Annotated in this window: 393 protein-coding genes, 3 rRNA genes, 25 pseudogenes and 1 riboswitch (2 of these 422 cut by a window edge); of the genes and pseudogenes, 221 read left to right on the top strand and 200 right to left on the bottom strand. The window is 71.8% G+C overall.

Features of this window, described 5'->3' with window-relative positions:
* Positions 1 to 4,603: pseudogene (locus KKZ08_RS06025) on the top strand (hypothetical protein) (it extends 49 nt beyond the left edge of the window).
* 28 nt (positions 4,604 to 4,631) lie between these two features.
* Here the strand turns inward: KKZ08_RS06025 and KKZ08_RS06020 are convergent.
* The 5 genes from KKZ08_RS06020 to KKZ08_RS06000 all read right to left on the bottom strand — a co-directional run bounded on the left by KKZ08_RS06020 (position 4,632) and on the right by KKZ08_RS06000 (position 11,614).
* Positions 4,632 to 5,759: an aromatic ring-hydroxylating dioxygenase subunit alpha gene (locus KKZ08_RS06020; protein WP_223773449.1), complete on the bottom strand. Its 1,128-nt coding sequence runs from the start codon at positions 5,757 to 5,759 to the stop codon at positions 4,632 to 4,634.
* Between the two features lie 13 nt (positions 5,760 to 5,772).
* Positions 5,773 to 6,927, bottom strand: coding sequence for an N-methyl-L-tryptophan oxidase (gene solA / locus KKZ08_RS06015; protein WP_223773448.1), 1,155 nt, complete (start codon positions 6,925 to 6,927; stop codon positions 5,773 to 5,775).
* Between the two features lie 70 nt (positions 6,928 to 6,997).
* Positions 6,998 to 9,463: an FAD-dependent oxidoreductase gene (locus KKZ08_RS06010; protein WP_223773447.1), complete on the bottom strand. Its 2,466-nt coding sequence runs from the start codon at positions 9,461 to 9,463 to the stop codon at positions 6,998 to 7,000.
* Positions 9,460 to 10,545, bottom strand: coding sequence for an S-(hydroxymethyl)mycothiol dehydrogenase (locus KKZ08_RS06005; RefSeq protein WP_223773446.1), 1,086 nt, complete (start codon positions 10,543 to 10,545; stop codon positions 9,460 to 9,462). Before KKZ08_RS06005 ends, KKZ08_RS06010 begins: the two co-directional genes overlap by 4 nt.
* 238 nt (positions 10,546 to 10,783) lie before the next feature.
* The gene (locus tag KKZ08_RS06000) at positions 10,784 to 11,614 is read right to left on the bottom strand and encodes an IclR family transcriptional regulator (RefSeq protein WP_223773445.1); all 831 of its coding nucleotides are present in this window, start codon (positions 11,612 to 11,614) and stop codon (positions 10,784 to 10,786) included.
* 189 nt (positions 11,615 to 11,803) lie between these two features.
* Between KKZ08_RS06000 and KKZ08_RS05995 the strand changes: the two genes are divergently transcribed.
* Complete coding sequence (locus KKZ08_RS05995; RefSeq protein WP_223773444.1) at positions 11,804 to 12,127, top strand: bifunctional 3-phenylpropionate/cinnamic acid dioxygenase ferredoxin subunit; 324 nt, start codon at positions 11,804 to 11,806, stop codon at positions 12,125 to 12,127.
* Positions 12,124 to 13,404, top strand: a complete 1,281-nt coding sequence (locus KKZ08_RS05990) for an FAD-dependent oxidoreductase (protein ID WP_223773443.1) — start codon at positions 12,124 to 12,126, stop codon at positions 13,402 to 13,404. Before KKZ08_RS05995 ends, KKZ08_RS05990 begins: the two co-directional genes overlap by 4 nt.
* A gap of 122 nt (positions 13,405 to 13,526) precedes the next feature.
* On the opposite strand, the gene KKZ08_RS05985 is transcribed toward KKZ08_RS05990, so the two are convergent.
* Positions 13,527 to 14,024, bottom strand: coding sequence for a hypothetical protein (locus KKZ08_RS05985; protein WP_223778928.1), 498 nt, complete (start codon positions 14,022 to 14,024; stop codon positions 13,527 to 13,529).
* Between the two features lie 450 nt (positions 14,025 to 14,474).
* On the opposite strand from KKZ08_RS05985, the gene KKZ08_RS05980 reads away from it, so the two are divergent.
* The 5 genes from KKZ08_RS05980 to KKZ08_RS05960 all read left to right on the top strand — a co-directional run bounded on the left by KKZ08_RS05980 (position 14,475) and on the right by KKZ08_RS05960 (position 22,617).
* Complete coding sequence (locus tag KKZ08_RS05980; protein ID WP_223773442.1) at positions 14,475 to 17,375, top strand: nitrate- and nitrite sensing domain-containing protein; 2,901 nt, start codon at positions 14,475 to 14,477, stop codon at positions 17,373 to 17,375.
* Complete coding sequence (locus tag KKZ08_RS05975) at positions 17,372 to 17,812, top strand: roadblock/LC7 domain-containing protein (protein WP_223773441.1); 441 nt, start codon at positions 17,372 to 17,374, stop codon at positions 17,810 to 17,812. The genes KKZ08_RS05980 and KKZ08_RS05975 overlap by 4 nt, the downstream gene beginning before the upstream one ends.
* A gap of 189 nt (positions 17,813 to 18,001) precedes the next feature.
* Positions 18,002 to 18,346, top strand: a complete 345-nt coding sequence (locus KKZ08_RS05970; protein WP_223773440.1) for a DUF742 domain-containing protein — start codon at positions 18,002 to 18,004, stop codon at positions 18,344 to 18,346.
* A gap of 25 nt (positions 18,347 to 18,371) precedes the next feature.
* A complete protein-coding gene (locus KKZ08_RS05965; RefSeq protein ID WP_223773439.1) occupies positions 18,372 to 22,031 on the top strand; it encodes a hydantoinase B/oxoprolinase family protein in 3,660 nt (1,219 codons plus the stop codon).
* Entirely contained in the window at positions 22,012 to 22,617 is a 606-nt protein-coding gene (locus KKZ08_RS05960; protein ID WP_223773438.1) for an ATP/GTP-binding protein, read from the top strand. Before KKZ08_RS05965 ends, KKZ08_RS05960 begins: the two co-directional genes overlap by 20 nt.
* A gap of 60 nt (positions 22,618 to 22,677) precedes the next feature.
* Here the strand turns inward: KKZ08_RS05960 and glpK are convergent, their stop codons facing one another.
* From glpK to KKZ08_RS05935, 5 genes are all read right to left on the bottom strand, one after another.
* The gene (gene glpK / locus KKZ08_RS05955; protein ID WP_223773437.1) at positions 22,678 to 24,198 is read right to left on the bottom strand and encodes a glycerol kinase GlpK; all 1,521 of its coding nucleotides are present in this window, start codon (positions 24,196 to 24,198) and stop codon (positions 22,678 to 22,680) included.
* Positions 24,199 to 24,261: 63 nt separating this feature from the next.
* Positions 24,262 to 25,017 carry an MIP/aquaporin family protein gene (locus tag KKZ08_RS05950; protein ID WP_223773436.1) on the bottom strand — a complete coding sequence of 252 codons (756 nt, stop codon included), beginning with the start codon at positions 25,015 to 25,017 and terminating at the stop codon, positions 24,262 to 24,264.
* Positions 25,018 to 25,379: 362 nt separating this feature from the next.
* Complete coding sequence (locus tag KKZ08_RS05945; RefSeq protein WP_223773435.1) at positions 25,380 to 26,570, bottom strand: lipid-transfer protein; 1,191 nt, start codon at positions 26,568 to 26,570, stop codon at positions 25,380 to 25,382.
* On the bottom strand, positions 26,567 to 27,013 hold the full coding sequence (locus tag KKZ08_RS05940; RefSeq protein ID WP_223773434.1) for a zinc ribbon domain-containing protein: 447 nt from the start codon (positions 27,011 to 27,013) through the stop codon (positions 26,567 to 26,569). Before KKZ08_RS05940 ends, KKZ08_RS05945 begins: the two co-directional genes overlap by 4 nt.
* Positions 27,014 to 27,051: 38 nt before the next feature.
* Positions 27,052 to 27,879 (bottom strand): M15 family metallopeptidase, encoded by an 828-nt coding sequence (locus KKZ08_RS05935; RefSeq protein WP_223773433.1) that lies wholly within the window; start codon positions 27,877 to 27,879, stop codon positions 27,052 to 27,054.
* A 72-nt stretch (positions 27,880 to 27,951) separates the two neighbouring features.
* Here KKZ08_RS05935 and KKZ08_RS05930 point away from each other — a divergent pair, with 72 nt between their 5' ends.
* The gene (locus tag KKZ08_RS05930; RefSeq protein ID WP_223773432.1) at positions 27,952 to 28,485 is read left to right on the top strand and encodes an NUDIX domain-containing protein; all 534 of its coding nucleotides are present in this window, start codon (positions 27,952 to 27,954) and stop codon (positions 28,483 to 28,485) included.
* Between the two features lie 108 nt (positions 28,486 to 28,593).
* Here the strand turns inward: KKZ08_RS05930 and KKZ08_RS05925 are convergent, their stop codons facing one another.
* Positions 28,594 to 30,957 (bottom strand): glycoside hydrolase family 31 protein, encoded by a 2,364-nt coding sequence (locus tag KKZ08_RS05925; RefSeq protein WP_223773431.1) that lies wholly within the window; start codon positions 30,955 to 30,957, stop codon positions 28,594 to 28,596.
* 215 nt (positions 30,958 to 31,172) lie between these two features.
* Here KKZ08_RS05925 and KKZ08_RS05920 point away from each other — a divergent pair, with 215 nt between their 5' ends.
* Entirely contained in the window at positions 31,173 to 33,167 is a 1,995-nt protein-coding gene (locus KKZ08_RS05920; protein ID WP_223773430.1) for an acetoacetate--CoA ligase, read from the top strand.
* A gap of 83 nt (positions 33,168 to 33,250) precedes the next feature.
* Positions 33,251 to 34,144, top strand: coding sequence for a hypothetical protein (locus KKZ08_RS05915; RefSeq protein ID WP_223773429.1), 894 nt, complete (start codon positions 33,251 to 33,253; stop codon positions 34,142 to 34,144).
* 59 nt (positions 34,145 to 34,203) lie between these two features.
* On the opposite strand, the pseudogene ptsP reads toward KKZ08_RS05915, so the two are convergent.
* Both ptsP and KKZ08_RS05905 read right to left on the bottom strand, forming a co-directional pair.
* Positions 34,204 to 35,745 (bottom strand): annotated as a pseudogene (ptsP, locus tag KKZ08_RS05910) (phosphoenolpyruvate--protein phosphotransferase); the annotation flags it as partial.
* Between the two features lie 171 nt (positions 35,746 to 35,916).
* A pseudogene (locus KKZ08_RS05905) lies at positions 35,917 to 36,067 on the bottom strand (PTS glucose transporter subunit IIA); the annotation flags it as partial.
* Positions 36,068 to 36,710: 643 nt separating this feature from the next.
* Here KKZ08_RS05905 and KKZ08_RS05900 point away from each other — a divergent pair.
* The 13 genes from KKZ08_RS05900 (at position 36,711) to KKZ08_RS05840 (ending at position 52,135) form a co-directional block, all read left to right on the top strand.
* Positions 36,711 to 38,231: ribosomal RNA gene (locus tag KKZ08_RS05900) — 16S ribosomal RNA — on the top strand.
* Positions 38,232 to 38,551: 320 nt separating this feature from the next.
* Positions 38,552 to 41,651 (top strand): 23S ribosomal RNA (locus KKZ08_RS05895).
* A gap of 87 nt (positions 41,652 to 41,738) precedes the next feature.
* Positions 41,739 to 41,855 (top strand): 5S ribosomal RNA (rrf, locus tag KKZ08_RS05890).
* The 16S, 23S and 5S rRNA genes sit together here, the layout of an rRNA operon.
* Before the next feature lie 154 nt (positions 41,856 to 42,009).
* Positions 42,010 to 42,618, top strand: a complete 609-nt coding sequence (locus KKZ08_RS05885; protein WP_223773428.1) for a CDP-alcohol phosphatidyltransferase family protein — start codon at positions 42,010 to 42,012, stop codon at positions 42,616 to 42,618.
* A 113-nt stretch (positions 42,619 to 42,731) separates the two neighbouring features.
* Positions 42,732 to 45,227: a mannose-1-phosphate guanyltransferase gene (locus tag KKZ08_RS05880; RefSeq protein ID WP_223773427.1), complete on the top strand. Its 2,496-nt coding sequence runs from the start codon at positions 42,732 to 42,734 to the stop codon at positions 45,225 to 45,227.
* A gap of 89 nt (positions 45,228 to 45,316) precedes the next feature.
* Positions 45,317 to 46,216: a DUF881 domain-containing protein gene (locus tag KKZ08_RS05875; RefSeq protein WP_223773426.1), complete on the top strand. Its 900-nt coding sequence runs from the start codon at positions 45,317 to 45,319 to the stop codon at positions 46,214 to 46,216.
* Positions 46,213 to 46,545 carry a small basic family protein gene (locus tag KKZ08_RS05870; RefSeq protein WP_030794354.1) on the top strand — a complete coding sequence of 111 codons (333 nt, stop codon included), beginning with the start codon at positions 46,213 to 46,215 and terminating at the stop codon, positions 46,543 to 46,545. Before KKZ08_RS05875 ends, KKZ08_RS05870 begins: the two co-directional genes overlap by 4 nt.
* Positions 46,546 to 46,550: 5 nt before the next feature.
* Positions 46,551 to 47,387: a DUF881 domain-containing protein gene (locus KKZ08_RS05865; RefSeq protein WP_223778927.1), complete on the top strand. Its 837-nt coding sequence runs from the start codon at positions 46,551 to 46,553 to the stop codon at positions 47,385 to 47,387.
* Between the two features lie 157 nt (positions 47,388 to 47,544).
* On the top strand, positions 47,545 to 48,438 hold the full coding sequence (locus KKZ08_RS05860; RefSeq protein WP_223778926.1) for an FHA domain-containing protein: 894 nt from the start codon (positions 47,545 to 47,547) through the stop codon (positions 48,436 to 48,438).
* Between the two features lie 48 nt (positions 48,439 to 48,486).
* Positions 48,487 to 49,230, top strand: coding sequence for a MerR family transcriptional regulator (locus KKZ08_RS05855; protein ID WP_223773425.1), 744 nt, complete (start codon positions 48,487 to 48,489; stop codon positions 49,228 to 49,230).
* 87 nt (positions 49,231 to 49,317) lie between these two features.
* Complete coding sequence (locus KKZ08_RS05850; protein ID WP_067272821.1) at positions 49,318 to 49,791, top strand: bifunctional nuclease family protein; 474 nt, start codon at positions 49,318 to 49,320, stop codon at positions 49,789 to 49,791.
* A gap of 169 nt (positions 49,792 to 49,960) precedes the next feature.
* Complete coding sequence (locus tag KKZ08_RS05845; RefSeq protein WP_223773424.1) at positions 49,961 to 50,572, top strand: MerR family transcriptional regulator; 612 nt, start codon at positions 49,961 to 49,963, stop codon at positions 50,570 to 50,572.
* Positions 50,573 to 50,629: 57 nt separating this feature from the next.
* Complete coding sequence (locus KKZ08_RS05840) at positions 50,630 to 52,135, top strand: DNA polymerase IV (RefSeq protein ID WP_223773423.1); 1,506 nt, start codon at positions 50,630 to 50,632, stop codon at positions 52,133 to 52,135.
* A gap of 335 nt (positions 52,136 to 52,470) precedes the next feature.
* Here KKZ08_RS05840 and KKZ08_RS05835 read toward each other — a convergent pair whose 3' ends face one another.
* Positions 52,471 to 52,845, bottom strand: coding sequence for a PRC-barrel domain-containing protein (locus tag KKZ08_RS05835; protein WP_223773422.1), 375 nt, complete (start codon positions 52,843 to 52,845; stop codon positions 52,471 to 52,473).
* Positions 52,846 to 52,986: 141 nt separating this feature from the next.
* Positions 52,987 to 53,085: riboswitch (glycine riboswitch) on the top strand.
* A gap of 194 nt (positions 53,086 to 53,279) precedes the next feature.
* Between KKZ08_RS05835 and gcvP the strand changes: the two genes are divergently transcribed.
* Positions 53,280 to 56,168 carry an aminomethyl-transferring glycine dehydrogenase gene (gene gcvP, locus KKZ08_RS05830; protein ID WP_223773421.1) on the top strand — a complete coding sequence of 963 codons (2,889 nt, stop codon included), beginning with the start codon at positions 53,280 to 53,282 and terminating at the stop codon, positions 56,166 to 56,168.
* A 130-nt stretch (positions 56,169 to 56,298) separates the two neighbouring features.
* Here the strand turns inward: gcvP and KKZ08_RS05825 are convergent, their stop codons facing one another.
* Together KKZ08_RS05825 and KKZ08_RS05820 are read right to left on the bottom strand one after the other, a co-directional pair.
* Positions 56,299 to 56,505: a DUF5999 family protein gene (locus KKZ08_RS05825; protein ID WP_030794330.1), complete on the bottom strand. Its 207-nt coding sequence runs from the start codon at positions 56,503 to 56,505 to the stop codon at positions 56,299 to 56,301.
* Between the two features lie 314 nt (positions 56,506 to 56,819).
* A complete protein-coding gene (locus tag KKZ08_RS05820) occupies positions 56,820 to 57,413 on the bottom strand; it encodes a hypothetical protein (RefSeq protein WP_223773419.1) in 594 nt (197 codons plus the stop codon).
* 483 nt (positions 57,414 to 57,896) lie between these two features.
* Here KKZ08_RS05820 and KKZ08_RS05815 point away from each other — a divergent pair, with 483 nt between their 5' ends.
* Both KKZ08_RS05815 and KKZ08_RS05810 read left to right on the top strand, forming a co-directional pair.
* Positions 57,897 to 59,435 carry a glutamate--cysteine ligase gene (locus KKZ08_RS05815; protein ID WP_223773418.1) on the top strand — a complete coding sequence of 513 codons (1,539 nt, stop codon included), beginning with the start codon at positions 57,897 to 57,899 and terminating at the stop codon, positions 59,433 to 59,435.
* 234 nt (positions 59,436 to 59,669) lie between these two features.
* Positions 59,670 to 60,473 (top strand): type II CAAX endopeptidase family protein, encoded by an 804-nt coding sequence (locus tag KKZ08_RS05810; protein WP_223773417.1) that lies wholly within the window; start codon positions 59,670 to 59,672, stop codon positions 60,471 to 60,473.
* A gap of 89 nt (positions 60,474 to 60,562) precedes the next feature.
* Here the strand turns inward: KKZ08_RS05810 and KKZ08_RS05805 are convergent, their stop codons facing one another.
* On the bottom strand, positions 60,563 to 61,384 hold the full coding sequence (locus KKZ08_RS05805) for a PhzF family phenazine biosynthesis protein (protein ID WP_223773416.1): 822 nt from the start codon (positions 61,382 to 61,384) through the stop codon (positions 60,563 to 60,565).
* A gap of 286 nt (positions 61,385 to 61,670) precedes the next feature.
* Here KKZ08_RS05805 and KKZ08_RS05800 point away from each other — a divergent pair.
* Positions 61,671 to 62,269, top strand: a pseudogene (locus tag KKZ08_RS05800) (PadR family transcriptional regulator).
* 84 nt (positions 62,270 to 62,353) lie between these two features.
* On the opposite strand, the pseudogene KKZ08_RS05795 reads toward KKZ08_RS05800, so the two are convergent.
* Positions 62,354 to 62,503, bottom strand: a pseudogene (locus tag KKZ08_RS05795) (SRPBCC family protein); the annotation flags it as partial.
* Between the two features lie 241 nt (positions 62,504 to 62,744).
* Between KKZ08_RS05795 and KKZ08_RS05790 the strand changes: the two are divergent.
* Positions 62,745 to 63,647, top strand: a complete 903-nt coding sequence (locus KKZ08_RS05790) for a putative protein N(5)-glutamine methyltransferase (RefSeq protein WP_223773415.1) — start codon at positions 62,745 to 62,747, stop codon at positions 63,645 to 63,647.
* Here the strand turns inward: KKZ08_RS05790 and KKZ08_RS05785 are convergent.
* On the bottom strand, positions 63,644 to 63,832 hold the full coding sequence (locus KKZ08_RS05785; RefSeq protein WP_223773414.1) for a hypothetical protein: 189 nt from the start codon (positions 63,830 to 63,832) through the stop codon (positions 63,644 to 63,646). The two genes, KKZ08_RS05790 and KKZ08_RS05785, sit on opposite strands and share 4 nt — an antisense overlap.
* A gap of 196 nt (positions 63,833 to 64,028) precedes the next feature.
* Here KKZ08_RS05785 and KKZ08_RS05780 point away from each other — a divergent pair, with 196 nt between their 5' ends.
* The 3 genes from KKZ08_RS05780 (at position 64,029) to KKZ08_RS05770 (ending at position 66,924) form a co-directional block, all read left to right on the top strand.
* Positions 64,029 to 64,601, top strand: a complete 573-nt coding sequence (locus tag KKZ08_RS05780) for a Clp protease N-terminal domain-containing protein (protein WP_223773413.1) — start codon at positions 64,029 to 64,031, stop codon at positions 64,599 to 64,601.
* Positions 64,602 to 64,823: 222 nt separating this feature from the next.
* On the top strand, positions 64,824 to 65,777 hold the full coding sequence (locus KKZ08_RS05775) for an EamA family transporter (RefSeq protein ID WP_223778925.1): 954 nt from the start codon (positions 64,824 to 64,826) through the stop codon (positions 65,775 to 65,777).
* A gap of 187 nt (positions 65,778 to 65,964) precedes the next feature.
* A complete protein-coding gene (locus KKZ08_RS05770) occupies positions 65,965 to 66,924 on the top strand; it encodes a DMT family transporter (RefSeq protein WP_223778924.1) in 960 nt (319 codons plus the stop codon).
* 64 nt (positions 66,925 to 66,988) lie between these two features.
* On the opposite strand, the gene KKZ08_RS05765 is transcribed toward KKZ08_RS05770, so the two are convergent.
* Positions 66,989 to 67,630: an FMN-binding negative transcriptional regulator gene (locus tag KKZ08_RS05765; protein WP_223773412.1), complete on the bottom strand. Its 642-nt coding sequence runs from the start codon at positions 67,628 to 67,630 to the stop codon at positions 66,989 to 66,991.
* Positions 67,630 to 68,340 (bottom strand): pyridoxamine 5'-phosphate oxidase family protein, encoded by a 711-nt coding sequence (locus tag KKZ08_RS05760; RefSeq protein WP_223773411.1) that lies wholly within the window; start codon positions 68,338 to 68,340, stop codon positions 67,630 to 67,632. Before KKZ08_RS05760 ends, KKZ08_RS05765 begins: the two co-directional genes overlap by 1 nt.
* A 95-nt stretch (positions 68,341 to 68,435) precedes the next feature.
* On the opposite strand from KKZ08_RS05760, the gene KKZ08_RS05755 reads away from it, so the two are divergent.
* Positions 68,436 to 69,767, top strand: a complete 1,332-nt coding sequence (locus KKZ08_RS05755) for an aminotransferase class I/II-fold pyridoxal phosphate-dependent enzyme (RefSeq protein WP_223773410.1) — start codon at positions 68,436 to 68,438, stop codon at positions 69,765 to 69,767.
* A gap of 128 nt (positions 69,768 to 69,895) precedes the next feature.
* Here the strand turns inward: KKZ08_RS05755 and KKZ08_RS05750 are convergent, their stop codons facing one another.
* Positions 69,896 to 70,900: a DMT family transporter gene (locus tag KKZ08_RS05750; RefSeq protein WP_223773409.1), complete on the bottom strand. Its 1,005-nt coding sequence runs from the start codon at positions 70,898 to 70,900 to the stop codon at positions 69,896 to 69,898.
* A gap of 141 nt (positions 70,901 to 71,041) precedes the next feature.
* Between KKZ08_RS05750 and KKZ08_RS05745 the strand changes: the two genes are divergently transcribed.
* A complete protein-coding gene (locus tag KKZ08_RS05745) occupies positions 71,042 to 71,944 on the top strand; it encodes a LysR family transcriptional regulator (protein ID WP_223773408.1) in 903 nt (300 codons plus the stop codon).
* A 57-nt stretch (positions 71,945 to 72,001) separates the two neighbouring features.
* Here the strand turns inward: KKZ08_RS05745 and KKZ08_RS05740 are convergent, their stop codons facing one another.
* Positions 72,002 to 72,469, bottom strand: coding sequence for a pyridoxamine 5'-phosphate oxidase family protein (locus KKZ08_RS05740; RefSeq protein ID WP_223773407.1), 468 nt, complete (start codon positions 72,467 to 72,469; stop codon positions 72,002 to 72,004).
* Positions 72,470 to 72,642: 173 nt separating this feature from the next.
* Between KKZ08_RS05740 and KKZ08_RS05735 the strand changes: the two genes are divergently transcribed.
* Positions 72,643 to 73,284: a cysteine hydrolase gene (locus KKZ08_RS05735; protein ID WP_223773406.1), complete on the top strand. Its 642-nt coding sequence runs from the start codon at positions 72,643 to 72,645 to the stop codon at positions 73,282 to 73,284.
* Positions 73,285 to 73,314: 30 nt separating this feature from the next.
* On the opposite strand, the gene KKZ08_RS05730 is transcribed toward KKZ08_RS05735, so the two are convergent.
* Positions 73,315 to 74,160: a class I SAM-dependent methyltransferase gene (locus KKZ08_RS05730; RefSeq protein WP_223778923.1), complete on the bottom strand. Its 846-nt coding sequence runs from the start codon at positions 74,158 to 74,160 to the stop codon at positions 73,315 to 73,317.
* 127 nt (positions 74,161 to 74,287) lie between these two features.
* On the opposite strand from KKZ08_RS05730, the gene KKZ08_RS05725 reads away from it, so the two are divergent.
* Complete coding sequence (locus KKZ08_RS05725; RefSeq protein WP_223773405.1) at positions 74,288 to 74,908, top strand: TetR/AcrR family transcriptional regulator; 621 nt, start codon at positions 74,288 to 74,290, stop codon at positions 74,906 to 74,908.
* On the opposite strand, the gene KKZ08_RS05720 is transcribed toward KKZ08_RS05725, so the two are convergent.
* A complete protein-coding gene (locus KKZ08_RS05720; RefSeq protein WP_223773404.1) occupies positions 74,905 to 75,366 on the bottom strand; it encodes a Rieske (2Fe-2S) protein in 462 nt (153 codons plus the stop codon). The two genes, KKZ08_RS05725 and KKZ08_RS05720, sit on opposite strands and share 4 nt — an antisense overlap.
* Before the next feature lie 124 nt (positions 75,367 to 75,490).
* Here KKZ08_RS05720 and KKZ08_RS05715 point away from each other — a divergent pair, with 124 nt between their 5' ends.
* From KKZ08_RS05715 to KKZ08_RS05690, 6 genes are all read left to right on the top strand, one after another.
* Positions 75,491 to 76,285, top strand: coding sequence for a HipA family kinase (locus KKZ08_RS05715; RefSeq protein ID WP_223773403.1), 795 nt, complete (start codon positions 75,491 to 75,493; stop codon positions 76,283 to 76,285).
* Positions 76,282 to 76,665, top strand: coding sequence for a DUF3037 domain-containing protein (locus KKZ08_RS05710; RefSeq protein ID WP_223773402.1), 384 nt, complete (start codon positions 76,282 to 76,284; stop codon positions 76,663 to 76,665). The genes KKZ08_RS05715 and KKZ08_RS05710 overlap by 4 nt, the downstream gene beginning before the upstream one ends.
* A 177-nt stretch (positions 76,666 to 76,842) precedes the next feature.
* Positions 76,843 to 77,604: a 3-oxoacyl-ACP reductase FabG gene (gene fabG / locus KKZ08_RS05705; protein ID WP_223773401.1), complete on the top strand. Its 762-nt coding sequence runs from the start codon at positions 76,843 to 76,845 to the stop codon at positions 77,602 to 77,604.
* Between the two features lie 17 nt (positions 77,605 to 77,621).
* Positions 77,622 to 78,407 carry an SDR family oxidoreductase gene (locus KKZ08_RS05700; RefSeq protein ID WP_223773400.1) on the top strand — a complete coding sequence of 262 codons (786 nt, stop codon included), beginning with the start codon at positions 77,622 to 77,624 and terminating at the stop codon, positions 78,405 to 78,407.
* Positions 78,408 to 78,580: 173 nt separating this feature from the next.
* Entirely contained in the window at positions 78,581 to 80,164 is a 1,584-nt protein-coding gene (locus KKZ08_RS05695) for an ABC transporter substrate-binding protein (RefSeq protein WP_223773399.1), read from the top strand.
* A gap of 119 nt (positions 80,165 to 80,283) precedes the next feature.
* The gene (locus KKZ08_RS05690) at positions 80,284 to 80,967 is read left to right on the top strand and encodes a uracil-DNA glycosylase (RefSeq protein ID WP_223773398.1); all 684 of its coding nucleotides are present in this window, start codon (positions 80,284 to 80,286) and stop codon (positions 80,965 to 80,967) included.
* Position 80,968: 1 nt separating this feature from the next.
* On the opposite strand, the gene KKZ08_RS05685 is transcribed toward KKZ08_RS05690, so the two are convergent.
* The gene (locus tag KKZ08_RS05685; RefSeq protein WP_223773397.1) at positions 80,969 to 81,415 is read right to left on the bottom strand and encodes a DUF3224 domain-containing protein; all 447 of its coding nucleotides are present in this window, start codon (positions 81,413 to 81,415) and stop codon (positions 80,969 to 80,971) included.
* Positions 81,416 to 81,513: 98 nt separating this feature from the next.
* Here KKZ08_RS05685 and KKZ08_RS05680 point away from each other — a divergent pair, with 98 nt between their 5' ends.
* The gene (locus tag KKZ08_RS05680; protein ID WP_223773396.1) at positions 81,514 to 82,476 is read left to right on the top strand and encodes a WYL domain-containing protein; all 963 of its coding nucleotides are present in this window, start codon (positions 81,514 to 81,516) and stop codon (positions 82,474 to 82,476) included.
* 98 nt (positions 82,477 to 82,574) lie between these two features.
* Positions 82,575 to 83,063, top strand: coding sequence for a hypothetical protein (locus tag KKZ08_RS05675; protein ID WP_223773395.1), 489 nt, complete (start codon positions 82,575 to 82,577; stop codon positions 83,061 to 83,063).
* Between the two features lie 191 nt (positions 83,064 to 83,254).
* On the opposite strand, the gene KKZ08_RS05670 is transcribed toward KKZ08_RS05675, so the two are convergent.
* Entirely contained in the window at positions 83,255 to 83,416 is a 162-nt protein-coding gene (locus tag KKZ08_RS05670; RefSeq protein WP_223773394.1) for a hypothetical protein, read from the bottom strand.
* Between the two features lie 807 nt (positions 83,417 to 84,223).
* On the opposite strand from KKZ08_RS05670, the gene KKZ08_RS05665 reads away from it, so the two are divergent.
* The gene (locus KKZ08_RS05665) at positions 84,224 to 85,129 is read left to right on the top strand and encodes a Gfo/Idh/MocA family oxidoreductase (RefSeq protein WP_223778922.1); all 906 of its coding nucleotides are present in this window, start codon (positions 84,224 to 84,226) and stop codon (positions 85,127 to 85,129) included.
* On the opposite strand, the gene lnt (KKZ08_RS05660) is transcribed toward KKZ08_RS05665, so the two are convergent.
* On the bottom strand, positions 85,053 to 86,774 hold the full coding sequence (lnt, locus tag KKZ08_RS05660) for an apolipoprotein N-acyltransferase (protein WP_223773393.1): 1,722 nt from the start codon (positions 86,772 to 86,774) through the stop codon (positions 85,053 to 85,055). The genes KKZ08_RS05665 and lnt (KKZ08_RS05660) overlap by 77 nt on opposite strands.
* A gap of 141 nt (positions 86,775 to 86,915) precedes the next feature.
* On the bottom strand, positions 86,916 to 87,413 hold the full coding sequence (locus KKZ08_RS05655; RefSeq protein ID WP_223773392.1) for a nuclear transport factor 2 family protein: 498 nt from the start codon (positions 87,411 to 87,413) through the stop codon (positions 86,916 to 86,918).
* 194 nt (positions 87,414 to 87,607) lie between these two features.
* Between KKZ08_RS05655 and KKZ08_RS05650 the strand changes: the two genes are divergently transcribed.
* Complete coding sequence (locus tag KKZ08_RS05650) at positions 87,608 to 87,751, top strand: hypothetical protein (RefSeq protein WP_167515894.1); 144 nt, start codon at positions 87,608 to 87,610, stop codon at positions 87,749 to 87,751.
* A gap of 98 nt (positions 87,752 to 87,849) precedes the next feature.
* On the opposite strand, the gene KKZ08_RS05645 is transcribed toward KKZ08_RS05650, so the two are convergent.
* A complete protein-coding gene (locus KKZ08_RS05645) occupies positions 87,850 to 88,029 on the bottom strand; it encodes a hypothetical protein (RefSeq protein WP_223773391.1) in 180 nt (59 codons plus the stop codon).
* A 548-nt stretch (positions 88,030 to 88,577) separates the two neighbouring features.
* Here KKZ08_RS05645 and KKZ08_RS05640 point away from each other — a divergent pair.
* The 4 genes from KKZ08_RS05640 to KKZ08_RS05625 all read left to right on the top strand — a co-directional run bounded on the left by KKZ08_RS05640 (position 88,578) and on the right by KKZ08_RS05625 (position 91,456).
* Positions 88,578 to 89,048 carry a hypothetical protein gene (locus KKZ08_RS05640; RefSeq protein WP_223773390.1) on the top strand — a complete coding sequence of 157 codons (471 nt, stop codon included), beginning with the start codon at positions 88,578 to 88,580 and terminating at the stop codon, positions 89,046 to 89,048.
* A gap of 205 nt (positions 89,049 to 89,253) precedes the next feature.
* Complete coding sequence (locus KKZ08_RS05635) at positions 89,254 to 90,480, top strand: MFS transporter (protein ID WP_223778921.1); 1,227 nt, start codon at positions 89,254 to 89,256, stop codon at positions 90,478 to 90,480.
* A 64-nt stretch (positions 90,481 to 90,544) separates the two neighbouring features.
* A complete protein-coding gene (locus tag KKZ08_RS05630; RefSeq protein WP_223773389.1) occupies positions 90,545 to 90,955 on the top strand; it encodes a hypothetical protein in 411 nt (136 codons plus the stop codon).
* Positions 90,956 to 91,225: 270 nt separating this feature from the next.
* On the top strand, positions 91,226 to 91,456 hold the full coding sequence (locus tag KKZ08_RS05625) for a hypothetical protein (protein ID WP_223773388.1): 231 nt from the start codon (positions 91,226 to 91,228) through the stop codon (positions 91,454 to 91,456).
* 170 nt (positions 91,457 to 91,626) lie between these two features.
* On the opposite strand, the gene KKZ08_RS05620 is transcribed toward KKZ08_RS05625, so the two are convergent.
* From KKZ08_RS05620 to KKZ08_RS05595, 5 genes are all read right to left on the bottom strand, one after another.
* Positions 91,627 to 91,878, bottom strand: coding sequence for a hypothetical protein (locus KKZ08_RS05620; RefSeq protein ID WP_223773387.1), 252 nt, complete (start codon positions 91,876 to 91,878; stop codon positions 91,627 to 91,629).
* A gap of 94 nt (positions 91,879 to 91,972) precedes the next feature.
* The gene (locus KKZ08_RS05615; RefSeq protein WP_223773386.1) at positions 91,973 to 92,350 is read right to left on the bottom strand and encodes a hypothetical protein; all 378 of its coding nucleotides are present in this window, start codon (positions 92,348 to 92,350) and stop codon (positions 91,973 to 91,975) included.
* Between the two features lie 621 nt (positions 92,351 to 92,971).
* Positions 92,972 to 93,544: a Uma2 family endonuclease gene (locus KKZ08_RS05605; RefSeq protein WP_223773385.1), complete on the bottom strand. Its 573-nt coding sequence runs from the start codon at positions 93,542 to 93,544 to the stop codon at positions 92,972 to 92,974.
* A 759-nt stretch (positions 93,545 to 94,303) separates the two neighbouring features.
* Positions 94,304 to 95,176: an undecaprenyl-diphosphate phosphatase gene (locus KKZ08_RS05600; protein WP_223773384.1), complete on the bottom strand. Its 873-nt coding sequence runs from the start codon at positions 95,174 to 95,176 to the stop codon at positions 94,304 to 94,306.
* 264 nt (positions 95,177 to 95,440) lie between these two features.
* Positions 95,441 to 95,902, bottom strand: coding sequence for a helix-turn-helix domain-containing protein (locus KKZ08_RS05595; protein ID WP_223773383.1), 462 nt, complete (start codon positions 95,900 to 95,902; stop codon positions 95,441 to 95,443).
* Between the two features lie 144 nt (positions 95,903 to 96,046).
* On the opposite strand from KKZ08_RS05595, the gene KKZ08_RS05590 reads away from it, so the two are divergent.
* Complete coding sequence (locus tag KKZ08_RS05590) at positions 96,047 to 97,216, top strand: thiolase family protein (protein ID WP_223773382.1); 1,170 nt, start codon at positions 96,047 to 96,049, stop codon at positions 97,214 to 97,216.
* A 35-nt stretch (positions 97,217 to 97,251) separates the two neighbouring features.
* Here KKZ08_RS05590 and KKZ08_RS05585 read toward each other — a convergent pair whose 3' ends face one another.
* Positions 97,252 to 97,959, bottom strand: coding sequence for a TVP38/TMEM64 family protein (locus KKZ08_RS05585; RefSeq protein ID WP_223773381.1), 708 nt, complete (start codon positions 97,957 to 97,959; stop codon positions 97,252 to 97,254).
* A gap of 49 nt (positions 97,960 to 98,008) precedes the next feature.
* Between KKZ08_RS05585 and KKZ08_RS05580 the strand changes: the two genes are divergently transcribed.
* The 3 genes from KKZ08_RS05580 (at position 98,009) to KKZ08_RS05570 (ending at position 101,187) form a co-directional block, all read left to right on the top strand.
* Entirely contained in the window at positions 98,009 to 98,707 is a 699-nt protein-coding gene (locus tag KKZ08_RS05580) for a DNA alkylation repair protein (protein ID WP_223773380.1), read from the top strand.
* Positions 98,708 to 99,049: 342 nt separating this feature from the next.
* Entirely contained in the window at positions 99,050 to 100,231 is a 1,182-nt protein-coding gene (tuf, locus tag KKZ08_RS05575; protein ID WP_223773379.1) for an elongation factor Tu, read from the top strand.
* A gap of 164 nt (positions 100,232 to 100,395) precedes the next feature.
* Complete coding sequence (locus KKZ08_RS05570) at positions 100,396 to 101,187, top strand: fused MFS/spermidine synthase (RefSeq protein ID WP_223778920.1); 792 nt, start codon at positions 100,396 to 100,398, stop codon at positions 101,185 to 101,187.
* Between the two features lie 106 nt (positions 101,188 to 101,293).
* On the opposite strand, the gene KKZ08_RS05565 is transcribed toward KKZ08_RS05570, so the two are convergent.
* The 4 genes from KKZ08_RS05565 to KKZ08_RS05550 all read right to left on the bottom strand — a co-directional run bounded on the left by KKZ08_RS05565 (position 101,294) and on the right by KKZ08_RS05550 (position 106,027).
* Entirely contained in the window at positions 101,294 to 102,619 is a 1,326-nt protein-coding gene (locus KKZ08_RS05565) for an MFS transporter (RefSeq protein ID WP_223773378.1), read from the bottom strand.
* Between the two features lie 91 nt (positions 102,620 to 102,710).
* Entirely contained in the window at positions 102,711 to 103,811 is a 1,101-nt protein-coding gene (locus tag KKZ08_RS05560; RefSeq protein WP_223773377.1) for a hypothetical protein, read from the bottom strand.
* Positions 103,812 to 103,921: 110 nt separating this feature from the next.
* Positions 103,922 to 104,965 carry a hypothetical protein gene (locus KKZ08_RS05555; RefSeq protein WP_223773376.1) on the bottom strand — a complete coding sequence of 348 codons (1,044 nt, stop codon included), beginning with the start codon at positions 104,963 to 104,965 and terminating at the stop codon, positions 103,922 to 103,924.
* A gap of 78 nt (positions 104,966 to 105,043) precedes the next feature.
* Positions 105,044 to 106,027 (bottom strand): hypothetical protein, encoded by a 984-nt coding sequence (locus tag KKZ08_RS05550; protein WP_223773375.1) that lies wholly within the window; start codon positions 106,025 to 106,027, stop codon positions 105,044 to 105,046.
* 81 nt (positions 106,028 to 106,108) lie between these two features.
* Here KKZ08_RS05550 and KKZ08_RS05545 point away from each other — a divergent pair, with 81 nt between their 5' ends.
* Positions 106,109 to 106,567: a DUF4442 domain-containing protein gene (locus KKZ08_RS05545; protein WP_223773374.1), complete on the top strand. Its 459-nt coding sequence runs from the start codon at positions 106,109 to 106,111 to the stop codon at positions 106,565 to 106,567.
* A gap of 125 nt (positions 106,568 to 106,692) precedes the next feature.
* Positions 106,693 to 107,364 (top strand): DedA family protein, encoded by a 672-nt coding sequence (locus tag KKZ08_RS05540; RefSeq protein WP_223773373.1) that lies wholly within the window; start codon positions 106,693 to 106,695, stop codon positions 107,362 to 107,364.
* Between the two features lies 1 nt (position 107,365).
* Here KKZ08_RS05540 and KKZ08_RS05535 read toward each other — a convergent pair whose 3' ends face one another.
* Positions 107,366 to 107,899, bottom strand: coding sequence for a gamma carbonic anhydrase family protein (locus KKZ08_RS05535; protein WP_223778919.1), 534 nt, complete (start codon positions 107,897 to 107,899; stop codon positions 107,366 to 107,368).
* Positions 107,900 to 108,075: 176 nt separating this feature from the next.
* Between KKZ08_RS05535 and KKZ08_RS05530 the strand changes: the two genes are divergently transcribed.
* Positions 108,076 to 108,831, top strand: a complete 756-nt coding sequence (locus tag KKZ08_RS05530; RefSeq protein WP_223773372.1) for an acyltransferase — start codon at positions 108,076 to 108,078, stop codon at positions 108,829 to 108,831.
* Positions 108,832 to 108,916: 85 nt separating this feature from the next.
* Here KKZ08_RS05530 and KKZ08_RS05525 read toward each other — a convergent pair whose 3' ends face one another.
* A complete protein-coding gene (locus tag KKZ08_RS05525) occupies positions 108,917 to 109,780 on the bottom strand; it encodes a DMT family transporter (protein ID WP_223773371.1) in 864 nt (287 codons plus the stop codon).
* A gap of 104 nt (positions 109,781 to 109,884) precedes the next feature.
* Here KKZ08_RS05525 and KKZ08_RS05520 point away from each other — a divergent pair, with 104 nt between their 5' ends.
* On the top strand, positions 109,885 to 110,469 hold the full coding sequence (locus tag KKZ08_RS05520; protein WP_223773370.1) for an XRE family transcriptional regulator: 585 nt from the start codon (positions 109,885 to 109,887) through the stop codon (positions 110,467 to 110,469).
* Between the two features lie 19 nt (positions 110,470 to 110,488).
* Positions 110,489 to 110,998: pseudogene (locus tag KKZ08_RS05515) on the top strand (YbaK/EbsC family protein); the annotation flags it as partial.
* A 39-nt stretch (positions 110,999 to 111,037) separates the two neighbouring features.
* Here KKZ08_RS05515 and KKZ08_RS05510 read toward each other — a convergent pair.
* Positions 111,038 to 112,066 (bottom strand): annotated as a pseudogene (locus KKZ08_RS05510) (acyl-CoA dehydrogenase family protein); the annotation flags it as partial.
* Positions 112,063 to 113,259 carry a CaiB/BaiF CoA-transferase family protein gene (locus KKZ08_RS05505; RefSeq protein ID WP_223773369.1) on the bottom strand — a complete coding sequence of 399 codons (1,197 nt, stop codon included), beginning with the start codon at positions 113,257 to 113,259 and terminating at the stop codon, positions 112,063 to 112,065. The gene KKZ08_RS05505 and the pseudogene KKZ08_RS05510, both read right to left, overlap by 4 nt.
* A gap of 337 nt (positions 113,260 to 113,596) precedes the next feature.
* On the opposite strand from KKZ08_RS05505, the gene KKZ08_RS05500 reads away from it, so the two are divergent.
* Both KKZ08_RS05500 and KKZ08_RS05495 read left to right on the top strand, forming a co-directional pair.
* The gene (locus KKZ08_RS05500) at positions 113,597 to 114,346 is read left to right on the top strand and encodes a GNAT family N-acyltransferase (protein WP_223773368.1); all 750 of its coding nucleotides are present in this window, start codon (positions 113,597 to 113,599) and stop codon (positions 114,344 to 114,346) included.
* Positions 114,343 to 115,191, top strand: a complete 849-nt coding sequence (locus KKZ08_RS05495; protein WP_223773367.1) for a lysophospholipid acyltransferase family protein — start codon at positions 114,343 to 114,345, stop codon at positions 115,189 to 115,191. Before KKZ08_RS05500 ends, KKZ08_RS05495 begins: the two co-directional genes overlap by 4 nt.
* Here KKZ08_RS05495 and KKZ08_RS05490 read toward each other — a convergent pair.
* The 3 genes and pseudogenes from KKZ08_RS05490 to KKZ08_RS05480 form a co-directional block, all read right to left on the bottom strand.
* Positions 115,156 to 115,835, bottom strand: a pseudogene (locus tag KKZ08_RS05490) (NAD-dependent epimerase/dehydratase family protein). The gene KKZ08_RS05495 and the pseudogene KKZ08_RS05490 overlap by 36 nt on opposite strands.
* 53 nt (positions 115,836 to 115,888) lie before the next feature.
* Positions 115,889 to 116,968 (bottom strand): chitinase, encoded by a 1,080-nt coding sequence (locus KKZ08_RS05485; protein ID WP_223778918.1) that lies wholly within the window; start codon positions 116,966 to 116,968, stop codon positions 115,889 to 115,891.
* Positions 116,969 to 117,106: 138 nt separating this feature from the next.
* Complete coding sequence (locus KKZ08_RS05480) at positions 117,107 to 117,562, bottom strand: Lrp/AsnC family transcriptional regulator (RefSeq protein ID WP_223773366.1); 456 nt, start codon at positions 117,560 to 117,562, stop codon at positions 117,107 to 117,109.
* 143 nt (positions 117,563 to 117,705) lie between these two features.
* Here KKZ08_RS05480 and KKZ08_RS05475 point away from each other — a divergent pair, with 143 nt between their 5' ends.
* Entirely contained in the window at positions 117,706 to 118,731 is a 1,026-nt protein-coding gene (locus tag KKZ08_RS05475; RefSeq protein WP_223773365.1) for an asparaginase, read from the top strand.
* A 126-nt stretch (positions 118,732 to 118,857) separates the two neighbouring features.
* Complete coding sequence (gene aspA, locus KKZ08_RS05470; protein ID WP_223773364.1) at positions 118,858 to 120,273, top strand: aspartate ammonia-lyase; 1,416 nt, start codon at positions 118,858 to 118,860, stop codon at positions 120,271 to 120,273.
* Between the two features lie 261 nt (positions 120,274 to 120,534).
* Here the strand turns inward: aspA and KKZ08_RS05465 are convergent, their stop codons facing one another.
* The 4 genes from KKZ08_RS05465 to KKZ08_RS05450 all read right to left on the bottom strand — a co-directional run bounded on the left by KKZ08_RS05465 (position 120,535) and on the right by KKZ08_RS05450 (position 124,833).
* Complete coding sequence (locus tag KKZ08_RS05465; protein ID WP_223773363.1) at positions 120,535 to 121,221, bottom strand: HAD family phosphatase; 687 nt, start codon at positions 121,219 to 121,221, stop codon at positions 120,535 to 120,537.
* Between the two features lie 46 nt (positions 121,222 to 121,267).
* On the bottom strand, positions 121,268 to 121,750 hold the full coding sequence (locus KKZ08_RS05460) for an Lrp/AsnC family transcriptional regulator (protein WP_223773362.1): 483 nt from the start codon (positions 121,748 to 121,750) through the stop codon (positions 121,268 to 121,270).
* 93 nt (positions 121,751 to 121,843) lie between these two features.
* Positions 121,844 to 123,157: a ricin-type beta-trefoil lectin domain protein gene (locus KKZ08_RS05455; protein WP_223773361.1), complete on the bottom strand. Its 1,314-nt coding sequence runs from the start codon at positions 123,155 to 123,157 to the stop codon at positions 121,844 to 121,846.
* A 155-nt stretch (positions 123,158 to 123,312) separates the two neighbouring features.
* Positions 123,313 to 124,833, bottom strand: a complete 1,521-nt coding sequence (locus tag KKZ08_RS05450; RefSeq protein ID WP_223773360.1) for an MFS transporter — start codon at positions 124,831 to 124,833, stop codon at positions 123,313 to 123,315.
* Positions 124,834 to 125,132: 299 nt separating this feature from the next.
* Between KKZ08_RS05450 and KKZ08_RS05445 the strand changes: the two genes are divergently transcribed.
* Together KKZ08_RS05445 and KKZ08_RS05440 are read left to right on the top strand one after the other, a co-directional pair.
* Positions 125,133 to 125,549, top strand: coding sequence for an ATP-binding protein (locus KKZ08_RS05445; protein WP_223773359.1), 417 nt, complete (start codon positions 125,133 to 125,135; stop codon positions 125,547 to 125,549).
* Between the two features lie 663 nt (positions 125,550 to 126,212).
* Positions 126,213 to 127,166 (top strand): GNAT family N-acetyltransferase, encoded by a 954-nt coding sequence (locus KKZ08_RS05440; RefSeq protein WP_223773358.1) that lies wholly within the window; start codon positions 126,213 to 126,215, stop codon positions 127,164 to 127,166.
* A 134-nt stretch (positions 127,167 to 127,300) separates the two neighbouring features.
* On the opposite strand, the gene KKZ08_RS05435 is transcribed toward KKZ08_RS05440, so the two are convergent.
* The 3 genes from KKZ08_RS05435 to KKZ08_RS05425 all read right to left on the bottom strand — a co-directional run bounded on the left by KKZ08_RS05435 (position 127,301) and on the right by KKZ08_RS05425 (position 130,649).
* Complete coding sequence (locus KKZ08_RS05435; protein WP_223773357.1) at positions 127,301 to 128,812, bottom strand: FG-GAP-like repeat-containing protein; 1,512 nt, start codon at positions 128,810 to 128,812, stop codon at positions 127,301 to 127,303.
* 155 nt (positions 128,813 to 128,967) lie between these two features.
* Complete coding sequence (locus KKZ08_RS05430) at positions 128,968 to 129,537, bottom strand: dioxygenase (RefSeq protein ID WP_223778917.1); 570 nt, start codon at positions 129,535 to 129,537, stop codon at positions 128,968 to 128,970.
* Between the two features lie 161 nt (positions 129,538 to 129,698).
* A complete protein-coding gene (locus tag KKZ08_RS05425; protein ID WP_223773356.1) occupies positions 129,699 to 130,649 on the bottom strand; it encodes an AraC family transcriptional regulator in 951 nt (316 codons plus the stop codon).
* Positions 130,650 to 130,909: 260 nt separating this feature from the next.
* Between KKZ08_RS05425 and KKZ08_RS05420 the strand changes: the two genes are divergently transcribed.
* From KKZ08_RS05420 to KKZ08_RS05400, 5 genes are all read left to right on the top strand, one after another.
* On the top strand, positions 130,910 to 131,422 hold the full coding sequence (locus KKZ08_RS05420; protein ID WP_223773355.1) for a hypothetical protein: 513 nt from the start codon (positions 130,910 to 130,912) through the stop codon (positions 131,420 to 131,422).
* 43 nt (positions 131,423 to 131,465) lie between these two features.
* Positions 131,466 to 131,939: a hypothetical protein gene (locus KKZ08_RS05415; RefSeq protein WP_223773354.1), complete on the top strand. Its 474-nt coding sequence runs from the start codon at positions 131,466 to 131,468 to the stop codon at positions 131,937 to 131,939.
* 68 nt (positions 131,940 to 132,007) lie between these two features.
* Positions 132,008 to 132,415, top strand: coding sequence for a peptidoglycan-binding domain-containing protein (locus tag KKZ08_RS05410; protein ID WP_223773353.1), 408 nt, complete (start codon positions 132,008 to 132,010; stop codon positions 132,413 to 132,415).
* Positions 132,416 to 132,652: 237 nt separating this feature from the next.
* Entirely contained in the window at positions 132,653 to 133,639 is a 987-nt protein-coding gene (locus tag KKZ08_RS05405) for an ATP-binding cassette domain-containing protein (protein ID WP_223773352.1), read from the top strand.
* A 119-nt stretch (positions 133,640 to 133,758) separates the two neighbouring features.
* The gene (locus KKZ08_RS05400) at positions 133,759 to 134,508 is read left to right on the top strand and encodes an ABC transporter permease (protein ID WP_223778916.1); all 750 of its coding nucleotides are present in this window, start codon (positions 133,759 to 133,761) and stop codon (positions 134,506 to 134,508) included.
* A 16-nt stretch (positions 134,509 to 134,524) separates the two neighbouring features.
* On the opposite strand, the gene KKZ08_RS05395 is transcribed toward KKZ08_RS05400, so the two are convergent.
* On the bottom strand, positions 134,525 to 136,615 hold the full coding sequence (locus KKZ08_RS05395; protein ID WP_223773351.1) for a SpoIIE family protein phosphatase: 2,091 nt from the start codon (positions 136,613 to 136,615) through the stop codon (positions 134,525 to 134,527).
* A gap of 536 nt (positions 136,616 to 137,151) precedes the next feature.
* On the opposite strand from KKZ08_RS05395, the gene KKZ08_RS05390 reads away from it, so the two are divergent.
* From KKZ08_RS05390 to KKZ08_RS05380, 3 genes are all read left to right on the top strand, one after another.
* Entirely contained in the window at positions 137,152 to 138,396 is a 1,245-nt protein-coding gene (locus KKZ08_RS05390) for a cytochrome P450 (RefSeq protein WP_223773350.1), read from the top strand.
* A gap of 95 nt (positions 138,397 to 138,491) precedes the next feature.
* Positions 138,492 to 139,043 carry a nuclear transport factor 2 family protein gene (locus KKZ08_RS05385; RefSeq protein WP_223773349.1) on the top strand — a complete coding sequence of 184 codons (552 nt, stop codon included), beginning with the start codon at positions 138,492 to 138,494 and terminating at the stop codon, positions 139,041 to 139,043.
* Positions 139,044 to 139,159: 116 nt separating this feature from the next.
* The gene (locus KKZ08_RS05380; RefSeq protein ID WP_223773348.1) at positions 139,160 to 140,311 is read left to right on the top strand and encodes a hypothetical protein; all 1,152 of its coding nucleotides are present in this window, start codon (positions 139,160 to 139,162) and stop codon (positions 140,309 to 140,311) included.
* Between the two features lie 31 nt (positions 140,312 to 140,342).
* Here the strand turns inward: KKZ08_RS05380 and KKZ08_RS05375 are convergent, their stop codons facing one another.
* A complete protein-coding gene (locus tag KKZ08_RS05375) occupies positions 140,343 to 141,851 on the bottom strand; it encodes an FUSC family protein (RefSeq protein WP_223773347.1) in 1,509 nt (502 codons plus the stop codon).
* A gap of 576 nt (positions 141,852 to 142,427) precedes the next feature.
* Between KKZ08_RS05375 and KKZ08_RS05370 the strand changes: the two genes are divergently transcribed.
* Complete coding sequence (locus KKZ08_RS05370; protein ID WP_223773346.1) at positions 142,428 to 143,465, top strand: lactonase family protein; 1,038 nt, start codon at positions 142,428 to 142,430, stop codon at positions 143,463 to 143,465.
* 105 nt (positions 143,466 to 143,570) lie between these two features.
* Here the strand turns inward: KKZ08_RS05370 and KKZ08_RS05365 are convergent, their stop codons facing one another.
* From KKZ08_RS05365 to KKZ08_RS05325, 9 genes are all read right to left on the bottom strand, one after another.
* Positions 143,571 to 144,527, bottom strand: a complete 957-nt coding sequence (locus tag KKZ08_RS05365) for a hypothetical protein (RefSeq protein WP_223773345.1) — start codon at positions 144,525 to 144,527, stop codon at positions 143,571 to 143,573.
* Positions 144,528 to 144,622: 95 nt separating this feature from the next.
* Entirely contained in the window at positions 144,623 to 145,636 is a 1,014-nt protein-coding gene (locus tag KKZ08_RS05360) for a BadF/BadG/BcrA/BcrD ATPase family protein (protein WP_223773344.1), read from the bottom strand.
* Positions 145,633 to 146,310, bottom strand: a complete 678-nt coding sequence (locus tag KKZ08_RS05355; RefSeq protein WP_223773343.1) for a uracil-DNA glycosylase — start codon at positions 146,308 to 146,310, stop codon at positions 145,633 to 145,635. Before KKZ08_RS05355 ends, KKZ08_RS05360 begins: the two co-directional genes overlap by 4 nt.
* Before the next feature lie 33 nt (positions 146,311 to 146,343).
* On the bottom strand, positions 146,344 to 147,429 hold the full coding sequence (locus KKZ08_RS05350; RefSeq protein WP_223773342.1) for an exo-alpha-sialidase: 1,086 nt from the start codon (positions 147,427 to 147,429) through the stop codon (positions 146,344 to 146,346).
* Between the two features lie 122 nt (positions 147,430 to 147,551).
* Positions 147,552 to 148,463, bottom strand: a complete 912-nt coding sequence (gene mmuM / locus KKZ08_RS05345) for a homocysteine S-methyltransferase (protein ID WP_223773341.1) — start codon at positions 148,461 to 148,463, stop codon at positions 147,552 to 147,554.
* Complete coding sequence (locus KKZ08_RS05340; protein WP_223773340.1) at positions 148,460 to 150,499, bottom strand: dipeptide ABC transporter ATP-binding protein; 2,040 nt, start codon at positions 150,497 to 150,499, stop codon at positions 148,460 to 148,462. Before KKZ08_RS05340 ends, mmuM begins: the two co-directional genes overlap by 4 nt.
* A 16-nt stretch (positions 150,500 to 150,515) precedes the next feature.
* Entirely contained in the window at positions 150,516 to 151,421 is a 906-nt protein-coding gene (locus tag KKZ08_RS05335) for an ABC transporter permease (RefSeq protein ID WP_223773339.1), read from the bottom strand.
* Positions 151,418 to 152,377: an ABC transporter permease gene (locus KKZ08_RS05330; protein ID WP_223773338.1), complete on the bottom strand. Its 960-nt coding sequence runs from the start codon at positions 152,375 to 152,377 to the stop codon at positions 151,418 to 151,420. The genes KKZ08_RS05335 and KKZ08_RS05330 overlap by 4 nt, the downstream gene beginning before the upstream one ends.
* Positions 152,374 to 154,236 carry a peptide ABC transporter substrate-binding protein gene (locus KKZ08_RS05325; protein ID WP_223773337.1) on the bottom strand — a complete coding sequence of 621 codons (1,863 nt, stop codon included), beginning with the start codon at positions 154,234 to 154,236 and terminating at the stop codon, positions 152,374 to 152,376. Before KKZ08_RS05325 ends, KKZ08_RS05330 begins: the two co-directional genes overlap by 4 nt.
* 264 nt (positions 154,237 to 154,500) lie before the next feature.
* Between KKZ08_RS05325 and KKZ08_RS05320 the strand changes: the two genes are divergently transcribed.
* The 3 genes from KKZ08_RS05320 to KKZ08_RS05310 all read left to right on the top strand — a co-directional run bounded on the left by KKZ08_RS05320 (position 154,501) and on the right by KKZ08_RS05310 (position 158,196).
* Positions 154,501 to 155,718 carry an ROK family transcriptional regulator gene (locus KKZ08_RS05320; RefSeq protein ID WP_223773336.1) on the top strand — a complete coding sequence of 406 codons (1,218 nt, stop codon included), beginning with the start codon at positions 154,501 to 154,503 and terminating at the stop codon, positions 155,716 to 155,718.
* Positions 155,715 to 157,292 (top strand): M81 family metallopeptidase, encoded by a 1,578-nt coding sequence (locus KKZ08_RS05315; RefSeq protein WP_223773335.1) that lies wholly within the window; start codon positions 155,715 to 155,717, stop codon positions 157,290 to 157,292. The genes KKZ08_RS05320 and KKZ08_RS05315 overlap by 4 nt, the downstream gene beginning before the upstream one ends.
* Positions 157,293 to 157,371: 79 nt before the next feature.
* The gene (locus tag KKZ08_RS05310; protein WP_223773334.1) at positions 157,372 to 158,196 is read left to right on the top strand and encodes a transporter substrate-binding domain-containing protein; all 825 of its coding nucleotides are present in this window, start codon (positions 157,372 to 157,374) and stop codon (positions 158,194 to 158,196) included.
* Here KKZ08_RS05310 and KKZ08_RS05305 read toward each other — a convergent pair.
* Positions 158,186 to 158,422: a WhiB family transcriptional regulator gene (locus tag KKZ08_RS05305; RefSeq protein ID WP_223773333.1), complete on the bottom strand. Its 237-nt coding sequence runs from the start codon at positions 158,420 to 158,422 to the stop codon at positions 158,186 to 158,188. The two genes, KKZ08_RS05310 and KKZ08_RS05305, sit on opposite strands and share 11 nt — an antisense overlap.
* 126 nt (positions 158,423 to 158,548) lie before the next feature.
* Between KKZ08_RS05305 and KKZ08_RS05300 the strand changes: the two genes are divergently transcribed.
* The 3 genes from KKZ08_RS05300 (at position 158,549) to KKZ08_RS05290 (ending at position 160,789) form a co-directional block, all read left to right on the top strand.
* Positions 158,549 to 158,932 carry a VOC family protein gene (locus tag KKZ08_RS05300; protein ID WP_223773332.1) on the top strand — a complete coding sequence of 128 codons (384 nt, stop codon included), beginning with the start codon at positions 158,549 to 158,551 and terminating at the stop codon, positions 158,930 to 158,932.
* A gap of 149 nt (positions 158,933 to 159,081) precedes the next feature.
* Entirely contained in the window at positions 159,082 to 159,801 is a 720-nt protein-coding gene (locus KKZ08_RS05295) for a hypothetical protein (protein ID WP_223773331.1), read from the top strand.
* Between the two features lie 16 nt (positions 159,802 to 159,817).
* Positions 159,818 to 160,789 carry a transporter substrate-binding domain-containing protein gene (locus tag KKZ08_RS05290; protein ID WP_223773330.1) on the top strand — a complete coding sequence of 324 codons (972 nt, stop codon included), beginning with the start codon at positions 159,818 to 159,820 and terminating at the stop codon, positions 160,787 to 160,789.
* A gap of 47 nt (positions 160,790 to 160,836) precedes the next feature.
* Here the strand turns inward: KKZ08_RS05290 and KKZ08_RS05285 are convergent, their stop codons facing one another.
* Positions 160,837 to 161,916, bottom strand: a complete 1,080-nt coding sequence (locus tag KKZ08_RS05285; RefSeq protein ID WP_223773329.1) for an NADH:flavin oxidoreductase/NADH oxidase — start codon at positions 161,914 to 161,916, stop codon at positions 160,837 to 160,839.
* A gap of 158 nt (positions 161,917 to 162,074) precedes the next feature.
* Between KKZ08_RS05285 and KKZ08_RS05280 the strand changes: the two genes are divergently transcribed.
* Positions 162,075 to 162,434, top strand: coding sequence for a helix-turn-helix transcriptional regulator (locus tag KKZ08_RS05280; protein ID WP_223773328.1), 360 nt, complete (start codon positions 162,075 to 162,077; stop codon positions 162,432 to 162,434).
* 332 nt (positions 162,435 to 162,766) lie between these two features.
* On the opposite strand, the gene KKZ08_RS05275 is transcribed toward KKZ08_RS05280, so the two are convergent.
* The 5 genes from KKZ08_RS05275 to KKZ08_RS05255 form a co-directional block, all read right to left on the bottom strand.
* Positions 162,767 to 164,134: an FAD-dependent oxidoreductase gene (locus KKZ08_RS05275; RefSeq protein ID WP_223778915.1), complete on the bottom strand. Its 1,368-nt coding sequence runs from the start codon at positions 164,132 to 164,134 to the stop codon at positions 162,767 to 162,769.
* A gap of 196 nt (positions 164,135 to 164,330) precedes the next feature.
* Positions 164,331 to 164,990 carry a TetR/AcrR family transcriptional regulator gene (locus KKZ08_RS05270; protein ID WP_223773327.1) on the bottom strand — a complete coding sequence of 220 codons (660 nt, stop codon included), beginning with the start codon at positions 164,988 to 164,990 and terminating at the stop codon, positions 164,331 to 164,333.
* Between the two features lie 155 nt (positions 164,991 to 165,145).
* Positions 165,146 to 165,841, bottom strand: coding sequence for an HAD-IA family hydrolase (locus KKZ08_RS05265; protein ID WP_223773326.1), 696 nt, complete (start codon positions 165,839 to 165,841; stop codon positions 165,146 to 165,148).
* A 788-nt stretch (positions 165,842 to 166,629) separates the two neighbouring features.
* Entirely contained in the window at positions 166,630 to 167,319 is a 690-nt protein-coding gene (locus tag KKZ08_RS05260) for a phosphatase PAP2 family protein (protein ID WP_223773325.1), read from the bottom strand.
* A 102-nt stretch (positions 167,320 to 167,421) separates the two neighbouring features.
* Positions 167,422 to 168,357 (bottom strand): M56 family metallopeptidase, encoded by a 936-nt coding sequence (locus tag KKZ08_RS05255; protein ID WP_223773324.1) that lies wholly within the window; start codon positions 168,355 to 168,357, stop codon positions 167,422 to 167,424.
* Between the two features lie 212 nt (positions 168,358 to 168,569).
* Between KKZ08_RS05255 and KKZ08_RS05250 the strand changes: the two genes are divergently transcribed.
* Positions 168,570 to 169,211 carry an HAD family hydrolase gene (locus KKZ08_RS05250; protein ID WP_223773323.1) on the top strand — a complete coding sequence of 214 codons (642 nt, stop codon included), beginning with the start codon at positions 168,570 to 168,572 and terminating at the stop codon, positions 169,209 to 169,211.
* A 324-nt stretch (positions 169,212 to 169,535) separates the two neighbouring features.
* Here the strand turns inward: KKZ08_RS05250 and KKZ08_RS05245 are convergent, their stop codons facing one another.
* Positions 169,536 to 170,096 carry a DUF5134 domain-containing protein gene (locus KKZ08_RS05245; RefSeq protein WP_223773322.1) on the bottom strand — a complete coding sequence of 187 codons (561 nt, stop codon included), beginning with the start codon at positions 170,094 to 170,096 and terminating at the stop codon, positions 169,536 to 169,538.
* Between the two features lie 173 nt (positions 170,097 to 170,269).
* On the opposite strand from KKZ08_RS05245, the pseudogene KKZ08_RS05240 reads away from it, so the two are divergent.
* Both KKZ08_RS05240 and KKZ08_RS05235 read left to right on the top strand, forming a co-directional pair.
* Positions 170,270 to 172,004 (top strand): annotated as a pseudogene (locus tag KKZ08_RS05240) (FUSC family protein).
* The gene (locus KKZ08_RS05235) at positions 172,001 to 172,537 is read left to right on the top strand and encodes a MarR family transcriptional regulator (protein ID WP_223773321.1); all 537 of its coding nucleotides are present in this window, start codon (positions 172,001 to 172,003) and stop codon (positions 172,535 to 172,537) included. The pseudogene KKZ08_RS05240 and the gene KKZ08_RS05235 overlap by 4 nt, the downstream one beginning before the upstream one ends.
* A 152-nt stretch (positions 172,538 to 172,689) precedes the next feature.
* Here KKZ08_RS05235 and KKZ08_RS05230 read toward each other — a convergent pair whose 3' ends face one another.
* Positions 172,690 to 173,466 carry a FadR/GntR family transcriptional regulator gene (locus KKZ08_RS05230; RefSeq protein ID WP_223773320.1) on the bottom strand — a complete coding sequence of 259 codons (777 nt, stop codon included), beginning with the start codon at positions 173,464 to 173,466 and terminating at the stop codon, positions 172,690 to 172,692.
* A gap of 189 nt (positions 173,467 to 173,655) precedes the next feature.
* Here KKZ08_RS05230 and KKZ08_RS05225 point away from each other — a divergent pair, with 189 nt between their 5' ends.
* The 6 genes and pseudogenes from KKZ08_RS05225 to KKZ08_RS05200 all read left to right on the top strand — a co-directional run.
* Positions 173,656 to 174,870, top strand: coding sequence for a M20 family metallopeptidase (locus KKZ08_RS05225; RefSeq protein ID WP_223773319.1), 1,215 nt, complete (start codon positions 173,656 to 173,658; stop codon positions 174,868 to 174,870).
* Positions 174,867 to 176,330, top strand: a complete 1,464-nt coding sequence (locus KKZ08_RS05220; RefSeq protein ID WP_223773318.1) for an aldehyde dehydrogenase family protein — start codon at positions 174,867 to 174,869, stop codon at positions 176,328 to 176,330. The genes KKZ08_RS05225 and KKZ08_RS05220 overlap by 4 nt, the downstream gene beginning before the upstream one ends.
* Before the next feature lie 369 nt (positions 176,331 to 176,699).
* Entirely contained in the window at positions 176,700 to 177,599 is a 900-nt protein-coding gene (locus KKZ08_RS05215) for an SDR family oxidoreductase (protein WP_223773317.1), read from the top strand.
* Between the two features lie 20 nt (positions 177,600 to 177,619).
* Positions 177,620 to 178,024 carry a DUF3311 domain-containing protein gene (locus KKZ08_RS05210; protein ID WP_223773316.1) on the top strand — a complete coding sequence of 135 codons (405 nt, stop codon included), beginning with the start codon at positions 177,620 to 177,622 and terminating at the stop codon, positions 178,022 to 178,024.
* Positions 178,021 to 179,529 (top strand): sodium:solute symporter family protein, encoded by a 1,509-nt coding sequence (locus KKZ08_RS05205; protein WP_223773315.1) that lies wholly within the window; start codon positions 178,021 to 178,023, stop codon positions 179,527 to 179,529. The genes KKZ08_RS05210 and KKZ08_RS05205 overlap by 4 nt, the downstream gene beginning before the upstream one ends.
* 32 nt (positions 179,530 to 179,561) lie before the next feature.
* A pseudogene (locus tag KKZ08_RS05200) lies at positions 179,562 to 179,765 on the top strand (ankyrin repeat domain-containing protein); the annotation flags it as partial.
* Here KKZ08_RS05200 and KKZ08_RS05195 read toward each other — a convergent pair.
* Both KKZ08_RS05195 and KKZ08_RS05190 read right to left on the bottom strand, forming a co-directional pair.
* Positions 179,689 to 181,041, bottom strand: coding sequence for an NAD(P)/FAD-dependent oxidoreductase (locus tag KKZ08_RS05195; RefSeq protein WP_223773314.1), 1,353 nt, complete (start codon positions 181,039 to 181,041; stop codon positions 179,689 to 179,691). The pseudogene KKZ08_RS05200 and the gene KKZ08_RS05195 sit on opposite strands and share 77 nt — an antisense overlap.
* A gap of 204 nt (positions 181,042 to 181,245) precedes the next feature.
* Positions 181,246 to 181,638 (bottom strand): VOC family protein, encoded by a 393-nt coding sequence (locus tag KKZ08_RS05190; protein ID WP_223773313.1) that lies wholly within the window; start codon positions 181,636 to 181,638, stop codon positions 181,246 to 181,248.
* A 142-nt stretch (positions 181,639 to 181,780) separates the two neighbouring features.
* Between KKZ08_RS05190 and KKZ08_RS05185 the strand changes: the two genes are divergently transcribed.
* Entirely contained in the window at positions 181,781 to 182,335 is a 555-nt protein-coding gene (locus tag KKZ08_RS05185; RefSeq protein WP_223773312.1) for a GNAT family N-acetyltransferase, read from the top strand.
* Positions 182,336 to 182,354: 19 nt separating this feature from the next.
* Here KKZ08_RS05185 and KKZ08_RS05180 read toward each other — a convergent pair whose 3' ends face one another.
* The 5 genes from KKZ08_RS05180 to KKZ08_RS38945 all read right to left on the bottom strand — a co-directional run bounded on the left by KKZ08_RS05180 (position 182,355) and on the right by KKZ08_RS38945 (position 185,566).
* On the bottom strand, positions 182,355 to 183,038 hold the full coding sequence (locus KKZ08_RS05180; RefSeq protein ID WP_055535465.1) for a glycerophosphodiester phosphodiesterase family protein: 684 nt from the start codon (positions 183,036 to 183,038) through the stop codon (positions 182,355 to 182,357).
* Between the two features lie 75 nt (positions 183,039 to 183,113).
* Positions 183,114 to 183,239, bottom strand: coding sequence for a hypothetical protein (locus tag KKZ08_RS38590; protein WP_263303334.1), 126 nt, complete (start codon positions 183,237 to 183,239; stop codon positions 183,114 to 183,116).
* 83 nt (positions 183,240 to 183,322) lie between these two features.
* On the bottom strand, positions 183,323 to 183,967 hold the full coding sequence (locus tag KKZ08_RS05175; protein ID WP_223773311.1) for a PadR family transcriptional regulator: 645 nt from the start codon (positions 183,965 to 183,967) through the stop codon (positions 183,323 to 183,325).
* A 58-nt stretch (positions 183,968 to 184,025) separates the two neighbouring features.
* Positions 184,026 to 185,378 carry a phosphatase PAP2 family protein gene (locus KKZ08_RS05170; protein WP_346657866.1) on the bottom strand — a complete coding sequence of 451 codons (1,353 nt, stop codon included), beginning with the start codon at positions 185,376 to 185,378 and terminating at the stop codon, positions 184,026 to 184,028.
* Complete coding sequence (locus KKZ08_RS38945; RefSeq protein ID WP_346657865.1) at positions 185,351 to 185,566, bottom strand: hypothetical protein; 216 nt, start codon at positions 185,564 to 185,566, stop codon at positions 185,351 to 185,353. Before KKZ08_RS38945 ends, KKZ08_RS05170 begins: the two co-directional genes overlap by 28 nt.
* 96 nt (positions 185,567 to 185,662) lie before the next feature.
* On the opposite strand from KKZ08_RS38945, the gene KKZ08_RS05165 reads away from it, so the two are divergent.
* From KKZ08_RS05165 to KKZ08_RS05145, 5 genes are all read left to right on the top strand, one after another.
* Positions 185,663 to 186,043 (top strand): DUF488 family protein, encoded by a 381-nt coding sequence (locus KKZ08_RS05165; RefSeq protein WP_223773310.1) that lies wholly within the window; start codon positions 185,663 to 185,665, stop codon positions 186,041 to 186,043.
* Positions 186,044 to 186,187: 144 nt separating this feature from the next.
* Positions 186,188 to 187,252 (top strand): alpha/beta hydrolase, encoded by a 1,065-nt coding sequence (locus KKZ08_RS05160; RefSeq protein WP_223773309.1) that lies wholly within the window; start codon positions 186,188 to 186,190, stop codon positions 187,250 to 187,252.
* 447 nt (positions 187,253 to 187,699) lie between these two features.
* Positions 187,700 to 188,569, top strand: a complete 870-nt coding sequence (locus KKZ08_RS05155) for a diacylglycerol kinase family protein (protein ID WP_223773308.1) — start codon at positions 187,700 to 187,702, stop codon at positions 188,567 to 188,569.
* A gap of 319 nt (positions 188,570 to 188,888) precedes the next feature.
* On the top strand, positions 188,889 to 190,613 hold the full coding sequence (locus tag KKZ08_RS05150; RefSeq protein ID WP_223773307.1) for a dihydroxyacetone kinase family protein: 1,725 nt from the start codon (positions 188,889 to 188,891) through the stop codon (positions 190,611 to 190,613).
* Positions 190,614 to 190,677: 64 nt separating this feature from the next.
* On the top strand, positions 190,678 to 191,577 hold the full coding sequence (locus tag KKZ08_RS05145) for a helix-turn-helix domain-containing GNAT family N-acetyltransferase (protein ID WP_223773306.1): 900 nt from the start codon (positions 190,678 to 190,680) through the stop codon (positions 191,575 to 191,577).
* On the opposite strand, the gene KKZ08_RS05140 is transcribed toward KKZ08_RS05145, so the two are convergent.
* From KKZ08_RS05140 to KKZ08_RS05125, 4 genes are all read right to left on the bottom strand, one after another.
* On the bottom strand, positions 191,569 to 192,216 hold the full coding sequence (locus tag KKZ08_RS05140) for a formylglycine-generating enzyme family protein (RefSeq protein WP_223778914.1): 648 nt from the start codon (positions 192,214 to 192,216) through the stop codon (positions 191,569 to 191,571). The two genes, KKZ08_RS05145 and KKZ08_RS05140, sit on opposite strands and share 9 nt — an antisense overlap.
* 66 nt (positions 192,217 to 192,282) lie before the next feature.
* Positions 192,283 to 193,872, bottom strand: a complete 1,590-nt coding sequence (locus tag KKZ08_RS05135) for an ABC transporter substrate-binding protein (RefSeq protein ID WP_223773305.1) — start codon at positions 193,870 to 193,872, stop codon at positions 192,283 to 192,285.
* Between the two features lie 6 nt (positions 193,873 to 193,878).
* On the bottom strand, positions 193,879 to 195,969 hold the full coding sequence (locus tag KKZ08_RS05130) for an ATP-binding protein (protein WP_223773304.1): 2,091 nt from the start codon (positions 195,967 to 195,969) through the stop codon (positions 193,879 to 193,881).
* A gap of 95 nt (positions 195,970 to 196,064) precedes the next feature.
* Positions 196,065 to 199,268 (bottom strand): NACHT domain-containing protein, encoded by a 3,204-nt coding sequence (locus tag KKZ08_RS05125; RefSeq protein ID WP_223773303.1) that lies wholly within the window; start codon positions 199,266 to 199,268, stop codon positions 196,065 to 196,067.
* Positions 199,269 to 199,596: 328 nt separating this feature from the next.
* On the opposite strand from KKZ08_RS05125, the gene KKZ08_RS05120 reads away from it, so the two are divergent.
* The gene (locus KKZ08_RS05120; protein ID WP_223773302.1) at positions 199,597 to 199,992 is read left to right on the top strand and encodes an STAS domain-containing protein; all 396 of its coding nucleotides are present in this window, start codon (positions 199,597 to 199,599) and stop codon (positions 199,990 to 199,992) included.
* A 118-nt stretch (positions 199,993 to 200,110) separates the two neighbouring features.
* Here KKZ08_RS05120 and KKZ08_RS05115 read toward each other — a convergent pair whose 3' ends face one another.
* A complete protein-coding gene (locus tag KKZ08_RS05115) occupies positions 200,111 to 200,620 on the bottom strand; it encodes a hemerythrin domain-containing protein (RefSeq protein ID WP_223773301.1) in 510 nt (169 codons plus the stop codon).
* A 144-nt stretch (positions 200,621 to 200,764) separates the two neighbouring features.
* Entirely contained in the window at positions 200,765 to 201,442 is a 678-nt protein-coding gene (locus tag KKZ08_RS05110) for an SAM-dependent methyltransferase (RefSeq protein WP_223773300.1), read from the bottom strand.
* A 103-nt stretch (positions 201,443 to 201,545) separates the two neighbouring features.
* On the opposite strand from KKZ08_RS05110, the gene KKZ08_RS05105 reads away from it, so the two are divergent.
* On the top strand, positions 201,546 to 202,088 hold the full coding sequence (locus tag KKZ08_RS05105; RefSeq protein ID WP_223773299.1) for an FABP family protein: 543 nt from the start codon (positions 201,546 to 201,548) through the stop codon (positions 202,086 to 202,088).
* A 340-nt stretch (positions 202,089 to 202,428) separates the two neighbouring features.
* Here the strand turns inward: KKZ08_RS05105 and KKZ08_RS05100 are convergent, their stop codons facing one another.
* Positions 202,429 to 203,274: an RNA polymerase sigma factor SigF gene (locus KKZ08_RS05100; RefSeq protein WP_223773298.1), complete on the bottom strand. Its 846-nt coding sequence runs from the start codon at positions 203,272 to 203,274 to the stop codon at positions 202,429 to 202,431.
* Between the two features lie 257 nt (positions 203,275 to 203,531).
* Between KKZ08_RS05100 and KKZ08_RS05095 the strand changes: the two genes are divergently transcribed.
* From KKZ08_RS05095 to KKZ08_RS05060, 8 genes are all read left to right on the top strand, one after another.
* Positions 203,532 to 203,912, top strand: coding sequence for an ATP-binding protein (locus tag KKZ08_RS05095; protein ID WP_223773297.1), 381 nt, complete (start codon positions 203,532 to 203,534; stop codon positions 203,910 to 203,912).
* Between the two features lie 191 nt (positions 203,913 to 204,103).
* The gene (locus tag KKZ08_RS05090; RefSeq protein WP_223773296.1) at positions 204,104 to 205,240 is read left to right on the top strand and encodes an LLM class flavin-dependent oxidoreductase; all 1,137 of its coding nucleotides are present in this window, start codon (positions 204,104 to 204,106) and stop codon (positions 205,238 to 205,240) included.
* A 448-nt stretch (positions 205,241 to 205,688) separates the two neighbouring features.
* Positions 205,689 to 206,753, top strand: a complete 1,065-nt coding sequence (locus tag KKZ08_RS05085) for an alpha/beta hydrolase (RefSeq protein WP_223773295.1) — start codon at positions 205,689 to 205,691, stop codon at positions 206,751 to 206,753.
* Between the two features lie 81 nt (positions 206,754 to 206,834).
* Positions 206,835 to 208,238, top strand: a complete 1,404-nt coding sequence (locus tag KKZ08_RS05080; protein ID WP_223773294.1) for a DUF6421 family protein — start codon at positions 206,835 to 206,837, stop codon at positions 208,236 to 208,238.
* A 26-nt stretch (positions 208,239 to 208,264) separates the two neighbouring features.
* Positions 208,265 to 209,005, top strand: coding sequence for an SDR family oxidoreductase (locus KKZ08_RS05075; protein ID WP_223773293.1), 741 nt, complete (start codon positions 208,265 to 208,267; stop codon positions 209,003 to 209,005).
* A gap of 20 nt (positions 209,006 to 209,025) precedes the next feature.
* Positions 209,026 to 210,096, top strand: a complete 1,071-nt coding sequence (locus KKZ08_RS05070) for a low specificity L-threonine aldolase (protein ID WP_223778913.1) — start codon at positions 209,026 to 209,028, stop codon at positions 210,094 to 210,096.
* 97 nt (positions 210,097 to 210,193) lie between these two features.
* Positions 210,194 to 210,787, top strand: coding sequence for a transglutaminase domain-containing protein (locus KKZ08_RS05065; RefSeq protein WP_223773292.1), 594 nt, complete (start codon positions 210,194 to 210,196; stop codon positions 210,785 to 210,787).
* A 26-nt stretch (positions 210,788 to 210,813) separates the two neighbouring features.
* The gene (locus tag KKZ08_RS05060; protein ID WP_223773291.1) at positions 210,814 to 211,509 is read left to right on the top strand and encodes a phenylalanine--tRNA ligase beta subunit-related protein; all 696 of its coding nucleotides are present in this window, start codon (positions 210,814 to 210,816) and stop codon (positions 211,507 to 211,509) included.
* Between the two features lie 13 nt (positions 211,510 to 211,522).
* Here the strand turns inward: KKZ08_RS05060 and KKZ08_RS05055 are convergent, their stop codons facing one another.
* Positions 211,523 to 212,251: a lysophospholipid acyltransferase family protein gene (locus KKZ08_RS05055; protein ID WP_223773290.1), complete on the bottom strand. Its 729-nt coding sequence runs from the start codon at positions 212,249 to 212,251 to the stop codon at positions 211,523 to 211,525.
* Positions 212,252 to 212,476: 225 nt separating this feature from the next.
* On the opposite strand from KKZ08_RS05055, the gene KKZ08_RS05050 reads away from it, so the two are divergent.
* The 4 genes from KKZ08_RS05050 (at position 212,477) to KKZ08_RS05035 (ending at position 215,526) form a co-directional block, all read left to right on the top strand.
* A complete protein-coding gene (locus tag KKZ08_RS05050; RefSeq protein WP_320591593.1) occupies positions 212,477 to 212,803 on the top strand; it encodes a thioredoxin family protein in 327 nt (108 codons plus the stop codon).
* Between the two features lie 172 nt (positions 212,804 to 212,975).
* The gene (locus KKZ08_RS05045; protein ID WP_223773289.1) at positions 212,976 to 213,485 is read left to right on the top strand and encodes a flavin reductase family protein; all 510 of its coding nucleotides are present in this window, start codon (positions 212,976 to 212,978) and stop codon (positions 213,483 to 213,485) included.
* A 232-nt stretch (positions 213,486 to 213,717) separates the two neighbouring features.
* The gene (locus KKZ08_RS05040; RefSeq protein WP_223773288.1) at positions 213,718 to 214,503 is read left to right on the top strand and encodes an electron transfer flavoprotein subunit beta/FixA family protein; all 786 of its coding nucleotides are present in this window, start codon (positions 213,718 to 213,720) and stop codon (positions 214,501 to 214,503) included.
* A gap of 60 nt (positions 214,504 to 214,563) precedes the next feature.
* The gene (locus KKZ08_RS05035) at positions 214,564 to 215,526 is read left to right on the top strand and encodes an electron transfer flavoprotein subunit alpha/FixB family protein (protein ID WP_223773287.1); all 963 of its coding nucleotides are present in this window, start codon (positions 214,564 to 214,566) and stop codon (positions 215,524 to 215,526) included.
* A 59-nt stretch (positions 215,527 to 215,585) separates the two neighbouring features.
* Here the strand turns inward: KKZ08_RS05035 and KKZ08_RS05030 are convergent, their stop codons facing one another.
* Positions 215,586 to 216,485 carry an endonuclease/exonuclease/phosphatase family protein gene (locus KKZ08_RS05030; RefSeq protein WP_223773286.1) on the bottom strand — a complete coding sequence of 300 codons (900 nt, stop codon included), beginning with the start codon at positions 216,483 to 216,485 and terminating at the stop codon, positions 215,586 to 215,588.
* Positions 216,486 to 216,732: 247 nt separating this feature from the next.
* Between KKZ08_RS05030 and KKZ08_RS05025 the strand changes: the two genes are divergently transcribed.
* The 4 genes and pseudogenes from KKZ08_RS05025 (at position 216,733) to KKZ08_RS05015 (ending at position 220,358) form a co-directional block, all read left to right on the top strand.
* On the top strand, positions 216,733 to 218,025 hold the full coding sequence (locus KKZ08_RS05025) for an aldolase/citrate lyase family protein (protein WP_223773285.1): 1,293 nt from the start codon (positions 216,733 to 216,735) through the stop codon (positions 218,023 to 218,025).
* 165 nt (positions 218,026 to 218,190) lie between these two features.
* A pseudogene (locus tag KKZ08_RS38940) lies at positions 218,191 to 218,868 on the top strand (serine/threonine-protein kinase); the annotation flags it as partial.
* A gap of 310 nt (positions 218,869 to 219,178) precedes the next feature.
* Positions 219,179 to 219,865: a hypothetical protein gene (locus KKZ08_RS38935; RefSeq protein ID WP_346657929.1), complete on the top strand. Its 687-nt coding sequence runs from the start codon at positions 219,179 to 219,181 to the stop codon at positions 219,863 to 219,865.
* Positions 219,866 to 219,869: 4 nt separating this feature from the next.
* Complete coding sequence (locus tag KKZ08_RS05015; RefSeq protein ID WP_223773284.1) at positions 219,870 to 220,358, top strand: hypothetical protein; 489 nt, start codon at positions 219,870 to 219,872, stop codon at positions 220,356 to 220,358.
* A gap of 30 nt (positions 220,359 to 220,388) precedes the next feature.
* On the opposite strand, the gene KKZ08_RS05010 is transcribed toward KKZ08_RS05015, so the two are convergent.
* On the bottom strand, positions 220,389 to 221,456 hold the full coding sequence (locus KKZ08_RS05010) for a LacI family DNA-binding transcriptional regulator (RefSeq protein ID WP_223773283.1): 1,068 nt from the start codon (positions 221,454 to 221,456) through the stop codon (positions 220,389 to 220,391).
* A 162-nt stretch (positions 221,457 to 221,618) separates the two neighbouring features.
* Here KKZ08_RS05010 and KKZ08_RS05005 point away from each other — a divergent pair, with 162 nt between their 5' ends.
* Positions 221,619 to 222,587 (top strand): ROK family protein, encoded by a 969-nt coding sequence (locus KKZ08_RS05005; RefSeq protein WP_223773282.1) that lies wholly within the window; start codon positions 221,619 to 221,621, stop codon positions 222,585 to 222,587.
* A 43-nt stretch (positions 222,588 to 222,630) separates the two neighbouring features.
* Here KKZ08_RS05005 and KKZ08_RS05000 read toward each other — a convergent pair whose 3' ends face one another.
* Positions 222,631 to 224,703: an NPCBM/NEW2 domain-containing protein gene (locus KKZ08_RS05000; protein WP_223773281.1), complete on the bottom strand. Its 2,073-nt coding sequence runs from the start codon at positions 224,701 to 224,703 to the stop codon at positions 222,631 to 222,633.
* Positions 224,704 to 224,988: 285 nt separating this feature from the next.
* Entirely contained in the window at positions 224,989 to 225,363 is a 375-nt protein-coding gene (locus KKZ08_RS04995; protein ID WP_223773280.1) for a hypothetical protein, read from the bottom strand.
* Between the two features lie 170 nt (positions 225,364 to 225,533).
* Here KKZ08_RS04995 and KKZ08_RS04990 point away from each other — a divergent pair, with 170 nt between their 5' ends.
* Complete coding sequence (locus KKZ08_RS04990; RefSeq protein WP_223773279.1) at positions 225,534 to 226,157, top strand: DUF4352 domain-containing protein; 624 nt, start codon at positions 225,534 to 225,536, stop codon at positions 226,155 to 226,157.
* A 92-nt stretch (positions 226,158 to 226,249) separates the two neighbouring features.
* Here KKZ08_RS04990 and KKZ08_RS04985 read toward each other — a convergent pair whose 3' ends face one another.
* Both KKZ08_RS04985 and KKZ08_RS04980 read right to left on the bottom strand, forming a co-directional pair.
* Complete coding sequence (locus KKZ08_RS04985; RefSeq protein ID WP_223773278.1) at positions 226,250 to 226,441, bottom strand: CsbD family protein; 192 nt, start codon at positions 226,439 to 226,441, stop codon at positions 226,250 to 226,252.
* An 87-nt stretch (positions 226,442 to 226,528) separates the two neighbouring features.
* The gene (locus KKZ08_RS04980) at positions 226,529 to 226,906 is read right to left on the bottom strand and encodes an STAS domain-containing protein (RefSeq protein ID WP_223773277.1); all 378 of its coding nucleotides are present in this window, start codon (positions 226,904 to 226,906) and stop codon (positions 226,529 to 226,531) included.
* A gap of 290 nt (positions 226,907 to 227,196) precedes the next feature.
* Here KKZ08_RS04980 and KKZ08_RS04975 point away from each other — a divergent pair, with 290 nt between their 5' ends.
* Positions 227,197 to 228,330 carry an NUDIX domain-containing protein gene (locus tag KKZ08_RS04975; protein ID WP_223773276.1) on the top strand — a complete coding sequence of 378 codons (1,134 nt, stop codon included), beginning with the start codon at positions 227,197 to 227,199 and terminating at the stop codon, positions 228,328 to 228,330.
* Between the two features lie 3 nt (positions 228,331 to 228,333).
* Here KKZ08_RS04975 and KKZ08_RS04970 read toward each other — a convergent pair whose 3' ends face one another.
* Entirely contained in the window at positions 228,334 to 229,689 is a 1,356-nt protein-coding gene (locus KKZ08_RS04970) for a dipeptidase (RefSeq protein ID WP_223773275.1), read from the bottom strand.
* A 135-nt stretch (positions 229,690 to 229,824) separates the two neighbouring features.
* On the opposite strand from KKZ08_RS04970, the gene KKZ08_RS04965 reads away from it, so the two are divergent.
* Together KKZ08_RS04965 and KKZ08_RS04960 are read left to right on the top strand one after the other, a co-directional pair.
* Positions 229,825 to 231,027: a geranylgeranyl reductase family protein gene (locus tag KKZ08_RS04965; RefSeq protein WP_223773274.1), complete on the top strand. Its 1,203-nt coding sequence runs from the start codon at positions 229,825 to 229,827 to the stop codon at positions 231,025 to 231,027.
* 50 nt (positions 231,028 to 231,077) lie between these two features.
* Positions 231,078 to 231,905, top strand: a complete 828-nt coding sequence (locus tag KKZ08_RS04960) for an EamA family transporter (protein ID WP_223773273.1) — start codon at positions 231,078 to 231,080, stop codon at positions 231,903 to 231,905.
* A gap of 9 nt (positions 231,906 to 231,914) precedes the next feature.
* Here the strand turns inward: KKZ08_RS04960 and KKZ08_RS04955 are convergent, their stop codons facing one another.
* The 4 genes from KKZ08_RS04955 to KKZ08_RS04940 form a co-directional block, all read right to left on the bottom strand.
* Positions 231,915 to 232,112, bottom strand: coding sequence for a hypothetical protein (locus KKZ08_RS04955; RefSeq protein WP_223773272.1), 198 nt, complete (start codon positions 232,110 to 232,112; stop codon positions 231,915 to 231,917).
* 91 nt (positions 232,113 to 232,203) lie between these two features.
* The gene (locus tag KKZ08_RS04950; RefSeq protein ID WP_223773271.1) at positions 232,204 to 232,725 is read right to left on the bottom strand and encodes a hypothetical protein; all 522 of its coding nucleotides are present in this window, start codon (positions 232,723 to 232,725) and stop codon (positions 232,204 to 232,206) included.
* Positions 232,722 to 233,306 carry a hypothetical protein gene (locus KKZ08_RS04945; RefSeq protein ID WP_223773270.1) on the bottom strand — a complete coding sequence of 195 codons (585 nt, stop codon included), beginning with the start codon at positions 233,304 to 233,306 and terminating at the stop codon, positions 232,722 to 232,724. Before KKZ08_RS04945 ends, KKZ08_RS04950 begins: the two co-directional genes overlap by 4 nt.
* A 4-nt stretch (positions 233,307 to 233,310) precedes the next feature.
* Positions 233,311 to 233,640, bottom strand: coding sequence for a helix-turn-helix transcriptional regulator (locus KKZ08_RS04940; protein ID WP_223773269.1), 330 nt, complete (start codon positions 233,638 to 233,640; stop codon positions 233,311 to 233,313).
* 181 nt (positions 233,641 to 233,821) lie between these two features.
* On the opposite strand from KKZ08_RS04940, the gene KKZ08_RS04935 reads away from it, so the two are divergent.
* Both KKZ08_RS04935 and KKZ08_RS04930 read left to right on the top strand, forming a co-directional pair.
* On the top strand, positions 233,822 to 235,099 hold the full coding sequence (locus tag KKZ08_RS04935; protein WP_223773268.1) for a sensor histidine kinase: 1,278 nt from the start codon (positions 233,822 to 233,824) through the stop codon (positions 235,097 to 235,099).
* Positions 235,096 to 235,761: a response regulator transcription factor gene (locus KKZ08_RS04930; protein WP_223773267.1), complete on the top strand. Its 666-nt coding sequence runs from the start codon at positions 235,096 to 235,098 to the stop codon at positions 235,759 to 235,761. Before KKZ08_RS04935 ends, KKZ08_RS04930 begins: the two co-directional genes overlap by 4 nt.
* On the opposite strand, the gene KKZ08_RS04925 is transcribed toward KKZ08_RS04930, so the two are convergent.
* A complete protein-coding gene (locus tag KKZ08_RS04925) occupies positions 235,722 to 236,027 on the bottom strand; it encodes a DUF6332 family protein (protein ID WP_223773266.1) in 306 nt (101 codons plus the stop codon). The genes KKZ08_RS04930 and KKZ08_RS04925 overlap by 40 nt on opposite strands.
* A 76-nt stretch (positions 236,028 to 236,103) precedes the next feature.
* Positions 236,104 to 237,603 (bottom strand): MFS transporter, encoded by a 1,500-nt coding sequence (locus KKZ08_RS04920; RefSeq protein WP_223773265.1) that lies wholly within the window; start codon positions 237,601 to 237,603, stop codon positions 236,104 to 236,106.
* 89 nt (positions 237,604 to 237,692) lie between these two features.
* Here KKZ08_RS04920 and KKZ08_RS04915 point away from each other — a divergent pair, with 89 nt between their 5' ends.
* Positions 237,693 to 238,109: a MarR family transcriptional regulator gene (locus tag KKZ08_RS04915; RefSeq protein WP_223773264.1), complete on the top strand. Its 417-nt coding sequence runs from the start codon at positions 237,693 to 237,695 to the stop codon at positions 238,107 to 238,109.
* Positions 238,110 to 238,137: 28 nt separating this feature from the next.
* Here the strand turns inward: KKZ08_RS04915 and KKZ08_RS04910 are convergent, their stop codons facing one another.
* Positions 238,138 to 238,890: a maleylpyruvate isomerase family mycothiol-dependent enzyme gene (locus KKZ08_RS04910; RefSeq protein ID WP_223773263.1), complete on the bottom strand. Its 753-nt coding sequence runs from the start codon at positions 238,888 to 238,890 to the stop codon at positions 238,138 to 238,140.
* A 51-nt stretch (positions 238,891 to 238,941) separates the two neighbouring features.
* Entirely contained in the window at positions 238,942 to 240,249 is a 1,308-nt protein-coding gene (locus tag KKZ08_RS04905; RefSeq protein WP_223773262.1) for an MFS transporter, read from the bottom strand.
* Between the two features lie 111 nt (positions 240,250 to 240,360).
* Between KKZ08_RS04905 and KKZ08_RS04900 the strand changes: the two genes are divergently transcribed.
* Complete coding sequence (locus KKZ08_RS04900; protein WP_223773261.1) at positions 240,361 to 241,593, top strand: ROK family protein; 1,233 nt, start codon at positions 240,361 to 240,363, stop codon at positions 241,591 to 241,593.
* Here KKZ08_RS04900 and KKZ08_RS04895 read toward each other — a convergent pair.
* The 4 genes from KKZ08_RS04895 to KKZ08_RS04880 all read right to left on the bottom strand — a co-directional run bounded on the left by KKZ08_RS04895 (position 241,590) and on the right by KKZ08_RS04880 (position 245,616).
* Positions 241,590 to 242,804 (bottom strand): MFS transporter, encoded by a 1,215-nt coding sequence (locus KKZ08_RS04895; RefSeq protein WP_223773260.1) that lies wholly within the window; start codon positions 242,802 to 242,804, stop codon positions 241,590 to 241,592. The two genes, KKZ08_RS04900 and KKZ08_RS04895, sit on opposite strands and share 4 nt — an antisense overlap.
* 162 nt (positions 242,805 to 242,966) lie before the next feature.
* The gene (locus KKZ08_RS04890) at positions 242,967 to 243,566 is read right to left on the bottom strand and encodes a TetR/AcrR family transcriptional regulator (protein ID WP_223773259.1); all 600 of its coding nucleotides are present in this window, start codon (positions 243,564 to 243,566) and stop codon (positions 242,967 to 242,969) included.
* A 62-nt stretch (positions 243,567 to 243,628) separates the two neighbouring features.
* On the bottom strand, positions 243,629 to 244,312 hold the full coding sequence (locus tag KKZ08_RS04885) for a response regulator transcription factor (RefSeq protein WP_223773258.1): 684 nt from the start codon (positions 244,310 to 244,312) through the stop codon (positions 243,629 to 243,631).
* Complete coding sequence (locus KKZ08_RS04880; RefSeq protein WP_223773257.1) at positions 244,309 to 245,616, bottom strand: histidine kinase; 1,308 nt, start codon at positions 245,614 to 245,616, stop codon at positions 244,309 to 244,311. Before KKZ08_RS04880 ends, KKZ08_RS04885 begins: the two co-directional genes overlap by 4 nt.
* Positions 245,617 to 245,843: 227 nt before the next feature.
* Between KKZ08_RS04880 and KKZ08_RS04875 the strand changes: the two genes are divergently transcribed.
* Together KKZ08_RS04875 and KKZ08_RS04870 are read left to right on the top strand one after the other, a co-directional pair.
* Positions 245,844 to 246,611: an ABC transporter ATP-binding protein gene (locus KKZ08_RS04875; protein WP_223773256.1), complete on the top strand. Its 768-nt coding sequence runs from the start codon at positions 245,844 to 245,846 to the stop codon at positions 246,609 to 246,611.
* Positions 246,608 to 248,991, top strand: a pseudogene (locus KKZ08_RS04870) (FtsX-like permease family protein). The gene KKZ08_RS04875 and the pseudogene KKZ08_RS04870 overlap by 4 nt, the downstream one beginning before the upstream one ends.
* 39 nt (positions 248,992 to 249,030) lie before the next feature.
* Here the strand turns inward: KKZ08_RS04870 and KKZ08_RS04865 are convergent.
* From KKZ08_RS04865 to KKZ08_RS04845, 5 genes are all read right to left on the bottom strand, one after another.
* Positions 249,031 to 249,996, bottom strand: coding sequence for a phosphotriesterase (locus KKZ08_RS04865; RefSeq protein WP_223773255.1), 966 nt, complete (start codon positions 249,994 to 249,996; stop codon positions 249,031 to 249,033).
* Positions 249,993 to 250,577 (bottom strand): DUF4865 family protein, encoded by a 585-nt coding sequence (locus KKZ08_RS04860; RefSeq protein ID WP_223773254.1) that lies wholly within the window; start codon positions 250,575 to 250,577, stop codon positions 249,993 to 249,995. Before KKZ08_RS04860 ends, KKZ08_RS04865 begins: the two co-directional genes overlap by 4 nt.
* Positions 250,578 to 250,600: 23 nt before the next feature.
* Positions 250,601 to 251,191, bottom strand: coding sequence for a TetR/AcrR family transcriptional regulator (locus tag KKZ08_RS04855; RefSeq protein WP_223773253.1), 591 nt, complete (start codon positions 251,189 to 251,191; stop codon positions 250,601 to 250,603).
* Between the two features lie 261 nt (positions 251,192 to 251,452).
* On the bottom strand, positions 251,453 to 251,926 hold the full coding sequence (locus tag KKZ08_RS04850; protein ID WP_223773252.1) for an ATP-binding protein: 474 nt from the start codon (positions 251,924 to 251,926) through the stop codon (positions 251,453 to 251,455).
* A gap of 201 nt (positions 251,927 to 252,127) precedes the next feature.
* The gene (locus KKZ08_RS04845; RefSeq protein ID WP_223773251.1) at positions 252,128 to 252,457 is read right to left on the bottom strand and encodes a hypothetical protein; all 330 of its coding nucleotides are present in this window, start codon (positions 252,455 to 252,457) and stop codon (positions 252,128 to 252,130) included.
* 341 nt (positions 252,458 to 252,798) lie between these two features.
* Here KKZ08_RS04845 and KKZ08_RS04840 point away from each other — a divergent pair, with 341 nt between their 5' ends.
* Positions 252,799 to 253,905 carry a PLP-dependent cysteine synthase family protein gene (locus KKZ08_RS04840; protein WP_223778911.1) on the top strand — a complete coding sequence of 369 codons (1,107 nt, stop codon included), beginning with the start codon at positions 252,799 to 252,801 and terminating at the stop codon, positions 253,903 to 253,905.
* 28 nt (positions 253,906 to 253,933) lie between these two features.
* Here KKZ08_RS04840 and KKZ08_RS04835 read toward each other — a convergent pair whose 3' ends face one another.
* The gene (locus KKZ08_RS04835) at positions 253,934 to 254,437 is read right to left on the bottom strand and encodes an SRPBCC family protein (RefSeq protein WP_223773250.1); all 504 of its coding nucleotides are present in this window, start codon (positions 254,435 to 254,437) and stop codon (positions 253,934 to 253,936) included.
* A 60-nt stretch (positions 254,438 to 254,497) separates the two neighbouring features.
* Positions 254,498 to 255,364, bottom strand: coding sequence for a DeoR/GlpR family DNA-binding transcription regulator (locus KKZ08_RS04830; protein WP_223773249.1), 867 nt, complete (start codon positions 255,362 to 255,364; stop codon positions 254,498 to 254,500).
* A 228-nt stretch (positions 255,365 to 255,592) separates the two neighbouring features.
* Between KKZ08_RS04830 and KKZ08_RS04825 the strand changes: the two genes are divergently transcribed.
* Positions 255,593 to 257,932, top strand: a complete 2,340-nt coding sequence (locus tag KKZ08_RS04825) for a hypothetical protein (RefSeq protein ID WP_223773248.1) — start codon at positions 255,593 to 255,595, stop codon at positions 257,930 to 257,932.
* Here KKZ08_RS04825 and KKZ08_RS04820 read toward each other — a convergent pair.
* The 3 genes from KKZ08_RS04820 to KKZ08_RS04810 all read right to left on the bottom strand — a co-directional run bounded on the left by KKZ08_RS04820 (position 257,892) and on the right by KKZ08_RS04810 (position 261,797).
* The gene (locus KKZ08_RS04820) at positions 257,892 to 260,297 is read right to left on the bottom strand and encodes a right-handed parallel beta-helix repeat-containing protein (RefSeq protein WP_223773247.1); all 2,406 of its coding nucleotides are present in this window, start codon (positions 260,295 to 260,297) and stop codon (positions 257,892 to 257,894) included. The two genes, KKZ08_RS04825 and KKZ08_RS04820, sit on opposite strands and share 41 nt — an antisense overlap.
* 173 nt (positions 260,298 to 260,470) lie before the next feature.
* Positions 260,471 to 261,076, bottom strand: coding sequence for a hypothetical protein (locus tag KKZ08_RS04815; RefSeq protein WP_223773246.1), 606 nt, complete (start codon positions 261,074 to 261,076; stop codon positions 260,471 to 260,473).
* Between the two features lie 295 nt (positions 261,077 to 261,371).
* The gene (locus KKZ08_RS04810; protein ID WP_223773245.1) at positions 261,372 to 261,797 is read right to left on the bottom strand and encodes a DUF6643 family protein; all 426 of its coding nucleotides are present in this window, start codon (positions 261,795 to 261,797) and stop codon (positions 261,372 to 261,374) included.
* A gap of 293 nt (positions 261,798 to 262,090) precedes the next feature.
* On the opposite strand from KKZ08_RS04810, the gene KKZ08_RS04805 reads away from it, so the two are divergent.
* Positions 262,091 to 263,374, top strand: coding sequence for a TerD family protein (locus tag KKZ08_RS04805; protein ID WP_223773244.1), 1,284 nt, complete (start codon positions 262,091 to 262,093; stop codon positions 263,372 to 263,374).
* A 10-nt stretch (positions 263,375 to 263,384) separates the two neighbouring features.
* Here the strand turns inward: KKZ08_RS04805 and KKZ08_RS04800 are convergent, their stop codons facing one another.
* Positions 263,385 to 264,590, bottom strand: a complete 1,206-nt coding sequence (locus tag KKZ08_RS04800) for a glycosyltransferase (RefSeq protein ID WP_223773243.1) — start codon at positions 264,588 to 264,590, stop codon at positions 263,385 to 263,387.
* Between the two features lie 58 nt (positions 264,591 to 264,648).
* On the opposite strand from KKZ08_RS04800, the gene KKZ08_RS04795 reads away from it, so the two are divergent.
* Together KKZ08_RS04795 and KKZ08_RS04790 are read left to right on the top strand one after the other, a co-directional pair.
* On the top strand, positions 264,649 to 265,434 hold the full coding sequence (locus tag KKZ08_RS04795; protein ID WP_223773242.1) for an aspartate/glutamate racemase family protein: 786 nt from the start codon (positions 264,649 to 264,651) through the stop codon (positions 265,432 to 265,434).
* A 73-nt stretch (positions 265,435 to 265,507) separates the two neighbouring features.
* Positions 265,508 to 266,074: a hypothetical protein gene (locus KKZ08_RS04790; RefSeq protein WP_223773241.1), complete on the top strand. Its 567-nt coding sequence runs from the start codon at positions 265,508 to 265,510 to the stop codon at positions 266,072 to 266,074.
* On the opposite strand, the gene KKZ08_RS04785 is transcribed toward KKZ08_RS04790, so the two are convergent.
* Complete coding sequence (locus KKZ08_RS04785) at positions 266,055 to 267,143, bottom strand: O-antigen ligase family protein (RefSeq protein WP_223773240.1); 1,089 nt, start codon at positions 267,141 to 267,143, stop codon at positions 266,055 to 266,057. The two genes, KKZ08_RS04790 and KKZ08_RS04785, sit on opposite strands and share 20 nt — an antisense overlap.
* 215 nt (positions 267,144 to 267,358) lie before the next feature.
* On the opposite strand from KKZ08_RS04785, the gene lnt (KKZ08_RS04780) reads away from it, so the two are divergent.
* From lnt (KKZ08_RS04780) to KKZ08_RS04760, 5 genes are all read left to right on the top strand, one after another.
* Positions 267,359 to 268,969, top strand: coding sequence for an apolipoprotein N-acyltransferase (lnt, locus tag KKZ08_RS04780; RefSeq protein ID WP_223773239.1), 1,611 nt, complete (start codon positions 267,359 to 267,361; stop codon positions 268,967 to 268,969).
* Between the two features lie 46 nt (positions 268,970 to 269,015).
* Positions 269,016 to 269,495, top strand: coding sequence for an NUDIX domain-containing protein (locus tag KKZ08_RS04775; protein ID WP_223773238.1), 480 nt, complete (start codon positions 269,016 to 269,018; stop codon positions 269,493 to 269,495).
* Positions 269,496 to 269,571: 76 nt separating this feature from the next.
* On the top strand, positions 269,572 to 270,774 hold the full coding sequence (locus KKZ08_RS04770) for a methyltransferase (RefSeq protein WP_223773237.1): 1,203 nt from the start codon (positions 269,572 to 269,574) through the stop codon (positions 270,772 to 270,774).
* A 227-nt stretch (positions 270,775 to 271,001) separates the two neighbouring features.
* A complete protein-coding gene (locus tag KKZ08_RS04765) occupies positions 271,002 to 273,380 on the top strand; it encodes a phosphoketolase family protein (protein WP_263303397.1) in 2,379 nt (792 codons plus the stop codon).
* 168 nt (positions 273,381 to 273,548) lie between these two features.
* A complete protein-coding gene (locus KKZ08_RS04760; protein WP_223773235.1) occupies positions 273,549 to 273,983 on the top strand; it encodes a hypothetical protein in 435 nt (144 codons plus the stop codon).
* A gap of 228 nt (positions 273,984 to 274,211) precedes the next feature.
* Here the strand turns inward: KKZ08_RS04760 and KKZ08_RS04755 are convergent, their stop codons facing one another.
* Entirely contained in the window at positions 274,212 to 274,709 is a 498-nt protein-coding gene (locus KKZ08_RS04755; protein WP_223773234.1) for a methylated-DNA--[protein]-cysteine S-methyltransferase, read from the bottom strand.
* Between the two features lie 183 nt (positions 274,710 to 274,892).
* On the opposite strand from KKZ08_RS04755, the gene KKZ08_RS04750 reads away from it, so the two are divergent.
* A complete protein-coding gene (locus tag KKZ08_RS04750; RefSeq protein WP_223773233.1) occupies positions 274,893 to 276,914 on the top strand; it encodes an NADPH-dependent 2,4-dienoyl-CoA reductase in 2,022 nt (673 codons plus the stop codon).
* A gap of 21 nt (positions 276,915 to 276,935) precedes the next feature.
* The gene (locus KKZ08_RS04745; RefSeq protein ID WP_223773232.1) at positions 276,936 to 277,469 is read left to right on the top strand and encodes a PadR family transcriptional regulator; all 534 of its coding nucleotides are present in this window, start codon (positions 276,936 to 276,938) and stop codon (positions 277,467 to 277,469) included.
* 58 nt (positions 277,470 to 277,527) lie between these two features.
* Here KKZ08_RS04745 and KKZ08_RS04740 read toward each other — a convergent pair whose 3' ends face one another.
* From KKZ08_RS04740 to KKZ08_RS04725, 4 genes are all read right to left on the bottom strand, one after another.
* Positions 277,528 to 278,649, bottom strand: coding sequence for a Gfo/Idh/MocA family oxidoreductase (locus KKZ08_RS04740; RefSeq protein ID WP_223773231.1), 1,122 nt, complete (start codon positions 278,647 to 278,649; stop codon positions 277,528 to 277,530).
* Positions 278,646 to 279,407, bottom strand: a complete 762-nt coding sequence (locus tag KKZ08_RS04735) for a sugar phosphate isomerase/epimerase (protein WP_223773230.1) — start codon at positions 279,405 to 279,407, stop codon at positions 278,646 to 278,648. The genes KKZ08_RS04740 and KKZ08_RS04735 overlap by 4 nt, the downstream gene beginning before the upstream one ends.
* A 681-nt stretch (positions 279,408 to 280,088) precedes the next feature.
* Positions 280,089 to 280,595, bottom strand: coding sequence for a hypothetical protein (locus KKZ08_RS04730; protein ID WP_223773229.1), 507 nt, complete (start codon positions 280,593 to 280,595; stop codon positions 280,089 to 280,091).
* Positions 280,596 to 280,783: 188 nt separating this feature from the next.
* Entirely contained in the window at positions 280,784 to 281,212 is a 429-nt protein-coding gene (locus KKZ08_RS04725; RefSeq protein ID WP_223773228.1) for a nuclear transport factor 2 family protein, read from the bottom strand.
* A gap of 123 nt (positions 281,213 to 281,335) precedes the next feature.
* Between KKZ08_RS04725 and KKZ08_RS04720 the strand changes: the two genes are divergently transcribed.
* The gene (locus KKZ08_RS04720; protein ID WP_223773227.1) at positions 281,336 to 281,908 is read left to right on the top strand and encodes a PadR family transcriptional regulator; all 573 of its coding nucleotides are present in this window, start codon (positions 281,336 to 281,338) and stop codon (positions 281,906 to 281,908) included.
* 7 nt (positions 281,909 to 281,915) lie between these two features.
* Here the strand turns inward: KKZ08_RS04720 and KKZ08_RS04715 are convergent, their stop codons facing one another.
* From KKZ08_RS04715 to dhaK, 4 genes and pseudogenes are all read right to left on the bottom strand, one after another.
* Positions 281,916 to 282,863 carry a fibronectin type III domain-containing protein gene (locus KKZ08_RS04715; RefSeq protein ID WP_223773226.1) on the bottom strand — a complete coding sequence of 316 codons (948 nt, stop codon included), beginning with the start codon at positions 282,861 to 282,863 and terminating at the stop codon, positions 281,916 to 281,918.
* Positions 282,864 to 283,005: 142 nt separating this feature from the next.
* Positions 283,006 to 283,414, bottom strand: a pseudogene (locus KKZ08_RS04710) (PTS fructose transporter subunit IIA).
* Positions 283,407 to 284,034: pseudogene (dhaL, locus tag KKZ08_RS04705) on the bottom strand (dihydroxyacetone kinase subunit DhaL). The pseudogenes KKZ08_RS04710 and dhaL overlap by 8 nt, the downstream one beginning before the upstream one ends.
* A gap of 14 nt (positions 284,035 to 284,048) precedes the next feature.
* A pseudogene (gene dhaK / locus KKZ08_RS04700) lies at positions 284,049 to 285,031 on the bottom strand (dihydroxyacetone kinase subunit DhaK).
* A gap of 322 nt (positions 285,032 to 285,353) precedes the next feature.
* On the opposite strand from dhaK, the gene KKZ08_RS04695 reads away from it, so the two are divergent.
* Entirely contained in the window at positions 285,354 to 286,565 is a 1,212-nt protein-coding gene (locus KKZ08_RS04695; protein ID WP_223773225.1) for an amidohydrolase, read from the top strand.
* Between the two features lie 63 nt (positions 286,566 to 286,628).
* Here KKZ08_RS04695 and KKZ08_RS04690 read toward each other — a convergent pair whose 3' ends face one another.
* Both KKZ08_RS04690 and KKZ08_RS04685 read right to left on the bottom strand, forming a co-directional pair.
* Positions 286,629 to 286,895 carry a DUF5133 domain-containing protein gene (locus KKZ08_RS04690; protein ID WP_223778910.1) on the bottom strand — a complete coding sequence of 89 codons (267 nt, stop codon included), beginning with the start codon at positions 286,893 to 286,895 and terminating at the stop codon, positions 286,629 to 286,631.
* Between the two features lie 164 nt (positions 286,896 to 287,059).
* Positions 287,060 to 288,208 (bottom strand): amidase domain-containing protein, encoded by a 1,149-nt coding sequence (locus tag KKZ08_RS04685; protein WP_223773224.1) that lies wholly within the window; start codon positions 288,206 to 288,208, stop codon positions 287,060 to 287,062.
* Between the two features lie 451 nt (positions 288,209 to 288,659).
* Between KKZ08_RS04685 and KKZ08_RS04680 the strand changes: the two genes are divergently transcribed.
* A complete protein-coding gene (locus KKZ08_RS04680; protein ID WP_223778909.1) occupies positions 288,660 to 290,519 on the top strand; it encodes a transglycosylase domain-containing protein in 1,860 nt (619 codons plus the stop codon).
* A 54-nt stretch (positions 290,520 to 290,573) separates the two neighbouring features.
* Here the strand turns inward: KKZ08_RS04680 and KKZ08_RS04675 are convergent, their stop codons facing one another.
* Entirely contained in the window at positions 290,574 to 291,821 is a 1,248-nt protein-coding gene (locus KKZ08_RS04675) for a hypothetical protein (protein ID WP_223778908.1), read from the bottom strand.
* 167 nt (positions 291,822 to 291,988) lie between these two features.
* Entirely contained in the window at positions 291,989 to 292,387 is a 399-nt protein-coding gene (locus KKZ08_RS04670; protein WP_223773223.1) for a VOC family protein, read from the bottom strand.
* A gap of 143 nt (positions 292,388 to 292,530) precedes the next feature.
* Here KKZ08_RS04670 and KKZ08_RS04665 point away from each other — a divergent pair, with 143 nt between their 5' ends.
* On the top strand, positions 292,531 to 294,168 hold the full coding sequence (locus KKZ08_RS04665; RefSeq protein ID WP_223773222.1) for an AMP-binding protein: 1,638 nt from the start codon (positions 292,531 to 292,533) through the stop codon (positions 294,166 to 294,168).
* A 60-nt stretch (positions 294,169 to 294,228) separates the two neighbouring features.
* On the opposite strand, the gene KKZ08_RS04660 is transcribed toward KKZ08_RS04665, so the two are convergent.
* From KKZ08_RS04660 to KKZ08_RS04640, 5 genes are all read right to left on the bottom strand, one after another.
* Positions 294,229 to 295,629 carry a rhamnulokinase family protein gene (locus KKZ08_RS04660; RefSeq protein ID WP_223778907.1) on the bottom strand — a complete coding sequence of 467 codons (1,401 nt, stop codon included), beginning with the start codon at positions 295,627 to 295,629 and terminating at the stop codon, positions 294,229 to 294,231.
* A gap of 53 nt (positions 295,630 to 295,682) precedes the next feature.
* Positions 295,683 to 297,722 (bottom strand): bifunctional aldolase/short-chain dehydrogenase, encoded by a 2,040-nt coding sequence (locus KKZ08_RS04655; protein WP_223773221.1) that lies wholly within the window; start codon positions 297,720 to 297,722, stop codon positions 295,683 to 295,685.
* Between the two features lie 62 nt (positions 297,723 to 297,784).
* On the bottom strand, positions 297,785 to 298,945 hold the full coding sequence (gene rhaI / locus KKZ08_RS04650) for an L-rhamnose isomerase (RefSeq protein ID WP_223773220.1): 1,161 nt from the start codon (positions 298,943 to 298,945) through the stop codon (positions 297,785 to 297,787).
* 321 nt (positions 298,946 to 299,266) lie between these two features.
* The gene (locus tag KKZ08_RS04645) at positions 299,267 to 299,845 is read right to left on the bottom strand and encodes a DinB family protein (RefSeq protein WP_223773219.1); all 579 of its coding nucleotides are present in this window, start codon (positions 299,843 to 299,845) and stop codon (positions 299,267 to 299,269) included.
* Between the two features lie 432 nt (positions 299,846 to 300,277).
* Positions 300,278 to 300,742, bottom strand: coding sequence for a pyridoxamine 5'-phosphate oxidase family protein (locus KKZ08_RS04640; protein WP_223773218.1), 465 nt, complete (start codon positions 300,740 to 300,742; stop codon positions 300,278 to 300,280).
* A gap of 151 nt (positions 300,743 to 300,893) precedes the next feature.
* Here KKZ08_RS04640 and KKZ08_RS04635 point away from each other — a divergent pair, with 151 nt between their 5' ends.
* The gene (locus KKZ08_RS04635) at positions 300,894 to 301,517 is read left to right on the top strand and encodes a hypothetical protein (protein WP_223778906.1); all 624 of its coding nucleotides are present in this window, start codon (positions 300,894 to 300,896) and stop codon (positions 301,515 to 301,517) included.
* Positions 301,518 to 301,539: 22 nt separating this feature from the next.
* Here KKZ08_RS04635 and KKZ08_RS04630 read toward each other — a convergent pair whose 3' ends face one another.
* Positions 301,540 to 302,331 carry a TetR/AcrR family transcriptional regulator gene (locus KKZ08_RS04630; RefSeq protein ID WP_223773217.1) on the bottom strand — a complete coding sequence of 264 codons (792 nt, stop codon included), beginning with the start codon at positions 302,329 to 302,331 and terminating at the stop codon, positions 301,540 to 301,542.
* Positions 302,332 to 302,471: 140 nt separating this feature from the next.
* Between KKZ08_RS04630 and KKZ08_RS04625 the strand changes: the two genes are divergently transcribed.
* The 6 genes from KKZ08_RS04625 (at position 302,472) to KKZ08_RS04600 (ending at position 307,974) form a co-directional block, all read left to right on the top strand.
* On the top strand, positions 302,472 to 303,503 hold the full coding sequence (locus KKZ08_RS04625; protein ID WP_223773216.1) for a medium chain dehydrogenase/reductase family protein: 1,032 nt from the start codon (positions 302,472 to 302,474) through the stop codon (positions 303,501 to 303,503).
* Between the two features lie 122 nt (positions 303,504 to 303,625).
* Positions 303,626 to 305,017, top strand: coding sequence for a carotenoid oxygenase family protein (locus tag KKZ08_RS04620; protein ID WP_223773215.1), 1,392 nt, complete (start codon positions 303,626 to 303,628; stop codon positions 305,015 to 305,017).
* Positions 305,018 to 305,310: 293 nt separating this feature from the next.
* Positions 305,311 to 305,463: a hypothetical protein gene (locus tag KKZ08_RS04615; RefSeq protein ID WP_223773214.1), complete on the top strand. Its 153-nt coding sequence runs from the start codon at positions 305,311 to 305,313 to the stop codon at positions 305,461 to 305,463.
* Positions 305,464 to 305,660: 197 nt separating this feature from the next.
* The gene (locus KKZ08_RS04610; protein ID WP_223773213.1) at positions 305,661 to 306,353 is read left to right on the top strand and encodes an ABC transporter permease; all 693 of its coding nucleotides are present in this window, start codon (positions 305,661 to 305,663) and stop codon (positions 306,351 to 306,353) included.
* Positions 306,350 to 307,030 (top strand): ABC transporter permease, encoded by a 681-nt coding sequence (locus tag KKZ08_RS04605; protein WP_223773212.1) that lies wholly within the window; start codon positions 306,350 to 306,352, stop codon positions 307,028 to 307,030. The genes KKZ08_RS04610 and KKZ08_RS04605 overlap by 4 nt, the downstream gene beginning before the upstream one ends.
* Positions 307,027 to 307,974, top strand: coding sequence for an ABC transporter substrate-binding protein (locus KKZ08_RS04600; RefSeq protein ID WP_223773211.1), 948 nt, complete (start codon positions 307,027 to 307,029; stop codon positions 307,972 to 307,974). The genes KKZ08_RS04605 and KKZ08_RS04600 overlap by 4 nt, the downstream gene beginning before the upstream one ends.
* Positions 307,975 to 308,037: 63 nt before the next feature.
* On the opposite strand, the gene KKZ08_RS04595 is transcribed toward KKZ08_RS04600, so the two are convergent.
* From KKZ08_RS04595 to KKZ08_RS04580, 4 genes are read right to left on the bottom strand one after another with little or no spacing between them, the layout of a single operon-like run.
* A complete protein-coding gene (locus KKZ08_RS04595) occupies positions 308,038 to 309,201 on the bottom strand; it encodes a betaine/proline/choline family ABC transporter ATP-binding protein (protein WP_223773210.1) in 1,164 nt (387 codons plus the stop codon).
* Between the two features lie 22 nt (positions 309,202 to 309,223).
* Entirely contained in the window at positions 309,224 to 309,871 is a 648-nt protein-coding gene (locus KKZ08_RS04590) for a lactate utilization protein C (RefSeq protein WP_223773209.1), read from the bottom strand.
* Positions 309,868 to 311,334 (bottom strand): LutB/LldF family L-lactate oxidation iron-sulfur protein, encoded by a 1,467-nt coding sequence (locus KKZ08_RS04585; RefSeq protein ID WP_223778905.1) that lies wholly within the window; start codon positions 311,332 to 311,334, stop codon positions 309,868 to 309,870. The genes KKZ08_RS04590 and KKZ08_RS04585 overlap by 4 nt, the downstream gene beginning before the upstream one ends.
* Before the next feature lie 53 nt (positions 311,335 to 311,387).
* Positions 311,388 to 312,149: a (Fe-S)-binding protein gene (locus tag KKZ08_RS04580; RefSeq protein WP_223778904.1), complete on the bottom strand. Its 762-nt coding sequence runs from the start codon at positions 312,147 to 312,149 to the stop codon at positions 311,388 to 311,390.
* Between the two features lie 263 nt (positions 312,150 to 312,412).
* On the opposite strand from KKZ08_RS04580, the pseudogene KKZ08_RS04575 reads away from it, so the two are divergent.
* The 7 genes and pseudogenes from KKZ08_RS04575 to KKZ08_RS04545 all read left to right on the top strand — a co-directional run.
* Positions 312,413 to 312,745 (top strand): annotated as a pseudogene (locus tag KKZ08_RS04575) (ABC transporter permease); the annotation flags it as partial.
* 16 nt (positions 312,746 to 312,761) lie between these two features.
* Positions 312,762 to 313,448, top strand: a pseudogene (locus KKZ08_RS04570) (substrate-binding domain-containing protein); the annotation flags it as partial.
* Positions 313,449 to 313,505: 57 nt separating this feature from the next.
* Complete coding sequence (locus KKZ08_RS04565) at positions 313,506 to 314,528, top strand: LacI family DNA-binding transcriptional regulator (RefSeq protein ID WP_223778903.1); 1,023 nt, start codon at positions 313,506 to 313,508, stop codon at positions 314,526 to 314,528.
* A gap of 84 nt (positions 314,529 to 314,612) precedes the next feature.
* On the top strand, positions 314,613 to 315,914 hold the full coding sequence (locus KKZ08_RS04560; protein WP_223773208.1) for an alpha/beta fold hydrolase: 1,302 nt from the start codon (positions 314,613 to 314,615) through the stop codon (positions 315,912 to 315,914).
* A gap of 76 nt (positions 315,915 to 315,990) precedes the next feature.
* Positions 315,991 to 316,395, top strand: coding sequence for a hypothetical protein (locus tag KKZ08_RS04555; RefSeq protein WP_223773207.1), 405 nt, complete (start codon positions 315,991 to 315,993; stop codon positions 316,393 to 316,395).
* Between the two features lie 54 nt (positions 316,396 to 316,449).
* A complete protein-coding gene (locus KKZ08_RS04550) occupies positions 316,450 to 317,217 on the top strand; it encodes a PIG-L deacetylase family protein (RefSeq protein ID WP_223773206.1) in 768 nt (255 codons plus the stop codon).
* A 55-nt stretch (positions 317,218 to 317,272) separates the two neighbouring features.
* A complete protein-coding gene (locus KKZ08_RS04545) occupies positions 317,273 to 318,106 on the top strand; it encodes an enoyl-CoA hydratase/isomerase family protein (RefSeq protein WP_223773205.1) in 834 nt (277 codons plus the stop codon).
* A 48-nt stretch (positions 318,107 to 318,154) separates the two neighbouring features.
* On the opposite strand, the gene KKZ08_RS04540 is transcribed toward KKZ08_RS04545, so the two are convergent.
* The 5 genes and pseudogenes from KKZ08_RS04540 to KKZ08_RS04520 form a co-directional block, all read right to left on the bottom strand.
* Entirely contained in the window at positions 318,155 to 319,063 is a 909-nt protein-coding gene (locus KKZ08_RS04540) for an SDR family oxidoreductase (protein ID WP_223773204.1), read from the bottom strand.
* Between the two features lie 67 nt (positions 319,064 to 319,130).
* A complete protein-coding gene (locus KKZ08_RS04535; RefSeq protein WP_223773203.1) occupies positions 319,131 to 319,469 on the bottom strand; it encodes an STAS domain-containing protein in 339 nt (112 codons plus the stop codon).
* Positions 319,466 to 320,755, bottom strand: coding sequence for a SpoIIE family protein phosphatase (locus KKZ08_RS04530; RefSeq protein WP_223773202.1), 1,290 nt, complete (start codon positions 320,753 to 320,755; stop codon positions 319,466 to 319,468). Before KKZ08_RS04530 ends, KKZ08_RS04535 begins: the two co-directional genes overlap by 4 nt.
* Positions 320,755 to 321,558 (bottom strand): alpha/beta hydrolase, encoded by an 804-nt coding sequence (locus KKZ08_RS04525; protein ID WP_223773201.1) that lies wholly within the window; start codon positions 321,556 to 321,558, stop codon positions 320,755 to 320,757. The genes KKZ08_RS04530 and KKZ08_RS04525 overlap by 1 nt, the downstream gene beginning before the upstream one ends.
* 245 nt (positions 321,559 to 321,803) lie before the next feature.
* A pseudogene (locus tag KKZ08_RS04520) lies at positions 321,804 to 322,724 on the bottom strand (NAD(P)/FAD-dependent oxidoreductase); the annotation flags it as partial.
* A 92-nt stretch (positions 322,725 to 322,816) separates the two neighbouring features.
* On the opposite strand from KKZ08_RS04520, the gene KKZ08_RS04515 reads away from it, so the two are divergent.
* The 12 genes and pseudogenes from KKZ08_RS04515 (at position 322,817) to KKZ08_RS04460 (ending at position 334,618) form a co-directional block, all read left to right on the top strand.
* Positions 322,817 to 323,428 (top strand): XRE family transcriptional regulator, encoded by a 612-nt coding sequence (locus KKZ08_RS04515; RefSeq protein WP_223773200.1) that lies wholly within the window; start codon positions 322,817 to 322,819, stop codon positions 323,426 to 323,428.
* 73 nt (positions 323,429 to 323,501) lie between these two features.
* On the top strand, positions 323,502 to 324,470 hold the full coding sequence (locus tag KKZ08_RS04510; protein WP_223773199.1) for an NADPH:quinone oxidoreductase family protein: 969 nt from the start codon (positions 323,502 to 323,504) through the stop codon (positions 324,468 to 324,470).
* Positions 324,467 to 325,654 carry an acyl-CoA dehydrogenase family protein gene (locus tag KKZ08_RS04505; RefSeq protein WP_223773198.1) on the top strand — a complete coding sequence of 396 codons (1,188 nt, stop codon included), beginning with the start codon at positions 324,467 to 324,469 and terminating at the stop codon, positions 325,652 to 325,654. Before KKZ08_RS04510 ends, KKZ08_RS04505 begins: the two co-directional genes overlap by 4 nt.
* On the top strand, positions 325,651 to 326,742 hold the full coding sequence (locus KKZ08_RS04500; RefSeq protein WP_223773197.1) for an acyl-CoA dehydrogenase family protein: 1,092 nt from the start codon (positions 325,651 to 325,653) through the stop codon (positions 326,740 to 326,742). The genes KKZ08_RS04505 and KKZ08_RS04500 overlap by 4 nt, the downstream gene beginning before the upstream one ends.
* Before the next feature lie 158 nt (positions 326,743 to 326,900).
* Entirely contained in the window at positions 326,901 to 328,490 is a 1,590-nt protein-coding gene (locus KKZ08_RS04495; protein WP_223773196.1) for an ABC transporter substrate-binding protein, read from the top strand.
* A 59-nt stretch (positions 328,491 to 328,549) separates the two neighbouring features.
* A pseudogene (locus KKZ08_RS04490) lies at positions 328,550 to 329,165 on the top strand (ABC transporter permease).
* A complete protein-coding gene (locus KKZ08_RS04485) occupies positions 329,158 to 330,024 on the top strand; it encodes an ABC transporter permease (RefSeq protein ID WP_223773195.1) in 867 nt (288 codons plus the stop codon). The pseudogene KKZ08_RS04490 and the gene KKZ08_RS04485 overlap by 8 nt, the downstream one beginning before the upstream one ends.
* 56 nt (positions 330,025 to 330,080) lie before the next feature.
* On the top strand, positions 330,081 to 330,995 hold the full coding sequence (locus tag KKZ08_RS04480; protein WP_223778902.1) for an ABC transporter ATP-binding protein: 915 nt from the start codon (positions 330,081 to 330,083) through the stop codon (positions 330,993 to 330,995).
* Positions 330,988 to 331,644, top strand: a complete 657-nt coding sequence (locus KKZ08_RS04475) for an ATP-binding cassette domain-containing protein (protein ID WP_223773194.1) — start codon at positions 330,988 to 330,990, stop codon at positions 331,642 to 331,644. Before KKZ08_RS04480 ends, KKZ08_RS04475 begins: the two co-directional genes overlap by 8 nt.
* A 121-nt stretch (positions 331,645 to 331,765) precedes the next feature.
* Positions 331,766 to 332,632 carry a phosphatidylinositol-specific phospholipase C/glycerophosphodiester phosphodiesterase family protein gene (locus tag KKZ08_RS04470; protein WP_223773193.1) on the top strand — a complete coding sequence of 289 codons (867 nt, stop codon included), beginning with the start codon at positions 331,766 to 331,768 and terminating at the stop codon, positions 332,630 to 332,632.
* 103 nt (positions 332,633 to 332,735) lie between these two features.
* The gene (locus KKZ08_RS04465) at positions 332,736 to 332,930 is read left to right on the top strand and encodes a hypothetical protein (RefSeq protein WP_205036120.1); all 195 of its coding nucleotides are present in this window, start codon (positions 332,736 to 332,738) and stop codon (positions 332,928 to 332,930) included.
* Positions 332,931 to 333,025: 95 nt separating this feature from the next.
* The gene (locus tag KKZ08_RS04460; protein ID WP_223773192.1) at positions 333,026 to 334,618 is read left to right on the top strand and encodes a hypothetical protein; all 1,593 of its coding nucleotides are present in this window, start codon (positions 333,026 to 333,028) and stop codon (positions 334,616 to 334,618) included.
* Between the two features lie 18 nt (positions 334,619 to 334,636).
* On the opposite strand, the gene KKZ08_RS04455 is transcribed toward KKZ08_RS04460, so the two are convergent.
* Together KKZ08_RS04455 and KKZ08_RS04450 are read right to left on the bottom strand one after the other, a co-directional pair.
* The gene (locus KKZ08_RS04455; RefSeq protein ID WP_223778901.1) at positions 334,637 to 335,827 is read right to left on the bottom strand and encodes a phosphodiester glycosidase family protein; all 1,191 of its coding nucleotides are present in this window, start codon (positions 335,825 to 335,827) and stop codon (positions 334,637 to 334,639) included.
* A gap of 139 nt (positions 335,828 to 335,966) precedes the next feature.
* Entirely contained in the window at positions 335,967 to 336,371 is a 405-nt protein-coding gene (locus tag KKZ08_RS04450; RefSeq protein WP_223773191.1) for a DUF779 domain-containing protein, read from the bottom strand.
* 156 nt (positions 336,372 to 336,527) lie between these two features.
* Between KKZ08_RS04450 and KKZ08_RS04445 the strand changes: the two genes are divergently transcribed.
* Complete coding sequence (locus KKZ08_RS04445) at positions 336,528 to 338,006, top strand: integrin alpha (RefSeq protein WP_223773190.1); 1,479 nt, start codon at positions 336,528 to 336,530, stop codon at positions 338,004 to 338,006.
* Positions 338,007 to 338,686: 680 nt separating this feature from the next.
* Here KKZ08_RS04445 and KKZ08_RS04440 read toward each other — a convergent pair.
* Positions 338,687 to 339,805 carry a hypothetical protein gene (locus tag KKZ08_RS04440; protein ID WP_223773189.1) on the bottom strand — a complete coding sequence of 373 codons (1,119 nt, stop codon included), beginning with the start codon at positions 339,803 to 339,805 and terminating at the stop codon, positions 338,687 to 338,689.
* A 394-nt stretch (positions 339,806 to 340,199) separates the two neighbouring features.
* Here KKZ08_RS04440 and KKZ08_RS04435 point away from each other — a divergent pair, with 394 nt between their 5' ends.
* The 10 genes from KKZ08_RS04435 (at position 340,200) to KKZ08_RS04390 (ending at position 351,154) form a co-directional block, all read left to right on the top strand.
* Positions 340,200 to 341,264, top strand: a complete 1,065-nt coding sequence (locus tag KKZ08_RS04435; protein ID WP_223773188.1) for a phytanoyl-CoA dioxygenase family protein — start codon at positions 340,200 to 340,202, stop codon at positions 341,262 to 341,264.
* Complete coding sequence (locus KKZ08_RS04430; protein ID WP_223773187.1) at positions 341,246 to 342,571, top strand: DUF6271 family protein; 1,326 nt, start codon at positions 341,246 to 341,248, stop codon at positions 342,569 to 342,571. Before KKZ08_RS04435 ends, KKZ08_RS04430 begins: the two co-directional genes overlap by 19 nt.
* Positions 342,572 to 342,579: 8 nt before the next feature.
* Entirely contained in the window at positions 342,580 to 343,776 is a 1,197-nt protein-coding gene (locus KKZ08_RS04425; protein WP_223778900.1) for a type III PLP-dependent enzyme, read from the top strand.
* Positions 343,773 to 344,378 carry a GNAT family N-acetyltransferase gene (locus tag KKZ08_RS04420; protein WP_223773186.1) on the top strand — a complete coding sequence of 202 codons (606 nt, stop codon included), beginning with the start codon at positions 343,773 to 343,775 and terminating at the stop codon, positions 344,376 to 344,378. The genes KKZ08_RS04425 and KKZ08_RS04420 overlap by 4 nt, the downstream gene beginning before the upstream one ends.
* Positions 344,362 to 345,543, top strand: a complete 1,182-nt coding sequence (locus KKZ08_RS04415) for an MFS transporter (protein WP_223778899.1) — start codon at positions 344,362 to 344,364, stop codon at positions 345,541 to 345,543. Before KKZ08_RS04420 ends, KKZ08_RS04415 begins: the two co-directional genes overlap by 17 nt.
* 162 nt (positions 345,544 to 345,705) lie before the next feature.
* A complete protein-coding gene (locus KKZ08_RS04410; RefSeq protein WP_223773185.1) occupies positions 345,706 to 346,620 on the top strand; it encodes a diiron oxygenase in 915 nt (304 codons plus the stop codon).
* Positions 346,621 to 346,684: 64 nt separating this feature from the next.
* Positions 346,685 to 348,337: an FAD-dependent oxidoreductase gene (locus KKZ08_RS04405; RefSeq protein ID WP_223773184.1), complete on the top strand. Its 1,653-nt coding sequence runs from the start codon at positions 346,685 to 346,687 to the stop codon at positions 348,335 to 348,337.
* A 179-nt stretch (positions 348,338 to 348,516) separates the two neighbouring features.
* Positions 348,517 to 349,194 carry a hypothetical protein gene (locus KKZ08_RS04400; protein ID WP_223773183.1) on the top strand — a complete coding sequence of 226 codons (678 nt, stop codon included), beginning with the start codon at positions 348,517 to 348,519 and terminating at the stop codon, positions 349,192 to 349,194.
* A gap of 23 nt (positions 349,195 to 349,217) precedes the next feature.
* Positions 349,218 to 350,456 (top strand): sensor histidine kinase, encoded by a 1,239-nt coding sequence (locus KKZ08_RS04395; protein ID WP_223773182.1) that lies wholly within the window; start codon positions 349,218 to 349,220, stop codon positions 350,454 to 350,456.
* Positions 350,453 to 351,154 carry a response regulator transcription factor gene (locus KKZ08_RS04390; protein WP_223773181.1) on the top strand — a complete coding sequence of 234 codons (702 nt, stop codon included), beginning with the start codon at positions 350,453 to 350,455 and terminating at the stop codon, positions 351,152 to 351,154. Before KKZ08_RS04395 ends, KKZ08_RS04390 begins: the two co-directional genes overlap by 4 nt.
* Here the strand turns inward: KKZ08_RS04390 and KKZ08_RS04385 are convergent.
* Complete coding sequence (locus KKZ08_RS04385; protein WP_223773180.1) at positions 351,108 to 352,427, bottom strand: phytase; 1,320 nt, start codon at positions 352,425 to 352,427, stop codon at positions 351,108 to 351,110. The two genes, KKZ08_RS04390 and KKZ08_RS04385, sit on opposite strands and share 47 nt — an antisense overlap.
* 213 nt (positions 352,428 to 352,640) lie before the next feature.
* On the opposite strand from KKZ08_RS04385, the gene KKZ08_RS04380 reads away from it, so the two are divergent.
* The 3 genes from KKZ08_RS04380 to KKZ08_RS04370 all read left to right on the top strand — a co-directional run bounded on the left by KKZ08_RS04380 (position 352,641) and on the right by KKZ08_RS04370 (position 353,743).
* Entirely contained in the window at positions 352,641 to 352,814 is a 174-nt protein-coding gene (locus KKZ08_RS04380) for a hypothetical protein (RefSeq protein WP_223773179.1), read from the top strand.
* Positions 352,815 to 352,895: 81 nt separating this feature from the next.
* Entirely contained in the window at positions 352,896 to 353,228 is a 333-nt protein-coding gene (locus tag KKZ08_RS04375; protein ID WP_223773178.1) for a hypothetical protein, read from the top strand.
* Positions 353,222 to 353,743, top strand: coding sequence for a hypothetical protein (locus tag KKZ08_RS04370; protein ID WP_223773177.1), 522 nt, complete (start codon positions 353,222 to 353,224; stop codon positions 353,741 to 353,743). The genes KKZ08_RS04375 and KKZ08_RS04370 overlap by 7 nt, the downstream gene beginning before the upstream one ends.
* Positions 353,744 to 353,926: 183 nt before the next feature.
* On the opposite strand, the gene KKZ08_RS04365 is transcribed toward KKZ08_RS04370, so the two are convergent.
* A complete protein-coding gene (locus tag KKZ08_RS04365; RefSeq protein WP_223779372.1) occupies positions 353,927 to 354,160 on the bottom strand; it encodes a hypothetical protein in 234 nt (77 codons plus the stop codon).
* A 126-nt stretch (positions 354,161 to 354,286) separates the two neighbouring features.
* Positions 354,287 to 354,617 (bottom strand): annotated as a pseudogene (locus tag KKZ08_RS04360) (helicase); the annotation flags it as partial.
* A 691-nt stretch (positions 354,618 to 355,308) separates the two neighbouring features.
* Between KKZ08_RS04360 and KKZ08_RS04355 the strand changes: the two are divergent.
* The 3 genes from KKZ08_RS04355 to KKZ08_RS04345 all read left to right on the top strand — a co-directional run bounded on the left by KKZ08_RS04355 (position 355,309) and on the right by KKZ08_RS04345 (position 366,496).
* Positions 355,309 to 359,154: a LamG-like jellyroll fold domain-containing protein gene (locus KKZ08_RS04355; RefSeq protein ID WP_223773176.1), complete on the top strand. Its 3,846-nt coding sequence runs from the start codon at positions 355,309 to 355,311 to the stop codon at positions 359,152 to 359,154.
* A gap of 102 nt (positions 359,155 to 359,256) precedes the next feature.
* A complete protein-coding gene (locus KKZ08_RS04350) occupies positions 359,257 to 366,204 on the top strand; it encodes an HYD1 signature containing ADP-ribosyltransferase family protein (RefSeq protein WP_223773175.1) in 6,948 nt (2,315 codons plus the stop codon).
* Position 366,205: 1 nt separating this feature from the next.
* Complete coding sequence (locus tag KKZ08_RS04345) at positions 366,206 to 366,496, top strand: hypothetical protein (protein WP_223773174.1); 291 nt, start codon at positions 366,206 to 366,208, stop codon at positions 366,494 to 366,496.
* Between the two features lie 171 nt (positions 366,497 to 366,667).
* On the opposite strand, the gene KKZ08_RS04340 is transcribed toward KKZ08_RS04345, so the two are convergent.
* The 6 genes from KKZ08_RS04340 to KKZ08_RS04315 all read right to left on the bottom strand — a co-directional run bounded on the left by KKZ08_RS04340 (position 366,668) and on the right by KKZ08_RS04315 (position 371,249).
* The gene (locus tag KKZ08_RS04340) at positions 366,668 to 367,936 is read right to left on the bottom strand and encodes a site-specific integrase (RefSeq protein ID WP_223773173.1); all 1,269 of its coding nucleotides are present in this window, start codon (positions 367,934 to 367,936) and stop codon (positions 366,668 to 366,670) included.
* Complete coding sequence (locus tag KKZ08_RS04335) at positions 367,933 to 368,118, bottom strand: helix-turn-helix domain-containing protein (RefSeq protein ID WP_223773172.1); 186 nt, start codon at positions 368,116 to 368,118, stop codon at positions 367,933 to 367,935. The genes KKZ08_RS04340 and KKZ08_RS04335 overlap by 4 nt, the downstream gene beginning before the upstream one ends.
* Complete coding sequence (locus KKZ08_RS04330) at positions 368,111 to 369,457, bottom strand: replication initiator (protein WP_223773171.1); 1,347 nt, start codon at positions 369,455 to 369,457, stop codon at positions 368,111 to 368,113. The genes KKZ08_RS04335 and KKZ08_RS04330 overlap by 8 nt, the downstream gene beginning before the upstream one ends.
* Positions 369,458 to 369,595: 138 nt before the next feature.
* The gene (locus KKZ08_RS04325) at positions 369,596 to 370,507 is read right to left on the bottom strand and encodes an FtsK/SpoIIIE domain-containing protein (protein ID WP_223773170.1); all 912 of its coding nucleotides are present in this window, start codon (positions 370,505 to 370,507) and stop codon (positions 369,596 to 369,598) included.
* Entirely contained in the window at positions 370,504 to 370,923 is a 420-nt protein-coding gene (locus tag KKZ08_RS04320; protein WP_223773169.1) for a hypothetical protein, read from the bottom strand. The genes KKZ08_RS04325 and KKZ08_RS04320 overlap by 4 nt, the downstream gene beginning before the upstream one ends.
* Positions 370,923 to 371,249, bottom strand: a complete 327-nt coding sequence (locus KKZ08_RS04315; RefSeq protein WP_223778898.1) for a hypothetical protein — start codon at positions 371,247 to 371,249, stop codon at positions 370,923 to 370,925. Before KKZ08_RS04315 ends, KKZ08_RS04320 begins: the two co-directional genes overlap by 1 nt.
* A gap of 258 nt (positions 371,250 to 371,507) precedes the next feature.
* On the opposite strand from KKZ08_RS04315, the gene KKZ08_RS04310 reads away from it, so the two are divergent.
* Complete coding sequence (locus tag KKZ08_RS04310; protein WP_223773168.1) at positions 371,508 to 372,353, top strand: GntR family transcriptional regulator; 846 nt, start codon at positions 371,508 to 371,510, stop codon at positions 372,351 to 372,353.
* 70 nt (positions 372,354 to 372,423) lie between these two features.
* Here KKZ08_RS04310 and KKZ08_RS04305 read toward each other — a convergent pair whose 3' ends face one another.
* On the bottom strand, positions 372,424 to 373,146 hold the full coding sequence (locus KKZ08_RS04305) for a GntR family transcriptional regulator (RefSeq protein WP_223773167.1): 723 nt from the start codon (positions 373,144 to 373,146) through the stop codon (positions 372,424 to 372,426).
* Positions 373,147 to 373,302: 156 nt separating this feature from the next.
* On the opposite strand from KKZ08_RS04305, the gene KKZ08_RS04300 reads away from it, so the two are divergent.
* From KKZ08_RS04300 to KKZ08_RS04285, 3 genes are all read left to right on the top strand, one after another.
* Positions 373,303 to 373,500 carry a hypothetical protein gene (locus KKZ08_RS04300; RefSeq protein WP_223773166.1) on the top strand — a complete coding sequence of 66 codons (198 nt, stop codon included), beginning with the start codon at positions 373,303 to 373,305 and terminating at the stop codon, positions 373,498 to 373,500.
* Complete coding sequence (locus KKZ08_RS04295) at positions 373,497 to 373,727, top strand: hypothetical protein (protein ID WP_223773165.1); 231 nt, start codon at positions 373,497 to 373,499, stop codon at positions 373,725 to 373,727. The genes KKZ08_RS04300 and KKZ08_RS04295 overlap by 4 nt, the downstream gene beginning before the upstream one ends.
* Positions 373,728 to 374,845: 1,118 nt before the next feature.
* A complete protein-coding gene (locus KKZ08_RS04285; protein WP_223773163.1) occupies positions 374,846 to 375,319 on the top strand; it encodes a hypothetical protein in 474 nt (157 codons plus the stop codon).
* A gap of 174 nt (positions 375,320 to 375,493) precedes the next feature.
* Here the strand turns inward: KKZ08_RS04285 and KKZ08_RS04280 are convergent.
* Positions 375,494 to 375,702 (bottom strand): annotated as a pseudogene (locus tag KKZ08_RS04280) (site-specific integrase); the annotation flags it as partial.
* Here KKZ08_RS04280 and KKZ08_RS04275 point away from each other — a divergent pair.
* Positions 375,622 to 376,329, top strand: coding sequence for a hypothetical protein (locus KKZ08_RS04275; protein ID WP_223779371.1), 708 nt, complete (start codon positions 375,622 to 375,624; stop codon positions 376,327 to 376,329). The pseudogene KKZ08_RS04280 and the gene KKZ08_RS04275 overlap by 81 nt on opposite strands.
* 1,033 nt (positions 376,330 to 377,362) lie before the next feature.
* Positions 377,363 to 378,349, top strand: a complete 987-nt coding sequence (locus KKZ08_RS04270; protein WP_223773162.1) for a DUF1579 family protein — start codon at positions 377,363 to 377,365, stop codon at positions 378,347 to 378,349.
* Positions 378,350 to 378,564: 215 nt separating this feature from the next.
* Here the strand turns inward: KKZ08_RS04270 and KKZ08_RS04265 are convergent, their stop codons facing one another.
* The 6 genes from KKZ08_RS04265 to KKZ08_RS04240 all read right to left on the bottom strand — a co-directional run bounded on the left by KKZ08_RS04265 (position 378,565) and on the right by KKZ08_RS04240 (position 383,821).
* A complete protein-coding gene (locus KKZ08_RS04265) occupies positions 378,565 to 379,089 on the bottom strand; it encodes a hypothetical protein (protein WP_223773161.1) in 525 nt (174 codons plus the stop codon).
* Between the two features lie 70 nt (positions 379,090 to 379,159).
* The gene (locus KKZ08_RS04260) at positions 379,160 to 380,386 is read right to left on the bottom strand and encodes a hypothetical protein (protein WP_223773160.1); all 1,227 of its coding nucleotides are present in this window, start codon (positions 380,384 to 380,386) and stop codon (positions 379,160 to 379,162) included.
* 102 nt (positions 380,387 to 380,488) lie between these two features.
* Entirely contained in the window at positions 380,489 to 380,656 is a 168-nt protein-coding gene (locus KKZ08_RS04255) for a hypothetical protein (protein WP_223773159.1), read from the bottom strand.
* An 81-nt stretch (positions 380,657 to 380,737) separates the two neighbouring features.
* The gene (locus tag KKZ08_RS04250) at positions 380,738 to 382,342 is read right to left on the bottom strand and encodes a SulP family inorganic anion transporter (RefSeq protein WP_223773158.1); all 1,605 of its coding nucleotides are present in this window, start codon (positions 382,340 to 382,342) and stop codon (positions 380,738 to 380,740) included.
* Positions 382,343 to 382,396: 54 nt separating this feature from the next.
* Entirely contained in the window at positions 382,397 to 383,038 is a 642-nt protein-coding gene (locus tag KKZ08_RS04245) for a carbonic anhydrase (protein WP_223773157.1), read from the bottom strand.
* 360 nt (positions 383,039 to 383,398) lie between these two features.
* On the bottom strand, positions 383,399 to 383,821 hold the full coding sequence (locus tag KKZ08_RS04240) for a MerR family transcriptional regulator (protein ID WP_223773156.1): 423 nt from the start codon (positions 383,819 to 383,821) through the stop codon (positions 383,399 to 383,401).
* Between the two features lie 267 nt (positions 383,822 to 384,088).
* Here KKZ08_RS04240 and KKZ08_RS04235 point away from each other — a divergent pair, with 267 nt between their 5' ends.
* The 5 genes from KKZ08_RS04235 (at position 384,089) to KKZ08_RS04215 (ending at position 390,316) form a co-directional block, all read left to right on the top strand.
* A complete protein-coding gene (locus KKZ08_RS04235) occupies positions 384,089 to 385,603 on the top strand; it encodes a SulP family inorganic anion transporter (RefSeq protein WP_223773155.1) in 1,515 nt (504 codons plus the stop codon).
* Between the two features lie 194 nt (positions 385,604 to 385,797).
* A complete protein-coding gene (locus tag KKZ08_RS04230) occupies positions 385,798 to 386,694 on the top strand; it encodes an SDR family oxidoreductase (protein ID WP_223773154.1) in 897 nt (298 codons plus the stop codon).
* Between the two features lie 88 nt (positions 386,695 to 386,782).
* Positions 386,783 to 387,997: an aromatic acid exporter family protein gene (locus KKZ08_RS04225; RefSeq protein WP_346657915.1), complete on the top strand. Its 1,215-nt coding sequence runs from the start codon at positions 386,783 to 386,785 to the stop codon at positions 387,995 to 387,997.
* Between the two features lie 146 nt (positions 387,998 to 388,143).
* On the top strand, positions 388,144 to 388,620 hold the full coding sequence (locus tag KKZ08_RS04220) for an SRPBCC family protein (protein ID WP_223773153.1): 477 nt from the start codon (positions 388,144 to 388,146) through the stop codon (positions 388,618 to 388,620).
* 64 nt (positions 388,621 to 388,684) lie between these two features.
* Complete coding sequence (locus tag KKZ08_RS04215; RefSeq protein WP_223773152.1) at positions 388,685 to 390,316, top strand: NAD(P)/FAD-dependent oxidoreductase; 1,632 nt, start codon at positions 388,685 to 388,687, stop codon at positions 390,314 to 390,316.
* A gap of 297 nt (positions 390,317 to 390,613) precedes the next feature.
* Here the strand turns inward: KKZ08_RS04215 and KKZ08_RS04210 are convergent, their stop codons facing one another.
* The 3 genes from KKZ08_RS04210 to KKZ08_RS04200 form a co-directional block, all read right to left on the bottom strand.
* Complete coding sequence (locus KKZ08_RS04210; protein WP_223773151.1) at positions 390,614 to 391,492, bottom strand: VOC family protein; 879 nt, start codon at positions 391,490 to 391,492, stop codon at positions 390,614 to 390,616.
* A gap of 137 nt (positions 391,493 to 391,629) precedes the next feature.
* On the bottom strand, positions 391,630 to 393,786 hold the full coding sequence (glgX, locus tag KKZ08_RS04205) for a glycogen debranching protein GlgX (protein ID WP_223773150.1): 2,157 nt from the start codon (positions 393,784 to 393,786) through the stop codon (positions 391,630 to 391,632).
* Positions 393,787 to 393,918: 132 nt separating this feature from the next.
* A complete protein-coding gene (locus tag KKZ08_RS04200; RefSeq protein ID WP_223773149.1) occupies positions 393,919 to 394,521 on the bottom strand; it encodes a pep a2 in 603 nt (200 codons plus the stop codon).
* Between the two features lie 304 nt (positions 394,522 to 394,825).
* Between KKZ08_RS04200 and KKZ08_RS04195 the strand changes: the two genes are divergently transcribed.
* From KKZ08_RS04195 to glgB, 4 genes are read left to right on the top strand one after another with little or no spacing between them, the layout of a single operon-like run.
* Positions 394,826 to 397,258 carry a maltotransferase domain-containing protein gene (locus KKZ08_RS04195; RefSeq protein ID WP_276573918.1) on the top strand — a complete coding sequence of 811 codons (2,433 nt, stop codon included), beginning with the start codon at positions 394,826 to 394,828 and terminating at the stop codon, positions 397,256 to 397,258.
* A complete protein-coding gene (gene treS, locus KKZ08_RS04190) occupies positions 397,255 to 398,982 on the top strand; it encodes a maltose alpha-D-glucosyltransferase (RefSeq protein ID WP_223773147.1) in 1,728 nt (575 codons plus the stop codon). The genes KKZ08_RS04195 and treS overlap by 4 nt, the downstream gene beginning before the upstream one ends.
* A 13-nt stretch (positions 398,983 to 398,995) precedes the next feature.
* A complete protein-coding gene (locus KKZ08_RS38930) occupies positions 398,996 to 400,336 on the top strand; it encodes a maltokinase (RefSeq protein ID WP_346657864.1) in 1,341 nt (446 codons plus the stop codon).
* Positions 400,337 to 400,346: 10 nt separating this feature from the next.
* Positions 400,347 to 402,587 carry a 1,4-alpha-glucan branching enzyme gene (gene glgB, locus KKZ08_RS04180; RefSeq protein WP_346657914.1) on the top strand — a complete coding sequence of 747 codons (2,241 nt, stop codon included), beginning with the start codon at positions 400,347 to 400,349 and terminating at the stop codon, positions 402,585 to 402,587.
* A 31-nt stretch (positions 402,588 to 402,618) separates the two neighbouring features.
* Here glgB and KKZ08_RS04175 read toward each other — a convergent pair whose 3' ends face one another.
* From KKZ08_RS04175 to KKZ08_RS04165, 3 genes and pseudogenes are all read right to left on the bottom strand, one after another.
* Positions 402,619 to 403,023 (bottom strand): hypothetical protein, encoded by a 405-nt coding sequence (locus KKZ08_RS04175; protein ID WP_223773145.1) that lies wholly within the window; start codon positions 403,021 to 403,023, stop codon positions 402,619 to 402,621.
* Between the two features lie 115 nt (positions 403,024 to 403,138).
* Positions 403,139 to 403,642 carry a DUF5709 domain-containing protein gene (locus KKZ08_RS04170; protein WP_223773144.1) on the bottom strand — a complete coding sequence of 168 codons (504 nt, stop codon included), beginning with the start codon at positions 403,640 to 403,642 and terminating at the stop codon, positions 403,139 to 403,141.
* 116 nt (positions 403,643 to 403,758) lie between these two features.
* Positions 403,759 to 404,958: pseudogene (locus tag KKZ08_RS04165) on the bottom strand (PP2C family protein-serine/threonine phosphatase).
* A gap of 189 nt (positions 404,959 to 405,147) precedes the next feature.
* On the opposite strand from KKZ08_RS04165, the gene KKZ08_RS04160 reads away from it, so the two are divergent.
* Positions 405,148 to 406,197, top strand: coding sequence for a VOC family protein (locus tag KKZ08_RS04160; RefSeq protein WP_223773143.1), 1,050 nt, complete (start codon positions 405,148 to 405,150; stop codon positions 406,195 to 406,197).
* A 33-nt stretch (positions 406,198 to 406,230) separates the two neighbouring features.
* A complete protein-coding gene (locus KKZ08_RS04155; protein WP_223773142.1) occupies positions 406,231 to 407,127 on the top strand; it encodes a SigB/SigF/SigG family RNA polymerase sigma factor in 897 nt (298 codons plus the stop codon).
* On the opposite strand, the pseudogene KKZ08_RS04150 reads toward KKZ08_RS04155, so the two are convergent.
* A pseudogene (locus tag KKZ08_RS04150) lies at positions 407,114 to 407,670 on the bottom strand (ferritin-like domain-containing protein). The gene KKZ08_RS04155 and the pseudogene KKZ08_RS04150 overlap by 14 nt on opposite strands.
* A 237-nt stretch (positions 407,671 to 407,907) precedes the next feature.
* Between KKZ08_RS04150 and KKZ08_RS04145 the strand changes: the two are divergent.
* Positions 407,908 to 409,110, top strand: coding sequence for a low temperature requirement protein A (locus KKZ08_RS04145; RefSeq protein ID WP_223773141.1), 1,203 nt, complete (start codon positions 407,908 to 407,910; stop codon positions 409,108 to 409,110).
* A gap of 84 nt (positions 409,111 to 409,194) precedes the next feature.
* Here the strand turns inward: KKZ08_RS04145 and KKZ08_RS04140 are convergent.
* Both KKZ08_RS04140 and KKZ08_RS04135 read right to left on the bottom strand, forming a co-directional pair.
* Positions 409,195 to 409,860 (bottom strand): annotated as a pseudogene (locus tag KKZ08_RS04140) (phosphotransferase); the annotation flags it as partial.
* Between the two features lie 105 nt (positions 409,861 to 409,965).
* Complete coding sequence (locus KKZ08_RS04135; protein WP_223773140.1) at positions 409,966 to 411,912, bottom strand: serine/threonine-protein kinase; 1,947 nt, start codon at positions 411,910 to 411,912, stop codon at positions 409,966 to 409,968.
* Positions 411,913 to 411,966: 54 nt separating this feature from the next.
* On the opposite strand from KKZ08_RS04135, the gene KKZ08_RS38925 reads away from it, so the two are divergent.
* On the top strand, positions 411,967 to 412,416 hold the full coding sequence (locus tag KKZ08_RS38925; RefSeq protein WP_346657863.1) for a hypothetical protein: 450 nt from the start codon (positions 411,967 to 411,969) through the stop codon (positions 412,414 to 412,416).
* A 54-nt stretch (positions 412,417 to 412,470) separates the two neighbouring features.
* Here the strand turns inward: KKZ08_RS38925 and KKZ08_RS04125 are convergent, their stop codons facing one another.
* Entirely contained in the window at positions 412,471 to 413,043 is a 573-nt protein-coding gene (locus tag KKZ08_RS04125) for a DUF6328 family protein (protein ID WP_223773139.1), read from the bottom strand.
* Between the two features lie 308 nt (positions 413,044 to 413,351).
* Between KKZ08_RS04125 and KKZ08_RS04120 the strand changes: the two genes are divergently transcribed.
* Entirely contained in the window at positions 413,352 to 414,575 is a 1,224-nt protein-coding gene (locus KKZ08_RS04120) for a Vms1/Ankzf1 family peptidyl-tRNA hydrolase (RefSeq protein ID WP_223773138.1), read from the top strand.
* A gap of 167 nt (positions 414,576 to 414,742) precedes the next feature.
* Positions 414,743 to 416,011 (top strand): cation:proton antiporter, encoded by a 1,269-nt coding sequence (locus KKZ08_RS04115; protein ID WP_223773137.1) that lies wholly within the window; start codon positions 414,743 to 414,745, stop codon positions 416,009 to 416,011.
* 46 nt (positions 416,012 to 416,057) lie between these two features.
* On the opposite strand, the pseudogene KKZ08_RS04110 reads toward KKZ08_RS04115, so the two are convergent.
* A pseudogene (locus KKZ08_RS04110) lies at positions 416,058 to 417,524 on the bottom strand (ornithine decarboxylase).
* A gap of 159 nt (positions 417,525 to 417,683) precedes the next feature.
* Between KKZ08_RS04110 and KKZ08_RS04105 the strand changes: the two are divergent.
* Both KKZ08_RS04105 and KKZ08_RS04100 read left to right on the top strand, forming a co-directional pair.
* Entirely contained in the window at positions 417,684 to 417,875 is a 192-nt protein-coding gene (locus KKZ08_RS04105; protein WP_223773136.1) for a hypothetical protein, read from the top strand.
* A 141-nt stretch (positions 417,876 to 418,016) separates the two neighbouring features.
* A complete protein-coding gene (locus KKZ08_RS04100; protein ID WP_223773135.1) occupies positions 418,017 to 418,748 on the top strand; it encodes a haloacid dehalogenase type II in 732 nt (243 codons plus the stop codon).
* A gap of 135 nt (positions 418,749 to 418,883) precedes the next feature.
* Here the strand turns inward: KKZ08_RS04100 and KKZ08_RS04095 are convergent, their stop codons facing one another.
* The 3 genes from KKZ08_RS04095 to KKZ08_RS04085 form a co-directional block, all read right to left on the bottom strand.
* Positions 418,884 to 419,753 carry a PhzF family phenazine biosynthesis isomerase gene (locus tag KKZ08_RS04095; RefSeq protein ID WP_223773134.1) on the bottom strand — a complete coding sequence of 290 codons (870 nt, stop codon included), beginning with the start codon at positions 419,751 to 419,753 and terminating at the stop codon, positions 418,884 to 418,886.
* An 8-nt stretch (positions 419,754 to 419,761) separates the two neighbouring features.
* On the bottom strand, positions 419,762 to 420,007 hold the full coding sequence (locus tag KKZ08_RS04090; protein ID WP_223773133.1) for an EthD family reductase: 246 nt from the start codon (positions 420,005 to 420,007) through the stop codon (positions 419,762 to 419,764).
* A 435-nt stretch (positions 420,008 to 420,442) separates the two neighbouring features.
* Positions 420,443 to 422,377, bottom strand: coding sequence for an ATP-binding cassette domain-containing protein (locus tag KKZ08_RS04085; RefSeq protein ID WP_223778896.1), 1,935 nt, complete (start codon positions 422,375 to 422,377; stop codon positions 420,443 to 420,445).
* A 320-nt stretch (positions 422,378 to 422,697) separates the two neighbouring features.
* Between KKZ08_RS04085 and KKZ08_RS04080 the strand changes: the two genes are divergently transcribed.
* The 3 genes from KKZ08_RS04080 to KKZ08_RS04070 all read left to right on the top strand — a co-directional run bounded on the left by KKZ08_RS04080 (position 422,698) and on the right by KKZ08_RS04070 (position 425,199).
* Positions 422,698 to 423,666 carry a class I SAM-dependent methyltransferase gene (locus KKZ08_RS04080; protein WP_223773132.1) on the top strand — a complete coding sequence of 323 codons (969 nt, stop codon included), beginning with the start codon at positions 422,698 to 422,700 and terminating at the stop codon, positions 423,664 to 423,666.
* A gap of 166 nt (positions 423,667 to 423,832) precedes the next feature.
* Entirely contained in the window at positions 423,833 to 424,381 is a 549-nt protein-coding gene (locus KKZ08_RS04075; protein ID WP_263303332.1) for an ABC transporter ATP-binding protein, read from the top strand.
* On the top strand, positions 424,378 to 425,199 hold the full coding sequence (locus KKZ08_RS04070; protein ID WP_223773130.1) for an ABC transporter permease: 822 nt from the start codon (positions 424,378 to 424,380) through the stop codon (positions 425,197 to 425,199). The genes KKZ08_RS04075 and KKZ08_RS04070 overlap by 4 nt, the downstream gene beginning before the upstream one ends.
* A 21-nt stretch (positions 425,200 to 425,220) precedes the next feature.
* On the opposite strand, the gene KKZ08_RS04065 is transcribed toward KKZ08_RS04070, so the two are convergent.
* Positions 425,221 to 426,465, bottom strand: a complete 1,245-nt coding sequence (locus KKZ08_RS04065) for a polyprenyl synthetase family protein (protein WP_223773129.1) — start codon at positions 426,463 to 426,465, stop codon at positions 425,221 to 425,223.
* Positions 426,466 to 426,727: 262 nt separating this feature from the next.
* Between KKZ08_RS04065 and shc the strand changes: the two genes are divergently transcribed.
* Positions 426,728 to 428,764, top strand: a complete 2,037-nt coding sequence (gene shc / locus KKZ08_RS04060; protein ID WP_223773128.1) for a squalene--hopene cyclase — start codon at positions 426,728 to 426,730, stop codon at positions 428,762 to 428,764.
* A gap of 3 nt (positions 428,765 to 428,767) precedes the next feature.
* Here shc and KKZ08_RS04055 read toward each other — a convergent pair whose 3' ends face one another.
* Complete coding sequence (locus KKZ08_RS04055; protein ID WP_223773127.1) at positions 428,768 to 429,463, bottom strand: L,D-transpeptidase; 696 nt, start codon at positions 429,461 to 429,463, stop codon at positions 428,768 to 428,770.
* Between the two features lie 157 nt (positions 429,464 to 429,620).
* Positions 429,621 to 430,595, bottom strand: a complete 975-nt coding sequence (locus tag KKZ08_RS04050; RefSeq protein ID WP_223773126.1) for a WYL domain-containing protein — start codon at positions 430,593 to 430,595, stop codon at positions 429,621 to 429,623.
* A gap of 108 nt (positions 430,596 to 430,703) precedes the next feature.
* On the opposite strand from KKZ08_RS04050, the gene KKZ08_RS04045 reads away from it, so the two are divergent.
* Positions 430,704 to 431,099, top strand: a complete 396-nt coding sequence (locus KKZ08_RS04045) for a RidA family protein (RefSeq protein WP_223773125.1) — start codon at positions 430,704 to 430,706, stop codon at positions 431,097 to 431,099.
* Positions 431,100 to 431,101: 2 nt separating this feature from the next.
* On the opposite strand, the gene KKZ08_RS04040 is transcribed toward KKZ08_RS04045, so the two are convergent.
* The 5 genes from KKZ08_RS04040 to KKZ08_RS04020 form a co-directional block, all read right to left on the bottom strand.
* Positions 431,102 to 432,262, bottom strand: coding sequence for an oxygenase MpaB family protein (locus KKZ08_RS04040; RefSeq protein WP_223773124.1), 1,161 nt, complete (start codon positions 432,260 to 432,262; stop codon positions 431,102 to 431,104).
* Between the two features lie 36 nt (positions 432,263 to 432,298).
* On the bottom strand, positions 432,299 to 433,354 hold the full coding sequence (locus KKZ08_RS04035; protein ID WP_223773123.1) for a polyprenyl synthetase family protein: 1,056 nt from the start codon (positions 433,352 to 433,354) through the stop codon (positions 432,299 to 432,301).
* Positions 433,344 to 433,628 carry a polyprenyl synthetase gene (locus KKZ08_RS04030; protein WP_223773122.1) on the bottom strand — a complete coding sequence of 95 codons (285 nt, stop codon included), beginning with the start codon at positions 433,626 to 433,628 and terminating at the stop codon, positions 433,344 to 433,346. Before KKZ08_RS04030 ends, KKZ08_RS04035 begins: the two co-directional genes overlap by 11 nt.
* 563 nt (positions 433,629 to 434,191) lie before the next feature.
* On the bottom strand, positions 434,192 to 434,935 hold the full coding sequence (locus tag KKZ08_RS04025) for an ABC transporter permease (protein WP_223773121.1): 744 nt from the start codon (positions 434,933 to 434,935) through the stop codon (positions 434,192 to 434,194).
* Positions 434,928 to 435,869: an ATP-binding cassette domain-containing protein gene (locus KKZ08_RS04020; RefSeq protein WP_223773120.1), complete on the bottom strand. Its 942-nt coding sequence runs from the start codon at positions 435,867 to 435,869 to the stop codon at positions 434,928 to 434,930. The genes KKZ08_RS04025 and KKZ08_RS04020 overlap by 8 nt, the downstream gene beginning before the upstream one ends.
* 152 nt (positions 435,870 to 436,021) lie before the next feature.
* Between KKZ08_RS04020 and KKZ08_RS04015 the strand changes: the two genes are divergently transcribed.
* Positions 436,022 to 436,804: a TetR/AcrR family transcriptional regulator gene (locus KKZ08_RS04015; RefSeq protein WP_223773119.1), complete on the top strand. Its 783-nt coding sequence runs from the start codon at positions 436,022 to 436,024 to the stop codon at positions 436,802 to 436,804.
* Between the two features lie 87 nt (positions 436,805 to 436,891).
* Here the strand turns inward: KKZ08_RS04015 and KKZ08_RS04010 are convergent, their stop codons facing one another.
* Positions 436,892 to 437,305 (bottom strand): hypothetical protein, encoded by a 414-nt coding sequence (locus KKZ08_RS04010; RefSeq protein WP_223773118.1) that lies wholly within the window; start codon positions 437,303 to 437,305, stop codon positions 436,892 to 436,894.
* A 109-nt stretch (positions 437,306 to 437,414) separates the two neighbouring features.
* On the opposite strand from KKZ08_RS04010, the gene KKZ08_RS04005 reads away from it, so the two are divergent.
* Positions 437,415 to 438,062, top strand: coding sequence for a pentapeptide repeat-containing protein (locus KKZ08_RS04005; protein ID WP_223773117.1), 648 nt, complete (start codon positions 437,415 to 437,417; stop codon positions 438,060 to 438,062).
* A 46-nt stretch (positions 438,063 to 438,108) separates the two neighbouring features.
* The gene (locus tag KKZ08_RS04000; RefSeq protein WP_223773116.1) at positions 438,109 to 438,765 is read left to right on the top strand and encodes a maleylpyruvate isomerase N-terminal domain-containing protein; all 657 of its coding nucleotides are present in this window, start codon (positions 438,109 to 438,111) and stop codon (positions 438,763 to 438,765) included.
* A 33-nt stretch (positions 438,766 to 438,798) separates the two neighbouring features.
* Here the strand turns inward: KKZ08_RS04000 and KKZ08_RS03995 are convergent, their stop codons facing one another.
* Positions 438,799 to 440,037, bottom strand: coding sequence for a cytochrome P450 (locus KKZ08_RS03995; protein WP_223773115.1), 1,239 nt, complete (start codon positions 440,035 to 440,037; stop codon positions 438,799 to 438,801).
* A gap of 699 nt (positions 440,038 to 440,736) precedes the next feature.
* Between KKZ08_RS03995 and KKZ08_RS03990 the strand changes: the two genes are divergently transcribed.
* Both KKZ08_RS03990 and KKZ08_RS03985 read left to right on the top strand, forming a co-directional pair.
* Positions 440,737 to 441,321: a hypothetical protein gene (locus tag KKZ08_RS03990; protein ID WP_223773114.1), complete on the top strand. Its 585-nt coding sequence runs from the start codon at positions 440,737 to 440,739 to the stop codon at positions 441,319 to 441,321.
* Positions 441,322 to 441,643: 322 nt separating this feature from the next.
* Positions 441,644 to 442,030, top strand: coding sequence for an STAS domain-containing protein (locus KKZ08_RS03985; RefSeq protein WP_223773113.1), 387 nt, complete (start codon positions 441,644 to 441,646; stop codon positions 442,028 to 442,030).
* Between the two features lie 51 nt (positions 442,031 to 442,081).
* Here KKZ08_RS03985 and KKZ08_RS03980 read toward each other — a convergent pair whose 3' ends face one another.
* On the bottom strand, positions 442,082 to 443,071 hold the full coding sequence (locus tag KKZ08_RS03980) for an SDR family oxidoreductase (protein ID WP_223773112.1): 990 nt from the start codon (positions 443,069 to 443,071) through the stop codon (positions 442,082 to 442,084).
* A 204-nt stretch (positions 443,072 to 443,275) separates the two neighbouring features.
* On the opposite strand from KKZ08_RS03980, the gene KKZ08_RS03975 reads away from it, so the two are divergent.
* Both KKZ08_RS03975 and KKZ08_RS03970 read left to right on the top strand, forming a co-directional pair.
* Complete coding sequence (locus KKZ08_RS03975) at positions 443,276 to 443,689, top strand: hypothetical protein (RefSeq protein WP_223773111.1); 414 nt, start codon at positions 443,276 to 443,278, stop codon at positions 443,687 to 443,689.
* Between the two features lie 285 nt (positions 443,690 to 443,974).
* Positions 443,975 to 446,971, top strand: coding sequence for a LuxR family transcriptional regulator (locus KKZ08_RS03970; RefSeq protein ID WP_223778895.1), 2,997 nt, complete (start codon positions 443,975 to 443,977; stop codon positions 446,969 to 446,971).
* Here KKZ08_RS03970 and KKZ08_RS03965 read toward each other — a convergent pair.
* Positions 446,902 to 449,634, bottom strand: coding sequence for a LuxR family transcriptional regulator (locus KKZ08_RS03965; RefSeq protein ID WP_223773110.1), 2,733 nt, complete (start codon positions 449,632 to 449,634; stop codon positions 446,902 to 446,904). The two genes, KKZ08_RS03970 and KKZ08_RS03965, sit on opposite strands and share 70 nt — an antisense overlap.
* 251 nt (positions 449,635 to 449,885) lie before the next feature.
* Between KKZ08_RS03965 and KKZ08_RS03960 the strand changes: the two genes are divergently transcribed.
* The gene (locus KKZ08_RS03960) at positions 449,886 to 450,836 is read left to right on the top strand and encodes an AraC family transcriptional regulator (protein WP_263303331.1); all 951 of its coding nucleotides are present in this window, start codon (positions 449,886 to 449,888) and stop codon (positions 450,834 to 450,836) included.
* On the opposite strand, the gene KKZ08_RS03955 is transcribed toward KKZ08_RS03960, so the two are convergent.
* From KKZ08_RS03955 to KKZ08_RS03945, 3 genes are read right to left on the bottom strand one after another with little or no spacing between them, the layout of a single operon-like run.
* Entirely contained in the window at positions 450,821 to 451,039 is a 219-nt protein-coding gene (locus tag KKZ08_RS03955) for a hypothetical protein (protein WP_223773108.1), read from the bottom strand. The two genes, KKZ08_RS03960 and KKZ08_RS03955, sit on opposite strands and share 16 nt — an antisense overlap.
* 47 nt (positions 451,040 to 451,086) lie before the next feature.
* The gene (locus KKZ08_RS03950; protein ID WP_223773107.1) at positions 451,087 to 451,728 is read right to left on the bottom strand and encodes an acyltransferase; all 642 of its coding nucleotides are present in this window, start codon (positions 451,726 to 451,728) and stop codon (positions 451,087 to 451,089) included.
* A 43-nt stretch (positions 451,729 to 451,771) separates the two neighbouring features.
* Positions 451,772 to 452,818: a helix-turn-helix domain-containing protein gene (locus KKZ08_RS03945; RefSeq protein ID WP_223773106.1), complete on the bottom strand. Its 1,047-nt coding sequence runs from the start codon at positions 452,816 to 452,818 to the stop codon at positions 451,772 to 451,774.
* Between the two features lie 355 nt (positions 452,819 to 453,173).
* Here KKZ08_RS03945 and KKZ08_RS03940 point away from each other — a divergent pair, with 355 nt between their 5' ends.
* Positions 453,174 to 454,181: an alpha/beta hydrolase gene (locus tag KKZ08_RS03940; RefSeq protein ID WP_223773105.1), complete on the top strand. Its 1,008-nt coding sequence runs from the start codon at positions 453,174 to 453,176 to the stop codon at positions 454,179 to 454,181.
* A gap of 30 nt (positions 454,182 to 454,211) precedes the next feature.
* On the opposite strand, the gene KKZ08_RS03935 is transcribed toward KKZ08_RS03940, so the two are convergent.
* Both KKZ08_RS03935 and KKZ08_RS03930 read right to left on the bottom strand, forming a co-directional pair.
* Complete coding sequence (locus KKZ08_RS03935) at positions 454,212 to 454,394, bottom strand: helix-turn-helix transcriptional regulator (RefSeq protein WP_223773104.1); 183 nt, start codon at positions 454,392 to 454,394, stop codon at positions 454,212 to 454,214.
* A 908-nt stretch (positions 454,395 to 455,302) separates the two neighbouring features.
* A protein-coding gene (locus KKZ08_RS03930) for a PLP-dependent aminotransferase family protein (RefSeq protein WP_223773103.1) crosses the window boundary here: on the bottom strand, positions 455,303 to 455,535 show its final stretch. It continues 1,195 nt past the right edge of the window; the window shows 233 of its 1,428 coding nt (coding positions 1,196–1,428); its start codon lies beyond the right edge, outside the window; it ends in the stop codon at positions 455,303 to 455,305.

Here is a 455,535-nt window from a genome sequence, read left to right as displayed (position 1 = left end):
CGCGCTACGCCGACACCGTGCTCGACCTGCGCGGTGTGGGTGCCGAGGTGCCCGACCCCGCCCCCACCCAGGCGGAGTTCTTCCAGGACGAGCCGACCGGCCCGCCGCGCCGCCCCGCCCCCGCGGGCGTGCTCTTCCTGGAGAACGGCGGCGGCAAGTCCGTCCTGCTCAAGCTGATCTTCTCGGTGATGCTGCCGGGTCACCGGAACACGCTCGGCGGCGCCAGCTCCGGCGTACTGCGCAAGTTCCTGCTCGCCGACGACTGCGGGCACGTCGCCCTGGAGTGGCAGCACACCCTGACCGGCGAGTGCGTGGTCGTCGGCAAGGTCAGCGAATGGCGGGGCCGGCAGGTCTCGAACGACCCGCGGAAGTTCGCCGAGGCCTGGTACTCCTTCCGGCCAGGGCCCGGCATGAGCCTGGACTCGCTGCCGGTCGCCGAGTCCACCGCCGTGCGGCCCTCCGCGGAGGGCGCCTCGGGCGCGCAGGGGCGGCGGCGCACCATGAAGGGCTTCCGCGACGCCCTGACCGAGGCGACCAAGGCGTACCCCCACCTCGAAGTGCACTGGGAAGAGATCCACGACCGCTGGAACGAACACCTCGGCGACCTGGGCCTCGACCCCGAACTCTTCCGCTACCAGCGGGAGATGAACGCCGACGAGGGCGAGGCCGCGGGCCTCTTCGCGGTCAAGAAGGACTCCGACTTCACCGACCTGCTGCTGCGCGCCGTCACCGACACCCGCGACACGGACGGCCTCGCCGACCTCGTCCACGGCTTCGGCAACAAGTTGGGCCGACGGGCCGAGCTGATGGCCGAGCGGGACTTCACCGCGGGCTCCGTCGACCTGCTGGGACGCATCGTCGACGCCGCCGAGACCCGGGCACGCGCGCGTGACGTGCACGCGGCCGCCGAGCGCCGCACACGGACCCTGGCCCGCCGCCTCTCCGCGCGCGCCGTCGAGGAGCGGGGCCGCGCCGCGACGCTCGCCGAGCAGGTCACCGCCGCCACCCACACCGTCACCGAGGCCGAGCGGGCCCGCGGCAAGAGCGCCCTGATCTCCGCCGAACTGGCCTACCGCCACGCCTCCTTGGCGCTCACCGTCGCCGAGAAGGCCGCCGCCGCGCAGCGCCGCGAGCTCGCCGACGCGCGGACACTGCACGCCGCCTGGCAGGCCGCCGAAGCCGTCCTGCGGCACCGCGCGGCCGCCGACCGCTCCGCGCGCGTGGCCGCCGCGATCCGCGAGGCCGAGCGGGACGCCGCCCCGCGCTCGCCGCCCGCGCGAAGGCCGCGTCCGACCTCGTCCGCGCCCTGCACACCGCCGCCGAAGGCGCCGAGAACGTCGCGAACGAGGAGGAGGAGCGTTCCGCCGCCCTCCAGGAGACCGGCGAGGCCGCGCACCGCGACGCCACCGCCGCCGCCACCGAGGCCCAGCGGGCCCGCAGCGAGGCCGGACACCTGCGCCAGCGCCTCAGCGAGGTCGAGCAGGAGACCGCGGAGGCCGTGCGCGCGGGCTGGCTCGACGACACCGCCCCGACGCCGACCCGGCCCGCGCCGCCCTCGCCGCGAGCGACGCGGAGAAGACCACCGTCGCCGCGTGGGACACCGCGCGTGAGGCCGCCCGCCGGGCCGCCGACCACGCCAAGGAGGCCGCCGCCGCCGAGGCCCGCGCCGAGCTGACCGCCGCCCGCGCCTCCGACGCCGCGACCGCCGCCGAGGCCGCCCACGACGCGGAGCGCCGCGCCGCCGGGTCCATCGCGGGGGACGAGCGCCTCGCCGAGCTGCTGAGCCTGCCCACCGGCAGGAGCGCCGTACCGCAGCCGCGCAGCGCCGAGAACGGAGACTCCTCCACAGCGGGAAGCGCGCTCTCCGCAGCGGCAGGAACCGCCCTCTCCGTAGAAGAGCTCGACCGCTCCGCCGACGACCTGCGCGCCCTCCTCGACGACAGCGTCGCCTCCGCCGAACGCCAGCTCTTCGACCTGCGCACCGCCGCCGCCGACGACTCCCGCATCCTCGGCGCCCTCGGTGACGGCGGGCTGCTCCCGCCCGGCCCCGACGTCCTCGCCACCGTCGAGTTCCTCGGCGAGCACGGCATCCCCGCGCTGCCCGGCTGGCGCTATCTCGCCCAGGCCGTCGACCCCGCCGACCACGCGCGCGTGCTCGCCGCCCGGCCCGAGCTGGTCGACGGCGTGGTCATCACTGACCCGGACACCCACGCGCGCGCCCGCGACGCCCTCGCGGACGCCGCCCTGCTGCCCCGCTCGGCCGTCGCCGTGGGCACCGCCGCCGCCCTCCTCGCCCCCACGCCGAGCGAGCACGCCACGGACAGCAGTGCCGGCAGCGTATTTCTCGTCCCGCCGAACCCCGCCATGCACGACGAGCACGCCGCCGACGAGGAGCGGCAGGCGCTCCGCGCGCGGGCCGCCCAGCGCGACGAGGAGATCCGCGCGCTCGCCGCCCGCCTCGCCAAGGACCGCGAGCTGGCCGCGCGCCTGGCCTCCTGGCGCACCGGCTGCCCGAGCGGCCGCCTCGCCGAGCTCGCCACCGCCGCCCAGGAAGCACGGGCCTTCGCCGAGGAGGCCGAGGCGGAGCTGACCGAGGCCCGCACCGCGCGCGCCGAGGCCGACGAGGCCGCGGGCGAGGCGGCACGCGAGCAGGACGAGCGCCAGGAGGCCGCCCAGCGCGCCCGCCGTGCCGCCGACGCCCTCGCGGGCCTCGCCTTCCGGCTCCGCGAGAGGGTACTGGCAGACCAAGCTGCGCGAACTGGCCGACGACGCCGTCGAGGCCGAGGCCCGCGCCCAGACCTGCCTGGACCGCGCCCGCGCCGCCGACGAGGACCGCCGCGCGGCCCAGCGCGCCGCCGACGACGCCCGCCGCACCGCCCGCGCGCTGCGCGCCGAGCGCGCCGAGATCGCCGGCGCCCCCGAGGACATCCCCGAGGAAACCGAGGCCCCGAAGACGTCGCTGCCCGCCCTCCGCGAGGCCTACCGCGCGGCGTCGCAGCTCTACGAGAAGGTGGGCGTCGGCGCCGACCTGCGGGCCGAGCAGGCCCGCGCCGAGAGCGACGAGAGCGCGGCCCTCGCCGAGCTGGACCGGCTCAGCAACAAGGTCCGCACCCGCGCCGCCCTGCTCCTCGAAGGCACCGACGGCTCCGACGGCCCCTCCCGGCAGGCCGCCGCCGCGCGCGCGGAGGCGCAGGTCCAGCTCATCGAGGCCCGCGCCGCCACCGCCAGCGAGCAGCTCGGCCGACTGCGCGGCGAGGCCGAGCGGCACGCCCCGGAGGACGGCGAGGCCCACACCGAGCTGCCCGAGGAGCTCGTCCCCGCCGACGCCGAGCAGGCCCAGGCGCTCCTGCGCACCGCCACCGGCGAACTGGCCGCGCACACCGAGGCCCTGAGCCGCGCCAAGGAAGCGCACGCCGCACTGCTCCAGGCCCACCGCGCCACGGAGGACGCCGCAGGCGGCTTCGACGAGACGGCCGCCCTCCTGCGGGACCTCCTGCGCGAGCACCAGGAAGACCCCGAAGAGGAGCCCGAGCCCTACCCCGGCACCCTCGAAGAGGCCCGCCAGGCCGCCGCGGAGACCCGCCGGTCCCTGCGCGGCTGCGCCGCCGACCTGTCCGCCGCCGAGGCGGCCGTCCGCGAGGCCAGCGACATACTCGTACGCCACGCGAACTCGACCCGCTACGAGCAGGTCCGCACCCCCGCCCGGCAGCAGATCCGCGAGCTGCCCGCCTCCGCGCTGCCCGAGCACGCCAAGAAGTGGGCCGACGCCTTCGCGCCCCGGCTGCGCGTCCTGACCGACGAGCTGGAGCAGCTGGAGCGCAACCGCGACAGCATCGTCGACCGCCTGCGCGGCCTCGTCGAGTCGGCGCTCGCGACGCTCAGGTCCGCCCAGCGCCTGTCGCGCCTGCCCGAAGGGCTGGGGGAGTGGTCGGGCCAGGAGTTCCTGCGGGTCCGCTTCGAGGAGCCGGACCAGGCCACCCTCGTGGAGCGTCTCGGCGAGGTCATCGATGAGGCCACGCGCGCGGCGGTGAAGAAGAACTCCGACATGCGGCGTGACGGCATGTCCCTGCTGCTGCGCGGTGTCCAGGCCGCCCTGGAGCCGCGCGGTGTCGCCGTCGAGATCCTCAAGCCGGACGCCGTGCTGCGTGCCGAGCGCGTCCCGGTCGGACAGATGGGCGACGTCTTCTCCGGAGGCCAGCTGCTCACCGCCGCCATCGCCCTGTACTGCACGATGGCCGCCCTGCGCAGCAACGACCGGGGCCGCGACAAGCACCGGCACGCGGGCACGCTCTTCCTGGACAACCCCATCGGCCGTGCCAACGCGACGTACCTCCTGGAGCTCCAGCGGGCCGTCTCCGACGCGCTCGGCGTGCAGCTGCTCTACACGACCGGGTTGTTCGACACGACGGCGCTCGCGGAGTTCCCGCTGGTCATCCGCTTGCGGAACGACGCGGACCTGCGGGCGGGCCTGAAGTACATCAGTGTCGAGGAGCACCTGCGCCCGGGCCTGCCGCAGCGCGACCCCGAGGACCCCGACGGCGAGACGGTGCACGGGCAGATCACGGCCACCCGGATGTACAAGCGCCCGACGCCCACTCCCTAGCGAGCTGCCGCGTACCCCGAGTGTGCCGCTACGTAGCGAGCGTCTTGGTGAGCCACTCGTGGAAGTGCCCGATGTGGTGCTCGGTCGGCACCAGCACCCCGCCCGCGCGGTAGGCGCGTGACGCCATCGCGGGCTGGGTGCGCTCGCAGGCCGCGAAGTCCTGGGTGTTGACCCGGTGGAAGAGCTCCACGGACTTCGACAGGTCGGCGCCGGACGCGACGACGTCGGGCGCGTACAGCCAGTCGCACTCGACGACCGTGCGGTCCTCGGCCATCGGGAACATCCGGTGCAGGATCACATGGTCGGGGACGAGGTTGACGAAGACGGCCGGCTTCACGGTGATGGCGTAGTAGCGGCGGTCCTGGTCGTCCGCGACCTCGGGGAGGCGGCCGAAGCCCGCGCTGCCGTCGACCGTGAAGCCGCCCACCTCCTCACCGAACGCGGCGCCGTGCCCTATGTAGTACTGTGCGGCGAAGCCGTCGGCGAACTCCGGCAGCACGTCCGTCAGTTCGGGGTGGATCGTCGCGCAGTGGTAGCACTCCATGAAGTTCTCGACGATCAGCTTCCAGTTCGCCCGTACGTCGTACGTGATGCGCCTGCCGAGGGCGAGCCGCTCGGTGCCGTACCGCTCGATCGACGCCGCGTCGCCCAGACGTTCGACCGCCGCGCCGATCACGGTCTCCTCGAAGGAGGGCGGTTCATCGGCCAGACACACCCACGCGTAGCCGAGCCACTCCCGCAGGGCGACCCTCATCAGGCCGTACGCGGAGCGGTCCACGTCCGGCATCTTCACCAGGTTGGGCGCGGCGATGAGCTTGCCGTCGAGGTCGTACGTCCAGGCGTGGTACGGGCATTGCAGGGCGCGGCGGACCTGCCCGGACTCCTCCGTGCACAGGCGGGCGCCGCGGTGCCGGCAGACGTTGAGGAAGGCCCGCAGCTCCCCGGTGCGTGAACGGGTGACGAGAACGCTCTCCCGGCCGACCCGGACCGTCCGGAAGGCGCCCGGCGCGTCGAGGTCGGCGGCGCGCACCGCGCAGAACCAGAGGGCTTCGAAGACGCGTTCCTGCTCCTGCCGGAAGACCTCCGGGTCGGTGTAGTAGTGGCCGGGAAGCGTCGCGATGAGGCTCTGCGACGGGAACTGGGGTGTCGTCGTCACGGTGGCGTACTCCTCAAGCGGGCGCGGCGGTGAGGCGGCTGGGGTCGAAGAGCTCGATGGGGTGCGCGGTGGCGCCGTCCAGGGCCAGGTCGGCGATGATCTCGCCCACCACGGGCACGAACTTGAAGCCGTGTCCGGAGAATCCGGCGGCGACGGTGACCGACCCGGGGTGCGCCGGGTGGCGCGCGATGACGAAGTGCTCGTCGGGGGTGTTGGAGTACATGCAGGTCGCGGCCTTGAGGAAGTGGCCGGGGAGTGACGGGATGAGCCGTCCCACCTGCTCGGCCATCGCGGCGACCTCCTCTTCGTGCACCGTCCGCTCGATGGTCCGCGGGGTGCAGGGCGTGCCCTTGCGGAAGAAGGCGACCTTGGCTCCGAGCTCCGGACCGTCGATGGACGGGAATCCGTACACCTGTACGCCGTGCGCGTCCTCCCAGATGTAGATCGGGTGGTTCTCCGGGAGGAACGGCCGTACTCCGCCGGTCGGCTGGAACCAGTACATGACCTGCCGCTCGATGCTGAACGGCACGCCCAGCTCGGTGAGCAGCTCCGGGGCCCACGCGCCCGGACAGATCACCAGGCCGCCCGCCGTGTAAGTGTCCTCCGCGGTGTGCACGCGCACACCGTCCCGGCAGGGCTCCCAGCGTGTCATCGGCTCCTCGAAGTGGAGGTCGGCGCCGTCGCGGGTGGCGAGCTGGAGGTGGGCGGCCACGGTGTTCTCGGGCCGCACGAGCCCCGCCCGCGCCTCGTAGAGCGCCACTTCGTCGTCGCGCGGGGTGAGGGTCGGGAAGCGGCGGCGGATCTCCTTGGCGTCGAGCATCTCGTGGGGCAGTCCCCACCGCTCGGCGGAGAGCAGCGAGCCGGAGACGGGGCGGCTGTCGGGGCGCCCGAGCATCACACCGCCGCACAGGGTGGCGATGTCGCGGCCCGTGTCCCGTTCGAGGCGGTCGTAGAGCTCGTACGCGCGCAGCAGCAGCGGTACGTACGCGGGGTCCTCGAAGTAGGACTGCCGGGTGATGCGCGAACCGCCGTGACTGGAACCGCGGTTGTGCACCGGGCCGAACTTCTCCAGGCCGAGGACGCGGGCGCCGCGCGCGGACAGGTGGTGGGCGGCGGCGCTGCCCATGCCGCCGAGGCCGATCACGATCACGTCGTAGGTGGGGGACACCGGGCGCCTCCTGGCGGCTACGGGTCGATACGGGACATCAGGGGGAGCAGCCTCTCGAACCGGCCGGCGGCTAGCAGCGGATGCGGGTCATCTCCGGGTCGAACAGAGGCTCGGCGGCGACCGTTGCCGGCACCTTTTCACCGAAGTACTCCACGTGGACGCCCGTGCCCGTCTCCAGAGGCGGCAGCCAGGCGTACGCGACGCAGCGGCCCAGCGTGTAGCCGTACGAGGCGCTGGTGACGTACCCGGCGGGGGCACCGTCGACGTAGACGGGTTCCTTGCCGAGGACGACGGCGGCCGGATCGTTGAGGAGGAGGGCGGTGAGCCTGCGGGCCGGCGCCCCGAGCTTTTCGAGCGCCGAACGTCCCACGAAGTCCCCCTTGTTCATGCGGACCGCGAAGCCGACGCCCGCCTCGTAGGGGTTGTGTTCGGTGGTCATGTCGTGGCCCCAGGCGCGGTACCCCTTCTCCAGGCGCAGACTGTTGAACGCCGAGCGCCCCGCCGCGATCACGCCGTGCGCCCGTCCCGCCTCCCACAGCGTGTCCCACAGGCGCAGCCCCAGGTCGGCGGTGGTGTACAGCTCCCAGCCCAGTTCACCGACGTAACTCAGGCGCATCGCGGTCACCGGGACGTGCCCGATGTACGTCTCCTTGGCCTTGAAGTAGCCGAACGCCTCGTGCGAGAAGTCGTCGCGGGTGAGCGGCTGGACGAGCGCGCGGGCCAGCGGGCCCCAGACGCCGACGCAGCAGGTCCCCGAGGTGATGTCCCTGAGGTGTACCTCGTCCGGGGCGTGCCGCAGCAGCCAGTCCAGGTCGGCGGGGGAGTTGGCACCCACCTGGAAGCGGTCGGGGGCCAGCCGCGCCACGGTCAGGTCGGAGCGGATGCCGCCCGCCTCGTCGAGCAGCAGGGTGTAGGTGACCGAACCGGGCCTCTTGGCGAGGTTGTTGCTGGTCATGCGCTGGAGGAAGGCGAGCGAGCCGGGGCCCGTGACCTCCAGGCGGCGCAGGGGCGTCATGTCGTACAGGGCGACCCCCTCGCGCGTGGCGCGCGCCTCGGCCGCCGCGATCGGGGACCAGTGACGGGCCGCCCAGGCATCGCGCGGCGGCACCTCGATGCCCTTGGCCAGGGGCGCGTTCGCCTCGTACCAGTGCGGGCGCTCCCAGCCGCCGCCCTCCAGGAAGACCGCGCCGAGATCCTGCTGGCGGGCGTGGAAGGGGCTGACCCGTAGGGGGCGCGGCTCGGCCGGGGGCTGGAGCGGGTGGATGACGTCATAGACCTCGATGAACTGCCGTGCGCCGCGCTCGGCGACGTACGCGGGGGAGCGCTGGGCGTCCTCGAACCGGGTCAGCTCGCACTCGTGCAGGTCGAGCGAGGGCCGGCCCTCGACCAGCCACTCGGCGACCGCCTTGGCGACGCCGGCGGAGTGCGTGACCCAGACGGCTTCGGCCAGCCAGAAGCCGCGCAGCGCCCGCGACGGGCCGAGCAGCGGCATGCCGTCGGGGGTGAAGGAGAAGACGCCGTTGAAGCCCTCCTCGATCTCGGTCTCCTTGAGGGAGGGCATCAGCCATCGGCAGTCCTCCCAACTGGGCGCGAAGTCCTCCTCGGTGAAGGGGTACGACGACGGCATGTCCTCGGCGTCGTCGTACGCGGGCACGGTGAACGGGTCGACGGGCAGCGGCCGGTGGGCGTACGAGCCGATGCCGATACGGTCGGCGTGCTCACGGAAGTAAAGGTCGCGGTCCTGGAAGCGCAGGATGGGCCGCGACGCCTCGGCGCCCGGGTCGGTGACGCCCGCCGTCCCGGGCAGCGGACCCGTCTTCGCGTACTGGTGTGCGAGCGGCAGCAGCGGTACGTCCACACCGGCCATCCGCCCGATCACCGGCCCCCAGAAGCCGGCCGCCGAGACGACGTGGTCGGCGGGGAAGGTGCCGCGGTCGGTGACGACGGCCGCCACACGATCGCCGTCCCGTTCGATGCCGGTCACGGTGTGCCGGTCCAGGAAACGTGCTCCACGCGCGCGTGCCCGTTCCATCTGCGCCCGGCAGGCGGGCACGGCACGGGCCAGGCCGTCGTCGGGCGTGTACAGGCCGCCGTGGAGCCGGGTCGCGTCGACGAGCGGCCACAGTTCCCTGCACCGCTCGGGGCCGACGAGCTCGGCGCGGACGCCCCACGAAGCGGCGAGACCGGCCTTGCGGTGCAGATCGGCCCAGCGCTCGGGCGTGGTGGCCAGCTCCAGGCCGCCGACCGGCAGGAAGCAGGAGAGCCCGTCGACCTCCAGAGAGGTGAACTTCTCCACCGTGTACGCCGCGAACGCGGTCAACGTCTTGGAGGGCCCGGTCCGGAAGACCAGCCCCGGCGCGTGTGACGTGGAGCCGCCCGGCGCGGGCAGCGGCCCCTGGTCGAGCACGGTGACATCGGTCCAGCCGCGGGCGGTCAGCTCGTCGGCGAGCGAGCAGCCGACGATTCCGGCGCCGATGACGACCACGCGGGGCCGTGCCGTCGGCCCCACCGTGGCGTGCGCGTCGGAGCGGCTCACAGGACCACCACCGAGCGCAGCACCTCACCGCGCCGCATGCTCGCGAAGGCCTCCTCCACCTGGTCCAGGGTGATCGTCTCGGAGACGAAGCCGCCCAGGTCGAGACGGCGGCTGAGGTACTGGTCGACGAGGATCGGGAAGTCCCGCGTGGGCAGGCAGTCGCCGTACCACGACGACTTGAGGGCGCCGCCGCGCGAGAAGAGGTCGATCAGCGGCAGATCGACCGTCATCTCCGGATCGGGCACCCCCACCTGCACCAGCACGCCCGCGTGGTCGCGCATGTAGAACGCCTGCTTGTACGTCGACGGGGTGCCGACCGCGTCGATCGCGACGTCGACCCCGTGCCCGCCGGTCAGCTCGCGCACGGCCGCCACGGGGTCGGTGCCGCGGGAGTTGACGGTGTGCGTGGCGCCGAACCGGGTCGCCCCGTCCAGCTTCGCGTCGTCGATGTCGACGGCGATGACGCGCCGCGCCCCGGCCAGGGACGCCCCGGCGATCGCGGCGTCGCCGACACCGCCGCAGCCGATCACGGCGACGGTGTCGCCAGGGCCCACCCCGCCGGTGTTCACGGCGGCCCCGTACCCCGCCATCACGCCGCAGCCGATCAGGCCCACGGCCTCGGGGCGCGCCGCCGGGTCGACCTTCACCGCCTGGCCCGCGGCGACCAGCGTCTTCTCCGCGAAGGCGCCGATGCCGAGCGCGGCGCTCAGCGGTGTGCCGTCGCGGAGCGTCATCGGCTGGTCGGCGTTGCGCGAGTCGAAGCAGTACCAGGGGCGCCCGCGGAGACAAGAGCGGCAGGTCCCGCAGGGCGCCCGCCAGGCGATCACCACATAGTCGCCGAGGGCGAGATCGGTGACGTCCGCGCCGACCGCCTCGACGGTGCCCGCCGCCTCATGGCCGAGCAGGAACGGGAAGTCGTCGTTGATCGCGCCCTCCCGGTAGTGCAGATCCGTATGACAGACCCCGCAGGCCTGCACGGAGACGAGTACCTCCCCGGGGCCGGGATCGGGCACGACGATCGTCCGCACCTCCACGGGTGCGCCCTTCTTCACGGCGACGACGGCACGGACCTCATGGGGCACGGCCAGCCTCCTCTGCGCTTGCGCACGGCTCGACGGCATGGATGCGTACGGCACGGCGGTGCTGTTGCGTAGTGCACGATCGGTTGCGCTATGAGAGACATAGTGAGAACGCCATCAAGAGGCCGTCAAGAGGGCGTGGTCAACCCTTCGCAAAACAGCGGAGGCGTGCCGGAACATGGCCGATACGCGCGTGGGCGGGGCCAGGAGTTCCTGGTCCCGCCCACGGGGTGCTCTCCGGTCAGAAGCCGTACCCCATCCGCCGGGAGAGCTCCACGGCCGCCGCGACCGTGCGCTTGGCCAGCTCGGTGAGGCGGTCCTCGGTCAGCCGGTACACCGGCCCCGACGCGCTGAGCGCGCCGATCACCTTGCCGTCGTGCGCGCGCACCGGCGCGGCGACCGCGGCGAGGCCCACCTCCAACTCCTCGACGGCGACCGCGAAGCCCTGCCCCGCGACGGCCTCCAGCTCGCCGCGCAGCGCCACCGTGCCGGTCACCGTGTGCTCGGTCAGGCGGGGCAGCGTGCGGGCCAGCAGCCCCTCCCGCAGCGTCGTCGGCAGGTGCGCGAGGAGCACCTTGCCGCTGGACGTGGCGTGCAGCGGCGTGCGCCGGCCGAGCCAGTTCTGCGCGGTCACCGACGCCGGGCCGCGCGCCTGCATGATGTTGACCGCCGCGTCGTCGTCCAGGACCGCGATGTTGACGGTCTCACCCACCTCGTCGGCGAGTTCGCGGCAGACCGGGCCGCCCTCCTGGGAGATGTCCATGCGCACTGCCGCCGCCCCCGCGAGGCGGAGTACGCCCGCACCCAGGAAGTACTTCCCGCGATCCTTGGCCTGGCCGACCAGGCCGCGGTTCTCCAGCACCCCGAGGAGCCGGAACGCCGTCGACTTGTGGACGCCCAACTCGTCGGCGATCTCCGTCACCCCGGCCTCGCCGTGCCGCGCGAGGATCTCCAGGACGCTCACCGCGCGGTCCACGGACTGGACGGATCCGGCGGTCGTCCTGGGCTGCCCCTCCCGTGGCTCGCCCTTCGGCCCACTGTTCTGATCAGGCTGTTTCCGTGTGCCGGTCATGACTCGACTCTCACCACCTGGCGGCCTGTCGCAGCCGCGTCTTCGGGAAGCCCTTGACGCGACGGGCACCCCGACCGGATTCTGTTGCGCATAGCGCTCCCTCGTGCGCCATGTGAAACATCATGTTACCGAAGAGTCCTGGCCCGAGAAGGGGCGAGGACCGGGCCGAACGACATCAGAGGGGGGCCCATGATTCCCGTATGCCGCCTCGAAGACCTCCCCGCGGGCGAGTCCGTCCGCCTCGACACCACGCCGCCCGTCGCGGTGTTCAACGCCGACGGTGAGCTCTTCGCCATCGACGACACATGCAGCCATCAGGACGCCTCCCTCTCGGAGGGGTGGCTGGAGGGCTGTCTGGTCGAATGCCCGCTCCATGCCGCGTCATTCGATCTCCGCACCGGGCGACCCACCTGCCTGCCCGCGCGCAGGCCCGTCCGCACCCACCAGGTGTACGTCGAGGACGGCGTCGTCCACGTGCGCCTGGCCGCCGCCGAGGAAGGCTCCGCCGCATGAGCTCCGTCACCGCGGGCCGCATGGGCTCCGTCACCGCGGGCCGCATCAGGACCGTCACCGTGGTCGGGGCCTCGCTCGCGGGGCTGTACGCGGTGCGGGAACTGCGCGCCCAGGGGTTCGACGGGCGCCTGGTCGTCGTCGGTGCCGAGCCGCACCGGCCGTACGACCGGCCGCCCCTGTCCAAGGGCTTCCTCACCGGAGGCGGCGCCAAGGAACAACTCGCCCTGGCCGACCCGGAGGAGACGGCGGAGCTGGCCGCCGAGTGGGTCCTCGGCACGCGCGCGCGGGCCCTCGACGCGCGTGGCCGCACGGTCGTCCTCGACGACGGCCGCACACTGGCGAGCGACGGCGTGGTCATCGCCACCGGGGCGTCCGCGCGGCGCCTGCCCGGCCCGGCTCTCACGGGCGTCCACACCCTGCGCACCCTGGACGACGCCCGCGCGCTGCGGGCGGAGTTGGTCCGTGGCCCGCGGCGCGTGGTCGTGATCGGCGGCGGCTTCATCGGCGCCGAGACCGCGTCCTCGTGCGTGGCGCTCGGCCATGACGTCACGGTCCTTGAGGCCGCGCCCCTGCCGCTCGCCGCCCACCTCGGGACGGAGATGGCTGCCGCGTGCGCGGGGCTGCACGCGCGCGGTGGCGCACGGCTGCTGACGGGAACGGGCGTGGCCGCCCTCCGGGGCGACGCGCCGACACCCGCCCGTGGCGGCGCCGTCACGGCCGTGGAGCTGTCCGACGGGCGCCTGCTGCCCGCAGACGTGGTCGTTGTCGGCATCGGGGCCACGCCCTGCACCGACTGGCTCGCGGGCTCGCCCCTCGCCCTGGACGACGGCGTCCTGTGCGACGACGGCTGCGTCACCGCGCTGCCGCAGGTCGTCGCGGTGGGCGATGTGGCCCGCGCGGGCGGGATCCGCGCGGAGCACTGGACGAGCGCCACGGAGCAACCCCGCGTGGCAGTCAGGAACTTGCTCGCCGGGCACACGGTCGAGACGCTCCGCCCACTGCCGTACTTCTGGTCGGATCAGTACGGCTCCCGTCTCCAGTTCGCCGGGCGGCGCCGCGAAGGCGACACCGTGCGGATCGTCGAGGGCTCCGCGGAGGCCGTGGGGGAGGGCGGCTTCCTCGCCGTCTATGAGCGAGCCGGCCGCAGGACCGCCGCCCTCGCGGTCGATCGCGCCCGGCCGTTCATGAAGGTGCGCAGGGAACTTGTGGCCGCCGCCGCCCAAGAGGCCTCGGAGGAACCCACTGCCCGGACCGCGAGGCCGCCCGTACAGGTCTGAGCCGACCGGGCGGCACCGGGACCCTCCGTTGGCCCCACGGCTGCCCGGTACGGAAGCACGGCCGCCCCGCGCGCCGCCACGACGACACCGTCCGGTGAAGCCCGCGGCAGGGTGACGCCCCCTCAGGAGTGCGAGAGCTGGCCCGCGCCGCCCCGCCTGCGTATGCGCACCTTGCCGCGCGCCGCCACCCGTGCCTGCCGTCGGGCCCGGCGCCGCTCGCGCCGCAGCTGTCGCGCCGTGCTGCTCGGCATGGACACCACACCGTGCCGTTGCTTCCACACCTGCCGGGTCACCCATACGTCGAGCACGCCCCAGGTGGCCACGATCGTGCTCGCCACGCTGCTCAGCACCATGGGGAAGGAGAGCCAGGACCCCGCGAGGGCGGCGAGGAAGGCGACCATCGCCTGCACCAGGGTCACCGCCACCAGGATCACGGCCCGGACGGCCGCCGTCCGGACCGGATCGGGCAGCCGCCTCCTGCGGGCGGGCTCCTCGACCCACAGCGGCGGACGGGACGCCGGGCGCTCGTCGTCCCCCTGCGGGGCGGCTGCGCGCGCCGCTGTCCTCTCGTCCCCGCCATTGCCTGACACCGACGCCTCGTGGCGCTCTGCCGTGCCCATCATTTCGTCACTCCCCCGCTGCTTCGCGGCCGTTCACGAACATCTTCCGGGGACGCCTCTGGCCCAACTCACCTGTGGCTGCCCGGTTTACTGCGCTTTATGCCGCCTGCCCTGCGGCCCGCCCTCTCCCCGAGGACTCTTGACCGTCTCTCCTGATCGACGAACGAGAGATCGGAAAGATTCCCGTTCCGGTTCCGCGAAGCGAAGGATTCCGGCCAACTGGCGTACGTACGACGGGCGATGGACCCCGGCGACAGGCGCCACGGGCTGGGACGCAATCTCCCGTAATGGAGGGACAACTGCGGACGTCTCTTTCGCGTCACGGCCGAAAAGCGCTCGGAAGCGTCTTCGAGTTGCTCGTGTGTCAGTAGTAGGCTCGCGCCGTTTGTTGACGCACATGTGTGCCCCTGGCCCGTGCAACGGCCGCAGGGGGCCGATCTGGGGGAGGCCATGCGCTTTCGCGGGAAGTCCATCCGCCGGAAGATCGTGGCGCTGCTGCTCGTGCCGCTGGTTTCCCTGACCGCCATCTGGGGCTTCGCCACCGTCATCACCGGCCGCGAGGCGAGCGCCCTGCTCGACACGGCCAACGTCGTCGACAAGCTCGGATACCCGATCGAGGACACGGTCCGCGTCGTCCAGCAGGAGCGCCGCCAGACCCTCGTCTACCTCGCCGACCCGCGCGCGTCCGACGCCCTCGCGGCCCTGCGCCGCAGCCGCGACGCGACCGACGACATGATCGCCGAGGTCCGTACGAACGCCAAGGACCCGGACCTACGCGACAGCATCGACGAGAGTTCGCGCAAGCGGCTGACCGCGCTCCTCGACGCCTTCGACGGCATCGAGTCGCTGCGCCGCACGGTCGAAGAGGGCACCATCACCAGGGCCGGCGCCCTGAAGATGTACACCAAGCTGATCGACCCCTGCTTCGGCCTCCTCACCACCCTCAACGGCTTCGCCTACCTCGACGACGTCAGCCTCGACCAGCAGGGCCGCGCGCTCGTCGGCGTGACACGCGCGCGTGAACTGCTCTCCCGCGAGGATGCGTTGCTCGGCTCCGCGCTCGTCGCGCGGCGCGTCACCAGGTCCGAGATCCGGCAGGTCGCCGAACTCAGGGCGCAGCGCTCCCTGCTGTACGAGGTGAACCTCGCGCCGCTTCCGGAGGACGACCGCGGCCGCTACGAGCGCTACTGGAACGGCGCCGACACCACGCAGCTGCGCAAGGCCGAGAAGGACGTCATCGAGTCCGCGCCCGGCACCCCGCGCGCGGTGACGTCCGCACACTGGGACGCCGCCGCGGGCCGGGTCCTGAAAGACCTCGCCGAACGCGACGTCGAAGCGAGCGACCGCTTCAGGGACCGCGTCGAACCGGCCGCCGTCGGCGTGGTCGTGCGTGTCGTCCTGGCCGGCGTCCTCGGGCTCCTCGCGCTGCTGGTCTCGGTCTTCCTGTCCGTACGTATCGGCCGCGGCCTCATCCGTGACCTGCGCCGTCTGCGACTGGAGGCCCACGAAGCCTCCGGAGTCCGGCTGCCGGGCGTGCTGCGCCGCCTGGCAGCCGGCGAACAGGTCGACGTGGAGACCGAGGCGCCCCGGCTGACGTACGACAAGGACGAGATCGGCCAGGTCGGCCAGGCCCTCAACACCCTCCAGCGCGCCGCGGTCGAGGCCACCGTCAAACAGGCCGACCTGCGGCGCGGCGTCTCCGAGGTCTTCGTCAACCTCGCCCGCCGCAGCCAGGTCCTGCTCCACAAGCAGCTCACGCTCCTGGACACCATGGAGCGCAGGACCGAGGACACCGACGAGCTCGCCGACCTCTTCCGCCTCGACCACCTGACCACCCGCATGCGGCGGCACGCCGAGGGCCTCGTGATCCTCTCCGGGGCCGCCCCGTCCCGGCAGTGGCGCAAGCCCGTCCAGCTCATGGACGTCGTACGGGCCGCCGTCGCCGAGGTCGAGGACTACGAACGCATCGAGGTGCGCCGCCTGCCGCGCATCGCCGTCACCGGCCCGGCCGTCGCCGACCTCACGCACCTGATGGCCGAACTCCTGGAGAACGCCACGGTGTTCTCGCCCCCGCACACCGCCGTCCAGGTCCTGGGCGAGCACGTCGCCAACGGCTTCACCCTGGAGATCCACGACCGGGGGCTCGGCATGGCCCCCGACGCCCTGCTGGACGCCAACCTCCGCCTCGCGGAGACCCCCGAGTTCGAACTGTCCGACACCGACCGGCTCGGCCTCTTCGTCGTCAGCCGGCTCGCCCAGCGCCAGCGGGTCCGCGTCTCCCTGCAACCCTCTCCCTACGGCGGTACGACCGCCGTCGTCTTCATCCCCGAGGCCCTGCTCACCGACGACGTCCCCGACACCGGCGGCGTCGGCTTCCGGCTCGACCGGCCGCAGGCCAAGGAGGCCGCGAGCACCGACAAGGCGGCGGACCGCGCGGCGGCCTTGGCCCAAGTGCCCGTGCAACTGCCCGGCCTGCCCGCCTCCCTGCTCGACGGCCCCGTCGAGCTCGAGGCGCCCGTCGGCATGGCGGACCTCGACGGCTTCCCCGGCGCGCTCGGCGACGACGACAGCGAGCGCGGCGACCTCTTCCGCCCCCGTCGCCGGGCACCCGGCGCGCCGGGCGAACACCAGCACGCCCGCGACGACCGGGAGTCCGGCCGCCCCGGGCCCACCCGCCGCGACGTCCCGCAGACCCGCCTCGACGACGACCCAGCCGAGGACACCCGCCCCGGCGACCCCGTGCCGCTGCCGCGCCGCAGGACCCCGAAGCTGGTCAGCTCGCACGGCCGCCCCGTCACGCACGGCAGGTCCCAGGAGGGCAGGCCGCTGGCCCCGGCGGCGGAGGACATGACCCCGGAGCCCTCGCAGCCCCGGCCGCGGTCCGCCTGGCCCGACCTGTCCCCGCCGCACCGCGACGTCACCGCCGCCGAGAGGTCGCTCGACTCACTCGACCTTCCTCGGCGCACCCGCCGCACCGGCCCGCAGGGCGGCGCCGCCCCGGACCGCACCACCCGAGACCGCACCACCCCGGCAGGGGCCGAGACCAGGCCCCGCCCCGCCCCGGCGCCCCTCGCGGACGCCGACCGGGACCGGAGCACCACCACGGCCGCCCTGGGCGGACTGCCCCGCCGGATCCGGCAGGCCAATCTCGCCCCGCAGTTGAAGGACGGACCCGACCGCCGCTCCGAGCGCGCCGAGACCCGGCCGGAGGAGCGGGACGCGGAGGAGGTACGCAGCCGCATGGCCTCGCTCCAGCGGGGCTGGCAGCGCGGCCGCGACGAGAATGCCGCCGGCGACGACGCCACGGACGGCACAGCACCAGGAACGACATCTGAGGGGAACGGTCGATGACCGCACCGAAGGCCGACGCACGCACCGCCACGACCGGGGGGCCGGGTGAGCTGAACTGGCTCCTCGACGACCTGGTGCAGCGCGTCGCCAGCATCCGCAAGGCGCTCGTGCTCTCCGGGGACGGCCTGCCCACCGGCGTGTCCAAGAACCTGACGAGGGAGGACAGCGAACACCTCGCCGCCGTCGCCTCCGGGTTCCACAGCCTCGCCAAGGGCGTGGGCCGTCACTTCGACGCGGGCAAGGTCCGCCAGACCGTGGTCGAGCTCGACGACGCGTTCCTCTTCGTCACCGCCGCGGGCGACGGCAGCTGCCTCGCCGTCCTCGCGGAAGCGGATTCCGATGTCGGCCTGGTCGCATACGAGATGACGTTGCTGGTCAAGAGGGTGGGTGTGCATCTGGGTACGGCGCCGCGCACGGACCTGCCCGCGGGAGGGTAGTGGGAGGTCATGAGCGACGACGGCCGAGGAATACAGAGCACGCAGAGGACACAGAGAACGCAGAGGGCACAGCGCGCGCAGAGGGCACAGAGAGCACAGACCCTGCGGGGCTTACCGGGCACAGCCGCGGCGAGGGGGGCGCCGGAACCACAACAGACGCCCCGCTGGTTCGACGACGAAGCCGGCCCCGTGGTGCGCCCGTACGCCATGACGCGCGGGCGCACCACGAGCCCCGCACAGCACCGCCTCGACCTGATCGCGGTCGTCATCGCCGAGGACTGGGCCGCCGGCGCCCCGGAGGCGGACCAGACGCTGTCGCCCGAGCACGTGGACATCGTCGAGCTCTGCCGTGACACGCCGCAGTCGGTCGCCGAACTGGCGGCCGAACTCGATCTGCCCATCGGCGTGATCCGCGTGCTGATCGGGGACCTCGTGGCCCACGAACTGGTGCACGTGACCCGCCCCGTTCCCCCCGCCGAGCTGCCGGACGAGAGTATTCTGCGCGACGTGATCAGCGGCCTCCGGGCGCTCTGAACAGCGCGGAAGCGGGAGTGAGAACGTGACTGGCTGGCAGTTCTGGGTCGACAGGGGCGGCACCTTCACCGACATCGTCGCGCGCCGCCCCGACGGCCGCCTGCTCACCCACAAGCTCCTCTCCGACAACCCCGCCCGCTACCGCGACGCGGCCGTCGCGGGTATCCGCGAACTGCTCGGCCGCGCCAAAGCCGGCGCCGACGACGCGACCATCGACGCCGTCCGGATGGGTACCACCGTCGCCACCAACGCCCTCCTGGAACGCACCGGCGAGCCCACCGCCCTGGTCATCACCCGCGGCTTCCGCGACGCCCTGCGCATCGCCTACCAGAACCGGCCCCGGATCTTCGCCCGAGAGATCGTGCTCCCCGCACTCCTCTACGACCGGGTCATCGAGGTCGACGAACGCGTCACCGCCGACGGCGAGGTCCTGCGCCCACCCGACCTGGAGGGCCTGAGCGGGCCCTTACAAGAGGCGTACGACGACGGGATCCGCTCCTTGGCCGTCGTCTGCATGCACAGCCACCTCCACCCCGCCCACGAACGCGCCATCGGTGAACTCGCCGCCCGCGCCGGCTTCCCGCAGATCTCGCTCTCCAGTGAGGTCAGCCCCCTCATGAAGCTCGTCCCGCGCGGGGACACCGCGGTCGTCGACGCCTATCTCTCCCCGGTCCTGCGCCGCTATGTCCGGCACATCGCCGACGAACTGCACGGCGTACGACTCATGTTCATGCAGTCGAACGGCGGGCTCACCGAAGCGGGCCGGTTCCGCGGCAAGGACGCGATCCTCTCCGGCCCGGCCGGCGGCATCGTGGGCATGGCCCGCATGTCGCGGCTCGCGGGCTTCGACCGCGTCATCGGCTTCGACATGGGCGGTACGTCGACGGACGTCTCGCACTACGCGGGCGAGTACGAGCGGGTCTTCACCACGCAGGTCGCCGGGGTCCGCCTGCGCGCCCCGATGCTCGACATCCACACCGTCGCCGCGGGCGGCGGCTCCGTGCTCCACTTCGACGGCAGCCGCTACCGCGTGGGGCCCGGCTCCGCGGGCGCCGCCCCCGGCCCCGCGAGCTACCGGGGCGGCGGCCCGCTCACCGTCACCGACGCCAACGTCGCCCTCGGCCGCGTCCAACCCGCCCATTTCCCCAGCGTGTTCGGTCCCGACGGCGACCAGCCCCTGGACGACGCGCTCGTACGCGACCGCTTCGCCGCGTTGGCCCGCGAGATCCACGAGGCGACGGGCGACGACCGCACCCCCGAACAGGTGGCCGAGGGCTACCTGCGGATCGCCGTCGCCGACATCGCGGGCGCCGTCAAGCGCATCTCGGTCCAGAAGGGCCACGACGTCACGCGCTACGCCCTCACCACCTTCGGCGGCGCGGGCGGCCAGCACGCCTGCATGGTCGCCGACTCGCTCGGCATCCGCACCGTCCTCGTCCCGCCGATGGCAGGCGTCCTCTCCGCCCTCGGCATCGGCCTCGCCGACACCACGGCGATGCGCGAGCAGTCCGTGGAGGCGCCCCTGGAGGCCTCCTCGATGCCGCGAGTCCGCAAGACCGCGGACGACCTGGAGAGCGCCGCCCGGGGCGAATTGCTCGCCGAGGACGTGCCCGCCGACCGCATCCGCGTCACGCGCCGCGCCCAACTGCGCTACGACGGCATCGACACCGCCCTGACCGTGGAACTCACGGACCCGGACGACATGACCCGCGCCTTCGAGGACCGCCACCGCGCCACCTACTCCTTCACCCTGGACCGCCCCGTCATCGTGGAGGCCCTCTCCGTGGAGGCCACCGGGATCACCGATCCGCCGGACCTCTCCGCACTCGCGGGCACCGCGACCCGGGGCACCCCGCGCCGCGTCCGGCTGCACACCGGCGGCACCTGGCGCGACGTACCGCTGCACCGCCGTGAGGAACTGCCCGCCGGGCAGACCGTCGCCGGGCCCGCGATCATCACGGAGGCCGGCGCCACGACGGTCGTGGACGACGGCTGGCAGGCGGCCGCGGCCCCGACCGGGCACCTGGTCATGGAACGCGTCGCGGAACCGGGGAGTTCCACCGCGAGCACCGCCGCCGACCCCGTCCTCCTTGAGGTCTTCAACAACCTCTTCATGTCCATCGCCGAACAGATGGGCGCCCGACTGGAGTCCACCGCCCAGTCGGTGAACATCAAGGGGCGACTCGACTTCTCCTGCGCGCTCTTCGACCCCGACGGCAACCTCGTCGCCAACGCCCCGCACATCCCCGTGCACCTGGGCTCGATGGGCACCAGCGTGAAGGAGGTCATCGAACGCCGCGGCACTTCCATGCGGCCCGGTGACGCCTACGCCGTCAACGACCCGTACCACGGCGGCACCCACCTGCCCGACGTCACCGTCATCACGCCCGTCTTCGACAGACCGGGCGAGCACGGCACGCCCGGGGAGCGGATCCTGTTCTACGTCGCCTCGCGCGGCCACCACGCCGAGATCGGCGGCATCGCCCCCGGCTCCATGCCCGCGAACAGCCGCACCATCGACGAAGAGGGCATCCTCTTCGACAACTGGCTTCTTGTGGAGGGGGGCCGGTTCCGCGAAGCCGAGACCCGGCGCCTGCTCACCGACGCTCCTTACCCGTCCCGCAACCCGGACACCAACCTCGCCGACCTGCGCGCCCAGATCGCCGCCAACCAAAAGGGCGTCGACGAAGTCGCCCGGATGATCGACAACTTCGGCCTCGACGTCGTTCAGGCGTACATGAAGCACGTCCAGGACAACGCCGAGGAATCCGTGCGCCGCGTCATCGACGTCCTGGAAGACGGCGAGTTCGCTTATCAAACCGACTCGGGGGCGACCATCAAGGTGCGCGTCACCGTGGACCGGGACGCACGCTCCGCGACCGTCGACTTCACCGGTACGTCCCCTCAGCTCGCCACCAACTTCAACGCACCCTTCGCGGTGGTCAACGCGGCGGTCCTGTACGTCTTCCGCACCCTCGTCGACGACGACATCCCGCTCAACGACGGCTGTCTGCGCCCCCTGCGCATCATCGTCCCGCCCGGCTCCCTCCTCGCGCCCGAGCCGCCCGCGGCCGTCGTCGCCGGGAACGTGGAGACCTCACAGGCGATCATCGGCGCGCTCTACGCCGCCCTCGGCGTGCAGGCCGAGGGCTCCGGCACGATGAACAACGTCACCTTCGGCAACGCCCGCCATCAGTACTACGAGACGGTGGCCTCCGGCTCCGGAGCGGGCGACGGCTTCGCCGGGGCGTCCGTCGTACAGACCCACATGACCAACTCCCGCCTCACCGATCCCGAAGTCCTGGAGTGGCGGCTGCCCGTCCTCCTGGAGGAGTTCGCGGTGCGGCGGGGCAGCGGCGGCAGCGGGAGGTGGCGTGGCGGTGACGGGGGAGTGCGCCGCATTCGCTTCCGTGAGCCGATGACGGTGTCGATGCTGGCCCAGCACCGCAGGGTCCCGCCGTACGGCATGGCGGGCGGCGCCCCGGGCGCGCTCGGCGCGGGCCGGGTGGAGCGCACGGACGGCACCGTCCTGGAGCTCGGCGGCAGCGACTCGGCCGACCTGGGCCCCGGCGACGTACTCGTGATCGAAACCCCCGGCGGCGGCGGATACGGACCGGCCCCGCACGACACCCCCGATACAGGTACTGATCCAGGAGAAGTGAGCGATGATCTTCAGGCGTTCTGAGCGAGGCAAGGCCCCCGTCGAGCCGGTCACGCTGAAGATCCTGGTGGCGGGAGGCTTCGGCGTCGGCAAGACGACCCTGGTCGGCGCGGTCAGCGAGATCAAGCCGCTGCGCACCGAGGAGACCCTCAGCGAGGCCGGCCGGCCCATCGACGACACGAGCGGCGTCGCGGGCAAGCACACCACCACCGTGGCGATGGACTTCGGCCGCATCACCCTGCGCGACGACCTGGTCCTGTACCTCTTCGGTACGCCGGGCCAGGACCGCTTCTGGTTCCTCTGGGACGAGCTGGCGACGGGGGCGCTCGGCGCGGTGGTCCTCGCCGACACCCGCCGCCTGGAGGACTGCTTCGCCGCCGTCGACTACTTCGAGCGGCGGTCCATACCCTTCGTCGTCGGTGTCAACTGCTTCGAGGGCGCCTCCCGCTATCCCGCCGAGACCGTCCGCCAGGCGCTGGACCTCGACGAGACGGTGCCCGTCGTGCTGTGTGACGCGCGCGACCGCGAGTCCGTCAAGGAAGTCCTCATCCGCGTCGTCGAACACGCGATGGCGGCCGCCGCGGCCGCCAGGGAGCCCGTGACCACCTGACCTGCGTGCCCACGGCCCGTACCCCCGCCGACCGGGGTACGGGCCGCAGCTCCGCTCGGCTCAGCCCTCGCCGTCCTCCAGCCAGCCGAAGCTCCGCTCCACCGCCTTGTGCCAGTTGTGGAACTCCTTGTCCCGTGTGGCCGCGTCCATCCGCGGCGACCACTCGACGTCCTGCTGCCAGTGCGCCTTCAGCTCGTCGAGGTCGTTCCAGACGCCGGTCGCGAGCCCGGCCGCGTACGCGGCGCCCAGACACGTCGTCTCGGAGACCTTGGGACGGATCACCGGCACCCCGAGGACGTCCGCCTGGTGCTGCATCAGCAGATTGTTCTTGGTCATGCCGCCGTCCACCTTGAGGGTGGTGATCCGCACCCCTGAGTCCTGGTACATCGCGTCGACGACCTCACGGGTCTGCCAGCTGGTGGCCTCCAGGACCGCCCGCGCGAGGTGCGCCTTGGTGACGTACCGGGTGAGCCCGGTGACGACACCGCGCGCGTCCGAGCGCCAGTACGGCGCGTACAGGCCGGAGAACGCCGGCACGATGTACGCGCCGCCGTTGTCGTCCACGCTCGCCGCCAGCGTCTCGATCTCGTCGGCCGAGCGGATGATGCCGAGCTGGTCGCGGAACCACTGCACCAGGGCGCCGGTGATCGCGATGGACCCCTCCAGGCAGTACACGGGCGCCTCGGAGCCGATCTTGTAGCCCATGGTCGTGAGCAGCCCGTTCTTCGAGGGAACGGGCCGGTTCCCGGTGTTGAGCAGCAGGAAGCTGCCCGTGCCGTAGGTGTTCTTGGCCGTCCCGGTGTCGTAGCAGGCCTGCCCGAACACGGCCGCCTGCTGGTCGCCGAGCGCGGAGGCGACGGGCACTCCGGAGAGCTGCCCCACGGCCGTGCCGTACACCTCGGACGACGACCTGATCTCCGGCAGGATCGCCTCAGGGACGTTCATCGCCGACAGGATCGACCGGTCCCACTGGAGCGTCTGGAGGTTCATCAGCATGGTGCGGCCCGCGTTGGTGACGTCGGTGACGTGCTTGCCGCCGTCGGTGCCGCCCGTGAGGTTCCAGATCAACCAGGAGTCGATGGTGCCGAAGGCGATCTCGCCCCGCTCGGCGCGCGCCCTGAGCCCCGGCACGTTGTCGAGCAGCCAGGCCGCCTTGGGCCCGGAGAAGTAGCTCGCGAGCGGCAGCCCCGTCTGCTCGCGGAAGCGGTCCTGCCCGTCCGCGCCGCCCAGTTCGTTGCAGAGACCCGAGGTGCGGGTGTCCTGCCACACGATCGCGTTGTGCACGGGCTTGCCCGTCGCGCGGTCCCACAGGACCGTCGTCTCGCGCTGGTTGGTGATGCCCAGCGCGCTCACCTGGTCGGCGCGGAGCCCGGCCTTGGCGATCGCTCCCGCGACCACCGCCTGCACCTTGGACCAGATCTCGGTGGCGTCGTGCTCGACCCAGCCGGGCTTGGGGAAGATCTGGCGGTGCTCGCGCTGGTCCACGGCGACGATCGCGCCGTCCCGGTCGAAGATGATGCAGCGGCTGGAGGTGGTGCCCTGGTCGATGGCGGCGACGAATTTTTCGGAGCTGTCCGGCATGGCTACCCCTTGATGAGCTCGATGAGAGGACTCAGAAGGCTGCACTCAGAAGGCTGCGTTGTCTCAGAAGGCCGCGTTGTAGATGAGGCCCGCGAGGGCTCCGCCGATCAGCGGTCCGGCCACCGGAATCCACGCGTAGCTCCAGTCGGACGTGCCCTTGTTGGGGATCGGCAGGAAGGTGTGCACGATGCGCGGGCCGAGGTCACGCGCGGGGTTGATGGCATAGCCCGTGGGTCCGCCGAGCGAGAGACCGATGCCGACGACGAGGAAGGCCACGATCAGCGTCTGGGTGCCGGACTCGCCGAGGCCTTTGGTGAGGCCGAAGGCGAGGATCGGCAGCACCAGCGCGACGGTCGCGATGACCTCCGTGACGAGGTTGGCGACCGGGTTGCGGATCTCCGGGATGGTGGAGAAGATCCCGAGCGTCGGCGTCGGCTCGTGCGCCCCGGCCACCTTGTCCTTCACGCTCCGCGCGACATTGGCGTTGAACTGCGCGAGATAGACGAGATACGCGAGGACGGCGCCGAGCATCGCGCCGACCAGCTGCCCGAGCACATAGACCCAGACCTTGCCCCACTCGCCGGTGTCGATGGCGATGCCGAGCGTGACGGCCGGGTTGAGGTGGCCGCCGGAGAGCGGGCCCGCGGTGTAGGCGCCCGCGAGCACCCCGAAGCCCCATCCGAAGGCGATGACGACCCACCCGGAGGCCTTCGCCTTCGAATGGCTGAGCGTGACGGCGGCGCACACGCCGGCGCCGAGCAGAATCAGAATCGCGGTGCCGATGACCTCACCGACGAAGATGTCCCCGTTCGCGTACATGGCGGCTCCTAGGCCCTCGCCCGGGGCGGAGCGCCCCGGTCCTCCGTGCAGGGTGCGTTTCCCACGACTACTGCCTGGATGCGCCCGGCTGACGCAGCCGGAGGCAGGGAGTCTCCCGCGCCCCGCCCGGCGTCCATGACGAGCGTGCCGTCGCAGTCGTATCGCCCATGGGGGATGACCTGTTGACCAGGCCCTTCACGCAGACCCTGCACGCGCACAGAGGCTCTGAGCGCCGTGGAGCCGGGGTGCGGCGACGCCGACTGACACCCGGAAGTGTTCACCGGTGGTGATGGAGCGTCAAGGTCGCGGACGGCAACGGTTAACCGGTGCCGCGCCTTCCTCCCGAGCGCCCGCGTGGCGGATCAGCGCACCGCGACGACGGCGGAGCCATGGCCGAACAGACCTTGGTTCGCGGTGATCCCCACGCGTGCGCCCGCGACCTGTCGCGCCCCGGCCGCTCCCCGCAACTGCCAGGTCAGCTCGCATACTTGAGCGATCGCCTGGGCCGGCACGGCCTCCCCGAAGGACGCGAGGCCCCCGCTGGTGTTCACCGGCACGCGCCCGCCGGCGGCCGTCGCTCCGTCACGCAGCAGCTTGGCCCCCTCGCCCTCGGCGCAGAGCCCCAGATCCTCGTACCACTGGAGTTCGAGAGCGGTGGACAGGTCGTACACCTCCGCCAGGGATATGTCCTCGGGGCCGATGCCCGCCTCTTCGTACGCCGCTCGTGCGATGGAGGCGCGGAACGTCTCCTCGGCGGGGGCCGCGGCGGCCGCGGAGTCCGTGGCGATGTCCGGCAGGTCCAGCACGGTGACCGGATACGTCGGCGTGACCGTGGACACCGCGCGGATGCGCACCGGATCCGGCGCCCCGTGCCGCCGGGCGAACTCCATGCTGGAGAGCACCAGGGCCGCGGCCCCGTCCGAGGTGGCGCAGATGTCGAGCAGCCGCAGCGGGTCGGCGACGACGGCGGATGCGGCGACCTCCTCGGCCGTGACGGCCTTGCGGTAGCGGGCGTTCGCGTTGAGGGTGCCCGCGGCGGCGTTCTTCACCTTGACCTGGGCGAAGTCCTCCAGTGTGTCGCCGTGCACGGCCATCCTGCGGCGCGCGTACAGACCGAAGTACGTGGGGTTGGTCGCGCCGAGGACCCGGAACCGCAGCCAGTCGGGATCATCGGGCCGCTCACCGCCGGCGGGCCGGAAGAACCCCTTGGGGGCCGCGTCGGCACCGACCACCAGGACGACGTCCGCCATGCCGGCGAGGATCTGCGTGCGCGCGGTGCCGATCGCCTGGGCACCGGACGCGCACGCCGCGTACACGCTCGTGACGCGCGCCCCCTGCCAGCCCAGAGCCTTGGCGAAGGTGGCCCCGGCGACATACCCCGGATAGCCGCCACGGACGGTGTCCGCGCCGACGATCGAGCCCACGTGCCGCCAGTCGACCCCGGCATCCGCGAGGGCGGCACGGGCCGCCACCACTCCGTACGCGACGAAGCTGCGCCCCCACTTGCCCCAGGGGTGCATGCCCGCGCCGAGCACCGCCACCTCGCCGGTCATGCGCCCACCTCCACGGGCCGCCAGTGCCACGTCGTCCACGTCGTCCCGTCGTCCTCATTGAGCACCCCGGGGACGACCTCCACCTCCATGCCGACCTCCAGATCGGCGACGGAGACACCGGGAACCGCCTGGCCGAGCACCACCATGCGCTCTGCCGCCAGCTCCACAGCGACCAACGTGTAGGACTGCCACGGAAGTTCCGGATCGGAGACGTAAGGCGCGGGGGGCCGGTAACGCCCGTCGGTGTACGACCACACGCGCCCGCGCCGTGACAGCGGCACCTCGGCCAGCTCCCCGCCCGCGCAGCCGGGATTGCGGCAGAAACCGTCCTCGCGCGGGAAGAAGACGGCGGCACAGGCCGAGCAACGCGTCCCCAGGAGGCGGAAGTTCTCCCCCTCGCCGGCGAACCAGTCGGCCACTACGGGTGTGCGCGTACGCGACAAGGTTCCTCCATGGCGCTGCGTGACACTAAATCTGACGCTCAGTCAGAAGTGTGCCACGGGCCGTGCCCCGACAGCGACCTCCGCGAGACAGGGAAGTCGAAGTAGGTGTCCGGGAACAGCTCGGGCTTGTGGGTGAAGTGCCACCACTCCTCCGGCAGATTGACGAAGCCCTCCTTGGCCAACGCGCCCCTCAGGAGGTCGCGGTGGGCCCGCTGCTGCTCCGTGACGCGCGGATCGTCCGTGTGCGACAGCGTGTCGAAGCAGTCGAAGCCCGTCCCCATGTCCACGGAGTTGTCCGGGAAGCGCTCACTCCGGGGGCCGTAGCACGGCGTCAGCGGCTCCCCGGGCACATAGGGCCGCGTCGGCGCCGCCGGAAGCTTCACGACGGTCAGATCCACCGTCGAGCCGCGACTGTGCCCGGACTTCTCCGCGATGTAACCGTCCGCGAACAACCGCGACTTGTCGACAAGGGGATAGAACTCCTCCTTCATGCGCTCGTCCCTCAGGTCCTTCGCCCACCGCACGAAGTGGTCGACGGCCCGCTGCGGCCGGTAGCAGTCGTACACCTTCAAGGAATAGCCCTTGCGCAGCAACGCGCGCTGCGCCTTGTGCAGCGCCTTCGCCGCGGGCTCGGTCAGGATGCACATCGGCTTCTTGTAGCCGTCGATCGGCTCACCCACGAAGTTGTGAGGCGTGATGTACCGCATCTCCTGGATGATGGTCGGGTCGACGTCACGGAGCGCCACGAACTCCTCCGGAGCCTTCGGCTCGGGCGTCGCCTGCGCGGGGGAGGGGGCGGCCGCCACGGCCAGCAGGGCGGCGGCCGAGATCACGAGTTTCCGCAGAACGGGGGCAAATGCTGTCATGCCCCTGCATCTACCAGGATCACTGCCGACCAGGGAAGACCGACGCCGAGGCGATCGGATACAGTCCGCGGCGTGTCCGAATCCCCACACCTCGCCAACTCAGCCCCGGGCTCCCACTGTTCGAGCTGCGGAGCGTCCTACGAAGACCAGCCCTCGGGCCGGCCCCGCACGTGTGCCGCCTGTGGAGCCGTGGCCTACCGCAACCCGCTCCCCGTAGCGGTGGCCCTCCAGCCCGTGTACGACACACAGGGCACCGGCCTGGTCGTCGTCACGCGCGGCATCGCTCCCGCCCTCGGAGGCATAGCCCTGCCCGGCGGCTTCATCGACGACAGGGAGGACTGGCGGCACGCGGTCGTACGCGAGCTCAAGGAGGAGACCGGCATCGCGGCGCAGAGCCGCGACGTCCGCCTCATCGACGCCATGAGCGCCCCCGACGGATACCTCCTGCTCTTCGGTCTCCTGCCCGAGCGCCCGGCCGCCGACCTGCCCGCCTCCGCGCCGACGGACGAGACCGAGGGCTGGGACGTGCTGCGCCAGGCCGACGAACTCGCCTTCCCGCTCCACACGCTGGCGGCACGCGCGTGGTTCGAGGGCCGCTACATCTGACCTCCCGACCGCCGGCCCGGCCGAGCCTCGAACGAGCCCCGGAACGACCCAGGCCCGAGAGACCCGGGCCGGCGGTACAGCGGCCCGAGCCCGGCTCCACCGCAGACCTCACCCGACGAGCCCCCGCACCCGCACCGGCCGCTCCGTCTCGCCTTCGCCCTCGCCGCCGTCCCGCTCGACGACCACACGCCTCCCGCTCCACCGCGTCGTGAACCGCTCGATCTCCGCCTTCCCCCACCCGTCACCGGTGTCGGCGATGACCACGCCCCCGCCCACGCGTCCCTCGGCAGGCGCCCACACCTCCAGCTCAAGGCCACCGTCGCGCCCCCGCACCGGCAGCACCGTGCCCGCGCGCGCCAGCACCGGAGCACGCGACAGCGGAGCGTCCACCAGCACCTGCCCCGGACCTTCGTACGCCTTCCCGGTCGCCGTGTCGTACCACCGCCCCGGCGGCAGCCGCAGCGCCCGCACCCGAGCACCGCTCTCCAGGACCGGCGCCACCAACAAGGAGTCGCCCAACAGGAACGCGTCCTCACAGTCGCGCAGCACCCTGTCCTCGGGACAGCCCCACCACAGGGGCCGCACATAGGGCGCGCCCGTGAGACGGGCCAGATGGGCGAGCGTCACGAAATACGGCAGCAGCCGCCTGCGCTCGACGAGCGCCACGCGCGCGTGCCCAAGCACCTCCTCGCCGAACTCCCAGGGCTCACGCCGCCCGGCAGTGATCGCCGCATGCGTACGGAACAGCGGCAGATACGCCCCGAGTTGGAACCACCGCAGATACAACTCCGGAGAGGGACTGCCGTCGAACCCGCCCACATCAGGGCCCGAATACGGCACACCGCACAACCCGAGACCCAGCACCAGCGACAGCGACGCCCGCAGCCCGGGCCAGCCCGTGGACACATCACCGGACCACGTCCCTCCGTAGCGCTGCATCCCCGCCCACCCGGAACGCGAGAACAAGAAGGGCCGCTCCTCGGGAAGCAGCTCCAGCAGCCCCTCGTATCCCGCGCGGGCCATCGCCAGCCCGTAGACGTTGTGGGCCTCCCGGTGGTCGCCGCCACGCCCCTCCAGACAGTGCCGCGCGGAGCGGGGCAGCGTCGCCTCGCCGAACGCGGCGAACGACACCGGCTCATTCATGTCGTGCCAGAACCCCGCGAACCCCTGACCGAGCCGCTCCTCGTAGAGACGGCCCCACCACTTCCGCGCGCGCGGGTCGGTGAAGTCCGGATACACCGCCTCACCGGGCCATACGACACCGCGCACCAGCCGCCCCGCCGCGTCCCGCACGAAGGCGTCGGCCGCCACCCCGCGGTCGTACGTCCCGACGCCCGGCTCCGCCTTCACCGCCGGATCGACGATCGAGACGAGCCGGATCCCGTCCTTGCGCAACTCGTCCGCGAACCGCGGCAGCTGCGGGAAGCGCTCCTTGTCGACCGTGAACACCTGATGCGCTTCGTAGTGGTCGATGTCCAGGTGCAGCGCGTCCAGCGGCAGTCCATGCTCCCGGTAGCCCGCGACGATCCGCCGCACCTCCTCCTCACTGCCGAACCCCCACCGCGCGTGATGGTGCCCGAGCGCCCACGAGGGCGGCAGCGCAGGGGGACCCGTGAGTGACGCCCAGGTGTGCAGCACGCGCGCGGGAGTGCCGGCCATCACCCAGCACCGCAGCGGCCCGCCGCCCATCCGCACCTCGCACGAACCCACCCGGTCGTGACCCGACCCCGCCCCCTCCTCGCCCTCCCGCACCAGGACCTCGCCCTCCCACGTGTTGTCGTGGAAGACCAGATGCGTACCGGCGTCGGCCACCACCATCTGCACCGGCATCGTGATGTACAACGGATCGTCGCCAGGTCCGAAGGAGCCGCCCGGATCGGTGTTCCACAGCCGGTACGTGCCGTTCCGCAACCGGGGCCCGCCGGAGCGACCGCCGAGTCCAAAGAACCGCGCGTCCGCCGGCACCTGAGACCGCTGCACCCAGCGCGCCGTACCCCCCTCGACCGGCTCCCACCAGCGCGGCGGCAGATCACGCCGCAGCATGACGCCACCGGGCGTACGCAACTCCACGGCCCCCTGGCGCGACACGACCAACGTCGCGCGCTCCGACACCACCCGCCAGCCGCCCTCCTTGTCGGGCTCAAGGACCGCTCGCGGATCCGGCTCAGGACTCCCGCACGCCAGCGCGTACGACGGCTCAGGCTCCGCGCCGTCCCACCCCCAGAAGACGGCCCCACCGGTGGTCACCCGCACCCGCAGCTCGGACCGGGCGAACCGCACCACACCCCCGCCCGGCCCCGGCTCCACCTCCGCCACGGGGCCGGGCACCCGCGCACGCTCGGCACGCCGCGGAGCCAGCCCTGTCGCGTCCGCCCTCCACCTGCGCCACGAGGAACGCACCGTGCGCAACCCCTGCGCCGTGCCGACCATCCCCACCGCCTTCACCGAACGCACCAGGTCACGACCGTTCATGCTGCTCACCCTGCCACCGAAAACACTGCGCGTGTGCTTCGTTCAACTGCCGTTCACCTGGGGGGATGGCACCCGGCCGCCGGGCCGACCGTGCGGAATCGACCCTGGTGCGGAAGTCGATCACGTGGCATCGTCCTTTTCAGCCGTGTTCACGCGCACACCCAGCACGTGCGCACCCCACACGCATACGACGCGTCCAGTCCGGGAGCCGCCCCATGACGTCCTCAGCGAACCCTGCGCCGCTCTGGCAGCCGAGCCCGGAGAGGATCGCCGACGCGCAGGTCACCCGATTCCAGACCTGGGCCGCCGAGCACTACGGAGCACCGGCCGAGGGGGGCTACGACGCACTGCACCACTGGTCGGTGACCGAACTCGAGACGTTCTGGAAGGCCGTCACCGACTGGTTCGACGTCAAGTTCTCCACCCCCTACGCGCGCGTGCTCGGCGACCGCTCGATGCCCGGCGCCCAGTGGTTCCCCGGCGCGACCCTCAACTACGCGGAACACGCTCTGCGTGCGGCCGACGACCCCGCGCGCGCGGACACCCCCGCCCTCCTCCATGTCGACGAGAACCACGAGCCGCGGCCCGTCACCTGGTCCGAACTGCGCCGCCAGGTGGGCTCCCTGACCGCGGAACTGCGCGCACTCGGCGTACGCCCCGGAGACCGCGTCAGCGGCTACCTGCCGAACATCCCCGAGGCCGTCGTCGCCCTCCTGGCCGCCGCCGCGGTCGGAGCCGTCTGGACCTCCTGCGCCCCCGACTTCGGCGCCCGCAGCGTCCTGGACCGCTTCCAGCAGGTCGAGCCCGTCGTCCTCTTCACCGTCGACGGCTACCGCTACGGCGGCAAGGAGCACGACCGCCGCGAAACCGTCGCCGAGCTCCGCTCCGAACTGCCGAGCCTCCGCGCGGTCGTCCACATCCCGCTGCTCGGCACCGACACCCCCGAAGGCGCCCTGGAATGGTCGGCCCTCACCTCGGCCGACGTGGCGCCCGCCTTCGAAGCGGTGCCCTTCGACCACCCCCTGTGGGTGCTGTACTCCTCCGGCACCACCGGCCTGCCCAAGGCGATCGTCCAGTCCCAGGGCGGCATCCTCGTCGAACACCTCAAGCAACTGGGCCTGCACTGCGACCTCGGCCCCGACGACCGCTTCTTCTGGTACACCTCGACCGGCTGGATGATGTGGAACTTCCTCGTCTCCGGCCTCCTGACGGGCACCACGATCGTCCTGTACGACGGCAGCCCCGGCTACCCCGACACCGGGGCCCAGTGGCGCATCGCCGAACGCACCGGAGCCACCCTCTACGGCACCTCCGCCGCGTACGTCATGGCCTGCCGCAAGGCCGACGTCCACCCGGCCCGCGACTTCGACCTCTCACGCGTCAAATGCGTCGCGACGACCGGCTCCCCGCTGCCCCCCGACGGCTTCCGCTGGCTGCACGACGAATTCGCCGACAACCCAGGCACCCCGGGCGGCCTGTGGACGGCCTCGGTCAGCGGCGGCACGGACGTCTGCTCCTGCTTCGCGGGCGCCGTCCCCACCCTCCCCGTCCACATCGGCGAACTCCAGGCCCCCTGCCTGGGCACCGACCTCCAGTCCTGGGACCCCCAGGGCAAACCGCTGACCGACGAGGTCGGCGAACTGGTCGTCACCAACCCCATGCCGTCCATGCCCATCCACTTCTGGAACGACCCGGACGGCACCCGCTACCACGACAGCTACTTCGCCACCTACCCCGGCGTCTGGCGCCACGGCGACTGGATCACCGTCACCTCACGCGGCTCCGTGATCATCCACGGCCGCTCCGACTCCACGCTCAACCGCCAGGGCGTCCGCATGGGCTCCGCCGACATCTACGAGGCCGTCGAGCGGCTCCCCGAGATCCGCGAATCCCTCGTCATCGGCGTCGAACTGCCCGACGGCGGCTACTGGATGCCGCTCTTCGTCCACCTCGCCCCCGGCGCGGCCCTCGACGACGCCCTGCGCGACCGCATCAAGCTGACCATCCGCGAGCAGCTCTCCCCGCGCCACGTCCCCGACGAGGTCATCGAAGTCCCCGGCATCCCGCACACCCTCACCGGCAAGCGCATCGAGGTCCCGGTCAAGCGCCTCCTCCAAGGCACCCCGCTGCACAAGGCGGTCAACCCCGGCTCGGTCGACGACCTCGACCTCCTCCGCTTCTACGAGGACCTCGCCGCCAAGCGCACCTGACCGAGGTATCCCCAGCTCAGCGCCCGTTGTCAGTGCCCCTGGTTACTCTGAGTGAGCATTGATCGCCGAGCGCAGGGGGAATCATGGCGCACACCCGACACGACACGATGCGACGTGCTCTACGCCGCGAAGTCGCCGGAACCATCGGCCTGTTGGCCGATGAGGAGGACTTCGCGGCGATGCGTCGCTACCGCACCTTCACCTTCGACGACCACACGACCTACCTCCAGCAGGTCGAAGCCCTGCTCAAGACGCTCGCGTCCCAGGGCAGGCACACCACCGTCGCCCTCTTCGACCCCGAGGAGTACGAGGCGTACTGCGCGGACACCGGCCTCGACCCCGACGCCCCGGGCAGCCGCAGCCGCTTCACCGCCGAACTGGCATCGGGCGGCCCCACCGTGCCCTACGAAGGCCAGCCCCTCGCCGACCTCCTCCCCGACCTCGTCGACGAGGCGGTCCGCAAGGCCACCTGGGAGTACGCGACGGTGGTCCTCGCCCGCAGCGGCCCGTGCGCGACCTGCGGTGAGGACATCGGACGGGCCGCCTTCGCCCGGGCCTCGGAACTGATCACCCGGGCCCTCGACACCTCGGGCCCCGGCACCCGGCACCTGGTGTGCAGCGTGCCCTGCGAATCCGAGACGCTCCTCGCCGCCCTGCACGTCGAGATCGACGCGGACGGCAGCGCCCTGGTCGATGAGACCGAAGCCCTGGAGGTCGCCACGGTCCTCGCCGTCGGCATCGCCACCCACCGCGCGGCCGGCATGGTGCTTCGCTGCACCGCCGAAGGCACCCGCGACCGCGTCCAGGGATGGCGCATGAGCGGCGGTCGCCTCCAACCCCTCACCGCCGCCGAGGTCTTCGACGCGTACTGCACCGACGCCATCTCAGGCGAGCTGGTCGCCCCGGAATCCGGCGTCGACTACTGCGCGGCACCCCACCTCGAAGGCGACGAACCGGAAAGGGGCCACACCCACTGAACGCCCGAGGGGCGCCCCACCGCATCGGTGGGACGCCCCTCGGAACAACGACCGTACGGCTACTCGCCGGACAGCACCGCCTGGGCGGCCTGCCGGGCCTCCTCGGCGGTGTCCGCGGCACGAGCAGCCGCCGCCGCGCGCTCGCACTGCGCCAGCGTGTACTTGCCGAGCGTCGCCCGCACGTAGGGAATCGACGCCGCACCCATCGACAGGGAGGTGACCCCCAGACCGGTCAGCACACAGGCGAGCAGCGGGTCGGACGCGGCCTCACCGCACACACCACAGCTCTTGCCCTCGGCCCGCGCCGCCTCGGCGGACAGCGAGACCAGGTCGAGCAGCGCGGGCTGCCACGGATCCTGGAGCCGTGACACGGCACCCACCTGACGGTCGGCGGCGAACGCGTACTGCGCGAGGTCGTTGGTCCCCAGCGAAAGGAACTCGACCTCCTGAAGGATCGAGCGCGCCCGCAGCGCCGCCGACGGGATCTCGACCATCGCACCGAACTTGGCCTGTAGCCCGGCCTCACGACACGCGTCCGCGAACGCCTTGGCATCGGTGCGGTCCGCGACCATGGGCGCCATGACCTCAAGGTAGACCGGCAGCCCCTCTGCGGCCTTGGCCAGCGCGGTCAGCTGCGTCCGGAGCACCTCCGGGTGATCCAGCAGCGACCGCAGACCCCGCACGCCCAGCGCCGGGTTCGGCTCATCGGCCGGCGTCAGGAAGTCGAGCGGCTTGTCCGCACCGGCATCCAGCACCCGCACGACCACACGACCCTCGGGGAAGGCCTCGAGCACCTTGCGGTAAGCCTCGACCTGCTTCTCCTCCGACGGCGCCTTGGTGCTGTCGTCCAGGAAGAGGAACTCGGTACGGAAGAGACCGACGCCCTCGGCTCCCGCCTCGACGGCGGCCGGCACATCGGCGGGACCGCCGACATTGGCGAGGAGAGGAACCTTGTGCCCGTCGGACGTCGCGCCCGGACCGGTCGACGCCGCCAGCGCGGCCTTGCGCTCGGCAGCGGCCGCCTCCAGCTGCTCCCGCTTCTCCACGCTCGGGTCGACGAAGATCTCGCCGGTGCTGCCGTCGACAGCCACGACGGTGCCCTCCGCGAGCTCACCCGCGCCCGGCAGCGCGACGACGGCCGGGACACCGAGCGCCCGCGCGAGGATCGCGCTGTGGCTGGTGGGCCCGCCCTCCTCCGTCACGAAGCCGAGCACCAGAGCCGGGTCCAGCAGCGCGGTGTCCGCGGGCGCCAGGTCCCGCGCGATCAGTACGTACGGCTCGTCGCTGTCCGGGACACCCGGCATCGGAACGCCGAGCAGCCGGGCGACGATGCGGTTCCGCACGTCGTCCAGGTCCGCCACCCGACCGGCCATGTACTCACCGGCACCGGCCAGCAGCTCACGGTAGTGCGAGAACGCGTCGTAGACGGCGCGCTCGGCCGTGCTGCCGACGGTGATGCGCCGGTCGACGTCGGACATGAGCTCCGGGTCCTGGGCGATCATGGCCTGCGCCTCGAGCACCGCCTGTGCCTCGCCACCGGCCAGATTGCCGCGTGCAATCAGGTCGGCCGCCACAGCTTCCACGGCCTGACGGCGGCGCGCTCCGCCCTGTTCGCTCCAGGACCGCCGCCTCCTCGCCGCGAGGCAACTGCTCTGATAGTGCGGCGGATAGCCTCCAGGACCGCCGACGTCGCCGTCCTCGATGAGTTCACTCGGCCGTGGTGCCCGAACCTCGCCCGATCACGGCCTGACCGCGCCGCACCGATGGCTCACGTTGAGCTGCACGGTGTCGATGCCGAGGTGCGTCAGGACGCCGGTCTCCGATCTCGGAACACCGATCAATGGCCTCCCGATAGAAGACGGGATCCGGTACTGCGGAGAGCCCAATGGCGCGTCCAGCAAGCGGGGACGAAACACTGGTCATGGCAAGCCTCCCAGGGGGTGGAGATTCGTAGCCGCCGTCGCTACCTGTCCTGGACGACGCGCTGCTCAGAAGCGTAAGTCATAAGAAGTCCCGGTTCCGCACGAGAGATCCCGGTTGACGGACGTAGGAGCACAGCACGAACGATTTGCGCCTGCCCGGAGGGCGATGTAGAGTCGGACTCTGCCTGAGGCCACGGGACGCGGCAAGCGTCCAGGCTCGGCGACATCCTTCACGTCAGATCTTATCCCTGAGTCTGGTTCCGCATGTCATGCGGTGACCGTGGTCAGAGAGTCGAATGAGACCTGATAAAGTCGGAAGGCACCGAGGAAATCGGACACGAAAGAGTCTGATAGAGTCGGAAACGCAAGAACAAAAGAAACACCGAAGGGAAGGGAGGAAAACCCCAGACAAGGTCTGCGGGTGAGTACAAAGGAAGCGTCCGTTCCTTGAGAACTCAACAGCGTGCCAAAGTCAACGCCAGATATGTTGATACCCCGACTCACTTCGGTGAGTTGAGGTTCCTTTGAAAAGTCCTGTACGGCAATTTGATCGTGCAGGCGACACAGCGAGGACGCTGTGAACCGGGGATTATTCCTCTCCTTGGTTCCGCTCTCGTGGTGTTCATCCCGATTACGGGAAAACATTCACGGAGAGTTTGATCCTGGCTCAGGACGAACGCTGGCGGCGTGCTTAACACATGCAAGTCGAACGATGAACCACTTCGGTGGGGATTAGTGGCGAACGGGTGAGTAACACGTGGGCAATCTGCCCTGCACTCTGGGACAAGCCCTGGAAACGGGGTCTAATACCGGATAACACACGCTCAGGCATCTGAGTGTGTTGAAAGCTCCGGCGGTGCAGGATGAGCCCGCGGCCTATCAGCTTGTTGGTGAGGTAGAAGCTCACCAAGGCGACGACAGGTAGTAGCCTGAGAGGGCGACCGGCCACACTGGGACTGAGACACGGCCCAGACTCCTACGGGAGGCAGCAGTGGGGAATATTGCACAATGGGCGAAAGCCTGATGCAGCGACGCCGCGTGAGGGATGACGGCCTTCGGGTTGTAAACCTCTTTCAGCAGGGAAGAAGCGAAAGTGACGGTACCTGCAGAAGAAGCGCAGGCTAACTACGTGCCAGCAGCCGCGGTAATACGTAGGGCGCAAGCGTTGTCCGGAATTATTGGGCGTAAAGAGCTCGTAGGCGGCTTGTCACGTCGGTTGTGAAAGCCGGGCTTAACCCGGGTCTGCAGTCGATACGGGCAGGCTAGAGTGTGGTAGGGAGATCGGAATTCCTGGTGTAGCGGTGAAATGCGCAGATATCAGGAGGAACACCGGTGGCGAAGGCGGATCTCTGGGCCATTACTGACGCTGAGGAGCGAAAGCGTGGGGAGCGAACAGGATTAGATACCCTGGTAGTCCACGCCGTAAACGGTGGGAACTAGGTGTTGGCGACATTCCACGTCGTCGGTGCCGCAGCTAACGCATTAAGTTCCCCGCCTGGGGAGTACGGCCGCAAGGCTAAAACTCAAAGGAATTGACGGGGGCCCGCACAAGCAGCGGAGCATGTGGCTTAATTCGACGCAACGCGAAGAACCTTACCAAGGCTTGACATATACCGGAAAGCATCAGAGATGGTGCCCCCCTTGTGGTCGGTATACAGGTGGTGCATGGCTGTCGTCAGCTCGTGTCGTGAGATGTTGGGTTAAGTCCCGCAACGAGCGCAACCCTTGTTCTGTGTTGCCAGCATGCCCTTCGGGGTGATGGGGACTCACAGGAGACTGCCGGGGTCAACTCGGAGGAAGGTGGGGACGACGTCAAGTCATCATGCCCCTTATGTCTTGGGCTGCACACGTGCTACAATGGCAGGTACAATGAGCTGCGAAGCCGCGAGGCGGAGCGAATCTCAAAAAGCCTGTCTCAGTTCGGATTGGGGTCTGCAACTCGACCCCATGAAGTCGGAGTTGCTAGTAATCGCAGATCAGCATTGCTGCGGTGAATACGTTCCCGGGCCTTGTACACACCGCCCGTCACGTCACGAAAGTCGGTAACACCCGAAGCCGGTGGCCCAACCCCTTGTGGGAGGGAGCTGTCGAAGGTGGGACTGGCGATTGGGACGAAGTCGTAACAAGGTAGCCGTACCGGAAGGTGCGGCTGGATCACCTCCTTTCTAAGGAGCACTTCTTACCGATCCCTCCGGGGTGAGGTCAGAGGCCACTACGTCGGCAAACGATCGACGGTGGTTGCTCATGGGTGGAACGTTGACTACTCGGCCTGGTTCACGGGTCGGAGGCTGTAAGTACTGCTCGCAAGGGCGTGGAAAGCATGATCTCCGGACGGGGGCTGGTCGGGCACGCTGTTGGGTATCTGAGGGTACGGGCTGTCAAGCCTGTCCTTCGGGATGCCGACCCCAGTGAAGGTTCGCTTTGGCGGGCTGTGATGGGTGGTTGGTCGTTGTTTGAGAACTGCACAGTGGACGCGAGCATCTGTGGCCAAGTTTTTAAGGGCGCACGGTGGATGCCTTGGCACCAGGAACCGATGAAGGACGTGGGAGGCCACGATAGTCCCCGGGAGCCGTCAACCAGGCTTTGATCCGGGGTTTCGAATGGGAAACCCGGCAGTCGTCATGGGCTGTCACCCGCTGCTGAACACATAGGCAGTGTGGAGGGAACGCGGGGAAGTGAAACATCTCAGTACCCGCAGGAAGAGAAAACAACCGTGATTCCGGGAGTAGTGGCGAGCGAAACCGGATGAGGCCAAACCTACGACGTGTGATACCCGGCAGGGGTTGCGTCGTGGGGGTTGTGGGATCTCTCTTTCATAGTCTACCGGCTGTGAGACGAGTCAGAAACCGTTGATGTAGACGAAGGACATGCGAAAGGTCCGGCGTAGAGGTAAGACCCCGTAGTCGAAACATCAGCGGCTCGTTTGAGAGACACCCAAGTAGCACGGGGCCCGAGAAATCCCGTGTGAATCTGGCGGGACCACCCGTTAAGCCTAAATATTCCCTGGTGACCGATAGCGGATAGTACCGTGAGGGAATGGTGAAAAGTACCGCGGGAGCGGAGTGAAATAGTACCTGAAACCGTGTGCCTACAAGCCGTGGGAGCGTCGGGATGGAGCTTGCTCCATCCTCGTGACTGCGTGCCTTTTGAAGAATGAGCCTGCGAGTTTGCGGTGTGTTGCGAGGTTAACCCGTGTGGGGAAGCCGTAGCGAAAGCGAGTCCGAATAGGGCGATTTAGTAGCGCGCTCAAGACCCGAAGCGGAGTGATCTAGCCATGGGCAGGTTGAAGCGGCTGTAAGAGGTCGTGGAGGACCGAACCCACCAGGGTTGAAAACCTGGGGGATGACCTGTGGTTAGGGGTGAAAGGCCAATCAAACTCCGTGATAGCTGGTTCTCCCCGAAATGCATTTAGGTGCAGCGTCGTGTGTTTCTTGCCGGAGGTAGAGCACTGGATAGGCGATGGGCCCTACCGGGTTACTGACCTTAGCCAAACTCCGAATGCCGGTAAGTGAGAGCGCGGCAGTGAGACTGTGGGGGATAAGCTCCATGGTCGAGAGGGAAACAGCCCAGAGCATCGACTAAGGCCCCTAAGCGTACGCTAAGTGGGAAAGGATGTGGAGTCGCACAGACAACCAGGAGGTTGGCTTAGAAGCAGCCACCCTTGAAAGAGTGCGTAATAGCTCACTGGTCTAGTGATTCCGCGCCGACAATGTAGCGGGGCTCAAGCGTACCGCCGAAGTCGTGTCATTGCGATATATACCCCAACGGGGATCGTGATGGGTAGGGAGCGTCGTGTGCCGGGTGAAGCTGCGCCGGAAGGCAGTGGTGGACGGTTCACGAGTGAGAATGCAGGCATGAGTAGCGATACATACGTGAGAAACGTGTGCGCCGATTGACTAAGGGTTCCTGGGTCAAGCTGATCTGCCCAGGGTAAGTCGGGACCTAAGGCGAGGCCGACAGGCGTAGTCGATGGATAACCGGTTGATATTCCGGTACCCGCTGTGAAGCGTCAAACATCGAGCCCATTAATGCTAAGGCCGTGAAGCCGTTCCGGACCCTTCGGGAAAGGAAAGTGGTGGAGCCGTAAGCCCAAGGTGGTAGTAGGTGAGTGATGGGGTGACGCAGGAAGGTAGTCCAGCCCGGGCGGTGGTTGTCCCGGGGTAAGGGTGTAGCCCGTCATCTAGGCAAATCCGGATGACATGAGGGTGAGACCTGATGCCGAGCCGATTGTGGTGAAGTGGATGATCCTATGCTGTCGAGAAAAGCCTCTAGCGAGTTTCATGGCGGCCCGTACCTAAACCGACTCAGGTGGTCAGGTAGAGAATACCGAGGCGTTCGGGTGAACTATGGTTAGGAACTCGGCAAAATGCCCCGTAACTTCGGGAGAAGGGGGCCATCACCGGTGATGAGTCTTGCACTCTGAGCTGGGGGTGGCCGCAGAGACCAACGAAGCGACTGTTTACTAAAACACAGGTCCGTGCGAAGCCGTAAGGCGATGTATACGGACTGACGCCTGCCAGTGCTGGAACGTTAAGGGGACCGGTTAGTGCACTTTCGGGTGTGCGAAGCTGAGAACTTAAGCGCCAGTAAACGGCGGTGGTAACTATAACCATCCTAAGGTAGCGAAATTCCTTGTCGGGTAAGTTCCGACCTGCACGAATGGCGTAACGACTTCTCGACTGTCTCAACCATAGGCCCGGTGAAATTGCACTACGAGTAAAGATGCTCGTTTCGCGCAGAAGGACGGAAAGACCCCGGGACCTTTACTACAGTTTGATATTGGTGTTCGGTTCGGCTTGTGTAGGATAGGTGGGAGACTGTGAAGCATGCACGCCAGTGTGTGGAGTCGCCGTTGAAATACCACTCTGGTCGTGCTGGATGTCTAACCTCGGTCCGTGATCCGGATCAGGGACAGTGTCTGATGGGTAGTTTAACTGGGGCGGTTGCCTCCCAAAGAGTAACGGAGGCGCCCAAAGGTTCCCTCAGCCTGGTTGGTAATCAGGTGTTGAGTGTAAGTGCACAAGGGAGCTTGACTGTGAGACCGACGGGTCGAGCAGGGACGAAAGTCAGGACTAGTGATCCGGCGGTGGCTTGTGGAAGCGCCGTCGCTCAACGGATAAAAGGTACCCCAGGGATAACAGGCTGATCTTCCCAAGAGTCCATATCGACGGGATGGTTTGGCACCTCGATGTCGGCTCGTCGCATCCTGGGGCTGGAGTCGGTCCCAAGGGTTGGGCTGTTCGCCCATTAAAGCGGTACGCGAGCTGGGTTTAGAACGTCGTGAGACAGTTCGGTCCCTATCCTCTGTGCGCGTAGGAATATTGAGAAGGGCTGTCCCTAGTACGAGAGGACCGGGACGGACGAACCTCTGGTGTGCCAGTTGTCCTGCCAAGGGCATGGCTGGTTGGCTACGTTCGGAAAGGATAACCGCTGAAAGCATCTAAGCGGGAAGCCTGCTTCGAGATGAGTATTCCACCCCTTTGAGGGGTTAAGGCTCCCAGTAGACGACTGGGTTGATAGGCCAGATCTGGAAGCCCGGTAACGGGTGGAGGTGACTGGTACTAATAGGCCGAGGGCTTGTCCTCAGTTGCTCGCGTCCACTGTGTTGGTTCTGAAACCACGAACAACCCCATGTGTGGTCACGCATGGTGCGGTTGACAGTTTCATAGTGTTTCGGTGGTCATAGCGTGAGGGAAACGCCCGGTTACATTCCGAACCCGGAAGCTAAGCCTCACAGCGCCGATGGTACTGCAGGGGGGACCCTGTGGGAGAGTAGGACGCCGCCGAACTCCTTTTATAGCCGTGGTTCCTGGATTCATTTCCAGGAACCACGGCTTTTTTTGTTTTCAGGGGGTGGTACCTGCCACCCCTCCGCATCGTCGTCTCGCCGCTAAGGGTAGGGTCAGGGGCATCATTGGTTCTTTTCCCACAGGAGGCCCCCGGGTGGAGGTCCAGGAGACGCGTGTCCAGACGGACCGTGTCCTCACCATCCCGAACATCCTCAGCATGGCGCGCCTCGTCGGCGTGCCCCTCTTCCTGTGGTTGATCCTCAGGCCTGAGTTCGGAGGGCCCAACAGCGACGGGTGGGCGCTGCTGGTGCTCGCGCTCAGCGGCGTCAGCGACTACCTCGACGGCAAGCTCGCACGCCGCTGGAACCAGATCAGCAACCTCGGCCGGCTCCTCGACCCCGCGGCCGACCGGCTCTACATCCTGTCGACGCTTGTCGGCCTGACGTGGCGGGAGATTCTTCCGCTCTGGCTGACGGGCGTACTTCTGCTGCGCGAACTGGTCCTCCTGGTGATGGTCTGGATCCTCAGGCGCCACGGCTATCCGCCGCCGCAGGTGAACTTCCTGGGCAAGGCCGCCACCTTCAACCTGATGTACGCCTTTCCACTACTGCTCCTGAGCGACGGAAGTAGCTGGATCGCTTCTCTCGCTGCTATTTTCGGATGGGCGTTCGCTGGATGGGGTACAACTCTGTATTGGTGGGCAGGGATCCTGTATGTAGTCCAGGTCCGCCGACTTGTGAAAGCGGACAGCATGGCCGATTGAGCCTGCCAATTAGGTGACCGTAGAGGCGCGAAGGCCCGCGTTTGACGTATGCGGGTCCTGCTTGGCGGGCTGAGTCGGCTAGATCGTCGTCTATTGAGGAGGACGTTTCCGACATGAAGGCCGTCGTAATGGCCGGCGGTGAGGGTACCCGCCTTCGCCCCATGACCTCTAGCATGCCCAAGCCGCTCTTGCCCGTGGCCAACCGGCCGATCATGGAGCATGTGCTGCGCCTGCTGAAGAGGCATGGTCTGACCGAGACCGTGGTAACAGTGCAGTTCTTGGCGTCGCTCGTCAAGAACTATTTCGGCGACGGCGAAGAGCTCGGGATGGAGCTCACCTATGCCAACGAGGAGAAGCCGCTCGGCACCGCAGGCAGCGTGAAGAACGCCGAGGAAGCGCTGAAGGACGATGCCTTCCTCGTGATCTCAGGTGACGCGCTGACCGACTTCGACCTCACCGAGCTGATTAACTTCCACAAGGAAAAGGGTGCGCTCGTCACCGTCTGTCTGACGCGCGTACCCAACCCCCTTGAATTCGGCATCACCATCGTGGACGAGGAAGGCAAGGTCGAGCGCTTCCTGGAGAAGCCGACCTGGGGGCAGGTCTTCTCCGACACGGTGAACACGGGCATCTATGTGATGGAGCCCGAGGTGTTCGACTATGTCGAGGCCGACGTGCCGGTCGACTGGTCCGGTGATGTCTTCCCGCAGCTGATGAAGGAGGGCAAGCCCATCTACGGGTTTGTCGCCGAGGGCTACTGGGAGGACGTCGGTACGCACGAGAGCTACGGCAAGGCGCAGGCCGACGTCCTGGAGGGCAAGGTCGACGTCGAGCTCGACGGCTTCGAGATCTCCCCCGGCGTATGGGTCGCCGAGGGCGCCGAGGTGCACCCTGACGCCGTGCTGCGCGGGCCCCTGTACATCGGGGACTACGCCAAGGTCGAGGCGAACGTCGAGATTCGTGAGCACACCGTGGTGGGTTCGAACGTCGTCGTGAAGGAGGGCGCGTTTCTGCACAAGGCCGTCGTGCACGACAACGTCTACATCGGTCAGCACAGCAATCTGCGTGGCTGCGTCGTCGGCAAGAACACCGACATCATGCGGGCCGCCCGCATCGAGGATGGCGCGGTCATCGGCGACGAGTGCCTCGTCGGTGAAGAATCGATCATCCAGGGCAATGTGCGGGTCTACCCGTTCAAGACGATCGAGGCGGGCGCGTTCGTCAATACGTCCGTCATCTGGGAGTCCCGCGGCCAGGCGCACCTCTTCGGGGCCCGTGGTGTCTCCGGCATCCTGAACGTGGAGATCACGCCTGAACTCGCCGTGCGTCTCGCGGGTGCGTATGCGACGACCCTGAAGAAGGGCTCGACCGTCACCACCGCGCGTGACCACTCGCGAGGCGCCCGGGCGCTCAAGCGAGCGGTGATCTCGGCGTTGCAGGCCAGCGCCATCGACGTACGCGATCTGGAGAACGTGCCGCTGCCGGTCGCGCGGCAGCAGACGGCGCGCGGCAGTGCCGGCGGCATCATGATCCGGACGACGCCCGGGGTGCCGGACTCCGTCGATATCATGTTCTTCGACGGGGAGGGCGCCGACCTCTCGCAGGGAAGCCAGCGGAAACTCGACCGGGTATACGCGCGTCAGGAGTACCGGCGGGCCTTCCCCGGCGAGATCGGGGATCTGCACTTCCCGTCCAGCGTCTTCGACTCCTACACCGGGTCCCTGCTCCGGAATGTCGACACCTCCGGGATCGCAGAGTCGGGGCTGAAGGTCGTCGTCGACGCGTCCAACGGAAGCGCCGGACTGGTGCTGCCCAGCCTGCTCGGCAAGCTCGGCGTGGACGCGCTGACGATCAACCCCGGCCTCGACGAGTCGCGGCCCACCGAGACCGCGGATGCCCGCAGGGCCGGCCTGGTGCGGCTCGGCGAGATCGTGGCGTCGGCACGAGCGGCCTTCGGCGTGCGGTTCGACCCGGTAGGTGAGCGGCTCTCGCTCGTGGACGAGAAGGGACGGATCGTCGAGGACGACCGGGCCCTGCTGGTGATGCTCGACCTGGTGGCCGCCGAGCGGCGCAGCGGGCGGGTGGCCCTGCCGGTGACCACGACGCGGATCGCCGAGCAGGTGGCCGCGTACCACGGCACGCAGGTGGACTGGACGACGACCTCGCCCGACGATCTGACGCGGGTCGGACGCGGTGAGTCGACGATCTTCGGTGGCGACGGCCGAGGTGGTTTCATCGTGCCCGAGTTCAGCAGCGTGTTCGACGGTACGGCCGCGTTCGTGCGGCTCATCGGTCTTGTGGCGCGTACCCAGCTCACTCTGAGCCAGATCGACGCGCGCATTCCGCGGGCGCATGTGCAGCGACGCGACCTCGCGACGCCGTGGGCCGTCAAGGGGCTCGTGATGCGGCGTGTGGTGGAGGAGGCCGGGGACCGGTCCGTCGACACCACCGACGGTGTGCGGGTCGTGGAGGCCGACGGGCGCTGGGTGCTGGTGCTGCCGGACCCGGCGGAGGCCGTCACCCATCTGTGGGCCGAGGGGCCCGACGACGCGTCCGCCCAGGCGCTGCTCGACGAGTGGGCCGCGGTGGTGGACAGCGCGGGTCGCTGATCATGACCGGCTGCCGGGCGGTACCCGCAACGGGTGCCGCCCGGCACGCCGGTGGGGCCATTCGGAGGTAGCGCCCGCGACGTGCGACGATGTGCGGCATGCCGCAGCAGCCCCCCGTTCGGAGCACCCCTTCCCGGCCCAGACGTCCGGACGCGTCCATGTCGCTGCTCACCACGGTCATGGACCACAGCCTGGACGAGGGGTACGCGGAGGCGGCCGCCAGAAAGAAGGCCGAAGGGGTCAGTGGTCTTCCTCGGCCGCTGCGGGCCAAACTCGGTCTCGCCGCGGGCCTCGTACTCGCCGCCCTGGTCGTCACCGTTGGGGCGGCGCAGGCCCGAGTGGCGGCGCCGGTGCTCGCCAAGGAGCGCGAGGAGCTGATCGACCGCGTCGAGGCCGCCACGGCCGGGGCCGACGAGCTCGAGGACGACGTGGACGAGCTCCGCGACGACGTGGGCGAGCGGCAGCGGGCCGCACTGAAGAAGCACGGCGGCAGCCAGGGCGAGTTGCTCGGTCTGCTCTCCGGCGCGACGAAGGTCCGCGGGCCCGGAGTGAAGCTCGTGGTGGACGACAAGAAGCAGGCCGACCAGGGCGGCGGTGGGCCACGCGAGAGCGCCGGGTTCTCCGACACCGGGCGGGTGCGCGACCGGGACATGCAGCGCGTCGTCAACGGCCTGTGGCAGTCCGGCGCCGAGGCGATCTCCATCAACGACCAGCGGCTCACCGCGCTGTCGGCGATCAGGGCCGCGGGTGACGCGATACTGGTGGACAACAGGCCGCTGGTGCCGCCGTATACGGTGCTCGCGGTGGGGGCGGGGAAACGCCTGAGCACACGGTTCCAGAACAGCCCCGACGGTCAGTACCTGCATGCTCTGCAGGAGAACTTCGGCATCCGGACCAGCATTTCCGTGTCGGACGAGCTCCGGCTGCCCGCAGCGCCGAGTGTGACCGTACGTACAGCAGAGCCGAAAGCAGGAAAGGGCACATCGTGATCGCCGTACTGGGCCTCGTCGTGGGAGTCGTGGCCGGATTGTTGGTTCGGCCCGAGGTTCCGGCGGTGGTCGAGCCGTACCTCCCCATCGCCGTGGTCGCGGCTCTCGACGCCGTGTTCGGCGGCTTGCGCGCGATGCTCGACGGCATCTTCGACGACAAGGTCTTCGTGGTGTCGTTCCTGTCGAACGTGGTGGTGGCCGCACTGATCGTCTTCCTGGGCGACAAGTTGGGTGTCGGTGCGCAGCTGTCCACCGGCGTCGTCGTGGTCCTCGGCATCCGGATCTTCTCCAACGCCGCCGCCATCCGCCGGCACATCTTCAGGGCGTGACGCCGATGAGCGCCGAGAAGAAGCCCGAGCACCGTCATCGCAAGGAACTCCCCGCGGAGGTCCCGAGCGAGCCCAAGGCGTCCGAGACGCCCGCGCCGCCCGCGCCCGGGGCGCAGGGGCTCACCGGCCGTCAGCGGCTGGTGAAGGGCCTGTGGCCGCCGCGGGTGACCCGGCCTCAACTGATCGTCGCCCTGCTGCTGTTCGTGCTGGGCCTCGGTCTGGCCATCCAGGTGCGGTCCAACAACGACAGCAGCGCGCTGCGCGGCGCGCGGCAAGAAGATCTTGTACGCATCCTCGATGAACTGGATGACCGTACTCAGCGTCTGGAAGAAGAGAAGCGGAGTCTCGAGGAGCAGCGGACCGGGCTGGAGAACAGTTCGGACCAAGCCGAAGAGGCCCGCAAGCAGACGGTCGAGCGGGAGAGGCAACTCGGCATCCTGGCAGGCACGGTGGCGGCCCAGGGGCCGGGGATCACGCTCGCCATCGAGGACAAGAAGGGGGCGGTCGAGGCGGACATGCTGCTCGACGCCATTCAGGAACTGCGCGCCGCCGGCGCCGAGGCGATTCAGATCAACGACGTACGCGTGGTGGCCAGCACCCACCTGTCGGACGCCGACGGCGGTGGTGTCCGGGTGGACGGCCGCAAGGTCGGCGAACCGTACCTCTTCAAGGTGATCGGCAAGCCGCAGGATCTGGAACCTGCGCTGAACATCCCGGGAGGCGTGGTGCAGACTCTGGAGAAGGAGCAGGCCACGGTGACCGTGACACGCTCGGAGAAGATCGTCGTGAGCGCCTTGCGACCTGCGAAGCGGCCTGACTACGCTCGGTCGTCCTCGCAGTGAGGGGCGGGCGCATGGAGGCCGTGAGGCGAGGGCATGAGGTTGCGGGGGGTCGGCGCACCGGAAGCGTGGTGCGTGGTGGAAACTGTTTGGTGGATACGGACGTTGTGATGATGTCTGGTTCACCGATGAATGCCGGTGAGAGCAATCAGGGTTCGTCCTGCCCCACGGGCGGGTCTGTTTCGGTCAAGGGGAATCGCCCGTGAAGTTGTTTGCGAAGTTGTTCGGCAAGAGTGCACGTGAGGACAGCGGCAATCCCGCCACTGCCCGGCACCGTGCCCCGCGCCATGGAGACGGTGAGGGACAGGGCGGCGAGCGCCCCATGTTCCGGGACCAGGTGGCTGGTCCAGGTGGTGACAATTCGGGCGGACAGGGCGCGTCATCTGTTGACCCTGCCGGTCCCGGCCGCATAGGTTTCGGAGAACCGTCAACCTCAGGCGCGGGTGGAGGGTTTACCCCCGACCCGTATGCATCCCATGCCCCCGCGGGGCAGCCGCGGCAGGAGGACCCGTCCATGGCCCTGGTGTGTACGAGGTGCGGGAACCGAAACGCCGAGGCGAGCCGGTTCTGCTCCAACTGCGGTGCGCCGCTGCGCGCGGGCGCGGCACCGGAGCGCGCGTCCGAGACGACCTCGACGATCTCCATCTCGGGCCTTGAGGCCTATGACGCGGAGGCGACGGGGCAGACCCTGTCTCCCGCGCTCTCCCCGGAGGCACAGGCCGCCGTCGACGCGCTGCCGCTGGGCTCGGCGCTCCTCGTGGTGCGCCGTGGGCCGAACTCGGGCAGCCGTTTCCTGCTCGACGGCGAGCTGACCACGGCGGGGCGTCACCCGCAGAGCGACATCTTCCTCGACGACGTGACGGTGTCGCGTCGCCACGTGGAGTTCCGTCGCGTCCAGGACGGTTCCTTCACCGTCGCCGACGTGGGCAGCCTCAACGGCACGTACGTCAACCGGGAGCGCATCGACTCCGTCGCGTTGTCGAACGGCGACGAGGTGCAGATCGGTAAGTACCGGCTGGTCTTCTACGCGAGCCAGCGGAGCGTCGGCATCTGACCCACCACCCCCGGACCCGTCCGGGGGGCACCCCCCTCAGGAAGGTCCATGCTTCAAACACCGAGCGGCGGTGCCGTCACCGGCACCGCCGCCGCGGACCGTCGGCTGATGAGCATCGGCACCGTGCTGAACACGCTGCGTGACGAATTTCCCGAGGTCACGATCTCCAAGATTCGTTTCCTGGAGTCCGAGGGGCTCATCGAGCCGCAGCGCACGCCGTCGGGCTACCGGAAGTTCAGTCCGGAGGATGTCGAGCGGCTCGGCCATGTCCTGAGGATGCAGCGGGACCACTATCTGCCGCTCAAGGTCATCCGCGAGCACCTCGAAGCGCTGGAGCGGGGCGAGCGGGCCCCGCTGCCCTCTCTGGGGCGCCAGCGCGACCCCGGCGGCACCGAGGGCCACGACGAGGCCGAGCGGCCGACTGCGGCCCGTGTGGGCCGTGACGAGCTGCTGGCGGTCGCGGAGATCGAGGAGCGGCAGCTCGACGAGTGGGAGACGTACGGGCTCGTGGTGCGGCTGCCGGACGGGGGGTACGACGCGGAGGCCGTCACGATCGCCTCGCTCGTCGTCGAGCTCGGCCGGTTCGGTATCGAGCCACGCCATTTGCGGGCCATGAAGTCCGCCGCCGACCGGGAGGCCGGTCTCGTCGACCAGGTCGTCGCGCCGCTGCGGCGGCACCGCAATCCGCAGACCAGGGCCCACGCCGAGGCCCGTACCAAAGAGCTCGCGGGGCTCACGGGAAAGCTGCATTCGGCCCTCGTGCAGACCGCGCTCGGGGTCAGACTGCCCTGATCCGGCAGGCACCCGGGCCGAGGCCCGGCTGGTACTCGGCGGGTGCCCGACTACCCAAACCTGCCAGCCACGTCCTAGGGTTGCTGTGTGAACGAGCTCGACGTCGTAGGTGTCCGGGTCGAAATGCCCTCCAACCAGCCGATCGTGCTCCTGCGTGAAGTGGGAGGCGACCGGTACCTCCCCATCTGGATCGGACCAGGTGAGGCGACTGCCATCGCCTTCGCGCAGCAGGGCATGGCACCCGCACGGCCGCTGACCCATGACCTGTTCAAGGACGTGCTGGACGCGGTGGGCCAGGAGCTCTCCGAAGTGCGCATCACCGACCTGCGGGAAGGGGTCTTCTACGCCGAGCTGGTCTTCGCCAGCGGGGTGGAGGTGAGCGCGCGGCCTTCCGACGCCATAGCGCTGGCGCTGCGCACCGGAACGCCGATCTATGGAAGCGACGGCGTCCTGGACGACGCCGGGATCGCGATCCCGGACGAGCAGGAGGACGAGGTGGAGAAGTTCCGCGAGTTCCTCGACCAGATCTCGCCCGAGGACTTCGGCACCAACAGCCAGTGAGCCGCTCCCCGGGGTCCGTTTCGGGCCATTCGGCTAGCCTTTCCCCGCGGCGGGGCACGTGAAACCACTCTCAGGGTGATTATCACTCGGCGTGGCGAGTGTGGCGATCGTTGACGAGCCCCTGGTGACTGCCTACCGTCGAGAAGGCAGGTCAAGGACGGAGGTCGGCGTGAGAAGCAGCGGCGACGGTACGGCGGTGGGCGGTCCGTACCCGTTTCACAGCGCGGCCGATCACTCTCCGAAGCCGATGGTGGTCCAGGGGAGCGGGGACGCGACGTTCGAGGATTCCGAGCGGATCGGGTATCGCGGTCCGACCGCGTGCGCGGCCGCGGGCATCACGTACCGCCAGCTCGACTACTGGGCCCGCACGGGCCTGGTCGAGCCCAGCGTGCGTGCCGCCGGCGGTTCCGGTACCCAGCGGCTCTACAGCTTCCGGGACGTCGTCGTCCTGAAGGTCGTCAAGCGGTTCCTCGACACCGGGGTATCGCTGCAGAACATCCGTACGACGGTCCAGCATCTGCGGGAGCGCGGGTTCCGTGACCTTGAGCGGATGACGCTGATGAGCGACGGCGCGACGGTCTACGAGTGCACGTCCCCCAGCGAGGTCCACGACCTGCTCCAGGGCGGGCAGGGGGTGTTCGGGATCGCCGTGGGTGTGGTGTGGCGTGACGTCGAGGCCGCGCTCTCCCAGCTGCACGGGGAGCGGATCGACACCGGGGAGACGCTCGTCGGCCACAACCCCGCCGATGAGCTCGCCAGACGGCGCAACAAGGCGGTCTGAGCCGCCGAGGGGCCTGTCGATGGGGCATTGTCAGTGGCGTAAGGCAGCATCGGAGATGTGAGAAGCGCGCCGACGATCCTGCATCTGGACATGGATGCCTTCTACGCGTCCGCCGAGCAGGCCGCGAAGCCGAGTCTGCGTGGAAAGGCCGTGGTGGTGGGCGGTCTCGGGCCGCGGGGTGTCGTGGCCACGGCCTCCTATGAGGCACGGCGGTTCGGTGTGCACTCGGCGATGCCGATGGGGCAGGCGCGGCGGCTGGCTCCGAACGCCGCCTATCTCGTGCCGCGCTTCGGGTTGTACCGCGAGATCAGTGAGCAGGTCATGGGGCTGCTGCGGGAGCTGTCACCGCTGGTGGAGCCGCTCAGCCTGGACGAGGCCTTCGTGGACCTGGAGGCGGGCGGGGTCGCCGATGACGAGGCGTCGGCCAGGGCCGTGGGGGAGCGGCTGCGGGCGGACATCAAGGCGGTGACCGGGCTGACCGGGTCCGTGGGGCTCGCCGCCTCCAAGATGCTGGCGAAGATCGCCTCCGAGGAGGCCAAGCCGGATGGGCTCAGGCTGATAGCACCGGGGACGGAGCGGGCGCTGCTGGGACCGATGTCGGTGCGGACGTTGCCGGGGGTCGGTCCCGCCACCGGGGACCATTTGCGGCGGGCCGGGATCACCACGGTCGAGGAGATCGCCGAGGCCGGGGAGGACGAGCTCGTACGGCTGCTCGGGAAGGCGCACGGCGGATCGCTGTACGCGATGGCGCTGGCGCACGACGAGCGGCCCGTGGTGGCCGAGCGGGACACCAAGTCGGTCAGCGTCGAGGACACCTATGACGTGGACATCCACGACCGGGTGCGGGTCAGGGGGGAGGTCGCCCGGCTCGCCGACCGGTGCGTGCAGCGGCTGCGTGCGGCGGGGCACTCGGGGCGGACCATCGTGCTGAAGGTGCGGCGGTTCGACTTCTCCACGCTGACGCGGTCCGAGACGTTGCGGGGGCCCACCGACGATCCCGGAGTGGTCCGGGAGGCCGCGGCGCGGCTGCTGGAGTCCGTGGACACCACGGGTGGGGTGCGGCTGCTGGGGGTGGGGGTCACGGGGCTCGCCGACTACACGCAGGAGGACCTCTTCGCGCAGGCCCAGGCGCAGGCTGCTGCTGAGGCCGGGGTTTCCGATGAGGGTGTGGAGCCGGAGTCCGGCGGCGAAGCGGACGGGGCGTCGCCCGGGGAGCCGCAGGATGTGGGTGCCGAGGAGTCCGCGGCCCCTGCGGAGCGGCGCTGGGCAGCTGGGCACGATGTGCGGCATGCCGAGTACGGGCACGGGTGGGTGCAGGGGAGCGGGCTGGGCCGGGTGACGGTGCGCTTCGAGACGCCGGGGTCCGAGCCGGGGCGGGTGCGGACGTTCCGCACGGATGATCCGCTGCTGGTGCCGGCGGAGCCGTTGCCGTTGGTGGAGCCGTCCGGGGCGGCAGGGCCGTTCCGTGCGGCAGGGCTGTCCTGCGCGGTGGAGCCGTCGGTCGTGGGGGAGGCCTTGCCTGCGGGGGCTGGGGAGGTGGCAGGGCTGGGGGAGCGGGGTTGAGGGCGGCGTGGCGCCCTCACGGCGGTGGATCCTGCGGGGAGGGGGCTCGGTCGGGGCGAGGGGTGAGGTTCGCGGCGAGGTGGCCGCCAGGGGAGGGTGCCCCGCGTTGGGGCTGGTGCGTGGTCTAGGGGGAGCCAGCTGCGGTCGGGGTGGGGGCCCGGCAGAGGGGAGGGGGAGGTCCGTGGCGAGGGGGTCGTACGGGGGGCGGCGGTGATGCGGCCGGTGTGGTGGTCTTGGGCTGGCCGGTCAGCCTCGCTGGGGGCTTGTTGGCTGGGTGACCGGGATTGCGGGTCCGCGTGGCCGATGGTGCAAGGGGAGGGGGAACAGCCGCGTGGTCAGGGAGGGTCGCCTGCGATGTGGCCGAAGTTGCGGTCCCGGGGAGGGGGCTCTGGGGGTGTGGTGTCCAGGCCGTAGTGGTGGTAGAGCTGGAGTTCCTGGGCGGGGGAGAGGTGGCGGCCGACGCCGAAGTCGGGGGCGTCCTTGATCAGGTCGCGGTCGAAGGGGATGCGGAGGGTGCCGTCGCCGGTGAGTTCGCTCGGCTCCAGGGGGACGAAGGCGTCGCGGCTGAACAGGCCGGTGCGTATGGCCGCCCACTCCGGTGCGCCGGTGGCGTCGTCGAGATAGATCTCGTCGATCGTGCCGATCTTCGCCCCGTTCCGGTCGAACGCCTTGCGGCCGATCAGGTTGCGCGGATCGATGTCGGTCTGCACGGGCCCTCCAGCTGATCGCGGGGTCGGATGTGGGCATAACTCATCTTTGTCCGCTCGTACTCACTACGTAAGAGCACTTCGGGGCAGGCGGCCACTCGAGGGAATGGCCGGGGGACGCGCTGGTAGGCTGGCGCTGGCTGCTGATCCCGTGCGGGAGAGCTCTCCGGGTCACGATTCCGGAGGCGCCGAAGGAGCAAATCCTCCCCGGAATCTCTCAGGCACACGTACCGCACGGACGAGGTCACTCTGGAAAGCAGGGCGGGCGTACGGGCGGGCACGTTCGAACCCCTTCCTCACCGACGGTGAAAGCCGGGACGGCGCCTTCGCGGGTGTCCCCGGTGAAGCTCTCAGGTTGAGATGACAGAGGGGGAGGCCGTCCGGGTACCCGCGCCGTGGTACCCCTCGTAGGTCGCGCAGACCAGGAGGCCTCCGCAATGACTGCCACCAATCGCATCCCGCTCTCCGAGCTCGAACAGGGCATCCCCTTCGAGCAGCGGCACATCGGGCCCGATGCGGAAGCGCGGGCCAAGATGCTCGCCCAGGTCGGGTACGGCTCGCTCGACGAGCTCACGGCCGCCGCGGTGCCGGATGTGATCAAGAACGCCGAGGCGCTGAAGCTGCCCGGCGCGCGCTCCGAGGCCGAGGTGCTGGCCGAACTGCGCTCGCTCGCCGACCGGAACCAGGTCCTCGATTCCATGATCGGTCTCGGGTACTACGGCACCTTCACGCCGCCCGTGATCTTGCGGAACGTCATGGAGAACCCCGCCTGGTACACCGCCTACACGCCGTACCAGCCCGAGATCTCCCAGGGGCGCCTCGAGGCGCTGCTCAACTTCCAGACCATGGTCGCCGAGCTGACCGGCCTGCCCACCTCCGGAGCCTCGCTGCTCGACGAGGGGACGGCCGCTGCCGAGGCCATGGCCCTGTCGCGGCGCATGGGCAAGGTCAAGGACGGCGTCTTCCTCGTCGACGCCGACGCCCTGCCGCAGACCATCGCCGTCATCCGGACCCGTGCCGAGCCGACGGGTGTCGAGGTCGTCGTCACGGACTTGAGCACCGGTATTCCCGCCGAGGTCGCCGAGCGCGGTGTCGTGGGCGTGCTGGTTCAGTACCCCGGCGCCTCCGGCGCCGTACGCGACATCAAGCCGCTCATCGACCAGGCGCACGAGCTCGGTGCGGTCGTCACGGTCGCCGCCGACCTGCTCGCCCTGACGCTGCTCACCTCGCCCGGCGAGCTCGGCGCGGACATCGCCGTCGGCACGACCCAGCGCTTCGGTGTGCCGATGGGCTTCGGCGGCCCGCACGCCGGTTACATGGCGGTGCGCGAGAAGTTCGCGCGCAGCCTGCCCGGGCGGCTCGTCGGCGTCTCCGTCGACGCCGACGGCAACAAGGCGTACCGGCTCGCGCTGCAGACCCGTGAGCAGCACATCCGCCGTGAGAAGGCCACCAGCAACATCTGTACCGCTCAGGTGCTGCTCGCCGTCATGGCCGGGATGTACGCCGTCTACCACGGCCCCGACGGGCTGAAGTCCATCGCGCGGCGCACCCACCGGTACGCGACGCTCCTCGCCGAGGGCCTGAAGGCCGGCGGTGTCGAGGTCGTGCACGGCGCGTACTTCGACACGCTGACCGTGCGCGTGCCCGGCAAGGCGGAGGGGATCGTTTCTGCAGCCCGCGAGAACGGCGTCAACATCCGCCGGGTCGACGCCGACCACGTCTCGCTCGCCTGTGACGAGACCACCACGCGCCGGCAGCTCGCCGCCGTGTGGGGGGCCTTCGGGGTCGAGGCCGATGTCGACGCGCTCGACGCCGAGGTCAGGGACACGCTGCCCGCGGGTCTGCTGCGCACGGATCAGTACCTCACGCACCCCGTCTTCCACCAGTACCGCTCCGAGACGTCGATGCTGCGCTACCTGCGCAGGCTGGCCGACCGCGACTACGCGCTCGACCGCGGCATGATCCCGCTGGGCTCCTGCACCATGAAGCTCAACGCGACCACCGAGATGGAGCCGGTCACCTGGCCCGAGTTCGGACAGCTGCACCCCTTCGCGCCCGCCCAGCAGGCGCAGGGCTACCTCACGCTCATCCGTGAGCTGGAGGAGCGGCTCGCCGAGGTCACCGGGTACGACAAGGTCTCCCTCCAGCCGAACGCCGGGTCGCAGGGTGAGCTGGCCGGGCTGCTGGCCGTGCGCGGGTACCACCGCGCCAACGGTGACGACCAGCGCACCGTCTGCCTCATCCCGTCCTCCGCGCACGGGACGAACGCGGCGAGCGCCGTCATGGCCGGCATGAAGGTCGTCGTCGTGAAGACCGCCGACGACGGCGAGATCGACGCCGAGGACCTGCGCGCCAAGATCGAGAAGCACCGTGACGAGCTCGCCGTGCTCATGATCACGTACCCCTCGACGCACGGTGTGTTCGAGGAGCACGTCGCCGACATCTGCGCGGAGGTGCACGAGGCCGGCGGTCAGGTGTACGTCGACGGCGCGAACCTCAACGCGCTGGTGGGTCTCGCCAAGCCGGGGCACTTCGGCGGCGACGTCTCGCACCTGAACCTGCACAAGACCTTCTGCATCCCGCACGGCGGCGGCGGCCCGGGTGTCGGCCCGGTCGGTGTGCGCGAGCACCTCGCCCCGTACCTGCCCAACCATCCGTTGCAGCCCGCCGCGGGCCCGAAGACCGGTGTCGGCCCGATCTCCGCGGCGCCGTGGGGTTCCGCCGGGATCCTGCCGATCTCCTGGTCGTACGTACGCCTCATGGGCGGCGAGGGGCTCAAGCGCGCCACCCAGGTCGCGGTGCTCTCCGCCAACTACATCGCCAAGCGCCTGGAGCCGCACTACCCGGTGCTCTACACCGGTCCCGGCGGGCTCGTCGCGCACGAGGCCATCATCGACCTGCGGCCGCTCAGCAAGGCGACCGGCGTCAGCGTCGACGACATCGCCAAGCGGCTCATCGACTACGGCTTCCACGCGCCGACCATGTCCTTCCCGGTCGCGGGCACGCTGATGATCGAGCCGACCGAGAGCGAGGACCTCGCCGAGATCGACCGGTTCTGCGACGCGATGATCGCCATCCGCCGGGAGATCGAGAAGGTCGGCTCCGGTGAGTGGGCCGCCGACGACAACCCGCTGCGGAACGCGCCGCACACCGCGGCCGCGCTCGGCGGGGAGTGGGAGCACGGCTACAGCCGTGAGGAGGCCGTCTTCCCGGCCGGCGTCGTCGCGTCGGACAAGTACTGGCCGCCGGTGCGCCGCATCGACCAGGCGTACGGCGACCGGAACCTCGTCTGCTCGTGCCCGCCGCTGGACGCGTACGAGGACTGATGACGGGGCCCGTGCGGCACGGGCATGCGCCGGGGCCGGTTCGGAGAGTTCTCTCCGGGCCGGCCCCTCGTGTGTTCCGTGTTCTGTTCCGTGCTGCGGGGTTACGTCCGTGCGGCTGTGCCGGCGGCGATCAGGCGGCCGTCATGATCTGGTCGGTGCCCAGCGGTCGGTGCGGGGCGATGATCTGGCCGTCCGGCAGCAGCTCACCGGTGTCCTCGAAGAGCAGGACGCCGTTGCACAGCAGGCTCCAGCCCTGCTCCGGGTGGCTCGCCATGAGGAGCGCGGCCTCCCGGTCGGCGGAGTCGGCTGTCGGGCACGGTGGTTGGTGCTGGCACATGGAAGGGTTCTTTCGCTGCGGTGAGATGGTGGTGACGTCTGTGCTGCGGTTCGCTGCGGTACTCATAACCGCCCCCCGTTGTAGTCGGTCCGTTCCCAGTGTTGCCCCACGGGCGTCAATCCGCAGGGATTTTGCAGCAGCGGTTCTTACTGCTTAATGACGTATCACCCGCCCGGGCGGTTCAGCCCAACTCCACTGTCCCTTCGGGTGGTTCGGGGTGGCCTGACCGGACTAGTCCACCTGGGTGGGGGCGCAGCGCCGTGCCCCGCGGCCAAGGGCGGCGGGGCACGTGTGACAGCAGGGTTGCGGCGGGGTCAGGCGGGCGAGCCGAGCAGGGGCGCGGGCGTCGCCGGTGTCAGGCGGTGGGCGAGGACCGGGAGCAACTCGGCGACGCGGTGCGGCCGGTGGGCCGCGATGCCGGGCGGGGCCGGAGCCAGGGGGACCAGCAGATCGGTGGCCGCGAGCGGGGCATCGGTGCCGTCGTCGGTGCAGTCGCCGTGCAGCCAGAGCGTCAGCATGTAGAGCTCGGGTACGGAGAGCAGTCGGGGCTGGCAGGGCATCGGCATGGCCTCGGCGTGCCGCAGGGCCCGCTCGGTGGAGGCGATGTAAGGGCCCTCGAAGAAGTGGGAGAAGGCCCAGCCGTCCGGTGTGAGCATCGTGTCGGCCGCGGCGAGGGTGCGCTCGCCGCTGCGGATCATGAAGCGCCAGCCGGCGAGGCGGGTGGGCGAGGTGCCGTCGGGCGCGGTGCGGCCCAGCACATGGACGGGCAGCGGGAGTTCGGGGCTCACGGCACCCTGGGCGGCACGGAGGGCCGGGGTCCGGGCCTCGCGTACGGCTGTGGGGGAACCGAGTGCCGCGAGGACGCTGCGCAGGGCGGGCGCGGGGGCCGGGAGGACATGCAGCGGCATGGTGGGTCGCCTCTCTCATTCGACAGGCACAGTGGAGCGGGGGCAGGTGCGTGACGTCGCTGTCAGCTCTGGGTCAGAGGGGCGGGGGCCGGGGGACCGCGAGCGCCAACTCTCTGCCTAGATTGCGAAGTTTATATGAGACATGTTCGAGCGGTGTTTCGGCTAGACGTGCTCGATATTGCGGGCAAGGCGTTATCGGGTCATACTTCTGAGAGGTTTAACCCGATTTCGGATAGGCCTCGCTTCCGTGACCTCGTATTCAGCGAGGTGAGCGGTCGGCCGATTCCCGTCGGTTCTTTTGACCAGGTTCTCCGGAACGGAATCCTCGCCTGCCGCATGCCCGGTGAATGTGCCGCGCGTCGGCTGCCACGAGCCTACTGCCCGGCGCGTCGCCGTGGGGCGTTATCGATCACATTGACGGGGCATCATCCCCCGTACACAGTGGCCGGACCCTTGGCTGCCTGTCCGAGGAGGGACGCTTCGATGGGTGAGAAGGTCGTGGCGGGCGCGTTCGACCTGTCCGATCGACACCAGTACCGAAGGAAGCTCCGCGCGTGCCTGACGGGGCTGGAGCGGCTGTTGGAGGAGGAGCGGTTCGATCGGCCCAGGAATCTGATGGGCATGGAGATCGAGCTGAATCTCGCAGGGCCCGACGGACTGCCGAGAATGTTGAATGCGCAGGTTCTCGAGCGCATCGCGAGCGGGGATTTCCAGACGGAACTCGGAATGTTCAACCTGGAAGTGAACATTGCCCCGCACCGGCTCGGCGGACGCGTTCTCGACCGGCTCGCCGAAGAAGTGCGCACCGGTCTCAACTACGCGCACAGAAAAGCCAACGAGGTGGACGCGGGGATCGTCATGATCGGCATTCTGCCGACCCTGAACAGGGAGGACATGGTCTCCGCCAACCTCTCCGACGTCGACCGCTACGCCCTCCTCAACGAGCAGATCGTGGCGGCGCGCGGCGAGCGCTTCGCCCTCGACATCGAGGGCGTGGAGCGGCTGACCTGCACGTCCGCCTCGATCGTGCCCGAAGCGGCGTGCACCTCCGTGCAGTTGCACCTCCAGGTCACCCCGGGCCGGTTCGCCGATGTGTGGAACGCGGCGCAGGCCGTCGCCGCGGCGCAGGTCGCCGTGGGGGCCAACGCGCCGTTCCTCTTCGGGCGCGAGTTGTGGCGCGAGTCGCGGCCCCCGCTCTTCCTCCAGTCCACCGACACGCGACCGCCCGAGCTCCAGGCCCAGGGCGTGCGGCCGAGGACCTGGTTCGGGGAGCGGTGGATCACGGGGCCGCTGGAGCTCTTCGAGGAGAACCTGCGCTACTTTCCGGCGCTGCTGCCCCTCATGGAGGCCGAGGATCCGCTGGGCGTCATCGACGCGGGCGGTGTGCCGCAGCTCGGCGAACTCGTCCTGCACAACGGCACCGTCTACCGCTGGAACCGCCCGGTGTACGGCATCGCCGACGGCGTCCCGCATCTGCGGGTCGAGAACCGCGTGCTGCCCGCGGGCCCCACCGTCACCGACGTCATCGCCAATGTCGCCTTCTACTACGGGCTCGTGCGGGCCCTCGCGGAGGAGGCGAGGCCGGTATGGACCCGGCTGCCCTTCGAGACCGCCGCCGACAACTTCGAGGTCGCGTGCCGGCACGGCATCGACGCCCGGCTGCGGTGGCCGCGGCGCGGCAGGCTCGGTGGCAGGGGCGGCACCGGCGGCACGGTCGAGGTGGCGGCCGTCGATCTCGTACGCGATGAACTGCTGCCGCTCGCGGCCGCCGGGCTCGACGCGTGGGGCGTGGAGCCCGCGGACCGGGACTTCTACCTCGGGGTGATCGAGGAACGGTGCAGTCGGCGGGTCAACGGCGCGTCGTGGCAGGTGGCGACGTACCACCGCGCCCTGGAGAGCGGTCTGTCCCGGGAAGCGGCCCTGGCCGCGACCACCAAGCGGTACTGCCGGCTGATGCACGAGGGCGAGCCGGTGCACACCTGGCCGGTGGGGCATCTGGAACCGGCGGTGCCGATCCGCTGAGGGCCGGGCGGGGCGTCAGCCCTGGCTGCTCGCTGCGGGCCGCCACCGCCACTGCCACCGCCACCGCCGCGCTGCGAGGACGAGGGCCGGGCGCGTTGGGTCCGTGTGCATCGGGCAAGCTGTGACGTCCCAAGGGTCCCCATCGGCCTGTCGCGCACGGTCTTCGCAACTTCTTTCGAGACTGCGGCGGGGCGAGGGTGGGGATGAGGCGGGATCACTCAAGTGGAGGCGTCAGTGCAAGCGGAGCCGGGGCCGATGGCCGGTTCTTTTCCGACGGGCGGGCCATCGCGGCGGATTCTGCGGGACGAGACGTTGCTCGTCCTCGCCCTCTCGCTCGGGGCGAGCGGGGTGTCCGCGCTGATCAGCTTCGTCGGATCGGTCACGAGACCGGGCGGTCTGAAGGACCAGGCGGCGACGTTGAACGCGTCTCAGGCGCCGGGGCGGCCATGGCTTGATCTGGCATGGCAACTGTTCGGCATCGCGAGCGCGTTGGTGCCGGTCGCACTGGTCGCGCATCTGCTGCTGAGGGAGGGGGCGGGCCTGCGGACGCTCGGCTTCGACCGGACGCGGCCGTGGCCCGACCTGGGCAGGGGCACGGCGATCGCCGCGGTGATCGGCAGTCTCGGCATCGCCTTCTACCTCGCGGCCCGCGGGTTCGGCTTCAACCTCACGGTGGTGCCGGAGGCGCTGCCCGACGTGTGGTGGAAGTATCCGGTCCTCGTGCTGTCCGCCGTACAGAACGCGGTCCTGGAGGAAGTGATCGTCGTCGGCTATCTGCTGCGCAGATGCGGGCAGTTGGGCTGGACGCCGATGGCCGCGCTGGTCGGCAGTTCTGTGCTGCGCGGCTCCTACCACCTGTACCAGGGCATCGGCGGGTTCCTCGGGAACGTGGCGATGGGAGTGGTGTTCGTCCTGCTCTACCGCAGGTGGGGACGGGTGGGGCCGCTGGTCGTGGCCCACTCCCTGCTGGACATCGGGGCGTTCGTGGGGTACGCGCTGCTCGCGGGGAAGGTGGGGTGGCTGCCTACGCCGTCTTGAGGCGGGGTGGTTCCGGGGCGGCTGTGTGGGAACGTACGCGGGCGATTGCTCGTACGTCCCCACCGTGCTGTACGAGGGCGGGGGCGCCGTCAGGCGAGGAGCTCGCCCTCGATGACCGTGACCGCGCGGCCCGTCAGGAGGGTGCGGTCGCCGCGCAGTTCCGTGCGGACCAGGCCGGTGCGGGCGGAGGCCTGGAGGCCGGTCAGTTCCGTGCGGCCCAGGCGCTCGGACCAGAAGGGGGCGAGGGCCGTGTGCGCACTGCCTGTCACGGGGTCCTCGTCGATGCCGACGCGGGGGAAGAAGCCGCGGGAGACGAAGTCGTAGCCGCGTGCGGGGTCTTCTGCCCCGGCCGTGGCGATGATGCCGCGCTGGGAGTGGCGGACGAGGGCCTTGTGGTCCGGGGTGAGTGCCCGCACCGTCTTCTCGTCGGCGAGCTCGATCAGCAGGTCGCCGATGTGGCGGCCCGTGTCGTACGCGGCGACCGGCTCGGCGCCCAGGGCTTCGGCGATGCCCGGGGGGACCTCGGTGGCGGTGAGCGGGGCGGTCGGGAAGTCGAGGGTGAGGGTGCCGTCCTCGTGCGCGGTCGCGGTGAGGACGCCGCCGCGCGTGGCGAAGCGGACGGGGCCGGTGGCGGCGCCGGTGGTGTGCAGTACGTGGGCGGTGGCCAAAGTGGCGTGGCCGCACAGATCGACCTCGGTGGCCGGCGTGAACCAGCGCAGCGCCCAGTCCGCTTCGCCGCCCTCGGGAAGGCGGTGGGCGAACGCGGTCTCGGCGTGGTTGACCTCCCTGGCCACGTGCTGGAGCCAGGTGTCGTCGGGGAAGGCGTCGAGGAGCAGGACGCCCGCCGGGTTGCCGGCGAAGGGGCGGTCGGTGAAGGCGTCGACGATGCGGATGCGGTGTGAAGTCGGCATGGCGCTGACGGTAGCGGGGCATTGGGCGGGGTCGGTAAGGCCAATTGCGGGTGAGTGGACTGGGGCGGTGGCCTTGGTCGTGCCCTGCATTCACGCCCCCCGTCGGCCGTGCCCCCGGGGTCCCGTCACCGAGGCCGACCGCAGACGCAGGCTGCGGTGGCGTCCTGTGCGCCCGGCGTGGGCGGTCGAGCGTGAGGGGGTTGTCAGCCGATCGCTTCCGATATATCGTCGAAGCATCGCGAGCGATACGTGATTGATCGCCGATGTGACACGAGGAGTGATCTGTATGCGTTCCCACGGTTTTGGCCCGGGTTTCGGGCATGGGCACGAGCAAGGGCGGCGCGGGGCGTTCGGGCCGTTCGGCCCCGGCTTCGGGGGGCCCGGCGGGCCCGGTGGCCCCAGTGGTCCCTGGGGTGGTCGCGGCGGGCGGGGCGGCCCGCGGGCCAGGCGCGCCGCGGCGACGTGCGCGCCTCAATCCTGGCGCTGCTGAAGGACCGCCCCATGCATGGCTACGAGATGATCCAGGAGATCGCCGGGCGCAGCGGCGGGGCGTGGAAGCCCAGCCCCGGTTCGGTCTACCCGACCCTCCAGCTCCTGGAGGACGAGGGGCTGATCAGCAGCGCGAGCGAGGGCGGCAAGAAGCTCTTCTCGCTCACCGACGCCGGTCGCGAGGCCGCCGAGGAGGGGCCCGAGGCTCCCTGGGAAGAGGCCGGGCGCGGGGTCGACTGGGACACGCTGAACGAGATCCGGCAGGCCGGCTTCGGTCTGATGGAGGCGTTCGGCCAGGTCTGGAAGACCGGCAGCAAGGAGCAGCGCGAGAAGGCGGTCTCCGTCATCAACGACGCCCGCAAGAAGCTGTACCTGATCCTCGCCGATGAGGACTGAGGTGACAGGGGCCGCCGGCCCCTCTCACGGATGAGGCGCTCCGCACCGTGTGTGTGGGGCGCCTCATCCGTGTGTGCGGGGGCTTCAGAGCATCAGGGCGGCCAATTTCCGCAGCGACTCGTTCAGCGCCGCCGTCGCCGAGTCCTTCAGCTTGCCCGCCATCAGGGAGACGGCGGCGCCGGTCCTTGTGACTTCGGCGGGGAAGCCCATCAGTTTCATGTTCTCCGTGAAGGTGCCGCGGCCACCCCTTCTCGTCGGGCTTGTCGGGCTCGTCGGGTGCGCTGCGACAGCCGCAGCAACGGTGTGAGGTGAGGTACTGTTCCCCTGTCCTGCGACGGCCGCAGGCGGCGCGCTTTGGAGGTGAGACCCATTACCGCAGTAGCAGGTCGGGTGCTTCCTCCTCGCGACCACGCGGTTCACCCGGCATAGGTGACCCGAGGGAGCCCCCATCGGGATCCCGGAAGGTTTTCTTCGCATGTCGGTGTCGTCTTTCCCCGCTTCTCAGCCGTCCCTCTCGCAGTCACCCTCGCTTTCACTGTCACCCCCGTCCCCCGCGTCCTCGCCCTCGCACGCGCTCTCTTCCGGGCGACGCGCCGCCGTCGTCACGGCGTTGCGCGCCGCCGGGTGCGTCTTCGCCGAGGACGAGGCGGAGCTGATCCTCTCCACCGCCCGTACGCCCGCCGAGGTCTCCGCCATGGTGGAGCGCCGCGCGGGCGGACTGCCGCTCGAACACGTCGTCGGCTGGGCCGAGTTCCGCGGTCTGCGGATCGCCGTCGACCCGGGGGTCTTCGTGCCGCGCCGCCGCACCGAGTTCCTCGTCGCCCGGGCCGCCGCGCTCGCCGGGCGCGAAGCCGTCGTCGTCGACCTGTGCTGCGGATCGGGCGCCCTCGGGGCCGCGCTCGCCGCCGGCCTCGACCGGGTCGAGCTGCACGCCGCCGACATCGACCCGGCGGCGGTCCGCTGCGCCCGGCGCAACGTCCGGGCCGCCGGGGGAGAGGTGTACGAGGGCGACCTCTACGACCCGCTGCCCGGCGCCCTCCGCGGGCGGGTCGACGTCCTGCTCGCCAACGTCCCCTACGTACCCACCCGCGAAGTCGGCCTGCTGCCCGCCGAGGCCCGCGTCCACGAGGCGCGGGTGGCGCTCGACGGCGGCAGCGACGGGCTCGACGTGCTGCGCCGGGTGACCGCGGGGGCGCCGCGTTGGCTGGCGCCCGGCGGTCATCTGCTGTTCGAGACGAGCGAGGGGCAGGTGCCCGCCGCCGTCGCCGCCGTCGAACAGGCGGGCCTGACGGCGCGGGTGGTCGAGGACGAGGAGCTGTACGCCACGGTCGTCATCGGCACGCGGTCCGCGAGGGCGCCGGGTGATACGCCGGACTAGCCGACCCGGCGGATCACCGCCGCGTCGAAGAGGTCCGACGCCCTCGGGAACGGACTCTCGTCGTGGCAGTGCCAGGCGTCCCAGAACAGGTCGGCGGGCAGCGCGTCGTCAGGTGCGTACACCCGGTACACGTACTGCCTGCCGTCGACCGCCGGCAGGGCGACCATCCAGCACCTGCTGTCCATGCTTATGAGACGTGTGACACCGCGCCGGGGTTGCCCTGCGGATGCCGGGCGGGCGGCGCGCGCCCCTCGGGGGCGGGGTGGTCGGATCTCATCCGTAAGGAGGACAACCAGAGCCCGGGTGCCCAACTTCCGTCGGACGCGAAGATGCTCCCCACCGCCGATGCATATGCCAGCGGTGGTTGATGTGGTGGGAGATGTGCAAAGCCGTACCCCGCCGGGAGCCGACCCCGGCCCGACCCGAGCAGAACTCGACTCGCGACTCAGCGCCGAGCTGGCCTCGGTGGTGGCCGGCGCGCGCCGCCGCGCCGTGCGTGACGGGGACCGGCAGATAGACACCGCGCACCTGCTGCACTCCCTGCTGGAGACCGACCCCGAAGTGCGCGCCGTGTTCGAGAACGGCGCGCAGGTCGTGCGCCTCCTCGGCTATCTCGTGCAGCGCAGCATCGGGTACGGCCTTCAGTGGCAGGGCACCGTCGAGGACTCGGGCGCCGTGCCCGTGGTGGGGTCCGTGCAGGAGGCGGGCTGGTCGCCCGCCGCGCTCTCCGCGATGGACGTGGCGCTGGAGCGCGCCGAGTCGCGCGAGGACCCGCGCGCCCTCGGCATGGACCTGCTCGCCGGGCTCACCGCCGACCCGGAGTGCCGGGCGGTCGAGGTCCTGGGGCGCGCCGGAGTCGACGTCGAGACGCTGCTTCAGCGCGTCGAGGCGGGGTGCCGTCAGTACGCCTCAGGGGGCCACGGGTTCGCGGGCGGTCACAGCTCAGGGCGCTGATCCGCACCCGCCGGACCTGCGACGCGTCCCTCTGGTGGGCCCCGGCGTCCGCTGAGTGAGACAGGGGTCAGGCGGGATGACGCTCATGACACCTCCTGCCATGATGTGCCGGTGCAAGCGTCCCAGGGGAGTCAGACGAGTCAGGTGAGTCACGGCAGTCGGGCGAGCCGCGGGGTTCAGGAGAGCCGCGGAGGCCGGAGCGACCCGGGCCGTGGCCGTGGTCTGGGGCTCGGGCTCGCCCTCGTATCGGCGGTCGCCTTCGGCGGCTCCGGTGTCGCGGCGAAACCGCTGATCGAAGCCGGCCTGGACCCCCTGCACGTGGTGTGGCTGAGGGTGGCGGGCGCCGCCTTGGTGATGCTGCCCGTGGCCTGGCGCCACCGTGACCTGCCGCGGCGCAGGCCCGCGCTGCTCGCCGGATTCGGTCTGCTCGCCGTGGCGGGCGTCCAGGCCTGCTACTTCGCCGCGCTCTCCCGGATCCCCGTCGGGGTCGCGCTCCTGATCGAGTACCTCGCTCCCGCGCTGGTCCTCGGCTGGGTCCGCTTCGTGCAGCGGCGGCCGGTGACGCGTGCGGCCGCCCTCGGCGTGGTGCTCGCCGTCGGCGGCCTCGCGTGCGTGGTCGAGGTGTGGTCGGGGCTGAGCTTCGACGCCGTCGGACTCCTGCTCGCCCTCGGTGCCGCCTGCTGCCAGGTCGGCTACTTCGTCCTGTCCGACCAGGGCAGCGACGCCGGCGCCGACGCCCCTGACCCCCTCGGCGTCATCGCGTACGGCCTGCTCGTCGGGACCGCCGTGCTGACCGTCGTCGCCCGCCCGTGGGGCATGGACTGGCCGGTGCTCGCGGGCGGCGCGGACCTGGACGGCTCGACCGTGCCCGCCTGGGCCCTGCTCGCCTGGATCGTGCTCATGGCGACCGTCGTCGCCTACGTCACCGGGGTGCTGTCCGTACGCAGGCTCTCGCCGCAGGTCGCCGGCGTCGTGGCCTGCCTGGAGGCCGTCATCGCGACCGCGCTGGCCTGGGTGATCCTGGGCGAGCACCTCTCGGCTCCGCAGATCGTCGGCGGCGCGGTCGTCCTCGCGGGCGCGTTCATCGCCCAGTCCTCGGCGCCCGTCGAGCCCTCCGTGAAGGGCGGCGTCCCGGATGCCGAAACGGAGTTGTCGCGCAGCGGCAGCGCGACCTAGTGTGCTGATCATGTACGCACGAGCACTCGTTCTTCCGCCCCCCGCCGCCTAGCGCGGGGCATTCACGGATCACGCCCGGGCCAGTGGCCGGGCGGAACGGTGCTGCCCGCAGACGGAGCCAGACATTCCTTCTCTGCTGCGGAGAACTCACGTGTCCAACACGTCCAATATCTGTCACACGTCCACCGTGTCGAACGCCGTCCTCGGCCTGTCCGTCGGGCGGGGCCTCTTCTATCTGATCGTCGCCGGAACCGCCTGGGGCACGGCCGGTGCGGCCGCCGCGCTCGTCTTCCAGGACAGCGACATGGGGCCGGTCAGCCTCTCCTTCTGGCGGTGCGCGGGCGGCTTCGTGCTGCTGCTCGCCGCGCGCCTGGTGCGGCCGCGCCGCGCGAACACGTACGAGCCGACCACCGAGCCGCTGAGCCGCAGGATCCGCCGGATCGTCGTGACCGGCGTCGCCCTCACGGTCTTCCAGACGGCCTACTTCGCGGCCGTCCAGACCACCGGCCTGGCCGTGGGCACGGTCCTCACCATGGGGTCGGGGCCCGTCCTCATCGCCCTCGGCGCACGGCTCGCCCTCGGGGAGCGGCTCGGGCGCGGCGGGGCCGTCGCCGTCGTGGGCGCCCTGGCCGGGCTCGTGGTGCTCGTCCTCGGCGGCGGGGGCGCGACCGTCCGGCCGGTGGGCGTGGCCTGGGGGCTCGTCTCCGCGGCCGCGTACGCGGCGATGACGCTCGTCACGCGGCGGTGGGGCCGGGACGGCGGCGCCGACTCGTCCGACACCACGGTCTGGTCGTTCGCCGTCGTCGCGCTCTGCCTGCTGCCGCTCGCCGGGGCCGAGGGCCTGGTGCCGCACACCGCCGAACCCGCGCGCGTGGGCGTCTATCTGCTGTACATCGCGGCTGTGCCGACAGCGGTCGCGTACACGCTGTACTTCGCCGGGGCGGCCGTCGTGCGGTCCGCGACCGTCTCCGTCATCACGCTCCTGGAGCCGGTCAGCGCCGCCGTCATCGCGGTCGCCCTGCTCGGTGAGGCGCTGACGGTGGCGACGGTCGCGGGCACGGTGCTGATGCTGGCCGCGGTGACGGGACTCGCGGTCGCCGAGACGCGGAGCGTGGTGGCGGCGCGCAGGGAAGCGGCGCCGGTGTAGCCGTCGCGGGTCCGCCTGCCGCTCACGGGGGTTCGGGGCGGCAGGCGGCCCGCCCCGGCCCCGGCTAGGCCTCGCGGCGGCGCAGATGGTGCGCCAGGGCGGCCGCGTCGCCGGGCCCGCCCCGCTCGGCCAGCCCCGCGGCGATGCGCTCCCGCACCTCCGCCGGCTTGTGGGTCGCGTACTTGAACTTCGCCCGTACGTCGGTCACTTCGAGGCAGAGCGCGCGGATGCCCGAGAGCATGCGGCCGTACGGCGCCTCCCCGGCCGCCGCCCGTGCGGAGCCGCCCTCCGGCTGGAAGCGCCCGACCTGGCGGTTCAGGATGTCGGCCTTCTCCGCGGGGTCGTCGACCACGCGTGCGGTGCAGCGCAGCTGGACGGCGGCGTAGAAGCTGGTGGGCACGCCGTGCTCGGCGGGGTCCTGCGGGGCGGCCTGCCAGGGGCCGGGCACGAACACGTAGTCGTCGACCACGCTCAGGAGCACTTCGGGGTCGCTCTCCACGGCCTGCCACAGCGGATTGGGGCGGGCCAGATGGGTCAGCACCCTGCCGTGCTCGCCGTGGTCGGCCTCGTACGCGAAGTGCATCGGCTGGACATGCGGCGGTTCTCCCGGCAGGCCGTTCACGGCGAGCTGGCCGAAGTCGTGGGCGGCGAGCCACTGTTGCCACTCGGTGTCGGTGCGGGGGGCGTCCCAAGGGTGGATCAGCACTACAGCTCCACCAGGTAGTCGGGGACTTCGATGCCGGGCGCGAGGTCGGCGGAGGGGATCAGGGCGTCGTGGCCCTTGCGCAGCGGGACGACGCCCGACCAGTAGGGGAGGTCCAGGTCCTCGGGCTCGTCGTTCGGGCCGCCGGTGCGGGCCTTCGCGGACACCTCGTTCAGATCGAGGCGGAGCACGGCGGTCGCCGCGAGCTCCTTGGCGTTGGCGGGGCGCGAATCGGAGGAGCGGCCCGGCACGACGTGGTCGACGAGCGCGTCCAGGGCGGCCCGCTTTTCCTCCGGGTCCGTGACCTGGTGGGCGATGCCGTGGACCACCACGGAGCGGTAGTTGATCGAGTGGTGGAAGGCGGAGCGGGCCAGGACGAGGCCGTCGACGTGGGTGACGGTCAGGCAGACCTCGAGGCCCGGGTCCTCCTGCCCCTCCCCGGAGGCGCCGGCCATGCGCAGGGGGCGGGACCCCGTCGAGCCGTGCACGTACAGGCGCTCGCCCACGCGGCCGTAGAGGGTCGGCAGCACGACGGGGGAGCCGTCGCGTACGAAACCGAGATGGCAGACGTAGGCCTCGTCGAGTATCGCGTGCACCGTCTCGCGGTCGTACGAAGCCCGCTCCCGGGAGCGGGTGGGGACGGTGCGGTCGGTGGGTACGTAGGCGGCGCTCTCCGGTGAAGCGGTGTCCGTGGTGGTCGGCGTCGTCTGCATGGCCTCTCCCTGCTGGTCCGTGTGCCGCGCCCCCGCCCGCGCGGGTCGGCGGTGTGGCGTTGCTGTTTTGTTTGTACTAGTGCATACTGCGTTTTGTGCTAGGAGAGTATCGGATCACAGGTCGGCGCGCAGCTGATATCGCTGCCAGCGTGGAGCGTGCTGTCGGTGACGGCGGTCTGGAGCCGGGGCAACTGCTGCCGCCGATGCGGGAGTTGGCGGCGCGGCTCGGGGTGAATCCCAATACCGTGGCAGCCGCCTATCGCACGCTGCGCGAGCGCGGGGTCATCGAGACGGCCGGGCGGCGCGGCAGCCGCGTCCGGCCGAAGCCCGCCACGACCGCCCGCGAATTGATCCGGGTGGACGCGCCCCCGGGCGTGCGGAACGTCTCCAAAGGCAACCCCGACACGCAGCTGCTGCCCCCGCTCGCCGAGGCGTTCGCGGCGGCCGCGGCAGAGAGCGACGCGAAACCGGTCCTCTACGGAGAAGGCGCCGTCGACCCCGGACTCGAACGGTACGTGCGCCTGGCCTTCGAGGCCGAGGGCGTCCCGGCCGGGCCCGTCGCCGTCACCTCAGGAGCGCTCGACGCCATCGAGCGGGTGCTCGCCGCCCATCTCAAGCCCGGCGACGCGGTGGCCGTCGAGGACCCGGGGTGGGGCAGCCTGTTCGACCTCGTGTCGGCCAGCGGGCTGCGGGCGGTGCCGGTTCCGGTGGACGACGAGGGGCCGCTGCCCGCCGCCGTGGAGCGGGCCCTCACCGAAGGCGCCCGTGCGGTCGTCGTGACCGACCGGGCGCAGAATCCCACCGGCGCCGCTGTCAGCGCTCCACGCGCGCGTGCCCTGCGGAAGGTGCTCGCCGCGCACAAGGAGACGCTGCTCATCGAGGACGACCACGGCCACGGCATCGTCGACCTGCCGCTGCACCCGCTCGCCGGGGCGACGTACAGCTGGGCCCTGGTGCGCTCGACCGCCAAGGCGTACGGTCCCGACCTGCGGCTCGCCGTGCTGACCGGGGATCCCGTCACCGTCGACCGGGTGCAGGGGCGGCAGCGGCTCGGCCCCGGCTGGGTGAGCCTGCTGCTCCAGCGTGCCGTGGTGCGGCTCTGGGAGGGCGGCGCGGTCGACCCCGCGGTGGTGGCGGCGTCGTACGCGCGCCGGCGGGACGCGCTGATCGCGGCGCTCGCCGAGCGGGGCGTACCGGCGCGGGGGCGTAGTGGCATGAACGTATGGGTGCCGGTGCCGGACGAGACCGGGGCGGTGGCCCGGCTGTTGCACGCCGGGTGGGCCGTCGCTCCGGGGGCGCGGTTCCGGCTGAGCGCGCCGCCCGGGGTCCGCGTCACCGTTGCGGCGCTTACCGGGGAGGACATCGTCCCGCTGGCGGATGCGGTGGCCTCGGCGGTGGGGTCCGTGCCGGCGCGGCGTTATGGGTGACGGGGGTTGCGGGTGACGGGGTGACGGGGGCGGCGTTGGGGCGCGGTTGTGTCTGCCGGGGTTTGTGCTTTGGCGTGTGCGGGTTGTGTGTGGTTGCTCGCGCAGTTCCCCGCGCCCCTGGTGGTCGTTCAGTGGTGGGACGCGTGGTTCGGGGGGCGGCTGGGGTGCGCGTCCAGCTGGGGTGGCGTCGCGCGTGGTCGGGACTGGGTGAGTGCCGCGCCCGCCAGGACGATCACCGCGCCGACCGGCGTCGACCAGCTCAGGGACTCGCCGAGCACGGCCACGCCCGCGGCGGTCGCGATGACCGGGACGAAGTACGTGACCATCTGGGCGGTGGTCGGGCCGACCTCGGAGACCAGGGCGTACTGCAACAGGAAGGCGAGCCCCGTGCCGAGGGCGCCCAGCGCCACGATCGCCAGCAGCGGCACGACCGGGAAACTCGTCGGCATCGAGGTGAACAGCGGGGTGACCACGGCCAGTTCGACCGTCGCCAGCAGCAACTGCGCGCCCGTCAGGGAGAGGTTCGAGTGGCCCGCACCGGCCAGGGTGCGGCGGACGTAGATCCAGCCGATCGGGTAGCTGAGCGAGGCGAGCAGCGCCAGTACCGTGCCGGTGACGTCGAGACCGCTGAAGCCCTGCCAGGCGCCCAGCACCGTGAGCACCCCGAAGAAGCCGATGCCCAGGCCCGCGACGCGGCGCCGGGTCGGGCGGTCCTCGGAGAGCGCGACGAGCGACAGGGCCATGCCCCACAGTGGCGACGTCGCGTTGCAGATCCCGGCGAGCGTCGAGGGGATCGTCAGCTCCGCGTACGCGAAGAGGGAGAACGGCAGGGCGTTGAGGAACAGCGCAGCCACCGCCAGGTGCAGCCAGGTCCGTGCCCCGCGCGGCAGCCGCTCCCGCTTCACGACGAGTACGGCCGCGACCACGGCCGTGCCGAACACCAACCGCCCCAGAGTCACTTGGAAGGGTGCGTACGCCTCCGTGCCCACCTTGATCAGCAGGAAGCTGAAACCCCAGATCAGCGAGAGGATGCCGAAGCGGAGACGCCAGTCGAGAGCGGGGCGGCCGGGCGGTCGCGCCGAGGGTGCGGCGGTGGCGGCGGCCGTGCGGGAGCGTGGGGGCGGGGTACTCATGGGTTCCACGATGGGCCCCGATGATCTCGTAGCACAAGCGATATTTGTTGCGCGGTATCGCGTAGCATCGCTTATGTGTCGAGGGTGGGTTTCCCTTCCGTCCCGCCCCGACCCCAGCCCCTCATCCCCGGAGTCCTGCCCATGCTGAACCTGGAGCGCCTGCGCACACTCGACGCCCTCGCCCGGCACGGCTCGGTCAGCGGAGCCGCCGCGGGCCTGCACGTCACGACCTCCGCCGTGTCGCAGCAGATGACGAAGCTGGAGCGGGAGGTCGGCCAGCAGCTCCTGGCCAAGAACGGCCGGGGCGTACGCCTGACCGACGCGGGGCGGCTGCTCGCCGAGCACGCCGCGCGGATCCTGTCGCAGGTGGCGCTCGCCCAGGCCGACCTGGAGGAGCAGCGCGGCAAGGCGGTCGGCGAGCTGCGGATCTCGGCGTTCCCCACGGCCATGCGCGGCCTGCTGCCCGCCACGCTCGCCGCACTGCGCGCCGAGCATCCGGGGCTGCGGGTCGGCTGTCACGAGTTGGAGCCGTCGCCCGGGGTGTCGGCCGTGGTCCGCGGCGACATCGACATGGCGGTCGTCCTCGACTGGTACAACAAACCGCTGCCGATCCCGGACGGCCTGATCAAGGCGCCGCTCCTGGACGATCCCGCCGACATCGCGATGCCCGCCGCGCATCCCCTCGCGGACCGCTCCGAAGTGGATCTGGAGGAGTTCGCGGACGACGAGTGGATCACCTGGGCGGAGGGCGAGTTCTGCCACGAGTGGCTGATGTTCACGCTGCGCGGCAAGGGCATCGAACCGCGCATCGCGCACCGCGCCGAGGAGCACCACACCCAGCTCGCCCTGGTCGCGGCCGGCCTCGGCGTCTGCGTGGCCCCGCAGTTGGGGCGCGACCCGATGCCGGCCGGGGTGCGCACGGTCCCGGTGCGGCACCGGGTGCGGCGCCACGTATACGTGGTGTGGCGGGCGGACGCGGACCGCCGCCCGTCGGTCAGGGCCGCGGCGGAGGCGCTGCGGGCGGCCGGAGCGGGCCTCCGCTAGGCCTCCCGGCGCGAGCCCCCCGGCGCCCCCCAAAGCAAGCCCCACCTGACGCTCCGCCTAAAGCCCCGCCAGCTTGCGGAAGTCCCAGGAGGCGATCGCGTCCGGCGTGAGCCGGATCCACGCGTGGTGGCCGTCGTGCGGCATCTCGTCCAGGCCGAACAGCTTGCGGGCGAACAGCCGCTCAGGGACGTCGAGTTCGGGGCACGGCTCACCCGTGCGCGGGGACTCCCCGACGAATTCCGCGGTGCCGGACAGCTCGACGCCGCGCAGCTCGCCGTACTCCTCGCCCGCGTCGATCACCACGGCGATCCGCTGATCCCGGCGCAGATCGGCCCAGCGCTTGCTGCGGGTGATCGAATAGAGCCACAACGACCTGCCGTCCCAGGCGAACCAGAGCGTGCTGGCGTGCGGGGCGCCGTCGGCGGAGACCGTCGCCACCCGGCAGGTGCGCTCCGTGGAGAGGAACGCGTCGAGTTCGTCCGGCGTCATCATGATCCTGCGGCCCCGGCGCTGTGTGGCGGTCATGTGTCCTCCCGAGTGATGTGGCGTGGCGCGTACCCATAATCCGTATCTGACTGTGCGTCAGGAGAGCATGCGGGCTCTTCCTTCGTGACGCAATGGCCGTTAGCCTCGCGCGGATTCCGGCACCGGCCGCCGCCGGGGGCCGACCGCTCCGGACGTCCGCGACAGGGGGAGCCATGCCGTCGTACGAACAGCTCAGGGAGATCCTCCACCCGGCCACCACCGTCCTGCTGACCGTCGAGTGCCAGCAGGGCGTCGTGGGCACCGAGAGCGCGCTGCCCGAACTCGCCGAGGAGGCACGGTCGTCCGGCGCCCTCGCCAATGTCGCGCGGCTGGTGATCGCGGCCCACCACAGCGGCGTCCAGGTCGTGCACGCGGTCGCCGAGCGGCGTCCCGACGGGCGCGGCGCCAGCCGCAACGCACGGCTCTTCCGCGCCGCCGAGCGGCTGCCCGTGCAGCAGCTCTCCGGGACGAGGGCCGTGCGGATCGCGCCGCCCGTCGAGGTGGCCGACGAGGACCTCGTCGTACGCCGTCTGCACGGCCTCTCGCCGCTCGCGGGAACCGGCGTCGACCCGCTGCTGCGCAACCTCGGCTGCCGCACCCTCCTCGTCACCGGCGTCTCCGCCAACGTCGCGATCCCCAACGCCGTGTTCGACGCGGTGAACCTCGGCTACACCGCAGTCGTGCCCGCCGACGCCATCGCGGGGGTCCCCGCCGACTACACGCCCGCGATGGTCCGCAACACCCTCACGCTGGTCGCCACCGTCACGAGCACACAGGACGTACTGGGCGTGTGGAAGCGGCCGCGCAGGGCGTAGGCGCCGGTCGGCCGGTCCACGGCCTCCCTGCTACCGCGGGCGTTCGGCCGTCACCAGCCAGGCGGTGCTCCGCAGCCGCAGCGCGCCGTCACGCTCGTACGGGCGCAGCAGGTCCGTCAGGGTGCGGCGGGCGCGCTCCTGCTCCGCTGGACCGACCTGGGCGAGCAGGTGGTGGCCGGGGCCGGAGCCCAGCAGGAAGGCGGCCGCCTCGTCGGCGTCCCGGCCCCAGACGCCGTACGCCTCCACGTGCCTGACGCCGAGCCGGACGAACCCCGCGGCGGCCAGGATGCCGCGCGTGCGCTCCGGGTCGGCCAGCGAGAACATGCCGGGGCCACCCGGCTCGCCGAAGCCGCCGATCGGCAGGATGTCGCGCAGGTCCGCCACGGCCTGGAGCCACTCGCTGCCCTCGGCCTCGGCGGCGCAGACGAAGGCGGCGCGGCCGCCGGGGCGCAGGGCTCCCGCGATGTTGGTGAACGCGGCGACCGGGTCACCGAAGAACATCACGCCGAAGCGGCTGATCGCGACGTCGTACGTGCCCGGCTCGAAGCGGTGGACCTGGGCGTCGCCCTGCGCGAACGCCACATTGCCGAGCCCTTCTCGACGGGCGAGGGCCCGGGCGCGCTCCAGCATCGGCCCCGACAGGTCGAGCCCCAGGGCGTGGCCTGCGCCCACCCGCCGCGCGGCCTGCCGGGTCGTGGCCCCGGCGCCGCAGCCGACGTCCAGGACGCGGTCGCCGCCGACCAGCACCGCGGCCGTGAGGAGGGGCTCCGTGAAGCCCGCGTTCACGGCGTCCCAGCGGTCTTGGTTGCGGGCCCAGTGGTGGCCTTCGTAGCCGTTCCATGCCTGCGCCTGCTCGGGGTTGGCGGTCTGCTCCATCTGCTCCATGGACTGCCTCCTGGGAGACGTGGCCTTGGCCACGGTGGGGCGCCGGGCTAGTATGGGCGCTCGCCCAAACAGTATGGGCGAGCGCCCAAACCGGCAATCCCTTATGCAGGAGAAGTGCATGTCACCGCGTGGAGTCGCGATCCCCGGCCTGCGCGAGCGGCTGTTCGACGCCGCCGAGCGCGTACTGGCCCGCGAGGGCCCGGCGGCCCTGACGAGCAGGGCCGTCACAGGTGAGGCGGGGTGCGCCAAGGGGGTGCTGCACACGCACTTCGAAGGCCTTGACGCGTTCGTCGCGGAGCTGGTCCTCGACCGCTTCGCCCGCACCGCGCGCCGGGCCGCCGAACTCCCGGCCCTGGCGGGCCGGTCGACCGTGGCGGAGAACCTCACCTCGGTCGCGCTGGCCCTGCTGGGCTCCTTGGACCCCGCCGTCGTGGGCCTGGCCATGACGCGCGCGGACGCGGCTCTGCGGATCCGCACGGCCCTGGCCGAGGGCGCGCCCGGCTTCGCGGCCATCGAGGAGTCGGTCACCGCCTACCTGGACGCCGAGGTGCGGCGCGGACGGCTCGCGGCGGCCACGGACACTGCGGCCGCCGCGCTCGCGCTCGTCGGCACCGTCCACCATCTCCTCATGACCGGCCGGGGAGGGGCCTCCGGTCCCCGGGAGCGGGTGGAGCGGCTGGTGGCGCTGCTCGTCGGGCCCGCTCCGGCAGGGGAGTGCGGCGCGGGCCCGACGGTCTAGGCGAGCCGGATCGAGTCACCGTCCACGGAGATCTCGGCCGCCGGCAGCGGACGGGTCGCCGGCTTCTGCTCGACGCCGCCGTCGGCGATGGAGAACTTGCTGCCGTGACAAGGGCAGTTGATGGTGCCCCCTTCGACGCTCGTCACCGGGCACCGCTTGTGGGTGCAGAGGTTCGAGAAGGCCTTGAACTCGCCCTTGGTGGGCTGGGTGACCACCACTCCTTCCTCCTTGAAGATCTTGCCGCCGCCTACGGGGATGTCCCCCGTCCTGGCGAGCACGGTCCCGGTGGCCCCGTCGCCGCCGGAGGACTCCGCGCCCGCCGGTGCGGTGGAGTCGTCGCCGCCGCTGTCACCGTCGGCGCCGCACGCGGTCAGGGCGGCGGCGAGCCCCGCGCCGCCGATCGTGGCCACGACGGTGCGGCGGCGGGGCCGGGAGAAGGGTTCATCGGAAGTCGTCATGCCCGGTGGTACGGCCCCGCGCGCCGCCGCGTTCAAACGCCCGAGGACTTCCACGGAAGCCCGGTCCGAGAGCGCACCCGGGGAAGGTGATCGAACAGCTCCACCCCGCAAGTAACCTGGGGCGATGCTCACCGAAGTCACCGCGGTCCGCTACGTCACGCCCCTGCGGGAGGGCGGATCGCTGCCCGGCGTCGTAGAGGCCGCCGACACCCACGGCGCGTACGCGACGTACGTCATGAAGTTCACCGGCGCGGGCCAGGGCCGCAAGACGCTCGTCGCCGAGGTGATCTGCGGGGAGCTGGCGCGCCGCCTGGGGCTGCGCGTGCCGCGGCTCGTCCAGATCATGCTCGATCCCGTCATCGGCCTCGGCGAACCCGACCAGGAGGTGCAGGAACTCCTGAAGTCGAGCGGCGGTGCCAACCTCGGCATGGACTTCCTCTCGGGCGCGCTCGGCTTCGACCCCCTCGCCCACGACGTGGCCCCGGCAGAGGCGGGCCGCGTCGTCTGGTTCGACGCCCTGATCAACAACGTGGACCGGTCCTGGCGCAATCCCAACCTCCTCCTGTGGCACGGCGACCTGTGGCTGATCGACCACGGCGCCAGCATGATCTGGCACCACAACTGGCGCACCGCCCAGACCGCGGCCGCCAAGCCGTACGACGCCTCCGACCACGTCCTCGCCCCCTACGGACCCGACATCGCGTCGGCCGCCGCCGAACTCGCCCCGCTCGTCACCGAGGACCTGCTCACCGAGGTCACCGCCGAGGTGCCCGACGCGTGGCTGCTCGACGAGCCCGGCTTCGAGAACCCGGACGACGTACGCCGCGCCTACGTGTCGGCGCTGCTGCCGCGCGCCGGGACCATCCACGAACGGATCGCCCTCGGCGAGCCGCGGCCGAAGAAGGGTGCCACCAAGTGACGCAGCGGGACGTCTTCGAGTACGCGCTGGTGCGCGTGGTGCCGCGCGTGGAGCGCGGCGAGCAGTTCAACGCGGGCGTGGTGGTCTACTGCCGCGCCAAGGCGTACGTGGCCGCCCGCACCCATCTCGACGAAGGCAAGCTGCGGGCGCTCGACCCCGCCGCCGATGTCGAGGGCATCCGGGCCGCGCTCCGCGCCGTCGAACGGATCTGCGAGGGCGGCGAGGCCGCGGGCCAGGCGGAGCGCGACGACGCGGGGCGCCGCTTCCGCTGGCTCATCGCGCCGCGCTCCACGGTGGTGCAGCCGGGCCCCGTGCACACCGGTCTGACGGCGGATCCCGTGGCCGAGGTGGACCGCCTGCTCGACCTGTTGGTCAGGTAGCGCTTGGTGAGGTATCGCGTCACAGCTCGCATGTCTGCCGTTGACACCCGGTGCCAGGGCTTCTAGCGTCTCGTCCAGCTGAAGGTACTAAGCGGTCGCTCATCCCGGGGGCGTACCGTGGAGCAGCATCAGAGCCGCATTCCGTAGAGCCGCATCCCAAGGGCGAGGAGAACCAGCATGTCCACCACTGAGCAGCGTGTCGCGGTCGTGACCGGAGGAGCGCGAGGCATCGGTGCGGCCACCGCCGTACGGCTCGCCGCCGAGGGTCGCGCCGTGGCCGTCATCGACCTCGACGAGGCCGCCTGCAAGGACACCGTCGAGCGGATCACCGCGGCCGGCGGCAAGGCGCTCGCGGTCGGCTGCGACGTCTCCGACGAGGCCCAGGTCGAGGCCGCGGTCGCCCGTATCGCCCAGGAGCTCGGCGCGCCGACGATCCTCGTCAACAACGCCGGTGTGCTGCGCGACAACCTCCTCTTCAAGATGAGCGCGAGCGACTGGGACACGGTCATGAACGTGCACCTGCGCGGCGCCTTCCTGATGTCGAAGGCCTGCCAGAAGCACATGGTGGACGCGAATTTCGGCCGGATCGTGAACCTCTCCTCGTCCTCCGCGCTCGGCAACCGCGGCCAGGTCAACTACGCCGCCGCCAAGGCCGGACTCCAGGGCTTCACCAAGACCCTGGCCAAGGAGCTCGGCAAGTTCGGCGTCACCGCCAACTCCGTCGCCCCCGGGTTCATCGTCACCGAGATGACCAAGGCCACGGCCGACCGCGTCGGCATGGACTTCGAGGAGTTCCAGGCCGCCGCCGCCACGCAGATCCCGGTGCAGCGCGTCGGCCGCCCCGAGGACATCGCCAACGCCATCGCCTTCTTCACGGGCGACGACGCGGGCTTCGTCTCCGGGCAGGTCATGTACGTCGCCGGCGGCCCGCTCAACTGACCCGGAAGGCGAAGATCATGGCAGCACAGGACAGCGCGGCACAGGACGGCGCGGTACGGGACAGCGGGAAGGCCGCGCTCGTCACCGGCGCGAGCCGCGGCATCGGCTACGGCATCGCCGAGGCACTGGTCGCCCGTGGCGACCGCGTCTGCATCACCGGACGCAACGAGGACGCCCTCAAGGAAGCCGTCGAGAAGCTCGGCTCCGACCGGGTCATCGGCGTCGCGGGAAAGGCCCACGACGAGGCGCACCAGGCCGTCGCCGTCGAGCGCATGATGGAGGCGTTCGGCCGGGTCGACTTCCTGATCAACAACGCCGGTACGAACCCGGTGTTCGGCCCGATCGCCGAACTCGACCTCAGCGTGGCGCGCAAGGTGTACGAGACCAACGTCATCTCGGCGCTCGGCTTCGCGCAGCAGACCTGGAGGGCCTGGCAGAGCGAGAACGGCGGCGCGATCGTCAACATCGCCTCCGTCGCCGGCGTCTCCGCCTCGCCCTTCATCGGGGCGTACGGAATGAGCAAGGCCGCCATGGTCAACCTCAGCCTCCAGCTGGCGCACGAGTTCGCGCCGAAGGTGCGCGTGAACTCCATCGCCCCCGCGGTCGTCAAGACCAAGTTCGCCCAGGCGCTGTACGAGGGCCGTGAGGCGGAGGCCGCCGCCTCCTACCCGCTCGGCAGGCTCGGCGTGCCCGAGGACATCGGCGGTGCGGCCGCCTTCCTCACCTCCGCCCAGTCCGACTGGATCACCGGCCAGACACTCGTGGTCGATGGCGGCATCTTCCTCAATGCGGGCGTCGGCTGACGAAGCCCGCACAACCACCGGGTACGCCGCCAAAAGCGACGTACACGCGCATCAAGTGCCCTGTCGGCGCCATGGGTTGGCCCGGCGGGGCACTGCGATATTGTCTCCCGACCCCATGGCATGGCCGATCGAGGAGCGTGCGCGTGTTCAGTGAAGTTCCCCTTGCGAAGCGTATGAGGGGTCTGCGTCCGGTGTCGGCGCTCGCGTCCATGTCCCTGCTGGCCGGCTGCGGGATGCTGCCCTCGGACGGGCCGGACGAGGAAGAGCTGATCACCGTCGGCACGATGAGCGCGCCCAGCACCCTGGATCCGGCCAAGGCCTGGGACAGCTCGTGGGAGCTCTACCGGAACGTCTTCCAGACCCTGCTCAGCTTCCCTTCGGGGGCCACCGAGCCGGAGCCGGACGCCGCCGAGTCGTGCGAGTTCTCGGACGCCTCCAACAAGGTGTTCACCTGTGAGCTGCGCGAAGGGCTGACGTTCTCCGACGGCGACACACTGGACGCGGCGGCCGTCAAGTACTCCTTCGACCGGATGCGGACCCTTGAGGCCAAGGGTGTGGTGAAGGGCGGCCCCATGGGGCTGCTCGGCTCGCTCGACACGGTCACCACCAAGGGGGACCGGACCGTCGTCTTCCGCCTCAAGAAGGCGGACGCGACGTTCCCGTTCGTGCTGTCGGCGCCCGCCATGTCGATCGTCGATCCCGGCGACTACCCGGCGGACAAGCTCCGCACGGGCGACCGGATCACCGGCTCGGGGCCGTACACCCTGGAGGCGTACACCCCCAACGAGAAGGCCGAGCTGGTCAAGAACAGCAACTACAAGGGCGCGGCCGACGTCAAGAACGACGCCGTCACCATCCGCTACTTCAAGAAGTCGTCGGCGATGGTCGACGCCCTCAAGAAGAAGCAGATCGACGTCACCTTCCGCGGCCTGGCCGCCGAGGACATCGTCGCCATGCAGAACAGGGGCCGGCGCGAGCAGGACATCGAACTCGTCGAGGGCGCGGGCACCGAGATCCGCTACCTGGTGTTCAACACCAAGGACCCCTGGGCGCGCAAGCTCCCGGTCCGGCAGGCCTTCGCACAGCTCGTCGACCGGGCCGCCATCGCCCACAAGATCTACAAGGACACCGTCGAGCCGCTCTACTCGATGGTGCCCAGGGGCCTCACGGGCCACGCCACCGGGTTCTTCGACGACTACGGCAACCCCAGCACGGCCAAGGCCAGGAAGATCCTCACCGACGCCGGGATCACCGCGCCCGTCCCGCTCACGCTCTGGTACACCAGCGACCGCTACGGATCGGCCACCGCGCCGGAGTTCGCCGAGATCGAACGGCAGCTCGAGGCGTCCGGGCTCTTCCGGATCACGCTCAAGAGCCGCCCGTGGACCGAGTTCCAGGACGGCTACAGCAAGGGCGAATACCCGGTCTTCGGACGCGGATGGTTCCCGGACTTCCCCGACGCGGACAACTACATCGCGCCGTTCGTCGGCCCGAAGAACGTGCACAACATGCCGTACCTGTCCAAGGAGATCACCGACGAGGTGCTGCCGCGCGAGCGCAGGGAGACCGACCGGGGCGCGGTGATCGACGACTTCGAGCGGGCCCAGGAGATCCTCGTCGAGGACGTCAGGCTGCTTCCGCTCTGGCAGGGCAAGCAGTACATCATGTCCAGCGAGGAGATAGCGGGCGGCGAGCGCGCCCTCGACCCCTCGGCGATCATGATGATGTGGGAACTCCAGCGCAAGACGAGCTGGTAGCAGGGCCGACCGGTCGGGGAGAGGCGGCCGGACCAGGGGAAACAGGGCGCCGGTCCGATTGTCAGTGGGCGCCGGTAGGTTCTTCCGTGAGAAGTGACCGCACACCGGAGGTTGTTGACGTGACCGACATCGCCATGCTGCCCGCGTCCTGGCGCGGAGTCCTCGGCGAGGAGCTCCAGAAGCCCTACTTCAAGGAGCTCACCGAGTTCGTCGAGCGGGAGCGGGCGACGGGCCCCGTCTACCCTCCGCGCGAGGAGGTCTTCGCCGCTCTCGAGGCGACGCCCTACGAGCGCGTGAAGGTCCTGGTCCTCGGCCAGGACCCCTACCACGGCGCGGGCCAGGGCCACGGCCTGTGCTTCTCCGTGCGCCCCGGCGTGAAGACCCCGCCCTCCCTGAGGAACATCTACAAGGAGATGCAGGCGGAGCTCGGCCACCCCGTGCCGGACAACGGCTACTTGATGCCGTGGGCCGAGCAGGGCGTCCTGCTCCTGAACGCGGTCCTCACGGTCCGCGCCGGTGAGGCCAACTCCCACAAGGGCAAGGGCTGGGAGAAGTTCACCGACGCCGTGATCCGCGCGGTGGCCGAGCGCCCCGACCCCGCCGTCTTCGTCCTGTGGGGGAACTACGCCCAGAAGAAGCTCCCGCTCATCGACGAGGAGCGCCACGCCGTCGTGAAGGGCGCGCACCCCTCGCCGCTGTCCGCGAAGAAGTTCTTCGGTTCGCGCCCCTTCACGCAGATCAACGAAGCGGTCGCCGCGCAGGGGCACGACCCGATCGACTGGCGGATCCCCGACCTCGGCTGACCTAGCCCGCGCCGACCGTGTAGTCGAACGCGTACGGGGTGGACTTCTCCCCGTACCGCGCGGTGAACGTGCCGGTCCCGGTGAGCCCGGCCAGTTCACCGGTACCGGAGCCGGGCAGCACGGTGAAGGCGCACTCGATGGCGTCGTCCAGGAACGAACCGCGCTGCTCGATGATGAACGAGCCCTTGCGCCCGTCGAGCATGCCGTCGATGAACTCGTAGCCGACGTACGCGCCCGTCGTCTCGCTCGTGTACGCGATGGTGTACTGGCAGGAGGTGCCCGCCGCCTCGATGGCCCCGGAGTAGTCGTTGACGACGGCGGCGTGGGTGGTGCGGACGCCGCCCTCCGCGCCGGCGACCGGCCGCTCGTCCCAGTCGGCGAAGGTGAAGGTGCCGACGGTGCTGTTGGTGCCGACGGTGTCGATGGTGCTGCCGGTGTTCGCGGTCATGTGGATCCTCCTGGAAACGATCAGTTGTGTCGCCGTGAGGAGGACTCTGCCGTGCGTACCTGACACCTTCTGTCAGGTACCGGGGCAGACTGGGGGCCATGCGCGCCGACCGCCTTCTCGCCCTCCTCCTGCTGCTCCAGAACCGCGGGCGCATGACCGCGCCCGAACTCGCCGAGGAGCTTGAGGTCTCGGTCAGGACCGTCTACCGGGACGCCGAGGCGCTCGCCGCATCCGGGGTGCCGGTCTACGCCGAGCGGGGCCCGGCGGGCGGCTTCCGGCTGCTCGACGGCTACCGCACCCGGCTGACGGGCCTCACCGACGACGAGGCCGACTCCCTCGCCCTCGCCGGCATGCCGGGGGCCGCGGCCGACCTCGGCCTCGGCGCGGAACTGGCCACCGCTCAGCTGAAGTTGACCGCCGCGCTGCCCACGGGCCTCGGGGAGCGGTCGCGGCGCATCCAGGAGCGATTCCATCTCGACGCGGCGGCGTGGTTCCGCACGGCCGAGCCGGCGCCGCAGCTCGCCGTGATCGCCGAAGCCGTGTGGCGCGAGCGGGTGTTGACGGCGCGCTACCGGCGCTGGGGCGGTCAGGTCGACCGGGAACTGCACCCCTTGGGGCTGGTGCTCAAGGCGGGCAACTGGTACCTCGTGGCGTGCGCCGACGACAACGTACGTACGTATCGGGTCTCGCGGTTCCTGACGGTGACGGTGACGGAGGAGCCCTGCGTGCGCCCCGCCGGGTTCGACCTGGCGGCGTACTGGGACGAGGCCTCGCGTGGCCTGGAGGCGCGGGTGCTGCGGAGCACCGCGCGGCTGAGGGTCTCCCGATCGGGGCTGAGGCTGCTGCCCGCGATGTTCGGCGCGGCGGGGGCGCGGGCCGTGGAGGGCGCGGGTGAGGCCGACGCGGAGGGCTGGGCGGAGGTCGACCTCGAAGTGGAGGAGCTGCCGGTGGCCGTGAGCGACATCCTCCGGCTCGGCCTGGAGGCGGAGGTGCTCGGGCCGCCCGGGCTCCGCGCCGAGGTGGCCAGAAGCGTCACCGGGCTGGCCCAGCGGTACGCGTGAGCGCCGCCTTCGCCGAACGTGCCTGACCGCGATTGTCAGTGGTGGCCGCTAGCGTCGTGAGGGATGGGGGCGATGGCCGCACGACCACGGAGGACCCGGTGACGGAGCAACAGGAGCAGACGGCGGAAGACGCGATGATGACGCGGATCGGGCAGGCGGTCATGTTGCATCACGGCGGCGACCGCGAGGAGGCGCAGGGCCGCTTCCTCGGTCTGTGGGGGGAGATCGGCGAGGACGGCGACCCGCTGCACCGGTGCACCCTCGCGCACTACATGGCGGACACGCAGGAGGACCCCTCCGCGGAACTGGCCTGGGACCTGCGGGCGTTGTCGGCGGCGGACGAGCTCACGGACGCCCGCGTGGCCGAACACCACCAGTCGCTCGCGGTGCGCGGCTTCTACCCGTCCCTGCACCTCAACCTCGCGGCGGACTACTTGAAGCTCGGCCGCCCCGAAGCGGCCCGCAGCCATCTGCGCCGGGCCCGCGGCGCGGTCGGCGCGCTGGAGGACGACGGATACGGAAACGGCATCAAGGCGGCCATCGCGAGGCTGGAGCGGGAGGTGGGGGAGGGCAGCGAGGAGGAGTGACGGGGGTGAGGCCGGGAGGGCGGGCGGCTTCGGGGGTTCACGGGATCGCGGGCGCGCAGCGGCGGACACGGGGGTGTCGCCGCCGCGTGTCCGGCCCGGGACTCCCGGAGCCGCCGCGCACGGGCCGGGGGCTTTGTCCCGACTCGACGCCCGTCCACGTCAACGCCCGTGCGCAGCCACGCTCGTACGCATCAACGCCCGTACACGTTCCGGCAGATGTCCGACTCGGGGCTGCCCGGCCGCCAGCCGCCGTAGGCCTCGCCGAGCGCGCAGACGTCCGTGGCGGGCGGCGGCGGCAGGGACGGGCGGGTCGGTGGCGCCCGCGTCGGGCCGGGCGGCGGGGGCCTGCGCACCGGCGGTGGCTGCGGTTGCGGCTGCTCGGGGCGGGGCGCCGGTGCGTAGGTGCGGGCGACGGCGGCGGGCCTCCGGGAAGCGGGGCTGCGGGCGGGCCCGCGGTCACCAGCGCCTCGCGGGCGGGAGCCTGCTCGATCTGCGGCCTGCTTCTCCCGTCCGTGCGGGGCGCGGCAGGCGCTGCGGTGGTCGCGGCGGGGGCGGACCGGGGCGGCCGCTCGACGCTCACGCAGCCGGAGGCGGTGGCCGAGACGGCCACGGAGACGAGGAGCGCGGTGGCGGTGGTGGTCGTCGATCTGTGCATCCGCACAACTCTCCGTGTGCGGGCGCCCCTTGGGGCCGAAACGCGGGAGAGGATGCCCCGCATGGGTGACGGGGCGCGTCGTGCGGACGCGTGGGTCGGGCCTCTGCCCGGGGCCGCGCGCCACATCACCGGGCGCCCGGCGGCGACTTCGCGGCGGGCCCAGCCGCCCTCGGCGCGGCTCCCCCGTGCCACGGGCGGTGTCGGACGGGCCGCGTGCCTCCCGGTTGACTGCCCCTTTTACGATCCGCCACGAGCCCCCGCCCATCGCCGTACGTGACGCCCTCATCTCCACGCCACCCGCGGCTCGGCCCGGACCTCATCCTGCGAGGCCTCGCCGCCATCGCCGGTCGGTGACCGCCGCAGGCCCCGTATGCTGCGGGAACGACGACAGGGGCCTTGCGCGGACGGCGCGGGGCACGGGGCGCGAGCTCGGCACGGCGGTAGGTCGGCGGTAGACCCGCGGCAGGCCGGCGGCAGAGGTGAGGGAGACGTGAGGGAGACCATGGTGAAGATCGGCTGCATCGGGCTGGGTGACATCGCGCAGAAGGCGTATCTGCCCGTCCTCACCGCCCAGCCCGGGGTCGAGCTGCACCTCCAGACCCGCACGCCCGCGACGCTCGCCCGCGTCGCCGGCGTCCACCACGTCCCGGACGCCCACTGCCACACCGAGCTGGACGCGCTGCTCGCCCAGGGCCTCGACGCCGCCTTCGTGCACGCGCCGACCGCCGTGCACCCCGAGATCGTCACGCGGCTCATCGAGGCGGGCGTACCGACGTACGTCGACAAGCCCCTCGCCTACGAACTCGCCGACTCCGAGCGCCTCGTGCGCCTCGCCGAGAACCGTGGCGTCAGCCTCGCCGTCGGCTTCAACCGCCGCTACGCGCCCGGTTACGCCCAGTGCGCCGACCACCCGCGCGACCTGATCCTGATGCAGAAGAACCGCGTCGGGCTGCCCGAGGACCCGCGCACGCTCGTGCTCGACGACTTCATCCATGTCGTGGACACGCTGCGCTTCCTGGTGCCCGGGCCGGTCGACGACGTGGGCGTGCGCGCCCGGGTCGTCGACGGGCTCATGGAGCACGTCGTGCTGCAACTGGCCGGCGACGGCTTCACGGCGATCGGTGTGATGAACCGGCTCAGCGGTTCGACGGAGGAGATCCTCGAGGTCTCCGGGCAGGACAGCAAGCGGCAGGTGGTCAACCTCGCCGACGTCATCGACCACAAGGGGCAGCCCACCGTGCGGCGGCGCGGCGACTGGGTGCCGGTGGCCAGGCAGCGCGGCATCGAGCAGGTCGTCCTCGCCTTCCTCGACGCCGTGCGCGCGGGCCAGGTCCTCAGCGCCCGGGATGCGCTGGCGACCCATGAACTGTGCGAGCGCGTGGTCCTCGCCGCTCAGGGACAGGGCGCCTGAGGGCGCGCGCGCCCTCGGCCGCGCAGAGCGCCGCGAGCACCAGGAGCGCGCCGTGCACCGGCCAGTCGCCCCACCGTACGTACGCGGTGACGCCCTCGGCCAGCGGTATGTCGTAGACCGCGGCGGCGCTCGCGGAGGTGCCGAGCGGTTCCCCGACGCGTGAACCGTCCGCGGCGTGCACCGCGGAGACGCCGGTGAGGGTGGCGTGCACCATGGGGCGGCCCGTCTCGGCGGCGCGCACCGCCGCGAGCGAGGCGTGCTGCTCGGGCGCCCAGCTGGCCTGGAACGACGACGTGGCGGACTGGGCGATCAGCAGTCGGGCGCCGTCCCGGGTGAGCTGCCTGCTCATGTCGGGGAACGCCGACTCGAAGCAGACCAGCGGCCCCACCCGCAGGCCGTGCCCGGCGTCCATCACCACCTGGCGGTCGCCGCGCCTGCGGTCCTCGCCCGCGGCCTTGCCGACGGAGGTCGCCCAGCCGAGGAGGGAGCGCGCCGGTATGTACTCCCCGAAGGGCACGAGCCGCATCTTGTCGTAGCGGTCACCGGTCGGCCCGTCCGGGCCGACGAGCACGGAGCTCTTGAAGATGCCGGGCCGGTCGGAGCGGCGCGCGTCGACGTTCACCAGGATGTCGGCGCCGACGTCGCGGGAGAGCGCGGCGATGCGGCGGGCCACGTCGGGCCGGTCCGCCAGATCGAAGCCGACGCTGCTCTCGCCCCAAACGACCAGGTCCAAGTCCCGCCCGGCGAGGGAGCGGGTCAGCTCCTCCTCGCGAGCGAACCGCTTCTCGGGGCCCGCGATGCCGTTGATGACCCCGGGCTGCACGACGGCGACCCGGATCTGCCCCGCCGCTTCCGGCCGTGGGGCCCAGGCCGAGACCGCGGCGGTGACGACGGCGATGGTGGCGAGCCCGGCGAGGGCGGGCGTGACGAGCCCGGCGGGGGTGGGGGCCGTGGGGGAGGCGGGTTTCACGGACACCGGGCGGGAGGCCGGCTTCGGGATCATCGCCGGGGAGGCGGGCTTCGGGGCCCCCGCGAGCCCCCTGCCCCGGGCCCAGGCGACGATCAGCAGCGCGAACCCCACGTTGACGGCCACCACCAGCGCGCTGACCAGCCAGACGCCGCCCACGGAGGCGAGCCGCAGGGCCGGGGTCAGCTGCCACTGGCTGGAGCCGAGCAGACCCCAGGGGCCACCCAACCCCTCCCACGACCTGACCAGTTCGACCATCAGCCAGCCCGAGGGGAGGGCCACCAGCGCGACCACCGCGCGCCCCGGCGTCGGTATGCCGCCGAGTAGCCGCCGCACCAGCCAGCCCCAGGGCGCCCACAACAGGCCGAGCAGCGCGGCTATGACGATCGTGAACACATGCAGGCTCGGCAGCAGCCAGTGGTGTACGGCGACCATGAAGCCGAGGCCGCCGAGCCAGCCGTCTACCATGGCCCGCCGCCCGGTCGGGGCCGTGCGGGCCAGGAGCATCCAGGGGACCAGCGCCACGTACGCGAACCACCACAGCGACGGCGCGGGGAACGCGAGGGCGGGCAGCGCCCCGGCCAAGACGGCGATTCCGCCCCGCCGGCGCCGTGACGCGAGCAGCCGCTCGGCGCGGGCCCGAAGCCGCCACCGCCGGTCGTCGCCGAACTGATCCATGCAGCGCCTCCCTAGATCCCCGACGCCCGGACGTGTACCCAGTGTGCGCGCCGCCGACGATCTAGAACAGTGGGCATTTGTTCGGATGGCGCGAGCAGAGACTGGGGGCGGCCGGGGGTGCGCAGGGGGGGGCGCTCGGCGTCAGTCCTTGGCGGGCGTCGCGCGCGGTTGGTCGCCGACACGGCGCCACTTCTCCCGCACCGCCACCTCGCGCAGCCGCCAGCCGCCGTGCGTACGCAGCAGCGCGAAGGCGTACCGCCCGCCGCAGACGAAGTCGGGCGCGGAGGAAGACTTGGTGCCTCCCGGAGGGGCCGCGAACCGCATGGGGTTCACATAGTCGGCCCGTACGCGCGCGGAGTCACCGATGTCCTGGTCCAGCGTGCCGAACTCCAGTCGGCGGTTGACGATCAGGTGCTGGCGCATCGGGAACATCCGCATCGTCTCGGTCAGCCAGGCGGCCACCTCGGCGGCGTCTCCCTCGATGCCGCCGGCGGAGCGGTAGTCGGCGCGCCCTCCAGGGGCGAACAACTGCTGGTAGGCGTCCCAGTCACCGTCGTCGACGGTCACCGCGTACTCGGTGATGAGGGCATCGATGGCCAACCGGTCGATCACGGCGGCCAGTTCCACGCGCTGCGTCATCGGCTCAGTGTTGGGCACGGGAGGTGCCGCGCCAAGGGGTGTGCAGGAAGGAAGAGCCGGCGGGGCGGCGAGGTGGCGGGGCGGCGAAAACGTGGTCGTGGCAGAACTGTCCCTTCGACCATGTCCGTACGGCGCTTCAGCGGGTACACGGAGGGTGCACGGACCGCTCGCTACTCGCGTCATAGGAGAACGACATGCCAGGACTGATGACGAAGATCAAGCAGTTCGTCCAGAGCCCTCAGGGCCGACGCACCGTCGCACAGGTGCGCCGCGCCTCCGCCGATCCGCGGCGACGGGCCCAGGCCCAGCGGTTCCTGGGCGGCCTGCGCCGACGGTGACGCCGGTCGGCGGTCCGCTCCCACCGCCGGGAGCGGACCGTGGCCCGGCAGGCGTGACTCTTGCGTTCCCCCGGCCGGTCGGCCGGCAGCGCCGCGCGTCAGGCGGCCTTCACCATCTCGGCACGGACCGCCGCCGCCCACTCCGTCACGAGCTGTTCGTACTCCCTGCGCTGTTCGGGCGTGAGGCGGCCGCCCGCGCGCAGCCACAGGCCGCGTATGCGCTCGTTCAGTTCCACGGAAGAGCGCACGGAACCATGGGTCGGTGGGGTTAAGGGCATGGCGCCAAGCCTAGGGGATGGGTACGACAATCGGAACTGTCAGCTACCGCACACCTCCGCCAGGTGATCGGCCCCGGCCTCCGCTCCCGGGTCGCCGCCTCCATATCCGTATGGAACGGTGGAAAGCGACTCAGCGGTCCCCGCCGTAGCGGTGGTTCCGACCCGAACCACCACTCTCTGGCGGAACCCGTCGTTCCTATCCGGAAGAGGTGGCTCCATGTCCTCGAAGCGACGCCGCAAGAAGAAGTCCCGCCGTAAGCACGCGGCCAACCACGGCCGCCGCCCGCAGTCCTGAGACCAGGGCCGCGCGGGGCGGCCGAAGCCCCTCGGCGCCCCACCGGGAGAGCCGCGGTGCCCCCGGCGAATCCGCCACCGCCCCGCGCGGAGCAGCACGATCCGCGAAGACATGCCCACCCACGACCCCGAGCGCGTCCCCGACGCGGCGGGGTCTCGCCGTTCCCGCCCTCGGCGACACTCTCCGACGCTACGATCCGGATCTTCGCGCGCGCCTGGCCAGACGCGCCGCAGCCGGAACGGAGGAGAGGCAGATGTGGTCCACCCTGATCGCGGTGCTCGGCACACTGGGCGGCGCCGCCCTGGCCGGCCTCACCGCACACTGGACGGACCGCCGCGCCCGTGCCCTCGAGCACCGCCAGCGGGTCCTCGATGCCACCGCGCAGCTGCTCGCCGCCGCCCTGGCGTTCCGCGAGCAGTACTGGCTCCAGGTCGCCGATCTACGCGACGGCGTAGCCCTGGGCAGGGAAGCCCGGGCCGACCTGTACCGAGCCCGCTCGGCCGTCACCGCGGCCTTCGACCGCCTGGCGCTGACCGTGACCGACCCGGAGCTGACCGCCATCGCGGTCGAGGCCGCGTGGTCGGCCATCGACCTGGGTGACATCACCCTGGGAGACGTACGGGACGGGCGGTTCACCGACGACGTCGAAGCCGCTCTCGACGCAGGACGGGAGCGCAGCCGGGACGCGCACACGGCGCTGCGCAGCGCCGCCCAAGCCTGGTAGATACCCAGTCCGCTGCCATGGAGCGTGCTGCGACGGGCAATGACGGGGTGCCGTGTCCGTCACTTCATTGCGTGGGCCGTTGTCGGCGGAAACGCGACGTCACCCGTCAAGGGCAAGGGTGCGGTCGCAGATCTGCCAGCCGCCTCTCTATGAGGCCTGCTGGACTGATCGCGAAAACGCGCTGACCTTCACAGGACGGAACACCATGCCGACAACCACCTCCGTTTCGGTCGACGGCCAACTCATATCCTCTCGGTCACCGCTGACGGGGTGGCCGGCCGTGGTCTCGGTGATGCTGGGAATCTTCGCCATCGTCACCACCGAGATCCTGCCGATCGGTCTGCTGACCTCGATCGGAACCAGTTTCACCGTCTCGGACGGGATGGCCGGGCTGATGATGACCATGCCCGGCTTCCTCGCGGCGATCGCCGCTCCGCTGGTCACCACGGCCACGGCACGCTTCGATCGCAGACTGATGCTCTGCGTCTTCATGCTCCTGCTGGCACTGGCGAACTTCCTTGCCGCCGCGGCACCCGACTACTGGCTCGTACTGACCTCCCGCGTCATGGTCGGGATCACGATCGGCGGCTTCTGGTCGATCGGCGCGGGGTTGGCGGAACGACTGGTACCGCCGGCTTCGGTCGGCAGGGCAACCGCTGTGATCTTCTCTGCCGTCCCGCTGGGATCCGTCCTCGGCGTGCCGATGGGTACGCTCATCGGAGACCTCGCCGGATGGCGAACGGCCTTCGCCCTCATGGGAGTTCTGGCGGTCGGCGTACTGGTCATGCTGCTCTTGTTCGTGCCGCCGCTTCCCCCGGTCCAGGCCACCCGACTGAGCGTCCTGGGCGGCATGCTCCGCAGCTCCGGCACCCGCTTCGCACTCCTGCTGACGTTCCTGGTTGTCCTGGCCCACTTCGGTGCCTACACCTACGTGACACCGTTCCTGGAACAGGTCACCCATGCCGGCGACGGTCTGGTCACTGCGTTCTTGCTGCTCTACGGTGCCGCCGGCATTCTCGGCAACTTCCTGGGCGGCGCCTGGGTGGCCCGGTACCCGCGGACCGTCTTCGGGCTCGCGGCCGGTCTGATCGCCGCGGCGACCCTCCTGCTTCCGACGTTGGGCCGTTGGGAGGCGGGCGCAGTATTGCTGCTGGTCGTGTGGGGCGTCGCGTATGGCGCTGTACCGGTGGCGTCGCAGACCTGGTTCGCCAAGAGCGCGCCGCATGCCCCGGAAGCGGCATCGGTCCTGTTCACCGCCTCCTTCCAGGCGACGATCTCCCTTGGCGCACTCGTAGGGGGAGCCGTCCTGGACCGCACCTCTCCGTCCGCGGTCATGCTGCTGGGCGGTTGCACCGCGGCTCTCATGGTCCTGGCGGTGGGGATACGTTTCGCCGAGCCTCTCCCCGGCCCCGACTGCAAGGGGCGGCCCTGACCGCACAGGGACTCGCCTGGCTGGAAGCAGTGCTTCCAGCCCACTACGAGGGAATTGAACGGGTATGGAGAACCGGACCAGCGGAGAGACAGAGCGCCAGGCCGCCGCCAACCGCCTCTGGCAGCACGGCCTCCACGAAGACAACGTGCGCTACCAGCAGGGCAACCTCCTCTTGGTCGCCCAGTCCTTACTGGCAGTGGCGTACAGCACGACGTTGAACACTGGTGACGACCCTCAACCAGCGCGAGTGATCGCAGCGTTCGGCATCGCACTCGCCGCTATCTGGGCCTACGTCGGGCATCGCCACTTCAGGTACAGCGCAGCGCTCCGGCGTCGCATCGCCGACGTGATCCCCGAATACGCGGAGACGCGCGCCACCTGCCAGCCGCGAGGCATGAGTACAGCGCCCGTGCTCGTCTACGTACTGCCGTCGCTCGCCGCCGTCATGTGGGCGGTCCTGCTCCTGATCACCTGAGAAGCCTCATGCTGTACGTGAGCACCGGCCAGTCGGCCGCAGGTAGGCCCGCATGGATCCAAGGCCATCAACAGTCCGGCGGTTCTGCTTTGATCATGTACTCCGTCAAGGAATGAGCTGAACCCGCAGGCGTAGCCATTGCCTTGCCGCGCCCGAAGCTGCCGATGCTTGCTCGACCGCTGACAACGGCTGCTCGTATCTGTTACTTGACCCCTCGGCTGTGTAACGAGCGCGAATCATGGGCTGGGCGGGTAAGGAGTCGATGGCCACGTGGAGTTCATCGACCTCGGCAGCCAGCGAGTCATGATGGATCTTGCGGTGGTGGTCCATCTCTACAACTCCCACCAGCACGATCCCTGGCGCGCGACTGTCGCGGCGAACGTCTCGGTCGTCTGCATGGCGCCAGCTTTCCCACATCACTGGAACCCAGCCCATCGATCACCCGGCGCTGGCAATGTGGACCCCTCTCATCATCCGTACCAGGGGGTACACATGGGGTGAATCAACAAGGCCAAGGCGGACGCCGCGGCCACGCAGGCACGCGAGGCCTACGCAGCGGGGCAGAGCACCATTGTCTTCAAGATCATTGAAGCGAACATGAGCCACCGGGTTCCAAGATGCACGTCCTGTCGGACGCGAACGGACTGCCCCTCCTCGTCGGCGTCTAGCGTTCAGCGACGGCTTCTCGGGACCTTGTCCAGGTGCGGCGCGAGCCTCTCGATCATCTTCCTCATGGTCTCGTCTGCCGCCTTCTCCCACAAGTCACCGGCCAGCTGCTGGCCGTTCTCCTGGGCCGCAGCGTGGCGGTGCTGGACGACGGCATTCACCAGGGGGCGTTCCATCGTCGCCGCCGCGAACATGGTCTTCCCGTACTGGTGGTACGCCTGGTTGATCAGGTCTATCTGAGCTGGTTTGAAGTCCATGCCCCAGTCTCGCGGCGGTCGTTGAAGTGGTGCGAGGGAGTGTGCGTCCCGGCCTCATATCCCTGACCCACGGTGCAAGGTAGAGCCACGTTCGCTACCGGTTCCGGCCACGTGCCGCGGGGTCGCGCAGTACGACCCCGCCGCCCGTTGACGGGGGGATGACTGGCAGGGCCCGGCCCAGCTCCCGGATCACGCCGAGCGGGCGGCGTAGCCGCAGCTCAGGGGTGCAGAGCCGTTTTCTGTGGGAAGATCTCACGCCCCGCCGCGCGCTCATGCTCACCAACGCGCGTTCGGCTGCCTGCTCCTCGTCCTGGTCCACCTCGACGCTCTCCCAGCCCTCGGTGTACCGCAGCACGTTGGACAGCGTCCCGTAGTCGGCGGCGCCACCCGGGCCCTCGAAGGGCGAGTGCAGGACCGTTGACAGCGCCTGCCGCACCCAGCGGGCGACGGTGGCCTCGTCCCCCTCGGGCATCCACGGGTAGTAGGGCACTCGCCCGATTTCACCCAGTGCCTCGTTGAGCGCTTCGAACTTCGGGCCGGTACTTGGGCTGGAAGCAGAGCCTGGCCACCAACCTGTGAGTGCTGTCCAGCGAGCCGGGCGGAGCGGGCAGGCATGGGAACGGACGACCGCTGCCGCTGCGGTGGAGCCCGTTACGGCAGGCCGGTGGCCATCGCGTACGACTCCGCCACCACGGCCGGGATCAACGAGGCGGGTCTTGGCGCACATCTGCCGTGGCTGGCCGAATCGGACTATGGGGAGCGCGACCCGCGCCTGCCGACCGTGAGCGCCGCACTGTGGATGCGGTACCTCCTGGACCGCTTCCCCACCGTCGCCGAGGCGGCCGACGCGCTGGAGGTCGAACTTTCCCAGGTGCGCCCACAGGGTGACGCCCACGCGGGCACGTGGAGCATGGTGCACCTGGCGCTTGACCACGCCATGGGAGACTCGGCGGTCGTCGAGTGCGGATACCTGCTCGCGACGTCACCGGCCGGTACGAGCCCCGTGAACCGTTCCCCTTCGCCCTCGCGGGGGTGTGAGGCGGCTTACGCTTTCCTGTTCGCGAAGCCGTGGTCTGGCGTCCGGGAGGGGCGGTCAGGGCACGAGGCTGTCGAGGTCGATGTCGAGGGGGACGGGGACGGAGACCTTCAACCGGTTGCGGTGGATGCCGGTGGCCACGTAGGTGCTGGTCATGGTGTCGAGTTCGTAGGTGTGGACGGTGGGGGCGCCGGTCTCGTCCTCGACGCGCCAGAAGTGGGGGATTCTGGCCTGTGCGTACTTGAAGGGCTTCAGGGAACGGTCGCGGTCCGCCGACTCCTCCGAGACGACCTCGATGACCAGGGCGACGTCTTCGGGCGCATACCACGTCCGGTCGGGGTCGTATGGGGCAGTCGTGACCAGGATGTCCGGCTCGGGGCGGCTCTTCTTGTCGAGCCTGACGGTCATCTCACGCTCGGCGTCGAACCCGACGGGGGCGGCCTGGCGCAGGGCGAAGGTCAGGTTCTCCACCAGCCGGGCGTGCCAGGACCGCTGCGGCGACATCATGAAGATCAGCGCTCCGTCGATGAGTTCGGTGTGCCGCGGTGCCTGGGCGAGGAGGTCGAGGTCATCGGCTTCCCAGCCGCTGATCCTGGGCGGGATCATCCAGTCGGGGAGTTCGGCGGTCACGGCTTCCTCCAGGCGCCTCAAAGAGGTCAGGGGCCCTCATCCCGGATCGCGGACACGGGCGCAACGCTGGTGTCAGCATAGTCGAGCGACCGGACCTCTCACTCGGCCCGTGTGGGTCCGAGGGGCCGGAGGCAGGTGATCATCTCGGTGTGGATCTGGACGACGTGGTCCATGGACGAGCTGCTTCGGCGGCGTGGTGCACGTCAGCTTGAAGCGCGGGGTCGAGGTCGGCCGACACCAGGCGTGCGATGTCGTCGAGATCGCAGTGGAAGCCCCCCGTCCTTGTCCTCACAGGTCAGGGGCCCCAAGTCGCGCCCTGGCGTACTGCGGTGCCGCGGCTGGTTCCCGGGTTCCGCCGAGCCGTGCGTTGCGTCAACTGGTGCTGGACGCGGCCTGCCACATGCGGGCCGCCCGCGCCCTCGACCGGCTCGCTCGGGACCTGGCCCTACAGCCGGTCGGCCTCACCGGCGATGCCTGGGACACGGCGGATGAGCGGCGGCGTTTCCTCGTGGTGGGGCCCGGCCTAGGCCGGACATGACCACAGCTGACCTGCCACCCTCTGTGCGGAAGGGCCCGCCCAGCTGCTGCTGTGCCAGCCCTTCCGCGTCATCCCCTACTTTGCCGACGCACACGTCCTAGTGGGGCGCATCCCGGCTTCCCGGTGGGAGATGAGTGGGAGACAAATGGGAGATGATCATGGCGTGGTGCTGCAATCAGACGCTAGGAAATGCTAGATAGCGCTGCCTGTACGGCCCTGGGTCAGCCCGCCGATTCGCCCGCGTGCGGACTCAGCACACCCATGCCGACCAGCACGACCAACACGATGCCCAGCAGGATCCGGTAGTAGACGAACGGCATGAAGCTCTTGGTCGTGATGAACTTCATGAACCACGCGATGACCGCGTAGCCGACCACGAACGCGATGATCGTGGCGAAGATCGTCGGGCCCCAGGAGACATGGCCCTCGCCCGCGTCCTTCAGCTCGAAGACGCCGGAGGCGAGGACGGCGGGGATCGCCAGGAGGAACGAGTAGCGCGCCGCCGCCTCGCGGGTGTAGCCCATGAGGAGGCCGCCGCTGATCGTGGCGCCGGAGCGGGAGACGCCCGGGATCAGGGCCATCGCCTGGCAGATGCCGAAGATCAGGCCGTCCCTGACGCCCAGCTCCTTGAGGCCCTTGCGGTGGCGTACGGCGCGGTGCCTGCCGCCGGTCTCGTCGCGGGCCGCCAGGCGGTCGGCGATGCCGAGGACAACGCCCATCACGATCAGCGTGGTGGCGATCAGCCGCAGGTCGCGGAAGGGGCCCTCGATCTGGTCCTTGAACGTCACGCCGAGGACGCCGATCGGGATCGAACCGACGATGACCAGCCAGCCCATCTGCGCGTCGTGGTCCGAGCGCGGCACCCTCCCGAGGAGCGAGCCGAACCACGCGGACACGATCCGCGCGATGTCCTTGCGGAAGTAGATCAGCACGGCCGTCTCGGTGCCGATCTGCGTGATCGCCGTGAACGCCGCGCCCGGGTCGTGCCAGCCGGCGAACGCCGCCGTCAGCCGCAGGTGCGCGCTGGAGGAGATCGGGAGGAACTCGGTCAGTCCCTGGACGAGCCCGAGGATGAAGGATTCAAACCAAGACATGAGAACTGCGCCGTCCAAGTACTGATCATCGGACCACCGAAGCGGTCGTAGCGGTCGTAGCGGTCATAGAGGGGCGTGCTGGGGCGTGCGGGAAGCGTGCGGGAGGCGTGGGCGGGCGGGCTCCGGAGAGGCGGAACGCCGGGAACGCGAGAGGGGCCCCGAGATCACCCCCCTCGTCGTGGGGCAGCGTAGCGGCCCTGGGTTACGGGGATGGGGGGAGGGCCGTCTTCGGCCGCCGGGCGGCCCGCGGGCCCCGGCGCCGCCCTACGCCGCCGAGGGGCCCGTCGTCGTCCAGCCCGGGGTCTGGGGATGCGCGGTGAGGTCCTCGTGGTGGACCGCGTCGCCGCAGGCCGAGCACGTCACCACCGGGATCAGCTCGTGGCCGCAGGTGTGCTCCAGGACCATCGGCCGGTCCCCGTCACCGCGCAGATGGCGGTCGCCCCACGCCATGAGCGTCATCAGGACCGGCTCCAGTTCGAGGCCGGCCGGCGTGGGCCGGTACCGGAAGCGCTGCGGGCGCTCGCTGTAGGCGACCTTCTCCAGGATCCCCGCCTCCACCAGCCGGCGAAGGCGCGTCGCGAGGATGTCGCGGGGCGCGCCGATGTTGCGTACGAGCTGGTCGAAGCGTTCGTTGCCGAGGCACACCTCGCGCAGCACGAGCAGCGAGTACTTCTCGCCGACGAGGGCGAGGGCGTCGGCGATGGAGCAGGGGCGCGGATCCTTCATGCGGGCAGTCTAGGGGGCGGGAAGAAGAGGGTTTGATTTTCCAACTCACAGGGCTATCGTGAGTCCAGATTTCCTACTCACTGGTAGCCCCGGGCCGGGAGCCCGGCGGTCCAGCAGCTCCGGTAGCCGAAAGAGGCCCGCATCATGCGTGACGCCGTCATCGTCGAAGCCGTACGCACCCCCGTCGGAAAGGGCAAGCCCAATGGCGCCCTCGCCGCCGTCCACCCCGTGGAACTCCTCGCCCACACCCTGCGCACCCTCGTCGAACGCAGCGGTATCGACCCCGCCCTGGTCGACGACGTGATCGGCGGCACCGTCGACCAGGTCGCCGAGCAGGCCATGAACACCACGCGCTACGCCGTCCTCTCGGCCGGCTTCCCCGAGTCCGTGCCCGCGACCACCGTCGACCGGCAGTGCGGCTCCTCCCAGCAGGCCGTGCACTTCGCGGCGCAGGGCGTCATGTCGGGGGCGTACGACATGGTTGTGGCCTGCGGTGTGGAGTCGATGAGCCGGGTGCCGATGTGGTCGAACGTGCCCGCCGGGGCCGATCCGTTCGGGCCCGGCATCGCCGAGCGCTACCCGGAGGGCCTGGTCCCGCAGGGCATCAGCGCCGAGCTGATCGCCGCCAAGTGGTCCCTCGGGCGCGAGCGCATGGACGCCTTCGCCACCACCTCGCACCAGCGGGCCGCGCGCGCCTGGGACGCGGGCCTCTTCGACGCCGAGACCGCGCCGATCGCGGGCCTGACCCGCGACGAGTCGGTACGCCCCGCCACCACGCCCGAGATCCTCGCCGGCCTGAAGCCCGCCTACTACGACCCGGGCTTCGGCGAGCGCTTCCCGCAGATCGACTGGTCGGTCACGGCGGGCAACTCCAGCCCCGTCAACGACGGCGCCTCCGCCGTCCTCATCACCACCAGCGAGCACGCGGCCCGGCTCGGCCTGCGCCCGCTCGCCCGCCTGCACAGCTTCGCCGTCACCGGCTCCGACCCGCTCCTCATGCTCACCGGCATCCTGCCCGCCACCGAGAAGGTGCTGGGCAAGGCGTCACTCACCCTCGACGACATCGATCTCTTCGAGGTCAACGAGGCCTTCGCGAGCGTCGTCCTGGCCTGGTTGCAGGAGACCGGCGCCGACCCCGAGAAAGTCAACGTGCACGGCGGCGCCATCGCGCTCGGCCACCCGCTGGGCGCCAGCGGCACCCGTCTGATGACCACGCTCGTCCACGCGATGCGCGCCCGCGGCGCCCGGTACGCGTTGCAGACCATGTGCGAGGCGGGCGGGCTCGCCAACGCCACGGTCCTCGAAGCGCTCTGACGGCCTGGCCGGCCCCCGCGAAGCCGAAGCCGACCTCAGCGGGGGCCGCGGAAGTGGTGGCGCTTGAACCATGCGACCGTCGCCCCGCCAAGGCCCGTCACCGCGATGAACCCCATCGCGATCAGGAAGGCGGGCGACGTCGGCGTCGAGGCCCGGGCACCCGCGATGACGTACGCCGCCGTGTTCGGGATCGACCCGAGGCCCGTGGCGAGAAGGAACGGCAGCCAACCCATGCGGGAGACCGCCGCGCAGTAGTTGGCGGCGGCGAACGGCACCCCCGGGAAGAGCCGCACGGCCAGCATCGACCGGAAGCCGTGCCGGCTGAACTGGCCGTCCGCCGCCTTCAGCCAGCGCCCCCGCAGCAGCGGCCGCAGCGCGTCCTGGCCCAGCATCCTGCCGAGCCCGAAGGCGATCCCGGCACCGAACACCGTGCCGGCGATCGCCGCGACGAGACCCGCCTGCGAACCGAAGAGCGCGCCCGCCGCCAGATTGAGCAGCGGCCGCGGCACGAACGCGGCGGTGCACGCCCCGTACGCCACCGCGAACAGGGCCACCGCCGTCGCGCCGCCCAACTGCGCGGGCCAGCCGTCGGACAGGAGCCGCTGCGGCTCGAACAGCAGCACGCACGTGCCCGCCGCCACGAGGAGCACCACGAGCAGCGACAGCCGCGACCACGGCGAGAGCAGCGCCCTGGCGCAGCGCACGGCGAGGCCCTGTGGCCGGGCGGTTGCGGTCTCGAACATCCGGGAAGACTAACCGGCCGATGTGTCTGATCGCCGTATGGTGCGTCTCATGAGCGTCACAGTCCCGAGAAGTGACCTGGCCGACGCGGTGCTCGACCGGCTCGTCGTGACGTACGCCTCGGCGGCCGATCCCCGGCAGGCGGCGCGTATGCGTACGTACATGAAGGACGTCGCCCCCTTCCTCGGCCTCGCCTCGCCCGCGCGCCGCGAACTGTCCCGCGCCGTCCTCGCCGGCACGCCCCGCCCCGACGAGGTCGACTGCGCGGCCATCGCGCTGCGCTGCTGGGAGCTGCCCGAGCGGGAGTACGCCTACTTCGCCGTGGACTATCTGCGCCGCCACGTGAAGCGGTGCTCGTCCGGTTTTCTGCCCGTCGTACGCCACCTCGTGACCACGCGCCCCTGGTGGGACACCGTCGACCTGCTCGCCGCGCACGTCGTCGGAGGGCTCGTCGCCGCCGACCAGCGCCTGCGCGCCGACATGGACGAGTGGATCGAGGACGAGGACATATGGGTGGCCCGCACGGCGCTCCTGCACCAGCTGCGCCACAAGGAGGCGACGGACGCCGAGCGTCTCTTCGCATACTGCCTGCGCCGGTCGGGGCACCCCGAATTCTTCGTCCGCAAGGCGATCGGCTGGTGTCTGCGCGAGTACGCCAAGACCGATCCGGACGCGGTACGCGCCTTCGTCGAGCGCGAGCGGGACCGGCTCGCGCCGCTGTCGGTGCGGGAGGCGCTGAAGAACCTCTGAACCGGCCGGGAGGGGGAGGGGGAGGCGCGGCGGCAACCGGGCGCTCACCTGGTCCCGTTCGGCGAAATTCATTCGACGTGCGTGACTCGTGTCGGCGAGGATCAGAGCCATGTTCCGGTACGCCTTCCTCGCAGCCACGCCCGCAGTCGCGGGCGCTGCGAAGGCTGCCGTCGTCGCCTCCGACGCCCCCGACGCCTTCGGCGGCGCCCGAAGCTGACCCTCCCCGGACACTCCGGCGGACCCCGCAGGGGGAGGGTCGGTACGGCCCCCGGGGTCCCCGTCCCGACCAGGCGCACACCGCCGGTCCGGGGCAGCAGCTTCGAGTTCCGAGAAGGAACCACCATGCCCAAGACGACTTACGTCCGCACGAAACCGCACCTCAACATCGGCACCATGGGCCACGTCGACCACGGCAAGACGACGTTGACCGCCGCCATCACCAAGGTCCTCAGCGGGCGCGGCACCGGCGCCTTCGTCCCCTTCGACCGCATCGACCGCGCGCCGGAGGAGGCGCAGCGCGGCATCACCATCAACATCGCGCACGTCGAGTACGAGACGGACACCCGGCACTACGCGCACGTGGACATGCCCGGCCACGCCGACTACGTCAAGAACATGGTCACCGGCGCCGCCCAGCTCGACGGGGCCATCCTCGTCGTCTCGGCGCTCGACGGCATCATGCCGCAGACCGCCGAGCACGTGCTGCTCGCCCGGCAGGTCGGCGTCGACCACATCGTCGTCGCCCTCAACAAGGCCGACGCCGTCGGAGACGGCGAGGACGCCGTGCTGACCGACCTCGTGGAACTGGAGGTCCGTGACCTGCTCTCCCGGCACGGGTACGGGGGCGACTCGGTCCCGGTCGTACGGGTCTCCGGGCTCAAGGCGCTGGAGGGCGACCCCCGGTGGACGGGTGCGATCGAGGCGCTGCTGGACGCGGTGGACACGTACGTACCGATGCCCGAGCGCTATCTCGACGCGCCGTTCCTGCTGCCCGTCGAGAACGTGCTCACCATCACCGGGCGCGGCACCGTCGTCACCGGCGCCGTCGAGCGCGGCACCGTCCGCCTCGGCGACCGCGTGGAGGTGCTCGGCGCGGACACCGAGACGGTGGTCACCGGCCTGGAGACCTTCGGCAAGCCCATGGAGGAGGCGCAGGCCGGGGACAACGTGGCGCTGCTGCTGCGCGGCCTGCCACGTGACGCCGTCCGCCGGGGCCATGTGGTCGCGGCGCCCGGCAGCGTGAGCCCGCGGCGGCGCTTCACCGCGCAGGTGTACGTCCTGTCGACCCGCGAGGGCGGCCGTACGACACCGATCGCCACGGGGTACCGGCCGCAGTTCTACATCCGCACCGCGGACGTGGTCGGTGACGTGGACCTCGGCGAGGCGGCCGTGGCCCGCCCCGGAGAGACGGTCACCATGACGGTAGAGCTCGGCCGTGACGTGCCGCTGGAGACCGGCCTCGGCTTCGCCATCCGCGAGGGCGGCCGCACCGTCGGCGCGGGAACCGTCACGGAGGTCGCCTGACGGGCCATGCCCCGCACCGCCCGCTCCGGGGGGATCGAACCCCCGGGGCGGGCGGCACAATGGAGCCCGTGGACGAGCACGAGTTCGAGACCGGCGCGGGGTACGAGCCCCCGGGCGAGGCGATTCCGGTGACCCGCGAGGTGGATCACGGCACCGCCAAGCTGATGCCCGACGTCGACCGGGCGCGGGCCTGGCTGCTCACCGTCGACGGGGCGCCCCAGTCGTACGTGGACCTGGACGCGCCGACCCACCTGGAGTTCGAGTACGCGCGCCGGCTCGCCCACGTCCTGGACACCGCGGCCGCGCCGGGCCGCCCGCTCGACGTCGTCCACCTCGGCGGCGGTGCCCTCACCCTGCCCCGCTATGCCGCCGCCACCCGCCCCGGCTCCCGGCAGGACGTCGTCGAGGCCGACCGGGGGCTGCTGCGACTGGTCGCCGAACAGCTGCCGTGGAAGCGGGACGCGGGGATCACCGTGCACGGGGCGGACGCCGGGCAGTGGCTCGACGCGGCGCCCGCCGACAGCGCCGACGTCCTCGTCGCCGACGTCTTCGGCGGCTCACGCGTGCCCGCGCACCTCACCACGGTCTCCTACGCCAAGGCCGCCGACCGCGTGCTGCGCCCGGGCGGTCACTACGCGGCGAACCTCGCCGACGGCGCGCCCTTCGCCTTCCTCCGCTCCCAACTGGCCACCTTCGCCGAGGCCTTCGAGGAACTCGCGCTGATCGCCGAGCCGTCGGTGCTGCGCGGCCGCCGCTTCGGGAACGCGGTACTCATCGCCTCGCACGCACCTCTCGACATCGCGGCCCTGGCCCGACGCGCGGCGTCCGACGCCTTCCCCGCCCGCGTCGAACACGGCGAGGCACTGCGGCGCCTCATCGGGGACGCGAAGGCGGTACGAGACGAGGACGCCGTCCCTTCACCGGAGCCGCCTGGCGGGGCGTTCAGTGTGGGTTGAGCCGATCCTTCGTCCGAGCCGCCGGGGCGGGGCGTTCAGTGTGGGTTGAGCCGGTCCTTCGTCCGAGCCGCCTGGCGGGGCGTTCGGCGTGGGGTGAGCCGATCCCTCACCCGAGCCGCCCGACAGGGCCCTCCGCATCGGCTGAGGTCGCGGCGACCGCGTCCGCGGAGACGCCGGCGCGAGGCGTCGGCACCGTCACCTCCTTCGTGCGTCGCGTCAAGTTGCGTACGTCGGGGACGAACAGGACGGCCGCCGTCACGAGGACCACCAGCACCGCGCAGCCCCACAGCGACGGGCCGCGGCCGAACGCGGACTCAGCGGGGCCGGCGAGGGCCGTGGCGAGAGGCACCATCGCGATCGAGCCGAACCAGTCGTAGGCGGCGACCCGCGACAGCTTCTCCTCCGGGATCTCCTGGTGCATCGCGGTCATCCAGGAGACGCCGAACACCTCGATCGCCACGCCGCTGACGAACATCACCGCGGCGAGCCCGGCCACCGGCAGCGGCACGGCCAGCGCCGCCGAGGGCGCGGCCAGCGGAAACACGCAGAGGGTGCCCGCGAGCAGCAGCCGCCGCGGCTTCCACCGCATCATCAGGACCGCGCCGCCGACCGTGCCCGCGCCGAACGCGGCGAGCGCCAGGCCCCACGGCCCCGCGCCGCCCAGCTCGTCGCGGGCCACCAGGGGGCCGAACACCGACTCGGCGGCCCCGACCACCGCCACCACGACCGAGAACTGCGCCACGATCGACCAGAGCCAGGTGCGGCCGGTGAACTCCCGCCAGCCGTCCCGCAGATCGGAGAGCAGTCCGCCGCCGGGCGCGCGCTCCGGTATGTGGCTGACGTCCAGGAGGGAACGCAGCGCTCCCGCGACCGCGAACGCCGCCGCGTCCACCGCGAGCACCCACCCCGGGCCGATCGCCGCCACCATCAGACCGCCGAGCGCGGCGCCGCCGAGGCCCGCCCCCTGCATCGCCATCCGGTACAGCGCGAACGCCCGGCTGACCTGCTCGCCGCTGACCGAGGACATCAGCATCCCCTCGGCCGCGGGCCCGAAGAAGGCCTGCCCGACGCCGCCGAGGCCGGTGAGCAGCATCATCTGCCACAGCTGCGGCTCGCCCGCGATGACGAGCACGGCGAACGCCGCCTGCGACACGCAGTTGAGGGCGTTGGCGGCGACCATCACGTGGTGGCGCGGCAGCCGGTCGGCGACGGCTCCGCCGATGAGCAGGAACAGCACGAGGGGCAGCGTCCGCGCGGCCGCGACGAGCCCGACGTCCCCGCCGTCACCCCCGGCGTCCAGCACGGCGAACGCCGCCGCGATCAACGCCCCGTGGCTTCCGAGGTTCGTCACGATCGCGGCGGCGGTCAGCAGCGTGTAGTTGCGTCCCGCCCAACTGGGGCGGCGGCGCGGCACGGAGGCAGGATTCGTCACTCCGGGACTATCCCCGGGGCAGTACGCACTTGCCAAACCGTTTGTTCTCGTGGCTCAGATCGTTCTCGTGGCGCAGAACGCGCCGCGCGGCTCAGGACTCCTCGGCCGCGGCCTCGCTCCACCGCACGGTGTCCAGGATCTTCCTCACCAGGGCGTCGGAGACCTCTTCCTTGACGCCCTTGGCGCCGTAGAGGGTCCAGGCCACGTACTCACCGGCCTCGTTCTTGAAGGCGAACGTGGTGGCCTTGCCCTCCGAGTCGCACTTGGCGGACGTGGCGGCGCCGGACGTCGTCGACGTCGCGAGGCTGCCCTTGACGCCGGACTTGGTGGTGTACTCCTCCACCTTGCCGATCTTGATCTTCTTCTTGTCGGCCTTGGTCTGCTCGGTGTAACCGCCGAAGACCCACCACGCGGAGTCGTTGCGCGCGACGTCCTTGGTGTTCTTCGCGCCGTTCTGCCCCTTGGTGCCGACGACGGCGAGCGAGGTGTCCTCGGACTCGCCGTTCTTGTCCTCGTCCGAGGTGCACCACTTCTCTTTGTAGACCGCGGGCGCGGACATGCCGATGATCGCCTTCGCGCCGTTGTCCTTGCGGTCGTCGAAGCCGGTGAAGGTGTCCGGCGTCTCGACCTTCCAGTCGGCCGGAACGTCGAAGGCGGTGCCCCACTTGGGGTTCACCACGACCTGCCAGCCGGGAACCGTCGGCTTGTCCTCGCCGCCCTCACCGCGTTCGTTCCCGCCGCCGGTGGGCGTCGGGTCCGGCTTCTTCGTCGCGGACTTCGAGGGCTTCGCCGGCCCCGCCTTGTCGTCCTTGCCCTCTTCGTCACCGCCGAGGACCAGGAAGCCGGTGACGCCGGCCGCCACCACCACGGCCAGCGAGGCGACGATGGCGGTGATCTTCGTCTTGTTGCCGCCGCCCCCGCCCTGGCCGCCACCGCTCTGCTGCGGCAGTCCGGGCGGCGGCGTCGGAGCGGACCAGTGCGGCTGCGGCTGCTCGGGCCGCGAGAACCCGCCCGAGTGCGGCTGCTGGTAGCCACCGGCGGGCGGCTGCTGCGGGTAGCCGCCCGCGGGCTGCTGCTGATACCCCGGCTGCTGATAGGGGTTGGGCGCCTGGTACCCCGGCTGCTGATACGGGTTGTGATTCTGGTCCTGCGGGTTCTGCTCGCCCCCGGGCGGCTGCTGTTCTGGCCACATGGCCAGTAACCATAGAGGTGCCGGGGGCCGGGTGCCACGGGCAGCCCCGCCGGGGTCGGCACGGGGCCGCCGCCGACGGGAAGAACGTACGGAGAAAGCGGCGGAAAGCGTCAGGATTCCGTCGGCTCGCCGTGGGTGCGCACCGTGCTGAGGATCTTCATGACCGTCTCCTCGGGTATCTCGTCCTTGACCCCGCGCGCTCCGTAGAGGCTCCACGCGACGTAGTCGCCCGCGGAGTTCTTGAAGCCGAAGGTGATCGCCTTGCCGTCGGAGGCGCACTTGCCCGTCTGGGGTGTGTTCGTGGACTCGGCGCGGGCGATGCTGCCCTTGATGCCGGCCTTGGTGGTGTACGGCTGCGCCTTCTCGTCGGAGGTGAAGCTCTTCTTGTCCGGCTGGGTGTATCCGGCGTAGACCCACCAGGCGACCTGGTTGACCGCGACCTGCTCGGTGTTCTTCGCGCCCTTGGCGCCCTTGGTGCCGACGGCGGCGAGTTCGTGGTCCTCGCTCCTGCCGTCCTTGTCGTCGTCGGTGACGCACCACTCGGGCTTGAGGTACGCGGGCGCCGACATCGTCATGAGCGGCTTGCCGGTCTTGACGTCCTCGAAGGCGATCGCGGAACCGGGGTTCTGCACCTCCCACTCGGGCGGCACGTCGAAGGCCGTGCCCCACCTGGGGTTCACCACGACGTGCCAGCCCTTGATGGTCGGTTCCAGGCCGTCGTCCGTACCGCGCTCGCTGTCGTCGCCGTCGTCCGGAGCGGCGCCCGGGCTCTCAGGGGCGGCCTTCGAGGGGGAGCCGGAGCCGGCCCGGTCGTCCTTCCCGGCCTTCCCGTCCTTGTCGGCGAGGAGCAGGAACCCCGTCACGCCCGCGGCGACGACCACGGCGGCGGCCGTCACGAGAGAGACGACCTTGACCTTGCCGCTGCCCTTGCCGCCGCCGTCCGGAGCCTGCGGCGCCCCGGTCGGGACGGTCGGCGCGCTCCACTGCCCCTGGGGCTGGGGCTGGGGTGCGGCCGGCTGCTGATAGGGGTTCGGTGCCTGATAGCCCGGCTGCTGATAGGGGTTGGGCTGCTGGTACCCCGGCTGCTGGTACGGGTTCCGGCTCTGGTCCTGCGGGTTCTGCTCGCCCCCGGGCGGCTGCTGTCCTGGCCACATGGCCGCACACGATACGGGGGCCGCCCGCTGAAGATCACATCGCCCCGGGAGGCCGGGGACGGCGGCCCCGGGAGCGGCTCAGTCCTCGGCCATCTCGTACTCACGCACGGTCGAGAGGATCTTCCGCACGGTCGCGTCCGGGAGTTCCTCCCCCACGCCTTTCGCGCCGTGGAAGGACCAGGAGGCGAACTTGCCCGCCGAGTCCTTGAAGGCGAAGACCGTGGCCTTGCCGTCGGAGTCGCACTTGCCCTGCTTGTCGACACCCGCCGAAGTGGCGCTCGCCAGGCTGCCCTTGAGACCCGACCTCGTGGTGTACGACTCCACGGGGCCGGTGGTGACCTTCTTCCTGTCGGGCTGCGTGTAGGCGCCGTAGACCCACATGGTCGCGTCGTGCCGTGCGATCTGCTCGGTGCTCTTGGCGTCCTTGTTGCCGCGGGTGCCGGCCGCGGCCAGCGGTACGTGGTCCTTGACCCCGTCCTTGTCGTCGTCGCTCGCGCACCACTTCTCCTTGAAGTAGGCGGGGGCGGCGTAGGCAACGAGGAACGGCGCCGATTCGTCGTCGGCGTCCTTCTCTTCGACGTATCCGCCGGCCCAGTCCCTCGATTCCAGGGACCACTCGGGAGGTACGTCGAAGGCGATGCCGCGCTTCGGGTTCACCACGACCTTCCAGCCGGGCACGGTCGGGCCGGGGTCGGCGCCCGCGCGGGGGTTGTCGGCGGAGCCTGACGCGGAAGGCTTCGCCGGGCCGGGCTTGGCGGAGGCGCTCGTCTCGTCCTCCGCGCTCCGCTCATCTTTGTCGCCGCCGAGGAGCAGGGCCCCGGTGACGCCCGCGGCGACCACGACGGCAGCCGCCGCGGCGAGGGCGGTCACCTTGGTCCGTCTGCCGTTGCCGCGCGGGGGCTCGGGGGCCCCGCCCCGCGACTCCCCGGGCATGGTGGGCGCGTTCCAAGGGGCCTGCCGCTGATACGGGTCGGGCTGCTGGTATCCCGGCTGCCGATACGGATTCCGCTCTTGGCCCGGCTGGTTCTGCTCGCCCCCGGGCGGCTGCTGTCCATGCCACATGGGCGTCCACGATAGGGGACGGTGGTCTCCGCGGCGGAGGGCCCTGGTCATTCAACTCTACTCATGGGTAACATCGCCGCCATGAGCGCAGACCAGATGTCGATCGGCGAGATGCTCGCCGCCACGGTGCCGATGGCCAGGACCCTGAACCTCGAGTTCCGTGAGACCGCGCCGGACAAGGCCGTGGTGGCCCTGCCCGACCAGAGCGAGTACCACAACCACGTCGGCGGCCCGCACGCCGGCGCCATGTTCACGCTGGGCGAGTCCGCGAGCGGGGCCATCGTCCTCGCCGCGTTCGGCGCACAGCTCTCCCGCGCCGTGCCGCTCGCCGTCAGTGCCGAGATCGCGTACAAGAAGCTCGCCATGGGCGCCGTGACGGCCACGGCGACGCTCGGCCGCCCGGCGGCGGACGTGATCGCCGAACTCGACGCCGGACAGCGCCCCGAGTTCCCGGTCGCCGTCGAGATCCGGCGTGCGGACGGCGCGGTCACCGGCGAGATGACCGTCCTGTGGACCCTCAGGCCCAACGACCCCAGCTGACGGAAGCCGGGCGTGAGCGGCGTCGTTCCGTTCCCGTGGAGCTTGACCGGTAGGCTGCGCGGGCGTGCGTCGCTCAGCGGCGCGTATGCCGGGGGCAAGCACTGGGACTATGGGAGGAACCGGCGTTGCACGTCCAGGAGTGGCTGGAGCAGGTACCGGCCGTCAGTATCTACGCGCTGGTGGGAATCGTCATCGGGCTGGAGAGCCTGGGCATCCCGCTGCCCGGTGAGATCGTCCTGGTCTCCGCGGCGCTCCTGTCCTCCCAGCACGGTGAAGTCAATCCGGTGATCCTGGGCGTCTGCGCCACCGCGGGCGCGATCATCGGCGACTCCATCGGGTACGCCATCGGCCGCAAGGGCGGCCGGCCGCTGCTGGCCTGGCTGGAGCGGAAGTTCCCCAGGCACTTCAGCGCGGCCAACGTCGCGACCTGCGAGCGGTCCTTCCAGAAGTGGGGCATGTGGGCGGTCTTCTTCGGCCGCTTCGTCGCCCTGCTCCGCATCTTCGCCGGTCCGCTCGCGGGCGTCCTGCGCATGCCGTACTGGAAGTTCCTGATCGCCAACGTCCTCGGCGGCATCGTCTGGGCCGGCGGCACCACCGCCGTCATCTACTACATCGGCGTCGTCGCCGAGGACTGGCTGAAGCGGTTCTCCTACCTCGGGCTCGCCGTCGCCGTGCTGATCGGCGTCGGCTCCATGCTGTTCGTCAAGCGGCGGGCGAAGAAGGCGGCCGCCGAGGCGGAGGTCGCGGCCGCCGGGCCCGTGGCGGCCGAACCGCAGCCCGTCGGCGTCGGCGACTGAGTCACTCCGCGGCGTGCGCGTCGCGGTGGGCCCTGGCCAGTTCGACGTACAGCGTGCCGTTGAGCGTGATGCCCTCGCGCTCCTCGTCCGTGAGCTGCCTGCGCACCTTGGCGGGCACGCCCGCGACGAGCGAGCCCGGGGGCACGCGCATGCCCTGCGGTACCAAGGCCTGCGCCGCGACCAGGGAACCGGCCCCGATCACCGCGCCGTTGAGGACGGTCGCGCCCATCCCGATCAGGCTGTCGTCCTCGACGGTGCACCCGTGCAGGACGGCGTTGTGTCCGACCGAGACGCGCTCGCCGATGCTGATGGGGAAGCCCGGGTCGACGTGCAGGCTGCAATTGTCCTGGATGTTGCTGTCCGCGCCCACGACGATGGGCCCGCAGTCCGCGCGCAGCACCGCGCCGTACCAGGCGCTGGCCCCGGCGTGCAGCGTCACCTCGCCGAGCACGACCGAGGTCGGCGCGGTGAACGCCTCCTGGTCGATCTTCGGATCCTTGCCGCCGATGCCGGTGATGAGTGCCTCGTGGCCCATCGACTCGCTCCCCGCTTCCATGACGTCAGTTTTCCGTGGTGTCCGTGGTGTCCGTGGTGTCCGTGGTCCCGCGCCTGACGGCACCGTACGGGACGAGGTGGCGCACGCGGCCGGGTGGGGTGAAGATCACAGGTCATGGGCCTGCGGGGGCCGGTGGCACTGAGTAACGTGAGCGCGTGCCGAAGAACAGGAACACGTTCTCATCCCTGACCGCCGTGCCGCGCCGCCTCGCGCAGCGCGCGGTCCACTCGGGCTGGGCGTGGGCGCAGCGCACGGGCGCGGTGACCGCCGCGCACCCGGGCAGGCTGCGGTTCGGCGCGATCGGCGAGGGCACGAAGCTCGCCTTCCCGCAGGGCACGGTCTTCGGCGAGCCGTGGATCCGGCTCGGCGACCACTGCATCGTCGGCGAGCACGTCACGCTCACCGCAGGGATGATGCCGGACCTCGACCTCGGCCCCGACCCGATCCTGCGCATCGGCAACGGCGTCGTGCTCGGCCGCGGCAGTCACGTCATCGCCGATACGACGGTGACGATAGGCGACGACTGTTACTTCGGGCCCTATGTGTACGTGACGTCCACCAACCACTCCTACGACGACCCGCACACGCCCATCGGCAAGCAGTGGCCGCGGATGGACCCGGTGGAGATCGGGTCCGGGTGCTGGGTGGGTACGGGTGCGGTGATCCTGCCGGGGGCGCGGATCGGGCGCAATGTCGTCGTCGCCGCGGGGGCGGTCGTGCGGGGCGAGGTCCCCGACCACGCGGTGGTGGCGGGGGCGCCGGCGCGGGTCGTGCGGACGTGGGACGCGGAGGTGGGGTGGCAGCCGCCGTTGCGGACGCCTGCGCCGGTTCCCATCCCTGAGGGGGTTACGCCGGAGCAGTTGATCGCGCTGGGGGAGTTGGGGGAGATGCGGGAGAGGGGGGAGGGGTAGGTCGGTGGGTTTTCGGCCGCGGGTTGTGTGTGGCTGGTCGCGCGGTTCCCCGCGCCCCTGACAGGGCGCCCCTGGCGGGGCCGTGTCAGCTGGCCAGCAGTACCGTTCCCACCAGTGCCAGCCCCGCTCCCGCCGCCTGGATTGCCCGCAGCCGTTCCTTCAGTACCGCCCGGGCCGCCAGCGCCGTGACCACCGGGTAGACGGAGGCGAGCACGGCGGCGACGGTGACCGGGCCGTTCTGGGCCGCCACCGAGTACGTGCCGTTGGCCGCGACGTCCGCGAGGCCGACGAAGGCGAGGGCGGGCAGCACGGCCCACAGCACGCCCATCCCGGAACCCGCCGGGAGCGCGGCGCCGCCCCGCTTCACGGAGACGTACAGGGCCGCGCCGCCCGCCGCCACGTTCGTCACGCGCTGCACGAAGAGCGCGAGGAACAGACCGGTGAGGCTGCTCGACGCCTCGGCGATCAGCGCCATGACGCCACCGAAGCCGAACGCGGCGAGCAGGGTGAGCAGGACGGCCTGACGCTGGACGGGCGCGCCGCGCAGCTCGGGGCCGCCCGCGAGGAGGATGCCCGCCACGGCCACGGCGATGCCCGCGAACTGCGCGAGCCCGGGCCGCTCGCCGAGCAGCAGCCCGACGCCGACCGGCACGGCGACGCCGAGCGAGCCGAGCGGCGAGACCACACCCATGGGCCCGAGGGCGAGCGCCTTGTAGAAGGCGAGCATGGCGACGGGGCCGACCAGGCCCGCGCCGACCGCGAACCACAGCTGCGGCCCCCACTCGGTCCACCCGCCGGTCGCGACCACGACGGCGCCGAGCACGACCACGGCGATCGTCTGCGAGGCGACGACGACCGTGAGGGCCGGCACGCGCCGGGTCAGCAGTCCGCCGCCGAAGTCGGCGAGCCCCCACAGCAGGCTCGTGGCCAGGGCGAACAGTGCGGTCATGGAGAAGCCTCGCAGTACAGTGTGGTGAACCATCGGGAACCATCAGGTGCACCACACGGTAGTTCAGTATCGTGAACTCTGTCATCCAAAATATTGGACGGAATGTGTCGGACCTCGACCAGCTGACCCAGTCGCTCGCGCGCAACCTCAAGCGGTGGCGCAACGAGAGAGGCTTCACCCTCGACGCCCTCGCGGCCCGCGCCGGGGTGAGCCGCGGCATGATCATCCAGATCGAGCAGGCCAGGACCAACCCCAGCGTGGGCATCACGGTGAAGCTCGCGGACGCGCTGGGCATCAGCATCACCACGCTCCTGGACTACGAACAGGGCCCGCACGTCCGCCTCGTACCGCCGGAGCAGGCCGTACGCATGTGGTCCACGGAAGCCGGCAGCAGCACCACGCTCCTGGTCGGGGCCGAGGCGCGCGGCCCCTTCGAACTGTGGTCCTGGCACCTCGTGCCCGGCGAGGGCAGCGACTCCGACGCGCATCCGCCGGGCACCATCGAGCTGTTGCACGTCTCGCGGGGCGAGCTGACGCTCGTCGTCGACGGCGCCGAGCACGTCGTCGCGGCTGGGGCGGCCGCCACCTTCGAGGCCAACGTGCCGCACGGTTACCACAACAGGGGCGCCGAGCCGGTCGAGCTGACGATGTCGGTCTCGGTGCCGCCCGCCCACGCGGCCTCATACTGACGGCTGTTACCGTGCCGCCATGCGTGCTCCTCTCGGTGATTTCGACGTCGTCCACCCCGCCCCCGAGGTCCTCGACCTGCTGGTCGCGCCCGTCGCGGAAGCCGTACGCGGCTGGAGCGGACCCGTCCCGGCCGACGAGCTGATCCACGTCGACACCGAACCGGAGTGGGCCGACACCGCCACCTTCCTGGAGCACTACGGCCCCGAACTGCTCTCCCAGTCCGCCAACTGCGTCGTCGTCGCGGGCAAACGCGGCGGCGAGACCACGCTCGCCGCGTGTGTCGTGCTGTCCGGGACGCGTGTGGACGTCAACGGCGTCGTCCGCCGTCAACTCGGGGCGCGCAAGGTCTCGTTCGCGCCGATGGAGACGGCGACCGGGGAGACCGGCATGGAGTACGGCGGCATCACGCCCATCGGGCTGCCCGCCACGTGGCCGCTGCTGGTCGACGCCGTCGTCGCCGATCTGCCGCACGTCCTCGTCGGCAGCGGCCGCCGCCGGGGCAAGCTGATCGTGCCGGGCAAGGCCTTCGTCGCTCAAGCGGGGGTCGGAGTCGTTGTTCGGTGTATCGTGGATGCGGACCGCGTCCAGCGCGATCCGCATGGCCGTCTCCGACGCGAACAGCTTGGCCATGCCTGCCTCCATGTCGACGCGTCGTCCCGCGTCGGCCTCCCGGGCCGCGTGCAGGGTGAGCTGGCGGGCGGCGGAGAGCGAAGTCGCCATGTCGGCCAGGTAGTTGCCGATGGACTGGTGCCGCCAGATCGGCACGCCGAACGACTCGCGCTCCTGGGCGTAGCGCAGCGCGTCCTCGAACGCGGCCCGCCCCACGCCGAGCGCGCGGGCGGCGACCTGTATCCGCCCGGTCTCCAGGCCCTTCATCATGTGCCCGAAACCCTTGCCCTCGACGCCGCCGAGCAGCGCGTCGGCCGGTGCGCGGTAGTCGAAGAAGGCCAGCTCGCAGCTCTCCACGCCCTTGTAGCCGAGCTTCGGCAGGTCGCGGGAGACGGTCAGGCCGGGACCGTGCTCGACGAGCAGGACGGAGATGCCGCGATGGCGGGGCCGCGCGTCCGGGTCCGTCTTGCAGAGCAGCGCGACCAGCTGGGAGCGGCGGGAGTTGGTGATCCAGGTCTTCGCGCCGTCGATCACGTACCCGCCGCCGTCCTCGTCGCGGCGCGCGACCGTGCGCAGCGCCTGGAGGTCGGAGCCGCCGCCCGGCTCGGTCAGCGCCGCCGTCGCGCGCACCTCGCCCGTGGCCATGCGGGGCAGCCAGCGCCGCTTCTGCGCGTCGGTGCCGAAGTGCGAGAGCAGCTTCGCGACGACCGTATGGCCGCCCATCGCACCCGCCAGGCTCATCCAGCCGCGCGCCAGCTCCTCGGTGACCAGGACGTAGCAGGAGGTGGAGACGGGCGTGCCGCCGTACTCCTCGGGGACGGCGAGCCCGAAGAGGCCGAGCTCCTTCATCTTCTCGATGAGCGCCTCAGGGTAGGTGTCGGAGTGCTCCAACTCCCGTACGGCAGGCCTGACATGGCGGTCGACGAAGTCCCGCACGGTCGTGACGGCCAGCTGCTCGTCGGGCGGGAGGGTGTCCAGGGCGCTCACCGGCAGACCCCCTCGGCGAGCAGCCGGGCGATCTCGTCCGGGCCGCGCCCCAGCTCGGCGAGGATCGCCTCGGTGTGCTCGCCCGCCGCCGGCACCGGGTCCATCCGCGGGGCCACGCCGGAGAGGTCCGCGGGCGGCAGCAGCGCCTGGACGGGCGACGGCGCCCCCGGCACCCGTACGTCCTGCCAGCGTCCGCGCTCGGTCAACACGGGGTGGTCGAGGAACTCATGGACCGAGTTGACGCCCGCGTTGGCGATGCCCGCCCGGTCGAGCAGCTTCATCGCCTCGTCGCCGCCGAGTTCGCCGAAGCGTACGGCGATGATGGCGTCCAGGGCCTCCCGGTGCGCCACGCGGTCGGAGCCGGTGGCGAACCGCGGGTCGTCGGCCAGCGCGGGACGGCCGAGGAACTCCCCGCAGAGCGCGGCCCACTCGCGTTCGTTCTGCACGGACAGCAGGACGTCCTTGCCGTCGGACGCGGTGAACGGGCCGTACGGCGCGACCGTCGCGTGCCGGGCGCCGACGCGGGGCGGCTGGGTGCCGCCGTACCGCGTGTAGTAGGCGGGCTGGCTCATCCACTCGGCGAGCGCGTCGAAGAGGGAGACCTCCACGGCCGGCGCGCGCCCGGTCGTCGCCCGCGTGAACAGGGCCGACAGGATGCCGCTGTACGCGTACATCCCGCCCGCGATGTCGGCCACGGAGATGCCCACGCGCACCGCCTCGTCCGGGGTGCCGGTGAGCTGGAGCAACCCCGTCTGGCACTGCACGAGCAGGTCGTACGCCTTGCGGTCCGCCCAGGGGCCGTCCGTGCCGTACCCGCTGACGGTGCAGGGGATGAGGGAGGGGTGGCGCGCCTGGAGCTCCTCGGCGCCGAGACCCATGCGGGCGGCGGCCCCCGGGGCGAGGTTCTGCACGAACACGTCCGCCCCCGCGAGCAGCTCCTCCAAGAGCTGCCTGCCGCGCTCCGACTTGAGGTCGAGGGTGAGGGACTCCTTGGAGCGGTTGAGCCAGACGAAGTAGCTGGCCTGGCCGTGCACCGTGGTGTCGTACCGCCGCGCGAAGTCACCGCCGCCGGGCCGCTCGACCTTGATGACGCGCGCGCCCAGGTCGGCGAGCTGCCGGGTGGCGAAGGGCGCGGCGACGGCCTGCTCAAGGCTGACGACGGTGATATCGGCGAGGGGGAGGGGAGGTGGCATGCGGCGTTTGTACGGCCTGACCTGGGGGCGGGTCAATGGGGGCCGCCCGGGGCGAGCGCCGCGGCGGCCGGAAGAGGCCGTATGGCGGGGGACGCTCGGCGGTCGGCGGTCGGCGGGGAGTGCCGGTGGCCCGGGTGAGGCCCCCTGCCCGTTCTGGACGCGCGCCGGACGTACGGCCGACGCGCGCCTGAAGCGCGAAGTTCAGCCGGTGCCGTCACCGTGCTGAACGTGCCGCGGCGCTCACCGCGGCGAACGGTCCGCCAGCAAGCGTCCCCCCGTCCCCCGTCGTCCTCCTCTCCCCTCTGTGCTCATCCCACGAACCGAGAACGGAAGTGTCATGCCCTCGACATCCCTCGTTTCGACGGTCACCAGCTCATACGTCACCTCCCTCGCGGACACCACCGAACAGATCAGGGCCGCCCAGCGCCTGCGCCACCGCGTGTTCGGCGAAGAGATGGGCGCGGCGCTCGACACACCGCTGCCCGGCCACGACGTCGACGCCTACGACGACCTCGCCGACCACCTCATCGTCACCGACACCTCGACCGGAGAGATCGTCGGCACCTACCGGCTGCTTCCCCCCGGGCGCACCGAACACTCCTACTCCGACCGCGAGTTCGACCTGCGCGCCCTCGGCCGCCTGCGGTCCTCGACCGTCGAGGCGGGCCGCTCCTGCGTCCACCCCGACCACCGCTCCGGGGCCGTCATCAACCTCATGTGGTCCGCGCTGGCCCGCTACGTCCTGCTCTCCGGCCACCGTCACCTGGCGGGCTGCGCCTCCGTGCCGCTGGCCGACGGCGGGCGGGCCGCGTCCAGCGCCTGGCTGCTCGGCACCGCCAAGCACGCCGCGCCCCCCGAGCTGCGCGTGCACCCCCGGCGCCCCTGGACCCCCACGGCCCCCGCCCCGGAACGCCCCGCCTACGCCGACCTGCCGCCCCTGCTGCGCGGCTACCTCCGCCTCGGCGCGTGGATGTGCGGAGCCCCCGCCCACGATCCGCAGTTCGACGTCGCGGACTTCTTCGTACTCCTCGACACCGAGCGGCTCAGCGCACGGCACCGCCGCTACTTCCTGGGCGAGGGCGCGTGACGAGCCCCTGGGCGCTCGACCGCGGCTGTCCGGCGAGCTGTGCCGCCGCCCCGGAGGCGCGCGTGCCGGTGGGCGAACTGGCGCGGCGGTACGCGGCGTTGACGTACGTCCTGACGCGGGCCGCCGCGCGGGGCGACCGGCTCGCGGAGCCTCGCGTGCTGCGCGGGGAGGCGCGTGCGGTGCTCTCCGCGCTCGGGGTGCGGGTGGCGGTGGGGGGCAGCGAGCGGCTCGGTGCGGAGCTCGCGGGGCGGCTGAGTGTGCCGGACGGTTCCGGCGTGGGCACCTTGGTCGTGGCCAACCACATCTCCTGGCTGGACGTCGTCGCCCTGCTCGCGGTCGAGCCCGTGCGCGTCCTCGCCAAACGGGAGGTGAGCCGCTGGCCGCTCATCGGCACGCTGGCCCGGCGCGCCGGCACGCTGTTCATCGACCGGGACGGAAGCCCTCGTCAACTTCCCTGTGACGTGCGGGCGTTGTCTGCGTGCCTGCGCGGCGGCACCTCCGTCCTGGTCTTTCCGCAGGCGACGACCTGGTGCTCCGCGGCGGGCGGGCGCTTCCGGCGGGCCGCCTTCCAGGCCGCGGCCGACGCAGGCGCCCCCGTGCGCCCGGTGACGGTCACCTACCGGCAGGGCGGCGCCCCCAGCACCACGGCCGCCTTCCTCGGCGACGAGGACTTCACCGCCTCGCTGCGCCGCGTGGCCGCCGCCCGGGGCCTGAGCGCGCGGATCACGGCGCACGCCCCGCTGCGGGGCACCGACCGGCGGGAGCTGGCCGCCGCCGCGCACCTGGCCGTCAGCGGCGGGGCCGTGCCCTCACCAGCCCCTGAGCAGCAGATGGTTGCCCAGTAGGGCGAGCCCGGCCTGGGCCGCGAGCCAGTACCATGCGCCCCGGCCGGGAAGCAGCGCCGCGGCGGGCAGGAGCAGCGTGGCGAACGGCAGCCAGATGCGTTCCGTCTCCGCCTTGCTCATGCCGGACAGGTCGGCGACCACGAGTGCGCGCGGCGCGCTGACATGGCGTACGTCGCCGAGCCGGTACTCCCCGGTCACCACCGGGAGCGGCCCGCCATGGGCGGCGGCCGGCTCGCCGACCGAGTGCGGCTGCCCGCTGCCCGTGTCGTACGCGGTGCAGGATCCCGCCGCGCGCTCCCGCACCGCCTCCAGGACCATGACACCGGCGGCCGCGACATCGCGTACGTGGACGAAGTCCCTGAGCCGGCCCCCGTCCTCGGGCGCCGCAGGAAAGACAACGGGGCTCGAACCGGCCCGCGCCCAGGTCGGCCGGGCTCACGCGGCCCCGGCCGGACGGCGCCGTGCCGGGGGCAGGTGTAGCGGCCCTCGGCGTACATCACCACAGAGTCGGCGAGCACCAGGTCGCCCACCCCCGCCTCGGCCATGGCGGCGAGCAGCACGACGACCTCGTGCCCGCGCCCCGCGAGCGCCTCGCAGATCTGGGACCCGATGAACCCGGCACCGCCGGTGACCAGTACACGCATGCGCCCCACGCCAGCCGGGCCGCCCCTGGTCCCGGCGGTGCCGGGCGGTCACGTCACCGGTCCGTAAGAACCGCGGGCGCCGCCGGAGCCGCGATCCGCTTGAAGTTGTCGCCGAACGTCCACCCCTTCGAGCCGTCCCAGTTGATCGACCACGTCATCAGGCCCTTGAGGGCGCCGTTGTACGTGTTCCACGCCTGGGCCACCAGGTTCGGGGACATGTAACCGCCGCCCGCGCCCGGCTGGGCCGGGAGTCCCGGGACCTGCTTGTCGTAGGGGACCTTGATGGTGGTGCCCTGGATGACCAGGCCCTTGTTGAGGCAGTCGGTCTGGGCGGTGAAGCCCTGGACGGTGCCGGCGGAGTAGGAGTCGCCGGAGCAGCCGTACATGCTGCCGTTGTAGTACTGCATGTTGAGCCACCACAGGCGGCCGTTGTCCGCGTACTTCTTGATGATGGGCAGGTACGCGCCCCAGATCGAGCCGTAGACGACGCTGCCACCCGTCACGTACGCCGTCTCGGGGGCCATGGTCAGGCCGAAGTTCGCGGGCATCCGGGCGAGGACGCCGTCGATGATGCGGACGAGGTTGGCCTGGGAGGGGGAGAGCTGGTTGATGTTGCCGCTGCCCACGAGGCCGGTCTCGATGTCGATGTCGATGCCGTCGAAGTTGTACTTCTTCAGGATCGGCACGATCGTCTCGACGAAACGGTCGGCGACCCTGCTGGAGCTCAGGTCGATCCCGGCCGTCGCACCGCCGATGGACATCAGGATCGTCGCGCCGGCCGCCTTGGCCTGGCACATCTCGGCGGGCGTCGCGACCTTGACCGTCGCGTCCATGCCGTCCTCCCACAGGACGGTGCCGTCGGAACGGATCACGGGGAAGGCCGCGTTGATCACGTTGTAGCCGTGTTCGCGGATGCGGGAGTCGGTGATCGGGGTCCAGCCGAAGGGCGGGTGCACGCCGTTGGCCGCGCCGTCCCAGTTCTCCCAGTAGCCCTGGAGCACCTTCCCCGCCGGCTTCGACTTGACCGCGCAGGTATCCGCCAGGGGTGTGGAGGGGGCCGCCGCGGCGGCCGGCAGTTGTGCGGCACAGGCCAGGGCCAGGGAGGCCCCCAGCAGGCGTAACGTCCGACCGATCACGCTGTGCTCCTTGGGGAGAGGGAGGACTGGGGGCGAGGAGGCGTGCGTGTGCGAAGCGTCACAGTAGGAAAGTCCAGACCTGTCGTCAATAGGTCTGTACCAAAGGGGAGTTGGGGGAGCGGGTGTGCTTCTTGGTCAGCCGTCCACCGGCAGACCCTCGGGTTCCTTGATCCGCTTCATGATGATCTGCGAATTGACCTCAGTGACCCCCGCCAGCGCCGTGAGCCGCTCGATCCACAGGCGCTCGTACGCGGCGAGGTCCTCCACGGCGATGCGCAGCAGGCAGCCGGGGCTCCCGAACAGGCGGTACGCCTCGATGACGTCCGGGATCTCCTGGAGTGCCGCCTCGAACGCCTCGACCGTCTCGCGGTCCCGCCGCACCTCGATGGAGACGAGCACCTCGAAGCCCCGGCCGACCGCCTCGGGGTCCACGACCGCGCGGTACCCCTGGATCACACCGTCCAGCTCCAGCTGACGCACCCGCCGCATGCACGGCGACGCGCTCAGGCCGACCCGCTGGGCCAGCTCCTGGTTGGTGAGCCGGCCGTCCTTCTGGAGCTCACGCAAGATATTGCGATCGATCTCGTCCATGGCGCAATTATCCACCCCTAAATGGCGCTGCGCACGGGGATTTGGGCAAACACATTGCGCGGTGTTCGAACTATCGTTGCGCCGAGGATGCCCGCCGCTCGGGGGGCTTGATCGTCCTCGGGATCTCCGGGAGGTACGCAGACGTGGAAGCACAGGCGCGACGGATCGTCGTCATCAGCACCGGCGGGACGATCGCCAGCCGGTGGCAGGGCACCGGTTTCGCCGCCGACGCCCCCGGGCGCGAGGTGCTCGCCACGGCCGCGATACCCCACGACATCACCTCCGAGGTCATCGATCTGTTCAACGTGAACAGCCCGCGGCTGACCTCCGCCCAGCAGCTCACCCTGCTGCGCACCGTGCACGAGGTGCTCGCCGACCCCGGCGTCGACGGCATCGTCGTCACCCACGGCACGGACACCCTGGAGGAGACCGCCTTCCTGCTCGACCTCCACCACCACGACTCCCGCCCGGTGGTCCTCACCGGCGCCCAGAAGCCGCTCGGCGCCGAGGACGGCGACGGACCCGGCAATCTGTACGACGCGCTGCTCACCGCCGCGACCGTGCGCGACCTCGGGGTCCTGGTCGTCTTCGACGGCAAGGTGCACGCCGCGCGCGGCACCGTGAAGACGCAGACCCTCGCCGCCGACGCCTTCGCCGACCCCTCGGGGCCGCGCGTGGGCAAGGTCGGCTTCGGCAAGGTCTCGGTAGCGCACCGCCCGGAGCGGCCCGAGCCGCTGCCGCTGCCCGCGGCCGGCGTTGCCGTGCCGCGCGTCGACATGGTCATGCACCACGTCGACGCCGACCCGCTGCTCCTGGAGGCGGCGGTCGGGGCCGGTGCGCAGGGCATCGTGCTCGTCGCCACCGGGGCGGGCAACGCGACCCCCGAGTTCGTCACCGCCGTCGCCGGAGCCGTGGAGCGGGGCGTGCTCGTTGCCCTCACCACCCGGGTCCCCGCGGGTCCCGTCACCGAGATCTACACGCACGGCGGGGCCGTTGACCTCGCGGCCGCCGGGGCGGTTCTGACCGGTACGTTGCGTGCCGGGCAGGCGCGTACGGCGGTGCTCGCGGCGCTGCTTTCCGCCTCCGGGCGGGAGGAGCGGGTGGGGGTTCTGCGGAGGGTTGTCGGTGGGGCAGGGGCCGTGGCCGAGGTTGCGGCTGCGGCTGCCTGAGCGGATTTGGCTGCGGGCCGGTTTGTGACTGGTCGCGCCCGCGCGGCGGAAGCCGCACATGTCACTGCCCCGCGCCCCTGAAGGGGCTTTCACTTCCCCCCCCGTACGACTGAAAAGAACAGCGCCATGACCGCCGCCTCCGCCTCCGTCCCCGCCCTCCGTCACGAGCACGACCTCCTCGGTGATCGCGACGTCCCCGCCGACGCCTACTGGGGCATCCACTCCCTGCGCGCCACGGAGAACTTCCCCATCACGGGCATCCCCATCTCCGTCTACCCGCAGCTCATCGACGCCCTCGCCGCCGTGAAGGAAGCCGCCGCGCGCGCCAACGAGGAGCTGGGGCTGCTCGCCAAGGCCAAGGCCGACGTCATCGCCGCCGCCTGCCGGGAGATCCGCGCGGGGCGCCTGCACGACCAGTTCGTCGTCGACGTCATCCAGGGCGGCGCGGGCACCTCCACCAACATGAACGCCAACGAGGTCGTCGCCAACCGCGCCCTCGAACTCCTCGGCCACCCCAAGGGCGCGTACGAGCACCTGCACCCCAACGAGGACGTCAACCTCAGCCAGTCCACCAACGACGTCTACCCGACCGCCGTGAAGGTCGCGACGATCAGCGCGGCGCACGGCCTGCTGCGCGCCATGGCGGTCGTACAGGACGCGTTCGCGGCGAAGGCGCTGGAGTTCCGCGACGTCCTGAAGATGGGGCGTACGCAGCTCCAGGACGCGGTGCCGATGACGCTCGGCCAGGAGTTCTCCGCGTACGCCGTGATGCTCGGCGAGGACCGCATGCGGCTCGCCGAGGCCGTCGAGCTGCTCCACGAGATCAACCTCGGCGCCACCGCCATCGGCACCGGCCTCAACGCCCCCGCCGGATACGCCGAGACGGCCCGCCGCCACCTCGCCGACATCACCGGCATGCCGCTCGTGACCGCCGCCAACCTCGTCGAGGCCACCCAGGACTGCGGCGCCTTCGTGCACCTGTCCGGCGTCCTGAAGCGGATCGCCGTCAAGCTCTCGAAGAGCTGCAACGACCTGCGGCTGCTCTCGTCGGGCCCGCGCGCCGGGCTCAACGAGATCAACCTGCCGCCCGTGCAGGCCGGTTCGAGCATCATGCCGGGCAAGGTCAACCCGGTCATCCCCGAAGTCGTCAACCAGGTCGCCTTCGAGGTCATCGGCAACGACGTCACCATCACCATGGCCGCCGAGGCGGGCCAGCTCCAGCTCAACGCCTTCGAGCCGGTCATCCTGCACTCGCTCGCCAAGAGCATCACGTCGCTGCGCGCGGCCTGCCTGACCCTCGCCGAGCGCTGCGTGGAGGGCATCACCGCCAACACCGAGGTGCTGCGCGCCTCGGTGGAGACGTCCATCGGCCTGGTGACCGCGCTCAATCCGCACATCGGCTACACCGCCGCGACGGCGATCGCGCGAGAGGCCTTGAGCACGGGGCGGGGCGTGGCCGAACTGGTCCTGGAGAAGGGGCTGTTGCCGCCGGAGCGGCTCGCGGAGCTGCTGACCCCCGAGCGGGTGGCCGGCGCCGCCTGAGAGGGTGGCCGGGACACCAAGAGGGGGCAGCGCCACGGCGGATCGCTGGGTCGAGCTGGAACTCGACGCGGCCGCCTTCGGCGCGGCACGCTTCGAGCAGTACCTGGAGCGCTGCCGGAGCGGCGGTATCCGGTCCCCGCGGCGTGGACAAGGTCCGGACCTTCCATCACCCGGTGAACGCGGCCGCCGTCCAGATGAACCGGCGGCTCGGCTACGTCGACATGCCGGGGACCGGCGACTGAGCCCCGACCGGCCGACGGCTCAACGGGACGGCATCAGCACGTCCAGCGCCGCCTGCGCCGTGAACTCGCTCTGACCGCCCCGGAACAGCAGCTCCGCGTCCGCGAACGCCGGGTCGTCGGCGTGGGCGGCGACATAGGGGACCGCGACGCACCGCATGCCCGCCGCCCGTGCCGCCGCCGCGCCCGGCGCCGCGTCCTCGAAGACCACGCACTCCGCGGGCTCCGCGCCCAGCAGCGCGGCCGCCGCCAGGAACACGTCCGGCGCCGGCTTGCCGCGCGGCACCTCCTCGGCGGAGACGAGCGTGGTCAGCCAGGTGTCCAGGCCCGTACCGGCGAGGATCGCCTCGATGGCCGCCCGGGACGAACCGGACGCCACGGCCATCGGTATGCCCGCCTCGTGCAGCCGCTCGACGAGCTTGCGCATCTGCGGGTAGACGTGCGTCCCGGCGCGCGCCAGCTCCAGATAGCGGCGGTCGAGGTCGGCGATCAGCTCGGCCACGGAGGCGTCGATGCCGTACTCCCGCCGCCACCGCGCGAGCGTCTCGTGGGAGCTGATGCCCACGTACTGCTCGTTGTCGGCCCAGGTGTACTCCCGGCCGGTGTACTCGGCGAGCAGGGCCCGGGACGCCTCGTAGTAGTTCGGCTCGCTGTCCACGAGGGTGCCGTCGAGATCGAAGATGACCGAGGTGTTCCCGAAGTCGCGCATGCCCTCCAGGATGCCAAACGCCCAGGTCGGCGCCGTGCGGCGGGGTTCACTTCCGCGCCGCGGCCGCCCGGCCCACCGACTCGACCAGCGGGAGCAGGCGGTGCGGCACCCGCTCCCGCAGCGCCATCTCCGTCCGCGTGCGGACCACGCCCGGCAGCTTGATCAGCTGCTGGATCACGTCTTCGAGATGGCCGTTGTCCCGTGCCGCGACGCGGGTCAGCAGATCGCCGCCGCCCGTGATCGAGTGCGCCTCGATGATCTCGGGCACCGCCGCGAGCGCGTCGCCCACCTCGTCCAGGTACCCCTGCGTGACCTCGATGTGGACGAAGGCGAGCACCGGGTGGCCGAGCGCCGCCGGGGAGAGGAACGGGCCCGTGCCCGTGATCACGCCGTCCCGCTCCAGGCGGTCGAGCCTGGCCTGGAGGGTGCCGCGGGCGATGCCGAGGACGCGCGCGTACTCGCGCAGGCTGGTGCGGGGCTGTTCGAGGAGCAGCCGCAGGATGCGGGTGTCGAGTTCGTCGACGGCCATGGTGCGAGGTTCTCCCAGGTGGGCGGGGCTGATCGCTGGTGACTGTAGCCGCTGGGCCCCGCCCGCGACGCAAATGCCCGGCCCCGCCCGGCGCTACTTCGGGGTGACCCAGACCTGGCGCTTGTTCGTGTTCGCCGTGTACAGCTGGATCCTGGTGCTGTCGGCGGTGGAGCCGCCCGTCACGTCCAGGACCTTGCCGGACGCGACGTGCACGATCTGGCCCTTGGCACTGACCGACCAGCGCTGGGACGCGCCGCCGTCGCAGTCACGGAGGCTGATCTTGTTGCCGTTGGTGCTCGCGTTGCGGTGGTTGTCCAGGCACTTGCCGAGCGCGCGGAAGGTGCGGTCCTTCTGGAGGATCCAGGACTGCGCGACACCGCCGTTGCAGGTGTAGAGCTGGATCTGCGTGCCGTTGGCGGCCTTGCCGCCCTTGACGTCGAGGCACTTGCCGCCGAGCCCGGTGATCCTGCCCTGCGGGGGCAGCGCGGCGCCGCCGCCACGGGCCAGGTGGCGCAGGCCCTGTACGTCGTACTGCTGCACGTAGGTGCCCGCGCGCTTGTCCTGGTAGGCGTTGGTCGGCGTGCACATCACCGGGAACTGGCCGGAGTCGCTGCCCTTGACGCAATCGCCGCGCGCCGCGCTGCGGTTGGCGTGGTCGAGGCCCATGGTGTGCCCGAGTTCGTGGCTGATGTGGTTGCGCAGGTAGGTCTCGCCCATGGAGGGCGCGGCCTTGCCGTCGGCGGTGAAGAACTCGTCGTCGATGTACGCGTGACCGCTGGTCACCGTGTCGGCGACGGAGGAGGCGTAGAACCCGCAGCTGAGGTTCTTGCTGCCGGAGCCGTCGCGGACGACCTTCCAGCCGGCGTCGCCGCCGGGGGCGGGCGGGACGCAGGGGCGGTGCAGCAGGCCGATGACGATCTCGCCCTTGGACCGGACGTGGTCCCAGCCCACCGGCGTGGTGTCGACGGTGACGGGCAGGCTGGTGACGCGCCGCAGGTCCGCGGCCGAGCGCCGCACGTAGGGGGCCAGCCAGGCGGCGGACTTCTTGTCGTAGAACTTGATGGTGTAGCCGGTGCCGAGGTACTTGGCGGCGCCGCCGGACTTCCACCCCTCGCCGTGCGGGGCGGCGGCCGCGGCGCGCCGGGACGAGGCCGCGGAGGCCGCCGGCTTCAGGGTCATGACGCCGTCCTCGAAGCGCGTCCCGTCGGTCGTGGAGGTACCGAAGTCGGCGCGCGCGGACGCCCGCTCCTTCGGGTTCTTCGTGTCGGTGCCCCCTACGTCGCCTGCGTCGCCGGTGCCGAACGCGCTGGGCGACAGTTGCAGCCCCGCCACGGCGGCCGCCGCGGCACCCACGACGGCCATGGCGGTGCGGCGCCTGCGGGCGCCGCGCTTGCGTATCGAGCTCAAGTCCCCGTTGTCCTCTCACTGAAGAGATGTGCCGACCATGTGTCGACCCCGGGGCCCGCCACTGGGGCGCCCGGGGTCGAACAGATGAGCCGAACAGATGATAGGCGTGAAGTACGGGGCGGGTGGTGTCAGTTGGCCTCCGGCGGAGGCGTCGTTCAGTGCGCGTCCTCCGTCGGGCGCAGGCCCTTCGGGATCTTCGCCCAGGTGAGCGCCGCGGCGGCCAGCGGCAGCGCCGCCGCCATCAGGAACGTCGGTGTCATCCCGGAGGTGAACGCGTCGGCGGCCCCCGTCAGCAGGGCGTCGCCCGCCGGCCCGGTCAGCTCGGACGCCACGCGTGCGGCCTCACCGATGGAGTCGCTCACGGCCGATGCGGTGTCGTCCGAGAGGCCGAGGTCGGGGAGGTTCACGCGGTACAGCGCCGTGGCGACACTGCCGAGGATGGCCACGCCCATGGCGGCGCCGAGTTCGTAGCAGGTCTCCTCGACGGCCGCGGCACCGCTGACGTCCTTCGCCGGGGTGGCGGCCATCAGCGTCACGGACGCGGCGGTCGTCGCGATGCCGACGCCGCAGCCGAGCACGGCCAGCGCCACGGCGATCCCGCCGTAGCCGAGCGGCGCCGACAGCTGGAGCAGCCACGGCAGGGCGAGGCCCGCCGTCATCATCAGCAAGCCGCCGCCCATGATGTGCCGGATCGGCAGCCGGTGCATCAGCATCGGCGTGAGCAGCGAGGTCAGCACCAGGCCCAGCGGCGCGGGCAGCAGGTGGATGCCCGCTTCCAGGGGCGTGTAGCCCTGCCCGTACTGGAACCACTGGGTGATGAGGAACAGGGCCGAGCCCAGCGCGATCATGCCGAGGAAGATCGAGGCCGCGGCGATGGCGAACGGCCGGGAGGCGAAGAGACGTACCTGGAGCAGCGGGTGCTCCAGACGCAGCTGGCGGCGGACGAACACGGTGAGCGTCACCGCGGCCACGACGAGCAGCGTCCAGGCCACGGGGTCGGCCGGGCCGCCCTTGCCGAGCTGCTTGATGCCACCCGCCAGGGCGAGCATGCCGAGGACGGACTGGCCCACGCCCCACCAGTCCCAGCGGCCCTGCCGGGGCTGGTGCGACTCGGGCAGGATCCACAGGCCGAGCGCGATGACGACCAGCGCGACGGGGATGTTGATCAGGAACGCGGAGTGCCAGCCGTCGTGCTCCACGAGGAGCCCGCCGACGACGGGGCCGAGCGCCATGCCGCCACCGAAGACAGCGGACCACACCGCGTACGCGAGGGCGCGCTCGCGGGCGTCGGTGAAGACGTGCCGCAGGATCGACAGGGTGGCGGGCATGATCGCCGCGCCACCGGCGCCGAGCAGTGCGCGGGCGGCGATGACCTGCCAGGCGGCGGTCGCGAAGACGGCGAGCAGCGAGGCGAGGGCGAACACGCCGAAGCCGATGAGCAGCAGTCGCTTGCGTCCCCACCGGTCGCCGAGGGCGCCCGCCGTGACCAGGAGCCCGGAGAGCACGAGGGCGTAGATGTCAATGATCCACAGCTGCTGTACGGAGCTGGGCCGCAGATCGGCGACGAGGGACGGGAAGGCGACGTTCAGGATCGTGGTGTCCATCGCGATCAGCAGCAGGCTGCCGGAGAGGATCGCGAGGACGGCCCAGCGTCGTGAGTCACGCTGCGGGGTCATGATGGGACACTCCAAGTTCGAATGAGACAACAACGTCTCACACGGGACGTAGAGGTGTCCAATGAGGATGGAGGGTGAGGCAGGTGATGACGAGAGGTGGGGGCGGCGGCGCGGGGTGCGCGCGGGGCTGCCGGGACGTCTCCGCCTTCTGCCGTAGGGCCCGGTGGACGGGCTGGTTGGCGATCAGTCCGAGGGGGCATCACCGTGGGGCAGGACCGGTCGCGCAAGACACGCCGTGGCCCCGGTGGCGACAGTGATCGCGGGTGTATCGGTTGTCCAGGGAGGGGATGTGAGTTGGCATGCGTGCGCAGCAGCGCGCCCATAGGTCCACCGCACGAGTCGAGTACGCATTGCCGCAGGAGGCCGCCTCGGCGGGCCGGGCACGGAGGCTGACCTGCGCGTTTCTGGCCAGGCCGCACCGTCGTAAGAACCAGGTGACCGCCGAGCGCGTGCACGACGTCGCGCTGGTCGTCTCCGAGCTGGTCTCCAACGCCGTCCAGCACGCGCGAGGCGGCTGCCGCCTGCGCGTGGAGGTCTCCGGTGACCGGGTGACCGTGGAGGTGTACGACACGAGCCCGGCCCGCCCGCGCCTGCGCAAGCCGAGCGGCGAACGGGAGAACGGCCGGGGCCTGGCCCTGGTCCGCCAGCTCGCCCACCGCCTGGAGGTGGTGACCGCGCGGCAGGGCGGCAAGACGGTGCGGGCGGTACTGGCCTGAGGGATCCGGGCGGACCCGGCGGCTCCGTGCGCCCCGGCGCGGCGGAGGGCGGGTCGACTGTCCGGCGGGGGTGGTCTGCGGGGTGCGTACGGTGTGGGCGCCGCGCATCGCCGCGAGCAGCGTGACGCGGCGAGTGCGGCGGTCGTGAGGGGGGGGGCTGGGCGGCGCGCCCGGCCAGGGCTGGCGGCGGGTGGCACTAGCCTTCGCCGGGCGCGCGGCCGACCCGCCCCGCACCGGCGTAATCAAGGCCTCCGCGCCGAACCGGACCCGGGTCCAGGTCGCCGAGGCGCTGGGCGAACGCCAAGGGGCGCCGCGCGGTGCGCCCGGCGTGGACGAACACGCCGACGCGGTCCGCGTCACCGCGTACGTGGGAGGGTTCGCCGTCTATCTTCGCGTGTGCCGATGCGGTCCGGGTCGCCGTGTACGTGGGAGGGCCCTCCGCCCGCCTCCGCGCGGCCCCGGCCGCCGGTCTGCCGCCCGCGGCGGCCCTGGCTGCCCTCACCGACCACCTCGCCGGCGGCTTCACCGGTGTCCGCGCCGCGCCACCGCGCCCGGGAGGGGCCCCGCGCCCCAGGGGCGACCGCCACGACCCGCACCCCCGACAAGCCGCCGCCGCGAAAAAGTCCGTTGCGGTCGAAGGGCGCCGCGTCGGACAGTGGGCCCATGACCACGTCTCTCACCCCGCCCACCGGCCTGACCGTGCGGGCCGCGACGCTCGGTGACGCGGCGGCGGTGTGCGCGCTGCTCAATGAGGTCGATCTGCTGGAGATCGGCCGCGCGGACACCGAACTCGCCGAAGTGCAGGCCGACTTGAAGCACCCCGAAGTGGACCTGGAGCGGGACTCCTGGCTGCTGTTCGAGGGCGAGCGGCTCATCGGGTACGCCCTGCTGTGGGACGAGTCGGGCGGCGAGCGGATCGACGTCGACCACTACGTGCTGCCCGGCCGGCCCGAAGGCGCCCTGCATCTCTTCGACTTGATGGAGGACCGCGCCGCACAGCGCGCCGCGGCCAACGGAGCCAACCGCGCGGTGCTGCACCTGCACCTCAACATCACGCCCACCATGGACCTGTCGGCACTGCGCGACCGGGGTTGGCGTCCCGTTCGCCGCTACAACGTGATGGCACGTCACCTGGACCCGGCAGCGGACCAGTTGCCGAAGGCGCCGGACGGCGTGACGCTGCGGGACTGCTCGGAAGAAGAGGACCGGCGGCGCGCCCACCGGCTGCTCCAGGAGTGCTTCGCAGAGCACTTCGACTTCCAGCCGCGTACGTACACGCAGTGGCTCGACGACATCGACGCCGAGCGTGTCGACTGGTCACTGATCTGGATCGCCCACGTCGACGGCATCGGCGACGCGGCCGTGCTGCGCACCCACAACGACCGCGCGTCGATGGCCTGGATCGGCAACATAGGCGTCCTGACCGAGGCCCGCGGCCGTGGCATCGGCAGCCACCTCCTGCGCCACGCCTTCGGGCACTACGCGGCGCTGGGCCGCGACCGGATCGGCCTCGGTGTCGACACGGACAACAGCAGCGGCGCCCTCGCACTGTACGAGCGGCACGGCATGGCCCTCGACTTCGCCGTCGACACCTGGGAGCTGACCCGCCCGGCCTGACGGCCAAGGAGCCGACCACGGCGCAGGAGTCGACCGCCGCCAAGAAGCCGACCGCCCACAAGAACCGCGGCCCGGTCCGAGACCCACAGGGGAGGTCTCGGGCCGGGCCGTGACCGACCGTCCCCGCGCGGGGATCAGCGCAGCGCGCTGCCGAAGAGCGCCGCGGTGTTCGGCGCCTCGACGTCCTTGGGCCCGAAGGCGACGGAGTCCGTGGCGGTCAGGCCCGTGGACGTGCCGCGCAGCGACCACACCGCGCCGGCCTTGACGTTCTCCTGGACGGAGGCGGCGGCCAGGTCGGCGCGGCCGTCACCGGTGACGTCGAGCAGCGCGGTCTTCGCCCCGAACCCGTCGCCCTTCTCGGCGACGCCGGGCACGCCCGCCGTGTTCTGGTGGAAGGCCTGGGCCCCGGAGCCGGTCACGCCACCGGCGCTGCCGCGCACCAGCACGACCGAGCCCGCGTCGGCGACGGTGCCGACGTCCTCGCCGGGGACACCGACCGCGATGTCGGCGTATCCGTCACCCGTCACATCGCCGACGGCGATCGCGTGGCCGAAGGCGTCCCCGTCCTCCTCCGCGCCGGGCACGCCCGGCAGGCCCTGGTCGAACCCCTGCGTCCGCGCCGTGAGGCCGTCGGCCGAGCCGAAGGCGACCACGACCCCCGGCTCGTATTCGTCGTCGCCGATCACCAGGTCGTCGTAGCGGTCGCCGTTGATGTCACCGATGCCCAGTTCACCGGCCGAGCCCGTCGCCCGGCCGCGCTTGAAGCCGGTCGGGGTGCCGTACAGGATGCTGTTGTCCCACTCGCCGTCACCGTAGTAGTCGTTCATGGCGATGTCGGCGCGGCCGTCGCCGTTGATGTCACCGACGGCCTTGGGGACGACCGGGCCCTGCACGGAGCCGGGGCCGTCGATGCAGTCCCGGTCGGCGCAGGTCGGGTCGGGGCGCTGCTCGCTGTCGTAGTCCCACCACTGCGACTTGTCCATGAAGTTGAGGGTCTCGGCCGGCGTGCCCGTCCGCGCGATGGGGCCCTTCCAGAGGCGGGCCTGCTGGCCGACCGGGTCGTCCCCGTAGTAACCCGCCCCGGAGAACAGGGCGAGGTCGGTGGTGCCGTCGCCGTCGAAGTCACCGGCCTGCGGGGCGAACCCGTGGGTGGCGATCTTCGTGCCGCCGGTCAGGCCGGATGCGGAGCCCCACAGGACCACCGCGCCCGCGGCGGAGCTCCTGCTGGCGACACCGATGACCAGGTCGGTGTAGCCGTCGTGGTCCAGGTCGCCCTTGGTGAACGACCTCCCGAACTCCTGCTTGGCGGTGGCCGCGCCGGGCACCCCGCTCGTGGAGCGGCTGATGACCTTCTTGCGGGCCGGGTCGAGGCCGTCCTTCGCCCCGTACGTCACCACCACGTACCCGGCCTTGGCCTGGCCGGAGACCGTACCGCCCGGGGCGCCGACGACCAGGTCGCCGTACCCGTCGCCGTTGAAGTCGTCCGTCGCCTTCGCCGCGGCCCCCGCGCGCCCGGCATCGGCGGCGGGAGCGGCGGCACGGGCGGTGCCCTGCCCGAGGGTGAGGGCGGTAAGGCCGCCGCCCACCAGCAAGGAGGCGGCGATCACGGGCATGGTGAGACGAGCGGTGCGACGGACGCGCGACATACGACTTCCCTTGGTCAAGGTTCAGTTGAGCGGCTCGGGAGGTGAGACCACGTGTGGTTCCCCGCTGTTCACTGCGAGTCATCCGCTGGTTCACACCCGGCCGGTCATGTGACCTGCGACCGTGCGGGAAGGTTGTACGGGGGCGGCCCCGCGCGTTACTGGGGCACGTTCAGGACGAAGTCGAAGTCGGCCTCCTTCGCGTTCCCGACGGTACGTACGTTCATGAGCAGCCGGGCGTCGAAGATGGGGTCCGTGTTGTTGCGCGGCTCGCCGGGGAAGTACAACTGCGTGGTGAGCACCGGCCGCCCCGGGGCCTGCACCTTGACGTGCAGATGGCGGGTGCGCCCGGGGTAGAGGCCCGGCACGACCGTGGTGAGCCGGAAGGCGCCGGACGCGTCCGTGAACTGGTGCCCACGGAAACGGAACCCCACGTTGTCATAGGTCCCGTAGGCGTCGGCCTGCCAGAAGTCCAGCAGGACCTGCGGTATCGGGCGGCAGGCGCGCCCGAAGACGTACCCGGTGACGGTGAGCCGCGTCCCCGGCGTGCCCGCCTGGATCAGCGAGGTGCGGCGCGGGGAGTTCGGCTTGAAGTACGGCCCTTCCATCTGCGGCGGCGTCGGGTCGTCGCCGTCGTCGCAGGACGGGGTCACCGTCGGCGCCTCGCCCCGCTCACCGGCGGTACGGGCCAGCGCGGGAACGCCCATGAGGCTCACCGGGACGGCCATGCCGACCGCGGCGGCGGCCCTCAGGACGGTCTTGCGGCTGGGCCCCTTTCCGCGCGGCCGCGCGGGACCGCCGTCCCCGGTGCCGCCACTGTCGCCCGTGCCGATCTCGTCGTCCATCGCTGCTCCTGAAGGGTGGGGTGGGTTCCGGATCGGCTATGAAGTTATGCGGGGGAGCGGTGCCGGGCGATGGACGGGAGCCGGTGGTCGTGGTGAATATCGCCACCGCCACGGCGGAAGTCCCCGGGGCTCGCCCCGGTCTCCCGGCGGAAGAAGCGGCAGAAGTACGCCGGGTCCCCGAACCCGACCCGCCCCGCTATCTGACGCACAGACAACTCCGTACGCAGCAGGAGCCGTTTGGCCTCATGCACGCGGGCCTGCCGGATCAGCTCGCCGGGCGTGCGGCCGGTGGACGCCTTCACCGCCTCGCTGAGGTAGCTGACCGAGACGCCCAGGTGCTCCGCGCAGGTCCGCACCGACGGCGGGGTGCCCTCCGGGGTGGCGAGCAGCGTCACGAACTCCTCCGCCACCGAGCCGGGCCGTGACCGGGGTGGTGCGGCCGCCGGCCGGCGCCCGGGCAGCCGCGCGGCCCGCACCACCAGGACGTGCAGCAGGGCCCGCAGCACGCTCTGGAAACCCTCCGCCCCCGTGCGGTACTCGCCGTCCAGCTCGTCGACGAGACGCGCGGTCCACTCCGCGGCCTCGCCGGACAGATCGAGCCACGAGCGGCGCGTCAGCGCCCGCAGGACCTCCCGGTCGGCGGGGTGGTCCAGGAGGAAATCGTCGGTGAAGAGGATGACGCGGCCTTCCAGGCCGGTGACGTCCTGCCATTGGTGGACCTGGCCGGGAGCGATGAAGCCCAGGTTGGGCGGCCGCAGCGCGAAGCCCGTCAGGTCGACGACGTGTCTGCCGGTGCCGCCGGTGACGTGGACGATCTCGTGGAAGGTGTGCCGGTGCGGGAAGGGCGCGCGCGACATCGGCCCGATGGTGTCGAACGTGCCGATGGCGAAGGGCAGCGCGTTGGGCATCGGCACCTCCAGGCGGTGCATGGGCATGCCCTCCCCGGCGGGCTCCCCGTTGTTCCCCTTGCCGGGCAAGACCGTTGTGCCGCGCATGCGTTACGCTCCTCATCCCGACGCGCCGTCCGCCACGGCCGCCGTCCTCACGACCGGGAGGCTGGTCCGGACCAGCCGCTCTCCCACGATGGCACGGGCGGCCGGACGACGTCAGAGTCATGTCAGCGCCGCTCGGCACGATCGGAGCCGCAGGGAGCCGATCGAGCCACCCGGAGCCGGGTGAACGGCCCGGGGCCGCGCGACCTGACAGCCGGAAGCAAGCGAACGACACGGATCCAAGCCGCTGGGGGACAGCAGACATGGCCGTCAGGAAACTCGCACGCGCTCGGAACGGCAACGGCAGCGGGGACACGCCCAAGAGCAGGCACACGAGCGGGCACCGGCACGGGAAGCGGGCGGCCTTCGCCGGCGCCCTCGTCTGCGCCGCCGCCATGACCGCCTCCCCGGCCTCGCAGGCCACCGCGTCCGCGCAGGCCACCGCGGCGGCCTGCCAGACGCGGGCCGACGCCCGGCACACCGACTGGACCGGCATGCACTTCCTCGGGGACGTGGTCTGCTCGCACAACACCGGCTCGATCCGGGTGCAGTCGACCACCGACAGCATGGTGAACGGCCAGATCGACTTCTCGCCCAGCTGGTTCGTCTGCTGGAAGCGCGGCAGCCCGTACCAGGGCGGGGACATCTGGTACTACACGCAGGGCGACACGGTCTCCGGCAGCAGGACGGCCAAGGGCTGGGGCTATCTCCCGGCCGCCGAACTCTCCGCCGCCACGCACCCGGTACCGGGCCTCAAGCAGTGCACCTGGTCATGAGCGACTGACACCGCCGACCCTCCGGACCCCTGGAGTTGCGAGCATGCGCCCCACCACGCCCCACGGAAAGCGACGCGCGGCCCTCGCGGGCGCCGCGCTCAGCCTGGCCCTGACCGCGGCGCTCGCCCCGGCCGCCGCCCAGGCGAGCCCCTCCGCGCCCCGCGCCGGTTCGGCCGACGCGGCGGCCACCTGCTCGCTGCGGCAGAACCAGCCGCACAAGGACACGCTGGGGAACTACTTCAGCCTGGACCTGTACTGCGACAACCTCGCCTCCGACGCCTTCGGCCGCCCCGCGTTCAACGCGCCGGTCACCGGCCGCCTCAAGTTCTCACCGAGCTGGTTCGTGTGCTGGACCGAGGGCGACGCCGCGCCCGACGGGAACAAGATCTGGTACTACACGCAGAGCGACGAAGTCGTGAGCCTGCCCGGCATCAAGGGCTGGGGCATGGTGCCGGCCAAGGTCGTGCAGACCCAGAAGCACCCCTACCCCGGGCTGCCCCGCTGCCCCTGGTTCTGATCAGCCCCGCTCCTTTCCACGTACGCACGTTCACGTACGTCCCACCACCGCTCGGGAGAAGGTTCACCGTGACTTCACGATCCAGCCGACGTATCCGTGTCCGTACGCTCGCCGCCACACTGCTCGGTTGTGCGCTGCTGACCGGGCCCGCCGTGGCGCTCGCCGGGGCCGGCCCGTCCGCGAAGGACAGCGGCACGGCCGCCGCCCGCGACATAGGGACCAAGCAGGCCACCAACGGCGAGTGGCGCCACTGCCCGTACACCGGCACCCACCCCGAACTCGGCAAGGGCCACGCGAACGACGCCGTCGGTCACCTCCAGTGCATCCTGAACAAGGTGTACGGCTACAAGAACGTCGCCATCGACAAGATCTTCGGCGACGCCACCCTGGCCGCGGTCAAGAACTTCCAGCAGAGCGTCGGCCTGACCGCCGACGGCTTCGTCGGCCCCAACACGTGGGCGGCGCTGCACCCGTAGCGAACCCAGCAGGTCGGCGGCCGGGACGTGGCAGTCGTCCAGGACGTAGGTCAGGTCCTGTCCGCCGTGCTCCTCGGGCAAGTGGCTTCCGTGGAAGCCGAGTTCGCGGCTGCGGGCACTCCGCTGCCAGCAGGTGATCAAGTTTGACTAATTGGATTCCCCGGGTTACCGTCCTCCACCTAGTCAAGCTTGACTAGAGGGTGTGACACGGCTGTGGGTGTGTGTGGAGGGAGTCGGATGGAGAACGCGATCGTCCTCGCGGGCGTGCGGAAGCGGTACGGAGACAGAGCGGCCCTCGACGGGCTCGATCTGGTGGCCGCGCGCGGGACGGTGCACGGCGTGCTCGGGCCGAACGGCGCGGGCAAGACGACCGCGGTACGCATCATGGCGACGCTGCTCCGGGCGGACGAGGGTCACGTGGAGATCGCCGGATGCGACGCGCGGCGCCACGCCGACGAGGTGCGCCGCAGGATCGGCCTGCTCGGCCAGCACGCGGCGGTCGACGAGGAGCTCGGCGGCCGGCAGAACCTGGAGATGTTCGGCCGCCTGCACCACCTCGGCGCCCGGCGGGCGCGGGCGCGGGCCGATGAACTCCTGGCCCGCTTCGGCCTCGCCGGCACGGGCCGCAAGGCCGTCAAGCGGTACAGCGGCGGCATGCGGCGCCGCCTCGACCTCGCGGCGTCGCTCATCACGGAACCGGAGGTGCTTTTCCTGGACGAGCCGACGACAGGCCTGGATCCACGCGGCCGCGCCGAGGTGTGGGAAGCGGTGCGCTCCCTCGTCGGCGGCGGTACGACGGTGCTCCTGACCACGCAGTACCTGGAAGAGGCCGATCAACTGGCCGACCGCATCTCCCTGGTGGACCACGGCCGGGTCATCGCGGACGGCACGGCGGACGACCTCAAGGCGCGGATCGGCGGCGACCGCGTCGACGTCGTGGTGCGCGACGGCGCCCAACTGGTACACGCGGCGCGGCTGCTGCCGGGTGACACGGGCGACGTGACCATCGACGCCGACCGCCGACTGGCCAGTGCCCCCGCCACCGACCGCGTGGACGCCCTCACCCGTGTCGTACGGGCGCTGAGCGAGGAAGGCATCGAGGCGGAGGACATCGCTGTGCGCAGGCCGACGCTCGACGAGGTGTTCCTGCGTCTGACGGGACGTTCGGAGGGCAGTGGGCCGGGAGCAGCGGGAGCGGCGGCATGGGTGAAGGAGGCCGTATGAGGACGACGGTGACACAGGAGGGCGCAGGGAGCACAGGGAGCGCGGGCGCATCCGGGACCGTGGTTGTGCCTGTGACGGGTGGTTCGCGGGTCGGCTGGGCGCTGGTCGACTGCTGGACCATGACCCGCCGCGAACTGGCCCACTGGGCCCGGCAACCCGTGCAGGTCCTCGTCGGGCTCGTCTTCCCCGTGATGCTGCTGCTGATGTTCAACTACCTGATCGGCGGCGGCAAGGGCATCGCGGGTGACTACGCCGAGTTCCTGGTGCCCGGCATGTTCGCGCTGACCATGGCGTTCGGCCTTGACGCCACGATGGTCGCGGTCACCGCCGACCTCAACAAGGGCGTCGTGGACCGCTTCCGGTCCATGCCGATGGCCAACGGCGCGGTACTGGTGGGCCGGTCGGCGGCCGACATGCTCCAGTCCTTCGCCTCGCTGATCGTGATGACGGGGGTAGGGCTCGCCATCGGCTGGCGCTGGCACGGCTCGCTCGGCGCGGTGCTCGGCGCGATCGGCCTGCTGATGCTGCTGCGCTTCGCGATGCTCTGGCTCGGCATCCACCTCGGCATGGTCGCGGGGCGGCCGGAGCTGGTGTCGGCCGTGCAGATCCTCGTCTGGCCGGTCGGCTTCCTCTCCAACGCCTTCACGGTGCCGGAGACCATGCCGGGCTGGCTCGGTGCCGCGGTCGAATGGAACCCGATGTCGGCGACCGCGACGGCGGTGCGCGACCTTTTCGGCAACGACCCGGGGGCCACGGGCACTTCGTGGGCGGCGGAGCACGCCGGGCTGCTCGCGGTGGTGTGGCCGCTGCTGCTCGTCGGCGTCTTCCTGCCGTTGGCCGTACGAAGGTTCGCAGGTCTCAGCAAGTAGCGCCGCAGGCAACGGGTCAGCGGCCGGGCGGGTCCAAGGGGCGGGCTTCGGCGACCAGGAGGGCGACGTCGTCGTGGTCGTCGGAGTGCCTCAGGGACGACAGCAGCCATTCGCAGGTCTCGCCGAGCGGCCGGCGCGGCTCGTCGAGCAGGAGCAGCAGGGCCTCCAGGCGCTCGTCGATGGGATGGTGGCGGGTCTCGACGAGGCCGTCGGTGTAGAGGAGGAGCCGGTCGCCCGGGTCGAGTGGGAAGGTCATCGTGCTGAACGGGATGCCGCCGACGCCGAGCGGCGCCCCCGTGGGCAGGTCCAGCAGTTCGGCGCGCCGGCCGCTGCGGGCGAGGACGGGCGGCAGGTGCCCGGCGTTGGAGATGCAGCAGGTCCGCTCGTGCGGGGCGTAGATGGCGTAGGCGCAGGTGGCGATGTAGTGCTCCAGGCTGCGGGCGATCTTGTCGAGGTGCCGCAGGACTTCGTCGGGCTCCAGGTCGAGATCGGCGAAGGCGCTGGTCGCCGCGCGCAGGCGCCCCATGGCGGCGGCCGCGTCGATTCCGTTGCCCATGACGTCGCCGATGACCAGCGCCGTCCTGTCGCCGTCCAGCGGGATGATGTCGTACCAGTCGCCGCCGACCTCGCTGGACGCCTCGGCGGGCTGGTAGTGCGAGGCGACGTCCAGGCCGGTGAGGCGCGGCGGAGGGCCGGGCAGCAGGCTGCGCTGGAGGGTGACGGCGGAGTTGCGGATGCTCTCGTGCCGGCGCGCGTTGTCGATGGCCACGGCGGCCCGGGCGGCCAGTTCCTTGGCGAGGAGTACGTCGTCCTCGTCGAAGGGGCGCTGATTGCGCGCGCGCAGCAGGTCGAAGGCGCCGAGGATCTCGTTGTGCGCGATCAGCGGGACGGCGACGTAGGAGTGCACACCGGCGCGGGCGAGGGTCCGCGCCGCCTCCGGGTGGCGGGCGATCCGCTGGAGGTCCTCGGGCCCGGCATGGGTCACGAGCACCGGCCGCCCGGTGCGGACGCACTGCGTGACCAGCCGCTCGGCCCCGTACTCGGCGACGTCACCGACCTGGTCCATGGCCACGGTCGCCTCGGACGGGTAGGCGGAGGCCACGGCGAGCGCGCGGAACACCTTCGCGCCCTCCTGGGTCTCCGTGGGCCGGCGGAAGGCCAGCACCGAGTCGAGCACGTCCACCGCGGCCATGTCCGCCAGCTCGGGGACGGCGACCTCCGCCAGTTCGTTGGCGGTCTGCACCACGTCCAGGCTGGTGCCGATGCGGCCGGACGCCGTGGCGATCAGCGTCAGGTGGCGGCGGGCCCGGTCCGCCCGGGTCGCGGACTGGTGGCGTTCCGTGACGTCGATGACGGAGTTGGCGACGCCCATCACCCGCCCCGTCGGCCCTTCCAACCGGTAGTACGACACCGACCAGGCGTGATCGGTGCCCGGTGACGCCGGGGTGCGGCCCACGACGTAGTCGTCGGTGATGGGCGTACCGGTCGTCAGCACCTGTCGCAGCGCCGACTCGATGCGGTCGACGTCGAGGAACGGCAGGATGTCCCGCGGCCGGCGGCCGATGTGGTCGGTGGCCGGAACGCCGTTGATCCGTTCCAGGGCCGGGTTGACCAGCAGATAGCGCAGGTCGGTGTCGAGCAGCGCGAGACCGATGGGGGACTGGTGCACGAGCCGCTCGGACAGCGCGAGGCCCGTCTCGACCTGCTGCAACGTGGACTGCTCGGCGGCGATCCCGAGGGCGTAGACGTCGCCGAGGTCGTCGAGGAGCCGCATGTTGCGGAACTCCACCACCCGGGTGCTGCCGTCCTTGTGCCGCACGGGGAACGCCCCGGCCCAGCTCGCCCCGGTGCCCATCACCTCGGTGAACAGCTTGGAGACCAGACCGCGGTGCTCGTCGTGGACCAGCAGCCTGGCCGCGTACTGGCCGAGCGCCTCCTCGGCGGTGTACCCGAAGACGTCGTCCGCCTGCGGGCTCCAGAAGACGATCCGCCCGCCGCTGTCCAGCACCACGGCCGACACACTGAGCAGATCGAGCAGGCCGCCCGGGGGCAGGGGTGCCGAAGGGGCCGTCGCCCCGTCGTCCCGCAACGGTTCACCTGTACCCATCGCGCCCACTCCCTCCTGGCCGGCGCCCGGGGGCCGCACGGCCGGCGGCGTGTATCCCTCCATCCTGCGCGAGGAACCGGTCAGCGCACGACCGGAGGGCGACGCCGGGGTGTGTCCCGGCCGCGGAGTGAGGAACATCGGTCATCAAGAGAGACATGGCCACGTGAATGGCGTCACAAGATTTGGACAATGTTTGGCGCCGCGATCTGCGGAATTGCGGATAATGGTCTGGATCTTGGTTGACACCTGAGGCGGTCGCCCGTTTAACTGAGTGGCGCCGGAAGTTGATCCCATTGATTCGGCGGGAGAAGTATTCCGATATGGATTCTCGGCTCGGCTATCACTTATGGAGCGGTCGGGTCACCGACAGCTCGCCTCCCCTGGTATCGGCCCTCCTCTCCTGGTCCGGCTCCGGTTAATGCAACCGCCAATACTCGCCATTTCCTCCCGGCGCGATTCGGCTCCTGCCATTATTCGGTGTCGATTCGGTGGTCCGCCATTCGCGCCGCCGCCACGCCAAAACAAGGGGCGACTCCATGACCCATACATATGAGCCGAATCTTCTGGACCCCGCGATCATGGCCGATCTTCGAGGGGAGTTCGGGCGGCTGCGGGACCAGTCGTCGCTCTGGCGCGGATGGGCCATGGACGGCACCCCCGCCTGGTACGTGACGGGTGCGGCGGAGGTCCGTACGGTCCTGAGCGACCCGCGGTTCGCCACCCGCAGGACGCCCGCACCGGGCGAAGAGGACCCGCTGATCAAGAACCTGGCCGTCCTGGGCATACCCGAGGACCTGACCGTCCACGTCACCGGGATGCTGATCAACTTCTCCGGGGCCGAACACTCGCGACTGCGCAAGCTCGTCTCCTCCGCGTTCACCGCGCGCCGGGTCACCGACCTCCGCCCGCGCATCGAGGAGATCACCGGGAAGCTGCTCGACGGCATCGAGGCCGCTGCGGCGGGCCCCGACCCCGTCGACCTGATCGAATCGTTCGCCTACCCGGTGCCGATCGCCGTCATCTGTGAACTCGTCGGCGTCCCCGAGAGCGACCGCCCGGCCTGGCGCGAATGGGGCGACGGACTGGTGTCGATGACGCCCGACCGCACACCCGACGCCCTGCGCTCGATGGTCGAACAGGTCAAGGCCCTGGTGGACCGGCGGCGCGCCGAACCCGCCGACGACCTGATCACGGCGCTGCTGCGGGCCCAGGCCGAGGACGGGGACCGGCTCTCCGACGACGAACTCGTCACGCTCGTCATCAACATCGTGTTCGCCGGCCACGAGACCACGGCCCACCAGATCGGCAACTCGATCGCGGCGCTGCTCACCCACCCCGACCAGCTCGACCTCCTGCGCCGCGAACCGGACCGCTGGCCCGCCGCCGTGCACGAGCTGGTCCGCCTCTGGACGCCGTTCCCCATCAGCCCGCTGCGCTACGCCCTGGCGGACGTGGAACTGGGCGGCTTCACCATCGCCGCGGGCGAGGCGGTGCAACCGGTGCTCATCTCCGCGAACACCGACCCGGCCTGCCACAGCGACCCCGACCGCTTCGACGTCGGCCGCCGCGACGGCGAACGCGGCGGCGGGAACCTCGGCTTCGGGCACGGCATCCACTACTGCCTGGGCGCCCCGTTGGCCCGGATGGAGACGGAGATCGCCCTGTCGGCGCTGTTCCGCCGCTTCCCCGACCTCACCCTGGCCACCGAACCCCACTGGGCGCCGCACCCGTTGATGGTCCGACTGGGCCAACTGCTCGTCCACCCCCACCCCCACCCGTAGCGCACAGTTCACCCGTAGCGCGCAGTGCGCCGGTCAGCCGTCACTCAGGTCCCCCCACCTCGACCTGCACCATCACTTCCAGAGGAGGGTTCTTCATGCCTGACAACGCACCGCCTGAGACCGCGCCGCACGAGACCGCACCACACGGCACCTCGGTGCTGCACGACCGGGCCGCGATCGTCGAGACCTGCACCCGGTCGGCCTGGAGCACCGACCGCCGGGACTGGTCCGCCTTCCGGGAGGTCTTCGCCGACGAGGTCGACCTCGACTACACCTCCCTCAACGGCGGCGAGCCGCTCCACCTGCCCCGCCAGAGCATCGTCGACGGCTGGAGAACGGTCCTCAGCGGTCTGGACGCCACCCAGCACCTGGTCGGCAACCACCTGGTCACCGTGGACGGCGACACCGCCGAGTGCACGGCGTCCGTCCTCGCCACCCACATCCTCGCCAACGACCGGGGCGAACCCATCTGGACGGTCGGCGGGCACTACCGCTACCGCCTGGCCCGCACCCACGAGGGATGGCGCATCAGCGGCCTGCGGCTGACCGTCGACTGGACCAGCGGCAATCGCGACATCATGCTTCTCGCCGTCCAGAACCAGCCCGAGCACGTCAGGGAGTGGAAGCACGAGAACGGCCGGGCGTAGCAAGGCCAAGGGCAGGGCCCGGCCCCCGGTCGCGGAACCGTTCATGGGGTTACCGCTTCGCCCGGCGGCACCACGGACCATACTGGTCGGGCCCTGACCACCCACAGAACGATTCCATGGCCAAGAACAGCACCTCCTCGACCACCGTCCCCGACACCGCGTGGCTGGGGCGCGGGCGCCACCTCGGGCCCGAGCCCGAGCAGGACGTCCGGCGCAACCTGATCGCCCTCAAGGCGGCCGGGGTGCTCGACGACTACCTGGACCTCGACCCCGCCGAGGCGGCCCGCTCCACCGTCCTCCACCCGCGGGACGAGTCCGCCGACCCCGGCCCCTCGGCCCGCCGCCTCTTCGAGGCCCGCTGGCACGTGGCCGACGACGTCACGGTGCGCGCACAGCTCACCACGTACGACCCCGAGACGCGCCGCAAGGACGGCGAAGGCGTCGTCTGGGTCCTCGCCGCCGAGGCGGAGCGGGCCTGGGACCCGCACTGGCCCTCGCCCGCCACCATGTTCTGGCCCGACAGCGACCGGGTCGCCTGGGACCACGACACGGTGCCGGACCTGCGCCTGCGGACCACGAACCACCTGCCGAAGGACGACGACGAGCTGCGCCACCGGCTGCGGGAGTGCACCCGGCAGAGCTGGTTCGTCCACGTCGTCGTGCACGAGGCGATGACGCCGGACGCGCGGGGACAGCAGCCGGTCTCGGTGTTCCTGCCGCCGAGCCTGCGGCACCGGGTGGTCGAGCACCGGGGCACGCCCGAGCAGGCACAGATCGCCGACTTCGCGATGAAGCGGGAGCTGGGCGTGCGCATGCCGCGCGGCGGCGCCGTCGTCCTGCCCACGGCGCCGCAGGGTGCCGACTACGACGCGGAGCGCTTCACGGTGCGCAGCGTCTTCCTGGACGGCTCGGAACCGACCGAGCTCCTCGACAGGATCAAGGAGTACGCCGCCCTGCCCCGGCCCCTGCCCGCCGACGCCGAGCGGGCCCTGACGCGGCTGCGCCACGGCTGGCATCTGCTCACCCCGGACGAGGAGCTGGCCCACGCCCGGTCCATGGTCACCAGGTACGCCGAGGCCCTCGACGCCATGACGAAATCCCGTGACCTGTACCGGGAAGCGGCCGAGGCGGCGCAGGCCGCGCTCGCGGAGACGACCGGCGGCGACGGCGTGCTCCGGCCGCCCGCGCCCGGCCCGGGCAAGGCGGAGGGGTCACCGCTGAGCGCCCTCACGAAGGCGTTCGGCCGCTTCAGGGATCCCAACAAGTAGGGGGGCGGCGGCGAACCGGACTGGGGGGCGGTCAGGCGCCGATCAGTGGCGTGCGCCTCGTGCCCTGAAGGGGCGCGGCGAGCGCGGCCAGCGTCCTCTCCAGGCTGTGCAGGTGCGCGAGGGCGGGTTCCGCGACGGCGGCCTGCGGCAGGTCGCCGTGGGCCCCCGCCACCCCGGCCGCGGCACCCGGCGCCGTCAGGGCCTCGACGGCCGCTTCGACGCGCCAGCACGCGGCGGCCAGGCGGGCGTCGTGGGACGCCTCCGGGTCACCGGCGACGGAGGCCAGCCCGCGCACCTCGTGCGCACAGGCGTCGAGCAGGGCGAGGACCTCAAGCGCGCGCTGCTTGCGGGCGCGCAGCGGGCAGAGCGGATGCACGAGCGGCGCCACCGACAGACGTACCCGCCCCAGCAGCGCTTCGAGCTCGGTGACCCGGTGGGCGGGATCGGCGTCCGCCGACCCGGCCAGTCGCGCGGCGGCCTCCGCGGTGCAGGCGTGCACACAGCGCAGCGCGCGCTCGATCCAGCCGTGGGTCGTGGCGTGGGTCGTGATCGGGAGCACGAGGAGCACGGCGAGGACCGCGCCCAGAGCGCCGACCCCCGTCTCCGCCAGCCGCAGCACGAGCAGATCGCCGGTCAGCACCCCGATGAGGCCGTACAGGGAGCTGGCCAGCACCGTCACCGAGAGCATCATCCACGTGTACGACACCGCGGCCGTGAAGAAGATGCCGAAGACGCTGATCGCGACGAGCACGGCGCTGGGCACGGCCGCGCCGTTCAGCGGTACGACGAGCACGAACCCGGCGGCGATCCCGAGCAGCGTGCCGAGCAGGCGCCGGAAGCCCCGTACCAGCGTCTCGCCGCGCGAGGTGGTGTTCACGAAGACCCACCAGGTGGCGCCCACGGCCCAGTACCACCGCTCACCGGAGACCATCTGCCCGAGCAAGAGCGCGAACGCGCCGCCGAGCGTGGCCTGTACCGCCTGCCGGGTGGTCGCCCGTGCCAGGCCCTTGCCGGCCGGGGGAACCGGCGGGGCCGCGGTCGGCAGCCGCCGCTCGTAGCACCACAGCCCGAACCGCACGGTCGAGGACGCGAGGAGGGAGAGCAGGACGGCGGCGTAGAGCTCGGGCAGCTGCTGCCACTCGGCGTGCAGGAACTGCGTGATGAAGAAGGTCATGAACGCGAAGACGCCGAGGGAGTGCCCGCGCGGCCCCCACCGCCGCGCGTAGACGCCGATGCCCATCACGGCGAGGAACGCGATGTCCCGCGCCACGGGGACGTCGTGCAGACCGGCGGCCAGCGCGAGTACGGGGAAGCCGACGACCGGCAGCAGCGCGGTGGTGACCGCCTGCCCCCGCACCGTCGCGTCGGTCACGGTGAAGAGAGCGAGGAGGGCGGCTAGGCCGCCGATGATCGCCGCCATGAGCGAATGCCCGGCCAGACCGCATACCGCCACCGCAAGACCGATGCCGAGGACGGCCCGCGAGGCGAAGCGCAACCGCACCCGTCCCGGATCCGGAGCCACGAACATCCTCTTCAGCACTGCTTCCCCGCCCTTCCGTGACGCGCCCGACATGCCCACATGAAAAAGGCGCCGCGGGGATCCGCAGCGCCATCGACAGCCCCATCACACCATCTACTCGCCCCTTGGCTCAACCGACACCCGGCAGGATGGGCCATTGGCACAGCAGTGGCCGCTCGCGCCGGATCGGGGGCAGGCCAACGGACCAGGTACCGCGGGGCAGGGCGGGTCGGGTCGGCGGGCGGACATGAGAAGACCCCGGCTGGACGGGGGAGACCAGCCGGGGTCGTCGCGGGTGGCTCGCGGAGGGCGGTCGCCTCTCGGCGAAAGGCTCCATGGGGCTTCAGCCGAACGATCGTCCCCATGGGCTATAGGTGAGGCCCGGGGACACTGTCCCCTCCGCAGCCACACAGGGAAGAACGGCCGACCACATCCGGTTGTTCCGGGCCTTCGCGCCTTATGGGCGTGAGCTGGGACACAGGTGACGGTGGAGAGGGTCAGGGCGTCCGCCGGGCGCCGTCTGGTCCAGACCGGCTGCTAGCGTCGGCCGCACGAGCGGCGCCACGGACGCGGCGCCCCGGCCGAGAGGGGACAGCAGTGGACGACGGCAACCGTGCCGGACGGGCGTACATCGGATCCTTCACCGCGGCCGGAGGACTCGGCATCCTCACGGCGGCCGTCGACGGGGACACCGGCGCGCTGACCGTCCTCGGCGCCACGGACGCGGTCGCCGACCCCTCCTACCTCGCGCTCTCGCCCACCGGCGACACCCTCTACGCGGTCAGCGAGACATCGGACGGCGCCCTCGCCGCCTACCGGCTCGAAGGCGACAAACCGGAACTCATCGGCCGTCCCGTGCCGGTCGGCTCGGCCCCCACCCACCTCGCCCTGTACGCCGGCCACGTGCTCACCGCCAACTACCGCTCCGGCAGCGTCACCGCCGTGCCGCTGCGCCCCGACGGCGGCCTCGCGGCACCGGCGGGCGAACTGCGCCACACGGGGTCGGGGCCCCACCCGCAGCGCCAGCAGGGCCCGCACGCCCACCAGGTCCTCGCGGACCCGAGCGGCCGCTGGGCCGTCAGCGTCGACCTCGGCACGGACTCCGTCCGCGTCTGCGCCCTCGACGGCGACGGGCTCGCGCTCCACCGAGAAGTGGCGCTGCGCCCGGGCTCGGGGCCACGGCACCTCGTCTTCCACCCGCGCGGCGACCGCGCGTACGTCCTCAACGAGCTGACCCCCACGCTCACCGTCTGCGCCTGGGACGCCGACGACGGCACGCTCAAGCCGCTCGGCGAGGTCTCCGTCCTCACCGACATCCCGGACGGCGACGTCTACCCCTCCGAGGTCGTCGTCGCGCCCGACGGACGGTTCCTGTGGACCGCGACGCGCGGCGCGGACGTCATCTCGGTCCTCGCGCTCGACGAGGCGGGCGAGGCGCCCCGGCTCGCGGCGACGGTGCCCTGCGGCGGGCACTGGCCCCGCGACCTGGCCATCGACCCCTCGGGGCGGCATCTGTACGCCGCCAATGAGCGCTCCGGTGACGTCACCTGGTTCACGGTCGACCACGACACCGGGCTCCCTCGGAAGTCCGGCTCCATCCAGGCGCCCGCCGCCTCCTGCGTGATCTTCGGCTGAGCGACGGCTCGGCGACTGTCGTACGGACGCGAACGGGCCCGCCGTACGCGTATGGGTCCGCCCCCACATCGGGGCGGACCCATCGGCGTACGTACGCGGGGGCGCTCAGTGCACCGGCGCGCCCGAAGGCTGCTGCGGGGCGATGCCGAGCGCGGTCGTGTACTTCGAGAGCGCCAGCTTGCCGATCGCCGGGTACGGGCCGAGCGGCTCGGCGACCGAGCAGCCGGCGTCCTTCGCCGCCGCGTCGAGCAGACCCGCGTCGAGCTCGGGGCCGATCAGGTACGGCGCCAGCGCCAGCTGGGCCGAGCCCGAGCCACGCAGCTGCTCGGCGGTCGCCGCGATGGCGCCCTCCTGGTCGAGCGCGGCGGCCATCACCGGCACCGCGAGGCGCGCGGCGAGCAGCATGCCGGTGATCCCGGCGGCCTGCACGGCCTCCTCGCCGCCGACCGTGGCGAGGACGATGCCGTCCGCCGCGGTCGCGACGGTGAACAGCCGCGCGCGGTCGGCGCGGGCGAGCCCGGCCTCCGACAGGCGCACGTGCAGCGCCTCGGCGAGCAGCGGGTGCGGGCCGAGCACATCGGTCAGCTCGGCGGCGACACCGCTGTCCGCGACGGTCTGCCGTATGCGGTCCATCAGCGTGCTGTCGGGGCCCGCGAGCAGCGGTACGACGACCGCCACGGGACCTCCGGCGGCGCGGTAGCGCGCTCTCGCTTCGGCGGTGGCGGCGGCGCGCCCGCTCGGCGCGGGCGGGCGCTGTGCGGCCGCGTGCACGAGCACGGACCGCAGCGAGGGGAACTCGGGGAAGGACGTGACGGTGGCGTCCTCCTCACCGTCGACGTAACCGATGCGGGCGTCGAGACCGGGCAGCTCGGAGCGGGCGATGCTCACGACTTCCTCGGCGAGGCCGCGCGTGGTGGTGCTGGGGGCGCCCGGCACGGCGAGGACGAGTGCGGGTGCGCCCTCAGGAGCCGCGACGGGCTCCGGACGGCGGTGCCGGCCCGGCTGACGGGGGCGCGGCATTCGTACGGGCAGGCCGGATGCGGGCCCAGTGGGGGAGCTCATGCGCCCGCATGCTACTGGCTTGCGCAGCCCCTCTGTTCGGGGAGGGTGCAGGTGAGCGGTATAAGTCCGTTTTTGTCTGATGAATTACGCAGAGGTCAACTGTCACTTTCCTCTGTATGGATCATATGCACGGAGAGCATGCGCGCGTCCTGCGGCAACCGCAGCCGACCCAGGGCGATATCGGCCGCTATGCGCAGGGCGCCGTCCAGCGGGTCGCCGGCCGCCGGGACCTGCCGCGCTTGCGGCAGTTGGGCCGCAAGCTCTTCGCGCAGCGGGGCGAGCAGCGGCTCCCCCAGCTTGAACAGACCGCCGGTGAGGGCCACTTCGCACCCCCCACTCCCGGGGCGGACGGCCGCCGCGGCTTCCGCGATGTGCCGCGCCGCGTCCCGCAGGATGCCGGCCGCCACCGCGTCGTCCGCCGCGCGGCCCGCCACCTCGGGTGCGAACGAGGCGAGGACGGCCGGCCGGTCGGCGCGGGGGTAGAGGCGGCCCGGCATCCCCGCCGCCGGGCCGAACAGTTCCTCCGCGCGCGCGAGGAGCGGCCGCGAACCGCCCCGCCTGCCGTCGTGCGCCCGCATCGCCGCTTCGAGCCCCGCACGGCCGATCCAGGCGCCGCCGCCGCAGTCCCCGAGCAGATGGCCCCAGCCGTCGGCACGGCGCCAGGCCGTGAGGTCCGTACCGATCGCGATCAGGCCGGTGCCCGCGGCGACGACCGCGCCGGGACGCTCCCCGAGCGCGCCCGCGTAGGCCGTCACGGCATCCGCGGCGAGCGCCACGCGCCGTACGCCGAGGGCCTTGTCGAGCGCGGACGGCAACGCGGCCCGCAGATCGTCCCCCAACGTCGCCATCCCCGCGGCACCGACGGCGACGGTCGTGATCCGCCCGCCGCCCGCCCGGTCCAGCAACGCCCGTGCCATGGGCAGCAGTTGCGTCATGAAGTGCGAGGCGTCGATGCCGCGCGGTCCCGTGCGCACCGGCTCCACGGACCGCATCGGCTCCCCGGCCGGGACCGGGCGCGGCGCGCCGCCGTCCGGCACGGCGAGAGCCACCCGCAGCCCGGAGCCCCCCGAGTCGACGCCGAGGACGTACGCCGGCTCCGGCTCGGTCACGGAAGCCGCCAGTCCACCGGCTGCGCCCCCTGCTGGACCAGCAGGTCGTTGGCCCGGCTGAAGGGGCGCGAGCCGAAGAAGCCCCGGTCCGCCGACATGGGGGAGGGGTGCGAGGACTCCACCGACGGCAACTGCCCGAGCAGCGGCCGCAGATTGCGCGCGTCACGCCCCCACAGAATCGACACCAGCGGCTTCCCGCGCGCCGCGAGCGCCCGGATGGCCTGCTCGGTGACCTCCTCCCAGCCCTTGCCGCGGTGCGCGGCGGGCTTGCGCGGAGCCGTGGTGAGCGCCCTGTTCAGGAGCAGGACGCCCTGCTGGGTCCACGGCGTCAGGTCGCCGTTCGACGGCGGGGGCAGCCCCAGGTCGTGGGTCATCTCGCGGTAGATGTTGATGAGGCTGCCGGGCAGCGGCCGCACGTCGGGCGCGACCGAGAACGACAGTCCCACCGCGTGACCGGGCGTGGGGTAGGGGTCCTGGCCGACGATCAGGACGCGGACGTCGTCGAAGGGCTGCTGGAACGCGCGCAGCACGTTCGGCCCCGCCGGGAGGTAGGTACGGCCCGCGGCGATCTCCGCGCGCAGGAAGTCCCCCATCCCGGCGATCCGTTCGGCCACCGGTTCCAGGGCCTTGGCCCAGCCGGGTTCGACGATCTCATGCAAGGGTCGTGGTGCCACGGCGTCACCCTACTGCCGTAACGGCGGTGTCGATCAACCGATGGCCGCGGCCCGAACGCACAGCACGTCCGGCAGGTGCGAGGCGAGCAGCCGCCAGCTGTCGCCGTCGTCCGCCGAGGCGTACACCTCGCCGTTGCGATTGCCGAAGTAGAGGCCCGCCGGGTCGTTGTCATCACTGCACATGCCGTCCCGCAGCACCGTGCCGTAGTGATCGCCCTGGGGCAGGCCCGCGCTCAACGGCTCCCAGCTCGCGCCCGCGTCGGCCGTGCGGTACACGCGGCAGCGGCGGGCGGCGGGGACCCGGTCGCTGTCCGCCTCGATCGGGAAGACGTACGCCGTGCCGCCCCGGTGCGGGTGGGCGACCACGGCGAAACCGAAGTCGGAGGGCAGGCCGCCGCCGATGTCCGTCCAGTGCGCCCCCGCGTCGTCGCTGCGGTACACGCCCCAGTGGTTCTGGAGATACAGCCGGTCCGGGTCGGCCGCGTCCCGCGCGACCTTGTGCACGCACTGCCCGAACTCGGGGTCCGGCTCCGGCAGGAACACCGCCGAGACCCCCCTGTTCGAAGGGGCCCAGCTCGCGCCGCCGTCCAGGGTGCGGAACACCCCCGCGGTGGAAACCGCGACGGTCACCGCACGGGCGTCGCGGGCATCCGTCAGGATGGTGTGCAGGCCCTCACCGCCACCGCCCGGCACCCACTTGGAACGCGTGGGGTGCTCCCAGAGGGGACGGACGAGCGCGAAGCTCTCGCCGCGGTCCTCCGAGCGGTACAGCGCGGCAGGCTCCGTGCCCGCGTACACCACGTCCGGCTCCGCGGCCGACGGGTGCAGCTGCCACACCCGCTCCAGCGACGCCCCGGTGTCCTTGGGGAACTTCACGGCGGGCTTCGCGGGCTCCGTCCACGACTGGCCCAGGTCGTCGGAGTGGAAGACGGACGGGCCCCAGTGCGCGCTGTCGCCGCCGACGAGCAGGCGGGGCGTCCTGCCGCGCGTGTCGATCGCGACGGAGTACACCGCCTGGGCGTTGAAGTACGGGCTGTCGTCGAACTCCCAGACACCCTCGCGCCTGCGGCCGATGAACAGGCCTTTGCGGGTGCCTACGGTCAGAAGTACATCGGCCATCGCGGCCACCTCCGGACGTCGTTGTCTCAGGTATCCGTCAGTCTGCACCCCGGCACTGACAGTCACCCTTCGGCACGGTGTTTCCGCAGGTGAACGCCGTGTCCCAGCCTGAACGCCGGGTCTCAGGCCGGAGGGCGGTCCGGCGACGACGACAGCTCCGACGCGACTCGCGCGATCGCCCCGGGGTCCACCCGGCAGCACCCGCCGATCAGCCGCGCCCCCGCCGCCCGCCAGCCGGCCACCTGACCGGCCGCGAACCGCGCGGGACCACGCCACGACCGCGCCTCGGCGTCCCACCTCTCGCCGCTGTTCGGATAGACGACCACCGGCTTGCCGGTGACCCGCGCGGCGAGCGCCACCGCCGACCGCGCGTCGCGCGGATCGCAGCAGTTCACGCCGACCGCGATCACCTCGTCCACGCCGGCGGCGAGAGCGAACGCCTCGTCGAGAGGCTGGCCCGCGCGCGTGCGATCCCCCGCGACGCTGTACGACAGCCAGGCGGGCACCCCGAGACCGCGCACCGCGCGCAGCAACGCCCGCGCCTCGTCGGTGTCGGGGACCGTTTCCAGGGCGAGGGCGTCCGGGGCCGCCGCGGCGAGGGTCTCCAGGCGGGGCCGGTGGAAGCGCTCCAGCTCGGCCACGCTCAGGCCGTACCGGCCCCGGTACTCGGAGCCGTCGGCGAGCATCGCGCCGTAGGGTCCCACCGACGCCGCCACCCACACCTCGCGGCCAAGCCCGGCGCCGGCCCGCCGCGCCAACTCCACGCTCAGGCGCAGCAACTCGGCCGTGCGGGGCGCGTCGATGCCGTGCCGCGCGAACCCCTCGTACGTCGCCTGGTAGCTGGCGGTGATGGCGACCTCGGCGCCCGCCTCGTAGTACGCGCGATGGGCGGCCTCGATGGCGTCCGGCCGGTCGGCGAGCAGGCGCGCCGACCAGAGGGCGTCGCTCAGGTCGTGCCCGGCGGCCTCCAGCTGGTTGGAGAGGCCGCCGTCCAGCACGAGCGGGCGGTGGGAAAGAGCGTCGGCGAGTCTCACCTGGCCGACGCTAGCCGAGGCGCGGTCAGCGGGAAGTGACAGGCCACCTGGTGTCCGGCGCCGCTCGGAGTGCTCACCGGCGGCTCCGTCGTGGCGCAGACGTCCTCGGCAAGGGGGCACCGGGTCCGGAAGCGGCACCCGGACGGGGGGTTCGCGGCGGAGGGGGTTTCACCCTTGAGCGGCGCGCGTCCAGGGGCGGGGTCGGCCAGGTTCACCGTCTCCAGCAGCCCCCGCGTGTAAGGGTGCAGCGGCTGCGCGTACACCCTCTCTGCCGGCCCGGTCTCCACCAGCTTGCCGAGGTACATCACGCCCACCGTGTCCGCCAGGTGCCGCACCACGGCCAGGTCGTGCGAGATGAACAGGTAGGTCAGGCCCCGCTCGCGCTGGAGCTCCCGCATCAGGTTCAGGATCTGCGCCTGCACCGACACGTCCAGCGCGGACACCGGCTCGTCGGCGACCACCAGATCGGGCGAGAGCGTCAACGCCCTTGCCAGGCCGATGCGTTGGCGCTGCCCTCCAGAGAACTCATGCGGGTAGCGGTGGACCGCGCCGCGCGGCAGGCCGACGGCGTCGAGGAGTGCGGCGATGCGCTCCTCCCGCTCGGCGCGGCTGCCGACGCCCTGGATGACCAGGGGCTCCCGCAGGATCTCGCCCACCCGCATGCGCGGATCCATCGCGGCGGTGGAGTCCTGGAACATCAGCTGGACGCGACGCCGGTGCGCCCGCCGCTCGGCCCGGGTCATCCGGGACGGGTCGGCGCCCTCGAAGCGCACCGCCCCGGCGGTCGGCTCCTCCAGGCCGGCGACGATCCGTCCGAGCGTGGTCTTGCCGGAGCCGGACTCGCCGACCATGCCGAACGTCTCGCCCTCGCGGATCGTGAGGGACACCCCGCCGACCGCGCTGACCGTGCCGCGACCGCGCGCGAACGGACCGCCCTTGAGCGGGAACTCCTTGACGAGTGCGTCGACTTCGAGGAGTACGTCCCCGGGGGCGGCGGCCGGGGGCACGGGCGCGGGGATCACCACCTCGTCCTCGGACGTGGCCTCGTCCGGCACCGGGTGGAAGCACGCGAACCGGTGCTCCGGGCCCCGCACCTCGTCGTCGGCGAGCGGCGGCTCCTCGCCGCGGCACTCCTCCGTGGCGAAGGCGCAGCGCGGCGCGAAACGGCAACCCGTGGGGCGCGTCGCGAGGCTCGGCGGCAGACCGGGAATGGTGTGCAGTTCCGTGCCGGTCGCGGCCGCGCGTTCGGGCAGCGCGGCGAACAGGGCCTCGGTGTAGCGGTGGCGCGGGCGGGTGAAGAGGTCCCGTACGCCGGCCTCCTCGACGACCTTTCCCGCGTACATGACGGCGACCCGGTCGACGCGGTGGGCGATGACGCCCAGGTCGTGGGTGACCAGGATCATCGCCATGCCGAGGCGGGCGCGCAGGTCGTCGACGAGTTCGAGGATCTGGTGCTGCGTCGTGACGTCCAGGGCGGTGGTCGGCTCGTCGGCGATGAGCAGCTTCGGCTCGCAGACCAGGGCCATGGCGATCGCCACGCGCTGGCGCATGCCGCCCGAGAGCTGGTGCGGGTAGGCCTTCATGCGTTCGGCGGGCCGCGGCATGCCGACGAGGCGGAGCATCTCCTCGGCGCGGGTCATGGCCTGCGCGCGGCCGATGCCGGGGCGGTGCAGGAGCAGCGGCTCGGCGACCTGGGCGCCGATGGTCATCGTCGGGTTGAGCGAGGTCAGCGGGTCCTGGAAGACCATGCCGATGCTGTCCCCCCGTACCTCCTCCAGGACGGGCGCGGCGGCGGTGGCGAGGTCGTTGCCGTCGAACAGGACGCGTCCGCCGGTGATCTCGCCGCCCGGCGGCAGCAGGCCGAGCACGCTGAGCGCGGTCATGGTCTTGCCGCAGCCGGACTCGCCGACGATGCCCAGGGCCTCGCCGGGGGCGAGGGTGAGGCCGACGCCGTCGAGGGCGTGGACGGTGCGGTCGCGGGAGGTGATGTCGACGTGCAGGTCGTCGATGGTGAGCAGTGGCTCGGGCGTGGTCATCTCTCCGGTCTTCCTCTCAGCTCCGCAGCCGGACTTCGAACGCGTCCCGCAGCCCGTCACCGATGAAGTTGAACGCGGCGACGACCAGCACGATCGCGATGCCCGGCGGGAAGATCAGCCACCAGTAGCCGTTCTGGGTGTAGGTGATGCCGGCGGACAGCATGGAGCCCCAGTCGGCCGAGGGCGGCGGGATGCTCAGGCCGAGGAACGCGAGGTAGCTGACGTAGAGGATGGCGTCGGCGATCTGGAAGGTGCAGTTGACGATGACGGTGCCGATGGCGTTCGGCACGATGTGCTTGAAGACGGCGCGGGTGCCGCCGCCGCCCATCATCCGCATGGCCTGGACGTACTCGCGGTCGCGCAGCGCCAGGGCCTCGCCGCGCACCAGGCGGGCGGGGGAGAGCCAGGCGACCGCCGCGATGATCACGACCAGGACGCCCTTGTCGGGCGTGATGATCGCGGCGACCACGACGAGCAGGAACATCGCGGGGATGGCGAGCGCCGCGTCCGTGACGCGCATCATCGCGGCGTCGACCCAGCCGCCGAAGTATCCGGAGACCGCGCCGTAGACGGTGCCGAAGAGGGTGGCCAGCAATCCCGCCGCCAGGCCTATCTCCAGCGAGGTCCGGCCGGCGACCATCAGGCGGCCGACCATGTCGTAGCCGAGGTCGGTGGTGCCGAGGAGGTGGCCGGGGCTGCCGGGCGGGAGGTTCGCCTGCGACAGGTCGGTGTGGACCTGCTCGCTGGGGTGCAGGAGCGGCCCGAGGTAGCTGAAGGCGATCAGCAGGGCGAGGACGGCCACACCCGTCAGGGCGAGCTTGTTGCCGGTGAAGACCCGCAGGGTGCGGCGGGCGAGGGAGGGGGTGGCCCGCGCCGTCTCCTCCTGGCCGGGGGCGGTGACAGGGGCGGCGGTGGTACTCATGCCACGCTCCGTATCCGGGGGTCGAGGGCGGCGTACAGGATGTCGGTGAGCAGGGAGCCGAGGACGGTGGCGACGCCGACGACGAGGGTCACGCCGAGGAGCACGGGGAAGTCGGAGCCCTGTGCCGCGTTCCAGAACAGCAGCCCCATGCCGGGGTAGTTGAACATCGACTCGACGACGAGGGCGCCGCTGAACAGCGTCGGCAGGTAGAGGCCGAGGAGGGTCGCGAGCGGGATGAGCGCGTTGCGCAGGACGTGCCGGACCATGATGCGGCGGCTCGACTGGCCCTTGGCCATCGCGGTGCGGACGTATTCCTCGGTGAGGTTGTCGAGGACCGCCGAGCGCATGTAGCGGCTGAACATCGCGATGATGCCGAAAGCCATGGTGACCACCGGCAGAATCAACCCGGTGGAGTCGCCGAGGAGTTCACCGATCGACTCGCCCTGTGGTGCCTCCGCCGGGAAGATGGGCATGACCTGCGCGAACAGGATGATCATGATGAGGCCGAGGAAGAACACCGGCGTCGCGTACATCAGGAAGGCGAGACCCGTCAGCGCGTAGTCGGCGGGCTTGCCGCGCCGCACGGCCTGGAGCAGGCCGAGCGGGACGGCGATGACGACGGCGAGCACGGTGGACAGGACGGTCAGGAGCAGCGTCTTCGGCAGGCGCTGCTTCAGCAGGTCGAGGACGGGCGAGTTGAGCTTGAAGGACTCGCCGAGGTCGCCGGTGAGCAGCCGCTTCAGGTACATCGCGTACTGCGTCGGCAGTGAACGGTCGAACCCCTGCTGGTGGTTGAAGTGCTCGATCTGCTGCGGCGTGCCCTTGGGGCCGAGGATGGCGCGGGCCGGGCCGCCCGGCAGGAGGTGCAGGAGCACGAAGACGATGACCGACACCAGGAAGAGGACGACGATCGCCTGGAGGAAACGCTTGACCAGAAAGCCGGTGAAGCCGGTCACTTCACGGCTCCCTTCTCCGTGCCGCTCTTCTTGGCGTTCTTGACGTAGTACCAGTGCTGGGGCGCGAAGGTGACGGTCGGGTTCTGTTCGATGCCGCGCAGGTCGTTGCGGATGACCGAGACCTGGTACGCCGGATTGGGCATCCACATCACCGGAAGCTGCTCGGCGAGGTACTCGCCGTACTCGTGGACGGCCTGCATGTCGGGGGAGTACTGCACGGCCCGGATGACGCGGTCGGCCTTCTTGTCGCTGTAGTTGCCGAAGTTGGCGGAGGCCCCGGTGGAGAAGAGCTGCTCGCCGCTCGGGTTGAGGGGGTAGTACCAGCTGCCGGCGGTCCCGAAGAAGGACATGTCCCATGCGCAGCCGGGGTCCTTCGCCGTGCAGGGCACGGAGTTGCCGAGGACCGAGTTCAGCGGCTGCCGGCGCACCGTCAGTTCGATGCCGGCCTTGGACAGGGACGACTTGAGCTCCTGCATCATGTTCGTCGTCTCGGTGGAACCGGACTGGGAGAGGAGGGTCAGTTCGAGCGGGGTGTCCTTCGCGATGCCCTTGCCGCACTGGTTCTCGCCGGTTCCGGGGCGTACGCAGCGGGCGGTGCCGTCCTCGACGCGCCAGCCGTGCGCGGTGAGGAGGCGCCGGGCCTTGTCGACGTCATACGGATAGCGGTTCTTCTCCATGGCCTCGGAGAGGTACTGGCTCTTCGGCGTGGCCGGCACCGGGCCGAGCGTCGGTGTCGCGCTGCCCTGCCAGATGACGTCGCTCATCGCCTTCTGGTCGACGAGGTGCTGCATGGCCCGGCGGATGTAGAGCTGTCCCATCAGCGGGCCGCCGTGGGTGGAGTTGAAGTTGTAGACGATGTACGTCGCCGCCCAGCCCTCCCACGGGTCGACGCGGTAGCCCTTGCTCTCGAACTTCTCCTTCTGCGCCATCACCGACGGCGGGATGTAGCCGTAGTCGACGCCGCCGGAGCGCAGCACGTTGTACTCGGAGTCGGCCGTGGTGAAGGGCTTGAAGACCACCTTGTCCAGGTGCGGGCGTTCGGACTCCGGGCCGGTGAACTTCTCGTTCGGCACGATCGTCACCTGGCCGCTGTCACGCCACCCGGCGAGCTTCCAGGGGCCGTTGACCGTCTTCCACAGCGGGTCGGAGCCGTACGAGCCAAGGCTCTTCGCGTGCTTCGTGAGGCGCGCGAAGACCGCCTCGGCGCCCTTCGGCGTGCGGTCCCAGTCACCGATCCTGCCGCCGTCGGTCTTCGCGTCCCAGGCGTGCTGCGGGAGGGCCCGCATGAGCGTGAGCTGGTTGGCGGTGAACCAGTCCGGGTTGTAGGCGCGGGTCAGGTGCAGCCGCACGGTGTGGTCGTCGAGGGTCTCGAACCGCTTGACGTTGTCCGGCATGGTGCCGACCGAATAGCTGCCCCACTGGGCCTTGTTGCCCTTGACGAGGCGGAACCAGAACTCCAGGTCGCGGGCGGTGACCGGCTTGCCGTCGGACCATGTCACGCCCTCGCGCAGCGGCACCGTCACGGTCCTGTTGCCGTCGCTGTACCTCGGCTCCAGGCCCAGCGTGCCGGGCCCGTGCGTCGTCAGCTCGCCCTTCTCCTTGTCCTGCACGGCGTCGTAGACCGGCGTGAACAGCAGGGACTGGATGCCGTAGTTGTACGAGGCGCCGTAGCCGGGCGCGCCGATCGGGAAGATCCAGTTGGGGGCGGCGGCCGGCGGCAGGGCCATGGTCGCCGTACCGCCTTCGACCGGAGTGCCGCCGGTGGGGCCCATGTCGATGCGGCCGCCCTCGCGGGTGCAGCCGGTGAGGGCCGCCGCGAGGACGAGCAGGGCTGCCGCCGCGGACCTGAGTGAGCGCATGGCGATGGGCCTCCAAGGGGGACGGGGCCGGCCTCCGTGCCGGAGAACGACGGAGCGGCGCCCGAACGCTAGGCCGCGCCGGAAAAACAAGTCAATACTTCATTCGGCAGGAACTCGAAAACCCGGCGGGGGTGGCGGACTTGATTCGATGAGCCCTAGTGTTCGGCCGAGCGACGAACGAACAGCGCGAGGAACAGCGCGTAGGGACGGCGCGAAAGAACAGTGCGGGGCGCCTCGCACGACAGGTGAGCAACTGGGGGCGGCATGGCCGGAACACCACTCGGCGAACCAGGATCGGCACAGCACATCGTCCACCTGGTCTCCACGGGGGCGGCCTCGTCACGGGCCGACCTCGTACGCGAACTCGGTCTCGCCGCCTCGACGGTCTCCCTGCGGGTGCAGGAACTGGTCGACGCCGGGCTCCTCACCGAGTCCGGCGAGGGCGCCTCCCGCGGCGGCCGCAGGCCCAGGCTGCTGCGGGTCGCCTCGCACGGAGGCGTGGCGGTCGCCGCCGACCTCGGCAGCCACCACGCGCGGCTCGGCGTGGTCGACCTCGGCGGCACCGTCAGCGACGCCGTCGACCTGCCGCACGACATCACCGCGGGCCCCGAGTCCGCCGTCGACTGGCTCTGCGGGCAGGTCGACCGGCTCGTCACACGCCAGCGCGAGGAGGGCCGTACCGTACGGGCGCTCGGCGTCGCCTTCCCCGGGCCCGTGCAGCCGGGGACGGGCCGTGTCCTGAGCCCCTCCCGCATGCCGGGCTGGCACCGCTACCCGCTGCGTGACGTGCTCGCCGAACGCCTCGGCTTTCCCGTCACCGTCGACAACGACGCCACGATGATGGCCGTCGGCGAACACCGCGTCGCCCGCCCCGAACTCGACCATCTCGTCGTCGTCAAGGCCGGGCGCGGCATCGGCAGCGGCGTCATCTCCGCCGGACGCCCACACGACGGCGCCAACGGCAGCGCCGGCGACATCAGCCACGTCCGCGTGGACGCCGCGGGCGACCGGCCGTGCAGCTGCGGCAACATCGGCTGCCTGGAGACCGTGGCCAGCGGCGCCGCCCTCATCCGCGAACTCGCCCTCCACGGCGTCGAGGTGAGCGACACGAGCGACCTGCTGCGTCTCGTCGCCGACGGGGACCCGCGGGCCACCACCCTCGTCCGCACCGCGGGACGGCACATCGGCACCGTCCTGTCCGTCGTCGTCAACTTCTTCAACCCGCAGGCCGTGGCGCTCGGCGGCGTACTCGCGACCGCCGAGCCCCTGGTCGCCGCCGTGCGCGGCGTGCTCTACGAGCGGTGCCTGCCCCTCGCCACGGCCGACCTGGAGATCACCACCACCGTCACGGGGGTCGACGCGGGCCTTCTCGGCGCGGGCCTCACCGCGCTGCGCAGGCACCTGCCGACCACCCCGGCGGCCCTCCCGGGACCCGCCCCCGACCCCGCCCGTGCCCCCCAGGAAGAGAGCGCACCCGCATGACCCCCACCACCGCCAACCGCCGCCTGCGCATCGGCATCGGCGGCATCGGCATCGAGTCCTCCACGTTCTGCCCGCACCGCTCCACCACGGACGACTTCCGCCGGACCCGCGGCCAGGACCTCCTCGACCGCTACACCTGGACGCAGCCGGGCTCCGACCTCGCCGCCACCGTCGAATGGGTGCCGCTGCTCCACGCGACCTCGCTGCCCGGCGGTCCGGTGGAGGCACAGTCGTACCTGACCCTCAAGGACGAACTCGTCACGCGCATACGGAACGCGGGCCCCCTCGACGGCCTCGTCTACGACATCCACGGCGCGATGAGCGTCGTCGGCCTCACCGACGCCGAGGCCGACCTCACCGAGGCGGTCCGCACGGCCCTCGACTCCGTGGGCACCCCGGACGGCACAGGGCGCCCCATGATCTCCGCCGCCATGGACCTGCACGGCAACGTCTCGCGCCGCTTCGCCGAGCCCGTCGACCTGCTCACCGCCCACCGCCTCGCCCCGCACGAGGACGCCTGGGAGACCCGCGAGCGCGCCGCCCGCAACCTCGTGCGCTGCCTCCTCGACGGCACGCGCCCGCACCGCGCCTGGGTGCAGATCCCCGTCCTCCTCCCCGGCGAGAAGACCAGCACCCGCCTGGAACCCGCCAAGTCCCTCTACGCCTCGCTCGCCGACATCGAGCGGCTGCCCGGCATCCTCGACGCCGCGCTCTGGGTCGGCTACGCCTGGGCCGACGAACCCCGCTGCCAGGCCGCCGTCGTCGTCACGGGTGACGATGCCGAACGCGCCGCCACCGAGGCCGGCCAGCTCGCCCGCCGCTACTGGGACGCGCGCCGCGACTTCGTCTTCGTCGGCCCCACGGGCACCGCCGAGGAGTGCGTGGAGCGGGCCGTGACCTCGACGAGGCGGCCCTTCCTGATCAGCGACTCGGGCGACAACCCGACAGCGGGCGGCGCGGGCGACCTCGCGTACATGCTGCGCAAGCTCCTCGGACACGACGCGATCCGCACCGGAAAGGTCACCGCCGTCCACCCCGGCATCACCGACCCGGCCGCCGTGGCCCAATGCTTCGCGGCGGGCGTGGGCGCGCAGGTGACGCTGAGCGTCGGCGGCAAGGTCGACACGCATCACGGCGGGCCGTACGAACTCACCGGCACCGTCGTCGCGTTGCAGCGCGCCACCGACCGCAAGGACCGCGCCGAGGGCGGCGCGTACGACCGCGGGGTCGACATGGCGGCCGTGCGCACCGGCGGCCTCACCGTGATCCTCGTCGAACGCCGCAAGCCGTTCCACACCCTGGCCGACTTCATGGGCCCCGAGGAGGGCGGCCTCGGCATCGATCCGCGTACGTACGACATCGTGGCGGTGAAGATCGGCTATCTGGAGCCGGAGCTGTACGACATGGCGGCCGACTGGCTGCTCGCCCTCACCCCCGGCGGAGTCGACCAGGACCTGCCGCGCCTCGGGCACCACCGGGTGGCACGGCCGCTCTACCCGTTCGACGAGGACGCGTACGACGCGGGTGAGGGTCCGGACCTGACGCCGGTCGTCCTGGCACCGCTCGCAGGGTGAGAAGGGGGTGCAGGCGGCGGATCGGGTCTGCGAGGGTGATCCCTTCGAGCCGCCCGCCCGCAGCGCAAAGGACCCCCCCGTGAAGCGTGCCGCCACTCTGTCCGCCCTCGCCTGTCTGCTGGCCGTCACCGCCGCCGCGCCCACGTCGCCGGGCGCGGCCAAGCGACCGGAACGCCCCTACCTGGGCAGCCTCTTGGACGCCGTGCCGAAAAGGGGCGTCCTGAAGGTCTGCACGACCGGTGACTACGCGCCCTTCACGAAACTGGACCCCGCCGGCAGGACGTACAGCGGCGTGGACATCGAGATGGCGCGCGACCTCGCGAAGAGCCTCGACGCCGAGCCGAGGTTCACCGCGACGACGTGGGCGGACCTCACCGGGGACGTCGCCGCGCGCCGCTGCGACATCGGTGTCGGCGGCGTCTCGATCACGCCGGCGCGCGCCCGCCAGGTCTACTTCAGCGAACCGACGCGCGAGGACGGCAAGACGCCGATCGTGCGCTGCGCGGACAAGGACCGGTTCGGCGCGGGCACGCTGAAGGACATCGACAAGAAGGGCGTGCGGGTCGTCGTCAACCCCGGTGGTACGAACGAGGAGTTCACCCGGGCGAGCATCAAGCAGGCGACGATCAGGCTGCATCCCGAGAACACCACGATCTTCCAGGAGATCATCGACGGGCGCGCGGACGTCATGATGACGGACGCGAGCGAGACGCTCTACCAGTCGAGGATCCACCCCGAACTCTGCGCCCTCCACCCCGACAAGCCCTTCACCTTCTCGGAGAAGGCGTACGCGACGCCGCGCGGGGACGAGGAGTTCAAGGAGTACGTCGACCAGTTCGTGCACCTCGCGAAGCATGACGGGACGTACGCGAAGTACGAGGACGAGTGGACCGTCAGGCGGTGAGGTCAGCGCGGCGCAGGGCCGCCCGTTCCTCCTCGCAGGTGCCGCCCCACACGCCGGCCGTCTGACCGGTCCTGAGCGCCCACGCCAGACACTCGCCGCTCACCGGGCAGCGGGCGCAGACACGTTTGGCGGCGGCGAGATCTCTTATCGCGGGGCCTGTCGTACCGACGGGAAAGAAGAGGTCCGGATCCTCGTCGACGCAGGCAGCCCTCTGCAACCACTCCATGGGCGCCCGAGTGCCCATGGGGGCGGAACGAAAACTTCCGGGTAGCCCGCCCCGCGCGCCCCCGGCCCGCCAAGTGGCCCCGCGTGCGCCCCGTTTGGCGGGGCGGGCACGGGGGACCCGCACACCATGACCGTCCACAAGAACGCCGTGCTCGTACTGGACTGCTCCGAGCCCGAGGCCCTGGCCGAGTTCTACGCGGGACTCCTCGGCGCGGAGGTCCGGTTGAGCAAGGACCCCGACTACGTGGAGATCACGAACGAGTCGGGGGTCTGCCTCGCCGTGCACAGGGAGCGCGACTACATCCCGCCGAGCTGGCCCCGCCCCGAGGACTCGCAGCAGGCGCACGTGCGGATCATGGTCGCCCGGCACGACATGGACGAGGCGGAGCGTGAGGCGGTCGGCCTCGGGGCGCGCCCGGTGGACACCAAGAACAACAACGGGCCGCGGGACACGCGTACGTACTCCGACCCGGCGGGCCACTCCTTCACGCTGGCGGCCATTCCCGAGTGACCCATGGGACCCACGTGATCCGAGTGGACGGTCACCAGCGGGGAGTTTCCCGAACTCGCGGCGCTCCTACGTAAGTTGATGTCCTTCGCATCACTCTCTGTGGCATCCTTGCCCTCCACACGCACCACTCGCGCGGGGGAGGGCGCCACTTGGCCGCGGAGTCGAAACCCGTCCGCCCGGACGCCGAGCCGGCCCGACCTGAGGCCGGCGCCGACACGGACACCAGCGCCGACACCGGAGCGCCGGATCCCGAGGGCAGGCGTTACTTCTCGGTGCTCTTCGTCGTGCACCTGGTGCTGATGCTGACCCTCGTCGGTGTCGCGATCGCCATCGTGAGCATCGGCGACTCGGCGACCGCTCTCACGTTCGCGGGCGGCGGTTTCATCGCGTACGTATCCGCGATGACGCTCTACGCGCGTCGGGACGAGCGGCAGGAGGTCACGCAGCACCTGCTGGCGTTCCTCGCCGCGTTCCTCGTCGTCGCGCTCGTCGGGGGCGCCGCGTGGTGGTTCCTCGCGGCCCGGCCCGAGAACGTGTCGGGCGACGCGCGTCTGAACGGGGACACGATCGCCGCCGACGCCACGGTGGGGCTCGTCGTGGACGCCGATCCGGGGGACAAGAAGCGGCTGCGGCTGACGTTCACGGCGCGGGACAGCGTGGCCGGCGCGTCGCCCTGCCTGCGCATGGGCAAGCTGGGGTTCCTGGGCGGCGACATCGAGGCCAAGGCGCCCGTCGCCCTGGAGGAGACGCTCACCACCACCCTCGCGCTCGCCGATCCCGGACCCGAGGTCGCGGTCGACCTCCAACTCGTCGGCAGCGCGGACTGCCGGGTCGAGCTCACGCTGGAGAAGGCGGAGTACCGCCGGTAAGTCCAAGGAGAGTGTCATGCCCCGCCAAGCGCCAAGCCGCCGCCTCGTCACCGCCGCGTGCGTCCTCGCCCTCTCCCTTGCCGCCGCGTGCGGCGGCGGATCCGACGGCGGGGGCGGCACGGGCACCGCGTCGCCGACCCGCTCCGCGGGCCCGGACGGGGGCGGGCGCCCCTCGCTGTTCGACAAGGAGACGCTGAACATCGCGGTGAAGAAGGGGCAGCCCGGCTTCAGCACGCTCAGGGAGGAGGACGACGACTTCGCGGGATTCGAGGCGCGGTTGGTGCAGTTCCTCGGCACCGACCTCGGCTTCAGGGCGGCCGACTGGGACGTGCAGTCCCGCAACCGCGAGAAGGTCCTGCGCGAACGCAGCATGGACCTGGTGATCGCCACGTACTCCATCACCGCGCCGCGCGACAAGGAGATCGACTTCACCGCCCCCTACTTGAAGACCTATCAGGGCGTGCTCGTGCGTGAGGACGAGAGCGGCATCAATCGGCTGGCGGACGTCGACGGCAAGAAAGTGTGCAGCGTGTACGGCTCCACCGGCGACCCCAAGAGCGAGACGGACGAGAAGGCGAAGAAGGCGGTCCGTGAGGCGCTGGGGCCCAACGTGGACGTCGTACGCCGCAACAGCTACAAGACCTGCGTCAAAGAGCTGATCGGGGGGAACTTCGACGCCGTCTGGACGGACAAGATCATCCTTGAAGGCTTCGCGCAGGATCCGCGGTACGCCGACGACGTCAAGGTCGTACGGAACATCACGGTGAAGAAGCAGCAGTTCTACGGCATCGGCCTGCGCGAGGGCCACAAGGAGGACTGCCGCAAGCTGAACGGCGCCCTGAAGCGCTTCCTCGACACCCAGTGGACGCTGACCTTCCAGGTGTACTTCCGCAGCATCACCGAACGCGTCGCCGGCTACGAGCAGCAGTACAAGCCCACCGACGACGAGTTCGAGGCCCTCGCCGAGACGTCGTGCGGGGGCCGATAGGCACGCGAATACGCGGCTTGCCCACCGGCCCCGGCGACGAGGGCGGTTCAGACGGACCGGTGGTACTGCTCCGGCACATGCACCTCGCCGCCCAGCTCGCGGGCCGCGCGCCGCGCCCACGAGGGGTCCCGCAGCAGCTCCCGTCCCAGCAGGACCGCGTCCGCCTCGCCGTTGGCGACGATCTTCTCGGCCTGCTCCACCTCGGTGATCAGGCCGACGGCCGCGACCGGCAGCTCCGTCTCGGCCTTCACCCGCGCGGCGAACGGCACCTGGTAGCCGGGGCCGACGGGAATGCGGACGCCTGCCGCGTTGCCGCCCGTGGACACGTCGAGCAGGTCGATGCCGTGCTCCTTGAGCTCGGCGGCGAAGCGGACGGTGTCGTCGGCCGTCCAGCCCGCCTCCTCCAGCCAGTCGGTGGCCGATATGCGGAAGAACAGCGGCTTGTCCTCGGGCCAGACGGCACGCATGGCGTCGACCACTTCGAGGGCGAAGCGCGTGCGGTTCTCGTACGAACCGCCGTACGCGTCGGTGCGCTTGTTGCTGTGCGGGGAGAGGAACTCGCCGATCAGGTAGCCGTGCGCGCCGTGGATCTCGGCGACCTCGAACCCGGCGTCCAGCGCGCGTCGCGCGGCGTCGGCGAACTGGCCCACGATCTCGCGGATCCCCTCGACGGACAGCTCGGCCGGCACGGGGTGGCGCTCGTCGAAGGCGACGGGGCTGGGCGCGACGCTCTGCCAGCCGTGCTCCTCCAAGCCGAGCGGGGTGCCGCCCTTCCAGGGGCGGTCGGTCGACGCCTTGCGCCCGGCGTGCCCGATCTGGATGCCGGGGACGGTGCCCTGGCTCTTGAGGAACGCCGTCGTCCGGCGGAACGCCTCGACCTGGGTGTCGTTCCAGATGCCCAGGTCATAGGGGCTGATGCGGCCTTCGGGGCTGACGGCGGTGGCCTCGACGATGATCAGGCCCGTGCCGCCGGCGGCGCGCGCCGCGTAGTGCGCGAAGTGCCAGTCCTGCGGGACGCCGGCCTGGGGGCCCTCCGGCGGCGCCGAGTACTGGCACATCGGGGGCATCCAGACCCGGTTCGGGATCGTCAGCGATCGCAGGGTGTACGGCTCGAACAGCGCGCTCACGGCGGACTCCATTCCTCGCGGCTGGTATCTCCTCGTACGGTAGCCCTCGTAGTACGTTGAATGTCAAACTACGGCGGTTCTCGTACAATGGCGGAGAGCACGCGCGGGAGAGCACTGGGCACGGACACGTGCAGGACACCGGACGAAGGGGAGCCGTCATGACGACCGCCACCGCGAGCGGCAGGACGCTCGCCCACCCCGAGCCGGCGGACATCCGGCTGGAGGCGGTGCTGCACGCGCTCGCCGACCCCATGCGGATGCGGGTGGTCCGGGACCTCGCCCGGGAGGAGGGCGCCGAGCTCTCCTGCTCGCACTTCGGCCTGCCCGTCACCAAGTCGACGAGCACGCACCACTTCCGGGTGCTGCGCGAGAGCGGGGTGATCCGGCAGATCTACCGCGGCACGGCCAAGCTGAGCGCGCTGCGCCGCGACGACCTCGACGCGCTCTTCCCCGGCCTCCTCGACAGCGTCCTCGCCGCCGCCACCCACCAGGCGGAACGGCTCGGCACCGACGCCTGACGGGGTGGCGGCCCCGCGACGTGGTCTGTTGGGGGGCTCGGTGGCCCCGCGCTGTGCGGCTTGCCGACGTGGTTCGTCTGCCGGGACGGTTCGGCGCCTTCGCCTGACGTGGCGGGCGCCTGCTGCTGCTCACCGGGCGGGACGCCTCGCGGGGCCTGTGACCGGTGTGCGGTCCGCTCGGCGGAACGGCTCCGTGGCTGTGCCTGACGGGGGGGCGGCCCCGCGACGTGGTCTGTTGGGTGGTCCGGTGGCCCCGCGCTGTGCCGTTTGCCGCCGTGGTTCGTCTGCCGGGATGGCTCGGCGGCTGTGCCCGGCGAGGCGCCGCCCCCCCGCTACCGCTCCGCGCCCCGCGCCGCCCGCCGCAGCCCCGCCCAGTCGGGGATCTTCACCACGCCCCGCCCGAGCGAACGCCCGAGCTCCGCCTCCGCCCGCTCGATCGCCAGCCAGCCCGGCCACTCCACCGGCCGCAGCCCCGCCGCGCGCAGCCCGGCCAGCGGCTCTTCCGCGAGGTCCTTCCGTACGAGTTCGGGGGCGTCGTCGAGCAGCGACTGCACCGTCTCCTTGGCGCACGGGCGGTTCGTGCCGATGACACCGGTCGGCCCCCGCTTGATCCACCCGGCCACGTACTCCCCCGGGGACGGCGCCCCGTCGCGCAGCACCCGCCCCGTCGCGTGCGGCACCGTGCCGCGGTCGGGGTCGAACGGCAGCCCTTCGAGCGGCACCCCACGGTAGCCGACCGAGCGCAGGACCAGCTGCGCCGGGATGTCCTCGTACCGCCCCGAACCCGTCACCCCGCCCCGGCCGTCCGGCAGCGTGCGCTCGAACCGCGTCCCGGCGACGCGGCCCGTGGCGCCCGCCGTCAGGGCGACCGGACGCAGGAAGAACCGCAGGTGGATCCGCCGGGGCAGACCGCGCGCGGGACGCTCGGCCCAGCCGCGCAGCACCTCGACGTTGCGGCGGTTCGCGGCGGGCAGCCCCGAGGGGTCGGCGTACGCCGGGTCCAGCGCCAGCTCCGCCGGATCCACGAGGACTTCCGTGTCCGGGAGCGAGCCGAGCTCGCGCAGCTCCTTGGTGGTGAACCGCGCCTGCGAGGGCCCGCGCCGCCCCACCATGTGCACCTCACGGACCCGGCTCCCCGCGAGGACGCCGAGCGCCGCGTCCGGCATGTCGGTGGGCAGCAGTTCGGCGACGCCGCGCGCCAGGATGCGGGCGACGTCCACCGCGACGTTGCCCACGCCGATGACGACGGCCGACTCCACGTCCCGCACGAAACCGTCCTGTTCGAAACCGTCCGTCAGCACATCCGGATGCGCGCTGTACCAGGAGACGAACTCGGTCGCCGAGTGGCTGCCCGGCAGATCCTCGCCCGGCACCCCCAGCCTGCGGTCCGCCGCCGCGCCGACGCAGTAGACCACCGCGTGGTACAGACCGAGGAGCCGGTCGGGAGGCAGCCCGCCGGGGCCGACCTCGACGCCGCCGAGGAACCGCACGCGGTCGTGTTCCAGGACGGTGCGGAGGCTGCCCTGCAGGGACTTGATCTTCTCGTGGTCCGGCGCGACGCCGTACCGCACGAGGCCGTACGGGCACGGGAGCCGGTCGAGCACGTCGACCCGCACCCCCGGCACCCGGTCCTGTTGGACGAGGGACTGCGCGGCGTACACCCCGCTGGGACCCGAACCGACGACGGCGACGTGCAGCACCATGGTGCTCCCTCCGCGAGGCGACCTCGGGACGGTTTCAGGATCGCACTCGGTGTGCCCGCTGTCAGGAGCGTGGGAGCACGGTCAGCGCGCAACGGATGCGAGACGACTCCCGTGCCGGTCCTTCGGCCCTCGGGCTCACCGTCGCTTTCCGGCCATGCCTGCGGCGCGCCGCCCGCCTCCCGTGCCCGCCCCGCTACTCCGGTCCGGGAGGCCGCGCCGGCAGGCAGCCGGACATCCTCTCGGGCGGTGCGCCGCAGGGCGGGACGCCCAGCTTCCAGTCCAGTTCGTACCGCTGGAAGAGCTCGGCCCGCAGGGTCGCCTGCGGCATCGGCGCACCCGGGATGAGCAGGGCGAAGACCGCGCCCATCAGCAGCGCGCGCAGCAGCGGATAGTCCGTGTCGACGTCGCCCGATCCGTACCGCGCCACGGTGTCCCGCAGCAGTTCGGCGAGGCGCTGCTGCTCCGGGCACTGCACGAAGCCCTCCGCCTGGAGGATGCCCGCCATGTGCGTGCGCATGAGCAGCGGCTCGTCGCGGGCGAGGCCCAGGATCGCGTCGATGGCCCGTGCCAGGCGCTCCGCACCGTCCACACCGCCGGCGGGGCTCGGCTCCCGCTCCAGGGCGGCCGCCAGGGTGCGGTGCATCAGCCGGTGCACGGCCGACTGGAGCAGCTGGCGCTTGCCGGGGAAGTAGTACGAGACCAGGCCGCGGGCCGCGCCCGCCCGGTCGGCGATGTCGCCGAGGGTCGTGGCCTCGTAGCCGCGCTCGGCCACCAGTTCCACCGTGGCTTGCAGCAGCCGCTCGCGGGAACGCCTGCGCAGCTCTTCATTGACCGATGGGCTACGCGGGGACATTCTGTAACTCCTGCGTTGACTGGCTCTGAGCCAATATACTCAGCTGGTCTCGTGAGAGGGCCTTCATGGGGTCCCGCACGGGCCGGGCCGGCCTGGGGCAGGCAACACCGCGGGGGAGTGTTGCCTGCTCACAGGTGGTTCGGGCGTCCCACGGCTCAGCCGACGAGGCCGAGCACCGGCCGCAGCGCGTCCGGGCGCCGGTCGGCCGGCAGGTGGTCGACGAAGTGCACCGCGCAGCCCAGGCCGGCCGCGCCGCCGTCGGCCCGCCGGTCGTCGCCGACCATCAGGGCGTCGCGGGGATCGGTCCCGAGCGCCTCAAGGGCCAGCGCGAACAGGCGCGGGTCGGGCTTCTGGATGCCGTGTTCGTAGGACAGGACGTACGTGTCGACGTACGGGTCGAGGCCATGGAAACGGAAGACGGGCCGCAGGTCCCACCCGATGTTGCTGACCACGCCCACCTTGACGCCCCGCTCGCGCAGTTCCGCGAGGACTTCCGCCGCGTCGTCGTAGGGGCGCCACGCCTGCGGGGCCATGTGCCGCGAGTACAGCGCGTCGTACAGCCGTGGGTCGGGCAGGGGCACCTCGCGGGCAAGGCCCGTATACGCGGCGCGGTGCAACTCGGCGGACTGGTCGCGGACCGCCCACAGCTCGGAGAGGTGCGCGGGCACCGCCACCGGCGCGGCCCCGCCGGGCAGCGCTCCCGCCCGCTCCAGGGCGGCGGCGGTCCGCGCCGACTCCCCCTCGCCGAGCGGGACTTCGAGGTCGTCGAGCACGGCGCGCAGCCAGGCCTCGGTGGGTTCGACGCGGAACAGCGTCCCGGAGAAATCGAAGAGCACGCCCTTGATCGTCATGGGCAGGATCCTCCGGGAGCGGCCGACGGGCGGTCAAGTGCGGTTCGGGGCGTGCGCCCGGTGGTGGCCTGATGGGGACGGCGTGGCGACGGGCGGCATCCCTGAGAGGCCCGGCGGTCGGCATGGCTGCCGGGCCCGTGGGTGTGTGTCGTGACGGCCAGGGCCACTGTCGGCGTGCCGTGCAGTCAGCGGCCGAGGATGTCTGTGGGCCAGTGGACGCAGGGCCGGGCGCGGGTGGGGCCGACGCCTGCCAGGGCCGTCCGTCGCGGCGCCGGGGCCGTGGGGGTGGGGCGCGGCGGCCAGGGCCACCGTGAGCGTGCCGAGCAGGCAGCTGCCGAGGATTCTGTGGGCCAGTGCACGCCGAGCCGGACGCGGGTCGGGCCGAGGCCTGCCAGGGCCGCCCTCTTCGGCGCCGGGGTCCGCGCCGCGTTCGTACGTGTCACGTGATCCGTGGTTCCGTACGGCTGCCGGGTCCGTGGGTGTGCGTTGCGGCGGCCAGGGTCACCGTGAGCGTGCCGAGCAGGCAGCTGCCGAGGATTCTGTGGGCCAGTGCACGCCGAGCCGGACGCGGGTCGGGCCGAGGCCTGCCAGGGCCGCCCCGCCACGGCGCCGGGCCCGTGCTGGGCCCGAAGGTATATGTCGCGACGGCCAGAGTTACTGCCAGCGCGCCGAGCAGCCAGCCGCCGAGGATGTCTGTGGGCTAGTGCACGCCGAGCCGGACGTGGGCGGGGCCGAGGCCTGCCAGGGCCGCCCGCTTCGGCGCGGCGTACCTGCCGTGTTCGTAAGTGTTACGCGGTCCATCGGTCCGTACGGCTGCCGGGGCCGCGGGTGTAGGTCGCGACGGCCAGGGCCACCGTCAGCGCGCCGAGCAGCCAGCCGCCGAGGACGTCCGTGGGCCAGTGGACGCCGAGCCAGACGCGGGTCAGGCCCACGCCCGCCACGGACAGCACCGCGAGCGCCACGGCCGCCCGCCACGGTGCCCGGCCCGCGCCGTGCAGCCGCATCAGCCACAGGAGCAGGCCGCAGACGACCGCCGCCGTCATCGCGTGGCCCGAGGGGAACGCCGCGTAGTGCGCGGAGTCCACCGGGTCCGGCCACACCGGGCGGGGACGGTCCACCGCGGCCTTCAGCGACTGCTGCACCGCGGATGCCACCAGGCAGGTCCCCGCGAGCCACAGCGCGAGCCACCGGGCGCCGCGCACGGCGAGCCAGATCACCACCACCGCGCACAGCGCGCGCATCGTCCAGGGGTCCCACACCCAGTCGGTGAGGATGCGGCTCGCCCGGGTGACGCCCGGGTCGGCCACCGCCCAGCGGTGCGTGGTGCGCGAGATGTCCTCATCCAGCGAGATCAGCGGGCCCCACTCGAACTCCACCAGGAGGAGCAGCAGCACGGAGGGGACGCCGAACAACACGGCGGCGAGCGCCGCCCGGTGGGCGGCCGGTCGGGTCGGGGAGTCCAGTGGTGCGGGGTACATGCAGCGATCCTCGCCGACGGAGTGGGCGGAAGGCCATCCCGGGGCACGCGGCGCGGCGCCTCGCCGTCGCCGCGGAACAGGGCCGCCACGCAGGAAACGGACCTAGCCCAGGGCGCGCAGGCCCGGTACGAACGTGACCAGAACGGGGATCACCGGCACCAGCGCCGCGGTCGCCGTCAGACGGAGCCTGCGGCCCGCGGTGAGGCGCGGGCGGGCGGAGAGCAGCCGCTTGACGCGCTGCGGGACGTGCGCCTGCGGCGTCGGGCAGGGGCCGAAGACACCGCGGTCCTCGTTCAGTTCGACCAGGGCGAGCGCGATGGTCAGCCGGCCGAAGCGGCGCGAGGCCACGTCGTCGGCGGCCAGCTCCACCAGGCGGTGCATCTCGTCGCGGAACGCCGCGAAGACCCGGACCTGCGGAAACCCTGCGGCCAGCGCGCCCGAGCAGTGCAGCAGCCAGTCGTGCCGCGCCTGCGCGTGCCCCTGCTCGTGGGCGAGCACGGCATCGAGCTGGCGTCCCTTGAGGCGACGCAACGCGGCCGTGGTGATGACCAGTTGGGGCGCCTGGCCCGGCAGCCACCAGGCGTCCGGGCGCTCACCCTCCAGGACGACGAGACGGTCGGCGCCCGGCTCCTCGCCGGGCAACAGGGGGGCGCGCACGAGGAGTTCGGCCCGGCGGCCGGACCGGCGGATCCGGGCCAGCGCGATCTCCCGCGTCAGCATCGCCGCGGTCCACACGCCGCCGCAGGCCAGCGTCACGGCCGTGGCCGCGGCCCAGGGCCCCGGCGCCTGGAGGGCGTACGCCTCGACCACGGCGTGCGGGGCCGGCGCGAAGAGGTGGCCCCGCACGGCCTGCCACGCGGCGGCCGCGCTCAGCGTCATCGAGAGCGCGCAGCAGAGCAGGACACCCGCCACCACGCACTGCCAGACCCATAGCGCGACCACGGGTTCGCGCTCCGGCCAGTCGGCCCGCGCGAGCATCCGCGGGGCGAGGACTGCGGTCAGGGCGCCCAGCAGCAACAGCGCGACGGGGACCATCATGCCGCCCAGCCTATGAGGGCCCGGCTGCCAAGGGTATGGGCTGCCTCCTCAAGTGACGGATGCCACGGCCGGCGCGCGGACGTCGGGTACGAAAGGCGCGTACGACAGGCGTGTACGAAAGTCGCGTACGAAAGGGGGCTTGATCGGTTCGCTCCGCGCCGCCCGCCGAGTGGCGCCCGCGTGCGGAAGGCGGGACGCCGTAGTGTCGGACGATGATCGAGACCATCGTGTTCGACGTGGGGGAGACCCTCACCAAAGACGACCGCTACTGGGCCTCTTGGGCGGACTGGCTGCAGGTGCCGCGGCACACCGTCTCCGCGCTCGTCGGCGCCGTCGTGGCGCAGGGCGGGGACGGCCCCGACGCTCTGCGCCTGATCAGCCCGGACATGGACATCGCCTCGGCCCATCACGCGCGCGAGGCGGCGGGACGGGGCGAGCATCTCGGCGAGGCCGATCTCTACCCCGACGTACGGCCCGCTCTCGGCGGCCTCCACAAGCTCGGGGTCCGCGTCATCATCGCGGGCAACGAGTCCTCGCGCGCCGCCGAACTCCTGCGCGACCTCGACCTGCCCGCCGACCTGGTGGTCACCGCGGGTGACTGGGGCGTGGCGAAGCCGGACCCCGCCTTCTTCGCGCGCGTGCTCGAAGTGGCCCAGGCCGGGCCCCGCGAGACGCTCTACGTCGGCGACCATCCCGCGCACGACGTCTTCCCCGCGAAGCAGGCCGGGCTGCGGACCGCGCACATCCGCCGCGGCCCGTGGGGACACCTGTGGGCGGACGACCCGGCCGTGGCCGAGGCGGCGGACTGGCAGATCGACAACCTCACCGTACTGGCCGCGCTGATCGCCCACTGAGGCCGTGCCGGGCAGGTGATGTCCTGGGCGGGCGAGCAATTCCGTACACAGCAGCCCCGACGAGACTCCCGTCGGGGCTGACGCACGTCCGCGCCGCTCGACGGCATCGGCTGGTCGACGGGCCACACCCCTGCCTTGTACTTCGGGTTCGGGGCCTGATCCGGGTGCAGGCACTTCCAGGTGTCCGGGCCCACGATCCCGTCCACCATGATCTACAGACGTGGACTACAGACGTGCGGGGCCATCCTTTTCGGGCGTGCCTTGAAAAACCCAGGCAAAAACCCATGCAGGACAGCTGCGCGCACGCTCCGGGCGGCGCCGCGGCTAGAGCGTCAGCAGCATGGCCAGCATGCCGATGCCCATCGACAGCCTGCACGCCAGCGCCAGCTCGGGCCGGTCCCCCCAGCCGAGGACCGCCGAGCCGCCGCCCCGGCCCGCCGCGAGCGGCCCCGAGGGAGCGAGCCGGGCACCGGACCACAGGACGTATCCGGCGAAGTAGAGAAGGAGGGCGCCGGTCAGCGGGGGCAGGCCCGCGCCCCCGTGACCCGCGTGCGCGCCCGGCGTCGTGATCATCGCCGCCGACATGTAGACCATCGCGAACGCGCCGACGAGGTGGTGGAGATGGTGGCGGCTCGCGCGCGCCGCCCACAGCGCGTGCAGCGTCGCCGTCCCGAACACCGCCGCGTAGCCCAGCCAGGCCCAGCGCGGCAGGGCGACGGCGGCCGCGGGCACGGCCATCACCGCCATCCCGAAGCCCATGAGCGCCTCGCCGCCCGCGGTGCGGCGCTGCTCCTCGATCCGGCTGCGCATCCGCAGCAGACAGTACGAACCGCTCACCGCGCACAGTGCGACGAGCAGCCAGGCGGCTTGCACCGGTCCGTGCACCGCGTACCTCCCCCTGCCGAGGTGTTGTCGGGGCCTTGTCGCGTCGTCGTCGGGTCGATGCCCGGGGCCGCGCGGCCGTACGCGAGCGCACGGGGGTGCACGGGGAGCGCAGGGGGGCTCGGCGGCCCCAGGAAGGATCGTTTCCAGGTAAAACACTTGTTAAGGTTTTAGGTATGAGCAGTACTCCGCCATCCCCGCATCCCGCTTCCGGTCCCGCCCCGCGCCCCGCCCGCGTCCGCAGGCTTCCGCTCGCCGGGGTGCTGCGCCCGGGCAAGCCGTCCGACATCTGGTTCAAGCCCGCGTGCAGCGTGGTCGTCGCCAACGCGCTGCCGAACCTGATCCTGCTCGCCCTCGGGCGGCTCGACCTCGTGATGTACACGATGGCCGGTTCGTTCTGCGCCCTGTACGCCCACCACCTTCCGTACGCCGCCAGGGCGCGTGCCCTGGCCTGGGTCGTCGCCGGGATGTCCGCCGGGGTGGCCGTCGCCCTGGTCACGGCCTCGCTGACCGGCTCCGCCGCGGTCCTCGTCGCCGTCGGCGCGGTGCTCGCCGCCGCGCAGAAGACGCTGTGCGACGCGACCCGCATCGGGCCGCCCGGGCACCTGATCTTCACCTTCATCAGCTCGGCCACGCTCTTCGCCCCGCAGAGCCTCGGGCAGGTGCCGGGCCACCTCGCGCTCACGCTCGCCGGGGGAGCCGTGGCCTGGCTGGTCGGCATGGCGCCCGCCCTGGTGCGCCCGCACGGCCCCGAGCGCCGGGCCACCGCCCGCGCCCTCCGTGCGGCCGCCGCGTACGCCGAAGTCGCCGAAGACGCCGACGGTACGGACGCCGGGGCCGCCGCCGAACAGGCCCGCGCCGCCGCGGCCGGTGCCGTGCACGCCGCCTGGCAGTCGCTGCTCGCCACCGGGGCCGGGCGCCGAGGCCCGGCGCGCCCTGGCCCGCCTCGTCGTCCGCGCCGAAGAGGCCCTCGCTCACCCGCCACCGCCGACCCCGCCGCCCTGCGCTCCTGGGCGGCCGGGCTGCGGCACAGGCGCCGTCCCGCGCCCCAGCGACGTACGCCCCGGTGAGCGCGACGAACTCCTCGGCGTCGCCGCCGAACTCGCCGGGCCCGCGGTGCCGCTGTGGCGTCGGCTCACGCCCGGCTCCCCGCTGCTGCCCATCGCGCTGCGCACCGCGCTCGGCTGCGCGCTCGCCGGGTACGGATCGCTCGCGCTCGGCATCGGCCGCCCCTACTGGTCCCTGGTCACCGCCGCCTCCCTCTACCAGGCCAACGTCACGCTCACCTGGAACCGGGGCGTGCAGCGCGTGGTCGGCAACCTCGTCGGGGTGCTCGCCTTCGCCGCCATCGCGCCCTTCGCCCACCTCGGCCACGCGGAACTCATCGTCAGCTGCCTCGCCCTCGCCTTCGGCGCCGAGGCCCTGATCAGCCGGAACTACTGGCTGGGCAGCGTGTGCGTGACCCCGATGGCGCTGCTCGTGACGGAGTTCGCGCGGTTCCAGCAGCCCGGTGAGCTGATCCTGGACCGTGTCGTGGACACCCTCGTCGGCGCCGTGCTCGGCGTCGCGGCCGCCGTCCTCGTCACCAACCGGCGCGCCGCCGACCGGATCGAGGAGGCCGTGGCGGCCGTGGAGCGGGCCCGGGAGCGGGCCGGTAACCTCGCGGGAACGGGCGGCGCGGTCGAACCCGCCCGGCAGCTCACCGCTGCCCTCGTCGACCTGCGCGCCGCCGCCGACGCGGCCGCCGGGGAATGGTGGCAGCGCGCCCTGCCCGAACAGCGGGTGATCGCGGCCGAGCGCGCCGGACACCGTACGCTCGCGGCGACAGTCCGTCGTCAGAGCGGTCGGAGCGGTCAGGGGACGCGGTCCGGCGAAAGGGCCGCCGACGCCTGGGAGGGCGCACGAGCATGAGAGCAGAGAACGGTCCGGTGACGGGTCCCGGCGGGGACACCGTGGCCGCGGTGGTACGGCAGTGGCAGGCCGTGCGCCCCGACATCGACACCGGGCCGATGGAGGTGATCGGCCGCATCAACCGCTGCGCGGCCCTCCTCCAGCAGGCCGAGGACGCGCCGCTGCGCAGGGCCGGCCTGACCCGCGCCGAGTTCGACCTGCTGGGCGCGCTGCGCCGCACCGGGCACGAGCTGACACCCGGTGAGCTGGCCCGCGAGACGTTCTCCTCGGGGGCGGCGGTCACCAAGCGGCTCAAGCAGCTCCAGGAACGGCAGCTGGTCGACCGCCGGGCCGACGCCCGCGACCGCCGGGTCGCCCACGTCCGCCTCACCGACGCCGGGCGCGAGCTGGTCGACGCGATCCTGCCGGAACAGCTCGCCTACGAGACGGTGGTGCTCTCCGTGCTCGACACGGATGTGCAGGGCCGACTCAGCGGTTTGCTCGGGGAGTTGCTGGCCCAGCTGGAGGGGCGGCTCGGGGTGCGGCGGGGCTGAGGCGGGGCCGAGGCGGGCCGGGCGGTTCAGGCGTTCGGGTGGCTCAGGCGTTCGGGTGATTCGGGCGTTCGGGTGGTTCCGGTGGTTCGGCTGAACCACGATGTGGGCATCGGGTCCCGTCGCTTGGCGCTGCGCGCGCCGGACCGCGGACCTCAGTCGTCCGCCACCGCCACCGCCGCCGCCAGCAGTTCCCTCGTCTCCGGCTCCACCTGATCCGCGTAGTACTCGTGCAGCGCCGTGCGGCCCAGCCTGGCCGCGCGTGCGCTGTCGCCCGCCTCGATGGCGGCGAGGACGTCGCGGTGGTGGGCGATCGAACGGCTCGTCCAGGCCGCCGGGTCCGCCACCGCCGCGATCTTCCTCTCGATGACCTCGACGACCGCCTCGTGCACGGCGCGGGCACAGAGGCCGAGCAGGGCGTTGCGGCTCGCCTCCGCTATCGCGCGGTGGAAGAGCGCGTCGGCCTCGCTGAACGCGCGCAGCTCCGAGGGTGCCGCGCCGAGCGCCTCCATGCGGGCGATCTGCTCCCGCATCCGTACGAGGTCCTCCGCGGTGCGCAGGCGCGCGGCGAGGCGATTGCTCTCGGCGTCCAACACCATGCGGAACTGCACCAGTTCGCCGAGCGAGGTGATGCCGGAGCGGGTGAGGCGGCCGAGCGCCTGGCTGAGGTTGTCGGGCGAGACGCCGAGCACCTCGGCGCCCAGCGGATCACCGGGGCGGGAGCGGATCAGCCCCGTCGACTGGAGCACGCGCAGCGCCTCGCGGACCGTGGAGCGGCCGACGCCGAACCGCTGGACGAGCTCACGCTCCCCGGGAAGCCGCGCGCCCGGCGGGAGTTCACCGCTGAGGATGCGCTCCTCGATCTGCTCCGCCACGCGCTGGTAGGCCCGCACGGGCGGTACGGGCCGGAAGAGATCCTCGTCGGCGGCCATGGCCCCTCCACGGTGGCTGGTCGGTGCGAGCCGACCAAGATCTGATGGTTGACCCCGGGCTGAACGTGGGGGCAGAGTACCGGAATTCAACTGGTCTGACCAGCTGACCGCTCGACGTGTGCCTTCCCCTCCGGGCGCCGACGGTCGACCACGCGGTCCGCGGTCAGCCGGACGACTTGGAGGTTCTCCATGGCCACCGCACCCCCGACCGTCCCCGCCGTCGACACCGACGCGGCCGTCGCCCTCACCCAGGACCTGGTGCGGCTGCGCACCGTCAACGCCGCCGGAGCCGCCGAGGTCGAGCAGCCCGCCGCGCTCCTCGTGCAACGCCTCTTCGCCGCGTTCGGATGGACGTACGACGTCGTGGAGATCGCCCCGGGGCGGCCCAACACCGTGGCCGTCGTCGAGGGCGGGGGCGGCGACGGGCCGACCCTGATGTTCGAGGGGCACATCGATGTCGTCACCGAGGGCGATCCGGCCGACTGGAGCGTGGATCCGTACGGGGCGGTGCTCCGCGACGGCAGGATCTGGGGGCGCGGCGCCGCCGACATGAAGTCCGGCGTCGCCGCGATGATCTACGCCGTACGCGCCCTCCAGCTCGCCGGGCCCTTCCCCGGCCGGATCGTCGTGGGCGTGCTGTGCGACGAGGAAGGGCTGATGCTCGGCGCCAAGGCGTTCGCCGCCTCCGCGCTCGCCCGGAGCGTCGACGCAGTCATCGTGTGCGAGCCCGAGGGGTACGAGGTGTGCACCTCCGCCCGCGGCGGCATCCGGCTGCGGCTCGATCTGCACGGCGTGATGGCGCACGGCGCGATGCCCCAGGAGGCCAGGAGCCCGATCGTGGCGGGAGCCCGCGTCGTGCAGGCGCTCGCCGGCGTCCAGACCTGGGCCGAGGAGCGCTACGGCACGCACCCGCACGCGGGCCGCGTGACCGTCACCCCGACCGTGCTGCTCGGCGGCGACCCCGACCAGCTCAACGTCATCCCCGCGCACGGCGTCGTCGGCGTCGACGTGCGCACCGTCCCCGGCACGGACCACGCCGAACTCATCGCCCGCGTAGGGGAGTCGGCGCGCGCGGCGGCCGCCGAGGCCGGCGTCGACATCGCGCTGACCGTGGTCGACGACCGGCCGGCCGTCGAGATCCCCGAGGACCACCCGGTGGTGAGCGCCCTGGTGGAAGGGCACCGGCTCGTCCACGGTGAGGCGCCGCCCTTCGGAGCCGTCCCCGGCACCACGGACGGCACGATCCTCACCCGTGACGCGGGCCTGCCCACGGTCGTCTACGGCCCCGGCGGCAAATGGATCGCGCACCAGAAGGACGAGTACGTCGAGGTGCGCGAGATCGGCGAGTACGCACACGTGTACGCGGCGGCGGCACGAGCCTTCCTGACCGGGGGCGCCCGGTGACGACGCACCCGCCCCCTGCGTACGCCCCCCGCCTCCCGGACGGGCTGCCGGTCGGCGACATCTGGGTCCCGGCGCCCGGCCACCGTGCCGTCGTCTTCCCGTACGACGGCAGCGAGATCGCCCGGGCGCCCGTCGGCGACGAGACGCTCGCCCGGCAGGCCGTCGAGCACGCGGCCGGTCTGCGCAAGCCGGTCGGCGCCCTGCCCGCCCACACGCGGCGCCAGGTGCTCGGCGATGTGGCGGCGGCGCTCACGGACGCGCTGCCCGAACTCGTGGAGCTGCTGGTCCTGGAGACCGGCAAGCCGCGCGTGGACTGCGACATCGAGATGCTGCGGACCGTCGCCACCTGGCAGGCCGCCGCCGACGAGGTGGCCCATCTGCACGGCGAGACCGTGCCGCTGGACATCCAGCCGTCCGGCGAGGGGCTCTTCGGGTTCTGGACCCGGCGGCCCGTCGGCGTCGTCGTCGGCATCGCGGGCTTCAACTACCCCGTGCTGCTGGCCTCCCACAAGATCGCGCCGGCGCTCGCCGCGGGCTGCCCGGTGATCATCAAGCCCGCGCCGGCGACGCCGCTGGCCACCCTGCGCCTCGTCCACCTCGTCCGGGAGCGTCTCGCCGCCGCGGAGGCGCCGGTCGGGGCGGTCCAACTGGTCACCGGGGACGCGGAGGTGGGCCGCGCCCTCACCACGCACCCCGAGGTCGCCGCGGTCTCCTTCACCGGCTCGGCGGCCGTCGGCCACCGCATCGCGCGCGACGCCGCGCCCCGCAAGGTCGTCCTGGAGCTGGGCTCCAACGCCGCGCTCGTCGTGGCCGCCGACGCCGATCTCGACGCCGCCGCGGACGCGGTGGTGCGCGGCGGGTACTACGCGTCCGGGCAGGCCTGCATCTCCGTCCAGCGAGTCGTCGCCGTCGCGGCGGTCGCCGACGTCCTGGAGGAGAAGATCGAGGAACGGCTGCGGACGGTGGCCGTCGGCGACCCCCGCGATCCGGCGACGCGGGTCTCCGCGCTCATCGACGAGGCGGCCACCGAGCGGGTCGCCGCCTGGCTCGGCCGGGCGCGTGACGCGGGCGCCCGGGTGGTCGCCGGTGGCGTCCGCGAGGGCCGCGTCCTGACCCCGACGCTGCTCGCGGACGTACCGGACGGTCAGCCCGCGTGGGACGAGGAGATCTTCGGCCCGGTGGTCTGCCTGCGCTCGGTGCCGGACCTGGACACGGCGTACGAGGTCGTCAACGCCGGCCGCTACGGACTGCACGCGGCGGTCTTCACCCGTGACCTGGGCGCCGCCTTCCGCGCGGTGGAGGAACTGGAGGCGGGCGGCGTCGTGATCAACGAGGTCCCGGGCTACCGCAGCGACATCGCCCCCTACGGCGGCGTCAAGAACTCGGGCATCGGCCGCGAGGGCCCACGCTTCGCGATCGAGGAACTGACGGTGACGCGGATGGCGGTCGTCCGCCCTTGAGCACGGTGGCTCGTCTTGGCGGGGGGGCCGCGTTCCTGGGTGGTCGGTGCTGCTGGGTGGTTGGCGTTCCCGGGGGTGGTGCGTGCTGCCGGGTGGCTCGCCTTCCCCGGAGCCCCGCCCTCGGATGGTCCGCCACCCCGGGTGGCCCCCCTCCCGGTGGTCTGCCTTCCCGGTGGCGCCTCCCTGGAGGGACGGCACGCTCGACTGATGGCGCCGCCTGGACGGGCGGCACCCCGGCTGACGGCACCCTCTGGAGGGACAACACCCCGGCTGACGGCAACCCCCCGGAGGACGGCACCCCGGAGGACGGCACCCCACGGAGGGGCGGCGCCCGAACGACGACAGCCCCCGAGGGAGAGAGGCAGAGAGATGACGAGGGCTATGGAGTACGCGAATCTGTTCCGGCTGGACGGGCGCCGCATCGCGGTCGTCGGTGGCGCGGGCGGCATCGGCCGCGAGGCGGTGCGCGCCCTGACCGCCCAGGGCGCGGACGTCGTCGTGGCGGACCGCGACGAGGCGGGCGCCACCGAGACGGCCCGGCTGGCCACGGCAGGGCCCGAGGACCGGACCCGGCGTGCCGACCCCGCAGCCGCCCCGGGCAACACCACTCCCGAAGCTACCCCCGACACCACCGCCTCCGGCACCGCCACCCCCGCAACCACCCCCGGCACCGCCACCCCCCACCCCCTCGACGTCCTGGACCCCGAAGCCGTGCGGGACGCCGTCGCCGCGTGGGGGGCACTGGACGGGCTGGTCGTCACCGTGGGGGTCAACGTCCGCAAGCGCATCGCCGATTACAGCCTCCAGGAATTCGACCGGGTCATCGGGCTCAATCTGCGGGCCTACCTCACGCTCATCCAGGCAGTCGCCCCCGGCATGGCCGAGCGCGGGCGCGGCAGTGTCGTCGGGTTCGCCTCCATGCGGGCCTTCCAGGTCGAGCCGGGGCAGGGCGCCTACGCCGCCTCGAAGGCCGGGCTCATCCAGCTCCTGCGCACCGCCGCCGCCGAGTGGGGCCCACGGGGGGTGCGCTTCAACGCCATCGCGCCCGGCGTCGTCCGTACGCCGCTGACCGATCAGATCGCCGCCGACCCGGAGTGGTTCCAGGCGTACGCCGAGGCCTCCGCGCTCAAGCGCTGGGCGCGGCCCGAGGAGGTCGCCGGGGCCGTCGTCTACCTCTTGTCGGACGCGGCCACCTACGTCACCGGCAGCGTCCTGACCGTCGACGGCGGCTGGACCGCGGTCGACGGGAGGTACGACCCCACGGTCTGACACCTCCCCCTCACGACCGTGTGACCACTTCCGCACGCCCCCGCACCAGTCCAGCCCCCCGCACGACCGCCAAGGAGCACCATGCCGTCCCCCCCGAAGCACCCCCACCGGTCCCACAAGACCCACTAACCCCACCGGACCCGCTGGACGGCCTGCCGACCCTGCGAGGCGTCGCCCGGCCCTCCCTGTGGCTGCTGCTCGTGCCCGTCGTGCTCTACGGCGCCGCGCCGCTCGTCGCCAACCGCATCGAGCCGCGCGTCCTCGGCGTCCCCTTCCTCCTCGCCTGGGTCATCGCCGCGACGATCGTCAGCCCTCTCGTCATCTGGCTCGTGGCCCGCCTGGACCCGGCGTACCGGCTGAACGCCGTCGAGCCGATCCCCGCGGACGACGATGACCCCGACCGGCCCACGGGAGGCGGCCGATGAACGGATCCGCCGCGATCGCGACCACCGTCTTCGCCCTCGCCATGGTCGCCACCATCGCCATCGGCGTGCTCAGCGCGCGCGGCCGGTCCAAGGGGCTCGCCGAGTGGTCCGTGTCCAGCCGCGGCCTCGGCGTGCTGTTCATCTGGCTGCTGATGGCGGGCGAGACGTACACCAGCTTCTCGTTCCTCGGTACGGCCGGCTGGTCGTACTCCTTCGGCGCGCCGATCCTCTACCTCGTCGCGTACCTGACCGTCGGCTTCGCCGTCGCCTACGTCGTGGGCCCCGCCCTGTGGACGTACGCCTCCCGGCACGGCCTCATCTCGATCGCCGACATCGCCGAATTCCGCTTCAGGTCACGGCCGGTGGGAATCCTCGTGGCGGTCGTCGCGACCGTCTTCATCGTTCCGTACATCCAGGTACAGATCCAGGGCATGGGCGTCGTCGTGAACGCCATGACGTACGGCGGCGTCGACCTGAAGGTGGCCGCCGTCATCTCCTTCGTCGTGGCGGAGGTGTTCATCCTCGTGTCCGGGCTGCGGGGTTCGGCCTGGGTGAGCGCCTTCAAGGACGTCCTGGTGATCCTCGCCGTCGTCTTCCTCGCCGTGTACATCCCCATGCACTACCTCGGCGGCCTCGGCGAATTCATGCAGCGCATGGTGGCCGAGAAACCCGAGTGGCTGACCTTCCCCGGGCACGCGTCCGGCGGGCGCGACTCGGTGTGGTTCCTCAGCACGGTCGTCCTCAACGCCGTGACCATCACCATCTTCCCCACGACCGTCGCCGGCTACCTCAGCGCCAAGAACCCCAACGCCCTTCGCCGCAACGCCCTGCTGCTGCCCTGGTACCAGCTGCTGCTGTTCGTACCGATGGTCGTCGGCGCGACCGCGCTCTTCGTGATGCCGACCCTCGGCAACCCGGACCTGGCGCTGTTCAGCCTCGTCACGGACTCGCTGCCCGCACCGGTCGTCGCCGTCATCGGCGTCGCGGGCGCCCTGTCGGCCATCGTGCCGATGAGCGTCTTCATGCTGTCCATCGGCACGCTCTGGGGACGCACGATCCTCGGCGGCGGGAACGGCGCCGACCCACGCGGCGCTCGCCGAACCCCCGGCGCCCCCGCCGAGGCACGCGACATCCGGACCAAGCGGCTCTCCCAGGCGGTGTGCGTCCTCGCCGGGCTCGTGGCGCTCGCGGGCAGCCTCTTCCACCCCAACACCCTGGTGGAGCTGTCCGTCCTGTCGTACGAGGGGCTGGCGCAACTGGTGCCCGTCGTGCTCCTCGCCCTGTTCTGGCGCCGGTTGACGGCACGCGCCGCCGTCACGGGGATGCTCGCCGGCCTCGCGGTGGTGCTCGGGCTGTGGAGCACGGACAACGACCCGTACCACGGAATCAACGGCGGCATCATCGCACTCACCGCCAACCTCGCCGTGACGACGGCGGTCACCTGGCTCGCCCCCGGCCCGACCCCCGCGCGCACCGAAAGCGTGACCACCGCGAGCGACAGGTAGTCGGTTGTGCCTGATAGCTGACCTCGGCTGTCCCCCTGTGCGCAGCCGCGTGCTGGGGCCACACCAAGACGGTGCGCCAACTGCCGGCACACGGCGCCGACCCGAACCTCCGGGAAGATCACGGCACAGGCTGGTCCCCCCTGAGGTGGGCGACCGACGTCAGAGCCCCGCTGACGCGACCCGCTTGCCGATTTCCTCTCGGGACAGGTACGCGTCCGTCATCTCGAAGTCCTTGAGCGTGGCGGGGCGCTGGGCCTGGAAGCCGGTGCGGACGTAGTCGTTGCCCGCGACGGCGTTCAGGCCCCAGTTGGCGGCCGTGCGGAAGCGGGCGGTCAGGGTGCGCAGGGCTCCCAGGTGGTAGCCGCGCGCCACCGTCTGCGCGGGCAGGCCCGTCAGCTGCACGCCCAGCGGCTTCGACACGGCCTGGATGCCGCCGAGGTCCACGACCAGGCCCATGTCCTTGTGCCGGTAGTCGGAGAGCGGCAGGCCGCGCAGGGCCGCGAGGACGTTCTTCGCCGCCGCCCAGCCCTGGCGCATGGCGTGCTGCGCGGTCGGCGGGCAGATGGCGTCGCCGCCCTTGACGACGTCCGGCACGGCCGCCGCGTCGCCGAGCGCGAAGACGCCGTCCAGACCCGGCACCGTCAGGTCCGGCCTGACCACCAGGCGGCCCTTGTTGGTCTCGGCGCCGAGCGTCGCGATGAGCGGGCTGGGGGCGACCCCCGCGGTCCAGATCAGCGTCCGGCAGGGCAGGACGCGGTCGTCGGTGAGCGTGACGGTGTCCTCGGTGGCCTTGGCCACGGACACCCCGAGGGAGACGTTCACACCCCGGCGCTGCATGATCGCCATCGCCTTCTCGCCGAGCCGTTCACCCAGCTCCGGCATCAGCTTCGGCGCGATGTCGACGAGGTGCCACTTGATCTGCGACACGTCCAGGCCCGGGTAGCGCTTGACGGCGGCGCACGTCAGGCGTTGCAGATAGGCGGCCGTCTCCACGCCCGCGTACCCGCCGCCGACCACGACGAACTGGAGGCGCTGCTCGCGCTCCTCGCGGTGCGAGCTGGCCGCGGCCAGGTCCAGCTGGGAGATCACGTGGTCGCGGATCCAGGCGGCCTCGGCGAGCGTCTTGACGCCCACCGCGTACTTGTCGACGCCGGGGATGTCGAACTGCCGGGTGACGCTGCCGGGCGTCAGGACGAGGTAGTCGTAGCGCTCCACGACCTCCTCGCCGTTGATCTTCCGCACGATCACGGCCTTCGCCTCCGGGTCGATCCCGATGGCGCCGCCCGGCACGATCGCCGTGCGGCGCAGCATCCGGCGCAGGGGCACCGCGACCGACTGCGGGGTGAGCACGCCGGAGGCGACGTGCGGCAGGAGCGGCAGGTAGAGCTGGTGGTCCGTCGGACTGATCAGCCGCAGCTCCGCCTCGTGGGGCGCGAGTTTCTTCTCCAGCTTGTGAGCGCACTCCATGCCGGCGAAACCGCCGCCGACGATGAGGATCCGGGGAGCTGCCATGTGATGTCACTCCAAGACTCTGGAAGATCGTCTTCAGTGCTGTGTCACGGTCACCGTTATGGACTGCCGGGGCCGCCGCCGGGGCCGACAGAGAATCCTTCTGGATCTTCTGCGGACCGTACCCGTGGCCTTGTACCCCTGCATCCCGAATGGATTTATCGTGTGACGTGCTTCACATGCGCTTGGGTGGCTCCGAGCCCGGGGTCAGATCCCCGGCCGGTAGCGGATGGGGTGGTCCTCCGGGACCTCCACGAGGACGATCCGCAGGCCGTCCGGGTCCGTGATCCACATCTCGATCAGGCCCCACGGCTCCTTGACCGGTGGCCGGACCACCTCGACGCCGCGCTCGGTGAGCTCGTCGCACGCCGCGTGGACGTCCGGCACCTGGAGCCACAGCTGGAGCTCGGGCGAGGGCGGGGTGTCGGAGCGGCCGGAGAGTTCGAGGAAGCCGCCGCCGAGGAAGTAGACGGTGCCGCGCTCGGGGCCGGTGCCGAACTCGCGGTAGACGGCGAGGCCCAGCGCCTCGCCGTAGAACGCGCGGGAACGCTCCGGATCGGTGGGGTGGAGGAGGGTCCTGCTGCTCAGTACATGCACCATGCGGCCGCACCCTAGCGTCACATGCGCCATGCGGCCGCACTCTGGCGTCACATGCACCATGCGGCCGCCCCCTGGCGCCGCGTTAGGCTCGGCGGAGCCGCAAGCCGCGCCCAGATCCGCCCCAGATCGGAGAAACCTCTCGATGGACACCGCCCCAGGCTCCCGCACCAGCGTCGTCACCTTCCGCGACGCGGGCCCCGCCGACGTCGACGCGCTCGTCGCGCTCATCGAGTCGGCGTACCGCGGGGACGCGAGCCGCGCCGGATGGACCACCGAGGCCGACATCCTGGAAGGGCAGCGCACCGACCCGCGAGGTGTCGTCGAGGTCATCGAGTCACCGGCGAGCCGACTGCTGGCCGTGGAGCGGGACGGCGCACTCGTCGCCTGCTGCCAGCTCGAACACCGCGGGGAGCACGCCTACTTCGGGATGTTCGCCGTGAGCCCCGCCGAGCAGGGCGCCGGCCTCGGCAAGGTGATCATCGCCGAGGCGGAGCGCGTCGCCCGCGAGGAGTGGGGCGCCCGCGAGATGCACATGACCGTGATCTCCGTACGCGAGGACCTCATCGCCTGGTACGAGCGGCGCGGCTACCGCCGTACGGGAAAGATGACGCCCTTCCCGTACGGCGACGAGCGCTTCGGCATCCCGCAGCGCGCGGACCTGGAGTTCGAACTCCTCGTCAAGGAGCTGCGGCCGTGAACGTCACGGCGACCGGCCGTCAGGCCGTGAAGCGGCCCGTCCGCTTGATCTCCGGGTAGTCCGTCGTCGCCCCGTCCAACTGGAGCGCGCGCACCAGCCGCAGATCGTCCTGCGTGTTCACGACCCAGCCGATGATCCGCAGGCCGGCCTTCCTGGCGTGCTCGACGATCTCCAGCGTGAGGCGCCGGATGTTGAGGACGAGCGTGGTGGCGCCGACCGCCGTCGCGCGCTCCACGACGTCGGTGCCGTAGCGGCTGGCGACGAGCGCGGTGCGCACGCCCGGCACCAGGCGGGCGATCTCCGCGATCGCCTCGTCGTGGAAGGAGATCACCTCCACCCGCGAGACCAGATCCCGGCGGTGCATCACCTCGGCGAGGGCGCGCGCGGCCGCCACGTCCTTGATCTCGGCCTGGAGCGGTGCGCGCACGGCGTCCAGGACCTCTTCGAAGACGGGGACGCGCTCGCCGCGGCCCGCGTCGAGCTCCCGTAGCTCGGCGAGGGTCTTCTCGGCGATGGGCCCCTTGCCGTCGGTCGTACGGGCCACGTCGGCGTCGTGCATGACGACGAGGGCGCCGTCCTTGCTCAGATGCAGATCGAGCTCGATGAGATCGAGGCCGGCGGCTTGCGCGGCGATGAAGGAACGGAGGGTGTTCTCGGGCTCGACGCCCATGACCCCGCGATGACCGATGGTGAGGAAGTTCAAGGCCTACTCGCTTCCGTCGACGGCGGCTCGGCGGCCGCGCGGCGAGGACGGAGAACCACGCGGCAATGTCGCAGCCTAACGGCCCGCCTCGACGGAGGAACCGGCCGGACGGGGGTGAACGGAACCTTCCGCTCTGGTTCCCACGATGCCGAGGACGAGTCCGGTGACGAGGGCGGCGACAAGGACGGCACGGGTACTCATGGGCGCGCTGCTCCCTGGGGAGGGGACGGCTGACCCCGCCCGTCCTACCGGCGAAGGGGCCGCCGCCGCGAGCCGTGTCACCCTCAGGTGGGCGAGTCCGCCACGCGTTGACCCGGCGGCTGCGACCCCGTCCGCGCCAGCCGCTCCAGGTCATCGAGCATCGCCTCGGCCAGCTCCACCTCCGACTCCAGGCGCCGCTCGCTCCAGCGCAGCGCGACCTCTGGATGCGACCAGGCCTCACGCGCCTCGCCCGCCCGCGCGAGCGCGTCCCGGACCTCCTTCAGCTCGCCCCGCGTGCGCGCGATGTGCTCAGCCACCAACTCGCGCAGATGGCCGGGCGCCGTCAGGTGGCCGAGCCAGACCCGCAGCAGCAGCGGATGCTTCAGGACGGGCGGACCGGCGTCCTGCCCGCTCCCCGCCCAGGACGCCAGCGCGGCGCGGCCCTCCTCGGTGATCGCGTACGACCGCTTCGCGCGCGGCTCCTCGGGCCCCGAGCGGCGCGACGTGGCGTAACCGAGCGCTTCGAGGCGGCGCAGCTCGGCGTATATCTGGCTGATGGCGGGCGACCAGTAGAAGAAGCGCAGGGAGGCGTCGGCCCACTTCTTCAGTTCGTAGCCGGTGCGCTCCCCGGGGAAGGAGAGCAGGCCGAGCACGGCCCACGCGGTCGGCGGCAGCCCGCCGCCGGAAGGTTCTTCGTCCCGCTGCTGGGTCGTTCCGCGGCCTGCCATAGGCCGCATTGAAGTGAACGGCGCGCTCCGGACGCAAGGGGTGTGCGCGGGCGCATCCTCACGCCGGGCGGCGCCTCGCCGCCGCCAGTGACGCCGTCCGCGCGAGCTGGGTGATCTCGTCCTCCGGCGCGGCCGGGCTGTAGACCGTCAGCGCGCCCTGGAGCTTGTCGAGGAGCAGGGTGTCCGGCGCGGACGCGTGTTCGCCGTCGTACGCCAGGCCGGCCGCGTCGTCCAGCCCGCCGACCCGCAGCCGCTCCACGCGCTCGGCCCGGTACACCCGCGAGCGCCGCAGCGCGCCGGCCAGCGCGGAGACGGCGAGCCGGGTGCGGGCCAGCGGCGCCTCCGCGTCGACCGTACGGACGTCGAGCAGCCCCTCGTCCAGCAGGGGCCGGTGTGTGGGAGCGAGGCCGTCCGGCAGGTAGCGGCCATTGCCCGCGAAGAGCAGCCACAGGACGCGGTCGTGGCCGTCGAGGCGGACCCGCAGCGGGGTCGCTTCCCGCAGGACGGCCACCAACGACACCGCGGCGGCCGGCCACTTGCCGATCCGGCCCTCCAACCTCTCGCGCCTGCGCACCAGTTCCGGATAGAGCCCGATGCTGAAGGTGTTCACGAAGCCCGTGACGTCCGCGCCCTCGCCGTCGCGGACCCGCGCCAGGTCCACGCGCACGGCCTCGCCTCGCCGCACGGCGTGCGCGGTGTCCTCGAAGGTGGCCGTGCCCGCGTCGAGCGCGAAGTGGTTGAGGGTCCCGCCGGGGAACACCGCCAGCGGGAGGCCGGCCGCCACGGCCCTGCGGGCAGCGGCGTTGACCGTGCCGTCGCCGCCGCAGACCCCGAGCGCCCCGCCCGACTCCGCGGCCCGCGCGACCGCCTTGTGCAGCAGCTTGCCCAGATCCTCGCCCGGCCCGCCGTCGAGGACCTCGGCCTTCGGCAGCAGCAGCTCCACGTACTGCCGGGCGGGCGGCCGGCCCGGAACGCCCTTGCCCGAGCCGGAGTTGACCACCACGACCAGCCCCTCGCCGTCCGGCAACGCCGGCGCCGCCACCCGGGTCCGCCCGAACCGCGCGGGCGCCGGACGCGGCAGCCACCAGTAGCAGGTGACCGCGGCGGCGGCCGCGCCGAGCGCGATGCCCGCGAGCACGTCACCGGGGTAGTGCACGCCCACGTACACCCGGGAGAAGGCCACGGCCGCGGCGACGGGCGCCACGACGGCGCCGTAGCCGGGCGCCTCCAGGGCCACCCCCGTGGCGAACGCCGCCGCCGACGCCGAGTGCCCGGACGGGAACGACGACGTCCACGGCGCCTTCGCCAGGCGCCGCACCAGCGGCACCGCGTCGTGCACGGGGCGGCCGCGCCGCACGGCGTACTTCGCGACCGCGTTGGTGGTCAGCGACGCCAGCGCCAGGGCGCCCACGCCGCGGTACGCCGCACGCCGGGCCGCGGGGCCGCCGACGGCCGCGAGCAGCCCGCCGCGCCGAACCACAGCCGCCCGTGGTTCGCGGCGGAGCTCAGCGGCGGCAGCACCTGTTCCGCGCCGGGCAGCCGCGCCGCCGCCACCCGTGCGAACAGCCGCCGGTCGATCCTGCCGATGCGTCCCGTCATGGCCTCACTGCACCAGCACGCGGGGGCCGCGGCCCGTGCTGCTCGCCCGAACGGGTCACGCGCGCGGGCCCGGGCCGCCCGGCGGACAATGCCGGCATGACGACGAACCGCCGTGCCCTCGACGTACAGCTCAAGCGCGTGTACGACGACGCGGAGCCGGACGACGGCGCCCGCGTCCTCGTCGACCGGCTCTGGCCCAGGGGCCTGGCCAAGGACCGTGCCGAGCTCGACGCGTGGGACAAGGAGGTGGCGCCCTCGGACGAACTGCGCCGCTGGTACGGCCACGACGCCGCGCGCTTCGAGGAGTTCGCCGAGCGCTACCGGCAGGAGCTCGCGGCCGCCGACAGCCGGGCGGCACTCGACCGGCTGCGCGACCACGCCCGCGCCGGTCGCCTGACCCTGCTCACGGCTACCAAGGACCTGCCGCACAGCTATGTGACGGTCCTGGCCGAGATCCTGACGTCACGGACGGGGTAGCCCGCGCCGCGCCCCCCACGTCCCCACGTACCGTGCCGCAGCCCCGCCGGTTTGCCGGAGCGGCAACAAAGATCGCGTACGTCTCCGGGGGCGTCGCATGCTCGTGACCGAAGCCACGCGGCAGCAGACGTCCCAGGAGGACCCATGTCCCTGTCCCAGCCCTCGTCGTCCGCCATGGACCGCACGCACCGTCTGGTCCCCTCACCCACCGGCCGGATCCACCTGGTGGAGCAGGGCTCGGGGCCGCTCGTCCTGCTGGTGCACGGCTTCCCCGAGTCCTGGTACTCCTGGCGCCACCAGCTGCCGGCCCTGGCCGCCGCCGGGTACCGGGCGGTCGCCGTCGATGTGCGCGGATACGGCCGCTCCAGCAGGCCGGACGACGTGGCCGCGTACCGCATGCTCGAACTCGTCGAGGACAACGTGGCCGTGGTGCGGGCCCTCGGCGAGGAGACCGCGGTGATCGTCGGTCACGACTGGGGCGCGACCATCGCCGCGCACTCGGCCCTCATACGGCCCGACGTCTTCACGGCGGCCGGCCTGCTCGCCGTCCCCTACACGCCGCCGGGCGGCCCGCGTCCCAGCGAGGTCTTCGCGGCGCTGGGCGGCGAGGGCGGGGAAGGGGGCGGCGGGGGCGCGGGGGAGGGCGGCGAGGAGTTCTACGTCTCCTACTTCCAGCGGCCCGGCCGCGCCGAGGCCGAGATCGAGCCCGACGTCCGCGGCTGGCTCGCGGGCTTCTACGCCGCCCTCTCCGCGGACACCATGCCGGGGCCGGACGCACCCGACCCGCACTTCGTCAGCGGCGGTGGCACGCTGCGCGACCGCTTCCCCGCCGGCCGCCTGCCCGGCTGGCTGGACGAGGCGGCTCTCGACGTCTACGCGGGGGAGTTCGAACGGACCGGGCTGACCGGCGCCCTCAACCGCTACCGCAACATGGACCGGGACTGGGCGGACCTCGCCCGCTTCAACGGCGCGCCCCTGACCGGGCCCACGCTGTTCATCGGCGGCGCCCTGGACGCCTCCACCACCTGGCTCGCCGACGCGATCGCGGCGTTCCCCGAGACCCTGCCCGGCCTGAGCGCCTCCCACCTCCTCGACGGCTGCGGCCACTGGGTCCAGCAGGAACGCCCCGCCGAGGTCAACGACCTCCTCACCACCTGGCTCGCGGTGGTGGCCTCGCCGGCGGCAACCGGGGTATACGGGAGGGCATGAAGGATCTTTTGAGGCACGGAGCCCGGCGGCTGCGCGGCGCCGACCACCGACTGCTGTTCTGCGGGATCGCCGCCGGGATGTGGGGGTTCGGCGGGGTGCGGGGACGGCGCGCGGCGGTGCGCGGCGTCACCTCGCTGGCACTGGCCTCGGCCACCGTCAACGCCCTCGGCCGGCACGCCGTGGGCCAGTCACGCCCGGCCCAGGAGGCGGCGCCGTTGCTGCGCCACCTGCCCCGCAAGCCCCTCACCGGCCCCTACCCGTCCGCGCACGCCGCCTCCGCCGCCGCCTTCGCGACGGGCGCCGCGCTGGAGTCGGCGGGCTGGGGGCGGCGCTCACCCCGTCGCGGCCTCGCTGGCGTACTCCCGCGTCCGCGGCGGCGGGCGCGCCCCGAGGGATGTCCTGGTCGGCGCGGCCCTCGGCGTGGGTGCCGCCTACGCGGTGCGCGGGATGGTGCCCACGCGCTCCCAACTGCCGCCGCCCGCACGCCCGCGCGTCGACGCGCCCGCCCTGCCGGAGGGCGAGGGCCTGGTCGTGGTGGTCAACCCCTCCTCCGGCGCGCAGCCCCAACTCGCCGACCCCGTACGGCAGCTCAAGGCCGCCCTGCCGCGCGCCGAGGTGGTGCTGTACGAGGAGGAGGCGGGCGCCCTGCCCAAGGTGCTTGAGGAAGCGGCACGGGACGTCGCCCGGCGCGGTGGCGTCCTCGGCGTGTGCGGGGGCGACGGTACGGTCAACGCCGCCGTGGCGCCCGCCCTGCGGTTCAAGGTGCCGCTGATGGTGCTGCCCGGCGGGACGTTCAACCACTTCGCCGCCGACCTCGGCGTCGACACGGTCGCGGACGCCTGCGCCGCCGTGGCCGAGGGCAGCGCGGTGCGCGCCGACGTCGGCCGCATCAAGCCGCTGGCCGGGATCGGCCCGGCGGGCAGGACCCACACCGAACCGTCCTACTTCCTCAACACCTTCAGCCTCGGCAGCTACCCCGACCTCGTCCGCAGCAGGGAGCACTGGTCCCCGAAGATCGGCGGTCCGCCCGCCACCCTGCTCGGCGTCCTGCAGATCCTGCGCACGGGCCGCCCGCTGCGGGCGGTGGTCAACGGCCGCCTGCGCTCCATATGGCTGCTCTTCGCGAGCACGTCCCAGGCGCCTATCGCTCACCCGGCGCTGGTGGTGCAGCAGGTCGAGCATCGCCTCGTCGGGCCGCGCGTCGTGCGCAGCAGGGGGAGGCGGGCGGTGGCACGACCTGGCGACACCCGGCGATCATCTCCGGCCTCCTCGACGTCCGCGCATCGACGCCGGCGCAGGGCATGTCGAGCTGCGTGAGGTAGCCGCGGTGGCCGCGGAACGGGACGGGACCCGGCAGCAGGCGCGGATCGCGCGCCATCCGCCAGGCGCGCAGCATCCGGCCGAGGTCTTCGCCGCGTGCAGGTAAAGACCTGACCACCGCGTGGGGTCGCGCCCGCCCGCCACGTGACAGGGTCGCACGTGATCCGGTGAACCGGAACCGCGGAGTACCGGTACGCATGAGTGCCGTTCTTCATACGGGACAGAGGTCCATGGTGAGCGCCGCGACCACGGGCCGCACCCCCTGCGGCACCGCACCCCAGCCGCAGGCCCCGCACACGTACGGAGAAACTCACCGATGAGCTACTTCCTGCCGGAGTCCCACCCCGTGCTGACCGCCGCCCGCGGTCTGGCCCTCGCCCACTCCGGGATGATCGAGGTCAACAGCGCCCCCCTCTACCTGCGGGCGCGCGACCCGCACCCGGACCGCACGGTCGCACTGGTCTCGGGCGGCGGCTCCGGGCACGAGCCGCTGCACACCGGGCTCCTGGGGCGCGGGGGGCTGGACGCCGTCTGCCCCGGCGAGATCTTCGCCTCCCCGCACAACCGGCAGATCTACGAGGCGAGCGCGGCCGCCGCGAAGAGCGGCGGTGTCCTGCTCATCATCAAGAACTACACGGGCGACGTGATCAACTTCCAGATCGCGGCGGAGCGGCTGCGGCACGACGGGATCCCGGTCGCCACGGTCCTGGTCGACGACGACCTCGCCACCGACAGCGCGGACAGCGCCACCGGCCGCCGGGGCACGGCCGCCACCGTGGTCGTCGAGAAGCTGCTGGGCGCCGCCGCCGACCGCGGTGCCACGCTGGAGGAACTCGCCGAGCTGGGGCGGCGGGTCGTCGCCGCGTCCCGCAGCATCGCGGTCGCCGCCCGCGCCCAGACCTCACCCACCACCGTCAGCCCGGCCTTCACCCTGGAGGCGGGGACCCTGGACTACGGCGTCGGCATCCACGGCGAGCGCGGCACCCGCACCATCGCCCGCCCCGCCGTCGGCGACCTCGTCCGGCGGATGACCGACGACCTGCTCGACGCCCTGCCCGAGGGACCGGGCGACGTGCTCGCCCTCGTCAACGGCCTCGGCGCCACCACGGAACTGGAGCTGCACGCCATCGGTGTCCTGCTCGGGGACGAGCTCACCGCGCGCGGTCTGCGGCCGGTGTTCACCGTCCCCGGCACCTTCACCGCCGCCCTGGACATGGCCGGCTTCTCCCTCACCGTGACCCGGCTCGAAGAAGGGTGGGCCGAGCTGTGGACCGCCCCGACCCGGACCCCGCTCGTCCTGCCGCGCCCCACGCTCACCCCGGAGCGGTCGGCCGAGCCGGAGCCCGCCGTCTCCCCGGCGGACACCTCGCCCCCGCCCGCCCCGCACGCGAACGGCGACCGCGCCCTCCTCGACCGCTACGCGCTGACGGTCTCCCAGGTGCGCGACAACCTGACCAAGCTGGACCAGCTCGTCGGCGACGGCGACTTCGGCGACAACCTCGCGGGCGGTGTGCGGCGCGCAGTGAAGCTGGCCGACGAGCGAGGCGTGGACGGCACGACGGCCCTCGCCCACGCCTTCCTCGACGACGTCGGCGGCACCAGCGGCCCGCTGTTCGGCCTCCTCTTCCAGCACCTGGCGTCCGCGGCGCCGAAGGACGGCGGGGCGCCGACGGCCGCCGCCCTGGCCGAAGCCGCCGAGGCGGGCTTCGCCGCCATCCACCGTGTGGGCGGCGCGAACCCCGGGGACTGCACGCTGGTCGACGCCCTCGCGCCCGCCGCCCGGTCGCTCGCCGACTCCGCCCGCGAGGAAGCCCCCGAGGCGCCCCTGACCGAAGCGGCCCAGGCGGCCATCCGCGGCGCCCTGGCGACCGCGGAGCTGCGGCCCCGGCGCGGCCGCGCCAGCTACGTGGGCGACCACGCCCTCGGCGTCCCGGACCCCGGCGCCCTCGCCGTGGCTCTCCTCTTCATGGCCCTGGCGGACGTCCACGAGCCCGCCACGGCGCCACGGCTGCCCGCCCCCGGCTACATCACCGTGCCCTGACGAGAACCACGCTTCAGCTGAAAAACACATGCGCCCTGGTCCATTACCTGACTAAGGTCAGAGAATGGACCAGGCGCAGATCACCCAAGTGCGGCGCTTCAACCGCACCGTCACCGAACGCGTGGGCGTGCTCCACGACCGCTACCTGGGCGGTGAGCGGCCCATCGGCGAGGCCCGGCTGCTGTGGGAGATCGGGGAGCGGGAGCAGGACGTGCGCGGGCTGCGCGAGCGTCTCGGTCTCGACTCCGGCTACCTCAGCCGCCTGCTGCGCTCCCTGGAGGCCGACGGCCTGGTCACCGTGGCGCCGCTCTCCGCGGACCGCCGGGTGCGCACCGTCCGGCTCACCGCGGCGGGCCGCGCCGAGCGCGCCCTGCTCGACGCCCGCAGCGACGAACTCGCCGGCTCCCTGCTGCGGCCGCTCAACGCCGCCCAGCGCGAGCGGCTGGTCACCGCCATGGCCGAGGTCGACCGGCTGCTGACCGCCTCGACCGTCACACTGGACGCCGTCGACCCCGGCCACCCCGACGCCCGGCACTGCCTGCACTCCTACTTCACCGAACTCCAGCAGCTCTTCGACACCGGCTTCGACCCCGCCCGCAGCCTGCTGCCCGACGCGGGTGAACTGCGGCCGCCGCACGGCCTGTTCCTCGTCGCCCGCACGCAGGGCGAGCCCGTCGGCTGCGCCGGGCTGAAGCTGCCGCCCGGCGCGCCCGCCGAGATCAAACGCATGTGGGTGGCGCCGCACGCCCGCGGCCTCGGCCTCGCCCGCCGCTTCCTGACCGAACTGGAGGAGCGGGCGGCCCGGCACGGCCGCGACACGCTGCGCCTGGACACCAACAAGGCGCTCGCCCCGGCGCTCGGCCTCTACCGCTCGCACGGCTTCCGCGAGGTCGCCGCGTTCAACGACGAGCCGTACGCGCACCACTGGTTCGAGAAGCGGATCGACGCCCGCCCCTCACCGTGAGGAACGCGCGAGGCGGAACCCCACGTCGTCCACGCGGTAGCTCGGGTGGCTGCGGCGCCGCGCCGAGGCCCGGCAGCTCCAGTGCTCGTCGAACCAGCCGCCGCCGCGCAGCACGCGGTAGCCGCCGTAGACCTCGGCGTCGTACACGTCCCAGCACCAGTCCCAGACGTTGCCGAGCATGTCGTACAGGCCCCAGGGGTTGGCCTGTCTGCCGCCCACGTCGTGGACGCGCTCCCCGGAATTCGCGCGGTACCAGGCGATGTCGTCGAGCGGGCCGTAGTGCGGCCCGCTCGTGCCCGCGCGGCAGGCGTGCTCCCACTCCGCCTCCGTCGGCAGCCGGTAGCCGTCGGCCGAGGCGTCCCACGCCACGCTCTCGCCGTCGGCGCCGACGCGATACGCGGGCGCGCGACCCGCGCGCTCGGACAGGGCGTTGCAGAACCGGACCGCGTCCCACCAGGAGACGCCCTCGACGGGCAGCCGGTCCCCGCGCGCGGTGCTCGGCCGCAGACCGGTGACGCGCTCGTACCGCTCCTGGGTGACCGGATGCGCCGCGAGCCGGTACGGCGCGAGGCCGACCGTCCACGTGCGCCGCGTGCGACGGTCCGAGAGCGTCACCTCGCCCGGCGGGACGGCGATCATCTCGTGCTCTTCGTGCTCTTCGTGCGCGTTCACGGGGGCGGGCCTCTGCGGTGTCGTACGGGGTGGTCAGTCGGGGCAGGTGTCGTCGTCCCCGCCCCTGAACGTCCGGTAGAGCGGCAGATGTTCCCGTGCCGGCCGACCGCTTCCCGTGGCCGGGTACTCGACGACCGGGACCGGTTTGCAGACCGCCCACTGGTCGTTCGCCCCCGGGCCCTCGAACCCGTACGAACCCCCGGCGCCGCGCAGGCAGTTGCTGCAGCCGTTCGCGGAGATGCTCGGCATGATGAGGGTGTTGTAGACGTCGTTCTTCGACGGGATCAGGGGGCCGTCCTTCCCCTGAGGCTTGTCCCCGCCTTCGTTGACCTCGCTGTACGTGCGGTCGACGGCGTCGGCGAGCAGCGTGAACGCGTCGTGGTACATCACCGCGTACCCGTCGTTCAACGGGTCGTTCCCCAACTCGTGCCGGGCCTTGAGCTTGTTGAAGCGGTCGAGGAAGCGGCCGAGCGCGCGGGGCGGATCGTTCTTCCCCTCCCACCAGGCCGGATCGACGGACGACGCGTCGATGATCGTGGCCCGTGCCTCCTTCAGCCAGCGGGTGGTCTCGCGTGTGGTGAGGGTCGGTTCGAGCCCGATGCCCACCTTGAGCAGGCGCAGCCGCGAGCCGCGGCCGCAGTCGCCCTCCTGCGCGAGGCGTTTGACGAAGGCCGGCAGATCCTGGTCGCGCCCGGCGAAGAAGACGGTGTCGGACCGGGCGGTGCAGATCTTCTGCACGGCGTCGGTGAACCGCCGGGGGATGCCCTTGTCCCGGCCGGAGGAGCCGGTGAAGTTGGAGTTGTGCCCCTTGAAGTCGTACGTCTTGTCGAAGTGCTTCTCGAAGACCCGGCGCAGGTTGCGCGAGTACACGTCCTCGCTGCGGTTGTCCCAGACCAGGAACCCCCTGCCCCGCTCCGGCCGTTCGGCGAGGTACTGCTTCAGGGCGCGCGCGAACTGGTCGTTGTTGGGTGACGTCTTGAAGAAGTGGGCGGCGTTCATGTCGGCCGCGGTGATGACGGGCCCGACGGTGGGGATGCCGTGCTCGCTCAGCGCGGTGATCGCCCGCCGTGTGTCGGGGGTGCTGCTGGGGATCCCGGTCACGCCGACCAGGGGAGTGCGCTCGTCCTCGGCCAGCTCCGCGAGCCGGGTGACGACGGGACGCCAATGGTCGAGATTGCGGCCGTCCGGGGCAAGGAGCAACTGGTAGTGGGGGCCGCTGCCGCTGTTGGCCTCCTGCTGCGCGCTCAGCGCGCCGGCCAGACCGCGGCGGATCATGTCGATGGTCATCGCACTGGACTCGTCCGAGGTGTACGGCATCATCAGCGCGATCCGCACGTAGGGAATCCTGGCGCTGTTCTCGGCCGGGGACTCGGCGCCCCGCCGCACCTTCGCGTTCTCCTCCGCCACCGCCTCGATGAGGCCCGCCAGGCGCGGATCGGCGTCGAAGGCGTGCTCGGTCACCCCGACGCAGTCCCCGCCGATCTCCCGCAGATCGTCACCGCACCTGCCGGGACCCCGGGCGCCGAGGGTGACAAGCGCGGCGACCACCGCGGCCACCAGGGCCACGGTCAAGGCCGCGGCCCACTCGATCGGTCCCCACTCGCGGGGGTGGCGACGGAACATGCTTCCTCACTGTCCTGGTACGGGGAGGGGGCGCTTGTCCCGGGCCGCGGCGGGCCATCTGCGGGCCGCCTGGCCGAGCGCGACGCGCCAGGAAGGATGACGCAGGGAGAGATAGGCGAGCTCCTGCTCGATGGCCGTGCACGTGTCGGGGTCCGGCTCCGTGTGCGGCTCGGAGAGGTACCACAGGGCGTGCAGCAGCCGGTTGACGCACCGCTCGGTGTCGTCGAGATGGATGTAGCGGCCGTCGTGCGCCCCGAGCGCGATCCGCAGCCGGTCGTCCCGCCAGTCGCGCTCGGGCGGCGTGGGAGCGGTGGCCGCGTACCGCAGGCACCGCAGCCAGTGCCCCGCGCCCCGCTCGTCCTGTTCGGACTGGAACTCCTCGGCCAGCGACGCCACCACCGTCTCGACGCCCCCGGCGGCGAGCATGTGCCGCAGGGCGTCCGCCTCGCCCTCGTCACCGCGCTGGGCGTGGTGGTTCTGCAGGAAGCGGTGGATCTCCTGCCAGCCCCGGCTGTCGTCGGGCCCCGGGGAGAGCCGGCGGGCTTCGTGCACCAGGAGCCGCTGGAGCAGCGGATCGGTCACCAGCGGACTCTCGGGCGGCGTGAGGTGCTGCCAGTGCTGCTGTTCGAGGTAGTCGGTGACCGCGTTCGCGGGCAGCTGCTCGGGTCCCTCAAGACGCAGCCGGCTCGCCAGCGCTTCGGCCGCCGTGCTGTCCCTGGCCAGGGAGAGCAGGGTCAGCCGGTCACGCTGGCGGCGGTCCGGGAGCAACCGCTCCAGCAGCGCCTCGGCGACGGGACGGCCGTCCGGCGCGGGCAGTCCGAGGAGGTCCCGCGGGGCCACGGCAAGCCCCGCCCGGGTCGCGGCGCGCACCGCGGAGCAGAGCATGGCCGTGGCCGCGGGATGGCCGCCGGTCAGCGAGTGCAGGGCGGAGGCGAGGTAGGGGTGGAGGGGGGCGCCGGCCGAACCGGCTTCAAGGAGCGGCAGGACGTCGTCGCGGCACAGCGGTGTGAGGGGCACGGTGAGCAGACCCGCCGACGGGGCGGTGCCGCGGCGCTCCCAGCCGCAGGGCCGCACCAGGTCGGGCAGTTCGCGCCGGAGGGGGCCGGGGTCGTTGCCGGGCGGTTCGCCGAGCCGGGTGGCCACGACGACGAGTTCCTCGCGCTCGGGGGACTCGGGCGTCGCCCGGTGCTCAAGAAGCAGGTCGAGGAAGCGCCGCCCGGCGGGCAGGTGTACGTCGTCCAGCAGCACCAGCGGCCATGGTTCGCGGTTCCAGCGCTGGAGCCGGCCGTACGCACCGGCGACGTCGTGGCGCAGCGCCGCCACGAGAGTCCGTTCGACCGCGCGCCGGTAGTCCCCGCCCTGGTGGTACCAGTCGCCGAGCAGCGCCAAGGGGTCGGTCCCCGGGGGGAGTCGGGGGAAGCGTGCGCGGTACCAGTCCCTCTCCGCCCCCGCGCGGTGCCGGTGCGCGTACTCGCCGTGGAGGGCGCGGGAGACGCTCGCGGCCCCGCCGCCGGGGGCATCGGGCGCACGCGGGCCCACCGGCCCCAGGCGCGCCTCGACCGCGGCGGCCCACGCCCGGCGTACGTCCTGCTCGGGCGCGTCGGCCATGCGGCAGGCGATCAGCAGCCGGGCGAGGCGCAGGCAGACCGCGTCCCGCTCGGCGCCGTCGCCCGGGTCCCAGCTGGAGACGGCGAACAGGCCGGGCAGCAGGACGGGGAAGGGGCGCCGGTAAGAAGGCGCCAGCTGACGGGCCAACTCGGTGAGGAGGCCGGTCAGATCGGTGGTGACGTGGCCGTCGGCGTCGGTGCCGCCCGGCTGCGACGCCGGGGCGCCGGCCGATGGGAAGGCCGCGGCACCCGCGGGCGCGATCCGGATGTGGGCGAGGGGCAGCCGCCCCCGGTAGTGGACCGCCAACTCCCGCAGCACGGCGCTGCGCCCCATGCCGTGACGTCCCGTCAGCAGCACCACCGGCAGATCGTGCTGGAACTCCCGCGCCGTCCGCGAGCGCTCGTCGTACTTCAGGCCGGTCAGCCGCGGGACGAGCGCGCGCAGGAGCGGATCCCTGCCGTACAGCGGCACGTCTTCCGCTCTCTCCATCCGACTGGGCCCCGCCTCCGTAGAACCGCTCCTTCTCAACCGTGCCTGGGGGGACAGAACTTACCCGTAGCACATGCACGGTGCCAGTCCGTTGATCAGGGCTGTGGGTAGACGGAGAGCTCGACGTCGGCCGAGAGCGCCTCCGCTCCGCTCACCTCACCCGGATGGTCCAGCCTGATCCTGCGCAGCCGGTGCAGCGGGGCGAGCGAGCCGAGGTCGACCTCGGCCGCCTCCGTGAGGTGGATCTCCTCAAGACCCGGCAGCCGCAGGGAGATCCGGCGCAGCGGCACCGAGGCACCCGACCCGGCGCGCACGTTCAACCGGGTGACCTGCGGCAGTCGCGTACGCGGCGCGAACAGCAGCAGGCTCAGCTGGGCCGAGGTCAGCGTGAGCGTGCGCAGTTCGGGGAGATCACCGAGGAGCGAACCCCAGGAGTCGGGCGTCAGCCGCTCGCTCGCCTCCTGAAGCCGCAGCTCCGTGAGGCCCGCGCAGGCCACGATGTCCGTGAGGCGGGTGGCGGTCGGCGGCAGCGAAAGGACCCGGAGCCGCTCGGGACACGGCAGGTCGGCGAGGCCGCGCCAGGGCACGTCGGCGCCGATCAGGAGCGTGTCGAGCCGCGGGCAGCCGGCGAGTTCGCGCAGCGGCTCGAAGCGGGGCAGGTCCCGCAGCTCCAGCCGCCGCAGGGCGGGGAGCCGGGTCAGCGGCCCGGGGTCCTGGACGTTGCGGCAGCCGCGCAGCCCGAGCGACTCCAGGGCGGTGAAGTCGCGGAGCACGTCGAGCGAGTCGAGGGAGAGGATGTCGCGCAGCTGGAGCTCCCGCAGCCGGCCGGCGTCCAGCGCGGAACGGAGATCGTCCGGTGTGAAGTCGCCCCGCAGACTGACGCGCCGGTAGCCGGACATGGTGCGCAGCACGTCCAGCTCCGCGCGCGAGCGGACGGTGACGGTCTCGTCCGGCGCGAGCTCCAGCAGCGGCCGGACGATCTCCTCGGCGTACACCTCCGGGTCGAACCGGTCCCAGTGGTGCAGCAGTTGGGCGCGTACGGCGGACTGGCCCGTGTGCAGGAACTCCCTGAGGCGGGGGATGGCGGCGTCCCCGCCGATCTGGCAGATCGCGTGGACGGTGGCCAGCTCCTCGTCACCCGTCAGCTCCGCGGCGCCCGGCAGCAGGCCGAGAAGCAGCGGTCCCGTCTGCGCCAGGGCCCTGGCCTCGCGCAGGCTGCGCGGCGGCACCATGCGCGCCGCCTGGCCCTCGATGGCCTCGCGCACCGCGGGCGCGACACTGGTGGCCTGCTCCAGGGACGCGAGCGCGAGCAGCCGCAGCCGCGCCTGGACTGCCGGGTCCCGCTCCCGCTCGCCCCTCTCGCGCAGCCGGGTGAGCAGCTCGCCGCGCTCGTGATGACGGGCCTGGGCGACGACCATCTGCACCACGTCCTCCCACTGCTCCAGGTGGGCGTTGTTCACCAGCATGCCCATGTCCCGCTCCTCCAGCACCGCCTGGGCACCCAGGAAGTCCTGGAACGTGCGGTGGATGAAGTCGACGGCGCCGTGGGCGGGTTCGCGCAGCAGCCCGGACCGCTCGAGGAGCAGCTGGAGGACGTCCTCCGCCTCGCCGATCTCCGCGAGCCGCTCCACCGAGGGCATCAGCCGGCGGACGACGTCGACGGCGTCCGCCCTGTCCAGCTGGGTGCGTTCGTTGCGGATCAGCCAGTACGCCAGACGCCGCAGCGGCTCGGTGGCCGACTTCTGGTCCAGCTGCGGTGTGCCGCCGGCGCCGCCGTAGACCTCACGCTCCACGTCGCGCCGCTCCAGGAGCATGGCGAGCGCGGCTTCGTAGAGGGAGGCGCGGCCGCGGGGCAGGAAACCGCGGCGCTCCCGGTGCAGGGCGCAGATGAGCCCGCACATCAGCGGGTTGGTCGCGAGGCGGCTCAGCTCGGGCCTGCTGCGCAGCGCGAGCGTCAGCGACTCGCCGAGGCGCGCGGGCGCCCCCGCCGCCGAATGCCAGCGTTCGATGAACCGCCGCATGTCGGAGGGGCGCATCGCGCTGAGCGTGAACTCGTGGAAGCCCTCGTGCCGCAGCCAGCCCGGTTCCAGGGCGGAGGGGCGCGAGGTGAGCAGCCACAGGTTGCCGGGGAAGACCGCGAGGAGCTTCTTGAGCCACGCCTTGACCCGGCCGCGCTCGCCCCTCGGGATCTCGTCCGCCCCGTCGATCAGCATCACCGCGCGGCCGTTTCGAAGCACGCGCGTGGCCCAGCCCTCCGGCTCGGTGCCGAGCAGGGGGCAGTCGATCCAGCGCAGGAAGTCCTGGGGCATCGGCAGTTCGGCGCCCTTGCGGGCCAGCGCGCGCAGCGGCAGGACGAACGGGACGCGCCCCACCAGCTGCGACAGGGCGCCCGGCACCCGCTCCTGGCGCGCCGTGGTGAGGGCGAGCCACTGGACGAGCGTCGTCTTGCCGGTCCCGGCGACGCCGCGCAGCAGGACCCGGTCGTGGGTGGCGAGGGTGGTCTCCACCGGCGCCGCCGCACGCTCGGCCGGCTCGCCGTCCGCCATCGGCGCCGCGTCCGCCGGTCCGCGCTGCGCGGTCGCCTCCAGGCTCAAGTAGGCCGCCTCCAGGGGCCATTCCTGGTCGGCGGGCTCGCGCAGGTCGACGCCGTGGATGGTGAGGCTGCCGTGGGACCGGACGACGTACCGGGCGTACTCCTCCTCGAACCGGGCGTCTTGCGCGCAGACGTCGGGAAGGCGCTCCAGGATCCGTTCAAGCCGCTCGGTCTGCTCGCGGATCTCGCGGCTCTGCTCGACCTGCGTACGCGCCGCGAAGCCCGGCTGCTCGCTGAAGAAGCGCACCACATGTACGCAGGCCGTCTCCAGGAGCCGGTCGTGGAAGCGCGCGGCGTCGTCGCTGAGGAGCGTGCGGGTCTCGGGCCCCGCCCGCCGCGACAGTTCGGCGGCCAGCTTCTCGGGACCGAGCGCGAAGGCCTGGACGTCGTCCATGTCGAGGTCGCCGAGCGCGTGCAGGGTGCGGGTCAGCGCCAGCGCCACGGCGTCCTTCTCGTCGGCGCCGACCGGCGGGTCGTACGGACCGGCGGCCCGCACCGCCCGGCGCACCAGCTCGCGGGCGATTCTGTGCAGATCGTCCTCGCTGAGGGCGCGGTGCTCGCGGGAGAAGGCCATGAGGCGCCTGACCGGGATCGGCCGCTCCTGGAACGACGCTCCCGGCGCCTTCGCGGGGGGCAGCAGCAACCGCTTGAGCAGCGGCGCGATCACCGCCGACGCGACCCGCAGTCCTACCGTGCCCCCGTCCACGCACCCTCCCGCTGCCGCTCCGCCCCCGCGGTCCGAACCCGATGCACGCCATCCCCGCCCCTGCGTGGGGTGGTGACCCGACCAGCCTAGCCGTGGGCCGGGCCCGGCCCACCGAAAGTCGGCAAGCCCGCTCGCGTTAGAAGGGCCGCACCTCGTGGGACCCGCCGATCGACCATCGAGCGCCCGCCGAGCGGACCGTGGACCGGCCCGCCGAGAAAACACGTACCGCTCCGCTGCCCCGCGAGACGCGGGGCACACTCCTCCATAAGAGTGCCGATCACCGGGCGTCGCAGGCGTAAGGTGGCGCCGCTCAGAGACGGAGGCGCCGATGTCCACGCAGATCCATCGTCTGACCATCACGGAGCTGGCGAGCTGTGACGACTGCGTGGTGCTGCGTGTCACCGGTGAACTCGACCAGAGCGGCGAGGCGCTCTTCCTGGGCACGCTCGGCGCCTGCGTGGACGCGGGGCACCGGCACCTGGTCCTGGACACCACCGCCCTGTCGTTCTGCGACTCGCGGGGGCTCAACTGCCTGCTGGCCATGCGGTGGCTGCTGGACCGCCGCGACGGCAAGCTCCTCCTGGCCGGGGCGGGCCGCCGGCTGACGGAGCTGCTCGCGCAGACCGGCAGCTCCGAACTGCTCCCGAGCCACCGCACGGTCGGCCACGCCCTGGCCGTGCTGCCGCAGGCGCAGCGCCCGGTCTGGCCGCCGGTCCAGGCCTGAACCGGCCGGGGCGGGCCTTTCCGGGCGCCGCGCGGGGGACGCCCGCGGCTTCCTGATCAGCACCTCACGACTTCAGGACCTCACGACTTCAGGACCTCACGACTCAGGACTTCACGACTCAGGACTTCACGACGCGACGGACGTTGTCGACGTTTCCGCAGTCCGCCTCCAGCTGCTTGGCGCGCTCCCTGGTGAAGGCCGCGCCCAGCTCCTCGCGGCGCTCCATCGCGACGTTCTCCCGCGCGCCGTTGAGGATCGTCCGCTCCTCCTCGTCGGCGTGGTGGGTGACCGCCTCGACGAGCTCCTCCAGCTTCTCGTCCCAGTCGTCGGAGCCGACCTCGTCGACCTCAAGCAGCGCCAGGAGCGCCTTGTTGCCCTCCTCGTGCTCCTCGACGCCGTGCTCCACCTCGTCGTTCTCGATGTCCCGGTAGCGCTTGAGCGCGGGGTAGACCTCGGCCTCCTCGGCGAGCGCGTGCGCGATGAGCAGGCCGGAGAACTCACGCAGGGCCGCCGCCCGGTCGCCCTCCACGCTGCGCATCTCGCGGAAGAGGTCCTCCATCCGCCGGTGGTCGTCGAGGATCAGCTCCACGACGTCCCCCGACGTCGCCTCGTTCGTCTTGGCCGCCATGACAGTGCTCCTTCTCGGCTGGACAGTGGGGCTCGTTGCGTCGTGTACCCCGTACCGATAGGTAGCGCGCTCCCTCCACCGGCAGGAGTTCCGGCGCCCCGGCCGTCGCGTGTGTCACTCCCGCGGCCCACCGCCGGGGACCGGTCAGGGCTTGCGGGCGAGACCGCCGTGCTCGCCGATCGGCTCCGGGGCGGAGGAGTCCGCCTCCGGCCGCCATAGCGTGACCGGTACGACTCCGGGGTCCAGGAGTTCGAGGCCGTCGAAGAACGCCGTGATCTCGTCGACGGGGCGCAGGTAGTAGGGGACCGCGCCGGACGCGTTGTAGGCGTCCTGGGCGACTTCGTACGCCGCGTCGACGCCCCGCGAACCGTCGTTGAGGCAGAGGTAGCTCCCGGCGGGCAGCGCTCCCATCAGGTGGGTGACGACGGAGCGCGCCAGGGCATGGTCGGCGACGTGGCCCAGGATGTTGCTGAGGATCAGGGCGGTGGGCCGGGTGAGGTCCAGCGTCGCGGCGGCCGAGGCCAGGATGCGGTCGGGGTCGGCCAGATCGGCGTCGACGTAGGCGGTCGCGCCCTCAGGGGTGGAGGTGAGCAGGGCCCGGGCGTGCGCGAGGACCATCGGGTCGTGGTCGACGTAGACGATCCTGCTCTCGGGGGCGAGCCGCTGGGCCACCTCGTGGGTGTTGTCCACGGTCGGCAGGCCCGTCCCGACGTCCAGGAACTGCCGGATGCCCGCCTCGGTCACCAGATGGGTCAGGGCCCGGCGCGATGCCGGAAAACGCGCGCGCCGCAGGCCCACGTAGTTCCGAGCCGAGTGCGGCAACGGTCGATCCTCTGTGCCGCCGGTCGGCGGTAGCGCGAAGTGGACGGCCGCAACCTACGGCCCAACCTACCCGGCAGCCGACCCGAGCTCAGGAGCACGCACCGTGTCCGACCCCGCACCGCAGCACCCCTACCCCGACGCCCACCGCCCGGACGAGGCGCCCGCCCCGCACGCGCTGCTCACGCCCGTGCTCGGCCTCCTCGGCACCTGGCACGGCCGGGGCCGAGGCGAATATCCGACGCTCGAGGCGGACTTCGCGTACGCGCAGGAGGTCACCTTCAGCCACGACGGCCGCCCCTTCCTTCACTACGATGCCCGGGCCTGGCTGGTCGACGCCGACGGCCGGCCGCTGCGGCCATCGGCCCGCGAGAGCGGCTGGTGGCGGCTCCAGGCCGACGGCCGGGTGGAGGCGCTGATCACCCAGCCCACCGGCATCGCGGAGATCGCGGTCGGCCACGCGGACGGCGACACGGTGGACCTCTCCACCCATGAGGTGGCCCTCGCGCCCACCGCGAAGAAGGTCGACGCCACCCGCCGCCGCTACACCCTCACCGACCCCGGCACCCTCACCTTCGTCCACGACCTCGCGGCCGTGGGCCAGCCACTGCGGCACCACCTCTCGGCGCTCTTGCACCGCGAAGGGTGACGGCTCCGCCGCGTCCAGCTGGGCGGGGGCGGCGTCGGGCCGCGCCGCGGGGTCGATGCCGGGTCCGGTGCCCTTCGCCACCGACGCGGAGATCCCCGGCCGACGCGTGACCGCGGCCTGACGGCACGTACGGATGTACGTACAAGGAAGGGCCCCGGAGCTTGAAGCTCCGGGGCCCTTCCGGTGCGCGGCTGCGTCGCCGCCGGGTCGATGCCCGCGGCGGTCAGTCGGCTCTCGTACGTGAGTGGGACGGCGCCGTCTGCTGAGCGGCGCCAGGCAGGGGACGACCTGTGGCGCGCGGGATGCCGGCCGACGTACGCGTGCCGCTGACGCGCGGCCGTCAGGCGCCGGCGGGGACCATCCCCTTGCGCAGGGTCGCCAGGGTGCGGGAGAGCAGGCGGGAGACCTGCATCTGGGACACGCCGAGACGCTCGCCGATCTGCGACTGGGTCAGCTCCTCCACGAAGCGCAGATGCAGGATCTCCCGGTCACGCTCGGGGAGCTCGGCGATCAGGGGAGCGAGCGAATGGAAGTCCTCGACGAGTTCCAGGGAGGGGTCCTCCTCGCCGATGAAGTCGGCCAGGGGCGTCTCATCGGTGGGGTCGCCGTGCAGGACGGCGTCGAGGGAGGAGGAGTTGTAGCCGTTGGAGGCCAGCCGGGCCTCGATGACTTCCTCGGGAGTCAGATTCATCAGCGCGGCCAGCTCGTCCACCGTGGGGGAGCGGCCGAGCCGGCTGCTGAGTTCCTCGGTGGCCTTGGCGAGCTCGACCCGGGCCTCCTGGAGGCGGCGCGGCACATGGACCGCCCAGGACGTGTCACGGAAGAAACGCTTGATCTCACCGACGATATAGGGCACCGCGAACGTCGCGAATTGCACCTCGCGGGAGAGCTCGAACCGGTCGATGGCCTTGATCAGGCCGATCATACCGACCTGGACGATGTCCTCCATCTCGTCGCCGCGGTTGCGGAAACGGCCTGCCGCGTAACGCACGAGCGACATGTTCAATTCGATCAGGGTGTTGCGCACGTACTGGTATTGGGCCGTGCCCTCCTCCAATACCGCGAGCTGATCGAAGAACAACTGGGACAAGGCACGGGAGTCCTTGGGCGTCACCGCCTGCGGATCCACCACCTCCGGCAGTTCCCTGATGCCGGTGTCCGTCTGGGTTCCAGTGGCCATCGTCATGTCTACCTCCCTGTCCACCGGCCCCCTCGTCCCCTGTGGGCCGGTGAGCCGCGACTACCCCTCCTCAAATACTTCATGTCCGTCCCGACATAAGGATGTTCCGTGACGCTGGCCACACGGCTCGGCGGGAGGACGTTAAGACGTCGGGTTCGGGGGCAAGAGAGCCTTTCGTACAGACCACCCCTGATCCGTACAGTCCACCCCTGATCGAGGAGGGGCGTATGAGGACGCATCATTCGCGGCACAGTGTCAAACCCTTGGACCGAACAGTCTTCGACAAAAGGCCGGAAGTCGTCCCACAGGCCCGGGAGTTCGCCCGTGCCTTCCTGAACGGACTCAGTCCCGCCCTGGATGAACAGGCGGCCGCGAGCGTCGAACTCACCGTGTCCGAACTCGTCACCAATTCCGTACGCCACGCACACGGCGACTCCTGCTCGCTGCGTCTGGTGGCGCGTCGGGACGCCATCACGGTCGCCGTCACCGACGCCGACCCCCGGCCGCCGCGCGAGCGGACGCCGGATCTGGCGGGAGGCACCGGCGGCTTCGGCTGGCCGATGGTACACAGCCTCGCCCTCGCGGTCCACGTGAGCACGGGCCCCCAGGGCAAGACCGTCCGGGCGGACCTGCCCCGCGGCTGATCCGGGGCCGACCGGAGCGCGACGCGAGCCCCGGCCGCCCCGCCCGCCCCTCCCACAGGGAAAAGCCTGCGCGAAGCCTTGCCACTTCTGCATCTGACGGTTAGTCATATGGCTGTCAGAAGTGATGGGTGTTCGCAGTGCGGGCCCGAGACGCGGGCCATGCCGCAGCGGCACGACTCCCTGGAGGGCACGTGAAGTTCTCCGTCATCTTCGAGGCGCAGCTCGCCGACCCGACCGTCGAGCGCGAGCACCAGGTCATCCGCGACAGCGTCGAGCAGGCCCTGCTCGCCGAGGAGATGGGGTTCGACCGCGTCTGGGCGGTCGAACACCACTCCCTCAAGTGGTACGCGCACATGAGCGCCCCGGAGATCTTCCTGACCTGGGTCGCCGCGCGCACCAGCACGATCAGGATCGGGCACGGCGTGGTCTGCATGCCGTTCAACTTCAACCATCCGGCACGGGTCGCCGAGCGCGCCGCGATGCTGGACCTGCTCTCCGGCGGCCGGCTCGACCTGGGGGCCGGGCGGGGCGGTACCGAGCAGGAGACCTCGCTGTGCGGCGTCGACAAGGAACGCACGGCCCAGGAGGTCGAGGAGGCCCTGCGCATCATCGGCAAGGCCTGGGAGAAGGACGAGCTGGAGCACCACGGGGAGCTTCTCGACATCGGTCCGCATCCGATCCTGCCGCGCCCGAAGCAGACCCCGCATCCGCCGCTCTTCCTCGCGTGCAGCAGGACGGAGACGCTGACCCAGGCCGCCGAACTCGGCATCGGGGCGTTGGTGATGGGCTTCGCGGGGCCCGGGGCGATCGCCGGGATGCGTCAGGCGTACGACGCCGCGATCGAGGCCCGCACCGGCGCGCGCCTGGTGTCGAGCGTCGTCAACGACCACTTCTCCGTGCTCTGCCCGACGATCGTGCTCGACGACCGGGAGACGGCGCGCCGCGTCGGCATCCGGGGTCAGCGGTTCTTCGCCCAGTCCATCGGGCACTGGTACGGCGGCACGGGCGTCCCCGACGAGGCGGTCGTCGAGGGCGTCGACGAGGCGGCCCGGATGCGCGAGGCCGCCGAGCAGGTCGTCGCGCGCCTCCACGAACACAACATTCCGGTACGTCCGACCTCGACCGCCACGTTCAACGCCGACCACGCGTACGGCACCGCGGACGACGCCATCGCCTACGTCGAGCGGCTGCGCGACGCCGGGGCCGACGAGATCATGTGCCTCATCCAGATGGGCACGGTCCCGCAGGAGGCGTGCCTGGAGACGCTGCGGCAGTGGGGCGAGAGGGTCATCCCGCATTTCCGCGCCGGGGGAGGGGCGGCATCGTGACGCCGGTAGTCCCACCGGCGCCCTGCGCCGCAGCCACGGGCGTGGGCTTTGCCGCGCCCGTTGGTGGCTGTCCTCATCCGGGTGGGCACCGTGCCCCGGGCGGCGTGCCTGGTGAGACGCTGCGGCAGTGGGGGCGGGAAACGGGCCGGGAAGGTCATCCCGCACTTCCGCGCCCAGGAAGCGGCAGCGCCGTGACGCCGGTGGACCCACCGGCGCCCTGCGCCACAGGCACCGGCAGTCATCCCGCATTTCCGCGCCCGGGGAGGGGCGACCTCGTGACGCCGGATGGGCACCCCGCATTCCCGTGCCCAGGAAGGGGCGACCTCGTGACGCCGCTCGACCCAGCCTGCGCTGCCGTCTCCCGCCCGGGCTGCGCCGCGCGCCCCTTGGTGGCCGCCCTCATCCAGATGGGCACCCCGCATTCCCGTGCCCAGGAAGCAGCGGCGCCGTGACGCCGGTCGAGCCGTCGGCCTCCTCCCGCCTGAGCCCCGCCGCGCGCCCCTTGGTGGCCGTCCTCAGTGCCGCCTTCCCCGACCTCGGCGGTGCCGTCACCGACGCCGCCGAGGCCCGTCACATCCTCGCGACCGCCGCACCCGGCTCCCCGAAGCGGCTCCCCGCCGTGGGGGCCGTGGTGGACCGCACGATCCCGGGGCCACCGGCGGCTTCCGGTGCGTCGGAGATTCCCGTACGCGTGTATGACCCGGTGCACCGGGAGACGGCCCCCGCCAGGAGTGAGGGTGAGGGGCAGAGCTGGCACCCTCACCCCCGCCCCACCGTCCTCTTCTTCCACGGCGGCGGCTACACCCTCTGCGGCCTCGACAGCCACGACACCACGGCCCGCGGGCTGGCCGCGAGAGCCGGCGCCGTGGTCGTCTCCGTCGGGTACCGCCTCGCCCCCGAGCACCGCTTCCCCGCAGCCGTCGACGACGCGTACGCGGCGCTGCGCTGGGCCGCCGCCGAGATCCACGCGCTCGGCGGGGACCCCGGCGCGCTGGTCACCGCGGGGGACAGCAGCGGCGGAGGGCTCGCCACGGCCGTGGCGCTCAAGGCCCGCGAGGCGGGCGGCCCGGACATCGCCCTGCAAGTGCTCCTCTACCCCGTGCTCGACGCCGCACAGAACACCGCGTCCTACCGTGAGAACGCCACCGGCTGCTTCCTGACCGCCGCGCACATGCGCTGGTTCTGGCAGCAGTACCTCGGCCCGGACGGCGACGGCACCCACCCCCTCGCCTCACCGCTGCGAGCCGCCGACCTCACCGGCCTGCCGCCCGCGTACCTCGTCACCGCGGGCTGCGACCCCCTCCGTGACGAGGGTCTCGCCTACGCGCGGCGGCTGCGCGCGGCAGGCGTACCCGTGACGGGCCGTCACTGGCCGGGGATGTTCCACGGCTTCCTCGGCTTCCCCGCCCAGCTCGCCGACGCGGACGAAGCGCTGACCGGCGTGGCAGAAGCGATCGCCGCAACCGTGAAGGGCAGGAAAAACAGCGGTGAAAGAGGGGGTACCGCAGGATAATTTCCGGAGGCTCCCCTTGTCGCGGAGAACCTTGCACGCATACGGTGTCCATACGCGAGGTTCTCCCGTGGAAGGTGGGACATGACGGAAATTCTTGTGCAGGCGGGTACGGAGGGTACGGTTCCGTCCGTTGCGGAGCGGGTGGTGGACCACCCGGCGTGGCCGGTGCTCAAGGAGGCCGTGGAAGAGATCAGGCCCTGGCAGTCGAAGGACGGTTCCATCGACTTCGCGGCGGAGGGCGCCCCGGCGAAGGCCGTGGCCGAACTCACCGTGGACCGTGTGATCTCGGCGGTCGAGGAGCTCGCCCCGCTGCTGCCGCACGACGCCGCGTACCACCGCGCCCTCGTCGCGGACCTGCGCCGCTGGGCGGACGACGGCTTCCAGGTGCCCGACTTCCTGGACTCGCTGCTCGCCTTCCAGCCCGCGGCGGACCGCCGGGACGGCCTCCAGCACCTGGTCGTCTTCCCGATGTACACGCAGAACGGCAACCCCGACCGCAACCTCGAAGCGGTCGTACTGCGCATGGTCTGGCCCGAGTGGCTGGCCGAGCTGGAGCGCACCCGCTACGACAACCCGCTGTTCTGCGGCATCACCTTCGAGGACTTCACCGCCGGGTACGACACCAACTCGGCCGTGCTCTTCCCCGAGACGATCGCCGTGCGCGAGGCCCCCGAGCGCTTCTCCTGGGGCGGCATCTTCTGCGACCGCGAGGCGGCCCGCTTCCGGCGTGTCACCGAGGCCGCCGTGGACATCCTCGGGCTCGAACTGCCCGACGACATCCGCGAGATGGTCGGCGACCAGGACCGCTGCCAGCAGGCGTTCGTCCTGTGGGACATGGTCCACGACCGCACCCACAGCCACGGTGACCTGCCGTTCGACCCCTTCATGATCAAGCAGCGCCAGCCGTTCTGGATGTACGGCCTCGAAGAGCTGCGCTGTGACCTCACCGCCTTCAAGGAGGCCGTGAAGCTGGAGGCCGAGGGCAACCGGCACGGCCGCGACGTGCAGTACGCCGTCCTCTTCGACCGCATGTTCCGCTTCCCCGTCACGGGGGACCGCACGCGCAACTACGACGGGCTCGGCGGCCAGCTCCTCTTCGCCTACCTCCACAAGCACGACGTGGTCCGCTGGACCGACAACAAGCTCACGATCGACTGGGAGCGCGCGCCGCAGGTCACCAACCAGCTGTGCGGCGAGATCGAGGAGCTCTACCGGGCCGGCATCGACCGCCCGAAGCTGGTCCACTGGTTCGCCGCCTACGACCTGGTGTCCACCTACCTCGCCCCGCACCCCGGATCGCGCTGGGCCAAGGGCCCGGAAGCCCTGGACACCGCGCTGCCGCCGCGCAAGCTCGTCGACGAGGTGCTTCCGGACGAGTTTCCGCTCAGCATGTTCTATGAGGCGCTCTCCAAGAAGCTGAAGAACGTGATCGCCTCCACCAAGGGGATCACCGCTTCCGCGGACGCCGAGAAGGTCGCCGCGTGAGCGGCCGCCAGGAGGAGGCGAGGACCATGTCCGCACTCGATGGAGCCGTCGTCGCGGTGGCCGGAGCCGGCGGGCCCGCCGGACGGGCCACGCTGCTGAGGCTGGCCGAGGCGGGCGCCACGGTCGTGGCGTCGGACGCCGATCCGCTGCGCCTGCACGAGGCCGTGGACGCCGCCCGGTACGCCCACGGCGGCGCCACCGTCGTCGGTGACACCGTCGACCTCCTCGACCTGGACGCCACCCGGGACTGGGCGACGCGCACGGAGAAGGAGTTCGGGCGGATCGACGGCCTGGTCCACCTGGTCGGCGGCTGGCGCGGCAGCAAGAGCTTCGCCGAGACAGACCTCGCTGACTGGGACTTCCTGGAGAAGCTCCTGATCCGCACCGTGCAGCACACCTCCCTCGCCTTCGAGGACGGTCTGCGCCGCAGCGACCGGGGCCGCTATCTCCTGATCAGCGCGGCGGGCGCGGCCAAGCCCACCGCGGGCAACGCGGCGTACGGAGCCGCCAAGGCGGCCGCCGAGGCCTGGACGCTCGCCCTCGCCGACGCCTTCCGCAAGGCGGGGGGCGAGGCGGGGCCGCGCGCGGCGGCTGCCATCCTGGTGGTCAAGGCGCTGGTCCACGACGCGATGCGCGCGGAGCGGCCCACCGCGAAGTTCGCGGGCTTCACGGACGTCAAGGAGCTGGCCGAGGCCATCGCCGACGTCTGGGACAGGCCCGCCGGGGAAGTGAACGGAAACCGCCTGTGGCTGACCGAGAAGCCGTGACCGCTGCCGCCAAAGACGCCGTGAACCCGCCGAAGACCGACGCCCGGCGCCACCACGACCCGGACGTGCGCGGTTTCGCCAGCGACAACTACGCGGGCGCGCACCCCGAGGTCATGGCCGCCCTGGCGCTCGCCAACGGCGGCCACCAGATCGCGTACGGCGAGGACGACTACACCGCCAACCTCCAGCAGGTGATCCGCGGCCACTTCGGCCCGACCGCCGAGGCCTTCCCGGTGTTCAACGGCACGGGGGCCAACGTCGTCGCGCTCCAGGCGGTCGCCGACCGCTGGGGCGCGGTGATCTGCGCCGAGTCCGCGCACATCAACGTGGACGAGGGCGGCGCGCCCGAGCGCATGGCCGGGCTCAAGCTGCTCACGGTGCCCACGCCCGACGGCAAGCTCACGCCCGAGCTGATCGACAAGCAGGCCTTCGGCTGGGACGACGAGCACCGCGCGATGCCGCAGGTCGTCTCGATCGCGCAGAACACCGAGCTGGGCACGCTGTACACACCGGACGAGATCCGCGCGATCTGCGACCACGCGCACCAGCTCGGCATGAAGGTGCACCTCGACGGTTCGCGGATAGCCAACGCGGCGGCCGCGCTCGACGTGCCCATGCGGACGTTCACGAACGCGGTCGGCGTCGACATCCTGTCGCTCGGCGGCACCAAGAACGGCGCGTTGTTCGGCGAGGCCGTCGTCGTCATCAACCAGGACGCCGTGCGCCACATGAAGCACCTGCGCAAGATGTCCATGCAGCTCGCGTCGAAGATGCGCTTCGTCTCCGTACAGCTGGAGGCGCTGCTCGCCAAGGACCTGTGGCTGCGCAACGCCCGGCACGCGAACGAGATGGCGCAGCGCCTGGCCGAGGGCGTCCGCTCCGTGCACGGCGTGGAGATCCTCTACCCGGTGCAGGCCAACGCCGTCTTCGCGCGTCTGCCGCACGACGTGAGCGAGCGCCTCCAGAAGCGGTACCGCTTCTACTTCTGGGACGAGGCGGCGGGCGACGTGCGCTGGATGTGCGCGTTCGACACCCGCGAGGAGGACGTCGACGGGTTCCTGGCGGCGCTGAAGGAAGAGATGGCGCGCTGACGAGGGCCGCATAAGTTCTTCGGCAGATGTGCATAAATATGCGACCGGTCGTAAAGTCATTGACGTACGGCCGGTCGCATTTCTATGCTCCCGTGCCATGCAGCTGATCCAGGAAGACCCTGACCTGTCCGCGTACTTGGCGGCCGACGAAGCCATCGACCACCAGCATCCGCTCGTACGCGAGACCGCGGCACGCCTCGCCGAGAAGGCCGCCGATTCATACGTATACGCGCAGGCGGCCTACGAATACGTGCGCGACGCCATTCCGCACTCCGCCGACAGCGGCGACCTGCGCGTCACCTGGCGCGCCTCGGACGTCCTGGCGCAGGGCACCGGCATCTGCCACGCGAAGGCCCACGCGCTGGCCGCGCTGCTGCGAGCCGAGGACATCCCCACCGCGCTCTGCTATCAGCGGCTGACCCATGACGCCGGGAGCGGCCACTGCGTCCACGGCCTGGTCGCCGTACGCTTCCGCGGCGGCTGGCACCGCCAGGACTGCCGGGGCAACAAACCGGGCGTCGATGCGCGGTTCTCCCTGGACGGGGAGCGGCTGGCCTACCTGCCCGAAGTCGAGTCCAATGAGATGGACTATCCGGTACTCTATTCTGCACCGCACCCGGCGGTTCTGAGCGCCCTGAAGAACGCCCCGGACCGACCGCACCTGTGGGAGAACCTTCCCGACGCGCTCTGACGAGCCCCGACGCAGCAAGGCAGCCCATGACCCACGCGCCCCTGACCCTCACCGTCTCCGACGAGGTGCGCACCCTCGCGCCCGGCTTCACCCATGTCGCCATCGAGGCGCACGGCCTCGTCAACGGTCCCAGCACCGACGACAGCTCGGCCCTCCTCGACGAGGCGGCGCGACGCCTGGCCGGGCGGCTCGACGGCCGGGCCCCGCACGAGAATGCGCACATGGCCGCCTGGCGCGCCGCCTACACGGCCTTCGGCGCGAAGCCCTCACGTACCCGCAACTCGGCCGAAGCCCTCGCCAAGCGGGCGCTGGCGGACGGCGGACTGCCCCGGATCAATGTCCTCGTCGACGTCTACAACGCGATCAGCGTGGCCCATCTGATCCCGGTCGGCGGCGAGGACCTGGACCTGATCAAGGGCGGCATGCGCCTGGTGCGGGCCACCGGCACCGAGGAGTTCGTGACCGCGTCGGCGGGGGAGCGGATCGTCGAGCACCCGGACGCCGGCGAGGTCGTCTGGTGCGACGACGAGGGCGTCACCTGCCGCCGCTGGAACTGGCGCCAGGGGCCGCGCACCCGCCTCACCGAGGAGTCGGTGAACGCGATCTTCCTGCTGGAGGGCATGGGCCCGGACGCCGGGCTCGAAGCCGCGGGCGCCGAGCTGGCCGAGCTCCTGGAGAAGTTCAGCCCCGGCGCGCGGATCACCGTCCACCCGCCGCGCTAGGCGGGGCGGGCGGTCAGCCGGCCTCGGCGGCCTTCACCTCGGCGGGGGTCGGCGCCGTCCCGCCGAGGTGCGCCGGCATCCACCAGGTGTCGTCCGGGCCCTTGGGCCGCACCGGATAGGCACGCTGCGCGGCCTCGAGAAGTTCCTGGCAGCGCTCGCGCAGGCGCCGGGTGATCGCGCCCGCGTACTGGTCCTTGGGCGCCTCTACCGGCTCGCCGACCCGGATCGTGATCGGCAGGTGGCTGCGCTTGAAGTTGCGCGGGTGACCCTTGGTCCACAGCCGCTGCGTGCCCCACAGCGCCATCGGGATGAGCGGCACGCCGGCCTCCTGGGCCAGGCGCGCGGCGCCCGACTTGAAGGTCTTGAGCGTGAAGGACTGCGAGATCGTCGCCTCCGGGAACACGCCGATGATCTCCCCGGAGCGCAGCGAGTCCAGCGCGTGCGCGTAAGCCGCCTCGCCCTGCGTGCGGTCCACGGGGATGTGCTTCATCCCGCGCATCAGCGGCCCGGAGATCTTGTGCCGGAAGACCGATTCCTTGGCCATGAAGCGCACCAGCCGCTTCTGCGGCAGGGCGGCGAGGCCGTCGAAGATGAAGTCCAGATAGCTGATGTGGTTGCTGACGAGGACCGCGCCGCCGGAGCGTGGGATGTTCTCCGACCCTTTGCAGTCGATCTTCAGGTCCCATGCCTTGAACAGGGTTTTCGCGGCACCGATGACCGGACGGTAGACAAGCTCTGCCATGGGTGGCTAGGGCCCTTCATTTTCTGCCTGGAGAGAAGGCTCCCGGCGGGAGGTTACGCAGCCGTAGGTTTTTCGGCGTTGCGCAGATCGTGCCCCAAGAACGGACGAGTGACCAGTCTTGGTGCCGTCAATCCGGGAGATTCTCGTCACGTCGGAATCTTTTACGGGTACCCCGGTGCTGAACCGGGGAGCGAGCGGATCAGGACCGAAGGGCGGGAGGCGTACGTGCCAGGACGCGACACCGGACGGCGGCTCGGCGCGGCGGACATCGGCGAGGCGCTGGGGGTGCGGGCCACGCTCGTGCAGTTCTCCAGCGCCTTCTGCCAGCCCTGCCGCGCGACCCGCAGGGTCCTCGCGGAGGTGGCCGCGATGGTCCCAGGCGTGGCCCACGTGGAGATCGACGCCGAGGACCACCTCGATCTCGTACGGGAGCTGCGCGTCCTCAAGACGCCGACCGTCCTCGTCCTGGACGCGGCGGGCCGCGTGGTGCGCCGCGCCACCGGACAGCCCCGCAAGGCCGATGTGATCGCCGCGCTGGGCGAGGCCGTATGACGGACTTGACGGCACACGGCATCTGTCGGGAGCCTTCTCCCATGCCCCGGGACCTCCTTCTGTACGAGCGCGTCCACGTGGACCTCGCCCGCCACGCCAGTGCGCGCTGTCCGCACTGCTGAGCACCGACGTCTTGGCTCGTAACCCCGGAATCCGGCAGAAGGACCTTTCCATGACGGCCTCGCCCGCCCTCGGCACCCACCCGCCCGCCACCTCCGACCTGCTGCGCTCGGTCTTCCGACGGCACGCCGCGGGGGTCGCCGTGATCACCGCGGCCCACGGCTCCCGCCCCGTCGGCTTCACCGCCACCTCGCTCACCTCCGTCTCCGCCGCCCCGCCGATGATCTCGTTCGGCATCGGCACCGGCGCCTCCAGCTGGCCCGCGGTCTCCGAGGCCGCACACGTCGGCGTCCACATACTCGGCGAGCACCAGCAGGAACTGGCCGCCACCTTCGCGCGCAGCGGCGCCGACCGCTTCGGGGCGCCCACCAGCTGGCGCGAGGGTCCCGAGGGAGTGCCCGTGCTCGACGGCGCGCTCGCCTGGCTGGTCTGCCGCGTCGTGGCGCGGGTGCCCGCGGGCGACCACCGCCTGGTGCTCGCCGAGGTGGTCACCGGCGACGGAGCGGGCGAGGGCCGCCCGCTCCTCTACCACCAGGGACGCTTCAACGCGCTGCGCGACTGAGAGTTCCCGGTGAGCGGGCACTTCAGGTGATTACGGAGCGTTGGGAAGGTCACAGTTCAAAGCGCTTGCTCAGTGGGAATGAACTGGGTGTACTCATGAGTAATATTTCGATCGGAGCGCGGACCGCCCCGACCGTGATCCGCCGCTTCAGGCGCCTATGCTGCCTGCAAGAAGGCAGTAGCCATAAGCCGAGGCAGCAGCCCAGTAAAGACGATGCAGTAGGAGAGCCGGCGTGAGCTTGAGGATCGTTGTCTGTGTGAAGTACGTGCCCGACGCCACCGGCGACCGGCACTTCGCCGATGACCTGACCGTCGACCGCGACGACGTCGACGGCCTGCTGTCGGAGCTGGACGAGTACGCGGTCGAGCAGGCGCTCCAGATCGCCGACGAAGCGGACGACGCGGAGATCACCGTGCTGACCGTCGGCCCCGAGGACGCCAAGGACGCGCTGCGCAAGGCGCTCTCCATGGGCGCCGACAAGGCCGTCCACGTCGAGGACGACGACCTGCACGGCTCCGACGTCATGGGCACCTCGCTGGTGCTCGCCAAGGCCATCGAGAAGACCGGCTACGACCTGGTCATCTGCGGCATGGCGTCGACGGACGGCGTCATGGGCGTGCTGCCGGCGATCCTCGCCGAGCGCCTGGGCGTCCCGCAGGTCACGCTGCTCTCTGAGGTCTCCGTCGGGGACGGCACCGTGAAGGGCCGCCGGGACGGCGACGCCGCCTCGGAGCAGCTGGAGGCCTCCCTGCCGGCCGTCGTGTCCGTGACGGACCAGTCGGGCGAGGCCCGCTACCCGTCCTTCAAGGGCATCATGGCCGCCAAGAAGAAGCCGGTGGAGGCCCTGGAGCTGGACGACCTGGACATCGACGCCGACGAGGTCGGCCTCGCGGGCGCCTGGACCAAGGTCGACTCCGCCACCGAGCGTCCGGCGCGCACCGCCGGCACGATCGTCAAGGACGAGGGCGAGGGCGGCAAGCAGCTCGCGGAGTTCCTCGCGGGCCAGAAGTTCATCTGAGCTTCGGTCACCTTTCCCACCGCCCCCAGATTCTTCGCACTCGCAGGAGATTGAAGTCCCATGGCTGAAGTTCTCGTCTACGTCGACCACGTGGACGGTGCCGTCCGCAAGCCCACCCTTGAGCTGCTGACCCTGGCCCGCCGCGTCGGCGAGCCCGTCGCCGTCGCGCTGGGCAACGGCGCCGCCGACACCGCAGCCACGCTCGCCGAGCACGGCGCGGTGAAGGTGCTCACCGCCGATGCCCCCGAGTTCGCCGACTACCTCGTCGTACCGAAGGTGGACGCGCTCCAGGCCGCGTACGACGCCGTCTCCCCGGCCGCCGTGCTGCTGCCCTCCTCCGCCGAGGCCAAGGAGATCGCGGCCCGTCTCGCGGTCCGCATCAAGTCCGGCATCATCACCGACGCCGTCGACCTGGAGGCCGGCGACGAGGGCCCGGTGGCCACGCAGTCCGCGTTCGCCGCGTCGTACACCACCAAGTCCCGCATCACGCAGGGCACCCCGGTCATCACGGTCAAGCCGAACTCGGCCGCCGTGGAGGCCGCCCCGGCCGCGGGCACCGTCGAGGCCCTCTCGGTCTCCTTCTCCGAGCAGGCCACCGGCACCAAGGTCGTCTCGCGCACCCCGCGCGAGTCGACGGGCCGCCCCGAGCTGACCGAGGCCGCGATCGTGGTCTCCGGTGGCCGCGGCGTCAACGGCGCCGAGAACTTCGCGATCATCGAGGCCCTCGCCGACTCGCTCGGTGCCGCCGTCGGCGCCTCGCGCGCCGCGGTCGACGCCGGCTGGTACCCGCACTCCAACCAGGTGGGCCAGACCGGTAAGTCGGTCTCCCCGCAGCTGTACATCGCCTCGGGCATCTCCGGCGCGATCCAGCACCGCGCGGGCATGCAGACCTCGAAGACCATCGTGGCCATCAACAAGGACGCCGAGGCCCCGATCTTCGACCTGGTCGACTACGGCGTGGTCGGCGACCTCTTCGAGGTCGTCCCGGCCCTCACCGAAGAGGTCAAGTCCCGCAAGGGCTGAGCCTGTAGCGCCCGTACGAGGCCCTCGCCCCGCGCCCGCGGAGCGGGGGCCTCGCCGCGTCACAGCGTCAACGTCGCCTGCACGGCCCAGTGGTCGCTCGGGTACTGCCCGCCGAGCGAGAACGTGTTCATCGACGCGGAATGGACCGTCGCCGACGGCCTCGTCAGGACCCAGTCGATGCGGCCGCCGCCCACGACGGGCGGCTTGTAACCGCCGAACGTGCCGTACGCCGGGCCGCGTTCCTGGGCGACGTCCCAGGTGTCGACGAGACCGGCTCCCAGCATCGTGGTGTAGACGGTGCTGTCGTGCGCCGTGGCGTTGAAGTCGCCCGTCACGATGAGCGGGGTGGTCGTCTTCATCAGGGCGATGCGCTCGACCATGAGGGCCGCCGAACGCTCGCGCGCGTTCTGGCTGACGTGGTCGAAGTGCGTGTTGAGGACGTACAGCTGGGTGTTCGTGATCAGGTCGAGGAAGCGCACCCAGGACGCCATGCGGGGCGAGTTGGCGCCCCAGGTGTTCGAAGCGATGGTGTACGGGGTGTCCGAGAGCCAGAAGTGCTCGTATTCGAGCGGGAACAGTCGGCGGTTGTCGTAAAAGATGGCCATGAACTCGTCTCGGCTGCCGCCGCCGACCCCCGTGCCGACCCAGTCGTAGTTCGCGCCGAGGTCGCTCTCGATGTCCTGCAGCTGGTAGTAGAGGCCCTCTTGGGTGCCGATGATGTGCGGCTGGGCGCGCAGGAGCATCTCCTTCATGGCCGGGCGGCGTTCGGGCCAGGTGTGCGGTGGCCTGTTGCTCGCGTAGCGGACGTTGTACGACATGACCTCCAGGCGCGCTTCCGGCGCCCCGGCGGCCCGTGCCGGGCCGCCGGACAGCGCCGTGCCGGACAGGGGGAGCGCCACGGCGGCGGCGAGTGCGGTCCGCAGGACGGAACGGCGCGTGAAGGGGGAGTCGATCGGCACACAAGCTCCTTGAGTTCAGCCCGCGCGGCCGGCGCCGGGGGCGCGGGGAGTATGTGGGCCACAGACTGTCCGCACCGGCCGCCGAGCGGGCCCGGGACACGCGTGATCCCGCGCGGTCGGCTACGGATGCAGGACACGGGAAGGTGTTGACCGGGACGAAGGTCACGGATAACTTCGCTATACGGATTCTTGATTCCGTGAAGCGGAAACTGCCGGGCGCGGCACCGACTGTGTGGAGGATGCGGGAATGGGTCAGCAAGAGAAGGTGGCGACGAGCCTCGCCGGCGCGGTCAGCGAGGGCATCAGCGCTTCCCTCGCCCCCGTGGACGCGGAGCTGGAGCGCCGCTACCCCGGAGACCCCGGCACCCGCCAGCCCGTCCACACCGTCTACGTCCCCGGCGAGCAGTTCACCGCCGACACCATCCGCACCTGGGGCGACAAGGCCCTGGCGATGCTCGACGAACACGCCCCGGACGCCGCCTCCTTCGCCGCCGTCCTCGGCCTCACGGACGACCTCGCCGAAGCCGTCTACACGCGCGTACGCACCAAGCTGGAGCGCGAGCCCGTCGAAGACCTCCGCGTCGACTTCGAGGACGGCTACAAGGGCGCCGACGAGGACCAGGACGCCGCCCGCGCGGCACGCCTGATCGCCGAGGCGTACAAGAACGGCACCGCCGCCCCGTACATGGGCATCCGCATGAAGTGCATGGAGCAGGCCGTACGCGACCGGGGCATCCGCACCCTCGACATCTTCCTGTCCGGCCTCATGGAGGCGGGCGGCCTGCCCGACGGGCTCGTCCTGACGCTGCCCAAGGTGACCTACCCCGAGCAGGTCACCGCGATGGTGCGCCTCCTGGAGGAGTTCGAGAAGGCACGCGGCCTGGAGCCGGGCCGCATCGGCTTCGAGATCCAGATCGAGACCAGCCAGTCCATCCTCGCCACCGACGGCACCGCCGCCGTCGCCCGCATGATCCAGGCCGCCGAGGGCCGCGCAACCGGCCTGCACTACGGCACCTTCGACTACAGCGCCTGCCTGCACGTGAGCGCCGCCTACCAGGCGAGCGACCACCCGGCCGCCGACCACGCCAAGGCCGTCATGCAGGTCGCCGCCGCCGGCACCGGCGTCCGCGTCTCCGACGGCTCCACCAACGTCCTGCCCGTCGGCACCACCGAGCAGGTCCACGACGCCTGGCGGCTGCACTATGGCCTCACCCGGGGCGCCCTGGCCCGCGCGTACTACCAGGGCTGGGACATGCACCCCGGCCACATCCCGACCCGCTACGCCGCCGTCTTCGCGTTCTACCGCGAGGGCTTCGAGGCCGCCGCCAAGCGCCTGGCCGCCTACGCCGGTCACCACGAGGGCGGCGGCGTGGCCGACGAGCCCGCCACCGCCAAGGCCCTCGCCGGCTACCTGCTGCGCGGCCTGGACTGCGGCGCCCTCGACGCGGGCGAGGTCACCCGGCTCACCGGCCTGACCCTGGCCCGCCTCCAGGGCTTCGCGGGCCCGCGCCGGGGCGACCTCACGGGATCGGGCAAGTAACGCCCGGCACGTACTGTCACCGCTGCCCCGTAGTCTGTACGCCACGGAAAGTGGTGTCGCAGGGACGGGGCAGCGGTGTCTTCGGGGGATCAGGAACAGACGGGCGAGGCGGGCAGGCTCCTCGCCGGGCGCTATCGCGTGCTGGCACAGCTCGGCCGCGGCGGCATGGGCGTCGTATGGCGCGCGGTCGACGAGGTGCTGCACCGCGAGGTCGCGGTGAAGGAACTGCGCACGTACACGGACGCGGCCGGGCCGGAACTGGCCGACCTGCGGCTGCGGATGCAGCGCGAGGCCCGCGCCGCCGCGCGCGTGCGGCATCCGGGAGTCGTCGCCGTGCACGACGTGGCGGAGGTCGACGGGCGGCCGCTGATCGTCATGGAGCTCGTCGACGGCCCGTCCCTCGACGACGTGCTGCGCGAGCGCGGCGCCCTCGGCCCCGGTGAGGCCGCGGCCATCGGCGCCAAGGTCATGGAGGCCCTCGCCGCGGCGCACCGCGTGGGCGTACTGCACCGCGACGTGAAGCCCGGCAACATCCTGCTGGAGACCGGCGGCCGCGTCGTCCTGACCGACTTCGGCATCGCCACGATGGAGGACCCCGGCGACGGCTCGGCCACCCACCTCACGCGCAGCGGCGAACTGGTCGGCTCCCTGGACTACTTGGCGCCCGAGCGCGCCCAGGGCCACGACCCCGGCCCCGCCTCGGACGTCTGGGCGCTCGGCGCGACGCTGTACGCCGCCGTCGAAGGCTCCTCGCCCTTCCGCCGTACGTCGACGTGGTCCACGCTCACCGCCATCGTCGCCGACCCGCTGCCCGAGCCGCGGCGCTCCGGGGCGCTGACCCCCGTACTGCGCCGGCTCATGGACAAGGACCCCGAGGCGCGTCCCGACGCGGAAGAGGCGCGGCGGCTGCTCGCCGGTGTGGCGGCCCTCGGGCCGGGCGGCGCGCAGGCGTTCGGGGCCGCGCCAGGCCGCACCGGGCACCGAGCGCAGCATCCCGAGCACCCCGCCGCCGGGCTTCGGGCCGCCGCCTTCGGCCGCGCATCCTTCGCCCGCGCACCCTTCTCCCACGCCGCCTTTCGGGGCGCCGCAGGGACCGCCGCCCGTCCGCCTCGGGGAGACGCGCTCGACACGACGCCCGCGTCGCGGCAGGGCGTTGCTCGCCGCGGCCGCCGTGGCCGTGGTCATCGCGGTGACCGGCGCGGCCGTCGCCCACTTCGGTGGCAAGGACGACGGCGGTGGCCAGACGCGCGAGGACGCGGCGCCCGGAGACTCCGGATCGATCGAGGACGACGGCAGCCGTGGCCCCCTCGGAGACGGGTCGAAGCGCCCCGAGCCGTCGGAGCGCGACGACAAGAAGTCCCGCGAGCCGGACGCGCGGCGCTCCAAGGACGCGGGCAAGGACGGCACCGACGCCTCGGACCGGGACAAGGGCGGTGCGGACAAGGGCGGGAGCGCCGAGGACGGCAAGGACCGGGACGAGCCCGCGTCGCGCCCCGACCCCACCTCCAAGCCGACCGGCGGAAGCAAGCCGGGCGGCGGGAGCGGCGCCGCGGAGGAGCCCGTCTGCCACCCCGTGGGCGGCGGCAAGTACAACTGCGTGGTGTGGAGCACCGCGAAGTCGTACACCGCGTCCGGCGCCGAGGCGGGCACCCTGCACGCGGGCACGAACTACTTCTACTGCCAGCAGAACCTCGGCCGCCGTGAGACGCACGGCGAGTGGACGAACGTGTGGTGGGCGAAGACGGACGACGACAGCGGCAACACGGGCGTCTTCGTCAGCGACGTCTACATCAAGGGCGGCGACAACGACAAGCCGGTGCCCGGCCTGCCCACCTGCTGAAGCCATGAACGAACCCTCCGGCGCGCACGCCGCCGACGAGCTGCGCGCCCGTGCCGAGGCCGCGACCACCGGCACGCCCTACCGCTTCCGGCGGACGGAGCCGGGGTTCGACCTGATCGTGGACGTCCCGCGGGCGGCCGGGGAACGCGTCATCCAGGTGCACACCTACCGGGTCGCCCTGCGTCCCGCCGCAGGGACCTTCACCCTCACGGACGTGGTCCGCACCGAGCGGCAAGGACCGTTCGGAACGACGCAGACGAGCGTCGAGAACGGCCGGGTCCGGTACCGCACGTGGAGCCGCTCCCCGGACGGCTCCGAGCGGCACGCCTTCTCCTCCGCCGACGGCCGCCGCTTGATCCGGGGCGTCGCCGAGGAGCTGGGGTGGCGGGAGCTGAAGCCCGCCACCGAGAAGATCGCGCTGGTCGCCGGCGCCCTCGGCGGACTCGTGGCCCTGACCACACTGCTCGGGCTCGCGATCGCGTTCTGGCCCTGAGCGGCGGGGCAGGGCCTTGGAGGCAGGCGCTCAGTCGGCGGGTGGGAGTTCCCCCGATCCGCGTGTGATGAGCCGCGTCGGCAGCTCGACCCGCTCCGGAGGCCCGGCCGCGCCGTCGAGTTGCCGGAACAGCCGCTCGGCGGCCGTCCTGCCCAGCTGCGCCGCGTCCTGCGCGACGACGGTCACGCCGGGCTCCAGCAGATCCGCCAGCTCGATGTCGTCGAAGCCCACCAGGGCCACGGGCCTGTCGAGGGCGGCCAGCACCCGGACGACCGTGACGGTCACGCGGTTGTTCCCCGCGAAGACCGCCGTGACCGGCTCGGGACCGGAGAGCATCGCCTCGGCCGCCGCGCGGACCCGCCGCGGGTCGGTGACCCCCAGCGACATCCACGCCTCGTCGACCGGGATGCCGGCGTCCTCCATCGCGGCGCGGTAGCCGCGCAGCCGCTCTATGGCGGTGTGGATGCGCGGCTGGTCACCGATGAACCCGATCCGGCGGTGGCCGTGCGCGATGAGGTGGGCGACGCCGTCCCGCGCGCCGCCGAAGCTGTCGGAGAGCACCACGTCGGCGTCGATCTTCCCGGCCGGCCGGTCCACGAAGACGGTCGCGACCCCGGCGGCGATCTCGGGCTCCAGATAGCGGTGGTCGTCACCGGCCGGGATGATGACGAGCCCGTCGACCCGGCGTGCGCACAGCGCGAGCACCAACTCCTGCTCGCGGTCCGGGTCCTCGGCGCTCGAACCGTTGATGAGCAGCGCGCCGTGCGCCCGCGCGACCTCCTCGACGGCGCGGCTCAGCGGGCCGTAGAAGGGGTCCGCGAGATCCTCCAGGACCAGGCCGATGCTGGCGGTGCGGCCCTTGCGCAGGACGCGCGCGCTGTCGTTGCGGCGGAAGCCCAGGGCCTCGATGGCCTCCTGGACGCGGCGTTCGGTGTCGGGGGTGACGCCCGGCTCGCCGTTCACGACGCGCGAGACCGTCTTCAGGCCGACTCCCGCGCGGGCCGCGACATCCTTCATGGTCGGACGGTTGCCGTAGCGGTTGTCGGGTCGTCGGGCGGCGGTCTGGGCCACGGTGCGCTGTCCTGTCCTGTCGTCCACGGATTCTCATGCGGTCTTATGAGGTTCCTATGAGGCGAGGCGGGCATGGGGCCGCCCCTGAAGCCGTGGCGTCGAGCATAGGCCCTGGACAACGTTGTCAGATGCGGGGGAGACTGACCTTCGCACTCTCCGGCCTGCCCTTACACAGGAGACCCGACACAGATGCACATGGACCTCGTCGCCGCACTCGACATCGGCGGCACCAAGATCGCCGGCGCCCTGGTGGACGGGCGGGGGCGCATCCTGCTCCGTGCCCAGCGGCCCACGCCCGCGCGCGAGGACGGTGACACGGTGATGCGGGCGGTCGAGGAGGCCCTCGGCGAGCTGACCTCCGGTGAGCTGTGGGGCCGGGTCGCGGCCGTCGGCATCGGCAGCGCGGGTCCGGTGGACGCGTCGGCCGGCACGGTCAGCCCGGTCAACGTCCCCGGCTGGCGCGGCTATCCGCTGGTGGAGCGGGTCCGCGCGGTGACCGGCGGGCTCCCCGTCGAGCTGGTCGGCGACGGTGTGGCGATGACCGCGGCCGAGCACTGGCAGGGCGCGGCCCGCGGTCATGACAACGCGCTGTGCATGGTCGTCTCGACCGGCGTCGGCGGCGGCCTCGTCCTCGGCGGCAAGCTGCACCCGGGCCCCACGGGGAACGCGGGCCACATCGGTCACATCAGCGTGGACCTCGACGGCGATCTCTGCCCGTGCGGTGCGCGCGGCTGCGTCGAGCGCATGGCGAGCGGCCCGAACATCGCGCGCCGCGCCGTGGAGAACGGCTGGCGGCCGGGCCCCGACGGCGACACCTCGGCCGCGGCCGTGGCGAACGCCGCCCGCGCGGGTGACCCCGTGGCCCTCGCCTCCTTCGAACGGGCGGCCCAGGCGCTGGCCGCCGGGATCGCCGCCACGGCCACGCTCGTCGAGATCGACATCGCGGTGATCGGCGGGGGAGTGGCGAAGGCGGGCGACATCCTCTTCACACCGCTGCGCCGCGCCCTGCGCGACTACGCCACGCTCTCCTTCGTACGGCGCCTGACGGTGACCCCCGCCCAGACGGGCACGGACGCGGGCCTGGTCGGCGCGGCGGCGGCGGCGCTCGGGGGCGCGTTGAGCGGGGCGGTGGGGGTGCGGTCGGGGGTGGGGGGCTGAGAGGGGTGGCTGCGGACCCCAACCCCTAACCCCCGACACCGTCTCAGCAGCTCAGCGTCGCCTCCGCCCAGTCGCCATGGTCCGCGTAGATTCCGTCGCCGCCATCGGTGACGACCAGGCGGACGACCTGGGCGCCGCTCACGTCCGCGGAGATCGGCTGGGCGGGCATGGCGTTGGTGAGTACGCCGGTGGATGCCGCCTTTTCGCCGTCCGCCCAGATCTCGAAGGCGATCGTGCCGTCGGTGCGGGTCTCGTCGTCGACGCCGACGTCCGCCGTGACCTTCTCGCAGGCCCGGCCGGCGTAGAACGTGACCTCGCTCGCGGCGTGTACGCCGAGCCCCTTGGCGTACACCTTTCCGCCGATGGTGATCGGCTTGCCGTCACCGGCCGCGCCCTCGCCGTTGCTGGTGTTCCGCTCCGCGGGGCCCCAGCCGTTGTTCATCGAGAGCCACGGCAGCTCGCCGAGCGCCGAGGCGCCCGAGGGTGGTGCGACCACCACCTGAGAGGTGAGCGGCAGGACGTTGTCGGTGCGGGTGCCCGTGGGGGAGCGGTAGGCTGCCGCGATTTTCACGTCGTACGTCCCCGGGGTCGCGCCCGGCGGTGCGGTCACCTGCCACGAGGTGCGCAGGGTCTTGCCGGGCGACAGTGACCGCACGGTGACCGGCGAGGTCGCCTTCGTCCGCCAGCCGCCGGGTGCCTTGACCGAGGCCGTCACGTGGCGTGCCGGTACGCGGCCGAGGTTGGTGACCTCGGTGGTCAGCGGCGTGCCCTTGCCCGCCTCGAAGAAGTCGCCGCCGGTCAGGCCGAGTTCGACGGCGGGCGGGTGCTCGGACCACTTGCCGTCGGCCGACACCCGCAGCAGCACGGTGCCGTGCGCGGGGACGGTCGCCGCGATCCTGCCCGCCGTGTGGTGGCTCTTGTGCCGCCACAGGTCCCGCATCGTGTACGCGGTGGCGTCGGGCAGGCCGACCGCCTTCGCCGTCGTGGAGACGGTCTGCGCGCTCCCCGTTTCGTTGAAGAGGGCGACGGCGCGGCTGCCGTCCTTCATCTCCTTGGCGACGACCCAGCGGCCGTTCTCGGAGGAGAGGACCTTGCCCTGCTTGCCCAGCGGATCCTGGTCGACGGCGATGACTTCCTTGTTGCCGAGGATCTCGAAGGTCTCCGGGGAGGCCTTGCGCAGGTCGGACCCGATGAGCAGCGGCGCGGCCATGATCGACCACATCGAGAAGTGCGTGCGGTACTCGGTGCCGGTCATGCCGCCGTTGCCGACCTCCAGCATGTCCGGGTCGTTCCAGTGCCCAGGACCCGCGTACGCGTCGAGCGGCAGGTTCTGCTTCATGATCGACAGCATGGAGGACCAGCTGTCGCTGATGTCCCCGGTGGTGCGCCACAGGTGGCCGACGTCCGCGGCCCACTCCCACGGCTTGTTCTCGCCCCACTCGCAGATGCTGTAGACGATGGGCCTGCCGGTGGTCTCGGAGGCGGCCTTGAGCGCGTCACGCATCACGGTGTACCGCTTCTTGGCGTCCACGCCCTGGTTGTTGCAGTTGTCGTACTTGAGGTAGTCGACACCCCAGTCCGCGAACTGCTGGGCGTCGCTGCGCTCATGGCCGAGCGCGCCGGGGAACCCGGCGACGTTGCAGGTCTTCGTACCGGCGCTGGTGTAGATGCCGAACTTCAGCCCCTTGGAGTGGACGTAGTCCGCGACCGCCTTGATGCCGTTGGGGAAACGCTTGGGGTCGGGCACCAACTTGCCGTTGGCGTCACGCTCCGGCAGCGCCCAGCAGTCGTCCAGGTTGACGTACTGATAACCGGCGTCCTTGAGGCCCTTCGCGACGAAGATGTCGGCGATCCCCTTGACCATCGCCTCGTCGAACTCGGCACGGCAGTGCGTGGAGTTCCAGTTGTTGAACCCCATGGGCGGGGTGAGCGCCAAGCCGTCCGGAAGCTTCACGGCGGGCTCGGCGGCGCGTTCGGCGGCGGAACGCCCGGGGGTGGGCCGCTCTCCGGCGTCACGTGCGGCGGCCGGAGCGGCGAGCCCTCCGGCGCACAGCACGACGGCGGCGAGCGATCCGAGCACTCTTCGGCGGATGGCGGGGGGTGGCATATGACGCATCGTTACGTTCCTCCGTACTCGCGGAAGATGAAGCCTTGCGTGTCTTGAGGCCTTGTGTGTCACGAAGCGCTGAGCGTCACGCGGAAGTGCGCGTAGTGCAGGGAGGCGGTGCCCCCGCACGGACGTGCGTGTCCATGCCACATCTTGGCGTGCGCGGACATGACGTACTACCCCCTTGCCGGTCGCGGCGGGCAGCGCGATGCCCCCGCCTGCGTACAGGGCGGGGGCATCGCGGACAGGCCGGCTATTCAGGCAGGGCGTCTTCAGTGCGTCTTCAGTTCAGCTTCAGTTCAGCGGGGTTCTCACCATGCCGTGGAACTGGATCCGGGGCCAACCGCGCGCATCCAGCATCTTGTTGATCGCGTCGGCGAGGTCCAGCGGCGTGACGTTCTGGCCGGACGGCGCGTTCTCGATCTCCAGGCTGAACCTCACCGTCATCGAGGCGTCCTCGGCGGCGAGGCTGCTGTATCCCGTGAACTCGCCCCCGGGAGGCCACTCGACCGCGGAAGCCTGCTCCGTGTCCGCCGTCCGGGCCGCGGCGGCCTGAGCGCCGGCGGCCTGGCTCTCGGCGGCCTGCGCCGAACCCGACGACGCGACGACGGCGCCGGCCGCGGCCGAACCCGAGTAACCCAGCAGAGTACGTCTGGAAACTCCGGACATGGTCCCCTCCTTCATGGCAACGGCCTCCCCCTGGAGGCCGGAGGTGATCGTATGTGCGAAAGAGGCGGCGCGGGTGGACTTACGGATACACGGATCGAACGCATGTCCTGTACAACCCTGCACGGAGTTCACGTGTCCTTCACGTGAACTCATTCATCCCTGGGGGGACCATGCGCATCCGCGCCACAAGCATCGCCGCCACCGTCCTCGTGGTCGGCGCGCTCACTGTCACCACCGCCTGCGGCTCCACGGACAAGGACGTCAACACCAAGCCAAAGGCGGCCGCCTCTGCCGACGGGGCCAAGAGCGACGACACGTCCTCCGAGGGCAAGCCGGCCGCCAAGGCGAAGGCCAAGGCAAAGGCCAAGGCGGATCAGGATGCCGGGATCGGTGACACCGTCGCCGTGACCGGCCTGGAGGAGGGCAGCGGGCTCGACGTCACGCTGGTCAAGGTCGCCGACAACGCCAAGTCGGGCGACGAGTACAGCGTCCCGGAGAAGGGCAAGCGCTGGCTGGGGCTGCAGTTCCGGCTCGTCAACACCGGCACCAAGGCGTACGCCGACAGCCCGCAGAACGGCATCCAGGTCACCGACGCCGACGGCCAGCAGTTCCAGACGACGTTCGCCGACATCACCGCCGGTCCGTCCTTGTCCTCCGGCGTGCGCCTCAAGCCGGGCGCGAAGGCTCTCGGCTGGGTCGTCGTCGAGGTCCCGAAGGGAGTCACGGCCACGACGGCGCAGTTCACGATGGACTCCGGCATGGCCGATCAGTCGGGGGAGTGGAAGCTGAAGTAGCCCGGCGGGTGGGCGCCGCCGCCCGCGGCCGCGCCCCCGCTCGGGGCGGGGGCGCGGCACACCGCGAGGCCGGACCGAGTCCTCGGGAACCGTCAGGAATCGTCCCGCTTCAGCGAGTCCTTCATGCCCTGGGCCTTGTCGCGGGCGGACCCCATGGCGTCCTTGGCCTCGCCCTTGGTCCGGTCCGTCCTGCCCTCGGCCTCGCGGCGCTTGTCACCGGTGGCCTTGCCGGTCATCTCCTTGGCCTTGCCCTTCAGCTTGTCCATGCCGCCTTTGTCACCCATGGCTACTCCTGCGTCTGGTCGGGGGCTTACCCGGCCAACGTAAGTCGGGGAGGCACGGCACGCTCGCTCAAGCGTCGCGCTGCGTGACTACGACGTGAGCAGCGCCGCCCCCACAGTCGGGGCGGGGGACAGATGCGCGCTGAGGTGTGTCAGGCGCAGCATGCGCAGGGTCAGCGGCTCGGCGCAGACGACGCGCAGCAGGCCGCCTCTGTCGCTCACCTTGCGGTGGGCGCGCATCAGCAAGGAGATGCCGGAGCAGTCAAAGAACTCGACCTCGCTCAGATCGACGACCACGATCGGCTCCGGGCCCGCGGCCACGGCGTCGACCAGTGGGGCCAGCCGCTGATAGGCCACCAGGTCGATCTCGCCGCACAGCTCGATCACGATGGCGCGTTCGAGCCCGTACACGCGCGGCGAATGGACGAAGCCCTTGTGCGTGTTCTCGCTCAATTCGTTCTGCCGCATCAATCCCCCCAGCGCCGGCGCCGACTCCCCCTGAGGGGACGACGCACCGGGCATGCCAGTGCTCTCAGGGCGCCGGGGGCTGGGGCTCCTGGCGGGCCACGCTAGCCGGGGCGAGGCCGCTCCGGGGTGCGGGAACGATTCATAAAAAGCAGCGCCATGCAATCAGGTGAAAACAAAGCGGGCCGCTTGACATGGTGTATGTGGCGCAAACCGCTCATCCATCAGCGCCTGGTTTCCATGGCAGGGTGTTGCGGGCAAGCCACAGGGGGCCGACGGAAGAGGGGGAAACCGTGATCGTCTGGATCAACGGCGCGTTCGGTGCGGGCAAGACCAGCGCCGCACGGGAACTGATCGAGCTGATCCCGAACAGCACGTTCTTCGACCCCGAGGTCATCGGCGGCGCGCTGCCCCACCTGCTGCCGCCCAAGCGTCTCGCCGAGGTCAGCGACTACCAGGACCTGCCGATCTGGCGCCGCCTCGTCGTCGACACGGCGGCCGCGCTGCTCGCCGAGGTCGGCGGCGTTCTCGTGGTGCCGATGACACTGCTGCGTCAGGAGTACCGCGACGAGATCTTCGGCGGCCTCGCCGCGCGCAGGATCCCCGTGCGGCACATCGTGCTCACTCCCGACGAAACGATCCTGCGGGAGCGAATATCCGGCCGCGAGATGCCGCCGGACCTGCCGGACGCCGATCTGCCGGACGCCGATCTGCCAGGCGGCGACCTGCCCGAGGGCGATTTGCGCGCCGGTGACCCGCGCGACGGCGACCGGCGCGTACGCCGGTGGTCGTTCGACCACATCGAGCCCTACCGCGCGGCCCTGGCCGGCTGGCTCGGCGCCGACGCCCACCGCGTCGACACCAGCGCCCTGAGCCCCCGCGAGACCGCTGTGCTCCTCGCCGACGCCGTGCGCACCGGATCCGCCCCGGCCTGCGACATCGTGCAGACACCGGAGCCCACCGCGGAGACCCTCGCCGCGGGGGTGCTGCTCTTCGACGAACAGGACCGGGTACTGCTCGTCGACCCCACCTACAAGGCCGGCTGGGAGTTCCCCGGCGGCGTCGTCGAACCCGGCGAGGCCCCCGCTCGCGCGGGCGTACGCGAGGTCGCCGAGGAGACCGGCATCCAGCTCTCCGACGAACTCCGCCTGCTGGTCGCCGACTGGGAGCCGCCGAAACCGCCCGGCTACGGAGGGATGCGGTTCCTCTTCGACGGCGGGCGGCTCGACGGCGCCGAGGCCGAGCGGATGCTGCTGCCCGGCCCCGAACTGCGCGACTGGCGCTTCGTCACCGAACAGGAAGCCGCCGGCCTGCTGCCCTCGGTGCGCTACGAACGGCTCCGCTGGGCGCTGCGCGCACGCGAGCGCGGCGCGGCGCTCTACCTGGAGGCGGGCGTCCCCCTGGACGGCACACCGTCCGGGGGGTAGCCGTCAGCGCGCGGCGTACTTCTGAAGGAACAGCGCCTCGGCGACCGAGAGGCGCTCCAGTTCCTCGGGCGACACGCTCTCGTTCACGGCGTGGATCTGCGCCTCGGGCTCGCTCAGACCGATCAGCAGGATCTCCGCGCGCGGGTAGAGCGCCGCGAGGGTGTTGCAGAGCGGGATCGAGCCGCCCTGGCCCGCGTACTGCATCTCCTGGCCGGGGTAGGCCTCGCCCATCGCCTCGGCCATCGCCGCGTACGCAGGGCTCGTGGTGTCCGCGCGGAACGGCTGGCCCTGGCCGATCTGCTCCGTGTGCACCCGCGCGCCCCACGGCGTGTGCGCCTCCAGGTGGGCCTGGAGCAGCTTCGTCGCCTCGGCGGCGTCCACGCCCGGCGGCACCCGCAGGCTGATCAGCGCCCGCGCGCTCGCCTGCACGGACGGCGTCGCGCCGACCACCGGCGGGCAGTCGATGCCGAGCACGGTGACGGCGGGGCGCGCCCAGATCCGGTCGGCGACCGTGCCCTTACCGATCAGCTGAACACCGTCGAGGACCTTGGCGTCCTTGCGGAAGGCGTCCTCTTCGTACTGAAGCCCGTCCCAGACGGCGTCGCCCGTGAGCCCGTCGACCTTCGTCGAGCCGTCCTCGGCCCGCAGCGAGTCGAGCACGCGCACCAGCGCCGCGAGCGCGTCCGGGGCCGCGCCGCCGAACTGCCCCGAGTGCAGGTTCCCCTCAAGGGTGTCGACACTGACGCGTACGAGGGTCATGCCGCGCAGCGTCGACGTCACCGTCGGCAGGCCGACCCGGAAGTTGCCCGCGTCACCGATGACGATCGTGTCGGCCGTGAGCAGGTCGGGGTGGTCCTCCGCGTACCGCTCGAGGCCGCCCGTGCCCTGCTCCTCCGAGCCCTCCGCGATCACCTTGACGCTCACCGGGACGCCGCCGTTCGCCTTCAGGGCGCGCAGCGCGAGCAGATGCATGATGACGCCGCCCTTGCAGTCGGCGCTGCCCCGGCCGTACCAGCGGCCGTCGCGCTCGGTCAGCTCGAACGGCGGGGTCGCCCACGCGGCCTCGTCGAGCGGCGGCTGCACGTCGTAGTGCGCGTACAGCAGGACGGTCGGCGCGCCCTCGGGGCCCGGCAGGAAGCCGTACACGGACTGGGTGCCGTCCGGGGTGTCGAGCAGCGCGACGTCCTGGAAGCCCTCGGCGCGCAGCGCGTTCGCCACCCAGTTCGCGGCGGCCTCGCTCTCGCTCTTCGGGAACTGCGCGAAGTCCGCCACCGACTTGAAGGCCACCAGTTCGGTGAGCTCCGCCTTCGCCCTCGGCATGAGCGAGGCGACGGTCTCGGCGATCGGATGCGGCGACATGGGCACGCTCCTCGTGGGTGCGACGTTATAGGTGCGGGTGCATGTGATCCTCCCACAGGAGGGCCCCCGGGAGCTCCGCCGTAGGATGCCTGGGGAAAGCGCGGCCAACAGCGGGATCAGGAGCGGTAGACCAACGTGAGCAGCGAGAACTCAGCGGACGACGCCCGGCACGTGTGGGACGTCGTCGTGGTCGGAGCCGGCCCCGCGGGGGCCTCGGCGGCCTATGCGGCAGCCGTCGCGGGACGCAGCGTGCTGCTCCTGGAGAAAGCCGAACTGCCGCGTTACAAGACGTGTGGCGGCGGCATCATCGGCCCCTCCCGTGATTCCCTGCCGCCCGGCTTCGAGCTGCCGTTGCGGGACCGGGTGCACGCGGTGACGTTCTCCCTGGACGGGAAGTTCACCCGCACCCGCCGCTCCCGGCAGATGCTCTTCGGGCTCATCAACCGCGCGGAGTTCGACCAGCAGCTCGTCGAGCACGCGCAGAAGGCGGGCGCCGAGCTGCGCACCGGCGTCACCGTCGCGCGCGTGGAGCAGCACGGCCCCGAGGTGCCCGACCGGCGGACCGTCGCCGTCGTGCTCCAGGGCGGCGAGACCGTCCTCACCCGCGCCGTGGTCGGCGCCGACGGCAGCGCGAGCCGGATAGGAGCGCACGTCGGGGTCAAGCTCGACCAGGTCGACCTCGGCCTGGAGGCGGAGATCCCGGTGCCCGCGACCGTCGCGGAGGACTGGGCGGGGCGGGTCCTCATCGACTGGGGCCCGATGCCGGGCAGTTACGGCTGGGTCTTCCCCAAGGGCGACACCCTCACCGTCGGCGTGATCTCCGCGCGCGGCGAAGGCGCCGCCACCAAGCGGTACTTGGAGGACTTCATCGCCCGGCTAGGCCTCGCCGGCTTCGAGCCCAGCATCTCCTCCGGACATCTGACGCGCTGCCGCAGCGACGACTCACCGCTCTCGCGAGGCCGGGTCCTGGTCTGCGGTGACGCGGCGGGACTCCTGGAGCCGTGGACCCGCGAGGGCATCTCGTTCGCGCTGCGCTCCGGGCGGCTCGCGGGCGAGTGGGCGGTGCGGATCGCGGAGGCGCACGACGCGGTGGACGCCCGCCGCCAGGCACTGAACTACGCCTTCGCGATCAAGGCGGGCCTCGGTGTCGAGATGAGCGTGGGGCGCCGCATGCTCCAGGTCTTCGAGCGCCGTCCCGGCATGTTCCACGCGGCGATCACGGGCTTCCGCCCCGCGTGGAACGCCTTCGCGAAGATCACGCGCGGTTCGACGACGCTCGGAGAACTGGTGCGGACGCATCCGCTGGCGGGCCGCGCGCTCAGTGCGATAGACCGTTAGTCGCGTACACACGTGACCACGTAGCCACGTAGCTACGTGGTCACGTAGTCATGTGGTCACGCAGCCGGCGGTCGGCTCCGGACGACTTCGCCGCCGGGCTGCTCTCCCGCCGGATCCACTTCACCGTGGTCACCTTCCTCGGGCAGGCCGGTGGCCTGCTCCTCGCGCTGGCGGTCGCGCTGCTGGTGCCCGCGGAGTCGGTCGGCTCCGCGGATGTGGCCTGGGGTGCGCTCTCCGGGGTCGGCAGCGCCGTCGCCATGCACTTTCTCAACCGTGGCCTCAGCCGTGGCGCCATGAGCGTCGTGATCCCGGTGAGCGCCGTGACCGGGGTGGCGCTGTCCGTGCTGTGCGGCGTGCTGTTCCTCGGCGACCGGCCGACTCCGCTGTCCTGGCTCGGCATCGGCGTGACCGTGCCCGCGCTCTGGCTCGTCTCCGCCGCCGGCGGCGCTCCCGGCGACGGCAGCACGGCCCGGCGGCTGCCGGTGGACGGGCTGATCGCCAGCGCGGGAGTGGCGGTGCAGTACATCGGGCTCGCCCAGGCGGATCCGGCGAGCGGGGTGTGGCCCGTGGCCGCCGGGCGGCTGGCAGCGGTGCTCCTGCTGCTGCCGAGCGCCGTGCGAAGCGCCGCCGAGTTCCGGCAGCCCGCCCGGCTGGGGGGCGCGGCGGTGCTGATCGGCGGGGGAGCGGCCCTCGCCCTCATCCTCTACTTCTGGGCCACCCAGCAGCAGATGCTGGCCGTCGCCGTCGTCCTCGCCTCCCTCTACCCGGCGGTCCCGACGGTCCTCGGCCTCGCGGTCCTCGGCGAGAAGGTCACCCGGGCGCAGGCCACCGGCCTGGTGGGCGCGGCCGCGGCCGTCGTCCTGCTCAGCCTGGGTTGAGCGCCGCCGTCAACCGCGCCGGCCGCGCGTGGCGATGATGGCCGCGTCGCACATCATGGCCACCGCGGCGATCACGGCGAGCGGCCAGGTGCCGGCCTGCGGGACGTACTCCCAGGTGATGCCTGCCGTCACAGCGCCGGCGAGAGCGAAACCGGTGCCGGGCAGGTAGCGCAGGCGGATGGTGGCCCCGCCGTCCTGGAATGACATCAGGTGGTCTCCTGTCGGGTGCTTCCTGTGGATACGAGGGATATGAGGGATATGAGGGACACGAGGGATACGGGGGCGGGACCGGGTCGGCTCACACCGGTCGCCGGCGGGCGACGCGGCGGGCGCTCCAAGCGAGCCTGGGCGCGCCGTGGAGGAGGAGCCGGCACAGGTACGGCCACCGCGTGTGCGCCGGGCGTTCGGACAGGTCGGCCCACTCGGCGGTCCACTCCTCGGTCCACCGGTCACGCTGGGCCCCGGGCAACAGCGCGGCCGCCAACGAGATGAGCCGGGGGCTCGACGAGGCCCTGTCCGGCGCGGCCGCCGCCGGGTGCCGCCCGACCGGACGGCTTCGGTCGCCCCGGCGGCGCTGTTCCCGGACGGAGCGCAGCAGCCCGCGCAGTTCGTCGTCATCGAGCGTCAGTACGGAGCGACTCCGGCTCACGTACGTGGGTGCTCCCGTGAGCCCGGTGAGGGCTGTCCGCACCCACTCCTCCATCGCCGGGGACCCGAGGAACCGATGCGCCGCGGCCAGTGCCACGTTGTGCGCCGCCAGGGCGTCGGCGCGTTCCCGCGTGAAGTGCGGCTTGTCGCGTACGGGTAAGGGGCCGGTCACGCCGTCTCCTTGGGGCGTCGGACGCGCAGCAGCCAGGCGAGTCGGGGCCCGCTGTGCAGGATGACGCGCGCCACGAACACGGCGCGAACGCGTGGGGAGCGGGAGGCGAGGTCGAACCACTCGGCCTGCCACTCCTCGACCCACCGTTCGCGGTCCCGGCCGGGCAGGAGCCGGGCGGCGAGGTTGACGCACTTGCTGGGCCTGGGGGGCCGGGCCAGGACCGACGGCAAGGCCGCGGCCACGGTCGACAGGGCCGTGACAGCGCTGTCGGCACTCGGGTCGGCTTCGTCCTCGGCGACCCGGATGTCGTCCTCGGCCGCCTCCGTCCGCACCGGTTCGGGGAGCGGGGTGCCGGGCACCGGGTGCCCGCAGACCTCGCACCAGTCGCCCGCTGGCGTGATGTGCCCATTGACACAGGCCAGAAGGGCACCTGAAGGGGGCTCTTGATCCATGCTCCCGAGGAATCGGAGGCGTCGGACCGTGATGTCGGCCTGGCCGTCCGCCGTCTCGCCGGCGGAGTCGATGCCCTCATGGCCCGGACCGGGCTCCACGAGGAAGTCGCCGTCGAAGTCTCCTCCCATGCGGCTACACCCCTCCAGGACCGTCGGCGGCCGGGCGCAGGCGGGCGGAGGTCGCCCCGCCGTTGTAGGCCTGGGCGAGGGCGAGGCGGGCGGATTCGGTGCCGCTCCGCGTGAAGCGGTAGTAACGACGGCGCGGGCGCGGCGGGTCGGTCTTCTCGATCTCGCCGGTGTCCTCCCAGAACGACTCCAGCCAGCCCGCGTTCTCCAGACGGGCGAGGATCGGGTGGATCGTTCCGGTCGGCAGGCCCGCCGCCTCGGAGAGTTCGAGGCCGTAGCGGGCCCGGGCCGGGGTCTCCAGCAAGGTCCGCAGCACCAGCTGGGTCTGGAGTGTCATGCGCGGCGTTTTAGCCATACCTAAACTCTAGTATGGGCGTCACCTGCACGGCAAGGTCGCAGGAGGCCTCGGAACGGGAGACGGAAGAGTAGCGGCGGGGCCGCGTACTCCCCCGGCAGTACGCCCGATCACCACGCCCGGCGGACGCCCGCCGCACCGCCCGCCGTCTAGCGTGACGCTCATGGACGAGCAGCGCGGACGCGAGCCGGGCGGGCCGCCCCCGGCGTGGGGCGGAGCGCCGATGTGGCGGTACGGCCCGCCCTGGTGGAGTTCCGGTACGCAGGACGGCGCGCGGCGGCTGCCCTGGCTGACGACGCTCGCGCTCACCGTGTTCGTGCAGATCGGCTCCGGCTTCGCCGGGGACGGCCAGCCCGGCCGCGAGAGCCTCACGCCCACCGCCCGGGTGCTGCTGTTCCTGGCCACGGCGGTGCTCCTGGCGCGCCACCGCCACCCCGTGCCCGTCGCGTACGCCACCGTCGGGCTCACGCTGCTCTACCTCGGTGCCGGATATCCGTACGGCCCGGTCCTGCTCACCGTCGCCGTGGCCTGCTTCGCCGCGGTCGTCGCGGGGCACCGGCGCGCGGCGTGGGGAGCCGTCGGCGCGCTCTGGGCCGGGCATCTGCTGCTCGCGCACTGGCTCTACCAGTGGCTGCCGCCGGGCGGCGACGGGGCCCGTGCCTGGAGCGAGGAGATCGTGGTCGCCGCCTGGGTCGTGGCGATCGTCGCCGTGTCCGAACTCGGCCGCGTACGCCGGGAACAGTGGGTCAAGGAGCGTACCGAGCGGGCGCAGGCGGCCCGGCGGCGCGCAGACAGGGAGCGACTGCGGATGGCCCGCGAACTGCACGACGTCCTCGCGCACAGCATCTCCGTCATCAACGTCCAGGCCGGCATGGGCCTCGCCCTGCTCGACTCCGACCCCGAGCAGGCCCGCACCGCCCTGACCACCATCAAGGCCGCCAGCAAGGAGGCGCTGGGGGAGGTGCGCCAGGTCCTGGACACGCTGCGCGCCCCCGGTGAGGCGCCCCGCGCCCCCGCGCCGGGTCTCGACCGGCTGCCGGAACTCGTCGAGCAGGCGAGGAGCGCGGGCCTGACCGTCGACGTCACCACCGAGGGCACCCGCGCGAAGCTGCCACCGGGCGCCGACCTCGCCGCGTTCCGCATCGTCCAGGAGGCGCTGACGAACGTCGTACGCCACTCCGGTTCACGCCACGCGCGCGTGCGGGTGCGCCACGAGAAGACGGCGCTCACCCTGCGCGTCGACGACGACGGGCCCGCCACCGGGGCCGACGCGGGCGGCAGCGGCAACGGCCTCGCCGGGATGCGGGAGCGCGCCGCGGCCCTCGGTGGCACGATCGAGGCGGGCCCGCGCCCGGGCGGCGGCTTCCGCGTGAGCGCCGTACTGCCCCTGGCGGCGGACAGGGACCGCGAGGCCCGCACGGCACCCCGGGAGGACCAGTGATCCGCGTACTGCTCGCCGACGACCAGTCCTTGGTCAGGGCGGGCTTCAAGGCGCTCCTCGACGCCCAGCCGGACATCGGGGTCGTCGGGGAGGCCGCGGACGGTGAGCAAGCGGTGCGGGCGGTGCGTCAACTGCGCCCGGACGTCGTCCTGATGGACATCCGCATGCCGCTGCTCGACGGGCTCGCCGCGACGCGCCGGATCACCGGCGAGCCGGGCCTGGACGGCGTGAAGGTGGTGATGCTCACCACCTTCGAACTGGACGAGTACGTCTTCGAGGCGATCCGCTCCGGAGCCTCCGGTTTCCTCGTCAAGGACACCGAGCCGGACGAACTGCTGCGCGCGGTGCGGGCGGTGGTCGAGGGCGACGCGCTGCTCTCGCCCGGTGTGACCCGTCGGCTCATCGCCGAGTTCGCGGCCCGCTCGAAGGAGCCGGCCGCCGCCGACGCCCTGAGCGGACTCACCGAGCGGGAGCGGGAGGTGATGGCGCTGGTCGGCATCGGCCTCTCGAACGAGGAGATCGCCCGCCGCCTGGTCGTCAGCCCGCTCACCGCCAAGACGCACGTGAGCCGGACGATGGTGAAACTGGGCGCCCGCGACCGCGCCCAACTGGTCGTCCTCGCCTACGAGTCGGGCCTGGTCCGTCCCGGCTGGCTGGGCTGAGCCGCCGCCCGCGCGCGGTCGTGGAACCGCCACAGCACGGTGGCCACCCGCACCACGAACACCACGACGGCGAGCACGGGCCCGGCCACGATGAGCGCGCTCGCGACGGCGCGCGGCGGATCGAACGCCAGCAGGGGACCGATGGTCACCACGCAGAACAACGCGATGGCCACGACCGCCCCACTGACGAGCGCGTAACCGATCTCGATCGTGATCGCGTCCCGCTCGGCGGCCGTCCGGCGCCCCGTATACCCCGTGTTCGTCATGCCGGGAAGTGTCACAGCCGGGGGCCCGGCGGGCAAGGGACCGCCGCCGGGCACCCGGCTCACGTCTCCACGGACGTCAGTCGTGGACGGCCACCCGCTCCCGGTCGGCGTCGGGGACCGGCACCGACTTCGCGACGACACGTCCCGCGGCGCTCTCCTTCGTACGCCGTGTGCGCAGCCCGGTGGCGGAGATGGCGAGCCCGGCGACGGCGATGAGGGTCACCACGATCAGGCCCGGCCGGAAGCTGTCGAGGACGGCCTGCGGCGAGGAGTCCCCGGCGTGGGACGACGCGGTGACCACGGCCGTGACGACCGCGAGGAAGATCGCGCCGCCCACCTGGATCGAGGTGTTGAGGAGCCCGGAGACCATGCCCTGCTCGTCGTCGTCCACGCCGTTGGTGGCCTGGATGTTGAGCGAGGGGAAGACCAGGGCGCAGGCGAAGCCCAGCAGGATCATGGACGGCAGCACCACGGCGGCGTACGCGGGAGTGAGGCTGATCCGCAGGAACAGCACGTACGAGGCGACGAGCAGGACGAAGCCGGCCACGATCACGCGCGGCGTGCCGAACCGGTCGATCACCGAGCCGACCTTCGTCGAGGACAGGGCGACCAGGGCGCCCGCGGGCAGGAAGGCGAGCGCGGTCTCCAGCGCGGACCAGCCGAGCAGCGACTGGAAGTACTGCGTGGCGAGGAACTGGAAGGACACATAGCCGCCGAAGAACGTCATCGCGCCGAGCTGTGCCCGCAGCTGGGGTCCCGAGCGCAGGACGCCGAGCCGGACCAGCGGGCTCGCGGAGCGCAGTTCGATGCGGACGAAGACGGCGAGCAGGACGGCGGCGGCGAGGAACGACAGGAGCGTGCGGGCCGACGCCCAGCCGGCCTCGGGGGCCTCCACGACGGTGAAGACGAGCAGCAGCATGGCGGCCGTGCCGGTGACGGCGCCCGGCACGTCGTATCCGCCCTTGTTCTGCTCGCGGGCGCTGCGCGGGATCAGCTTGATGCCGGCGATCAGCGCGAGCAGCGCGATGGGCGCGGGCAGCAGCATGGTCAGGCGCCAGCTGGCCTCGGTGAGCAGACCGGACAGGACGAGGCCCATGGAGAAGCCGGTGGCGGCGCAGGTGGTGTAGATGGTGAGCGCGCGGTTGCGGACCGGGCCCTCGGCGAACGTGGTGGTGATGATGGACAGACCGGCGGGGGCGGTGAAGGCGGCGCTCAGCCCCTTGATGAAACGGCTGGCGATGAGCAGCGGCCCGGAGTCGACGAAGCCGCCGAGCAGCGAGGCGAGCGCGAAGACGGCGAGCGCGATGAGGAAGACGCGGCGGCGGCCGAGCAGGTCGGCGGCGCGGCCGCCGAGGAGCAGCAGCCCGCCGTAGCCGAGGATGTAGCCGCTGACGACCCACTGGAGGGTCGAGGTGGTGAGGTTCAGTTCGGAGCCGATGGAGGGCAGGGCGACGCCGACCATCGATACGTCGAGCGCGTCGAGGAACATCGCGGCGCAGAGCACCAGCAGGGTGCCCCACAGGCGGGGGGTCCAGCGCTCCGGGGACGCGGAGACTGCCGTGAGCGGAGAAGTCATGCGGACGAAGGTGCATGCGTATGCATTGTGTGCAAGCGCATTTAATTACGATGCAACAAACGGGGGCCTTTCTGCTACCGTCGCATGTCATGGCGGCGAAAACGGCCGAGCAGGGGCTCGTGGATCAATGGCGGGACATCCTCGCGGTGCATGCGCGCACACTGTGCGAACTCGACCGCGAGCTGCATCCGCACGGCCTGGGGGCGAGCGACTTCGAGGTCCTCGACGTCCTGGCCGAGGGGTCGTCGGACGACGGCGGCTGTACGTTCCGCGTCCAGGAGATCTCCTCCCAGGTCCACCTGAGCCAGAGCGCGCTCTCGCGTCTCATCGGGCGCCTGGAGAAGGACGGCCTCGTCGAGCGCGGCATGTGCAGTGAGGACCGGCGCGGCGTGCGCGTCTCCCTGACCGACAAGGGACGCGCACTGCACCGCGAGGTGCGGCCGCTGCAGCGGGCGGTGCTCAAACGGATGCTCGCCGGCTCCGACTGCGGAACCTCCGGCCCCTAGTCCGTTTCCGGGCCCGCCGCGCGGCAGGTCAGCGCATGACGATGGCGGACCTCTCCCGCCACAGCGCCGCCAGTGAACGGTCGCCGGTCACCTCGGGGAACGGCAACCGGTTCCACAGCGACAGGTAGAGCTCCGCCGCGGGGCCGGATATCTCGCAGTCGGCGGGAGCCGTGGCGCCGCGCTCCGTGACGGGCGGCCCCTCGGACAGCCGTACCGTCCAGACCTGGTCGTCGGCCGCGGCGGCCGCGTCGGTGGCTCGCACCCGCAGCACCCGCGGAACGTCGCTGCGCACCTGGCTCTTCTCGCGCGCGTGGAGGCCGAGCAGCAACTCCTCCACCCCGTCCACGGCGAACTCGACGGCCACCGGCGAGGGCGCGCCCCCGCGCGCGGACTCGGCGTCGACCCGGTGGACGGTGGTCTCGTGCGCCTGCCGCCGAGCCCAGAAGGCCAGCGGTGACGAGGCCGGCAGGAAGCTCCAGCAATCGACGTCGGGCGGCGCGGTGGTGAGCGTGTCGACCAGCGCGGCGTGGCCTTCGCGGAACCAGTCGAGGAGCGCCGCGCCGTCCAGTTCCGGCAGCTCCCCGCCGAGCCGGAACTCGGTGCGCCGCTCGGCGACGAACGCCGCCGCCCAGCGGTGCACCATCCCGGTGTGCCGCAGCAGGTCCCGCACCTCCCAGTCCGGGCAGGTGGGCACCTTGGCGTCGGGCCCCGCTCGTTCGGCGGCCCGGGCCAGCAACTGCCCTTCCGCGCTGATCACTTGAATGTGCCGGGAAATGTCCATGCGGAGAGTGTGTCGGATGGAGCACGGTCGAACCCAAGCCTCCGGAAGATGTCAGACCGTTTCCGTACGCCCCACGCCCTCCGTGTGTGCCGTACGGACCGAGGGCGCCGCGCGCTCCGTGCGCCGGGTCGCGAAGCCGATGCAGGCCGCGACCCCCGCCAGCACGGCCACGCTCGTCAGTGCCGTGGGCAGGGAGTACCAGTCCGCCATGAAGCCGATGAGCGGCGGCCCGACGAGCATGCCGCCGTAGCCGAGCGTCGACGCGGCGGCGACCCCGCCGGGACCGGCCAGCGCTCCCGCGCGCTCGACCGCCACGGGGAAGATGTTGGCGAGCCCGAGGCCGGTGACGGCGAACCCCGCGAGGGCCAGGCCCGCCGAGGGCGCCAGGGCGCCCAGCAGCATCCCGGCGCACGCCGTCGCGCCGCCGCCGACCACGGTGCGGGTGCGGCCGAGCCGTTCGAGGAGGGTGGTGCCCGTCAGGCGGCCGACGGTCATGGCGAGGGCGAAGCACGAGTATGCCGCGGCGGCGACGCCCGGGTGCGCGTGCAGGTCCTGCTCCAGGTGCAGCGGGCCCCAGTCCGCGATGGCGCCCTCGCCGTACGCGGTGCACAGCGCGATGAGCCCGAACACGAGGACGAGGCCGCGGGTGCGGCGGTCCATGCGGGTGCGGTGCTTCTCGCGGGTGGGGTGGGTCGCCTCCGGCCGTGGTGGTGACGGTAGCCGTGGCTGCTCGGGGGAGCCTGCCCGGATACGGTCCGCCGCCCCGTGCCGCAGCAGCGCGGGCGCCGTCGCCGCGGTGATCGCGAGGCCGACGACGGTGATGCCGAGCAGGTGCGGGGTGGGGGAGAGGTGCCCCGCGACCAGGCCGCCGAGCCCCGAGCCGAGCATGCCGCCCAGGCTGAACGCCGCGTGGAAGCTCGGCATCACGGGCCGCCGCAGCGCGCTCACCAGATCGACGGCGGCGCTGTTCATCGCCACGCTGATACCGCCGTACGCGGCCCCGAAGAACAGCAGGACGAGCGCGAGCACGAGAACCGAGTCCGTCAGTGGCGGCAGCGCGACGCTCAGCGGGAGCAGCACGCCGCAGGCCACGGTGACCGGGATGCTGCCGTAGCGCTTGCAGAGCCGCCCGGTGAGCGTCATCGTCACCACCGCGCCGGCGGACACGGCGAGCAGCGCGAGCCCGAGCTGACTGGCCGAGGCGCCGGTCTGCTCCTTGATGGCGGGGATGCGGACCACCCAGCCGGCGAAGACGAAGCCGTCGAGGGCGAAGAAGACGGTGAGCGCCGCGCGCAGGCGGCGCAGATCCGGGGCGGTGGGCCGCGACGCTGCGGACCCTAGTTTGTTTAGTAGCGGCACAAAGTCAGGGTAGAGGTGCGCACCGGCGGCGTACAAGACGGTTGTGGTGAGGAACGGGCGGATGACGTCCGAGCGGCGATGCCGTGTACGGATCATGGGAGACTCGCCCTCATGAACGGCAAGGCTGACCCCCGTGCCGAGGGGGAAGTGACCACGCGTACCCGCCTGGAGCGAGGGCGCGGCGCGCTGGGCCCCGCGCTCGAACTGGTCCACACCGGGCGCGCCCCGACGCGTGCCGTGCTCACCGCCGAGCTGGGCGTCACACGCGCCACGGCGGGTGCCGTCGCCGCCGAGCTGGAGGCGCTCGGCCTGATCCGCATCGACGCGAAGCCGAGCGCGGCCGCGGGATCGCAGGGCAGGCCCTCGCACCGGCTCTCCGTCGCGGAGGAGGGGCCCGTCGCACTGGCGGCGCAGGTGCACGCCGACGGGTTCCGGGCCGCGCTCGTCGGGCTCGGCGGGCGCACCGTCGCGACCGCGCCGGGCTGCGAGACCATCGACGCCGACCCCGCGCAGGTCATCGGTTCCGTGGTCGACGCGGGCGCGCGGCTGCTGCGGGAGACCGGCAGGCGCTGCGTGGGGGCGGGCCTCGCGGTGCCGTCCGCGGTGGCGGAGCCGGAGGGCACCGCCCTCAATCCGCTGCACCTGGCGTGGCCCGCGGGCGCGCAGGTCCGGGAGATCTTCACCGAGCGCGTGCGCGCCGCGGGCATCGGGGGGCCGGCCTTCGCGGGCAACGACGTGAACCTCGCCGCCCTCGCCGAGCACCGCCACGGCGCGGGCCGCGGCGCGCGGGACCTGCTGTGCGTGGCGACCGGCCACCGCGGCGTCGGCGGTGCGCTCGTCCTCGACGGCCGCCTGCACACCGGGAGTTCGGGCCTCGCCCTGGAGGTCGGTCACCTCACCGTCAACCCCGAGGGGCGCCCCTGTCACTGCGGCAGCCGCGGCTGCCTGGACGTCGAGACGGACCCCCTCGCCTTCCTGACGGAGGCCGGCCGCGAGCCCGGGCCGGAGGGGCTGCTCGTGCAGGCCCGCACCCTGCTCCGGGACGCGTACGCGGACCCGGCCGTGCGCTCCGCCGCCGAGGCGCTGATCGACCGGCTCGGTCTGGGCCTCGCGGGGCTGGTCAACATCCTCAATCCGGACCGGATCATCCTGGGCGGGCTGCACCGCGCCCTGTTGGAGGCGGACCCCGAGCGGCTGCGTGCCGTCGTCGCCGACCGCAGCCTCTGGGGCCGCAGCGGCAGCGTGCCGATCCTCGCCTGCACGCTGGACCACAACAGCCTGGTGGGGGCCGCCGAGCTGGCCTGGCAGCCGGTGCTCGACGACCCCCTGGGGGCGCTCGGCTAGACCGTCTCGGGCACGTCGCGCGCGACCTGTCGCTCGGCCTCGGTCGGCACCGGCGTGACGGCTCGGGACTCGGCCCGGCGGCGCAGCGCGTCCGGTATCAGCGTGAGGAGGCCGAGCGCGGCGAGCCCCGCGCCGATCCACAGCGGTGCCCGCAGACCGAAGGCGTCGATGGCGGGACCGCCCACGGACGTGGCGATGATGATGCCGAGGGTGATGAAGGACGAGTGGACGGTGTTCACCAGTGGCCGCGCGTTGCCGGTGCGCTGGACGCGGGTGACCAGGGCCGGGTTCATGGTGACGCCGACGAGACCGATGCCCATCATCAACGCCACGGCGGGCACGGTCAGTTGGGCGAGCAGCGCGAAGCCGGCGAGGAAGGCCAGGTTCAGCGCGAGACCGGCGACGAGTACGGGCAGGGTGCGGCTGTCGGCGAGCCGCCCGACGACCGTGTTGCCGATGACGGTGGCGGCGCCGTACGCGATGAGCAGCAACGGGACGGTGCTGGTGGAGAAGCCCGTGATCTCGGTGAGGATCGGGTTGAGGTAGCTGAAGGCGGAGAAGGTGGCGCCGATCACGAAGGTGCTGGTGGTGAGGGTGAGCCACAGCCGGGGGTTGCGGAAGGCGCCCAGCTCCTGACGGAGCCCGCCGCTCGCCTCCGCCTCCCCGTCGGCGCTCGGCACCCCGGCGAGCGTGGCCAGGGCGGCGAGCACGGTCAGGACGGTGATGGCCCAGAACGCGGCACGCCAGCCCAGGTGTTCACCGATGACGGTGGAGAGCGGCAGGCCGAGCAGGGTGCCCAGCATCAGCCCGTTGAGGGCCACGGCGACGGCGCGCCCGCGCACTTCGGGCCTGGTGAGCCGGGAGGCCAGGGAGATGGAGACGCCGAAGAAGGCCTGGGACGCGATGCCGGTGAGGACCCGGGCCACGAGCATCGTGCGGTAGTCGGGCGCGAGCGCGGCAAGGACGTTGCCGACGAGGAACAGGCCGAACAGCAGGAGCAGCGCGTTCTTCTGACGCACCTTCAGCAGAGCGATCGTCAGGAAAGGGCCGCCCAGGGCCATCGCGGCGGCGAAGGCGGTGATGAGATAACCGATCTCGGGGATCGTGGCGTCCAGTCCCGCGGCCATCTGCGGCATCAGTCCTGCGACCACGAACTCGCTGGTCACCATGGCGAAGATGCCAAGGGCCAGTACGTATACGGCACGGGGCATGGCGGTGTGCTCCTGTCGGGGCGTTGTTTTGGATGACTCAGTACAAAATGATGGCGCGCTGGGGCACACTCCGGGCGCCGGGCGTGCCGGAGGTGTGTGATGCGGGGTGGTGCGGTTCGGTTCGGCGCGGTGGTGGGAGGGCCCGGGGCCGGGTCGGAACCGCTAGCGGGGGATCAGCGCGTCGAGCGCGGTCTCCGCGATGGCCTCCAGGGTGGCCCGGTCGGCGCCGCCCTGCGCGGCGACCCGCATGCCGCCGATGACGGCGTTGACGTAACGGGCCAGCGTGTCCGCGCCCCGCTCCGCAGTGATCTCGCCGTCGCGCTGGCCGGACCGGATCGCGGTGCGCAGCATGGTGAGCCGCGCCGCGAGGTCCCGCTCCAGCATGGCGGCCGCCTCGGGGTCGCGTGCGGCGAGTTCGACGGTCGTGTTGACGGTGAGGCAGCCGATGCTGTGCCCGTCCTTGCGATGCTCGAACTCGCCCTCGACGACCCGGGCGAGCAGCGCGCGAACACGCTCCAGGCCCGGGCGCTCCACATCCTCCAGGATGTCGATCTGGGAGGCGTTCATGGTCTCCATGTAGCGGGCCAGGGCGCGCCGGAACAGATCGTGCTTGCTGCTGAACGTGTTGTAGATGCTGCTGCGGCCCAGGCCGGTGGCTTCGCACAGATCCTGGGTCGAGGTGGCCTCGTAACCGTTCGCCCAGAAGGCGTGCATCGCCGCGTCCAGGGCCCGCTCCTCGTCGAAAGTCCTCGGTCGGGCCATGGGAGGACCGTACCGGTTTTGGAACGTGCAGTGCAATACGGGATTCGTGTCCACCCGGCCGACTACTGTTCGGCGGCCTCGTGTTCACCGGCGCTGACCAGCCCGGTCTCGTACGCGACGATGACGGCCTGGACACGGTCACGGAGCCCGAGCTTGGCGAGGATGCGGGCGACGTGCGTCTTGACGGTCGTCTCGGCCAGGTGCAGGCGCGCGGCGAGTTCGGCGTTGCTCAGGCCTCGGGCCAGCAGGCCGAGGACCTCCAGTTCGCGCGGGGTGAGCGAGGCGAGGTCGCGGTGGAGGGCGGCGACGTCGCCCCCCTGCTGGGTGAACCTCTGTACGAGACGTCGGGTGATGGCGGGCGCGAGGAGGGCGTCGCCGGTGCGGACCGTGCGGACCGTCGCGGTCAGCTGCTCGGGGGTGACGTCCTTGAGGAGGAAGCCGCTGGCCCCGGCGGACAGCGCCGCGTAGACGTACCGGTCGAGGTCGAAGGTGGTCAGGATGATGACGCGCGGTGTGTCGGGAGCGGCGGCGAAGATGCGGCGGGTGGCCTCCAGGCCGTCCATCTCGGGCATCCGCACGTCCATCAGGACCACGTCGGGACGGGTGCGGCGGGCGGCTTCGACCGCTTCGGCGCCGTTGGTCGCCTCGGCGACGACGTCGATGCCGTCGGCGCCGAGGATCAGCCGGAATCCGGTGCGGACCAGGGTCTGGTCGTCGGCGAGGAGCACCCGCAGCGGCTCGGTCATGGTGTCTCCAAGGGAATCAGGGCCTCCACGCGGAAGCCGCCGGTCAGGCGCCGGCCGGTGTTCAGGGTCCCGCCGTAGACGGCGAGGCGCTCGCGCAGGCCCATCAGGCCCCGCCCGCTCCCGGTGGCCGTGCCTGGCCGCCCGCCGGTGTCGGTGACCTCCACCCGGAGCCGCCGCGGGCCGTACTCGACGGTCACGGCGGCAGTGGCACCCGACGCGTGCTTCACGGTGTTCGTCAGGGCTTCCTGGACCACGCGGTAGGCGGCGAGTTCGAGGCCGGGCGGCAGGGGACGGGGCGCACCGGTCACGGTCAGGCCGACGGGCAGCCCGGCGTCCCGGACCCGGCCGACCAGCGTGTCCAGCCGGTCCAGGCCGGGCTGCGGGGCCAGCTCCGCCGCCGTGTCGCCCGCGCCGCCGTCCGTCCCCTCACCCCCCTCGTCGGCCATGGTGAGCAGGCCCATGACGTGGCGCAGTTCGGTCATGGCCGCCCGCCCTCCCGCCTCGACGGCGAGCAGCGCCTCACCGGCCTGCTCGGGGGACGTTTTCATGATCTTGCGGGCGGCGCCCGCCTGGATGATCATCACGCTGACGTTGTGCGTGACGACGTCGTGCAGTTCGCGGGCGATCCTGGCCCGCTCGTGCTCGACGGCCCGGCGCAGCGCCTCGGCCTGTTCGCGTTGCAGGGCGGAGAGCCGGGCGCGGCCCTCGTCGGTCCGGAGCTTCCAGGTCCGCAGGCCGACGGCGGCCACGGCCATCGGGACCAGGATCAGCAGCGCGATGTACTCGTTGGGGACGATCGGTGTCACCGAGTTCCCCGAGGTGCCGATCAGGACGACCGACATCGGCAGCGCCGCCAGGGTCGCCACCCGGTACGGGCTGTACACGGCGGCGCTGTAGACGGCGATGACGAACGCGTAGAACGTCAGCCGCATGACGCTCTGCGGTGTCGCCAGGGTCGCGGCCGTCACGACGCACAGCACGGCGAGCGGGAAGCGGCGCCGCAGCGCCAGAGCGCCCGAGGCGACGGCCGCGAGGGTCACCATGAAGGCCAGGCCGCCGGGGCCTGACGGGCGCGGAATGACCCGCTCCACGCCGGGGGCGATCTCGCGCACCACCACGTTGTCGGCGTTGTCGATGCCGTAGTACACGGTGACGACTCCGAGTGCCAGGGCCACCACCGCGTCGAACTGCCAGGCGCGCCGGGTGGGCCGCAGCGGTGCGCCGCTCGCGAGCCCGACGTCGGCGCCGCGCACCGCTCGGCGGAAGGCCTCCCACAACCGCTCCGGCGTCGTACGTACGTCCATCACCGGATCATTGTCGCCGCCGCCCCGGCCCCGCGGAGTCCGCCCCGGTGGTCATTCCCGCCACACCTGGTACATCGTCCGCCTACATCGCAGGGATGACGGACGGGATGACGTGCGCGGAGATCGTCCCGGCGCGGTACCGCAAGGGGGCCGGGCGGGCGACGCGCGCGGGCCTCGCCCTCTCCTAGCGTTCACGCAGCCAACTGCCTGTGACCGAGGAGCGTTTCATGACCATGCCGGTGATCGAAATGCGTGAGGTGAGCCGCCGGTACGACGGCGGCCCGCCCGCTCTGCACGAGGTGTCGCTGACCGTGCGGCCCGGCGAGGCCGTCGCGGTCCTCGGCCCTTCCGGCAGCGGCAAGTCCACGCTGCTCAATCTCATCGCGGGCCTCGACCGGCCCGATACGGGGACCGTCACCGTGGACGGGGTACGGGCGGACCGGTTGGGCGAGGCCGCGTCGGCGCTCTACCGGCGGTCGAAGATCGGCATGGTGTTCCAGTTCTTCAACCTGCTCGACGATCTGACCGTCATCGACAACGTCGTCCTGCCCGCGCGCCTCGCCGGCATGGCGCGTCGCGAGGCGGACCGCCGGGCGGCGGAACTCCTGGAACTCCTCGCCATCGGCCGGCACGCCCGCGCCCACCCGGGGCGGCTGTCCGGCGGCGAGCGGCAACGCGTCGCGGTCGCACGGGCGTTGATGAACCGGCCGGCGCTGCTCCTGGCCGACGAGCCGACCGGCGCCCTCGACACAGCCGCGGGACAGGACGTCAGCGGGCTGCTCCGCGGCCTCAACGCCGAGGGCCAGACCATCGTCGTGGTCACCCACGACCTGGCTCTGGCCCGGTCCTGCACACAGCGTACGGTCCGGATCGCCGACGGCCGGATCGTCGAAGACGTCCGGTCGCAGTCCAGCCCCGCGCAGTCCGCCTCCTCGCAGGTCGGCGTATCGCAGTCCGGGGTATCGGCGACCGTCGCTTCGGAGACCGTCCGATGAGCGCGCTCGGCAAGGTCGTGCGCTCGGGTGTGGGACGACGCCGGGTGCAGACACTGGTGATCGGGCTCGCCACGATGATGGCGGTGGCCGCCTCCGTCCTCGGCGGATCGCTGCTCGTGGTCTCCGGAGCCCCCTTCGACGCCGCCTTCACCCGGCAGCACGGCGCGCATCTGTCCATGCAGTTCGACGCGGCCGAGGTCAGCGCCGGGCAGGTGTCGAAGTCCAAGGACGCCGAAGGGGTGAGCGGTGCGGCCGGGCCGTTCCGTACGGCGACGGTCACGCCGCGCTCGGCCGGGGCGGGCCCCGGGGGACCGATGACCGTGGTCGGCCGGGGTGATCCCGGCGGTGACGTGGACGAGGTGGCGCTCCTCGACGGGCGGTGGCCCACGCGCTCCGGAGAGATCGCGCTGTCCAGCGACGCGCCCCTCCTCGCGACCCCGGGCATGGAGGTCGCCTTCCCCGACCTGCCCGGCGTTCCGACGCTTACCGTGGTCGGTGTGGCCCGCTCGGTCACGCGGACCGCCGACGCCTGGGTGGTGCCGTCCCAGATGCCGGCGCTCACCGCGCCCGGCAAGGGCGGCCACCAGATGCTCTACCGCTTCACCGACGCGGGCACCGCCGATCGGATCACCGCGGGCGGCGAGGCCGTGACGCGGTCCCTGCCGTCGGGAGCGGCCGTCGGCGAACAGTCATGGCTGACCGTCAAGAAGTCGGCCGAGCGCGACACCGCCCTCTACGTACCGTTCCTCATCGCGTTCGGCGCCCTGGGGCTGGTCATGTCGGTGCTCATCGTCGGCAATGTGGTCGCCTCGGCCGTCGGCACGGCAACACGCCGCATCGGCGTCCTCAAGGCCGTCGGCTTCACCCCGGCCCAGGTCATCCGGGCCTATGTGGTCCAGGCGCTGATCCCGGCCGCCGCGGGCACGGTCCTCGGCGTCCTCGGCGGCCACCTGCTCGCCGTCCCCGTACTGGCCGAGACCGGGGAGGTGTACGGCACTTCGTCGCTGGCCATCGCCCCCTCGGTCGACCTGGCGGTGATCGCCGGGGTGCTCGGCCTGGTGGCGGTGACCGCGTGCGCGAGCGCGTGGCGGGCCGGCCGGCTGCGTACGGTGGACGCGCTCGCCGTCGGACGTACCGCCCCGTCGGGGCGCGGCCGGTGGGCGGCCCGCCTGGCCGGACGGCTGCCGCTGCCGCAGCCGGTCGCCCTGGGCCTCGCCCGGCCCTTCGCGCGGTAACCCGCGCGCTGGCCATGGGCGCGGCGATCCTGTTCGGCGCCGTCGCCGTCACGTTCACCGTGGGGATGAGCGCCTCGCTCGGCCAGGTGATGAAGGCCAAGGCCCACGCCGCCGCCGATGTCGTCGTGCCCGCGCCACTGCCGGACTTCGGACCGCAAGGGCCCGGCCCCGGACCCCAAGGTGGTCCCGGCCCCGGCCCCGGTGTCGAGGAACGGCCCGAGGCCGACCCCGCCGCGGTCGCCGCGGCCATCAAGGCCGCCCCCGGAACGGGCAAGTACTACGGCGCCGCGACCGTACGGTCGACCGTGTCCGGTCCGACCGGCGCCGTCGACGTGATCGCCTTCACCGGTGACGCTTCCTGGGGCGGCTACACGATGGTCTCGGGCCGCTGGGTCGACAAGCCCGGCGAGGCCGTGGTCCCGACCCCCTTCCTGACCGCCACCGGCACCCGCGTCGGCGACACCGTCACACTGAACGGCCTGGCCGAGCCGGTCACGGTCCGGATCGTCGGCGAGGTACTCGACCCCCGCAACGACGGCATGCAGGTCTTCACCGATGTCTCGACCCTCAAGGCCGCGCACCCCGACCTGACGGAGACCAGCCACCACATCGCGGTCGCGTCGGGCACCGACGCGACCGCCTACGCCGACGCGCTGAACAAGCAGCTGGCACCGCTGGGCGCCACCGCTCAGGTCGGCGGACTCGACGCCGGCGGCGACATGGTCGTCACGCTCAACGCGCTCTCCATGACCCTCACGCTGATGCTCGTCACCGTGGCCGGGCTCGGGGTGCTGAACGGCGTGCTGCTCGACACCCGCGAGCGCGTCCGCGAGCTCGGGGTCCACAAGGCGCTCGGCATGACCCCCCGGCAGACCATCACGATGGTCATCACCTCGGTCGTCGTGACCGGACTGGTCGCGGGCGCCCTGGGTGTGCCGCTCGGTGTGACCCTGCACGGCTGGGTCCTGCCCGCGATGGGCGACAGCGTGGGGCTGCGCTTCCCCGGTTCCGTCCTCGACGTCTACCACGGGGCACAACTGCTGCCGCTCGCGTTCGGCGGCCTCGTCATCGCCACGCTGGGGGCGCTCCTGCCCGCCGGCTGGGCGGCCAGGGCCCGGACGGCCACGGCTCTGCGCACCGAGTAGGAGGCCGGGGGCCCGTGGGTCCGGGCGTCGTTCCCGGGCCTACCACTCCACCGCGAACGCCTGCCCCGCGTTGACCGTCAGCATCCGCTCCGCCAACTCCGCACCCACGCCCTCACCCAGGGCGAGTTCGAGCCGAGAACGCACCCCGCGCAGCAGATGGGGCATGCCGGGACCGCCCCGCACCGAACGCGCGCCCGCCGTGGTGGTGTCGCCGCCGAGCAGCAGACGGTCGCCGAAGCCCGCGTCGGCCAGCGAGCGCACCGCGTCCGGCATGCGCCAGTCCGTGGCGTGATGGGCGCGGGACGGCCCGTCGAAGGCCAGGAAGGCACCCGCCTCGGCGGCCTTGCGGTGGACGGCGAGGTCGGGGGAGCGGTTCAGGTGGCCGAGGATCACCCGGTGCGCGGGCACGTCCGACTCCCCGCAGAGCAGGTCGAGTACGTCCAGCGCCGCGGTGCCCAGTTCCAGGTGGACGGCGATCGGCGCGCCCGTCGCACGGTGGGCCTCGGCCGCGGCGGCCATCGTCCAGCGGGCGTGGGCGTCGAGACCGTGGAAGCCGCCCGCGACCTTGATCAGCCCGGCCCGCACACCGGAGTGCCCGATGCCTTCGGTGAGTTCACGGACGAACACTCCAGCGAGGCCCTCCGCCCGGAGCCGCTCCAGCGACTCCGGGGCGTAATGCACGGCTTGGTGCAGCCCCGTCGCGGCGACGACGTGGACGCCCGCCGCCCCGGACAGCTCCGGCAGCCGCCCCGCCTGCCTGCCCATGCCGTGCGGCGTCCACTGCACGACGCTTCGCCCGCCCGCCGCGCGGAACGCCGCCAGTTCGTCCGCCGCGGCCTGTACGGAGTCCAGCTCCTGGCCCGGCAGTTGGGGGCTGCGCAGGAAGAGGTGGTCGTGGGCGTCGCAGACCCCGAGACGCTCCGGGGCGATGTCGCCGAGGACGGTGCGGACCCTGTGCGCCGCGGGGCCTGCGCTGCTCGCCGTCTCCGCTGGGTGTGCGGTCACCACTGCCGTCCGTTCCTCAGCTTCTCGCGCTCGGGTGTCGACAGGTGCAGCACCTGGAAGACGTCGCCGAGACCCTCGGGCGCCTCGTGCTCCCAGAGCGAGAAGTGCACCGCTTCCCAGGTACGCGGGTCGACGGCGGTCAACGCGCTCACCGCGCCTTCCTCAACCGTCAACTTCCGCGCAGGTACGGCCAGTTCCTCCGCCAGGTGCGGCAGGTCGGCCGCCTCGGGGATTTCCCGGCGGCGGCATACCGCAGCCCTCGCGGTGCTCCCCGGCGCGGCCTGATCCTCGTACGCGAGGACCGGCCAGTGCCGCACGGCAGGGCGGCCGAAACCCCGGGCGAGACCCTGGAACCCGGGACCCCAGAGGAAGGAGTTCATGCCCGCGGCGGTGTTCCAGAGATAGAAGGGCGCGTATTGGTTGACGGGCGAACTGTCCCTGTCGCGCTCGCGCATCAGGTAGGCCTTGAAGCCGAGACCGGCGTACGCGTCGAGGAGGTGGCCCTTCGACGCGACCCGGTCGCGGATGACGCCCATGTCGTAATCGGCGGGCAGTGTGATCTCGTACTGCATGGCATGCATCGCGTACTCCCCTGGTGGCAGGCTCAGTTGGCCGAGTCGGCGCGGGAGGGGGTGGCCGCGCAGGCGCCGAGGAGGGCGAGCAGGCCGCGCACCGCCGTGTCGAAGGCGGCCGGTGCGCCGGACGAGCGGGCCAGGACGTAACCCCCCTGCACCGTCGCGACGATCGCCGAGGCGACCTCCCGAGGGTCGAGCGATGCCATGAACTCGCCCCGGGCGATGCCCTCTTCGAGAATCCCGGCGAGGCGGTCGCGCAGCCAGTCGAGGGTCTCGGTGACGGGCGCGCGCAGCTCGTCGCTGGCGATCACGTCCGGGTCCATCGTGAGCCGCCCGACCGGGCAGCCCTTCAACACGTCGCGTTCGCGCAGGAGATACGCCTCCACGCGCGCGTACGCCGATCCGGAGCCGCCGAGCACCGCCTCCGCCGTGGCCCGCATCTCCTCGGCCGTACGCCGGATCGCGGCGAGCGCGAGGTCGGGTTTGCCCGCGAAGTGGTGGTACATACTGCCCTGCCCCGCGCCCGCGTGCTGCTGGATCGCCTTGGGACTCGTGCCGACGTAGCCCCGCTCCCACAGCAGCTCGCGAGTGGACTCGATCAGACGCTCCGGAGTGCTCATGCGGGTAGTGTACATACTAGTAGGTACAGAAATCGACGGAGCGGCCCCTGTTCGCCAAGGCCAAAGCTGGTCAAGCTGGCCGACGGCGCGTCAGGCGGCGCTCTCGTGTTCTCCGGCCGCCGACGCGGCTCGCGGTAGCCGCTCCGGTGGACCCGGCCGCGGGAGCCTCGGCGGGGTCGCGCCCGCTCGGCGGGCGGCGCGCCTCGATGTGCCGCGGGCCGTCGCCGCCGAGTGGGGCCGCGGCGGACGGTCACCGCCCGGTCAGCCGACAACGGCCGACCGGGCGGGAGTCTTCACGGCCGCCCCGTACACGGGGTACGACGGCACGGTCGCGGTGGGCGAGGGCGCGGGAAGCGTGAACCACACCGTCTTCCCGGCGTCGCCCTGCGGGCGCACGCCCCAGCTCTCGCTCACCGCCGCGACCATCGCGAGGCCGCGGCCGCAGGTGGCGAAGGCATCGGCGTCGTGGACCTCGGGAAGCCTCGGATCGTGGTCGTGGACGGAGACCGTGAGGCGGTCGAGCAGCAGCTCGATCTCCACGGTGCACTCCTTGTCCGGCTCGGCATGCCGATGGACGTTGCTGAGCAACTCCGTCACGCCGAGGGCGGCCTGGTCTATCAAGGGATCGAGATGCCAGTAGCGCAACTGCGCAGAGACGATTCTGCGGACCTGGCGGATCCGCGACGGCAGAGCCTGGAGCTCCACCGTGCAATGCCTGCTTTGTTGGCTGATCACGGCTGCGACTCCCCGAATTGAGGTCCGGAAGAAGACGACGTTCGGATCGAGCAGGGGGCCGCGTGGTCTGCCGCCTGCTGCGTGGCCGGCGGCGGGCTGGTTCTTCAGCGTCATCGCCGGTAAACCCAGAGTGATGTGAGACCAGAGTGACCCAGGGGGTGCGGGCGTGCAACTCGCGCGTCGTGCCGCGCCTCCCGCCGTTCAACCGCGCCGACGGCGTTCCGCGGCCCTGCCCACGGCCTCGATGAACCTGCGCACGGTCGGCGGTCCGCCCTGGCCGGGGCCCGGTTCACGCTCGCCGAGGGTGAGGCTGTACCGGCGGCCGTTCACCTCGGCCAGCGCCCGGTCCTCGGTGGCGAACCACGGCTTGCCCGTGCGCACCGCCTGCACCGGGGCGCTGTCGATCTCTGTGCCGTAACTGGTGAGCAACTCCAGCCTGCCGTCGGCGATTCGGACCTGCCCGGCCCGGGTGAGGGAGCGCAAGCGCCGCCCGATCCGCACGCCCGTGGCCGTGAACTCCGGCTCCGCCATGACGCTCCGCCCCCTTGTGCGCTTCGGTGATGTGTGATGTCGCTCCGTACGGGAGGACAGGTGCCCCGTGCGGTGCAGTCTGCACGCGCCGGGCGTGGAGCACCAGTGCGCATGGAGACGTCGGACCGGAGCGTCCACGCGCCCCCACATGCTGCGTCGCAGGGCTTGACCGGCCACTGCGCCAGCAGTGCCTTTGAGATGCCCAAAGGTGTGTTTATGCAGGTGGGGAGCGTGCGGGGGGTGTTTAAGATCGAGGGGTACGGCCGCGTCGAATCGCGTCCGGCACGACGCGAAGGAGCCCCGCGGTGAGCACCACACAGCAGGATCGAGCCGACCAGCCGATGCCCACGCTCGACGTCGACCACAGTGACGACGAGTACCGCGCCTGGCTCAAAGAAGCCGTCCGCAAGGTCCAGGCCGACGCCAACCGCTCGGCCGACACCCACCTGCTGCGCTTCCCGCTCCCCGAGCACTGGGGCATCGACCTGTACCTGAAGGACGAGTCGACGCACCCGACCGGCAGCCTCAAGCACCGCCTCGCGCGCTCCCTCTTCCTCTACGGCCTGTGCAACGGCTGGATCAGGCCAGGACGCCCGGTCATCGAGGCCTCCAGCGGCTCCACGGCCGTCTCCGAGGCGTACTTCGCGAAACTGACCGGCGTGCCCTTCGTCGCGGTGATGCCGCGCACGACGAGCGCCGAGAAGATCCGCCTGATCGAATTCCACGGCGGCCGATGCCACTTCGTGGACGACCCGCGCACCATGTACGCGGAGTCGGCCGCCCTCGCCGTCGAGACCGGCGGCCACTACATGGACCAGTTCACGTACGCGGAGCGGGCCACCGACTGGCGCGGCAACAACAACATCGCCGAGTCGATCTACCAGCAGCTCAGGCTGGAGCGCTACCCCGAGCCCGCGTGGATCGTCGCGACCGCGGGCACCGGCGGCACCTCGGCGACCATCGCGCGCTACGTCCACTACATGCAGCACGACACCCGCATCTGCGTCGCCGACCCGGAGAACTCCTGTTTCTTCGACGGCTGGACGAAGAACGACCCGGACGCGACGAGCGACTGCGGCTCGCGCATCGAGGGCATCGGCCGCCCCCGCATGGAGCCGAGCTTCGTGCCCGGGGCGATCGACCGCATGATGAAGGTGCCGGACGCGGCGTCCGTGGCCGCCGTGCGCGCACTGGAGCAGGCCATCGGCCGCAAGGCGGGCGGCTCCACGGGCACCGGCCTGTGGAGCGCCCTGAAGATCGTCGCCGAGATGGTGGCCGTGGGCCGCACGGGCAGCGTGGTCACGCTGATCTGCGACCCGGGCGACCGCTATCTGGACAAGTACTACTCCGACGCGTGGCTGGCCGAACAGGGCCTGGACATCGCGCCCTACACGGAGGCGATCAACACCCTGCTCGCCACGGGCGAATGGCCCCGGCGCTCGGCGTAACCCTCGGCGGCGGCCGCCTCGCGAGCCGTCACCCGCCCCCCGGCGGCCGCTGTCCCGTGGCCGCCATGAGGCGCCGGTCCAGTGCCGTCACCGCGTCGCGGAAGGCCCGGCCGAGGCCCGCGCGGCTCAGCTTCAGCACGAGGCGGAAGGGCGGTGCGCCGTCCGCGGCGAGCGTCCACCGCACGCGGGTGCCGGTCCCGGCCGGGGTGAGCCGCCACTCCTCCACGAGGGCACGCGGCCCCGGCGCGTTCGTGACGTCGACTCGGTAGGCGTACCGCTCCGGTTCATCGGCCGCGATGATCGTCTCCCGAAAGCTCGTGCCGCCCTTGAGCCGGACATCGCGGCCCTTGCCCCCGTCGGTCGGGCGGCACTGCGTGACCGCCGTGAACCAGGTGGGCCAGCCCGCCAAGTCGTGGGCGAGAGCGCGGTAGACCGCTTCGGGCGGGGCGCTCACCTCACGCGTGAAGACATGACGTAGCGCGGCGGACTCGATGAAGTCGAGCCCCACGGGGCTCAGTCGGCGTGCTCGCACTCTGCCCCCCCAGCGGAGTAAGACGGTTGACCGGGCACCGACACCATAGCTGGCGGTCCGTCAGATGTCTGCGGAGTCCTCGCGGTCGTCCGGAGAGCCGTCGTCGCCCTCCCGCTCGTCCTCACCCGCCACCACGAGCCGGTGCAGATGCTCGGAGATCTCCGCACGCGCCTCAGCGGGCAGCCCCGCGTCCGTCACCAGCGTGTCGACCTGCGAGAGCGTCGCGAACGAACTCAGGCCCACCGTGCCCCACTTGGTGTGGTCGGCGACGACGACCACACGGCGCGCCGACCGCACCAGGCGCCGGTTCGTCTCCGCCTCGGCCAGATTCGGCGTCGACAGACCGGCCTGCGGCGATATGCCGTGCACACCGAGGAAGAGCACGTCGAAGTGGAGCGAGGCGATGGCCTGGTCCGCGACGGGACCGACCAGCGAGTCCGACGGCGTGCGCACCCCGCCGGTCAGCACGACCGTGGCCGCGCCCTGCCGCTGCCCGGAGGAGCGCTGCGCGGAGTGGAAGACGTCCGCGACCCGCACCGAGTTGGTCACCACCGTCAGATCCGGCACGTCCAGGAGATGGTGCGCCAGCGCGTACGTCGTCGTGCCGCCGGACAGCGCGATCGCCGAGCCCGGCGTCACCAGGGACGCCGCGGTGCGCGCGATGTCCTCCTTGGCCGTCGGCTCCAGGCCCGACTTCGCCTCGAACCCGGGCTCGTGCGTGCTCGCCTCGACGACCGGCACCGCGCCGCCGTGGACCTTCTCCAGGACGCCCTGGCGGGCCAGCGCGTCGAGATCACGGCGCACCGTCATGTCGGACACGCCCAGCTTCCGGGTGAGTTCATTGACGCGGACCCCGCCCCGGCGGCGTACCTCGTCGAGAATCAGGGCACGGCGCTGCTCGGCGAGAAGATTCTGATTCTCACTCACGCCCGGCCCCGGCCTTTCTGCCTCGTCCTGCCTCGTCACACCCGCCGCGCCCGACCGGCGCACAGCCTCATCCTCGCACGCGCCACTGACAGCCGTGCGACCACCCGCGCGCGGGTACGCACGCCTCGGAAGGGGGAGATTACGTGACGAGGGGTGCGCGGCGAGCCGCGCCCCGAGATCCTTGTTTCCCTCACCACGCAACGCGACATCTCGGGGGCAGCGAAAACAGTGGAGCGTGCGACGCAGGACGAGACCGCCCTGGAACTCCTGGTCCATGGAGTCGGGGGCACCACACCGGAACAGATGCTGGGCGATCCCCGGACCGTACGGATCTCCGGCGACGACACGGCGGCCGTCTTCCGCCGCACCGAGGACGCCGACGCCGAGCGGCGCCCCGACGACTACCGCGGCAAACCGGTCCCCGAGGCGTACGTCTGGTGCAACCTCACCTCCGGCAACGGCTCCCGCGCCCTGTGGCTCCTGCTGCTGCCCTTCATGGTCGTCAACCTCGCCCACTGGATGCGCCCCACCTCGCGCCACCGCAGGCGCCTCGTGCGCACCTACGGCCTCCTGGTGCGGCTGACCGGCCTCACCCTCACCGTGCTGCTCGTCGCCGCCGCCTGTGAGGTCGCTCTCGACCTCACGGCCTGGCAGTGCGCGGGCACCCCGGAGTGCGCGGCCGACCGCGCCTGGCTCGGCTTCCTCGCCACCGACGACGCGGGCCACGGCGGCTGGTGGTCGCAGCCCGGCCGCCGCCTCGCGCTCGCCGCCCTGCTGCCCAGCGCCCTCACCGGCCTCCTCTGGTACCTCTCCCACCGCACCTGGAGCGCGTACGAGTCCCAGCAGCCGCTGCCCCACCAGCCCGACCCCGAGGAGGAGACGAGCCGCACCGCGCTCGGCCGGCCCGGCTTCTGGTACGGCCGCCGCCTCGTCGCCCGGCTGCGCGCCGCCCACACCGCGGCGGGCCTGCTCACCGTCGCCGCGGCGGTCGGCGCCTCCGCCGCGCGCCACGACCGGCGTGCCGGGGGCCCGGTCCTCCTCGACGTCCTCGGCTGGAGCCTGCACGCCGCGCTCGGCGTGGGCGCGGTAGCGGTGGTGTGGGTGGTGTGCCGCAGGGGGCGCAGCGAGAGCAGGCTCGACCGGAAGCTGGACCGCGCCCTCGTGCGCAGACTCCCACTGGCCGCACTGGCCGTGCTCGTGCTGACCCTGGTGTACGCGGGATGGACACGCGCCGGCTGGCGCTCCGAGGGCAGGCTGCCGGGTGACGCGTCCTTCGGCGGCATCGCGCTCGTCCAGGGCCTGCTGGTCATCGCCCTCGCGGTGGTCGCGCACTCCCTGTACCGCACCTCGCCCGACGCCCGCACCGTCATCCGCGGCCTCGGCGGCCCCGCCGTCGCCATGCTGTCCTGCGCCCTCGGCGGGGTGATGTCCGGCGGCGGCGCGCAGCGGGTCTCCGACTGGCTGGACGGCACCCACGGCTCCATCCCCGGACCGCCCGTCCTGCTCACCTGGCAGGCGTCCGTGATCCCGCCGCTCCTGGTCGTCGTCGCCGTGCTGTGCGCGTGGTTCGGCGTACGCACGCTCCAGCGCAAGCGCCGCGAGATGGCGAAGGTGGCGGCCGACTACGCCGACGAACCCCAGGACACCACCCGCACCCGCCGCATCGCGGGGACACGCGCGCGTGCCGCGCTCACCGACCGGGCGCCCTTCCTCGTCGGCATCATCGCCGCCGTCACCCTGCTGCTCGGTGCGGGCGCCCTCATCGGCGCGTGGTTCACGGAGAAGGTCCCCGCCCAGGCCGCGCAAGGCATGCCCGACGTCGTGGAGGGCGCCGCCGAGACCTCGCAGGCGCTCGGCTCCTGGCTGATCGGCTTCGGCTTCATACTGTTCGTCACCTGGGGCCGCCGCGCCTACAAGGACGCCTCCGCCCGGCGCACCATCGGCATCCTCTGGGACGTCGGCACGTTCTGGCCGCGCGCCGCCCACCCCTTCGCCCCGCCCTGCTACGCCGAGCGTTCGGTCCCCGACCTGACCTGGCGCATGGCCGCCTGGACCCGCTCCACCAGCGCCACCGGCGGCCGTCTCGTCATCTCCGGGCACTCCCAGGGCAGCGTCCTCGCGGCGGCGGCCGCCTGGCAGCTGCGCCCCTCGGTCCGCAGGCGCGTCGCCCTGCTCACCTACGGCTCACCCCTGGAGCGCCTCTACGGCCGCTGGTTCCCCGCCCACTTCGGCCCGGCGGCGCTGACCTCCCTGCACCGCGAGGTCGACTGCTGGCGCAATCTGCACCGCCCCACCGATCCGATCGGCGGCCCCATCGGCCTGCGCGGCGACTGCGGCCCGCAGGTGGACCGCGCCGCCCTCAAGGACCCCCTCGCCTACGGCCGTACGGAGGACCATCCGCTCCCGGCACCGATCCTCGGCCACAGCGACTACCAGTCCGACCCGGCCTTCGCCGAGGAACGCGCACGGCTCCTCGCACGCCTCAAGGCTGCCGTACCGTCCCCGCGGCCCGCGCAGACGGAAGCGGTCACACCAGCTCCGGCAGATCCTCCGGATACAGCAGGGTGAGGTCGTCCGTGCTCGGCTCGGGGAGCTGGGCGACCCGGCCCGCGTGCCGCTCCACCATCGCCTCGAAGGTCTGCCGCGCGGTGCGGCCGTTGCCGAAGGCGGGCCCCTTCGGGAGCGCCGTGAAGTACTTCAGGAGCGCCTCACCGGCGCCCGTGCCCAGGCGGTACTCGTGCTCCTCGGCCTGCTGCTCCACGATCCGCAGCAACTCCTCGGGGGCGTAGTCGCTGAAGGTGATCGTCCGCGAGAAGCGGGACGCCACACCGGGGTTGACGGAGAGGAAGCGCTGCATCTCCGCCGTATAGCCCGCGACGATCACCACGACGGCCTCGCGGTGGTCCTCCATCAGCTTCACGAGCGTGTCGATGGCCTCACGGCCGAAGTCGCGCCCGGAGTCCTCGGGGGAGAGGGCGTACGCCTCGTCGATGAACAGCACGCCGCCGCGCGCCCGGTCGAAGGCCTCCTGGGTGCGGATCGCCGTCGAGCCGATGTGCTCGCCGACCAGGTCGACGCGCGAGACCTCGACGAGGTGGCCGCTCTCCAGGACGCCGAGCGAGGCGAGGATCTCGCCGTAGAGCCGCGCGACGGTCGTCTTGCCCGTGCCCGGTGAGCCGGTGAAGACCAGGTGTCGGCGGGCGGAGGCGGCCTTGAGCCCGGCGAGCTGCCTGCGGCGGCCCACCTCGATCATGTCGGTGAGGGCGCGCACCTCGCGCTTGACGCTCTCCAGGCCGACCAGGGCGTCCAGTTCACCGAGGACCTCCTTGGCGGCGCGGGCCGAGGGCGGTGCGGGCACGGCGGCCGGCGCGGGCTGCTGCGCCGGTACGGAGCCGAGCAGTCCGGCGGTCTGCGTCGCCGTCTGCACGGCGGGCACCTCCTGCGGCGCCGCCGGGGTGCGCAGGCCACCGCTCTCGTCGCTCGCGCAGTCCTCGACGAGCGGGCCCTCTTCCGAGAACTCGAAGCCGCCGCGCGCGCACCGCTCCGTGCGGCACTTCTTCAGCGTCGTACGGCACCCGTCGATGACGTGGAAGCCGTAGCCGCCGCTGCCGCTGACCCGGCAGCCCTGGAAGCTGCCGCGGCCGCCCGCGGAGACGTAGAAGCCCGCCTCGGCGGGCGAGGTGACCGTGCAGCGCTCGATGGTGGGGTCCGCGCCCTTGGTGACGATCACGCCCGTCTGGACGGCGTCGATCGTGCAGTTGGCGAGGGTGCCGCCGCTGCCGTGGTCGCGGAACCACGCGCCGGTGGCGGCCTCGCGGATGCGGCAGTCGTCGAGCTGCGCGGTCGCGCCGTCGCTCACCGACACCGCCGTGTTGCGTACCTGGGAGAGGTCGCTGTCGACGACGTCGGCGCGCGAGCCGCGGTCCAGGACGAACAGCGCGTCCGGCACGTCGCGCACCCGGCACGACTCCAGGACGGCCGTCGCCCCGTCGCTGACCCAGACGGCCGGATAGTCGCCCGTACTGTCGTGGATCTCGCACTGGTTGGCGTCCACGCGCGTGCCGGGGTCCCACACCGACAGGCCGTTGCGTCCGAACCGGCAGACCGTGGAGCGGGTCAGCGTCAGCACGGAGCGCGAGCGCAGGTCGATCGCGTTCTCCGGGATGTCGTGAATGCGGCAGTCGGCCAGGGTCAGCACGGCGTCCGTGTCGAGCGTGATGCCGTCGGAGGTGGTGCGGTGCACGTCGCAGTCGGTCAGATGGGCCGAGGCCCGCCCGGTGACCTGGACGCCGGTGCCCTTGATCTCGTAGACCTCGCAGCCGATGGCCTCCAGGCCGGAGTGCTCGCCGGTCACCGCGAGCCCGGCGCCCGAGGCGTGGTGCACCCGGCAGCGCTCCAGGCGGGGGTGCGCGCCGCCGCGCACCGCGACACCGGACTGGCCCGCCGCGACGATCTCGCACTCCTCGAAGACGCCACCGCCGCCGTCGAGCACCGCGATGCCGATGCCGCCGGGATTGTCCACGGTGCAGCGGCGCACCGTCGGGCGCGCGCCGCCGCGCACCTCTATGCCGGCCGCGGAGCGGGTCACGACCCGGATGTCGGTCAGTTCGGGGGCGCCGTCCTCGACGAGCAGCGCGGGCGCGGAGGAGTCCTGACCCTCGATGTGCACGTCCTGCACGATCGCGGAGGCGCGCACCGTGAGGGGCACTCCGTCGGACGGCGCGATGCGCACCGATCCCGCCGAACCGTCGGGCCCGCGCAGGGTCACCGCGTGCTGCACGACGAGGTTCTCGCGGTAGGTGCCGGCGGCGACGGTCAGTATGTCGCCGTCGCCCGCGGCCTCCAAGGCGGCGGCGAGCGATGCGTACTCGCCGGTGCGGCGCCGCCACCGCGACGTGCCGGTGTGCGTCACCTGGACCGTGCCCTGTGCCATGGAGTTGCTCTGCCCCCACCTCGTCGTACGCGGGTCTCGCGCCGGTGTGCCGCGATGTGCCGCGGTGCCGCGCAAGGAGCCGAAGAGTTCGGCCGGTCCACCGTAGCGCGCGTGAGCAGGGGCAGTTGACCCGATCGGCGGGCTCCGGCCAACCGGCCCGGTCACGGGGGCGGTCAGGAGCCGGTGCCGGCCCTGCCCCAGTCGGGGCCCGCCTTGGCCCAGGCCTGGTCCAGGCGGGTGTAACGCCCTTGGACGATGCGCCAGAGGACGAGCCTGCGCGCGCCCTCGACGAGGGCGACGCCCGCCGTCGCGGCGCCCAGTCCGGCGAGGGCCGCGTGGGTGGTCGCGGTCGCGGGGTCCAGCGGGCGGCCGACGACGCGGCCGCGCTCGTCGGTCCACAGCCTGAAGTGGTCACCGGGACGCGGGGCGTCGAGTCGGGCGACGACGACTCCGGAGCGGTCCGTGCCGTCCGGGCCCGCCCAGCGGGCGAGGACGCGGCTGTGGGCGTCGCGCGCCGACGCGGTCTCGGGGTCGGGGTCGAGCGGGGGAGCGGGGACCTTCCGCACGACCGTGCCGACGGTCGCGTGTCGGGCCTCGTGCTGCTCCCGCACCGAGGCGAGCAGGGCGTCCCGCGACAGGCCGGCGGTGAGGGTGCCGACGACGGGAGCGGCGACGACGATCAGCACCAGGGCGGCGAGCGCCACCCAGGCCTCCACGAGGTCGGTCCCGCGGCGCAGCGGATTGTGCCGCCAGCGCCAGAGCCCGACGATCGCCCGCACAGTCCTGCACCCCCTTCCGCGTCCGTCTCGACCGGGAACGGCACGTGTCCACGAAGCTCAACGTCCCTGCTCCGCCAACGAGTTCCCCGACCGGAGGCGGGTCATTCGGGGATCGTGAAGGCGTCACCGGCGCGGCTGATCCCGGTGGGTCCGGGAACCAGATTCTGCCCGAAGACGGGCTGAGCGCCGAAGCGGCGCTGACGGCGCCCCGGGGCCGGGCGCAGATATGCGAATGCCGCCGCCGGGCGTAGGCTCGGCGGCGGCAGGTGCCATGCGCGGACGGCGGCTTCGGCGATCAGTACCCGCGGTAGGGGCGGTTGTACGGATCGTCGTACGGCGCCGGGGCCGGGCGGGGCGACGCCGGGCGCATCGCCTCGTACCCCGTACCGGCCGCGGGCCGTTGGGGCTGGGCGCCCGGGTAGCCGCGAGGGCCCGCGGCCTGCTGCGGGATGTACGGCGCGGGGGCCTGTTGCAGCGGGGCGGGCTGCTGGGCCTGCGGGTAGCCGTAGCCCTGGTTGTGATGGGAAGGGGCGGCCGGCAGGGCGGGCAGCGCGGCCGGGAGGGCGGGCAGGTGACTGCCCGTGTCGTACGCGGACGGAACCCGGATCGGGGCGATCTGAGGAGTGCCCCGCTCTGCGACGAGGGAGTCGTAGATCGGAGTGTCCGTGAAGGACGGCGCGGAGTAGTAACCGCCGCCATAGGTGGAGCGGGGGGAGGTCATGCTCCATAAGTTAAGCCCTTGATGTGCTGGTTGGGGAGACCGATAAGAGGGTTGTTTTACGTGTCGGCAGTGGTGACGTGTACCCAATGCGAGCGAACTTGGGAAAATCGGTCGCCAAGTGGCGTAGGGATCGTGTAAAAGCCGCGTTCATGACGGGTTACCGGCGGTTGGTCACGGAGCGGCCGGGAGCCCCGGGGGCGCGGTCGTGGGCCTCCCGGTGATCCGGGTAATAGGTTGGCCGCGAACGGAATCGGCGGCCCTGCCGGACGCGGCGACTTGCGATGGGGGCGGACATGACAATGCCTAAAGGATCGAATGTTCCCGTACCGGCACCCGCGGTGCGGGTCGAATTGGGGTGGGGCTCGGGCGCCGGGGTACCCGACGCCGACGCCTCCGCACTGTTGCTGGCCTCTTCCGGAAAGGTGCGCTCGGACGCGGACTTCGTCTTCTACAACCAGCCGGCGCACTCCTCCGGAGCGGTGCGGTACGAGGGCAAGCAGCGCTCCGACGGCGGCGTGAGCGATGTGCTCACCGTCGACCTCGCGCGCGTGGAACCCGCGATCGAGACCGTGGTGCTCGCCGCCTCGGCCGACGGCGGCACCTTCGGGCAGGTCCCCGGCCTGTACATCCGGGTGCTCGACGCGGCGAGCGGCGCCGAACTGGCGCGCTACGACAGCACGGACGCGACGGTGGAGACGGCCTTCGTCCTCGGCGAGTTCTACCGGCGCCAGGGCGCGTGGAAGTTCCGCGCCGTCGGCCAGGGCTACGGCAGCGGTCTCGCAGGCCTCGCCACGGACTACGGGATCACGGTGGACGAGCCGCAACGCTCCGCGCCGCCGACGGCCCCCGCCGCGGCCACCCCGCCGCCGCAGGCCGCCGCTTCCGCCGCTCCCGTCACACCCGCACCGGCCCCTCCCGTGACCCCGCCCACCGAGCCCGTGCGCCTCACCAAAGTCACCCTGACGAAGGACGCCCCGTCCGTCTCGCTGACGAAACAGGGCGGCACCTCGGGCGCCATGCGCGTGAACCTCAACTGGGAGATGCGCAAGCAGTTCAAGGGATGGGGCGCGAAGCTCGGCAGAGCCGTCGCCATGCACGCCGATCTCGACCTCGACCTCTGTGCGCTCTTCGAACTCGCGGACGGCCGCAAGGGCGTCGTCCAGGCACTCGGCAACGCCTTCGGGGCGATGCACCAGCCTCCGTACATGCTGCTCGACGGCGACGACCGCACCGGTGCCACGGCCAGTGGCGAGAACCTCACCATCAACCTCGACCACATCAAGGACTTCCGCCGCATCGTCATCTTCGTGACCATCTACGAAGGCGCGCGCAGCTTCGCCGACCTCAACGCCACGGTCACCCTCCAGCCGCAGCACGGCGCCCCGATCGACTTCTCGCTCGACGAGTGCACCGTCCCCTCCACGGTGTGCGCGCTGGCGCTGCTCACCAACAACGGCGGCGACCTCGTCGTCCAGCGCGAGGCCCGCTACCTCGTCCCGGACCGAGGGGTGAGCCCGCAGCGCACCATCGACCACGCCTACGGCTGGGGCATGAACTGGACGCCCGGCAGGAAGTGACCGCGACCGGTCACCGCTGCTCCGGTGCCGGCTCCGCAACGGCGTCCGGACGCGTGTACGTACGCCCCTTCCAGGCGGCGCCGCGCCCCCTGTAGTGCCGCACCGCCGAGTCCACCGTCATCAGGAGGTACAGGAACGCGGTGCCGGGCAGCAGCGGGGCGAGCCACAGGGGCTGCCGGTAGTAGCGGAGCATCGGCAGGTACGTCGCGGTCATCAGCAGCCAGGCGAGACCACCCGTGGCCGCCGCCGGTGCGTCGCCCGTGGCGAGGCCCGCGACCAGGGTGAGCGGGGGAGCGAGGTAGACCAGCGCGAGCCCGGCGACCGTGCCGAGGAGCAGCAGAGGCTGGTGCCGCAGCTGGGCGTACGCGCTGCGCGCGACCATGCGCCACAGGTCCGCGAGGCGGGGGTAGGGGCGCACGCTGTCGACGCGCTCGGCGAGCCCCAGCCAGAGGTGACCGCCGGAGCGCCGGACCGCCCGTGCGAGCGCCACGTCGTCGATCACCGCGTGCCGGATGGCGTCGGGGATCCGCGCCCGCTCGGCGGCGTCGGCGCGCAGCAGGACGCAGCCGCCCGCCGCGGCGGCCGTCCGCGACCCCTTCCGCCCGATCCGGCGGAAGGGGTAGAGCTGCGCGAAGAAGTACACGAACGCCGGGACCACCAGCCGCTCCCACACGCTGCGCACCCGCAGCCGGGCCATCTGGGAGACCAGGTCGAAACCGCCCGTCTCCGCGGCGGCCACCAACTCCCGCAGGCTCTCCGGCCCATGGGCGATGTCCGCGTCGGTCAGGAGCAGATACTCGGGATCCCGCGCGCGGGCGAGGCCGATCCCGTGGCGCACCGCCCAGAGCTTGCCGGTCCACCCGGGGGGCGGCTCACCGGGGGAGGCGACGGTCAGCGGCAGGCCGCCGTGTTGTTCGCCCAGCGCGCGGGCCAGCTCACCCGTGCCGTCCGTACTGCCGTCGTCGACAAGGAAGACCTCGGCCCGGCCCGGATAGTCCTGCGCCAGCAGCGACGGCAGGCTCTCGGGCAGCATCGCGGCCTCGTCCCTGGCGGGCACGACGACACACACCGTCGGCCAGTGGCCCCGGCCCGCCCCGTCCGCCGGATCCCGGCGCGGTGGCAGGCGCACGTCCGTACGCCAGAAGAAGCCCTGCCCCAACAGCAGCCACAGCCACGCGGCAAGCGATCCGGCGGCGATCCACGCAACGGCGCTCATCCGCCGAAGTCTGCCCCACGGCACGGTGCCTGTGGGGCCCATCGACTATGGTGACCGGGTGAAGATCGCGCTCATGGACTCCGGTATCGGACTGCTCGCCGCGGCGGCCGCGGTACGCCGCCTGCGGCCCGACGCCGATCTCGTGCTCTCCTCGGACCCGGACGGCATGCCGTGGGGACCGCGGACCACGGAAGACCTCACCGCGCGCGCTCTCGCCGTCGCACAGGCCGCCGCCGCGCACCGCCCCGACGCGCTGATCGTCGCCTGCAACACCGCCTCCGTGCACGCGCTGCCCACGATCAGGGCCCGCCTGGAGCCCGCCGTCCCGGTCATCGGGACCGTGCCGGCCATCAAGCCCGCCGCCGCGGGCGTCGGCCCCGTCGCCATCTGGGCCACCCCGGCCACCACGGGCAGCCCCTACCAGCGGGACCTCATCGAGCGGTTCGCGCGCGACGTCGACGTCACGGAGGTGCCCTGCCCAGGCCTCGCCGACGCCGTGCAGTACGCGGACGAGAAGGCCATCGACGAGACCATCGCCGCCGCCGCTGCCCTCACCCCGCGCGATGTAAGGGCCGTCGTCCTGGGCTGCACCCATTACGAGCTGGTGGCGGAGCGCATCCGCGCCGCCGTGCAGCAGCCGCAGCTGCCGCCGCTCGTGCTGCACGGCTCGGCCGGCGCTGTCGCCGCCCAGGCGCTGCGCAGGATCGGCGCGCTCCCCGGCACCGACGGTGGCGCGACACCCGGGCTCACCGTGCTGCTCAGCGGGCGTGCGGAGCCGCTGCCGCGGGAGGCGCTCACGTACGCCGAGGGACGCATGCTCGCGGCGGTCACCCCCGCCCTCTGAGCCCTGGAACCCGAATCCGGTCACGCTCCGCGACGCGGTGCCTTCGCGGCGGAACGTGAGTAATCTCGATGGCATGAGGGACCCAGCCCACGAGGAGCACGGCGACCACGGCGAGAACGCCGGGCCCGACGCCCCGCCCGAAGTCTGGACCGGCCGCGCGACCAACCGCGTCCAGTGGCTGCTGGCCTGCGCGGGCGCGGCCTGCCTGGCCCTCGGCATCGAACTCGCGGTCGGCTCGATGTGGACATCGGGCTTCGCGCCCCTGCTCATGTCCGTCGTCGGATGCATCGCCGTCGGACTCCTGATGCTCTTCGGGACGCTGGCCTTCGTCCATGTGGCCGTGAAGGTCGACAAGGATTTCCTGGAGGTGCGCTGCGGCCATCTGGGCCTGCCGCGCCGCCACATCCCGCTCTCCCATGTCGTCGGCGCGGACTTCGCCCCGAGCGTCACACCCCGGCAGTGGGGCGGCTGGGGCTACCGCTGGCGGCCCGAGAAGGGCACGGCCGTCGTGGTCCGGCGCGGCGAGGGGCTGGTGCTCAGGCTGGGCGACGGCCACAAGTTCACGGTGACCGTGGACAACGCCGAATCCGCGGTACGCGCCATCCGGGCCCGGCTGAAGGTCAGGGGAACGTCGGTCTGACGCCCACGGCTCCGTCGGCACCGCCAGAGCCCCCGGGGTGCTCGGAGCCGTCGGGCAGGGGCCGCGCCGTGGCGATGCCCGCGAGCAGGCCCGCCGCGGCCGTCACCGACGTCACGCTGAGCGCGTTGCCCACCGTCGCCACGGCCGTCAGTGCCGTCAGGGCCGCGCCCGCCGACAGGACGACCTGGGCGGAGCGCGGCGACCGCCACAGGGCGTACAGCAGCCAGCAGAACACCGCCGCCAGCAGCGCCACTCCCACGAGACCCTGCTCGGAGGCCTGCTGCAACGGCGCCGAATGAGGCTTGCCGTCCGCCAGGAGGTTCCGGGCGACCGCCGGGCTGACCTCGCCGAAGCGCCCCGGCCCCACCCCCAGGACGGGCTCCCGCGCCGCCAGGCCGAGCGCGTCGCGCCACAGCAGCACGCGCTGGCGGCCGAGCCGGCCCTCCAGAGAAGCCGTCAGGCCGTCCGGCAGCACGTCCTCGGCCACCGTCAAGGACACCCCCGTCAGCAGTGCCGTCACGGCGGCGAGACCGGCGAGGCCGAGCGCCCTGCGCCGTACGTGGGCCGCCGCGAGCGAGCAGAGCAGCACCAGGGCGCACCCCGCGAAGGCCGCGGGCGAGCCCAGTGCCGCCGAGACAGCGGCGATCCCGGCGGCGAGCACCCGCAGTGCGACGCGTGAGGCCGGTGTCCGGGCCGCCCACGCCGCGCAGCAGGCCGCACCCGCAGAGAGGATCAGCAGCCCGGCGGCCGCACCGGCGTGACCGAGGAGCGAGGCCGGGCCGAGCGTGAGGCGGGGCGCCGTCACCGCGAGGGTCAGGCCCGCGAGTGCCCCCGCACACGGAGCGGCGACCGGGAGCAGCGCTCCGCAGATGCGCCCGCCCGCGTACCCGGCGGCCACGGCCAGGACTGCGAGGAGCATCCCCTCGGGGGTGCCGCCGTGCACGCCCGCGGTGATCAGTGCCCAGGCGGCACACGCGCCGAGCAGGGCCACGCCCACGGCGTCGGACGCGCCCCGCCGCTCACGCCCGCCTGCCGGACCGGCCGTAGCGGCCGTACCCGTCGACCCCACCCGCCGCCCCCCGAGGTATGCGGGCCCGAACGGCGCGGCCGGCCCACGGTGGCGTGCGCCGGGCCCGTGCCTGAGGCCCGGCCACACGCTAACGGCAGGCGCCGCGCCATGGGGCCAGTTGCGCCGGAACGACCCGGCGGAGGCGCCCACGACCGCTTTGTCGACGCCCACGACCACGCTGTCGGCGCTCCGGTGACGCGCCGTACACTCCCCGAGTGACAGCCACCACCACTCCCGTAGACGAGCCGGACCAGCTCGATCCGCAGCCCGCGCCGGCCTCCCGCGCCGGGCGCGTCCTGCGGCGGCTCGTGCCCGCCGCCGCGGCGGCCCTCTCCGGAGTGCTGCTCTACGTCAGCTTCCCGCCCCGCACGCTGTGGTGGCTCGCGCTCCCGGCCTTCGCCGTCCTCGCCCGGTGCCTGCACGGCCGCACCTGGAAGGCGGGCCTCGGCCTCGGTTACCTCTTCGGCCTGGGCTTCCTGCTGCCGCTGCTGGTGTGGACCGGCGTCGAGGTCGGCCCCGGCCCGTGGCTGGCGCTCGCCGCCGTCGAGGCGGTCTTCGTCGCCCTGGTGGGCGCGGGCATCGCGGCGGTCTCACGCCTGCCCGGCTACCCGCTCTGGGCGGCCGCCCTGTGGATCGCGGGAGAGGCGGCACGCGCGCGCGTGCCCTTCAGCGGGTTCCCCTGGGGCAAGATCGCCTTCGGCCAGGCCGACGGTGTCTTCCTGCCGCTCGCCGCGCTCGGCGGCACCCCCGTGCTCGGCTTCGCGGTCGTCCTGTGCGGCTTCGGGCTGTACGAGGCCGTGCGCCGGATCCGTGACGTACGCGCGACCGGGGTCCTGCGGCGCGGGGCGGCGGCCGTGGCCGGGCTGAGCGTGCTCGTCCCGCTCCTCGGCGCCTTCGCCGCGCGGCCGCTCGTCAGCGACGAGGCCGAGGACGGCACCGCGACCATCGCCGCCATCCAGGGCAACGTCCCGCGCGCGGGGCTCGACTTCAACGCCCAGCGGCGCGCCGTCCTCGACCACCACGTGCGCGAGACCGAACGGCTGGCCGCCCAGGTGAAGGCCGGCAAGGTCAAGCGCCCCGATCTCGTGCTGTGGCCGGAGAACTCCTCCGACATCGATCCGTTCACCAACCCCGACGCGCGCCAGGAGATCGAGAACGCCGTCAAGGCCATCGGGGTGCCCCTCTCGGTGGGCGGTGTCGTCGAGGCCGAGGACGGCAAGCTCTTCAACGAGCAGATCCTGTGGGATCCACGGAAGGGCCCCACCGACACCTACGACAAGCGGCAGATCCAGCCCTTCGGCGAGTACATCCCGCTGCGCGATGTCATCGGCGTCTTCAGCAGCGACGTCGACATGGTGCGCCAGGACTTCAGCCGCGGTTCCGAGCCCGGTGTCTTCACCATGGCGGGCACCAAGGTGGGCCTCGCGACCTGCTACGAGGCCGCGTTCGACTGGGCCGTGCGCGACACGGTGACCCACGGCGCCCAGATCATCTCGGTGCCGAGCAACAACGCCACGTTCGACCGCAGCGAGATGACGTACCAGCAGCTCGCGATGTCCCGGGTCCGCGCGGTCGAGCACAGCCGCGCCGTCGCCGTCCCGGTGACCAGCGGCGTCAGTGCGGTGATCATGCCGGACGGCACGGTCAAGGCGAAGACGGAGTGGTTCACCGCCGATTCGCTCGTCGAGGAGGTGCCGCTGCGCTCGTCGCGGACCCCGGCCACCCGCCTCGGCGCGCTGCCCGAGGGCGTCCTGGTGCTGATCGCCCTCGGCGGACTCGGCTGGGCCGCGGCGTCGGCGCGGGCCCGGCGGGACGCCGGGGAGTAACGCGCTCCTGTCAAGGGCTGCGACGGGACGCCGTTAGGGTCGGACCATGGCCACTCCTGAATTCATCCGCACCCTGCGGGCCGACGCCGGCCAGCAGCTGCTCTGGCTCCCCGGGGTCTCCGCCATCGTCTTCGACGACGACGGCAGGGTGCTGCTCGGGCGGCGCTCCGACAACGGCAGGTGGGCGGTGATCGGCGGCATCCCCGACCCGGGGGAGCAGCCCGCGGAGTGCGCGGTGCGCGAGGTGTACGAGGAGACGGCGGTGCGCTGCGTGCCCGAGCGCGTGGTCCTGGTCCAGGCGCTGGACCCGGTCACCTACCCCAACGGCGACACCTGCCAGTACATGGACATCACCCTGCGCTGCCGTGCCGTCGGCGGCGAGGCGCGCGTCAACGACGACGAGTCGCTGGAAGTGGCGTGGTTCGACGTGGACGCGCTGCCCGACCTGCACGAGTTCTCGCTCTCCCGCATCAAGCAGGCCCTGGTCGACGGCCCCACCTGGTTCGAGCCGAGCACCGAGCGGTGAGACCCCCGCGCCCGGCTGACCCCCGCCCCCGGCTGACCACCGTGTCCGGCAGGCCCTCCGTTAGCCTGAGGGCACGATGAACCGTTTGAGCACGTCATGGGGCGCGTACGACCTCACCCGCTTCCCGGAGGACCCCCGCGACCAGCTGCGCGCCTGGTCGGCGGCCGACGCCTATCTGCTGCGGCACCTCGCGGGCGAGGAAGGTGAGGAAGGGAAGCAAGGGGAGCCAGGGGGCGTCGCGGCGGCCGTCGACCTGAGTGGCACCGTGGCCGTCGTCGGTGACCGGTGGGGCGCGCTGACCACCGCGCTCGCGGGGCACGCGCGTGTGCCCGTGCAGATCACCGACTCCTTCCTCGCCCAGCAGGCCACCCGCGCCAACCTCGCGCGGGCGGGCCACGCGCCGGACGCGGCCCGGCTGCTGACGACCAGGGACACTCCGCCCGCCCGTATCGACGTACTCCTGGTCCGCGTACCGAAGAGCCTCGCGCTTCTCGAGGACCAGCTGCACCGGCTGGCGTCCGCCCTGCACGAGGGCACCGTCGTCGTCGGCACCGGCATGGTCACCGAGATCCACACGTCCACGCTTGAGCTCTTCGAGCGGCTCGTCGGGCCGACCAGGACCTCCCTGGCGCGGCAGAAGGCGCGGCTCATCTTCAGCACCCCGGACCCCGCGCGCACCCCGGGGCCCGCCCCCTGGCCCCGTACCTATGTGCTGCCCGCCGACTCCGGGGCCGGCGCGGGCCTGACCGTCGTCAACCACGCCGGCATCTTCTGCGCCGACCGCCTCGACATCGGCACCCGCTTCTTCCTCAAGCACCTGCCGCGCGCCCGTGGCGGCGCGCACGTCGTGGACCTCGGCTGCGGCAACGGCGTGCTCGGCACCGCCGCGTCCGTCGCGGACCCGGACGCCACGGTCACCTTCATCGACGAGTCGTTCCAGGCCGTCGCCTCCGCCGAGGCCACCTTCCGCGCCAACGCCGCCGAGGACGCCAAGGCGCACTTCGTGGCCGGGGACGCCCTCGCCGCCGTGCCGCCGGGGACGGTGGACCTCGTCCTGAACAACCCGCCCTTCCACAGCCACCAGGCCACCACCGGGGCGACCGCGTGGCGGATGTTCAGCGGTGCGCGCGCCGCGCTGCGGCCCGGCGGCGAACTGTGGGTCATCGGCAACCGCCACCTCGGGTACCACGTGAAGCTGCGCAAGCTCTTCGGCAACGCGCGCGTCGTCGCGAGCGACCCGAAGTTCGTCGTGCTGCGGGCGGTCAAGGGCAACCGCTGAGAGGCGATCGCTGAGGCGCCGCCGCCCGTGCCGGCGGGGCCGAACGGCCCCCTTCGGGCTCGCGACGGCGGCCGGGCGGTGGCAGCGTCGAGGGAGGAACGCCGGGGCCGGTCCGCTGCCGCGACCGACCCGGCGCCGCGACGACTGACCCGGCGCTCCCGTGGAACCCGCGCCTTAGCCACGTACTGGAACGTGATTCCGCCGCACACCACGACCCTCGCGAGGAGATCCTCATGGCGCCCATGGCGAAGGAGGACCTGGCGGCACTCGACGCCCACTGGCGTGCCGCCAACTACCTGTCCGTCGGCCAGATCTACCTGATGGCCAACCCGCTGCTGACCGAGCCGCTGAGGCCCGAGCACATCAAGCCGCGCCTCCTCGGCCACTGGGGCACCTCACCCGGCCTCAACCTCGTCCACACGCACCTCAACCGCGCCATCAAGGAACGCGACCTGGACGCGCTGTGCGTATGGGGACCCGGCCACGGCGGACCGGCCGTGCTCGCCAACTCCTGGCTGGAGGGCAGCTACACGCAGACGTACCCGGCGGTGACGCGGGACGCGGAGGGCATGGCGCGGCTGTTCCGCCAGTTCTCGTTCCCCGGCGGCGTGCCGAGCCACGTCGCACCCGAGACGCCCGGCTCGATCCACGAGGGCGGCGAACTGGGCTACTCCCTCGCCCACGCCTACGGAGCCGCCTTCGACAACCCGGACCTGGTCGTGGCCTGCGTGATCGGTGACGGCGAGGCCGAGACCGGGCCGCTGGCCGGCTCCTGGCACTCCAACAAATTCCTCGACCCCGTGCACGACGGCGCCGTCCTGCCGATCCTCCACCTCAACGGCTACAAGATCGCCAACCCGACGCTGCTCGCCCGGCTCCCCGACGCCGAGCTGGACGCCCTGCTCAAGGGATACGGCCACGATCCCCTGTACGTCACCGGCGACGACCCGCACCAGGTCCACCAGGCCATGGCCGACACACTGGACCAGGCCCTCGACCGCATCGCCGCCATCCAGCGCGCCGCCCGCGACGGCGGCGCGCACAACCGCGCGCGCTGGCCCGTCGTCGTACTGCGCACGCCCAAGGGCTGGACGGGCCCGCGGACCGTCGACGGGGATCCGGTCGAGAACACCTGGCGCTCCCACCAGGTGCCCCTCTCCGGAGTCCGCGAGAACCCGGACCACCTGCGGCAGTTGGAGGAGTGGCTGCGCTCCTACCGCCCCCAGGAACTCTTCGACACCGAGGGCGCTCCCACCGCCGACGTCCTGGCCTGCGTACCCGAGGGGGAGCGCAGGCTCGGCGCCACGCGGCACGCCAACGGCGGTGTGCTCAGCCGGCCGCTGCCCCTGCCGCCGCTGGAGGACTTCGCCGTCCCCGTCGACCGGCCCGGCGCCACCCTGCACGAGCCGACCCGGGTCACGGGCGCCCTGCTCGCCCGGGTCATGGCCGACACCGCGCGGCGGCGCGACTTCCGTGTCGTGGGCCCGGACGAGACCGAGTCCAACCGGCTCGGCGCGCTCTTCGGCGCCACCGGCAAGGCCTGGCAGGAACGGACCCTCGACACCGACGAGCACCTCGCCCGCGACGGCCGCGTCATGGAGGTCCTCTCCGAACACCTCTGCCAGGGCTGGCTGGAGGGCTACACCCTCACCGGCCGGCACGGCCTCTTCTCCTGCTACGAAGCCTTCGTCCACATCGTCGACTCGATGGTCAACCAGCACATCAAGTGGCTGAAGACCTCGCGCTCCCTGCCGTGGCGAGCCCCCGTGCCGTCCCTCAACTACCTGCTCACCTCACACGTGTGGCGCCAGGACCACAACGGCTTCTCGCACCAGGACCCGGGCTTCGTGGACCACGTGCTCAACAAGAGCCCCGACGTCGTACGCGTCTATCTGCCGCCGGACGCCAACACTCTCCTGTCGGTGACCGAGCACGTCCTCGGCAGCCGCGACTACGTCAACGTGGTCGTCGCGGGGAAGCAGCCCTGCTTCGACTGGCTCACCCTCGACGAGGCCCGCGCCCACTGTGCGCGCGGCGCGGGGGTGTGGGAGTGGGCGGGCACCGACGACGGCACACGCGACCCCGACGTGGTCCTGGCCTGCGCGGGCGACGTGCCGACGCAGGAAGTCCTGGCCGCGGCGAGCCTGCTGCGGGAGGCGCTGCCCGAGCTGGCCGTCCGCGTCGTCAACGTCGTCGACATCGCCCGCCTCATGCCCCGCGAGGAACACCCGCACGGCATGCCCGACTCCGAGTTCGACGCGCTCTTCACCCCCGACCGGCCGGTGATCTTCGCCTACCACGGCTATCCGTGGCTGATCCACCGCCTCGCCTACCGCCGTACCGGCCACGACAACCTGCACGTACGCGGCTACAAGGAGGCGGGCACGACGACCACGCCCTTCGACATGGTCGTCCGCAACGACCTCGACCGCTACCGCCTCGTCATGGACGTCATCGACCGCGTCCCCGGCCTCGCCGTGCGCGCCACGGCCGTGCGGCAGGCGATGGCCGACGCCCGCACCCGCCACCACGCCTGGATCCGCGAGCACGGCACCGACCTGCCGGAGGTCGCGGAGTGGACGTGGCCCCATGCCGCCGGGCGCTGAGCCGTTCTCCCGCAGGTGTCCGTTTCCTGGCTGAAAGCGTGCCGCACGAGTATGGGCCAGGTTTGTTCTGCCGCTTCCGTATGGGCGCGGTAACGGCAAGATGTCCGGTGTCCTCGCCGGGCATGGCCCGGCCGTCCGTACGTCCGTCACTCGATGAGGAGCAGACTGATGGCGAACGAGCTCAGGTACGGCGAACAGATCCACTTGCAGAACGGCTACAACGGCTGGCAGGGCGGCTACCTCGACACCAACGGGCACAGCGGCGCGTCCGGCGGCAAGTACGCGGTGTCGACCGCCGACACCCCGACGCGCGGCAAGGGCACCGGCACGTGGGAGCTCCTCTCCGCCTCCGGCAAGGGCGCCGGACAGCCCGTGATGAGCGGCGACGTGGTGTACCTGCGCAACCTCTACGGCGGCGACGGCGGCTACCTCGACACCAACGGCCATGCTTCCGCCGCGCAGAAGAACGCGGGGGCGAAGTTCGACGTCTCCACCTCGCAGGTCCGCGACCGCGCGGCGGGCACCGGGCGCTGGCGGATCTTCGCCCGTGGCTCGGCGCCGGCGGACCAGCACGTCCGGGTCGGCGACGTGGTCCACCTGTGAAACCTCTACGGCGACAACGGCGGCTTCCTGGAGACCAACAACGTCAGCACGGCCTCCGGCGGCAAGTACGACCTGTGCACCAACGCCTACTTCAACCGAAGCTCCGACGTCGCGGACTGGAAGATCCACAAGGTCCGTGGCTGACCCTCGCGGGAGGCGCCCCCGACGGCCACGGCCGTCGGGGGCGGCGTCGGCGTGGGGCGTCGGGCCGGGGCGCCCCTGGTGCGGTCATGCCGCCTCCAGGTCGAGGAGGATCCGCTTGCGCTCCAGGCCGCCCGCGTACCCGGTGAGGGAGCCGTCGGCGCCGATCACCCGGTGGCAGGGGCGTACGACGAGCAGCGGGTTGCGCCCGATGGCCGTGCCCAGGGCGCGCACGGCGGCCCGGGAGAGGCCGAGCTGTTCGGCGAGGCGTCCGTAGGTGGTCGTGGTGCCGTAGGGGACCGTGTCCAGTGCCTGCCAGACCTTGCGCTGGAACGCGGTGCCCGCCCCGGCGGCGTACTCGATGTCGAAGTGGGTCAGGCTCCCGGCGAAGTACGAGCGCAGTTGGGCGGTGATCGCCGTGAACGCCTCGTCGTCGCGGATCCAGCCGTCCAGGACGACGGCGGCGCCCTTCTGGCCCGGCATGGAGAGGGAGGCGAGCGCGGTGCCGCCCTTGGCGGTGGCGGAGGCCTCGCCCACCAGCAGCAGCGTGCCCAGCGGGCTGTCGATCGTCGTGTAGACGGTCATGGGGCTCTCCTCCGGCGTTCTTGAGCGATCCGACTTCCAGTCTGTGGTGCGCGCGAGGCGGCGGCTGGCGGGATTCGGACATGGTGCTCGTTACGCGTCGGCCGCTTTATGCAACTAGTTGCACAACACGTCGCGCGTCGTCTACAACTGTCCTGTAGACACCGCGTACGGAGGGCCGCCCGCATGAGCCGTTACCCGAACCTGCTGAACCCGCTCGACCTGGGCTTCACGACCCTGCCCAACCGGGTCCTGATGGGCTCCATGCACGTGGGCCTGGAAGAGGCCCCGAACGGCTTCGAGCGGATGGCGGCCTTCTACGCGGCCCGCGCGCGCGGCGGCGTGGGCCTCATCGTCACCGGCGGCATCGCCCCGAACGACGCGGGCCGCCCCTACCCCGGCGGCGCCAAGATGACCACGGAGGCGGAGGCCGCGCAGCACGCGGGCATCACCGCGGCCGTGCACGCCGAGGGCGGCCGGATCGCGATGCAGATCCTGCACTTCGGCCGGTACGCCTACCACCCCGACCTCGTCGCGCCGAGCGCCATCCAGGCGCCGATCAGCCCCTCCGTGCCCCGCGCCCTCACCGACGACGAGGTCGAGCAGACCATCGAGGACTTCGTGCGCGCCGCCGAGCTGGCCAAGCTCGCGGGCTACGACGGCGTCGAGATCATGGGCTCCGAGGGCTACCTCATCAACGAGTTCATCGCGGCCCCCACCAACCAGCGCACCGACCGCTGGGGCGGCGCCTACGAGAACCGCATCCGCTTCCCCGTCGAGATCGTCCGCCGCGTCCGCGAGCGCGTCGGCACGGACTTCATCCTCATCTACCGCCTCTCCATGCTGGACCTGATCCCCGGCGGCTCCACCCTCGAAGAGGTCATCCACCTCGCCAAGGAGATCGAGGCCGCGGGCGCCACGATCATCAACACCGGCATCGGCTGGCACGAGGCCCGCATCCCCACCATCGCGACCTCCGTGCCGCGCGGCGCCTACACCTTCGTCACCAAGAAGGTCATGGGCGAGGTCTCCGTGCCGCTCGTCACCACCAACCGCATCAACACCCCCGAAATAGCCGAGCAGTTGCTTGCCGACGGCGCTGCCGACATGGTCTCCCTGGCCCGCCCGCTCCTCGCCGACCCCGACTTCGTCGCCAAGGCGCGCGCCGAGCAGTCCGAGGCCATCAACACCTGCATCGGCTGCAACCAGGCCTGCCTGGACCACACGTTCAACCTCCAGATCACCTCCTGCCTGGTGAACCCGCGCGCCTGCCACGAGACCGAACTCGTGCTCGCGCCGACCCGCACCAAGAAGCGCGTCGCCGTCGTCGGCGCGGGCCCCGCCGGGCTCGCCTTCGCCGTCTCGGCGGCCGAGCGCGGCCACGACGTGACCCTCTTCGACGCCGCCTCCGAGATCGGCGGCCAGCTCAACGTCGCCCGCAAGGTCCCCGGCAAGGAAGAGTTCGACGAGACCCTGCGCTACTTCCGCACCCAGCTCCGACTGCGCGGCGTGACCGTCCGGTTGAACACCGTCGTCAACGCCGACGACCTCACCGATGAGGACTACGACGAAGTCGTCGTCGCCACCGGTGTGACGCCCCGCACCCCCGAGATCCCCGGCATCGACCACCCGAGCGTCGTCGGCTACCTCGACGTGCTGCGCGACGGCGCGCCCGTCGGGGAGCGCGTCGCGATCGTCGGCGCGGGCGGCATCGGCTTCGACGTCGCCGAGTACCTCACCGACGGCGGCGAGAAGGCGAGCCTGGACCCGGCGACGTACTTCCGTCAGTGGGGCGTCGACATGGACTACCGCGAGCGCGGCGGCCTGACCCGGCCCGAGCGGCCCGCCCCGCCGCGCACCGTCCACCTGCTCCAGCGCAAGGCGTCCAAGGTCGGCCAGGGCCTCGGCAAGACCACCGGCTGGATCCACCGCACCGAACTGCGCCACCGGGGCGTCACGATGGTCGCGGGCGCGAGCTACGACCTCATCGACGACGCGGGCCTGCACATCACCGTCGACGGCGTCTCCTCCGTCATCCCCGTCGACACAGTCGTCCTGTGCACCGGCCAGGAACCGCGCCGCGGCCTGTACGAGGAGCTGCTCGCCGCCGGGCGCAGTGTGCACCTCATCGGGGGCGCCGACATCGCCGCCGAGCTGGACGCCAAGCGCGCCATCAAGCAGGGCACGGAGCTGGCCGCCGCGCTGTGACCCGTCCCTAGGATTGCCCCCATGTCACTCCCGCACGCGATCCTCACCGCCCTCCTCGAGAAGCCGTCGTCGGGGCTCGAACTGACCCGCAGGTTCGACAAGTCGATCGGCTACTTCTGGTCGGCGACGCACCAGCAGATCTACCGCGAGCTGGGCAGGCTGGAGCGGGAGGGGGCGATCCGCGCGCTGCCGCGGCAAGGGGCGAGCCGCGGGCAGAAGAAGGAGTACGAGGTCCTGCCCGCGGGCCGCGCCGAACTGGCCCGCTGGACCGCGGCGAGCCAGGACCCGAAGCCGATGCGTGACACCCTGCTGCTGCGCCTGCGCGCCGCCGCGGTGGTCGGCACCGAGGGCGTCCAGGAGGACCTGCACCGCCATCTCGACCTCCACCGGCGGCAGTTGGCGGAGTACGAGGAGATCGAGCGGCGCGACTTCCCGCCGGGGAAGGACGCGGTCGAGGACCGGCTGCGCCATGTCGTGCTGCGCGCGGGCATCGACCTGGAGACGTTCTGGACGCAGTGGCTCACGCGGGCGATCGAGGAATTTGAGGCGCCGTAGCGGGGGCGGGGCGGGGGCGTCGGGCGCGCGGGTCGCCTTCCGGGGGCCCGGTCCGGGGTCACCCGAGTGTCGCCTCCCGCGGGTCCCACTCCTCGGGCAGTGGCAGCGGCGGCACCACCTGCGTGGTCAGTGGTGTGAAGCGGGAGTGGGCGGCGGAGTCCGCGATCGCCGTCATGGTCTGGAGGACATGCAGGGCCAGCGCGCCGGACGCCCGGTGCGCCCCGCCCCCGCGCACGGCGCGCGCCATGTCGACCACGCCGAGGCCGCGCCCGTCGGTCCGCCCCCGCACCAGCAGCTCGCGCCACGTGTCGTCGCCGCTCGGCAGCACCTTCAGCGGGCCGCCGAAGGTGTTCGGGTCGGGCACCGCGAGGGTGCCCTCGGTCCCGGTGACCTCGAAGCGGATGCGCGGCAGCGCCGAGTCGAAGCTGAACGTCGAGTCGGCGCGTACGCCCGAGGCGAACTCGATGAGCGCCGACACATGCGTGGGCACGTCCACCGGGAACACCTGCCCCGCCTTCGGACCCGACGCGACGGTCCGCTCCACGCGGGCGCGCGCGGCGGTCGCCGCCACCTGGGACACGCTGCCGAACAGGGCGACGAGCGAGGTCAGATAGTAGGGGCCGAGGTCGAAGAGCGGGCCCGCACCCGGCTGGTAGAAGAACGCCGGATCGGGGTGCCACGCCTCGGGCCCCAGGCCCTGCGTCACCGTCGTGGCCGCCACGGGCACGCCTATGTCCCCGGCGGTCACCGCCCGCAGCGCCGACTGGAGGCCCGCGCCGAGGAACGTGTCCGGCGCGTTGCCCACGAGCAGCCCGCGTTCGGAGGCCTCGGCGAGGAGCTTCTCGGCCTCCGCCGGGGCGAGGGTGATGGGCTTCTCGCCGTACACGTGCTTGCCGGCGCGCAGGGCGGCCGTCGCCACCTGGGCATGCGCGGCGGGCACCGTGAGATTGACGACCAGTTCGACCTCGGGCAGGGCGAGCACGGCGTCGAGGCCGCCGGAGACGGGGACGCCGTGCGTGCGCGCCGCGGCGGCCGCCCGCCGCTCGTCGAGATCGGCGACGGCCACCACCTGGACGTCCGGGAAACCGCTCAGCGTCCGCAGATACTCGGCGCTGATGACGCCCGCGCCGACCACGGCGACTCCGACGGGCCCCGTGCCGCCCGTGACGCCCGAACTCACGCCGCCTCCAGGGAAGTCATGTATGAGCGGCTCGCCCCGAGCTCGTCGAAGAGGGCGTCGGCGTCACCCGCGCAGGAGTCGAACTCGACGACGCGCCAGGCGTCTGGGGCCGCGGCGAGGATCTCGGGCACCGGCATGGTGCCCCCGCCGACCGCCACGTTCGGGTCGTCCTTGGTGCCGGGCCCGTCCTTGAGGTGCAGGGCCCGCACGCGGCCGCCGAGGCGACGCAGGAGCGCCGGCACGTCGGCGCCGCCGACCGCCGCCCAGTAGGTGTCGACCTCCAGGAATATGGCGGGGTCCAGCAGCTCGGCCAGCACCTCGACGGCGTGCCGGCCGGCGCGGTCCTCGAAGCGGGGCTCGATCTCCCACCAGTGGTTGTGGTAGCCGACGCACAGATCGCGCTGAGCCGCCGCGTCGGCAAGGCCGTTGAGGCGGTCGGCGGCGCGGGCGAGACCGTCGTGCGTGGTGAAGTCCTCGGGCGGGATGCCCGCGGGCACGATCGCGAGGTCGGTGCCGAGCGCGGCCACCGCGTCGAGGACGGGCCCGGGCTCCGGGCCGAACAGCTGGACGGCATGCGCGCCGGACACGGTCAGCCCGAGCTCGTCGAGGCTCTCCCGCAGCCCTTTGGGGTCGGCGAGTACGTCGTACGGTTCCACCGCGCCGTATCCGAGGTCCGCGAGGCGGCGCAGGGTCCCGTCCCGGTCGGCGGCGAGCTGCTCGCGCACGGAGTAGAGCTGAACGCTGAGCGGTCGTGACATGAAAGCGGCCTCCCTGTCGGCTGGGAGGACGGTAAGGCGGTTCCGGGGGGCGGGCAAGGGGGCCGTCGGGGGTGGGCGGGTGCCGGGGGTGGGCGTGGGTGTCGCTGGTGCGGGCGGGGCCTGTGGCGGGTGAGGGTGTCGCCGGAGCGTCCAGCGGCGGGGGGGGCAAGGGTGCTGCCGGGAGCGCAGGGCCGGGCCGGGTACGCGCGCGGGCAGGGTCTGTGGCGGGCAAGGCTGTCGCCGGAGCGCCCAGCGACGGGAGTGGGCGTGGGTGTCGCCGGGAGCGGGCGGGGACCGTGGCAGGCAAGGGTGCCGCCGGGAGCGCCCAGGGACTGGGGGGGCAGGCGAGTGTGCCGCCGAAGCGCAGAGCCCCGAGTCAGCAAGGGTGCCGCCGAGCGCGCGCAGGACCGGCCGGGCGAGGGTGTCGCCGAGAGCGCAGAGCACAGAGCCCGAAGTCGGCAAGAGCGCCTCCTGGAGCGCACAGGGACCGGCGGCAGGCAAGAGCGCCGCCGAGAGCGCAGAGCCCCGCGTCGGCAAGCGCGCCGCCGGCAACACACAGCCAACCCCGGCTCCGCAGGGCGCCCCCCGTGCCGGAGCCGCACACGGCGGCTGCCGCCCACCCGCCACGTGGGCGGGGGAGCGGCAGCCGATGGTGTCGCCGTGGCCGAGCGGTGCCGGGAGTCAGAACCGGCTGCCCGCGGCGCGGCGCCGCAGGTACCAGACGCCGCCGCCCGCGGCCGCCGTGGCCACGAGGACCCCGCCGGTCATGAGCGTGAGCGCGCCCCGGTCCTCGGAACCGCCCCCGAGCCCGCCACGCACACCGCGCGCGGGCGCGGCCGTGGAGGACGCCGTCGGCATGCTGCCGACGGTGACGGTCTGAGGTCCGGCCTGCGAGCCGTCCTGACAAGCGACCAGAACCGTATAGGTGCCGGCACTGACATTCCGCCAGGTGCCGCTGCCGTTCGTCAGCTGCACCTGCCGACCGCCGGCGAAGCTCGCGTTCGCGGCGTCCATCAGCGAGGCCGTGCCGCCGCCCGCGCACGCGGCGGTGGTGACCTGCACGGTGGAGCCGGTGGCGGTCACGGAGATCCCGCCGCCCGCGAACGCCGCAGGCGCGGCCAGCGCCAGCGGAAGCACGGCGGCGGAAACGGTCAGGCCGGCACGGACATATATCTGAGTGCTACGCATGAGTCTGCCCTCCGGTGGCACGGGAGGCGGTACAACCCATGCGCCGCCGCGAGTCGGGGAACGCCCGTGCTACCTGACGAAGAGCCAACGTGCCGCGGGCGCGTACCGCATGCGGACTGCCTCCGGGCAGGTGACGGAATCCTTCGTCCGGCGCAGAGCTGACCTCCCGTCACCCTTCCAGGGGCGCCTCACCGCGGGGCCGGGACGAGCCCGTCGGCGACCAGCCCCTCGTACACGGCCTGCCCGAGGGCCTGGACCGCGGACTGCGGCCGCACCATCACGGTGAACTCCTTGATCCGGCCCTCCTCGTCGAAGTGCAGCAGGTCGATGCCGTGGATCTCCTTGCCGTGCACGGTCGTCCGGAAGAGGAGGACGGCCGACTCGGCCTCGCCGCCGTCGGTGCTGGTCAGCGCCTGCCCGGCGTACGACCCGACGTACCGGAAGTCCTCGAACGTACGCAGCAGGACGCCGAAGAGCCCGAGCACCATCGGCCGGCCCTCGAAGGGGCTGAACTTCACGGGGCTGTAGAAGCGGATGTCCGGAGTGAACAGATCCGTCAGGGCGGCGAGGTCACGCTTCTCGACGACGGAGCGGAATCGTTCGGCGGTGGGGTGCATGAGGGTCCTCCCTGAGGCGCGCACCGGCAGGGGATGCCGACGACTTCATAGTCATCAATCTGAGTAGTCATATTCGTGACTATGATGGGGGGATGGAGTGGTGAAAGGGAAGGGGATCGGGTCATGGCTCTGCGGCACGCGGTGCTCGCGGCACTGCTGGACGGTGAGTACAGCGGCTATCAGCTGGCCAAGGGCTTCGACATCGGCGTGGCCAACTTCTGGCACGCGCTGCCCCAGCAGCTCTACGCCGAACTCGCCAAGCTGGAGGCGGAAGGCCTGATCACCGGCCGGGAGGTCGTCCAGGAAGGGCGCCCGAACAAGCGGATGTTCCGCGTCACCGGCGAAGGCCTGGCCGAGATGGAGCGGTTCGCCGCGCGCGCCGCCAAGCCGTCCTTCATCCGCGACGACCTGCTGGTCAAGGTGCAGGCCGTGGACGGCGTCGACGCCACGCCGGTGATCGGCCAGCTCACCGAGCGCGCCGAGGTGGCCGACGCGAAGATCGAGATCCTCGAAAAGCTGCTGGTGAAGCTGCGTGGCGGCGCGGACGAGGATGCTTTCCTGCGCACCGGCGAGCGCGTCGGCCCCTACCTCACCTGCCTGCGCGGTCTCGCCTTCGAGCGTGAGTCCCGCGACTGGTGCCGGCGCGCGGCGGCCCTGCTCACCGAACGGGCGGCCGCCGCGGCGCAGCGGGGCTGAGGTCGCGTCAGCCCGTGGTCACCGCCCGGGTGGGGGAGTAGGCGCCCCACGTCCCGTCCGGCAGCTTGGGGCGGATCCGCACCTGGTGCCGTTCCCCCGCCTTCCTGCCGATGTAGAAGCTGTGCCTGGCCTTGGTCTTCGGCGCGGTACCGCCGAAGACCAGCGAGGTGGCGGTGCGGCCGTCCAACTGGATCTGATATTCCGTCACCGCGCCGCCCGTCCGCGGCGGCGTCCAGGACAGGTCGATGTAGTACGCGCCGTCCGCCCGGTGCGTGGCGGCGCGGAAGGCGGTGGGCGCCGTGCCGCGCCCGGAGTCCTTGCCCGCGGCGGTGGTGAGACGGACCGCCGGGCTCGCGGGCGAGAAGTTGTCGGCGGCGTCGCGCGCCTTGACAGTGAACGTGTAGCCGGTGCCCGGCCGCAACCCGGTGACCAGCGTCGCGGTCTGCCCGCCGCCCACGCTGTGGATCTTCGAGGTGCCCTGATAGATCTCGTACGAGGCCACGGCTCGGTCGTCCGTCGACTTCCCCCAGGACAGCGTCACCGACCGGCTTCCCTCGGCCTTGCCCCGCAGCCGTGCGGGCCGGGTCGGGGGCTTGTGGTCGGCGGCGGCCGCGGCGGGCGTCGTGACGGTCAGTCTCCTGCTGTCCTCGCTGAGGTTCCCCTCGGCGTCGCGGGCGCGCACGGTGAAGGCGTAGGTGGTGGACGGCTTCAGGCCGGTGATGTCCACCATGTGCCGCCTGCCCGGCACGTCCTTGACCTTCTTGGCGTCGCGGTACACCGCGTAGCCGGTGACCTCGGTGTCGTCGGTGGCCTGGTTCCACATGACGTGGGCGGTGGTGGCGCTGCCCGCCTGGACGGTGAGGCCTCGGGGTGCCGCGGGCGGCCGCGTGTCCTGCCGTTCACCCTGGCCGCCCCACGCACAGCCGCTCAGCGCCACCGCGGCGGCGAGGGCCACAAGGGCAAGACGGGCACGAGGGGTAAAAGGGGCCGGAAGGGTCGGCTGGGGGGTCCGTCGCACGGTGCTGCCTTCCACTCGACGGCATTGGTCCGGACCTATTTGACGCACAGGTGACGGGGTCACATCAAGAGGGAAGGCGTCACACCTTCCGATAGGTGTACGCCTCCATGGCCACCGCCTCCACCGTCGCGAGGTCGGCTCCGGCCGACGCGGTGACCACGGCCGCCACCGCCCCCTCCACGAACGGCGCGTCCACCAGGCGTGTCCCGTCGGGGAGTTCGTCGCCCTCCGCGAGCAGGGCCTTCACCGTGAGGACGGCGCTGCCGAGGTCCGCGAGCACCGCGACGCCCGCGCCCTGGTCGACGCGGGCGGCGGCCGCCGAGATTCTCCGCGCTCGTACCGAGGCCCCCGTCCTGCGTCCCGCCCGCGGCGGCCACGGGGGCGGTGTCGCCGCCACCGGCGAGCGCCGTGGCGAGGGCGGCGACCGCCTCGGCGACGGGACCGCTGTGCGACACGAGGACGACGCCCACCAGCCGGTCGTCAGCCATGGTCGGCCTCCCGCCGCTCTGTGCCCTCCGCGGTCCCTGCGAGCGCCTCGAAGAGCAGCGCCGAGGAGGTCGCGCCCGGGTCCTGGTGCCCGACGCCGCGCTCGCCCAGACAGCTGGCCCTGCCCTTGCGCGCCCGCAACGGCGTCGTCGCGAGCGCGCCCTCCAGCGCGGCGTCCCGTGCCGCCGCGAACGACGTGCCGAGCGCCTCCACCGCGGGCACGAGCGCGTCCAGCATCGTCTTGTCGCCGGGCGCCGCGCCGCCGAGCGCGGCCACCGCCTCGACGCCGGTACGCAGCGCTTCGGCGAACCGCGCCGCGTCGACCTCGGGGGCGTCGCCGAGCGCCTTGCCGGTGCGGCGCAGCAGCGTGCCGTAGAGGGGGCCCGACGCGCCGCCCACGGTGGAGATCAACTGCCGCCCGGCCAGCAGGAGTACGGCCCCCGGCGTGGTGGGCGCCTCCTATTCCCAGGGCGGCCGCGGCGGCGGTGAACCCGCGCCGCAGATTGCTGCCGTGGTCGGCGTCGCCGATGGGCGAGTCCAGCTCCGTGAGCCGGACCGCCTCACGGTCGACGGCATCGGCGGCGTTCATCAGCCGGCGGCGGAAGAAGTCGGCGTCGAGCACGGGTACTCAGGCCCTCAGCGCAGCGCGGCCGTGCGGACCGGCGCGTCCCACAGCCGCAGCAGTTCCTCGTCGACCTGGCAGAGCGTCACGGACGCCCCGGCCATGTCCAGCGAGGTCACGTAACTGCCGACGAGGGTGCGCGCGACCGGCACGCCGCGCTCCACGAGCACCCGCTGCACCTCGGCGTTGAAGCCGTAGAGCTCAAGCAGGGGCGTGGCCCCCATGCCGTTGACGAGCAGGAGGACGGGATTGCGCGGGCGCAGGTCCTCCAGTACGGCGTTGACGGCGAAGTCCGCGAGCTCGCGCGAGGTCATCATGGGGCGCCGCTCCCGCCCCGGCTCCCCGTGGATGCCGATGCCCAACTCCAGCTCTCCGGCGGGAAGTTCGAAGGTGGGGCTGCCCTTGGCCGGCGTACTGCACGCGCTGAGGGCGACCCCGAAGCTGCGCGCGTTGGCGTTGACCTGCCGCGCGATCGCCTCGACCCGCTCCAGCGGCATGCCCGCGTCGGCGGCGCCCGCCAGCTTCTCCACGAAGAGCGTGGCTCCGGTGCCGCGGCGCCCGGCGGTGCAGAGGCTGTCGGTGACCGCGACGTCGTCGTCGACGAGCACCTTCGCCACCTGGATGCCCTCGTCCTCGGCGAGCTCCGCGGCCATGTCGAGGTTGAGCACGTCACCGGTGTAGTTCTTCACGACGAACAGCACGCCCGCACCACTGTCCACGGCGGCCGCGGCCCGCACCAGCTGATCGGGCACGGGCGACGTGAACACCTCGCCGGGGCAGGCGGCCGACAGCATCCCCGGCCCCACGAACCCCCCCCGTGCAACGGCTCGTGCCCCGACCCGCCGCCGGAGACGAGGGTCACCTTCCCCGCGACCGGGGCGTCCCTGCGGACGATCACGCGGTTCTCGACGTCGACCGTCAGCTCCGGATGCGCGGCGGCCATGCCCCGCAGCGCGTCGGCGACGACGGTCTCGGCGACATTGATCAACATCTTCATGGATACCTCCGCGTAGGTTCGGCGATCGCTCGGGTTCGGCGATGGCGCCGGTTCACGGGACAGCGCGTGTCGACATGGGCAGTATCGGCCTTGCCGGGCCGGTGGTCGCTGGGCGCGGTCTCCGGGCGTGAACGGAGCAGTCGCGGGGCCACGCGTTTGTCGACGACGATCCGCTCGCCGGTCGCCGAGCCTGCCGAGCAGAGCCGTCCGCCCCGTGTGGGCCGCCGGAGACCGTGGAACACGTCCCGTGTCGCCGCCGGGCCGCCGAGCCGGCTCGGTCCGAGGAGGTCACGTGTTACAGCCCAAGGACAGGGATACGGACATGGACAGGGATACGGACGTGGATTCCGTGTACGCCCGCATCGAGCGGGAGGTCGCCGCCCGCGCCGACCGGCTCTGGGACGTGAGCCTCGCGCTGCACCGCGAACCGGAGACCGCCTACGAGGAACACCGTGCCGCCCGGCTGCTCGCGGACGAGCTGGAACACGAGGGGTTCCTGGTGGAACGGGGCGCCGCTGGGCTGCCGACCGCCTTCGTCGCCCGCACGGACACGGCGGCCGCGCCCGGAAAGGGCCCGCGCGTCGCCCTGCTGATGGAGTACGACGCGCTGCCGGAGCTGGGGCACGCCTGCGGGCACAACCTGATCGCGGCGGCCGGCCTCGGAGCGGCCCTCGCCGCGCGGGCCGCGCTCGGCGACACCGGCGGGTCCCTGCTGGCCGTCGGGACGCCGGCGGAGGAGCGCGGCGGCGGCAAGGTCGCGGAGGTCGCGGCGGGCCTGTTCGACGGGGTGGACGCGGCGCTGATGTTCCACCCGGGTGTGTACGACTGGTCGTGGGCGCCCCTGACGGCGAGCGCGCAGGTACGTGTCGGTTTCCACGGCAGGGCCGCGCACCCGACGGGCAACCCGACGGAGGGCATCGACGCGCTGGGGGCACTGATCCAGCTGTTCAACACGCTCGGAGTCCTGGACCGGAGGCTGCCCGCCGGATCGCACGTCCAGGGCATCGTCACGGATGGCGGCCGGGCGACGAACATCGTCCCCGAGTACGCGGAAGGGCTGTTCGGGCTGCGCGGCGCGACCGCTTCCGCGCTGGCGGACCTGGTGGAGGAGCTGAGTTCGTGCGCCCGGGGCGTCGCGCTGGCCACGGGGACGAAGGCGGAGATCGCCGAAGTGGCCGCGCGGTACGAGCACTTCCGCGACAACGACGTGCTCTCGGGGCTGTTCGCGCGGCACCTGGAGAAGGCGGGCATCCGGCTTTCGGAGCCCGAGGCGGGGGTCTACCTGGGGTCCTCGGACATCGGCAACGTCAGCACCCGGGTGCCGGCGATCCATCCGTTCGTCGCCATCATGGGGTCGGACGGCTCGGACCACACCCCTGCGTTCGCCCGGGCGGCCGCCGGAGCGCGCGGGCGCGAGGTCATGCTGGCGGCGGCGTACGCGCTGGCGAGCACCGCGGCCGACGTCCTGCTCCGTACGGATGTGTCCGAGCGGGCCTGGGCCTGCCACCACCGGAAGGCCGCCGCCGGGCAGTGATTTCAACGCCAACGGCTTCCGGCCAGGGACGGCTTCCGGAGAGTGGCAGTTGGAGAGGGCGTCTCAGGCCGCCAGGACCGGGTCCTCAGCGGAAGGTGCCACCGGTCGTGCGTCAGGTCGTGCGTCGGGGCGCTCGGCCGCCGCCAGGATCTCGTCGGCCGCCGCGATCGCGTCCGTGATCGACTGGGTGCCCGTCACCACGCACAGCGTGTAGGTGACGTCCTCCAGTTCCCGCTGCCAGGCCGGGTCGGCCTTCTCCATGAGCGCGATGCGCGCGCCTGCGTAACGGGCGAGCAGAGTTCTCACTGAGCGCGGTTCCGGCTTCAACACGACCACAGACCCCTCCTGAAGGCTCTTCGGTGGTGTACGGGTGCCCGTAATCGCGCCCCTCATTCCCGGGTGCCGCATGGCTGCCTTCTGGAGGGACCGGCGCGGGGGCCCGGCGAGAGACGCCCGGTGCCGCCCGCGCCGGTCCGGTGGCGCTACCGGTCCCGTCAGGTGCGGTACGCGAAGTAACGCGCGTCGGGGTAGGACGCGAGGACGCTCGCGAGCGACCTGCGGTACGTGTCGGTCGAGTGGTAGGTCAGGTACGGCATGCCCCGCCAGTCGCGGTACGTCACGATCATGGTGTGGTCCTTGGACCCGTTCTTGTCGAAGTCCATCTGAAGGACGTCGCCGACGTCCAGTTGGTAGACGTTCGCCAGGTTCGGGGCCCGCCGGTTGGACAGCGTGAACCAAGCCCATTCGTTCACGCCGACCCAGGAGGTGCTCTGGCTCGCGCTCTCGTACCACCAGTTCCGGTAGTCGTAGGCGGAGCCGGGGACGGACTTCCAGCCGCCCGCCTTCAGCGCCTGGCTGACGAAGTTGGTGCAGTCGCCGCCGGCTCCGTTGAACTTCCGGTACGCCGGGTTGTAGCTGCGCCAGTACTTCTCCGCGTACCGCGCCATGGCGGAGTAGTCGTAGGCACCGGCCGTCTTGCCCGAGGGCATCGGCGTGGTGGGGTACCGGGTGGACGCCGGCGTGCCGTCCGGGTACTGGTTGCCGTCGTCCTCGACGGTGTTCACCCGGGCCGCCGACGGCTCGGCGACCGCGGCGGGGCCGTTGTCCCGCGAGGTGATCGTGGTGAGCTTCCAGCCGCCGTCCTTCGTGCCGGCGAGCTTCAGCTCCTGCCGGGTCGAGAACGCCGTGGTGTCCGGCGCGTCCCCGCGCGGCTTCCTGTAGGTGAGCGTCGACGACGAGGTGACCTGCACCGTCGCCGTCCCGCCGGTGATCGTGGCGCGCTCCACGACGACGCGGGTGTCCGCCTTCGTGTAGGCCTCGCCGAGCTTCGCGAGGCGGTCCTTGCGGGAGCGCAACGAACGGAGCGCGGCGGCCTCGTCCTTCTTCATCCGGCCGGACATGCGCGTCGTGGAAGTGTCCTTGGTGGAGCCGCCGCGTCCCGCGTGCTTCTCCACGAGGGCCTCGGCGCGCCGGGAGAGGACGTCATCGGCGATGCGGGCGAAGGCGGCGACCGTCCTGCGGTCGGCCTTGCGGGGCTCGCTGTCGAGGGCGTCGGCGTGTGCGGGGGGCGCGAGCATGGAACCGGACGCAACAGCTGCGGTCAGACCCGCGACGACGGCGGGTCTGTATCTCTTGGGTATCACTCTGTTTCCTCTTTTGTCGCCCGATCACCGCGACCGGGGCACGGAATCTTCGCACAACTCCATGCCTTCACCGCGCCGTTCGCCCCGCCCGGAGCCCGGTGGCCGCCGGACCAGGGCTCCAGGGCCCCGCCGGTCCCGCCTCACGTACCTCTAGGGTGTCGGCAAAGCGCAGCAGAGGGAGGCATACGGGGTGGGTGGGCGCAGGAGGGCCGCGGGAGGGCGACCGGGGGGTCGGCGAGCGGCATCATCGGGGGGGCGCCGCGCGGCGACCGGCCGACGCAGGCAGTCAGGGGAACGGCGCAGGGCACGATCGGACGGCGGCATACCCGGCGCCGTCGCGGGGGCGCGCAGGCAGCTGCGGCGCCTGCGTCCGGCGTACCCCCGGCCGGGGCGCAGCGGTTGGCGGCGGTGGGTGCCCTCGTGGCGCCAGTGGCTCGGCGCCTTCCTGTACATGTTCATCGGTCTGACCGGCTTCGTCGCGATCGCGTACGCGGCCACGGACATACCGGATGATCTCAACTCGTTCGCCACGCAACAGGACAATGTCTACTACTGGTCGGACGGCACCGTCATGGCCCGCACCGGCTGGGTCATCCGGCAGGAGATACCACTGGACAAGGTGCCGCCGAAGGTCCGGGGGGCCGTCCTCGCGGCCGAGAACGCGAGCTTCTACTCCGATTCCGGAGTCTCGCCGACCGGCGTCCTGCGTGCCGCGACCGCCGCGGTCACCGGAGGGGAGACCCAGGGCGGGTCGACCATCACCCAGCAGTACGTGAAGAACGTCTACCTCAGCCAGGACCGCACCCTGTCCCGGAAGTTCACCGAAGCCCTGCTCGCCGTGAAGCTGGACAACCACACGAGCAAGGACAAGATCTTCCAGGACTACCTGAACACCAGCTGGTTCGGGCGCGGCACCTACGGCATCCAGCGCGCCTCGCACGCCTACTACGGCAAGGACGTCTCGCGGCTCAATCCCAGCGAGGGCGCCTTCCTGGCCTCCCTGCTCAAGGGCGCCGGGCTCTACGATCCGGCCCTCGGCAAGGAGAACCGCGCGCGGGCCGTCGAGCGGTGGAGCTGGATCCTGGACCGCATGGTCGCCACCGGCCACCTCACGCAGGCCGAGCGCGCGAAGTACAAGAAGTTCCCGGAGCCCACGAAGCCGGGATCCGGCGGCACCATCCCCGGCGCGCAGACCGGCTATCTGGTGGAGCTGGCCAAGCGGCACGCGATCAAGGCCGGGCACATCACGACCGCCGACTACGACCTCGGCGGCTACCAGATCCGCACGACCTTCGACCGGAAGCGCACGAAGGCCCTGACCGCCGCCGTCCGGAAGGCCGACAAGGACTTCGACGCCAAGCGGCGGCCCGACACGGACAAGTACGCCCGGATCGGCGCGGCGAGCGTCGGCCGGGACGGCCGGCTGCTCGCCGTGTACGGCGGCCACGACTTCCTGAAGCAGGGCTTCAACCAGTCGAACGCGACGACCATTCCGGCCGGTTCGGCGTTCACCCCCTTCGTCTACGCCGCCGCGCTGGAGGACGGCGTGACGCGCACCCGCGAGGGGGGCCGTACGCCCGTCTCCCCGGCCAGCGTCTACGACGGCGACGACCGGATCGCCGTGCGGACGCCGGAGGGGCCGTACTGGGACCGCAGCGGCAAAGTGGTGAAGGGCCGCAACGAAGGCGGCCGGGACTGGGGCAAGGTGACCCTGCGGCGGGCCGTCGCGAGCTCCGTGAACACGCCCATGCTCCAACTCGGCCTGGACGTCGGCCTCGACCGGGTGGAGAAGTACGCACTGCGGGCGGGGCTGCTCGAATCGAGCCTCGGGGAGCGGATCCCCACGTTCGCGCTCGGGGAGAACTCGACGCCCAGCGCCATCCGGATGGCGGGCGCCTACCAGACCTTCGCCGCCGACGGCATGCACACCGACCCCTATTCGGTGCTCTCGGTCACGCGGGCCGGCGACGCGGTGCCGCTCACCGAGCCGAAGCCCACGCGGGCGGTGTCGCAGAAGACCGCCAAGGCGGTCACGGACGCCCTGCGGGCCACCATGACCGACGGATCGGCCAAGGCGGCGGGCGGGGCGCGCGCCGGCGCCGTGGGCAAGACCGGGACGACCACCGCGAACACCGCGGGCTGGTTCGTGGGCGGCACCGAGGACGAGACGACGGCCGTGGTCGTCTACCGCATGTCGCTCAAGGACCTGGTGCCGCTGCCGCTGAAGGGGCTGGGCGGGGACGCCCCCGGAAGGCTCGGCAGCGAGCGGGCGGTGGGCCTTTGGGCCGACTACATCAAGGCCGTCGAGTAGGGGGCCCGGAGCGATGCGGCGGTGGGGCCGCGGCCTGCTGCGGCCCCACCCGCGCTACTTGACGAGCGACTTCCAGTCCGGCGCCTGCGCGGGGTCGAGCAGGCGCAGCCGGGCCAGGACCTTCGGGTCCTGGACGTCGAGCCAGTCCGCCAACTCCCTGAAGGACACGCAGCGGACGCCCTTGCGCGGGCACACCTCCCGCATCACGTCCTCGACGGCGTTCATGTAGATGCCGCCGTTCCAGTCCTCGAAGTGGTTGCCGATGAACATCGGCGCCCGGCTGCCGTTGTAGACGCGGTTGAAGCCGTTCATGTACGACTTCCGGACCTGCGCCTCCCACTCCGGGTACTTCTCCGGGTCGCCCTCGGTGCTGTCGCCGGACTGGTGGTAGAGGAAGTTGAAGTCCATGGAGAGGACTTGCACCTCTTTGCCCTCAAGAGGGAGGAGTTGCAGAGGGAAGTTCCATATGTCGTCGACCTTGGACGGCCATATCTGGAAGTCCCCGGAGGAGCTCGCGTCGTAGCGCCAGCCGAACGGCTTGATCGCCGTCAGGAGGTTCTTCTGGCCCTCCAGGCAGGGCGCGCGGCCGCCGACCACTTCCCGGTCCGGGTCGAAGGGCAGGGGCGCCTCCTGGGTGAAACCAGTGTTGGTCTTCCACTTCTTCATGAACGAGTACGTCTGCTCGATCTCGCTCTTCCACTCCTCGGTGCTCCAGTCCCCGCCGCCCTTGGGGCCGCAGAAGTGGCCGTTGAAGTGCGAGCCGATCTCGTGGCCGTCCTTCCAGGCGCCGCGCAGCTGCTGGAGCGTGGTCTGGATGTGCGGGACGGTCGGGTACGAGATGGCGGCCGACCCCGTGCCGTGCTGCGGGGGGCGGTAGAGCGTCTTCTTGCTCTCCGGCAGGAGGTAGATGCCGGTGAGGAAGAAGGTCATGTGGGCCTTGCTCTCCCGCGCCACCTGGCGGAAGTGGGAGAAGCGGTGGTCGTCGCCCTCCAGCGCGCCGTCCCAGGAGAAGACCACGAACTGCGGCGGCTTCTCGCCGGGCTTCAGCTTCTTGGGCTTGAGCTGCCCGCGCGGCGGCCCGGCGTACGAGGTGGAGCCGTCGCCCAGCACCTTGACCTTGCCGTCCCACTTCTCCTCGCCCTTCTTCGAGCGCTTGGCGGAACGCGCCTTCTCCGCCGCGTTGCCCGAGGATGTGGACGCCGTGTGCCGGTCCTCACCGCCGCCGCCGGAGGAGTTCCCGAGGGCGAGAACGCACGTACCGGCCACCCCGCCCAGGCCGAGCACGGCCGCGACCACGGCCATGCGCCTGCGCTTGCGCGCCTTCTCCCGCGTCTTGCGGGCGGCGCGGGACTCTGCGCGGGCGGATCTGCTGGTGCCGTCGGGCTCAATCACTGCGGTCCTACCCCGTGTTCATCGCAGCAGGGCCGCGTGTGAATTGTTTGTATGAATATAGGACCGATGGGGCGTCTTCAGTAGTCCAGGTTGGTCACACCGTCGCCAGAAGTCCCGGAGAACTCAGTCGAGACAGAACTCGTTGCCCGCGTGCGACTGCTGGCGGACGAGCACGATCCCTGCATCGTGATGCAGGACATCGAGGAGACCCGCACGTCGAGATGTACGCGATTCTTGACGGCCTTGCCTTCGGGAACGCGCTGGAAGAACAGGCGCGGGCCGACGCCCGAGGGGTCACCGCAGGCGAACCACGCGCCCTGCTCCTCGGGCGGCCGCGAGCGGTCGAAATCCTCCCACGTGGCAAACCCCTTCGGCGGCGGGGAGACGACGTACCCCGGCACCTCGCACCAGAAGCGGGCGACGCGCTCGGGTTCCGCGCAGTCGAAGGTGACTTGGAACTGCTTGATCGATGACATCGGCGCACCACAACAAGGGGCTTGTGGAGCCTGCCCTGCGGTAGACATCCGCGCCAGGGGCCGGGGCATGGTACTCCGCCCGTCGACGACCGAACCCGCCCCCTACGAGGCAACGCCCCTGAGTGGCGTGTTTGCATATGTTCATGATCATTAACGCACAGGGAACATCCGAGCCGCAGACCTACGTCGACCGCGTCCTGGAGCACTGGCACCAGGACGAGGACGCCGAGGCACTCGTCCAAGGGGCGCGGCGGCTGACCCGGGGGGAGGCGCGGCGGAGGCTGTTCGGCCTGGGGCACGCGCTGCGTCGGCAGGGGCTCGCGCCCGGTGACGGAGTGGGGCTGTTCCTGGCCAACCGCGTGGACTCCGTCCTGGTGCAGCTCGCGGTCCACCTCATCGGCTGCCGCGTGGTGTTCCTGCCACCGGAGCCAGGACCCGGCGAACTCGCCGCGCTGGTCGAGCAGTCCAAGGCGCGCGCCGTGGTCACCGACCCGCTCTTCGCGCGGCGCGCCGCCGACGCCGCCGGCCGCAGCGTCCACGCACCCGTGCTGCTCAGCCTCGGCCCCTGCGAGGAGCCGTGCACCGACCTGCTGGCCCTGGCCGCCGATTGCCCCGAGACGCGTCCGGACGCCGTGCCCGCACCGGGAGCGGACGAGGCCGTCACCGTCCTCTACACCGGCGGCACCCTGGGCCGCCCCAAGCTCGCCGCGCACAGCCACCGGCTCTACGACGCGCTGGTGGACCTGGCGGACAACGCCTCGGAGGACTCCGGGCCCGCGGTCTTCCCGACCATGGACCCGGACACGGACCGGGTGCTCGTCGCCACGCTGCTCACGCACGGCAGCGGTCACCTCACCTCGGTCCAGGCGCTGGTGACCGGCTCCGTCCTGGTCGTGCTGCCCGAGTTCGAGGCGGGCGCGGCGCTGGCGGCGCTGCGCGAGGAGCGGATCACCGCCACCATGTTCGTGCCGCCCATGCTGTACGCCCTCCTCGACCACCCGGAGTGCGTGTCCGGCGCGTTCCCCGCGCTGCGGCGGATCGTCGTCGGCGGCGCGGCCTCCTCGCCCAGCCGGCTCCAGCAGGCGGTCGAGGTCTTCGGGCCCGTGCTCAGCCAGGGATACGGACAGTCGGAGGCGCTCGGCATCGCCGCGTTCGGCGCGGCGGACCTCGCATCGGAGGGGGCCCGCAGGCCGGAGCTCTGGCGCAGCTGCGGCCGCGCGATATCCGACGTCGAGATCGAGATCCGTGGCGAGGACAGCACGGCGGCACTGCCCGTCCGGCAGGTCGGCGAGGTCTGCGTCCGGGGCGAGACGGTGATGCTCGGCTACTACGAGGACCCCGAGCGCACCGCGCAGGCGCTGCGCGACGGCTGGCTGCGCACGGGCGACATGGGCTACCTCGACGCCGAGGGCTACCTCTATCTCGTCGACCGGGCCAAGGACATCATCGTCACCGGCAGCACCAGCGACAACGTCTACTCCCGGGTCCTGGAGGACTTCCTGCTCACCCTGCCCGGCGTGCGCAACGCGGCGGCGCTTGGCGTACCGGACGAGGAGTACGGCGAGGCCGTGCAGATCTTCCTGGCCACGGCCGAGGGCGCCGGCGTCGACCCGGACGAGGTCGCCGCGGCGGTCACCGCCGAGCTGGGAGAGCTGTACACGCCCCGGCGGACGGTCCTGCTGGACCGGCTGCCGACGACCAAGGTCGGCAAGGTCGACAAGAAGGCGCTGCGCGCCGCGTGGGCGAGCGGAGCCATGGACAGGCCGTCCGTGTCGGCGTGAGAGAGGGCGCTCCGGGCGGACGCGGCAGACCCCCTCGGTGTCCGCGCCCACCCGGAGCGGTCAGGGACGCGCGATCCGCCCGGCGGCAGCCGCCCAGGCCGCCGGAGCCGCACGGTCGCCGGTCGGTTCATAGCGGGTCAGGGGCTGGGTGGCCGCCAGCAGGCGGCGCATCGCGGTGAGGTCGCCGACCAGGCCGTGCGCACGCGCCTGGACGAGTACGTTGCCGAGTGCCGCCGCCTCCGCCGGGCCCGCCACCACCGGCAACCCGCAGGCGTCCGCGGTCAGTTGGCACAGCAGGGCGTTGCGGGCCCCGCCGCCCACGACGTGGATGACGTCCACCGGCCGGTCGGCGAGGCGCCGCGCGTCCTCCACGGCACGCCGGTGCGCGAGGGCGAGCGAGTCGAGGACGCACCTCGTCGTCTCGGCGGGTGTGCTCGGCACCGGCTGCCCCGAGGCGCGGCACGCTTGTGCCACGCGCCCCGGCATCCGGCCGGGTGCGAGGAAGGCCGGGTCCGAGGCGTCCACCACGGAGGCGGGCCCTGGGATCTGCGCGGCCGCGTCCAGGAGTGGCGCGAGCGGCGGGTCGCCCCACTCCCGCAGGCACTCCTGGAGGAGCCACAGGCCCATGATGTTGCGCAGATAGCGGACGGTGCCGTCGATGCCCAGTTCGTTGGTGAAGTTCGCCCGGCGGCTCGCCTCGGTGAGCACGGGCGCGTCGAGCTCCAGGCCCGCCAGCGACCAGGTGCCGGTGCAGATGTACGCGAAGCGGTCGCCCGTGGTGGCCGGTACGGCGGCGACGGCCGACGCGGTGTCGTGCGAGGCGACCGTGGTGAGCGGCACCGGGCCGGTGAGCCCGGCGGTGTCGAGGACCTCGGGGAGCAGGAACCCGGCGGGGTCACCCGGCCGTCGCAGCGGCGCGAACAGGTCGGTGTCGATGCCCGCGGCCTCGGCGACCGCGTGCGACCAGCCGCCGGTCCGCGGGTCGAGCAGCTGGGTCGTGGACGCGTTGGTGATCTCGGTCCCCTGCTCGCCGGTCAGCCAGTAGGCGATCAGGTCGGGGACGAGCAACGCCCGCCGTGCCGCCGCCAGTTGGGGCGTTCCGTGAGCCGCTGTCAACTGGTACAGCGTATTGAAGGGCGCGTATTGGATGCCGGTCGCCGCGTAGAGCCGGTCGGTGGGGAGGGCGGTCCACACCCGCTCCGCGACGCCCTCGGTGCGGGCGTCGCGGTAGTGCACGGGGTTGCCGAGCAGTTGTCCGTCCGCGTCGAGCAGGCCGTAGTCGACGGCCCAGCCGTCGATGCCGACCGAGTCGACGTGCCCGGCTGCCCGCAGTCCGTCGAGCACGCCCGCGTACAGGGCGAGGATGTCCCAGTGCAGGGTGCCGGCGGTGCGGACGGGGCGGTTGCGGAAGCGGTGTGCCTGGGTCAGCTTCAGCGTGCCGGGGCCGACGCGGCCGGTCATGACGCGGCCGCTGGAGGCGCCGAGGTCGACGGCGGCGCAGGTCTTCACGGGTGTCACCGCAGGAAGGCGGCGGCGACCCCGGCGTCCACGGGGATGTGCAGGCCGGTGGTGTGGGTGAGGTCGCCGCCGGTGAGGGCGAACACGGCGTTCGCCACGTGTTCGGGAAGCACCTCGCGCTTGAGCAGCGTGCGCTGGGCGTAGAACTCGCCGAGCTTGTCCTCCTCGATGCCGTAGGTGGCCGCGCGCCGGGCGCCCCAGCCCCCGGCGAAGATGCCCGAGCCGCGGACGACGCCGTCGGGGTTGACACCGTTGACGCGGATGCCGTGCTCGCCCAACTCGGCCGCGAGCAGGCGTACTTGGTGGGCCTGGTCGGCCTTGGTGGCGGAGTAGGCGATGTTGTCGGGGCCGGCGAACACGGCGTTCTTGGAAGTGATGTAGACGATGTCGCCGCCCAGTCCTTGGGCCCGCATGACGCGGGCGGCTTCGCGGGAGACGAGGAAGGAGCCGCGGGCCATGACGGCGTGCTGGACGTCCCAGTCGTGGGCGGTGGTCTCCAGGAGCGGTTTGGAGAGGGAGACGCCCGCGTTGTTGACCACGAGGTCGACGCCGCCGAAGGCGAGCAGCGCCTCCTCGAATGCCTTGGTGATCTGTGCCTCGGAGGTGACGTCGACGGTGACGGCCATGGCCTTGTCGGGACCGCCGAGCGCCTCGGCGACGGCCTCGGCGTTGCGGGCGTCGATGTCGGCGACCACCACGCAGGCGCCTTCGGCGGCGAGGCGGTGCGCGATGGCCCGGCCGATGCCGCTGCCCGCGCCGGTGACCAGCGCGACCCGGGTGGCCAGCGGCTTGGGCGCGGGCAGCCGCCGCAGCTTGGCCTCCTCGAGCTCCCAGTACTCGATACGGAACTTCTCCGCCTCGTCGATCGGCCGGTACGAGGAGACGGCCTCGGCACCGCGCATCACGTTGATCGCGTTCACGTAGAACTCACCGGCGACCCGGGCGGTCTGCTTGTCCTTGCCGAACGAGAACATCCCGACGCCCGGGACCAGGACGATCGCCGGGTCGGCGCCGCGCATGGCGGGGGAGTCCGCGGTGGCGTGGCGGTCGTAGTAGGCGGCGTACTCCTCGCGGTAGGCGGCGTGCAGCTCCTCCAGCCGGGCGAGTGTCTCGTCCAGGGGCGCGGTGGGCGGCAGGTCGAGGACCAGCGGGCGGACCTTGGTGCGCAGGAAGTGGTCGGGGCAGGAGGTGCCCAGCGCGGCCAGGCGCGGATGCTCGGCGCGGGAGACGAAGTCCAGGACGGGCGCGGTGTCGTCGAAGTGCCCGACCTGCGGCCGGTCCCGCGAGGCGAGGGCCCGGACGTGCGGGGCGAGCGCCGCGGCCCGCGCGCGGCGCCCGGCCTCGGGCAGCGGCTCGTACCCGTCGACGACGGGACCGAAAGGATCCGGCCTGCCGCGCTCGGCGAGGAAGGACTCGGCGGTGCGGATGACGCGCAGCGAGTTGCGCTCGCACTCCTCGCTGGTGGCGCCCCACGCGGTGATGCCATGGCCGCCGAGGACGCAGCCGATGGCCTGCGGGTTGGCCTCCTTGACGGCGGCGATGTCGAGGCCGAGCCGGAAACCGGGGCGACGCCACGGCACCCATACGACGCTGTCGCCGAAGCACTCGGCGGTGAGCTTCTCGCCGTCGGCGGCACAGGCCAGCGCGATGCCGGAGTCGGGGTGGAGGTGGTCGACGTGGGCGGCGTCGACCAGGCCGTGCATGGCCGTGTCGATGGAGGGGGCGGCGCCGCCCTTGCCGTGCCGGCAGTAGTCGAAGGCGGCAACCATCTCGTCCTCGCGCTCGTCGCCCGGATACACGTCCTTCAGGGCGCGCAACCGGTCCAGGCGCAGGACCGCCAAGCCGTGTCCGGTGAGGGTGCCCAGGTCGCCGCCGGACCCCTTGACCCACATCAGCTCGACGTCGCCGCCGGTGACCGGGTCGGGGGCGGTGCCCTTGGCGGAGGTGTTGCCGCCCGCGTAGTTGGTGTTGCGCGGGTCGGCGCCGAGGCGGTGCGAACGCTCCAGGAGTGCGGCGGCTTCGGGGTGAGGTGCCATGTCCTTGTGTGTCCTCAGGTCAGTGACGGGAGGGGGCGGGGGATGGGCGGGCCGGGGACGGTTCACGCTCCCCAGCCGGCCTGCGCGCCGCCGACGCGCTCCCCGGCGGTCTTCGCGGCCCAGCCGGAGCGGTGGTAGGCGGCCACCGGATCGCCGTCCAGGCCCTGCTCTTCCCGGAGTTCGGCGAGCAGCGGGCGTACGTCGGTGTCGTAGGCGTCCATGAGTACGGCGTTCGCGGCCAGGACGTCGCCCGCGGCCTGTGCGGAGGCGAGGGCCGCGCGGTCCACCAACAGGGCCTTGGCGGTGGCCTCTTGGACGTTCATCACCGAGCGGATGATCGCGGGGATCTTCGCCTCGATGTTGTGGCACTGGTCCAGCATGAAGGCGACGCCAGGGGTGAACCCGCCGCCCCGGACGACCTCGTACATGATCCGGAACAGCTGGAAGGGGTCGGCGGCGCCCACCATCAGGTCGTCGTCCGCGTAGAAACGGGAGTTGAAGTCGAAGCCGCCGAGCTTCCCCTCGCGCAGCAGCGTCGCGACGATGAACTCGATGTTCGTGCCGGGCGCGTGGTGTCCCGTGTCGACGACGACCCGTGCCTTTTCGCCGAGCTTGAGGCAGTGCGCGTACGCCGTGCCCCAGTCGGGCACGTCGGTGGCGTAGAAGGCCGGCTCGAAGAACTTGTACTCCAGGAGCATGCGCTGGTCGTCGCCGAGCCGTTCGTGGACGGTGGCGAGGGCCTCGGCAAGGCGGTCCTGGCGGGCGCGGATGTCGTCCTGGCCGGGGTAGTTGGTGCCGTCGGCGAACCACAGCTTCAGGTCCCGTGAACCGGTGGCGTCCATGATGTCCACGCACTCCAGCAGATGGGCGACCGCCTTGCGGCGCACGGCGGCGTCCGGGTGGCAGACGCTGCCGAGCCGGTAGTCGTCGTCCTGGAAGGTGTTGGAGTTGATGGCCCCGAGCCGCAGGCCGCGTTCCTCGGCGTACCGGGCGAGGGCGGCGTAGTCGTCCACCCGGTCCCAGGGGATGTGCAGCGCCACGGTCGGGGCGGCGCCGGTGAACTCGTGGACCTTCGCCGCGTCGTCGAGCTTCTCGCGCGGGCTGCGCGGCACGCCGGGCTGCGTGAACACCTTGAAGCGGGTTCCGGAATTGCCGTACGCCCACGACGGCGTCTCGATGGCCTGGGTCTTCAGCGCGGCCTTCACGGCGGCGACGTCGGTCACGGTGGCTCCTGCGACTCGGAGGCGAGCGGTTGCGTGAACGGTGCGTGAAACGGAGCGTGGAACGGTGCGTGAAACGATTCAAAGCCTGGGCGAGAAGCTATGGGTCGGTGGCGTCGGTGTCAACCCTTCGGCTCGCTGTTCGGCTGCTGGGCGGAGGGGGTGCGGTGGGGCCGCCCGCAAGGTGTTCGAGTGGCCGGACAGGAGGGCCGAATCGATTCATCCAGGCGGGGCGGGCGCGAGTGCCGTGGCGGGGTGCCATGGTGTGGTGGTGCGGTGGTGCCGCTGGGGCGGGCGAGGGTGTCCAGGGTGTCGCCGGCCGTCTCACCCGGCTTCGCGTGCCGCGCGCTCCACCTGGGCGCGGTGCTCGGCCCACCAAGTGGCGTTGCCCTGTGCCAGGTTGTCGTTGTCCTCCCTCAACCCGGCGGTTCCGTCGATGAGTTCGCGGACGACGTCGGCGTGGCCCGCGTGACGGTCGGTCTCGGCGATCATGTGGACGAGAACGCGGTGCAACGTGATCTCCCGGCCCTCGGGGCCGGGCAGCCGGCCGATCGCGTCGAGCTCCAGTGACTCGATCGTCGCGTCCGAGTGGGCCCACGCTCTCCGGTAGAGCCCGACGATGTGCTCCCGGCTCTCGTCGGCGGTGGCCCACAGGTCCGCGTTCGGCTCGGCGTCGCCCGTGATCCACAGGGGCGGCCCGTCGAACGGCCGCCCGAACGTGGCACCGAAGTACAGCGCCTCGGCGCCGGTCACGTGCTTGACCAGCCCGAGGAGGTTGGTGCCGGTCGGCGTCATGGGCCGGCGTATGTCGTACTCGGACAGCCCTTCGAGCTTCCAGAGAAGTGCGTCGCGCGCGTCCTGGAGGTAGACGCGGAGGTCGGTCCTGAAGTCTGAGGTGGTCATGGGGGCAAGTCTGTCGTGCGGGGATCTTGGGTGGCGGGGGTGGGGGTGGGGGTGGGGGTGATGGGGGGCCGGGGGTCGTATGCGCGTGCTTGGCGGTGGGGGTGTGGGTGATGGGGTGTTGCGCGGGGCTGGGAGGCGGTCCGCGTGCTCAGTGGTGGGGTCGTGGGTGGTGGGCCGCGCCAGCCGGGAGTCGGTCCGGGCGCTTGGCGGTTGGGGCGTGGGCGGTGGGCTTTGTGCGGGGTCGGGTGTCGGGTCTCGCGCTCCGTGGTGAGGGCGCGGGTGGCGGGATTCGTGTCGGCCGGGAGTCGGGTCTCGCGCTCCGTGGTGATGGCGTGGGTGGCGGGATTCGTGTCGGCCGGGAGTCGGTTCGCATGGTCGGCGGGGGCGTCAACCGTTTCAACGACTCCCGGGCGCCCGGTGGCCAGAGACGCGCTACGTCAGCCATACCCCCTCGCGCATGATGACCCGGCCGCGCAGCTCCGGTTCCCCGCGCCAGGCGCGCACCGTCCGGGGCGTAACGCGCAGGTACAGGTAGGGAGCGGCCTCCGCCGTACGCGGATCCCAGCCGAACTTGCCCGCGAACGCGTCCGCGGCAGCCTGGGGCACGTCCCGCACGGGGTAGCACTCCGCCTCGCCCTGTACCAGCACCACGTCGAAGGTGTCCGGCAGCGCCAGCCGAACGCGTGGCTCCTCTCGCACATTCCGTGCGGTCGCGGACTTCGCGCCGGTGCACATCCACACCGCCTGCCCGTCCCACAGGAACCACAGGGGCACCTGGTGCGGCCCGTGGTCCGGGTGGGCCGTCGACAGCCATATGTCGCGCTCCGCGCCGAGCCGTTCCAGAGTGACCCGCTTGCGCTCCGCCGGGTCGCGGCGAGTGATCTCGGTGGCTTGCATGGACGCCGACCCTAGCCAGCGACGGCGCCGCTCGCATGGGGCACGAGGCCTAAGCCCCGCGGCCGACCGCTGCCCCACCGTCACGGTCACCTGCCGGCGCAGACCCTCCGGCGGCCCTCGCGCCGCCGTCACGGATCATGGTGGCGTGACGATGCACATGGACGACGAGCCGAACGCCGGGGCGGCGGGCGGCGGCCGCGCGCTCTCCGCCTACCAACTCGCCCTGCGGGAGCGCCTCCTGGCGGCACCCGTGGTCGCGCCGCCCACGCCCTGGCGCCCCGTGTTCGAGCCGTACGCGGCCGTCGGCGGACTGCTCGGCATCGGCTTCGGGGTCCACCCCGACAGCGGCCACGACCTGGTCATGGTCGTCTCGCGCGACGGCCACGGGCTCTTCGACGCCGTCACGGGGGAGAGGCTCGCCCGGGACCGCGAGCCCGACCCCGAGGACAGTACGCCGGACGCGGTGCCCGACCTCTCCTGCCCGGGGCTCGGCGTGCTCGCCGGGAGCCGCGTCCGCATCGCCGGGCTCTTCGGGGGCGGGCTGCACACCACCACGGCCGACGGCTGGACGCTCGAAGTGGTCGCGCCCGCCTGGCCGAACGACCGCGTCCTGCTCTCCACGGACGGCGGCCTGCCCCACCCCGGCCCGCACGGGGAGCGGTGGTGGCACGTCTTCCACTCGACGTACTCGGAACTGCGGACCGCCGGGTTCTCCCCCTCCGGCCGTACCCTCGCCGTCGCCACCAGCAGTGACCTGACCCTCTGGGCACGGTGACCGGCGGACCGGCGCGGACCGGTCAGGCCGGCGCGAGCAGTCCGTCCAGTTCCGCCTCGAAGAGCGCGCCCGCGTCGAAGCCCATCCCGGTGAAGTGGCCCGCCAGTTCGAGCGAGAGCACGCCGTGCAGGCGGGTCCAGAAGGAGAGGGCGCGGTGGAGCTGGGCGGGCGTGGCCGGGCGCTCGCCCGCCCACTGCGCGTGTGCCTCGATGTGCCGCTCGAAGGGCTGGGGCCGGCCGGCGGCCTCGCCCGAGGTGCCGCCGGGGAGCTTCGCGCACGCGTCGAGCAGCGCCGACATGATCTCCGAGGCGATCTCGGTGACGTCGTCCGGGGCGTGGTAGCCGGGCACGGGCGTGCCGTAGACGAGGAAGTAGCGGTGGGGGTCGGCCTGCGCCCACCGGCGCAGGGCGCGGGCGAGGCTCGCGAGGCCGGCGCTGTCCTCGGCCTCGGAGGCTTCGGAGGCCGAGGAGGCCGTGGAGGCCGTGGAGGCCGTGGAGGCCGTGGAGGCCGTGGAGGCCTCGGAGCGGAAGGTGTCGGCCAGGCTGCGGTAGGCGTCCCGGATGAGTTCGGTGATCAGCTCGTCGCGGCTGCCGAAGTAGCGGTAGAGAGCCGGTCCGCTCATGCCCATCCGCTTGGCGATCGCGTTCAGTGACAGGGCCGAGGCCCCCGCGTCGGCGATCTGCTCCCACGCGCGTTCCTTGATCTCGGCGCGTACCTGCGCGCGGTACCGCTCGCGAGGCGTCCCTGCAGCGGCCCCGGCCGACGCCCCCGCGCCCTTCTCCCCTGCCGTGCCCGTCCCGCCGGTCTCTGACATGCCGCCTCCCTCTCCTCTTCGGTCCCTGATGCCCTGACGCTGAAGTTAGAGGTTATCACTCGATGCCTTGACGGCCTCGGGAAAGTGGTTATACCGTCTAACTACAGCGAATGCTTCTAGGGAAAGGCAGAGGTCGTAAAATGAGTACTGCGGAACTGGTCGAGGTCGTGCTCCCGGGGCAGGTCGAGCCGGAGGGACTCCAGTTGCGGCGCGGACCCCTGCCCGTCGCGGGCGCCGGTGAGGTCGTCGTCGAGATGGAGGCGACCGGCGTCTCCTTCGCCGAGCAGCAGATGCGCCGCGGCCGCTACTTCGACCAGCCGCCGTTCCCGTTCGTCCCCGGCTACGACCTCGTCGGTACGGTGCTGGCGGCCGGCCCCGGTGTCGCGCCCTCGCTCGTCGGCAAGCGGGTCGCCGCACTGACCAAGACCGGCGGCTGGGCCAGCCACGTCCTGCTCGACGCGGCGGACGTCGTCGAGGTGCCCGGGGGAGTGGGCGCCGCGGAGGCGGAGACCGCGGTGGTGAACGGCATCACCGCCTGGCAGATGCTGCACCGCAAGGCCCGGGTCCGCGCCGGCCAGACGGTGCTGGTGCACGGGGCGAACGGCGGGGTCGGCTCCCTCCTGGTCCAGCTGGCCCTCGCCGCCGGTGCGCGCGTGATCGGCACGGCCTCCGCCCGCCATCACGAGGCCTTGCGGCGGCTCGGCGTCCGGACCGTCGACTACCGGACCGAGGATGTCCCGCGCCGTGTAAGGGAGTTGGCGCCTGATGGTGTGGACGCGGTCTTCGACCACGTGGGCGGGCGCAGCGTCATCGACTCCTGGCGGCTGCTGGCTCCCGGCGGCACGCTCGTCTCGTACGGCACCGCGGCCACGCGCGACGACACGGGGTCCAAGCAGTGGCCCGTGCTCAAGATCCTCGGCCGGGTGTGGCTGTGGAACGGCCTGCCCAATGGGCGTCACGCGTACTTCTTCAACGTCTGGGCCGGGCGCGCCTTCGGCAAGGACCGCTTCCGGGCCCGGCTCCGCGCCGACCTCGGCGAGGTGTTCGCCGCGCTCGAACGCGGCGAGATCAGCGCGAGCGTCGCCGCCGAACTGCCCCTGGCCCGCGTCGCCGACGCCATGCGGCTCGCCGAGTCGGGCACGGTCAGCGGCAAGGTCGTCCTCACGCCCTGACGGCACCGGCCGTTTCGAGCCGATCCCACGTGTGGAGTCGGGCCGCGCGCATCCCGAGCGGCCCCCGGACCGCCCACGCCACACCGCGCCACACCGGCCACACCACAAGGAGAACCCGGACCATGACCACGACCGCGACCACGAGCCATCCCGACAACGCCGTCGGTGTCGATCGCCCGCAACTCCCTTACCTCACCGGCCATTTCACCCCGGTCCCCGATGAGATCACCGCACGGGACCTGACCGTCCGAGGCGCCGTCCCGCCCGAGCTGTCCGGCCGTTACTTCCGTAACGGGCACAACCCCAAGCCCGGCCAGGAACCCTCCCACTGGTTCCGCGGCGCGGGCATGCTGCACGGTGTGCGTCTCGGTGGGGGCCGCGCCCAGTGGTACCGCAACCGCTGGGTCCGCACTCCCGCCCTGGACGGCGCTCCGCTGGTCCGCGGCGACGGCACCGTCGACCTCACCGCCAGCGTCGCGGGCACCCACGTCATCGGGCACGCGGGCCGCATCCTCGCCCTGCAAGAGGCGAACCTGCCCTTCGAGATGAGCCCCGAGCTCGACACGATCGGCGCGTACGACTTCCGGGGCAGGCTCACGACCGCCATGACGGCGCACCCCAGGGAGGACCCGGAGACCGGCGAACTGCATTTCTTCGGCTACTCGCCCATGGCGCCGTACCTGACGTACTACGTGGCCGACGCCCAGGGGGAGTTGATCAGAAGTCAGGTGGTGCCGGGCGCAGGGCCCACTCTGATGCACGACTTCGGCCTCACCGCGCACCACACCGTCTGGCTCGACCTGCCGGTCGTCTTCGACGCCGAGGAGCACTCCGGGATCCCGTACCGATGGAGCGACACGTACCGGCCCCGGATCGGCGTGATGCCGCGCAGCGGACCCGCCGAGCCCGTCTGGTACGAGGTGGAGGCCGGCGCGATGATCCATGTGACCAACGCCTATGAGGACGTGGCGGGGCGGATCGTCGTGGAGGGCCCCCGCTACGACCGGTCGTCCTGGGAGAGCAGCTGGAAGTGGTGGACCGGCGCGCCCGGCCACCCGCCGGTGCCCGATGTCGGCTCGATGCGGCACCGCTGGATCCTGGACCCGGCCACCGGCACGGCCCGTGAGGAGCGGCTCGACTCCCTCGTCACCGAGTTCGCCACGATCAACGAGGCGTTGACCGGCTCGGCGCACCGCTACACGTACACCGTCGCCTTCCCCGGCGCGGGTCTGGAACGGTACGCGCTGGTCAAGTACGACGCGTTGACCGGTCAGCGGCAGATCGCGGACGCGGGGCCCGGGCGGATGTACGGCGAGCCGTACTTCGTACCGGCGGCCGGGGGAACGGCCGAGGACGACGGCTACCTCATGACCCTGGTCAGCGACCTCGCGCGGGACGCGTCCGAACTCCTCGTCCTGAGCGCGCGGGACATCACCCGGCCGCCCATCGCAGCGGTCGAGCTGCCGCGCCGCGTTCCGACGGGGATCCACGGCTCGTGGATCCCTGACGCCTGAGCCGGAGCCGTGCCCCGTCCGGGCCACCCCAACGCGTCACCACCCGCCGCCCCGCCTCGAATGGGCGAGCGACCGCGCCTCCCGACGACTGCCTCGCGCGGGCCGCCTCCGAGCTCCCTGTCCCGAGTGCACGGGAGATCCCCAGGCCGCCGATCGCCGTGGCCGAACTGCCGCGCCGTGTTCTGATGGGGATCCACGGCTCGTGGATCCCTGACGTCTGAGCCGGGGCCGTGCCCCGTCCGGGCCCCCACGACGCGCCGTCACGCGCCGCCGCCCCGGCCTTGAATGGGCGGGTGACATCGCCTCCCGACGACTGCCTCGCGCGGGCCGCCTCCGAGCTCCCCGTCCCGAGCGCGCGGGACATCCCCCGACGGCCGACCGCCGCAGCTGCTCCGCCGCGCCGCGTCCCGGCGGAGATCCACGGCTCATGGATCCCCGACGTCTGAGCCCTGGAGATCCCCCGCCCGGGTCACCACGACTCCCCGTCCCGAGCGCACAGGACATCCCCCGGCGCCGACCACCGCAGCCGCGCCGCGTCCGGCGGGGATCCACGGCTCATCGACCCCCGACGTCCGAGACCCGCCGTGCCCCGTCCGGGTCACCACAACGCGCCGCCATCCCCCGCCCCGCCTTGAATGGACAGGTGACCGCGCCCCCCGACGACTGCCTCGCGCGCAATGAGTGGGTCTGCGGCGAGTATCTGAGCACCCGCCGCCAGATCGTCCTCGACGCGGTCGTGCAGCATCTCGAACTGACCGCCGTCTCCGTTCTCATCGCTCTCGTCGTCGCCGTGCCCCTCGCCGTGCTCGCCCGCCGCTGGCGCTGGGCCGCCGGGCCCGTCCTCGCGCTCACCACGATCCTGTACACCATCCCCTCGCTCGCGATGTTCTCGCTGCTCCTGCCGGTGTACGGACTCTCCGCGTCCCTCGTCGTCGCGGGCCTCGTCCTCTACTCGCTCACCCTGCTCGTACGCAACATCCTCGCCGGGCTGCGCGCCGTCCCCGAGGAGACGCGGCAGGCCGCCCGCGGCATGGGGTACGGCCCCGTCCGCCTCCTGCTCACCGTCGAACTGCCCCTCGCGCTGCCCGCCGCCATGGCCGGGCTGCGCATCGCCACGGTGTCCGCCGTCTCCCTGGTCACCGTCGGCGCGATCGTCGGCTTCGGCGGGCTCGGCAACCTCATCTACACCGGCATGAACACCTACTTCAAGGCCCAGGTGCTCACCGCCTCCGTGCTCTGCGTCGTCATCGCCGTCGCCGCCGACCTGCTGCTGCTCGGCGTACAGCGCCTCCTCACGCCCTGGGAGAGCGCGTCACGGGCGGCGGCCCGCTCATGAGGACGCTCACCGACGCCTGGGCCTGGCTCACCGACTCCGCGCACTGGGCCGGCGACGACGGCATCTGGCACCGGCTCACCCAGCACCTCGTCCTCACCGTCGTATGTCTGCTGATCAGCTGCCTGATCGCGCTGCCCGTCGCGCTCGTCCTCGGCCACCTCGGCAAGGGCGGCGCGCTCGCCGTGAACATCTCCAACGCCGGACGCGCGGTGCCGACCTTCGCCGTGCTCGTCCTGCTGCTCCTGACCCCGCTCGGCCGGTGGGGCGACGGACCGACCGTCGTCGCCCTCGTGCTGTTCGCCGTGCCACCGCTGCTCACCAACGCCTACGTCGGCATGCGTGGCGTCGACCGCAGCGTGGTCCAGGCGGCGCGCGGCATGGGGATGACCGGACGCCAGATGCTCTGGCGGGTCGAACTGCCGCTCGCCCTGCCCCTGGTGCTCAGCGGCGTCCGCATCGCCGCCGTGCAGCTCGTCGCCACCGCCACCATCGCCGCGCTCGCCGGCGGCGGCGGGCTCGGCCGGATCATCACGGCGGGGTTCAACCTGGCGAGCACCCCGCAGGTGCTGGCGGGCGCCGTGCTCGTGGCGGTCTTCGCGCTCCTCGTCGAAGGCGTCTTCGAGGCGGCCGAGCGGATCGCACCCGGCTGGACGCGGGGCCGGGGAGACACCGGATGAGGCGCCGCGCCGCCCTGGCCGCGGCCCTCCTCACCCTGACAGCCCCGGCCACAGGTTGCGCCTCAGGACCCGCGCTGGAGGACCAGGGCCAGGTCACCGCACCCCCGGGCGACAGCAAGAACCTCGTCGTGGGCTCCGCGGGCTTCACCGAGTCCGACCTGCTCGCCCAGATGTACGCGCTGCTCCTGGAGAAGGCCGGCTACGGCACGCGGATCCTCACCGTGGCCAACCGCGAGCTGTACGAACCCGCCCTGGAGTCCGGCCAGATCGACGTCGTCCCCGAGTACGCCGCCACCTTCGCGGACTGGCTGAACGCCAAGAAGCACGGCGCCGACGCACGCCCCGTCGGCTCGCCCGACCTCGGCACCACCATGCGGGCCCTGCACCGCCTCGCGACTCCGCGCGGCCTCACCGTCCTCGACCCCGGCAAGGCCGTCGACCAGAACGCGTTCGCCGTCACCGCGTCGTACGCCGCCCGGTACCGCCTGAAGACGCTGAGCGACCTCGGCACGTCACGGCAGAAGGTGCGCCTCGCCGCGGGCGACGAATGCGTCCGGCGCCCCTACTGCGCCCCCGGCCTCAAGAAGGTCTACGGCATCGACATCACCGGCGTCGACCCGAAGGGCGTCGGCACGACCCAGGCCAAGAAGGCCGTCCAGAGCGGCCAGGACCAGATGGTGCTCACCACGTCCACCGACGCCACCCTCGACGACTTCGGTCTCGTCCTGCTCAAGGACGACAAGCACCTTCAGAACGCCGACTACATCGTGCCCGTCGTCAACCGCTCCCAGGCGGGCAGCGAGGGCGTCGCGGCCGCGCTCGGGCGGCTCAATACCGTTCTCGGTACAGAGGATCTCGCGTCCATGAACGAACAGGTGGACAGCTGGCGGCGGCTGCCGCAGGACGTGGCCCGCGCCTATTTGGAGGACAAGGGGCTGCTGTGACGTCTTCGCCGCGGGCGCGTCGTGGCTCGGCGCGCAGTTCCCCGCGCCCCTTGCGGGGGCGCTTCACGCGTCGGCGACCGAGTCGAACTCCACCTCGTCGCGGGAGACCCCCTGCGCATCCGCGTCCACCGAACGGCGCAGCGCCTCATGCAGCTTCGCCGGGGTCAGGACACCGAGGAAACGCGCTCCGTCGAGCACCGCGACCCAGCCCGCGTCATGCTGCAACATCACACCGAACGCCTGCTTGAGCGGCGCCCCGACCGGCACCCACGAATTCATGCGGTGCGCCAGGTCGCCGACCGTGCCCCCGGCACCGGCCAGTGCCACCTCGTCGACGCCCACCCAGCCGTGCAGATCACCTTCCGCGTCCAGGACCACGGCCCACCGCGCCCCCTCCTCGCGCAGCCGGGCCGCCGCCTGCGCGGCCGGCTCGTCGAGCCGCGCGACCGGCGGCTCCTCCAGGTCGTCCGGCTGGATCTCGGTGACCGACAGCCGCTTCAGACCTCGGTCAGCTCCCACGAACTCGGCGACGTACGGCGTCTCGGGCGCCCCCAGCACCGCGCCCGGAGTGTCGAACTGTTCGATGCGGCCCCGGCCGTACACCGCGATGCGGTCACCGAGACGGACCGCCTCCTCGATGTCGTGCGTGACGAGCAGGACCGTCTTGCGCACGGCCCGCTGCATCCGCAGGAACTCGTCCTGCAACTGCTCGCGCACCACCGGGTCGACCGCGCCGAACGGCTCGTCCATCAGGAGGACGGGCGGATCGGCCGCCAGCGCCCGCGCCACGCCGACCCGCTGGCGCTGACCGCCCGACAACTGCTCGGGGTAGCGGGAGCCGTACGTCTTCGGGTCCAGGCCCACCAGATCGAGCAGCTCCGCCGCCCGGGCCCGGGCCTTCGCCTTCTTCCAGCCGATGAGCGAGGGGACGGTCGCCGTGTTGTCGAGGACCGTGCGGTGCGGGAAGAGGCCGACCTGCTGGATCACGTAACCGATGCGGCGGCGCAGGCGCACCGGGTCCACGCCGGCGATGTCCTCGCCGTCGACGAAGATGCGGCCGGACGTCGGTTCGATGAGCCGGTTCACCATCATCATCGTCGTGGTCTTGCCGCAGCCGGACGGGCCGACGAGCGTGACCAGTTCGCCCTCGGCGACCTCGAAGGAGAGGTCGTCCACGGCCGTCGTGCCGTCCGGGTAGCGCTTGGTCACCTGCTCGAACCGGATCATGCCCTCACGCTAGCCGCGCCCGTCACTCACCGCTCACCAGCACCACCTGAAGGACGCGCGGCCCATGGACCCCCTCGACCCGGTCCAGCTCGATGTCGCTGGTCGCGGAGGGCCCCGAGATCCAGGTCAGCGGACGCGCCGGATCGAGACGTTCGAGGGCCTGCGGAACGGAGGAGACGACCTGGTCCGGGACCCGGACCACGCAGATGTGATGGTCCGGGATCAGGGTGATGCGGCGACGCCCCTGGTCGGGCGAGCCGTCGAGCACGATCGTGCCGGTCTCGGCGACGGCGACGGCGCAGCCGGTGACGACGGCCCCGCACCGGTCGAGCTCGGCGGCGGTGCTCTCCGCGCGGTCGTGGACGAGAGGCGCGTCGACGGCCGACATCCATCCGGCCGGCAGCCCCGGCGGCACCAGCACCGTGTCGGGCCACCGCTCGGCGAGCAGCCGCATGAGCAGGTGCGGCAGCTCCCCGGCGTCCGTACGGTGCACGATCGCCCGGTAGTCCGTCAGGTTCTCCGCCAGCAGGTCCACCGTCTGCTCGACGGTCCGCTCGCCGTGCTGACGGCGGTAGCCGCGGTCGGTGTCCATGTCGTACGCCGCCGGGGCCCCGCCAGGTCCGCCGAGCGCCCGCCGCACCCGGTTCAGGATCACGTCCCTGCTGCTCACTTGCCGTCCTTTCCGCTGTCCTTGCCGCCGCCCGTCCGCCGCCACCAGTCGCGGAAGGACTCCGCGGGCACCTCCGGCAGGTCCCGGGCCGCCGTCCACGCGCGGCCCGGTCCGGGGAGCGTGCGCGGATGGAACCGCCAGGTGCGCGACGCCAGGCGCTGGCCCGCGCGCAGCACGCCGGGGCGGGCGAACGCGAGGCCCGCCGCCCGCATCGCCGCCCGCTCCGCCGCGTGCCCCTTCGCGGGCTTCAGCGTCACCTTCACGCCGCGCCGCGTCACTTCGCCGCCCTGCACGACCCGCTCGCGCAGGTGCACGAGGACCTCGGGGATGTCGATGGCCACGGGGCACACCTCGTAGCAGGCACCGCAGAGCGAGGACGCGTACGGGAGCGACGCGTCGATCTCGCTCGCCGTACCCCGCAGCTGAGGGCTGAGGATGGCGCCGATCGGTCCCGGATAGACCGAGCCGTACGCGTGCCCGCCCGCCCGCTCGTACACCGGGCAGACGTTGAGACACGCCGAACAGCGGATGCAGCGCAGGGCCTGGCGGCCCACCTCGTCGGCGAGGGTGTCGGTGCGGCCGTTGTCCAGCAGGACCAGGTGGAAGGCGCGGGGACCGTCCGAGTCCGTCGTGCCGGTCCACGTCGAGGTGTAGGGGTTCATGCGCTCGGCCGTCGAGGAGCGGGGGAGCGTCTGGAGGAAGACCTCGAGGTCACGCCAGGTCGGCACGGTCTTCTCGATGCCGACGACCGAGATCAGGGTCTCCGGCAGCGTCAGGCACATCCGGCCGTTGCCCTCGGACTCGACGACGACGAGGGTGCCCGTCTCGGCGACCATGAAGTTGGCGCCGGAGACGCCGACCTTCGCACGCAGGAACTTCTCGCGCAGATGGAGGCGGGCCGCCTCGGCGAGTTCGCGGGGGCTGTCGGTGAGGCCGTCCGGTGCCGGACGGCCCCAACCGCCCATCTCCGCGCGGAAGATGTCGCGGATCTCGCCGCGGTTGCGGTGGATGGCCGGGACGAGGATGTGCGAGGGGCGGTCCTCGCCGAGCTGCACGATGAGCTCGGCGAGGTCGGTCTCGTACGCGCGGATACCCGCCTCTTCGAGGGCTTCGTTCAGCCCGATCTCCTGCGTGGCCATCGACTTGACCTTGACGACCTCGGACTCGCCCGTCTCCCGGACGAGCCGGGTCACGATGCGGTTGGCCTCGTCGGCGTCGGCGGCCCAGTGGACGGTGCCGCCCGCCGCCGTCACCGACTCCTCCAACTGGACGAGGTAGTGGTCCAGATGACGCAGCGTGTGGTCCTTGATCTGCTTGCCCGCCTCGCGCAGCGCGGCCCAGTCGTCGAGCTCGGCGACCGCGCGGGCGCGCTTGTCGCGGATGGTGTGGGTGGCGTGCCGGAGGTTGGCGCGCAGGGTCGTGTTCCCGACCGCCTCGCGCGCGGCCTTCGGGAAGGCGGGCATCCCGAGATGCGTGGCGCTCGCCCCGTTCCTGCCGTTCCTGTCGTTCATGGCGCTCATGACAGGGGCTCCTCTTCCGTGCTCGCCAGGATCTCCGCGATGTGGACGGGCCGTACGGCCGTGCGCAGCCGGGCCATCGTGCCGCCGATGTGCATCAGGCAGGAGTTGTCCGCCGCGCACAGCACCTCGGCCCCCGTCGACTCGGCGTGGCGCACCTTGTCGGCGCCCATCGCCGCCGAGACATCGGAGTTCTTCACGGCGAACGTGCCGCCGAAGCCGCAGCACTCCTCGGCGCCGGGCAGCTCCACGAGCTCCAGCCCCTCGACCGCCCGCAGCAGCCGGGCAGGGCGCTCGCCGAGGCCGAGGCTCCGCAGGCCGTGGCAGGTCGGGTGGTAGGTGACCTTGTGCGGGTAGTACGCCCCGACGTCCGTCACGCCGAGGACGTCCACCAGGAACTCGGTCAGCTCGTACGTCTTGGGCACCACCGGCGCGAGCGTGCGCGCGAGGGCGTCCCCGCGGCCCTCCGCACGTGCCCGTTCGCCCATGCGCGGATACAGCTCGCGCACCATCGCCCCGCACGAACCGGACGGCGTCACGATCGCGTCGTACGCATCCGAACCGAAGACATCGGAGAAATGCCGGGCGAGCGGCTCCGCCTGATGCCGGTACCCGGTGTTGTAGTGCGCCTGCCCGCAACAGGTCTGCGCCGCCGGGAAGTCGACGTCGACCCCCAGCCTGGTCAGCAGTTTCACCACCGCGCGGCCCGTGTCCGGATAGAGCGTGTCGTTGACACAGGTCAGGAACAGGGCGACGCGCATCGCGGGTTCCTCCTCGTCGATCATCGGATGGATGCAGGGTACGCGGGCGCGGGGCCGTGCGGGAGGTGTCGGTGGGGAGGGGTGTGATCAACGGAGGTGAATCGTTTCGAGCGTCCCCATTGACGGTGAACTCGGCCTGGGTCTAGCTTCCCTGACACCCGATTGAATCCTTTCATAACCCGGCCTTCCCTCGTCACTTCCCTCATCGCTGATCGGTGTCACCCATGAGTGAGCCCCCTGTCCTCGCCGCACACGGCCTGGGCAAGCGGCACAAGCTGTGGCTGTTCGTCGCCACCGGGCTGCTGGCCTCGCTCACGGGCGTCTTCTGGGCGCTGCACTACGCGAGCGCCCGCTACGACAACGCCACCGGACTCGAACTCTCCGTCGTCGCGGCCGTGCTGCTCGGCGGCATCGGCTTCGACGGCGGCAAGGGCACCCTCGGCGGCACGATCGCCGGGGTCTTCCTCCTCGGCGCGTCGCAGAACGCGATGAGCCTGCTCGACGTCTCCGCGCAGTCCCAGATCGTCGTCACCGGTGTGCTCCTCGTCGTGTCGGTGCTCGGGCCGCGCGTGGCACGCCAGTTGGCGACGGCACGCACAGGACTCGGCGCGCGACGACGACAGCGCCAGGTCCACGGACGCCAAGGCCGACCCGGACGCCGCGACGAAGCAGGGCCTCACCGTCGGCTTCCTGCCCGAGCAGGTCAACAACCCCTACTTCACGGTCGCCGGCAAGGGCGGCGAGAAGGCCCTGCGGGAACTCGGCTCGACGTACAAGGAGACAGGGCCCGACAGCGCCACCGACACCAGCGGCCAGGTCAGTTACGTCAACACGCTCACCCAGCAGCGCGTCGACGCCATGGCCGTCTCCGCGCAGGACCCCGGCGCCCTGTGCACCGCGCTGAAGCAGGCCATGAAGAACGGCGTCAAGGTCGTCACGTACGACTCGGACACGAAAGCCCGCCTGAGGACGAGCTGGACAAGCCGCGGTACAAGAACATGCGGCTGGTGAAGACCGCCTACGGCAACGACGACGCCCAGCAGTCCTTCCAGCAGACCCGGGGCCTCCTACGGGAAGAACGGCACCATCGAGGCCTTCGAGCTGTGGGATCCCGCGAAGCTCGGCGCGCCCGCCGCGCACACCGCCGTCGCGCTCTCCTCCGGGCAGATCACCGGCAGGGAGGGCGAGACGTTCCGGGCGGGCGACCTCGGCTCGTTCACCCTCGGCGAGGGCGGCGTCGTCGACCTCGGCCGGCCCACCGTGTTCGACAAGGAGAACGTCCACCGCTACCGGTTCTGAGTCCTCAGTAGGGTGGACCGCAGGGCCGCCGGACGGCCGAACAGCAGGATGGAGCACCTGAGACGCATGGTCGGCATCAAAGACGTGGCGAAGCACGCCGGAGTGTCGGTGGGCACCGTGTCGAACGTGATCAACCGCCCCGACACGGTCTCCGAGGAGACCCGGCACCGCGTGCTGGCCGTCATCGACCGGCTCGGGTACGTACGCAGCGAGTCCGCGCGCCAGCTGCGGGCCGGGCGCAGCCGCATCATGGCGCTGCTCGTCCTGGACATGGGCAACCCGTTCTTCGTGGACGTCGCCCGCGGCGCCGAGCGCGCCGCACGCGAGGCCGGGCTGCGGGTCATGGTGTGCAACAGCGGGCAGAGCCCCGCCGAGGAGGCCGACTACCTCGCGCTCTTCGCCGAACAGCGGGTCCGCGGCGTCCTGCTGACCCCCGCCGACGCGACCGGGGAGAACATCGACGCCTTCCGCCGGCACCACATCCCCTTCGTCCTCGTCGACCGGGTCGCCCGAGGAGCCACCGAGTGCTCCGTCTCCGTCGACGACGTGATGGGCGGGGCGCTCGCCGCCCGCCATCTCGTGGACGCGGGGCACCGCTCCCTCGCGTACGTGAGCGGCCCGCCCGGACTCAACCAGGTGGAGGACCGCCGCGAGGGGGCGCTCCGGGTGCTCGCCGAGGCTGGCCTCGGCCCCTCGGCGCTGCGGGAGCTGCCGACGGAGCGGCTCGACGTGGCCGCGGGCCGCGACGCGGGCGCCCGCATCCTCGGCCTCGCGGACCGGCCCACCGCCGTCTTCTGCGCCAACGACCTGCTCGCGCTCGGCGTGCTCCAGGCGATGTACGCGGCCGGGGTGCGCGTCCCCGAGGACGTGGCGATCGTCGGCTACGACGACATCGAGTTCGCGGCCGCCGCCGTCGTACCGCTCACCTCGGTGCGCCAGCCCGCCATGACCATGGGCGCGATGGCGGCGGAACTCCTCCTGGAGGAGACCGAGTCGGACGCCGGGCCCGGACACCGCCACCGGCGCGTCGTGCTCACCCCGGAGCTGGTCGTACGACGCTCCAGCCTGGCCCCGCGCTGACCGGAGCCCCGCGGCCCGGCCGCGCCGCGGGTGTGCTGCACTGGGCGCGGCAGACCCGCTTCCGACCAGCGACCAGGAGCAGCCTTGACCGCCACGTACCGCCAGCCAGGAGTCGTCCTCACCGACCGCCGCTTCAGCGTGCCGCTCGACCACGACGATCCGGCGGGGGAGCGGATCGAGATCTACGCCCGCGAGGCGGTCTCCGCGTCGCGCGGCGGCGCCGAGCTGCCCTGGCTGGTCTACCTGACGGGCGGCCCCGGCTTCGGGGCCACCCGCTTCCACGGCAGGGAGTCCTGGCTCGACCGCGCCCTGCGGGACTTCCGCGTCCTCCTCCTCGACCAGCGCGGCACCGGCAGCTCCACCCCCGCGAGCCGCCAGACGCTCCCGCTGCGCGGCGGCCCCCGCGCACAGGCCGACTACCTCGCCCGCTTCCGCGCCGACTCCATCGTGCGCGACTGCGAGGCGATACGCCCCGAGGTGACGGGCGGCGCGCCCTGGACCGTCCTCGGCCAGAGCTTCGGCGGGTTCTGCGCCACGCACTACCTGTCGGCGGCGCCCGAGGGCCTGTCCGCGGCGCTCATCACCGGCGGTCTGCCCACCCTGGACGGCCACGCCGACGACGTGTACCGCGCGGCCTACCCGCGCATGGCCCGCAAGAACGCCGCGCACTACGCCCGCTACCCGCAGGACGTCGAGCGCGCCCGCCGCATCGCCGCCCACCTCGCCGAGCACGAGCCGGTCCTGAACGGCGGCTACAGACTCACCGTCCCCGCCTTCCAGTCCCTCGGCATCCTGCTCGGCATGGGCGACGGCAGCCACCGGCTGCACTACCTCCTGGAGGACGCCTTCGTGCGCACGGCGTCGGGGACCGCGCTCTCCGACGCGTTCCAGGAGAACGTCCAGGCCGTCCTCTCGTACGCGGGAAACCCGCTCTTCGCCCTCCTGCACGAGGCGATCTACGGCCAGGGCGAGCGGCCCACCGCCTGGTCGGCCGAGCGGGTGCGCGCCGGATTCCCTGAGTTCGACGCGGAGAAGACCCTGGCGGGCGACGAGCCGCTGCTGTTCACCGGGGAGGCCGTGCAGCGCTGGATGTTCGACTGCGACCCGGCGCTGCGCCCGCTGCGCGAGACCGCGGACCTGCTGGCCGAGCGCACCGACTGGCCGCGCCTGTACGACGTGGACCGGCTGGCGGCGAACGAGGTGCCGGCCGCCGCGTCGATCTACCACGACGACATGTACGTCGACACCGAGCACGCGCTGCGGACGGCGCGCGCCATCCGGGGACTGCGCACCTGGGTCACGGACGAGTTCGAGCACGACGGGCTGCGGGTGAGCGGCCCCCGGGTCCTCGACCGGCTCCTTGCGCTGACCCGCGACGAGGCGTGAGGCCCGGCTCCCCGGACCCCGGCGGGGCACGGGCGCACCCTTGACCTCGCCGGGGGCGGCGGACAAATCTCGGCGTATGAAGATCACAGACAGCGGCACCATCCTCTTCCGCAACACCATGCGCATCACCGACGGCCACCTCGACGGCTTCCGGCACGCCATCGCCCGGGCGGTGGCGTTCACCGAGGAGCACGGTCCGCAGCTCATGGTGGAGGTCTTCATCGACGAGGAGCGGATGCTGGCGTACAGCTTCCAGCTCTACCGCGACTCCGACGCGATCCGCGCCCACTGGCGGCTGTCGGATCCGTACATCCGCGAGGTGATGGAGCACTGCACGGTGCGGCACTTCGAGATCTACGGCGAACCGGACGACGACATCATGGCGGCCCTGAAGACCCCCGACGGCGAGTCCTTCCCCCTCACCCACACACCCCGCCTCGTCGGCTTCACCCGCCTCGAACACCCCTCCCATGCGGAGTGATACGCCCGTGGGGGCCGGGCGCGGACTGCCGGCGGCCGGCCTTAGGCTGCCGCCATGACCGAGTCGCAGACCGCAGCCGGGGCCGCAGCGCCCGACCAGCTCACCCCCATGCCCGAGGACTGGCAGCGCGCGCTCGCCGTCGTCGCGCACCCCGACGACCTGGAGTACGGCTGCGCGGCGGCGATCGCCGGCTGGACGGACGCGGGCCGCGACGTCGCCTACCTGCTGGCGACCCGGGGCGAGGCGGGCATCGACACCATCGACCCCGCCACCTGCGGACCGCTGCGCGAGCGGGAGCAACGGGCCAGCGCGGCGGTCGTCGGCGTCGGGACGGTGGAGTTCCTCGACCACCGGGACGGCGTCGTCGAGTACGGCACGGCGCTGCGCCGCGACATCGCCGCGGCGATCCGCAGGCACCGGCCCGAACTGGTCATCACGCTCAACCACCGCGACACGTGGGGCGGCGTCGCCTGGAACACCCCCGACCACGTGGCGGTGGGCCGGGCCACGCTCGACGCGGCGGCGGACGCGGGCAACCGCTGGATCTTCCCCGAACTCATCGACGAGCAGGGCCTTCAGCCGTGGAACGGCGTGCGGTGGGTCGCCGTGGCCGGTTCGTCGACCCCCACGCACGCGGCGGACGCGTCGGCCGGGCTCGACCGCTCGGTGGCCTCGCTCCTCGAACACCGCACCTACATCGAGGCGTTGACGGACGAGGACCCCGAGAAGTACTGCCGTACGTTCCTGACGGGCAACGCCCAGGCGCTGGCCCCGCGGTTCGGCGGGAGGCCCGCGGTGGGGTTCGAGGTCTTCAGCCGGTGAGCCCGCACCCCTAGCCTGACGGGTCATCAGTCCCGTCGGCCCAGGGGAGCGCGGCATGATCGACGTCATCGGTACGGACATCCCGGCGGGCGAGGAGCGGCTGCGCCTCGACGTCGAGGACGGGCTCGGCATCCTCACCCTCTGCCGGCCGCGCAAACTCAACGCCTGGAGCTGGGAGTCCACCCGCCAGCTGGGCCTGTTCACCGACCGGATCCGCTTCGACCCCGCCGTCCGGGCGGTCCTGCTGCGCGCCGAGGGCAGGGCCTTCTGCGCGGGCATCGACCTCACCGCGCCGGGCGGCACGATCACCGGCCGCTCCGGTGCCGAGCGCGCCCACCACTACTACGAGGGCATGCGCTGGGTGCACGAGCGCTTCCGGGCCTTCGCCGGGCTTCCGCAGCCGGTGGTGGCGGCGGTGCAGGGGTACTGCCTGGGCTTCGGCTTCGAACTGGCGCTCATGGCGGACGTGCGGATCGCGGCGGACGACGCGGTGTTCGCCCTCCCCGAGGCGCAGTTGGGCGTCGCGGTCGACGCGGGCGGGGACCTGCGCGTCGCGCGCGAGGCGGGCACGGGGTGGGCCAAGTTCCTCGCGCTCACCGGGCGCCGCGTCGACGCCGCCACGGCCGAGCGGCTGCGCCTGCTCCAACAGGTGGTGCCCACCGGTGAATTGGCGGGCACGGCGCACGCGCTGGCGGCGGAGATCGCCGCCAACGCCCCGCTCGCCGTGCAGGGCATCAAGCGCGGCATCGACGCGTACGCCGACGCGGGGATGTCCGGCGCGCTCGACCGTGTGGCCATGAACGCGGCGATCACCCTCACCTCGGAGGACGCGCGGGAGGGGTTCGGGGCGAGGGCTGCCGGGCGGGCGGCTTCGTTCGAGGGGAAGTGAGCGGAGCCGGGCGACGGCGCACAGGGGCGGACGGTGCCGTCCGGCGGCTCAGGGCGTGCAGCCGCCCCGCCCCAGCTGCTCGCGCACGGTCGTCACCGGAGGGCTCACCACGGCGCGCCGCTGCCAGTTCGCGCCGTCCACCACCAACGTGTGGCCCGTGATGAAGCGGGCGTAGGGGGAGGCCAGGAACGTCGCCGCCCAGCCCAGTTCGCGGGGCAGGCCGACGCGGAGCGCGGGCTGACGGGCGGCCGTGTTCGGGGCCCGGTCGAGGTTGCCGCGGATGTCCGCGCTCATGTCGCCGTGCGGCATCAGGCCCGGCACCAGGCCGTTGACCTGGATGCCGTACGGGGCCCACTCCACGGCGAGGGTCTCCACCAGGCTCTTCACGCCCGCCTTGGCCGCCGCGCTGTGCGCGAAGCCGGGGCCGCCCGTCCACGCGTACGACGCCCCTACGTCGATGACCGACCCGGGGGTGCCGGCGGCGAGGTGACGGCGGGCGAACTCGCGCGTCATCAGGAACGTGCCGGTCAGCGTGGTGTCCACGACCGCGCGCCAGGCGTTGGGGGACATGTCCTCGGCCGGGACGGGGAAGTTGGCGGCGGCGTTGTTCACGAGGACCCCGGGCATGCCGTACGCCTCCTGCGCCGCGTCGAAGACCTCGGTGACGCGCTCGGCGTCCCGGATGTCGCACACCACGGTCCTCACGCGGCCGCCGAGCGAGGCCAGCTCGTCCCGCGCCGCCGTGAGCCGGTCCTCCTTGCGGCTCGCGATCACCAGGTCGGCGCCGAGCCGCGCGAACTCCGCCGCGATCGCCTTGCCGAGCCCCGTCCCGCCGCCGGTGACCAGGACGACCGTGCCGTCGTACGTCCCGGGCGGCAGCGCGCTCGCACCCGGCGGGGGAGGGCCGGGCAGACCGGGCAGCCCGCCGCCTCCGCCGTCCGTCTCGTGGTCCGTCATGTGCGCATCGATACCGTGTACGGGCAGAGACTTCCAGGCCCGTCGGCCGATCCCGGGCGTACGCCGGTCAGTTCCGCGTGGCGGCGTCGCTGTCGGGGTGCAGGGGGAAGACCTGGTCGAGGCCCACGATGCGCAGGACCCGCAGGGTGTTGGCGGGCACGGCCGCGAGCGCGATGCCCGCCCGGGCGGCGTGCGCGTGGTGGCGGGCGGCGATCAGGGCCGTGATGCCGCTGGAGTCGCAGAAGTCCATCCCGGCGAGGTCGAGGACGAGGCGCTGACCGGGCCGGAGGGGGAGAGCGGTGACGCGTTCCCGCAGGTCGGTGGCGTGGCGGTAGTCCAGTGCGCCGCTGATCTCCAGCACCGGGCCGGTCGCGGCGTCGCGCGTGCTGATGTGCAGTTGGCTCATGGTCCGCTCCGGGGTGCCGTGCCGGGGGCCGGGACGCCCATGGCGAGAAGGGCGGTGTCGTCGTCGAGGCCGTCGCCGAAGTCGTCGAGCAGGCCGGTCAGCGCCCGGACGAGGTCCTGCGGGGACTCCCCGGCGTGCTCGGTGGCGAAGGCGAGCAGTGCTTCCTCACCGAACAGGGCACCGCGGTCGTCGCCGGTGCGCGCCTCGGTGAGGCCGTCGGTGTAGAGGAGCAGGGTGTCGCCGGGGGCGAGGACGGTGGTGGCGGTGGTGAAGGAGGCTTCGGGCAGGATGCCGACGAGGAGGCCGCCGGGGGTGGGCAGGAAGGCGGCCGTGCCGTCGGCGCGCAGGGTGAGGGCGGAGGGGTGGCCGCCGGAGGCGAGCCGGACGGCGACGTGCCCGGTGACGGGGTCGGGATCCAGGGTGCCGAAGATGGTCGTGCAGTAGCGGGGGTCGCCACTTCCGGTGTACCGGTCGTGGAGCACCGTGTTGAGGGTCGACAGGGCGGAGACGGGGTCGGGGTCGTGCAGGGCGGCGGCGCGCAGGGTGTAGCGGGTCAGTGAGGTGACCGCTGCCGCCTGCGGCCCCTTTCCGCACACGTCGCCGAGGAAGAAGGCGAAGCGTTTGCCGTCGAGGGCGAAGACGTCGTAGAAGTCGCCGCCGAGCCGGTCGGGAGAGGCGGTGTGGTAGTGAGCGGCCGTTTCCACGCCGGGGACCGGCGACAGGGTCGCTGGCAGCAGCGACCGCTGCAGTACGGCGAGGGCTTCCTGCAGCCGGGCGCGGTCGGCCTCCGCCTGCTTGCGCGCCTTCTCGGCCGCTTTCTGCCGGCGCAGGAGCTCCTCCTCGTAGGCGCGGCGGTCTCGCGCGTCGGAGAGGGTGGTGCGGATCAGCAGCGGCTCACCGGTGCCGCCGTGCTTGACCACGGAGGAGACCAGCACCGGCATGCGGCCGCCGTCGGCCCGCTTCATCTCCAGGGCTATTCCGCTGATCTCACCCTGCATGCGCAGCAGCGGGGCGAAGTGCGTCTCGTGGTACAGCTTGCCGCCCACGGTCAGCAGGTCGGTGAACCGCTTCCGGCCCACGACCGCTTCGCGGTCCAGGCCGAGCCAGTCGAGCAGGCGGGCGTTGATCTTGGCGATGGTGCCGTCCATCAGCGTGGACAGGTATCCGCACGGCGCGCTCTCGTACAGTTCTTCGGCACTGTCCTCCAGCAGCGCGGCGAACGCCGCGTCCGACCACTTCGCGTCGTCGCGGTCGGGCGGCTCCGGGTGCTGCCCCGCCCGGGACATCACCGCAAGCCCGTCAGGAAGCCCGTGATCGCCTCGTTCGTGGCCTCGGGTGCGGACAGGTGCGGGCAGTGCCCGGTCGCGTCCAGGGTGATCAGGTTCGAGCCGGGGATCGACTCGTGGACGTAGGCGCCCACCTCGCGGGGGGCGATGGCGTCGTCCGTGCAATCCAGTACCAGCGTCGGCACCCGCACCTTCTTCAGGTCGTCCCGCGAGTCCGACAGGAAGGTGGTGCGTGCGAAGACGCGCGCCATGTCCGGGTCGGTGGCGCAGAAGCTGTTCTTCAGCTCCTCGCCGAGTTCGGGGCGGTCCGCGTTCCCCATGATCACCGGGGCCATCGCCGCCGACCAGCCCAGATAGTTGAGGTCCAGGGACCCCAGCAGCTCGTCGATGTCCTCCGCGGTGAAACCGCCGCGGTAGCCCTCGTCGTCGATGTAGCGCGGAGAGGGGGCGACCATCACCAGCGCCCCGATCCGCTCCGGGGCCATGTCGGCGGCGAGCACGCCGATCATGGCGCTGACCGAGTGCCCCACGAACACCGCGTCACGCAGGTCGAGCGCCTCGCAGACCTCCACCACGTCCCGTGCGTAGCCGTCCAGCGAGGTGTAACGGTTCTCCGAGAAGGCGGACAGGTCCGAGCGGCCCGAACCCACGTAGTCGAACATCACCACGCGGTACTCCTCGACCAGGGCGGGCAGCGTCAGACGCCACATGTTCTGGTCGCAGCCGAACCCATGAGCCAGCACCACCGTCCGCCCCTGTGGGTTGCCCGTGACGGTGACGTTGTTTCTGCGTTCGATGTCCATGCCCCGAGTGTCGCAGGTGCCCGCCCGAAGTGGCGCGACGCCCCCGGCCGCCCCGGCCCCCGTCACCTGCGGAAACGGGGCCCGCGGAAACGCTCCGCCGCACCAGCGCCCGCTGCCCCGCCGGGCGCCCGTTCCGCACGGCATGCCCTAGCCCGCGAGCCCGTGCGCGCGGCCGCCCGCCGCCGCGCGCGCCACCGCGGCCTCCGTCTCGGGTGCGAAGACCCCGCCCGGCGGCGGGCCGCCTCCGCGTCGATGTCCGCCATGACCAGCTCGGCGTTGATCATGACGCCGGCCCGGTAGCCCCTGCTCGCCGCGTTGATCACCTGCTCCATGGGGCCCGCGGCGTTGCCGACCGCCCACACGCCGGGGACCGTGGTGCGGCCCGTCTCGTCCACCGCGGGGTACGGCCCCACCGGGGTGTCCCTGGTCCCGGCGCCGAGCGCGGTGAGCAGGCCGTCGCGGGGCACCGGCCGCGCGGTGACGAACAAGACCGAGCGGGGGAACACCCGTCCGTCGGCGAGCCGGACGCCCGTCAGCCGGTCGTCGGTCACCTCCAGGCCGGTGACCTCGCCCTCCACCACCGAGACCCCGGCGGCCGCGAGGCGCTCCCACTCCGCGTCCGGCAGCTCCCGCACGGTGTGCAGGAAGAGCGTCACGTCCTTGGACCACTGGGTGACGAGCAGCGCCTGGTGGCTGTTGAACGGCTCCGGGGCGAGCACCCCGAAGGGCTGGTCCCGCACCTCCCAGCCGTGGCAGTACGGGCAGTGCAGCACGTCACGGCCCCAGCGCCCGGCGATCCCCGGCACCGCGGGCGGCTCGTCCACCAGGCCGGTGGCCACGACCACCCGGCGCGCGTGCACGGCCCCGCCGTCCGCGAGCCGCACCCCGAACTCGCCCCGCCCGTCCGGCAGTACCTCCGTCACGCGGCCCCGCGCCACCTCCACGCCGTACCGCTCCAGCTCCCGGCGCCCCTCGGCGAGGAACTCCGCGGGCGGCATGCCGTCCCGCGACAGATAGCCCTGCATGTGCGCGGCGGGCGCGTTGCGCGGTTCACCGGCGTCGACGACGAGGACCCGCCGCCGCGACCTGCCGAGCACGAGCGCCGCGCTCAGGCCCGCCGTGCCGCCTCCGACGACCACGACGTCGTAACCGTTCTTCTGGGTCATGGTGACCACCTCCACGGGAACTGTCCCGCCGTAGGCACGTTTTTGACAAACGGCTTTGCCGATATGGCAACCCGTGCGCCATGATGGGAGCCATGAGCGACGAGAGCGAAGTTCCGCAGGAGATGGACCAGGTCCTCACCGAGGTCGGCCCCCGGCTGCGCCGTATCCGCAGGGAGCGCGGCGCCACCCTCGCGGGGCTCTCCGCCGCCACCGGCATCTCGGTCAGCACCCTGTCCCGCCTGGAGTCCGGCAACCGCAGGCCGAGCCTCGAACTCCTGCTGCCCATCGCCCGCGCCCACCAGGTCCCCCTGGACGAGCTGGTGGGCGCCCCGCCGGTGGGCGACCCGCGCGTACGGGCCAAGCCGATCGTCCGGCACGGGCGCACGATGCTGCCGCTCACCCGGCAGCCCGGCGGTCTCCAGGCGTACAAGGTGATCGAGCCCGCCCGCACCACCCCCGCCCCGGACCCGCAGACGCACGAGGGGTACGAGTGGCTGTACGTGCTCTCCGGCAAGCTGCGGCTGATCCTCGGCGACCACGACGTGGTGCTCGGTCCCGGCGAGGCCGCCGAGTTCGACACCCGCGTCCCGCACTGGTTCGGGGCGACGAGCGAGGGAGGGGCGGAATTCCTGAGCCTCTTCGGGCCGCAGGGTGAGCGCATGCACGTACGGGCGCGGCCCACGCGCAAGGAGAAGGACGACTGACGGTTCCCCTGGGGCAAGCGACCGCTTAGTATGCGGACGAGCCCGGTCTACGACAGCCCCGTGGAGGCCCCGCATGCAGGCATGGCAAGTGCACGAGAACGGCGAGCCGGGCGAGGTGATGCGCCTCGTGGAGACCGACCGCCCGGAGCCCGCCGGCGGCCAGGTGCTCCTGAAGGTCCGCGCCGCGAACATCAACTTCCCCGACGCGCTCCTCTGCCGCGGCCAGTACCAGGTCAGGCCCCCGCTGCCCTTCACGCCGGGTGTGGAGATCTGCGGCGAGACCGAGGACGGGCGGCGCGTGCTCGCCAACCCCGCGCTGCCCTACGGCGGCTTCGCCGAGTACGCCGTCGCGGACGCGGCCGCCCTGCTCCCCGCGCCCGACGCGCTGGACGACGCGGAGGCCGCGGCGCTGCACATCGGCTACCAGACGGGCTGGTTCGGCCTGCACCGCCGGGCGCACCTCCAGGAGGGCGAGACCCTCCTCGTGCACGCGGCGGCCGGCGGCGTCGGCAGCGCCGCCGTGCAGCTCGGCAAGGCCGCGGGCGCCAAGGTCATCGGCGTCGTCGGAGGCGCGGACAAGGCGGCGGTCGCCCGCGAGCTCGGCTGCGACCTCGTCCTGGACCGGCGCGCCGACGACGTCATCGCCGCCGTCAAGGACGCCACCGAGGGCCGCGGCGCGGACGTGATCTACGACCCCGTGGGCGGCGACGCGTACGCCAAGTCCGCGAAGTGCGTGGCCTTCGAGGGCCGCATCGTGGTCGTCGGCTTCGCGAGCGGCTCCATCCCCTCGCCCGCTCTCAACCACGCCCTGGTCAAGAACTACACGATCATGGGCCTGCACTGGGGCCTCTACAACACCAAGGACCCGCGCGCGATCCGGCGCTGCCACGAGGAGCTGACCGAGCTGGCCGCGAAGGGCGCCATCAAGCCGCTGGTGAGCGAGCGCGTGCCGATGGCCGACGCCGCCGCGGCCGTGCAGCGGGTCGCCGACGGCGTCACCACCGGACGCGTGGCCGTCCTGCCGCAGGGCGGTGCGGCATGACCGACGCCGCCGAACTGCGGACCCGTACACAGGAGTTCCTCGCCGCGCACCCGCCCGCGAGCACCGACCGCGACACCTTCCTCAAGGCCCGCTTCGACGCCGGCCTCGCCTGGGTGCACTACCCCGAAGGCCTCGGCGGCCTCGGCGTGCCGCGCTCCCTGCAAGCCGTCGTGGAGGCCGAGCTGGAGGCGGCGGGCGCGCCCGACAACGACCCGCGCCGGATCGGCATCGGCCTCGGCATGGCCGCGCCGACCGTCCTCGGCTTCGGCACGGAGGAGCAGAAGCGCCGCTTCCTGCGCCCGCTGTGGACCGGCGAGGAGGTGTGGTGCCAGCTCTTCAGTGAGCCGGGCGCCGGATCCGACCTCGCCGCGCTCGGCACGCGCGCCGTCCGCGACGAGGCGAGCGGCGACTGGATCGTCAACGGCCAGAAGGTGTGGACCTCCAGCGCCCACACCGCGCGCTGGGCCATCCTCATCGCCCGCACCGACCCCGAGCAGCCCAAGCACCGCGGCATCACGTACTTCGTGTGTGACATGACCGACCCGGGCGTCGAGGTGCGGCCGCTGCGCCAGATCACCGGGGAGGCCGAGTTCAACGAGGTCTTCCTGACCGACGTGCGCATCCCCGACGCGCACCGCCTCGGCGCGGTCGGCGAGGGCTGGAAGGTCGCGCAGACCACGCTCATGAACGAGCGCGTCTCCATCGGCGGCATGCGCGTCCCCCGCGAGGGCGGCATGATCGGGCCCGTCGCCAAGGCGTGGCGCGACCGCCCCGAGCTGCGCACCCACGACCTCCACCAGCGCCTGATGACACTCTGGGTCGACGCCGAGGTCGCCCGGCTCACCGGCGAGCGGCTGCGCCAGCAGCTCGTCGCGGGCCAGCCGGGCCCCGAGGGCTCCGGAATGAAGCTCGGCTTCGCCCGCCTCAACCAGGAGATCAGCGGCCTGGAGGTCGAACTCCTGGGTGAGGAAGGGCTGTTGTACGAGGACTGGACGATGCGCCGCCCCGAAATCGTCGACTTCACGGGCCGCGACGCGGGCTACCGCTATCTGCGCTCCAAGGGCAACAGCATCGAGGGCGGGACCAGCGAGGTCCTGCTGAACATCGTCGCCGAGCGCGTCCTCGGACTGCCCTCCGAGCCCCGCACCGACAAGGACGTCGCCTGGAAGGACCTCGCGCGATGACTGACCTGCTCTACTCCGAAGAGGAAGAGGCACTGCGCTCGGCGGTGCGCGACCTGCTCACCGACCGCTGCGACGCCGCGTCCGTGCTGGCCCGCGCCGAGACCGACGTCCCGCACGACCGCGAGCTGTGGAAGGCCCTCACCGACGGCATGGGGCTCGCGGGCCTCCTCGTGCCCGAGGAACTGGGCGGCCAGGGCGCCACCCACCGCGAGGCCGCCGTCGTCCTGGAGGAGCTGGGCCGCGCGGTGGCGCCCGTGCCCTACCTCACCAGCGCCGTCGTCGCCACGGAAACGCTGCTCGCCTGCGACGCCAGCGAGGCCACGGGACTGCTCGGCGCGCTCGCCTCCGGACGCACGGTCGGCGCGCTCGCGGTGAGCCTCGCCGCCGCGCCCGGCGCCCCCTTCAAGGACGTACGCCACGAAGACGGCACCCTGCACGGGGAGTTGACCGGCATCGCGGACGCGGATGGCGCCGATGTCCTGCTCGTCCCGGCGGGCGGCGCGCTCTTCGCCGTCGACACGGACCAGGACGGCGTCACCGTCAGCCCGCAGACCTCGCTGGACCTCACCCGCAGGATCGCCACGGTCACCTTCGACGGGGCACGCGCGCGTGTCCTCACGCAGGACGCGCGGCACGCCGTCGCGCAAGGGCTGCGGGCCGGAGCGGGACTGCTCGCCTCCGAGCAGCTGGGCATCGCCGAATGGTGCCTGACCGAGACGGTGCGGTACGTGAAGGAGCGCCACCAGTTCAACCGGCCCGTCGGCTCCTTCCAGGCACTCAAGCACCGCCTCGCCCAGCTCTGGCTGGAGGTCGTGAACACCCGGGCCGCCGCCCGGCACGCCGCGGACGCCCTGGCCGCGGGGAGCGACGAGCCGAACCTCGCCGCGGCACTGGCACAGGCGTACGCGGCACCCGTCGCGGTGCGCGCCGCCGAGGAGGCCCTGCAACTGCACGGCGGCATCGGCATGACCTGGGAGCACCCCGTGCACCTGTACCTCAAGCGCGCCAAGGCCGACTCGATCGCCTACGGCACGGCCGGGCGCCATCGCGAGGCGCTGGCGGAGATGGTCGAGCTTCCGGCGCCCTGACACCACCGCGTCACCGTCCTGACCTGCGGACACACCCCGACACCGTTCGATGCAGCCCGCACGTGCCGCGTGCGGGCTGCGGCTTTGCCCCCTCGCGGGGTAAGGCATAATTGCGAGCCGTTCGCAACAACGGTTGATCTTCAGTAGGGGTGTGGAGCATGAGGGCCCGATCGATACGGGGCACGGGCGGCGTGGCCGCGGCCATCGCGATAGCGGTCGCGGCCTCCGCCTGCTCGGCGCCGGGCGACGGCGGCGGGAGCGCGAAGGACTCGGCGGTCGTCGGCATCGCCTACGAGCCCGACACCCTCAGCCCCCTCCTCGGCTACGGCAAGGACGGCAACTCGAAGATCTTCGACGGGCTGCTCACGCACGACGCCGACATGAAGCTCAAGCCCGCCCTCGCGGCCGAGCTGCCCAAGGTCACCGACGGCGGCCGGACCTACACGTACAAGCTGCGCGAGGGCGTCAAGTTCAGCGACGGGAAGCCCTTCTCCGCCAAGGACGTCGTCTTCACGTACGAGACGATCCTCGACAAGAAGACCAACAACGCCTCCAAGACCGAGCTGGACGCCGTCAAGAGCGTCGAGGCCAAGGGGGACGACACGGTCGTCTTCCACCTCAAGTACCCCTACGCGCCCTTCGCCGAGCGCACCGTCCTGCCCATCGCCCCCGAGCACATCGCGGGCAAGCAGGACGTGAACAACGGCGCCTTCACCACCAAGCCCGTCGGCACAGGCCCCTACGAGCTGGTCAAGTGGTCCAAGGGCGAGAAGCTGACCTTCAAGGCCAACCCCGACTACTGGGGCGGCGCGCCGAAGATCAAGAACTTCACGATGGCGATCATCAAGGACGACGACGTGCGGGCCACCCGGCTCGACGCCGGTGAGCTCGACGGCGCGATCCTGCCGCCGAACCTCGCCAAGAAGTACAAGGGCGACAGCGGCAAGAAGACGTACGCAGCCAAGACCTTCGACTACCGCGTCGTGACGCTGCCCACCGGCAACAAGGTCGCCGGCGACACCGACATCCGCCGCGCCCTCGACGTGGGCGTCGACCGCAAGGCCATGGTCGACTCGATCCTGGACGGCGCGGGCAAGGAGGCCTACGGCCCGGTCCCGACCGACAGCCCGTGGTTCACCAAGGGAACCGAGCGCGAGTTCGACGCCGCCAAGGCGAAGAAGATCCTCGACGACGCCGGGTGGAAGCCGGGCAAGGACGGCATCCGCGAGAAGGACGGAGTCCGGGCGACGTTCCCGCTCTGGTACCTCTCCGGCGACAAGCTCCGCCAGGACCACGCCCTCGCCTACGCCTCCGACGCCAAGAAGCTCGGCATCAAGGTAGAGGTGCAGTCCGGCACCTGGGAGGTCATCGAACCGCGCATGCCGAAGGACGCGGTCCTCGCGGGCGGCGGCTCCCCGGCCGACCCGGACTTCGACCAGTACACGCTTTTGAAGTCCTCCCTCGCCGGTGACGGCTTCAACAACATGGCGCACTACGACAACCCCAAGGTCGACAAGGCCCTGGAGGACGCCCGCAAGAGCGGCGACCACGCGAAGCGCCAGGCCGCCTACGACACCATCCAGCGCGAACTGGTGAAGAACCCCGGCTACACGTTCCTCACGCACATCGACCACCTCTACGTCGTCGACAAGAAGTTCGGCGACCTGAGCACGCAGGTCGAGCCGCACGACCACGGCCTGGCGTCCGGCCCCTGGTGGAACGTCGAGGACTGGCAGCCGAAGAAGTGACGTCGGCGATATCCGAGGCTCCGGGGAAGGCGACGCGGCGTCGCCTCCCCTGGGGGCCGATGGCGCGCCTCGCGGGACGGCGGCTGCTGTTCGCCGTGCCCGTCCTGCTCGTCGTCACCTTCGGTGTCTTCGCCATCGCCGCCGCCTCGCCGTTCGACCCCGTCAAGGCGTACGCGGGCACCGCCGGACTCACCGCCTCGCAGGAGAACCTCGACCAGCTGCGCGCCAACCTCGGCGTCGACCGGCCGCTGGCCACCCGCTGGTGGGACTGGCTGACCTCGGCCCTCACCGGTGACCTCGGCGACTCCAGCACGCTGCGCCAGCCCGTCGCCGACGTCATCGGCGAACGCGTCGGCTGGTCCGTGCTGCTCGCCGCGACCGCCTTCGTCGTCGCCATCCTGCTCGGCACTGCCCTCGGCGTCCTCGCCGCGCGCCGCCCCGGCGGCTGGCTCGACCGCGCCGTGACCTCCCTCGCGTACACCCTCGAAGCGGCGCCGCCGTTCTGGCTCGGCCTGCTCGCCCGCGCTCTGGCTGCCCGTTCGGGCGCGAACTCACCGCGTGCTGCTCCCGGTGCTCGACCTGACCGCGCTCGCCACGGCCGCGGTCCTCCTGGGCAACCTCGTGGCCGACCTCCTGTACGGCCTCGCCGATCCGAGGGTGGGTTTCGATGGCTGACCTCGCATGGCGCGCCCATGGGGGCGTACGTCGCTCCACGCGCGCGTGGCGGGTGCGCTCCTCCGCGGTGATCGTCGCCGCGGTCGTCCTCGCCGTCCTCGTCGTCCCGCCCCTCGTCAACCTCGACGAGCAGGCCGTCGACCTGGCGGCCAAGCTTCAGCCGCCGTCTTGGGAGCACCCCTTCGGGACGGACGACGTCGGGCGTGACCTGCTGCTGCGCTGCGTGTACGGGCTGCGGGTCTCGCTCCTTGTCGGTGTGGTCGCGGCCGTCGTCGCCACCGTCATCGGCACGGCGGTCGGCGCCCTCGCCGCCGCATCCGGCGGCTGGGTGGACCGGATCGTGATGCGGCTCGTGGACGTCTTCTCGTCCGTGCCGCACCTGCTGCTCGGCATCTTCATCGTGGCGATGTTCCGGCCCGGCGTATGGCCCGTCGTCGTCTCCGTGGCACTCACGCACTGGCTCTCCACCGCCCGCATCGTGCGCGCCGAGGTGCTCTCCCTGCGCTCACGGCCCTACGTCGACGCGGCCATCTCGGGCGGCGCCTCACGCCTGCGCGTCGCGGTGCGCCACCTGCTGCCCGGCGTCCTGCCGCAGGCCGGGCTCGCCGCCGTCCTGATGGTGCCGCACGCCATCTGGCACGAGTCCGCGCTGTCCTTCCTCGGCCTCGGACTCCCCACCCACCAGGCCAGCCTCGGCACGCTCGTCCAGAGCGCCCGCGGTTCGCTCCTCGCGGGCGACTGGTGGCCGACGCTCTTCCCCGGCCTGTTCATCATCGTGCCCACCCTGGCGATCGCGGGCCTCGCGGGCGCCTGGCGGGAACGGATCAATCCCCGGCGCCGATCGGAGCTGATGCTGTGACGGTCCCCGACGCGTCTCCCGTGCTGTCCGTACGGGGGCTCTCCGTACGCTTCCGCATGCGCGGCGGCAGCCACGTCTCCGCCGTCACCGACGCCACCTTCGACCTCGCGGCGGGGGAGTGCCTCGCCCTGGTCGGCGAGAGCGGCTGCGGCAAGTCCGTGCTGGCCTCCGCGCTGCTCGGCCTGCTCCCCGAGAACGCGGAGACGGCCGGTTCGGCGCTGCTCGGCGACGGCACCGATCTGCTCACCGCCGACGAGCGCACCCTCGCCCGCACCGTGCGCGGGCGGCGCGTCGGCCTCGTACCGCAGAGCCCCGCCGCGCACCTCACGCCGGTACGGACCGTGCGGTCCCAGCTGGAGGAGACCGTGCGGGAGCTGACCGGGGTGCGCAGGGCGGACGGGCGCGCCGCCGCCGAAGCCGCCGCCGCGCGGGCCGCGTTCCCCGCCGGGCACCTCGACCGCTACCCCCACGAGCTGTCCGGCGGCCTCGCCCAGCGCGCCGCCACCGCGCTCGCCCTCATCGGCGACGCGCCCCTGCTGCTCGCCGACGAACCGACGACCGGCCTCGACCGTGACCTCGTGGACCGCACCGTCGACGAACTGCGCCGGCACGTCGGGGACGACCGCGCGCTGCTCCTGATCACCCACGACCTGGCCGCCGCCGAACGCATCGCCGACCGTGTCGCCGTGATGTACGCGAGCCGTGTCGTCGAGATCGCCGACGCCCCCGACTTCTTCGGCGCGCGCGGGCCCCGCCATCCGTATGCCCGGGGGCTCCTGAACGCCCTGCCGGAGCGGGAGTTCGCGCCCGTCCCCGGGCTGCCGCCCGAGCTGTCCGCGCTGCCGGCGGGCTGCGCGTTCGCGGCGCGGTGCGAACGGGCCGACGAGGCGTGCGGCGCCGTGCCCGCGCTCAGTGGCGGGGCCGCCTGCCACCACCCCCACGTGGATGTGCTGGAGGCGCCCCGTGCTTGAACTGCGCGCGATCACCGCCGGATACGACCGGCGCGCCCCCGTCGTCCGCTCGGCGAACCTCACCATCGCCTCCGGCGAGTCGGTGGGGCTGCTTGGACCCAGTGGCTGCGGCAAGTCGACGCTGGCGCGGGTCGCGGCGCTGCTGCACCGCCCCGACGCCGGGCAGGTCGTCATCGACGGCACCGTCGCGGGAGGCTGGCGCCACCGGGCCCCGCGCGAGCAGCGCACCGCCTTCGGCGTCGTCTTCCAGCAGCCGAGGCTCTCCGCCGATCCCCGGCTGGCGCTGCGGGATCTGATCGCCGAGCCGCTGCGGGCGGTGGGCCGTTCCGCCGAAGTCACCGCGCTCGTACCGGAGCTGGCGGCCCGCGTCGGCCTCGGCAAGGACCTCATGGGGCGCCGCCCGCACGAGGTCAGCGATGGGCAGCTGCAGCGGGCCTGCCTGGCCCGTGCGTTGGTGCTGGGCCCGCGGTGGCTGATCTGTGACGAGATGACGGCGATGCTGGATGCTTCGACGACGGCGGCGTTGGTCCACGTCGTGGAGGAGTACCGGGGGGAGTCCGGGGCGGGGTTGTTGGCTGTCGGTCATGATCGGGTGCTGCTTGAGCGGTGGTGTGATCGCACGGTGGGGTGGGGGGAGGTGGCCGAGTAGGGGGTGCCTCTGGGGGTGCGTCGTGGGGTGCGGGTTGGGGGTGGCTGGTCGCGCAGTTCCTCGCGCCCGTTGGGGCAGGGGTCATACTCACTGAGGTTCCTATCGACCCAGGGAGGAAGACATGGCCCTCACCAGCCGTCGCAGAGCCCTGACCGCCCTCGGTGCCGCCCTTGCCGGCAGCATCGCGATACCCGCCCAGGCCGGGGCGGACGAGCGCGGCCGGCATCCGCGCCCCCGCCCCCTCATCCGCGCCCACGCGCACAACGACTACGAACACCCCAGGCCGCTCCTCGACGCACTCGACCACCGCTTCGGCAGCGTCGAGGCCGACATCTACCTCGTCGACGGACAACTCCTCGTCGCCCACGACCCCGTGGACCTCGACCCCGCCCGCACCCTCGAATCCCTCTACCTCGAACCGCTGGCCGCCCGTGTCCGCGCCCACCACGGCTCCGTGTACCGGGGGCACCACCGCACCCCCTTCCAGCTCCTGATCGACATCAAGACCGAGGGCGCGTCCACGTACGCCGAGCTCCACCGCCATCTGCGGCCCTACCGCCACCTGTTCACCTCGTACGTCCACGGGAAGGTGCGCCGCTCCGCGGTCACGGCGGTCGTCTCCGGGCACCGCGCGGCCCGCGCCCCGATGGAGGCGCAGCGGGTCCGGTACGCCTTCTACGACGGCCGTCTCGCCGACCTCGGGACCCCGGCGCCCGCCTCCCTGATCCCGCTCATCAGCGACAACTGGTCGCTCCACTTCGGCTGGCAGGGCGCGGGACCCATGCCCGCCGCCGAGCGCGACAAGCTGCGCGGCATCGTCTCCGCCGCGCACGCGCGCGGGCAGCGTGTCCGTTTCTGGGCGACGCCCGACCTGCCCGGTCCGCAGCGCGACGCGGTCTGGGCGGAACTGCTCGCCGCCGGCGTCGATCACCTCAACACCGACGACCTCGCGGGGCTTGCAGCCTTCCTCGACGCCCACGGCCGCTGACAAGTAACACCCGTTCGGAGCACAGGTCAGAGGCCCGGACGCACCCTCCGTTACGCGACACTGACGGCCGAGAGCCGCGGTGTCGCGTGGCGGAGGAGGTTCCATGGCTGTCTCGATCTCTGTGGTGCTGTTGCTGCTCATCCTGGCGGTGGTCTTTCTGCGCAACGGCGCGCTGAAGATCTCCCACGCCATCGTCTGCGCCCTGCTCGGGTTCTACCTGGCGAGCAGCAGCATGGCGCCGACCATCCACGACGGCCTGACGGCCACCGCCCACATCGTCAGCGGGCTCCAGCCGTGAGCGTTCCTTGCGGCGTCATGAACAACCGAGCCGTTTTCATGCACAACTGACGCTGTTTCATGGACACTTCAAGCGGGTGGTCCTAGCTTCGGCGCATGCCACGCATGTCCCGGAGCATCCCGCGCACCGCCCTCGCCCTGGCCGTGACGGTGACCGCCGTCGCGGCCACCCTCGCCGCCCCCGGCCCCGCCCGCGCCGACGACATCCCCAAGGCGCCCGGACACCGGCTCGTCAAGAGTTACGAGGGGGCGCCCGCGGCCGCCCGGCCGCTGCCCGGCACCCCGCCGCCCCAGCACCCCCACCTCGCCGCCAACGGCCGCAGCGGCATGCACGCCGACGCCGCGGGCAGCGGAACGTACCCCTGGAGCGGCCCCCTGGGGAAGCGGCCCGAGGCCGACAGCGAGAAGATGGCGGCCCTCGGCGGCGAGTGCGCGACCGTCACCTTCGACCGCGACGGACGGATCGTCACCGTCTGCGGCACCTTCACCGGCTTCCTGGTCAAGCTGCTCGACCCCAAGACGCTCGACACGCTCGCCGAGTACGAACTCCCGCAACGGCCCTCGACCGTCGAGGCCATCACCCGGCTCGACTTCTCCAAGATCTTCAAGGACACCTCCGGCGGCGCCTACTCCTACCTCGACGACAAGGACCGCCTCGTCCTCGCCGACTCCCGCCAGCACATCGTCCGGCTCGCCCACGAGCGGGCGGCCGACGGCGACTGGCGCTTCGTCGTCGACAAGGAGTGGGACCTGACGGCGCACGTTCCGCACGACTGCGTGACCTGGTCAAATCTCTACCCCAGTGGCGAATGTGACCCGGTCACCTCCGTGATGCCGGACTGGGACGGGCGCATCTGGTGGGTGACGCGGCAGGGCCGTGTCGGCACCGTCGACCCGGCCACCGGCACCATCCGCTCCATCCGGCTCGACGGCGAGGAGATCCAGAACTCCTTCTCCGTCGCCGAGGACGGCGTATCGATCGTCTCCGACCGCGCCCTCTACAGCTTCCGGGCCGCCCCGGACGGCACGCCCGAGATCGTCTGGCGCGAGACGTACGACCGCGGCACCGGCACCAAGCCGGGCTCCGTGAACCAGGGCTCGGGCACCACCCCCGACCTCTTCGGCGCACGCGAGGACTACGTGGCGATCACCGACAACGCCGACGACCGCATGAACGTCCTGGTCTACCGGCGCGGCGCCGACGTGCCGGGCGGGCGGCGGCTCGTCTGCAAGGTCCCCGTCTTCCGCTCCGGCGCGTCGACCACCGACAACTCCCTGATCTCCTGGGGCGACAGCCTGGTCGTCGAGAACAACTACGGCTACGAGAACATCACCTCGCTCACCCTCGGCCGCAGCGTCGTCGGCGGCGCCACCAGGATCGACGTACGCGAGGACGGCAGCGGCTGCGACACGGTGTGGGAGAGCGGCGTGCGCGCCCCCTCGACGGTGCCCAAACTCTCCACGGCCAACGGCCTGCTGTACTTCTACACGAAGGAGCCCAGCAGCCTCGGTATCGACGCCTGGTACCTGACCGCCGTCGACTTCCGCACCGGCGAGACCCGGTGGAAGCGGTTCGCCGGCACGGGTGTCGCGTACGACAACAACTGGGCGCCCGTGACGCTGGGCCCCGACGGAACGGCGTACGTGGGCGTCTTCAACGGCCTGGTGGCGGTGCGGGACACGCGGTGAACCGCCGGGGCGCTCCGCTCACGTCCGGGAGAACACGCCGATGCCGTTGGGCACCGGGCGCTCCACCCCACCGCTGGGGTTGTTGCGCACGGTCACGGCGTCGGCGCCCGGCGCCCGCGCGACCAGCGTGGACGTGGACGAGACCAGCGTGGAGGAGCCTCCGCCGTCCAGGCTGAAACCGTCCTCGGCACCCAGTCCGCGCAGCGTCCGTGCCACTTCGGCGATCGTCAGGCCCGTACGGAACTCGGGGGAGCCGTCCAGTGAGAGCAGCACCAGGCGCCGGCCGCCGTCGGCGATCCCGGCGGCCGTCCGCACCGCCGAGGTGGTGGAGTCCAGGCCGGGCAGCGGCGCGCCGTCCCGCAGCACGGGGTAGCCGCCGAGCGCGAAACGGAACGGAATGCGGGACTCCGCGGCCACCAGGCGGTGCCTGACCTGCACGCGGTCGCCCGTCGACAGCTTGCGCAGCTGCTGTGCGCCCGCCTCACGGCCGACCAGGACCGTGCTGTCACCGGCGATCGGGCCGCTGCCCGGCGTGTCGGCCGAGGCCACGACACGCCCGTGGCGGACCGTCACCTCGTGCGTGTCCGTACTGCACGGCGCGCCCCGGCTCGTGTCCGTGCCGCACGTCGCGCGCACCCGCGAGACGGCGCCCCAGTCGCTGGTGAACGCGCCGACGGAATCCACCGGCAGCGCGTACTGGTTCAGCCCGCCCAGCCGGAGCCGGGCGTCCCGGGTGCGCAGCACACCGTCGAGCGTGAGCCTGTCCAGGCGGGCCCTGCGGTCCACGCCCACCCCGAGGACGGCCTCGGTCGTGATGCCCGGCGGCATGGCGGGGCCGAAGCGCTGCCCGTTCGGCACGGCGGCCTTCAGCGCGCGGCCGTTCGCGATCGCCGGCCCGACGGGCGCGCCGGTCGCCTCGACGCCGGGGTGCTGCGTCTCGGTGATGTTGAAGAAGTCGCCGTTGATCCCGCCGACCGCGCCCGCCCCGTCCGCGAGGGCCGAGACGGGCGAGCGGGCGGCGACCTTGCCCGGGTACAGCAGGCCGACGGCGGTGCGCGGATCGCGCAGGTCGACGTCGAGCACATGGGCGCGGGCGGTGCCGCGCGAGGCCGGGACGTCGAAGTACCGGTACTCCACCCCCGGCGCGATCCGCGTGGCCGCCGCCCGCCGGGTGTCGCCCTCGGTGCCGCCGGCCGGTGCCGCTCCCATGAGAGCCGCACCGGCCAGCGTGCCGAGCGTCGAGATGAGGGCGAGGGCGGTTCTGAACCGTCCGCCGTGCCGTGTCTGCCGTGTCTGCCGTGTCACAGATTCCCCCCTGGGGTCGGCCGGGCGTCAACTGTCCCAGCGGTCAGCGGAGTTCACCAGAGTGCGGTGGTGGCCAGGCCCCGACCAGCCGGGAACGGATCAGGAAACGGACGCCTTCCGGAGTCTCCAGCGAGAAGCCGCTGCCGCGCCCGGGCACCACGTCCACGATCAGCCGGGTGTGGCTCCATGCTTCGTACTGGCTCTTGGACATCCAGAAGGGTATGGGCTCCGGTACGCCTTCGACGGGGAGCGACGCGAGCCGTACGTCCGAATCGCCGGTACGGAACTCCCCGTCGGGGTAGCACATGGGCGCGCTGCCGTCGCAGCAGCCGCCGGACTGATGGAACATCAGCGGCCCGTGCTTGTCGCGCAGAAGCCGCAGCAGGTCGGCCGCGGCGGGCGTCAGCTCCACGCGGGCGGTGTCGTCCTTGCTCTCATGGCGGTCCATGGGACGAGCCTGCCCCTCGGCACGTTGCAACGGGGTTGCGGGGCCCCGTACAACCCTTGGGGCCCATGCCGTGTCGAACAGGGCGCCGGACAAGGAACGGGCCCTTTCCGGACACCCCCGCGCCTGCCCGGCCACCTTCCTTCACAGGAGCCGCTCGTGCGCAAGAACCGTTCGGCCGCCCTCGCCGCGGCATCGTTCCTTCTGCTGACCGGGGCCGGTATCGCCGCCGCCCCCTCCGCCTTCGCCGGCACCCCTGGGGGTACGCACGCCGACGACCGCAACAGCGACTTCAACGGCGACGGATACGAGGACGTGCTGGTCGGCGCTCCGGGCGCCACGGTCAGCGGTCAGAAGGGCGCCGGACTCGTCACGGTCCAGTACGGCTCGACCAGAGGCATCGGCACGACCGACGTCGACCGGTTCAGCCAGTCGACGTCCGGGGTCGCCGGCGCCGCCGAGGCGGGCGACGCCTTCGGCAAGGCCGTCGCCACGGGCGACCTGGACGCCGACGGTTACGACGACGCGGTCGTCGGTATCCCGGGTGAGGACCTCGGCGACCGGGCGGACGCCGGTGGAGTCGCGATCCTGTGGGGCTCGAAGGACGGGCTCAGCGGCTCGGCGAGCGACTGGCTGGAGGCGCAGGAGCCCACCCAGGGCGAGCGGTTCGGCGAGGGTCTCGCCGCGGCGCACCTCACCGGCGACACGCCGGGTGACGTGCTCGCCGTCCTGGACCGTGACGACCTGCACCTCTTCGTGTACGACGCCTCGCCGCAGCCCGGCGAGGCCCCGCTGCGCCGTCAGGACACCCAGCGGCTCGGCGCGGCCGCCCAGGAGCGCGACATCCTGCCGAAGTCCCTCACCACCGGCGACTACGACGACAACGGCTACGCCGACCTCGTCGTCTCCGGCGTGACCGCGGGGCCCGAGGAGCCGGGGCACGGCTGGTCCGTGCACTTCGCGGGGAGCGCGGACGCACTCACGTACAAGGGTGAGCTGCGCGGTGGACCGGCGGCGGCCTCCGGCGACATCAACAACGACGGTTACGACGACCTGGTGACCGGCGAGCCGGCCTCGCCGGACGACGGCGGCGAGACCATGACGGGCGGTCTGGTCGGCGTGCGCTACGGCACCGCGGACGGCCTCGGCGAGGAGGCCAAGTGGTGGACGCAGGACTCCACCGGCGTGCCCGGCACCGCCGAGCGCGGTGACGGCTGGGGCGCGGACCTGTCCGTCGCGGACACCAACGGGGACGGTTACGCGGACGTGGCGATCGGCGCGCCCGGCGAGGACATCGGCACCGTCGCCGACGCGGGCGCGGCGTGGGTGCTGCGGGGTTCGGAGAACGGCCTGACGGCGACCGGCGCCAAGTCGTGGGACCAGAACTCCGCGGACATCCCGGGCGTGGCCGAGAAGGGCGACAAGTGGGGCGCGCAGGTACGGCTCACGGACCCGAACAAGGACGGTCGCTTCGGCCTCCTCGCGGCCGCGCCGGGCGAGAACGCCGGTGACGGCGTGGTGTGGGTCCTGTCGGCCGGCTCGGGCGGCGTCGTCGCGTCGGGTTCCTGGACATACGGCGCGTCGTCACTGGGCGCACCGGGCACGGGTGCGGGGTTCGGCGCGGCGATCGACGAGTGAGCGGGGGGTGACGGGGGCGGTCGGGCCCGCCCCGGCCTGCTGAGGCTGCCGGGTCTGGCGGCCTCCGTCGGGTCTGACGGGGGCCGCTGGGCCGGGCAGTTCGTGGGTGGTGGGACGGCGGCCGCGCAGCCAGGTGCGGTGTGGGTGCCGCCGTCCGGCAGCCGCGGGTGGCGGTCGCCGCGTGGTGGTGCCGGGCCGCCGCCCGAGCGCTGCGGCGCGTTGCGGGGAGGGTGCGGGCCTGGCGGGTCTTCCGTCGGTGCTGACGGGGGCCGCCGGGCTGGGCAGTTCGCGGTTGCTGGCGCCGCCGCCGTCCCGGCAGCCGCGGGGTGGCGGTCGCCGCGTGGTGGTGCCGGGCCATCTCCCGGAGCCGCCGCGTCGCATTGCGGGGGAGGGGTTGCCGGGCGCGGGCGCGGCGATCGACGAGTGAACGGGGGGAACGGGTGCGGTCGGCGCGCCCGGCCCGCTGAGGCCGCCGGGCTGGACAGTTCGCGGGGGTGGGACGGGCGACGGTGCCGCCGCCCGGCAGCCGCGGGGTGGCGGTCGCCGCGTCGCGGTCCCGACCCGCTGTGCCAGGACGGGGCGCCGGCTCTTTCCCCCCCATCTGCGCGCCGACACCCCGCTGGGCCCCCGGCCGCCGGGCGCGGCCGGAAGCGGCTCAACTCCCAGCTCCCGGCCCCAGCTCAGCCGAAGCGTTCGACGCGGTTCTGGGCCGGAGGGTACGGATAGAAGGAAGTCGTACCCACCGACCACAGGGCGCCGTCCGTGCCGGGGATCCGCGCGAGCGCCACCGGCAGGGCCACGGAAGGTGTCTCCGGGCCCCGCTCGCTCACCCACGCCGTGCCGTCCCAGCGCAGGTAGTGGGCCCGCTTCTGGTCCCAGAAGTCCCAGCCCGAGATCCGGTCGGGCCTGCCGTCCGCGTCCCCGACGATCGAGGTCAACATACCGACGCCGAAGGGCGCCTTCACGTCGTTCCACTTCGTGCCGTCCCAGTGCTCGAGACGGACCCCCGGCGGCTTGCCCGCCGGTCCCCCGATCCCGTACGCCCACCCCGTCAGCCAGATGTCGTCGTGGGCGACCGGCAGCAGGCCGGAGACCGACGCGCGGATGCCGAGCAGGCGGGGGATCACCGTCCAGGCGCCGTCCCAGCGGGCGATGACGTCGCCGAAGACCCACACCTCCCCGCCGGGCGTGACATGCACGCCGGCCGGCGTGGGCGCGGCCTCGTCCGGCAGCGGCCGGCACCAGCGCCACCCCTTGCCGTCGCCCTTCAGCAGCCCCGCCCGGCCGCCGTGCCGCCCCGACGCCCAGAAGCGGCCGTCCGGCCCGGCGGCCACATCCGTCACCTGCGTCCCCGCCTCGCCGCGCCCCGGGAACGAGGTCTCCCGCCAGGTCGTGCCGTCCCAGGCGAGGAGCTGATCGTGCCCCGCGGTGTCGGTGCCGACGGCCCAGGCCGCCCCGCCCGAGGGGCTGACGGCGACGGACCGCAGCGTGGCGTACGTCAGGTGGGACAGGTCGGTCGGTGTCCAGGCGGCGCCGTCCCAGCTCAGGGCGATGGCGGTGCCGTCACTGGTGCTGTCGAGGCCCTGGGTGCCGACGGCCCAGGCCAGGTCGGCTCCCGCCGCCGCCACGCCATAAAGGCGCGAGGCCGGTTGCCCGCCGGGGGCGGGCACTCCCCGCCAGGACGCGGCGGCCGACGCGGAACGGGGCGCCGCCGTGGCGGCCGTGCCGGTCAGGGCCGCGGGCACGGCCAGTCCCGCTCCGGTGGTGGCGATTCCACGGACAAAGACACGTCTTCGCATGAGAGGCCTTTCCTTGGCGCGCGGGTTCGGTGTGGGCAACACCCTGAACCGGGCCTCGCGCGGCGTCAATGCACGGGATGCCAGTTGTGGGCGGTCAACTGCCCTGTGGCGCAGGGGGGTTGGCGGGGCAATCCGGGCTCCGCGCTGACGTGACGGGCGTGTGAACCAGGGGCAAATATCCGCGTTTTGCTCTACAAGGCGCCCAAGTCAATTGTTGACAGGGGTCGTTGGTCTAGTCCATTTTGATGGTACGCAAGTTCGACGTGGGGCGGATGTGACACCCGCTGCCCCGGCCGACCTGAAGCGGCCCGCCGGCCCGGCGCGGAGACCTCCCGGGGGATGAAGCCCTCCGCCGCCGTGCCCGCCCCGGAACAGACCAACCTTGGAGCACGCCATGCCAGCGTCCGACCGCTACCTCCATCGAGCCCCCAGCGCCGTCCCCTACTTCAGCTCCGACGGCGACACGTACCTGGCGCAGACCCAGCTGCGGGACCTGAAGAAGACCCGGCCGCTCAAGGTCCTGTCCGAGGAGGACTTCGCCTTCTGGCAGACGTACGGCTACGTCGTCGTGAAGCAGGCGATCCCCGCCGAGGCGGCCAAGGACCTCCTCGACTTCGCCTGGGAGTTCCAGGGGCTCGACCGGGGCCGCCCCGAGACCTGGTACGAGGAGCGGGAGTTCCGCTCGGACCTCGACCGCGAGCTGCACGTCTACGGCTTCGTCGAGGCCTACCACCACCAGCTCATCTGGGACAGCCGCCAGACGCAGCGGGTGTACGACGCCTTCACCGACGTATGGGACTGCGAAGAGCTCTGGGTCACCCTGGACCGGCTCAACCTCAATCCCCCCAACGTCAAGAACCGTTCCCGCTCCCTGATCGCCCCCACCGAGCGCGGCTTCGACATCAACCTCCACTGGGACGTCGACACCACCCTCGGCGTGCTGCCCCAGCGCGTGCAGGGGATCATCGCCCTGGACGACACCCGCGACGAGCACGGCGGCTTCCAGTGCTGCCCCGAGCTGTTCCGCCGCTTCGACCGGTGGAAGGCCCTCCAGCCGGACGACCGCGACCCGATCCGCCCCGCCATCGACCGGGACGAGATGCCCGTCGTACGGCCCGAGCTGGAGGCCGGCGACCTGCTGATCTGGAACGGCCTGCTCGCCCACGGCGTGGCCCCCAACACCTCCGCCGACGGCGTCCGCGCCGTCCAGTACCTCTCGATGATGCCCGCCCTGGAGTCCCACGAGGAGCTGCGCCGCTCCCGGGTCGACTCCTGGCGCACCCTCGCCACGCCGGACTGGAACGCCACGCTCCTCGGGGACCGCGACAAGCACGAGTCCCTGCGCTACGGCACCGCGACGCTGAGCGAGCTGGGCGAGAAGCTGCTGGGCCTCACCTCCTGGACCGGGCAGGACTTCGACCAGCCGATCGGGGAAACCGCATGCGCCGCATCTGCCTGACCCTCCCCACCAACCGGGCCTGCCCGGAGACGATCACCGCGATCGGCGGCGAAGCGGCCTACGCCGCCGCGCACTTCGACGTCGAGGTCCACCTGCTGATCCTCGACTCCTCCGAGCCGGACACCTTCGCCGCGCACGCCGAGGCCGTCCGCGCGCTGGGCGCGGTGCCGCACGTCGTCACGCACCACCTCGGCGAGCCGCAGCAGCGCGACTTCCTGCGCCAGGTGATCGGCCGGGCCGAGGTCGCCAAGCCCGAACTGATGCTGGAGCTGATGCTCCCGGCCGGGCTCTCCTACGGCGCGTGCACCAACCGCGCCTTCCTCGTCGCCGCCGCGCTCGGCTGCGAGTCCGTCCACCGCAGGGACTCCGACAGCCGGTACCAGACCGTCGACGGCGCGCCCGTCTTCCCCGTCCATCACGAGCTGATGTCGCTCGGCAAGCGCGCGGCCGACGCGGCGCGCGGCCCCGTCGAGACGGCACTCGACGAGCGTCACGCCGACAAACGCGTGGCCATGGTGGGCAGTTCCTTCGTGGGGGAACTGTCCGTGGACATCGGTGAGATACGCGGACTCGACCCCGAGGTCTACTACGACGTGGTCAGCCTCTGGGCACCGGGCCACTGGTCCGACGAGCAGAAGCGGGAACTCGTCGACGACTCCTTCCGCGGCGCCGGTTCGGAGCCGTTCACCGGTGACCGCGCGACGCTGACCCTGGTCGACCCCATGCGCGTCGACATGTGCAACATCAGCTTCCACGGCGTGCACGAACGCGTGCCGCTGCCGCCCGCCACCGACACCATCGGCAGCGACTACTTCCTCATCCATGTGGTTTACGACGCCGGGCTGCCCGGCGTCCTGCACAACCGCAACATCGTCAACTTCTACACCGCGGAACGCCGGACCGACGCGGGCTTCATTGCGTACCAGACGCGCTTCGTCAAGTTCTTCCTGTCGATGCTCTACTTCAACCACGTCTACGAGCGGATGACCGCCGCCGGGGAGACGCTCCTGGACGGCCAGGACCACGTCCGGGCCTCCGTCATCAGCGCGCTCGCCAGGGAGAGCGCCGCACTCGACCGCTCCGAGAACGTCCTGCGCCTGGACCGCGTCGATGCCGCCTACCGCAGACTCGGCGGCAGATACGCGCAGTTCGCCGACATCCTCGCCACCCGCCGCGAGCGCCTTCTGGACGAGGCGCGGAGCGACATCGAGGACTTCGCGATGCTGACCGAGGCGTGGGCACCCCTGATGCGGGCGAGCAGGGAAGCCGGACCGCTCCTGCCGGCGGTGGCGGGGCGGCCGACGTGAGCGCCACGATGACCCACCGGGCCGCGCGCACCGAAGAGTCCGCGTCACTCCTCGACGCCCTGGCGGCCGCCGCCGAGGACCAGATCGTCTTTGACCTCCCCGGCATCGAGGAGCGCTATGAGACGCTGCGCCGCGAACTGCCGGGCGTGGACGTCCGGTTCGCCATGAAGGCCTGCCCGGTCGACGAGGTCCTCGCCCGCCTGGCCGCGCGCGGCTCCGGTGCCGACGCGGCGAGCCCCCGCGAGGTGGAGCAGGCCCTGAGCGCCGGCTTCCCGGTCGCCAGGATGCACTACGGCAACACCGTCAAGTCCGACCAGAACATCGCGGACGCGCACCGCCTCGGCATCACGGTCTTCGCGACCGACAGCCTGGAGGACGTGACCGCGATCGCGGAACACGCCCCCGGCGCACGGGTGTTCTGCCGCCTCGCGACCACCGGGGAGGGCGCCCTGTGGGGGCTGAGCAACAAGTACGGATGCCCGCCCGCCGACGCCGTCGCCGTGCTGGAAAGGGCCCGTGACCTCGGGCTGACCCCCGCGGGCCTGTCCGTGCACGTCGGCTCGCAGCAGATGACGGCCGACGCCTGGCGAGACGCCTTCGACCGCATCGCGGGCGTCCTCGAAGTCCTCCACCGGCGCGGTATCCCGCTCGACCACGTCAACCTGGGCGGCGGCCTGCCCGCGCTGGGCTACCGCGACAAGCACGGCAGAGCGCTCGACCCGCCGATGGACAAGATCTTCGCGGTGATCCGCGAAGGCATGGCGCGCCTGGGGGAGCTCCCGGGCCACCGGCTCGGCTTCGTCGTCGAACCGGGGCGCTATCTCATCGCCGACCACGGCGCCATCCGCGCCCATGTCTCCCGGCTGTCCGCACGGCGCGGGCCCGACGGGGAGCGCCAGTACTGGCTGTATCTGAGCTGCGGCAAGTTCAACGGCCTCTACGAGATGGACCAGTTGCAGTACCGCCTCGTCTTCCCCTCGCACCGCGACGCCGAGTCCGTCCCGGCCGTCGTGGCCGGCCCCACCTGCGACAGCGACGACGCCTTCTCGCACGAGCACGGCCTGATCCCGGTGCCCAAGGCGCTGGCCTCGGGCGATCCGGTGTGGGTCCTGTCCAGCGGCGCGTACGCGACCAGTTACATGACGCAGGGCTTCAACGGCTTCAGCCCGCTTCCGTACACCTGGATAGACGGCGGCGACGCGTGAACCAGGAGATCACGAACCACGAGATCACGAACCACGAGATCGTGAACCACGACGAGATCCGGATACGCCACATCGCCGACCGGGACTGGGACGGCATCGTCGCCCTGGAGTCCCGCGCCTACAGCCGCCTCGGCCTGTCCGAGGGGCGCGCCGCACTGAAGTCGAAGGCACACGCGTCACCGGCCACCTGCTACGCACTCGACCTGGGCGGGCGCCTCGCGGGCTATCTGCTGGCGCTGCCCTACCCGGAGTCCGCCTACCCGGACCTGTGCGCGACCATCGAGACGAGGCCCGCGCTCCCGTCCCGCAATCTGCATCTGCACGACATCGTCGTCGCACCGGACCTGCGGCACCGCGGTCTCGCCCGGCATCTGCTCCACCACCTGACGGCGGCCGCCCGTTCGCACGGCTACGAGCGGCTCTCGCTGGTGGCCGTCGGCGGCAGCGAGACGTTCTGGGCGGCCCGGGGCTTCACGCCCGGTCACGTCTCCCCGGCCGGATACGGCCCGACGGCTGTGTACATGTCCAAGGCGGTGCCGGCCGGGCCGGCACCGCGCACAGAAACAGAGAAGTGGGCTGATGCGGGTGCTGCGCGTGCGTGATCCTTTCCACCGGGCCCAGTTGGCGATCGCGGCCCTGTTCTGCTCGCTCGGATTCCAGTACGCCACCTGGGCGTCGCGGATCCCCGCCCTCAAGGACGACCTCGGCCTGACGGCGGCGGAGGTCGGCGTCCTGCTGATGGCCGCCGGCGTCGGCGCGGCGGTGTCGTTCCCCCTGGTGGCGGCGTTGATGCGGCGCCTCGGCTCGCAGCGCCTCGCGTTGTTGTCGGCGCTCTGTCTGGCGCTGGTGCTCCCTGCGCTGGCCGCAGCGCCGAACTACCCCCTCGCGCTGCTCGTCATGTGCGTCGACGGAGTGCTCGTGGGGTGCCTGAACGTCGCCATGAACGCCCAAGGCGCCGTCCTGGAGGCGCGGTTCGAGCGCAACGCCATGGCCCGGCTGCACGCCACCTTCAGCGGTGGCTCCCTGCTCGCCGCGCTGCTCGCCTCCGGCATGAACGCGCTCACCTCGGCGGTCGCCGTGCACTTCGCCGCGGCCGCCGCGGTCCTGCTCCTGCTGGTGGTGTGCGCGAGGACCGGTCTGCTGGCGGAGGGGCAGCTGCCGGAACCGTCCGCGGCGAAGGAGGAGAAGCGCGCCGGGAAGTGGGCCGTCCCCTCCCGCATGACGCTGTGGATGTGCGTCGCGATGGCGTTCGGCACCGTCACCGAGGGCGCCATGAACGACTGGTCGGCGCTGTATCTGGAGGACGTCGCCGAGGCGTCCGCGGAGCTGGCGCCCCTCGGCATCGCCGTCGTCTCCGGAATGATGGTCGTGGCCCGCCTCTTCGCCGACGGCTGGCGCAGCCGCTGGGGCGACGGCCGCGTCGTCCTGACCGGAAGCGTGCTGGCGGGCGCGGGCCTGATCCTCGCCCTGCTCAGCGGCGGCCTGGTGCCGGCGCTGCTCGGCTTCGCCTGCGTCGGCCTCGGCATCGCGGCCGTCACCCCGTGCGTCTACGTGGCGGCGGCGGGGCAGGGTTCGGACTCGCTGACGCTCGTCGCCGCCATGGGGACGACGGGCCTGCTGGCGGGGCCGCCGCTGATCGGCTTCATCGCCAACGCGAGCAGCCTGGTGTGGGGCTTCGCCGCCGTCGCCGCGTCGGCGCTCGTCGTCTCCGCGTGCAGTACGCGGATCCGGTGGACGCCCGCCGCCGAGCAGTTGAGCCGCTCGTAGCCCGGCGTTCGTAGCCATCGCCCGTGCCCTCGTTCGTGCTTACTCGGGGGTAGGCCTACCCGACCCCCTTGTTATACCGTCTGTCTAACAAGGGGGTCGTGGCGTGCCGCGCGTGGCGCCGCCGCGGGCCTTGCCCTGACGTCCGAGTCAAGGAGCAGCTCCATGGCAAGCAGCACTGTTCGGCCGAGCACACAAGACCACTCCCCGGAGGGCGACATCGCCCGGCGGCTGCTCGACTCGGCCGCCGTCCTGGCGTACGACCCGGCCACCGAGGTGGACTGGGACACCCCGCTGGACCGCGACTGCCACGGCGCGAGCCCGGAGTGGAGCACGCTCTACGGCACCGCGTACTGGCGGGAGATGACCGAGGAGCAGCGCAAGGAGCTGACCCGCCAGGAAGCCGCCTCGGTCGCCAGTACCGGCATATGGTTCGAGATGATCCTCCAGCAGATGGTGCTGCGCGACGTCTACGCGAAGGACCCGACCAGCGCCGAGGTCCAGTGGGCGCTCACCGAGATAGCCGAGGAGTGCCGCCACTCGATCATGTTCGCCCGCGGCGCGGCGAAGCTCGGCGCGCCCCCCTACCGGCCGCACCGCCTCGCCGTCGAACTGGGCAGGGTCTTCAAGTCGGTTGCCTTCGGGGAGGCCGCCTACGCCGCGATCCTCGTGGCCGAAGAGGTGCTCGACGTCATGCAGCGCGACTGGATGCGCGACGAGCGGGTCGCGCCGTTCGTCCGCACCATCAACAACATCCATGTCGTCGAGGAATCACGGCACATGAAGTTCGCCCGCGACCAGACGCGCAAGCGCCTCGCGGGCGCGGGCCGGGTGCGCCGCCGGATCAACGCCCTGGTGATCGCCATCGCGTCGTACGTCATCGTCACCAGCATGGTGAACCGCGAGGTGTACGCGAACGCCGGGCTCGACGAGGAGCGTGCCCTCGCCGAGGCGAAGGCCAACGAACACCACAAGTCCATGATGCGCTCCAGCTGCGCCGGCCTCATGGAGTTCCTCGCCTCGTGCGGCCTGCTCACCAAGCCGGCGCTGGTCTTCTACAAGCGCGCCCACCTCATCTGACCGGCACATGAGCAGATCCGCCGACCCGAGCCGAACCGAGTCGATCCGAGCTGAGTCCCCGAACATGACCTACGCCATCACCCAGACCTGTTGCAACGACGCCACCTGTGTCGCCGTGTGCCCGGTCAACTGCATCCATCCCACGCCGCAGGAGCGGGCGTTCGGCAGCACGGAGATGCTGCACATCGACCCTGGGACCTGCATCGGCTGCGGCGCCTGCGCCGACGCCTGCCCGGTCGACGCGATCTTCCCGGTGGACCGCCTGCCCGCCGCGCAGCAGGAGTACGCCGCCATCAACGCGGCGTACTACGAAGAGGCCGAGGCACCCGGACCCGAGCCCGAGGGACCGAACTTCCACGCCTGGGGCGAGCCGGAGTTCCCGCGCGTCCTGCCCGCGGACTTCGCCCCGCTCAAGGTCGCCGTCGTCGGCACCGGCCCGGCCGGCATGTACGCCGCGCAGGACCTGCTGCTGCACACCAGCGCCGAAGTCACCCTGATCGACCGGCTGCCCGTGGCCGGCGGTCTCATACGCTACGGCGTGGCGCCCGACCACCCCGCGACGAAGAAGGTCGGCGACACCTTCACCCGCTTCCACGCGCACCCGAGAGTGCGGATGCACCTCGGACTCGACGTCGGCACCGACGTCACCCCGCAGGAGATAGCAGCCCACCACGACGCGGTGATATACGCCGTCGGGGCGTCCGCCGACCGCCGCCTGTCCATCCCGGGCGAGGAGCTGCCCGGCAGCGTCTCCGCGAGCGCCTTCGTCGCCTGGTACAACGCCCATCCGGACGCGGCGGAGGACGCCGTCGACCTGTCGGCGGAGCGCGTCGTCGTGGTCGGCAACGGCAACGTCGCCCTCGACGTGGCCCGCATCCTGCTCACCGACCCGGACACCCTGGCCCGTACCGACATCGCCGACCACGCCCTGGCGGCGTTGCGTGACAGCAAGGTCCGCGAGGTCGTCCTGCTCGCGCGCCGCGGGCCCGAGCACGCCGCGTACACCACGTCCGAACTGCTCGCCCTGAAGCATGTGCCGGACGTCGAACTGGTCGTCGACGACCACGACCCGCGGATCGCCGCCGCTGTCGACGAGGCGGCCCCGCAGGGCAAGGCGGCCGTCCTGCGCGGCGTCGCGCGACGACAGCCGGACTGGGAGGCTCCGCCGGAGCCCGGCCGCCGCATCGTGCTGCGCTTCTACTGCGAGCCCCGCGAAGTGCTCGGCGAAGGCCGCGTGGAGGCCGTGCGCGTCGCGTCCGGCGCGGGGGAGCGGACCCTGCGCGCGGGGCTGATGCTGCGCGCGATCGGCTACCGGGGCGTGCCCGTCGCGGGGCTGCCCTTCGACGAGTACAGCGGGACGGTGCCGCACGAGGGCGGCCGGGTCACCGGGCAGCCGGGTACCTACGTCGTGGGCTGGATCAAGCGCGGGCCCACCGGCGGCATCGGCGCCAACCGCACCTGCGCCGCCGAGACGGTATCGACGCTCCTGGCCGACGCGGTGGCCGGAACGCTGCCCGCGCCGCACCACACGACGCGGGCCTTCCACCGCCTGGCCCGCCGCCGCAACCGGCACGTGGTCGACGCCCGCGGCCTGGCCGCGATCGAGCGGACCGAGATCGCCCGGGGCAAGGAGGAGGACCGCCCCCGTGTCAAACTGGCCACGGTCCCCGAACTCGTCGCCACGGCCCGGTCAAAGCGGGTGGGCCTGCGGCGCTGACCGGTCCGGCGCTCAGCCGAATGTGGAGTTCGTCGCCCGACAGGCATACGACCACGGTCCGATCCGAAAGTGTGGTCCACGCTCCGACGACGCGGTACATGCGGCGGCGGCATCGTTGCCCCATGACCGTCACGACTGCGCCAATCGCCGTTCCTCATCATGCCTTTCCAGGACGCTGGGTGGGCGGCGCCTCTCTCGTCCTCGGCCCCTTGCTGCTGCTCACCGGCGTACTGCTGCGCCTGCGCTTCGACTTCTTCTTCCCCGCGCAACTGAGTGCGTACGGACATCATCCGGACCTCATGACGGCCTCATACAGCTTCGTGTCCGCCGGATGGATGCTGCTGTGGCCGGGAGTCGTGCTTCTCGCCGCCGAGATCGGCGAGAGGTTCCGGGAACTCGCTCTGTGGGGCGGCGCGCTCACGGTCCTCGGCCTCTTCGCCCGCGCGTTTCACGCCGGTGTGGACCACCTGGCCTTCCAACTGGTGGCCGTGCAGGGGGCGGCGTCGGCGACGCGAACGGTGAGCGAGACCTACGGCGCGTTCCACATCTTCAGCACACTCAACGCGGCCATCATGGGCGGCTGGCTCCTGCTGGCCATCGGCGCCTACCGCTCCCGAGTGCTGGGACCGCTTCGTGCGGCGGCCCTGGCCATGGCAGCGGCGATGCCGCTGGGGGTGCTGAAGGGAACGACCCCGCTGTCGGTCGCGGCCGCCGCGGGACTGTGCGTCGCGCTCGTCCCCTTGGGCGTGGCCGCGTTGCGCGGCGGGACGACCTCGCGGGCGGCCACAGTCGCCGGAAGGCTCCTCCTGCTGGTCGCCGTGGGTACCGCGATGTTCCTCTTCGGGCAGGCCGGATGAGCGGCCACCGGTATCGTCTGGCGATGCACAGAATGGGGCGGCGCCTGCGGACCGGCGCGCATCTGCTGGCGATCGACGCCTGCGTGGCGGCCGTAGTGACAGCAGGGTACGTGGCACTGGCCGGCCAGGGTGCCTCAGACGGTCTGCCCCGGTTCTCCGGCCCGTGGTGGCTGGGCCTGCTGGTGGCCGTCTGTGTGGGCGTGCCGCTGGCCGTTCGGCGCCTGTGGCCCCTGTCCGCCTTGGCCGTAGTTGTGGGGGCTTCGGCGACGGCGACACTGCTCGACATCACCCGTGACCCTTACATCTCCGCGGCCTTGGCCGTCTACGCGGTGGCGCTCATCGAGCCGACACTCCGGGCTGGGGCGGCGTTCGCCCTGACCCTGGTCGTCTCGGCGGCCGCGGTCATCACCGGTGAAGCGATCCTGACGCCCTCCGGCCCGTGGACGGAAGCCGCCGGCACCGCCGCCCTCGTCTGGCTGGTCGTCGGGGCAGCGTGGACCGCAGGGCGTGTCGTGCGCGAACGGAGATCCCGGGCGGCCCGAAGGGACCGTCGCCTCGCGGAGGAGGCACTGGCCGAAGAACGCCTGCGCATCGCCAGGGAACTGCACGACATCGTCTCGCACAGCCTCAGCGTGATCGTCGTCAAAGCGGCGGTGGCCAACCACGTGGCCGAGGCCCGCCCCCAAGAGACACGCGATGCCATCCAGGCGATCGAGCAGACCGGCCGGGAGGCGCTCACCGAGATGCGCCGTGCCCTGGGAGTGCTGCGCGGCGACACCGCTGGTCGGCACATGCGAGAGTCCGGCTCGGCGGAGACGGCTCCCCCTCCCGGACTGGACGACTTGCCGGCTCTCGTCCGGCGTGCCGAGCGGGCAGGAGTCCGTACCGAACTCCGCACCCGGCTGGACGCCGGCCTCCCCGCGGGGACAGCGCTGGCCGTCTACCGGATCGTGCAGGAGGCACTGACGAACGTGGTCAAGCACGCCGGTGACGGAACACATTGCCAGGTGACGATCACGGTCGACGAACGAAGAGACGCGCACATAGAAGTGGTGGATGACGGAGCCGGGAACGCGGCCGCGACCGACCGGGCGGAACTCAGGGGTGGTCACGGACTGGTGGGGATGCGCGAACGCGTGATGATGTACGGCGGGACGTTGACCGCCCGGCCACGGCCCGGCGGCGGGTTCGCCGTGTCGGCCCGTCTCCCGCACGAACCCGCTCATGACACGGCTACGAACCGCAGGGAGAGGACCGCGTGACCGAACCGATCCGGGTACTCGTCGCCGACGACCAGTCCCTGCTCCGAGGCAGCTTCCGCGTGCTCATCGACACCGCCCCCGGGCTGACAGCGGTGGGCGAGGCCGGCACCGGCGCCGAAGCCGTCGAGAGCGCACAGCGGCTCTGCCCGGACGTGGTGCTGATGGACATCAGGATGCCCCGCATGGACGGCATCGAGGCGACACGGCGCATAGCCGGATCCCCCGAGACGGCCGGAACCCGCGTCCTCATCCTCACCACCTTCGACCTCGACGAGTACGTGTACGGCGCGCTGCGTGCCGGGGCGGCGGGATTCCTCCTCAAGGACACATCTCCCGAGGTGCTGCTGGCAGGCATCCGCACCGTCGCCGCCGGAGAGTCCCTTCTCGCCCCTTCGGTGACCCGACGCCTGATCGCGGAGTTCGCTCGTCTTCCCCATACGCACCATGCGCCGGGCTCCTCGCTCGAGGAGCTCACGGAGCGCGAGCGTGAGGTCCTCGTGCTCGTGGCGCGTGGCCTCTCCAATGCCGACATCGCCGAGTACCTCCACCTCAGCAACGGCACCGTCAAGACCTACATCGGCCGGCTGCTGAGCAAGCTGCGCGCGCGGGACCGCGCGCAGCTGGTGATCAGCGCCTACGAGTCGGGGCTCGTCAGTCCTCGATGGCCTCCTTCACCTCACCCAGGTCCACGAACTTGAAGTTGGTGGAGGGACGTTCGGCGTCCCCGGGGGCGTCATGGCCGTCCTGGACCACAAGCAGCCCGTTCGGGTACTTACGGCCGAGCGGCGCGGCAAGCGCGGCGGCGCCGTCGCACTCCTCCGAGCCGTCGAGGGCGGCGGACGCCGCGGTGACACGGAAACCGCCCTCGTACTCGTTGTCGTCGGACAGCTCGCGGTCATAGGCGGCGAAGGTGTCGTCGCCCTGGCTCGACGCGAGGAGATGGCCGTCTCCGTCCGCCTCCGTGAGCAGCGTCAGCCCCTCGACATCGGCGGTCAGACGGGTGCCGCCGAACCCGGGGTCGGCGCCCGCGACGCACTCCTCGGTCCCTTCGTCGTAGGTGCCGGGCACGCCGTACTCACGGACCTTGTCGACGAGCTTCGGCGTGCCGGTCAGGTCGGCGCGCATCCGCCAGATGCCGACGTCCTCCTGGCCCGCGTACAGCATGCCGTTCGCCGGGTCGACCACCATGCCCTCGACCTGCGGGAGTTCGCCCGGCTCACCGCACGGAGACCACGAAGTGCCGTTCGGCAGGCGGAAGTCGGCGGGCAGGTCGAGGGTGCGGATCTTGCGGTAGCCGACCTTGCCGTCGGCGCCGGGGGTGATTTCGAGCAGGGCGACGCTCGTCCGCTCCCGGCGGCTCACCAGGGCGTAGGAGCGGCCGGACGACTTGTCGGTCCAGGTCGCGAGGCCGTACGCGGTGCGCTGCTCGTCGATCTCCTCCTGGGAGGAGGAGAAGACGGGCGGGGCGGAGGGGTCCGTGACGTCGGTGAGCGGGCCACCGGCGCGGTTCGCGTCGATGCGGTGGAAGCGGAGCCGGTCGCCGCCGCGGTCGCTGGTCACGGCGAGGTCGGCGCGGCCCGAGGAGAGGCGCAGGCCGTGCACCAGGTCGACGTTGTTGAAGCGGCCGGGCGCGTGGTCCGGGCCCGGTGCGGCGGGCGCGGGCACGGACTGCACCTCGCGGGCGTCCAGGTCGTACACGCGCAGACCGCCCTGCTTGGCGGTGGCGATGACCAGGCTGCGGTCCGGGTCGGCGGCGTTGCGCCAGATGGCCGGGTCGTCCGCGTCGGCGTCGCCGCCGGCCTCGTCGTCGTGCAGGGCCGGGGTCTCGGAGCGCGCGGTGACGGCGGGCAGCGCGGCGCGCGAGCCGTTCGGGGCGGCCAGCGCCTGGAAGGGGAGGGCGGTCGCGGTGAGCGCCGCGACCGCCGTGGCGAGGGCGAGCGTCGTCGACCGTGCGGTGCGGGACGTGGCCATGTAACGGCTCCTTCTGGAGAGCGAGTTGCCGGAAAAGGGACGTGGAGAGCGTGTGATCTCCGCATGAAGACTTACCGCCAGGTAACGCGTCCTCAATTAGTGCAGGGCGTGAACAAGTGGTGTCGCGGAGCGATCCCGTCCGGGCGGTCCGTAGGGCAGGCAGGCCATTGGGACGATCCATCACTTTGATCGTCGTTCAGCCGGAAAACAGCCATGAGATCTGGCTATGTCACACCGGTCCGTGTGGGCGACGACTTCTTCGAGTTCGCCGCCGGGCTGCAACTCGCCATCGACCAGGAGGCCGGCGTCGAAGTCCCAGCCGCGGCACTGTTCTTCACGCCCACCGCCAAGGACGGCGGCGCGACGCGTGCGGAGCCGGGACCGTGAGCACGCGGCTGCCGCAGGTGGATCTCACCGACCCGGCGCTGTACGCCGAAGGCGACCCGCACGCGGTCTGGCGCACGCCTGATGCTCCGGCGCAGCGGCGCCCGACTGGCCCTCGTACCGGACGAGGGGGACACGATCGCCCCGCCCTGTGGCCCGGAGCGCGTCCTCTGGGACGGTGGTCGGGTTCCCCGCGTTCAGGCTCCGCCGGAGGGCCGCTTCGCGGGGCGCCGCGGCGGCCCCGCCTACACCTGCTTCACCAGCGGTTCGATCGGCAGACCCGAACTCGTCACCATTTCCACGACCGCGCTCGGCTGGTCCACCGCCGCAAGCCTCCAGCACTACCCGGCGCCCGTCGGCGCGTTCCTGCTCACGCGGACATCGTCGATGTCGTTGTCCCCTACGCCCGGGTGCTGAAGGCCGACGCGGAGCGGCTGCGCCACGTGGCCTTCACCGGCAGCGACCGCATAGCGCTGCTCCGGGCCGAGCACGGGGAGGCGGCCGACATGTACGTCCGCAGGGCGAGCGAGACGCCCGACCCCTGGGCGCTGCGCAGGCCCGCGCCGCGGTTCGACGTGACCGACTACGTGGAAGGGCTCGTGGCGGAGATCCGCGAGCTCCTCGTCGAGGAGATCTGCTGGGGCATTTCCTGTGACGACGACGAGCTGCGCGATCTGCTGGCCCGCCACGAGGAGGAGTCGGGGCCGCTCACCATCGTGCTGCAGCAGCCCCCCGACGCGCGTCTGCTTGACGCGCTCGTGACGCACTTCCCCCGCCTGCTCTTCCTTTTCGCCCATCGGCAGGCGGTGGCGGCGCCCGGGGCCGCCGACCGCGTCCGCCTGGACGGGATGACGCCAGGACAGGAGAAGGACATGGTCCGGACGCACCGGCAATTCATGCCGCGGTCGGCGGGTCGCTCCGGGTGTGGCTGACACGGGCACACACCAGGGGACGCTGCCCCGGAGGGGCCGTTGCCGCGACGCCGCTGCCCGGCGTGCCGCTGCGGTCCTTACGCTTCGCCGCTCGACTCGAAGGGGTGACCGGTGTGTGCCGACCCGACGGCAGCGGGCCGGACAGGAACACCCCGCCCGGCCCCGCTGCTGGTTCCCGGCTGCTCACTGGCTGAGGCGGATGTGCGGCCCCCACGCGAACTCGAGGTCGTCCAGGCAGACGGTCTTCAGCTCCTTCTCCCACTGGCCGCGCAGGAGGAACGGGGCATTCTCTATCCGTTCCACGATGATCAGGGTCTCGGGCTGTCCCATCAGCGCGTACCGGCCGTGCGAGGCGGGCTTGCTGCCCGGTCCGTGCGTGCGCAGCATCTCCTCCAGCCGGGCGCGGTGCTGCTCCACGAAACGCCTCCAGGCGCTCGATGTACCCCTCGCGTTCCTCGGCGCGTACCGCGCTCGGAGCGACGTCCAGGAAGTCACTACCGTCCGGCCGGAGCCGCTTGCCTGGTGCGGCCACGGCCCAAGGGAAGCGCTCTGCGGCCGCTTCGTCAAATCGTTATCCGAGGCATCGTTCATGTACAACTCAGCCACCGTCTTGAGCAGCCGCTCCGCGAACGCGGCGGTCTCCTCCACCTTCTGGTGGAACGTCATGCCGTACGCAGGTGCCATGCGGTGGGGTGTTCCAGGAGCGCCGTCTGCAACCGGGCGAGGTGCTGGCCTCGCTGCGCCTCCTTCGGCTCCGTGAGACCCGGCGGGGGTTGCGGATCACGAGCATGTCGATCTCGAAACCGGCGTGAAGTTCGCGCTCGATCACCTCAGTCAGGTTGAGCTCCGCGAGCCGCGCTCAAGTCCCTGGTGGCGATCGGATTGATTCCTTCTGATGGCGGCACACGGTGGTGTCCGCGTTGCAGGCAGAGTTGTTGGTAGAGGCGGGGGAGTGCCGAAGAGAGTGCGCATGCATCTGTGACAGGTCAGGCCTCTGGAGCTGTGGGCAGCGTGTGTTGGGACGCGTCAGAGTTGCTGGTAGCGGCTGTGGGAAAAGAGCGCGCATACGGTTCGGGGGTGTCGGAACAAGGCTCATAGGGCTGGGCTGGCGAAGAGTTTTCTTGATCGCGACCGCGGCGGCTGCACTTAAGGGCTGAGTGCCGGTGGCCCACACGGTGGGTGATCACTTTGTGGCAGCGCTTCTCGGGGGTGGCCAGTTCTGGTTGGTGCAGACCAAGCGCCCAGGGCGCTTCGCCAACGGACTGTCTCCGGGAATGGCCAGGCCCATCCTGTGTTTTCACCGCGCGCCCATCGGGCATCGTCGCTCGTTACCTTCACGGGCTGAGGTTGGCGGATTCCAGATAGGCGACCCATTCAGCCGATTACTTTGTGTAGCGATCGTCGACCTTCACGCCAAAGGGGGCAAGTCGGCTACTTGCCACTATTTCTCCTGCTCGTAGCCATATGAGAACTAGAAATTGTGCCTTAGTTCACATTGACGTTCGGAACTGTGGGGCGTTGACTCGCACAGCCTGTGTAGGACTTGTGACTCTGGGGTGGGGACTATGGGGTTGGAACGTAGGTGTTGCGATGCCGGTGCACGAAGACGAATACGTACCGTGACCGGGGCGGTGACATCAGCGCTGCTGCTGTCGCTGCTGCCGTCTGTGGGGCACGCGGCTGCTGGCGATGAGCCGGCAAAGGCCCCGGCGGCCGGGCTGAGTGAACGGTCCGCGTACGCGCGGGCGGTGGCATCGGGGGAGCCGGTGGAGGTGACCTCCGAGCGCTCTGAGTACACGACGACGCTGGCGAACCCGGATGGCACGTTCGTCATTACCCAGGCCACCGAGCCTCAGCGCGCCAGAACCCCAGAAGGAGGCTGGCGGGGCATCGACGTCACGCTGGAGAAGCGCTCCGACGGCAGGATCGGCCCGAAGTCGGCCGTAGTGGACTTGTCCTTCTCCGGCGGCGGCAGCGGCTCGCAGCTGCTGCGACTGGGCCACCAGGGCCAGGGCCTGCGCCTGGGCTGGCCCACCACTTTGCCCACACCCTCACTTGACGGTGCGACCGCCACGTATGCGAACGTGCCGATCAAGGGCGTAGATCTGCAGCTGACGGCGACGGCTGAGGGCTACCGTGAAGTGCTCGCCGTCAAGACCGCTGAGGCGGCGGCCAGCCCCGCACTGGAGAAGATCAGACTCACTGCCCAGGGGGAGGGGCTGAGCCTGGCCCCCGGTGAGGGCGGGGGCCTCCGCGCCGTGGACGGCGACGGCAACGCGGTTTTCCGCGGCCCGGCCGGCCAGATGTGGGACTCCGCTGGCAGTGCCGCCCATCCACCACAGGTACAATCCCAGTCGGCCAAGGAGACTGCGGCTGCCCAGCCGGACCAGGCTCCAGCTCTGCAGCCTGAACAAGAGGCCACGCAGAGCCCGGTCCAGCCCGGCGAGGGTGATGTCAGCGCTGAGCTTCCCGTCGCGGTCGGTGCTGGCGCCGTCTCCGTCGCGCCGGATCTGGACCTGCTGCGAGGCAAGGACACGGTCTACCCGGTTTACATCGACCCCGCGGTGGGGCTGGGCAAGTCGGAGTGGACGAAGCTGTCCTCCGACGGTGACAAGTTCTGGAAGTTCAGCGAGCCCAAGGGCGTGGGCCGCTGCGGCATCGCGGACGGCTACTACTGCAGCACCAACGGCTACACCGACCGCATGTACTTCGAGTTCGGCGCCTCCAAGCTGTCCGGCAAGCAGGTTCTGGACGCGACGTTCCGTGCCTATGAGACATGGTCGTTCAACTGCACCCCGCACTGGGTCGACCTGGAGCGCACCGACAACATCTCCGAGGGCACCCGCTGGCCCGGTCCCAAGCAGCTGAATCAGATGGGTGACCGCTACGTCTCCGCGGGCCGCGGAGATCTGTGCAGCCCTGACCAGCCCAACTCCTGGGTAGAATTCAACGACAACCCGGACGAGAAGGACGAGAACCTCACCTCCACCGTACGGGCGCTCGCGGACGGCAAGTTCCCGCGACTGACGCTGATGCTGCGGGCCAAGGACGAGGGTGAGCCGCGGGCGTGGAAGCGTTTCGACTCCAATGCCGAACTCAAGGTCTGGTACGTCCACAAGCCCGGTGTGCCCACTTCCGTCGGCGCGATCCCGGGCACGGGCACGAAGGCGTACTGTCGCCCCTCCTCCTCGCCGCTGACGGTGACGACGGATACCCCGACCGTGCAGGCCCGGGTGCAGACCAAGGTCGAGCAGCACCAAGGCGAGGAAGAGGGCTATCTGCAGGCCGAGTTCGTCATGCAGCGCTCCAGCACCGACACCCGATCGGGCAGTTGGTCACAGGTATGGAGCACCTACAAACCGCCATCCGGTTGGGATCCGGACGGCACCTTGGAGAAGGCGACCACCGACAAGCGGGCTGACGGCGGTCTGTACCGGTTCAAGGCCAGAACCCAGTCGCACTGGAACTACAACGGCAGAGATGGCGACCTGTTCTCGCCGTACTCGTCCTGGTGCTACCTGCGTATCGACTCCACCGCCCCCAAGCCGCCCACCATTGTCAACGGCTCCCCCTACACCCAGTGCACGGCCAACGACTGCGCCCCTCACGGCGGGCCGGGCCAGCCGGGAAGCTTCACCTTCAAGCCCAACACGGCCGACAAGGACGTGAAGGCCTACCGGTGGCGGCTGCTGACCTCGGACGCGGATGCGGTGAAGACGGTCAACGCAGCAACGACGAATGCCTCGGTGATGGTCAACGACGTCAAACCTGGGCTGCCGGGCGCCCAGACCCTCTCTGTGGAGGCCAGCGACCTGAAGCTGGACAAGGAAGGGCGGGTGCGCTGGGGGCCGCCAGCCGAATTCACGTTCAAGACCGGTCTCGCTGACGGCGCGACCGGACGCTGGCGCTTCGACGACGGCGCCCCCGGCTCCGCCCTGATGACTGCCAAAGACACGGGCGAGACCGGGACCCGCCACGATGTGCTCCTGCGCGACGAGGCGGGCACCGGCTGGTCGACCATGGGCCGACGCGGCGCAGGCGACTACGCGCTGCGCTTGAACGACAACCTCAGCGACCCCGGACAGCAGGTCGGCTACGCCTCGACCGATGGAGTACCGATCAACTCGCAGGACTCGTTCACCGTATCGGCCTGGGCCTACCTCACTGACGCCTCTGCCAACCGCACCGTGCTGGCAGCCCCGGGAGAACACGGCTCGGCTTTCACTCTCTACTACTCGGCCACACACAAAAAGTGGGTGTTCAACCGTACCGACCAGGACAAGAACGGGCCCACCTACGTCCGTTCCATGGCCGACAAGGCCAACCCCCCGCTGAAGGTGTGGACACACCTGGCCGCGGTCTTCGATACCCAGGACGACGGCGACAAGAACAACGACACCATTCAGCTCTACATCAACGGACGGCCTCAGGGCGACCCAGTGTTTCTGGCGCAGGAGGCGGCCACTTACGAGCCATGGCCGGCAGATCGTAATTTGATGGTCGGCCGCTCGAAGGTCGGTGGCAGCTATGGCGAGTACTTTTTGGGCCGGGTGGACGAGATCGCGACCTGGCAGGAGCCGCTGACGCCTGCGCAAATCCGCGAGGAGAACCGGACAGAGAAGGGCGAAGTGCCCGCCAACGAGCTGGTCGCCCACTGGGATGCCACCATCTCCTCCGGCAACCAGGTCACCGAGAGCCCGGAAGACCCCGATGATCCGGCCAGCACATCCTTCCCCTACCGCCGCGGTGGTCTGGTCCTGTCGGGCTCGGGGGCCAGTGTGAGCGGCGAAGACGCGACAGCCCTGGTGCTGAACGGCACCTCCGGCTACGCCTCAGGCGATGACCCGGTAGTCGATGAGACCGGATCATTCACGGTCTCCGCACGGGTACGGCTGAACAAGGCGCTGCTGGCGGCCAAACCGGTCGGCTACCGCGGCCTGGTCGCCTCACAGCCCACCCCGGCGGGCAAGGAGTCGTCCTGGGCGCTGTGGGTGGAGAAAGCGACCGCCGACGCCTACCAGTGGAAGTTCGGCCGCACCGCCGTCGATGCGAACGGCAAGGTGGTCGACTCCGCACTCGCCCCGGCCCAAGAACCGATCGGCGAGCAGGAATGGGACACCTGGGTGGACGTGACCGGCGTCTTCGACGCCGGCCAGGACTTCACCGACGACCAAGGCGAGCAGCAGTTCGGCGTCGCCCAGTTGTACGTCGGTCCGTTCCTCCAGCAAGGCGAGGAAGACCCGGGACTCGGCACACCGCAGCAAGGCAGCGCGACCCTCTCCGTGGGACGCGGGTCAGCGAAGGGCACCATGGGCCACTACCTGCCGGGCGACCTGGCGAAGCTTCGCGTATGGAGCGGGGCGATGACGCCGGGACAGGTGAGCAGCCAGATCACCGAGCTCTCACCCTAGGCACTCGCCGAATTCTTTCCACCCCTAATGCCTTCTTGCTGACTTTCCTTCGACGGCGTGCGGCCACCGGATCACCGGTGGCCGCACGCAAGGAGATGCGTGATGAACCTGCCTGCCTTCGGTCTGCCCCGGTCACGCGGCACGCATAGACCCGCGCGACCCAGGACCTCTGTGCCGCCTTGGAGGCGGCGGGTCGCGGCGGTGACCGGCTTCGTCCTCCTGCCGGGCCTGCTGAGCCCGGTCGCGTTCGCAGCCGACATCGATCCTCTGGGCCGGCCCAAGCTGGACGCACCGCGCCCATCGAAGGTGACACCGCTCACCGCGAAGGTGAACAAGAAGACGGCGAAGGCAGTAGCGAAGTCCGCCTCAGCAGACAAAGCCGCAGCCGAACGTGCCCGCACCCAACAAGACCGCACCGTCACCTGGCCCAAGAGCGGCAAAGCCACCCTGACCCTGCCCAAAACAGGGAAGACGACGGCGAAACCAGGGAACCTGCCGCTCACCCTCACCGCACCGCAGCAAACCAAGAACAACAAGCAGATACCCGCCCTCGACAGGCTCCAGGTCCGCGTTCTGGACCAGCAGGAGACCAAGAAGCTCGGCATCAAGGGCATCGCGCTCACCGTCACGAGCCCCAAGAACGGCGGCGCAGCCCAACTAGGACTCAATTACGAGGCGTTCGCCTCCGCCTACGGCGGTGACTGGGCCGGCCGCCTGCAACTGCTGCGCCTGCCCGACTGCGCCCGTACCGCCCCGGCCAGGACGGCTTGCCGCACCCGCACTCCGCTCGAGTTCACCAACCACCGCAAGGACGAGCAGCTCACCGCACCGCTGACCTTCCCCACCGCGGCCAAGAGCGGCACAGCCGAAGACCGCACCATGGTGCTGGCCCTGGCGGCCGGAACCAAGTCCGGTTCCGGCGACTACAAGGCCACCCCACTGGCCGCCTCCTCGACCTGGGAGGCCGGCGGCTCCTCCGGCTCCTTCACCTGGTCCTACCCGCTGCGCACGCCGCCCGCCGCGGCAGGCCCGAAGCCGGACCTGTCGATCTCCTACGACTCCGGCAGCGTGGACGGGCGCACCGCCTCCACCAACAACCAGGGGACCGCGATCGGTGAGGGCTTCGACCTCACCTCCTCCTACATAGAGCGCAAGTACGGCTCCTGTGACGATGACGGCCAGGACAAGAAGTACGACCTGTGCTGGAAGTACGACAACGCCTCCCTGGTCCTGAACGGCCAGGCCACTGAGCTGGTCAAGGACGACACCAGCGGCACGTGGCGCCTGAAGAACGACGACGCCTCCACCGTCACCCGCCACACCGGCGCCGACAACGGCGACGACGACGGCGAGTACTGGACCCTCACCACCGGGGACGGCACCACCTACACCTTCGGCCTGAACAAGCTGGAAGGCGCGGGTGCCGAGGAGCGCACCCAGTCGGTGTGGACCGTGCCGGTCTTCGGCGACGACGAAAACGAGCCCGGTCACAAGGACGGCTCATCGTTCTCCGGCCGGGACAAGAAGCAGGCCTGGCGGTGGAACCTCGACCTGGTCCAGGACACCCACGCCAACACCATGACGTACTGGTACCAGGCCGAGCACAACAACTACGACAAACTCGGCGACGACACCACCGGCACCGACTACACCCGCGGCGGCTATCTCAAGGAAATCCGCTACGGCCAGCGCGCAAGCACCCTCTTCTCCGCCAAACCGGCAGCCTCCAACAAGGTCACCTTCACCTACGCCGAGCGCTGCCTGGCCACCGGCACCGGCTGCGACGCCCTGACAGAGGACAAGCGCGACAACTGGCCCGACGTGCCCTATGACACCGTCTGCAAAGACGGCGACAAATGCACCGGCAACGTCGGCCCCTCCTTCTTCACCCGCAAGCGCATGACCGGCATCACCACCTACGCATGGAACGCAGCCGCAGCGACCCCCGCCTACGCCGCGGTGGACGCGTGGGAACTCAAGCAGCTCTACCTCGACCCGGGCGACACCGGCGACACCACCGACCAGTCCCTGTGGCTGGACGAGATCAAGCACACCGGCAAGCGCGGCACCGACCTCGCCCTGGACCCCGTGAAGTTCACCCACGCCTTCCTGCCCAACCGGGTCGACGGCGCCAGCGACGACATCCTGTCCCTGGACAAACCCCGCCTGCGTACGGTCACCTCCGAAGCCGGCGCACAGACGATCATCTCCTACGCCGCAGCGGACTGCGTGGCCGGGCAGACCAAGCCCAAGGTGGACGAGAACACCCGGCGCTGCTACCCGGTGCACTGGTCGCCCAACGGTGAGAAGACACCGATCCTGGACTGGTTCCACAAATACCCGGTCACCGCGGTCTCCACCACCGACCCCCAGGGCGGATCGGAAGCGGTCCAGCACACGTACCAGTACTCCGGCGGCGGTGCCTGGCACTACAACGACGACCCCATGACCCCCGCCAAGGAACGCACCTGGTCTCTCTGGCGCGGCTTCGGCAAGGTCACCCACCTCACCGGTGACAAGGACAGCGCCCAGCTCAAAGAGGTCAGCGTCTACCTGCGCGGCATGAACGGCGACCGCGTCCTCGGCACGGACAACAAGACGCCCGACCCGGACAAACGCAAGAGCGTCAAGGTGACGGGCATCAAGGCCGCGGACATCACCGACTCCGATCAGTACGCAGGCTTCACCCGCGAAAGCGTCACCTACAACGGCGACACCGAAGTCTCCGGCACCATCAATGACCCCTGGTCGAAGCGGACGGCCACCCAGCACAAGTCCTACGCGGACACCGAGGCCTACTACGTCCGCACCGCCGCCAGCCACGCCCGCACCCACATCACCAGCACCGCGACGCCCCGTGACCGCATTCGCACCACCAAGACCACCTACGACGACTATGGCATGGCCGAAACCGTCGAGGACAACGGCGACGACGCGATCCCGGGCGACGAGACGTGCACCCGCACCTGGTACGCCCGCAACGACGACAAAGACGTCAACATCAACGCGCTGGTGTCCCGCACCCGCACCGTCGCCAAGACATGTGCGGTCACCGACGCGAACCTGGATCTGCCGGCCGACTCGGACAAACCCGGGGACGTGATCGCCGACACGGCGACCGCGTACGACAATCCGCAGGCCACCACCTGGTCGGCCACCCAGAAGCCCACCCTGGGCGAGGCCACCTGGACCGGCCGCGCCAAGGCCTACAGTGCCGACAACGCCCCCACCTGGCAGAAGACGGCCACCACCAGCTACGACACTCTCGGCCGCCCGCTGGTGGTCAAGGACACCCACGACCTGACTACCGCCACCACCACCTACACGCCGGCCGCTGCCGGCCCGCTGACCTCCACCACCGTCACCAACGCCGCCAAACACCAAGCCACCACCACCCTCGACTTCGCGACCGGCGCGGCGCTGAAGACCACTGACCCCAACAACAAGGTCACCGAGACCGACTACGACAGCCTGGGCCGCGTCACCAAGGTCTGGCTGCCCAACCGCTCCAAGGCACTGAACAAGACCCCCAACTACGTCTACGACTACAAGGTCACCAGCAAGGACCTTTCCTGGGTGTCCACCGGCACGCTCAAGGGCGACGGCTCCGGCTACAACACCACCTACGAGTTCTACGACTCCCTGCTGCGCGCCCGCCAGACCCAGACCCCGACCCCGGTCGGCGGCCGACTCGTCTCACTGACGCTTTATGACGACCGCGGCCTGGCCGTCAGCGCGCAGGGCGACATCTGGGACAACACCTCGCCGCCGTCCGCCACGGTCGTACAGACCGAGGGCAGCCAGGCCCCCGTCCAGACCGACACGACCTACGACGGCGCGGGCCGCGCCACCAAGGCGGTCACCAAGAACTACGGCGTCACCCGCTGGACCACCAATTCCACCTACACCGGCGACACGGTGACCACCAGCGCCCCCACCGGCGGCCAGGCCACTGCGGAAGTCACCAACGCCCTGGGCCAGCTGACACAGCGCCGCGAGTACGGCGGCCCCCAGCCCACCGGTACCGACTTCACCACCACCGACTACACCTACACCCCCGCAGGCCAGCAGAAGACACTCACCGGTCCTGACGAAGCCAAGTGGTCCTACAGCTACGACCTGTTCGGCCGCCAGGTCGCCGCCGCCGACCCGGACAGTGGCACGACCCGCACCACCTACGACTCCCTCGACCGCCCCGTCACCACCACGGACGAGGAGGACAACAAGCTCCTCACCGAGTACGACGACCTGAACCGCAAGACCAGCCTGTGGCAGACCGACAAGACCGATGCCAACAAGCTCGCCGCCTGGACCTTCGACACCCTCGCCAAGGGGCAGCAGGACACGGCCGTCCGCTACGACGGCGGCACGACCGGCAAGGTGTACACCCAGAAGGTCACCCAGTACGACAGCCTCTACCAGGTCATGGGCAACCAGCTGACACTGCCTGACGACGACCCGCTGGTGAAGGCAGGCGTACCCAAGACATTCCCTTTCACCACCGGCTACCGCCTGGACGGAACCATCAGCCAGGCCTCCCAGCCCGCGGTGGCAGGCCTGACCGCCGAAACGGTCGGCTACACCTACAACGACATCGGCCAGCAGCTCAAGTCGGTGGGCACCAACGGCTACCTCCAGAACGCCGTGTACTCCCCACAAGGCGACCTGCGCCAGCAGACACTGGGCATGAGCGATGCCAGCTCAGCCAAGAAGGCCTACATCACCTACGACTACGAACCGGGCACCCGCCGCCTGACCCGCTCCTACGTCACCGACGACGTCCACGGCTACATGCCGCAGGAACTGAAGTACACCCAGGACGACGCCGGCAACGTCACCTCCATCTTCGACGCCACCACCCAGGGCGGCACCACCAAGCCCGACCACCAGTGCTTCACCTACGACGGCCACCGCCGCCTCACCGAAGCCTGGACCCCCAAGACCGCCGACTGCGCGAACGCGGGCCGTAACGCCTCCAACATCGACGGCGCAGCCCCGTACTGGACCAGCTACACCTACAACCAGGCCGGCCAACGCAAGACCGAAACCCAGCACGCCAGCTCCGGCGGCGACAAGACCACCGACTACACCTATCGCACCGACCAGAACCAGCCCCACCCGCTCGTCAAGACCGAAACGGGCGGCAAGACCCAGACCTACACCTACGACAAGACCGGCAACACGACCTCCCGCCCCGACGGCGCCGCCCAGCAGACGCTTACCTGGAACACCGAGGGCAAACTCGCCCGGACGACAGAGGGCTCGGCCCAGACGGACTACCTGTACGACGCGAGCGGCGAACTTCTCATCCGTCGCGCCAAGGGTGACGGTGACACCGTCCTCTACCTCGGCGCGACCGAGGTCCGCCTCACGGTGAAGGGCACCACCAAGACCCTCTCCGGCAGCCGTTACTACACGGCCAACGGCCAGACCGTCGCCGTCCGCACGACAGCAGCCGGCACTTCAGGAACGAGGATCAGCTACCTGGCCGCCGACCATCACGGCACAGCTGGCCTCGCCCTGGACGCCACCACCTACGCAACCACCAAGCGCTACACCACCCCCTTCGGCGCCCCCCGAGGCGAGAAGACCACCAACTGGCCCGACGACAAGGCCTTCCTCGGCAAACCGGCAGACACCGCGACCGGCCTGACCCACGTCGGCGCCCGCGAATACGACCCGAACGCCGGACAGTTCATCAGCGTCGACCCGCTCCTGCAGACCGAAATCCACCAGACTCTCAACGGTTATAGCTACGGGGCCCAGAACCCGCTGAGCAACGCTGACCCCAGCGGCCTGGGCCTGAAGTGTGCGGGAGGCGACCCAGCTTGCCCCAAGCACGGGAACGACGGTCACGAAGCTAATGGCGGAGGCGGGTATGGCGGGGGTGGAGGTGGGGGTAGGAGCGGCGGAACCGCCCCTACCAGAAGTACCGGCCACACAGCACAGCCCAGCAGCGGGCCGCAGTGCCTCCCGATCTCCGGAAACGTATGCGCATGGCACAACCAGCCGTACACGGGCCCATCAGACAAGGACAGCTGGTTCACCAACGCCGTGGACGTAGCCCTCAAAGACGTAATTCTTCCTGACTTCGAGGCTTGGAAGGATTGCTGGAACGACAAGGGCTTCAATTCCGCCTGCGGCAGTGCGGCGATGGATTTGCCGTGGGGAAAGCCCCTCAAGGGATTGAAGCTGATTCGGAAGGCGCTCGAATCAGGGGAGGAGGTGAGCGATGGAGCAAAGAAGGCGAAGAAGGGGATCCCCTCTGGCTGTAAGTGTTTCCTCCCGGGAACCGATGTTCTAATGGCCGACGACTCGACAAAGGACATTGAGGATGTCAAGGTCGGGGACAAGGTACTGGCTACTGATCCAGTGTCTGGTGAGTCCGGGCCGAGAGAAGTTACGCGCCTCATTGTTACGGAGAGCGATAAGCGCTTCAACACGCTATCAATCGCCACCGATGACGGAATCAAGAAGCTCACCGCAACCTACGAGCACCCATTCTGGTCCGCATCTGAGCATCGATGGGTCGAGGCCGGGGACCTACGACCGGGGATGAGCCTCCTCACCGATGACGGAGACACAGTCATCGTGACCGGCAACTACGCCTTTACAAAGCAGGCTCGTACGTACAACCTCACGGTCGAGGGGCTCCACACGTACTATGTGCTGGCGGGCGAGACTCCGGTCCTCGTTCACAATTCTGGCGGCTGCCCTCCCGAAACCCTCATCCATTACACCGACGAGGCCGGGATGAATGGGATCGTGGGAAGCAAGAAATTGAATGCCTCAACCAAGGAGGCGAGCCCGAAGGATGCGCGCTATGGCGACGGGCAGTATCTGTCTGATATCGCTCCCGGAACCAAGACCTGTGGACAGCTGTCGCGATGCTTCCTCGGTCACCCATTCTCTGGGCGACGGTTCACTAACTACGTCGAGATTGACGTCAGGGGATTGAATGTCGTCAAGGGAAGAGACAACGTCTATGTGATCCCCAATCAAGGACCCTTGGATCTGAACGGGCGAATAATCGGTCACGGAGCGAACTGAGATGCGATACCTCAAGGTGCTGTGGAGCCACAACCTGCCTGATGAGCCGATCGAGCTCTACAGCGAGATCGATGATGCGGGGTACGAGATCCGCAAGGTGGAGATCTATCGGGACGGGCGTCGGGATTTCGCGGACGGTGAGTCATCCTCGGGAACGACCATGCTCGGGGAAAGTCCGCTTCCGAGCCTAGAGGAGATTGCCGAGCAGGAAGAGTTTTCTCCGTCGCTCATTGAAGGAGTGGACTTTGAAAGAGTCTGGCGTCAAGTCGTAGGTGACTCCAATGGCTCCTGATCACGGGTGCGAGTGACCTTCGGCGCTTGCAGTCTTGATCGCTCGGAACCTCGTGCTCTTGATTTCCTGGATTAGAACTCATCCTGAGATCAGCGAAAATTCTGGAAGCCCCGCCGGATTTTGATTCCGGCGGGGCTTCTTGGGTGTCTGACGGCAACGGTGACGGCAACGTCAGCGGACGGCAGCAGGGCCAGGTGGGTCGTCGGTGTCATCGTCGGTCGGGCTGAGGGCGTCGTTGAGGGTGTCGATGGCCTGGCGCTGGAGGCGGAGTCGCACGTGGGCGTAGACGCCGGCGGTGACGCCGATGTGGGCGTGGCCGAGGAGTTCCTTGATCACGATGAGGTCGACGCCTTGTTCCAGGAGCAGGGTCGCGGTCGAGTGGCGGAGGTCGTGGAAGCGGATGCGGCGGAGTTCGGCCCGGTCGAGGAAGCTGCGGAAGCGGCGGGTGAGATTGGCGGGGTCGAGAGGCCGCCCAGTGGGCGTGGTGAAGACGAGGCCGGTGTCGCTCCAGTCCGGTCCTACGTTCTCGCGCTCCTTGTCCTGTCGTTCCTTGTGTTCTTTGAGGGAACGGAGGCATTCGGTGGGGAGTGCGATGCAGCGTTCGGATGCCCGGGTCTTGGTGGGTAGATGCGTGAGGCCACCCGTGCGGGTGCGCTGGAGTGAGTGTCGGATGCTGGCCGTTCCGGTGGTGAGGTCGAGGTCCTCCCAGCGGAGGCCGAGGAGTTCGCCCTTGCGGAGTCCGGTGCGCAGGGCGAGTTCGTACAGCGCGTGGAGCCGGTCGGCGCGGGCCGCGTCGAGGAACTGGCGGGCCTCGGCTGCGGTGAGCGGACGGAAGCGCCTGGACTGGTGCGTGGTCGTCTTGACGTTGCGCGCGACGTTCCGGGGCAGTTCGTCTTCGCGGACGGCGTGTTCCAGCGCCGATTTGAGCACCGAGTGCACGTAGGTCACGGTCAAAGCGGACAACCGCTTCTGGCAGCACTCGCCGACCGCGCAGCACCTCTTCCGCACAGCGTCGAGTCCCTGGGCGCAGCACTGGCAGGTGGTGCGGAGGCGGTCGAGGAAGGTGCGGACGTCTTTGGCGGTGAGGCGGGCGATCTTCTTGGTGCCGAGTCCGGGGATGAGGTGGAGGCGGACGCAGGCGGCGTAGCGGGTGTGGGTGTTCTCCCGAAGCCTGTGGACGGCGACACTGTCGAGCCAGTAGGTGAGGTAGTCGCCGACGGTGCTGTCGGCGGTGGCGACGGGGAGGCCGCGGTTGCTGTCGGCGATCTTCTCGGCGAGTTTGTCGGCGGCTTCTCTTCGGGTGGTGCCGTAGACGCGGACGCGTTTGCGGGTGCCGTTGGCGGCGAGGACGTAGCCGGCGGCTTCCCAGCGGCCGTCCTTGCGCTGGTAGATGGTGCCTTCGCCGTTGGCACGGGCTTTCTTGCGCGTGGGGGCGGTCATCGGGCGGCTTCTTCCAGGTGGCGCTGGACGTAGTCAGCGAGGGCGTGGGCGGGGATGCGGCGGGCGCGGCCGATGGTCAGCGAGGCGAGGCGGCGGGTGCGCAGGAGGTCGTAGAGGGCGGAGCGGCCGATCTTGAGGCGGGCCATTGTCTCTGGGACGGAGAGGAGTTCGTCGTCACGCACCGGCTGTCGCCTCCTGCTTGCGGGTCGGGCCGCCGTGGATGAGTGCGGCGAAGCGTTCGAGGTCGGGGGTGAGGCCGGTGCCGTCGTGGGCCCAGTGGGCGATGACGAGGGTGGTCGGGGAGGGCGGAGGGGTGTGGCGGCGGTGCCATGCAGCGCGGGCGGCCCGGAGGGCGCCGAGGGTGGTGGAGTAGGCGCGGGTCTTGGTGGAGAAGTGGCCGCGGAAGCCGAGCATGTGGGCCCACTTGCGCAGGTTCAGGTGCTTGAGGTCTTCGCGGCTGCCGAGGGCCCAGGCGGTACGAATCATGCGGGCGGCGTGCTCGGGTACCGACTCGAACCAGAGGTCCGTGATCCTCTTCAGCCGGTGGTCAAGGGTGCCGGTGGCGGCTTCGGTACCCTTGGTGGCGTACTTGGCGACGTATCCGGCGACCTTGCCCTCGGTGATCGTGGTCCCGCCCTGGAAGGCGGAGGACCGGATGATCCTGGTGTCGATCTGCTCGCCGAAGGCGAAGGAGTGGGAGCGGCTGTTGATCTCGGGCCCGTCGATGTGGGCGCGGGTGGCCGCGGTCCGGATGGCGTCGGCGAGGAGTTCGGGTGTGGCCCATGCGGGTGGCGGGGTGTAGGGGCCTGCGGGGCCGTCGAGGCGGATGACGGCGTGGAAGTGGATCATTCCGCGCTGCTGGTACTCGGCGACCTTGGCGTACGAGACGCGGACAGACTTGGAGAGCAGGCGCTGCGGGACGTCGGTTGCGGCGGCGATGGTGCGGCGCAGGTGGAGCATGAAGCGGGCCCACAGGGCGGGGGCGTGGGCGTTCCACAGCACGGCGCCGGGGTAGTCGTACCGCTCGGGATCGAGCGGTGCGCCGAGCAGTGGGTCGCCTTTGGTGTGGGTGCGTCCGCAGCGGCAGCGGGCGGAGCCGCTGGTGCGTCGCCCGTGGACCGGCCCGTACGAGGGCGCCGTGAGGGTGGCGAAGACGCGGGGGTGGGTGGCGACCTGGTCAGGGATGTTCTTGCCGCCGCGCAGGCCGGCGGCGATGAGGTGGTAGGTGTCCTGGCGGTAGAGCTCGGCGCAGGAGGGGCAGCGGGTGGTGCGGCGGTTGCCGCAGCGGACCAGGAGGTGTCCGGCGGGCAGTTCCTTGGACTTCAGTTCGCGCAGGATCTCGCCGGTGAAGGCGTCGATTTCGGTGCGCTGGCCTTCGAGCCGGATCGGCTGGGCGCAGCCGCCAAGGGAGGACAACTGCCTTATCAGGCCGAGCAGGTGCCGGTACCCGGTGAACGTGGGCAGTGCGGCCGTGGCGGGTTCGGGGCAGGGGATTGTGGTGGTCGGGGTGTGCGATGGCATCCTGGCGGGACCTCTCTGCACTGCGGCACACACGTGTGCCGTGGACGGGTAAGGGAGGGAGGCCCCGGCAAGGGCGAGGGTTTGGCGACTACACGCCCTTGCCGGGGATCACTGTGAAGCGGGACCAGGAGGCGGCGGTCACGCGGCCTTGTTCAGGTCGACGCGGTCGGGCAGGTCGCGGACCTTGAGCCCTTCCGCACACATCAGGTCGTTGATCTGCCAGCAGGCTTCGGTGGGCAGGTAGACCGAGCGCAGCCGGACGGGGGTGCGCATGTCGCCGACGGAGGCGATGGACACGCCTTGGGGCATGGTGCGGTCGGCGGCGGTGATGTCCAGGTCCCGGCCGTCGGGGAAGAGGTGCAGGAAGTCCTCGACGGTGTCGACGCGGTGGCAGATCCGGGCGGACAGGTTGGTTCGTACGGCGGTGGTGAGCACGTCGGCGGAGGGCTTCTGGGTGAGCAGCCACAGCCGGATGCCGAACTTGGCGCCCTGGCTGGCGATGGCCAGCAGCTCGGCCTCGAAGCGTTCGCGGGCCTTGCGGTCCGGGTGCCGGGTGTAGTTCGCCACCTCGTCGATCACCACGAGCAGCAGCGGTAGTTCGGGGCTGAACTCGGTGATGCGGTCGGTGCGGCTGGACCAGAACAGCCTTTCCCGGCGCTGCATCTCCTCGCGCACCCAGCGCAGGATCTCGGTCGGCTCGTCGGGGTGGATGGCGTCGGAGACCTTGTAGGCGGTACGCCACCAGGGCGCGACCGCACCGAGGTTGGGGTCGATCACGATCAGACGCACGTCCCGCATGAGGGAGGCGTAGGCGAGCAGGGTGTTGACGGTGATCGATTTGCCGGAGCGGGTGAGGCCAGCGACGAGGGCGTGCGCGGAGTAGGCGAGGTTGAGCACAACAGGGGTGCCATCCTCGTCCCAGCCGAGCAGCACGTCATCGGTGGAGACGAACTGACCCGGCCGGCAGGCCGGGGAGCCGTCCGGACCGAGCAACGGTGAGCGGATCACCGCCTCCAGTGGCTCACGCCGGAAGCCGCGCGCGACGATCACTCCGGCTTGGGCTGGCTGATCCGGATGCGGCGCATACCCCAGGCGTCGCACAGGCCCTCGCTGGCGTCCTGCCAGGCGCTGAGCCCCACCTGCGGCAGGGCATCGGCTGTGACGGTGACACCGAAGGCGTCGGCGCGGGTGTGCAGGCGCGGCACCAGGACGCGCGACTTGGTCGGTTGTTCCTGCGGCCCGTATTGCTGGAGCACGGTGGGGGTGGCGTCCTTGACTGCCAGGCCGAGCATGGGGGCGAATCGCTTCCAGCTCCACCGCAGCCGCCGCGCCTGCCGCAGACTGATCCGGGTCTCGGCGTCGGCCTGGTACCAGCGGGTGAAGCAGTACCCGGCCCAGCCCAGCAGCCCCAGCACGCCGAGGCCGACCACGGCCAGGAGCGCGAGCCCGAGGGAGTTCCCGGTCATCAGGCGCCCACCTTGGCGGTAACGGCGTCGCCGCGCACGGAGATGCCGTGCTGGTCCTTGCCGTTGATCTCGTTCTCCCAGGCCGAGGCGACCAGGCCGGTGAAGGCGACGGGCATGCCGACCTTGAGGCCCTTGCCGAGGCCGGGCTCGGGCACGTTCACGGTGATCACTTCGGCGCGGCCGTTGAACGCGAACATCACGTCCACCTGGTGCAGGTGGGCGCCGGTCGTGCGGTCGATCGCAGGCTCCCTGCCGTCACGGTCCTTGAATCGGGGCCGGGGCTCGGAGGCCAGGATCACCAGGGCCTGGGACTGGTCGATGGGCATGGTCTTCACGGCAAACCTCCAGGTAGAGAGGTGCGAGACACCCGTGTGGGTGATCGCGTGCCGCAACCATACATTCATTCCATCCGAAGTCCATCCCTATTGAGTTCCATCCGTTCTCGCGTGGTCCATCCATCAGGCGGCTACTCTGACCCCGTGAGGCCGCTGAGCTGGTGAAACACGACAGGCCACGGGCGGCCCGCGGCGGGTGGAATCGGACTGGGACCAGGGATGGACATGGCTGCTGCTGACGAAGCGCGCTTGACGTTCGAACGCATCGCGGACGACCTGCGGCAGCAGATCCGGGACGGCGAACTGCGGCCCGGCCAGCTTCTGCCGACGCAGAGCCAGCTCATGCAGACCTACAAGGCATCGAGCCTGACCGTGCAGAAGGCGATCCGGCTGCTCAGGAACGAGGGCTGGGTCATCGCCCGCCAGGGGCGTGGCACATTCGTCACGCGCTCGGCCGACTTCGAGGACGCCTTCGAGAAGGTCGCTGGCGATCTCACACAGCAGATCTACTCCGGCACCCTGGCGCCCGGCGCCCGGCTCCCGGCCCGCGAGGTCCTGGCGGAGCACTATGCGGTGCCGCTGAACGTGGTCACCAATGCCATCGCCCTGCTGGCCGGCAACTTCCTCCTGCGTTACCCCGGCGAGTTGCCCGGCGACGAGGTCTACGTACGCGACTGGGACGACCACGGCTTCGCCACCCAGCTCACCCACGGCCGCCTGGTCCGCAAGATCAGGGACGGATCACTGGCCAGGGGCGCCACGGTCACCGTGGACGAGGTGGTCGACACGATCGGCGGCGACCCGGAATCCGCCGACCAGGCGCTGACCTTCCTCGCCCTGGAGGGCAGGATGAAGAAGGCCCACCAGCGCAACGGCTCGATGGCGTATGTCGTCGTGGGGGGCGAGTTCGGCACAGAGGTACCGGTCGCGGTGCAGCCGGTGCACGAGCCGGACGAACCGTCGACCGCCCCGCCGAACGAGTTCCCGGCGGTGGCCGGAGTAGCGGATCTCGCCTACAAGCTGGAACGAGCCCTGGAGCGGATCGAGGAGCTGGAGGAGCGCGTCGAACGCCTCGAAGGCCGCGACGCGGACTGAGGCGGGTACGTGAACGGCAGCGTCCCCGAAGGCCGCAGGCTGGCTTTCGGGGACGCGTCGTGTGGATCGGTCAGGGTTCGTACTCGTAGCCGATGGTGAACCGGGGCGGCAGGCACCATTCCCCGTACTCGATGATCCCTTCCGCGTCCGACCATCGGTGGGCGCCGGCCAGGATCGGGGAGCCGACCGGCAGCCCCAGTGCGCTCGCCTCTCGGGCATCGGCGGGGCGGGCGTGCATGTCGTCGCGGGCGTGGGTGATCGTGCGCCCGGTGGCTTCCAGAACCCGGGCGGACAGTCCGTGATTGCGGCCCGGGGCGGTGTTCAGCAGGTCCGGCACGAAGGCGGCGAACGGGGCCGGGTACCAGGTCACGGCGAACACGGTCCGGGTCTTGCCCCGTCCGGCCAGCCACTCGCGCCGCACCACCTGGTCCCCGGCCTCCAGATCGAAGATCTCCGCCACATACAGCGGCGGGACGATCGGCTCGGCCGCCGTCACCCGGCTCGTCTCGCCCGCGGCCAGGAACGACTTCACCCGCTGGACCCGGGCCAGCCGGTCCCGCGCCGACAGCGTCCAGCGCGGGTCATCGGCGACGTAGGTACCCCTGGGGGTGGTGCGGATGAAGTTCTCCACCTGGAGAGCCTGCAAGGCTCGGGAGACGGTGGCGGCCGCGGCCTGCCACTGACCGGCAATCTCCCGATTCGTCGGCAGCTTGGCGCCGGGCTCAAGCTCTCCCGACAGGATGCGCTCCCGGAAGTGATCCGCGATCTTCGTGAACGTCTTGGGACTGGGCATAAGGCGTGCCCCTCCGTTGAGTTGACGTGGCGTCAGTGGGAGCACACTAGTGCACTACGAACCGTAGCGGGAGTGCTTCGGCCACTCGAATACTGAACTAGAGCACCGACCTGTCAAGAGGTCGGCCATGTGACGTTCGAGAGGTGGCGATGTGCAGTGACGGAGCCGACCAGGTACTCGACCCCGCCAGTTGAACTCCCCTTGCGCCTGGACTCGGAGCCGGTACCCGTCGAGGGCTGTGCGGGGTGCGCGGAGTTGGCCAACGTACGCGACCGGGCCCGCGAGGTCGGTGACATGACCACCGTCAGCGACTGCAACGTCTACATGCGACGCCACCCGGAGGGCCACCAGTGAGCCCCCGCGCCGTCTACCGGCACGTCACCCACACCATCCGCCACGCACCCGAAGGCGGCATCACCTACGAGACGTTCTGTGCCACTGCCAACTGCGGAGCCGAATCCGGACCCCATGCCGAGCAGGAAGCTGCACAGGACTGGGCACTCCGCCACACCGGACGCACCGGCCACGACCTCTTCAGACGCGTCTTCACCGACCACGCCAAGGTCACCCGAGCCGAGTAGAACCACCACCGCCAGCCGGAACAGGACCCACACCCCACAGGCCATCGCGCCAGGCCAGCAGCCCAGCCGAACGCTCAACCGACAGCCAGGGCATACCGCCGAAGCGGGATGCGTCCAAACTTTCTTTACGTCTTCAAGGCGACCCGCTGGCGCGGGTCGCGCGCGGCACGGCCGCCCACCCGGCCCGCTCTCGGCTCCGCCACCGCGAGCCGGCCAGCGACCAGGCCGCGCAAAGACAGCGCAGCGGATGACCAGAAGCGCGAGGAAACCTGGACGTTCCCGCACAGCGAGCGCCAGGCCGACGACGAGGCAGCAGCAGGGTGTTGGCTGGTGCGTAGCTCGTGGGTGGGCCGGTCGGCTCCGTGGGCTTTACCCACCTGTTCGGGCCGGGGCCCGCGTCGGGCAAAGCCAGGGGGCCACTCGTTCAAATTCCGGGCAGGATCAAAGCCTGCCCGAGTTGCCGGGCCAGCGTACGGCCCCCTGACCATGCCCGACCCCAACCCGAACAGGACACCGGCCAAAGCCCACTCCACCGCCCTCACGCGCGTAGCCGTCTGACGGCAACGCCGACGGCAACAGGGGCGAACAGCACGGCACTTCCACGCACCCCCGCGGACTGGCTGAATTCCGCTGACCTGCGAAAACGCAGATGACAGCACCTCAGCACGCACACGTACTATGTGTTGGCAGGGGAAACGCCGGTACTCGTTCACAACAGCAACTGCGGAATTGGTCGGGAGCTGATCGGTGACGAGAGGGCGGATCACATCCTTGATGGTCACAGGTACCCGGGGGCGCCGGGTAAGGACGCTTTCCCGCAGGGGTGGTCTGATGACCAGATTTTGGATGCTGTTGCTGACGTGGTGACGAGTCCAAATAGTCAAAGGACCTGGTACAAGGGATCTGCTGTGCATGCCGAGAGAACCCTGAAGACCAGGAAGGGCGAACCTGCGGTTCAGAATGTGATCGGGTCAGTGGGAGGGGTGAGAATGCTGGTGCGTTACGAACCTCTCACTGGGAAGGTTCTCACAGCTTTCCCGCACTGAGGAAATGGTTCACCCGATCCGGGTGTAGCGAATTCGATGATTGGAGGATTAATGGAGAGAGATGCGAATCTGATGGAGCTGTTGCATCGTTTGGACGATCCCGATTGTCCAGAAACGCCAGCTGACTACAATGCGGCCGATGCTGCAGCTTCGTTCAGCCGTCTGGCTGTGCAGGTTGGTTCTCGCTTCTCGACGCCTTGTGGAATCGATCGAGACATCCAGGACTCCGCGCAGTACGGACGAATCGAAGTGCCGGGGGAAGCCACAGTCTGTGGGACGAGGATTGTTGCCCTGGTGAGCAAGTTCAAGCCATTGGCAATGGTGGCGGCCGATAACCCTGGCGCCTTCTTGGGTACGGATGAAGCGCAGGCTGAAGGCGAGCTCGACGCGAATGACCTTGAGAAGGTAGAGCAAGTTCTCGCTGAATCGGGGTACATCACGATTCCGGAAGAACTTCTTGAAAGAAGCTATGGCGGGCCCACTCTCTTGCGTTTCCACGGTTCTGGGGAGCCGAGTTGGTGGGACCGGTTCTTCGGTTCTTTCTGATGGGTCTCAAGTATCGGGTTCCGTAACGTTGGTTCTCATGGACCGCATGGGGTTCGTTACCCGATTCGACCCATCCGCGCCATGAGAAGGACCATGCAGTGGCAAAGATCAGCCCCGCCGAGCTGTGCTTGGCGGGGCTGATCTGGCGTTTGACGGCAGTAGTTGACGGCAACGTCAGCGGACGCCAGTGGCGCGGGGTGGTGGTGGTTCGTCGCCGCCGGAGCGGGCCGTCTCGGTGGTTTCCCGGCTGCCGAGCGCGGTGCCGAGGGTGTCGATGGCCTCGCGCTGGAGGCGGATCGGACGTGGGCGTAGACGGTGGCGGTGACGCCGATGTGGGCGTGGCCGAGGAGTTCCTTGATCACGACGAGTTCGACGCCCTGTTGCCGGCACAGTCCGCCCGCCCCGGGCCTACAGATTCCAAAGCAGGGGACACATTCGTCCTGGGGCTCATCAGCAACCTCTTCCACACGTCCGAGTACTTTGGCGCACTCGTCGACAGTGACTGCCGAGACGTAGACAACTGCACTTACGGTGAGGACTACGACAAGTGGGCTAAAGGTTACGACGTTGAAAGCGATGCGTATCGGGTACCGGGTCTACTTGCCGCGATCTTCGGTGCCAAATCCGGTGGCACGGGCAAACCAACTCGCCCTCGCTCCAGGAGTGCCGCCGACGGTGAACGCTTGCGTAAGAAGCTAAGTGTGGAGGCGGGAAGGCTCCCTTATGTCCGCTCTCTGGACGACTTCTTCGACACGCCATCCGCTCTTGCTGGAGGAGTTAAGCCCAGTCAAGTGCGCCCATTCTTCGAGGGGCAAAAGGGCTGGAGAGAAGAGGGCCTGGGCGGACAGTCTCGCAGCAAGGGGAAAGGTTGGGTTATCCGCGAGTATAACGAACGCGGAGGTACGACTGGGCGAATGCTTAGGTGGCATCCTGGCGGGGGTCACCATGGCGACGGCGCCTATTGGGGAGCGGTTGGTTACAATGGCGATTTGGGAGGCATCATCCGGTGATGGATAGCGAGGGAACCGCAAGGTTCTATGAGTGGGCTCTTTCGGTTTTGGAACTGCTCAGTGCTGGATCGGACCGTCAATTCGCATACTTGCGGGAGTCGAGGGTGGGAGCGGATGAAATCATTCTTCAGTTCCAAGATGTTTTGAACGTGGCCAGCGCCCGAGCGGCTGATGGTTCGCTAAGAGAAGGAGATTTCCTTGCGCTGTTGAGAGTCGATGATCGGGTGCAATCTGTGAGTTCGGGTCCAGATTCCATTTGGAGCGACACCGCTCTCGCTACCGCAGGTGAGTGGAGGGATCTGCGAGCAGTGGCTGCGATTGCGAAGGCGAATCTCGAGGCATCGCGAAGTTTCTATACAGCGGATTAGAGTGAGTTTCGGGGGTCGATCAGCGCGCCGTCACCGGCGGCCACGACCCGGTTAATGACCTCTGTCCGGCAGTCAGTGTGGGAGCAGCGGGGCACGGCCACGTCGAGCAGACCGCACGTGCCCTTGCTTGCCCTCGCTGTCTGGTCATAGCAGCCCTGTAGGGGTACTACCGCGTTGCCCCGCGCACGTCGGATCGGACTGGGTAACGTCCGAATTCTGATCTGGTGGACCCTCGCCACCGGTGGCCTCCTCGTCGTCCCCGCGGGCCGCCCCGGCGACCGGCCGGCCCTGGCCCGCGCCGCCGAACAGTACGACGCGATGCCCCTGTTGGTGATCCCCTCGCTGTATGGGGCCGCGCTGCGCGGCGCCGGGGAGAGCTGCCCGCCCGCCCTCGTGGCCCGGCACCCGAGCGAGCTGCCACGGGCGGCGCTGCACAACGGGTACGGGCCGACCGAACGCACGGTGTGGGCCACCGTGCACGCCTGCGCCGCCGACGCGACAGCGCCCACGGTGCCCATCGGCCGTCCCGTCGCCGGAGTCACCGCGTACGTCGTCCCCACCGGCGGCGGCCCCGGGGTGCCGTACCTCGCGGGCCCCGGCTTGGCCGAGGAAGGCGGCGGGGCGGACCGCTTCGTCACCCATGACGGTGTCCGCCGCTGGGCGGCATGCGCGTCGAACGTGCCGAGGTCGAACAGGCCCTCGTGTCCTGCGACGGCGTCACCGGGGCGGGCGTCGGCGTCACCGGCCCGCCCCGGCCGCGCCCGGTCGGCTCCGTGGTCACCGCGGCCGGCCCGGTCGACGAGCCGCGGATCCGGACGGCGTCCACTAGTGCGCCATATGACCCACATTTCGGGGACCGTTGGCGTGCCCCGCAGTTTTTCGGACGTGTGCACCTGATCGTGGTGCTGATATCCGGTCATGTGATCGCAATGGGGCGGCGATCCTTCTCCGATGTGCCACCTGAGTACGGGTTACGGATTACGTATTACGGATTCCACTTACGGTCGACATCTGGATGGGCGGGAATGATGGCTGCTGAGAACAGGGGCTTCTTCACGTCGCGCGGATTTTCCCCGGCGCGGCGGCGGGCGAGCTCCTCCCGGCGGCGCGGGCGCGCGACATTCGGAGCGGTCACCAGCGCCGCGGGCGCCGTCCTGCTCGGCGCGTCCTCGTCCAAGGCCGTGGCCCGGCCGGCGCCCACGGGCGGGCCGCCGCCATCGGAGCGCATGCATGAACTGGACTTCCTGCTCGGGTCACTGCGCTGCGTGTTCCGCACCGGCTCGATCCGCACGGCCCGGGTCCGTCCCATTCTGGGCGGCCACTACTACCAGCTGGATCTGACCCATGTACGGCCCCGGACGAAGGAAAGGGTCAGGGGCAGCTGGGTGCTCGGCTGGGACCGGGTCGGCGCCTCGTTCGTCTCCTACTACTTCGACGATGCCGGCATGCAGGGCACTTCGGCCTCCCCCGGCTGGCAGGACGGGCATTTCGCCCTCACCGGATCCTTCGTCCTCGGTGAGCCGGCGCAGCGCGTGGTCATCAAGAGCGACATCACACGTATCGACGAGGACCATTTCACCATCGAGGAGCACGTCGAGGAGAACGGGAAATGGGAACTTCTCGACACCCAGGAATGCACCCGCAAGCGATAGCGGATGTCGCGGGCGGGAACGGGCGGGAACGGGCGGGAAAAGGAGAAGGCCCGGTCTCCTTGACGGAGACCGGGGCCTGTCGCGAGCGCTGGGCAGGCCTTGCACCTGCATCTCCCCACAGGAAGTGGGGCGCCTTTCCTTGGACCACCAACGCCGGGCCTGTCACCGGATGTCCGGCGGCGAGCTCAGGATTGATCATACCGTATGTCTGGGGGTCAGCCCTCCAGGGCGGAGATCTCGGCCAGGGACAGGCCCAGTTCGTCGTGCAGGAACCGGACGACCGTCCAGTGGGGCAGGGCGTGCTCGTCGAACGGGCCGAACGTCGCGGTGTAGAGGGGGACCCACCGCAGCGCCTCCTCGGCGGCTCTCTCCCGGCCCGGAGCCGCATGGTAGGCGTCGTACGCGATGCTCCGGTGGTGGATGAAGTGGCCGCCGGGGAGCCGCTCTTCGCACAGCTCCCGGTACTCGCGGGTCTGGAGGATGAGGTAGTGCCAGATCTCGTCGATGTCCTGCTCGACGGGGAGGAAGAGACCACCGAGCCGGTCGGGGTACCGCGAGACGAGGTAGAGATAGCGGAGGCATTCGCGGACCTGGTACGTCACGCGGGTGGCGTCCGGGGTGTTCGGAGTGGTGAAGTGCCGGACCACCTCGTCGTGCAGGGCCTCACCGAGCAGCTCCTGGGCGGTCGGGGCTGCCCCGGAGAGGGGAGCGGGGGCCGGCGGTGTCGCGGTCGGGTGCATGGCGGAGTCCTGTCGGGGCGTGAGGTCGGGCAGGGCTTCGGCGGGGTCTGCCGGGGTGAGCGAGGGGCTGTCAGGCCGGATCCGGGGTGGTCAGCCACGCGTACTTGCCCGAGCGGCCGATGGGGATGTGCTTCCGGTGCTCCACGGTGGCGATGCGGCCCGTCAACTCGGCGACGGAGGCGGACAGTTCGGCTTCCTGGGCGGACGTGAGCGGCGCGCCGTCGAACGTCGTGAACCACAGGCGGCAGCGGTCGTCACCGAGCAGATGGAGCTGGTGGAGGAAGACCTCGGGGCTCACGGCCGCGATACGGGCGTCCAGGTCGGCCTGGGCGACAGGGCCGTCGGACGTGGCGAGGAGCTCCTTCTCGCGGCCGCAGAAGGAGGCGATCCGCCGCGGGTCGGCGCTTCCGTCGTGGGTGCGGACGCAGTCACCGGAGCGGTAGCGGACCAGCGGCATGTACGGGTTGCGGACGCTGGTGACGATGAGGCTGTGGATGCCGCTGCCCGGCTCCACCGGGATCAACTCCACGCTCATCCCGTGCAGATAGGGCTGGTAGGCGCCCTTCGCGTCGCTGTAGAAGAGGTACCCCAGCTCCGTGCTGCCGAAGAGGTCGATGACGGGGCAGTCGAAGCGGTCGCGCAGGTGGGCGCGGACGTTCAGCGGCGTGTATTCGTAGGCGTGGACGATCCCCGAGGGCCGGGGGAAGCCGTCCCACAGGTCCCACTCGGTGACCTTGGCGGCCAGCTGGGCGAGGTGGTAGCCCGAGCAGTCCAGGAGGTACGAGCCCTGCGGGTGCGCGGCGCTGACCTCACGGATCTCCGCGAGCATCCGCTCGACCTCCGCGCGCTCCCACTGCGCCGGGTCCAGGCGGCGGTTGAGGTAGAGCGTCCGGTCGTCCAGCCACCGCTCGCCGGGGGTGGCCCCCGGTTTGCGGGAGTTGACGCGGGCGACGTGTTCGGTGGCGAGGACCGTGGTCAAGGAGATCCGCCGGGCGCCGTCGTGCCACAGGGGCCCGAGGTCGGGGTGCTCGCTCCACAGCCGGTAGTAGGAGCGGAGCAGGAAGTACGGCGGCCGGATGAGCTGCATGCGGGCGTGGTTGGTCCCGGTGGACAGCACGAACTCGGCCTCGCCCGACTCCAGGGCACGTGCCAGCTCGGGGGTCATCCAGTTGTCGGGGAAGCCCCGGGCGATCTCCGGCTTCTCCAGGATCGGGAAGTCCCCGCGTTCCAGGGACGCGCGGTAGAGGGGGATGTCGCGGATGTGGTCCAGGACGTCGGCGCTCGGCATGGGGTTCAAGGCGGCTCCGGGGCGCGGGGGGCGGCAGGGGCACAGGGCAAGGGGGCGGGGCCGCCGCCGTGGCGTCGACGGCCGTGGCGGCGGCCCCGCGGGGTCACCGGGTCAGGAGATGCAGCCGGTCTTGCCGGTGGCGCTGATGCACCCGCTCTTCGGCGCCGCGCTGATGCAGCCGCTCTTCGCGGCCTGCGTGGCGCCGCCGGAGGCCGAGTTGGCGTCGACCCACTTCTGCCACACGGACTCTTCCGTCATGCGCTTGATGAGCTGCTCCATGGTGAAACCTCCATAGGTGATCGCTGGAAACGGGATGTGAAAGAGAGAAGAGAGAAGAGGGCGTCGGCGGTCCCGCCCGCGTCAGCTCCGTGCCTGCGCCTCGGCGGGCTCGTGCTCACGCCCGGACCCGGCCCCGCGTCCGGGTTCGGAATCGCCCGTGAGGTCGGCGGAATCGGCGTCGGCGGCGCCCACCGGACGCGTCCTCATCCGCACCGCCTCCGTACCGCTGTCGTTGTGCCGCAACGCCCAGTTCTCCAGCGTCGTACGGCACGCGTGGTCCAGGTGGCGCACCACGGTCAGGTCCAGCTCGATGGGCCGGTCCTTGGGCAGCGCCTCAAGGGCCTCCAGGATGCGCGGCAGCCTCAGGAACGTGGCGTTTCCGGTCAGGGTCACGATGAGGCGGCCGTCGGGCAGCTCCCGCTGGTCCACGTGGACATGGGAGGTGTCCCAGGCGGACTTGACCACCGCGAGGACCAGGCCGAGCACGACGCCCTCGAACATGTTCGTGACCAGGATGGCGATGGCCGTGGTGGCCAGGACGATGGCCTCGCCCCGGTGGGCGCGGGCGAGCGGGACGATCTCCTTGACGGGTATCAGCTTGAAGCCCGCGTGCACCAGGACACCGGCGAGCGCCGCCAGCGGGATGATGCCGAGCGCGGCGGGCAGCAGCACGGCGAACAGCAGCAGCCACGCGCCGTGCAGGATCCGCGAGAGCGGAGTGCGGGCCCCGGCCTGGACGTTGGCGGAGCTGCGGACGATGACCGCGGTCATCGGCAGGGCTCCGAGCACGCCGCACACCGTGTTGCCGACGCCCTGGGCGACGAGTTCCTTGTCGTACTGCGTGCGCGGACCGTCGTGCATACGGTCCACCGCCGCCGCGCTGAACAGCGACTCGGCGGAGGCGATCAGGGTGAACGCCAGGACGGTGCCGAGCACGGCGACACTGCCGAGGTCCGCCAGGTCCCCGAGACCCGGCGGCTGGATGGCGTCGACGAGGCCGCGTACCGTCACGGTCGCCACGTCCAGGCTGAGCCCGGCGACGGCGGCGGTGGCCAGTGCCACGGCGGCCAGCGGGGCGGGCACCAGCTTCGCGGCCGCGGGCACCTTCGGCCACAGCACGAGGACGGCGATGGTGCCGAGGCCGACGGCCGCGGCGGTCAGGGATGTGGTGCTGCCCAGGATGTCGCCGACCAGTCCGGGCAGCCCGGCTATCTTGTCGATCCCGGAGCGGGGCTGCTCCACCTCGGCCATGGTGTACAGCTGGCCGAGGATCAGCACGAGTCCGATGCCTGCCAGCATGCCCTGGACGACGGAGACGGAGATCGCGCGGAACCACCGGCCGCAGCGCAGCAGGCCGAGGGTGATCTGGAGCGCGCCGGTGAGCAGCACGATCGCGCCGAGCATGCCGAGGCCGAACTCCTGTACGGCCTCGAAGACGAGCACGGTCAGACCGGCTGCGGGCCCGCTCACCTGGAGGGCGCTGCCCGGCAGGAAGCCGACGACGAGACCGCCGACGATGCCGGTGACCAGGCCCAGTTCGGCGGGGACCCCGGATGCCACGGCCACACCGACGCACAACGGCACGGCCACGAGGAAGACGACGAGCGAGGCGAGGATGTCCTGGCGCAGGACACCGGGCTCACGCAGCGCGCGGTAGGGGGAGAGGAAAGACGATGCGGGGGACATGAGGGTGGGAAGTCCTGTCGTGGGAGCGGGCAGGGCGGAGGGGCGCCGTGGAACTCACAGCGGACCGAACGCCGAGCGGCCGTCGGACGACTGACGGTGGGTGGAGACGACGCCGGTGTGCACCTCGTAGTACCAGGCGTGCAGGGTGAGCGAACCGTCGGCGACGCGCTCGCTCACGCAGGGGTAGGCGCGCAGCCGCTCCAGCTGTGCGAGCACGTGTGTCTGCACCGCCTCCGCCACATCCGGTGAGGTCGGGGTGAGGGAGCGCAGGGCGTCGTCCGGAGCGACGGAGTGCTCCAGCCAGTCGCGCACGGCCGGCACGGCGGACAGGTCCTCGCCGCGCACCAGGGCGCCCACCGCGCCGCAGTGCGAGTGTCCGCAGACGACGATGTCGCGGACGCCGAGCACACACACGGCGTACTCGATGGTGGCCGCCTCGCTCATCGGGCGGCCGTCGCGGTCGGGGTGACCGGCGGAGGGATAAGGCGGTACGACGTTGCCCGCCGTGCGGAGTTCGAAGAGCTCGCCGGGGCGTGCGCCGGTGATCAGGGCCGGGACGACGCGTGAGTCGGAGCACGTGACGAACAGGGCTTCGGGGGACTGCCCGGCCTCAAGGGCCTCGAAGGCCGCGGCGTTCCGGGGGTCCGCGACGTGCGTCGCGGCGAATGAACGGGCGTTGTCGATCAGTGACTTCATGGTGGCCTGCCTCCTGCGTCTCTCCGGCGGCGCCGGGACGCGGTGTGGTCGGGTCGATGGTGACAGCGGGGCGGAGCGGGCCGCTGGGTCGCAGCGGGCTCCTTTGGCGCCCCGGGCAACACAGCCTGGACGGCGGGTGTGTCTCTCACTTTGCCATTGCATTACGGAGAGATGACAGAGCAAATTCTTGCCAAAGAATGAGTAATTACCGTCCCTGACCAGGGAATTGGTACAGACCTCAACTATCGGGTATGGCCTTGCGGTCAGGTGATTGTGGAGCATGTGGGGCGATTCCGCTCACATGTCCTTGCGGCAGCGACGGCTCGACTGCGGATCGACTGGAGCGCGCCTGTGGATGGACTACGGCGCGGGGGCCTGCCGTTGCCCGCCGTCCCGGTCCAGCCGCTCCCGCAGTGTCCGCGCGAACTCCTCGGCGCGCGACAACTGGACCCGCAACCTCTCCACCTGCTCGGCCGCCTCTCGCTCGTATCCGCGTACCCGTTCCAGGAGGGCGTCCCGTTCGGGCGCCGGCAGGGGCTCGGCGGAGTCCAGGCGGTCGGTGGCGTCCAGCAGGTCTCCCATCTGGTCCAGGGTGAAACCGAGCGGCTTCATGCGGCGGATCACCATCAGGCGGGCCACGTCCGACTCCGTGTAGAGCCGGAAACCGCCCTGGGAGCGGGCGGAGGGCGGCACCAGCCCCGTCTCCTCGTAATGCCGGATGGTGCGCAGCGACAGTTCGGTCCGTGCGGCGACCTCGCCGATCTGCATGTGTTCGCCACTCATGCGGACGCCCTGCCCTTCTTCACGCCGATCTCTACCCTAACGTCAGGGTAGAGTGAGAGTGTGCGCATGCTCCTGACGCCCGGCGCCGCCACCTGCCCGCCGTGACGCTTCGCTCCTGAGCGGCCGCGCGGCTCCGGACCGCGCCCGCCGCCCCCTCCTGCTTCGCCCGCCGCACGCGGGCTCCGCGGACGGCCGCCCCGGCCCTCCCGCGCCTCCCCGCACGTCCACGGTGACGCAGGCGTGCCCGAGCACGACAGGTAAATCTCCTTGCCCACGCCGCCCCCGTCCACTGTCTCCCCGGCCGCGCGCCTGCGCGGTCCGCGCCCCGACTGGCTGTCCGACCCGAAGGTGTGGCGCACCGAGATCCTGGCCGGACTCGTCGTCGCCCTCGCGCTGATCCCCGAGGCGATCTCGTTCTCGATCATCGCCGGGGTCGACCCGGCGATCGGCCTGTTCGCGTCGTTCACCATGGCCGTGACCATCTCGGTCGTCGGCGGACGCCGCGCCATGATCTCCGCAGCCACCGGCGCGGTCGCCCTGGTCATCGCCCCGCTCAACCGCGAGCACGGCCTCGGCCACCTCGTCGCCGCCGTCATCCTGGCCGGCGTCATCCAGATCGCGCTCGGCGCGCTCGGCGTCGCCAAGCTGATGCGGTTCGTGCCGCGCAGCGTGATGGTCGGCTTCGTCAACGCCCTGGCGATCCTCATCTTCGTCGCGCAGGTCCCCGAGATGCACGACGTGCCGTGGGCCGTCTACCCGCTGCTCATCGGCGGCCTCGCGCTCATGGTGTTCTCCCCGAAGGTCACCAAGGCGGTCCCGGCCCCGCTCGTGTCCATCGTCGTCCTCACCGCCATCACCGTCGCCGCGGGGATCGCGGTGCCGACCGTGGGCGACAAGGGCGACCTGCCGTCCGCCCTGCCCGTCCCGGGCCTGCCCGACGTGCCGTTCACGTTCGACACCCTCACCACCATCGCCCCCTACGCCCTCGCGATGGCGCTGGTCGGCCTGATGGAGTCACTGATGACCGCGAAGCTGGTCGACGACATCACCGACACGCACTCGTCCAAGACGCGCGAGTCGATCGGCCAGGGCATCGCCAACATCGTCACCGGCTTCTTCGGCGGCATGGGCGGCTGCGCCATGATCGGCCAGACGATGATCAACGTGAAGGTGTCCGGCGCCCGGACGCGCCTGTCCACCTTCCTCGCCGGGTCGTTCCTGATGGTGCTCTGCATCGTCTTCGGGCCGGTCGTCTCCGACATCCCCATGGCGGCCCTGGTCGCCGTGATGGTGATGGTGTCGTTCGCGACCTTCGACTGGCACTCCATCGCCCCGAAGACGCTGAAGCGGATGCCCGCCGGGGAGATCACCGTCATGGTCGTCACCGTGGCCTGCGTCGTCGCCACCGGCAACCTCGCCATCGGCGTCGTCGTCGGATCGGTCACCGCCATGGTCATCTTCTCCAAGCGGGTGGCCCACCTGGCCACCGTCACCGCGGTCGAGGCCCCCGACGGCACCAAGGTCGTCTACGTGGTCACCGGCGAACTCTTCTTCGCCTCCTCCAACGACCTCGTCACCCAGTTCGACTACGCCACCGGCGCCGAGAAGGTCGTCATCGACCTGACCGCCGCCCACATCTGGGACGCCTCCTCCGTCGCCGCCCTCGACGCGATCGAGACCAAGTACGCCCAGCGCGGCAAGACGGTCGAGATCGTCGGCCTGAACCAGTCCAGCGCCCAGATCCACGAGAAGCTCAGCGGCGAGCTCACCGGCGGCCACTGAGCCGTCCCTCCCGCCCCACCGTCCCCGGCCTGAACGACCACGTCCGTTTCACCGCCGCGCCCCCGGGGCACCCGACGGTCCCTCCCCGACGGGCGGCCGCACGGACCGGCCGGCGCGCGGCTCCACCACGGCTCAAGTGGTGGGAGCCGCGCCCGCGGCGGAGGGTAGTAAGGGACGAGCAGGAGGCACAGCCGATGAGTGACACCCCCGGCGCACAGGGCGGACAGGACCCGACCACGCGCCACCCCCAGCCCGACTTCCCGCAGCAGGACCAGCAACCGCCGGGCTGGACGGGCCCCATGGACCCGCCGCCGGACCACGGCGAGGAGTCGTACCGAGGCAGCGGCCTGCTGAAGGACCGCAAGGCGCTGCTGACCGGCGGCGACTCCGGGATCGGCAGGGCGGTCGCACTCGCCTTCGCACGCGAGGGCGCGGACGTCCTCTTCACCCATCTGCCCTCCGAGGCGGGCGACGCCCGGGAGACGGCGCGCCTCGTCGAGGAGGCCGGGCAGCGGGCGATCGCCGTGCCGTGCGACATCCGCGAGGAGGAGCAGTGCCTCAGGCTCGTGGACCGCGCGGTGGCGGAGTTCGGCCGGATCGACATCCTCGTCAACAACGCCGCCTACCAGATGTCGCAGCCGGAAGGCATCGGTGACATCTCCACGGAACAGTTCGACCAGGTGGTCAAGACGAACCTGTACGGCATGTTCTGGCTCTGCAAGATGGCCGTGCCGCACATCCCGGCGGGCGGGTCCATCATCAACACCACGTCCGTGCAGGCCTACAAGCCGAGCCCGCACCTGCTGGACTACGCCATGACCAAGGGCGCAATCGTCACCTTCACCCAGGGGCTCGCGCAGATGCTGGTCGAGGACGGCATCCGCGTCAACGCCGTGGCCCCGGGCCCGGTATGGACCCCGCTGATCCCCGCGACGCTGCCCGACACCAAGGAGTTCGGCAAGCAGGCGCCGCTGGGACGGCCCGCGCAGCCCGCCGAGATGGCGCCCGCGTACGTCTTCCTCGCCTCCGACCACGCGAGCTTCATCACCGCCGAGATCATGAACGCCACGGGCGGTACCCCGCTGCCGTGACACTCCCGCCCCGCCGGACGGCAGCCGCTCGCCCTGCCGCCGCGACGACCGACCGACGACGGAAGGACAACGTGAGGAGGCGACCACCATCCGGTGGAGAAACGCGCTGATCCAGGACGTCTCGGCCCTGTGGCGCTCCGCACGCAGGGCCGTCACGACCTCGGGTCCGGAACGCGACACGACGGTCCAGTCGCTCAAGGCGGCCGGCGCGGGCGTACTCGCCTGGGCGCTGGCCGGCTGGTGGTGGAGCGCGCCGATGGCCCTCCTCGCGCCGTGGACGGCGCTCTTCCTCGTGCAGAGCACCGTCTACCGCTCGGTGCGCTCCGCGATGCAGCAACTCGCGGTGGTCATGGTGGGCACCCTGCTGGCCGCCGGCGCGGCGGTCCTCACGGGGAACAACTCGCTGGCCGCGATGGCGATCGTCCTGCCCATCACCGTGCTCCTGAGCACGTACGCCCGCTTCGGCACGCAAGGCGTCTACGCCCCGACGGCGGCGCTCTTCGTCCTCGCCTACGGGACCTACTCGGGCCTCGACATCCTGCACCGCCTCTTCGAGACCCTGCTCGGCGCCGTCATCGGCATCGCGGTGAACGCGCTGGTCCTGCCGCCGGTGCACGGCCGCGACGTATGGCACCTGCGCAGGCGGCTGCCCCAGGAGAGCGCCGACCTCCTGCACACCGTCGCGGACGGCATCGAGAAGGAGTCGTACGACCCGAAGAAGGCCCAGGGCTGGTACGACCGGGCGCAGCGGCTCACCGACCTCATGACGGATCTGCGCACCGCGCGCCGCTGGACCGACGAGAGCTACCGCTTCAACCCCGGCCGCAAACTGCGCCGTGCCGTGCCCCATCCGCCGCCGCCCGACTGGGACTTCACCTGGGACAGGATCACGGAGCACATCAGGACCACCGTGCGCACCGTCGTCGAGACGCGTGAGGACCGGCCGTCCCTCGCCGACCTGCCGGCGGAGGCGCCGGGCATCCTGGCCGAACTGCTGCGCGCGGCGGGCGACGTGTGCGAGCTGGACGACAGCGACACCCGGGCCGCCGGGACCGAGAGCCCGCCGGAGACGGTGCGCGACCGCAGGCGCGCCATGAGGGCGGCGGAGGCGGCGCACGGCCGGCTGGCGGAGCTGCTCACGGACAGCCGCTACCAGGTCACACCCGCCCTGGGCGGGCTGACCGCGGATACCCAGCGCCTTCTGAGTGACCTGACGGCCATCGGGGGGAACCCGGAGGCCGACGGCACGGACGGCACGGCCAGTACGGACAGCACGGACAGCACGAGCACCGCGGGCAGGTGACGGGACGGGTGCGTGCGGCCTCGTGTGGCGTGCCGCACGAGATTGCGGTGGGCTGATGGACAAGAGATGGACAACAGAACGAGAAGCGCGGGGAGACCGCGCACGCACCGGCCCGGACGGGCCGGTCCAGGACGAGGAGGCATGACGTGGCCACACGCCACCAGTTGGTCAAGAGTCCGCCCTCCAAGGTGTGGGAGGTACTGGAGGACGGTCGCCGGTACGCCGACTGGGTGGTCGGTACGCACGACTCCCGACCGCTCGACACCACGTGGCCGGCGGTCGGCTCACGCATCGAGTACACCGTCCGGCTCGGCCCCTGGCAGGTCGGCGGACACACCGTGGTACGCCATCTGGACAAGCCGGACCGCCTCGAACTGGAGGCGTACAGCGGGGCGCTCGGCACGGCCCGCATCGCCATCGAGGTGCGGCCCTGGGGCAAGCACACCCTGGTGATCGTCGACGAGCACCCGCTCCAGGGACCCGGCGGCTTGCTGCACAACGCCGCGGTCGACGCCCTCATCCAGGTCCGGCACCGCAGCATGCTGAGCCGCCTGGCGAAGCTGGTCGAACAGGGCGGCCACCCCCGCGAGCACGGGGGCACCCGGCGGACCGCCGAGGCCTAGCCCGCCTGCCGGACCGGACCGGCGGACCGAACGCCCGGCGGATCGAGAGCGAAGGGGAGTGGACATGCCGGACGCAGTGGTGATCGGCGCGGGACCCAACGGACTGGTGGCGGCGAACCTCCTGGCCGACGCGGGCTGGAGCGTCGTCGTCCTGGAGGCCCAGGACGAGCCGGGCGGCGCCGTGCGCAGCGACCGCGGCGTGCACCCGGACTACGTCAGCGACGTGTTCAGCGCCTTCTACCCGCTGGCCGCCGCCTCGCCGGTCCTCGCGGCCCTGGAGCTGGAACGCGAGGGCCTGCGGTGGGCCCACGCCGAGCACGTACTGGCGCACCCCCTCTCGGACGGGCGCTGCGCGGTGCTGAGCCGTGACCGCGCCCGGACCTGCGCGTCGCTGGACGCGTTCGCCGACGGCGACGGAGCGAGCTGGGAACGCCTGTACGGCATGTGGGAGAACCTGCGGGAGCCGCTGATGGGGGCCCTGTTCACGCCGTTCCCGCCGATCCGCTCCGGGATCGGCCTCGCCGCGCGGGTCAGGGCGGGCGGTGGCCTGCGCGTGGCCCGCTCGCTCGTGCTGCCGGTACGCCGACTGGGCGAGGAGGAGTTCGGGGGTGAGGGCGGACGACTCCTGCTGGCGGGCAACGCCCTGCACGCGGATCTGGCGCCCGAGGCGGCGGGCAGCGGCGGCTTCGGCTGGCTGATGTCCATGCTCGGACAGACGCATGGCTTCCCCGCGCCGGCGGGCGGCTCGGGCGCGCTGACGGACGCCCTGGTGCGGCGGCTGAACCGGCGGGGAGTGAGTGTCCGCTGCGGCGAGCGCGTCACCGAGGTGGTGGTGCGCGGCGGCCGGGCCGTCGGTGTGCGCACCGCGTCGGGGGAGGGGGTCGTGGCGCGCAAGGCGGTGCTGGCCGATGTCGCCGCCCCCGACCTGTACGGACGCCTCGTCGACGCGGCGCATCTGCCCTCCCGTCTCCTGGACGACCTGCGCCGCTTCCAGTGGGACTTCGCCACGTTCAAGGTCGACTGGGCGCTGGCCCGGCCGATCCCCTGGTCGGCCGAGGGCGCGCATGGGGCGGGTACGGTCCATGTGGCCGAGGGGGTGGACGAACTGACGCGGTTCGCCGCCCAGATCGCGCGGGGCCTGGTGCCGGACAGGCCGTTCGCCCTCGTCGGGCAGATGACCACGGCGGACGCCGCGCGCTCGCCGGCCGGGACCGAGTCGGCGTGGGCGTACACCCACGTCCCGCAGCGCATCAAGGGCGATGCCGGGGAGGACGGCCTGACGGGCACGTGGGACGAACGGGAGGGCGAGGCGATGGCCGACCGGGTGGAGGCGCAGATCGAACGGCTCGCCCCCGGCTTCCGCGAACAGATCCTGGCCCGGCGCGTCCTGACACCCGCCACCCTCGAAGGCATGAACGCGAATCTGCGCAACGGCGCGATCAACTCCGGCACCACCAGCATCCACCAGCAGCTCGTCTTCCGTCCCGTCCCCGGCACCGGCCGCCCCGAGACCCCGGTGCCCGGCCTCTACCTCGCCTCCGCCTCGGCGCATCCGGGCGGCGGGGTGCACGGGGCGCCGGGCGCCAACGCCGCGCGCGCGGCCCTGCGTGCCCGCTTCGGAGGGGGTCTCCTCTTCACGGCGCAGCGGGCGCTGGGCCGTCGCGACCGGAGGGGCCAGGAGTCGGGGAACACCTGAGCCGTGCGGCCGGGACCATGGGTGCGCCGGTGTGCGTGATCAGGCCCGCGGCTGCGCCGGTGCCTGGTCTCTGTCCCGCGTTCGCCTCGGCGCATCCGGGCGGCAGGGTGCACGGGGCGCCGGGTGCCGACGCCGCGCGCGCGGCCCTGCGTGCTGTGCCGGTGTGCGCCTTCAGGCGCGCGGCTGCGCGGGTGCCCGGCCTCTAACCTCGCCTCCGCCTCGGCGCATCCGGGTGGCGGGGTGCGCGGCGCGCCAACGCCGCGTGGGCCGCCCAGCGTGCTGCGCCGGTGTGCCCGATCAGGCCCGCGGCTGCGCGGGTGTTCCGGTCTCTCCCTCGACGACCCTGAACTGCGCGCCGTCCGGGTCCCGCAGCGTCGCCCACGGCGGGCGCGCGTGCAGGTCCTGGTCGACCACGTGCCCGCCGGACTCGGCCGTGGCACGCACACACGCCTCGACGTCCGGGACGGTGAAGTGGACCTGCCAGTGCGGGCGTACGGCCGGGTCGGGGTCCGCCTCGACGGCGCCCGAACTGAGCCGGGCCGCCGGCCGGCCTCCGCTGTAGACCACCACCTCGTCCTGCTGGTAGAGCACCTCGCAGCACTCGGGACGCCCGCACGCCCAGTCCAGGACCTCGCCGTAGAAGATCGCGGCGTCGAAGGCGTCGCGGGTGCGCAGCCGCAGCCAGGCGGGCGCCGAGTGGACCCCGCTGCGCCAGCTGGTGAGGATCTCGCCCTCCCAGATGCCGAAGACCGCGCCGTCGCGGTCCGACAGCAGGGCCGCGCGCCCGTTGGGGAAGGGGATCGGTCCCACCGCGGTCGTCCCGCCGCGCTCCCGGACGCGGCTCACCGTCTCGTCCGCGCTCAGCACCGCGAAGTACGGCGTCCAGGCCACGGCGATCTGGAGGGAGGACGCGATGGCGCCGACCCCGGCGACGGGATCGCCGTGGGCCGTCGCGACGGAGAACTGCTCGCCGAGTTTGGCCGGCCGGAACCGCCAGCCCATCACGGCCCCATAGAACCTTTGTGCGGTGGTGAGGTCTCGTGCCGTCAGGCTGACCCAGCAGGGTGCCCCGACCGCCGCCTCGCTCAGCACCGACCCGGTCCTGGCACCCCGGGCGTTCCCGCCCGAGGCCCGAGAGACGTCCGGAGCCGGAGGGATCCTGTTGTCGTGGTGCATGTGCAACCCGTCCTGGAAATCGAGGCGCCCTGAAGAACCGGCCTGGCACCTGTGCTTTCGGGCTCAGCGGGAGGCTCGGCGCCCTGCCGCCCTTCAGTGTGGGCAAAGGGGCGGGCGCCGCGCCACTCGACGCGGGCTCACCGCCTCTTGGCCGCCCGGTCCGCCGATCCGGTGATACGACGCCGGGCGAGGGAGGGCCGCGAGAGCAGCAGCAGACTGTGCGCCTCGACGGTGACCTCGGCGCCCGCCTTGTGCTCCGTCTCGTCCGAGAGACCCAGCGCGTCGGTGGTGTCGATCCGCGACGACCAGCGCTCCCCGTACGTGGCGCCCGGCAGCCGGAAGACGACCGGCTCCCGGTAGCTGTTCAGCAGGAGCAGGAAGGAGTCGTCCATCACGGGCCTGCCGCGCGAGTCCGGCTCCGCGATCGCGTCGCCGTTGAGGAAGGCGCAGACCGCGTGGGCGTCGCCCCGCTGCCAGTCGGCCTCCGTCATCTCGCGCGCGTCGGGCCGCAGCCACACCAGGTCCGGCAGCGGCTGGCCGTCGTGCGTCGCGGTCTCACCGCGGAAGAAGCGGCGCCGACGCAGCACCGGGTGCGCGGCACGCAGCGCGATGGCCCGCCGGGTGAATTCGACCAGGTCACGCTGTTCGTCGTCGAGGTCCCAGTCGATCCAGGAGATTTCGTTGTCCTGGCAGTAGGCGTTGTTGTTGCCCCGCTGCGTGCGGCCCAGCTCGTCGCCGTGCGCGAGCATCGGGATGCCTTGCGAGAGCATGAGCGTGGCGAGGAAGTTGCGCTGCTGGCGCGCGCGGAGCTCCAGGACGCCCTCGTCGGTGGTGGGCCCCTCGACGCCGCAGTTCCACGAACGGTTCGTGCTCTCGCCGTCCCGGTTGTCCTCGCCGTTGTCCTCGTTGTGCTTGTCGTTGTACGAGACCAGGTCGCGCAGCGTGAAGCCGTCGTGCGCGGTCACGAAGTTGATGCTGGCGCGCGGGCGGCGGCGGTCGTGCTGGTACAGGTCGGAGGAGCCGGTCAGCCGGGAGGCGAACTCGGCGAGGGAGTGCTCCTCGCCGCGCCAGAAATCCCGTACCGAGTCGCGGTACTTGCCGTTCCACTCCGACCACAGGGGCGGGAAGTTGCCGACCTGGTAGCCGCCCTCCCCGACGTCCCACGGCTCGGCGATGAGCTTGACGCGGCCGACCACCGGGTCCTGCTGGACCAGGTCGAAGAAGGCGGACAGCCGGTCCACCTCGTAGAACTGGCGCGCGAGCGTGGCCGCCAGGTCGAAGCGGAAGCCGTCGACGTGCATCTCCGTGACCCAGTACCGCAGCGAGTCCATGACGAGCTGCAGGACGTTGGGGTGGCGCATCAGCAGACTGTTGCCGGTGCCGGTGGTGTCGAAGTAGTGCGCCGGGTCGTCCTGCGCCAAACGGTAGTACGAGGCGTTGTCGATGCCGCGGAAGGCGAGGGTCGGGCCGTTCTCGTTGCCTTCCGCCGTGTGGTTGTAGACCACGTCGAGGATCACTTCGAGCCCGGCCGCGTGCAGCTTCTTGACCATCGACTTGAACTCGGTGACCTGCTCGCCGCGGGAGCCGCGCGCCGCGTAGGCGTTGTGCGGGGCGAAGAAGCCGATGGAGGTGTAGCCCCAGTAGTTGGACAGACCGCGGTCGCGCAGGAAGCCGTCCTGCACGTACTGGTGCACCGGCATCAGCTCGACGGCGGTCACCCCCAGCGCGAGCAGGTGGTCGATGACCGCCTCCGTGGCGAGGCCCGCGTACGTACCGCGCAGCTCGTCGGGGACCCCCGGATGGGTGAGGGTCAGGCCGCGCACGTGCGTCTCGTAGATCACGGTGTCGGCGTACGGCCGCCTGAGCGGCTGATCGCCCTCCCAGGGGAAGGACGGGTCGGTCACCACCGAGAGCATGGTGTGGCCCGCGCTGTCGGCCGGATCGGGTCCGTCCGCCGCGCGTTCGTAGAGAGACGCGTGGTTGTCCACCTGGCCCTCGAACGCCCTTGCGTAGGGGTCCAGGAGCAGCTTCGCCGGGTTGCACCGGTGACCGGCCGCGGGGTTCCAGGGGCCGTGCACCCGGTAGCCGTAGCGCTGGCCCGGCCCGACTCCGGGCAGGTAGCAGTGCCAGACGAAGCCGTCGACCTCCGAGAGGGTGACGTCGCGGTGGGTGCCGTCCTCGTGGATGAGTACGAGGTCGACACGGTCGGCGATCTCGCTGAACAGGGCGAAGTTGGTGCCTTCGCCGTCGTAGGTGGCCCCCAGGGGGAAAGGCCGTCCGGTCCAGGTGCGCACGCGCTGCCTCCGTCGGATGAGCGTGGTCGGGTCAGTCCTCAGCGCCCGGGGCACGTCCGAAGACGCCGACGGGCCGCGGCTTCCCGGCGGGGTCGCCGCGGCCTGTGGCGCGCTGCCGCGTGAGCGGGGTGCTCACATCGCGGACGGCGTACGTGACCCGGGAGCCGACGCTGTGGATCGCTCCACCATCTTCGGCCAAGATCCGCCGGACCGCTGGGCGGCGCCCGGAGCGGAGCCGATGGTCACCGGCTCCTCCTCGGCCGGGGCCGCGAGCGCGGAGACGGGTACCTCGCGCGGCAGTTGGCGCGCCGTACGCAGCGTGGGCGCGGGCGGCGTCGGGGCGAGCGGGGCGCGCTCCGGGCAGCGGGCGCGGTGCGAGAACCAGATGATCTTGCCGTTGGTCCCCGGGTAGTTGCCCCAGCCGTCGCTGAGCGCCGCGATCTGCGCCAGGCAGCCCTGCGGCCCGTAGTGCGGGCGAGGGAGGTCGGGCTCGTTGTCCGACACGGCGGTGATGAGGTGCTGTCCGTTCCACCACATCTCGACCACGGCGTTCTTGTCCGTTCCGTGTTCCTCGATCGCGCCGAGCAGTACACCGGCGCAGTGGCACACGGGTTCGACGAGAATCCCCAGACCCCAGTGCCGGAGATGTGCGGCCAGAATGCGCCTGACCTGATCGATCCTCTCCGGGCTGATCTCCACCTCGAGGTGGTAGTAACAGGGGATTGCAGTCTTCATCGCGCTTGGCTCCTCTCAGCGAAGCCCCGGTCTTCATCGGCTCTGTGAGCCGAGCCCCGAGCACGAAGCGTGAGCAGTGATCGCTTCTGAGTAGTCCCAGGGTGAGAGCGCTGCTCCATTCGCGCAACAGGAGCAGGTCAGACCTGGTCGTTGAAGATCCAACAGGACGCTGCGTGGTCACACGTGCACCATGGGTCGGGAAGCTTGACCGGCGAAACGCGCCCATTCCTCTACGTGCGCCACGGCCCGGCACCAGCCAGGTGCGCCGTGCGCGCGTCCGGAGAACGAGAAGGTGACCAGCGTGATGCTGCTGCCTACGAAAGCTGAGGTCGCGCGGCATCTTGACCAATACCGGGCATGGGAGCGGCTGTTGCTCGCGGACCCGGCGGACCGCGCCGTGCGGACGCACTTCGAGAACACCGCGTACACCCTGTGCGTGCTGATGGGTGAGCTCACCGCACGGACCGCCGCCGACGCGGCCGAGCACTACCTCGGCCTGCGGCCGGCGCGACGGCAGCAGAAGGCGCCCGGCGTGAAGTCGACGGTGGTGCACGGAAGTCGTCTTCGACCCGTACGTCCGAGCGTGGCAGAGGAGAGAGCGATGACCACAGGCCCGCACTCGAGCCCGGCCGCGTCGGCGCGCTCTTCGGCGCTGCGTCCGTCGGAGGTGCGTTCATCGGAGGCGCGCTCAGGGGAGGTGCGCTCAGGGGAGGTGCGTTCATCAGTGGTGCGGGAGCCGGTCTCCCGTCCCGCGCCAGTCCTCACGGTGCCGATCCTCGACGTCCGCCCGGTGCTCGACTGCGGCCGGCGCCCGGTGAAGGCGGTGCCGGGGGAGACCTTCCAGGTCACGGCCACGCTCTTCGGCGAGGGGCAGGAAGCGGTCGGTGCCAACGTCGTGCTGCTCGGCCCCGACGGACGAAGCGGCCCCTGGACCCCCATGCGCGAACTGTCCCCCGGCAGCGACCGCTGGGGCGCGGGCGTCACCCCGGACGCGGAGGGCCGCTGGACGTACGCCGTGGAGGCATGGGCTGATCCGGTGACCGGGTGGCGCAGGACCGCCGAGGTCAAGATCCCGGCCGGTATCGACACCGAAGTGACCCTCGAAGAAGGGGCGTTGCTGTTCGAGCGTGCCGCGGACGGAGTGCCGGACGGCACGGACCGCCGGACGCTGCGAGCCGCCGCCGAGGCGCTGCGGGACGAAGTGCGCCCGTCGGCCGACCGCCTGACGGCGGCCCTCACACCGGAGACGGGCGCCGTCCTCGCGCGGCATCCCCTACGGGAACGCGTCACCCGTTCGGACGCCCTGCCCCTGCTCGTGGAGCGGAAGCGGGCGCTGTTCGGGTCGTGGTACGAGTTCTTCCCGCGCTCGGAGGGCGCGGTGGTCCGTGCGGGCGAGCCGCCGGTCCCGGGGACGTTCCGCACGGCCGCCGAGCGGTTGCCGGCCGTGGCGGACATGGGTTTCGACGTGGTGTATCTGCCGCCGGTCCACCCGATCGGCACCACCCACCGCAAGGGCCCGAACAACTCCCTCTCCCCCGGCCCGCACGACGTGGGCGTGCCGTGGGCGATCGGTTCGCCGGAGGGCGGGCACGACGCCGTCCACCCGGACCTCGGGACGCTGGACGACTTCGACGCCTTCGTGCGGCGTGCCCAGGGGCTGGGCATGGAGGTGGCGCTGGACTTCGCGTTGCAGTGCTCGCCGGACCATCCGTGGGTGGACAAGCATCCGGAGTGGTTCCGGCAGCGGGCGGACGGTTCCATCGCGTACGCGGAGAATCCGCCGAAGAAGTACCAGGACATCTATCCGATCGCCTTCGACACGGACCTGCCGGGCCTTGTGGCGGAGACGGAGCGGCTGCTGCGGTTCTGGATGGGGCACGGCGTGCGGATCTTCCGTGTCGACAATCCGCACACCAAGCCGGTGGTGTTCTGGGAGGAGGTGATCGCGCGGATCAACGGAACCGACCCGGACGTCATCTTCCTCGCCGAGGCCTTCACCCGCCCCGAGGTCATGCGGGCGCTGGCCCGCGTCGGTTTCCAGCAGTCGTACACGTACTTCACCTGGCGCAACACCAAGCAGGAGATCACCGAGTGCCTGACGGACCTCTCCGTCGGGACGGCCGCGTACCTGCGACCGAACCTCTTCGTGAACACCCCTGACATCCTCCCCGGATACCTCCAGGAGGGCGGGCGTCCGGCCTTCGAGGTGCGCGCGGTCCTCGCCGCGACGCTCTCCCCGACCTGGGGTCTCTACAGCGGCTTCGAGCTGTGCGAGAACACCGCCGTGCGGCCCGGCAGCGAGGAGTACCTGAACTCGGAGAAGTACGAACTGCGCCCGCGCGACTGGCAGGCGGCCGAGCGGGAGGGGCGCACCATCGCGCCCCTCATCACCACGCTCAACGCGGTACGACGCCGCCACCGCGCCCTGCACCTGCTGCGGAATCTCCACTTCCACCGGGCCGACAACGACGCGCTCATCGTCTACAGCAAGCGCGACGGCGACGACCTGGTCCTGGTGGTCGCCAACCTCGACCCCCACCACACCCAGGAGGGCACCGTCTCCCTGGACATGCCGCGGCTCGGCCTCGACTGGCACGAGAGCGTACCGGTGCGCGACGAACTGGGCGGCGAGACCTACCACTGGGGCAGCGCCAACTACGTGCGTCTCCGTCCGGGCGGCGCGCACGTGCTGGTCCGGCCTGAGCCGGGGGAGAACGGAGGGTCACCCACATCATGATCGTCAACGAGCCCGTCCAGGACACCTTCGAGGACACGCCCGCCAAGGACCGGCACCCCGACTGGTTCAAACGCGCCGTGTTCTACGAAGTACTCGTCCGTTCCTTCCAGGACAGCAACGGCGACGGCATCGGCGACCTCAAAGGCATCACCGCCAAACTCGACTACCTCCAATGGCTCGGCGTGGACTGCCTGTGGCTGCCCCCCTTCTTCAAATCCCCGCTGCGCGACGGCGGCTACGACGTCTCGGACTACACCGCCGTCCTGCCCGAATTCGGTGACCTCGCCGACTTCGTGGAATTCGTCGACTCCGCCCACCAGCGCGGCATGCGCGTCATCATCGACTTCGTCATGAACCACACCAGCGACCAGCACCCGTGGTTCCAGGCCTCCCGCACCGACCCCGAAGGCCCCTACGGCGACTACTACGTCTGGGCCGACGACGACAAGCAGTACGGCGACGCCCGCATCATCTTCGTCGACACCGAAGCCTCCAACTGGACCTTCGACCCGGTACGCAAGCAGTACTACTGGCACCGCTTCTTCTCCCACCAGCCCGACCTCAACTACGAGAACCCCGCCGTCCAGGAAGAGATCATCTCCGCCCTCCGCTTCTGGCTCGACCTGGGCATCGACGGATTCCGCCTGGACGCCGTGCCCTACCTCTACCAAGAGGAAGGCACCAACTGCGAGAACCTGCGGGCCACCCACCAATTCCTCAAGCGGGTCCGCACGGAGATCGACGCGCACTATCCCGACACCGTCCTGCTCGCCGAGGCCAACCAGTGGCCCGAGGACGTCGTCGACTATTTCGGGGACTACGCCAAGGGCGGCGACGAATGCCACATGGCGTTCCACTTCCCCGTCATGCCCCGCATCTTCATGGCCGTACGCCGCGAATCGCGCTACCCCGTCTCCGAAATCCTCGCCAAGACCCCCGCCATCCCCTCGGGCTGCCAATGGGGCATCTTCCTGCGCAACCACGACGAGCTGACCCTGGAGATGGTCACCGACGAAGAGCGCGACTACATGTACGCGGAATACGCCAAGGACCCGCGCATGCGCGCCAACATCGGCATCCGCCGCCGGCTCGCCCCCCTGCTGGACAACGACCGCAACCAGATCGAACTCTTCACCGCGCTCCTGCTGTCGCTGCCCGGCTCCCCGATCCTCTACTACGGCGACGAGATCGGCATGGGCGACAACATCTGGCTCGGCGACCGCGACGCCGTGCGCACCCCCATGCAGTGGACCCCCGACCGCAACGCGGGCTTCTCCTCCTGCGACCCCGGCCGCCTCTACCTCCCCACGATCATGGACCCGGTCTACGGCTACCAGGTCACCAACGTCGAAGCCTCCATGTCCTCGCCCTCCTCCCTCCTGCACTGGACCCGCAGGATGATCGAGATCCGCAAACAGAACCCCGCCTTCGGCCTCGGCACCTACACCGAACTCCCCTCCTCCAACCCCGCCGTCCTCGCCTTCCTCCGCGAGTACGGGGACGATCTGGCGCTGTGCGTGCACAACTTCTCCCGCTTCGCGCAGCCCACCGAGCTGAATCTGCGGGCCTACGACGGACGGCACCCGGTGGAGCTGATCGGCGGGGTGCGCTTCCCGGCCATCGGCGAACTGCCCTACCTCCTCACGCTCGCGGGCCACGGCTTCTACTGGTTCCGCCTGACCGAACAGCCACGACGTCCGGCCGCACCCGCGGTGCGCCTTTGAAGGGACGTGTCGCATGCTGAAGACCGCATCACAGTCGCCCGGCAGCCTCAGTCCTCCTCGGCTGCTGACCTCATTGGCGGGGCTGCTTCGTGACTGGCTGCCGCGGCAGCGCTGGTTCGCGGGAAAGGGCCGGCCCGTCATCGATCTGGCCGTGCTCTCCATGACCGAGCTGCACCCGGGCTGTCTGCATCTGCTGGTCCGCTCGGGCCCCGTGGGACCGCCCGAGGACTGCTACCAACTGATCCTCGGCGTGCGCGAACACCTGCCGTCCCGGCTCCACCACGCCGTCATCGGGCGCCCCGACGCGGGGCCGCTCGCGGGCCTCACCGTGTACGACGCCCTCCTTGACCCCTGGTCGGCGGGGCTGCTCCTCGAACGCCTGCGCAGGCCGGGCGAGATGGGCCCCCTGCGCTTCGAACGGGACGCGCGGACCATGGTGCCCGAGGGGCTGCCGCCCCGGCTGCTCGACGGGGAGCAGTCCAACACCTCGCTGGTGTACGGCGATTCCTTCATCCTCAAGCTGTTCCGGCGCGTCCAGTACGGCATCAACCCGGACCTGGAGGTGCCGTGGGCCCTGGCCCGCGGCGACTGCGCCCGCGTACCCGCTCCCGTGGCCTGGTTCTGGACCACCGAGCCGCACAAGGCGACGCTCGGCGTGCTCCAGCCCTTCCTGCCCGAGGCGACGGACGGCTGGACCCTGGCTCTGCAATCCCTCAGCCGGGGCGAGGAGTTCGCCGCCGAGTCCTATGAACTGGGGCGCGCCACCGCCGAGGTGCACCTCGCCCTCGCCCAGGCCCTCGGGTCGGGGCCACCGGACCCCTACGGCTGCAGCCGGCTCGCCGCCGCCATGACCGGGCGCCTGGAGACCGCCGCCCGCCAGATGCCGGAGCTCGTTCCCTACGTGTCGCGTCTGAAGGCCGCGTACGCCGCCGTCGCGGCCCGCGGCCAGGGCCGCCAGGCCCAGCGCATCCACGGTGACCTGCACCTCGGACAGGTGCTCAGGGCCGGTGACCGCTGGTTCATCATCGACTTCGAGGGTGAACCGGCCCGGCCCCTCGACGAGCGCCGGCGCGTACAGGCCCCCATACGCGACATCGCGGGGATGCTCCGTTCCTTCGACTACGCGGCCCACTCCCGCCCCCCGTGGCGCTCCGAGTGGGTGCGGCGGTGCCGGGAGGCCTACTGCGCCGGGTACGCGGCCGAGTCGACGTGGGACCCGCGCGCGGAACCCGAGCTCCTACGGGCCTACGAGACGGACCGAGCGGTGTACGAGGCGCTGTACGAGGCCCGGCACCGCCCCGACTGGCTGGCCGTCCCCATGGCGGCGATCGCCCGCCTCGCAGAGGAGAGCTGAAACAGTGGACATCACCGCAACTCCCGCTCCCGTGCACGCGACCGGCACCGGCCGCGTCCCCGAGGCCCCGCTCGACGCGGAGGACCGACGGCGCCTGCTGTCGGGCACCCACCACGACCCGCACGCCCTGCTGGGCGCGCACCCGGTGCCCGGCGGCGTCGCCTTCCGGACCCTGCGCCCGTACGCGCGGGCGGTGACCCTCCTCATCGAGGAGCGGGAGGTGCCCCTGACCGACATGGGCGAGGGCCTCTTCTCCGGTGTGCTGCCACTCGACTCGATCCCCGCGTACCGGCTGCGCGTGGCCTACGACGGCCCGGACGCCGTGCACGAGTACGAGGACCCCTACCGCTTCCTGCCCGCGCTCGGCGAACTCGACCTCCACCTGATCGGCGAGGGCCGGCACGAGGAACTGTGGAAGGCCCTGGGCGCTCACCCCATGACCCACCAGGGGGTGTCCGGGACCCGGTTCACCGTGTGGGCGCCCAACGCGCTGGGCGTGCGGGTCTGCGGCGACTTCTCCTGCTGGGACGGCTCCGCCCACCCGATGCGCTCGCTCGGCGCGACCGGCGTGTGGGAGCTGTTCGTCCCGGGGCTCGACGAAGGAACCCTCTACAAGTTCGACATCGCGCGCGCCGACGGCTCGCACACCCTGCGCGCGGACCCGATGGCCCGCCGCGCCGAAGTCCCGCCGGACACCGCCTCGGTGGTCACGCGGTCGTCGTACACGTGGGGCGACGACGCGTGGATGACGCGGCGTGCCGAGCGCCCGGTGACCCGTACCCCCCTCTCGGTGTACGAGGTCCATCTGGCGTCCTGGCGACCGGGCCTGACGTATCGTCAACTCGCCGAGCAGCTCACGGAGTACGTCACGAAGACGGGCTTCACCCACGTCGAGTTCATGCCGGTGGCCGAGCACCCCTTCAGCGGCTCCTGGGGCTACCAGGTCACCGGCTTCTACGCCCCGACGTCCCGCATGGGCACGCCGGACGACTTCCGGTACCTGGTCGACACGCTGCACCAGGCGGGCATCGGCGTCATCCTGGACTGGGTGCCCGCCCATTTCCCGAAGGACGACTGGGCGCTCGCGGCGTTCGACGGGGAGCACCTGTACGAGCCACAGGACCGCAGGCGCGCCGAACACCCCGACTGGGGCACCCTCATCTTCGACTACGGGCGCAAGGAAGTGCGCAACTTCCTGGTCGCCAACGCGAGTTACTGGTGCGAGGAGTTCCACGTCGACGGGCTCCGGGTGGACGCCGTGGCGTCGATGCTCTACCTCGACTACTCACGCGAGGACGGCCAGTGGGCCCCGAACGAGTCCGGGGGCCGGGAGAACCTGGACGCGGTCGCCTTCCTCCAGGAGATGAACGCGACGGTCTACCGCCGCAACCCCGGCGTCGTCACCATCGCCGAGGAGTCCACGGCCTGGAACGGGGTCACGCGGGCCACCCACCACACAGGACCGGACGGCTTCGGCGGCCTCGGCTTCGGCCTGAAGTGGAACATGGGCTGGTCGCACGATTCACTGGAGTACATCAGCCGCGACCCGGTGTACCGCGAGTACCACCACAACGAGATGACGTTCTCGATGGTGTACGCCTACAGCGAGAACTACGTCCTGCCCCTCTCGCACGACGAAGTGGTCCACGGAAAGCAGTCGCTGGTCTCCAAGATGCCCGGCGACTGGTGGCAGCGGCGTGCCAACCACCGCGCCTACCTGGGCTTCATGTGGGCCCACCCCGGCAAGCAACTCCTCTTCATGGGGCAGGAGTTCGCGCAGGGCGGCGAGTGGTCGCAGGAGAGCGGACTCGACTGGTGGCTGTTGGACCCGGCTTATCCGGCGCGGCCGGACCACCACGGCGTGCAGCTGCTGGTGCGGGACCTCAACCACCACTACCGGGCCACCCCCGCCCTGTGGGAGCAGGACACGTCGCCGGCCGGGTTCTCGTGGATCGTGACGGACGCGGCCCAGGACAACGTCCTCGCCTTCCTGCGCCACGCCGAGGACGGCAGCCCGCTGCTGGCGGTGTGCAACTTCTCCCCGGTGGTCCGCCGCGACTACGTACTGGGTGTCCCGGAGGAGCCCCACGCCTGGCAGGAGGTGCTCAACACCGACGCGGCCCGCTACGGCGGCGGGGACATCCGCAACGCCGACCCGCTGAAGCCCGAACAGGAAGGCGCCCACGGCCGTCCGGCCCGCCTGCGCGTCACCCTGCCGCCGCTCGCCACGGTGTGGCTGCGGCCGGAGTGACGGCAGGCGGCTGCCGACCGAGGGGCGCGTGTCAGCGGACGGTGACGTGGACGGTGTTGGAGACGACGCCGCCACCGGCGATGCGCATCTTGTTGAGGCCCTTGAGCCCCAGCTTGACGCGCAGGTTGTACGAATGGGCGCGGGTGGTGCCCATCTGGACGGGCAGGTCCACCCACTGCTTGTGCTGGAGCTGCTGGAGCGTCACGCGCGTCCCCGCGGGCAGGCGCGTGGCGGTTCCGATCACGCGGAACTGCTGCCACGCCTTGACGGAGTCCACCGTGGTCTTCGCGGTGAGCGTGGGCCGCGGGGCCGGCTGGCCGGCCGGGCCCGGCTTGCTGTCGGAGGTGCCGGCGAGCGCGGACGCCGCGGCGAGGGGGGAGGTCATCAGCAGCAGGCCGGCGCCGAGAGTGACGGCACGGGTCAGGGCGGGGTTCATGCGATCTCCAGGGGAGGGGAGCCAGAAGAACGGGATCTGCCACAAGTTATGACAAGTCGTCACTTTTCGACTGGACCGACATACGTCTCTCCCGGTGACCGCCGCGCGGGGACCGTCAGACGTCCGGCTCCCCGAAGTCGGACATGATGTGCACCGCCGCCTCCTCGGCGGAGGCCGCCCCGCCGTCGACGCCCATGTCCTCACCGATCATGTCCTGCTGGGCGACGTCCTCCGGATCCTCGCCCGCGCCCTCGTCCGGGGCGAAAAGGCGCCCGGCGCGGACGTCTCCCACCTGCGCCTCCTCGATCGGCTCCCCGTCGGTGCCCACCGTGTCGCCGATGCCGTCGTCGTACTCGGCCGGGCCGGGGACCTGGAGCGCGGGGTCGGGCACCTCCTCGGAGAGCCGCTCGTCGAGACTCTCGCCCTCGCGCTGCTCCTCGGCGGTCGTCCCGGTGTGCTCGACCCCGAGGGGGCGCTCAGGAGGCGACCAGCCCTCGTCGTAGGGGTCCGACGCGCGGTCGCTGAGCGTGTCCTCGGCGTCGAGGATGCCCGCGTCCTCACGGATCTCGTCCGCATCGGGCTGGTAGACCTCGTCGCCCATGACGCCGTCGTCGTCCATGGTGTTCGCACTCCTTCACGCGCGGCGGGGTGCCGTTGTCATGCCGTGTATCCACCCTGATCCAGAACATACGTTCCGGCACGCGGGGGAGTGGCCCCCGTCGGCGCGGCAACGGGTCACCGGGAGCCCGGCGGCAGCCATTCGAGCAGCAGCAGCGTCGCGTCGTCCCGCAGCTGGTTGTCCTGCCGGTCGAGGATGGAGTGGATGAGCTGGCGCAGCGCCTCCGGAGCCGATTCGCCTGCGGCCGTGGCGCGGATGATGCTGTCGGTGAAACGCTCCAGGCCGAATTCGGCGCCGCCGCCGGTACGCAGCTCCGTCACGCCGTCGGTGTACATGAGCACGCGGTCGCCCGGCTGGAGCGCCTCCTCGTGCACCTCCCACCTGGCGTCGGCCAGCATGGCGGGCGTCCCGAGGGGCGGCTGCGGGGTCCGCTCCAGGGCCCGGTCGAGGACGCGGTGGTCGCGGATCAGCAGGGGCGCCGGGTGACCGCAGTTGCACCACCGCAGCACCCCTCCCGCCAGGTCCAGCTGGGCCAGGATGCCCGTGCAGAACTGCTCCGGCAGCCACTGGGCCAGCGCGTACTGGACGTTGTCGACGAGTTCCGGCAGCTCGACCTTGGCCCGCCGGGCGTTGCGGCAGCCGGCCATGGCCACGGCGGTCGTCAGGCCGGACAGGAGGCTGTGGCCCATTGCGTCGAAGATCGCCACGTGCAGGGTGGAGGTGGTCAGGGAGTGGTCGAAGGCATCGCCGCCGATGTCGTACGCGGGTTCGAGTACGGCGGTCGAGATGACGGCGGAGTTGCCGATCGTGCGCGGCGGCAGGAACGCCCGGAGCATCTCGGCGGGCAGCCTCATCGTCTCGGCCCGCGTCAGGCGCGCGAAAGTGTCGCTGGAGGCGCGCTTCGAGGTGATCACCATGGCCAGGATGGAGGCGAGCGTGCGGCAGCGCCGCAGCAGCACCCCGTCGATCCCCGGGGCCGTGGCTCCGATGACGCCGAGCCGCTCGACGCCGTCGATCAGCGGGAGCCAGATGGTGATCCGCCCGTGTGACAGCTCCTCCAGACGCAGCTCGTGGGCCCGGTAGGCCGAACCGGCCACGGTCGTGTCCACCGCGAGGGCCGGCGGCCCCTCGGACAGCGGCACCAGATACCGCTGCTGGAGGTCCACCAGAAAGACGTCGATGCGGTCCCGCCCGTAGGCGTCGGCGAACTACTGCACCACGGCGGGCAGCTCCACCGGCGTCGCCGCATGTGCCGCCGCGAGCAGTTGTTCGAGTAACTGCTCCCCGGGACCGGGCACCCTGGGTTGGGTCGACATCTGTGATCACCACCTCACAGGCAGTCTCACAGCGGGCCCGGGATCCTGCCCGAGTTCCCGGCCGCGGGCCCTGAGGTCCGAGCGCGAAGTGGCCTTGGTCCCTGCCGGGAGTGAGAAAGGTCCCGGTACGCGGGCTTCCGGCTGCGGAATCACACGGGCAGACCGCAGGAACCGGCTGAGGAGAAGGCTGTGCCAAGGGACATCGGTGTGAGCAGCGGGAGCGAGCGCAAGGCCGCGGAGGAGGTACCGGCGCGACGCGCGGGAGACCGGCCCGCCCAGGCCTGGCGGCCCGCGTGGACCGGCCGCGGGACGCCCCACGAGAACAGGAAGTTCCGCCTCGTGCGGCCCGGCGGCCGGTGGCCCGTGGCAACCGGGGCCGCCAGCGGATCGCCTACCCCCGCGCCGTCCGGCGGGCCGCAGCCGCGCCTGTCCGAGCCTGCCGGGCGGCCCTCCGCGCGGCCGGACGTGAACGCACCGCCGGGCAGTTCCCGCGAGGGTCGCGGCGCGCCGTGCCGGCTGAGCCTCGCGGTGCGGGACCTGCGCGCCGCCGAGGAGTTCTACGGCCGGGTCCTGGGCTGGTGCCGTGTGCCGCTGATCGGCTCGCCGGGCCGGACGCGTTCCCTGATGCTGAAGGCCGGGGCGCCGGTCGGAACCATCAGCCAGAGCGCCGGCGCCGGGCCCGACGTGGGCTGGATACCGTACTTCGCCGTCGACGACGTGGACGCCGCGGTGGGCCGCCTCCGCGAGCGCGGTGCCACCGTGGCGGTCGGGCCGCTCTCCACCCGGACGGGGCGGGCCGCCGTCGCGGCGGGACCGGAGGGCGCGGTCTTCGGGCTGCGCCACCACGCTCCCGACGACCACTGGGCGGTGGGACAGGGCCCGGTCGGCCGCCTGGAGCTGTACACCCGGGACATCTTCGCCGCGGCCCTCTTCTACGGCGGCGTGCTGGGCTGGGCGGGCGAGCCCTGCGAGAGCTGCTCCGTGGAGTACGTGGACGATCGGATCGTGGTGCGGGACGGGCGGCACGCGGTCGCCGCGCTCGTGGACGGGCCGGCGCCCGGTGCCGAGGGGCGCTACCGCTGGCACACGTCCTTCCGGGTCGGCGACGTCGACTCGGCCGCCGCCGCGGCCGTGCGGTGGGGCGGAGGCGTCGTCTCAGCGCCGAGAGGGCTCGGGCCTCGGCGGGAGGCCGTGCTGGCGGACCGCGAGGGAACCGTCTTCGCGGTCACCGCGAGCTGAGTCGTGCACGTCGAGACTGTGGGGAACCAGACGATGTTTGTTCGGACCATCGATGAGGACCAGGCCATAGGGCAGGCCATCGGTCAGGCCGAGGGTGTCTCGGACGGAGGTGCGCCGCTGCCGCGGGTCGATGCCTCCGAGGTCGCGCCGAAGGACGCGCGGAAGCTGTCCAAGCTCTTCTTCGACCGGCTCGGGGCACTGGAGGAGGGCTCACCCGAGCACACGTACACGCGCGACACCCTCATCGAGATGAACCTCTCGCTGGTGCACTACGTGGCGGGCCGGTTCCGCCACCGGGGCAACGGCCAGCTGGAGGACATCGTGCAGGTCGGGACCGTCGGACTGATCAAGGCGATCGACCGGTTCGACATGAGCCGCGGCTTCGAGTTCGTCTCGTTCGCGGTGCCCTGCATCCTCGGCGAGATCAAGCGCTACTTCCGCGACACGAGCTGGGCCGTGCACGTACCGCGCAGGCTCCAGGAACTCCGTACGCAACTGTCGCAGTCGCAGGAGAAGTTGAGTTCCGTGCTCGGCCGCGAGCCCACCGTCAAGGAGCTCGCGGCCGACCTGGAGGTGACCGAGGAACAGGCCCTGGAGGCCATCGTGGCCGCCAACGGCTACGCGGCCGGTTCCCTCGACGCCCCGCACGGTTCGACCGAGGAGGGCGAGACGTACCGCAGCGGCCGCTCGCTCGCGGACGTCATGGGCGCCCCCGACCCGGCCATCGAAGTCTTCGAGCACGTCCACGCCCTGGCGCCGCTCCTGGCCGAACTCGGCGAGCGGGAGCGCCGCATCATCGAGATGCGCTTCGGCCAGGAGATGACCCAGGCCGAGATCGGCGCCGCCCTCGGCATCTCGCAGATGCACGTGTCACGGCTGCTCTCGCGGACCCTGGCCGAGCTGCGGACAGGGCTGCTCACGCACGAATAGGAGCGGCCTCCGCGGGCTGTGGCTCCGCGTCCTGCGGCTCCGCGTCCGGCAGCAGGCGCACGAGGGGCGTCTCCACCGGGTGCTCGGCGAGGAACCAGGCCTGCGCCTCGCCGCCGCGGACCACCTCCGAGACGATCAGGTCGTTGCTGCCGTCGTCGCCGAGCTCCGCCAGGCGGTGCGCCGCGTCCCGGGCGCTGACGAGGATCGTCTCGTGGGCTTCGAGGAGCCGCGACAGCATGGCCGGCACCTCCTCGACGCCGTCCGGCGGGTGCGGCACCGAGGTGGTCTCCGCCGCGTGCCGGTCGAGCAGCAGGTGCAGCTGGGGGAAGGTGGCGTCCCGCATCAGCCAGTGGTGCTTCTTGTAGAGCGCGTACAGCATCCGGGTGTCCGCGAGGAGGTGGTTCAGCCGTTGGCAGGCGTACATCCGCGCCTCGTAGGACAGGCCGATCGGCGGCTTCCTGACCGTGCCGAACGGCTGGATCACCCCCCCTTCTGGTGAAACCACGGCTGGCTCCCGCTCTGGTGCCTGTTCGCGCCGGTCATGTCCGCCTCCTCGGGGCTGTGCTGTGCGTACCCGAGTGACGCTAGGCGCGCCGCGAAGAGCCGCGTTGACCGACAGCGCACGCCGGGGTGCCCGTCAGCGCACTGCGCGCGCGACGCCCGCCGTCCGTTCACTCTCGGGCAAGAACCCGTGCGCCGATGCGCAGAGCCCCTTCGCCCGGGCGCCATAGCGTCGCCGGGCGGCCCACGCCGTGGGCCCGACCGACGAGAAGAGACGGCATGAGGACGAACGGGCGCGGCTGTACGACGACGGGACCACCGGGCCGCCTGCCCAAGGCCCCCCGGGCCTTGACCATGCGGGGCCGCGACCCCGAGGAGCGGCACCGCACGGCGACCTCCCTGGAACTCCTCTTCGACCTGTGCTTCGTCATCGCGGTCGCGCAGGCGTCCCACAGCCTGCACGAGGCGCTGATGGCGGGGGAGTACGCGGCCGGTGTGCTGCACTACGCGCTGGTCTTCTTCACCATCTGGTGGGCGTGGATGAACTTCACCTGGTTCGGCTCGGCCTACGACCCGGGCGACGCCCCGTACCGGCTGACCGTACTGGTGCAGATCACGGGCTCGCTGGTCCTCGCCGCCGGGGTGTCCCGCGCGTTCGAGGAGGGCGACCTGCTGGTCATCACCCTCGGCTACGTCGTCTCGCGCACGGCGCTGGCTGCCCTGTGGCTGCGCGCGGCACGCTCCGACACCGCCCGGCGGCGGACCGCCCTGCGCTTCGCCGCGGGCGTCACCGCCTGCCAGGCCGGGTGGATCGCGCTCCTCGGCGCCCCGGAGGCGGCGCGGCTGCCCGGCATCGTCGTGCTGGTCGCCGCCGAGCTGGCCGTGCCGGTGTGGGCACAGTCCGCGGGGATGACCCCGTGGCATCCACGGCACATCGCCGAGCGCTACGAACTCTTCACGCTCATCGTCATCGGGGAGTCCGTCGCCGCCGTCACGGTCGCGCTCCGCGGTGCCTTCGACCGGCACCACGGCATCGGCCCGCTGTCCGCCGTCGCGGCCGGTGGCCTGGTGACGGCGTTCGCCATGTGGTGGCTGTACTTCAGCAGGCCCGCGCACACCCTGCTCGCCACGACACACCGGGCGCACCGGCGCAGGTTCGGATGGGCGTACGGCCACTACCTGATCTTCGCCTCGGCCGCCGCCGAGGGGGCCGGCCTGGCCGCCTACGCCGATCACGTCACGCTGGGGCCCGCGGTCCCGGCAGCGGGCGTCGGCGCGGCGGTCACGGTGCCGGCCGCCGTCTTCCTGACAGCCGTGTGGGCCGTCCACCTGCGGCCCCACCAGCGGACCGCGGCCGAGTGGCTCCCCTACCCCCTCACGGCGCTCGCGATCCTGCTGGGCACGTGGTCGCCGGTGCCGGCCCTCGCCACGGGCGCGCTGCTGGTCGTCCTGATCGCCGTGGACTCGGCGGCGCGCCGCTGAACACCGCCGACGCGCCACGGTGCCACGCGAGACCCCCCGCACTTGGGTACGGGGGGTTCTCGCGTGGCTCTCGCGTGCGCGGCGCGCCAGCAGGCTTCGCAACGACCACCACGCGTGGATCACGTCGAGGTCGACGTCGGTGCCGTAGCCGGCGATGACGTCGTCGAGGTGCTCCTCGTGTCCGAGCGTGAAGGTGGCGAGGTCGTACAGGGCATCCCCCTGGCCCGCCTCGGACCAGTCGATGATGCCGGTGACTTCGTCGCCGTCGAGGAAGACGTGCGCGATCTGCAGGTCGCCATGCGTGAACGCCGGAGTCCACGGCCGGAGCGCGGCCTCGGCGACCCGGCGGTTGCGGGTGACCAGGTCAGCGGGCAGGACGCCGTTCGTCACGAGCCGCTCGCACTCGTCGTCGAGTTCCGCCGCCAGCGCGACGATGCTCCGCCCGGCCCGACCGGGCCGGGGCGGCAGGGGCGCCTCGTGCAGCTTCCGGATGGCGGCGCCCGCCGCGGCCCACGCCGGCGACCCGGTCGACGGCCCGCCGAGGCGCCCCAGCGTCGTCCCGGGGAGCGCGGCGATCGCGAGCACGGGCGGCTCGCGCCACAGAACCTCCGGGGTCGGGACCGGCGCGAGGGACATCGCCTCGACCTCGGCGTCGACGCGCGCCTGATCGGCGTCCACCTTCAAGAACACGTCACCGACGCGCAGAGTCGCACGCTCGGAATGGGCGACGACGACTTCGACCTCATCCATGGGCGACCAGTATCCCGGGGATGATCGCCGCCGTCGCCGGGTTTATCGCGTGCGACACCGAGCGGCCCGTGCCCCGCTGGGCCATGCGGCGCCGTGGCCGAAGTACTACGGGCCGTCCCGCAGGACCCCGGACATGGCCCCGTTGAGGGAGCCGTACTCAAGGGTTCGCTCGTCCACGGCGTCCAGCCAGATCGGGGCGAGACCGTCGGGGCAGTCCGGCGCGGGCTCCGCACCCATGTCCGCGGTCCCCGCCGGCGTGGTGAGGAGGCGGCCGTCCATCGCGGTGAACAGCTGCGCCTCGTAGAAGCAGGAGGGTTTGGAGCCCCGGCCGTCCACGATGCGCACATTGCTCTCGTGCAGGGTCGCGGTCCGTACGGTGACCGAGTCGAGGGTGCCTTTCTGCGGTTCGCCGCTGTCGGCGTACCAGGGGACCAGCCCATATTCCTCGGTCGAGACGTTCTCCTGCCGGGTGAGCTCGATCTCGCGCCCACTCACCTTCCATATGAGCCGGTCGGTGTCCGCATCGTCGTAACTGAGGCTGCTCCTGGGCCGGTCGCGGCAGAGACCGGAATCGGCCGGCGGCATTCCGGTCTCGGTCTGTGCCGTGCCGAGTGTGACGGTCCGCTTGCCGGAGTCCTTGTCGCGCCGCACCGACTCGATGCCGGCGCGCGTGACACAGAGCAGTTCGGTCCCCATGACGGACACCCTGGCATCACCATCACCTTGCCCGTCACTTTTGCCGTCGTCGCCGTCACCCTTTCCGGCGCCGAACTCCACTACCGCGTACTTCTCGGACTTCGTGCCCCTCCCCGGGAACTTGCCCTCCCACTTGCCGTGAAGGGCCTTCGGCGCGGTGGCACCAGCCTTCCCGGCACCACCGCCACCCTTGCCGCCCCCGCTGTCGCCCTCCCACGGTTCGGCCACGAACAAGCCTCCGCCCGCGGCGATCACGGCCAGGACGAGGGCACCGGACCACACGGCCCGGACACGCCGGCGCCGCCCACTCGCACCCGACGGCGGCGCCCAGGCAGGCATGGTCGGCAGAGCCGGTGCCGGCGTGGCCTCAAGCTCTGCCTCGGCCTGGGCCTTGGCCTCGACCTTCGGTGAAGAGGGGGTACCGGACGCGGACGGAGCGTTCCCCGGCGCATCGAAATCCAGCAACCGCGCCGCGTGCCGCCCGACTTGTTCGAGCACTTCCCCCGGCAGCCACGGACCGGCCCGCAGCCCGGACGTCCGCTCGGCGATCTCCCGCGGCGCGGGCCGTAGAGCCGGGTCCTTCCGCAGGCAGTCCCTTACGAGCGGCAGCAGGCTTTCGGGTACGCCGTCCAGCTCGGGTTCGTCCTCGGCGATCCGGAACAGCTGCGCGTGCATGCCGCCCGCACCCGTCACCCCGAACGGCTGCCGCCCGGTGGCGGCGTACGCCAGAACCGAGCCGAGGCAGAACACATCGCTCGCGGCGCCGACTTCCCGGCCGCGCGCCTGCTCGGGAGACATGAAACCGGGTGAGCCGATGAGCATGCCCGTACGGGTCGCCGCGCCGTCACCGACGAGGGTGTCCAGAACGTCCAGTGCTCTGGCGATGCCGAAGTCGATGACGCGCGGGCCGTCCACGGTGACCAGCACGTTCGCCGGCTTGAGGTCGCGGTGGACGAGGCCGGCGGCGTGCACGGCCTCCAGCGCGAGGGCGAGACGGTTGGCAAGGGTGAGTACGGAATGGCCGGGCAGCGCGCCGTAAACCTCGGCCACCACCTCATGAAGCGACGGTCCCAGAATGTACTGGGTCGCCACCCACGGCGACACGGCGTCGGTGTCGGCGTCCAGAACGGCCGCGGTCCACTGGCCGCCCACCCGCCGGGCGGCGGCCACCTCGCGGGCGAACCGCTGCCGGAACTCGGGCAGCCGGGCCAGTTCGTCCTGGATCACCTTGAGCGCCACGGTGCGACCGCCTTCGGAGCGCCCGAGGTACACGCGGCCCATGCCGCCCTCGCCGAGCCGGCCGAGCAGGCGGTACCGCCCTATGTACGACGGATCATCCGGCGCCAGTGCCCGCATGCCGCACGTTCCCCCTGTTTCGGCCGTTCCTCGGTGAGCCCGAGGCTCAACCTAATGCAGCGCACGGGGCGTTCGGCGGCGGGGGCTGGGGAGCGCTACCCCGACGACGACCAGTCCGGGCTGCATCGCGAGGAGCGTGCGCAGACCGCTGCGGGTCACCTCGTCGTCGTCCGCGATCAGGAGTGTGGTGCGGCCGGACGCGCCGGCGGTGTCCGTCGTGACGGCTGCGCTCGCGTCGGGGCCGACCGGATCGTGCTGGACAGCGCGACCGACCTGTCCCGGATCTACCGGGGTCCGCAACGCATCCGTGCCGACAACCGCACGTTCTCTGTACGGCCCCCGCACGGCCCCCGGTGCTCACCGTCGCAGGCGGTGAGGGACACGGAGTCCATCTACGCGCCGGACAGCAGCCCCTGCGCGGACAAGGCCGTCACGGTCTGCCTGACCACGGGCAGGCTCCCCGCCAGGGACCCGACCTGTCAGCCTCCGGCCCGGCGGAAGTAGCAACGCAGCGGTGTGCGCAGGCGGAGTGGCTCCGGGCGCGAGGGGCACTACGCGCTACGCGCCGTCGGTGCCGGAGCGCCGTCCGGCGCGGCGGCGGAGCCACAGGGGCAGCGCGTACCAACAGATGCCGAACCACAGCATGACGCCTCCGACCAGGGCTTCGGCGAAGGGGCCGGGGATCACGATCCGCAGGATCAACAGGAGGGTGCAGCCGATGGTCAGCGCGAGGAGCACCAGGCCGCACATCATCAAGCGCCCCGCGGTTTCCACCAGTTCGTGCTTCATGCGCTGTCCCGACAGGAAGCGGTGGAGGGAGACGGGCGCGATCAACGCGCTGGTGGCCGAGGCGCCGAGAAGCACCGTGACGACGTAGACGGCGTGGTCGAACGTGCCCAACTCCCGGAAAAGCGGGGTGAACGCCACGCTGAGCAGGAATCCGAAGAGGATCTGCACGCCTGTCTGGGCGACCCGCGTCTCCTGGAGGATCTCGTGCCAGCGACGATTGACCCTCTCGCGGGCGGTCTCCGGCACGTCTGCGCCTTCGGCTCGCGAGCCCTGGCTGTGCTGATCCGGGCAGCAGGCGGTGTCCTCCTTCACCGATTCGGCCGGTCGCTCGGTCATGGTCATGGCATCCTCCCAGGTCCAGGGAGACCGGATGCCCCGTCCGGACGCTTCCATGCAGGTCGGCGCCGGACGACGGTGGTGCGGGGGTGGAGGTGACGGTGTGGCGGGGGTGGAGGCGAGCACGAACCGAATCCGCGGCCGCCGTCGAGCAACCGGCGGCCCTCACACGCATGGCTCAGCCGGCCTGGCCCGCGCCACGCCCGGCGGTAGCTTGAGAAAGCCGGCGCGGAACGGTGTCCTTCCCTGCCGTCCGGGTACTTGAGCCGAAACGCGGCTGAACCGGCAGGAACCGGGATGACTGAGGAGGAACCATGCAACTGTCGTTCCTGGAGCCGCTCTTCGACCGCTCCGGCCCGTGGGCAACGGTCTACTTCGACCCCGGCCAGAACGACGAGTCGGGTGCCAAACGCCATGAGCTGTCCGTACGGGAAGTGTGCCGGACGCTGGAGGAGCAGGGCGCCGACCCGACGACCACGAAGGCGGTGCGCGAGGTCCTGACCAGCACTGCCACGGCCGACTACCCGGCAGGCCGGGCCCTCTTCGCCGCAGCCGGGGAAGTGGTGCTGACCCGTCGTCTCTCCCGGGCCCCGCAGGGACAGATCGCGTGCTGGTCCCCGCTGCCCCGCCTGGCGCCGCTGCTGGAGCTGAGCGGCCAGGACCCCGTCTGCCTCGTGGCGTACATCGACCGCACGGGCGCGGATTTCGAAAGCAGGGGAGCCGGCGGACCGCGGGACGTCGGAGGGGTCGAGGGGCAGCAGTGGCCGATCCACCGCACGTCCACCTCGGACTGGTCCGAGCGGCATTTCCAGCTCAAGGCGGAGAACACCTGGGAGCACAACGCCGGCGAGATCGCCGAAGCACTGGCCACGGCGTACGAGGAGTCCGGCGCCGAAGTGGTGGTCTTGGTGGGCGACCCCCGCGAGCGGTCGTCGGTGCGCGAACGGCTTCCCGAAGCCGTCCGCGAGGTCACGGTGGAGACCGAGCACGGCGGCCGGGCCGCGGGCTCCGACTCCCCGGCGCTGGAGGAAGCCATCGAACGTGCCCGGCGCGAGTGCGCCGACCGTCGCGTCGGGGTGGCCCTGGACCGTTTCCGGGCCGGACGGGTGGGCACCGACCGGCCGACGGACGCGGTCGAGGGCGTCCCGGCGGTGGTGGAGGCCGCCCGCGAACACCGCATCGATACGCTGCTGCTCCGACCCGGTGGCCCGGACCTGGACCGGGAGACCTGGGTGGGCACAGACCCCGACCAAGTGGCGGTCCGGCGAGGCGATGCGCGGACTCTGGGGGAGAGCGCCCCGGTCTCCGTACGCGCGGACGACGCGCTGCTGCGCTCGGCCGCCGTCACGGGAGCGGAGGTACTGATCGTTCCGCTTCCGGACGACGAGCCCTCCCTGTCGGGCGACGCGGACCCGGCAGCCACGACCGCCAAGAATGGCACCGGACGCGCGGGGAATACGACCGGCACCGCGGACACCGACGTCCCGGTCGGTGGCATCGGCGCCTTGCTGCGCTGGACGTACCAGCCGACGAGCTGAAGCACGAACTGGAGGGCTGTGGAGGGCGACGACCCCGAGCCCGGCGGACGACGACATGAGAACAAGGGGCCGCGAACAAGGTTGTTCGTAGCCGACGAAGGTGAAGGAAGGTCGATGAGTCGCCCGCTTTCCCAGGGCACGGTGACCGGAGAAACGGGTGCGGCGTAGTGACCCTGTCGGATGCGGTGTTCGCATGGCTGGGGGCGGGAGCGTTGCTCGCGGCGGTGCTGCCCCGCGTGGTGGCGGGGCGGCCCCTGTCGCTGCCGGTGGTGTTCCTGATGAGCGGCATCGTCGTGTACCTGCTGCCGCTGCCGCTACCGGTGGTCGACCCCGTCGAGCAGCGGGTCCTGACGGAGCATGTGACCGAGATCTGCGTCATCATCGCCCTCATGGGCGCGGGGCTGGCGCTCAACCGCCCCGTGGGCCGACGGTCGTGGGCCTCGGCCTGGCGTCTCCTCGGCGTCACGATGCTGTTGACCGTCGTGGCGACCGCTGTGGTGGCGTGGTGGCTGCTGGACTGGCCCCCGGCCGCCGCGCTGCTGCTCGCGGCGGTCCTCGCGCCGACGGATCCTGTGCTCGCCTCGGAGGTACGGGTGGGGGAGCCGACGGAGGACAAGCACGACGAGGACGAGGTGCGGTTCGCGCTCACCGGCGAGGCGGGACTCAACGACGGCCTCGCCTTCCCCCTGACCTACGCGGCGATCGCGCTGGCCGCCGCCGCGGGCAGCGGTTGGTCGGCGGAGTGGGTCGGCGGGTGGGTGGCCGAGGACGTCGTCTTCAAGGGCCTGGTCGGCGTGGTCAGCGGGTTGCTGATCGGCAAGCTGCTGGGGTGGATGTTCTTCCGGGCCCGCTCCTCCACACTGCGGTTGGCCGAGTACCGGGAGGGGTTCGTCGCGCTGGCGGCCACCTTCCTGGCGTACGGCATGACAGAAGTCGCCGGCGGCTACGGCTTCCTCGCCGTGTTCACCACCGCCTGCGCCGTCAGGGCGGCCGAACGGGCCCACGGCTTCCACAACGTGCTGCACGACTTCGTCGAACAGATCGAACGCCTGCTGACCTCGACCCTGCTGTTCCTGCTGGGCGCGTTCATCGCGCTGGGCGGCCTGGCCCCGCTGACCTGGCAGGGCGCTGCCATCGGGCTGCTGCTTCTCCTGGTGATCCGGCCGCTCGCCGGATGGGCCGGGCTGCTCGGGGGCTCATTGAAGAACGGGGAACGCTGGGTGGTCGCGGGCTACGGCATCCGCGGAATCGGCTCCCTGTACTACCTCGCCTACGCCCTGGGCCAGCAGGACTTCTTCGTTCCGCAGCGGGAGCTGTGGGCGGTGGTGACCTTCACCGTGCTGGCCTCGGTCGTGCTGCACGGTGTCACGGCCGGCCCGGTGGTACTCCGCCTGGACCGGCGGCGGACCGCGGAGCCCGTGCGGTGCCCGAGGTAGCGGGTAGGGGGCGCACCCGCCGCTTGAAGCAGCGCAGACCGTCGGTTCAGCCCTCGATCGCCACCCGCACGCTCTTGACCTCGGTGTCGGCGGCGTCCGGGACGACCATGCCGGCGTCGATGCCGGTGCGCAGGTAGTGGACGACGTGCGTGTTGAGTCGTTCGCCGGGCAGCGCGGCGGGGATGCCGGGTGGGTAGGGGGTGAGCATCTCCGCGGTGATACGGCCCACCGCCTTCTCCCACGGCACCTGTTCGGTCGGCCCGAAGTACGCGTCGCGCGGCAGCAGCACCTGCTCGAGCCGCAGCTGCTCGGGGTCCGGGACCTCGACCTGTTCCGCGGGCCGCAGCTCGCCCGCGTGCGCGGCGACGTCCTGGAGGGCCGTGAGGAGGGTCTGTCCGGTGTGTTCGTCGTCGGCGTGCGTCAGCTGGGCGCTGATGCGGCGGTGGTCGGCCAGGTGGAGGTTGACCTGGTGGTGTTCGCGCATCCAGTCGGCCGCGCGGTAGCCCGTCGTGCCCAGTGCGGTGATGTCGATGATGATCTGGAGGGGATCCATGTCGGCCGCGCGGCCGGGCCCGCAGAAGTCGTCGGGCCCGTGCACGTGCATGCCGTCGACGCGGGCGATGCGGGTGCGCAGGGACGCGGCGAGGGCGAGCGCGTCGTCGTAGAGGGCGCGCCCGTGCTCGACCATCTGGCGTCGCCAGCCGTCCAGGGCGGCATACAGCAGTACGGAGGCGCTGGTGGTGCCGAGGAGGTCCTCGCGGCTCTTGAGTACCTCGGGCTGGATCAGTTCGCCTTGGAGGTGGAAGACCGAGCCCTGCTCCAGGCCGGAGCCCATTTTGTGTACGGAGGTGACGCAGACGTCGGCTCCGGCGTCCATGGCCCAGGTCGGCAGCTCGGGGTGGAACGGCAGGTGGGCGCCCCATGCCTCGTCGACGATGAGCGGCTTGCCGCGCCGGTGGCAGACCTGCGCGATGGCGGCCAGGTCCGAGCAGGTGCCGTACGGCGTGGGCGTCGTCACGAGGGCGCCCTTGGCGTCGGGGTGTTCGGCGAAGGCCGCCTCGAACGCCTCCGCGGAGGGCGGGTGGGCAGGTGGCGCCGTGGGTCCCCATTGCGGGGTGACCCAGATGGGCCGGATGCCGGAGAGGATCAGGCCGGAGACCACGGACTTGTGGGCGTCGCGTCCCACGAGCAGCTTCTCGTGCGGTCAGGCCACCGACAGCATGGCCGACTTGACGGACAGGGAGCTGCCGCAGGTGGAGAAGAAGGTGTGCTCGGCGCCGACGGCGTCCGCCATGAGGGCCTGGGCCTGTTCGAGGATGCCGCGGGAGGACATCCGGTCGTCCAGACCGCTGGTGGCCAGGACGTCCGAGTGGAAGACCGCGTCCCCGAGGACCTCGCGGACCCGGGGGTCGGCACCGCGTCCCTGCTTGTGGCCGGGCGGGGTGAAGGGGGTCTGTCCTTCGGCGTGGTAGGCGGCCAGGGCTTCGAGTACCGGCGCTTTCGAATGGTCCATAGGGTGCGGTTGCCCTTGGCCCCGGAGAAGGAAACGGCGCGCAGACTGAGGGCGACGGTCCTCGTAGCCGTGTACGCAGGCATGGTTGCCCGCGTGATCGGCGATGCCTTCGGCGCAAGCCCGTGAACCCGTGGAACCCGTGGAAAAGGAGAAACAACCATGTCGAGTCCGCAACAGCCTGAGCTGCGGCGCAGCGACAAGGGAGCGGGCACCCCGCAGGACAGCCAAGCCCGCAAGGCCGCACAGCCCACGAAGGGCGGTGGGCACGCCCACGGTACCGACCGGGGTGACAAGGGCGGTGGAAAGGGCGGCGGCACTCCGCCCGAGCAGCAGCCCGACCACCCTGCCTGACGGACCGGAGCGGGAGGACGGAGCGGGCCTCGTACACGCGTGTCCTGCACGGCCGTGCAGGAGGGGAATGCATGTCGCTTCTAGCCGCGTTCGGCTAACAGCTACTTCTCGCGCCCCTGCTTCGTCCGGGAGACCCCGCTCATGTCAGAGCCAGAGATCGACGCCATCGTGTTCGACGTGCTCGGCACACTCGTCGACGAACCCGCCGGCATCCGAGCCGGCATTCGCGAACTCGACCCGTCACTCGACGACACGAGGGTCGAGCAGCTCCTGGCGCTGTGGCAGGAGCACATCGAACGCGAACAACGTCGCATCCTCGACGGCGCTCGGCCCTACCGCCCCAGCGATGTCCTCGACCTGGAAGCCGCACGTCTCGTCGCAGATGCCGTCGGAGTCGACGACCCGACCGCCATGGCAACGCTGGCACTGTCGGGCCGCAGGCTCCCGCCGTGGCCCGACACCGTGGCGGGGCTGGCCCGACTCGCCGAACGGTTCCCGACGATCGGACTCTCCAACGCGAGCCGGACGGCGCTACTGGGACTCAATGCTCACGCCGGACTGCGCTGGCACCAGGCACTGTCCGCGGAAGACGCCCGGACCTACAAGCCGGACCCAGCGGTCTACCAGCTGGCAGTCACCGTCTCTGGACGACCGCCGGAGCGGCTTTTGATGGTCGCCGCCCACGCCTGGGACCTGCGCGGAGCACAGAGCGCCGGCCTGCGCACCGCCTACGTCGCCCGCCCCGTCGGCGACCCGCCCACCTCCTCGGACGGGTTCGACCTGCACGCCGCCGATCTGGCCGGCTTGGCCGACCAGATCGCCCATGGCCGTCCTCCCGGCGGGCAGTTGACGTCCTTGCGTACGCGATCCTGATCGGCTGCTGGGCGCGCCGCGCGGGCACGGCGGCGGGTCGTCGGGGCTGCCCGCCCGCCGGGTGCCGACGCTTGACCGCAGCGGGCAGCCCAGTCCCATGCGCGGATCGCAGACGCGGACGGTCCGGTCGTCTCCTCAACGTCCGTCGCGGACCACCGCCAACCCGCCGACCCGGGTCGTGATGCCCGCCGGTCCCCGTCGGGCCGAAGCGAGCACGCCGGCCGGTCGACCGAGCGTGTCGCCCTGCTCCACCTCGATCGCGACCGTCCGCGCCCCTGTCGTGTCGAGCAGGTGGGCGGCCAGGCAGCCGGTGCTGTTGCCGTTGGCGACGTCCTCGTCGACACCGATCGCCGGCGCGAACATCCGCGCCGCACCCGGTCGGTCGCCCACCGGCGGCACGTACACGAAGCAGCCGAGGAGCCCGTACCGCCGGCACGCCGCTGCCAGCCTGCCGAGGTGTGGGCGGACCCGGAGCAGGGCCGACCGGTCGTGGACCGGTACCAGCATGCGTGGGGCGCCGGGCGCGGCGATCCGTGGCGCGTCGGTCGGATGCGGATCGTCCGCGGTGAGCCCGAGCGCGGCGACGATCGCGGCGCGCTCGTCCGGTTCCGGGTGGCGCAGCGCGACGAGGCCCTGGTCGAACCAGACCTCGATGCCGGCGGGGCGGCGGATCGCGACCGTGTCGAACGTGCGCCCACCGGTGTGTTGGCGGTCGTTCAGCTCGCCCAGCGCGGTGCGGGTCAACCGGACGGCCTGCGCGGCGACGGTGCCGTGGCCGCAGCCGGACAGTTCGGCGGTGGCGGTGAAGAACCGGACCGGCCGGCCACCGTCCGGCGTCCGCTCCGGGCCGAGGAACGCCGCGTGCGAGGTGCCGGCCGCGGCGGCGACCGCACGCCGGTCCGCATCCGTCGCCGCCGCGTCGTCGTCGGTGACGGCCGTCGGGCTACCGCCCCGGCCGTCGCGCCGCACGCACGCGTCAACCACCGTGACATCCGGCCAGGACATCGGCCGCCTCACCCGGTGCCGTCCTGCACCGGGTAGTGCATGACGACCAGACCGCCGGTGGCGGCGTCAGCGAAGTCGGCTTCGAAGACCGCGAAGTACGGCGCTTCTCCCTCGGTCGCCGCCACGTCGAAGCTGTAGCGCCACGCAAGCGGGCCGGGCCAATTCTTCACCAGCGCGAGGTGGTTGGTCACGTAGTAGTCGCGGAAGTGGTCGGGGTCGGCAGGCTTCAGATACAGGACAAGAAGCCTATGCATGACGACCTCCGTCCAGAGACGTCAGCCGGCTGCCCAACTCGTAGCGACCCCACCCGTGCATCATGCGCGGATGCTAGTGTTTCGAATAACGAAACACAAGGAGGGTCATGCCGACACCGCGCCCTGGAACACCGGTTCGTGGATCGACGACCGGCCGTCCCCTCATGGCCGCGATGGACCTGTTCGGCCGGCGGTGGGCGCTGCGCATCCTCTGGGAACTACGTGACTGCGCACTGCGAAGGGCTGTCATCCAGCGTCCTCTACCACGAACCGCATGATCATGCCCTCCATCCGCTCGACGAATGGGCGGTCACCTGGGCGCAGGAGCAAGAGCACAACGATCAGGAGTGCTAGTGGGCGGAGTCTCCGCCGAAGCGCCGGACGAGCGTGCACGTCGCCGACGCCAGGCGCCGTGCTGCCCCACAGGGAGTGGGATCACGCCGTCTCACCGGTGGTGCGTTGCTGTAGTTCCCACAGGGAGCGGAACAGCCCCGGCTCGCGGGTGAGTTCCTCGTACGAGCCTTCCTGGACGATGCGCCCCTGGTCGAGGACGACGATCTTGTCCGCGATGGCGACGTTGGCGAGCCGGTGAGTGATCAGCAGGACCGCCCGGTCCTTGGCCAGGTCACGCAGCCCGGTGAAGACGCGGTGCTCGGCGCGCGCGTCGAGAGCCGCGGTGGGCTCGTCCATCACCAGTAGTGCCGCCCGCCGGTAGAACGCCCTGGTGAGCACGACGCGCTGCCACTGTCCGCCGGACAGCTGCTGGCCCCCGAACCACTCGGACGTCAGCAGGGTGTCCAGACCGGACCGCAGGTCGGGCAGCATGTCCACCGCTCCGGAGGCCTCGCAGGCGGCCAGGACGGCGGCGTCGCCGGTGTCGCCCTGCCCGAAGGTGATGTTGTCCCGGAGCGTCAGCGGCAGGTACGTGTACTTCTGCGGGGCCAGGGCGACATGCTTCCACGCCTCCCAGGGCTCCAACTGCGCCGTGGTGGTGTGGTTCCACGCCACCTCGCCGGACGTGGGCAGCAACAGACCGCAGATCAGCCGGGACAAGGTGGACTTCCCCGATCCGTTCTCCCCGACCAGCGCCACGATCTCCCCCCGCCGCACCTGGAGCGAGACCCCGCTCAGACTGTCCCGTTCGGCACCGTCGTACCGGTAGGTGACATCGCGGACCTCGAACCGTTCCGGAGCGGCGGACAGCGCCCGCGTACCGCGCGAACTGGCCATGGCCTGTCCATGGGCGTTGTCGAGGAAGTTCTGCCAGTCCTGCACGTACCAGCCGGTACGCACCAGCCGTGCCCCGCCGTCGATGATGCCGCGCACGGAGCTGGTCGCCGTCTGGAGCGCGAAGACCGCGCCGCCGCCGGCCGCGAGGCTCATGCGGCCGGAGGCCAGGAGCCACAGCAGCGCGGCCCACACCGCGGCCGCCGCCACCCCGCCGGCCAGCGCACCGGCCAGCCCCATCCACGCGCCGGTGTCCGCGGCCTTGCGTTCGGCGGCGTTGACCGTGGCGGCGAGACGGCGGTACCGGGCGGTGAGGAAGGGACCGGCCAGGCAGGCCCGCATCTCCTCGCTGGACTCCATGTAGGCCATGTGCCAGCGCAACTTGTGCAGCATCCGACGCCGCCCGGAGGTCTCCAGGCCCGCCAGGTACACCACCCTGGCGGCTCGTACGTACGCCGCGGCCTGCGGGAGACAGGCCAGGAGGAGCAGCGGCAGTAGCATCGGGTGCAGGACGGCGAGAACGGTCGCGCCGGCGGCCAGGGTCGCCGTGGCGGCCAGCACGTTCTGCGCCTCGTCCACCAGGTCCGGAGTGACCTGGGCGCCACGGTCGGCGATGTCGTAGAAGTCGTTGTAACCGGGCTTGTTGTTCGCCGCCAGCTCCGCGCCGAGCGCGGCCTCGATCATCGTCAGCTCCGCCGCCCGTGCCAGCACCGGCCGCAGCCGCCCCGTCAGCCACGTCACCGCGATCCCCAGCAGCGCCCGCAGCCCGGTGGCCGCGGCGACGACCGCCAGCTGCGGCGCCGCCTCCCACAGGCGTTCGGTGATGTCACCCGACGAGATCAGGGTGGTGATCGTCCCGGTGACCGCGAGCAGCCCGAGCGCGGCGAGCACACCGGTGCCGACCTGGCACGCCAGCAACCCGGCCGTCGCGCCCCGGTCCACCTGCCAGGCCATCTTCAACGACCGTACGACCAGCGCGGGCAGCCGTCGCGCCATGGTGCCGGTGGTCAGCTGCGCGCCGGCCTGACGCCGGGACTCGTCCCGGTACAGGTACTCCTCGTCCTGCGCTCCGCTCGTTTCGTCAGGCGGCCCCGCCTCCGGCGTTCCGGTGTCCGGCTGGCCTTGTGTGCTGGCCGAGGTCAATGTGGCCTCCCCCTTGACGGTCATCGCGGCTGGGTCGTCAGGCTCAACGAGCCGGCGCGAATTTCGAACACCTGTGTTTCGGTCGTGCCGAAAACCCCGGAACAGAGCGCGCGGCGGACGGTGCCGGATGCACCGACCCTTGCGATTCCTGGACGGCCCGTCGCGTGGAAGTGGCCGAAACGCCGAGGGCACCGACCGCTCGGCCCGCGACTGCCGCGCAGGGGGCGGGACGCCCGGGAATGCCTGGGAAGGGTGACATCGCCGGACACCACGGTGGTGTGCGCGCCCCAGCCGCTGTTGTGCTGGTCAACTGATGACCCATGGACAGGGCACAGGGACAGGCGATGGACACGGACCAGACGGCCACGGCCATGGGCACGGACCCGATGGCGGCTTCCTACAGCGACGCCAACCCGTTCTTCCGGTTGTTCCGGCACCTGGGCTGGGGTGCCCTGGTCAACCTCGGCTACTACACCCTGCCCACCCTGCCCGCGCTCCTCGGTGGCCTGGCCTTCTTCCAACGGCGCCTGGAGACACGGAGCCTGGACCTGCTTCAGGCGCGGCCCGGACACCGGGTGCTGGACGCCTGCTGCGGACGCGGCCACACCACCGCCCGCCTGGGCGCGGCGGGCTGCTCGGCGCTCGGCGTCGACATCAGCGTTCAGCAGATCGCCGAGGCGGTGAGGCGGTACGGCACCACCCCGAACACCGCCTTCACCGTGGCGGACGTGACCGCCCTGCCCGTGCGGACCAAGGACGTACCGGTGGCGGGGGAGTCGTTCGACCGGGTGCACTGCCTGGAGGCGGCCTTCCACCTCACCCCGGCCGGCCGCCGCGCGTTCATGGCCGAGGCCTTCAGGGTGCTGCGCCCCGGCGGCCGGTTCGTCCTCGTCGACTTCACCTGGCACACGGCCGACCCGGCGGCCATCGGGCCGCTCGATCCGCAGGGGCTGGTACGCGCGGCGTGGCAGGTCGACGGGTTCGAGCCGCTGGTGCGCTACCTGGCGCACGCGCGCGAGACCGGTTTCCTGGTGCGGCGCACGGTCGACTGGACCCGGCCGGTCGTGGAGCGCTCGTTGCGTCTGGGGGCGGTGTTCGCCCGCGTGGCGGCGACCCGGGCGGGCCGGGAGGCACTATGCGCCCGCTGGCCGGGCCTGCGGGAGTTCACCCCGTCGGACTGGCACGCCACGACCGCCGTCATCGACGCCCACCGGTCCGTGGCCGGCGCGGTGCGCTACTCCGCCCTCGTGCTCGACAAGCCGGGCGGCCATGACCCCGGGAAGCGATGAACCCGGGAAACGACGAACTACTGATGAAGCGGCGAACGCAACGATGAAGCAGCAGACGCGACGAGCAACGGCACGACCGACCGCACCGCGGACGCGACAACAGGGCTCACCGCTCCGGATCGAGGGAGTGTGGAAGTCCCGCGGCCGCAGCCAGGTGCTCCGCGGCGTGGACCTCACGGTTCCCGCCGGCGCGCTGGTCGGCGTCGTCGGCGAGAACGGCGCGGGCAAGAGCACCCTGCTCGGTGTCGCCGTCGGCGAACTCGCCCCGGACAGGGGAGCGGTGCTGCGCGCGGGCTCCGTGGGCTACTGCCCCCAGCGGGCGGTGGTCAACGACACCCTGACCGTCGAGCAGCACCTGCGGCTGTTCCAGGTGGCCTACCGGCTGCAAACCCTGACGCGCGCCCGGGAACTGATGGACACGCTGGCGTTCGCCGACTGCCTGCACCGCCGGGCCGGTGCGCTCAGCGGTGGGACCCGGCAGAAGCTGAACCTGCTGCTCGCCCTGATGCACGATCCCGATCTGCTGCTCCTTGACGAGCCCTACCAGGGCTTCGACTGGGACACCCACCAGCGGTTCTGGGAGCTCGCCGCCCGCCTGCGCGACGCGGGCCGCTCCATCGTCGTGGTCTCCCACCTGCTGCACGTCAGGGAGCACTTCGACGCGGTGGTGCACCTGCACGAGGGACGGCTCGACGCCGGGGAGCAGGCCCGATGAGATATCAGTGGACCGCCTTCGTCGAGAGGTTCCGCTGCGCGCTGCTCGGCCATCTGCGCAACCGCCTCAGCCTGTTCCTGGTCTACGCGTTCGTGCCCACCTGGCTGACCCTGGTCCGGGTGTGCGGGTACGAGGGGGCGGCCCGCCTGCACATCGCGACCATCGAGGTACGCGCGGTCGTCCCGGCCATGAGCGTCGCCCAGGTCACCAACGCCGTCACCGCCGTCGCGCTGATCACCGGTTTCATGATGTTCATGGCGGCGTTCAAGGCCCGTGAGATGGACCGCAGGCTCGTCCTGGCCGGGTATCCCCGTTCGCAGCTGGTCCTGGCGAACGTAGGCGCCCTCCTCGTCATCGCGGCGGTGCTGGCCTGCTACACGACGGTACTGCTGCGCCTGTTCTTCCCGGTCCATCAATTCGGGCACCTGCTCGTCGCCGTGTTCGCCGCGGGCTGCGCGTACGGCGGCATCGGTCTGCTCCTGGGCAGCCTGGTCCGCGACGAGTTGGAGGGCTTCTTCGTCGTCCTCATGCTCAGCCTGATCGACGTCGGCCTCCAGAACCCGGTCATCAAGGTGGCCGAACTGCCCGGACTGCTCAAGGCGTTGCCGTCCTACGGCGCCACCCAGTCGGCCCTGGCCGCCGCCGTCACCCGGGCCGACCCCGGCCCCTATCCGCTCCTGGCGCTGGCCTGGTGCGGTGCGACGGTGGCCCTGGCGCTGCTGGTCTTCCACGTGCGTACGCGCGGATACTGGCCCGCCGCGGCGGCGTCCCGCCCAGTCGGCTCGCGGGACGACACACCGACCGTCGCCGACACATGAGGGAGGGCGGAGCGGGCGAGGTCAGGCGATGCGGTTGCCCTGGATGACGCACCGCGCCAGCTTCAGCAGCGTCGGTGTCTCCGCCGCCGGGGGCAGGGTGGGTTGGAGGCGGCTCCACGCGGCCGTCACCAGCGCTTCGGCTTCCTGTACGCACGCGGAGAGCGCACCGCAGTCCCGTAGCTCCTGCGCCGCCCTCATGACCGTCGGCCCCTCGGCGCCGCCGTCGCGGACCGCTTCCCACAGCCGTGTCATGTCGGCTCGGGGAAGCCTGGTGACGGCGTGTGCGAGCGGCATGGTGACCTTGCCGTTGCACAGGTCCTCACCGACCTGCTTGGTGACCTCGCCGTCACGGACCACGCCCTCCAGATCCGCGACGTCGTCCGTGATCTGGTAGGCCGTTCCGATGGCACTGCCGAACCCCATCAGGGCGGCGCGCTGCCGCGGGCCGGCGGCGCACACGAGCGCGGCCGCCTCGAAGCCCGCACCCACCATGGCGCCCGACTTCAGGCGGTGGGTCAGGCGTACGGCTTCCAGGACCGGCCGGGCGTCGCCGGTCAGCACCGCCTGCTCCATCTCCACGCGGTGGCCCTGGATGTCGAGGGCCTGGCCCGCGTGCGCGGCACGCAGCGCCGCGAGGTACGCCTCGTACAGGCGGGCCCGCAGTTCCATGTCGTGCGGAACGGTCAGCCGTACCGCACGGTCAAGCGCGAGGTAGGCGGACGTCCCCGCGTTGATCGCGGTGGCCGTGCCGAAGGTGATGTGCGCGGTGTCCCGGCCGCGGCGCAGCGGCGCGCCGTCCTCCACGTCGTCGACCATCAGGGAACCGGTGTGCGCCAGCTCCATGGAGGCCACCAAGGGGCCGAAGTGCTCGCTGTCACCGCCGAGAAGGTCGATGACGGCCATCATCAGGCCCGGCCGCCAGCGCTGGCCGCCGGAGCCGACCAGGTAGCGGACGGGAGCCGTGAGCGCGGCGTGCAGCCGGGCGGCGGCGGGTGCCGGGGCGGAGGACGGTCCCGAGGCGCCACGACAGGCCGAATGCGGCGCGGACTCGGCGGTGCCTTCGGTGCCTGCGGCGCAATCGGTGGCGCAGCCGTAGGCCAGCAGCGGTGATCCCGCCTGGCCGCAGCCTACGGGGGCGGCCGGGTACAGCAGCTCGACGTGCTCGTTGACCCGCTCGGCCCAGTGGGCGAGTTGTGCGCGCGCCTCAGCCGCCGCCGGTCCGTCCGCCGTGGCGGACGCAGGGTCATTGAGGACGGTGAAAGCCATATGCCAGTTCTAGCGTGACGAATGAGTGTCCGAGTCTTCGGCTCGCCGCCGTTGCGGCGCATGGCGGAAAGGGAAGTGGCCCATTCGCGTCGGTTATTCCGGCCGTACAGAAAACACGCCCCATTCGCGCCGGGGGATGGCATCGAGTCGCTCCTCAAAAGCCGCAAGGCGCGACGCTAACGTGGCGCCACCTCCTGCCCCTTTCCCACCACCCTCGTACTCCCGTCACCCAGAGGCCGAGCCCCGAGCCCGTAGGAATTTCATGACCACCACGATGACCGCCGGTGACGATTCCCAGCCGTCACCCGCTCCCGCTCCCACTCACACCCCCGCTTCCTCCTCCACGTCCGCATCGGCTCTGCGCTTTCCGGCCGCGTCCTCCGGCGAGACGGACGACGCGGCCCGCCGAGCCGTACAGAAGGCCGCTCATCACCTGCTGGGCCTTCAGCGTCCCGACGGGCACTGGAGGGGGTTCCTGGAGATCGACGCCAGTGCGAACGCGCACGAGCTGTTGATGCGTCAGTTCCTCGGCATCCGGGACGAGCGGTTCACCGCGGCGGCCGGCCGGTGGATCCGCTCGCAGCAGCGTGCCGACGGTACGTGGGCCGCCGTCCACGACGGCGACGGTGATCTGGCCATCACCATCGAGTCCTATGTCGGGCTGCGGCTCGCCGGGCACGGCGCGGACGAGCCGCACATGCTGCGCAGCGCGGAGTGGATCCGCGCGCACGGCGGCGTCGGTGCCGCCCGGGTGACCACGCGCATCTGGCTCTCGCTGTTCGGCTGGTGGAGCTGGGACAAGCTGTTCGCGGTGCCGCCCGAGACGATCCTCCTGCCCAGGTGGATGCCCCTGAACATCTACTCGTACCTGTACTGGGCGCGCATGACGACCGTTCCCTACCTCGCGGTGCTGGCCCACCGGCCGGTGGCTCCCGCGCCCTTCCGCCTCGACGAACTGCTGACGGCGGAAGAGCCGACCCGCGAACGGAGCGGCAAGTCGCCGACGCCACCGACCGGCTGGGAAGGCGCCCTCCAGGGCCTGGACCGCGTCCTGCGCGGCTACCGCAGGATTCGCCCGGCGCCGCTGCGCCGGGCCGCCGTCAACGCCTGTATCCGGTGGGTCGTCGAACGCCAGGAGGCGGACGGCAGTTGGGGAGGGGTCCGGGTGACGACCATCTGGTCGCTGCTCGCCCTGCGCATCGTCGGCTACCGGCTCGACCACCCCGTCCTCAAGGCCGGTCTCGACTTCCTCGCGCGCACCGGGCACTGGCATGAGGACGACGTATGGATGGCGGAGATCTGTCAGTCCCCGGTCTGGGACACCGCCCTGTCCATGATCGCTCTCGCGGACGCCGGACTGCCCGCCGACCACCCCGCACTGCTCGACGGCGCCGACTGGCTGCTCGCCAAGCAGAGCAACCGCCTGGGTGACTGGGCCGTGCAGCGCCCCGGGCTCGCCCCGGGCGGCTGGTCCTTCCAGTACGAGAACGAGCTCTATCCCGACCTGGACGACACCGCCGAGGTCGTGCTCGCGCTGCGCCGCGTGCGCCACCCCGACCGCGCACGCGTCGACGAAGCGGTGCGCAGGGCGACCCACTGGACGCTCGGGATGCAGTGCAGGAACGGCGGCTGGGGCGCCTTCGACGCGGACGGCACCAGCGTGTTCCTCGACCGGCTCGCCCTCACGGACATCACCGACATCTCCGATCCGCCGACCGCCGACATCACCGCGCACGTGGTGGAGATGCTGGCCGCGCTCGAACTCCAAGCCGACCGCCGCACCCGGCGCGGCGTCCGCTGGCTGATGGACCAGCAAGAAGAACACGGCGGCTGGTTCGGCCGCTGGGGCATCAACCACGTGTACGGCACCGGCTGCGCCGTCCCGGCCCTGACGGCGGCCGGAGTGCCCGCCGACCACCCGGTGGTGTCGGGGGCCGTCGACTGGCTGACCACGGTGCAGAACGCGGACGGTGGATGGGGCGAGGACTGGCGCTCGTACGCCGATCCGCAGTACGTCGGTCGCGGCCCGTCCACCCCCTCACAGACGGCCTGGGCGTTGCTCGCCCTGCTCGCGGCCGGAGAGCGCGACAGCGAAACCGTGCATGCCGGAGTGCGCTGGCTCCTGGAAACCCAGCGGGACGACGGCACGTGGCATGAGCCGGGCGCGACCGGCGCCGCCATGCGGAGCCACTACGCGCTGCGCTACGAGCTCTACCCGCTGGTGTTCCCGCTCACCGCGCTCGGCCGCTACGTACACCACCATGGCGACGAAGCGGCCTCGGCGACCAGCCGTCCGTGACCCTCAGGTGCCCGGCTTGCGGCCGTAGACGAAGACGTCGTCGCCCTTGCGCAGCGTGTTCCAGTAGGCCACGGCGTCCTTCTTCGTCATGTTGACGCACCCGTGGGAGCCCGGCGGCGCCCAGACGCTGATGCCGACCGAGTGGAAGGCCTGGCCGCCGTCGAAGAACTGGCTGTACGGCATCGGCACGTCGTACAGGCTCGACACGTGGTCGATGTCCCGCCAGTAGACCTTCGTCAGGCCGGTGCGGGTCTCGTGGCCGTTGCGCCCGGTGCGCACCGGGACGGGTCCGTACTTGAGGTTCTTGCCGTCCTGGATCCAGCTGAGCTGGAGCGTCAGGTCGACACAGGCGATGCGCCCCTTGTCGGTCGGGCACTTGCCCGCCTTGTTGGGGTTGTCGCCCACCGCCTTCTGCTTGTTCATGAGGTTCATGACACCCCAGGTGATGCTGCCCGCGTACCCGGCATTCGGGGTGATCTTGTGCTTGGTCTGGAAGGCCTTGATGGCCTTGCAGTCGGCAGGTGACTGCTTGCCGTCCACCGGGCGGCCGAGGAACTTCTCGACCTGCTTCTGGTACGGCCCCGTCTGCGTCGAGCACGACGCGGCCTGCGCACTGCCGGCGCCGAGCGCCACCGTGAGCGGGGCCACCAGCACGGTGATCCCCAGGGCCACGGCTCCTCGTGTGCGTATGTCCCCCACTGCTGGCTCCTCGCTCGTAGTCCGTCCGCGGGTCGGATCCCACCTGCTAGACAGCGCAGACCCCGGGTCCGTTGTACGGGGAATCGACACAGGTGTGTAACAGGAGGCGATTTGTCGCCAGGTCGACAGAGTGCGTCTGAGTAGCAGCGCTCACGTTTCAGGACGGCTCTCCGTACCGGGTGGCTGTCGCGGTGGCGCGGGCGTGCAGGGAGGTGCGCAACCACTGCGGGGCCAGGGCTTCCGCGTTCGTGGCGAGGTGCCATAGGGCCCACTCGGCGTGTCTCGCACCCTGGAAGGTCACCTCCATCCGCAGCCAGCCGTCCGCTTCGGTCTCCTCGGCGAGGACGGCGAGCGCCGTGCCCACCAAATCCTCCCGCCGCTCCGGGTTCACCCGGGCAAGCACGGTGACCTGGTCGCCGCCGGTACGAAACCGCGTACTGCGTTCCTGCCAGGCCCGGCCGAGGTCGACCCGGTCCGGTCGCCGCGCGGGTTCGGGGAGTTCCTCGGCGGCCAGGATCCGGGACAGCCGGTAGGTGCGGTCCGCGCCGGACCTCGTGGCCAGCAAGTAGCCCTGGCCGCGTGCGGTGACCAGGCCGATCGGGTCGACCGTGCGCCACTTAGGGGGCTGGTCCACGGCCGCGTAGTGGATGCGCAGCCTGTGTCCGGCGAACACCGCGCGCCGCACCTCGGCCACGACGGTGTCAGGTACCTCCTCGGAGACCTGCCGGCGCGCGAGGAGGTCGGTCTCCGGGTCGATGAGCAGCCGCTGAGCCGCGCCCGCCGCGGTGGCCCGGTAGCTCTCGGGCAGGGCGTCGACCACCTTGCGCATCGCCGACGCGAGCGCCGAGCCGAGGCCGAACGCCTGCGCGCCGCGGCGTGATCCGGCGACCAGCAGGGCGAGCGCCTCGTCGTGGTTCAGTCCGGTGAGCTCGGTCTGGAAGCCGGGCAGCAACGCGAACCCGCCGTGCCGGCCGCGTTCGGCGTAGACCGGGACGCCGGCCGCCGACAGGGCCTCGATGTCGCGCAGCACGGTGCGGGTGGACACCTCGAGCTCGCGGGCGAGCGTGGCCGCCGACAGCCGGCCGTGCTGCCGCAGCAGCAGGACCAGGGACACCAACCGGTCGGCGCGCATGCGGGCAACCTATCGGAGCGCGCGAATACATGACCAAGGGTGTCGTGATTTGTTGGCAGGCTCATGGGCGTACGGATTCTCGACGAACTGAGGGGAGCTGAAGTGGCGATGGAACGTACCGCGGTCAACCCGGTGACATGGTCGCAGGAGTTGGGATTCAACCAGGGTGAGGTCGTCTCCGGGCCCACCCGCACCCTGTACTGCTCGGGGCAGACCGCGATGGGCGGAGACGGGAAGCCCCGGCACGAGGGTGACATGGCGGCACAGCTGGCGCTGACCCTCGACAACCTGGAGGCCGTGCTCGCCGAGGCCGGCATGTCTCTCGCGAACCTCGTCAGGCTCAACGTCTACACCACCGACGTCGATCTCCTCTTCCCGCACTACGGCGTGCTCGCCTCGCGGTTGGGCGCCGCCGGGGTGGCGCCGACCACCACGATGCTCGGGGTGACGAGGCTCGCGGTGCCCGGCCAGATGGTGGAGTTGGAAGGGACCGCCGTCGCCTGACGTCACCCCGTAGTGGCGGGTGGCGGGGTCCAACGGCGCTTGGGCGGGACCGTGTTGGAGACGCCGTAGTCCTTCTTGAGCTGCTCCGGGATGGCGTAGTGCATGACACGCCCACGGGTGAGGGAGGACAGCTCCAGGATGGTGGTGAGGTGGCCGACGCGGTCCAGCGCCCAGGCGCCGAGCGGGGAGCGGTCCTCGATGGTCTCCAGGACGCCGAGGAGGTGGGGCACGGCCTTGACGACGGTGTCCCACGAGGTGCGGGGCACCTGGAGCCAGTCGGCGCAGGTGTCTCCGACGAGGTAGCGGATGAGGGCGGAGACGATCGGGTCGAGGAGAGTCCCGGGCACCACCTCTTCGTAGAGGTCGATGAGCTGCCGCGTCAGGTGTGTTCCTTCCTCGGAAGGTCCCATGTACCGGACCATGTACAGGTCGAGGAACCGGCGGGCCTCCTCCAGGGACTTGGGCACCGCGTCCTGGTCGACGCCGAGCATCGCACCGACCACACGCCAGGCGTAGTAGTACGCTTCCGCCCCTTCCGTCGACATGTGGATGCCGAGGCGGTGCAGGCTGTCCAGCACGAGCAGCGAGAAGAACATCTGCCCGCCGATCATGTCCTCCTGGCAGATCGGCGTCCCGAGGGCGTCGGTGTCCCACCGGTTCTCGCGTGTGAGGTGATGGCGGATGGAGGCGTGCAGGAGGCGGACCTTCTGGGCGGCGGGGACGAAGCGGCCGCCGGCCTCGAAGGCGTCGGGCTGCATCAGGTAGACGGTGAACTGGCCGGTCTCCGCCATACGTTTGGAGGGGTATTTCAGCCCGTGCGTGGTCGACAGCAGCCTCGCCACGTGCGGGACCACGTAGCAGGCGGGCATGGAGGCGAAGGACAGCGCCGTGGAGATGTGCACGTTGTTGTCGATGAAGAACAGCCGGGCCTTCTCCATCTCCGACCAGTCCACCCACACGGGCGGGACACGGGTGGCCTCGAGATACTCCCGCGCTACGTCGGGCAGCCCGTCCGGCAAGGGAGCGCCGACGGTGGAGACGTAGCGCATCAGGCTGTTGAACTTGCCCACCTCCCCGCGCTCGAAGAGGGTGGCGACGGTGGCGTCGGCGAGTTCGTCACCGGCCTGTCGCAGGGCGTCCAGCGATGCCTCGGTGTAGGCCATGGCAGGGTTCCTTGTCTTCCACGGGCGGGTCGGGGGTCAGGACAGGCGGAGCGCCGCCGAATGCGCCAGCGCCGTCAGGGCGGCGGCGGCCTGCGGCGGCACGTCCAACTCGTGGAGCGCGTGCAGGGCTTCCTCCACTCGTACGTTGATCATGTCCTCGACGCGGGCGGGCGCCCCCAGTCCACGCATCAGCTCACGGACCGCCTCCAGCCCCTCCCCGCCCGGGCCGCGTCGGCCGAGGAGGGTGCGCAGCCGCTCCCGCTGGTCCTCACTCGCGAGGCGCCAGGTCTCCGCCAGCAGGGCCGTGGGCCGGTGGCCGCGCACGTCATCGGCGTTGTCCTTGCCGGTGACCTCGGGGTCTCCGAACAGACCGAGCAGGTCGTCCCGCAGTTGGAACGCCTCGCCCAGCGGCAGCCCGTAGGCGGAGTACCCCTCGCGTAGGCGCCCGTTGGCTCCGGCCAGGGCGCCGCCGATCAGCAGGGGCTGCTCGACGGTGTACTTGGCGGTCTTGTACTGGATCACCTTCAGTGATGCTGTGGTGTCGGGCTCGACTCCGGTACGCAGGATCTCCAGGCACTCGCCCGCGATCAGCTCCCGGGCCATCACCGACCAGAGCGGGCGGGCCCGTGCCAGATACGCGGCGGGCAGACCGCTGGTGGTGAAGAGCTGCCCGGCCAGCGCCATCAGCAGGTCTCCCACGAGCATCGCCAGCGACCTGGCCGCGGCGTCGGCGCGCGGGCGACGGCGTACGGCACCGCGCAGGGCGATGTGCGCGGTGGGCCGTCCGTGCCGCAGCTTGCTGTCGTCGATGAGGTCGTCGTGCACGACCGCCGCGGCATGCACCAGCTCCATGGAGGCCGCCGCCCGCACCAGCGCGTCGCTGTCCGGCTGCCCCACCGCACGCCAGCCCCAGTAGCAGAACGCCGTCCGCAGCCGCTTGCCGTCCGCGACCGCCGCCTCCAACTGCTCGGCCACCGGCTCCAGAAGCGGGTCGATCGCCGAGAACTGGTCCGCCTCCTGGGCGACGAAGCCGTGCAGTAACCGGTCGACGCGGGTCTTGAACGCCGCCGGCTCCCATCGGTCAGACGCCATCGGAGGCCTGCCGGGCCATCGTCTGCCGGGCCAGGATCTCCAGGTGGGCCGGGGGTACGCCCGCGAACCGGTCCAGCACCAGGCGCCCGCGCGCCACGAGATCGCGCTCCGCCTCCGCCGCCAGCTCCGCGGCGTCCGAGCGACGCAGGGCGCCCCGTACCGTCGCCAGGGCCGAACCCACCGTGCTCACCGCCAGATCGGCCAGCCCGGCCACCAGCAGCACCGCCTGACCGTCCAGGCCCCCGCGCCGTCCCGCTTTCGCTTCCTCTGCCATGCCCTGTACCCCCCAACCCGCCGCACCCCGGTCGGCGCGGTCACACGCCGTCCTGGCGAGCATCTCGCCACGCCCGGTCCACGAGCGGAAGAACTCACGATCGGGTGAGGCTTCGCTCGGCCGTACGGATCACCGCCACGGCAGTCCGAACCGGCCGTCGAGCGGCCCCGTACGGGCCACGGTGGGGCGGTGGCCGGCACCGCGCATGTGTCGGAGCCAGCCATCCGGTCGTGCCGCCGTCCGGCCGTCTGGCCGTTCCGCCGTCCGGCCGTCCGGTCGTGCCGCTGTCCGGCCGTCTGGCCGTCTGGCCGTCTGGCCGTGCCGCTGTCCGGTCGTTTGGCTGTGCCGCCGTCCCGTTGTGCCGCTGTCCGGTCTTCCGGTCGTGCTGCCGTCTGGCCGTGCCCCCGTCCGGTCGTCTGGCCGTCCCGCCGTTCAACCGTCTGGCCGTTCCGTCGTTCAACCATCTCGCCGTGCCGCCGTGCCGCCGTGCCGCCGTGCCGCCGTGCCGCCGTCCGGCCGTCCCGCCGTTCAACCATCCGACCGTCCAGCCGCCGTCCCGCGGTTCAGCCCGTCCGCCGCCGGTACAAAACGTCCGCCGCGGCCACCGACACCACCGTGATCCCCGCGCACCAGGCGAGCGCCTGCCACGCGCTGCCGCCCACCGGCTGGCCGAGCAGCAGCCCCCGCATCGACTCGATCACCGGCGTCAGCGGCTGGTGTTCGGCGAAGCCGCGCAGCCAGGAGGGCATGGTGTCGACCGGCACGAAGCCGCTGGACGGATACGGCAGGAAGCCGATGAAGAAGGTGAACCCCCCGGCCGCCTCGGGGGAGTTGGCGATCAGCCCCACCGTCGCCGCAAGCCACGACAGCGCCACGATGTAGCAGACCAGCACCCCGATCGCCGCGAACCACCCGGCCGCCGACGCCTGCGCCCGGAAGCCGATCGCGGTGGCCACGCCGAAGACGACGGCGGTGGCGGCGAGGTTGCGCGCCAGCGAGGCGGCGACGTGTCCGGCCAGGATCGCCGCGCCGCCGACATCCATGGCGCGGAAGCGGTCGATGATCCCGCCGTGCATGTCATGCGTGACGCTCATGGCGGTGTTCCCGGCGCCGAAGCCCGCGCAGAGGACCAGCACGCCGGGCACGACGTACTGCACGTACTCCCCGCCGGTGTCGATCGCACCGCCGAAGAAGTAGACGAAGACGAGCATGAGCATCACCGGCATCGCGAGCGCGGTGATCAGCGCGTCGGGCGTACGGGCGCTTATCCGCAGGGACCGCCCGGCCATGGTGAGGGCGTCAGACATGCGTCGGTTCCTTCTCGGTGAGGGTCATGAAGACGTCGTCGAGGGTGGCGCCATGGACGGCGAAGCGCTCGACGAGCTCGCGCTCCGGGTCGACGGCGTCGAGGAGTTCGCGTACGTGCTCGGCGCGGCCGCTCGTCGCGACGCCGAGGCGCCACTCGCCGGGCTCGCGCCGGATGACGAGGTCGGCGAGGAGCCGCTCGGCCGTCGCGTACGCCTCGGTCCCGGTGAGGGTGAGGTCGAGGCGCTCGGCGGCGACGAGCTGCTTCAGTTCGGCGGCCGTGCCCTCGGCGACGATCAGCCCGCCGTCGATGAGCGCGATCCGGTCGGCGAGCCGGTCCGCCTCCTCCAGGTACTGGGTGGTGAGGAAGACCGTCACACCGGAGCCGGCCAGCTCGGCGACCAGCTCCCAGACCTCCTGCCGGCTGCGCGGATCGAGCCCCGTGGTCGGCTCGTCGAGGAAGACGACGGCGGGCTCGCCCACGAGCGAGGCGGCGAGGTCCAGACGCCGCCGCATGCCGCCGGAGTACGTGGCCACGCGTCGGCCCCCGGCGTCGGTGAGCCGGAAGCGGGCCAGCAGCTCGTCGGCGCGGGTGCGGGCGGCGGCACGGGTCAGCCCCGCGAGCCGGCCCACCAACCGCAGGTTCTCGGCGCCGGTCAGCTCCTGGTCGAGGGCGACGTACTGCCCGGTGAGGCTGATCGCCCGGCGCACCGCCGCCCGCTCGGCGAGCACATCGCGCCCACCGACGCGGGCCGTGCCCGCGTCCGCCGTGAGCAGGGTGGCGAGAATCCGGACGGTGGTGGTCTTGCCGGCGCCGTTCGGCCCGAGCAGGGCGAAGACGCTGCCGGGGGCGATGGTGAGGTCGATGCCGCGCAGGACCGCGGTCTCTCCGTAGGACTTGGCGAGGCCCCGGGCCTCGATGGCGGGTGGCTGCATGTTCCCGCTCCTCCTTCTCCGTCTTCTCGGTCTTTTCCGTCTTCTGCGTATGGCATACGCGCTACTGCGTAGAGCGTACACGGCATTGCGTATGTCGTACACGGTTCTGCGTACGAGATAAACGGTTCTGCGTACGGGATAAACTGACCGCCATGGAAAGCGAATCCCCCGCGCCCTTCCCCGCCGGCCTGGAGGCCGTCTGGGGCCTGCGGGACCGCCCGCACAAGGGCCCCAAGCGCGGCCTCGCCCTCGACGGCATCGTGGCGGCGTCCATCGCGGTCGCCGACGCCGAGGGCATCGAAGCGGTGTCGATGAGCCGTGTGGCCAAGGAGCTCGGCGCCTCGACCATGGCGCTCTACCGCTACGTGGCGACCAAGGACGAGCTGCTCATGCTGGTGGTGGACGGCGCCATCGGACCGCCCGTGCCGCTGCCGCCGGACGCCGTCGGCTGGCGGGCCGGCCTGGAGCACTGGGCGATGACGATGCGTGCGTCGCTGACCGAACACCTCTGGGCGGTCCCGCTGCTGGCGGCGCACGGACCGCCGGTCACGCCGAACCAGCTGGCCTGGCTGGACCAGTGCCTCCAGGTGCTGTCGGGGACGCGCTTGGGCCACGCGGAGAAGGTCGCGGTCTCGCTGCTGGTCAGCGGCCAGGTGCGGGGCGAGCTCACCATCCTGGCGCTGTTGCGGAAGGACCCGGCGGGGTCGGACGGGCGGTTGGCGGGGTACGGGAAGTTCCTGCGCCGGGTGACGGAGGGCGGGCGGCTGCCCGCGCTACGGGCGGCGGTGGTCGACGGCGCCTTCGACGACCTGGACGCGGACACGACGGGCGAGGGGGCGGAGTTCGACGACTTCGCCTTCGGCCTGGAGCGTGCGCTGGACGGCGTGGCGGCGTACTTGGAGGAGCGAGGCGGAGCCTCCGCCGGTCATGACTGAGCCTGGCTGTGCGGTGGGAGCCCGGCTTGTCGCGTTGTCGCGCCGGCGCTCGGAGGCGTCCACCTTGATCGTTCTTTGCGTGGCCGCCTAGGCGCCCATGCCCATGGACAGGGGGAGCGGGACCGCGGCCGCGGGCTGTGGCGCGACCGGTCGGCCAGGCAGCGCGGGTGCGTGGCCCTGCTGGCCGGCACGGCTGGGGTGGCGGCTCTGGGCGCGCTGCTGGTCGTCGTGCCGGGCATGGTGGTCGAGCACGACCTCGCCGGGGCGAGCGTCGCCGCGCAGGACCGGCTGAAGGCGGTGAACGACGTCCGTACGACACTCCTCCAGGCCGTGGGCGGGATGGTCCTGCTGTTCGGCGCGTATGCCACTTGGCGGCAACTGCGCGTCAGCCAGGACAGTTTGCGCGCCACCCAGGAGGGCCGCGTCACCGATCGGTTCAGCACGGCCGTCGACCAGCTCGGCAGAGACACGTATCGGCGGCCTCCACGCGCTGTGGCGCATCGCCGAGCACTCCGCCCGCGACCGCGAGGCCGTCATCTCCATACAGGCCGCCTACCTGCGTACGCATCTGCCCTGGCCGCCCGCCGGACCGGAAGCTCCGGCTGCCGACGTGCCCATCAACGACGTCGTGCCGCTGGAGGTCCGTTCCGCCGACGCCCAGGTGGCGCTGACCGGCCTCGGCGTGCTGCTGCTGCGACCCCGGGAGCAGTCCTGGGCCAACCTCAGCGTCACGGACCTGCGCCGCGCCGACTGCGACGGGCTGTGGCTGCCCGAGGTGAACCTCGACCGGTCCTGCATGGAAGGCGCGGGCCTCTACCACGCCAACCTGACGCAGGCCTCCATCGTCTCGGTCAACCTGCGTCACGCCGACCTCAAGACGGCGGTGCTGCGCCGGGCCCGCTGCGTGCTGGCCGACCTGCGGGGCGCCCGGCTGGTCCAGACCGACCTGCGCGACGCGGACTTCACCGAGGCCGACCTGCGCGAGGCGAACCTGCGCAAGGCCGACGCGGGTGGCGCCGTCCTCTGCCGGGCCGACCTGCGCCTGGCCGACCTGCGCGGCACCGACCTCGGCACGGCCGACCTGCGCCAGACACGTATGACCGGCGCGCCGGCCAGCGAACACACGCGCTGGCCGGTCGGATTCGACCACGCGGCCGCCGGCGTCGTCGTCACCGAGGACCCCGGCCCCGAACCGTCACCGCTGCTCCAGCCGCCAGGGATAACGACGCAACACCCATCCTTGCGGTCCATGCCGTGACTCGATGTCCCCGTGCCCCCGTGGACTCGTTGAGTAGCCTGCCGAAATGACATCTTCCAACGCCGCAGACGACGCCCGGGTCGGCGGGGCGCAGGTGCGCGAGAGTGTCGCGCACTGCGTCACGACCCTCTCAGATGTTCCTTCGGCCCACTGGTCCGCCCTTTCCGGCGGCCTGGAGTGGACCCGCTGGGAGACCCTGGAACACCTCGCGGACGACTTGCTCACGTATGCGCTGCGCTTCGGGCTCGCGCATCCGATGGCGATCCCGCGCGTGCCCCTGCGCATCTCCAGCGACCGCCCCGGCGGGCCGGGCAACGTGATCTTCGGGGACCGGTCGGCGGGGCCCGAGGGGCTGCTGAGCGTGGTTCAGGCGTGCGGCGGGCTACTCGCCACCGCCGTGGACAACGCCGACCCCACGACACTGGCCCCACATGTCTTCGGTGCGTCGGATCCTGAGGGGTTCGCGGCCATGGGTGTGGTCGAGACCCTCGTCCACACGTATGACATCGTCGAAGGCCTCCCGTACGACGGTGTGCCACCGGAGGACTTGAGCCGACGGGCCCTCGCGCGGCTGTTCCCCGACGTGGCCGTCACGGACAGCGCTTCGTCCACCCTGCTCTGGGCGACCGGACGCATCGAGCTGCCCGGACGGCCCCGCCGTACGAACTGGCGCTGGTACGGGGAGCCGTCCAAGCCCCGGTGATCTCCCTCCTCCGGAGCGGGCATGCCGGCGTGCTCAACCGGCCGAGGGCCTCAGGCGAACGGGCAGGGTCTGGTGGCCGTTGCTGATCAGGGAGGCAAGCGGCGTCAACTCCTCAACGGGCACGGCGAGTTCCAGCCCCGGGAACCGGTCGAAGAGCATCCGCAGGGCGGTGGCGACCTCAAGGCGGGCGAGCGGCGCCCCGAGGCAGAAGTGGATGCCGTGGCCGAAGGCGAGGTGGTCCTTCGGTACGCGGGTGAGGTCGAAGGTGTCCGCGGTCTCGCCATGCCAGTCGGGGTGCCGGTTGGCGGCGGCATAGGAGGCGAGGATCGCTTCGCCCTTGGCGATGACCTGCCCGCCGGGCAGGCTGATGTCGCTGAGGGCGAAGCGCAGGGGCAGGTGCTTGACGGCCGGCTCGTGGCGCAACGTCTCCTCGACGGCGTCGCCCCAGGTGGCCCGGCCGGCCCGGATGTGGTCGAGCTGGCCGGGGTGGGCGAGCAGGTGGGCGACGGCCTGGTCGATGACGTTGACGGTCGTCTCGTATCCGGCACTGATCATGAGCAGCAGGGTGTCGCGCAGCTCGGGGTCGGACAGGCGGCCTCCGTCGCCCTCCTCGTCGCGCGCGGTGATGAGCAGGGACGTCATGTCGTCGCCGGGCTCCGCGCGCTTGGCGGCGATGAGCTGGTCGAGCGCCTCGTAGAGCCGACCGGTGTTCGCGGTGGACTGCTCGGCGGTCAGCGTGGTGTCGAAGACGCCGTCGACGAGAGCGCGGAAGGCGTTCCGTCGGCCGACGGGGACGCCCATGAGGTGGCCGATGACCGAGATCGGCAGCGGGTAGGCGAGGTGCTCGCGCAGATCGACGGGCTCACCCGACGGGAGGGCGTCGAGGTCGTCGAGGAGGTCGGCGACGATCGCCTCGACGACGTGTTCCAGGGCGGCGATGCGGCGGGCGCTGAAGGCGGGCGCGACGAGGCGGCGCAGTCGGCGGTGGTCGGCCCCGTAGGCGGTGAACATGTTCTCGACCGCGACCCACAGGGCGAGCGGCCAGCTCTGGACGACCTCTTCGAAGTCCGGCCAGTGGGCGCGGGCGTCCTTGGAGACGCTCTCGCTGGTCAGCAGCTTCTTGAGGAGCGCGGGGTCGGTGACGGACCAGGCGGTCACACCGAGGATGTCCACGCGTACGGCGGGCCCGTGAGCGCGCAGCCGTCGGTGTTCGCCGTGCCGATCGGTGCCGGTGGGGTCGAGGATGACGGGAGCGGTGGGTGGGGTCGTCACGGTGAGAGGTCCCTTCAGGCGGACACGGCGGACACGGCGGAGGCGGTGGGAGGGGTGAGGCGGCTGTGCGGGGGCTCGCGTTCCGGGGCGGGCGGGTACGGCTGCTTGCGGTGTGGGAGACATCGCGCGGGCTGAGGAGGAGCCGACCGGGAGTCGGTCGGGGTCAGACTCTTCGGACGGTCCGACGTGTGCGGTACGGGGCCGCTCCGCGTGCCGCACGGCCGCGCGCCAGGGGTGCGTCGCCGCCGCCCGGTTGAGGCTGCCCCGTCACGTCGCCGGTGCCGTCGTCACCCTGCCCGGCCCGGAGCGTCGGCACCCGTACGGCAACGGGACGGGCGGCAACGGGGTGGACGGCAATCGACCGGCGGTGGCCATGATGAGCGCTCCTCGTCTGCGGTCGTCGCGTCCGACACCGGGCTTCTGCCGGCCCCTTCGGGGCGTTGCCGCACGGTGAACTCTCCCGTGACGCGGCCGCTTCGCGCGACGGCGCGATCCGGCCAATCTGTCGGGCCTCACGTCGTCGGCGGCGCCCGGGCGGAACGCGATCCGCGTCCCCCGCCCCACATCGGAACGCAGTGTCCCGGGCCTGGTGGGGGCCCACGTCATTCGATCGTGGGGATTGAAAGGTCGTTCCCCTGCGGCTCGGGCTGTCGGCCGGAACAGTCTGCACCGCACGCTGTGATTGATCTTGGAGGCGCCATGTCCGTGTTCCGTCGTCGACTCTCCGTCCTTTCTGCTCTGTCCGCCCTTGCCCTGGCGTCGGGGGCCATCGGCTCCGCTTCCTCCGCGTCGGCGGCCGTCGAGCCCCCGGTCGTGGTCAACGCCGGCTACCCGAGTCAGCCGGGCCAGGTCTCACGGGCCACCTGCCCCGAGGGCACGCAGCTCGTGGGCGGCGGTTACCGAGTCTTTCCGGTGCGGAACGGTCTCGGTGAGGTGGTCGACTTCATCGCGGCCAACGCGCCCTCGACCACGGTCCCGAACGCCTGGGAGGTCCGCGGACTGTTCGGCCGTGCCGGGGCCTTCGCCATGTGCTCGACGTCCTCGACGGAGGCGCCGACCGTGGTGGCTTCGTCATGGACCGGGAAGGACGCGACGGCCAAGGCCACTTGCCCGGAGGGGACGCGGCTGACCGGGGGCGGCTACGACTCCCGTCCGGCCGTCAACGGAATGAACAACAACATGGACGAGATCGTCATCAACGCCCCCGCCGGTCAGACCCCCAACACATGGATGGCACGTATGGACAAGGGCGAGGCACGCGCCATCGCCATGTGCGCCAAGTAGCAGCTCGGGTCCCGGTGCCAGCGGTGGGCCCGTGCCAGCGGTGGGTCCCGGGATTGGAGTAGACCAATGATGTGAATCGTCGGGGAGGGCTCCCGAGGCGGCGCCCTCCCGCACGGCCTCCAGCCTGCGGTGATGCCATTCAGCCCGGGGCCTGCGGTCAGGGCGAAGGGCGCGGAAGACCCTTGGCGGGGGTCAGCCGGTCATGGTATAGACATATGAAACAACCGCATTCCGCATTCCCTCTCGGTCCGACCCGGCCGACAGGCGGCGTACCGCCGGAAGGTCTGTCCTGGTGCCTGCCCTCGATCACCCTCACCTCGTCGTGAGAGCGCGACGCGCCCTGAGCGCGTCCCGGCTGCTGCACCCGGGCGCGGCGCTGCGACTGCGGCGCGCGGGCATCGCGAGGGTGCACGTCACCGGCCGCCTGGCCCGCGTGGCCCTGCGCGGCGAGATCACCGGCCGCGAGGCCGACGAGCTCGCCGCTGAGCTGCGCCGCCTCGTGCGCAACGGCTCCCGCCACCTCATCGTGGACCTGTCCGAGGTCACGTACCTTGCACGGGAGAGCGCGGGCGTCTTCTTCGGCACGCTGAGGGCCCTCAAGGAAGTGGAGGGCTCCATGGCGCTCCGAGGAGCCTGTCCGCGATCCGCTGCCACGCTGCACTGCCTGGGCCTTGGCAGGCTCACCGAGGTGTGCGGCACCGCGCGGTAGCGCGGTCACACGTATCCCGCGCGGCGTCGCCGTAGGTGTGGGCGCGCGGGGTTACTTCCGTCCGCAGCCGGGGCGAGTTCGCCGGCCCGCCGCCAGGACGGCCCCCACGGCCAGGGCCGCCGCACCCGCACGCCGCACCGCGGTACGCCTGCGCCCGTGCCATCCGCCGACCACCGCCGCCGGTTCGGGCAGCGGCCGCAGTACGTTGCCTGAGGTCGGTTCGGCGGGCTGCTTCCGGGAGAGGTGGGAGCGGTCCATCTGGTGCGCCAGCAGCCGCTCCACGAGGCGGGGCGCCAGTTTCGCCTGGATGCCGAGCAACCGGCTCGCCGGACCGACGTAGGCCTCCCGCCGGGGCCTACGGGCCAGCCGGAGCACCGTCCGTGCCGCTCGCTCGGCCGTGTACACGGGCGCCATGGGCAGCACCTTGCGGCCCGAGTAGTTGGCGGCGTTCCCAAAGAACGGCGTGTCCATGGTCGCGGGCAGCACGGTGCACACGTGGATGCCGGGCCGGCCCGCCAGCCGCAGTTCCTGGCGGAGGCTGCCGCTCAGCGCGCGAACCGCCGCCTTCGAGATGACGTAGGGGATGTTGTACGGCACGACGGCCGCCCCGACCACCGAGGACACGTTGATCAGGATGCCGCTGCCCTGTTCGCGCATCACGCCGAGCGCGGCGCGCGCACCGTGCGCGTAGCCCATGACGTCGACGTCGAGCACCCGCCGGAAGACCTCCGGCGGGATCTCGTCGAGCGATCCGAAGGCGGCCACCGACGCGTTGTTCAGCCATACGTCGATCCGTCCGAACGCCGTGACCGCCCGGCGGGCGAGATGGTCGACGGCCCGGGCGTCCGTCACGTCCGTGGGCACCACGAGCGCCCGCGCGCCACGGTGCTTCCGGCACACCGCGGCGACCTCCTCGAGCTCGGCGGCCCGCCGCGCGGCGAGCACCACCGACCACCCCCGGGACGCGAACCGCTGTGCGCAGGCCCGCCCGACGCCGCTCGACGCCCCGGTGATCACCACGACCTTGCCCTGTTCCGCCACGAGCCCGGCTCCTTCCGTGCCGCAGTGCCGCGTCACCGGCGCCGCCACTCACCCGAGCGGCGCACACCTACACGTGAGGCCGTCGCCGGCCCCGTCGGCAGTCGATCGTGGTTTCGTACGCGGCGCATCCGGGAGCGGCAACCGGACGAAGCCGGCGGCCGCCGGGCCGGGCCGCCACCGTTCGGACTGCGTACGCTCGACTCCGTGCCCCGCCATCCGAAGAAGCCCCGCCGTCTGGTCGCCGACGGGCGCGAGTACCTGTGGACGCTCCGTCACAGCCACCGCGCGGCGGACGGCGGGCGGTCCGCGGCCTGCCGCCAGACCCTCACCCTGCACCCGCAGCCGGCCGGTACAGGCGGCCCCCTGCGCATCGTCTTCGACGGGGGTCCGGGGCGGTACGTCCCCGGCGGGTTCCCGCTGGGCTCCGGGGACGTGGGATACGTACACGGCGGCTCTCTGAACCTGCACGAACCGGGCGCCGTCCGGGCCCTGCTCGACGCGGCGTCGGCCCGCGGGTGGCAGCCGGGGGAGCGGCGAGCGGTGGAGGTCGACGGCTGGCCCCTGCTGGAGGCGGCGGTCGCCGCCCGAGCCGGGGAGGACGGCTCTCCGGACGCATAGGGTGTGATCTTCGGGCCGGTCCGCCGCGTCGGCCCGTGCTTGACCGTGCTTGACCGTGCTTGTCGAAAGGCAGTTCCATGACGCCCTCCGTCGCTCCCACCGTCGGTCGCGTGGTCCCGCGCCCTCGAACGGTGCCGGTCAGCGTGCCTGCCGGGTGGAGTGCGACAGCTCGCCCTCCAGCCAGGCGAGCACCTCCGGGGTCACCGGGTCGGTGATGTCGTCGAACTCGTCGCAGATCTCGGTGTGGTGGAAGACCCGGCGGTAGAGGGTGTGGCAGCGGACTTCATGAGGGGCGGCCCGGTGGCCGGAGGCGAGGGCGGAGCCGAGGACCTCGCGGGACGGGACGATCAGCTCGCCGCCATCGACGCGGCCCTTGCCGGTATCACCGCCGTCGGAACGTCCGTCCTCCTGCGGGGCGACCCCGGCATGGGGAAGACCGCGCTCCTGAAGGTCGCCGAGACCAAGGCACGCAATGCCGGACTGCGTGTCCTGCGGATGACCGGCGCCGAAGCGGAGGCAGGGCTGCCGTTCGCCGCCCTGCACCAGGTGCTCTGGCCCCTGCTCGACGACACCCAGGCCCTCACGGCCGAACAACGCGACGCCCTGGAGAACGCCTTGGGCGTACGCGAGGGCATGCCGCCCGAAGGGTTCACCGTGGCGGGGGCCGCGCTCACCCTGCTCGCCCACGCCGCCGCCCGGCGCCCCGTCGTCGTACTCCTGGACGACCTCCAGTGGGCCGATCCGTCCAGCGTCGCCGTGTTCGGGTACCTGCGGCGGCACTTGGCGCCGCTGCCCGTCGTCCTCGTCGGCGCCACCCGGCACGCGGGGCACCCGAGCGGTGACGCCCACACCCCGGAGGGGAACGGGGACGCCGAGAGCCTGCCGGGCCGCGTCATCGACCTGGAGCCACTGGACGAGCGGCAGGCGAAACGGCTGCTGCGCACGCTCCACCCGTGGCTGCCCGACACCGCGCACCCGCGCGTGCTGCGCGCGGCCGGCGGCAACCCGCTCGCCCTGCGTGAACTGCCCGCGCAGATACGGAGAACGGCCCCCGACCACCCCGCGCTCCTCGCGGCCCCCGCCACGGCCGACGGCACCGAACCCTTCGACGAACTCCCGCTCGGCACCCGCCTCGGCAGCCTGTACGAGGACGGCCTGCGCGCCCTGCCGGACAGCACCCGCCACATGCTGCTGGTCGCGGCCGTCGGCGGCTCCTTCGCCCAGCGTGTCAGCGCCCTGCGGGACATGGCGCGGGACGGTGCGACGACGCCCTGGACGGAGATCCACCGGCGGATCGACGCGTCCGGGCTCGCGCGCGTCGACCTGATGCGGGACCTCGTGCTCTTCCGCCACCCGCTGGTGCGGGCCTGCCTGGTGCACATCGCCTCACCCGCGGAACGCCGCGCGGCGCACCGCCTGCTCGCCCAGGCCCTGCCCGCCGCGAGCCCGCAGCGGATCACGCACCTGGCGGCCGCCACCGTCGGTACCGACGCCCGCCTCGCGGAACTCCTCCACGCGCAGGCCGACGGCATGGCCGCGCAGGGCGGCGACGCCGAGGCCGCCGGCATGATGGCGCGCGCGGCGGGTCTCACCCCCGACCCGGCGACCAGGGCGGCGCGCCTGGTCACCGCCTCGGGCATGGCCGCCCGCGGTGGCCGGCTGCGCCTGGCGGTGGAACTCCTCGCCGGAGCCGAGGCCGAGGCCCGCCCGGAGAAGCCCGAACCCGCGGCCCCCTACGCCTTCGCGCTCGCCTACACCCGGCTCCAGCTCGACGGCGACCCCACCCCCGCGCTCGAACTGCTGCCCGGCGCCCTGGAACTGCCGGCGTCACCGGAGGGCAGGGAGCACCGCGCCGGACTGCTCGAACCGATGCTCTTCATGCTCATCGTCGTGGCCGTGCACACCGGGGAGGAGCGGGCGTGGGCAGCCGTCGACCGGCATGCCGGGGACGCCACGGAACCGGCGGCCCTGTGCCGGCGCGCCTGGGCCGGACCGTCTCCCGACCAAGGCACTGCCGGGGCCCGTGCGGGAGCCGCACCGGCGGTCGACCCCGACGACGTGCCGCAGCGGCTGCGCGAAGCCGTCGCGGCACTGCCGGCCGATCGCGAGACGCCCGCCGCCTGGCTGCTGCTGTGGGCGGCCGCCGCGATCGACGCCGTCGGTGAACACGCCGCGCTGGCCAGCCCTTTCGTACGGCATCACGCGTTCGCCACCCAGGCCTTCATCGAGAGCCTCCGCGCCCACGACGACTTCCTGCACGGCCGCTGGGACGCCTCCCTGGCCACCGCCCGCGACGGCGCGAAGACGTCCGCCGCCCACGGCTACGCGTTCAACGAGATGCTCTTCCTGCAGAACGCCGGGCAGGTCCTCGCCGCCCGCGGCGACGGCGAGGCGCTCGCCGCGCTGGAGCCCGTCCTCGGGCAGGCCGCGCGGGAGCGGAACATGCTCCGTGTCGCCGAGCGGCTGCACGGCCTCCGAGCGCTGTGTGCCCTCGGGCACGGCCGGGCCGAGGACGCGTGGGACCACGCGCGCTCCCTCACCGCGCCCGGCGTGATCCCGCCGCGCAGCGCGTGGTTCCACCTCTCCCTCGTCGACTGGATCCAGGCCGCCGTCGACAGCGGGCACCGGCCGGACGCCCTGCGTCACATGCGGGCGGTCAGAGCCGCGGGCACCGCCCGCGCATCGGCACACCACGCCTTCCTCGTGGCCGTCGCCGAAGCCCTCGCAGGCGAGGACGGCGCGGACCAGCCGTTCGAGGCGGTGTACGCCTTTCCCGGCGCGGAGCGGTGGCCCTTCCCCCTCGCCCGGGCCCGCCTGGCCCACGGCGCGCGGCTGCGGCGCCGGGGCGTGTACGGACCCGCGGCCGCCCGCTGCCGCGCCGCACTCGACACGTTCACCCGCCTCGGCACTGCGCCCTGGGCCGCACAGGCGGCCCACGAACTCGACACCATGCGGGCCGAGTCCGAGCCGCCGGACGGGACACCCCCGAACCACCCGCTGCTCTCCGCGCAGGAGTCGCGCATCGCCGAACTCGCCGCCCAAGGGCTGACCAACCGCCAGATCGGCGAGCGGCTCGGCCTGTCACCCCGCACGATCGGCGCGCACCTCTACAAGGTGTTCCCGAAGCTGGGCATCACGACCCGCGCCGGCATCGCCCGCGCCCTGGAGGAGACCCGGGCCGGCGGGGCCCAGGGCGGGCCCCGGGGCGCGTCTCAGCCGTCCGGCAGCGCCCTGGCCAGCGCGGCCCGCGAGGAGATCCCCAGCTTGGGGAAGATCCGGTAGAGGTGCGCGCCCACCGTGCGCGGGGAGACGTGCAGCGCGGCGCCGACCTCCTTGTTGGTCAGCCCGCTGGCCACGAGACGGGCGACGCGCAGTTCCTGCGGGGTGAGCGCCGCAGCGCCCGCAGCCTCCGGCGGCAGGGCCAACGGTCCCTCGGCCGCCCGCAGTCCGGCCTCGCACTGCTCCACCCACGGGGAGGCGTCCAGCGCGCGGAAGGTGCGGCGGGCGGCCCGTAGCGCCTCCGTCGCCTCGACGCCCCGCCCCCGGCCACGCAGCCAGGAGCCGTGCGCAACGCGCAGTCGCGCCAGGTCGAACACCCACTGGCAGGACCCCGGCACGGCGTAGGCCGCCGCATAGGCCGCGTCGGCCTCACCGTCGTGGGCCGCCACCGCCGTCGCCGCGGCCAGCAGGAAGGCGTGGTGCGCGGAGACGCCGTCCATCCGCGCCGCCCTGCCCGCGGCCACATGCGCCCGCGCCGCCGCCCGGCGGCCGGTGCGCACGGCCGCCACGACGAGGTCGAAGAAGGGCAGGTGGAACCAGGACAGGCCGCGCGGCAGCTCACCCGGCGCCATCAGGCCGCACAGCCGCACGTACGCCTCCTCGTACCGGCCGTGGGCGCTGAGGGCGAGCGCTTCCAGACGGTCCAGGTGGTCCGTCACGAACCGCATCCGGGCCTTGGCCGCGACGGGCTCGATCCGCTCCCGCACCTCGCGCAGCCCGCCCAGGTCACCGCGGCCCGCCAGGAAGTGGGCGAAGTAGTGGCGGAACAGCAGGGCGTTGCAGTGATAGCCCGCCTCCTCCGCCAGGTCGGCCGCCGCCGGGCAGTCCTCGGCGGCCTCCCAGTCGCCCCGCAGGAAGGCCTGGTGGCACCGCGCCTTGGCGACGGAACCCTGCGTGGCGTACGCGTGTTCCCCGCCGAAGAGCCGCCACAGCCCGGCGTCCGCCGCGTCCACGGCAGCCGCCGTCCACAGCACCAGCCAGGCGGCGCCCGCCTCCCGGCCGGCCGTCATGCGCGCCGTCAGCGCGCGCAGCTCCGCCTCGGCCCCGTGTGCCGTACGCGGTGGATCCGCCCAGGCGCGGTGACACAGCCGGGCGGCGGGGGAGACGTGCGCCGTGTACCGCTCCAGGGCCTGCCAGCCGCGGGCGTCGCCCGTGTACGACGCGGCCAGCAGCAGCTTGAAGAACATCTGCTCGACGAGGTCACCGTGGTCAGGGGCGCCGGGAGCGGTCAGCGCGGCCAGGGCGTCGGGCAGCAGCTCGATGGACGACGCGAAGTCGACGTGGTGGCTCTGGTCGACGTACACGACCGCGTAGGCGAACAGCGGCGCGATGTCGTCGGGCACCTGCCCCTGCCGCAGCTCCCGCACCAGCTTCGCCGCGTACGCGAGGCGTCCGCCCCGGGCCGACATCACGGCCGCCCAGGTCAGCCGCCGCGCGCGAGCGTCGGGACCGGAGCCGAGGGCCGCCGCCTTTTCGAGCAGCAAGGCGCCCTCCGCGTCACCACCGCGCAGCGCGATGCGGGCCCCCGCCTCCTGAAGGCGCGCGGCGAGGGGCTCGTCGGGTCCCTCGGCGGCGGACGCCTCGTGCAGCAGGCGGCGCGGGTCGTCCGCACGCAGCCGCCCCGCCAACGTCCGGTGCGCGTCCCGCCGTTCGGCCCGCTCGGAGTAGGCGATCACCGCGCTGCGCACCAGCGGATGGCGGAAGACCAGCCGTCCCGTGCCGTCCAGCCGGGCGAGGCCACTCGCCTCGATCCGGTCCAGGAGCTGTTCCGTATGCCTCTGTCCGGGCTCGCGGATGGTGCCACTGCCGGCGGCGTCGGCACCGTCGAGGGCCGTGAGGAGCAACAGCCTTCGCGCGTCCGCGGGGAGCGCGCACAGCCGCCGCGCGAAGAGCGTCTCCAGCCGCCGGCCCAGCGGCAGCCGCTCGGGCAGTGGCAGCACGCCCCGGCGATGCCCGTACGCCAGCTGCCCCGGCAGCTCGGCCAGGGCCAGGGGGTTGCCCGCTGCCTCGGCCATCACCCGCTCCGTGGTCGAGGCCGCGAGGCCCGGGTGCCAGTGCCGCAGCAGGGCGCGGGAGTCCGCCTCGGAGAGCACTCCGACGTCGACCGCCGTCGCGGGCCAGCCCTCCGGGGCCGAGCCGTCGGCCCGGCTCGCGCACACCATGACCACCCGCAGATCGGCGATCCGCTGGTGCAGGAAGACGAAGACGGCGACGCTGGAGGAGTCCACCCAGTGCAGGTCGTCCACGAGGATCAGCACCGGCCCGCGGCGCGCCGCCTCGGCGAGGAGGGCCAATACCGCCGCGCCGACCATGAAGCCGCTCGGGGGGAGGCCCTCCCGCAGGCCGAGGACCCGTTCGAGCGCGGCCAGTTGGGGGCGGGGCAACGCGCGTGCGTTCTCCCACAGGGGCCGCAGCACCTGGTGCAGCGCCCCGAAGGCGATGCCGACCTCCGGCTCATGTCCCGCGGCCCGCAGGACGGTGAAGCCGTCACTGTCGGCGCGCACGGCCGTCCAGTCCAGCAACGCGCTCTTCCCGATGCCGGGATCGCCCCGCAGCACGGTCGCCGAGCCGCCCGTGCCGGTACGGGCGCTCTCCAGGGCCCGCTCCAGCAGCGCGCGTTCGCGCCGCCGGCCCACGAGCGGCGTTCCGTCGCCCGCGTCCGTCATGGCCACCCCCTGTCGACAGACCGCCCTCTGCGCGGCACCCGTCACACGGTGCCACCGTCGCCTTGCCTGTGCGCGCACGGCTTGTGCCTATCCCCGCAGAAAGTGCCGACACCCCTCCCCACCAGGGACGGAAGGGCTCCAGGCTGGACGTCCGCGGGCTCGACGCCGGTACGTACCGGTGACCGCACGCATGCCAGACCACGTACGCCAAGACGAAGTACGACGAAGTACGCCGAGAACAAAGGGGCCTGATGAACCCGACGCCCGCACCCGCCGGTACCACGGAGCGACACACCGCCGCGGAGACCTGTGCCCCCGATGGGCGGGGCGACCCGGACGGCTCCGGCCGCCCCACCCGACCGACGCATGACCACACGCTCGGTTTCCTCCGGGTGAGCACGTTCCGGGGAACGGATCCGTCCGTCGTCCACGTCGCCGCCGAGCACGCCAGCGGCCCGCAGCTGCTGCTGGGCCTCCACAACCAGGGCGAGGCGACGCTCGTCCGCCGGGGGAGTCGTGGCGTGGTCTGCCGCGCCGGGGAGATCTTCGCCCACGCCGGAGCCGAGCCCGTCGCCCTGCGCGAGTCGGCGGAGTACGAGCTGCACCTGATCCGGATCTCGCGCCGCGCCCTCACCCTGACCGACGACCAGGTACGCGAACTGAGCGACCGGGCGCCGTTCGCCGACGGTCCGGTGGCCTCCCTGCTCGGCACGCTGCTGCGGCAGCTGGTCGAGACCCTGCCCGGGCGCGCGCCACGGACGGCGCTCCGGCTGGCGGGCGCCGTCGCGGAGCTGGTCGCCCTGCTGGGCGTCGAGGACGCGGACCCCGGGCCGCAGGGTCGCCACGCACTGGTGCGCCGGCTGCGCGCGTACGTCGACGCGCACCTCTGGGACCGGGACCTGACGCCCGCGGCCGTCGCCGAGGCCCAGCACATCTCGATCCGCTATCTCCACAAGCTCTTCGAGGGCCACGGCAGCACGGTCGGCCGGTGGATCCAACACCGCCGCCTGGAGGAAGCGCGGCGGGAGCTGGCCCGGCCGGGGCGCGCCGACATCACGGTCTCCGCGGTCGCCAGACGCTGGGGCTTCGCCAGCGCCACGCACTTCAGCCGCAGCTTCCGCGCGGCGTACGGGATGTCGCCCAGCGACTGGCGCGACGGCAGGACCAAGGCGTCGGTGGGGTCCGGTCACGGCACGGGGTGACGGGGGTGGGGTCGGCAGGCAGCGGTGACCCGGTCGTGTTCGTGGCGGACGGCTTCGCGCAGCTGCTCGCCGGTCGGCGGGTCGACGTCCCGGGCCCGGGCCGCGCCGGTGAACGTCACCTCGGCGACCACGCCACGGGCGTGCCCCGCGCGGACAGCGTGCCGGACGCGCTCCGCCGGAGTGGCACCCGGACGGCGCGTCACCTCGGCGCAGCCCAGCAGAGCACAGCCCAAGGGTCACTGAGGCGGCGCTAGCCCCGATTCAGGACCTCATCGTCCCCGTGCGTGCCGAACTCGGCGACGCGCACCTCCGCGATCTGCTCGTACCGGCTGATCCGGTCGGTCCACTCCGCGTCGACGCCGAACGCCGCCTGCGCGAAGCCCACCCGCCTGACGGCCTCGGCCAGGCCAGGATCGCCAGGGGCCAGCAGCCGCACCGGCGCGTCGAGCGCCACGGTGTGCGGCGGCACGAAGTACTCGTCCGGCAGAACGGTGCGCGCATGGACGAGCGCGCCGACAGCGACAACCGAGCCCGCCCCCAGCCGTGCGCACTGCAGAACCGTCGCCGTGGTCGCCACGTAGGCGCACCGGCCGACCCCGCACCCCAGCAGCGTCGCATGCGGCCCCACGAAGACGTGGTCGCCGACGAGCACCGGCTGGTCGCCGGCGACCGCAGACCCGCGCAGCACCGCGTTCTCGCAGATCACCGCCGCCTCCCCGACCTCGATCCGGGACCCCTCGGCATCGAGCACCGCGCCGTACATCACCCGCGCCCTCGGCCCCACGCGGACATCACCGACGAGCGTGGCCGTCGGGGCGACGTAGGCGGTGGGATGGACCTGCGGTTCATGCCCGCGATGCCGGATGCGGACTCCCCGCGTTTCAGCGATCATGAGCGGATTCTCGCCCGACCGACCGCGAGCGTGCTGGCGGTTTTCAGACATCGCGTTCGTCGAGACCGAGGCCTGTGCCATCCGGTACACCACCCGCGGCCCCCGCCGAACCCGCACCGGCACCCGCCCCCGCCCCCGACATGAGGACCAACCGACGCCACTGCTGGGGCGGATGGCCGTGGACGGCCTTGAAGGCGCGGCTGAAGTGTGCCGCGCTGCGGAAGCCCCAGCGGGCCGCCACCACGCCGAGGGACGGGCTGACCCGTCCGCGCCGCGACAGCTCACGCGCGCACTGCTCGACCCGGCGGCGCTGGATCAGGCGGCTCACCGTGATGCCCTCGCCCTCGAAGACGCGGTGCAGGTAGCGCACGGAGATGAAGTGCGCCGCGGCGATGCGCTCGGCCGAGAGCTCGGGGTCACCGAGGTGCCGCTCGATGTACTGGCGGATCGTCAGGACCAACTGGCGGGGCCCGCTCCGCGCGGGGGACTCGGCCTCTTCGGAGAGTTCGCCGATCAGATCGGCCACCGCGTCGGTGACGACACCGCCGAGCCGCTCCGCGACGCCCGCGGGGAGCCGGGCGGCGGCCTCGTCCAAGTACCCGAGCAGCGGCGTCAGGAGGGCGTCGACGGCGGCCGGCGGGATCAGGAGGCGGCCGGTGGCACGCCTGAGGTCCGCCATCGGCACGTGCAGCGCGTGGACGGGCAGCCGGAAGAGGAGGATCCGGCACCAGCCCTCCTGCTCCACGGAGAACGCCCGGCCGAGGTCGATCAGCGCGAGGTCCCCGCTCTCCACGCAGGCGCGCCGGCCGTCCTGCGCGACCCGCACGGCACCGGCCCGTGGAACCAGCAGGGCGATCGACTCCGGGGTGTCCTGGGCGGCCGGGCCCGGGCCGCGCGTGAGGCCGAGCGGCCCGGCGGCGCAGGTGATCATGTCCACGTATCCGAAGTGGTGCAGCGTCACGGCGCCGCTCACCGGGGCCGCCTCGGCCGCGTACTCCTCGACGGGCGTCAGCCACAGCGACAGCACGGCCGTCACGTCGGTGGACGCGCCGGTGCCCGGTGAGTTCGCCGTCCCGGATCGAGTGCTCACGTGGGTTCCCTTCAGCCGTCCCGGGTTCTGTGCTCGGTGCGAGGCGGGGGGAAGGACGGTTCGCCCCTTTCCCGAGTGTTTCGGGGGAACGGGGAGAGGCGTTAGGTCATATGACTGCACTTCGCCGGGCACGGGGCGTGAGGGTCGCGCCGCGCGGTGCGCACGGCTCGGCAACTGTGCACGCAGCGGCACGGCCATGTACGGTCCTGCCGCTCGATCGCGGCCTTCGACCGCCTAGGGTGGGTGCCGCGTGCCGGCAGAGCCGCGTTCGGCACCGAGCGCCCGCTTGCCCGGCCGTGAGTGCGCGGTGGCGCCTTCGAGCGGCCCCGTGTCCCGTCCTCGCGCAGGAGATCCCGTGGAAGAAGACGCCCCGGTCGTACGGGAGACGCCTGCCCTTGAGCGCCGCACGCGGGCCTTTCTGCGGGAGCACGCCTGGCCCGGCCCTCCGCGCACCGATACCACTGACAGCACCGATGACGTTGACGACACCGCCGCCTCCCGGGCCCGCATGGCCGCCCTCTGGGACGGCGAGGGCTGCGACGACCCGGACGTCGAGGAGGAGTGGCTGGCCCTGCCCGGAAGCGACGGCCGGCGCATCCGGGTACGCATCCTGCGCCCGGCGGGCAGCGACGACACCCTGCCGGTGGTGCTGTATCTGCACGGGCTCGGCTGGATGCTGACCGACGCGTACGCGCACCGGCGATTGGTGGCGGACCTCGTGCTGGGAGCGGACGCCGCCGTGGTCGTCCCGGAGTACGACGGTCCGCAGGACGCGCGGCACCCGGGCGCCGTGAACAGGGCGCACACCGTCGCCCAGTGGATCGCCCGGCACGGCGTGGACTGGCGGCTGGACGGGGCTCGGATGGCGGTGGTCGGCGCCAGCGCGGGTGCCCAGCACGCGGCCTCCCTCACGCTCATGGCGCGCGAGCGCGGCGGCCCGCGCCTGTGCCACCAGGTGCTGGTCTGCCCGGTGACCGACGCCGCCATGGACACGCCCTCCTACCGCGAGTTCGCCGAGGGCTACTTCCTGAGCCGCGCCACCATGCGGGGCTACTGGCAGCAGTACGCGCCGGACCCGGCGAGCCGGAACCAGGCCACGGTCTCGCCGCTGCGCGCCCCCGCCCACAGCCTCCGGGACCTCCCGCCGGCCCTGGTCCTCACGGCCGAGGCCGACGTGGTGCGCGACGAGGGCGAGGCGTACGCGGCCCGGCTGAGGGAGGTGGACGTCCCCGTCGTGTCGGTCCGCTACCACGGGACGATCCACGGGTTCCTGCTGTTCGACCTGCTCCGCTGCACGGACGCGTCCAGGGCGGCACGCATCCAGGTGACGGACACCTTGTACGCCGCCCTGCACACCGCCTGAGCGCGCCCGTCGCCTGAGGTTGTCCCCCGGTCACTCCTGCCACGCGCGCCGCCACTCGCTCGGGGTCAGGCCGTACTCCGCCCGGAAGCGGCGGCTGAAGTGACTCGGGCTGCTGAAACCGCAGCGGGTGGCGACGGCGGCGATGGTGAGCCGCGCCGCACCTCGAACCCGGAATTGCGTGTGGCGAAGAGGTCGAGGCCGCCCACCCGCCACGCTTCCATGCGCGCGTGGATGCCTGTGGCGGGCTCCTCGTGGACGACGTCGTTGGGCACCGAGGAATCGGTCAGCGCGTGGAGGAACGCCTCCGGACGCTCGCGCGGCCGCACCGCGTTCAGGTCGAGCAGCAGCTCAGAACCCCCCCCATATCACTGGCCCCGGAAGCATTCTGCCTCATCCGTGGCGGTGGCCGTCCCGCTCAACCGCCCGCCGACGAAGCGGGGTCGGGGCTTCCTGTCGGCTCTCTCCGCCGCGAAAGACTTCCGCGTATCGCTGTCGGAGGTCCGTATCCGGACCACCCGGCGAACTATGTATTCCGTGATTTCTGTTCAATGAATACGGCGTCGCGCGAGAGGCGTTGCTCTAGGGTGGCGTTACCGGGTACTGACCAAGGGCTTCCCGTCCTCGGACAGTCCACCGGAAAGAGGTTGGGGGCCGGCGTGATGGCCGACCCCCGGGTGACGGATCCGCCGGGCTAGACCGTACTGATCCACTGGGTCAGATCCAGGGCCAACTGGATCAGGGCGACCCGGAGCGACCAGAGTGTCCAGTCCGGCGGTTCATCGTTTCCGGGCACGTGCTCTCGTTTCCTCGGTGGCTGACCGAAGGGGTCCCCCCGGCCGCGGCGCGGAGGGCGACGAGAGCGGTGATGCGAGGAGCGACGTCGTCAAAGGGAACTCTAGGCTGCCGACACCCAACTCACGTGCACTCACGCGAAATTGGCCCACGTCAAGCCATGGTCATATGCCACTGCCCTGAAGAATGGCCCCGCGCGGGGGCGGGCGGAAGCCGTAGCCGCAGTTCATCACCGCCCGGTCCGGCTCCCGGAGTGGCCACGCTCCATGCACTTTGGCATGAGACCGCTGCCACGAGGCGGCCCTTGGAGGGGGCGCAGCCTCGGGGTCTCACTCCGGGTCCGGCAGGGCCAGGTGCAGGGCCTCCAGCGCGCCGTCGAAGGCGTGGTCGGGCGGGGTGCCGTACCCGATGACGAGGCCGTCACGGGGCGGCATGCCGCTGTCGGGGTGGCGGTAGGCGGCGAGGCCTTCGAGAGCGAGGCCCTGGCGGGACGCCGCGCGCACCGCGGCCGGTTCGGTGCCCGGCGGCAGGTCCAGGACGGCGTGCAGCCCGGCGGCGATAC

Source organism: Streptomyces sp. 135 (assembly GCF_020026305.1).
In the GTDB taxonomy this organism is placed as follows: Bacteria; Actinomycetota; Actinomycetes; order Streptomycetales; family Streptomycetaceae; genus Streptomyces.
Note: the sequence above shows the minus strand (reverse complement) of the source record. Positions and strands in the feature narration are given on the sequence as shown.

Coding starts and splice junctions, on each gene's coding strand:
- KKZ08_RS06000 (WP_223773445.1), bottom strand. CDS start 11,614: ATGACCGGCACACGGAAACAGCCTGATCAGAACAGTGGGCCGAAGGGC.
- KKZ08_RS05995 (WP_223773444.1), top strand. CDS start 11,804: ATGATTCCCGTATGCCGCCTCGAAGACCTCCCCGCGGGCGAGTCCGTC.
- KKZ08_RS05990 (WP_223773443.1), top strand. CDS start 12,124: ATGAGCTCCGTCACCGCGGGCCGCATGGGCTCCGTCACCGCGGGCCGC.
- KKZ08_RS05985 (WP_223778928.1), bottom strand. CDS start 14,024: ATGGGCACGGCAGAGCGCCACGAGGCGTCGGTGTCAGGCAATGGCGGG.
- KKZ08_RS05980 (WP_223773442.1), top strand. CDS start 14,475: ATGCGCTTTCGCGGGAAGTCCATCCGCCGGAAGATCGTGGCGCTGCTG.
- KKZ08_RS05975 (WP_223773441.1), top strand. CDS start 17,372: ATGACCGCACCGAAGGCCGACGCACGCACCGCCACGACCGGGGGGCCG.
- KKZ08_RS05960 (WP_223773438.1), top strand. CDS start 22,012: ATGATCTTCAGGCGTTCTGAGCGAGGCAAGGCCCCCGTCGAGCCGGTC.
- glpK (WP_223773437.1), bottom strand. CDS start 24,198: ATGCCGGACAGCTCCGAAAAATTCGTCGCCGCCATCGACCAGGGCACC.
- KKZ08_RS05950 (WP_223773436.1), bottom strand. CDS start 25,017: ATGTACGCGAACGGGGACATCTTCGTCGGTGAGGTCATCGGCACCGCG.
- KKZ08_RS05945 (WP_223773435.1), bottom strand. CDS start 26,570: ATGACCGGCGAGGTGGCGGTGCTCGGCGCGGGCATGCACCCCTGGGGC.
- KKZ08_RS05935 (WP_223773433.1), bottom strand. CDS start 27,879: ATGACAGCATTTGCCCCCGTTCTGCGGAAACTCGTGATCTCGGCCGCC.
- KKZ08_RS05925 (WP_223773431.1), bottom strand. CDS start 30,957: ATGAACGGTCGTGACCTGGTGCGTTCGGTGAAGGCGGTGGGGATGGTC.
- KKZ08_RS05920 (WP_223773430.1), top strand. CDS start 31,173: ATGACGTCCTCAGCGAACCCTGCGCCGCTCTGGCAGCCGAGCCCGGAG.
- KKZ08_RS05915 (WP_223773429.1), top strand. CDS start 33,251: ATGGCGCACACCCGACACGACACGATGCGACGTGCTCTACGCCGCGAA.
- KKZ08_RS05880 (WP_223773427.1), top strand. CDS start 42,732: ATGAAGGCCGTCGTAATGGCCGGCGGTGAGGGTACCCGCCTTCGCCCC.
- KKZ08_RS05875 (WP_223773426.1), top strand. CDS start 45,317: ATGTGCGGCATGCCGCAGCAGCCCCCCGTTCGGAGCACCCCTTCCCGG.
- KKZ08_RS05865 (WP_223778927.1), top strand. CDS start 46,551: ATGAGCGCCGAGAAGAAGCCCGAGCACCGTCATCGCAAGGAACTCCCC.
- KKZ08_RS05855 (WP_223773425.1), top strand. CDS start 48,487: ATGCTTCAAACACCGAGCGGCGGTGCCGTCACCGGCACCGCCGCCGCG.
- gcvP (WP_223773421.1), top strand. CDS start 53,280: ATGACTGCCACCAATCGCATCCCGCTCTCCGAGCTCGAACAGGGCATC.
- KKZ08_RS05825 (WP_030794330.1), bottom strand. CDS start 56,505: ATGTGCCAGCACCAACCACCGTGCCCGACAGCCGACTCCGCCGACCGG.
- KKZ08_RS05820 (WP_223773419.1), bottom strand. CDS start 57,413: ATGCCGCTGCATGTCCTCCCGGCCCCCGCGCCCGCCCTGCGCAGCGTC.
- KKZ08_RS05815 (WP_223773418.1), top strand. CDS start 57,897: ATGGGTGAGAAGGTCGTGGCGGGCGCGTTCGACCTGTCCGATCGACAC.
- KKZ08_RS05805 (WP_223773416.1), bottom strand. CDS start 61,384: ATGCCGACTTCACACCGCATCCGCATCGTCGACGCCTTCACCGACCGC.
- KKZ08_RS05790 (WP_223773415.1), top strand. CDS start 62,745: ATGTCGGTGTCGTCTTTCCCCGCTTCTCAGCCGTCCCTCTCGCAGTCA.
- KKZ08_RS05785 (WP_223773414.1), bottom strand. CDS start 63,832: ATGGACAGCAGGTGCTGGATGGTCGCCCTGCCGGCGGTCGACGGCAGG.
- KKZ08_RS05760 (WP_223773411.1), bottom strand. CDS start 68,340: ATGCAGACGACGCCGACCACCACGGACACCGCTTCACCGGAGAGCGCC.
- KKZ08_RS05750 (WP_223773409.1), bottom strand. CDS start 70,900: ATGAGTACCCCGCCCCCACGCTCCCGCACGGCCGCCGCCACCGCCGCA.
- KKZ08_RS05745 (WP_223773408.1), top strand. CDS start 71,042: ATGCTGAACCTGGAGCGCCTGCGCACACTCGACGCCCTCGCCCGGCAC.
- KKZ08_RS05740 (WP_223773407.1), bottom strand. CDS start 72,469: ATGACCGCCACACAGCGCCGGGGCCGCAGGATCATGATGACGCCGGAC.
- KKZ08_RS05735 (WP_223773406.1), top strand. CDS start 72,643: ATGCCGTCGTACGAACAGCTCAGGGAGATCCTCCACCCGGCCACCACC.
- KKZ08_RS05730 (WP_223778923.1), bottom strand. CDS start 74,160: ATGGAGCAGACCGCCAACCCCGAGCAGGCGCAGGCATGGAACGGCTAC.
- KKZ08_RS05725 (WP_223773405.1), top strand. CDS start 74,288: ATGTCACCGCGTGGAGTCGCGATCCCCGGCCTGCGCGAGCGGCTGTTC.
- KKZ08_RS05720 (WP_223773404.1), bottom strand. CDS start 75,366: ATGACGACTTCCGATGAACCCTTCTCCCGGCCCCGCCGCCGCACCGTC.
- KKZ08_RS05715 (WP_223773403.1), top strand. CDS start 75,491: ATGCTCACCGAAGTCACCGCGGTCCGCTACGTCACGCCCCTGCGGGAG.
- fabG (WP_223773401.1), top strand. CDS start 76,843: ATGTCCACCACTGAGCAGCGTGTCGCGGTCGTGACCGGAGGAGCGCGA.
- KKZ08_RS05700 (WP_223773400.1), top strand. CDS start 77,622: ATGGCAGCACAGGACAGCGCGGCACAGGACGGCGCGGTACGGGACAGC.
- KKZ08_RS05695 (WP_223773399.1), top strand. CDS start 78,581: ATGAGGGGTCTGCGTCCGGTGTCGGCGCTCGCGTCCATGTCCCTGCTG.
- KKZ08_RS05685 (WP_223773397.1), bottom strand. CDS start 81,415: ATGACCGCGAACACCGGCAGCACCATCGACACCGTCGGCACCAACAGC.
- KKZ08_RS05680 (WP_223773396.1), top strand. CDS start 81,514: ATGCGCGCCGACCGCCTTCTCGCCCTCCTCCTGCTGCTCCAGAACCGC.
- lnt (WP_223773393.1), bottom strand. CDS start 86,774: ATGGATCAGTTCGGCGACGACCGGCGGTGGCGGCTTCGGGCCCGCGCC.
- KKZ08_RS05655 (WP_223773392.1), bottom strand. CDS start 87,413: ATGACGCAGCGCGTGGAACTGGCCGCCGTGATCGACCGGTTGGCCATC.
- KKZ08_RS05650 (WP_167515894.1), top strand. CDS start 87,608: ATGCCAGGACTGATGACGAAGATCAAGCAGTTCGTCCAGAGCCCTCAG.
- KKZ08_RS05645 (WP_223773391.1), bottom strand. CDS start 88,029: ATGCCCTTAACCCCACCGACCCATGGTTCCGTGCGCTCTTCCGTGGAA.
- KKZ08_RS05640 (WP_223773390.1), top strand. CDS start 88,578: ATGTGGTCCACCCTGATCGCGGTGCTCGGCACACTGGGCGGCGCCGCC.
- KKZ08_RS05635 (WP_223778921.1), top strand. CDS start 89,254: ATGCCGACAACCACCTCCGTTTCGGTCGACGGCCAACTCATATCCTCT.
- KKZ08_RS05630 (WP_223773389.1), top strand. CDS start 90,545: ATGGAGAACCGGACCAGCGGAGAGACAGAGCGCCAGGCCGCCGCCAAC.
- KKZ08_RS05620 (WP_223773387.1), bottom strand. CDS start 91,878: ATGGACTTCAAACCAGCTCAGATAGACCTGATCAACCAGGCGTACCAC.
- KKZ08_RS05615 (WP_223773386.1), bottom strand. CDS start 92,350: ATGCCCGAGGGGGACGAGGCCACCGTCGCCCGCTGGGTGCGGCAGGCG.
- KKZ08_RS05600 (WP_223773384.1), bottom strand. CDS start 95,176: ATGTCTTGGTTTGAATCCTTCATCCTCGGGCTCGTCCAGGGACTGACC.
- KKZ08_RS05595 (WP_223773383.1), bottom strand. CDS start 95,902: ATGAAGGATCCGCGCCCCTGCTCCATCGCCGACGCCCTCGCCCTCGTC.
- KKZ08_RS05590 (WP_223773382.1), top strand. CDS start 96,047: ATGCGTGACGCCGTCATCGTCGAAGCCGTACGCACCCCCGTCGGAAAG.
- KKZ08_RS05585 (WP_223773381.1), bottom strand. CDS start 97,959: ATGTTCGAGACCGCAACCGCCCGGCCACAGGGCCTCGCCGTGCGCTGC.
- KKZ08_RS05580 (WP_223773380.1), top strand. CDS start 98,009: ATGAGCGTCACAGTCCCGAGAAGTGACCTGGCCGACGCGGTGCTCGAC.
- tuf (WP_223773379.1), top strand. CDS start 99,050: ATGCCCAAGACGACTTACGTCCGCACGAAACCGCACCTCAACATCGGC.
- KKZ08_RS05570 (WP_223778920.1), top strand. CDS start 100,396: ATGCCCGACGTCGACCGGGCGCGGGCCTGGCTGCTCACCGTCGACGGG.
- KKZ08_RS05560 (WP_223773377.1), bottom strand. CDS start 103,811: ATGTGGCCAGAACAGCAGCCGCCCGGGGGCGAGCAGAACCCGCAGGAC.
- KKZ08_RS05555 (WP_223773376.1), bottom strand. CDS start 104,965: ATGTGGCCAGGACAGCAGCCGCCCGGGGGCGAGCAGAACCCGCAGGAC.
- KKZ08_RS05550 (WP_223773375.1), bottom strand. CDS start 106,027: ATGTGGCATGGACAGCAGCCGCCCGGGGGCGAGCAGAACCAGCCGGGC.
- KKZ08_RS05545 (WP_223773374.1), top strand. CDS start 106,109: ATGAGCGCAGACCAGATGTCGATCGGCGAGATGCTCGCCGCCACGGTG.
- KKZ08_RS05535 (WP_223778919.1), bottom strand. CDS start 107,899: ATGGGCCACGAGGCACTCATCACCGGCATCGGCGGCAAGGATCCGAAG.
- KKZ08_RS05525 (WP_223773371.1), bottom strand. CDS start 109,780: ATGACCGCACTGTTCGCCCTGGCCACGAGCCTGCTGTGGGGGCTCGCC.
- KKZ08_RS05505 (WP_223773369.1), bottom strand. CDS start 113,259: ATGCCACCTCCCCTCCCCCTCGCCGATATCACCGTCGTCAGCCTTGAG.
- KKZ08_RS05500 (WP_223773368.1), top strand. CDS start 113,597: ATGCCCTCGACATCCCTCGTTTCGACGGTCACCAGCTCATACGTCACC.
- KKZ08_RS05480 (WP_223773366.1), bottom strand. CDS start 117,562: ATGGACGAGATCGATCGCAATATCTTGCGTGAGCTCCAGAAGGACGGC.
- aspA (WP_223773364.1), top strand. CDS start 118,858: ATGACCGCCGCCTCCGCCTCCGTCCCCGCCCTCCGTCACGAGCACGAC.
- KKZ08_RS05465 (WP_223773363.1), bottom strand. CDS start 121,221: ATGCGCGACTTCGGGAACACCTCGGTCATCTTCGATCTCGACGGCACC.
- KKZ08_RS05460 (WP_223773362.1), bottom strand. CDS start 121,750: ATGGCCGTCGACGAACTCGACACCCGCATCCTGCGGCTGCTCCTCGAA.
- KKZ08_RS05450 (WP_223773360.1), bottom strand. CDS start 124,833: ATGACCCCGCAGCGTGACTCACGACGCTGGGCCGTCCTCGCGATCCTC.
- KKZ08_RS05445 (WP_223773359.1), top strand. CDS start 125,133: ATGCGTGCGCAGCAGCGCGCCCATAGGTCCACCGCACGAGTCGAGTAC.
- KKZ08_RS05440 (WP_223773358.1), top strand. CDS start 126,213: ATGACCACGTCTCTCACCCCGCCCACCGGCCTGACCGTGCGGGCCGCG.
- KKZ08_RS05435 (WP_223773357.1), bottom strand. CDS start 128,812: ATGTCGCGCGTCCGTCGCACCGCTCGTCTCACCATGCCCGTGATCGCC.
- KKZ08_RS05430 (WP_223778917.1), bottom strand. CDS start 129,537: ATGGCCGTCCCGGTGAGCCTCATGGGCGTTCCCGCGCTGGCCCGTACC.
- KKZ08_RS05425 (WP_223773356.1), bottom strand. CDS start 130,649: ATGCGCGGCACAACGGTCTTGCCCGGCAAGGGGAACAACGGGGAGCCC.
- KKZ08_RS05420 (WP_223773355.1), top strand. CDS start 130,910: ATGGCCGTCAGGAAACTCGCACGCGCTCGGAACGGCAACGGCAGCGGG.
- KKZ08_RS05415 (WP_223773354.1), top strand. CDS start 131,466: ATGCGCCCCACCACGCCCCACGGAAAGCGACGCGCGGCCCTCGCGGGC.
- KKZ08_RS05405 (WP_223773352.1), top strand. CDS start 132,653: ATGGAGAACGCGATCGTCCTCGCGGGCGTGCGGAAGCGGTACGGAGAC.
- KKZ08_RS05400 (WP_223778916.1), top strand. CDS start 133,759: ATGACCCGCCGCGAACTGGCCCACTGGGCCCGGCAACCCGTGCAGGTC.
- KKZ08_RS05395 (WP_223773351.1), bottom strand. CDS start 136,615: ATGGGTACAGGTGAACCGTTGCGGGACGACGGGGCGACGGCCCCTTCG.
- KKZ08_RS05390 (WP_223773350.1), top strand. CDS start 137,152: ATGACCCATACATATGAGCCGAATCTTCTGGACCCCGCGATCATGGCC.
- KKZ08_RS05385 (WP_223773349.1), top strand. CDS start 138,492: ATGCCTGACAACGCACCGCCTGAGACCGCGCCGCACGAGACCGCACCA.
- KKZ08_RS05380 (WP_223773348.1), top strand. CDS start 139,160: ATGGCCAAGAACAGCACCTCCTCGACCACCGTCCCCGACACCGCGTGG.
- KKZ08_RS05365 (WP_223773345.1), bottom strand. CDS start 144,527: ATGAGCTCCCCCACTGGGCCCGCATCCGGCCTGCCCGTACGAATGCCG.
- KKZ08_RS05350 (WP_223773342.1), bottom strand. CDS start 147,429: ATGGCCGATGTACTTCTGACCGTAGGCACCCGCAAAGGCCTGTTCATC.
- KKZ08_RS05340 (WP_223773340.1), bottom strand. CDS start 150,499: ATGACCACGCCCGAGCCACTGCTCACCATCGACGACCTGCACGTCGAC.
- KKZ08_RS05335 (WP_223773339.1), bottom strand. CDS start 151,421: ATGAGTACCACCGCCGCCCCTGTCACCGCCCCCGGCCAGGAGGAGACG.
- KKZ08_RS05325 (WP_223773337.1), bottom strand. CDS start 154,236: ATGCGCTCACTCAGGTCCGCGGCGGCAGCCCTGCTCGTCCTCGCGGCG.
- KKZ08_RS05320 (WP_223773336.1), top strand. CDS start 154,501: ATGGCCGGAACACCACTCGGCGAACCAGGATCGGCACAGCACATCGTC.
- KKZ08_RS05315 (WP_223773335.1), top strand. CDS start 155,715: ATGACCCCCACCACCGCCAACCGCCGCCTGCGCATCGGCATCGGCGGC.
- KKZ08_RS05305 (WP_223773333.1), bottom strand. CDS start 158,422: ATGGAGTGGTTGCAGAGGGCTGCCTGCGTCGACGAGGATCCGGACCTC.
- KKZ08_RS05300 (WP_223773332.1), top strand. CDS start 158,549: ATGACCGTCCACAAGAACGCCGTGCTCGTACTGGACTGCTCCGAGCCC.
- KKZ08_RS05290 (WP_223773330.1), top strand. CDS start 159,818: ATGCCCCGCCAAGCGCCAAGCCGCCGCCTCGTCACCGCCGCGTGCGTC.
- KKZ08_RS05280 (WP_223773328.1), top strand. CDS start 162,075: ATGACGACCGCCACCGCGAGCGGCAGGACGCTCGCCCACCCCGAGCCG.
- KKZ08_RS05270 (WP_223773327.1), bottom strand. CDS start 164,990: ATGTCCCCGCGTAGCCCATCGGTCAATGAAGAGCTGCGCAGGCGTTCC.
- KKZ08_RS05265 (WP_223773326.1), bottom strand. CDS start 165,841: ATGACGATCAAGGGCGTGCTCTTCGATTTCTCCGGGACGCTGTTCCGC.
- KKZ08_RS05260 (WP_223773325.1), bottom strand. CDS start 167,319: ATGTACCCCGCACCACTGGACTCCCCGACCCGACCGGCCGCCCACCGG.
- KKZ08_RS05255 (WP_223773324.1), bottom strand. CDS start 168,357: ATGATGGTCCCCGTCGCGCTGTTGCTGCTGGGCGCCCTGACCGCAGTC.
- KKZ08_RS05250 (WP_223773323.1), top strand. CDS start 168,570: ATGATCGAGACCATCGTGTTCGACGTGGGGGAGACCCTCACCAAAGAC.
- KKZ08_RS05235 (WP_223773321.1), top strand. CDS start 172,001: ATGAGAGCAGAGAACGGTCCGGTGACGGGTCCCGGCGGGGACACCGTG.
- KKZ08_RS05230 (WP_223773320.1), bottom strand. CDS start 173,466: ATGGCCGCCGACGAGGATCTCTTCCGGCCCGTACCGCCCGTGCGGGCC.
- KKZ08_RS05225 (WP_223773319.1), top strand. CDS start 173,656: ATGGCCACCGCACCCCCGACCGTCCCCGCCGTCGACACCGACGCGGCC.
- KKZ08_RS05215 (WP_223773317.1), top strand. CDS start 176,700: ATGACGAGGGCTATGGAGTACGCGAATCTGTTCCGGCTGGACGGGCGC.
- KKZ08_RS05205 (WP_223773315.1), top strand. CDS start 178,021: ATGAACGGATCCGCCGCGATCGCGACCACCGTCTTCGCCCTCGCCATG.
- KKZ08_RS05195 (WP_223773314.1), bottom strand. CDS start 181,041: ATGGCAGCTCCCCGGATCCTCATCGTCGGCGGCGGTTTCGCCGGCATG.
- KKZ08_RS05190 (WP_223773313.1), bottom strand. CDS start 181,638: ATGGTGCATGTACTGAGCAGCAGGACCCTCCTCCACCCCACCGATCCG.
- KKZ08_RS05185 (WP_223773312.1), top strand. CDS start 181,781: ATGGACACCGCCCCAGGCTCCCGCACCAGCGTCGTCACCTTCCGCGAC.
- KKZ08_RS38590 (WP_263303334.1), bottom strand. CDS start 183,239: ATGAGTACCCGTGCCGTCCTTGTCGCCGCCCTCGTCACCGGACTCGTC.
- KKZ08_RS05175 (WP_223773311.1), bottom strand. CDS start 183,967: ATGGCAGGCCGCGGAACGACCCAGCAGCGGGACGAAGAACCTTCCGGC.
- KKZ08_RS38945 (WP_346657865.1), bottom strand. CDS start 185,566: ATGACGGGACGCATCGGCAGGATCGACCGGCGGCTGTTCGCACGGGTG.
- KKZ08_RS05165 (WP_223773310.1), top strand. CDS start 185,663: ATGACGACGAACCGCCGTGCCCTCGACGTACAGCTCAAGCGCGTGTAC.
- KKZ08_RS05160 (WP_223773309.1), top strand. CDS start 186,188: ATGTCCCTGTCCCAGCCCTCGTCGTCCGCCATGGACCGCACGCACCGT.
- KKZ08_RS05155 (WP_223773308.1), top strand. CDS start 187,700: ATGGTGCCCACGCGCTCCCAACTGCCGCCGCCCGCACGCCCGCGCGTC.
- KKZ08_RS05150 (WP_223773307.1), top strand. CDS start 188,889: ATGAGCTACTTCCTGCCGGAGTCCCACCCCGTGCTGACCGCCGCCCGC.
- KKZ08_RS05145 (WP_223773306.1), top strand. CDS start 190,678: ATGGACCAGGCGCAGATCACCCAAGTGCGGCGCTTCAACCGCACCGTC.
- KKZ08_RS05140 (WP_223778914.1), bottom strand. CDS start 192,216: ATGATCGCCGTCCCGCCGGGCGAGGTGACGCTCTCGGACCGTCGCACG.
- KKZ08_RS05135 (WP_223773305.1), bottom strand. CDS start 193,872: ATGTTCCGTCGCCACCCCCGCGAGTGGGGACCGATCGAGTGGGCCGCG.
- KKZ08_RS05130 (WP_223773304.1), bottom strand. CDS start 195,969: ATGGAGAGAGCGGAAGACGTGCCGCTGTACGGCAGGGATCCGCTCCTG.
- KKZ08_RS05120 (WP_223773302.1), top strand. CDS start 199,597: ATGTCCACGCAGATCCATCGTCTGACCATCACGGAGCTGGCGAGCTGT.
- KKZ08_RS05115 (WP_223773301.1), bottom strand. CDS start 200,620: ATGGCGGCCAAGACGAACGAGGCGACGTCGGGGGACGTCGTGGAGCTG.
- KKZ08_RS05100 (WP_223773298.1), bottom strand. CDS start 203,274: ATGACGATGGCCACTGGAACCCAGACGGACACCGGCATCAGGGAACTG.
- KKZ08_RS05080 (WP_223773294.1), top strand. CDS start 206,835: ATGACGGAAATTCTTGTGCAGGCGGGTACGGAGGGTACGGTTCCGTCC.
- KKZ08_RS05075 (WP_223773293.1), top strand. CDS start 208,265: ATGTCCGCACTCGATGGAGCCGTCGTCGCGGTGGCCGGAGCCGGCGGG.
- KKZ08_RS05065 (WP_223773292.1), top strand. CDS start 210,194: ATGCAGCTGATCCAGGAAGACCCTGACCTGTCCGCGTACTTGGCGGCC.
- KKZ08_RS05060 (WP_223773291.1), top strand. CDS start 210,814: ATGACCCACGCGCCCCTGACCCTCACCGTCTCCGACGAGGTGCGCACC.
- KKZ08_RS05055 (WP_223773290.1), bottom strand. CDS start 212,251: ATGGCAGAGCTTGTCTACCGTCCGGTCATCGGTGCCGCGAAAACCCTG.
- KKZ08_RS05045 (WP_223773289.1), top strand. CDS start 212,976: ATGACGGCCTCGCCCGCCCTCGGCACCCACCCGCCCGCCACCTCCGAC.
- KKZ08_RS05035 (WP_223773287.1), top strand. CDS start 214,564: ATGGCTGAAGTTCTCGTCTACGTCGACCACGTGGACGGTGCCGTCCGC.
- KKZ08_RS05025 (WP_223773285.1), top strand. CDS start 216,733: ATGGGTCAGCAAGAGAAGGTGGCGACGAGCCTCGCCGGCGCGGTCAGC.
- KKZ08_RS05015 (WP_223773284.1), top strand. CDS start 219,870: ATGAACGAACCCTCCGGCGCGCACGCCGCCGACGAGCTGCGCGCCCGT.
- KKZ08_RS05005 (WP_223773282.1), top strand. CDS start 221,619: ATGCACATGGACCTCGTCGCCGCACTCGACATCGGCGGCACCAAGATC.
- KKZ08_RS05000 (WP_223773281.1), bottom strand. CDS start 224,703: ATGCGTCATATGCCACCCCCCGCCATCCGCCGAAGAGTGCTCGGATCG.
- KKZ08_RS04995 (WP_223773280.1), bottom strand. CDS start 225,363: ATGTCCGGAGTTTCCAGACGTACTCTGCTGGGTTACTCGGGTTCGGCC.
- KKZ08_RS04990 (WP_223773279.1), top strand. CDS start 225,534: ATGCGCATCCGCGCCACAAGCATCGCCGCCACCGTCCTCGTGGTCGGC.
- KKZ08_RS04985 (WP_223773278.1), bottom strand. CDS start 226,441: ATGGGTGACAAAGGCGGCATGGACAAGCTGAAGGGCAAGGCCAAGGAG.
- KKZ08_RS04980 (WP_223773277.1), bottom strand. CDS start 226,906: ATGCGGCAGAACGAATTGAGCGAGAACACGCACAAGGGCTTCGTCCAT.
- KKZ08_RS04970 (WP_223773275.1), bottom strand. CDS start 229,689: ATGTCGCCGCATCCGATCGCCGAGACCGTCGCCTCGCTCATGCCGAGG.
- KKZ08_RS04960 (WP_223773273.1), top strand. CDS start 231,078: ATGTGGTCACGCAGCCGGCGGTCGGCTCCGGACGACTTCGCCGCCGGG.
- KKZ08_RS04955 (WP_223773272.1), bottom strand. CDS start 232,112: ATGTCATTCCAGGACGGCGGGGCCACCATCCGCCTGCGCTACCTGCCC.
- KKZ08_RS04945 (WP_223773270.1), bottom strand. CDS start 233,306: ATGGGAGGAGACTTCGACGGCGACTTCCTCGTGGAGCCCGGTCCGGGC.
- KKZ08_RS04940 (WP_223773269.1), bottom strand. CDS start 233,640: ATGACACTCCAGACCCAGCTGGTGCTGCGGACCTTGCTGGAGACCCCG.
- KKZ08_RS04935 (WP_223773268.1), top strand. CDS start 233,822: ATGGACGAGCAGCGCGGACGCGAGCCGGGCGGGCCGCCCCCGGCGTGG.
- KKZ08_RS04925 (WP_223773266.1), bottom strand. CDS start 236,027: ATGACGAACACGGGGTATACGGGGCGCCGGACGGCCGCCGAGCGGGAC.
- KKZ08_RS04920 (WP_223773265.1), bottom strand. CDS start 237,603: ATGACTTCTCCGCTCACGGCAGTCTCCGCGTCCCCGGAGCGCTGGACC.
- KKZ08_RS04915 (WP_223773264.1), top strand. CDS start 237,693: ATGGCGGCGAAAACGGCCGAGCAGGGGCTCGTGGATCAATGGCGGGAC.
- KKZ08_RS04910 (WP_223773263.1), bottom strand. CDS start 238,890: ATGGACATTTCCCGGCACATTCAAGTGATCAGCGCGGAAGGGCAGTTG.
- KKZ08_RS04900 (WP_223773261.1), top strand. CDS start 240,361: ATGAACGGCAAGGCTGACCCCCGTGCCGAGGGGGAAGTGACCACGCGT.
- KKZ08_RS04895 (WP_223773260.1), bottom strand. CDS start 242,804: ATGCCCCGTGCCGTATACGTACTGGCCCTTGGCATCTTCGCCATGGTG.
- KKZ08_RS04890 (WP_223773259.1), bottom strand. CDS start 243,566: ATGGCCCGACCGAGGACTTTCGACGAGGAGCGGGCCCTGGACGCGGCG.
- KKZ08_RS04885 (WP_223773258.1), bottom strand. CDS start 244,312: ATGACCGAGCCGCTGCGGGTGCTCCTCGCCGACGACCAGACCCTGGTC.
- KKZ08_RS04880 (WP_223773257.1), bottom strand. CDS start 245,616: ATGGACGTACGTACGACGCCGGAGCGGTTGTGGGAGGCCTTCCGCCGA.
- KKZ08_RS04875 (WP_223773256.1), top strand. CDS start 245,844: ATGACCATGCCGGTGATCGAAATGCGTGAGGTGAGCCGCCGGTACGAC.
- KKZ08_RS04860 (WP_223773254.1), bottom strand. CDS start 250,577: ATGCATGCCATGCAGTACGAGATCACACTGCCCGCCGATTACGACATG.
- KKZ08_RS04855 (WP_223773253.1), bottom strand. CDS start 251,191: ATGAGCACTCCGGAGCGTCTGATCGAGTCCACTCGCGAGCTGCTGTGG.
- KKZ08_RS04845 (WP_223773251.1), bottom strand. CDS start 252,457: ATGGCGGAGCCGGAGTTCACGGCCACGGGCGTGCGGATCGGGCGGCGC.
- KKZ08_RS04840 (WP_223778911.1), top strand. CDS start 252,799: ATGCCCACGCTCGACGTCGACCACAGTGACGACGAGTACCGCGCCTGG.
- KKZ08_RS04820 (WP_223773247.1), bottom strand. CDS start 260,297: ATGGCACAGGGCACGGTCCAGGTGACGCACACCGGCACGTCGCGGTGG.
- KKZ08_RS04810 (WP_223773245.1), bottom strand. CDS start 261,797: ATGACCTCCCCCCGCTCCACCTATGGCGGCGGTTACTACTCCGCGCCG.
- KKZ08_RS04805 (WP_223773244.1), top strand. CDS start 262,091: ATGACAATGCCTAAAGGATCGAATGTTCCCGTACCGGCACCCGCGGTG.
- KKZ08_RS04800 (WP_223773243.1), bottom strand. CDS start 264,590: ATGAGCGCCGTTGCGTGGATCGCCGCCGGATCGCTTGCCGCGTGGCTG.
- KKZ08_RS04790 (WP_223773241.1), top strand. CDS start 265,508: ATGAGGGACCCAGCCCACGAGGAGCACGGCGACCACGGCGAGAACGCC.
- KKZ08_RS04775 (WP_223773238.1), top strand. CDS start 269,016: ATGGCCACTCCTGAATTCATCCGCACCCTGCGGGCCGACGCCGGCCAG.
- KKZ08_RS04770 (WP_223773237.1), top strand. CDS start 269,572: ATGAACCGTTTGAGCACGTCATGGGGCGCGTACGACCTCACCCGCTTC.
- KKZ08_RS04760 (WP_223773235.1), top strand. CDS start 273,549: ATGGCGAACGAGCTCAGGTACGGCGAACAGATCCACTTGCAGAACGGC.
- KKZ08_RS04755 (WP_223773234.1), bottom strand. CDS start 274,709: ATGACCGTCTACACGACGATCGACAGCCCGCTGGGCACGCTGCTGCTG.
- KKZ08_RS04750 (WP_223773233.1), top strand. CDS start 274,893: ATGAGCCGTTACCCGAACCTGCTGAACCCGCTCGACCTGGGCTTCACG.
- KKZ08_RS04745 (WP_223773232.1), top strand. CDS start 276,936: ATGTCACTCCCGCACGCGATCCTCACCGCCCTCCTCGAGAAGCCGTCG.
- KKZ08_RS04735 (WP_223773230.1), bottom strand. CDS start 279,407: ATGTCACGACCGCTCAGCGTTCAGCTCTACTCCGTGCGCGAGCAGCTC.
- KKZ08_RS04730 (WP_223773229.1), bottom strand. CDS start 280,595: ATGCGTAGCACTCAGATATATGTCCGTGCCGGCCTGACCGTTTCCGCC.
- KKZ08_RS04725 (WP_223773228.1), bottom strand. CDS start 281,212: ATGCACCCCACCGCCGAACGATTCCGCTCCGTCGTCGAGAAGCGTGAC.
- KKZ08_RS04720 (WP_223773227.1), top strand. CDS start 281,336: ATGGCTCTGCGGCACGCGGTGCTCGCGGCACTGCTGGACGGTGAGTAC.
- KKZ08_RS04695 (WP_223773225.1), top strand. CDS start 285,354: ATGGACAGGGATACGGACGTGGATTCCGTGTACGCCCGCATCGAGCGG.
- KKZ08_RS04680 (WP_223778909.1), top strand. CDS start 288,660: ATGTTCATCGGTCTGACCGGCTTCGTCGCGATCGCGTACGCGGCCACG.
- KKZ08_RS04675 (WP_223778908.1), bottom strand. CDS start 291,821: ATGGCCGTGGTCGCGGCCGTGCTCGGCCTGGGCGGGGTGGCCGGTACG.
- KKZ08_RS04670 (WP_223773223.1), bottom strand. CDS start 292,387: ATGTCATCGATCAAGCAGTTCCAAGTCACCTTCGACTGCGCGGAACCC.
- KKZ08_RS04665 (WP_223773222.1), top strand. CDS start 292,531: ATGATCATTAACGCACAGGGAACATCCGAGCCGCAGACCTACGTCGAC.
- KKZ08_RS04660 (WP_223778907.1), bottom strand. CDS start 295,629: ATGACCGGCCGCGTCGGCCCCGGCACGCTGAAGCTGACCCAGGCACAC.
- KKZ08_RS04655 (WP_223773221.1), bottom strand. CDS start 297,722: ATGGCACCTCACCCCGAAGCCGCCGCACTCCTGGAGCGTTCGCACCGC.
- KKZ08_RS04645 (WP_223773219.1), bottom strand. CDS start 299,845: ATGACCACCTCAGACTTCAGGACCGACCTCCGCGTCTACCTCCAGGAC.
- KKZ08_RS04640 (WP_223773218.1), bottom strand. CDS start 300,742: ATGCAAGCCACCGAGATCACTCGCCGCGACCCGGCGGAGCGCAAGCGG.
- KKZ08_RS04635 (WP_223778906.1), top strand. CDS start 300,894: ATGCACATGGACGACGAGCCGAACGCCGGGGCGGCGGGCGGCGGCCGC.
- KKZ08_RS04630 (WP_223773217.1), bottom strand. CDS start 302,331: ATGTCAGAGACCGGCGGGACGGGCACGGCAGGGGAGAAGGGCGCGGGG.
- KKZ08_RS04625 (WP_223773216.1), top strand. CDS start 302,472: ATGAGTACTGCGGAACTGGTCGAGGTCGTGCTCCCGGGGCAGGTCGAG.
- KKZ08_RS04620 (WP_223773215.1), top strand. CDS start 303,626: ATGACCACGACCGCGACCACGAGCCATCCCGACAACGCCGTCGGTGTC.
- KKZ08_RS04605 (WP_223773212.1), top strand. CDS start 306,350: ATGAGGACGCTCACCGACGCCTGGGCCTGGCTCACCGACTCCGCGCAC.
- KKZ08_RS04600 (WP_223773211.1), top strand. CDS start 307,027: ATGAGGCGCCGCGCCGCCCTGGCCGCGGCCCTCCTCACCCTGACAGCC.
- KKZ08_RS04595 (WP_223773210.1), bottom strand. CDS start 309,201: ATGATCCGGTTCGAGCAGGTGACCAAGCGCTACCCGGACGGCACGACG.
- KKZ08_RS04585 (WP_223778905.1), bottom strand. CDS start 311,334: ATGCCCGCCTTCCCGAAGGCCGCGCGCGAGGCGGTCGGGAACACGACC.
- KKZ08_RS04580 (WP_223778904.1), bottom strand. CDS start 312,149: ATGCGCGTCGCCCTGTTCCTGACCTGTGTCAACGACACGCTCTATCCG.
- KKZ08_RS04555 (WP_223773207.1), top strand. CDS start 315,991: ATGAAGATCACAGACAGCGGCACCATCCTCTTCCGCAACACCATGCGC.
- KKZ08_RS04550 (WP_223773206.1), top strand. CDS start 316,450: ATGACCGAGTCGCAGACCGCAGCCGGGGCCGCAGCGCCCGACCAGCTC.
- KKZ08_RS04545 (WP_223773205.1), top strand. CDS start 317,273: ATGATCGACGTCATCGGTACGGACATCCCGGCGGGCGAGGAGCGGCTG.
- KKZ08_RS04540 (WP_223773204.1), bottom strand. CDS start 319,063: ATGACGGACCACGAGACGGACGGCGGAGGCGGCGGGCTGCCCGGTCTG.
- KKZ08_RS04535 (WP_223773203.1), bottom strand. CDS start 319,469: ATGAGCCAACTGCACATCAGCACGCGCGACGCCGCGACCGGCCCGGTG.
- KKZ08_RS04530 (WP_223773202.1), bottom strand. CDS start 320,755: ATGTCCCGGGCGGGGCAGCACCCGGAGCCGCCCGACCGCGACGACGCG.
- KKZ08_RS04525 (WP_223773201.1), bottom strand. CDS start 321,558: ATGGACATCGAACGCAGAAACAACGTCACCGTCACGGGCAACCCACAG.
- KKZ08_RS04515 (WP_223773200.1), top strand. CDS start 322,817: ATGAGCGACGAGAGCGAAGTTCCGCAGGAGATGGACCAGGTCCTCACC.
- KKZ08_RS04510 (WP_223773199.1), top strand. CDS start 323,502: ATGCAGGCATGGCAAGTGCACGAGAACGGCGAGCCGGGCGAGGTGATG.
- KKZ08_RS04505 (WP_223773198.1), top strand. CDS start 324,467: ATGACCGACGCCGCCGAACTGCGGACCCGTACACAGGAGTTCCTCGCC.
- KKZ08_RS04500 (WP_223773197.1), top strand. CDS start 325,651: ATGACTGACCTGCTCTACTCCGAAGAGGAAGAGGCACTGCGCTCGGCG.
- KKZ08_RS04495 (WP_223773196.1), top strand. CDS start 326,901: ATGAGGGCCCGATCGATACGGGGCACGGGCGGCGTGGCCGCGGCCATC.
- KKZ08_RS04485 (WP_223773195.1), top strand. CDS start 329,158: ATGGCTGACCTCGCATGGCGCGCCCATGGGGGCGTACGTCGCTCCACG.
- KKZ08_RS04480 (WP_223778902.1), top strand. CDS start 330,081: ATGCGCGGCGGCAGCCACGTCTCCGCCGTCACCGACGCCACCTTCGAC.
- KKZ08_RS04470 (WP_223773193.1), top strand. CDS start 331,766: ATGGCCCTCACCAGCCGTCGCAGAGCCCTGACCGCCCTCGGTGCCGCC.
- KKZ08_RS04465 (WP_205036120.1), top strand. CDS start 332,736: ATGGCTGTCTCGATCTCTGTGGTGCTGTTGCTGCTCATCCTGGCGGTG.
- KKZ08_RS04460 (WP_223773192.1), top strand. CDS start 333,026: ATGCCACGCATGTCCCGGAGCATCCCGCGCACCGCCCTCGCCCTGGCC.
- KKZ08_RS04455 (WP_223778901.1), bottom strand. CDS start 335,827: ATGGGAGCGGCACCGGCCGGCGGCACCGAGGGCGACACCCGGCGGGCG.
- KKZ08_RS04450 (WP_223773191.1), bottom strand. CDS start 336,371: ATGGACCGCCATGAGAGCAAGGACGACACCGCCCGCGTGGAGCTGACG.
- KKZ08_RS04440 (WP_223773189.1), bottom strand. CDS start 339,805: ATGCGAAGACGTGTCTTTGTCCGTGGAATCGCCACCACCGGAGCGGGA.
- KKZ08_RS04435 (WP_223773188.1), top strand. CDS start 340,200: ATGCCAGCGTCCGACCGCTACCTCCATCGAGCCCCCAGCGCCGTCCCC.
- KKZ08_RS04430 (WP_223773187.1), top strand. CDS start 341,246: ATGCGCCGCATCTGCCTGACCCTCCCCACCAACCGGGCCTGCCCGGAG.
- KKZ08_RS04425 (WP_223778900.1), top strand. CDS start 342,580: ATGACCCACCGGGCCGCGCGCACCGAAGAGTCCGCGTCACTCCTCGAC.
- KKZ08_RS04410 (WP_223773185.1), top strand. CDS start 345,706: ATGGCAAGCAGCACTGTTCGGCCGAGCACACAAGACCACTCCCCGGAG.
- KKZ08_RS04405 (WP_223773184.1), top strand. CDS start 346,685: ATGACCTACGCCATCACCCAGACCTGTTGCAACGACGCCACCTGTGTC.
- KKZ08_RS04395 (WP_223773182.1), top strand. CDS start 349,218: ATGCACAGAATGGGGCGGCGCCTGCGGACCGGCGCGCATCTGCTGGCG.
- KKZ08_RS04385 (WP_223773180.1), bottom strand. CDS start 352,427: ATGGCCACGTCCCGCACCGCACGGTCGACGACGCTCGCCCTCGCCACG.
- KKZ08_RS04380 (WP_223773179.1), top strand. CDS start 352,641: ATGAGATCTGGCTATGTCACACCGGTCCGTGTGGGCGACGACTTCTTC.
- KKZ08_RS04375 (WP_223773178.1), top strand. CDS start 352,896: ATGCTCCGGCGCAGCGGCGCCCGACTGGCCCTCGTACCGGACGAGGGG.
- KKZ08_RS04355 (WP_223773176.1), top strand. CDS start 355,309: ATGGGGTTGGAACGTAGGTGTTGCGATGCCGGTGCACGAAGACGAATA.
- KKZ08_RS04350 (WP_223773175.1), top strand. CDS start 359,257: ATGAACCTGCCTGCCTTCGGTCTGCCCCGGTCACGCGGCACGCATAGA.
- KKZ08_RS04345 (WP_223773174.1), top strand. CDS start 366,206: ATGCGATACCTCAAGGTGCTGTGGAGCCACAACCTGCCTGATGAGCCG.
- KKZ08_RS04340 (WP_223773173.1), bottom strand. CDS start 367,936: ATGACCGCCCCCACGCGCAAGAAAGCCCGTGCCAACGGCGAAGGCACC.
- KKZ08_RS04330 (WP_223773171.1), bottom strand. CDS start 369,457: ATGCCATCGCACACCCCGACCACCACAATCCCCTGCCCCGAACCCGCC.
- KKZ08_RS04320 (WP_223773169.1), bottom strand. CDS start 370,923: ATGACCGGGAACTCCCTCGGGCTCGCGCTCCTGGCCGTGGTCGGCCTC.
- KKZ08_RS04315 (WP_223778898.1), bottom strand. CDS start 371,249: ATGCCCATCGACCAGTCCCAGGCCCTGGTGATCCTGGCCTCCGAGCCC.
- KKZ08_RS04305 (WP_223773167.1), bottom strand. CDS start 373,146: ATGCCCAGTCCCAAGACGTTCACGAAGATCGCGGATCACTTCCGGGAG.
- KKZ08_RS04285 (WP_223773163.1), top strand. CDS start 374,846: ATGGAGCTGTTGCATCGTTTGGACGATCCCGATTGTCCAGAAACGCCA.
- KKZ08_RS04270 (WP_223773162.1), top strand. CDS start 377,363: ATGCGCGTCGAACGTGCCGAGGTCGAACAGGCCCTCGTGTCCTGCGAC.
- KKZ08_RS04265 (WP_223773161.1), bottom strand. CDS start 379,089: ATGCACCCGACCGCGACACCGCCGGCCCCCGCTCCCCTCTCCGGGGCA.
- KKZ08_RS04255 (WP_223773159.1), bottom strand. CDS start 380,656: ATGGAGCAGCTCATCAAGCGCATGACGGAAGAGTCCGTGTGGCAGAAG.
- KKZ08_RS04250 (WP_223773158.1), bottom strand. CDS start 382,342: ATGTCCCCCGCATCGTCTTTCCTCTCCCCCTACCGCGCGCTGCGTGAG.
- KKZ08_RS04245 (WP_223773157.1), bottom strand. CDS start 383,038: ATGAAGTCACTGATCGACAACGCCCGTTCATTCGCCGCGACGCACGTC.
- KKZ08_RS04240 (WP_223773156.1), bottom strand. CDS start 383,821: ATGAGTGGCGAACACATGCAGATCGGCGAGGTCGCCGCACGGACCGAA.
- KKZ08_RS04230 (WP_223773154.1), top strand. CDS start 385,798: ATGAGTGACACCCCCGGCGCACAGGGCGGACAGGACCCGACCACGCGC.
- KKZ08_RS04215 (WP_223773152.1), top strand. CDS start 388,685: ATGCCGGACGCAGTGGTGATCGGCGCGGGACCCAACGGACTGGTGGCG.
- KKZ08_RS04210 (WP_223773151.1), bottom strand. CDS start 391,492: ATGCACCACGACAACAGGATCCCTCCGGCTCCGGACGTCTCTCGGGCC.
- KKZ08_RS04200 (WP_223773149.1), bottom strand. CDS start 394,521: ATGAAGACTGCAATCCCCTGTTACTACCACCTCGAGGTGGAGATCAGC.
- KKZ08_RS04195 (WP_276573918.1), top strand. CDS start 394,826: ATGCTGCTGCCTACGAAAGCTGAGGTCGCGCGGCATCTTGACCAATAC.
- treS (WP_223773147.1), top strand. CDS start 397,255: ATGATCGTCAACGAGCCCGTCCAGGACACCTTCGAGGACACGCCCGCC.
- KKZ08_RS38930 (WP_346657864.1), top strand. CDS start 398,996: ATGCTGAAGACCGCATCACAGTCGCCCGGCAGCCTCAGTCCTCCTCGG.
- KKZ08_RS04175 (WP_223773145.1), bottom strand. CDS start 403,023: ATGAACCCCGCCCTGACCCGTGCCGTCACTCTCGGCGCCGGCCTGCTG.
- KKZ08_RS04170 (WP_223773144.1), bottom strand. CDS start 403,642: ATGGACGACGACGGCGTCATGGGCGACGAGGTCTACCAGCCCGATGCG.
- KKZ08_RS04155 (WP_223773142.1), top strand. CDS start 406,231: ATGTTTGTTCGGACCATCGATGAGGACCAGGCCATAGGGCAGGCCATC.
- KKZ08_RS04145 (WP_223773141.1), top strand. CDS start 407,908: ATGAGGACGAACGGGCGCGGCTGTACGACGACGGGACCACCGGGCCGC.
- KKZ08_RS04135 (WP_223773140.1), bottom strand. CDS start 411,912: ATGCGGGCACTGGCGCCGGATGATCCGTCGTACATAGGGCGGTACCGC.
- KKZ08_RS38925 (WP_346657863.1), top strand. CDS start 411,967: ATGCAGCGCACGGGGCGTTCGGCGGCGGGGGCTGGGGAGCGCTACCCC.
- KKZ08_RS04125 (WP_223773139.1), bottom strand. CDS start 413,043: ATGACCATGACCGAGCGACCGGCCGAATCGGTGAAGGAGGACACCGCC.
- KKZ08_RS04120 (WP_223773138.1), top strand. CDS start 413,352: ATGCAACTGTCGTTCCTGGAGCCGCTCTTCGACCGCTCCGGCCCGTGG.
- KKZ08_RS04105 (WP_223773136.1), top strand. CDS start 417,684: ATGTCGAGTCCGCAACAGCCTGAGCTGCGGCGCAGCGACAAGGGAGCG.
- KKZ08_RS04100 (WP_223773135.1), top strand. CDS start 418,017: ATGTCAGAGCCAGAGATCGACGCCATCGTGTTCGACGTGCTCGGCACA.
- KKZ08_RS04095 (WP_223773134.1), bottom strand. CDS start 419,753: ATGTCCTGGCCGGATGTCACGGTGGTTGACGCGTGCGTGCGGCGCGAC.
- KKZ08_RS04090 (WP_223773133.1), bottom strand. CDS start 420,007: ATGCATAGGCTTCTTGTCCTGTATCTGAAGCCTGCCGACCCCGACCAC.
- KKZ08_RS04080 (WP_223773132.1), top strand. CDS start 422,698: ATGGACAGGGCACAGGGACAGGCGATGGACACGGACCAGACGGCCACG.
- KKZ08_RS04070 (WP_223773130.1), top strand. CDS start 424,378: ATGAGATATCAGTGGACCGCCTTCGTCGAGAGGTTCCGCTGCGCGCTG.
- KKZ08_RS04065 (WP_223773129.1), bottom strand. CDS start 426,465: ATGGCTTTCACCGTCCTCAATGACCCTGCGTCCGCCACGGCGGACGGA.
- shc (WP_223773128.1), top strand. CDS start 426,728: ATGACCACCACGATGACCGCCGGTGACGATTCCCAGCCGTCACCCGCT.
- KKZ08_RS04050 (WP_223773126.1), bottom strand. CDS start 430,595: ATGCGCGCCGACCGGTTGGTGTCCCTGGTCCTGCTGCTGCGGCAGCAC.
- KKZ08_RS04045 (WP_223773125.1), top strand. CDS start 430,704: ATGGAACGTACCGCGGTCAACCCGGTGACATGGTCGCAGGAGTTGGGA.
- KKZ08_RS04040 (WP_223773124.1), bottom strand. CDS start 432,262: ATGGCCTACACCGAGGCATCGCTGGACGCCCTGCGACAGGCCGGTGAC.
- KKZ08_RS04035 (WP_223773123.1), bottom strand. CDS start 433,354: ATGGCGTCTGACCGATGGGAGCCGGCGGCGTTCAAGACCCGCGTCGAC.
- KKZ08_RS04030 (WP_223773122.1), bottom strand. CDS start 433,628: ATGGCAGAGGAAGCGAAAGCGGGACGGCGCGGGGGCCTGGACGGTCAG.
- KKZ08_RS04025 (WP_223773121.1), bottom strand. CDS start 434,935: ATGTCTGACGCCCTCACCATGGCCGGGCGGTCCCTGCGGATAAGCGCC.
- KKZ08_RS04020 (WP_223773120.1), bottom strand. CDS start 435,869: ATGCAGCCACCCGCCATCGAGGCCCGGGGCCTCGCCAAGTCCTACGGA.
- KKZ08_RS04015 (WP_223773119.1), top strand. CDS start 436,022: ATGGAAAGCGAATCCCCCGCGCCCTTCCCCGCCGGCCTGGAGGCCGTC.
- KKZ08_RS04010 (WP_223773118.1), bottom strand. CDS start 437,305: ATGCGCCACAGCGCGTGGAGGCCGCCGATACGTGTCTCTGCCGAGCTG.
- KKZ08_RS04000 (WP_223773116.1), top strand. CDS start 438,109: ATGACATCTTCCAACGCCGCAGACGACGCCCGGGTCGGCGGGGCGCAG.
- KKZ08_RS03990 (WP_223773114.1), top strand. CDS start 440,737: ATGTCCGTGTTCCGTCGTCGACTCTCCGTCCTTTCTGCTCTGTCCGCC.
- KKZ08_RS03970 (WP_223778895.1), top strand. CDS start 443,975: ATGAGGGGCGGCCCGGTGGCCGGAGGCGAGGGCGGAGCCGAGGACCTC.
- KKZ08_RS03965 (WP_223773110.1), bottom strand. CDS start 449,634: ATGACGGACGCGGGCGACGGAACGCCGCTCGTGGGCCGGCGGCGCGAA.
- KKZ08_RS03960 (WP_263303331.1), top strand. CDS start 449,886: ATGAACCCGACGCCCGCACCCGCCGGTACCACGGAGCGACACACCGCC.
- KKZ08_RS03950 (WP_223773107.1), bottom strand. CDS start 451,728: ATGATCGCTGAAACGCGGGGAGTCCGCATCCGGCATCGCGGGCATGAA.